This window comes from Collinsella sp. wc0529 (assembly GCF_046116875.1).
Lineage (GTDB): Bacteria > Actinomycetota > Coriobacteriia > Coriobacteriales > Coriobacteriaceae > Collinsella.
The window spans coordinates 1,211,104-1,551,982 of record NZ_JBJXBO010000001.1; the positions used below are offsets into that span (position 1 = coordinate 1,211,104).

A 340,879-nucleotide genomic window follows, 5' to 3' on the forward strand; every position below is an offset into this window, starting at 1 on the left:
TAGGCGGTTTGGCGCTTGCCGCGGTGTGCGGTGGTCTGCTGGCCGGAATTTCGTCGCGCTCGCGGGCGTTTGCGCGCTTGGTGGCGCCGGCGCTTTCGTTTGTAAAGGCGACGCCGGTTGCCTGCGTGGTGGTCCTGCTGCTCATTTGGCTGGGGTCGGCGCGCGTGAGCATCGCCGTGGTCTTTTTGATGGCGCTGCCGGGCGTGTATTTTTCGCTGGTTGAGGGTTTGGCACAGGTTGATCAGCCGCTGGAGCAGATGTTTCGTCTGCATGGCGTGCAGGGTTGGCGTCTGTTTTGCGCCCATACCTGGCGCGAGGTCCTGCCGTTTGTGCTTTCGTGTGCGCGTGCCGTGATCGGCATGAGCTGGAAGGCCGGCGTGGCGGCGGAGCTCATCGGCATGGCGACGGGCACCGTGGGCGAACGCATCTATCAGGCGAAGCTTTTGATCGAGACGGCGGACCTGCTGGCGTGGACCGTGCTGATCGTGGCGGCATCGTGGGCATGCGAGCGCGTGCTGGTGTGGTTGCTGCGGGCTTCGGGGCCCGTGGCGTGGCGTACTGCCGTGCGGGCGCATGGGCGCGGTGGCCGCGGGCGTGCGCGCGGCTCTGCTGGCGGCGGGGCTGCTGCGGAGCTTGCGCTCGCCGTGGGCGACCGGGCGCCCTGGTCGCCGGCGCTCGACGGACTGGTGCTTCATGTGCCCGCCGGTGGACGCACCTGTGTGATGGGCGCTTCGGGCGTGGGCAAGTCGACGTTGCTTGCGCTGGTGGCGGGGGAGTGCGCACCGTGCTCCATGGTGTTTCAGGATGTGCGCCTGGTCGAGGACGCCTCTGCTTTGGATAACGTGCTGGTGTGCGCCGATGCACGCGTGAATGCCTCGAGTGCCGCTGCCTTGTTGCGCCTGCTGGTACCGGGGATCGATGTGCATGCCCGCGTGGCCGAGCTCTCGGGCGGGCAGCGCCGTCGCGTCGAGATTGCCCGAGCCCTGCTGTGTCCGGGCGGCGCAGTGATTCTGGACGAGCCCTTTACCGGTCTAGACATCGCTGCGCGCGACGCATGCACCGAGGTCGTGCTCGACTTGCTCGACGGCCGTATGCTGTTGCTTGCCACGCACGATTCCGCTGACGCTCGGGCCCTCAATATCTCGGACATCATCACGCTCTAAAGACTTACTCAGCAACAAATTGATCCGTTTTTTCTCCGTCCCCATGGGGTCGGGTATGGTATTCTATCTGCGGGGTAATACTTAGGAATACCAAGTAATACCAACGCCGTAGAACAAACTCCAGATGCGGGCCAATCGGGTTGCCTTCACAGCCCGTCGCCCAGCCGCGTGGCCCGCATCCATCCGCACCACCGTCGTTTCAAAAAGGAAGCGCCATGGCAGAACACATGACCCCGGTTGTCGCGAAGGTCTTGCCCGAGGAAAAGGCAGCCTTCGCGGCGGCAACCCAGCTCGTGGGCACCACGCCGTCCAACGCCATCCGCATGTTCATCGCCGCCTTCAATCGCTGCGGCACCTTTCCGTTCGACATTTCGCCCAGCGGGGCTTTTGGCGCTGCGCCCGATTCTCATCAACAATGACTGTCCCAAACTGCCGGCACTTGGGGACGTTCCTTTTCTGCCGGCAGTTAAGGAACGTCCCTAAGTGCCGGGTTTTGAGGAGGTTGGCATGCTCAATGCGATGATTTGGGCGCTTGCCTGTTTTGGTGTTGTTGCTGCCGATATAGCCCTGAGCGTGGTTCTGTTTTCAGCTCTCGATGCTGTGTCGGCGCTGACGGGTTTCCCGATCGACAATCTCGATATCCAATGGTTCCAGGCTGCCGCTCAGATGGCGTCATTTTTGATGGCGCTGCTGTGGTGGCGTTATCTGTGGCCCCGCTCCTTCATGGCGCGCCGGCAAGGCGAGCGCCCGCTCGGTGGGGGAGCAAGCGCGGCATGGAAGCGCATTGCCTGCGTTGTCGTGATCGGCCTATCCATGCAGGTGGTCATTAGCTACCTATGCGACGGCGTGCTGTCGCTGCTGCCCGAGGTCGCGGCAGACTATAGCGAGCTCGTCGAGGAAACGGGCATGGGCGATACCAGCCTTCTTGCCGTCCTGACCACGGTGCTCGGCGCGCCGTTTTGCGAAGAGCTCCTGGTACGCGGCATCATCTTTGAGTTTTCGCTGCGTGCGTTTAATCCGCAGTGCCGTCCGCTCTGGAAACGCCGGCGCCGCGCGAACGCGCAAGACGGCGCTATAGTGCCCTGGGCGGCCCCGAGTACCTGGGGCGTCGCCGCGGCAATCGTGCTGCAGGCGGCGATCTTCGGCTTTATGCACATGAACTGGGTGCAGGGCTGCTACGCGGGCGCTGCCGGCCTCATTTTTGGTTGGGTGCTCGTGACCACCGGAAAGCTCCGCTATACGATCCTGTTGCACTTTGCCTTTAATGCCGGGTCGTATCTCATGGGGCTGCTGTGGTTTGTGGGCACACCGCTCGACGTTGTGGTCACGGTTGGCATCGCCGGCTTTGTGCTGGTAGAGGCGATGCGCTCGCTGCTTCGATTGCGCATTCCCGTGTCGCGCGAAGCTGATCGGTCTGAGTAATAACGCCTTTAATTAGACCGATGCGTCCTGAACGCACCTGGCGTTTCGCCGAATGCTTCTTTAAATTTTGAGTAAAAGAATGACATGTTGGAGATGCCGACTTTTCGGGCTACATACTGCACGCTGCGCTCGGTGTTATTGAGAAGATATGCCGCCTCTGTGAGCTGCTGGTTGAGCTTGATTTGCGAAAACGTTTTGCCGGTTTTTTGCTTGATCAAGCTGCTGAGATAGCTGGTGCTATAACCCGTATCGCTCGCAATGCTTTCGAGTGTGCAGTCGCCGTAGCTTCGCTCAATATGATTCAGAATCGACACGATGCGTTCGTCCGACATGATCGCCTGGTTATCAGTTGCGGAGCGTCGGTACAGTCCTCGAATGAGAACAAGGAATAGGCTGACGGCGAGGTGCCTCATGAGTTCATTGGAATAGGCATCTTTAAAGTGATATTCGATAAAGAGCATCTCGATGAGGCGTCGCGCATGTCGGGCGTATTCCTCTGGAAGAATGAGATATTTTCGGGCCTCGCGGTTTTTGGACACAAAATCAAATAGAAGATTCGTTAATGGTGACGCGCCGGGTAGCTGGCTCAGGAACAACGAATCGAACATTTCTTTTTTGAAGACGATCGAAATGACGATATCATGCTCGCCCTTAACGTATGGAACGCTTCTGACTACGCCGGTGTTGCAAATGAGCACGTCGCCCTTTTTAAGGAGTAGTCGCCGTCCGTTGACGATAAACGTGCAGACGCCGTCGTACACGTAGTTAAGCTCCATATCCCGATTGATATGAGGAGGAATATCGGTAAAGCGCGACTCCTTGATAAGGCCCACAGGGTTTTCGTCGAGAGTTTCTTTCCAATCAAACAGATAGACCTCTTCGCCGTTAATGGTTGTGGTTTCCACCCTGTTATATCGCGGGCTGAGCTCTCCCGGATGTGTGCGATGCCACTCTTCGGTCTCGGTATGCGTATAGAGCAGCTGTTTGAGATTCGAATCCATGGGGTGCTCCAGGGGTGAACGGTAGAATCGATGCCTTAAACGGTATTATATCTAAAAAAATGTTATAAACAAACGCTTTCTATGCGATATCTTATGCATCTTGTTCTTCCTAGTATTGGGTTATCCGCTGGAGCATCCGATCAAGGAGGGCAAATGAGTAAGTTAAAACATGGGTTTGACTCCGACTTTTTATGGGGCGGAGCCATATCGTGCTCGCAGGCCGATGGCGCCTGGAATGAGGGCGGAAAGGGAAAGTCGACGCAGGATTGTCGATGGCTGGATGGTACCTGGACTCATGACCAGATTGAGGACAAGCATCAAAACAACCCCTTCTGCCATGACGAACTAATGAACGCTCTCGCAGATGATGGTGTTGAGTTCTACCCGTTTAGGCGCGGTAACGACTTCTATCATCACTACCGTGAGGACATCGCGCTTTTTGCGGAGATGGGCCTCAAGCTGTTCCGCACTTCTATTTGCTGGAGCCGAATCTATCCTAACGGAGATGATCTTGAGCCTAACCGCGAAGGCATCGAGTGGTATCGAAGCATGCTGGGTGAGTGCAAAAAGCACGGCATTAAAACCTTCGTCACCATGCTCCACTATGACATCCCGGTAAATCTTGTCACCACATATGGGGGATGGAAGAATCGCAAGACGATTGATTTCTTCGCCCGCTATGTCGAGACAATCGTTACGGAATTGGGCGATCTGGTCGATTTCTGGCTGCCTTTTAACGAGTTCAATGCAGCGCGTTTTTCGCCTTGGGACGGGGTCTGTCTGGTCAAAGACGAAGAGGGGGAGAACTTCGATCGAGCCATCTTCCAGTGCCTGCACCACGAGTTCGTTGCCAATGCGCGTGCCGTCGAGATTGTCCATCGTCTTTCGCCCGATACTCCCGTTGGCGGCATGATCGCTCGATTCTGTACGTATCCCGCCACCTGCCGTCCCGAAGATAACATGCAGGCTATTCACGACGACCAGTATTCCAACTGGTTCTATACGGACGTGATGGCTCGTGGAAAATACCCCGCTTATATGAATCGCTATTTCGATGCGTGTGATATCGAGATTCAAATGGAACCGGGCGATGAAGAGCTCATCGCTCGCAACACGGTCGACTTCCTGGCCTTTTCGTACTACTTTTCCCAGGTATCCACCTGCGATCAGGGATGGGAGAAGACTGCGGGTAATCTGGTCATGGCAAACAAGAACCCTTATCTCGAGACGAGTGAGTGGGGCTGGCAGCTCGATCCCATTGGCCTGAGGGTTACCCTTAACCAGATGTATGACCGCTATGGGCTGCCTCTGTATATCGCCGAGAACGGCCTCGGTACATCTGATGTAGTCGAGGAGGATGGCAGCATCCACGACGAGTATCGAATCGATTATTTGCGCCAGCACATAAAGTGCCTTAAAGAAGCGGTGATCGATGGCGTTGACGTGCGCGGATACATGATCTGGGGATTCATTGACCTTGTTGCCTGCGGTCCTCTTACGATGGACAAGCGCTACGGGCTTATCTATGTCGATCTGGATAATTGCGGCAACGGCACTGCGGAGCGCTCGCGTAAAGACTCTTTCTATTGGTATCAGAAATGTATCGCCACTAATGGCGAGGATCTTGGGTAGGAGTGATTGTCGTGGCAGACAAGAAGGAACTGGCCGCTCGTGTCCTCGAGCTCGTGGGCGGCACCGATAACGTTGTTATGGCAACGCACTGCATTACAAGGCTCAGATTCAACCTGAAGGACGATAGCAAGGCAGACCTGGAGGCCCTTAAGACGCTTGACGGCGCCTTGGGCGCGCAGGTTAAAGACGGACAGTGGCAAGTTATCATCGGCGCCAGCGTGGGGTCGGTATATGACGAATTGGAGCCCATGCTAGGTGACAGGATGGGTGGCGAGGTCTCCGCCGACGCCGAGCAGCCTGAGCTCCAAAAAGGTTCGGCTCGCGTATTCGATATCATCACCGGCATCTTTTCCGCTATCATTCCCGCACTGGTGGCGGGAGGCATCGTAAAGGGCATCCTGGCTGCTATCGCGGCTTTTGGAATCGACACGGGTGCCGGCGACTTTGCGATATTCAATATGATTTCGGATATCCCGTTCTACTTCTTGCCGTTTTTGCTGGCAATGTCTACAGCTGATAAGTTCCGGGTCAACCGTTCGCTTGCGCTTTGTGTTGCCGGATCGCTGATGTACCCGACCATTGTCAACGCTGTCGGTACGGGCGAGACGCCCCTTGCGCTGTTCGGTTTTGCGGTGCCGATTTTTAGCTACGCCGATTCCGTGTTCCCGGTTATCTTTGGCGTCATTGGCTTGTCTTTTGTATATCGTGCAATCGACAAAGTCGTGCCGGATCTTTTTAAGCTCGTTGTCGTTCCGGCGCTCTCCCTTGCTATCGTGATTCCCGTCAACCTGTTTGTGCTCGCTCCGATTGGTGCCTGGTGCGGTCTTGGTCTTGCCAACGGTATCGTTTGGCTATTCTCGACGTTAGGCCCCGTTGCCGGTTTTCTGCTGGGCTTCTTTATGCCGCTTATCGTGCTCTTCGGCATGCATCAGTCAACGAGCCCTATCCAGATTTCCAATATCGCAACGCTTGGGTATGACTATCTGCTCCCGATCTCTTTCTGCCATAACCTCGCCGAAAGCGGTGCGTCTTTTGGTGCAGCCCTGCGCATGACCGACGAAAAGCTCAAGTCCGCTGCAATGACGTGCGCCTTCTCAGCATTTATGGGAATTTCCGAGCCCGCCTTGTTTACCGTTCAGGTTCCTAACAGGACTCCGCTTATCGCTGCGATGATTGCGGATGGCATTGGCGGTGCGCTTACCGTTGTTCTGGGCGCTAAGTGCTTCGGCTTTGTTATGCCCGGCATTACCTCGTTGCCCGTTTATGCCGATCCAAGCGGCAATCCCATGAACCTGATCATGATTGTCGTCTGCATCGCTTTGACTTGGGTTATCTCTGCGGCGCTCTCGTTTGCGCTCTATGGTCGTTTCGACAAAAAGTAACGACGTTTTGAGATAGACAATATTAATCGGCCGCTCGCCGGGGAATCGTTCTGCGACGCCCCAGCGAGCGGCAATTTATTGGTGGGGCGTGTCGTGTCGCCAACGGCGGCATGCCGCCTCGCCGCGCTAGTTGCGTCTGCCGCCTCCGTTGGCGCCCTGACGCCCCTGTGCCGCGCGATTGCGACCGGCAGTGTTCTGCGCGCGGGACATACCGCCGTGACCCTTGCTGCCCTTGGGCCCCTTGCCGGCGGCGCCACCGTGGGCCTTGCCGCCCTTCTTGCCGGTGCCATGCCCACCGCCGGCAGACGTCTCGCCCGGGCGTGGCGGCACGGGGCGAATCAGGCAATGCTTGGTATAGCCGATCAGATCACGACGCCCGGCCTTCTCTAGCGCCTCGCGCACCAGCTTGTAGTTCTCGGGCTTGCGATACTGGATGAGCGCGCGCTGCATGGCCTTCTCATGCGGGTCGCGCGCCACGTAGATCGGCTGCATGGTGCGCGGATCTACACCGGTGTAGTACATGCAGGTCGACATGGTGGACGGGGTGGGGTAGAAGTCCTGTACCTGCTCGGGCATGTAGCCCATGTCGCGCACGGCTTCGGCAAGGTCCACGGCTTCCTTCATGGTTGAACCAGGGTGGCTCGAGATCAGATACGGCACCACGTACTGCTTGAGTCCGTATTCGCGATTCAAGCGTTCAAATTTACGGCAGAATGCGTCGTAGACAGCTCGGCTCGGCTTGCCCATCACGGACAGCACCGCGTCGCTCACGTGCTCGGGCGCTACGCGCAGCTGGCCCGAGACATGGTGTTCCAGCAGCTCGCGTAAAAACTCGTCCGAGGCATCGGCCATGGTGTAGTCAAAACGGATGCCGCTGCGCACGAAGACCTTTTTGACGCCCGGCAGCTGGCGCAGGTCGCGCAACAGCTGCGTGTAGCCGCTTTCGTCGACCACCATGTTCTTGCACACGCTCGGCCACAGACAGCGCTTGTTCTTGCACACGCCGTGCTTGAGCTGCTTGTCGCAGGCGGGACGGCTAAAGTTGGCCGTCGGTCCGCCTACGTCGTTGATGTAGCCCTTAAACTCGGGATCGCGCGTGAGCAGCTCTGCCTCGCGCATGATCGAGTCGTGGCTGCGCATCTGCAACACGCGACCTTGGTGGAAGGTGAGGGCGCAAAACGAGCATTCACCAAAGCACCCGCGGTTGGAGCTGATTGAAAACTTGATCTCGGCAAAGGCCGGCACGCCGCCCGCGGCATCGTAGTCGGGATGCCAATCGCGTGCGTAGGGGAGCTCGGCCACCTCGTCCATCTCATCGGTCGTCAACGTCGCCGACGGCGGGTTCTGCACCACATAGACGCTGTTGGGATAGGGCTCTACCAGGCGATGTCCGGTGATGGGGTCCATATTCTGCTGTTGCACGTTAAAGCTGCGTGCGTAGTTGAGCTTGTCGGCGGTAAGGTCGTCCCAGCTGGGTAGCAGGTCGTAGTCGTAGACCTCGTCGAGCGAGCCTGTGCGGTAGACGGTGCCGTTGATATAGGTGATCTGATCGACGGGCAGTCCCGCGTCGAGCGCGTCGGCGATCTCGACAATCGCGTGCTCGCCCATGCCGTAGATGAGGATGTCGGCGCCCGAGTCGAGTAGTACCGAGCGCTTGAGCTTGTCCTGCCAGTAGTCGTAGTGAGCCAGGCGGCGCAGGCTTGCCTCGATGCCGCCGATGATGATGGGAGCGTCCTTGAACGTCTGACGGATGAGGTTGCCGTAGACCGTGACGGCACGATTGGGGCGGTGCCCCTCCTCGCCACCGGGGGTATAGGCGTCGGTATGGCGACGGTGCTTGGTCACCGAATAGTGGTTGACCATGGAGTCCATGTTGCCGGCGCTGACCAAAAAGCCCAGGCGCGGCTCACCGAGCACCGTGATGCTGGCGGGGTCGGTCCAGTCGGGCTGGCAGATGATGCCCACTTTGTAGCCGTGCGCGTCGAGGACGCGGCTGATGATGGCCATACCAAAGCTGGGGTGGTCCACGTAGGCGTCGCCGCAGATGTAGACAAAGTCGCACTGGTCCCAGCCGCGCGCATCCATGTCGGCGCGGCTGACGGGGAGGAACTTATCGCGGCCCGGGCGCCAGGGGCGTGTGAGCGCTGCTGGGGTATGCGTGGTGTGCCCACCCTGCGCCTTACCGCCGCGCTTTTGCTGCTGGCCCTGTTTGCCCTGCTGACTGCGCTGGTTGTTCTGAGCGTGCTGAGGCTTTTTTGCCACGATCCCTCCCGGTGTTTGTATGCTGCACGTAATTGTAACCAGTCTTTTTGGGACGGGGCTAAAAAGACTGGTGGAGTACATGAGCTAGCGGATCGGCGTGTCGATGCGGGTGTCGTTTGTTTCCAGACTGTGTATCCCTGTGTCGAAGGGGTCGTCTCGCGCGCACGCCATGTTGTCAATGGGTTACAGTATGAACGGCGGCTATGTTTCCGCCAACGCACGAGAGAGTCGTCAACAAGGAGGATGCACGACGATGCAGCGTGCCAAACAGATATCGGAGTCTATTGAGCTGGGCATCATCTTGGCGCTCGCCGGTGGCTTTATGGACGTGTATTCGTACATTGGGCGCGACCATGTTTTCGCCAACGCGCAGACAGGCAACATCCTGCTCGTGGGCGTGAGCATCTCGGAGGGCAACTGGGCACTTGCGGGGCGCTACTTCTTCCCTGTGGTGTCGTTTGCCGTGGGTATTATGCTTGCCGATCTGGTACACGAGCGGTTTGGCAGCGTGATCCACTGGCGTCAGGTGACGGTGTTCTTTGAAGCCGTCATCTTACTGGGCGTGAGCTTTATCCCGGGCGGCAATTTCAACCTGCTCGCCAACTGCCTCACCTCGTTTGCCTGCGGCATGCAGGTCGAGAGCTTCCGCAAGATCCACGGTCACGGCATCGCTACGACCATGTGCATCGGCAACTTGCGCAACGCGCTGCAAAACGTGGACGATTACATCATCACCCACAGGCGCGGCTTTTTGGAAAACGGCCTGCTGTACTTTGGCGTGATCCTTACCTTTGTGTTTGGCGCCGTGTTGGGCAACTGGTGTATTGAGCGCATGGGCCTGCACGCCATCGTCGTGGCGAGCTTGCTGCTGTTTGTCGCGTTTGCCATCATGTTCATCGACCGCGAGCGCGACTTGCGCTTACGCTGGAAGGTTGCGGCCGAGGCTTGGAAAGAGGGCTGCCGAAAGTAACTGAATGCGGCAAAGGGGCTGTCCCTTTGCCGCAGTATTTTTCATCTTCTGTTGAAACGCTTTAACACTTTTGACGTTCTCACGCGTTTTTTGTTTCAAAAGCGTTAGGATGGGACTTATAGCGCGGGGCGTAATGGATGCCCCGCACACGATGGGAGGCTATCAATGGCTAATCGTTTCGTTCTCAATACCATCTCTTATCATGGTTCCGGCGCCATCAAGGAGATCCCCGGCGAGCTCCAGCGTCGCGGCTACAAGAAGATCTTCGTCTGCTCCGACCCCGATCTGGTCAAGTTTGGCGTTACCGCTAAGGTGACCGACGAGCTCGACGCCGCCGGCATCGCTTGGAGCCTCTACTCCGAGATTAAGCCCAACCCCACGATCCAGAACGTCAAGGACGGCGTCGAGGCCTTTAAGGCCGCCGAGGCTGACGCTATCGTGACCATCGGTGGCGGCTCCTCCATGGACACCGCTAAGGCCATCGGCATCATCATCAACAACCCCGAGTTCGCCGATGTCCGTAGCCTCGAGGGCGTTGCTCCGACTAAGAACCACGCCGTGTTCACCATCGCCGTGCCGACGACTGCCGGTACCGCTGCTGAGGTGACCATCAACTACGTCATCACCGACCCCGAGAAGGTCCGCAAGTTCGTGTGCGTCGACACCAACGACGCCCCCGAGGTCGCCGTCGTCGATCCTGACATGATGGCTTCCATGCCCGCCGGCCTGACCGCTTCCACTGGCATGGACGCTCTGACTCACGCCATCGAGGGCTATACCACCAAGGGTGCTTGGGAGCTCTCTGACATGTTCCACTTTGAGGCTATTAAGCTGATCAGCGAGAACCTGCGTGACTCCGTCGCCGAGGCCAAGTCCGGCCAGCCCGGCTCCGGCCGCGAGGGCATGGCCCTTGGCCAGTATGTCGCCGGCATGGGCTTCTCCAATGTTGGCCTGGGCATCGACCACGCCATGGCTCACACGCTGTCCGCTCACTACGACACCCCGCACGGCGTCGCTTGCGCCATGCTGCTGCCGATCGCCATGGAGTTCAACAAGCCGGTTTGCGCCGAGCGTCTGGCCAAGGTTGCCGTCGCCATGGGCGTTGACACCACGGGCATGAGCACCGACGAGGCTGCCGACGCCGCTATCGCCGCCGTCAAGCAGCTTTCCGCCGACGTGAATATCCCGCACGTCTGCGAGGCCATGAAGGCTGACGAGATCGAGGTCCTGGCCAAGGACGCCATGGCCGACGCCTGCTTCCCGGGTAACCCGCGCGAGGCGGCGCTCGACGACGTCATCGAGCTCTTCAAGAAGATCTGCCCGGTTGCATAACCCAGTTTGGTGGTCCTTCGCCCGTAGGCGTATGGTCTTTTGACTTGCCGCTGGCCCCGCCGTGCTACGCATGGCGGGGCTTTTTGTGCTGCGTCGATGCCCTGAGACGGGCAAAACCAAGGTGTACTGCCCGCTACGGATAGGTGGTGCACTTCCCAGCGTGCATTTTTGGGAGTATTCAGCAAGCTCTTAAAAATGCATAACGTTTTGAATGGCCCGTAGTGGCCCGCAGGCGCCCATCGACAGCCATTGCGGGTGGGCTATCGATGAGTGGAGGGGGTTGTTACTGAGTTTCTGCTTTGCGACGACCCGCAACACTGCTGTAACCGCGTCGTTTTGTCGTTCGCGATGGGGTCGTTGGGGCCCACGATGCTGAATACTCCGTTTTTTGCACGGCCCAAGGTGGGGTACCCTGAGACGAAGCAAAAAGATTCCTCATTTCTATGCAGATACCGATAGGATTTATGCAAGATTGGGATCGTAAGCCGTGCTCGTGCGCAAAATCGGCGCGAGGACGTCTGGAGGTGGCTCGGCTCCCAGAGCCTTGCGCGTGCAGAACGGTTAAAATCGGGACTCGGTCTTAGTTTTGCTTGGAAGGATGCACATGGCTTCTGTAATCGATGCTTCTCTAGAGGAGACGCTCTCCTATATCGCGGGACAGCTTAAGACGCTGACTTCTATTGCTTCGCCGACGGGCTATACCCGTGCGGCGACTGATTATCTGATGGAGACCCTGCGCGATATGGGGTTTGGGCCTGAGCGTTCTAATAAGGGTAACGTGCTCGTTGAACTTGGTGGCGAGGGTGAGCCGCTCGTACTGGCGAGCCATGTCGATACCCTGGGCGCCATGGTGCGCTCCATTAAGGACAATGGCCGCCTGCGTCCCACGACGCTTGGTGGGCATCAGTGGTCTACGGCCGATGGCGAGAACTGCACCGTCTACACGCGCGACGGCAATGTGTACACGGGTGTGGTCCTCAATACCGAGCCTTCGGCGCACGTGGCCGACGAGCCGGTCAAGACCATCGAGAAGAACATGGAGATCTTGCTCGACGAGAACGTCGACAGCAAGGACGATGTGCTCGAGCTGGGTATTCAGACCGGCGACATCATCGCTATGGATCCTCGCACGACGGTGACGGAGAGCGGCTACATTAAGAGCCGCTTCCTGGATGACAAGCTATCGGCCGCCATTTTGTTGGGCTTGGCGCGTGCCGTCGCCGCTGGCGAGGTGACGCTTTCGCGTAAGGTTTCGCTGCTCTTTACCGTGTACGAGGAGGTGGGCCACGGCGGCGCCTTCGTGCCGGCCGACACGCGCGAGATGATCAGCGTTGACATGGGCTGCGTGGGCGACGACCTAGGCTGCACCGAGCACATGGTGTCGATCTGCGCCAAGGATTCGGGCGGTCCGTACAACTACGACCTGGTGACGGCGCTGTCCAATATCGCGCGCGAGCTTGAGCTCGATTACGCTATCGACGTGTATCCGCATTACGGTTCGGACGTCGAAGCCACGCTCTCTGCCGGCTACGACATTCGCCATGGTCTGATCGGCCCCGGCGTGTATGCGAGCCACAACTACGAGCGTAGCCACATGGACGGCGTGCGCAACACCTTCGAGCTCGTCCGCGCCTACGTACAGCGCTAGCGATGCAGCGGCCTCGGCTGATACGGCAGTACCGACCGAGGCCGTCCTCTCTAAGTTGCGGTGAAATAGGGACTGTTTGGCGGTTTTAAACGCTTAAACAGTCCCTATTTCACCGCGATTTATGAAGGGGATGGGGCTACTTAAGTGCGCCGGTCACCGTGCCGCCGCCGAGGACGATGTCGCCGTGGTAGACTACAACGGCCTGGCCGGGGGCGATGGCTCGCTGCGGCTCGTCAAAAGTCAGCAGCATTTGCCCGTCTTCGCCGCGCGTAAGGGTCGCTGCTTGGTCTTTCTGACGGTAACGGTACTTGGCGCCCACGCGAATGCCGCCGGCATCGAGTTCTGCCTCCATGCGGTCGGCAGGGGCGCTCCAGATCCAGTCGTCGGCCGTGAGTGCTGTGGCCGTTAGGTCCTCGGCCTCGCCCAGATGCACGGTGTTGTTGGCGGCATCGACGCCCGTCACATACACGGGATGCGCCATCGCGACGCCCAAGCCCTTGCGCTGGCCGATGGTATAGCGCAACGCGCCGTTATGGCGTCCGACCACGCTGCCGTCGCGCCACACAATGTCGCCCGGTGCAGCGGGATGTCCGCAGCGGCGCTCGATATAGCCCGCGTAGTCGCCGTCTGGAATAAAGCAGATGTCCTCGCTTTCGGCCTTCTGGGCGTTGGTAAAGCCTTGCTCGGCGGCTATGCGGCGCACGTCGCGCTCTTTGTCTAGGCCTGCCAGCGGAAAGATCGTGTGCGCCAGGCGCTCCTGCGTAAGCGAATATAAAAAGTAGCTCTGGTCCTTTTTGGGATCTTCGCCGCGATGCAGCTGCCAGGTGCCGTCTACTGTCTGGCTTGTTTTGGCGTAATGACCCGTTGCGATGTAGTCGCAGCCCATGTCCAGCGCCGCACCGAGCAACGCGCCAAACTTTATGTGGCGGTTGCAGATGATGCACGGGTTGGGCGTCAGTCCTTCCTGGTAGGCGTTCACAAAGCGCTCGATAACGTTGCGGTCGAACGTCTGCTGCAGGTCGAGCACATGGTGGGGTATCCCCAGGCGCTCGGCGACGGCCTTTGCATCGGCGATGTCGCGGTCGACTTTGCTCATGCCCATGGCGGGGTCGGATGCGGGACAGGTGAGGCGCATGGTGGCGCCGACGCATTCGTAGCCCTGGCTTTTGAGCAGGTACGCGGTCACGCTGGAATCGACGCCGCCGCTCATGGCGACGAGCACGCGCTTGTTGTGCATGGGGAGGTTCTCCTTGGTGGCATGTGGCCAAAAAAGAAAAGCGGCGCGGGAGGCTGGTTCCGCGCCGCAGACATTGTAGCAAGTTCGGGCGTCCTGTGGGACACCCTGTTGGGATGGGCTCAGACTGCCGGGAGAGAGAGGAGACCGGCTCGTCCGTGGGCTCAACCTATGGGCGATAGGCCCTAGTCCTGGAAGAGCGCCGTGGACAGGTAACGCTCGCCGGTATCGGCGAGCAGCGCCACGATGGTCTTACCCTCGTTCTCGGGGCGCTTGGCCAGCTGCAGCGCGGCCCACACGGCGGCGCCGGACGAAATGCCCACGAGCACGCCCTCCTTGTGGCCCACGGCGCGGCCGGTCGCAAAGGCGTCGTCGTTCTCGACGGGGATGATCTCGTCATAGACCTGGGTGTCGAGGACGTCGGGCACAAAACCGGCGCCGATACCCTGGATCTTGTGCGGGCCGGCTTGGCCCTTGGAGAGCACCGGGGAAGTGGCGGGCTCGACGGCGACGACCTTGATTTCGGGGTTCTGCTCCTTAAGGAACTCACCCACGCCGGTCACGGTGCCGCCGGTTCCAACGCCGGCGACGAAGATGTCGACCTCGCCGTCGGTGTCATCCCAGATCTCGGGGCCGGTCGTGGCCTTGTGGATGGCGGGGTTGGCGGGGTTCACAAACTGGCCGGCGATGATGCTGTTTGGCGTCTCCTTCTGCAGTTCCTCGGCCTTGGCGATGGCGCCCTTCATGCCCTTGGAACCGTCGGTGAGCACGAGCTGTGCGCCATATGCCTGCATAAGCTTGCGGCGTTCGACGGACATAGTCTCGGGCATGGTGATGATCACCTTGTAGCCGCGGGCGGCCGCCACGGAGGCGATACCGACGCCGGTGTTGCCGCTCGTGGGCTCGATGATGGTGTAGTCGCCGCCGCGCACGAGCTTGCCTGCCTTCTCGGCCTTGTCAATCATGTTCTTGGCGACGCGGTCTTTAACGGAGCCGGCGGGGTTGAAGTATTCCAGTTTGACGAGCACGCGGGCCTTGAGGTCCTCATCGGCCTCAAAGTGAGTGAGCTCCAGGAGCGGGGTGTGGCCGATAAGCTGATCGATGGACGTATAAACATTGCTCATGGTGAACCTCCAAAGTGTTCAAATGACTGGATACCGTGTGGTTTTACGGTGTGTGTAGCAGCGAAACCCATAAACCTTATGGGTTGTTCGTTTTGCTGTTGGCAAGCATAGTAGACAGTAAAGCCTAGTAACGCAATAGGAAATAGAAGATTATTACGAGTCGATTAACCATCTTGACCGGAACGGGTATTTTCAAAACCAATTTTTCGGCTAGAATTTCTACGGACTAAATGACCGAAAGGCAGCACTATACATGTTGGTTTCTACTAAGGGCAGATATGCCCTGCGCGTTATGGTCGATCTGGCCGAGCACCAGGCGGCCGGTCGCATCCCGCTCAAAGAGATCGCGGCGCGACAGGGGATTTCCGAGAAATATCTCGAGAACATCTTGGCTACGCTCGTACGTGCCAACATGCTCTCGGGCATGCGCGGCAAGGGCGGTGGCTACGTGCTCACGCGCCCGCCCGAGCAGTACACGGTGGGCGAGATCCTGCGCCTGACCGAGGGTAGTCTGGCGCCGGTCGCCTGCCTGGATGGCGACTGCAAAGGCTGCTCGCGTTCGGATGAGTGCCCCACGCTTGACGTGTGGAAGAACCTGGACAAGCTCATCAACGACTACCTCGACGGTGTGACGCTCGATCAACTTGTCGCTCCCAACCATGGCTACGACTACGTCATCTAACCCACACCTGCATTTGGGGACGGGGTGGAAATGGTAGATTTTCTCGCCCTTTGAGACTTGGCAAATAAGAAGGCCGCCCATTTTTGCGATGGGCGGCCTTCGTTTTGGGCTGTTGAGACGGACACGGCCGGAATGGCCGTTTTAGTCCTCGGCGATGCTGTCGAGGATGCTGCGCGTGATGGACACCAGGATGCTGCCCATAAAGGCCGATCCAAAGCTGGCGATGGAGATGCCGACGCCCAGCAGGTTGACCGACAGGTAACTCGCGAGCTCAAGCATAAAGCTGTTGACGACAAGCTGGAAAATGCCCAGCGTAATGATCGTGAGCGGCAGCGAGATGACCGTGAGGAACGGTTTGACGAACGAATCGACAATGTTCAGGAACAGTCCCACAAAGGCAAAGCAGACCCAGGTCTCGGCAAAGCCGAAGGGTTGGATACCGGGGACGAGGAACGTGGCGATCGCGATGGCGATCGAGGTGAAGAGCCAGTTAAGCATAAAGCGCATGGCGTGAATCCTTTCTTGCGCCGGGATTGCTGGCGTCGCGTGAAGCGGCTTGCGGCGGCGACCTGGATGGTTGCGCGGGCGCGCCGCGGTGTTTGGGCGCCCATTGTCTCAAATATTCGTGGAGCTTACGTGCGCATACGGTTTCTAAACGGCGTTCGTCCTGAAAAACGCGCCGCTGGCAGAGAGTCTTGTCGCTTTAGTTTGGTGGTGTGCTACACTGCTACGGGCAAAAGCCACAGGCGTTGCCCTATTGCATAGAACGGGCGAACGATGCCCGATGTCAGTATCAACTTCGATGCCTTTTGGCGGGTTTGGCGGTGATCGATGAATATCGAGAACATGTTTGACAAGCCTGATGTCAAGCAGCTGGTCCACGCATTTAGCCTTTTGGATGACGAGAAGGATATCCAAGCGTTTTTGACCGATATCTGTACGCCGCGCGAGATTTGCGACCTTTCTCAGCGTTTGCAGGTTGCGCGCTATTTGGACGAGGGCGAGCCTTATGTTGAGGTTCAGGCCCGTACCGGCGCTTCGTCCACCACGGTGAGCCGCGTTTCAAAGGCGCTGAACGGCGAGTACGGTGGCTACCGCAAGATCCTCATTAAGTTGGAGGATGGCGAGTAGGCCAGCGACAACATTGAATTACGAAGAACCGTCCCTCCGGGGGCGGTTTTTATATGCCTGCAATCGGCTGGTGCGTTGGGTTCAGGTTGCTTTGTACCAAAAGATGGAACTGCGGTGGCAATGTGTCCGCTTGGGCGGGTAGGATGGATGCATTGATTATTGCGAACGGTTTGAGCGGAGGACCATGCCTGTTCGAATCTATACCACCAATGCCGGCACGGATTTGAGCGATGCCGAGTCGGCGCTGCTTGCCGACCTTATTGCCCGTCACGGGCGTGCCGTGTTGCTGGCACCAACGTTTGCCGAGCTCGATCTGTGCCGTCATGATGCGGCGGAAGCCGGCATTTCGCTGGGTATCGACTACAAGACACCCGCATCGTGGCTTCGCTCGCTTTGGGAGCTTTTGGGCGACGGGCGCGGTTTCGTCGACAACCTGCAACGTCAGATGCTGTTTTCGGATATGATTGCCCGCCGCGACGATGCCGACCTGCAGCCGCTTTCGCGTGGCCAGGGCACGGTGCGCATGCTCGCGCGCATGGCCCGCGATGTGCTGCCGGGTGTGGCGGGGACGACGGCCGAGCGATGCGGTGGCAACAATTGCCAGCCTGAGCCAAAAAGCGATGCCGAGGCTCGTGTGTTTGAGCTTTTGCGTGCCTACGCGGGCGGTTTGGACCGTCGAGATATGGTCGAGCCCTGCGAGGCAGCCGACATTATGGCCGGTGCCCTGGCCGATAGCCTGCCGGCGTGCGCCCGCGCCGTATGCGTGCGCGGTACCACGTCGTTTACGCACGGTCTACTCGAGCTGCTGTCTGCCGTGGCGAACAATGGGGGAGAGGTCGTCGTGCTGCTTGTCCGCGAGCAGGCGGCGATGCGCGAGGAGCTTGCCACGGCATTTGATGCCCGCGGTGTGCTGTTTGAGATCGCGCCGCTGGGGGAGGACGCCGTCGCGTCTGATGTCGCTTGCGGGGCCGCCGCTCAGCCTGCCTTTATTGAGGTCGCCGGCCCCCATGCCCGTGCTCATGTCTATGCGGACGCCATCGATAAGTTGGTGAAAGCGCACAAGGAGTCCAAGGCCGATAAAGCTACTGCAACGCCCGCCGACCCCGTGCGCGTGCTCGTCGTTTCTGCCCGGGCACCCCAGCTGTTCGGCGAGCTCGCCGCCCGTTTGGCGGCGCGTCACATTGCGGCCGAGACGACTGAGTTCACGGCGTTTTCCCAGTCCATCGCGGGCAGGCAGTTTACGGCGCTCGCCAACCTGATCGAGCGTATGAAAGCCGCCGACGAGGGCACCGCTTCCAAGACTGAGTGGTGGCCCGCGCCGGAGCTTACCGACTGGATCTACAGTCCGCTTTCGGGCGCTGATGCCGTCAATGCCCGTACCTTCGATAAGAATATGCGTCTCTCGCGCAGCAAGACTACCGCGGGCGTCAAGAGCCTGCTGCAGAGCGTTCAGGGCCAGGTGAGGGGCGCGCGCAAGGCGACGAGCGACGATAACTGGTTTAAGAACGTACCGTGTGTGGTCTCGGACGTGTTCCAGGCGCTGTGGCGTGACAAGCCCGTGACGGCGCTTAAGGCCATGCTTGCCGTTGCCGAGGCGTTGCCCGATCGCGCTCTAGGCGGCCTTGACGGCCAGGCCCGTCGCCAGGCAGAGACGGCTTTGCTGCGCCATGCCATCGACATCCTTATGAACGATGCTCGCGCGCTCGACGTGTCGCAGGCCGCGACCGTGCCGGTTCTCGACGGCGTTCGAACCAAGGTGGACAAGCGCAGTACCGCCTACGATTACGAGACCTATGAGGTCGATCGCACACCACGAGCACAAGTGCGCTTCGCGTCGCTTGCCGATGCGTCGGTTCTTCGCCCTGGCAGCTACGATGCCGTGCTGTTTGCCGATGTCGACCTGGACAGCTATCCGCTTTCGCACGAAGAGGGCCCGCTTGCCACGTTGACAGCCGAGCTGCGCCGCGACGGCGTGTCTTTGGAGCCCGCTGCCCTGCTGCGCGTGCGCTTTGGCCGTGCGATGCAGGCGGCGAGCGGTCCGGTCGCGCTCGCCCGTGTGACGCACGATCGCCAGGCACGCGAGTGCTACCCGGCAGCCGTATGGACCGAGCTGTGGGCACATGCCGAGGCCGCTGGCGCTGCCAAGCCCATGCGCGTGGGCGAGGGCGATATCATCGCCGACTTTGATCCCGCGGCAGGTGAAGGCCTCAAGCGCGAGCGCGTGACCTGTGAAGCCCCTCAGCATCTGAGTGCCGAGGCCGTGCCGTATTTGGTCCTGCGCCGTCGCGATGGCGAGGGTGAGGACGCGCCGCTCGTGCCGCGTCTGACGTCCGCCTCGCAGATCGAGGCCTATTCGACCTGCCCGCTATGCTGGTTCGTCTCGTACCGCGTGAAGCTCCAGTCGATCGACGCGGGCTTTGGCAACATGGAAAAGGGCAACTTTGTCCACGACGTGCTGGAGCATCTGCATGCCCGTCTGCCCCAAGAGGGCATGGAGCGCGTGACGCCCGAGAATCTGCCGCGCGCACAGGAGCTGCTGCACGAGGTCTTTGACGAGACGTTGGCCGAGCACGCCGGCAAGCGCGGCACGGAGGGCCCGCTGGTGCCGCTCTCTGCGGTGGAGGAACGCCAGGTGGCCGAGATCTTGCCGCAGCTGGAGGGTGTGCTTGCCTACGAGTCCGAGGCACTTGCCCCCTTTGCCCCGCGCTACCTGGAGTTCGCCTTCAACGAGCTCAAGGTCGAGTATGCCGGTTGGCCGCTTGGCGGGCGCATCGACCGCGTGGACGTGGACGCCGAGAATCGTGCCGTGGTGATCGACTACAAGCATCGCACGGGCGTTGAGGAGTTTAAGCTCGCCGACCCCACGGTGCGCGACGAGGAATCGGGCACGGCGCCCATCGACGATCCGCGCTGGTTGCCACCACATACCCAAACGCTCATCTACGCCCAGGCCATGCGCCGGGCGCTGGATTTGGACACCCGCGCGGCGCTCTACTTTTCGACCAAGGGCGGCAAGCCGGCGTTGCGCGGTGCCGCGAGCGCCGAGCTGCTCGAGGAAGAGCGCGGCGACGGTCGCATCCCGGGCCTTAAGAAAGGTTTCCCCGGCGAGGGTGGCAGCATGGACTTCGACGCCCTGCTCGATCGCGTTGAGGCCGGCATCGCCGAGCGCCTGCGCGAGCTCGAGGCAGGCAACGTTGCCGCCGTCGACCCGACGTCGGCTCAGGCCGCGCATGCGCGCTGCTCGTATAACCACGAAGGAACGTTTGTAAGGAGGGACGTGTAGACCATGGATCTTTCGACTTTGATGCCGCAACAGCTGCAGATTGTCAAAACGCTCGACCGTCCGCTGTTTGTCTCGGCGGGCGCCGGTTCGGGCAAGACCTTTACCCTCACGCGTCGCATCGTCTACGCGCTCTCGCCTGAATCCGGTCCGTTCGTTGAACATCTTGACCAGGTGCTCGCCATTACCTTTACCAAAGATGCCGCGGCCGAGATCCGTGACCGCGTGCGCCGTGCGCTTATCGACGAGGGCATGGACGAGGAAGCACTGACCGTCGACGACGCGTGGATCTCGACCATTCACGGCATGTGCTCGCGTATCCTGCGCGCGCATGCGCTGGAGCTGGGCATCGACCCCGAGTTCACGGTGCTCACCGATACCGACGAGCTTATGGACCAGGCTGTTGAGCATGTGTTGGCCCGCGCGACGGCGCCCGATGCCGCCCCCGAGCTCGCGGCATCGCTCAAGGCCCTCTATGCCTGGTATCCCATGGCGGGCGAGGGCGGTTCCTTTGGCGCTGGCGCGACCATCAAGGGCCTGGTGCGCGACCTGCTGGAGCTGTCGAGCCAGTTGCCGGGCGGTATGGACGACGTGTGCGTGGCGCGCGGGCAGGCCGATACCTCGGCACTCGCCGATGCCTATCGCGCGGCGCTGGGCGCAAGCAAGGCCGCGACCGAGAAGGCGCAGATGGCACTCGACGCCATTGACGCGTTCGAGGCGAGCGGCAAGACCATGGCCGATGCAGCGCGACTCATGATGTCGTGCACCATGCCGCGCGCGAGCAAGGCATTCCCTAAGGAGCAGGTCGAGCTGCTCAAGGCCGAGGCCGCCGATGCGTTTATCAATATCGTGCTTGCCTGCGGTGGCCCGGCGCTCGATGCGCTGGTGGGCCTGGCCCGTTCCGTGGAGGCTGAGTATCGCGCGCTGAAGGCTGCCCAGTCCGCCCTCGATAATAACGACCTGCTGCGTATGGCCTACGAGGCCCTGCGCGATTACCCTGCCATCCGTGCTGCGTACGAGGGCCGCTTTAAGATGGTCATGATCGATGAGTTTCAGGATACCGACCAGATGCAGGTCGATCTGATACGCTACCTGACGGGTGCGGGGGAGCGCGCGCTGTGCACCGTGGGCGATGCGCAGCAGTCCATCTATCGCTTCCGTGGCGCCGAGGTCGAGGTGTTCCGTCGTCAGGAGCGCAAGGTGGGCTCGTCTGCCGCGCCCGAGGCGACTGCCGTGGCCGATGCCCCTGCCGGCGAACTCGTCAAACTCGTGCGCAACTTCCGCAGCCATGACGAGGTGCTGCGTTACGTGGCACGCGTCTTCGACGGCGATGACGGCGGCCTGATGCAGGGCTTTTTGGATCTTGAGGCGAGCGACGGCCGCAAGGACACGCTGGTGGCGGACGCCTCGCGCCGCCAGGCCCTCTTTGTTGCCGGCGGCAGTATGCAGGAGCGCACACAGGCCAAGGCCCGCGCGATCGCCGAGCGCTTCCGCGCGCTTGCCGATGCCGGCCAGCCCCAGGGCGGCATGGTACTGCTGCTGGGCCGCATGACCAACGCCGATGTCTACGCCCAGGCCTTCCGCGATCAGGGGCTCGACTGCGTCATCGCAGGCGGCTCGGTCTTTGCCCAGGCAGCCGAGGTGCAGACGGTGCGTGCCCTGGTCTGCGCGCTCGCCAATCCGGCCGATACGGCGCAGGGCCTTATGCCGCTGCTCGCCTCGCCGATGTTTGCGCTCGGCGCCCAGGAGTTCCTGGCGCTGGCGACCAAGCTCGATGGCGAGACGGGGGAGACCTCGCGCCGGAATATCGACATGGGCATCATGAGCGATTCCGATGTGCCGGGCTTGCAGGGCTTGCCGCTTGTGACGCGTGCCCGCGAGGTGCTGCGCTACGCACTGCGTCGCGTGGGGCGTGATTCGTTCGCCGCCATCGCGCGCGACGCGGTCAATGCCTCCGGCTGGTTTGTGCGTCTGGGACAGCGTGGTCCCGAGGGCAAGGCCATTGCCGCCAACGTGCTCAAGGCGCTCGACGCCGTGGCTGAGGCTGAGGCCGAGTTCGGCAACTCGCCGCGTTCCATCGCGCTGGCCTTCGACCGCTTCTTGGCGGGCAAGGAGGCCCCGGGCGCGCTCAACGAGGAGGGTGACGGCGCGGTACGCATCATGACGGTGCATGCCTCCAAGGGTCTGGAATATCCGGTCGTGGCGGTCGCCGAGTGCTTTGGCGTGCGTAAGTCCTCGGGTGCGGCACAGATGGGTCGCGTTGAGGGCGGAGCACAGGTCGTGGCACTGCCGGCACGCTTCGACGGCGTTAAGCTTGCCGACGGTACCTTTGTGAAGGGCGACGACGTCAAAAAGCAGTTTGAGCACGCGTTTAAGGGCAAGGGCACGTCGCTGTGGCTGCCGCCGGAGCTCATGGAGGACGTCTGCGCGACGGGTTCTCCCGCCGAGGCATTTGCTCGCCTGCGCAACGACGACCTGCAGCTTTCGCTCGAGGAACGGGCCCGCTTGCTCTATGTTGCCATGACGCGTGCGCGCGAGCTGGTGATCTTGGCGATGGATGCCGGCGTGAGCCGCGGCAAGGTGACGGCGCCGACCTTCGATGTCGAGACGGATCTGACCTACGACGTGCTGCGCCGCATTCTGCCGACCGACGCTCTGGACATGCCGCAGCTCGATAGCGACCGTTTGGTGTTCGACAACTCCAAGTCGGGCGACTACGAGCTCATTTCGCTCGCGGGCTTTACCTTTGGCGAGCAGACGTTTGAGGCCAACGCTTCGCTGGATGCCGAGGGCAGGCTTGTTCGTGGCGATGCCGATACGGATGCTGCCGACGATTCGGCCAGTACAATCGTCCCCGGTCCTGTCGACCCCAAGCCCGATTCGTTCGAGCTTGTGTATCCCCAGGCAGTGGGCGTGCGCATGGGCATCTGTCCGTATCCGATGCGTGACTCGTATAGCTACTCGTCAATCGCCGCGGCACTCCATGCCGAGACGGAAGACCGTGCCGCCGAGGCTCGTGTTCCCATGGACGAGGCCGGCGATGATGCGGAGTCGGATGGTTCCGAGATGACGGACGCAGACGTGGCCGCTGTCGAGCCCGCCGGCAATCCCATGGCGCTGGGCTCGGCCTTCCACGCCGCCTGCCAGTGGCTCATCGAGATGGGTGCCGATGCGCTGCCCGCTGAGCGTGCCGACGCCCTGGCTCGCCTGTGGCACCTGACGCCAGAACAGCGCGAGCGCTTCGATGTCGCTCTGGAGCGCTGGCTCAAGTCGTCGGTTCGTGCCGAGCTGTTCGCGTGGCCGTGCGTTCGCGCCGAGGTGCCGTTCTTCTCGCTGGGCTGCGAGGACGAGGACATCGCCCGCTACGGTGCATATGCCGAAGGCGCCATCGACGCTTTGGCGACCGACCCGGCCGATCCGTCACGCGCACTGGTCATCGATTACAAGACGGGTGGCACGCCGGATGAGACGCCGGATCAGCTGCTCGAGAAGCACGCCCTGCAGGCGCGCGTCTACGCCGACGTGTTGCACAAGGCGGGCTTTGAGACGGTGACGGTCAAGTTCGTTCGCGTGGAGCAGGCGAATCCAGCCATCTTCGTCGAACCCGCCGAACCTCAAGTAGTCATCTACAATCTCTAGCCCTCAGATAACTTGCGGTGGAATACGGGCTGTTTTGGCCAAAAAAGCCGCCAAACAGTCCGCATTTCACCGCAACTGCAAGAGGAGCCGTGTTGGTTTGGCTAGGTTCGGGTGCTGTCCGTGCCGTGCGGTAAAATCGTTCAGTCAGAACACGAACCCGCATCGGAGCTCATCACATGGCATTCGTCCATCTGCACAATCACACTGTTTTCTCCATGCTCGACGGCGCAACCCGTATCCAGGATATGGTCAATCGTGCCGTTGAACTTGGCATGCCCGCCGTGGCCATTACCGACCACGGCTACATGTATGGCGTGCCCGACCTAGCGCTGGCCTGCGACGCCGTCAATCACAACACGCCCGAGTACAAAACCTGGAGCCACGACAAGGCCTTCTTGGAAAAGGACCGCCGCGACGAGCTGGTGGAGCCCGACCCCGAGGCAAACCCGCGCGAGCATGCCCAGTACGTCAAAGACATGGCCATGTGGGACGAGAAGGGCAACATCGACGAGCTCAAACCGCCCCTGGTCATCAAGCCCATCTTTGGCTGCGAGGTCTACTTTACGCCGGACGAGACCCTTGCCCGCGACCACAAGCCCGAGCTCTACCACATGATCCTTCTGGCCAAGGATCAGGAGGGCTACGTCAACCTAATGCAGACGGTCTCCGAGGCCGCCGTGCAGGGCTTTTACTACAAGCCGCGCGTGACGCTCGACAACCTGCGCCGCCATGCCAAGGGCATGATCTGCACGAGCGCCTGTATCGCGGGCATCATCCCCAAATACATCGACCGCGGCGACATGGAAGGCGCCATCAAGTGGGCCGAGACCTTCCGTGATACCTTCGAGCCCGGCGACTTCTACATCGAGATCCAGGAACACGGCATCACCACCGACAACGGCCTGACTGACGAGCAGATGGACCGCACGCTCATCGACATCGCCAAGCAGGTGGGCGTCAAGGTCATCGCCACCAACGACTTCCACTACCTGCGCCGCGAGGATGCGCCCGTGCAGGACGTCATCATGTGTATTGGCATGAACGCCAAGGTCGATGACCCCAACCGCATGCGCATGACCGGCTCGGAGTTTTACATGAAGACCGAGGAGGAGATGCGGGCGATGTTCCCGTATTGCCCCGAGGCCTGCGACAACACGCTCGAGATCGCCGACAAGTGCTACGTTGAGCTGGACTGGGACTCTATCATCCTGCCGCGCTTTCCGTTGCTCGATCCCGGCGAGACGCACGAGAGCCAGTTCCGCCGCGAGTGCGAGAAGGGCCTGCGCCAGCACTATGGCGACGACTGGGCCACGCGCGAGATCGGTGGCGTCAACATCAAAGAGCGCTTTGAGTACGAATACAAGGTCATCTGCGACAAGGGCTTTGCCGCCTACTTTTTGATCGTTGCCGAGTACGTGCAATGGGCTAAGGACAACGGCATCGGCGTCGGCCCCGGCCGTGGCTCGGCCGCCGGCGCTATCGTCGCCTACGCCATGAACATCACCGCGTTCGACCCGCTCGAGAACGGCCTGATGTTCGAGAGGTTCCTGTCCCCGCAACGTACCGAGATGCCCGATATCGATATGGACTTCGACGATGAGCGGCGCCTCGAGGTCGTGGAGCACGTTCGCCAGCTCTACGGCCCCGAGAAGGTCACCCACGTCATCACCTACTCGACCATTAAGGCCAAGCAGGCCATCAACGACGCCGCGCGCGTGCTGGACTATCCGGTCTACATGGGCCAGCGCCTGTCCAAGATGGTCTCGAGCGACCCCAAGGTCAAGCTCAAGCAGGTGCTCGAAAAGCAACCCGGCAAAGAGGATCTGTTTAACCCCGATTTTGCCGAGGCCTATAAAAAGGACGACGACGCTCGCCGCATCATCGACACGGCGCTCTCGATCGAGGGCCTCACCCGTGGCGAGGGCGTGCACGCGTGCGCCGTTCTGATCTGCCGCGATCCCGTCAACGAGCACGTACCCACCAAGCTCGATACCAAGGGCGGCGTCGAGATTACCCAGTACGAGGGTCATACCGTCGCCGACATGGGCCTGCTCAAGATGGACTTCTTGGGCCTGCGCACGCTGACGGTTATCTCCAAGGCCAAGGCCAACATCAAAAAGAACTTCGGCATCGACATCAAAGAGGAAGAGATCCCCTTTGACGATCCCGAGATCTTTAAGCTCATGGGTTCCGGCCATACCGCCGGCGTCTTCCAGGTCGAGTCCGCTGGCATGACGGCCACGATCAAGAACATGAAGCCCACCGAGTACAAACACGTCGTGGCATTGATCGCCCTGTACCGCCCGGGCCCGCTGGGCGCCGGCATGGTCTCGTCCTACATCAACCGTATGAACGGCAAGGAGCCGGCCGTCTCCTACGACGACCGCCTGGACGACATCCTGGGCGAAACCTACGGCACCATGGTCTACCAGGAACAGGTTATGCTCATCTCCGTCGAGATGTGCGGCTTCTCCAAGGGCGAATCGGACTCGCGTATCCGTAAGCCCGTGGCTAAGAAAAAGATTAAGCTGCTCACGTCGACGGTGCTCCACTGGGAGGATGGTTCGGACGAGACCACCTACGACCACTGGATGAACGGCGCTATCAAGAACAACTACACGCGCGAGGTCGCCCAGAAGATTTGGGACGATGTCCTTGAGTTCGCGTCCTACGCCTTCAATAAGTCGCACTCCGCCGGTTACGCCATTCTGGTTATGCAGACGGCATGGCTCAAGGCGCACTATCCGCATGAGTACATGGCGGCCGTTCTGACGTCCTATACGGGTAAGACCGACAAGATCGTGCACTACGTCTCGGCATGCCGTCACGACGGCATCCCCGTGCTTTCGCCAGATGTCAACGAGTCCGGTACCGAGTTCACGGCTACCAAGGAGGGCGTGCGCTTTGGTCTGGCCGGCATCCGCGGCGTGGGCACCGGCGTGGCGCAGGCGATTATCGCCGAGCGCGAGGCGGGCGGTCCGTTTAAGACGCTGCACGACTTTGTCGAGCGCGTGGACTCGAGCCAGGCCAACCGTCGCGTGATCGAATCGCTGATCAAGGCAGGCGCCTTCGACTCCACGGGGTATCCGCGTCGCCAGATGATGCACTTTGTGGACAAGAACAACCCCGAGAACATCATCGATGCCGCGGTAAAGCGCCAGAAGGACCGCGCGAGCGGCCAGACGTCGTTCTTCGATATGTTTGGCGACGTTGAGGGCTCGGGCTTTGAGGTGAGCGTGCCCGATCCGGATGGCCAGGAATGGGACCGCCACCTTAAGCTGAGTCAGGAGAAGGAGGTTCTGGGCATCTACGTCTCGGACCACCCGCTGCGTCCGTTTGAGTATGCACTAGCCAAGGCGCGCGACTTTTCGTTCTCGCAAATCGACACCGGCTATGAGGTTCAGAATCCTACGGGCGGCACCATCAACCAGGAGATTCCCGAGGGTAAGGCGCTGTGGTGGGCCGGCATGGTCTCGAGCGTGTCCAAGCGCGTGACCAAAAACGGCGACCCCATGGGCATCGTGCAGCTCGAAGACATGGAAGGCGAGGCCACGGTCGTGGTGTTCCCCAAGACCTACAAGGAGGCCGAGGGGTATCTGTACGGCGAGGTCGATCCCGAGACCGGCGCGCAGCTGTCCGACGCGTTTGTGCGCATTAAGGGCAAGCTCGAGCGCTCGGACCGCGGCGACCAGATCATCGCGCAGGAGATTGTGCCGCTGGAGCTTAGCGAGGAGAAAAACAAGCCCAAGGTCTTTGAGGTCATGGTGCCCAACAGCCGCTTTAGCCAGGGCAATATGGCGCGCCTGGCCACGGTGCTCACCGCCAACCCGGGCGGCGACCGCGTGGAGATCTTTATCGAGCAGGTGGACGGGCGCGTGCTCCGTGCCGAGGTGCCGGCCAAGGTCAACGCACGCTCGATTCCGCTGCTGGCAGAGGCAAAGGCCATCGTCGGCAACCAAGGCCGCGTGACGGTTATCTAGGATGCCTTTGCCGGGGTAGCTAATTTGGGACGGGGCTATTTTAGCTACCCTTTGGCTGATGGCGAATGAGTCGGGGTCGGAATACATCTCAACCGACATATGGGGGTAGCTAAAATAGCCCCGTCCCAAATTAGCTACCCCGGGTGAGATTGGAGGAAGTGATGGCGCAGGGGACGTTTGTGCAGGCGCTTCGCAAAGAGGCGGCGTTGAGCGGAACCTTTATGAAGGGGCGTTCGCTCATGCTCAACGGCGCCGTTCTGTCGATCGAGGACAGCGGCTCGCGCTTCTCCAAAAACGTGACGGTTGAGGGCTCGGTGCGCGGCTCGCGCGGCGACCTGTACAAGACGCGCGTGGCGCTCGACATGGACGAGCACGAGGTGATCGACTACGACTGCGATTGCCCCGCTGCCTATCGTTACCCCGGTATGTGCAAGCATGCCATCGCTACAGCGCTGGCGTATCTGGACGCCAGCGGCGTTGAGCCTGTTGAGGGGCTGCGCACACCGGTCCGCACGTTTACGGCGCAGCCGAAACAGCCCGCGCGCACCGCGCCCAAAGCGCCGGCCGTCAATCCCAACTTTCCCTTTCCGGCGCCCGTCCCCACGAGCCCGAGCCTTATGGCGGCGCTCTCCGATCTTTCGGACGCGCGCATGGATGAGCTGGCGAGCATGCGCCGCAAGCTTGCCGGTGCCGTTGATCCCGACGCCCCCAAAGCGGCGTTGGAGCCCTCGCTGGTGCCGTACTACAATCCACTGTTTGCCGACCGCTTTAGCTGGGCGCTCGAGCTTCGCATTCGCTGTGAATCGGTCTCCTACGTGGTCAAGGACATCGACGGCATGGCCGATGCCTATGTGCGCGGCGGCACCTTCTCGTACGGCAAGAAGCTCACGTTTGTCCATACGCCCGAAGCCTTCGAAGACGTGTCGACAAAGCTGCTCAACCTTGTTGTGACGACAGTTGCCTATCTCGATGACATCACAAGCTCGCGTTCGGCGTCGTACGACTTTGCCCGCAGCGGTTTTGTCGCCGAACGTCAGTTGCCGCTGTCCGAGCATAGCATCGTATATGTGCTGGACCTGCTGCGCGGCCAGACCATCTCCTTTGAGCCCGCTTGGTCGCGGGGGACGACGACGCATCGCACCTATGACGTGGCGGTTGAGATGCCTCCGGAAGGGGAGGACGAGGTTCTGTCTAAGCGCCCACCGCTCCTTGCCGCCAAAATCGCGCCGGCGGCTGGCGGCAGCTACGATCTGCGCCTGCCGGCCGATGCATACTGCTTTGCTTCGGGCGACGTTGCCTATCTGGTCGACACCCGCCGTGCGCGCCGCGCCGATGTGGCGTTTGCCCAGCATGCGGCGCCGTTTCTATCGCGTTTGCTGCCCTGTCGCACGCCGGTCCATATCGCTGCCGACCAGGTGGGGGAGTTCTGTCGTATGGCGCTGCCCATTTTGCGCGACTACACCGACCTCACCGCGCCCGCCGCGCTCGATACCGTGGCACCCGATCCGAGCTTTGCTATGGCAATCGGCGTCGATGATGGGCTCGTGACCTGCAAAATTACGGTTACCTACGGCGATTGGTCGGCGGATCTCTTTAGCCTGGGCGCTCCGGGTAGTCCCTTCGAAGAGCGGCGCCCGGGCGTGCCGCCCCGCGACGAGGTGGCGGAGTTTCGCGTTATGGACACGGCGGCCCTGTATTTCGACTTTTACGAGGGCGGTCTGGCGTTTGAGGAGCGCGATGACGAGAGCTTGTTCCGCCTGCTGACCGAGGGCCTGTCCGCCCTGTCCGAGCTGGGTGAGGTCATGCTCAGCGACCGTCTGCGCCAGATTTCGGTCCGCCCTGCGCCCAAGCTCTCGGTTCGTGCGACCGTCAAGAGTAACCTGCTCGATGTCGAGCTGGGCGCGAGCGGGCTTTCGGCCGCGGACCTTGCCGTCTACCTCGATTCGTACAAGCGTCATCAAACGTTTGCGCGCCTTACGTCCGGCGACATCATTCGCCTGGATGAGGGCGCCCGAGCCGCGTTTGGCCTCGCCGAGGACCTGGGTATCGATGCCGTCGACCTGCTCGACGGCGTGTCGCTTCCCGCGTCGAGCACCCTGTTCGTCGACAGCATGCTCGCGCGCGCGCCCGCGCTCGAGGCCGATCGCGACGCTGCGTTCCGCCGTACCGTCGAGCGCTTGGATACGCTCGGCAAGATGGACTTTACGGTGCCGGTCTCGCTCAAGGCCACACTGCGCGGCTACCAGGTCGACGGCTACCAGTGGCTCGGCTCGCTCGAACACCTGGGCCTTGGCGGTATCTTGGCCGACGACATGGGCCTGGGCAAAACGCTTCAGATGATCGCGCATATCCTGGCGCGCGTGGAGGCGGGGGACACCAAGCCCACGCTCGTGGTATGCCCGGCCTCGCTCGTGTACAACTGGACTGCCGAGCTGGAGCGCTTTGCCCCGTCGCTCGATGTGTGCGCCATTTTGGGCGCCAAGGCGCAGCGTCGCGTGCAGATTGCCGGCGTGGCCGAGCATAACGTGGTCGTGACGTCGTATGACCTTATGCGGCGCGATATCGACGAGTACGTCGAGCAGGACTTTGCCCGTGTGGTGCTCGATGAGGCCCAGTACATTAAAAACCCGCTCACCCAGGTGGCGCGCGCCGCAAAGCGCCTGCCTGCCGGCGTGCGCTTTGCCCTGACGGGCACGCCCATCGAAAACCGCCTATCCGAGCTCTGGAGCATCTTCGACTTTTTAATGCCGGGCCTGCTCGGCACGCGCGAGTCGTTTGCCAAGCGCTTCGAAAGCCCGGTCGAGCATGCCGAGGGCGACAGCGCCGCCCGCCTGCAAGCGCTCGTGTCGCCGTTTGTGCTGCGCCGTGTCAAGGAAGACGTGGTGGCCGATCTGCCCGAGAAGATCGAGGATACGGTGATGACGCAGCTCACCGGCGAACAGCGCAAGCTCTACCTGGCCAACCAAGACCGCATTGCCCAGCAAGTGCAGCACCGCGAGGCATCCGAGTTTAAGAAAGACAAGCTCAAGGTGCTCGCCGAGCTCACCAAGCTGCGCCAGATCTGTTGCGACCCGCATCTGCACTATGCGGACTACAAGGCGGGAAGCGCCAAGCTCGATACGTGCATGGAGCTCGTCCACGGCGCGCTCGACGGCGGTCATCGCATCTTGCTGTTCAGCCAGTTTACGGGCATGCTCGATATCATTGGCAAACGCCTGGCCAAGGAGGATATCGCCTTCCTTAAGCTCACGGGCGCTTCGTCTAAGGAGAGCCGCGCCAAGATGGTCGCGCAGTTCCAAGCGGGCGAGGTTCCGGTCTTTTTGATTTCGCTCAAGGCGGGCGGCGTGGGCCTGAACCTGACGGCGGCCGACGTGGTCATCCACTACGACCCGTGGTGGAACGTGGCCGCACAGGATCAGGCGACCGACCGCGCGCATCGTATTGGCCAGCAACACACCGTGACCGTGTACAAGCTCATCGCCAAGGACACGATTGAGGAACGCATTATGCAGATGCAGGAGTCCAAACGCGACCTGGTCAACAGCGTGCTCGGCGGCGACGGCATCTCGTCGGCGCTGTTTACCCGCGAAGATGTTCTGGCGCTGCTGGGCGGCGACGGTCGCTAGCCGCGCGCGGGGTGGGACTGCTGGAGCGGGCAGGGCGGTCGACGCATTTTGGCCCGACCGCTTGCCTGGTCCGTTATGTGTTCATTTGCGACGCCGTGGATGGTTCGCCTGCCTTTGGGCATAAGAACCATCAAGAACATTGGCACATCAGCAAAGGAGAACATCATGGCGAAATTCTTTAAGGACCCCGACGGTAAGCTCATCGCTGCCCTTGGCGACGACGTTGCGACTCCTGCCGGCTGCACGGAGCTGACCGCAAACACCGAGGACGCGGCGCACGAGAAGCACGTGCCTGTTGTCGAGATCGAGCGCGACGGCCACGTGATCCGCGCACGCGTGGGCTCGACGGAGCACCCCATGCTGCCCGAGCACTACATCGAGTGGATTGCGCTTGAGGCCGAGGGCCGCCTGGAGGTCCATTACCTCGAGCCCGGCATGAAGCCCACGACGTTTTTTGCCGGCGGCTCCAAGACCGGTACCGTCTATGCCTATTGCAACCTGCACGGGCTGTGGTCCGCGACGTTCTAGGAACGCGCCCCCGCTCGGGGTATCATAGCTAGCATATGCACATGCGAGCGCCGACTGCATCATGCGGCCGGCGCTTTTACTACGACAACGACGATTTACGACGGAAAGGGCTGGGCCATGAAGCTCGCACTTGCACAGATCGATATGCGCCTGGGTGACATTGAGGGCATTTGCGGCCGCATCGAGGACCAGGCTCGCCTGGCCCATGAGCGCGGCGCGCGCGTGCTGTGCGTTCCGGCCCCGCTCTTTATGGGCGCCATGCCGGGCAGCCTGGTGGGCGCTGCCGATTTTGAGCACGATATGTTGACGGGCCTGACGGGCGTTGCCGAGCGCATCCAAGAGCTCGATATGATCTGCATCGTGCCCGCTGCGGTTTCGTTTGAGAGCCAGCCCCTGCTTGACTATATGATGCTCAAAGACGGTCGCGTGGTGCCCGCGCGCACAAGTATTGCCTTGCAGCGTGGCGAGAGCAACGACGCGCGTTGGGCGCCTCCGGTGTTTGACGTGGACGGCGTGCGCATCGCTGTGGTGTTTGACCTGGACCGCGAGCTCGAGATGCTGCCGACCGGCGTCGACCTCATCGCCTATTTCCAGTTCAACGCGTTTGACATGACCGATCGCGAGACCGCCGCCGTCGCCGCCGTTCGCAGCGGTGCCTACCGCAAGATCGCCTCCAAGCGTAGCGTATGGTTTGCCTGCATGGCGCCGGTCGGTGCCTATGACGAGTCGGTGTATACCGGCGGATCGTTTGTGCTTGACGATTGCGGGCGCGTGGTGGCCCAGTCGCCGTGCTTTGAGGAGAGCCTGCTGGTTCAGGAGATTCAACGCGGCGTGATGCTCGATGCCCTGGAGGACCATGAGCTGCCCCAGTTTCGCTCCGAGGAGTGGCTGTGGCAGGCGCTGGTGCTTGCCGTGCGCGACAACGCCCGAGCCCACGGTGCGTCGCGTGCTGTGGTGGCACTCGAGGGTGACTTGCCGTCGTCCCTGCTGGCGGCGCTGGCCGTCGACGCTCTGGGCCCGCGCAATGTGATTGGCCTGGTGCTGGGGCGCAACCGTATCTTTACGCCGGCGCAGGAAGAGGCCGAGGCTGCCCGCTGTGCCGCCGTCCGCGCCATCGCCGAGCGTCTGCACATTCGCACCGTCGAGCGCGATGCACCGGATGCGGCGCGTGTGCTCGATCGCGACGTGTCGGCGGGCGATGCCGAGCGTCTGCGCTCGCGCACGTTGGGCCTCATGCTGGAGGACACGGCGCTCGAGCTGGGTGCGATGGCGCTGAGCCCGCTGTCCAAAACCGAGTACGCGCTGGCGGCGCCGGCGCTTTGCGGCGGCTACCAGGGCGATTACGCGCCCTTTGGCGATGTGTACCTGTCGACGCTTGAGTTTGTGGCGCGTGTGCGCAACCGCACGTCTGCCGTGGTGCCCCAAGAGCTCGTGACGCTCAACGCGGTGGAAGATTGTATGGAGCGCGTGCTGGCGCAAGCGCTCTCGACGCTCGACGGTCCGGTCGATATGCTCGACCGCGCGGCACAGCTGCTCGGCGGGCTTGAGCCGGGTGAGGTCGATGGCGCGCTCGAGGCGCACGTGGACCGCAATCGATCTTTCGACGACATCCCGATGGCCGCTGGCAAGCCTGAGGCTTGCTCGCTGCTGCTGATGCTCGTTCGACAGGGTGAGGCTGCCCGCCGCATGTTGCCGATGGCGCCGATCGTCTCGGCCCGTTCGTTTGCCGAGCGTGCCTGGCCGTATATGCTCGCGTGGTCCGACCTGGGGCTTAACGGCAAGGAGCGTATGACGGTCGATTCGCTGGCGCGCGCCGAGGTGCGCCGTTTTGCTGACGAGGATACGAGCGAGCGCGTGCGAAACGAGATGATGGGCGTGCTGGGCGAGCTGCTGGGTATTTCGCCCGAGCAAATGGAGGAGCTGCGCTCCGAGGACGGTCAGCGTCGTTTGCACGAGGGAATGAAAAAGTTCGAGGGCGAGGTTCAGGACGCCATCGATAAGATGATGGGCGGTCAGAGCGGCTCGCAAGGTAGTCCCCAGGGTGGCCCGATGCCGCATCCGCCGGTTGATCCCCGACAATTCCCGTTCTTCTCTCAGAACTAGGTCGCTGCGCGCCCGCCAGAGCGGCAATCTGCCTTTCAATCGTCGGACATGACCGCCAGGTCAATGCCCTCCTCTTTCAAGGCACCTTGCTCGCTCTGGCGGGCGCTCGCTTGCGTATACTCAACCTACAATTCGATCTCGGCTGACTTATAGGGCTAGCGTTGTGTTATTCTAGAACAGACGTTCGTGAATGATGCGCGGGGCCTTGCCTTGCGCTGTGCTTGTGGCGAGGGGAGGTCGGCTTGGTTATCTTGGGCATTGACCCCGGTTTGGCTCATACGGGTTGGGGGATTATCGAGGAGCGGCGTGGCGAGGTTCGCTGCCGTGCCTATGGCTGCATCGAGACCAGTGCCGGAAGTCCGCTCGCGGTGCGCCTGTCGCATATCGCCCATGACCTTAAGGATGTCGTTGAGCGTTATCGACCCGACACGGCTGCTGTCGAGAGCATCTACTTTGGTGCCAACGTTCGTTCGGCCATTCCCACGGCGCATGCCCGAGGTGCTGCGCTTGTGGCGCTTTCGGAGTGCGCGCTCGAGATTGGCGAGTACACGCCCATGCAGATCAAACAGGCTGTGGTGGGCACTGGCGCCGCGGACAAGCGGCAGGTCGCCTACATGGTACGCACACTCACACAGCTCGATCACGACCCGCATCCCGACCATGCCGCCGATGCCCTGGCCTGCGCCATCTGCCACGTAAACCTCAGCCGCACCCGCGCCCTCACCGGTGGCGAGTTCTATCAACAGAGAGGAACCGGATACTGATGATTTCCCAGCTCCACGGAACGCTTGTCGAGGCCACGATGAGCTCTGCTGTCGTCGATGTGTCGGGCGTTGGCTTTGAGCTCGGCATCTCGGGCAGCACTGCGGCCACGTTGCCGACGCCCGGTGGCGAGGTCTGCCTCTACACGCGTATGCAGGTGCGCGAGGACGCCATGACACTTTTCGGTTTTTCCTCAAAGGATGAGCGCATGATGTTCGACCGGCTCGTGTCCGTTTCGGGCGTTGGCCCGCGCCTGGCGCTTGCCGTGCTTTCCACCTATACCGTGGGGCAGCTGTATTCGCTGGTGATGGCCGAGGACGACAAGGGCATGGCCAAGGTACCCGGTGTGGGCAAAAAGACAGCTCAGCGCCTGATCCTGGAACTCAAGAGCACCTTTGCCAAGGATAAGGGCTTTGTGCCGGTCGACGTGATTCCCGGACAGGTTGCGATGCCCGTGCCCGCTGCCGCTCCCTCGGTGATCGATGATGCCCGTGCGGCGCTCCTTTCCATGGGCTTTAGTCCGCAGGAGACCGATGTTGCCCTGAGCGGGTATGATGGGCAGAATATGCGTGTCGAGGATCTGCTCGGCGCGGCGCTTAAGCGACTCGGAATGGATGCGTGATGTGGGAAGCCGATGACTCTCAGGACTTGTGGGCGACGCCCGGTAACTCGCCGGCGGCATCCATGGCGCACGGCGAGCGCATGGTGGGCTCGGAGCTGACGGCCGAGGATCTCGATGTCGACCGCACTTTGCGCCCTCAGCGCCTGGACGATTACTGCGGCCAGGAGCACATCAAGCAGAGCCTGCGCGTGTTGATCGAAGCGGCGCAGAGCCGTGGCGAGACGCTCGACCACGTGATCTTCTCGGGTCCTCCGGGCCTGGGCAAGACCACGCTGGCCACCGTTATCGCCAACGAGCTGGGCGCTCAGATCAAGACCACGAGTGGCCCTGCCATCGCGCGCACGGGCGACCTGGCGGCCATCCTTACTAACTTGCAGCCGGGCGATGTGCTGTTTATCGACGAGATCCACCGCCTCAACCGTTCGGTCGAGGAGGTCCTGTACCCCGCGATGGAGGACTTTGCCCTCGATATCGTGATTGGCAAGGGTCCGGCGGCGCGCTCGATTCGCCTGGATATCCCCAAGTTTACGCTGGTGGCGGCAACGACCCGCTCAGGCATGTTGACCGGCCCGTTGCGCGACCGCTTTGGCATTTCATATCGCCTGGATTACTACACGGTCGAGGAGCTCGCGCAGATTGTGACGCGCTCGGCGACTATCCTGGGCGTGACGATCGACCATCCCAGTGCACTCGAGATCGGCTCGCGTTCGCGCGGCACGCCACGTCTTGCCAACCGTCTGCTCAAGCGCGTGCGCGATTACGCACAGGTGCGCGGCAACGGCCGCATCGAGCTCGATATCTGTCGCCAGGCGCTCGAGTTCTTCGAGATCGACGAGCTCGGTCTGGACTGGATGGATATTCGCATTTTGGAGACGCTCGCCAAGACGTTCTCCGGTCGCGCCGTGGGACTTACGACCCTTGCCAGCGCGGTGGGCGAGGACCCGGGCACGCTCGAGGATGTCTATGAGCCCTATTTGCTGCAGTGCGGATTGATGATTCGTACGCCGCAGGGCCGTCAGGCAACCCTCCGCACCTTTGAGCACCTGGGGATTGAACCTACCGTTTAGGGCGTTTTGTTTTGGCGGGCTGTTGGACTATCGCTGGGCATCGGGTAAACATATCGCCGTTCATCGGTTATGGGCGTTTTACTATTGCGCGCCCGTGCTATGCTGAATTGGTCTTTTTCTCATTCGGTAACGAAAGGACCGCCCATGCCTACTGACATCGAAATCGCACGTTCTGTCACGCCGCTGCCTATTACCGAGGTGGCCAAGAACGCCGGCGTCGACGTTAAGCACCTTATTCCGTACGGCTTCGACAAGGCTAAGGTCGACTATTCACTGCTCAACGAGCCGACTGATCACCAGGCCAAGCTCGTCCTCGTGACCGCTATCAACCCAACGCCCGCGGGCGAGGGCAAGACCACCACGACCATCGGTCTGGCCGACGGCCTGCGTCGTCGCGGCGTCAAGAGTGCCGTTGCCCTGCGCGAGCCTTCGCTCGGCCCCGTCTTTGGCGTCAAGGGCGGTGCCGCTGGCGGCGGTTGGGCCCAGGTCATTCCCATGGAGGACATCAACCTGCACTTTACCGGCGACTTCCATGCCATCGGTGCTGCCAACAACCTGCTGGCCGCCATGCTCGATAACCACATCCAGCAGGGCAATCAGCTCGGTATTGACGTTAAACGCATCACTTGGAAGCGCGTCGTCGATATGAACGACCGTCAGCTGCGCCACGTCATCGACGGCATTGGCGGTAAGGCCCAGGGCGTGCCGCGCGAGGACGGCTTCGATATCACCGTCGCCTCCGAGGTCATGGCAATCCTGTGCCTGTCCACGAGCATCAACGATCTTAAGGAGCGCTTGGGCGAGATCGTTGTCGGCTACAGCTATGCCGGCGAGCCCGTCCGTGCCCGCGACCTCAAGGCCCAGGGTGCCATGGCCGCGTTGCTTAAAGACGCGCTCAAGCCCAACCTGGTGCAAACGCTCGAGGGCACGCCCGCGTTTGTCCACGGCGGTCCCTTCGCCAACATTGCCCACGGCTGCAACTCTATCATGGCCACGCGTATGGCGATGCGCTTTGGCGATGTTGCCATTACCGAGGCCGGCTTTGGCGCCGACCTGGGTGCCGAGAAGTTCCTCGATATCAAGTGCCGCATGACGGGCGTTCGCCCCAGCGCCGTCGTGATCGTCGCTACCGCTCGTGCGCTTAAGTACAACGGTGGCGTCGCCAAGGCCGATCTCAACGAGGAGAACCTCGAGGCACTCAAGGCTGGCATGCCCAACTTGCTGCGTCATGTCGACAACATCCAGAACGTATATGGTCTGCCCTGCGTGGTCGCCATCAATCGCTTCCCGACGGACACCGAGGCCGAGCTTGCTCTCATCGAGTCCGAGTGCCAGAAGCTCGGCGTCAACGTTAAGCTTTCCGAGGTCTGGGCCAAGGGCGGCGAGGGCGCGCTCGAGCTTGCCGATGAGGTCATGCGTCTGATTGAGCAGCCGAGCGAGCTCAAGTTTGCCTATGAGGACGGCGCTGATGTCGCTGATGCCCTCGAGGCCGTTGCCACCAAGGTCTACCGCGCCGACGGCGTTGACTTTACGCCGGCCGCCAAGCGCCAGCTCGCCGAGCTGCGCGAGAACGGCTTTGGCAACCTGCCGGTGTGCGTCGCCAAGACGCAGTACAGCTTTAGCGACAACGCCAAGGCCCTGGGCGCTCCCGAGAACTTCCGCATCACCGTGCGTGAGCTCAAGGTTTCTGCCGGCGCCCACTTTGTGGTCGCGCTGACCGGCAGTGTTCTGACCATGCCTGGTCTGCCCAAGGTGCCCGCGGCCGAAAACATCGACGTCGACAACGACGGCGACATCACCGGCCTGTTCTAAGCCTGCTGTCCATAGCTGCTAGCCCGCCCCGTCGCGCCCACAAGGCCCGGCGGGGCTTTTTGATCCTTAGGCACGCGCATGTCTTGTAGATACCGGCGGGCTTTGCCCATCATAGGCTTTTGCGCGGGTAGAATGCATGGATAACTTGATGCTTGCAGGCGACGGAAAGGAAACGTTGCATGGACCAGGACAAGACGACCGTGATGGGCGGCTACGGTTCCGCGCAGGCTGGCGATAGCGCCGATGCGACTCGCGTTGTTTCCAACCCCGGTTATACCGACCCCGCCGCGACGCAGACGTCTGCCGAACCCACACGAGTTATGGGCTATGGCGACGCGGCGCAGGACCCTTACGCTGCATCTTCGCAAGGCCCCTATGGCAATGCAGCTCCGGATCCGTTTGATTACGCGCCGCAGGATTCTTATGCTGCCTCGACGCCGAATCCCTATGATGACCTGCCGCAAAATCCCATTCCGCAGCCTCAGCAGACGACGTATATGCCTCGCACGGCGCAGCCTCGCTACGAGTCGCGCGAGCCGTATCGCGAGTACCCCAAGTCGATTCCGCAATATGGCGAGGACGAGGAAGAGACGCCGTCGCGTTCGTCGAGCGTGATTAAGAAGATCCTCATCGTGCTGGCGATCTTCTTTGCGCTGTCGGTTGTGTTTGCCATCGTGTCGGGCATGCTCAACAAGCGAGGGAGTTCAACGGCCGATACCGCTGCCGAGCAAACCGAGTCCGCCTCGTCTAGCACCGTCGATCTGAGTGATATCCCGGGGCAGTACTGGTCCAACGCCAAGAAGATCCTCAAGTCGCGCGGCGCCGATCTTTCGAATGCCGTGGTCCTGACTGATGATGGCTCAACGCCCGTCGTCGATGCCAACTGGGTCGTTACTTCTGCCTACTATAACGACAACGGCAACCTCGAAATTCAACTCACGCACAAGAACAGTTCGGGCAACTCGTCCGACGGCCAAAGCGGTACCGACAGCTCGAGCTCCAATACGCTGGAGGACTTGAGCAACAAGGCGCAGGAGTTGGGAGACAAGGCGCAAGAGCTGGGCGATACGGCACAAAATCTGGGCGATACCGCGCAGAACTTGGGCGACATGGCGACGGATGCCTGGAACGCCCTACAAAACGGCATCTCGGGCGCGCAGGGAAACTAGCTGTTAAGTGGGCTACAGCTGCTCGGCCGGACGGTCGGGCGAGCTAAAGCCCGAGTCAAACGTAACGACGCATGAGGCATCGGGTCGGCGCTCGTGCACGATGCGCGTGACGAGCTCCAGCAGCTCCTCGTCGGATATGTCAAAGCCGTCGGGACGCACCAGGTCAAACGAAACGAACCCGTCGTGCTCGTGCAGATCGTGGATGGAGAGCGCGGGATCGATCTGCATGACGCCGCGCTTGACCCAGCCGCGCAAGTCATCGCCGGTTGTCGCGATGGGGTCGCAGTGCAGCGTGATACCAATGCCCATCTGGCGCTTGATGTCGTGCTCGATGGTGTCCAGAATCTCGTGGTGCTCAAACGCGTCGCCCTCGCCGGGCATCTCCACGTGGGCGCTGGCAAACTGACGACCGGGGCCGTAGTCGTGCACCATGAGGTCGTGTGTGCCCAAGACCTGCGGATAGGACATGATCTTGTCGCGGATTGCCTGGACGAGCTTGGGGTCGGGCGCTTGCCCCAACAGCGGGCTGATGGCGTCGCGCACCAGGCCCAGACCGCTGATGCAGATGAAGACGCCCACACCCAGGCCTGCCCAGCCATCGAGATCAAAGCCGGTCGTCTGCGAAATAAGCGCCGCCACCAAGACCGAGCCCGAGGTGATGACGTCGTTTTTGGAGTCCTGCGCCGTAGCGATGAGCGTCTCCGACTCGATGCGGTCGCCCAGCGTGCGGTTGAACGCGGCCATCCAGAGCTTAACGAGCATGGACAAGACGAGGGCGGCTAGGGAGACCAGCGTGTAGGCGGTGGGGGAGGGCTTGATGATCTTGGCGATGGACTCGAGCGCCAGGTTGATGCCGACGGCGCAAACGAGGACGGCGACAAACAAACCGGCGAGGTACTCGTAGCGGCCATGGCCATAGGGGTGACCTTCGTCGGCCGGGCGGCTGGCAAGGCGGAACCCGAGCAGGCTCACAATGTTGCTCGAGGCGTCGGAGAGGTTGTTGAAGGCGTCGGCGATAAGCGAGACCGAGCCGGCGAGCAGACCCGCGATGCCCTTGGCTAGGCACAGGGTGATGTTGAGGCCAATGCAGATGAGGCTTGCGGCAAAGCCCGCGTTGGTACGGCAAGATGTATCGACCGGCTCGCCCTCGCTGCCGGGAACAAGTGTATGTACCAGCCGATTAACAAATAGCATAGCGGTCGTCCTCACAATCATGTTTAAGGGGATAGTGTAGCTCGCGCGGGGGCGTCGTGCGCCGATGCTCAGAAAATGCAGCAATAGTCTGCCGGTGCTAACGAACGAGCCTTCTCGTCTGCCTGGGTGGTCCATTTTGGGCCACATGGGTATGGGCATGTGCCTGCTTGCTCGACATACTTAATGTCGACAGCCCCTGTGCAAAGGAGGACGTTTCCATGGACGAGATGTTTGCCATTAAATGTCAAAACTGCGGCGGCCCTATGTACTCGCACCAGGCTAAGCGCAGCTTTGAGTGCGCCTATTGCGGCACGGTGGTTCCGTGGCAGGCGGACGCCGGAGAGCCCAAGAGCGCTTTGGGTATTCGCCATACGCCGTTGACGGTGGTGGATGGACTGCTCAAACTCACGCATGTGTCGCAACTCGAGCGCCCGCAGGACCCGGACTGGTATTTCTTCAATGCGCACTGGCGCAATCAGTCGGTCCTGGAACATCTGCTGTGGGAGGATCGCGGCACGGCGCAGGAGTTCCAAGAGGCCACGCATGTGAGCATTCCTTGCCCCTTCTGCGGAGCGTCCTTTGAGGGCGAGTCAACGCAGCGTGTGTTTGAGTGCCCGTCCTGCGGCAACAAGATCGGCATTGCCGACCTGCTCAAGCCCGGTACCTTCAGCAAGCGCCTGACCATGGGCGTTGGTGCGGAGTATGTGCCCGAGCAGGGTATTCCCTGCGAAATCTCGCCGCAGCAGGCACGTGCCAACGCGCTGCAGCTGGTGCGCCAGTATCCGGATGCCTTTGCCGGGCACGACGTGGAAGACGCGATCCAAAACGACATGATGCTCTTCTATTTCCCCATGGCGCTGGCGGACTTGCGCATGATGGCGAGCTTCCCGGGCAAGGGCCTGAGCAAGGAGGCCTTGGTGTACTACGAGGTGCTCGACTGGGCATACCCCAGGGCAAACTACCTGGACGTTCGCCTCATGGGCATTTTGGAGCCGTGGGACTTTGCCAAGGTCGGTCCGTTCGATCCCGCCATGCAGGAAGGTGACTTTCGCGTTGTCTCAGTCGGTGCGTCTACCAAGGACCAGGTGGTCATTGATAAGTTGGCGCTCGACGTTGCGGGCAACGACGCCGAGGCTGTACTGGGGCTCAATAAAAAGAGCATTCGCATGTGGGCGCGCAAGGCCCGCAAACATAAGGACGGCCTGGTGATGGTGCCGGTCTACTTTGTCGATCGTCCGGCGACAGACGGCCGCGATGGCGAGCAGGTGCGCATTGCCGTAAACGGCCAGACGGGCCGCGCGGCCGCGGTGGTGTTTAGCGACAAGCGCGAAACGCATATCGTGGCGTCGCTCAGCCCGAGCCTGCATCTGTCCGGCGAGAGCACCGTGCACGCCACGCCCGTCGAGGTCAAATACGTTAAATCGCCCTTCCTGTACCAGATCGTGCGCCGTGGAGGCGGCGAGCAACCGCGCCAGGTTGCAGCCGCCGTCGAGGGTTCCTACCGAGAGGAGAAGCCCAAACGCCGCGGTCTGCTGGGTGCGCTATTTGGGAAGTAGGGGAGTAGCACCGGTTGTTGCCGTAAGGTGATGGCCGGGGGTGCGGGGCAGCTCTCAGGAGTGCGGGCTGCCGTCTGATTGTTTGAGGGTGCCAGATGTAAATAAACAGTGGAGCGGCTGCAAAAGAGCCTCCTCACTGGGTAAAATCAGATTGTGCCGCGGAACCCGCTCTTCAGCTAGTCACACTTCGGAAGCGCGGGCAACGCAGGTATTATCGTCTAGGGCCGGCTGCAACCGGCCCTTTTCTGTGGCAGCCAATGGGCCCACATCAGACGAAGGCCGCGTCTTTGCCTGTCAGGTCACGCTCGCCAGCCACGGCTAGAATGTCGTTGCCGGCGTCCATGACCGGTATTGTTTCGTAGCGTGCGTCGCAACCGCGAGTGCGCCTGCGACGGCTGCGGTGGCTTCGGTCGCAACGTGCTGCTACCCTTGCGCTTCGCCATTAGACGCTTCATTGATGGCGCGGTACTCGGCACTCAGCTCGCGCGCCAGCTCTTCCTTGCTTGGAAGATACGGCAGGTATTTGGCGGCAAACACTTGGTCGTTGTCTTCGGGCAGCGTGTACTCGACGATCGAATCGCTTTTGTCCGCGCAGAGCACGATGCCTATGGGCGGATTGTCGCCTTCGTTCATAAGCTCGCGCGTGTAGTAGTTCACATACATTTGCATCTGGCCCAGGTCCTGATGCGTAAGGTCATCGGTCTTAAGGTCGATGAGCACGAAGCAGCGCATCAGATAGTTGTAAAAAACAAGGTCAATATAGAAATGGCGCCCATCAAAGGTGATACGCTTTTGGCGCGCCTCGAAAGCGAAGCCACGGCCAAGCTCCAGCAGGAACTTCTGAAGATGTGTGATGAGCGCCTGCTCTAGATCGCTCTCGCGAAACGCAGTATCGTCCGAGAAACCTAAAAACTCCAGTACATATGGATCGCGGATGATATCCTCGGCGCGACGAGCCGGGGCGCTCTCTTGGATTTCCTGGGTGACGGCCTCCTTGTCCTTGCTGGCAAGCAGGCGCTCGCGGAACATGGTGTTGATCTGACGCTCGAGCTGACGCGTGCTCCAACGAGAATCGGCGCATTCGTTCATGTACCAGGCGCGAGCATTAGGGTCGGGAATGCGCATCAACCTGCGGTAATGAGTCCAGCTCAATTCGCTACGCAGTGCGTCGCGAATTGGAAACGCAAGAAAGAACTGACGCATATTGCGAAGGTTTGCGATGCCAAAGCCTCTTCCGAAATCCGCGGTAAGCCTTCTGGAGAGGCCTGCAATCAATGCCTCTCCATATGCTGCGCGCTCCTCTCCGCCCTGCTCATCAACAATACTCTTGCCGATCTCCCAATATGCCTCAACCATCGCAAAGTTAACGGCGGTATAGGCCTTGTCGCGAGCGGCGTTGAGAATCGAGGAAACCTGCTTGTAAAAAACTTCTGGCACGATTACCGATTCTCCACGGTTTACCAGTTCGCCCATCACTGTCGCCCCACTTTCCTCTTGTGGAATGCATCTTTATCGCATTTAGTTTAAAGCCTCGCGCGGACACGAATTGCTGTGCTGTCTGGCACCTTCGCATGGGAGCCTTGCGGTGACTAAAATGTGGCCATAGAGGCAGTTTTAGCGAACCCCGCGGGAGTGACACGCATGGATAACAACACTTTGCTGTTCCAGGACAAAGGTTCGGGCGGGTTTAAAGACGTCAGGATTTACCCCAACCGCATCGAGGTGCTCAAGAAGGGCACTTTCGGCGGCAAGCATATCGAGATTGTCAACCTTAAGGACATCACGGGCGTTAACAGGATCAAGGGCCGCAATGTTTTTCTGCGCAACAGGTTGTTGACTGCCTGTGTCTTTAGCCTGAGCAACCGCTCCCAGGCCCAGGAATTTGTGAACGCGCTGAACATGGTGATGTAGCCGACGTCGGCGTTCGGGCCAGACTTACGCCCGCGCATCTGGCGGCACGGTGGCTGGTCGTTCAACCTGCGAGGCGTCCTTTATGCGCTACCCCTTCATGTCAAAAATAGGGGCACAGAACGGTATTCCGCGCCCCTGATTGAGCCGATGCGTCTGAAAACCGGCTTGCCTATTCGCTAGCGCCTTCGTTGTTTTCGCGGTCACTGGCAAGCATTGCTGCGCCGGCGACCGTCGTCGCCACGGCGGCAGCGGCGAGCCCGGCGGCGATGCCAGAGCCGTCGCCCGTGCCGGCGAGCTTCTCGCCCGAGCCCTTGCTCTTGTTGCCCTTGCCGTTCTTGTCGGCGCTGTCCGTGGCGGCATCGTTGCCGTTGCCGCCGCCGGTACCGTTGCCGGTGCCGCCCGCACTGCCCGAGGCCGCTACGGTAAAGCTTGCGGATCCGTCGCTGGCGAGCGTGTAGTTCTGCGCCGCGTCGCCCAAGAGACCGTTCACGCGCACCCAGTACGTTCCTGCGGCAAATGTTTCGCCCTCGGCCATTGCCGTGCCCGGAGCGCCGTCCGCATCGTGCACAAACTCGAGCTGGGCCGTGCAGGCATCGGTTTCGAGCTTGCCCTCGAGTGATGCCGCAATCTTGGCGCGCACGTCTTCGCCGGCCTTAAGGCCTTCGAGTCCCTCAAAATGGGGCGTCAGCGCGCGTGGATCGATATCGATGGGCACGGAGCCCCGCAGCTCCGTAACGGTCTCGTTGCCCAAGGCGTCGACATCCACATATTCGATGGCAAACGCATGGCCCGAAGCCGCCACGTTGAGTACGTTGCTGCTGTCGACGAGGCGGAAATGACCCTCGCCAACGGTCTTGCCGTCCTGGAGCGAGGCGTCGCTCAGCGAGTCGCCGTACGTCATGCGCATGCGGGTCGGGAGGTAGTACGAAGCTGTCTGCTTGTGCTGTGCATCGTAATCGTAATTGCGCTGGTAGATGCTCCGGGCCAGCGCCGCATCAACAAAGTCGGATGCGATGATGCCAATGTGCTTGAGGTAATCTGACTTCGTATCCTTGTTGTCGCTGGGGTTGATGTACGGGCTCTTATACAGATGCTCGTTGACCACTCGTGCCGAGGTAAAAGGATTGCCTCCGTGCGACAAGCCCGTGTAGCTGGTGTAGTTGATAGACCAGCAACGCTCCTGGACTGGCACATTGGCCCCGTCATCGTCCACGACGTCCACCTTGTTGCGCGTGCGCCCGGTCGTTTCCTTCAGCGCATTATCGACCCAGCTGAGCTTGTCGGTTCCCGTGAGTTTGTACTTGTCCTGGGCGTATACCTTGGTGCAATAGGGCTCTTTGTCGCCTGTTTCCCCCGCGGCTTCAAAGCCCCGCGCGTCTTGGACGAGACACATAGTGGCGCTGTCGGAGTGAGCCTTGATCTTGTCATCCCATTCGGTAAGGTCGAGGCCCCACGTGTGGCCGCTTACACTGTTGCCGGCGAGCCTAAATCGACGCAGCAGAACGATCTTTCCACGCACCTCGTGTAGCGTGGGGATTCGGCTCGACGTATAGAACAGTTTGGGGTTGTCGTCCAAAACCTTGGCGAAAGCCGTCGTAACACTTTCGTCGGTAGCCTCGTCGTTGCCTCGTGATACAAGCATGATGAGCGCTTCTGTCGGGTTTTCGTTCAAAAACGTTTTGAAGTAGCCTATGACATCGGAAAGATGCATAAAGTACGCGTCTTTTTTGAGCAGGTAGTAATCCCCGTGGTCGATACCGGGGTCGTCGCCCTTTCCGAGCCGGATATCAAAATAGCGAATGCCTTCGAGCAACTGCGTGGGAATGTAATCCTGCTGGCATTTTACTTGCGAGGATTGGGGCTCAGTGTCGTTGTCCACGCTGCAGGTGCCCGAATCGTGCGTACCCGGGATGCTCAGTTCGTCGAGGTACTTGTCGTCGTCGACGTATTTCATCCAACATGGTCCGTCGACGTAGCTGCTGTACGTAATCCAGTCGAGGCTGCTAACCGTGGCATCGTTCTTTTTCATGTCGTAACCGATAAGTTCGAGCTCCCACGGAATGCTCTTACTCTTACTCTTATGGCAGATCTTATTGTTGTCCTGGTCTTCGCCGTTCGATTCTATTGCCAGGTACTTAATGTCTTTTTTCTCGGTTTCTTTCTCGACCGTGCGGTCTCGGATGATATAGGTTCCGTTTGATTGCCGCTCGAACGCAAAAGAGCGGCTGGGCTTGTTGTCATACTCGCCGCTCCATACGTGGATGACCTTTCCGTCTTTGTCCGAGTCGCCATCGACCGACCAAATGCTGTAGCCCGTCTTCTTGTGCTCTTCGAAATTGAGCAGGGTGCGGATAGCATACCAGTTTGTATCGTCATTCTTGGTCGTTACGTTCTCAAGGATGAGCTTGCTGGACGTGCCGTCATTAAACAGATGGCAGACGTTGCCGATGACGTTGCCGTCTTCGTTAACGCTTGCGGTACGAAAATAGCCCGCGGGGCGAAGGCGAATGACGAAATTGTCGAGGCTGACTGCTGGCCCGGCCGTGCCGTCCGCAAAGGCTGCCCGCGGGCTAATGCCCAGCATGGCGGTTTCGGGCAGGCTTGCAAGTGGCGACAACGCCGCGAGTCCAAGGCCCAACGTAAATGCTCGGCGGCTGATGGCGTGATGTTCGGTCATAACTTCTCCATTCGCAGAGTGCGGTTATGCGATAGTTTTGGTCACTATACTGCTCAGATGTTTAAAGATGCTGGTTTAATTGTCTGCGCGGCACAATAAATCGGCGGGCGGACGTGTTGGGGCGTTTGTCGTTTTCGTACTGTTGCCACATTTGGGGCGGTTCCGACGTCCGGCATCCTCGCGTTCGTCGGCTACAGGCATAAGAAAGGGAGGGTCGGTTTACCGGCCCTCCCTGGGTACGAAGCGCTGGGGTACCGTCGCTTGTTTGCACTGCGACCGTGTTTTCCGTTGCGCTCGCCAGTCGCTTAGCGCTTGATCTCGATATCGTCGAGCTTGACGTCCATGGCCTCGGTCTTGGCCTCGGCGATGTCATCGGCAAATTCCAGGGACTTCATCATGGTCTCGACGGCGTCCTTGTGCTCCTCGACGTTGTCGATGCGCACATACACGCTGCCACCGTCAACGTCGGTGAAGTACTCGGTCGTCACGCCGCCCGAGTGTGTGTAGGAAGCGTTGCGCCAGGTCTTGCCGTTGTACTTGACGGGGTCATTCTCGGTCCACTCAAAGCTGGCATTCCACTTTGCCTCGTAGTCGAACAGCTCGTCGGCGTTCTTGTCAGAGTCGAAGACGGGGATGAAGCGATCACTGGCGTGCTCGCTCTCGGTGAACTTAAACTGGGCCCTGTCGGCGGTGTCGCCGGCAACGTCGGTAATCTCGACGCCCTCGGGAACCTCGACCTTAAACCAAATGAAGTCGGTCCTCATATCCACGGCTGGCTTTTCTGCCCCGCCGCCACCGCCACTTCCGGTAGCGTCGCCGCTGCCACCGCAGCCCACCAGGGCAACTGCGGCAAAGAGACTGATGCAGAGGGTGAGAATCGCAAAGGCCTTCTTTTTCATGGTCGTGTCCTCCTCGATCTGTAACCGCCCATGGATTACCTGTCTTTACTGTACGCGTGGACGGCTCGCTAGGGTGGGCCATGTGTCCCATTCTGAGGGCCGGATTTGCGCCGTTAAGTGGCAATATGTTCGGGCGCAAAAGAGGGGAGGGCTGGTGCTGTCGGCCCTCCCCGGGGTGAGGTGCCCGTTGATTTAATGGGGCGCGCGTGCGTGGGCGTTGCCCCAACAGGTTCCTTGTTTATAGATATGCCTCAGTTTTTGACGTCCGGAAGTCTCGAAAGGTGGGCCATGTGTCCCATGTTTGCGGTGCCGACGCCTATCGTTCGTCATAGAAATCCGCGATGGCCAGGTGCGCTGACGCTCATGTACTTATGGGCTAGACTTAGCACCATTATGTGATTGATGCGGTCGGTCGGCGGTTGCCACCCGACCGATGTATATGACTTGAAGGTGCGTGCGTATGAGCCAAGAGATGATGGATAAAACATGTCGAGAGTTTGCCGAGGCGCTTGCCGCACGCGAGCCGGTTCCCGGCGGCGGTAGCGCGAGCGCCTTTGTAGGTGCACTGGGCGCCTCGCTGTGCGGAATGGTTGCCCGCTACGGTGCGACCAATCCCGCGCTTGCTGATCGTGCGGATGACCTGACGCGTGCGTTTGCCCAGGCAGACGAGTTGGCGCAGGAGCTTGTGGGTCTGGTCGCCGAGGACGTTCGTGCGTACGGCCAGGTGTCCGCTGCGTACGGTATTCCGCGTGAGGACCCGGCCCGACCGGCTGCGATTCAGGATGCGCTGCATGTGGCCGCTATGCCGCCGTATCGCATTATGGATGCCTGCGGGCGCGCACTGGCGCTGCTCGAGGACATGGCCGACAAGGGTTCGCGTCAGCTGCTGTCCGATGTGGCGTGCGGCGCCGTATTCTGCCGCGCCGCCATGCAGGGCGCGAGCTTGACGCTCTTTGCGAACACCACGTCTATGAAGGATCGCGTTCGTGCTAAGGAGCTCGAGACCGCGTGTGATGAGTTGCTCGACACATGGTTGCCGCGCGCCGATGCGCTGGCGCGCCGCGCCTCCGACGCTGCAAGAAAGAGGGGATAGCCATGGCTGAGCTACTGAAGGGTGCTCCCGTCGCCCGCGCTTTGACTGAGGAGCTCGCTGCCCGCTGCGCTGCGCTGCGCGAACGCGGTGTTGTTCCGACGCTTGCTATCGTGCGTGTGGGTGAACGCGAGGACGACCTATCCTACGAGCGCGGTGCCCTCAAGCGCTGCGAGAAGGTTGGCATTGAGGCTCGCCGCGTTTTGCTTCCTGCCGATGTTTCGCAGGACGAGCTGTTGACGGCCGTCGAGGACATCAATACCGATTCGGCTGTTCATGGCTGTCTGATGTTCCGCCCGCTGCCCGCCGGCCTTGACGAGAACGCCGTCGCCGCAGCGCTCGATCCCGCCAAGGACGTTGACTCCATGACGCCGGCTTCACTGCTCACCACGCTTTCGGGGCGCGGCGAGGGTTTTGCCCCCTGCACAGCCGAAGCCGTGCTTGCTTTGCTGGATCATTACGGCGTTGAGCTGGATGGGGCCAAGGTTGCTGTGGTCGGACGCTCACTGGTAATTGGCCGCCCCGTTGCCGCCATGCTTACGGCGCGCAACGCAACCGTGACGACGTGCCATACGCATACGCGCGATCTTGCCGCCGAGTGCTGTGCTGCCGACATTGTGGTTGCCGCCGTTGGACGCGCGCGCACGATTGGCGCAGATGCGGTCCGCGAGGACCAGGCGATTATCGATGTTGGCATTAATTGGGACGAAGCCGCTGGCAAGCTGGTCGGCGACGTCGATTTTGATGCCGCGGAGCCGGTTGTTGGCGCAATCACCCCCGTGCCGGGTGGCGTGGGCGCCGTGACGACAGCAATTCTCGCCAAGCACGTGATCGAGGCGGCTGAGCGCGCGGTAAAATAGGCGTTTGGAGGCTGTTTAGGGGGTTGGTTAGATACCCCGTGGTCAAAAAATGCCAAATATGAGTACTGTTGCCAAGTTAGTCACATATGTTTGAGATCATTTTGGCTCTTTAGCGATAAGTAATATCGTTAAAGAGCCAATTTTATTGGACGTATGGGGAATTACTAGACTCAGTTTTTGGACAGGTGAGGATTCCCGGCGCCCGGAACAGTGCAATTTGCTGCCACTAAATTTGTGACAGTACTCATATTTGGCATTTTTTGACCACGGGGGTTGCCGGGGCGGCTGTTTCGCCCTTTTTGCGCCGAAGCGATACACTGTTGCCGTTTGATTTCTTCGCTCAAGGAGGATGCACATGCCGTGCACAACGATTTTGGTTGGTAAGAACGCGAGCTATGACGGGTCGACGCTGGTCGCCCGCAACGAGGACTCGTCCAACGGGGTGTTTGAGCCCAAGCGCATGCGTGTTGTGCACCCCGACGAGCAGCCGCGTGTCTACACGAGCGTTTTGAGCCACCTGACCGTTGAGCTGCCCGACAATCCCATGCGTTACACAAGCGTCCCCGACGTTGTCCCCGGTCATGGCATTTGGGCCGAGGCCGGCTTCAACGAGGTCAATGTTGGCATGTCCGCAACCGAGACGCTCACCACCAACGAACGCGTCCGCGGCGCCGATCCGCTCGTGGACTACGTGCCAGCCAAGGGCAAAGAGGGCGAGGACGGCTATGTGCCGGCGCAGCCCGGCGGTCTGGGCGAGGAGGATATGGTGACCCTGGTGCTGCCGTACGCCAAGTCCGCCCGCGACGGCGTGCGCATTCTGGGCGACCTGCTCGAGCGCTACGGTACCTACGAGAACAACGGCATCGCCTTGAGTGACGTTGACGAGATCTGGTGGCTCGAGACCATTGGCGGCCACCACTGGATCGCCAAGCGCGTGCCCGACGACGCCTATGTGACCATGCCCAACCAGCTGGGTATCGACAGCTTTGATCTGGACGACGCCGAGGGCGCTCAGGTCGACCACATGTGCTCCGCCGACCTGCGCTCCTGGATGGCCGAGTGGCATTTGGACCTGACGCTGGGCGTTGAGGGCGACGGTCCGGCGACGGTCTTCAACCCGCGCGAGCCCTTTGGCTCGCACAGCGACAGCGACCACGTCTACAACACGCCGCGCGCCTGGTACATGCAGCGCTGCCTCAACCCCAGCGATGTGTGGGACGGTCCCGACGCCGATTACACGCCCGAGAGCGATGACATCCCCTGGAGCCGCGTGCCCGAGCGCAAGGTGACCATCGAGGACATCAAGTACGTGCTTTCGAGCCACTACCAGGGCACGGAGTACGACTGCTACGGCAGCAAGGGCACGCCCGCCACGCGCGGCGCCTATCGTCCCATCGGCATCAACCGCAACAGCCAGCTCGCCGTGCTGCAGCTGCGCCCCTATTCGCAGCCGGCGTATCGCGCCGTGCAATGGATGGCGTTTGGCTCCAACTCGTTTAACGCGCTCGTGCCGCTGTACGCCAATGTCGAGACCATGCCCGAGTACTATGCCGACACGCAGGCTCGCGTGACGTCCGAGAATTTCTATTGGGCAAATCGCCTGATCGGCGCCTTGGCCGATGTTCGCTTCCATGAGTGCGGTCGCGCAGTCGAGGATTATCAGGAGAAGGTCGGCGGCATGGGCCATAAGCAGATTCACGACGTTGACGCTGTCGTAGCCGCCCTGCCCGAGGCCGAGGTACCTGCCGAGCTCGCCCGCGCCAACGAAGAGTTTGCCGAGCGCGTGCGGGTGGAGACCGATGCTCTGTTGGGCAAGGTACTCTACACCACGAGCTGCGCCATGAAGAACTCCTTCGCGATGAACGACAACGTAAGGTAAAAGCCGCATTGCAGCGAACGAGCGGGACAAACGCCGTCAAAGGCTTTGCCCCGCTCGATTTCTATTCCGGCGACAAACGATTTTGTGTCGTTCGCCCAATCTTGGGTACAAGAACGCCAATGCAGTTGTTTGTGATTGGAGATAACCATGGTTATGAAACTCGATCAGCTTGTTAACGGCGCCATTAACGTGGGCTTTGGCGCTGCCGCCGTTGCTGTCGAAGGCGGCAAGAAGGTCCTCGACGACCTTAACACCAAGGGCGAGCAGGTCCGCAAGGACACCGCCACCCCCGATATCGCCCGTAGTGTGTCCGACATGTTCGAGCAGGCCGGCGGTACCATCTCCGATCTGACCGAGCGCTTGGGCATGCAGGGCGAGACCGCGGCCCAGCGCGTGCTTGACGAGCTCATCCTTGCCCGTGTCCGCGTTATGACCGCCCCCGAGCGCACGGCCTTCCTGGCCCATGTGCGCGACATCGTCGATTCGGTCGAGGACAACGTGACCTCGGTGCCCGTCGAGTCCGTTGAGCCCGACGATGCGAAGGATACCGAAGAGGCCGAGTAGCAGCGCAGATGGCAGATTCCACCACCGATTACAACAATCTAGATCCCTTGGGTGACGAGGCGGCGGTTGTCGATGAGGTCGACGCCGCCGTCTCGGGCGCTCGCAAGAAGCCGCGCGCTGTCGATATGGTGCCCGAGGAGCCCGACGCGATGGCGCCGGACGAGGAATACCAGCTCACGCCGGCGGGTCGCCGTGAGCGCATCGGGCAGATTGTTCGCCTGGTCAAAAAGTACCGCGTGTGGGATAACCTCACGCCGGTTCGTTTGCGCCGCCTGCTCGAGGAACTCGGCCCCATGTTCGTCAAGATGGGGCAGATTCTGGCCAACCGGTCCGAGATCCTGCCGCAACGCTTTTGCGACGAGCTGCGTCGTCTGCGCTCCGACGTGGAGCCCGTGCCGTACGAGGTCGTACTCAGTTGTCTGGAAGAAGAATACGGCCTGCGCCTGGGGGAGATGTTCGATGCGATCGACCCCAATCCGCTCGGTAGCGCGTCGCTCGCGCAGGTGCACCGCGCTCGTCTGGTGACGGGCGAGGACGTGGCCGTCAAGGTGCAGCGCCCCGGTGCGCAGCAGGTTATGGCACAGGACATCGATATCATCCGCTCGGTGGTGCGTATCGTTTCCAAGTTCGTCAACACCGATCAATTCGTTGACCTGCACGGCGTAGTCGAGGAGTTGTGGACCTCGTTTCGCGAGGAGACCAACTTTTTGGCCGAGGCCAAAAACCTTAACGACTTCTACGAGTTCCATAAGAGCGTTCATGGCGTGACGTGCCCTAAATCCTATCTGGACCTGTGCACCGAGCACGTGGTGGTTATGGATTACGTCGACGGCATTTCGATCGCCGATCCTGAACGCTTGGTGGCCGAGGGCTATGACTTGGAAAAGATCGGTGCCGCGATTGTCGAGGACTACTCGACGCAGGTGCTCGATGACGGCTTTTTCCATGCCGACCCGCATGCGGGAAACATCATCCTCAAGGACGGCATCGTTTACTTTATCGACTTGGGCATGGTCGGACGCATGTCGAGCCACGATCGCGGTATCGTAAAGGACATGATTTTCGCCGTGGCCGAGGGCGACGTGCCAAAGCTCAAGGATTCGCTCATGCGCTTTGCCGTGACGCGTGGCGATTCGGCCGAGCTCGATCATTCAGCGTTTTTGTCCGATCTTGACTTTATCGTGGCTGACTTTGCGGGCCTTGACCTGAAGGATTTGGATATCGGCGAGTTTTTGACCTCGCTGTTAAACCTCGCGCGTAAGAATGACGTTGAGCTGCCGAGCGTGGTGACGATGTTCGCGCGCGGCATGGTGACGCTCGAGGGTTTGCTGACCGAGTACATGCCCAACGTCAACATGATCCAGATCATCCAAACCCACATTAAAAACGAGAAAAGCACCTATGCGCGCGTGCGCGACATGGGGCGCGATCTTGCCGCGAGCAGCTATCGCGCGGCGAAGGGCTCACTCGAGGCGGCTGAGTACCTGGGGCTGGCTTCGCGCATGCTTACGCGCGGCCAGCTTAAGGTGAACACGCAGATCATGAGCAGCGATAAGGCACTGCGACAGCTGGGCGGAATTATCGACCGCATGTCGATGGCTATCGTTATCGCCGGCCTGTTTATCGGTTCGTCGGTGGTGTACTACGCACGCATCGAGCCGGTTGTGTTTGGTATCCCGGTCATTGGCTTTATGGGCTACGTGAGCGCGCTGGTGCTGGCGCTTATGCTGGGCCGCAATATCTGGCTCAACAGCCACGGAGGCAAGCACTAGAGGCTGCGACCGTCACCGCATTTTTCTATCGCAAACAATAGCTTTTACCTTGGGCTTCGCCTGCGTGTGAGGCCCTTTTGCGTGATACCATGCTGACGGTAATAATCGATGGCCTAGATGGTGGTGCGGAGACGCACGAATGCGCGGTTTTCCTGCGCGTTTGGGAGAATCGGGGTGCAAGTCCCCGGCTGTACCAGTAACCGTAATTCCTCTTGGCTCGGGATGTTCGCGTCGCAGATCGGACGACGTGCCCGAGTCGTTAAGGTTAAGTCGGATCGCCTCCCATCTTGTATGCGGCTGCGGCGTATGCCGCCGGTGTGCATAGGGCTCTGGAGGGAAGGGGGCCCCGATGGGGGAACTCGAGCGCAACATGCGCGATGACGTGGGGCGGCCTCAAGGCAACGCTCCAAGTACAGACAATGGGGGACAAATGGATATGTTTGAGGACGAGCGCGAGCGCGCCTCGCTGCATCGCCGTGGCGCGATTGCACGCGGCGTAGCCAAGCGCGGCCTGGTGGCATTCCTGGCCTTCGCGATGGCCTTTGGCACCACGCCGGCTCAGCTGTGGGCCGAGGGCGCCGAGGGCATTGCCGAGGCTGTGGCTCAGGCTGCGATGCCGGGCGAGGACGCAGCGCTTGCGGGCGGTGCCGCTGAGCAGAGCGGCGCCGAGGTTTCAGATTCCGGGAGCGCGCCTGCAGCTAGTGCCGCCACAACAGAGGCAGCAACTGGCGACGCAGGTTCGGTGACGGGGGAGAGCCCTGCCACGAGCGAGCAGTCTTCGACGGCATCCGCTGGCCAAGCAGGATCTGCCGCCGCGGCTGCCGTCCAGACAGAGAACCCGACAGAAACTGGCGATGTCGTCAAGAAGCAAATCGAGGTCTCGTTCTCGATTATCGGCACCGATGCCGACGGCAAGGCTCAGACCTGGGTGGCGCCTACGCAGCTCAAGCTCGACGAGGGCGCGACGGCTGCGGATGCCTTCATTAAGCTGCAGGAGAAGACGGGCTTCAAGGCGAAGTACGATCCGAACACGGCATACGGTTTCTACCTCGAAAGCATCACCTCCCCGAGCGATGGCCGCACGCTTGCCTACGATCCGGCGACTCATGCCTTCTGGCAGCTGTTCGTCGACGGCGCGTCTTCCTCGGTTGGCGCGAGCAGCGTCAAACTCACCCAGGGGCAGAAGATTGAGTTTGCCTTTACGGGTGGTAGCGCGTCCCCTGTCGTTAAGGACCAGTTTGCTGCGAATGTGACCGTCATTGGTCGCGATGCCCAGGGCAAGACTCAGACCTGGGTCGACAACGCGCAGTATGTGGTGACGTCCGGTTCGAGCGCGCTTGATCTTACGAAGGTCGCGCTTGAGGCGAATGATATTGACGCCGTTGCTGCGGGCTCCTTCATTCTGAGCCTTAAGTACAACGGTGTTGAGCTGGGTACGCCCCAAGATTATTCGACCTATTGGCAGCTGTTTATCAACGGCAAGTCGAGTGACTATACGGCGGACAATGTCACCATCCATGCTGGCGATACCGTCACGTGGTTCTACGGTGGCTGGGGCGACCAGTTGCCGTCCGATTCTGTCCATGCTTCCGTTCAGGTGCTTGGCAAGGACAAGGACGGCAAGCAGCAGGTTTGGGCTTCGACGGGCCAGACGAGTCTCAAGGCGGGCTCTACTGCTAAGGACCTGTTGGAGCAGACTGGTCTTAAACTCAAAGCTACAGAAGAGTCTTGGGGTTGGTACCTTAGGGGCATTACCTCGCCGCTTGACGGTAAGACCTATGAGTCTGATTTTGCGACCGGTAATTATTGGCAGTTCTATGTAAATGGCAAGCCCGCCACGGTCGGTGCCGCCAACTACGAACTCCAAGACGGTGACGCCGTCACCTTTATGTATGGTGCTGACGCCGATGCCCTTCCTGGCCAGGTTCTTGGGTCTGTCGATGTTATCGGTCCCGATGTCAACGGGAACAATACGCGTTGGGGCACGGCAAGCAATGTTTCTCTGCCCGAAGGCTCCACGGCTCAGGATTTCATTGAGACGGTTCTGAAGGCGAAGGGCGTTGATTACAACGCCTCCCAGAATGGTGCTTACTGGTTCCTCAATTCCATTACTTCGCCGTTCGATCACAAGCCGTATGGCTGGGATGGTGCGACCAAGAAATATTGGCGTCTGTTTATCAACGGAGAGTTCTCATCTCTCTGCGCCAACCAGGTCAAGCTCAAGAGCGGCGATAAGGTCACGCTTGCCTATACCACCGATAATTCGCCCATGCCCGATCCCGACAAGATTGTCGTGGATCCGAGCGCGACGACTCCTGATTGGGATGCCGAGTGGGCCGGCTACGGCAACAGTGGCAACGGTTCGACCGTAACGGATTCCAAGACGCCTGCGCAGGCCGCCGGTCTTAAGTGGGCCTTCGATTGGAAGGCCGAGTCTGGTCAGCAGTATGCCAACTGCAGCGAGCCTGCCATTGCTAACGGCTTTGTGTACATCGCGACCGAGAACGAGCTCATTAAGATCGATTCGTCCACGGGCAAAAAGGTTGCCTCTGCGCCGCTTGCCTCCAAGGTGAGCTATACCTCTCGTCCGATCTATACCAATGGCCTTATCATCGTTCCGCTCAACGGCGGTGCGGTCCAGGCGATTACTGCAGACAAGCTGATCTGCAAGTGGCTGACGCCTGGTTTGACGGACTTGACGCAGAGCTCCTGCACCGTCGTTTCGGACGGCGAGTACGTCTATGTAGGCTCGGTCGATATTTCGTATGACGAGAATTACAACGCGACCTACGGCAACGGCTCCTTTGCGCGCATTAAGATTACCACGGGCGAAGTTTCTTGGCAGAACATCGACCCTGCCGAGGGCTATTACTGGACTGGTGCGGCTTTGACGGATAAGTATGCCATCGTTCCTACGAGCGCGGGTACGCTTAAGTGCATTGATAAGACGACGGGCGATGTCGTTTCGACCATGAAGCTCGGCGCTGTCGCAAATGCCGATTGCATTGCCGATCCGTCCAATGGTTCGACCTTCTATCAGATGACGCACGACGGAAAGCTCCATGTGATTTCGCTTTCGGCGAAGGGCGTGCTGAGTGAACAGAAGACGGTTGATCTGGGCCTTACGAATAATCTGAGCGCCCCTGCGGTGTCTGGTGACAATCTGATTGTCGGCGGACAGACGGCTACTGGCTCTGCTCTGGTTCTCTATAACCTGAAGACGGGTAAGACCACGATGGTCGCTGCTGCCGACGGCAAGGCGCTGCCGGCTGGCCTCAACGGTATTGCTGCTACTCCGCTGGTGAGTGTTCAGGGCGGCAAGACCTATGTGTACTTCACCGTTAACAGCGCGGATAGCAAGGATTACGTCAACTACTCTGCTGGTGGTGGCGTGTATCGCTATACGCTCGGCGATGCAGAGGCGACGCAGATTTATGATGCGGCTGGCCATTACCAGTACTGTGACTCTCCGGTCATTGCCGATGCTTCTGGCAATCTCTACTACATTAATGATTCGGGCACGCTGTTTAAACTTGGAGCTGTCGAGTCTTGGACGGTTGCCTTTAACTCCAACGGCGGGTCTGCTTGCGACACTAAGTTTGTTGCTACGGCCGATGGCAAGCTGGTCAAGCCGGCCGATCCGACGCGCGATGGCTACACTTTCGGCGGTTGGTTCACCGATGAGGCTTGCACTCAGGCGTATGACTTTAGCACGCCGGTGACGGCCAACCTTACGTTGTATGCCAAGTGGACCAAGAATGCTGTTAACCCTGGCGGTAATGGCGGTGCTGGTTCCAATGGCGGCAATGGTGGCGCTGGCAACGGTTCCGGTGCTGGCACTGGCGCTGGCACGGGTTCCGGCTCCGGCTCGAAGGGCGGCGCTATTGCCCCGGGCCAGAAGCCGGTGACCAAGACGACGGTGTCGACCAAGACCGAGACCAAGGACAACAAGTCCGACAAGAAGTCCGACAAGAAGTCTGACAACAAGTCTGACAAGAAGGACAGCAAGTCCGACAAGAAGTCCGACAAGAAGTCCGATTCCAAGTCCGATACGGGTGCTGCTTCTACGATCACTGCTAAGAAGTCCTCTAGTGCTTCCGAGCAGGAGACTGGCACCAACCCGCTCGCTATTGTTGGCGTTGCCGCCGGCGTCATCGGTCTCGCCATCGTTGACGTGTTCGTGTTCACCAAACGTCGGTAGGTGAGGGTTGTGTCCAATAAATCCAAGGACGCTGACCCCAAGCAACCAGATTCCTCGTTCATTCAGTTCGACGATGCAAAGCAACAGGGCGCCGCTTCGGCGGCGTCCGTATCTCGTCGCAAGGCGCTCCTTGGCGTTCTTGCTGCCGCGTGCACCATTCTGATCGTCGTCTCGCTGGGCTTCGTCCATCCTTCCGAGAGCGGCGCCTGGTCCATTGACTGGATCGTTCAGACCGTGACGGGGGAGAGCGTCGTCGCCAAGGACACCAAGGGGTCTGGCTCGTCTACCGCTTCGGGCGAGGCCAGTTCCAAGGATTCCAAATCTTCGGATGCTGCAAAAGATGAGTCCAAGGGCTCGAACGACGCCAAGGATGATTCCGAGTCTTCGCACAAGGAATCGGACAAAAGCTCGGATAGCAAGAAGTCCGATGGTCAGGACAGCAAGAGGTCTGGCGATAAATCCGCTGCCCAAAATACGGGAGCCGGTGATACTTCCAATGTGTCTGGCGGTGCTTCTTCGGGCGGCGGTCAGTCGTCTGATGGAGCCTCATCCTCTAATGGCGGAAGCGCTTCCTCGGGCGGTCAGGGCGGCTCGCAGGAGTCCAACTACGTAACGGTGACGGTTTCGGTCACATCGAGTGCTGTGGGCAATCCTGTGTCCTCTGGTGGCACCTTTACCTTTAACGAAGGCGCTACCGTTTACGATGCCCTGTGCGCGCTGGGCCTTTCTGTCAACGCACACGGCTCGTCGTACGGCACGTATGTTTCCGCGATTGGTGGTTTGGCCGAGAAACAGTACGGCGGCACGAGCGGGTGGATGTACTCCGTCAACGGCACAACGCCCATGACGGCCTGTAGTAACTACGTTCTCTCAAACGGCGACAACGTAGTCTGGTATTACGTTACAGGCTAGAGGCCTCGACATAGCGCGCCAGACGGGCGGTTCGGACCAACATCCGAGCCGCCCGTTTTTCATGCGAATGGGACTGGATCGCCGGGTCTCTCGGCAAACAAAAAACCGGTTGGAACGGGAATTCCAACCGGTTATACATTCAAGCAAATAGTGAATCGACTACGACCGTGCGCCCTCGAGGAAGAAGCGGCGGCTGAAGTAGTTGTACCAGGTGACGAGGAACGTGGCGATGGCCTTCATGGCCTGGTAGCCGATGCTCAAAAACGTGACGCCCACAAACATGTACAGGTCGTTGAGGCCCAGGCCGATCACCGACAGGATGGTGAAGATCGTGAACTCACGCTTGCGGCTCATGCCTTCGCGGTGGTCGAACACGTACTTCATGCTGAGCCAGTAGTTGACCACGACGGACGTGATAAACGAAACCGTGGTGCTCATCAAAAAGTCGAGGTGGAACAGCTCGACGAGCGCAATGAGCATGCCCCAGTCGATGCCAAAGGAGATAAGACCCACGACAGCAAACTTGAGGAACTGCTTGGTATGAGGTTGTGCCAGCGCCTTGCGCACGTAATCACATCCAATGCGTTGATGAATCGAGCAGAGGATACTTTAGAGCTTTTACAAGGGAAACGTAAGGTCTTTGCCAATAACTATATGAACTCGCCAAATTTTCAAGAGCTAATCCGCAAACGTTGAAAATTTGCCCGTAAACGAGCGACACCCACGGACGATACTGCGCTGAGTGCGCGTCGTCCGTGGGCGCCGTAATGCTGCAGGGGTTTCGAGCTATTTTGTCTCGTCGCCCTCCAGGAAGATCTTTCGGGTCACAAAGTTGTAGACCATGACAAGCGCGGTGGCACAGATCTTGGCGATATTGGCCTCGAGTCCCAGGCCGGCGTTGAGCGCCAGCACGATGCCGTCGTTGAGCACCAAACCGATCACGGACAGCACGACAAAGATGATGAACTCGCGGCGGCGGCTCATGCCTTCCTTGTGCGCAAACACGTATTTCATGCTTGCGAGGTAGTTAAAGATGAGCGAGATGATAAAGCCGCTGGTGTTGGCGATTAGGATGTTGAGGCCCAGACCGTAGTGGAGCAGATTCATAATGCCAAAGTCGATAACCGTGGCAATGACACCGACGACGCCAAATTTCATAATCTGCGCAAGGAGCTTTTGCATGGTACCTGCCTTAAGCTGGCGCCGAAGCGCCGCGGGGATGACAAACTTAGCAAGTTTAGCCAATCCCCGCGGGTGGTGCTAGGCGCGCTCCTCGATAGCACCGTTTCTATATGCATCGAGCAGCTGGCGCAGGTCCTGGATCTGGCTGCGAATCTTGGCGCCAGTATCGGTGTCGCTCACCATGCGGCGACGGTCTGCTTGGTCAAAACGGTTGGTCTCGCTTTCGATGTCCACGTTGCGTGTGAGTGCCTCGGCAACCGTCGTAAAGGCCCGGTGCGACTTGAGGCGGCAGCCGCGCGAGCTCGAGATGAGCGTATAGCCGGCGATGCCCGTCTTGGGATGGTAAGCGCGGCAGAAGCCGCCATCGATGACCAGCAGCTTGCCCTCGGCGCGGATGGGCTGCTCGCCCTTGGTGGTTTTAACGGGCGTGTGGCCGTTGATGATGTGACCGGTCGGTGAACATGCCATGGGCGCGACGCCAAACTCGCGCATGATGTCATCGCAGACCGAGGGCGACTTGGTAAGCGTAAAGTACGGGTCCATCGGCTCGACCCAGGTGCTCTTATCGGCGATATAGGCGCGCTCAAAGGTACGCACCAGGCGTCCGCTGGCGGGTGAGTTAAAGCCAATCCACAGGTACCACATCCAGTCGAGAGCGTCGCGGTCGCCCACGCGCCAGGCGCGGCGGGCGATGTGGTCGCAAAAATCGAGATAATCGCGGCCGGCGTGCCAGGTGCCCAGGCAGTTCATGCTGCTAAAGGTGCCGTCTTCGTTGAGCGGCACGCAGCCATGGAAGAGCAGGTTGCCGTTGGCGACCTTGTACATCGAGCCGTGGGTGTAGAGGAAATCGATATGGCGATGCAGGTGATCGGCGGTGACAAACTCGGACACGAGCTTGTCGATGATGTGCTGCTCCTGAGACGTGAGCGTGTAGGGGTCCGCCGGGTCGACGGTGGGGAAGTCGTTGGTCGTGAGCGGCCACACGCTGCCGTCGGCGAGCGTGACCGTGCCGGTGTCGTGTTCGATCTTGTCGAGCAGCAGGCGGTCGGTCATGTCGAACTCGGGGTGGCGCTGGATAATCTGGCCCTCGAGCTTAAAGAGCAGCACGTTGATGGCCTTGATCAGCGGGGTGATGGACTCGCCGGCGGTGTAGGTGGCATCGGCAAAGGCAACAAGCTCACGCAGCGAGATGCCGTAGTCGTTCTCCAAGATCTCGTAGTTGTCGTAGCGTAGGTTGTTGCGCAGCACCGTGGCGATGCAGGCGGGCTCACCGGCCGCAGCACCCATCCACAGCAGGTCGTGGTTGCCCCACTGGATGTCGAGCGAATGGTAGGTGAGCAGACGGTCCATAATCTTGGCCGCGCCGCCGCCGCGGTCGAAGATATCGCCCACCAGGTGCAGGTGGTCGACGGCCAGGCGCTTGATGAGTGAGGCGAGCGACTCGATAAAGTCGTCGGCGCTGGCGGTCTCCAGGATGGACTCCACGATGCGCTCGTGATAGCGCACGCGATAGTTGTTCTCGTCCGGGTGCGTGTGCAACAACTCGTCGATGATATAGGCGTAGTCGCGCGGGATGGCCTTGCGCACCTTGGAGCGCGTGTAGCGGCTCGAAAGCGAGCGTGCGACCATGATGAGCTGGTCAAGCATCGTCTTGTACCAGGTTGGCGAGTCCTCGCGCTGGCTGCGGACCAGCTCGATTTTCTCGCGCGGGTAGTAGATGAGCGTGCACAGCTCGCCCTTTTCGTCAAAGGAGAGCGTGTCGCCAAAGATCTCGTCGACATGTTCGCGCACGACGCCCGAGCAGTTGTTGAGGATGTGCATAAAGGCTTCGTACTCGCCATGCACGTCGCTCATAAAATGCTCGGTGCCTTTGGGCAGGTTGAGGATGGCCGAGAGATTGATGATCTCGGTAAACGCGGATTGTTCGGTGGGGAACTGTCTCGAAAGCAGGCGCAGATACTTAAAGTCTTGCGGGTTGCGATCGAATGCGACCATGAAACACCTTCCGATGGGGTTGGTAAAACTGATAAACAGCGTCAAACGTTTATCAGTATGCGCCGCTTTTGTTTCCATTTTGCGCCAGCGGCTGAATTGTCGGCTAAACGGTTTGGTAAATCGATTTAGTGAAGGTAGATGTGTCGGTTGGGTGGAGACGACAGAGGGTGTTTTCTCAGATATTTATGCGTGGGGCCGGTGGAGACGATGGTAGTAAAGATGTTCGCTATTTTTGGTTCAATTTGGTAAATAGTGGACATTTGTACTGTATTCACGCTTACTGTGGGATAATTTGCGCAGCAATGAGTAAGGAGCCTCATATGAGTGATTTTGTCCTGACCTGTGAATCCGCCGCCGACCGAACCCGTGAGTTCTTTGAATCGCGCAATATCCCTGTCGTGTGTTTTCATTACGAGATCGACGATGTTGTCTATACGGACGATCTGTATCAGTCGATTGCGCCGGACAAGTTTTTTGCCCAGATAGCCGCGGGCGCTATGCCCAAGACGTCTCAGGTGAGCGTGGGTGAGTACGAGGAGTTTTGGGAGCCGTTTGTTGCCGAGGGTAAAGACGTGCTGCACCTGACGTTGTCGTCGGGTATTTCGGGCACGTATGGATCGGCCTGTGTTGCGGCGCAGATGCTCGCGGATCGCTATCCCCAGGGCGGCAAGGTGCGCGTCGTCGATTCGCTGGCGGCGTCATCGGGCTTTGGCCTGTTGCTGGAATATGCCGCCGACGTGCGCGATAGCGGCGCTTCGCTCGACGAGACGGCCGCCTGGATCGAGGAGCATAAACTCAACCTGCACCACTGGTTTTTCTCGACCGATCTGTCGAGCTACCTGCGCGGCGGTCGCATCTCGGCCGCGAGCGCGATCATCGGCACGGCGCTTAAGATTTGCCCGCTTATGACGGTCGATTGCGACGGTAAGCTGGCACCGCGTGAGAAGATTCGCACCAAGAAGCGCGCGATCTCCGAGATGGCCAAGACCGTGATGGCGCATCTGCAGGACGGCACGAACTATTCGGGCAAGTGCATCATGTCGCACTCGGCGTGCCGCGAGGACGCCGAGGCTGTTGCCGCGCTGATAGAGGAACAGGTTCCGCAGCTCAAAGGCAAGATTGAGATCAATAGCATCGGTGCTCTGATTGGCTCGCATACCGGCCCCGGCACGGTGGCCGTCTTCTTTATGGGCGATAAGCGCGTGGACTAACGTTCGTGGGCTGGCTGACGGTTTTAACCGCTGCGCCTGTTCCTCCTGACATTTGATAACAGAAAAAGGCCCGTCCCGTTGTTTTGAACTGCCTCCCATTTCTTGGACATGAGAAATGGGAGGCTTTCTTTATGCGCGTTGATTTGAGGGTGAAGCATGATGTCGAGGCCAGGAAGGCGGCCATAGGGCTCTTCGAGCTCGGGCACGGGTATAAATCTGCCGCGATTGCCCTTTCGCTTCCCGCGGAAGCCGTGAGAAGATGGCAGGAGATATACCGCGCGTTCGGGAGCGAGGTGCTGCTGCGCATGGACGGAAAGCAGGGCAGGTACACATACGAGCAGAAGGTCGCCGCCGCCTCCGCCGTCGTCGACGGCGGCATGACGAAGACCGAGGCGATGGCGGCGTTCGGCATAATGTCGATGTCGCCGCTCAAGAAGTGGTGCGCGCTATACCGCCGGGGCGGCGCGGAGGCCCTGCGCCCGAGGCCCAAGGGCCGGCCGAGCGGTTCCAGGGCGAGGCCGCGGACCCGCGAGGAGGAGCTCGAGGAGCGGTGCCGTAGGCTCGAGGCCGAGGTGGCCTACCTAAAAAAATTACGCGCCCTGGTCGAGAGGGACGGGCTCTGACCAGGGCGAAGGCCGAAGCGGTCGCGGCCCTGCGCGCCGAGGGGCACGCGCTCGGGCACCTGCTCGCATGCGCCGAGCTCAAGCGGTCGACCTACTACTACGCCCTCGCGCACCCGCCGAGGCCCACGCGCCCCGAGCTCCGGGAGGCGGCCGCCGAGATCTTCTCGCGCACCGCCAACGGCTGCGGGCACCGGCAGATAGCGATGTGCCTCAGGGCGGAAGAGGGGGCCGTGATAGCCGACAAGACCGTGCTCAAGATGATGCGCGAGATGGGGATTCGCTGCGGCATCAGACGCGAGACGGCCTACCACAGGCACAACTCGTACAAGGGCGTCGTCGGCAGGACGTTCGAGAACGTGATCGCGAGGGATTTCGACGCCGGGGCCCCGTGGCGGAAGCTGGGGACGGACGTCACCGAGTTCAAGGTGGCCGGCGGCAAGGCCTACTGGGCCCCGACGCTGGACTTCTGCACCAAGGAGATCGTGGCGAGCGACATATCGACCACGCCCGACATGGCCCAGCAGGCGAGGATGCTCGACGAGCTGCTGTCCAAGATCCCCGAGGGCGCCGCCCCGACCATGCACTCGGACCGGGGCTGGCAGTACCAGCACGCCTCGTACACATCCAGGCTCGAGGCCGCCGGCATCGTCCAGAGCATGTCCAGGAAGGCGAACTGCATCGACAATGCCGCCACCGAGCAGCTCTTCGGCCACGTCAAGGACGAGTTCTACAGGGGCCGCGAGTGGAAGACGTTCGAGGATTTCAAACGCGACCTGGAGGAATACATAGTCCACTGGAACACGAGCCGGAGGCAGGTAAGATTGAAGGGCCTGACCCCGGAGGAGTACCGGAATCAGGCCCTCGCGGCCTAGTCGCTATTTAGGGCGTCCAAGATTTGGGGCGCAGTTCATTTGCGGGGCGGGCCTTGCTGTTGCAGCTAGCGTTTCTTTCCGCGGAAGAAGAAACCGTGCAGCGAGGGTTTGAGTCCGCGGTTGGCGCGACGCTCCTCGATATGATCATGGATCGAAGCGACGCGTTCGATGACTTCGTCGGGGATCGGCACGTCGGGATTCATGTTCTCGACCTGGCTAACCTCGGCGGCGGCGACCTGGTCGATAATGGGCACATCGTCGCGCGAGATGACAGGTGTGGCGTCTTCCTTCATCTTGCGATAGCGCTGCATCATGTCGGTCTGAAGCTGCTGGGCCGAAGGCGGCGTCCAGATGATGGCGTTGGCGCCGGCGGCGATGGTTTCGCGGATGCTCTCGGGCGTCTTGCCACCCGGTGCGATGAGCGGCAGGTTGGGATAGTGCTCGCGTAGCTCGCGCAGAACCTGCGGCGTGTTCTTGCCGGCCGCGATGTTGAGAATCTTGGCTCCAGCGCGCACTTTGGCATGCGCATCATCGTCGCAACGTACGACCGTGGCGATGACGGGGATGTCGGCGATGTTGGTGATGTGCTCGACCATCTCGGCAGTAGCGGGGGAGTTGACCACGCAGCCCGCCGCGCCCTGCATCTCGGAGACGGCCGCCATCTGCACGGAACGCTTACCGGTGGTGGTGCCGCCGCCAACGCCCACAAAGACCGGGCACTCGGCAACAGTCAGCAGCGCCTGCGTAATGGCGGGCTGCGGCGTGAAGGGGTAGACGGCAAACACGGCGTCGGCATTGGAGTTGCGGATGACCGCCACGTCGGTGGTGTAGATGAGTGATTTAATGCGACGACCGAAGAGCGTAAAGCCGCTGGCCTCCTCGATCTCGTCGGGCATGCGGAGGGCCGCCTTGCGCAGGCGCCCGTCGATGGGCAGGGGCTCCATGGGGAGCAGTCCGTTGGGGGTCACGGCTACCTGGGGCTCGGTGAACTCGTCTGCGAGCTCGACCTCGGAGAAATCGACCGAGGCGACGATGTCCTCGTGAACCTCGGCGGGTACATCGATGGGAGCTTGGTCGTTGGTCGCGGCAGGCGTGTCGAAGGAGCTGGTGCCGACAAAGGCGTCGACGCGCTCGTTTAGGTCGTTGAGGGTATCCATGGATCCTCGATTCTATGCGATGGTGGTCGGCAGGGTGCCGGCAGCGTTGTGCTTGCTAAATCGTTTGACGAGTTGATTTTTCCCCGCCGCGCCATCCGTTAGACCGAAGGGCCGGCGAACGTGAAGGAGCTGTGGTGGCGGGTATCGAGGTGCTATCTTGAAAGTCCCGTTTAAAAGAGAGGTGACGCGGTATGGAATTTTCGGCAATGTTGGGCTCGATTGGCCTATGCGTGGGCGCAATCGTAGCCGCCGCGGTCATCTACTTTGTGGTCACGGCCATTAAGGGCAAAAGGGCCGAACGCAAAGAGCGCGCGACGCTTAAACAACATCGTGACCAGCAGGGCAAACGCGCACAGAGATAGCTTGTTGAGTTTTGGATCCGTGCGCTAGCTGCGTTTTCGGATCAGGGCAATGTAGAAGCCCTCAAAGTCGCGGCTAGGCGGAATGGTCAGCGTGCCGGGCATACCGTTGGCGACGGCCGAGACATGGCCGGCAGCGATGGCCTCGGTGAGGGCGTTGCTCTCGACGCGTGGCTCTTCGCCAGCTTCCTGAGCACGGCGCGTTTCGCTTTCGCTCGGCGTGCCGTCGAGGGGAATGAGCTCGCAGTCCATGTGCTTGTCGAGGGCCTCTTGCAGGGCGTCCTCGTTTTCCTGCGGCAAGATCGAACAAGTCGAATAGACGAGCGTGCCGCCCGGTTTGAGGGCTCTCATGGCGCGGTCCAGAAGTGCTCGCTGCGAGCGGGCGCACTTGCTCAGCAACTGCTCGGTGAGGCCGCGCAGGCTTTTCTCGTTGCCGCTGATGACGGTGCCCGTGCCGGTGCAGGGGGCGTCGAGCAGAATACGGTCAAAGCGGAAGAACTCGTCAAGCTCGCGTGCGTCAATGCGCATGACGGGCACGTTTTTGGCACCTTGGCGGTGGAGGTTGGACTCAAGCTTTTCGGCGCGGGGAATGCTCATCTCGCAGGCGGTGAGATGAGCATTCCCCTGCGTGAGGGCGGCGATCTGCGTCGTCTTGCCGCCAGGGGCTGCGCACATGTCCAGGATGTCCTCGCCGGCCTGAGCGCCCAGGAGCAACGGCGGCATCATGGACGACAGGCTCTGCAGGTAGATCTTGCCGTCGCGGTAGATGTCGAGATCCCACAGATCGGAAACCTGGGCCTTGGGTAGGATAAAGGCGTCTGGGTACCAGGCGACGGGGTTGTGGGCGATGCCGGCGGCATCGAGCGCCGCAGCGATGTCCTCGGCGGTCGCCTTGAGCGTGTTGACGCGCAGCGTGACCGGGCGTGCGGCTGCGGCACCGAAGCCCTCGATCATGAGTTGAGCATCGGCGGGCGCGTAGGCGCCGGCGACCGTGTCGACCATAAAGCGCGGCAGGTCGGCGGCGCAGGGAAGGGCGGCAAGCTGGTCGGAAAGTTCGGTAGCAGCAAACTGCCTGAGCTTGAGCTCGGCCTTGACCTGCTTTTTCTGCTTACGACGACGCGGCTTGGACATCCGTCTTTCCTTCCCATTCCATTACATGTCGAGTGTTGTTTTAGTACTGGCTCTCGTGCTTGCTGAAGAAGTCGAAGCGCGGGGGCAGCGGCTTCACGCGGTGCTCGCCGGGCTTCTCGCCCAGGCTTTCCACGAACTCGTCCGTGGAGGCAAATATGTTGTCCCAGCTAAAGAAGGCGACGGGGTCGACGTCGAAGTACTCGCAGATGAGCTCGCAGCCGGCCGGCACGATGCCGTGCATGAGCACGGTCGCCACGCGCAGCTCGGTGAAGGCGTCGACGAGGGCCTGCGTCATCGCGGTATTGGCTTGCTCGCCCTCAAGCTTGTTGGCAGCCTTGGAGGCGTCGCTCCAGCGCTTGTTGGCGGCGCGCAGGTAGTCGTCGCACACAGCGAGCGCGCGGTGCGTCTCGAACTTGTACATGGCCTGCTCAAACGCGAGGGCGGCCTGCTCGGCGGCCTCCACCACGGTGGCCGAGGCGGCGCCGGCGGGGATGCAACCGTTGCGATAGGGGCTCTCGTCGCCCTCCTTGACGGCGACGCCGTAGAAGCAGCTGCGGGCCAGGCGGTTGAAGACGCCGGTCAAAAGGGCGCTTTCCTTAAGGGCCGGGTCGATAACGCGCTTGTCGTCGCAGGCACGCACCTCGTTGCCGTCCTTGTCCTTGCCGGTCACGCGCGTGTCGTATGCCTTGGGGCTAAAGCTCACCGGCTTCTCGGACAGGCCGAGCGACAGCCAGTGCGCGCGCATCTGCTCGCAGGTGTAGTGGTTGAGCAGGTCGTCTGCCGGTGGGGGAGGCGTCTGCGAGGACGAGCTGGCCTTTTTGCCCATGTAGAGCAGGTGGTAGCAGGCGCTGACGGTGCTCTGCGTGAGGTCCCAGCCCAGGGCCTCCCACATGGCGGTCTGCGCGATGCAATAGAAGTAGATGTTGTCCTGGCCAATGAACTGGTAGATCTGTGCGTCATCCGAGCACCACCAGTCGCGCCAGTCGAGCGAGCTGTGCTGGTAGGTGGGCGCGGGGACCTGCGTGGAATCGGCGGCGGGCTCGCCCATGAGGGCGGCATCCTGGGCGGCGACGCCCTCGGTCACGCCGGCGGCCTTGGCATCGCGTGCGAGCACGGTGCGCGTATAGCTGATGGGAGCCCACAGGCTCTCGGGCCAGCACCAGCAGGTGACGTCGGAGACGCCATCGACCTCGGGCACCGGAACGCCCCAGTCGATGTTGCCGGTGATGCGGAAGGGTACGAGCGCCTTGCCGCTGCGGAAGCGCACGCCGCCGTTGGCGAGCACCGCGTGGGCATCGTCGCGCTCCTTCCAGCTGGGGAAGATGACGGTAAAGCTGCTCTTGTTGCCCTCGGGCTCCAGCACGGTGTGCTCGGGAAGCTGATCCTCGACGGCATCGAAGGCCTCGCGGAACTTGTTCTGGATGTAGAGCTGGGCCGGCAGCAGCCACTCTTCCATGGTCTTGGAGACCACGGAGCGAACCTGCGGGTTCTGGGCGAGCTTGGCGGTATAGGTTTTCATAAAGTCGAGGTAGGCCGGCAGGTCGAAGTAGAGGTTGTCGACCGGGCGCAGCTCGGGCACCTCGCCGGTGAGCTGGCTCTTGGGCGCGATGAGCTCCTCGGGCTCAAACTGGTGACCCAGGTCGCACTCGTCGGCATAAGCCTTCTCGGACTTGCAGCCCTGGATGGGGCAGCGGCCGATCACCTGGCGGCCGTTGAGGAACGTGCCGGCCTTGGCGTCGTAGAACTGCAGCGTGGAGCGCTTGGAGATGGTGCCCTGTTCGTGCAGACGCTCGATAATCTCGGCGGTCACCTCGTTGTGAATCTGCGCAGCCGGCTCAAGGCCCGAGCCGCCGTAGATATCGCAGCTGATGTTGTAGTTGTTGAGGGTCGCGGCCTGGCGGGAGTGATTGGACTCGACATACTCGGCGATGGACTTGTCGTAGCCCTTGTTCTCCTTGAGCTTGCGGTAGCTCTCCATGATGGGCGAGCCATAGCAGTCGGTGCCCGAGGTGAAGATGACGTTCTCGCGGCCCAGACGGTCGCGCAGGAAGCGGGCGAAGAAGTCGGCCGGGACAAAGACGCCACCGACGTGGCCAAAGTGAAGGCCCTTGTTGCCGTAGGGCTCGCCGGCGGTAACGATGGCGCGGCGAGGCCAGCTGGGACGGTCGTTCATGGAGTATTTGGATGCCATGGGACTCCTTCGCATATGGTGAGAGCGCGACCGGGCGCAAGGCCTGGCGACGCGGTGGTCAATTCGTGCATATCGTTCGACATTATCGCACATGCGGACGGGTACGTGGCAGGGGCGCTATCCTAAGATGCTATGAATGAGATTTCCAACATACATGCGTTTGAGGACGAGGATTTTCTGCACGCCTGCTTTGTGTGGGGGATGGCCGTGCTCGGCGCATTTGCCGTGTGCCTGGTGCCGGTGTTTATGCTTATGGGCGGGCCTGCGGACTTGGATGCGGCTGACGCGGGCGGCTGGATGGCTGTCGTGGGCTGGATAGTCGGCTTGGCTGCGATCTCAATGGCGTCGTTCGCCGTGCACGAGCTGGTGCACGGTGTGTTTTTTAAGCTGCTGGCGCCTGCGGGCGCGAAGGTGACCTTTGGGGCGAATCGCGAGACGGCGATGATCTATGCCTGCGCCGAGGGCGTTGTGTATTCGCGCCGGCGGTACATGGCGGTTTGCCTGGCGCCGACGGTTGTTGTGACGGCGGCGCTTGCCCTGGGGTTTGCGTTTTCGGGCTATCCGCTGCTGTGCTACCTGGCGGCCGGCTTGCATTTGTCGGGCTGTGTGGGCGACTGGTATTACGTGCGGACCATTTTGCGCGACCGCCGCATTGTCGCCTGCGAGGATACGTCCTTTGGCGTGCGCTTTTTCGGGTGAGGAGATGTCGATGAAGCCGTTGTTGCTGCATGCGTGCTGTGCGCCGTGCTCTCTTGAGCCGGTCCGCCTGCTGCGCGAGGAAGGGTTTGAGCCCACAATCTGCTGGACAAACCCCAATATTCAGCCGCACGATGAATGGCAGCGGCGTTTGGACGAGCTGCGCCGGTGGTGTGCCGATGGCGACATCGAGCTTATCGAGGCGGGGGAGGACCGGGAGCGCTGGGAGGCCGGCGTGGCCCCGCTGGGCGCCGATCGAGCCCGTCGCTGTCGCGCATGCTATGCCCTGCGTCTGGCCGAGGCGTGCCGTGTGGCCCAGGAGCGCGGGTTTGAGTTTGTGGGCACGACGCTCGCCGTCTCGCCGTACCAGTTGTTCGAAACCTGCAATGATGTGTTGGAGCGTCTGGCTGCTGCCCGCGGTCTCACTCCGGTGATTCGCGATTTTCGCACGTATTACCCCGAGGCAACACGTCGTTCGCGCGAGCTGGGCATGTATCGGCAGAACTACTGCGGCTGCCGTTTCTCGGCCGTCGAGGCGGCCATGGACCGCGCTCGCATCCGCGACGAGCGCAAAGCGTCCAAAAAGTAGTTCTTTTGGGCTGGGGCTTTGAGCTGTCTGTGCGGTACGGTCGTTTTTGGGAAAGTCGATTTAATTAAGCGTGTGATCGTGGCTCGCTTGATACCAAACGACGACTCCTATGATTCTAATCCTCCGTTTGTTAAACATCAGATCCGGACTTGCTGTTGCATATGAATGGGACGACAGCACAATCATGTCGTTTCCTTCTGCAAATCGCCTAATTACCGGTGTTTTACCGTCTGCGAGCGCCAATACAGCACAGCCGTTCCAAGGCTTTGCGGTGGTATCGACAAGTAGTAAGCTGCCGGGAGGGTAAATGCGGGACATTTCGTCACCTTTGATTTTAACGAAAACGCTATGTGGGTGACGCTTGGCTACGTCTACAGGCGCGCAAGCATTTTGTTGGCTGTGCGTGATGCGGCGCTTTTGCGATTCGATATCGATGACGGGAAATGCGCCCTCCATTTCGTGGATAGCAGGGTCTTCGTCGGTGACGATTCTTTTATTTGCGAGCTTTACGGCCAAACCGTTTTCCTCGCCAACAAGTTCATCGCGGGTGCAACCGAAGAGCGCTTGTAACTTTTCAATATGGCGCTCACGGGGGGCATACCGACTTTTTTCCCAACGACAAACGGTCTCTTTAGATACCCCCAACATCTCTGCAAGTTGCGCCTGACCAAGATGCTCCATGGTGCGGAGTTTACGAATATTTGCCCCGAAGCCCATGGCTATAGATCCTCTCGCCACAGAGGGAGGCATAGACAGTTTGTGCCACCATAGCCTTTGGTGAGCTCGTCAATGGATAACGGGAATAATTCCATTCCTGCTTTCTCAAGCGCTTCGTTGGTCCAAACGTTTTCTTCATATACGCATAGTTTTCCTGGCGAGAGCGCAAGGATAGACGTTGCGTTGTTCCGGCGCTCTCTTTCGTAGGCGGTTTGATTCCCGCCTCCGCAGTCAATTACTTTTATTGGTTCGCAACAGGCTGCAGAGAGTATTTCCGGAATCGTGCGATCGATAGGAGTGATCGTAAGGCCCTTTCCGGATCGTTTTAGTTGAATGCTGTATGCATCAACGGCATTGCATATCTCACGATCGATGAGGAACGCGTCGTGATCAATTCTACTTATGAACGTATCGAGGTGGATACGCAGCCCGTCAGAGGGGACTCGAATCGCAATTAGCTCGGTGGTCTGGAATTTATTTGAGGTCAGGAGCTCTTTGGCAAGTGACTCGACGGCGGCGGGTTCAGTTCGGTCAGAGATTCCAACTAATAATGTCTTAGCACTGATAACAAGAATGTCTCCGCCTTCGATATGGTAACTACTCCTGTTCAAATCACATACCGGGGTTTCTCCCATGATCTTGTGGTGGGTGAATATCTGCCGGTATAAGGCGACCTCACGATCACGCTCAGGCCAATACATATGATTTAGGATGATGCCGTCTCCGACTACCACAGCAGGATCACGAGTGAAAAAAAGCGTGTTGAGGGGATTGACCAAGAGCGAGGCGGGGTCAAATTGCTCGTGCACAAGCGCCCGTAGTGTTTCCGACTGGTTTGAACATAGCTCAGTGTCTCCAAAGCGAATGCCGTTAAGTACTATATTCACCAATTCCTGGGTGTTCTTAGCGTTCTCAAACAGCTGGGTTATTGTCTCGAGGAACTCTCTGCCTGTTGCCCCACTGCAACGGAGGTAGTCATCAATAAAACACTTAAGTGATTGGGGCTCAGTTTCAAGTGAGTCTTCGAGAAGGTCCCTAATTTCAATGGTTTCTACGCCATGCTTCTCAAGCAATTGAACCATGGAATCGTGCTCATATATTGCTTTGTCGAGGTCAAAACGACCGCTCCATTTTCGCAGGGAGAAAACTTGGCTGAAGTCGGCATCAGGGTAGTTTTGTGTTTCAGTTCCTGGTCGATGGACAAGTACGGCTTTTAAATGACCGATTTCATTTGTTATGTGTACGCCTTGCATGTCTGTCTCCTGTCCTGCTGGTTTTTATATAAGGCTAAGGCAGGTTCCTTGTTGTGTTGCGGAAAAGTTAAAAGACGTATGTAATTGATAAATAACATCAATTTTAAATATCAGATTGATTAATAACGTCACTTTAGCTGCCGTTCATAGGTGAAAAGCGACACGATGGCGATGGTTGGCCGACCACCGCTGAGCAACCTCATACATTTATGGTGCCAGCTGGATAGATGGGAAAAGGAATGAAGGAGGAGATATGGCAGCGGAAAGTTCGAAAGGCATCAAGCAGTTCAAGGTCCCGCACGTATATGCGATCATCTTTGCACTTATGGTCATCTTCGCTGTTCTCACGTGGATTGTTCCCTCTGGGTCCTATCAGCGTCAGGAGGTGAACGGTCGTGAAGTCACTGTCGCAGGTACGTATGAGCAGAGTGAAAAGACATATATTGACGAGGAAACCGGGGATGAAGTAGATCTCAGACAAGGCGTCTTCGATGTTCTTCAGGCTCCAACGCGCGGTATACAAGAGGCAATTGAGGTCGTTGCATTCATCTTGATTGTGGGCGGTTCGTTTCAGGTTATTACTAAAACGGGCGCTATCACGAGCGGAATGGGTCGTGTCGTTCGCCGCTTTAAGAACAAAGACATTCTAATTATTCCTATTGCGATGGTTCTCTTTGCATTGGGCGGAACGAGCTTTGGCATGGCGGAAGAAACTCTCCCGTTCTTTGCGATCTTCATGCCAATTATGATGGCTATGGGCTTCGACTCGATGACGGCGTTTATGGTCGTGTTCGTTGGAGCGCGCACGGGTTACATCGCCTCAACGATTAATCCGTTTAATGTTCTCATTGCGCAAGGTATTCTTGGTATTCAGGGCAACCCCCAGCTGTGGCTGCGTATGATTGCCTGGGTTGTTTTGACTGCCGTTGCAATTACTTGGGTTGTCCTCTATGCACGAAGGGTAAAGAAGAACCCTGAGTCATCGATCACATTTGAGGATGATATCGCCAAGAAAGTCGAGTTCGCTGCCGATGAATCTGCCCTTGACGCGGAATTTACGGGTCGTCAAAAAGGCGTGCTTGCGGTATTTATCGCTGGTATGTGCCTTATCATCTGGGGACTTGTGACCCAGGGCTGGTATATGAACGAGATTTCTGCGGTCTTTTTGGCCATGGGCCTGTTGGCTGGTGTTATTGCGGGCTTTAGTCAGGACGTCATCGCTCAGGAATTTGTTGCGGGTATCGCTGACTTTGCTTTCTCGGCAATTGTCGTTGGACTTGCGCGTGGCATCCTTGTCATTGCCTCTGACGGCATGATCATCGATACCATCCTCAATGCGCTCGCCACTGGTCTGGGCGGCATCCCGGCGGTTCTCTTTACTACGCTTCTTTATGCGGTTGAGAACCTCCTGGCGATTCTGGTTCCCAGCTCATCTGGCCTTGCAGCACTGACCGCTCCCATTTTTGGACCTTTGACCGAACTCATGGGCCTTAATCCCGAGGCCGCCGTGTGGGCTCTCTCCATGGGTAGCGCGACGATGTCTTTGATCTGTCCTACTAGCGCCATTCTTGTAGCGGGTTTGGGCGTGTGCAAGATCAAGCTTGGCCAGTGGTGGAAGACCGTTTGGAAATTCTTCTTGGTCGTGTCGCTCATCAATATCGTATTCGTAGCAATCTCGGGACTTATTGCCCTGTAGGTTTCATGGCTGAAATGGAGTAACAGGAATGTCTAAAGGACTGAATGTACACAGCGAGATTGGTAAGCTCAAGAAAGTTGTGCTTCACCGCCCCGGTCGTGACCTTGTGAACGTAAAGGCAGAAGAGTTCGAGGATGTCTGGATTCACGACTGCTTCTATCTTGATGTGGCTCAAAAGGAGCATGATGCCTTTGCGGATCTTCTGAGGAGCGAAGGTGTTGAGGTTCTCTATATGGAGAAACTCGTTGCTGAAGCGCTGGATGCATGCCCCTCGGCTCGCGCTGAGTTTACCGATACATTTATGGCTGAGAGCGGGATTGTCAATCCTATGCTTGAGCAGGCTGTTCGTGAAAAGCTCGACGCTATTTCAGATTCGTATCAGTTTGTACTTGAGGCTATGGGGGGGTATCGTTATCGTGACCTTGAGCTGCCTCGCGTTTCGACTACGCTTAGTATGATGGATAATGAGGATGCGAAGCCCGATGATTTGGTGCTGAAGCCTCTTCCGAGTTCATATTTCTCTCGCGATCCTCTTGCTTCCGTGGGCAAAGGCGTTCTGCTTCACCATATGTATTGGAAACAGCGAGATCGTGAAGTGCCCTTCTACGAAGCGATTTTCAAATACCATCCCGATTATGCAGGGACTCCGATTTGGTACGACCATAAGAATCCCTGGCATATCGAGGGCGGTGATGTGCTTAACATTAACGCTCATACCTTGGCTATTGGAATTAGCCAGCGAACTGAGGCGGCTGCGATTGAGGAGCTTGCAAAGAATTTGTTCTGGGGATCTGGGAATTCTGAGATCGATACCGTTTACGCTATTAAAATCCCCAACGGCTATGCTTACATGCATCTTGACACCGTTTGCACCATGGTGGATTTCGATAAGTTCACAGTTTATCCCGGTATTTTTGAGACCCTTCGTGTTTATCGTCTGACTCGTGGTGACTCTGAGGGAATGGTCGCTGTTCAAGAGATTGATGACACGCTTGAACATATTCTTGAAATGGCTACTGGCGTGGAGAAGGTGCAGCTTATTGAGTGCGGTGCCGGCGATATGGTTGAGGCATCTCGCGAGCAGTGGAACGACGGGTCGAACACTCTTGCCGTTGCTCCTGGTAAAGTCTGTGTTTACGAGCGCAATGTTGTCACAAATGATGAGCTCTACAAGAACGGTTTGGAACTTTTGGTCGTTCCCTCCGAGGAACTGTCCCGCGGTCGTGGTGGCCCGCGCTGCATGAGCATGCCCTTCTGGCGCGAAGATATTTAGTTGCAAATCCACTGTGATGGGAGATGGCGAATATGGGTGTTAATATCGCTGGGCGCAGTTTTCTGAAGCTGCTTGATTACACGACGGAAGAGATTGAGTATCTGCTTGAGCTTTCTGCTAACTTCAAAAGCATGAAGCGTGTCGGTGTTCCGCATAAATACCTTGAAGGCAAGAATATTGTTTTGCTATTTGAGAAGACTTCCACGCGTACTCGCTGCGCCTTCGAAGTTGGTGCACTTGACCTTGGCATGGGTGTAACTTATTTGGATCCGGGCTCGTCTCAGATGGGCAAAAAGGAGTCGATTGAGGACACGGCTCGCGTCCTTGGCCGCATGTATGACGGAATTGAATACCGCGGCTTTGAACAGGCGAAGGTTGAGGAGCTTGCTGCAAAAGCTGGGGTTCCCGTTTGGAATGGGCTGACTACTGAATTTCACCCGACTCAAGTGCTTGCCGATATTCTGACCATGCGTGAAGAGTTTGGAGAGATTAAGGGCAGGAAACTTACATTTTTTGGTAAGGCGGCCGGAAACGTCGCTGATTCGCTCATGGTCATTTGCGCTAAGCTCGGCATTAACTACTGTTCTTGCGGCCCAATCGGGGGAAATTCGGAGGGGGCTACATCCTATGATCCTGAACTCCTTGCAGAATGTAGTCGTATTGCGGCCGAGCATGGATCGACGATTACCATTACAGAGGATATTGAGGAAGGCGCTCGTGATGCCGATGTAATTTACACGGATGTTTGGGTTGGCATGGGTCAGCCCGCAGAGCTGTGGGAAAGCCGCATTAAGCTCATGTCGCCGTATCGTGTGACCGCTGAGGTGATGTCTATGGCAAAGCCCGAGGCGATTTTCCTCCACTGCCTTCCGAGCTTCCACGATACTAATACTACTGTTGGTGCCGAAATTGCTGAGAAGTTTGGAGTTACCGAAATGGAAGTCACGGACGAGGTTTTTGAGTCCGATAAGTCTCGTGTTTTCCAAGAAGCGGAGAATCGCATGCATACGATTAAGGCGGTGATGTACGCAACGCTTAAGTAGCGGGGCGTTGAGAAAACAGTCGCAAATCTGTTTCCATACTATATTTCTCTCAACAAGCTGATAGGATACAGGGGAGAATGATGCGCGCGTCAGTCGATTTTTTCGACTGGCGCGCTTTGTGAAAGAGGCAAAGATGCGTACCGATGATTTTGACTACAACCTTCCTGAGGAACTGATCGCCCAGGCTCCTGCCGATCCGCGCGACTCCTGCCGCCTGCTGGTGGTGGATCGCAAGGGCTCCGAGGCGGGAACGCCGCTGGAGCACGGCGGTACCGTTGAGCACCGCATCTTCCGCGACATCATCGACTATATCGAGCCGGGCGATGTGCTCGTCATCAACAAGACGCGCGTGATGCCGGCCCGCCTGATTGGTCGCAAAGCCGGCTCGGGTGGCGTGGTCGAGACGCTGCTGCTCAAGCGCCGCGAGGATGTTGACCCGCTGGGCCATGTTTGGGAGTGTCTGGTCAAGCCGGGCAAGCGTCTGAAGCCCGGTGCTCAGATTGAGTATCGCACCGGTGGCGCCCATGCGCCCGAGGGCGCGCCCGTGGTGCTGACGGCCGAGGTCATCGACTTTGTCACCGATAGCCGTGGCGGCCGTCTGGTGCGCTTTGAGCCGGCCGGTTGCAATGCTGCCGGCGAGCCGCGCACGCTCGACGAGGCCATCCACGCCGCCGGTCACGTGCCGCTGCCGCCCTACATTACCGATTACGAGGGCGACCCCGAGAAGTACCAGACCGTTTACGCCATGAAGGAGGAGCACTCGGCTGCCGCTCCTACGGCGGGCCTGCACTTTACTCCCGAGCTCATGGCCGCTATCGAGGCCAAGGGTGCGAAGTTTGCCGCTGTCGAGCTCGAGGTCGGCATCGATACCTTCCGTCTGGTGGAGGAGGACGACCCTACGCAGCACGTCATGCACACCGAGCGCTACCACGTATCGCAGGAGGTGGTCGACGCCGTGCATAAGGCTAAGGCCGAGGGGCATCGCGTGATCGCCGTCGGTACCACGGCGGTGCGCTCGCTCGAGAGCGCGTTTGACGCGGACGCGCCGGTGTCCGATCCGGCTGTGACGGCGCGCTATTTTGAGGGCCGTGAGGACGGCGCCGACACGCTCGGCCGCGGTGACATCGTGGTGCGCGAGAACGCGACGACGCAGCTCTACCTCATGCCTGGCTCGACCTATCACGTGGTTGACGCGCTGATCACGAACTTCCACGTGCCGCGCTCCACGCTCATGATGCTCGTAAGCGCGCTTGCCTCCCGCGACCAGATCATGGATGCCTACGCCGCCGCCATCGAGGAGCGCTACCGCTTCTTCAGCTTTGGTGACGCAATGCTCATTCAGTAGGTTACGGCGTTTTCCAAACGCCGTAACCGGCCGACGCTGCGCGGGCCGCATTTGGACAATCTGACGTTCAACTTCAAGGGCGCGACCAGAAGGTCAGCGCCCTTTCGTTTCACGTCACCTTGTCTCAAATGCGACCCGCTCGCTGTCGTTGCCAAAACACCCGCATTTCTTTGGTCGTCAACTAGTCATTGGGTACGTTCTTGAATGACTAGTCGTTTAAGAACGTCCCCAATGACTACCTTGCACCAATCAAAAAGTTGCGGTGAGATAGTTCTTGAATTGGCCTTTTTGAGGGCTCAACAGGAACTATCTCACCGCAACTGCGTTGAGCGTTTTTGGCAGCGGGTTTACTTGCTCGCGAACAGCCAGATCAGGATGATCACCAGGATTGCTGCGATGATGCAGGCGATGGCTCCGGTGAATTTGACGCGTGAGTCGCGGGTTCGCTTGCGAACGTCGTCTTCGGCGGCCTCGAGTTGGGCAACTTCGCGCTCGGTCTCGGTATGCTCGGCCTTGTCGCGCGCCAAGGACCCGGCGAGCGATTCGGTGATCTCGGGATGGTCGTGCACCTCGGTCGCCTGCTCGATAATCGACTGCGCATGCGCGGCATCTGCCCGGGCGTTTGCGATGGCCTGCTCTTGCTCGCGGCGTGCCTTGTCCTGCGTGGCGATCTTTTCGCGCAGCTCGCGCTGGCGCGTCGCGGCGGTAGTTTTTGCGGACTGCAGCTCGTCGCGCGCGGCATCTGCCTCAGCCGTTACGGCCTGGTGCGCGCGTTTAGCGTCGGCGATGGGGGCCTGTGCCTGCTCGACGGCCTGCTCGGCGGCGGCAAGTGAATGCTCAAGATCGGCAGTCACGCGCGGAATATCTTCCTCGGCCTTGCGGAGGGCGTCGGCAGCGTCGGAGATTTGCATAGACAACTCGTTGGTGCGTACGGTGTAATTGGCGGGATTTGCCGAAGGGTTGCGCTGCAGCTCGGCATACTCGCGACGCAAGGTCTCGAGCTGTGCGCGCGTAGCATCGGCAGTTTGTCGTGCGGTGGCGACACCGGCATCGCGCTCAGCCTTCACTTTGTCGCGGATACGCTTGGAATCCTCAAGGCGACGAACGAGGCGGTTGCCGGTCTCGCGCGAGCTCGCCTCGCGGGCTTCCACGGCGTCGAGTGCAGCCTTCAGGCGGAGCTCGGTCGCATCGTCCTCTGCCTTCATTTGCTCGAGCTGACCCTTGAGCTCCGTCGCTTTGGCGGCATGGGCATCACGGTTACTTTCAGCTGCCGCAGCGGTCTTTTGTGCCGCGGCAATCGCCTGGCGTTGATCGGCGATGATCTGATCGTAGCGGCCTGCGATGTCCTGGCGCGTCTCGAGCTCCTCTGCCTGGTCGGCGATGCGCTGCTCAAGCTCGGCTAAATGGGCGCGGGCATCGGCGAGTGCCTTCTTGGCGGCGTTCATCTCGCGCATGGCCGACGCGCCCTGGGCGATAAAAGTGCCCACGGCGTTAGCGGTATTTGAGACGGCGCTCCCCAGGTCGCGGCTCGTGGCGGGGGCGTGCGAGGTGGTCGGGTGTACGGCCTCGGCGGCATTCGTATCGGCAGTCTGCGGCGCGGCGATATTGCCGGTGCCGCCTTCAATCACGGAAAAGCCCGCTGCATGCGGGTCGACCGCATCGGCGCCGATCGTGGGGTGCTCGAGTTGCAGGAACGAGGGCATGGTGCTGCCCTGGTCGGCAACCGGGGTCTCGCCGGGCACAAACGTCGAGGCAGCCTCGGCGGCTTCCTCTTCCTCGGCGTCGACATCGGCATCGGCGACAGCGTCCTTCATCGCTTTGACGGCATCCATCATGGAGTCCATGACGGCGTCGAGCTCTTCTTCCGAAGACACCTCGATGGGGCCCGCTGGTTGCGGGGTGGCGTCCTTTTCGGGGGCGTCGTCCTGAGCGGCCGAATCGCCGTTTTGCTCGTCGGCATCTTCGGTCGCAGGGGTTTCCGCCGCAGCGCCGTTATCCAGAGTGGCGTCGTCGACGTCGGTATCATTGCAGGTCGCAGCGTCAGTATCTGCGGCGACGTCTGCGGAATCATCAATATGCTGCTGAGTCTGGGGGTCCAGCTCGTCTGTCATAGGCATGTGCTCCTCATCGTTGTTTGTCACCCTATGATAAAGTCTCGCGCCGACATCCCGCGCGCCGCAGCAAAGTTTCAAAACGTGTTCGATGGCTCGCGTCGATAGCAAAAACTCGGCCACTTTATCCAGTTTGTACTTGACAATCCCTTCGCCGAAAGACGTTATGCCGTTCGCCTGCCGAGGCCTTTTCTTTTCACTTGAAGAAGCTAAAGTTGCATTTCAGCTTTTGGCGCGTTTATTTTGGATGCGCGCAGTCGGCGGGCGTGCCCGTCGCGATTTTGAAAGGACTTCGTATGGGACTTTTCACTGGTAAGACCGTGATCGTCACCGGCGGCGGCAAGGCCACGCTTAAGGACGGCTCTGCTGGCTCCATCGGCTACGGCATCGATATCGCTTTTGCCAAGGAGGGCGCGAACCTCGTCATCACCGGCCGCAACGTCGCCAAGCTCGAGGCCGCCAAGGAGTCTCTTGAGGCCGAGTACGGCGTCAAGGTTCTGCCTGTTCAGGCCGATGTCTCGGCTGGTCAGGACAACGAGGCCGTCGTGCAGAACGTTATCGACAAGGCGATTGAGGAGTTCGGTCGCATCGACGCCGTCGTCAACAACGCTCAGGCCAGCGCCTCGGGTGTGACCATCGCCGACCACACTATGGACCAGTTTAACCTGGCCATTTACTCTGGCCTGTATGCCACCTACCTGTACATGCAGAAGGCCTATCCGCACCTGAAGGAGACCAAGGGCTCCGTGGTCAACTTTGCCTCGGGCGCCGGCCTGTTTGGCAACTACGGCCAGTGCAGCTATGCTGCCGCCAAGGAGGGCATCCGCGGCCTGACCCGCGTCGCCGCCAACGAGTGGGGCAAGGACGGCATCAACGTCAACATTGTGTGCCCGCTTGCCTGGACTGCTGCGCTCGAGAACTTCCAGGATGCCTATCCTGAGGCGTTCAAGGCCAACGTCCACATGCCGCCGGCGGGCCACTACGGCGACGTCGAGAAGGAGATTGGCCGCGTGGTCGTTCAGCTCTGCGGCCCCGACTTTAAGTACATGAACGGCGAGACCGTCACCCTCGAGGGCGGTATGGGCCAGCGGCCTTAGGGGTTACGGCGTTTTACCAAACGCCGTAACGGGCCGACGCTGCGCGGTCACCAGGGCGACAACTTGTCATTCAAAGAGGGCGGCATGACCAGAAGGTCTATGCCGCCCTCTTTTCATGCCAATTTGTTCGCCCTGGCGACCGCTCGCTGGCGTTGCCAGAGCATCGGCGTTGCCTTGGCTGTTGGAAATGATCCCAATGACTATGACCCCTTTGCGCCAGTTTCTGTCGAGTCGGTGCTTCTTGCGGGTTGCCCGTATAATGGTCTGCGTATGAACCGCAACCAAGGAGTTCCAGGTTATGGACCAGAACCTTTTTAAATTCGACCTGATCGCCGAGGATCCGACGACGCACGCGCGCGCCGGCGTGCTGCACACCCCGCACGGCGACATCGAGACGCCGATCTTTATGCCCGTGGGCACCAAGGCAAACGTCAAGGGCATCCCCACCGAGACCGTTAAGCAGCTCGGTGCGCAGATCGTGCTCGCCAACACCTACCACCTGTCCATGCGTCCCGGCGAGGACACCATCGCTGAGCTGGGCGGACTGCACAAATTTATGAACTGGCATGGCCCCATTCTTACCGACTCGGGCGGCTTCCAGGTGTTCAGCCACAACGACGCTGTCAAGCTCACCGACGAGGGCGTGCGTTTTATCGTCAACGATTACGACGGCCGCCACGTGTTCTGGACGCCCGAGGACAACATGGAAATCGCCATGAAGCTCGGCTCCGACATCTGCATGCAGCTCGACCAGTGCCCGGGCTATCCCGCCACGCGCGCCTACGTTGAGCGCGCCGTGGAGCTGTCGAGCATGTGGGCCGAGCGCTGCTACAAGGCTCACACCCGTGATGACCAGGCGCTCTTTGGCATCGTCCAGGGTGGCATGCATCTGGACCTGCGCCTGCGCTCGCTGCGCCACCTGGAGGAGTGCGGCGACTTCCCCGGCTATGGCATCGGCGGCTACTCGGTGGGCGAGGACCACGAGACCATGTTCGAGACGCTGGCGCCGCTCGCGAGCGAGTACATGCCAAAGCACAAGCCGCGCTACCTCATGGGCGTTGGCAACCCTACCACGCTCGTGCGCGGCGTTGGTGTGGGCATCGACATGTTCGACTGCGTGCTGCCGACGCGCACCGGCCGCATGGGTACGGCGTTCTCCAGTGAAGGCCGCCTTAACTTCCGCAACGCGCGCTTTGCGCACGACGACGGCCCCATCGACCCCACCTGCACCTGCCCGGTGTGCACGGGCGGCTACAGCCGCGCGCTCATCCGTCACATGGTCACGCAGAAGGAGATGCTCGGCGGTATTCTGCTGTCGATGCACAACATCTACTACCTGCTCAACCTTATGCAGCGTGCCCGCCAGGCCATTATCGAGGGCCGTTACGGTGCGTTTGTGAGCGACTGGATGAACAGTCCTGCGGCGGTGGATTACTAAGAGCTGCGCGGGCGCTTGCAGAGCGCGGGCAACGGCAAGGGGCGAGCGCCGGCCGGTCATCACGTTCGCTAACACCGTCTGCGCGACCGCTGACCGATAGCTTGCAAGCACTTGATGCATCGTGGGTACCATACCGAATAGTTGATGTTCGGGCGGGTGTTTGGCGCATGGCGTCGACCCCGCCCGTTTTTCTTTTTCTCGATAGGAGTACCCATGATTAAGAACGAGAATGTCGAGGGCGAGCCTGCCTACGACGAGACGTACCGCCGCGGCCCCGTGGTTATGCGCGGCCCCATGATTCCTAAGGACAACACCTACGCCAACCTGCTGGCGCCCGAGGAGTCGACCGACTGGCTGCATGCTGATCCGTGGCGCGTGCTGCGCATTCAGGCCGAGTTTGTCGATGGCTTTGGCGCGCTTGCCGAGCTCGGGCCCGCTGTGACCATCTTCGGTAGCGCTCGCACGCCCAAGACCGATCCGCTCTACAAGGCGGCGCGCACCGTCGGGCGCAAGATCGCACAACATGGCGTGGCGGTCATCACCGGTGGCGGCCCCGGCATCATGGAAGCGGCCAACAGGGGAGCGGCGAGTGTCAACGGCAAGTCAGTTGGCCTGGGCATTGAATTACCGCACGAGCATGGGCTCAACAAATACGTGAACCTCGGCATGGACTTCCGCTACTTCTTTGTGCGCAAGACCATGTTTGTCAAATACAGCTCGGGCGCCATCGTGTTTCCCGGTGGTTTTGGCACGCTCGACGAGATGTTCGAGGTACTCACGCTGGTGCAGACGCACAAGGTTAAGCGCATGCCGCTCGTTTTGGTAGGCACCGAGTACTGGCAGGGCCTGTTCGACTGGCTCAACGGCCCGGTGATGGACGCCGGTATGATCAGCCCGCTCGATCCGGAGCTGGTGCACATTACCGACGACCTCAACGAAGCCGTCGACATTGCGCTCGGCGGGCTGATGTAGAGCAATCGTGCCCACCGCGACATGGATCTGCATGGCAATCTGATGCTATCTAACGGCAGTTTGCCATCTAAACTGGGTATACTGATGTAAAAGATGAGGCGAGGAGGTCGCGTATGTCTACTGCAACGGTTAAGCCCACGACGGTTCGCATCGAAGAGGGGCTCAAGGAACAGGCGACTGAGTTCTTGGACTCAGTTGGCTTGAGTCTCAATTCGTATCTCAACCTTGCTGTTCGGCAGCTGGTAAATCAGCGAAAGATTCCTTTTGAGATTGTAGGAAGGGCGGAGGTGCCCAGCGAGGCGACGAGGCGTGCCATGGTAATCGCCGAGGCTCATGAGTTGGGGATTTTGCCGGACGATAGCCCGTCATTCAACGACGCTGATGAGCTTATGTCATTTCTTGATGAGGAATAGCGATGTTCGAGATCAAAGTCGAGGCTCAATTTAAGGCGGACTACAAACGAACGATGCGCATGCATCCGCAGCTAAAGAGTGAGTTTAAAGCGGCGGTTGCAGAGCTTGTGGCTCATGGGTCGCTTCCGGCGGAGTACGGCGCCCACGAGCTCTCAAACCCGGGCGGCAATTACAACGGCCACATCGAGTTCCACCTATCCGATGGCTTGGTCGATGTGGTCGTTCTATATCTGCCCCATAAGACTAACCCAGTGATCAGGCTGGTGCGAATGGGCACTCATCAGGAGCTTTTTCAGGGTCCGCTGGGCTGATCGCCGATTTCTAAGTTGCGGTGGAATAGGGACTGATTTGCGGCTGATAAGCCAAAAACAGTCCCTATTCCACCGCAAGTGGTAAAGGTGCCCCTAGTGAATGGGCTGGTAGCGGGGGCAGTAGCTGATGGCGATGGCGTCGACGCCTACGTGGGTGGCGATGGTGCAGCCGATGGGGCCGGTGCCGGCGTCTACGTAGTTCTGGCCTGCGAGCGCCTGGTTGACGAGCTCGTGCTCCTCGGCGGCGCCGGTCGTGAGTACGCGCACGCTCGAACCCGGGTGTTCAGCCAAAAACGCGAGGCAGTCGGCCATGGTGTTGGCGACGATGCGCTTGGCGCCGCGGCCCTTCTTGATGGCCTTGATCTCGCCCGATTTCCACTCCGGCGAAACGGCTAGGCGAATGTTGAGCATTTGCGTGAGCTGGCCGGCGAGTTTAGGTGCGCGGCCGTTCTTAACGAGGTTTTCGAGCGTGCGGGGAATCAGCAGCAGGTGGGCGTCGGGCAGCGTCGCGCGGATCTGCGCCTCGGTCTCGTCCAGGCTGCGGCCGTCCTCGCGCATGGCGAGCGCATACTCCACCAGCAGGCCCTCGGCACCCGAGCCGGTGCGCGAATCGATGCAGCGCACGTCGAGCTCGTGGGTATCGGCCGTCAGGCTGGCGTTGGCATAGCAGGCAGACCACTCGCTGCATAGCGAGATAAAGATGGCGCTGTCGTGGCCGTCGGCGCGCACGCGGTCAAAGAGTGCCTTGAACTCGCCGGCGCTCGGCTGCGAGGTGTGTGGCAGCTGCTCGGAGCCGGCCATGCGGGCGACGTATTCCTCGGCGGTAATCTGCACCTGGTCGAGCAGGTCCTCGCCCTCGATAATTACATGCAGCGGAATCACGTAAATGCCGAGCTCTTGGGCGCGGGCGGGGGAGATGTCCGACGTGGAGTCGGTTATGATGGCAAAAGACATAATTGCACCTTTCGTTGGGGCGCGACGGCGCCGCCTTCTGAGAGCAAAGTGCGACAAGTATAGTGGAGTTGCTCTACATTGCTAGGTTAAATTGTTGAATAGTCAACAGTTTGAAGTGTCGGTGTGGAAATCGTCAACTGGGGAAGAGGGATGCCGATGGAGGCGCTGGAGATATGCAAGCGGCCGGTCGTGCTGTTTGATTTTGATGGCACGGTGGCCGATACGGGTCGGGCGGTGATGACCTCGACGCGCAAGACGCTGGCTGCACTCGGGTTTTCGGAGGCGCAGATGGGTGACCTGCGTCGCATGATCGGGCCGCCCCTGTGGAAGAGTTTTCACGACTTTTATGGCTTCTCCCGCGAGGAGTCGCTTGTGGTGGCTGACGAGTACCGTGCCTTTTTTGATGAGCTGGGACCGGAAGAGTATCCCGTGTTCGATGGGATCCCCGCGCTGCTGGATGGGTTGGCCGCTCAGGGCAAGCGTATGGCCGTGGCGACGTCGCGCATGGAGGCGAAGTGCGTCGATATGGTGCGTGAGCTCGGGCTTTCTCAGTTTGAGGCGGTGGTTGGCATGAATCCGCCGCAGGGACGCGAGACCAAGGCCGATTCGGTCCGCGATGCCCTGGCGGCGCTCGGCGCGACGGCCGACGATGCCGTGATGATCGGCGATCGCTTTAACGATGTGGAGGGCGCGCACGCGATGGACGTGCCGTGCATCGGCATCTATTCGGGCGCGGCAGCGCCGGGGGAGCACGAGGCCGCGGGCGCCGATGCGGTGGTGCACTCGGTGGCCGAGCTTGCTAAACTTTTCGCTATCTAATAGACATAATGTGAGGGGCGGGCGTACCCGTCGCTCATTGGTAAGGAGGTCGTCCATGAATCAGGTGGAGCAGAGCGTCGCTGAGTATGTCGACGAGGTCTGGGAGGATGTCGTCGCTGATATCGAGCAGCTGGTGAGCTATCCGTCCGTGGCCGTTGCTGCCGATGCGGAGCCCGGCGCGCCGTTTGGCCGCCCGGTCCGTGACGTGCTCGATTGCGCGCTCGGCATCGCGCAGAAGCTCGGCTATCAAACGAGCGACGACGATGGGTTTGTGGGCATTGCCGATATCCCGGGCCGCGGCGATAAGCAGCTTGCGACTATCTGCCATGTTGACGTGGTACCCGCTGGCCCCGGCTGGAACACCGACCCGTTTGCGATGGAGCGTCGCGAGGGCTGGCTGCTCGGCCGCGGCGTGATTGACGACAAGGGTCCGGCCGTGCTGTCGCTCTACGCCGGCGCCTACCTGCTCAAGCACGGCATCGTTCCGCGCTACACCTTCCGCGCGCTGCTGGGCTGCGATGAGGAAGTGGGCATGTCCGACGTTCACCATTATCTGGAGAACTACGCGAATCCCGACTTTCTGTTTACGCCCGATGCCGAGTTCCCGGTCTGCAATGCCGAGAAGGGCCAGTTTGGGGCGACGTTCGTGAGCCCCAAGATCGACGGCGGGCGCATCGTGTCGTGGAGCGGCTCCGAGGCGAGCAATGCCATTCCGTCGCAGTCCATCTGCGAGCTTGCGATTGCCGCCGATGAGCTGCCGGCGCCCGTTGAGAACGTCGACCGCCTGGAGATCACGACACTCGATAACGGGCATGCGCAGATTTTTGCCCACGGCATTGGCGGTCATGCCTCGATGCCCGAGGGAACGATTAACGCCGTCGGCCTCATCGTGGCGTATCTGCGCGAGGCCGAGGACGCGTTTGGTGCACGCGACGAGCGCCTGCTGACGCCTGCCGAGCACGAGTTTGTCAAGTTCCTGGCCTTTGTGCATGCGGACGCCTATGGCCGCGGCCTGGGTATCGACGCGACGAGCCCGGCGTTTGGCCCGCTCACCTGCAACCCCGGCGTCATCCGTGTGGTGGATGGCCACATCGAGCAGGTCATCGACGTGCGCTTCCCCGATAGCACCAGTGCTGATACCATCCGCGAGCAGCTCGAGCCGCTTGTCGGCCGCTTTGGTGTGACGTGCCAGCTGGGTCGCGCGAAGGTGCCGTTCTCGGTCTCTGCCGACGATCCGGCCGTGAAGGCGCTTATCGATACCTATAACGAGTTCACCGGCAAGCATGCCGAACCCTTTGCCATGGGCGGCGGCACGTACGCGCGCAACTTTGCCCGCGCCGTCTCGTTTGGCCCCGAAGAGACCGGCCTGGAGCTGCCCGCGTGGGGCGGCCAGATGCACGGTCCCAACGAGTGCGCCAACGAGGAACAGCTCAAGCAGGCGCTCAAGATCTATATTGTTGCGATCCTTCGTTTGAATGAATTAGAGCTTTAAGGTTTCGCGGTTTCCCAATCTAAGTTGCGGTGGAATAGTTCCTAGAATGGGCCATTTGATGGCCAAGCAGGAACTATTTCACCGCAACTTTGTTTTTATTGGTGTAAAAGGCTGGCCATGTTTGGCGCTGGATTGTTATTCGTTTGTAAAGGCCGTGCTGCGCTTGCGGTAAGGGTCTATCAAATGCCCGTAAGAAACCGCAGTTGGCGCGGGCGCTACCCGATCGGGGTCGTATCTTTCCAAACAGCAAAGCGGGCAGGGTGCCCGCGAGTCGCATGTATGAAAGGAAGATCATGCTCGATCAGGCTTATTCTCGTCGTCAGTTCCTCGGCCTCGCTGGTGGTCTTGCCAGCATCGTCGGTCTCGGTCTCGTTGGTTGCGGCGGCTCCGGCGCATCCGATGCCGCCGACAAGGGTAGCGCCGCTGCTGCCGAGTCCGTCTCCGGCGAGGTGACCTACGACGGTGCCTCTTCGTTCCAGGCTCTCGTCGAGGCCGCTGCCGAGAAGTTCATGGACGCCAACCCCGATGTCTCCGTCTCCGGCTCGGGCAACGGTTCGGGCAAGGGCCTGACCGCTGTCGCCGCCGGCACCGTTACCATCGGTAACTCCGACGTCTTCGCCGAGACCAAGCTCGAGGCCGACCAGGTCAAGAACCTCGTCGACCACGAGGTTGCCGTCGTGGGCATGGGTCCTGTTGTCTCCAAGAACGTCAAGGTCGACGATCTGTCCCTCGAGCAGCTCAAGGGCATCTTCTCCGGCCAGATCACCAACTGGAAGGAGGTCGGCGGCGGCGACGCCACCATCGTCGTCCTCAACCGCAAGGCCGGCTCCGGCACTCGCGCTACCTTTGAGGCTGCCGTCTTTGGCGACGAGGCCGTCGACTTTAAGGGCGACGCCGAGCTCGACAAGTCCGGCGATGTCCAGACTCAGATGGCCAGCACCGATAACGCCATCTCCTACCTCGACTTCTCGCACTTCGACGACTCCAAGTTCAACGCCATCAAGGTCGAGGGCATCGAGCCCAAGAGTAAGAACGTCACCGATGACTCCTTCAAGATCTGGGCTACCGAGCACATGTACTGCTCCAAGGACGCCGACGAGGCCACCAAGGCATTCCTGGAGTTCATGCTTTCCGACGACGTCCAGGGCAAGCTCGTCGAGGAGCAGGGCTTTATCCCCGTTTCTGCCATGAAGGTCGTAAAGGACGCCAGCGGCAAGGTCTCTGCTAAATAAGTAATCGCCCCCGGAAAGGTTTGCAATGGCAAAACAGCTGCCAAAGCGCGACCTTGAGAACGTGGGCCTGGGCGTCACGGGTGCGTGCGTAGCGCTCGTGACGCTTGTCGTTGCCGCACTCATCTTTATGGTCGCCCAAAAGGGTCTCTCGGCTTTTGCCAAGGACGGCGTTTCGGTCGTTGAGTTCTTCACCGGCGCCAAGTGGGACCTGGCCAACACGGCCGAAAGCGGGCTGCCCTACACCGGCGCCCTGCCCCTGATCGTCACCTCGTTTGCGGTCATGGTGCTCTCCACGCTCATCGCGCTGCCCATCGCCATCGGCTCTTCCATCTTCGCGGTCGAGATCCAGCCTAAGTTTGGCTCTAAGATCTTTCAGCCGCTTATTGAGCTTTTGACCGGTATTCCCTCGGTCGTCTTTGGCCTCATCGGTTTTCACGTGGTCGTCGGCCTTATGAAGAGCGTTTTCCACGTGAGCACGGGCCTGGGTATCCTGCCCGGCGCCATCGTGCTGGCCGTCATGATCCTGCCGACCATGACCACGCTTTCGGTCGATGGCCTGCGCGCCGTGCCCGACAGCTACCGCCAGGGCTCGCTCGCGCTGGGCTATACCCGGTGGCAGACCATCTGGCACGTGGTGCTCAAGAGCGCCATGCCCTCGCTCATGACCGCGGTCATCCTTGGCATGACCCGCGCCTTTGGCGAGACGCTCGCCGTGCGCATGGTTATCGGCGGCATCGAGGCCATGCCGACGTCGCTGCTGTCGCCGGCGTCCACCATCACCACCACGCTCACCACGTCTATGGCGGTCTATGCCGAGGGCTCAGCCCAGGACGACGTTCTGTGGGCGCTCGGTCTGCTGCTGATGGGCATGAGCCTCATCTTCATCCTGATTATCCATCTCATTGGCCGCAAGGGGGCGAAGGCTCGTGGCTAGCACGCGCATCCATATCGACGAGGCGAGACTCGGGCGTGTCCAAAAACAGGACCGCATCGCCACGGGCGTGTTGACGGCGATCGTCGCCATCGTCATGCTCGTCGTCATTTCCATGGTGGCCTATATCCTGTTCGAGGGCATCTCGACGCTGTTCCAGCCGGGCTTCCTCACGCAGCCCGCGCGTGCTAACGGAACCCAGGGCGGCGTGCTCTATCAGCTGTTCGACTCGTTCTATCTGCTGCTGATCACCCTGATCATCTCGGTGCCCATCAGCCTGGGCGGCGCGGTCTTCCTGGTCGAGTACGCGCCGGACGGGCCCATCCGCGACATCGCCTCCACCGCCATCGAGACGCTGTCCTCGCTGCCTTCCATCGTCGTTGGCATGTTCGGATTTCTGGTGTTCTCGGTTCAGCTGGGCTGGAAGTACTCCATCATCTCCGGCGCCGTCGCGCTCACCATGTTCAACATCCCCATCCTGGTGCGCGTGATCCAGCAGGCGCTCGAGGACGTGCCGCAGACCCAGCGCGATGCGTGCCTGGCCATGGGCCTTACTCGTTGGGAAGCCACGCTGCACATCCTGATCCCCGAGGCCATGCCCGCCATCGTGACCGGCATCGTGCTTTCGGCCGGCCGCGTGTTTGGCGAGGCCGCGGCACTGCTCTTTACCTCGGGCATGAGCTCGCCGGTGCGTCTGAACTTCTTGAGCTTTAACCTGTCGAGCCCCACTTGCGCTTGGAACGTGTTCCGTCCCGGCGAGTCGCTCGCCGTGCACATCTACAAGATCTATGGCGAGGGCAGCCCCGAGGCCCAGCAGATCGTCTGGGGCACCGCCGCACTGCTGATGATCTGCGTGCTGCTGTTTAACGTAATCGCCCGCATCGTGGGCAAGCAACTGGCAAGGAAGATGACGGCCGAATGAGCGAGATGAATGCAACGCCCGCAACCGAGGCGGCCACGTCCGAGACCCAGGACTTTCTGTCGAGTGTGGGGGAGAGCGAGAAACGCGTTCGCGTGAGCGGCAGGGCCGTGAGCGACAAGGTCGTGCTCTCCACCAAGGACGTCAACGTGTACTATGGCGACCACCATGCCCTGCACAATACGTCGCTCGACTTTCACAAGGGCGAGATCACGGCGCTCATCGGGCCTTCGGGCTGCGGTAAGTCGACCTTCTTGCGTAGCCTCAACCTTATGAATCGCGAGATTCGCGGCTGCCGCGTGGAGGGCGAGATCAACTACCGCGGGCGCAACGTGAATACCAAGACCGAGAACACCTACGAGCTGCGCCGCTCCATTGGCATGGTGTTCCAGCAGCCCAACCCGTTCCGCAAGTCCATTCGCGACAACATTACATTTGCGCCCAGGCGTCACGGCATCACCGACCGCGACGAGCTTGATCGTATGGTCGAGGAGAGTCTGCGCGGCGCGGCACTGTGGGACGAGGTCAAGGACAAGCTCGACAAGAGCGCCTACGCGCTTTCGGGCGGCCAGCAGCAACGCCTGTGCATTGCGCGCACGCTGGCGCTCAACCCCGACGTGATCCTGTTTGACGAGCCCTGTTCGGCGCTCGACCCCATCTCGACGCTGGCGATCGAGGACCTGATGTCATCGATCGTTGCCGACCGCGCCATCGTCATCGTGACGCACAACATGGAGCAGGCGTCGCGTGTGTCCAACCGCACGGCGTTCTTCTACATGGGCGATATGGTCGAGTACGACGAGACTGACGAGATTTTCCAACGGCCCAAGGATAAGCGGCTGAATGATTACCTCACCGGCATGTTCTCCTAGTCCGGGACATGCTTGAGGCCCGCGGCGGCCACGGTTGCCGCGGGACTGATTGGAGGGGCGGGTCATCTCTTTCGGGAGATGGCCCGCCTTTTTGTGTCGTGTGCGGCCCGCCTTTTCGCTGCTATCATGGACAACGTTGAATTTCTACGAAGGAGCAGGGCATATGGCGATTCTTTTGGGATGCGATTCCGTCAGCCTAGAGTTTCCCACCAAGCATATTTTCGATAACGTGACGCTCGGCGTGGGCGAGGGCGACCGCATTGGTATTGTCGGTAAAAACGGCGACGGCAAGTCGACGCTGCTGAGCGTTCTCGCCGGCACGCTGGAGCCCGACGACGGCCGCGTGACGCACCGCCGCGGCACCACGATCGGATTGCTCGGCCAAAAGGACAACCTGGTCGATACCGACACCGTGCATCATGCCGTCGTCGGCGACACGCCCGAGTATGAGTGGGCCTCGAGCCCGCGTACGCGCCAGATCCTGGCCGGCCTTATTAGCGATGTGCCCTGGGAAGGCACGGTGGGCGAGCTTTCGGGCGGCCAGCGCCGCCGCGTGGACCTCGCGCGCCTGCTGATTGGCGACTACGACGTGCTTATGCTCGACGAGCCTACCAACCACCTGGACATGCGTACCATCAACTGGCTCGCGCGTCACTTAAAGGCCCGCTGGCAGCGCGGCCAGGGCGCGATGCTCGTGGTCACGCACGACCGCTGGTTCTTGGACGAGGTCTGCACCAGCATGTGGGAGGTCCACGACGGCCAGGTTGACCCCTTCGAGGGTGGCTACTCGGCTTACATCCTGCAGCGCGTGGAGCGCGACCGCATGGCCGCCGTTACCGAGGAACGCCGTCGCAACATGGCGCGCAAGGAGCTCGCGTGGCTGAGCCGCGGCGCCCAGGCGCGCTCCACCAAGCCCAAGTTTCGCGTGGATGCCGCTCGCGAGCTCATCGCCGACGTGCCGCCCGTGCGCGACGAGCTGGAGCTCAAGCGCCTCGCCGTGAGCCGCCTAGGCAAGCAGGTCATCGATGTCATCGACGTTGACGCCGGCTATGCGGATGCCGGCGGCGCGCCCAAGCAGGTGCTCTCCGACGTGACCTGGCTCATTGGCGCGGGCGACCGCTATGGTCTGCTGGGTGAGAACGGCGCCGGCAAGTCCACGCTGCTCGACGTGATCCAGGGTAAGATCGCGCCTTTGCGCGGCCGTGTAAAGATCGGCCAGACGGTGCGTTTTGGCGTGCTGTCGCAGCAGCTCGAGGAGCTCGAACCCTTTATGGGCGACACGATCCGCGAGGTGCTCAGCAACTATAAGAAGTATTACGTCATCGACGGCAAGGAGACTTCGCCCGAGAAGCTCTGCGAGCGCCTGGGCTTTACGACGCAGCAGCTCTGGAGCCGCATCGGCGATCTTTCGGGCGGTCAGCGCCGTCGCCTGTCGCTGCTGCTGACGATTCTGGACGAGCCCAACGTGCTTATCCTGGACGAGCCCGGCAACGACCTGGATACCGACATGCTCGCGATTGTCGAGGACCTGCTCGACGGTTGGCCCGGCACGCTGATCCTGGTGACGCACGACCGCTTCTTGATGGAGCGCGTGACCGACCAGCAGTGGGCGCTGCTCGACGGCCACCTGACGCATATGCCCGGCGGCGTCGACCAGTACCTGCGCCTGTGCAACGCCACCGCCGAGGGTGAGCCCGTGGGTGCGCCGAGCGCCAAGACTGGCACGTTTGACACCGGTGTCGCGGCAACTGCGACCGAAAAGCCCAAGTCGAGCGGCCAGCCCAATGGTCTTTCCAACGCCGAGCGTCAGAAGCTTCGCCGCGAGGTGAGCTCGCTCGAGCGCAAAATGGAGACGCAGCGCGCACGCGTGGAGGAGGCCGAGGCCGCGATGGCCCAGGTCGACCCCACCAACTACACGGCGCTGGGCGAGCAGCAGGCAAAAATCGACGAGGCCCACGCCGCCATGGACGAGCTGGAGATGGCGTGGCTCGAGGCGAGCGAGAAGCTCGAGGGCGAGGAGTAGGCAAGGATGATCAAGGCCGCATTTTTCGATATCGACGGTACGTTGCTGAGCTTTAAGACCCATCGGATTCCGGCGTCGGCGCGACAGGTGCTCGACAGCTTTCGCGAGCAGGGGATTGCGTGCGTGATCGCCACGGGTCGCCCGACCTACCAGATGCCGGATTGGCTGTTCGACTTGGGATGGGATGCGTACATTACGCTTTCGGGTCAGCACTGTTTTGATACCAAGGGCGTCTACCGCAGCTGTCCGATCGATCCGGACGACGTTGCGGTGATTGTGGACCAGGTGGCGCAGGGACGCTACGACTCGCTGTGCATGCAGGGCGAGAACTCGTTTGTGAACCGCCTGTCCGAGCGCGTGGTGACGGCCGGCAACAACGCGGGGATCGTCTACCACGAGGAGCCGTTCGAGCATGCCTTCGATGCGCCGGTTTACCAGTTCTGCGCCTTTGTGGACCCGGCCGACGAGCATATCGTGACCGATGCGGTGTCGCATTCGCTCACTACGCGCTGGTGCGATTTGTTCTGCGACGTTATTCCGGCCAACGGCGGCAAGGACCTGGGCGTGGCTGCGACGCTGGAGCGCCTGGGCATCGACGCGAGCGAAGCGATTGCTTTTGGCGACGGCGAGAACGACCTGTCGATGTTTTCCGCCGTGGGCACAAGCGTGGCCATGGGTAATGCGCAGGATACCGTGAAGGCCGCGGCGACCTACGTGACGTCCGCCGTGGACGACGACGGGATCTACAACGCCGCGAAGCACTTTGGGCTGCTATAGCTGCGGCTCGGCACTTGGGGACGTTCCTTTTGTGCCGGCAGCTGGGGACACTCCTTGTACGTTGCGTACGGTGTCGCCCTGCTTGCCCCGCGCATTTTGTGAAACACGGTTAACTTTTTAAACAACGTAGTAAGACATGGGCAACTTTTGCGGTAAAGTAAGCCAAGGAAAGTATCCAAAGGCTAACTAACGATCATCGCGAAAGGCGGCCCATGACCCTACGTGAATCTGGAGAAGACTATCTCGAATCTATTTATGTGCTCTCGGAGCGCCAAGGCACGGTGCGCTCAATCGACGTCGCCGAATACCTGGGTGTGACCAAGGCGAGCGTCTCTAAAGCCATGGCGACGCTGGAAAACAGCGGCTATGTCGAAATGGGCAAGCGCGACGTTCATCTGACGGAACGTGGTCTGGAGGTCGCTCGCCAAATGTGGGAGCGCCACTGCTTTTTCGTGCGGTTGCTCGAGGAAGCCGGTGTTTCGGCGGATGTCGCGTCGCAAGAGGGTTGCCACATGGAGCACTGCCTGAGTGAGGAGAGCTTCGAGAAGCTGAGGGCGATGTTGGGACGGGAAGATGCGGCCGGCGCAACAACGGAAGCCTAATTGACCCCCAGGAGCGCGGAGTTCGCGCAAAGCGCGAACCAGCGAAAGGGGGATAGGGGATTCGAACAACAACGAGTCCGACGCAGTCCAAAGTGGAGCATTCGGTGCGCGACGCCATCACAGCTGAGCTATCTCTTCGTTCCCAAAGAGGCGCGCCTCCCGCGCCAAAGGCGCGGGACAGCGACCGGGACCAGTGGCCCCACCAACTAAGTCCAACTCAGACAAGGAACCCCGCCAGCAAGCGATGCCCAAGAACCGCCAGCAACGTTACCGCAGGCCGGGACCGGGCTTGGTTTTGAAAACATTCCGCAGACCAGAAGTGCCCCCGTTCGTAGCTCCGAAGGAGCAGAACGGGGGCACTTCATTGGTCGAGGACGTTTTCAAAACCAAGCCCGGTCCCGGCCGGACAGCCCACGAACGCTACAGGTTCTTGACACCCATCGCGCGCATGGCGTTCAGGATGGCGATGATTGCCACGCCTACGTCGCCAAAGACCGCAAGCCACATGTTGGCGATGCCGAGCGCCGCAAGCACCAAAATCAGCAGCTTAATACCCAGCGCGAAGATGATATTCTGCCAGACAATCGACATGGTCTTGCGCGCCACGCGGATCGCGCGGGAAATGTTGGACGGCTTGTCATCCATCAGCACGACATCCGCCGCCTCAATCGCAGCGTCGGAGCCCATGGCGCCCATGGCAATGCCCACATCGGCGCGCGTAAGCACAGGCGCATCGTTGATGCCGTCGCCGACAAAGGCGAGCTTGCCCTTACCGCTTTCGGCCGCGAGCAGCGCTTCAACACGCTCGACCTTGTCGCCCGGCAGCAGCTGCGCATGGAACTCGTCGAGGCCGAGCTGCTTGGCCACCGCAGCAGCCACTTCCTCGCGGTCGCCCGTGAGCATAACGGTGCGCTTGACGCCGGCGGCGTGCAGGTCGCGGATCGTCTGCTCGGCATCGGCCTTAACGGTGTCTGCAATCACGATGTGGCCGGCGTACACGCCGTCAACGAGCACATGCAGAATCGTTCCAACGACCTCGCAATCGGGCGCTTCGACTCCGGCCGCGGCGAGCATCTTTGCGTTGCCGACGACGACGTGCTTGCCGTCGATGGTTGCCGTCACGCCGTGGCCCGCGTCGTTGGCGGAGTCGCTCACGCGTTTGGGGTCGACCTCGCCCTGGTAGGCGGTGCTTACCGACTGCGCGATGGGGTGATCGGAGAACGACTCCGCAAGGGCTGCGACCTCAAGCAACGACTGCTCGGTATAGCCAGCCTCGGGGTGCACCGCGACCACCGAGAAAGTGCCGTTGGTGAGGGTGCCTGTCTTGTCAAAGACGACGGTGTCCACGTCGGCGAGCGTCTCGAGGTAGTTAGAACCCTTGATGAGAACGCCCAGTTTGGAGGCGCCGCCGATGCCGCCAAAGAAGCTCAGCGGCACGCTGATCACGAGCGCGCACGGGCAGCTGACGACCAGGAAGGTCAGGCCGCGCAGAATCCAGTCGGACCAGGCACCGGTGACCAGGCCGCCGCCAAGGGCGAGCACCGCGGCCGCGCCGGTGACGGCGGGGGTGTAGACGCGGGCGAAGCGTGTGATGAAGTTCTCGGTGCGTGCCTTCTTTTCGCTGGCATTCTCCACGAGCTCCAGGACGCGCGCGACGGTGGACTCGCCAAAGGGCTTGGTGGTGCGCACGTGGATGAGGCCCGTCATGTTGATGCAGCCGCTGATGATATCGTCGCCGGACTTGGCGGGGCGGGGGACTGACTCGCCCGTGAGCGCGGCGGTGTCGAGCTGGGTTTCGCCCTCGACGATGACGCCGTCGATAGGCACGCGCTCGCCGGGCTTGACCACGATCACGGTGCCGACGGCGATGTCATCGGGAAAGACCTGTTCGAGTGTGCCGTCGGCTTGCTCGACGTTAGCGTAGTCGGGCGCGATGTCCATCATGGCGCTGATTGACTTGCGGCTTTTGCCCACGGCATACGCCTGGAACAGCTCGCCGACCTGGTAGAACAGCATGACGGCGGCGCCTTCGGCCATGTGCGGGTCGGTATCGGGGAAGAGCACCATGGCAAACGCGCCGATGGTTGCGACTGCCATAAGGAAGCTCTCGTCGAAGGCCTTGCCGCGGCGGATGTTACTGAATGCCTTTTGCAGTACGTCGTAGCCGGCAATCAAAAACGGCACGAGGAACAGCACAAAGCTGGCGTAGATGTCGCCCGGGGTGCCGAATGCGGCGGCGAGGGTGCCAAGCTCATCGAGGGCGTACACCACGGCAAAAATGCCCAGCGCTACCAGGATGCGGTTGCGCTTATGCTCGAGTGACTCTTTTTTCTTGCGCTTCTTCTTTTTCTTTCTGGGGTCGTCGGTGGCCATGACTCGTTTCCTCCCATTTGAATGTATGAACACTCGCTCATATAATTTCGCGAGCAAAGGCCGCGGCAATCGCGGCCTTGCAGGTTGGCGTAAGCCTGGGCTAGAGAATGATCTCGCAGTCCGGCTCGGCGTCGGCGGTGAATTCCACGACGCGGTTGAGCACCTCGTCGAACTCGGTGTCATCGGCCTCGAGCGTCAGCTTCTGGGTCATAAAGTTGACGGACACGGATTTGACGCCCTCGAGCTTGGCCAGCTCGTCCTGAAGCTCGCGCGCGCAGTTGGCGCAGTCGATCTCGTCGAGTTTAAACTGCTTTTTCATGGTGGGTTCCTTTCCCTCTTTTGCGGCTTGGGTGCAGGCCGCGCTGGTACCGTGGTTGGTTGCTATTCGCAGATATGGCTCATGCCCTGGTTGAGCATGGTGTAGACGTGATCGTCGGCAAGCGAGTAGAGGATGTTGCGGCCGTCGCGGCGGAACTTGACCAGGTGCGACTGCTTAAGCGTGCGCAGCTGGTGCGAGACTGCCGACTGCGAGGTCTCGGTCGCTTCGGCGATGTCTGCCACGCAGAGCTCGCGGCCCATGAGGGCATAGAGAATCTTGATGCGCGTGGTGTCGCTGAAGACCTTGAACAGGTCGGCGAGGTCGTAGAGAAGTTCCTCGTCGGGAAGGTCCTCGGGCGAGCAGGTGGTGGGGATCACGGGTTCGGTGGCCTCGATGTCAGTCTTTGTTTCATCAGCGTGGTCGCTCATTGCAACATCCTTTCATATGAACATGCGCTCATATAACTTGCTTCCGATTATATGAGCGCATGTTCATATGTCAATAACGTTCAGGTAATTCGTCGTACAAAATGATGAGGAAAAGCGGACGAGATCCCGGACTAAGCGGTTTTGATTAGCGATGCCGGGGTGGGTGCCCCTGCGCCGTGCAAAAATTGGAGTATTCTGCAACGATAGGGGGTCTGTTAATCTATCGCGGGCCAAATAATGTAGTTCAAGAGCTATCTTAGGGTGTTAAACCGATGAGTTCTTCCTCAAATGTTGCCTAACGTTCTCACGCAAGAGTGATTTCGCTTCACATTTGGATCCACTCGAGGGTGATGGACACCCGACCCTGCTGAATACTCGCAATTTTGCACGTCGCTAGGGTACCCACCTTGTTAGTCGGCCTAGTTTCCGGCCCCGAAGACCCTGCCCTCGGGCGTGAAGCTGCTTGTTTGGTTGAGTGATGGGCTGCCTGGTTCGACGATTTGCATGTCATCGATTGCCGGAGCCTCGTTAATCGTCGGATCGTCCAATGTGATGCTTTCGAGCATTGCTTTTTCGAGATCGATTCGTTGACGCTCTTCGGAATCCTGGCGAAGCTCCTCCTGGATTCGTTTCTTCTCCTCAATAAACCTTCTGAGCACAAACAGTCTCAGGTCCTCTTGCATGATTTGAAAGTCTTTTGGCAAACGCGAGGGGCGTATACCTTCTTTTCTTTGGATTGCCTCCATGACCCTAACGAAAGAGCTGGCATGCATAAAGGAATAACGGCTGACGGTGATGATTCCGTACCCCATGGACGCAAGTGCGTTCTTGCGTTCTTCGTCGATGGCGCGGTCTTCTTCCGCGTCGTGATAAAAACCGTTGTATTCAATATCTGTTCGAGATTTCTTCAGATATGCATCCATAAAGAACTTTTTGCGTCTCGTGAGATTTTTTGCGGCAGCGGTGACCTGTACCTCGTAATCGGTCTCAATTCCCTTAATACCAAGTCCACCTTCGCTTTTGGGCAGCGTAAGCATCATGACAAAGGCCGTTTCCATGGGAGAGCGGCATCCATCGCGTACACATTGAATAGCCTTTCGGGCAAGGGCCAAACCATCGCATCTGGTAATGGAATTAAAGAACTGTTTTAACCTCTCGGTCGAGGTAAGTGGGAAACGCTCGGTATAAGAGGTAGAAGAACCGGTTCCAAGGGAATAGGCGCCGCACAGTTCAAAGTAGTACTCCACTAGTTCGCGAAAAGGGAGATAGGTGGCGGCCTGAAGTGCGCAAAGCTCAACGCCAACAATGTAGATGTCATCTTCTAGCTCTATAAAACGCGAGCATGAGAATCTCTTTGACGAAACGTGGCATCGGCAGTCCATCGCGTAGCGCGCGTTCCTGCGATCAAACACCATTACCTCGGGGGAATGGTTTGCGTCGCGGGCAACATCATGTTTGGCAAGCCATTCTGTGGCCGCGTCGAGGAGCGTTCCGGTGGGGCACGATCCGTAAATTGCGACAGGGCTGCAGGACTCGATGTCTTTCGCAGAAACCGAATGCGCGGCCTGGTAGACCGCTTTTGCCGTGGTATGTGACAATACGATACTCATGGTATATATCGTGTCAGCTAATGCTGCGTTGATGGCGCTGAGTGGAAAAGTCGTTTTAGAGGTCTAACCAAATGCTGTCCAAAAGCTTGACGCAATTATGGGTTGGTACGCCCTAAATAAATGTTTTCGCAGCTCGGCTATAGCATAGAAATACTCAATTGCTGCACATTTGGTATCGATGCATCGCCATCCGAACACGAATCACGTGTCGGGAAAGTGCCGAAGTAGTTAAAAAATAGGGTTCAGAATTTGTGAAGAGCGGGCCTGCTTGTGGAACGTAGGGCGGCCTCGCTGCGGGGGTTCCCGCTGTGAGGCCGCTCGTGAGCAAGCAGTGTTTGTTGCAGACGTTTCTACTTGGCAAACAGGTTCTTGAGGTTGAACTCGGCCTGGACGGTACGGAGCATGAGGTCGGTGTCGTCGAGGCCCAGGTGCTGCTCGTTGGCGTCGGCGGCGAGGGTGCCACGTCGGCGCGCCCAGTTCTCGAGCGCAGCGGGCGCGGACTCGCGGGGGAGCGAGCGCACGTCGGCGTCCAGGCTGCGGCAGATCTGGCGCGAGTCGATGACGATGATCTTGCCTGCGCGGCGTGCCTCGGCGTAACCGTCCAGATGAATCTTGAACCAGCTGTCCTCGAAGGCAGCGTTGTGCGCCATATAGGGATACTTCTTCATGAGCTTGAGCAGCTGCTTTTGCAGCTCCTTGTTCTCACGGAAGGGCGTTTTGCCGTCGATGTCGTCCCAAGTGATGTGGTGGATATTCGACAGCGGCACGTCCTCGCCGCGATAGATGTCGGGCAGGCCGCAGTAGTGCGCCTCGGCGTCATGCGGCACGGCGTCGCTGGTGAGCTCCATGATCTCCCAGCCCACGTTGAGGATGTAGCCGCGCTCGGGCGCGCGACCGGTGGTCTCGATGTCGATGCCCAGCACCGTGCCTTGGATGGGCTTGCGGGCATAGGCTACGCCGAGTGCGTCGCGGTCACCGCGGATCTCGCGCATGACCGATGCCGCGGTGCGCTTTTGCATCTTGCCGATGGCCGCGCAGGTGTCGGCATCGGACAGGCCGCGCGAGAGCGTCGCGGGCGTCACGTTGCGTAGGCGTGCCTCGCCAATCTGGTCGCACAGGTCGCGGTTGCGGTCGGCCAGGTCGCGCACGGTGGCAAAGTCGAAGCCGGGGTCACCCTCGGCGGTAAAGTACTCGGTCTCGAGCACCTTGAGGGCCTCCTCGCCCTTCTGACGCTCAGATTCCATGGCGCCGTGGTCGCCGTAGATAAACATGGGGATAAACGGCTGGCGCTCGTATTCGAGTGCTTGCGAAACATTCATATGCTGCTCCTTGGACGGGCCGCGTTGCGCGGCTCGGGGTTACTGAGTTGTGGCGAGATGATAGTTTACCATGGGCAACTATTGGCACCGCGCCCGGGACAACTACAATACCCTAGTTGACCGCTAGGACTTTTACAATGCTGCCGAAAGACACGAAAGGTTCCATCCGTCATGGATTTACTGATTGATATTCTGCTCGACGCCGGCAAAGACACGCTCTCGCTGGTGCCGTTCTTGTTGGTGACGTACCTTGCGCTCGAGACGCTCGAGCATGTTGCGGGCGACCGCGTCAACGGCGCCATCAAGCGCGCGGGCGCCGCCGGCCCCGTGGTTGGCTCGTTGCTGGGCATGGTGCCACAGTGCGGCTTTTCGGCCATGGCGGCAACGCTGTACGCCGGTCGCGTCGTGACCTTGGGCACGTTGGTGGCGGTGTTCCTTTCGACCTCCGACGAGATGCTGCCGCTGCTACTTGCCGAGCAGGTTCCCGTGCAGACCATGGCGATGCTTTTGGCTTCGAAGGCACTGATCGCGCTGGTCACGGGCTTTATCGTGGACGCGGCTATCCGCGGCCTTCGTCGTAACGCTCGCGCGCATGCGGCGATTCGCCGTACCGTGCTGGGGACCGCTTCCAATCCGGCTCATGTGAACTGCGCGCACGACGACCATACCGGGGGCGACATCATTGATGAAGTGGCCGAGGCGGGCGTGAGCGCCGATCACATCCATGAGCTGTGCGAGCGCGACCATTGCGGTTGCGATGAAGACGAGGACGAGTACGAACACGGACATGGACACGATCACGGTCATGGGGGCGAGCATGAACACCATGATGGCCACGGTCACTCCCACTCTCACGAGAGCGCGCCCCTCCTGTCGATTATTCGCAGCGCCATCTCGCACACCGTGCAGGTATCGGTATTCATTTTTCTGGTGACGCTGATTCTGGTCGCCGTGCTCGAGACCTTCGGCGAGTCCGCGATCGAGCAGTTCCTGCGTGGCAACGAGACGCTCGCCGTCCTGGGTTCGGCGCTTGTCGGCCTGATCCCCAACTGCTCGGCCAGCGTCGTCATCACGCAACTGTACCTGGAAGGCGCGCTGCAGCTGGCCCCGATGCTCGCCGGCACGCTCATCTCTGCCGGTGTGGGCTACCTGGTGCTGTTCCGCACCAACCGCAGCGCCCGCGAAAACGTCCTGTTCCTGATCATGATGTACGTCATCGGTGCCGGCTGGGGCCTCATCCTCTCCGCCGTTGGCCTTTAAGTAGATTATTGGGACATGTCTTACGATCTACCCCTGTGACCAGGGCATTTCCGCTGCCAAAACAAAAAGGTAGATTTCCGGGCATGTCCCGAAAATCTACCTTGGTTAGCGCAGCAGCTCGGTGAGGTTGCGCTTAAAGCGGGCCCGGTCTTCGCTGGTAAATGCCGCCGGACCGCGAGTGCGACCGCCGGCGCGGCGCACCTTCTTTTCCTCGTGGCGAATAAACAGTTGCATGTCGATGATCGCCTTATCGTAGACGCGCCCGCGCACGCCAATGGCGGCGGCATCGCGGCCGAGCACCATGCTCGCCAGGCCAATGTCCTGCGTTACGACCACATCGCCTGCCTGCAGACGCTCGACAATGGCAAAGTCGGCGCTATCGGCTCCCACACTCACGTCGAGCGTCGTGACCCAAAAGCCTCGACGAGCGTGCTCGGCGTCGCGCGGATCGTCGCGGCGAATGTGGCGTTCCAGGTTCTGCGTGCTGTTGCCGGCGATAACGACGGCGACGCCCGCCCTCCGTGCGCAGTCGATCGACTCGCGCGTGACCGGGCAGGCGTCGGCATCAATAAAAAGCGTCTTTGGCATCTAGCGCACCAGTTTGCCAAATTGAATGGCGCGAACAATCAGCGTCACGCCAAACACCAGCAACGCGGCACCGCTAAAGATGACGAGCATCTTTGCCGACCACAGCGGATAGATAAACACGAACATACCGGCGATGATGGAGAGCGCGCCGCTCAGGATGGCGAGGGCGCGGTTGGCGGAAAGCTCGGACTCCAGAATGGACATGACGCCCTCGACGATCCAGCCAAAGCCGGCGACGACCACTACAAGCGTGGTGAGCGTCGCGGTCGAGAAGGCCTGGTTGCGCAGGATTATGACGCCGCCCAGAATGATGAGCAGGTTGGAGATGATGCTCGTAACGCGCCAGCCGGTGGGCAGCAGCGGCTCGAAAACAGCGGGTAACAGCCTGATCGCGGCCGTGATCACAAAGTATAAGCCCAAGACGGTCGTTAGGAAGACGAGGGACTTGGCGGGCGCAAACAGCAGTGCGATGCCGGCGACGAGCGCTAAGACGCCCGTGATGGCGTAAATCCAGCGCACGGCCTTGACGGCCTTGCCTGCCATGCTTTTCTCGTCAAATCCAAACGCGCTCGATTGCTTGTCATCGTTCTTAAAGATGCTCATGATGTCTCCTTTCCGTGCGGCGTAAGCCGTAGCTCTTGCAACCAGTATCGCCCAAGGGCGCCGTCGCGTGGGGCGGAAAGGGCGAATGGGAGCCTCACCTTCCCGAATTGTTATCTTTGTTCCCGTTTGGATGTGGGATATTCAACAGATGTAGAACATTGCGGCTCTGTTCGTTATTGCCTACGTTTTAGGTTAGATTTTCTTAAGGACAATTGGCTTTTATTGAGGGGTCCCTATGAACGAAACAGTTCCCGCAGCGCCGGTAAGCGCCGAGTCGATGGCAAAGCAGGGTTGCGAAAAGCTTGGCCTGGACACGTTTGACACGCTGGTCCGCCGCGCCCGCACGTGCCGCCGATTTGACGAGTCCATGCGCGTACCGCGCGAGTTTTTGCTCGAGCTGGCGGAGCTGGCACACCTGGCCCCTTGCGGCGCCAACGCTCAGCGCCTGCGCTTTCATGTGGTGAGCGGTGCAGAGGACTGCGCGCGCGTATTTGATGAGCTCGCGTGGGCCGGCGCGCTTAAGGACTGGCCGGGTCCCGATGAGGGCGAGCGCCCGACCGGCTACATCGCGATTCTTGCCGAGCGCGCTGTTCCGGGTAAGCCCGCCGCGCCCATCACCGAGGTCGACACCGGCATTGCCGCCCAGACGATGATGCTCGCCGCTCGCAGCGCCACGCCCGAGGTGGCGGCATGCATGTTCAAGGCCTTTACGCCCCGTGCAATCGACGCCATGGGGCTCGATAACGACAAATACGAGCTCAAGCTGATCATGGCTTTTGGCGTGCCAGCCGAGACGCAGGTGATCGATGCGATCGACTCCAACCCGGATGGCTCTATCAATTACTGGCGCGATGAGGCGCAGGTGCATCACGTGCCCAAGCGTCCGCTTGCCGACGTGCTGCTGTAGTTGCGCGTCGTTGCGGCGCGATCCGGCGGCAAAACCACCACAAAGGTGCCTGTCCCCTTTGTGGTGGTGCGAGGGGAGGGCGTGTGGCCGATCTGTATTTGGTGCGGCATGGGCAGACCGAGCTCAATGTGAAGAACATTTTGCAGGGCTGGCGCGATTCACCGCTTACGGCGCGCGGGCGCGAGCAAGCGCTGGCGACGCGTGCGGCGTTCGAGGACCGCGGCGTGACCTTTGACCATGTGTATTCGTCTCCGTTGGGGCGGGCGCGGTGTACGGCCGAGCTGATCGTTGGCGAGGGCCGTTCCATAGAACTGGTCGATGAACTGCGCGAGTGGCATTTGGGTTCGTTGGAGGGCACATCAAACCGTGAGATGCCGGCGCAGCCCTGGGGCGATTATCCGGTTGCCTTTGGTGGCGAGTCGGAAAGTGAGCTTCGCGCACGTATGGTCGCGGCACTGTCCCGCATCATGTCCCGACCCCGGCACGACTGCGTGCTGGCCGTCTCCCACGGCTCAGCCTGCCAGGAGTTTTTTAGATGCGTGACTGGCGGGGGAGAGCAACCCGACAACGGTGCCGTGCTTCATTTTGGCTATTTCGACGGGGCGTTTTCGCTCTTGGGTTGGTAACAAACGAAAGGACCCCCTATGAATAAAGACCTGTATCTGGTCCGTCATGGACAGACGATATTTAACCTCAAACGCATTATTCAGGGCTGGAGTGACTCGCCGCTTACGCAGCTGGGATGCGACCAGACGGCGCGCGCCGGCATGTTCTTGCGTGCGCGCGGCATTGAGCCCGACCATGCCTACACCTCCACACTTCATCGCACCGAGCAGACTATCGCCAACTTGTGGCCGGGCTTGGCGTACGAGCGCCTGGACGGCCTGCGCGAGTGGTTCTTTGGCGACTTTGAGGCCGAGCGCGTGATGCTCATGCCCGAGCGCCCGTGGCGCGACTTCTATTGCCAGTTTGGCGGCGAGGGCCAGATGCAGGTGCGCGAGCGCATGGTGGCGACGTTGACCGAGCTTATGCAGCGTCCGGACCATACGTGTGTGCTCGCGGTAAGCCACGGCTCGGCTATCAAGGAGTTCATGGACCACGTGAAGGGCGCGGCGGCCGACGAGCGCGACCGTGTGCCGGGCAACTGCTCGGTGCTGCACTTTGCGTTTGATGATGCGACGGATACGTTTGAACTGGTTGAGATCTTTACGCAGGAAGACTACGCGCGCGAGCTGGGGCTAGAGCCGTTGGCAGCGGCAGCGGGTCCGCAGCGCGGGTAGCGCGGGCGTGGCGATGCGGATCGCCGACATCATTGCTCGATGTGAAAGGGGCGGGGATGCATGCGCGTGTATCCCCGCCCCTTGTTTGTTGAGCTATCGAGTCTTTGTAATGTGCGTTAGGGTTCTGTTAGAACCGTGCGATCTGGTGGGTGAGCAAACCCGTCGGAACCTGCGGTACGCCGCCGGCGACCTGCGCGGCGGGGAATAACGCGGCAACGGTAAAGTTGAACGGTTCTTTGCCCGTATAGGTGCCGGCCGTGCGGGCCTCATTGGCCAGCAGCTGCGACGCCCCGGTCAGAGCGGCGGCGTAGGCGGGGTCGTCGGCCAGTGTCGGCTCCGGTGCCTGGTCGAGCATGGCCCGGATGGCGGCAACGGCGTCCTCGCGCTTGACCTCCCACACACGGTGCGTAATGCTGGCGGGGTCGGTGACAGCATAGAGCGAAGCGCCCTCTTTGGCGGCGCCGAGGATGATATCCATGACGGGCGAGGCTTCGTAGGCGAGCGACACGGGGCGCGGCTGCACCTTGAGCTCGGCGATTGCACGGGCGGCTGTTGCCGCATCTGCGGAGGCCACGTTGTCGCCAGCCAGCACGCCGACCGGGCAAATGGCCACAACGCCCGTCACGCGACCCGGCTCGCCCGAGCATTCGTACACGTAATACGCCGCGCCTGGATCCTTGAGCATCGGGCCGTCGGCGATGGCGCCGCGCAGGGCGTCGTTGCCGCTCAGGATACCGCCCATCGCAGGCAGCGCTTCGAGCACGCGATCCTGAGCTGGGCGGATGCAGGGAAACGGAAGAGCTTTCATGGACGGTCCTAACGCGCGAGTCGGTTTGTTCGCGGCTTATTATGCCCTAACTTGGCCGCTTGCGTCCCAGAGCGTGTTGTCGGCGAGCGCGATCAGCACTTGCTGGCAGCGAACGATATCGGCGCGGGGCACATATTCGTTGGGCTTGTGAGCGAGCGCGAGCGAGCCTGGACCATAGCTCATGCAGTTGCGGTTACCCGTCTTGCCGGCAATGACGGCAGTGTCGGTGTAGCCGGTAAAGAAGCCGACGGTCGTGTCCGCGTCTGTCACGTCATCGGCGGCACGCTTGAGCGCAGCTAGAAGAGGAGAGCTTGGATCGCGCTCGATGGCGGGGCGGTCGCCTGTCACGATATAGCTGCCATGGCAGCCGGGGACCGCGGCCTCGGCGCCGGCGATGGCCTGCTTTACCATGCGCGTCGCGGCGGCCGTATCAGTCGGCGGGGTCAGGCGCATATCGACCCAGACCTTGGCGTGGTCGGGCACGACATAGGGGCGATAGCCGCCCTCGATCTGCCCAAACGTGATGGTCGAAGGCCCCAGCTCATCGTGTACGGGCAGCGCCGCGAACGCATGGCGAAGCGAGCAGACGGCCTCGGCCATGGCAGCGACGGCGTCGGCGCCCTTCCAAGGCTGGCTCGCATGTGCCGTCACGCCGGTCATCTCAATCTCGAACCATGTGCGTCCCTTGTGCGCCACCTGGATCTGTCCATCGGTGGGCTCGGTGTCCAGTACCCATTCGCGCGAGCCGACCCAGCCGGCGTCGATGGCCGCCTCGGAGCCGCGCATAAAGTCTTCCTCGTCGACCGAGCAGATGAGCGAAAAGCCGCGGCGGGGCAGCGCGCCATCCGCCGCCACGCGCTCGAGCGTATGGACCAGTGCAGCAATGGCGCAGGCCAGGCCACCCTTCATATCGCAGGCACCGCGGCCATAGAGTTTATCGTCACGCACGATTGCTCCGAGCGGCGGAATGCCTGCGTCCCAGCCGTCTCCCAAGGTGACGGTATCCATGTGGCAGATGTAGACGAGCCGTGGCTCGTCGCTCAAACCGGGCACGGTGACCATAAGGTTGCGGCGCCCGGGGAGTACTTCGAGCTCTGCAATTTGCACGGCATCGAGTACCGGATGGCTCAGCTGCGCTAACCGTTCCTCAACCAACGCTTTGATATAGCGTTCAATCTCGCCCTCATACGCACCTGGGTCGGAACTGTCGATCCGCACGAGCCCTTGCGTAAGCCGCCAAGCAAAATCTGTATCAACCATAGGCACCTCACAAATAGTTAGGTCAACATACAGATTGTATGCCAAGAAGCGGCTCAGTGCATTTAATGGAGTGCTCACAAAAACGGGGGCGCCTCTCGTGCGAAAGGCGCCCCCGTTGCCATTCAATGTCAGTGACGGGCAGGCCACATGGGGAACTGCCCGTCAGGTCAGCCGGCGCTATTTGATCACGCGCACGCGATACATCGACGGAATCTGCTTGAGCGCCTCGATGGTGCTGCTGTCCAGGTGCTCATCGGTGTCGAACATGGTGTAGGCGTTCTCGCCGGCGGACTCGTTGGTCATACGCTGCACGTTGGCGTTGTCCTTGGCCAGGATGGCCGTGATCTGGCCGATCATGTTGGGCACGTTGGCGTGCAGGCAGGCAATGCGGCTTGCGGCGCGCGCCTTGCCCATGCTGCAGGCGGGGTAGTTGACGCTGTGCGCGATGTTGCCGTTCTCCAGGTAATCCTTGAGCTCGCTGATGGCCATGTCTGCGCAGTTGGCCTCGGCCTCGCCGGTGCCGGCGCCCGAGTGCGTGGTGATAAACGTATTGGGCATCTTGACGGTCTTGGGAGTGGCAAAGTCGCAGCTAAACCAGCTGAGCTTGCCTGCACGCAGGGCGGCGTCGACGGCGTCCTCGTCAATGATGGTCTCGCGTGCGTAGTTGATGAGCACGGCGTCCGGGGCCAGCAGGTTGATCTGCTCGGTGCTGATCATGCCGATGGTGTCGGCCTTGCTGGGCACGTGTACGGTGAGGTAGTCGCAGCCGCGGCAGAGGTCCTCGAGCGTGCCCACGCGCTGCACCTCGCGGCTCAGCACCCATGCGTGTTCGACGGAAATGAACGGATCGTAGCCGTAGACGTCCATGCTCAGATCGACGCAGGCGTTGGCGACCTTGGAGCCCACGTTGCCCAGGCCGATGACGCCGATGCGCTTGCCCTTGAGCTCGCGGCCCACAAAGGCCTTCTTGGCTTTCTCGGCATCGACCTGGATCTCGGGGTCGTCGGCGTTGTCGCGCACCCAGTTCATCGACTGCACTACGCCGCGGCTCGAAAGCACCAGCATGCCCAGGACGAGCTCCTTGACGGCGTTGCTGTTAGCGCCGGGGGAGTTAAAGACGACGACGCCCTTCTTGGCGTACTCCTCGACGGGGATGTTGTTGACGCCGGCACCGCAGCGGGCGATGGCGCGGATGCCCTCGGGCAGCTCGTAGCCGTGCAGGTCGGTGGAACGCATCAGGATCGCATCGGCCTCCTCGGCGGTGCTCACAAACTCGTAGCCCTCGCCAAACTCGACTTTGCCGTCTTTAGTGATGTCGTCGATGGTCTTAATCTTGCGCATGGAAAAACTCCTTAGCAGGTTTTGATCTAAACAGAGTGGTCTGATGTGGCTGGTCGGCCCGCGTGTTGCGGGCTAGTTAGATCGCGGGCTCAAACTATGCTGCTCTTCGAAGTCCTTCATGTACGTGGCCAGCGCCTGCACGTCCTCCATGGTGACGGCGTTGTACACACTGGCGCGCATGCCGCCGACGAGGCGATGGCCCTTGACGTTTTGGATCTGGTGCTCTGCCGCGCCCGCAACAAAGGCGGCGTCGAGGTCGGCATCGCCGGTGCGAAAGGTGACGTTGGCGATGGAGCGACTGTCTGTCTGCGCGGTGCCGCGGAATAGTTTGCTGTGCTCGAGCAGGTCGTAGAGCAGGTTGCCCTTGGCCCAGTTGCGCTCGGCCATGGCGGCAAGTCCGCCGGTCTGCTCAACCCAACGGAACACCTTGCCGCACGCGTATATGCCAAAAGTGTTGGGCGTGTTGAGCATGGAGCCCTTGGCGGCCTGGGTCTTAAGGTCCATGTACTGCGGAGTCTGCGCAAAGGCGGGGCCTTCGGCGATCAGGTCGTCGCGCACGATAACCACGGTGACGCCCGCGGCGCCGGCGTTTTTCTGCGCGCCGGCGTAGATGAGTCCGTAGCGCTCGACGTCGAGCGGCTGCGACAGAAAGCAGCTCGAGACGTCGGCGACCAGCGGCACGTCGCCGCAATCGGGCAGCTCGTGGAACATGGTGCCAAAGATGGTGTTGTTCTGGCAGATGTAGACGTAGTCGAGCCCGTCGCCCGCGGCCTCGGCGGCAATGCGCGCGTTGATGTCGGCCATGTCGGGAATGCGGTCGAAGTTGGTGTCCTCGGAGCTCGCGAGTAGCACGGCCTCGCCGTACTTGGCGGCCTCCTTGTACGCCTTGTTGGCAAAGTTGCCGGTCACGACGTAGCCAGCGCGGCCGCGGCGCATGAGGTTCATCGGGATGCCCGCAAACTGCAGCGTGGCGCCGCCCTGTAAAAACAGGACACGGTAGTTGTTGGGGATGCTCAGCAGACGGCGCAGGGTTGCCTCGGCGTCGTCGATGATCTGCTGGTACATGCTAGATCGATGGCTCATCTCGAGCACGGACATGCCGCAACCGCGGTAGTCCATCATCTCGTCGGCGATCTCGGCGAGCACGCTTGTCGGCAGTGCGGCCGGGCCAGCTGAGAAGTTGTGCACACGTGCCATCTTCTAGTTCCCCCTCATAGTCGTTTGAACGTTCGGGATACTTTAGCACAGTGGAGCGCCAGGCGCGACCGCATCACGGTAAAACCCGAGTGTGCCGCTATGATTTACAGGATGGTTACATGGGGGAGGGGGCTTACCTGATGGCTCGCATCCGATCTGCCTCGGCTTTTGCTTGTTTCCAGGGGCGCACGCGGTCTTTTACGAGGTCATCGTAGCCGCGGGCGATGGATTGCTGAATGCGATCCTCGCGTTCCTGAATGGCGGTTAGTGCGCGCGTCTGCTCGTTATAGACCTCAGCATCCATGACGACAAGCGACGCCGATCCGTTTTTGGTTAGGCAAACGGGCTCTTTGGTCTTGTGACAGCTATCCGCAATGGAGTCAAAGTTCCGTTGCAAATCGGAAATAGGCTTTACGGCGGGCATATGAAACTCCTTACATAGAATCATATGTATAACTCTTTGTTGAGCGTGGCGGAGGATGAGGGCCCCAACGCGAAGGGGACACAATACCGATACATGCCTGCACTCACAAGTGTGTTTCTGCTCGAAGGATTATGTGTGACTATCCAGTGAGGCGTATCGCTTTGTGGCGCCCAATCCATCCATTAAGCCTATCGTTTTTACGGCTCCAGCAATCGTAATAAACCAGATCCTCTTTTTGCCGTTCACAGAATATTTTTACCGTTCAGGGAGTTTTCGCAGCTAAAATGTTGTGCAACAAAATGTTGCTCAATGGATGTGAAGCGTTTTGGCGTATGAATCAAATGTACCTATTTGATTCGTCGAGAGGCTGAACGACATGAGCATGCCCACCACCTATCGTGGTTCTATGACACGCGAGCAGTGGCTTGTTAATGAGACGCGTGTCGTTGCGCGTCTCATGGTGGACGAGAACCTTTCTGATACGAAAGAGATTATTGAAAAGGTCACCGCCCAGAATCTCTTTCAATATCCTACCGAGCGTGAGCAAAAGTCTATCACCCGTGCTTGCTGTCGCCGGTTGTTGGCTCTTAGCGAAGACGAAGACGTGCGCGCAAGTCTGATAAATCTTGCTGCGCATGGTTCGCTCGAGCAGCTTGCGCAGGTCAACCTGTATGCAATGATGTGCGACAACCGAGTTGTCTGGGACTTTATGACGTGCGTGATTGCCCCTAAGTTCAGCCTTTTTGATCTCTCGCTTCGAAAATCGGAAATCGTTACGTTTATCGAAGGACTTCGCGCGCAGGACGATCGCGTTGCAACGTGGTCGGATGCTACGTGCAATAAAGTGCGCCAAGTCCTCGTCAACTGTATAGAGGGCGCCGGATTGTATAGCCGCAAAACCGAAGTCCTTCGTCCGCCATTGCTCGATTTTGAGCTCGAGCGTTGCGTTCGGGCCAACGACGATGCTGCGGTTCTGCCCGCCTTTGGCATAACGGAATAGGGGTGCGAGATGACAGCAACCGAGTTGCCTTCAATCGACATGAGCTTTGAGCTCATTCGTTCCAAATTCCACGACCCTGAGTTTTTGAATTGTCGTGGCTTGGGTGGCGAGGTTCCGCTCTATATCTATCCATATGCAGCTAGGCAAGAGGACCAGGTACGTGCTCTGACTCAGCAGCTAGTGGATGATAGCGCACACGAGCGCCGGATAAAAAACGATGCCCCAAACATTGTTTCGTTTGACCTGTGGAACGTGTTTATCGGCATTTGCGAAAAACGCGGCATCTTAGAAAAGATGAGCGCCCTCGAGGAAAAACGAGGCAGCGATCACTTCTTGCAACGCATGCAGAGCCGAGTGGGGCCCGAGAAGTACCTCGAGTTCATTCACGGCAGCTTTATCGAGAGATACGGCGAGCCAAAACGCGGGCGCGACGTCCTGGTTGTCTCGGGCGTTGGCAAGATTTACCCGTTCATGCGTGCCCACATCATTCTCGAGTCTATTCAGCCGGTATTTTCCGATATCCCCGTCGTTTTGTTTTACCCCGGCACCTATGACGGGCAGCAATTAAAGCTGTTTGGCACGATTGCCGACGGCAACTACTATCGCGCGTTTAACCAACTCTAAAAACGTTTCCGGTCATTGAAAGGCATTCCCATGAAGATCAAAGATATGTTTGAGCACGACATCGACCGAAACATTAACGGTGTTATCAAGGTCGATCAGGAGGATGACGGCAGTGTCAGGCAAGAGCTGAACGAATACGTTGTGACCGACGAGCTTCGCCGCCATTTCAAGACGCTTTTCGATGCGTATGACCGGGCTCTCGATGATACGACGGATAAAATCGGCGTGTGGATTAGCGGTTCGTTTGGCTCGGGTAAATCTCACTTTCTCAAGATGCTCAGCTACCTGTTCACGAACCGTGAGGCGGCAGGTAAAACTGCGATTGAGTATATTGCTCCGCGTTTTGAAGATGACGAACTTGCCGACAAAGCAAAGCGCGCGGCGGGCGTGACGACCGACGCTATCCTCTTTAATATGGGCATCAAAAGCCCGCTCAATAAGGATGGCAGCGCGGTTGCGCGCATTTTTGCCAAGATGTATTACGAGAGCCGTGGGTTCTACGGTGCAGATTTTAAGCTCGCTCGCCTGGAGCGTCGTATTGACGACGCCGGTAAAACTCAGGAATTCCGTGCCGCATTCGAAGAGATTAATCATAGCCCCTGGGTCGATGGCCGCGAGGACTACGACTTTAACTCCGACGACGTTATCGAGGCACTCAGTCGCACGGGCGTCATGAGCAAGGACGAGGCAGAGCGCTGGTATGAAAAATCGGAAAGCAATGATTTTTCAATCGACCAGCTTACCGACGATATTGCTAAATACACAAAGCGTCGAGAGCAAGAATGCGGCGGCTCATATCGCATGATCTTTATGGCCGACGAGATGAGCCAGTTTATCGCGAGCGATACCGAGCTAATGCTGAATTTGCAGAGCATTGTCGAGGCGCTAGGCACCAAATGCGGCGGCCGTGTATGGGTTATGGTTACCGGACAGCAGGCGATTGATCAAATTACCAAGGTTAAGGGCAGCGACTTCTCCAAGATTCAAGACCGCTTTAATACGCGTTTATCTTTGAGCAGCTCGTGCGCCGATGAAGTTATTCGTCGCCGCATTTTGGCGAAAAATCAGTATGCGAACGACTTGCTGAAGGCTGAGTATCAGGAGCGCTCGGCGGTCCTCAACAACTTGTATAGCTTTAAGGATGCGGCGGCCGATCTAATTGGCTACGAGGGCGCCGAAGACTTCGCCAGCACGTATCCGTTTGCTGATTACCAGTTTAAGCTCATTCAAAAAATCATGGATGAGATGCGCAATCACGGTGCATCCGGAAAAAACAGCTCAAGTGCCGAACGTTCCATGCTGAGTGGCTTTCAAGACTCCGCTCGATGCATAGAGGATAAGGACCAGAATGCCCTGGTTCCGCTCTGGCGTTTCTACAATACGATCTCGACGTCGCTCGAGGACTATCATCGTCGCGTAGTTCTTCGAGCGGCGGATGCCGCCCAAAAGGGACAGGGTCTTGAGGAATGCGACATTCCGGTACTCAAACTGCTTTTCTTGATCCTGTATGTCGATAAGGACATGCCGGCAAACGTTGATAACTTGGTCACCCTTATGACCGATGACGTGCGCACCGATCGCATTGTCGTTCGCGAGCAGATTTCGCAGTCCTTGGAGCGTTTGGTACGTCAAAACTATGTGGCTCGCAACGGCGAAACGTATAAGTACCTGACCGACGAAGAGCAGGAGATCGCCCAGCAGATTTCGCGCGTGCAGCCGGACGCTACGAAGATTACGTCCAAGGCTGCGCAGATTATGTTTAGGCAGGTCTTCGAAAACGCTAAGGTGTCGGTCGGTAAAAACGTTTTCGACGTTGAGGAATATCTGGACGACACCCGTTATAACAGCGCATCGGGGCTGGCGCTGCGCGTTATTTCTGGCGTGGATGGCGCCCCGATCCCTTCGCGCGAGGACCTGCTCCTTAGCTCTAGCAGGGGAGAGGCCATCGTGGTGCTCGATTCCCAGCAAGACTACTACGACTGTCTGTATCAGTCGGCATGTATTGAGCAATACCTCAATAGCCGTCAGGCAGACAATCGCAGCGAAGTGGTGGCTTCGATCTTGCGTGGCAAGCAGGAAGAGCGTGTTGCTCTGGATAAGCGCGCAGAGGACCTTATGCGCCAGGCTGTGCTGCATGGAACGTTCTATGTCTACGGCAGTGAGTATTCGCCAGTCAAATCGGCGTCTGCCAAGAATATGATCGAGGACTGCGTACGCCAGCTTGTTTCCGTTACGTACAACAAGTTGTCGCTTATCGATAAAAACTACGACAGTGATATGCAGATCAAGCAGATTTTAACTGCGTACACTCCGGCAATGAATGGGCAAGAGCCCAATGCCGGGGCCATCGAAGCGGTTATGCGTTTGCTGGAAGCTCGCGCCGCCCAACATATGCAGGTAACAATGAGCGAGCTGCTCGAGACGTACCATGCGAAGCCTTATGGTTGGGCGGAGATTGACATTGCCGCCGTGGTCGCAACGCTGCTAGCGCAAAAGCGCGCTCGCCTGCTCTGCGCGGGGCAAGCGATTGATCTTAGGGATTCCAAGATCCTTGATTATCTGCGTAAGGCTGCTAAGGCACGACAGGCTGTTGTTGAGGCGCGCCAACAGCTTTCCCGGGCAGCTATATCCAAGGCGCGACAGGCTGTAGAAGAATTGAACGATAATCACACTCTGCCGCTCGAAGAGGACAGCCTTGCCGAGGCATGTCGCGGGGAGCTTGAAAAGCGCCGCGATAGCTTGGCGAGCCTCCTTTCGGTCAAGTACCAGCGTAACCCCGATTACCCGGGCTATAAGGAGGTCGTGAATGCAAAGAACCTTATCGAGGGCTTACTGCAGAGCGGCCGCGATGCCGTCGACCTAATTATGGCGATCGCTGCAAAAGAGAACGAGCTGCGAGATGCGGCTGAAGATCTCGAAGATATTGACGAGTTTTTCGACAGCAAGGTGACTGTATTCGACGGTGCCTGCGAGATATTCAAGCAAATGGAGAGTGAGCGCGATTATTTTGAGGGCGCTTCGGAAACGCTGGATGCGCTTTCTGTCATTGGGGAAGCAGTTAAGCAGCCGAGTCTGAGTCTGCAGTTCCAAAAGCTATCCGAGGCAAACCTAAAGGTGAGAGCTGCCTACAAGGAGCTTTTGGACCAAAAGCGCATCTCCATGCTCAATTCTGTTGAAGAGCGCTATGGGGATATCGAAGCGTATGCCCAAAACAAAGGCGTTGCACCGACGCGCATCGGGGAGTCGCACAGCGCTCGTAAAGACGAGGTGCATAATGCGGCAACGCTGACCGCCCTGGATGCTGTGCCCGTCAAGCTTGATCGTGCTCAGACGACTCTGTACAAAATGATTGATGATGCCTACGAAGAGGCGAATCGTCCCAAACCGGCAACTACGAGTGTGACGGTAACGACCGATCATTCGGGGGCCGCTGCGCAGGGTTCATCGCGTGAGCCTCGACCGGCACCCGCTCCTAAACGACGCGTCAAATCGGTGAGCCGCAGTATGGTTTTTAGGCCGCTTGAGCTGAGCTCGCAACAGCAGATCGATGACTATTTGGAGGCCGCGCGCAAAGAGCTGCTGCGAAGCCTTGAGGGTAATGACGCCATCCGTTTGGGCTAAGGGAGAAACATGGATACGAAAGAACTCGAAAAGTTTTGCCCTTGGGCACGCATCCGCTTAATTGATGAGGTACGTCAGCGTTGCTATGCCTACGGGCTCGACGATGCGGGGCGTGAAGAATTCGATCGCGATGCAACCATTGTTAAAGGCACGGTGCTCTCTGCGCTCGAGCGTTCGCAACGTTCGGAGCTATATCGCCGTATAGAGCATGACGGCTATGCGCGCTTTTGCGAGGAAATGGCCTATACCTGGTTCAATCGCTTCGCTGCAATACGCTATATGGAAGTGCGAGGCTATCTGCCTTGTGGCGTGCGCATGTTAAGTTCATATTGCGAAACCTCGGAGTACGATAGTTTTTCGCCAGACTGCTTGCGTATGCCGACGGAGCTTGACCTGCCAGGCTTGGAGCGCGATCGCGTGTTTGATCTTGTCGCTGCGGCAGATGACGAGGCGTTGTTCCGTCTCATTCTGCTGGCCCAGATGAACGAACTCGCCGAGTGCCTGCCTGCCATCTTTGGTCGCGTGGGCACGGCGGATGCGTTGCTGCTTCCGGCAAGGCTTTTGGACCGCGGTGAAGAAGGCGTACTGTGCGCTCTAGTCGAACGGGTTAAGCGAAGCACGTGGGAAAACGTCGAGTCCTTGGGCTGGATGTATCAGTTCTACAACTCCGAGGTCAAAGACGCATTTTTTAAATCTAAGGCCAAGGAGACGCCGGACACCATCGGTCCGGCCACACAACTGTTTACGCCCAACTGGATCGTGCGCTACATGGTGCAGAACTCCTTGGGGCGTTTGTGGATGCTGAACAACCCGGGAAGTCCCCTGCGTGACAAAATGGAGTACTACATCGAGCCCGATGCGGAGCACGAGGACTTCATTAAAATCGAGAGTCCCGAGGATATTTCGCTGTGTGATCCGGCTTGTGGCTCGGGCCATATTCTCGTTTACGCTTTTGAACTCTTGGCAAAGATGTATTTAGAGCGCGAATACCGCACGCGCGATATCCCCGGACTTATTCTGTCCAAGAACCTTCATGGTATGGAAATTGACTCCCGCGCCGCCCAGATCGCAGGGTTGGCGCTGGCTATGTGTGCCCGAGAGATGGATAGACGTTTCTTTAACCGTGGGGTTCAGGCGGATGTCACCGTGCTTGAGCCGGTTATGCTGGAGGAGGATGACCTTCCGCACGGCGCCGCGCTTTCCAAGAAGAGGGATCTCATCGATGCCCTATCGCATCTGGACGAGGTCGGCTCGCTGCTCATTCCAAGCGAGGGCGACCTTGCCGCACTGCGTGAGGCGATCGAACTCATCGGCACCGATGGTCTGTTTGACGGTAATTCTAAAAATAAACTGGAATGTGCCCTTAAGACCTGCGAGATTCTCGCTCGCCGCCACGACTGCGTAGTGGCCAATCCGCCGTACATGGGGTTGAGGAGTTTGGGTTCTTGGTATGCGGATTGGGTTCGTCGCTTTTACCCTGGTTATTCTTCTGACCTCTATGCTTGTTTCATAAGTAGGTCGTTTCAATTTGCTCACAAAGGTTCATATTCGGCACTCGTTACGATAGCTACGTGGACTGTTGACAAAGGTTTGCTTTCCGCAAGGCGGGATGTTTTGTCTGAACACCCTGTCATTTGCATGATGGATATGTCTCCCACTGTTATGCCTATTGCTTTTGAGACGACTGCGACAGTATTTTCAAATGCTGCTGGTGACTATTCCGGCACCTTTTTGCGTGTGCTTGCTTCTGATTTGGCCGACTCAAGAGATTTGAGGTCGAGTGTCTTTCAGAAGCTGGACAAGTTTCGTTGTAAGCCTTCGTTTTTTCACCGGCTGCCTGATAGCGTGATTGCTTATGGCGTAACCGAGTCGATGGCGGACGCTTTTGCCTCCAAAGCGACGCTTGCGTCGTTTCTGCCACCGCGAGTTGGAATTCAAACTGGAGATACGGATCGCTTTATTAGACTGTGGTGGGAAGTCCCTAGCGACGACATGTCAACTTCCGTTTCAGCCAATGATTACTCTCACTGTGGAACGTGGGTGCCATATAAAAATGGCGGAGATTTCAGAAAATGGTACGGCAATTCGATTTCCGTAATTCACTGGGGACGTTCTGGAGAGTTTGTTTTTGGTACGGCCCAAAGCGAGGGTCGAAAAGTAATGGATTTACCAGTGAATTATAGATTTAAACCGCTTGTGAGCTGGGGTGATTACGGATTGGGCAAGGCATCCTTTCGCTACTGTGGATCTGGACACCTCTTTGACGTTATCGAGCCTGCTTTTGTTGATACGGAGCGAGCAGCAGCGGTGAAATTATCCTATATTCAAGGTTTTGCCAATTCTTCAACAGCAGATGCGTTTATTCAACTACTAATGCCCGGTCGTCACAAGAATGTTCGCAAAATGGGCTATTTGCCGTTATTGGGTGGTCCAGAGGATAGTCCTTGCGCTGTTCATCTTGTTGAAATCTTAAGGGATGCAGCAAAAGCCGACTGGGACTCGTTTGAAACCTCCTGGGATTTCAAGCGGCATCCATTGCTGTAGGTGGTTGCGGTGAAGCCTGTAACAATTGACGGTGCAAGCTATTACTCATCTCAAGATGTCGCGGATCTATGGGGCATTAAAGAGAGTTCGGTCAGGAGATATGCGGAGCCGAAGTCCGGCAAAATTCCTGATTGTATTAAACGTGACAAGAACTGGTATATACCTGTAACCGCAATTCGGCCGATTACAAAACCAGTGGCGCAGGGCTTGCTGTGGGGCATCATAGGCGTAAAGAATGACCCTTCTTCCTTTTTAGATTTAAGCGGGGAAGGAATTGACAATTCTTTGCTGGATGCCGTTCTTAATGAGATGCATCGGCAGAATTATCTACTCGTGGACTTTGGCATCGATGATCTTCACGAAAGACTTGTCCAAGCTCGAATTACAGTCAAAGGATTTGGACTAGTTCGTTATAGGAAGCGTTTTAAAGAGAACTCTCTCGAAGGCTTCGATTCTGCTGACGCTATATCCATTGCTCTGTCTGCCGTTCAAACGGTTATGCAGTTAGCTCAATTCTTCCAAGGATGACGAAACTGATTACATGATGAGCGATGCGTGGGCGTGATTGGTGATATCTGGTCGTTCGCCTTGCAGCTAGCTCGCTTTAATAATGACTCCATTTATTGTTACTTCGGCTACTTTGCCGTATCTAAATGTCGCGACTTGAGCTGAATTGCGGCTCTATTAGATTGGGTGTAAACATGTCAACGTTGCTCGCCGATAAATACGAGGCTCGCAAGGCCGAGGTCAATGCTCGCTTTGAGCAGCTTCGCGCTAACGAGGAGGAGCTCAACCGAATCTTTGCCAAGATCTACAACATGGAGGGCGAGGTGCCCGTCGAGGTCGAGGATAAGTACGTGTCGGTGGCGCGCATCTTCGACACCGCCGACGAGATCCCCGAGAGCTATAAGGGCAACAAGTATGTGCGCACCAAGCGCGACGAGATCACCTCGCTCATGAGCTATGCCGTGGGCTGCATGTTCGGCCGCTATTCGCTGGACGTGGACGGTCTGGTTCTGGCCGACCAGGGTGCCACGGTCTCTGACTATCTGGCCAAGATGCCCGATCCCGAGAATGTGACCTTTATGCCAGATAGCGACAACGTGCTGCCTATCACCGATGACGAATACTTTGACGACGACATCGTGCGTTACTTTATCGACTTTGTGCGCACCGTGTATGGCGAGGAGACACTCGAGCAGAACCTGGCCTTTATTGCCGAGGCGCTCGGCGGCAAGGGCACCTCGCGCGAGGTCATCCGCACCTACTTTTTGAAGGACTTCTTTAAGGACCACTGCCAGACCTATAAGAAGCGCCCTATCTACTGGCTGTTCGATTCGGGCAAGAAGGGCGGCTTTAGGGCGTTGGTCTACATGCATCGCTATCGCCCTGATTTGTTGGCGCTGATTCGTACGGGTTATATCCATCCTCAGCAAGAACGTTACCGCAATCGGCTGATGTGGATTGCCGACCAGATAGAGGTAAGCGACAGTCGTGATCGTGCTCGTCTTGCTAAGGAGCAAAAGCGCATAAGCGACCAAGCTGCCGAGCTCGTGAGCTACGAGGAGAAGGTCCATCACCTTGCAGACCAAATGATTGAGATTGATTTGGATGACGGCGTTAAGGTCAATTACGCCAAGTTCCAGGACGTTCTCGCCAAAATCAAATAGTCGTCTGCGCGCTAGAAGTCGAAAGAGCCGCTATGGGAGCATTGGTAAACAACAATCAGATCATTCGAATCGATAGCAATCTTCTGCTCGATCCAACCATGTGCGATGCGTACATGGACGGTTCCTACTTATGCTTGACCCCCAATGAGTTCAACATCTTGTTTTGCATGGCTCAAAAACCGGGTCATGCATTTTCTCGCCAAGAGCTGTTTGTTGCGGCATTTGGCCACGATGACCCTAAGTCACATCGAGTGCTCGATAGCCATATCAAGAACATTCGCAAGAAATTGAAAGAAGATGCCCGCAACGCTCGTTGGCTTAAGGGCGTTCACGGTTATGGCTATCGTCTCGATTTTGCTCCGGGATTTGAGCCTGAGGCGAGCATTGGTGAAGGCGGGCGTGTATTTCGTTCTGCGCATGGCGACCGTGTGCTTGTCGTTGACTCTGAGAACCGTATTGTTCAGCTCGATGGCGAGGAGCTTGCGCTTACGCCAATTGAATATAGTGTCTTGAATGTACTTACGGCTAGGTCAAGCGTTGAGATTTCAAATGAGGAACTGTCGCAGATCTCGATGGGCGTTGGCTTCGCTGAATCGAATAGAGCTCTTGCTTCGCATGTTAAAAACCTCCGTAAGAAGCTAGGAGATGAAGTAAAGAATCCCCTTTGGATTAAAACGGTGCATGGTTTTGGCTATCGGTTCCTGGGCGTCGATGAGACCCCCACGCCATGCGAAGAACAAATGCTGGATGACTCCCTAGTCGAGCTCTCCGAGCAGCTGCAAATGGCATTTGATACAACGTCCGGTTCCATTCTTTTATGGCATGACGTTGGCGGTGCATACGCGGATGTTGTTGAGCGGGTATTGTTGCCCGACGATGTTGTGTTGATTCGCGAGGATGTGGCCGGCAAATTCGATACGATTCGAGCTATTAACGAACTCGGCTTCGATGAACGAGCGCTGTTCTATCGGTCATCACCGTGCGTTGTCGATGCGAACGATTGGTTTGCGGACGTTGAAGCGAGTGCTGAGAGCTTTGTTCCCGAGACGCAAAGTGATCCGGTCGAAGCCCGAGAAAACGTTATTGAAGATAATGAATGCGGGCCGGCCACGGCGGCTCCGCGCGTTGCAGTGGCTGAAGACGTACATCCCCAGCCGTTCCATGGCGAGCGTGTTGATACCGGATCTGAAGGCGTCATGGCCAGTGAGCCAACTCTTCCCAAGCTTGATGAGGATTGGTACCTGCTTTCCCAGTTTGCGGAGCTGGCGGGATGCTCGCCCGACGAAACGCTCAAGCTGGAATTGTTTGCCTATCAAACGGGGTTCACGCTTTATGCTGACTGCGCCTGTAGAGGCCGGGGTGTAAGCCAGACAGATTTCTATCTGTCTTTGATGCACGGAGCCATCGTCGAGCACGATAGCCTGCCTCAATCCATGTTGAACTGTATGTCCTTTAAAAACATGGTCTATCGAGCCATTAGGTCGGGCGACTTGCTTGACTACGATGAGTCGAGCTGGATTACGCGCGATGGTCTTGATGAGCTTGATATTAGGGATGCCGATTTGCGCAGCTTTGCTTTGGATGCCATCGAGCGTGGCGCTGATGACGATACGCCGTACTTTACCGTGCCGTGGCTCAGGCGCTGCGCATCCGATTTGCCCTTACTTGAGTACGGTCTATCCGATGCATTTTACGAAAGCGTGCTCCTGTCGCAGGAGGACCTGCTGGGGCACGGAAACCTTGTGGGCATTAAGCTCTTTGCGCCACGCGGCCTTGCCATGAAGGGCCGTGATTTTATCCAGGCGGTGGTGGCGCGCGAGATATCGATCGATATCGACGATCTTGTCGACTTGCTTTCGGAAGAGTACGGCGTAGTGGTTCCGCGCGCGCAGCTCATCCAGATAATTCGTAAGTCGGACTTGTTTTATTCAAGCGCTAGCGAGCGCGTATTTGTTAGCCATGACCAGTTTGTACTAGAAGTGGAGTAAAACAATGGAAATGGAAAAGTTCATCAACACGGGTATTGCTGAGGGCTGGGTTCGCAAAACCGGCAATAGCGAGCGCAAGTTTATTAACGGTCAGAACCAGGATTGTCCAATTTACGAGGTGCGCGTCGATAAGTTGCATTTCAATGTGCAGAATGGACGAATTGCTACCTTCATTTCGCGCTATCAGGCAGAGCATCCCGAGGGCCTGCCTCAAGATCAAGCGGAGCTCGATAACCTCATTGCGGGTATGGTCGAGGCGGATAACCCCAAGCATCTTAAGACGACTATGTTGGATATTAAAAACAAGGGCCAACAACAATCTGCGATCATTTTGACCAACGGCGTTGTCATTGACGGTAACCGTCGTTTTACCTGCTTGCGTAAGTTGTCTGCTGCCGAGAACACCCTTCGCATGCTGCGCTGCTGCGTGTTCCCCGATACCTATGACGAAAATGCCATTAAGGGTCTTGAGCTCGAGATTCAGCTGGGCGAGGACACCAAACAGGAATATGATGCCATCTCTCGTCTGGTCGATATCGATAGGTGGGTCAATGAAGGGCGTATGACGGCAGAAGAATATGCCAAGCATGCCAATATGAAGCAGAGCGAAATGAAGAACAGTCTCGCTCAAATCGATATGTTGAAAGATTTTCTTGAGTTCTGTGAGGCTCCCGGCGCATTTCATATTGCCCAGGACCTTAAGTTGCAAGGCCCTATCGAGTCGCTTACGACCAGGCTTGGTAAGGTCAAGAACAAGGACGATCGAGAAGAGATTAAAAATGCCGTGTTTGCAAATTTGTTGTGTCAGACGCTCGGTGACCGCACGCGTGAGGTGCGCGAGTTTATCGATAATTTGATTGATGACGACAAGCTGCGCGAAGAGCAGCTGGATTATACCGTTGAGGTTTTGGAAAGGCTTGAGGAAAAGCCCGAAGACGTGGTTGTCACTACGGAATATCTTCGCGATACGTTTGGCTCTGACACGCGTTTGAAAGAGGGGATGAAGGCGTCTAGAACCGTTGCCCGCACGAAGGCCGGCAATCGTAACATCAAAAACGGACAAGTGCGCGCCGTCCGCAACGCACTCTCAAATGTTGGCGAAGTTGACGTGGAAATACTGCACAAGTTAGAGCCTGAGCAGCTTGTTGATATGCAGGATGGGCTGCAGTCCCTTCTTGAGAAAGCCCAGGAAGTTCTCGATGTCGTCCAAAAAACTCTAGAAGGCTAAGCAATGCGTCTATATCAGCGAGGCGGACAAATCTATCTTGATCCCGAGCCTCTCGATGCCGACTCTCTGCGTCGCAATGCTCGCTTTAAGATGACCTGCAGGGCATACGTCAGGTGTGTCGTCAAGGGCCACATTTTGCTCGAAGAGATCGGCAACTATACGGAGTTCGAAAAGATTGTTGGCAAGCTATCGAAGGTTGCCAGCCGTCTTGGTGTCGCGCTATCGGTGGATGAAGACCTTCAGGACGGCTTTACGCAGATTCGCGAACTTGCCGAGCAACGTTCGCGTTTGGGAAACGAGATCAAGCGCGGCGACCACAAACACGATGCCCATCTCGCAGAGTTCTCGGAGGTCGTCGATGCCGCCATGGCGCGTCCACTTAAGGATCGCCAGATGCGCGATGCGTTTTTCTTGGCAACGATGGGACGTGCAGGCAACTTCTCGGTGCCGGGGTCGGGTAAAACGGCGACCGTTCTTGGTGCGTTTGCCTTTTTGGCGCAGCGCGGCATGGTCGATCGCATTATGGTCGTGTGCCCAAAAAACGCATTTGATTCCTGGGCGACGGAGTGGAGGCTCTGCTTTGGCGATAAGTGGCCACTCAACTTGTTTACAACGCAAGACGATGCTTACCGAAAGCTTGGTAAGTCTGACCGTCGGAGCTATATTCGCGCTCGTGTGGGCGGTTGCAATTTGCTGCTTGTGAATTACGAGGCGGCTATTGGCGTTGCCGAGGAACTCAGCAAGGTCGCTGGAGAGCGTACGCTTTTGGTGTTCGACGAAATCCATCGCGTTAAGCGCGTTGGCGGAAAGCAAGCTAACGCGGCTCTCGTGGTTTCCAAGAGTGCTCCCTATACGTTTGCCCTGACGGGCACGCCAATTCCTAACGGATATATCGATATTTACAATATGTTGCACATTCTGTATCCGCGGGAGTATGACAACTTTTTTGGCTTTGAGAAAAGCGAGCTCAAAAACGCTGAGGACTCGGACATTGAGCGCGTGAACAACAAGTTGCAGCCATTTTATTGCCGTACGACCAAGGATGACCTAGGCGTCCCGAGGGCTGAGCCCGACGAGCTTATCAAGGTTTCGTCTGGCGAGCGTACGAATCTACTGCTCGGCGTTATTAAAAACCGTTACCGTCGCAACAAGCTGACCTTGATGCTGCGTGTGCTGCAGATGGAAAACGATCCGATCGACCTGCTCGAAACGCTTAATCCCGAAGACTATCGTTGGATTATCGAAGAAGACGAGGAGACCGGCGAGGTCGATGCCGTCGACTACTCCGATAAGATTGTGGGCATGATTCGCTCTGCCGGGGCATCGAGCAAACGCGCTCGTTGCTGCTCTCTGATTGGCGACTTGGTGGCACAGGGGCGCTCGGTTATCGTCTGGTGCATTTTCATCAAGAGCATGTCCGATCTTCAGCGCGGTCTGGCTGATATGGGGATTGAGGCACGTACGATTAACGGTCAGGATGACCTTGTCTGTCGTTCGGCAGACCTGGATGACTTTAGGGCTGGCAAGTTTCCCGTACTCATTACCAATCCTCATACGCTTGCCGAGTCCGTCTCGCTGCATTCGATTTGTCACGATGCCGTGTACTACGAGTACAGCTTTAATCTGGTCCATTTGCTGCAGTCCCGCGATCGAATCCACCGTTTGGGCCTGCCGCAAGATCAGCGGACAAGGTATTACTACCTTTCGGAAGATTATGACCTTGGAAGGCCCGATCCGTGGTCGCTTGACGAGGAAATATATACTCGCCTGCGCGAAAAAGAGAACACCATGCTCAGGTGTATTGATTCCGAAATACTCGAGACGCAGCCTACCTCTCAAGAGGATTTGGATGCTATTTTCGCCGGTTTGTTTGATGACTAGTTTTGAGAGTTTGCCATGAAGCTTGCAGATATTACATCCGAGCTGCTGCATTTGTTTGCAGGTCAGGACGCCGATTGCGGAGGTGCCATTGTTGTGTGGCATGATCCGTCCGGTGAATTTGAGGATGTGCTTGCAGATTTGGAGCTGCCGGGTGTCAGCGTTCTCGTTGATCGCGAGGGTGGTCGGTTTGCTATCAAGCGTAAGCTCAATGGTGACTTGGGCGGTCGTAAGGTGCTTATATATCGTCGCTCCGCGGGGGAGCCGTCTGGCGATTGGCTGGCGGATGTTGAAGCGCGTTGCGTCCCGTTTGCCGCCGACTATGTTTCTGTGCAGCTACGCGAGATCGGCGCGGTTGATTCGTATGAGATGCGCGCGGCTCTTGAGTCCCATAAAGCCTTTTTTGCCAAGCGCCGCAACGTTATAAAGCTCAATAAGTTGCTACATTCATCGAGGGAAGTCGCTGTTGCGACCGTCGATGAGCTTGAGCTTGGCATTTTGGCTGCCTGCTTGGGTGCCAGCGAACTCGATCCCGCGGCAATCGTATCAGGCTATTTGGCACTCCTGCACGAGGGCAATGCTGATCAGGTGGTTGTCCTACTTGCTGAATATGAGATGAATGGCTATTTCTGCGAGCTCATTCGTCATTGGTGTGGTTTTGACGGGAACGCGCTCGAGCTATCTCGTGTTCCCGAGTTGTTGGTCCACGTGTTGCTCACCGCCTGCTCGCGGTCAATGACGGGTGGATGTCTGGACGCGCTGTCGGGACGTTTCTCTTCCCAGGCTGTTCATGCCGCGTTCTGCCGCGCATGCGTTGATTATTGGGTTCGTGGCGGTAATCGTCTATTGCTGTTGAGTATGACAACGGCGGTTGAGCGCGAGCTTGAGCTTGGAAAGATACTTGCTGACGTTGGTCTTGACTGTATTGCAGGAGCCGACGTCTTTCCCTGCATCGATGCCACCATTCTGCGCATGCTGTTTGAGCGGGTGCGTCTGTCTGTGGATGCTGCTGATGAGGTTTTGTCGGTCGTCGCCTCTCGTCGCGGATCGCTCTGGTATGAGGAACTTGCCTGCTATTATCGTGGCGTTTCGGCTGCAGCTCATATGCAGTGTTTTTATCGCGACCATGTAGAAGGTTTTGCGGGCATGGGGGCTTTGGCCCTTTGGGGTTCTTATGCCAGCGATTTCTATCGCATGGACGCTTGGTACCGTGAGCTGGTGACAGAGTTCGCCGGTGCCTTTAGAGCGGGGGAGTACGAGCTCGATGAAGACTTCCGAGCCTGCTTTGAGTCGATGGAAGCTTTGTATAAAGGCTGGTTTCTTAAGGAGCTCTCTCGCCGTTGGGCAAGCGCGTCGGGCGATGCATTGGGCTTGCAGGGATATGTGAAAGGTATTCCGCGTCAGGTTGATTTTGATCTGAGCTACGTTGAGCCCGCGAATCGCCGCGGAAAGCGTATTTGGGTCATCGTTTCTGATGCTTTGCGCTATGAGGTTGCTGCAGAACTTGCCGAGCGTCTTGAGCGCGAGACAAAGGGTCGGTGCGAGCTTGGCGCCGTGCAAGGCGTGTTTCCTTCGATAACCAGATGCGGTATGGCTGCCTTGTTGCCTCATGGAACGATGCGTTACGAGGCATGCGGAGAGGGGGGATCGGGCTTTGGCGTGCTTGTTGATGGGGGGCGCGTCGATACTATCGAATCTCGCCAAAAGGTGATTGGCGAGCATTATGAGGGTGCTGTTGCGGTTCGCTATGACCGTTTTGTCGGCGAGATGGACCGTGCCGAACGCAAGAAGGTCGTAGGAGACGCGAGCGTTGTCTATATCTATCACGATCTCATTGATGCCATTGGTGACAAGGCCGCAACCGAGCGCAGGGCGTTTCATGCCTGCGATGAAACAATTGACGAGTTATCGGTGCTGGTCAAGCTCATCGTGCGTGAGTTTATGTCGTCTCGAATCGTCATTACGGCAGATCATGGGTTTCTGTACACCGCAGAGCCGCTTACCGAATATGATCATACGAGTGTCGCGGACGTGGCGGGCGACGTCATTGAGGCTGGACGCCGCTGGGCTGTTGCCTCGAGCGATTCTGAGTCCGATACGCTGCTTAAGGTTGCTCTACCCGCTTCTGCTGGTAGCCTCGTGGGCTTTTCGCCGCGTGAATGCGTGCGTTTGCGACGTCCCGGCGGAGGCGAGAACTTTGTCCATGGCGGTATCTCATTGCAGGAGATGTGTGTGCCGGTTTTGACCTTTAGCAATAAGCGCGCCGGAACGCGTGGCTTTGTCGCATCGAGTCCTGTTGGCTTGTCCCTCGTTACGCAACTTGAATCCATCTCGAATACGTCTTTCTTCCTGGAGTTTCTGCAAGATGAGGTAGTGGTCGGCAAGATCCTTCCTGCGAACTATGAAGTGTTTGTTGCCGATCGCAGCGGAAACCCCGTAACCGACATTGCAAGAATCGTAGCCGATTTGACCGAAGTCGATGCGAGGGCGCGCCGCTTTAAGGTAATGCTGACGGTGCGTCCAACCGTTGAACTTGATGAACGCGCGGAGTATGCACTTTGCCTGAAAAACGCGGATAGCGGCGAAGATCGTGTTCTTCAGACGCTGCACTTCCATGTTTATCTGGGTCGTGAATGGTAAGTGGGGGGCTGAATAGGGAGGTTTCACCATGGAAATCGAAGTTGATGTAGACCAACTGCGCGAGAGTCTGCTCGACCGCGCGGGGAGTGCAGCCGGCGTGGGCTTTCCGGCCGCCATGCTCGAAGTAGTAGATATCGAGGACGATTCACCTCAAGAGCTCCTAGCCCGAGCCGAACGAGAAGGCCTCGACCTCCGCGATTTTGCCGTCGACGATGACTAGGGTAGCTAATTTGGGACGGGCATCTGTACCCGCAGCTGCGCGAAAATGCACGATGGGCAGCCGCAATGGAGTCTAATGAGCTCGTGACCGTTCTATTTTGGCTGCACGCTGACTAAGTGAGTAGGCTTTATTGAAAATCCTGAGCACCCGACAATTTTGCTTCAACAAACCCGCAGGTCACAGACTTGTGCTTTGGTGACGTGGTCGGCGATTCTACAAAAGTCTACTCACTTAGTTTTGAGAGGCACTAATTGTCCGCAACGAGACCCCAGCCGGGGCGATTGATGCTCAAATGTAGCCAATTCGGGACGGCTATCCCTGGCCGCTACGACGCCAGCGTGGCGATGACGGCTTCGTCGCCGGCGTATATGAGTGTGTTGCCGTCGGGGATGATCGTTTGGCCGTCGCGCTTGAGCATCACGACGATAAAGGGGTGCTTGCCTTGCGGCACGTCGCGCAGGCGCTGGCCGGCCAGGCGACCGTGGGGCGTTACGGTGACCTCGCGCAGCGTAACCTCGGCACGCTCTTCAAACGTCGGTGCGGCCATAACCAGAAGGTCGCCTTCCTCGATCACGGTATCCCCGTTGGGCAGCACCGGGTGCGCGCCATCGCGCAGCACCAAGACCACCAGCATGTCCGTGACGCTGCCGATGTCCGCGAGTGAGCGCCCAGCAAACGGATGCCCCGCGCCTACCCTGAGCTTGACGAACGACATGCCGTCCTCGTCGCGGTAGTCGTTAAACGTGCGGCGCACGTCGCCATCTGCATCGATCATATCGAGTTTTTTCGCCACCGCCGGTAGCAGCGAGCCCTGCACCACAATGCTCGACACGGCAATCACAAAGACCAGGTCAAACAGATCGTGACCGCCGGGAACACCGGCCACTACGGCAAAGAGACTAAAGACGACCGAAGCCGCGCCACGCAGGCCCGCCCAGCTTACGAGCGCGACCTGGCGAGGGTTCGTCTTAAAGGGCGCCAACAGCAAACCGACGGCGATGGGGCGGCTCACGAAGAGCATAAACGCCATGAGTGCCAGGCCCGGCAGCAGCATTTGCGGCAGGCGGGCGGGCGTCACGAGCAAGCCGAGCAAAAAGAAGATGGTCATCTCGGCCATCTCGGTGAGGGTATCGAAGAAGTGCGCCAACTCGACCTTGCCGGTGATGTCGCTCGCGCCTAGCACGATGCCGGCAAGATACACGGCCAAAAAACCGTTGCCGCCCAGGTAACTCGGCAGGGCGTAGGCGACGATCGCCACGGCGAATAAGAAGATAGTCTGCGCGCCCTCGGCCGTTGCATGCGCGCGCTCGATTAGGTGCCCCGATGCCCAGCCGATAGCGAGTCCCAGGCCAACGCCCAGGATAATCTGCTTTGCCAGCAGCACGGGGATGTTGATGTCGCCGCCAGCCGCGAGGGTGGCGAGTACCGCGGTGAGCATGTAGGCGACGGGGTCGTTGGAGCCCGATTCGACCTCGAGCAGCGAGTCGGTGCCGCCCCTCAGTGAAAGGTTGTGCTCTCGCAGTACGCTAAAGACGCTCGCCGCATCGGTCGACGCCACGACCGATCCCAGCAGTAGGCCACCGATCCAGTCGAAGCCTAGTACAAAGTGCGCAAAGGCGCCGGTGATGCCAGCGGTGATGACGACGCCGAGCGTACTCAGCAGCACCGCGGGCACGGCGACAGGTTTGGCGCGGTCGATGTTGGTGTTAAAGCCGCCGTAGAACATGATGAACAGCAGCGCCGTGCTGCAGACGGTTTCGGTGAGCGCATAGTCGCTAAAGTCGATGTGCGCCGGACCGTTGACGCCCAGCAGCATGCCCAGCGCGATAAAGATGAGCAGGGTGGGGAAGGGGAGCTTTTTGCCGACGGGTTTAATGGTCAGGCACAGAATAATGACGAGGCCGATAAAGAGAAGTATCTGGTTCATGGATAGTGTCCGCTCCTGGGTGGTTGGCGTGGCACGGTCAGTTGTCTGCGGTTATTTGTACCCAAAGGTGGTGGGTTCATGGGGGCGGATTGCGGACGTGCGCATTTTCGACACGAGGCTGCGACGCGAGCGTCGCTGGTTGGGGCGCTGGGCTAGACGGCGTGGCGTGAGCGGTCCGGGTTGGCAGGCGTGCGCCGGCGACCGTTGACGGTATGCAACCCTTTCCAGCTTTATTGCAACGGAGTACAATGGATAACGTTTAAGTTCAACTTGAAGTTTTAGTTGCGACGCCGGGCTTCGGCCGCAATGCAAAGAGAGGCGTTCCATGGCGATCTATGTGACATCCGACGCTCACGGGCACGTGCGTGCGCTTGACGAGGCCCTGTCCAAGATTTCGCTGGCGTCCGACGATACGCTGTACGTGTTGGGTGACATGATCGATCGCGGGCCCGATCCGGTTGGCGTTATTAAGCTCGTGCGCTCGCTCCCCAACGCTCGCGTGCTCAAGGGCAATCACGAGCAGATTATGCTCGACGCCATCATTGGCCAGGATCCGCTCGATGCCGAGACCTGGGATATCAACGGCGGTTGGACTACCCGTCAGCAGCTCAACGATATGGAATTTGAGGCGTACGAGGAGCTCGTGCGTTGGATGGCGACGCTGCCGCTCTACGCGGTGGCCGAGACTGACGAGCGTCCGTACCTGCTGGTGCATGCTGGCATCCAGACCGAGGCGGCGCGGGCGTTTTTGCTTGAACATGGGGTTGATTGTGCCGATGGTGCGGGGGCGGTGGATGCCGATCGCGAGCTCCTGCAGCAGATGCTTGCGGTGCAGTCGTCCGATGACCTGCTTTGGATTCGCCATGGCTATTGGGATGCGCCGACGGGGCTGCTTTCTTCCGAGGGCAAGGGCCCGGTCGTGGTGAGCGGCCACACGCCCACGGTGTCGCTTGGGCGTTATTGCGAGGTCGGCGGCCTGGCGGGACTCGATGAGGAGTCGGGCCGCGGACAGATTGTGCGCCTGGGCGGCGAGGATACCGCCGGCGTGCCCGACCGCATTGACATCGACTGCGCCGCCGCCACTGGGTCAGAGTTTGGCCGTGTAGGCATTCTGCGTCTAGATGACGGGGCCGAGTTCTATGCGAATATCAACCCGGGCGAATAATCGGTGCAAAGGGTAGTTAATTTGGGACGGGCTTTTTGACTACTTTTGCCCTTCTGCCCACCAAATGATTTTTCTGGGACGAGGATTTAATAATCATTTGGCTGCCCGCTGGCTAAGTGAGTAGACTTTTTTGGAAATGCCGAGCACCCAACATATTTGCCTCAATAAAACCGCAGGTCACAGACTTGTGGTTTGTCGGTGTGGTCGGGGATTCGGTAAAAGTCTACTCACTTAGTTTTGCGTGATGCATATTGTCCGCAACGAGACCCCAGCCGGGGAGATTCCATCGCAAATTCCGGTACCGGGGGGCAGCTAATTAGGCGCCGTACGGGTTGCGGTCGCGTTCGATGCGTTGGCGGATGTGGGCGTACTCGATAATCAGTAGCACCAGGAGTAGGGCCATGATGGCTAGGTAGCTCACCACGGCGCCCATCAGACCCAGCAGCTTAATCAGGATCACCGGCAGCACCACGCTTACGGCGAAGCAGATTAGGTAGATCCTGGTGACGTCGCCGGCGTGGCGCAACACCGTGATGATGGCGTAGATAAAGTCGATTGCCGCGGTGACGCCGCCGGCGACAACCATTAGCAGCGCCGGCGTGCGGTAGCGCTCAAAGTTAACGCCGTACATAAAGCTCATGATGGGGATGCCGGGGCCTGCCATAAATGCGGCGCACGCTCCGGTGATGACCACGATCAGTGCCATAACGGCAACAATAATTAGGTCAAAGCGGCGACGCTTGCGCGGATTCGCCCAAATGCTCGACAGACGCAGGAGCTGCGGTTTATAGATAAATCCGATGCTCAGCAAAATAGCCTGCGCCGGGAAGAACAGGGCATTAAAGTACAGCTGATACTTATAGGCCAGCGTGCCCTCCATCACGAACTTGGGCATGCTCTCGATAAGGTTGAACAGGAACAGCGCACCAAAGAGCGGGGCGCACTGGACAAACAGGTGGCCGACCTCGCGCAGGCTCACGCGGCGCGATTTTTCGGTTTCGAGCAGGGCGAGCGGGGCGGTAACCAGCACGAGCGAGGCGATGGCGGCGACGCCCATGGCCATGGCCGCGATGGGCATGCTGCGCGTGAGGAACAGTGCCACGCTAAAGACCGCGATGACGCCGGCGGAGCGCAGCGTTTGGCTCATGCCGGCCAGGTAGAGCTTGTCGGCCTGCTGCAGGCGGCCCTCGTACACGTCGGCGATGGCGTCGATTACCTTATAGAGATAGACGCCCAGGCCGATCGTGGCCATCTGCGCATCGTAGCCGCGGGCGCTGCTGTACATGAGGCCGCATGCCAGCGCGAGCGCTCCGCAGAGCCAGCGGTTGAGCTGGTAGGAGGCGAAGGAGGTTTTCTCGTCGATGTCCGAGACCTGAAAGTTGCGCACGCCGTAGTTGCACGCGATCATGATGAGCGTGCCGGTGACAAATGCGATGGAGAACTTGCCGGCTTCCTCGGCGCCCACGAGCTGCGTCGACACAATGGTGAGCAGCGGAAACGCCATGCCCCACACGGCGGTGCCCAGGGTATTCCAAAGGTAGTCGCGACGGGTGGCGTGATCTTCGTACTCGGCTTCTTGCGTGGAGAAGCCGCCGCCGTAGACGGCTCCGAGCAGGCGGTTCCACCAGGCATTGACCATGCGGTGGATGGGGCCGGGCTGGCGATCGCGCTCGCGGCGACGGCGTGTGGCCTGGCTGCTGTCGGGACCGCCGGCGTTACGCTGGCTCAGCTCTTGGATTCGTGCGAGCTCCTCGGCGGTGTGTGATGCGGGGAACAGGCCGTTCTCGATGCGTCCGCCCTGGGCCTTTGCGGTGACGCTGCTCGCTACGGCGGGGTCGGCGACCCCATTGCGGCGGGCGATGGCGCGGCGGATGTTATCGAGGGGCGTGATGCTCAAGGCGGTTCCTTTCTCTTACTGCGCTCTAGTATAGTCGCGGCGGTGTCCATTCGTGTTTTTGAACAGGTTGTTCAATAATTTCGGCGGGCGGCTGTAATTTGTCGGTAAACGTGCGGTATCCTGTTGAAGTTTTGTGACCCCCCGATGCCGCTTGCGCGGTACCAAGGAGTTTTTACCCATGGATGTCGCTGCGTTTTTGCTGGCTCTTGTGCCGATCATCTGGCTCGTCGTGATGCTGCTGTGCTTTAAATGGCCGGCTTGGAAGGCCGCCATTGGCTCGTTCGCCCTTTCGTGCGTGCTCGCCTTTGCGTGGTGGCAATTGCCGGCGGCGCAGATAGCCACGGCCTCGCTCGAGGGCTTTTTGATGGCCCTGTGGCCCATCGTGCTCGTAATTATCGCCGCGGTGTTCACGTATAACCTGTGCGTGCGCACGGGTGCCATGGACGTGATCGGCGGTATGATCACCTCCATCAGCAGCGATCGTCGTCTGCTGGCGCTGCTCGTGGCCTGGTGCTTCGGCGGTTTTATGGAGGGCATGGCCGGCTTTGGTACCGCCGTTGCCATTCCCGCCGGCATGCTCGCGGGCCTTGGTTTTGAGGCCGTGCCTGCCGTGCTCATTTGCCTGCTGGCCAACGGCGTGCCCACGCCCTACGGCTCCATTGGCATCCCCACGGTGTCCGTTGCCGACCTGGTGGGTCTGGATTCCCTGCATCTGGCGACCGTTCAGCTGGCGCAGCTTGCGCCCTTCTTTGTGGCGATGCCGCTGCTTATCGTGCTGGTTGCGGGTCGTGTTGTCGATGACCAGGGCAATGTTGCAAGCGTTGCCGAGCGTCTGCACGGCGTTGCCGGCGTGGCACTGCTTTCCGGTGTGTCCTTTGTAGGTGCGGCCCTGGTCGTTGCCATGTTTGTGGGTCCCGAACTGGCCGTAGTCGTGGGTTCCATCGTGTCGCTCGCGCTGACCGCCGCGCTTGCCATGCGCGCCGAGAAGTCCGGTCACCTGGACGCGCGCTTCCATATGAATATCGAGGCCGGCGAACAGCTCACCGTTAAGTCGGCGCTTTCGGCCTGGTCGTGCTTCATCCTGATCTTTGTGTTGCTGCTGGGCACGTCTAACCTGGTACCCGCCGTGCATGCTGCGCTCGCACCGTTTGCGAGCCATGTGCAGGTGTATTGCGGTAAGAATCCCGGTATGCTTACGTTTTCGTGGATCAACACGCCAGGCGTCTGGATTTTCCTGGCGGCGTTTGTCGGCGGTGCCATTCAGGGCGCTTCGCCGCGCATGATGGGCGAGGTGCTGTCCGCGACGGTGAAGCAGATGATGCCGACGGTGATCACGATGCTTTCGGTACTGGGCTGCGCCAAGGTGATGGGCTATGCCGGCATGATTTCGTCGATCAGTGCGTTTTGCATTGCGGTCGCCGGCGGTCTGTACCCGATTCTGGCTCCGTGGATCGGAGCGGTCGGTGCGTTCGTGACCGGCTCGGGCACGTCCTCGGGCATGCTGTTTGGTCCCATTCAGAGCCAGGCCGCTTCGGCGCTGGGTGTGAGTGACTACTGGATGGTCGCGCTGAACGCCCTGGGTGTCGCCGCCGGTAAGATGATTTCGCCGCAGACCCTCGCCATTGGCCTTGCCGCCGTTCACGTGCGCGGTAAGGACGCCGAGTTCCTGGGCGCTGTGCTGCCCTACGCCGCCGGCATGCTGGTCCTCATGAGCGCCATCGCCATGCTCGGCCAAACCCTGCCGCTGTAGCCGCGACTAGGCCGCTTGCGTGCGATTTTTGACCGTTGAGCGGGCGCTTCACCGTTGCCGCAAAAACGTTTTTGCATATCGGGTACAACGGGCTTTACGTGAGTAAAGTGCGCGCCGCGTCTGTGTGTCGCGTTTTTAAAGGAGGCCCCATGCCTGGTGTTACCCCTGCAGAAGTTCTGTCCAACTTTGGTATTACGCTGGTCGAAGATCCCGCCGAGAACCAGCCCCGCCTGCTGGTCGACCTGCCGGCAGCCGAGCTCGTCGAGCATGCGATTCGCCGCGAAGAGGGGCGTATGGCCTCCAACGGCGCTCTCGTGATCGAGACGGGGGAGCGTACCGGACGTTCGCCCAACGACCGCTTTATCGTCGATACGCCCGACGTGCACGACAAGATTGCCTGGGGTGCCGTTAACCGCCCACTTTCTGCCGAGAGCTACGAGGCTATCAAGGCCGGCATCGTCGACTATCTCAACGAGCGCGACGTGTTCGTCACCCGCGGCATGGCCGGTGCCGATCGTAACCACACACGCCGCCTGCTCGTCGCCTGCGAGCGTGCAAGCCAGGCGCTCTTTATTAAGCAGATGCTCGCCCGCCCGCTTGCCCGCGAAATCGCACGCACCGGCGAGCCGGACTTCTGCGTCCTTGCCGCACCCGGCTATCAGTGCGACCCTGCCATCAGGGGCCTCAACTCCAGCGCCGCGGTGGTTATCAATTTCCAGGAGCGCGTGATTCTGGTCGCTGGCACTGGCTACTCCGGCGAGATCAAAAAGTCCATCTTCAGTGTCATGAATTACTTGCTGCCCGTCGAGGACGACGTTCTGCCTATGCATTGCTCGGCCAGTATGGACCCCGTCACGCATGAGACCGCCGTGTTCTTTGGCCTGTCCGGCACCGGCAAGACCACGCTTTCGGCCAACCCCACGCGTCTGCTGATTGGCGACGACGAGCACGGCTGGTCCGACATGGGCATCTTTAACGTCGAGGGCGGCTGCTACGCCAAGTGCGAAGGCCTGGACGCGTTCCATGAGCCCGAGATCTTCAACGCCGTTCGTTTTGGCGCCATCTGTGAAAACGTGGTACTCGATGAGAATCGCAAGCCTAACTACGACGACGTCTCGATCACGCACAACACACGCGTGGCATATCCCGTCGAGCACATTCCCAACGCGTGGACAAAGGGCATGGGCACCACTCCGAGCGTCGTGCTGTTTTTGACCTGTGACGCCTTTGGCGTGTTGCCGCCCATCTCACGCCTGACGGCCGATGCCGCCATGTACCACTTTGTGACGGGCTTCACCGCCAAGATCCCCGGCACCGAGGTCGGCGTCACCGAGCCCACGCCCACGTTCTCCTCGCTGTTTGGCGAGCCGTTTATGCCGCTCGACCCCATGGTCTACGCTAAGATGCTCGGCGAGCGCATCGCCGACGGCCGCACCCGCGTCTACCTGGTCAACACCGGCTGGATTGGCGGCGGCTACGGCGTGGGCCATCGCATCGAGCTGGCCTACACGCGCTCACTGGTCGCTCTCGCCCTCGACGGTACCATCGAGGACAGCGAGTTTGTGCACGACGATATCTTTAATGTCGACATTCCCACTACGTGCCACGGTGTGCCCGACGGCATCCTGGTGCCGCGCCAGTACTGGCAGAGCACCGCGCGCTACGACGAGGCAGCGCACAACCTGGCGGTGATGTTCGAGGAGAACTTCGAGAAGAAGTACTCGCACCTGCCCGAGTCCGTCAAGGCCGCCGGCCCGCACGCCCAGGTGCCCGCCGAGGCCCGTCATCGCGGCCGCGGCCTGCTGGGACTCCGCCACTAGCGTCGCCTTGGACCCAAAACCACCACAAAGGGGACAGGCACCGTTGTGGTGGTTTTGCTTGGGCGGATGACTCAGGTTACAATACGCCTGACATATCGCCCCCTTCTCCGGATGGGGGCAGCGCAAGCGCTCTTGTGGCGGCACCGTAGGACTTTGAAGGTGGCCGCTGTGAGGGCGCTTTTTGTTTAGGCGCCCTCGCTCAGGCGCACGCTATGAAGGGAGAGCATATGAAGAGTTTCGTTGCCGAGGATTCGTTTTGGGAGCTGTTTCCGCAGGCGGCTATCGGCGTTGTGGTCGTAAAGGGCATGAAGCCCGCGGCGCAGATTTCCCAGGAGGACGTGGATGCGATTGCCGCGTTGCTCGACCGCGCCAATATCGATGCGGAGCGTCACCTGACGAGTGATACCATCAGCGAGAATGCGCCGGTTAAGGCCTGGCGTGACGCGTACCGGCTGTTCAAGACTAAAAAGGGCGCGCGTTGCTCAGTTGAGAACCTGCTCAAGCGCGTGCTCAAAGGCAAGCCGGTCGGCCACATCACGCCGGCGGTGGATATCTACAACACGATTTCGTTGACTTATGCGCTGCCCGTTGGCGGTGAGGATTTGCATGCTATTGAGGGCAATCTGCGCCTGGCGGTGACCGACGGCGGCGACGCGTTCTTGCCACTTGGCGAGGAGGCGGACGATCCGACGCTGCCTGGCGAGCTCGCCTACATCGATGATGCGGGCGCCGTGTGCCGTTGCTGGAACTGGCGCGACGGCGTTCGAACGGCTCTGTCCGACGATTCGGCCGATGCGTTCCTGGCGATTGAGTGCGTGGAGCCCGAGCGGATGGGGGATTGCCAGGCCGCCATCGATCGCTTGGCCGAGCTGCTTGAGCGCTATCTGGGAGCGACGGTTGTCGTTAAGACGCTTGTAACCCGCGACAATCCCTGCGTGGAGCTGTAGCGGCGCCTAGAACCTATTGATGCCCCAAACCACCACAAAGGTGCCTGTCCCTTTGTGGTGGTTTTTATGTTGATGGGTTAACAAATGGGATGTTTGGGTACGGGGGGCTCGGACGTGCGTCTAAGATGTTTACCCGTTAGCATCATGTAAGCGAAAGGCGGTCGTCACCATGCAGTGGAACGACGAGACACGTTTTGAGGACTTTGTCGGACTGATCAGCGGCCTCTACAAGGAGATTCAGCGCATCAAGACGTCCGAAGGTGCAAGGCTGGGCCTCAAGGGCTCCGACGTCATGTGCCTGTACTATCTTGAGCGCAGCAAGGACGGCCTGACTGGTGCCGACCTCGCCCGCATGGCCGGCGTTACCCGAGCCGCCGTTTCGCGCACACTGGCACATCTGGAGGAGGGCGGCTACGTCGAGGTCGACGACTCAGGTGATGCGGCCGTCAAGTACCGCGCTCCGGTTCGCCTGACCACGCTGGGTGGCGAGAGCATGAACGAGGCCGATCGCATCATTCGTGAAGTGCTCGACACCACCGGTAAGGCCATGGGCGTGGAGCAGCGCGAGCAGATGTATGCGTCGCTGCGTACGATTCTCAACACCTTGCGCGATATCTAAGGCCGCCAAGGCATTTGCTTCCAATTAACAACTGCATAGTCCCGTTTGAGCGCGTATACCGTGCCGGGGCATTGCTGTCAAAATTCCCCGCGCGAGGTCCGCGCAAGAAAGGATTCGCTATGTCCATTCGAATTATTACCGATTCCGCGAGCGATATGACGCCGGCTGAGCATCCCGCTCTGCGTGTTCTGCCGCTGTCCGTTACCTTTGGCACCGATGTGTATATGGATGGCGTCGACATCGATCACCAGCGCTTTTACGAGATGCTCGTGGAGCGCGATGAGCTGCCCAAGACTGGTCAGGTCAACCCGTATGCCTTTTCACAGGCGATTGCCGAAGCGCGTGAAGCCGGCGATGAGGCTGTGATTATTACCGTGGGCGCCAAGCTTTCGGGCACCAACCAGAGTGCTCGTACGGCACTTGCCGAGGCGCCGGGCGGCGACGTGTTCGTCGTGGACAGCAATAACGTGACCTTGGGCGAGCGCGTGCTGGTCGAGTATGCGCTGCGCTTGGTGGACGAGGGCCGTAGTGCGGCCCAGATCGCGGCAGCGGTCGAGGCCGTGCGCGACCGCGTGGTGGTTATCGGCCTGCTCGAGACGTTGGAGTATCTGGTGCGTGGCGGTCGTCTGTCTGCTGCGGCCGGCGCCGTGGGTACGCTGCTCAACGTGAAGCCGGTCGTGGCCGCCGAGGACGGCCTCATCGTGCAGTTGGGCAAGGCGCGCGGTTCCAAAAACGGTCGAAACTTGTTGAACCAGAAGGTCGAGCAGGCGGGCGGCGTCGACTTTTCCATGCCGCTGGCGCTCGGCTATACGGGCCTTTCGGACGCGGTGCTCAAGAAGTATATCGATGACAGTGCGGCGCTGTGGGCTGGCCACACCGAGGGCGAGCTGCCCGTCCACACTATCGGCGCCACCATCGGCACCCACGTAGGTCCCGGCGCCGTAGCCGTAGCCTTCTTCCAGCCCGCCAATTAACCGACTTGCCATAAACCACCATAAAGGGGACAGGCACCTTTGTGGTAGTTTATGCTTTTCCGGGTGGAAGGGAGTGAGCAATGGCGTCTGAGGGCTTTTTTGAGCGGGTGTACGAGGTGGTCGAGCAGATTCCCGAGGGGATGGTCGCCACGTACGGACAGGTGGCGCTGCTCGCCGGTCGTCCGCGAAGCGCGCGCTATGTGGGCTATGCGCTGCACAGCAATCCGCGTCCCGGCGAGATTCCCTGTCATCGCGTGGTATTTGCCGACGGTCGCATTTGCGAGGGCTTTGCCTTTGGCGGCCCCGATGCTCAGCGTGAGCTTTTGCTAGGGGAGGGTGTGGCGTTTAAGGACGACATGCACGTCGACTTGGTCGCCTGTCGCTGGCCAGCAGGGCTCTAGCGGCTCTGCCGTGGCCAAAACCACCACAAAGGTGCCTGTCCCCTTTGTAGTGGTTTTAGTTTACCCGAGCTAACATATGAAGAAGATATGACGGAGCATGTTTTCGCTACAAAGTAAACCTAGGTGAACTATATTGGTTTCAGCAACGGAGCAGGCAATAGGCGATGAAAAAGCCTGCCCTGTTGAGTTTGATTCGCATTCCTCCCCTCTGTGCGATTCAACGGTGTACTTCGGGAACAGGCCCGCTGGCAGTTAGTTGCCAGCGGGCCTGTTCCTGTTTCGGTGAGGGGTCAGCCTCACCGTCTATGTTGTGTGAAAGCGCTTTGCCTAGTACACCATGCCCATGGCGTCCTGAACCTCGGCCAGGGTCTGCTCGGCGATCTCGTTAGCGCGGCGATTGCCCTCGTGCAGCACGTCCTTGACGTAATCCAGATCGTTCTCGTAGCGCTGGCGACGCTCGCGGATCGGCGCGAAGTACTCGTTGACGGCCTCGGTCACGTACTTCTTGAGCTGGCCGGAGCCGCCCATGCCGATCTCCTCGGCAATCTCGACCTCGGAACGACCGGTACAGATGGCAGCCGTCGAAAGCAGGCCGGACACACCGGGGCGGTTCTCGGGATCAAACGTGATCATGCGCTCGGAGTCGGTCTGGCTCTTCTTGATGCGCTTGGCCGTCTCCTCGGCGGTCATCGAAATGTTGATGGCGTTGCCGTAGCTCTTGCTCATCTTGCGACCGTCAAGGCCGGGCAGCAGCGGGGTCTCGGACAGCAGCGCTTCGACCTCGGGAAATACCTTGCCATAGCGGTTGTTAAAGCGGCGAGCGATGGTGCGGGTGAGCTCGATGTGCGGCAGCTGGTCGCGACCGACGGGCACGACGTTGCCCTTGCAGAACAGGATGTCGCAGGCCTGGTGCACCGGGTAGGTGAGCAGAAGGCCGGTAAGCTCGTGGCCCGAGGCCTCCATCTCGGCCTTGACCGTGGGGTTGCGCGCTAGCTCGGCCTCGGACACCAGCGACAGGAACGGCAGCATGAGCTGGTTTGCGGCGGGCACGGCGGAGTGCGCGTAGATCATGGTCTTGTCGGGGTCGATGCCGCAGGCAAGGTAGTCCATGACCATGTTGTACACGTTGTCCTGGATATGCTCGGTGGTGTCGCGGTCGGTGATGACCTGGTAGTCGGCGATGAGCACGTTGGTCTTGGCGCCCATGTTCTGCAGCTCAACGCGGCCCTTGAGGGTGCCGAAGTAGTGACCCAGGTGCAAGCGTCCGGTCGGGCGGTCGCCGGTGAGCATGGTGAACTTCTCGGGCGTCTTTGCCAAGCCCTCGCGAATGGCGTTGCTCTTTTGCAGCGCGACTTCGTAGCTGTTCTCGTTTGGCATGATTGCTCCTAACGTATGCGTATTGGTCAAGATGATAACGCGTTTATTGAAAGAGGTAGGGCGTAAGTGGGTGAGGTGCCGGTGGGGCGAGGGCTATGCGGCGGTCGCGGCACGGTCGCGAGCGGTCAGCGGCAATGAGTTGCTTTCTCGGCAATAAAACCTAGCGCCTGTGGTGGCGCTCTTCTTTACGTTCCTCGGCTGCTTGCTCCTCCTGCTTAAAAGCAGGGTCGTCGGGGGTTACCAGCTCGTCCTCGTGTGTGCGCTTGTTGTAATGGTGGCGCAGGACGGGCTCAAACAGGTGCAGATGCTTGGCGAAGGCAGCCGACCCAATGGCGAGCACGACAAAGATGAGCACGCGCGTGGGCACCTCGACCTGATTGATCGCGGCGGCGCCGGCCGAAAGCATGATGCACCAGGCGTAGATGAGCAGCACGGCCTGCTTTTGGTTGTAACCCTCCTGAATGAGGCGGTGGTGGATGTGGCCCTTGTCGGCCTGTCCGATGCTAATGTGGGCGCGCTTGCGACGCACGATGGCGCTGAACGTGTCGATGATGGGCACGCCTGCCACGATGAGCGGGATGATGAGTGAGGTGAGCGCGGCGGTGCGGCTCACGTTGAGCAGCGAGATGGAGCCCAAGGCGAAGCCCAACAGCAGCGACCCCGAGTCGCCCAAGAAGATGCTCGCAGGGTTGAAGTTGTAATGCAGAAAAGCCATGCACGAGCCAAAGAGCGCGATGGAGAGCGCGGCGGCGTCGATACGGCCCGAAAGCATGGCCATCGTGAACATGGTGAACGATGCGATGCCGCAAATGCCCGTGGCCAGGCCGTCGAGGCCGTCGATGAGGTTGATGATGTTGGTGAACGCCACCAGGTAGATCACGGTGATGGGGTAGGCGAGCCAGCCAAGCATGATATCGCCAGGGGCAAACGGGTTGACGATGACGCCGATGCGCAGGCCGCCCACGCAGGCGATGAGCGCGGCGAGGACCTGACCTGTCAGCTTTTGCTTGGGCTTGAGCTGGTAGACGTCGTCGATTGCGCCGGTCGCAAAGATGACGGTAAAAGAAAGCGCCAGTATGGGGTAGCTGATGTGCAAGAGGGGATGAGGCACCAAAACGGGCGGCCAGCCCAGGTACCAGGTGCCTAGGATCTGCACAATGCAGGCGACGATGAGGCCCAAAAAGACCGCCGTGCCGCCCATGCGCGGGATGGGTTTAGTGTTGATGCGGCGCTTTGAGGGATAGTCGACGGCGTCGAGCTTGATTGCCAGGCGCTTGACCAGGGGCACCGCAAGGAAGGTCGTGATAAAAGCCGCGACCGCCACGCAAAGGTACGGTATGAAGCTCGTGGAGGAAGCCATGAATCGATAAACCGCCAAGCGTCGAAGGAAAAGGTCAAAGGACGCTACGCGCAAAAGGGCATAGCTGACCCATGATACTCGACCGAGGGGGTGCGGGGGTTTGCGCCGTGCGATTATCACGCGCTTACCAGATATTGGGATGTTGGCGGGGGTTCTGCCGAGTGCCGTTGGGTGTCATACGGGATCTGCGATGGCAATTTTTGGCAAAATCGCAAAAGAAAACCACCCCCCACGTTACGAAAATGAACCCACCTAAAACAGGTGGGTGCCCTCATCGACTGTTCCAGCGTCCTTAACAACGAAGGATACCTGTACTAAGTACGACTGTGTGGGCTCCCTAAATAAACGCGACGGTTCACCCAGTTGCTCCGCGGGGGGCGGAATACCTACATCATAAAGCGGCACTTTGTTGATTCCAGTCTTGACATTACAAAAATCGTGTCGGACGATTACGGCGCCTTGGGCTTGGAACCGTCTGTGCGGTCCGGGCCTTTACGTTTGAGCTGCTGAATCGTTGTTTTGGAGCATGTTTTTATGCCGACGTCGTTGACCGAACTTTTTTCGCCCGCCTGCCATTTGTGTCCACGCCGTTGCGGCGCGGCACGCGACGAGGGCGCGCGTGGCGTGTGCGGCGCCGACGACACGCTTAAGGTCGCCCGCGCGGCGCTCCATATGTGGGAGGAGCCGCCCATTTCGGGCGAGGCTGGCTCGGGCACGATTTTCTTTAGCGGCTGCTCGCTCAAATGCGTCTACTGCCAAAACCACGAGATCTCGACGGGCAATTTCGGTCTTGAGATTACGTCCCAGCGTTTGGTCGAGATTATGCTGGAGCTGCAGGACCAGGGTGCCAACAACATCAACCTGGTGACTGCGACACACTACGCGCACCTGCTGCCGACCGCTATTGCCGCGGCACGGGCGCGCGGGCTGGACATCCCGATCGTCTACAACACGAGCGGCTATGAGCGGGCGAGTGCCGTGGCTGCGCTCGGCGATCTAGTCGATGTGTGGCTTACCGATTTTAAATATGCCGATGCGAGGCTTGCGCAGTCGCTCTCTCATATTCAGGATTACCCGCGTGTAGCCGTGTCTGGCCTGGCTCAGATGGCGCGCGAGATTAAGCGCCGCGGGGGAGAGCTGGTGGACGAGGACGGGCTCATGAAGCGCGGCATCATCGTGCGTCACCTGGTGCTGCCGGGTCATGCGGACGATTCGTGCCGCGTGCTGGACCTGGTGTGGCAGACGGTGGGTGACGTGCCGATTTCGGTCATGAACCAGTACACGCCCAATGCGCTCATGCGCGAGCAGGGCGGCGAGTTGGCACGCGCCGTGACGCGCGAGGAGTACGAGCAGGTGCTCGATCATGCCGACGACCTGGGCTTTACGACGATGTTCTGGCAAGAAGGCGGAGCGGTAGACGAGAGCTTTACCCCGGCGTTCGACACCACCGGTGTCCTCACCAGCGCAAAGTAGCGCGTTCGCCGATGATTTTTCTGGGACGGGGATTAAAAAATCATCGGGTGGCTCGGACGTTCGAAAAGTAGCCAAAACAGCCCCGTCCCAAAAAGACTGGGTATTGGGCGTTGACAGTTGGCGAGCCGTAGGTAAAATATCAACTTGTCCTGGGGACGTAGCTCAGTTGGGAGAGCGCTGCCGTCGCATGGCAGAGGCCGAGGGTTCGACTCCCTTCGTCTCCACCCTTGGATTTGATAAGCCGCTGACATTGTGTCGGCGGCTTTTTTTAAAAAGAAAGGGCAATACCATGGCCGAGCTTGAGTCCCAACCACTGTCTGCCGAGGAGCGCGCCGAGTTGGAAGAGCTCCGCGCCGAGAAGGCTCGTCGCGAGGCCCAGGAAGAGGCGCGCCGCGAGCGTGAGGAGCTGGCCGCCCTGCGTGCCGAGCGCGAGAAGGCCGAGGAGGCCGCTGCGAAGGTTGCGCCCGCGCCCGCGCCCAAGCCCGCGCCTGCACCCAAGCCTGCCGCTGCGAAGCCCGCACCCACCGCACCCAAACCTCAGCCTAAAAAGGCCGCTCGTCCCAAGCCCGTCGAGCCCAAACCGAGCCGTGACGAGATGACCTTTGCCCAGCGCATGGTCACCTCCAAGGAGCCTACGGGCGAGAACGAGATCCCCGGCATGGCTCCGGCTCAAAAAATCATCATCGTGCTCGCCCTCATCGCGTTTATCGTCTTTATGGTCTACACGATCACGGGCAGCATGGGCCTGCACTAACGTGTTCGCGCCGGGCTCCATGCCCGCACGTTCGCCTCGCCCAACCCTCAACCTCTGCACAACACATCCGAAAGGTCGCCCCATGGCTTTGACCGACATCTCGCATCCCACCGACATCGCAATGCTCACCGATCTGTACGAACTCACTATGGCCCAGGGCCTGTGGGAGAGCGGCAAGGCCAATGAGCAGGGTTGTTTTACGGCGTTTTACCGTGACCATCCCTTTGGCAGCGCGTATGCCGTCATGTGCGGCACCGCCGAGCTGCCCGAGCTTGTCGAGAACCTGCGCTTTACGCCCGAGGACATCGACTACCTCGCCTCGCTCCAGGCTCCGGCCGGCGGCGCGATGTTTAAGCCTGCATTCCTCGATTACCTGCGCAACTTCCGTGCACACGTGAATATCGACGCCGTGCTCGAGGGCGAGCTCGTCTTTCCGCGCGAGCCCATGGTGCGCGTCACCGGCCCGGCGCTGGAGTGCCAGCTGCTCGAGACCGCGCTGCTCAACATCGTCGGTTTCCAGACGCTTGTTGCCACCAAGACGGCGCGCGTGGTACTGGCGGCCGATGGTCGCCCCGTCGCCGAGTTCGGCCTGCGTCGTGCCCAGGGTCCCGATGGCGGCCTGGCTGTTGCGCGCGCGAGCTACGTGGCCGGCTGCTCGTCCACGTCTAACGTGCTTGCCGGGCGCCGCTACGGCATCCCCGTCTTTGGCACACACGCGCACAGCTGGGTGATGAGCTTCGATTCCGAGCTCGAGGCCTTCCGCGCCTTTGCCAAGTCGAGTCCCAAGAACTGTACGCTGCTCATCGACACCTACGACGTGCGCGAGGGCTGCGAACATGCCATTACGGTCGCCAAGGAGATGGAGGCGGTGGGCGAGCGCCTGTCGGCTATTCGCATCGATTCGGGCGACCTCGCCAAGCTGTCCAAGTATGTCCGCGGCCGTTTCGATGCTGAGGGCCTGCCCTATGTGGGGATTTCGGTCTCCAACGACCTGGACGAGTACACGATCCAGTCGCTGCTCGACCAGGGCGCGCCCATCGATAGCTTTGGCGTGGGCACCAAGCTCGCGACCTGCTACGATCAGCCGGCGTTGGGCGGCGTGTACAAGCTTTCGGCCCGCCGCGCGAGCGAGACGGACCCGTGGACGCCGGTGGTGAAGCTCTCCGAGCAGCCTTATAAGCGCACGATTCCGGGCATGCAGCGTGTGCGCCGCTATTACGACGGCTTTGGCGGCCCGGTCTGCGACATGATCTATGACGAGGATCATCTGGCGGGGGAGGGCGCCGCGCGCGGCAATACCCTCGTGGCCGTGAACGATGCCGCCCTGGTGACCGATGTATCCGAGCTTGAGTATCGCGAGCTGCTGGTGCCGATCGTACGCGATGGCAGTGCGGTAGCCCCGCGCGAGAGCATCGAGGACGCACGCGAGCGCTGTGCTTGGGCAATCGATCATCTGGACGCGGCTTTCAAGCGCTTCCTGTATCCGCAGACCTACGTGGTGGGCATGGAACAGGGCTTGGCCCAGGTGCGCGACGAGCTCGTGCGCAAGAACATGGCCGCGGCTTCGGCCTTCCCCTGGGCAAAATGATCCGAAGGGGACGGAGGAAAACGGATCATTTTCGTCCGTCCCGCACCGGGTGCCCCGGCTGCTCCAGCTCGCCCGCCTGCTCAACACTCGATTGGTTTGACGTATGACGACTTCTTATAAAACGATGGTGGTAAAGATCGGCTCGTCCACGGTGGTGGGTGCCGACGGTAAGGTCAACCGCGCGTTTATCGGTGGCCTGGCCGATCAGGCCGCGGCCCTGCGCAAGCTCGGCTGGCGCTTGGTCGTGGTGAGCTCCGGCGCCATTGCCTGTGGCTATCCCGTTCTGGGTTTCGACCGCAAACCGGTTGGCGATCTGCCGAGCCTGCAGGCCTGCGCCTCGGCCGGCCAGTGCATCATCTCGTCGGCCTACGACGAGGAGTTCCATGCGCGCGACCTACTCACCTCGCTCGTGCTGCTCACGCGCCATGACACGGCGCGCCGTACGTCCTACCTGCACGCGCGCGACGCCCTGCTGTGTCTGGTGGAGCTGGGCGTGGTGCCGGTCGTCAACGAAAACGACACCGTCACCGTCGACGAGATCAAGTTCGGCGACAACGATACACTCGCGGCCCTCGTGAGCTGCCTGGTTTCCGCCGACCTGTGCGTGACGCTCTCGGACATCGACGGCCTCTACACCGCCAATCCGCACGAGGATCCGACGGCCGAGTTTGTCCCGGTCGTGCATAAGATCGATGCCAAGATCATTGCCTCGGCGGGTGATTCTTCGACCTCGGTGGGTACGGGCGGCATGATCACCAAGATTCGCGCGAGCCGCATTTTGATGACGGCCGGCATTCAGAGCGTGATTTGCTCGGGCGAGGAGCCCGATGCGCTCGTGCGCCTGGCCCGCGGCGAGAGCGTGGGCACGCTGTTCGACCCGCCGGCGGAGCGCCTGGATATTGCGCCGCGCAAGCTGTGGATCGCGCTGGGTGACAAGGCACATGGCTCGGTAACGGTTGACGACGGTGCCGCGAAGGCGCTGGTCAGCCGTGGCTCGTCCTTGCTCGCGGTGGGTATTCGCCAGGTCAATGGAGAGTTTGCCGAGGGCGATGTGCTCGATGTGTGCGATCCGAGCGGTATGGTCGTCGCCCGCGGTATCGCCGAGGCCGATTCGGACGTGCTGGAGCTTGCTGCCGGCCGCCGCCAGGACCAGATTGCCAGCAACCGCCTGCTGGCAGACCTGGCCGAAAAGCCCGCGATTCATCGAGACAACTTAATTGTCTTCGCCTAACGGGTCGACGCTGCGCGCCGCCCAGAGCGACAATTTGTCATTCAAAAGGCGAGGCATGACCATCAGGTCTATGCCTCGCCATTTTCATGCCAACTTGTTCGCTCTGGGCGGCGCTCGCGTCTTTTGTTCGACCTACGATTTAAAGCCACTCGCTTAGGGGCGTTTTCGCTTTCCGCCTTCTACCTGCGGTGGCCGTAACGCCGGCATATCGTAAGTTGCGGTGAAATAGTTCCTGTTTGGCGGCTTTAAAGCCTTTAGCAGTCCCTATTTCACCGCAATTCGTTGAGGCGGCGGGGTCCCTCTGCCGGCACTTGGGGACGTTCTTTTTGTGCCGGCAGGTGGGGACACTCCTTTGCTAGAAGATCTGGCGCAGGTCTCCTCGGTTGAGGGCTTCGTTGAAGAGGTGCTTGAACACCACGCTGCCGTGCAGACCGTCGTGCTCGAACTCGTTGGTCACCCAGGCATGTGAGTTGCCCACGCGGCTGAGCGTGTCGAGCTGCAGGTCCGAATCCACGTACATGTCGTCGAAATACACCGCGGCCTGGAGCGGCACTTCGTTGCAGGCCAGGCGCTGCGGGTCGTAGATCTTGTCCCAGCTTGTGTCTTCCATCAGCAGGTCCATGGCGGGCTTGAAGGGCTTGAGCTCGGGCATCTGCTCAAACATCCACGGGAACATGGCCTCGCCGGTAAACATGAGCGGGCGCGCGAGCGTGTCGAACTCGGCACGGTGTGCCTTCTCTTCTGCCGCGGCCCAGCGAATGGGCATGGTATCGCCGTCGGCGTAGATGAACTCCTGAAGCGTCCAGTACAGCGGATTCGTGCGCGTGTTGGTGCGCTCGAAGGCGCGCATCAAAAAGCTGTCAGATACCGAGGCACCGCAGGTCAGCGTGCCGTCGCCAGTAACAAACGCGTGATCGATAATCCAATGCATGCGCTCAAAGCTCGGCTTCATGCCAAAGTCGCTGCCCATGAGCTGTAGGCGCTCGACCGTCATCGGCGAGCCGTCGGGCAGCACGGGCTTCTGGGCTTCGAGCGCATCGGCTAGGGCTGCCACGCGCTCGACGTCAGCGGGGTAGCGGTCATAATACTGCTGCGTCTTGGCGGCCATGCGCGGGAAGGTGTGCGCGTAGACCTCGCTTGCGCTCGCCGGCACGTGGGGGATGCCGCCGCAGGTAAAGCTCGCCGCCACGCCCTCGGGGAAGAGCGACAGATAACTCAGCGTCAAAAAGCCGCCGTAGCTCTGGCCGAGCGTGACCCAGGGCTTACCGCCAAAGCCCACCAGGCGCAGGTACTCAAAATCGCGCACGATGGAGCTGGCGAGGTGGCGCTTGAGGAAGTCCGCCTGCGAGCGTGCGGCATCGGAGCCGGCCGCCGTCGCGCGCTCGCCCAGAGCCGCGATCGTACGCCCGTCTACACAGCTGCTGCGCCCCGTGCCGCGCTGGTCGGGAAGGACCACGCGGAAGTGTTTGACGCCTTCCTCAATCCAGCCGTCGCTCGTGGGTGAGAGCGGACGCGGGCTCTCGCCGCCGGGGCCGCCCTGCAAAAACAGGAGCAGCGGCAGATCGTCGTTGATGCGGTCGGGCGCGCAAACCACGCGGTAGAAGAGCTTGATGCTCTCGGGCGCGCCGGCGATGGGTGCCGGCATAGCGCCGCGGCGCATGGTACTGCCGACGGCCAGGAGCATCGGCTCCAGGCCGCGCCAGTCAAGGGGGACGTCGATGCTGTGGTCCTCGACGTAAAGGCCGGGGACGTGGTACGAAGTGATGAGGGCCATGTGAGTCTTCCGTTCGTTGCGGTGTTTCGGGTTGACCAATTCTACCGCCGCGGGCGAGGCCATGCGCAAATCGGCTACCATGGTTGCAAACTTCTAGGAGAAAGGGCCGCCCATGTCGGTCGATATAGCCACGTATGTCCACGATCTTGCCGTTGCCGCCAAGGCAGCGTCGGCCTCGCTTGCCACGGCGAGCGATGAGCAGCGTCAGGAGGCCGTGCGCGCCATGGCCGCAGCACTGCGCAACGGTGTCGACTCCATCGTCGCCGCTAACGAGCTCGATATGTCCGCCGCGCGCGATGCGGGCACTTCGGCCGGTCTGCTCGACCGTCTGCTGCTGACGCCTGAGCGCGTCGAGGGCATGGCCGCCGGTTTGGAGAAGCTCGCCGAGCTGCCCGATCCCGTCGGCCGCGTGCTCGACCACCGCGTGCTTGCAAGCGGCGTGGACCTGACCCGCGTGAGCGTGCCGCTGGGCCTGGTCGCCATGGTCTACGAGGCGCGCCCCAACGTGACGGCCGACGCCGCAGGCATCTGCATCCGTACCGGCAACGCCTGCATTCTACGCGGCGGCTCGCTGGCCTATCACTCGTGTGCCATGATCGCCGAGCTGCTGGCCGATGCGCTCGAGGCCAAGGGCTTCCCGCGCGAGGCCGTGTCGATGATCGAGTCCACCGACCGCGAGGCCACCGGCGAGCTCATGAAGCTCCGCGGTATTGTCGACGTACTCATTCCGCGCGGAGGTGCAGGCCTGATCCAGCGCTGCGTGCGCGAGTCGCTTGTGCCGGTGATCGAGACGGGCACGGGCAACTGCCACATCTACGTGCATGAATCCGCCGACTTTGATAAGGCGCTCAACATTATCGTTAATGCCAAGACCCAGCGCGTAGGCGTGTGCAATGCCGCCGAGTCGCTGCTGGTCGACCGTGCTGCGGCCGATGCGTTTTTGCCCGCGGTCGTGACCGTGCTGCATGACCACGGCGTGCTCATTCACGGCGACGAGGCAACCTGCGCCGCATGCGCCGATGCCGGGCTTGCCGAGGGTGATGACTACGTTGCCGCGACTGAGGAGGACTGGGGTCGCGAGTATCTGGCGCTCGAGATGAGCGTGAAGGTCGTGGCGAGCGAGGACGAGGCCATCGCACACATCAACCGCTACGGCACGATGCACTCCGAGGCCATCGTTGCCGAGGACACGGATGCTTGCGAGCGCTTCCTGGATGCGGTCGATGCCTCGGCCGTGTACGCCAACGCCAGCACGCGCTTCACAGACGGCGGCGAGTTTGGCCTGGGCGCCGAGATCGGCATCTCGACCCAAAAACTCCACGCCCGTGGTCCCTTTGCCGCCGAGGCCCTCACCACCTACAAATACAAGCTCCGAGGCACCGGCCAGGTCCGCCCCTAGCGTCCGCGCAAACAAAAACCACCACAAAGGTGCCTTTCCCCTTTGTGGTGGTTTTAAGTGGCGCGGGCGGTTAGGCCTGGAAGGTATCGTGGTCGGGGGCGAAGGACTGCATGGCTGCGATGGTGCGGTCGAAGAGCTCAGGAAGCTCCCAGCCCAGCATCTCGGCGCCCTGCGAAATCACGTCGCGCGAGCAGCCGGCGGCAAAGCGCTTGTCCTTGAACTTCTTCTTGAGCGACTTGGTCGTAAAGTCCATAACGCTCTTGCTCGGGCGCATGATGACTGCAGCGCCGATCAGGCCGGTGAGCTCATCGCAGGCAAACAGGATCTTTTCCATCTGCAGCTCGGGCTTGGGCAGCGAGGTATTGAAGTCCGACGTGTGCGTCTGGATGGCGCGAATGAGCTCGGGAGACGCACCTTCATCCTTAAGAATCTTGGCAGCATAGATGGTGTGGTTCATGGGGTCGTCCTCATGCTCCTCCCAATCCAGGTCGTGCAGCAGACCGACGATGCCCCAAAACTCCTCGTTCTCGGGGTCGAACTCGCGCGCAAAGTAGCGCATAGTGCCCTCGACCGTCTCGCCATGGGTGATATGGAACGGGTCCTTGTTGTGCTCATTGAGCAGTTCGAACGCGCGGTCGCGGGCGATTCCGGCGGTAAGCGGCTCTGCCATAAGAGACTCCTTGTGCTCGTGGGTATCGATAAGAATGAATACTACTAGAACAAGAAAACCACCACAAAGGTGCCTGTTCCCTTTGTGGTGGTTTTTGGCGCGGATGGGTTAGTTGAGGGCGGCTTGGGCTAGGCGGGCTTCGGCGGCCTCCTCGGTGACGCCAAGGGCCACGGCGAACTCCTCGATGGAGCGGCGTTTGGCCTCCTTGAGTACGCGCATGTAGTAGGAGCTGGGTTTTTTATCAGCTTCCTCGGCCTGGCGAATGCGGTGCATCATGGTCTTTGCCACGCGGACCGTCTCGGGCGCGCCCAGCTTGAGCTGCTGCTTAAAGTGTGTCTCCTCAAGCGAGCTGTTGCGCTCGGTAAAGGTGTCGCACTCCAGCTCGTCATAGTGGCTCAGCAGGTGCTCGGCATCTTGCTGAGAGATGGCGGCGTGCAGACGGTCGGCCTGCGCCACGGGGTACATGAGGATCGTCTGCGCATGTCCCTGCTTGGTCTCGAGCAGCAGCATGGGCTGCGGTGTGTCGTCCCTAAAACCGACGACGGTGCAGACTCCCTGGCCCGGATGAATGACGTGTTGACCGATTGAGAACATGCTACCTCCAACTTATACGAATTTACGTATGTCTAGAATAACACGCTGACGTGCGCAAACCCGTACTTTATGCAGGAAAAGCACACAACTCTGATAGGTAAGAGTATTCGATAACAGACGCAGCTCATTCACACCTTTATGCATTTTCAACGCCTGCATAATTTGCAGGCAGACCGGCATCTTTGAGTGACTCCATACAAGCTGTAGTCATTTTTGTGCATATGCAATATCTATTAGCTTTACCCTGCGACAGTGCCCGTCGCTTGTGATAGAGTGCTACAAACTCTGGCTTTTGCCCTACGAGTGACCAAGAGCTCGGGGGCTTTAACACAAGGAGGATCTATGCCCGAGAAGATTGAAGAGCTGGTACGCGCTGCGCTTGCTGCGGCCCAGGAGGCCGGCGACCTTTCCGCATTTGAACTTGACGATTGCGCTATCGAGCGACCGGCTGACACTTCTCATGGCGAGTGGACCTCTACCATGGCCCTGAAGTCCGCCAAGCTGGCCCACTGCGCCCCGCGCAAGATCGCCGAGGCCATCGTTGCCCATATGCCCGAGGACCCCGCGATCGAGAAGGTCGAGATCGCAGGCCCCGGCTTCATCAACTTCTACCTCTCCGTTGCCGTCAAGAATGCCATCTTTGGCGAGGCTCGCGAGAAGGGTATGGACTTCGCTAAGCCCAACGTCGGTGGTGGCCTGAAGACCCAGGTCGAGTTCGTTTCCGCCAACCCCGTCGGCCCCATGCACATCGGCCACGGCCGCTGGGCCGCGCTGGGCGACTCGCTCTGCCGCGTTATGGATCACGCCGGTTACGACATCCAGCGTGAGTTCTACATCAACGACCACGGCTCTCAGATGAACACCTTCGGCAACTCCATCAGCACGCGCTATATGCAGCTTGCCGACATCATCGCCAAGCAGGGCGTGGATATCGACGAGGCTCACAAGCTGCTGATCGCCGACCGCGACGCCTTTGTTGCCGACGAGAACGACGAGCATCCCGAGACCCATCCGTATCAGGACAACTTTGCCGAGACCCTGGGCAAGGACTCCTACGGCGGCGACTACATCATCGACGAGGCCGCCGAGTTCTGGCGCACCGACGGCGATAAGTGGGTCAACGCCGATCCGCAGGAGCGCATGGAGAGCTTCCGCGAGCGCGGCTATGTAAAGATGGTCGACAACATGCGCGACCTCTGCCACGCCGTCAATTGCGACTTCGATCGTTGGTTCTCCGAGCGCTCGCTGTATGTGAAGGACACCGAGGGTGAGACCGCCGGCACCTCCGCCGTCGACCGCGCTTTTGAGAAGCTCGACAAGATGGGCTATCTCTACACCAAGGACGGCGCCCTGTGGTTCCGCTCCACCGACCTGGGCGATGACAAGGACCGCGTTCTGATCAAGTCCGATGGCGAGTACACCTACTTCGCCTCCGACGTTGCCTATCACTGGGATAAGTTCCAGCGCGTCGACCACGTCATCGACATCTGGGGCGCCGACCACCACGGCTACATCGAGCGCGTCCGCTGCGTCTGCGATGCCTTGGGTTACCCCGGCAAGTTTGAGGTTCTGCTGGGCCAGCTCGTCAACCTGCTGCGCAACGGCAAGCCCGTCCGTATGTCCAAGCGTAAGGGCACCATGGTGACCCTGCAGGAGCTCGTCGACGAGGTCGGCTCCGACGCTGCCCGTTACACCCTCATCTCCAAGAGCTCCAACCAGATGGTCGACTTCGATATTGAGGCCGTCAAGAAGCGCGACAACTCCAACCCGGTGTACTACGTGCAGTACGCTCACGCCCGCGTGTGCTCCATCCTGCGCCGTGCCGCTGACGTTACGCCCGAGCAGGCTGACGAGATGGGCATGAAGGCCGTCGCCGCCAAGGCCATCGGTGAGAACGTCGATTACTCGCTGCTGACCGACCCGACCGAGCTCGCCCTTTCGCGCAAGCTCAACGAGCTCACCGACCTCATCGCCAGCTGCGCTCGCGACCGCGCCCCGTTCCGTCTGACGCACTTTGCTGAGGAACTCGCCGGCGACTTCCACAGCTTCTACGCTGCCTGCCAGGTTCTGCCGAGCGAGGGCCGTCCCGTCGACCCCGAGCTTTCGCGTGCCCGTCTGGCCGCTTGCGACGCCGTCCGCGTGACGCTCGCCCTGGTGCTCACCCTTGTTGGCGTTTCCGCTCCCGAGCAGATGTAAGCTGCGGGTCATTTAACCGTGTAGGTTCGGCTTTGCTGAGCCCTATAAGCCCGATCTCCATGCGGAGGTCGGGCTTTTTACAAACGCCGACGTATTGACGAATTTGGAACTGCTGGAAATACGAAACTATGCCGGTTTACTACGATGAATATGAGAAATTCCAACCACGCCAGCTTTTCGCAAAAAAGTGCAGGGCATCTACCTGCGGTTTTAGTTCAACAAGTTTCGGAGTGGTCGCGGTTGAGCGATTCATCGTAGTAAACCGCCATAGTTTTGGCGGAGGCAGTCAGATTTGTGGGTGTTAAACCAAAGAGTGCCCCTTTTGACTAGTCGTTTAAGAACGTCCTCAATGACTAAGTTGCAGGTGGTTGCGGTTGTGTTACACTAACGCTGCGTATATGACGCAAATATCTCGATACAGATCAATGATGTCCGTCGGTATTTGACGGAGCTAGACTGTTTAGCCGCCCTGAAGGTTTATGCAGGGAGCATGTGATCACAGGGCTTGAAAAGAAAGTTGAGCAAACACTGTGTCTGATCAACAGCAAGAAAACGAAATAACGACGACGCAAGCCGCTCCCGCTGCACCGGTTGTGTCGGACCAGGTCGCGGCGCCCGCGCAAACCTCGGCTCCTGAGACGCCTAAGGCTGCTTCGACGCCTACGCCTGCAACGGCTGAGAAGGCCGTGCCTGCAACTGGTGAGGAGGCTGCTCCGGCAAAGCCCAAGCGCACGCGCCGCACGGCCAAGCCTGCCGCAGACGGCGAGGAAGCCACCAAGCCCAAGCGCCGTACCACGCGCACGACGCGCGCCAAGCGCACCGTTGCAGCTGACTCCTCGGAGCCGATTTCCGATGAGGTCGCGCAGGCGCGTGCGTTGGCGCAGATTAGCGAGGCTCAGGTGGTGCGCGCCCGCCGTCGTGCTGCCGAGCGCGAGGCCGCGGCTCTGACCGAGCTTGCAGCTCCGTCTGTGCCCGAGACACCTGCCGCCACCGAGACCCCTGTCGCCGACCAGCCGACCGAGAAGGCGGTACCGCGCACACGCCGTCGCACGGCTGCTAAGGCCGAGCAGGTTGCCGATCAGGTAACCCCCGAGCTCACTGAGGCTTCGGTCCGTTCCGTGGCAGGGGAGGGCACATCGCCTGTTGAGCCCGCTGCGTCTGTCGAGGCCAGCGAAGTTCCCGTTGTCGATCCGGCTTTGCGCCCGCACCGTCGCGGTCGCAAGCCCAAGGCCTTCGTCGAGGCAGAGAAGGCCGCAGCCGCAGCTGCAGCCGCTCGGGATGCTGCGGCGACCGCCGAGTCTGCAACCGCTGCCGATGCACCCGTCCAGGATGCTACGACTTCCGAGACCGCTCCCGCCGATGTCGAGCTCGCCGATGTCCGTCCTGGTCGCAGCCATCGTACTGCTGCTAAGCGCACGTCCAAGGCCAAGGCTGCCAAGAAGGGTGCGTCCGAGGATTCCGCCGAGACGACCGTCGATGCATCGACTGATGCCGCCGAGCCCCAGGACGTTGAACAGTCTGCGTCCGAGAAGCCCAAGCGCGGTCGCAAGAAGTCCGCTAAGGCCAAGGCGTCCGAGCAGCAGCCCGAGGCCGAGCTGCAGGGCGATTCCAAGGCCGAGGCCAGCGATGATACTGTGGCTAACGCCGACGCCGCCGCAACCGATGGCGCCGCGCCCGCCGAGGCCGAAGACAACGCTCGCCCCAACCGTCGCCAGCACAAGCGTAACGACGAGCGCAACGAGCGCAAGGACGAGCGCAACAACGACCGCCGCAACCGCCAGCGCGATCGCAAACAGCGCAACAAGGAGCGCAACGCCGCCCCCACCGAGCCCACGCTTTCGCGTGAGGAACTCGCGGCCATGAAGGTCGCCGAGCTGCGCGAGAAGGCCAAGGAGTTCGAGATCGAGACGACCGGCAAGAAGAAAGCCGAGCTCGTCGAGGAGATCTACGTCACCGCCGCGAAGGCCGAGGGCTTCCGCGACATCAAGGGCATCCTGCAGATTCGTCCGGACAGCTCCGGTATCATCCACGCCCACGGTTACATGAAGTCCAACGACGACGCCTTCGTCCCCGCCTACCTCATCCGCTCCGCGCGTCTGCGCACGGGCGACGTCATCGAGGGCTCGCTTCGTCCTTCGCGCGGCGGCGACAAGCGCGCCGGCCTCGCCAAAATCACGACCGTCAACGGTCTAGACCCCGAGCAGATTCGCAACCGCCCCAAGTTCGGTGACCTCACCCCGGTCTATCCCAACGAGCCGCTGCGCATGGAGCATGGCAAGGACTCCATTACCGGTCGCGCCATCGACATCGTGTCGCCGATCGGCAAGGGTCAGCGTGGCTTGATCGTGTCCCCGCCCAAGGCCGGCAAGACCACGATCCTCAAGAAGATCTGCCAGTCTATCTCGATTAACAACCCCGAGGTGCACCTCATCTGCCTGCTCGTCGACGAGCGCCCCGAAGAGGTCACCGATATGCAGCGTTCCATCAAGGGCGAGGTTGTGGCGTCGACCTTCGATATGCCCGCCGACAACCACACTCGCGTGGCAGAGCTCGTCATCGAGCGCGCCAAGCGCATCGTGGAGCTGGGCGGCGATGTCGTGGTGGTGCTCGACTCCATCACGCGTCTTGCCCGCGCCTACAACTTGGCGGCGCCCGCCTCAGGCCGCATCCTTTCGGGCGGCGTCGATTCGGCGGCACTGTATCCGCCCAAGCGCTTCCTGGGCGCAGCCCGCAATATCGAGAACGGTGGCTCGCTCACCATCCTGGCCTCTGCCCTCATCGACACCGGTTCCAAGATGGACGAGGTCATCTTTGAGGAGTTCAAGGGCACCGGCAACATGGAGCTCAAGCTCGACCGCGACCTGGCCGACCGCCGCATCTTCCCGGCTATCGACCCCGTTGCCTCCGGTACGCGTAACGAGGACCTGTTGGTTGACGAGCAGATGCGTCCGTTTGTCTTTGGCCTGCGTCGCATTCTTGCCGGCATGAACAACACCGAGCGCGCGGCCGCATCGTTTATCAAGGGTCTTAAGGGCACCAACACCAACCAAGAGTTCCTGGTGCGTTCGGCCAAAAAGCACAGCGACTACGAGCAGACGTTCTAGGTTGTCATCCACGCGCGGCGATAGTCATCAATGCAATAAAGGGTCGGGGCTTTGAGCCTCGGCCCTTTTCCATATCGCCGCTCCGCGCTTATTTTTGACCATAAGACTGGCAAGCAGCAGGTTTCCCGTTTCAATCCGACATCGTCGCTTGCAATCGACAGGGCGGTTTCGCATAATAGCTTTTAAGCTTCGCGACGGAAAACGCAGATGAAACGAACCATATACCGTTGCTTTGGGGCATAGCCCCGCTTCATCTTCTCTCGCGCAGCCAACTGAATGATGCGATTTGGGTGCTGGAAGATGGGGAGAGCTCATGGCTTCTTCTGATGCAACACAACGAGCAGTCCTTGCCGGACTTTCGTGCGGGATCGGCCTTGCCGCTCCCGTGGTTATGTATGCCGCGACGCTGCCGTTTTCGTCGGTGAACGAGACGGTCGTGGCGGGTGCGGTTCCCTTCGCCGTGGGCGCGGTGGCGGGCGTGGGTATCTATGCCGCCTCGCTGGGTATCTCCGAGTACCGTGCGCAGCGTGAAGAGCGTCTGTTCCAGCCCGATGCCATGGGCGGTGCCGCCAATCTCAATCAGCATCAAAGCGAGTTCAAGACCGCCTCGATTCCAGCTCAGCAGCAGGATGCGACTCCTTACGCTGCGGCTTCTGATTCTCAGGCTCAGGCGGAGCAGTCTACCTCGGCATTCCTTTCCGGCCTGACTGGTGCGTTCCAGCGCCGTCATACCGATGATGGTGTCCCTACCATCGCTCGAGCCGCAGATGCCATGGACGAGGACGAGGCTTGGTCCATGATCGACAGTATGCTCGACGACGATTCGCCGGTGAGCTGCGACCCTGCACACTCGCGCGACGTCTATCAAGTCGCCATCGACGAGCTCACCAACGGCGGGCAGACCGGCTCCTTCAATCGCGACGACATCGCCGCCGCGGCACGCGCCGTGTCTGGTTCCCAGGCCGCCCCTGCGGGCAGCACGGCGGCTTTCGTGGCACTCGTTGCCAACGCGGCAGCCAATAACGCCTACAACGCTACCTCGGCGGACGCGAACGCTTCTGCCGACAATTCGTACGTTGATGAAGCCATGACTGCGGACGAGGAGGCCGTTGCCGCCCGCCGTGCCGCCGAAAGCTCGCTTTGGGGCGCTCCTGCCCAGCAGCAGGCGGCTGAGGCTGCGCCGTACAATGCAAACCTCGCCAGCATGCCTATCATCTCCGGTGCCGTGGACATCGATCTCGATGACCTCGATGAGCCTGCAGCCATCACCGCATCGATTGATGCCCAAGATCGCATCGACACCGGCGACCTTCCGGACGCCTCGCTCGAGGTTGATGTCCCCATGGCCGATTACTCGGGCCACGAGGACATGTGGGCCGCCGCCACCGCGATTCTGGATGAGATTGACGAGCCCGCTCCTGTTGCAGCCCCCGCTCCCGTCGCTGCCTCTCAGCCTGCTGCCCCCGCCTATGTCGGCCGTCACAGCGCTGTGTTCCCCGAGGATACTGCCCGTATCTCGCGCGAGAGCATCGAGCGGGCCGAGGCTATTGCCGCCGGCATTATGGAAAACCGTCGTCACGAGCGCGTCAATCAGATCCTCGAGGAAGAGATCGAGCGCCTGCAGTCCTCTACCGCCAAGCGTACGGGCCGTGCCTACCTGAGCGTTATCGAGGGCGGTACCGCCAGCTTCGCGCCGCTCCGCGCGGAGGCATAACTTCTGCATGGTTAAGATCAATCGAAAATGGGCGGTTGTAACCTGCCTGATGGCGCTCTTGATCTGGGGCAATTCGCTGGTTCCCGGCTCGGGGTCGGGCTCGCTGAGCCTAACGGTCATGGAAGCTATCCGCGGTTTCCTGCACGGCGTGGGACTTCCATATGAATGGGTGACCAACTTTGTTGTTCGCAAGTGCGCGCATTTTACCGAGTATATGGTGCTCGGCATCCTGGCAACGCACGCCTTTGATTTTGAGGGACGGCACACCTTTGACGTGCTGCTGCCCACGGCGGTGTTCCTGCTGCTGATTCCCTCGATCGACGAGACGATTCAGCTCTTTGTGCCGGGACGCGCCGGCATGATCACCGATGTGATGATCGACTGCTGTGGAGCGGCAACGGGCGTTGTGCTCCGATATCTCTTACGGTCGCTGATGTGCGCCAAAAAGGCCGCCTAGGACGTATTGTTTGGTCCTAGGCGGCCTTTTTTATTTGAGGGCTTATATGAGGCGTGGTGGCGTCGTTCCATTGGTCGGATTTGCTGGGCGCGCCACGCCCCGTGGGTGCGTCTGTTACTGAAGCGCCTGTGCGCCCAGGGCCAGGCAGCCCATAATGCCCTGCTTGCCCTCGAGGCTGTTGTTGACGATGTAGTTATCGATGTCGTTGACCTCGGGCGTGACGATATAGCCGTTGAGCATTTCGGCACACTTTTTGCGTGCGAGCGGCACGATGGGGGTGTGGTCGGCCACGCCGCCACCGATGATGATCTTTTGCGGCGCGTAGCACAGCGTGTAGGTCATGAGTGCCTGTGCCAGATAGCCGGCGAGCAGGTCCATGGCCTCCGGGTCATCGGCCATGTCTCCGGCGCTCTTGCCATCCCAGCGCTTTTTGACGCCGGGGCCGGCGATGAGGCCCTCGAGGCAGTTGTCGTGGAAGGGGCAGGCGCTATGCTCGCCGATGGTGTCGCGCGGGTCGCGCGTGACCAGGATGTGGCCAGCCTCGGGATGCATCATGCCGTGCACGAGCTGGCCGCCCGAGAGCACACCGGCGCCCACGCCGGTGCCGATGGTCAGGTAGACCACATCAGTGAGGCCCTGGGCGCAACCAAAGGTGACCTCGCCCAGGCAGGCGACGTTGACGTCGGTGTCGTAGCCGCAGGGGACCTTGAGCTCGTTTTGGATGGTGCCCAGCAGGTCAAAGTAACGCCATGCGGTCTTGGGCGTCTCCAAGATCTTGCCGTACTGGGGCGAGGCAGGGTTGACCGCGGTGGGGCCAAAGGCGCCGATGCCCAGGGCGGCGATGCCCTTGTCTGCAAACCATGCGTTGACGGCCTCGACGGTCTCCTGCGGGGTCGTGGTCGCGATCTGCTCGCGCTCCAGGACCGTACCGTCCGCATAGCCCGTGGCGCACACCATCTTGGTGCCGCCGGCCTCGAGCGCTCCGATAAGCTGTTGTTCTGCCATGGTATTCCTCCCTTTTGGACGAGTTGCTCCGTGACTAAAGTATAGCGCTCTAAACAAGTTAAGAAAGCGCTATAAAAAGAAGCCCTTCAACGCGGCGGGCGATGAGGGGCTTCTTTGGTTGCTTTAGTTGCCGGGCCGTCCTTACCCGCGCGGCTTGATTTTATCACGTAGCGACTTGAGGTTCTCCAGCGCGGCGTTGAGCGTTTCGTCTCGCTTGGCAAAGTGGAAGCGGATCAGATGGTTGACGGGCTCGCGGAAGAAGCTCGAGCCGGGCACGGCGCCCACACCCACTTTAGACGCGAGGTCCTCGCAGAATTCGAGGTCGCTGTCATAGCCAAACTCCGAGATATCCATCATCACGTAATAGGCGCCCTGCGGCACGTTATGCTCAAGACCGATGCTGTCGAGTCCCTGGCAGAACAGGTCGCGTTTGGCGGTATAGAGGTCAAGGACCTCATCGTAATAGCTGTCGTTGAAGTTGAGGGCGGTGACGACGGCTTCCTGCAGGGGAGCGGCGGCACCCACGGTGAGGAAGTCGTGGACCTTCTTGATGCGCTCGGTGATCTCGGCAGGGGCGATGGTGTAGCCCAGGCGCCAGCCGGTGATGGAGTACGTCTTGGACAGCGAGCTGCAACTGATGGTTCGTTCGAACATGCCGGGCAGCGTGGCCATATAGACGTGCTCGTGGGGCGCGTAGACGATGTGCTCGTATACCTCGTCGGTGATGCAGTAGGCGTCGTACTTTTTGCAGAGGTCGGCGATAAAGGTGAGCTCCTCGCGCGTAAAGACCTTGCCGCAGGGGTTGGAAGGGTTGCACAGGACGATGGCCTTGGGGTCGTTGTCGCGGAAGGCCGCCTCGAGCACCTCACGGTCAAAGTCGAATGTGGGCGGGTTGAGCGGCACGTAGATGGGCTCGGCGCCCGAAAGGATCGTGTCGGCGCCGTAGTTCTCGTAGAATGGCGAGAAGATGACGACCTTGTCGCCGGGGTTCGTGACCGTCATCATGGCGGCCATCATGGCCTCGGTGGAGCCGCAGGTGACTACGATATTCTCGTTGGGGTTCACCGGCATGCCCATAAAGTGCTCCTGCTTGGCGGCAAGCGCCTCACGCATGGCCTGGGAGCCCCAGGTGATGGAGTACTGGTGATAGAGCGGCTTGGGGTCGCTGGCGATGGCGCTGAGGCTGTTGAGCAGCTGCGCCGGGGGATCGAAGTCGGGGAAGCCCTGCGAGAGATTGACGGCGCCATACTTATTGGAGATGCGTGTCATGCGGCGGATGACCGAATCGGTAAACGTTGCCGTGCGGTTGGATAGTTCTTTCATGCCGGTCCTTTCGAGCATTTGCAGTGGGGCAAGTTTACTCCTATGAAACCGGTGGGATTTGCTCGAAATGGTCTCGAAAAACTCTTTTCAAAATTCTTGAAAATTGGGGCTTGCATCGCGTGGCGTTCCTTGCAATAATAGTCGAGCGCGAAGCGCACAGGACACGGTGGGTGTAGCTCAGTTGGCTAGAGCGACGGGTTGTGGTCCCGTAGGTCGAGGGTTCGAGTCCCTTTACCCACCCCAGTTCTTGCTTCGTGTTGATATCGGGTCGTTAGCTCAGTTGGTAGAGCAGGGGACTCTTAATCCCAAGGTCCAGGGTTCGACCCCCTGACGGCCCACCACACGATATCTCCTCTAAAGTCCGCCATAATGGACTTTAGCTTTGGGTCGTTAGCTCAGTTGGTAGAGCAGGGGACTCTTAATCCCAAGGTCCAGGGTTCGACCCCCTGACGGCCCACCCAAAGATTGTTAAAGCGACTGGCTCAGGCTGGTCGCTTTTTTGTTGACCTCGCATGGGGTCGAACCCGAAAGGGCGCGGAGCTGAGTAATCTGCACCGTGATTCCCTTAGGGAAACACGGCTAAAGCCCCGTAGACGCGTTCTCCTTAGGGGAATCTTGCTTACGGGACTCGACGCATGTTGAGAAGTTGTGATCAAACTCAAAGTGAGAATCGATTCAGTCTGCTCGATAGTGCGAACCTAAGCTTTCGGTTCGCTTGCGCATGGCTTTGACCATCTCCATCGCCAGCTGAATCTGCGACTGCAGGCGGGCGAGGGCTGCGATCTCGCTGTCGTTGGCATGTGGCTTATTTAGAGCCGTGGCTTCGTCTTGCAGACTTTCAAGCTGTTGCAGGGCCTCGGATAGGCCTGTTTCGGTCCTGTTGATCATGCAAAAGGTGCTCATCGTGTGCCTAAGGCTGTGTGTCAGGCGTTCGGCATCTGTTGTGGCAATGCCGTACTGGGGGAGGGTGATATCCGCCTTCAGGGCCGCCTCAGGCTCTTTCTGCGCTGTGAGGGCTGCCGATGCGCCCGCGATACGTCCGAACACGATGCCGTTGGCGCTTGACAAGCCACCAATGCGGTCGGCGCCGTGCATGCCGCCTGTCGCCTCGCCGCAAGCGTAGAGGCCCTCAACGCCCGTGTGCGCGGTCTTATCGATCTTGATGCCGCCGTTAGCGGCGTGGGCATACATCGCAACGCGCATCTCGTCGGTCGGCGCGATGCCGTGCTCGTCTTGCAGCCAGGTGGCAAAGGTCTGCACAAACTCTGGGACATCCTCGCGGGGGAAGTCGTAGCGGAGCGCCAGGCCTTCGGCACCTGCCTGATCGATGACGAGATCGATGGCGCGGGAGGCCAAGCGTGACGTGAAGGGACCATATCCAGAGCGCTGCTCGAGCAGGTCGTCCAGCTTGTCGTCGGCAATATCTACCGGCTGGTCTACATGTACGTAGCGCCAGGTTTTCTCGTTGAAGACCAGGTTGCGCTTGGGCTCGATGAAGCCGGGCATCATCTGCATGAACTCTATATTAGTAAGCGATGCGCCGTGCGCCAGTGCGATGGCCTGCGAGGAGCTGAGCACATCAGCCGACGTAAGGCTGCGCTCGAACAGGCCGCCTGTGCCACCGGCTGCGATGATCGTAGCCTTGGCAGCAAAGGGCATGATTCGATTTTCGGTAAGGTCGTAGAGCATGGTTCCGGTGATCCTGCCGTTCGTGTCCTCAACAAGGTCGATAAGCTCATGGCGGGGGAGCAGGCGAATGCCGAGCGACTCGATCCAGGTCGTCAGAGCGTCCTCAAGGGGCTTGCGGGTGAGGCCGCGCCACATGCGCGTCTTGTGGTCAAAGCAGGGGATAAATTGCTTTTGTTGAGCACTCTTGGCGCTTTGCGGACGCTGGAGCTCAACGCCCAGGTCTTGCTCGAGCCAGTCAATCGCTTGGGGAATGCCGTGGACGAACGTTTGGACGAGTTCGGGGTCGGCAACGCCGCCGCCGACGGCCAGGATGGTGTCGATGAGGTCTTGTTCGTCGTCTTCGTTAACGGGTCCGATAAGCCCCAGGCCCCAGGTTCCGGGGAAGAAGCTCGATCCACTCATAGTCTTGCCGGCGCTTGCCACGGTGACGGTTGCGCCCGTGCGTGCCGCTTCGATGGCGGCGCAAAGGCCCGCAATGCCAGATCCAATTACCAGTACATCAGTCGATTCCATCGGATTCCTTTCTCGTCCGGCGCATTGTCGCACGGGTGATCGGCAATGGGGCCGCAAAGACCCGGCAAATCGGTAAAGGGCAAATATGGCAGGTGGGCGTCATGGGCGCTCTGACGCTCCATCTCATCACATCTTGTATTTCGCCCCAACTGATATATCGGCATTAGCTACCCTGCGACAGCGCAAACAAAAAGAGCCGCTACCCGGGTGGATAGCGGCTCCAAAGCTCAACTATATGAGCATCGCGCAAGCGCGATTAGGCCTTGAGGGCCTCCTCGACGGCGACAGCGCAGGCGACGGTGGCACCGACCATGGGGTTGTTACCCATGCCGATGAGACCCATCATGTCGACGTGCGCAGGCACGGAGGAAGAACCGGCGAACTGGGCGTCGGAGTGCATACGGCCCATGGTGTCGGTCATGCCGTAAGAGGCAGGGCCGGCGCCCATGTTGTCCGGGTGCAGGGTACGGCCAGTGCCGCCACCAGAAGCGACGGAGAAGTACTTCTTGCCAGCCTCGAGGCGCTCCTTCTTGTAGGTGCCAGCGACGGGGTGCTGGAAGCGCGTCGGGTTGGTGGAGTTGCCGGTGATCGAGATGTCGACGTTCTCGTGCCACATGATGGCAACGCCCTCGCGGACGTCGTCGGCGCCGTAGCAGTTGACGGCGGCGCGGGGACCATCGGAGTAGGGGATGGTCTCGACGACCTTGAGCTCGCCCGTGAAGTAGTCGAACTGGGTCTTCACGTAGGTGAAGCCGTTGATGCGGGCGATGATCTGAGCAGCGTCCTTGCCCAGACCGTTGAGGATGACGCGCAGCGGCTTCTTGCGAGCCTTGTTGGCGTTCAGAGCCAGGCCGATAGCACCCTCAGCGGCAGCGAAGGACTCGTGACCGGCCAGGAAGGCGAAGCACTCGGTGTCGTCGGAGAGCAGCATAGCGCCCAGGTTGCCGTGGCCCAGACCGACCTTGCGGTCCTCGGCGACGGAGCCGGGAACGGTGAAGGCCTGGATGCCCTCGCCGATGATGGCGGCAGCCTCAGAAGCGGACTTGGCGCCACGCTTGACAGCGAGAGCGCAACCGAGGGTGTAGGCCCACTCGGCGTTCTGGAAGGCGATGGACTGGGTGTTGTTGACGATCTCACGCGGGTTGAAGCCCTTGTCGGTGCAGATCTGCAGAGCTTCCTCGAGGGAGGCGATGCCGTTGTCGGCGAGGCACTTGTTGATCTTGTCAGCGCGGCGCTCGTAACCTTCGAACGTAACAGTCATAGTTATTTCCCTCCCTTTCTACTCGTGAACCGGGAACACGCTGGCGACGGAGTGAGTCTCCTCGTCGGTGCGCGGGTCGATGTACTTGGCAGCGTTCTCCCACTGACCATAGTGGCCCATAGCGCCAGCGATGGCCTCCTCGGGGGTCTTGCCGGCCTTGACAGCGTCGGTGAACTTGCCGAGGTTCAGGAACTCGAACGCGATGATCTCGTTCTTGTCGTTGAGAGCCATGCGGGTGACGTAGCCCTGAGCGAGCTCGAGGTAACGAGCGCCCTTGGCCTTGGTGCCGAACATGGTGCCGACCTGAGAGCGAAGGCCCTTGCCGAGGTCGTCGAGGGAGGCGCCCACGGGCAGGCCGCCCTCGGAGAACGCGGTCTGGCTGCGGCCGTAAACGATCTGCAGGAAGATCTCGCGCATAGCAACGTTGATGGCGTCGCAGACAAGGTCGGTGTTGAGGGCCTCGAGGATGGTCTTACCGGGAAGGATCTCGGAAGCCATGGCGGCAGAGTGGGTCATGCCCGAGCAGCCGATGGTCTCAACGAGGGCCTCCTCGATGATGCCGTCCTTGACGTTCAGCGTGAGCTTGCAGGCGCCTTGCTGAGGTGCGCACCAACCCACACCGTGCGTAAGACCGGAGATGTCGGAAATCTCCTTAGCCTGGACCCACTTGCCCTCCTCGGGGATGGGTGCGGGGCCGTGGTATGCACCCTTGGCAACGGGGCACATGTTCTCCACTTCCTGTGAGTACTGCATGCCTCTCCTCTCTATCGTGTTGGCGTCCCGTCTGGGGGCCGTGGCTGGCGATTGCCGGGCGACCCTTCGAAAGGGACATGACATGCAGCCCTTATAATACCGCGAAATGCACGGAATATTCGGCGAACGGCTCAGTTTTCGTAGCGAGAAGTCCGGAAGTTTTAATTGAAACGGTTTAACTCTATGTTCTGTGGTCGCGAACTTCCGTAGAGGGGGTCCGTCTTGGGCAAGCTATTGGTCAGCTCTTGTAAGCATTGCGGGGGTTGACCTGTTGCAACGGTGCCGTTCGCCGCCTGATTACTGCCTTTGGCCGCGCGAGTGTATTGTTTTGCGTGAATGTTTTGATGGCACGCTTCAATCGTGCTGTATTGGATGGCAAGCAGATCCCGGCGAAGGGAGCGCCATGCAGCGCGTTTGGAGAACGGTTACCGGCTTTTACCATGTCTGTGCCCGCGGTACGGGCAAGCAGCTCATCTTTGAGGGCGATGAAGACCGGTGGGAGTTCTTGGAGCTGATGCGTGAGTGCTGCCGCAAGGCGGGCGTGACGGTTATCGCCTGGTGCCTTATGGGCAATCACGTGCGTCTGGTGCTTGCAGATTACGAGGACGCGATGAGCGCGGCGATGCACCGGCTGCTTTTGACGTACGCGCGGCGGTTCAATAAACGCACGGGGCGCACAGGGCATCTGTTCCAGAACCGTTTTGACCGGCGCTCGCTCGATACCGACTGGCAGGTGATGGAGGCTATTCGCTCCGTTCACGCCGATCCGCAGGAGGCGGGCATCAGTCTCATTGAGCGTTATCCCTGGAGCAGCTTTCCGGAGCATTTGTGCGCTTACGACGGTGACGCGGCCGATGTCGCGAGGGGATTTTCTGATCCTTCTTGCGTGCTTGAGCTTTTTGGTTCTGCCGAGGGCTTTATTGCCTATTCGCTTTCGACGCCCGACGGCGGCGAACCGGCGCTGCGCGATATGAAAGAGACAGAGTGGGAACGCCACGCCTTTGCCGACAAGTTGGCGAAAAGCCTCGGGGCTCCGCTCCATGGGGTTAAAGACGCACCGCCTGCGCAGCGCGATACCGTTATTTTTGGATTGCACGATGCCGGTTTTACGGTGCGCCAGATTGAGCGGTATACCGGGATTGGCAAAAGTACCGTCTCTCGTATCGTGCGCGCTTATGCGCGGGTGAAGGCACAGACTGAGCTCTCGGAATAGAAAATGGCCGAACCACTCTTGTCAAGCGATTCGGCCAACAAAAATCTTAAGATTTGGGACAAGTACTACTGATTATTTCGCCCCTCGAGCATGCCGTCGAGGGTGCGCCAGGCGAGCTCGGCGCATTTGACGCGGGCGGGCATGTGCGAGATGTCCTGGAGCTGGGCGGCTTCGTCCAGGTCTTCCAGGTCTTCCTCGGAGAGCTGCTCGCCGCGGATCATGGCGAGGAAGAGCTCTGCCAGGCGGTGAGCTTCCTCGACGGTCTCGCCGGTGATGAGGTCGGCCATGATGTCGGCGCTGGCCTGGCTGATGGCGCAGCCGTGGCCGGTAAAGGAGGCCTCCTCGATCACGCCGTTCTCGACGCGCAGCTGCAAGGTGAGCTCGTCGCCGCAGCTGGGGTTGATGCCGTCGTGCTCGTGCGTGGGAGCATCCATCTCGTATTTATAGTCGGGGTGCGAGTTGTGCTCCATAAATGTGGTGGAGGTGTACAGATTACCCATTGAACGTGCTCCAAACGTGATGCAGGCCGGCGATGAACTTATCGATGTCGGCCTTGTCGTTGTAGAAGGCCACGCTGGCGCGGCAGCAGGCGAGGTTCTCGACGCCCAGCCAGGTAAGCAGCGGCTGCGCGCAGTGGTGACCGGCGCGGATGCACACGCCGTCCATGTCCATGATGCTCGCGACGTCGTGCGGGTGGATACCCTTGACGTTAAAGCTGACGACGCCGTGATGGTTGTCCCAGTAGATGGAGCCGATGATCTGGACAAAGTCGAGCTGCATGAGTTCGCCCATCAGGTAGTGGACGAGTGCCTGCTCGCGGGCCTGGATGTTCTCGTAACCCACGGTGTTGACCAGGTAGTCGAGTGCCGCACCCGTGGCGAAGATGCCGGCGGCGTCCTGCGTGCCGGCCTCGAACTTCTCGGGGACGGGCGCCCAGACGGCGTCCTGCTCGGTGACCGAATCGATCATTTCGCCGCCGGTGAGCATGGGCGGCATGGCGTTGAGCAGGTCCATCTTTCCCCACAGCACGCCGATGCCCATGGGGCCCATGGCCTTGTGCGCGCTAAAGGCAAAGAAGTCGGCGCCCAGGTCGGCCACATCGACCGGCATGTGCGGCAGCGACTGCGCACCGTCGACGACCAGGTAGCCGCCGTACTTGTGCACGAGCTTGCCGAGGTTCTTGACCGGGTTCTCGACGCCCAGCACGTTAGAGACCTGACCCACGGCCAGAATCTTGGTTTTGGGACCAACCTTGGCAAGAACCTCCTCGGTCGTGAGCTGGCCGGTCTTGGTGGGGTAGAGGTAGACGAGCTTGGCGCCGGTCTCGCGGCAGACCTGCTGCCACGGGATTAGGTTGGAGTGGTGCTCCATGATGGTAATGACGACCTCGTCACCGGGCTCGAGCACCGTAGGCGCAAAGCTCTTGGCGACCAGGTTGAGCGACTCGCTTGTGTTGCGGGTGAAGACGACCTCGTTGGCCTGGGGAGCGCCGATGAGGTCGGCGATCTGCTGGCGCACCTTCGCGATGGCCTCGGTTGCCTCGACGGACAGCGAGTACAGGCCGCGCAGCGGGTTGGCGTTCATGCGCTGGTAGAAGTCGCGTTCGGCGTCGAGCACACAGGCAGGGCGCTGCGCGGTGGCGGCGCTATCGAGGAAGGCGATCTCGGGGTGCTGCTGGAACAGCGGGAACTGTGCCTTGTAGGGATTGGTCTCGATGTCGACGGTAGGCCAGCCGCGCGAAGCCTCGTCGCTGGCGTCGAGCTCCATGGGCTCGGGGGCAGTACAGGTGTCGCATTTAACGTGCTCGGTGTCGATCATGCGAGCTCCTCTTCAAAGTTGTCGATCAGGTTGTTGCCCAGGCGGACGACGGCGGCGCGGGTGCGCTCGTCGGTGGCGGAAAGCGCGGCGTCCTCCAGCTTGGCGCGGATGAACAGGTCCTCGGCGGCGTTTTGGTCAAGGCCTCGGCAGGCGAGGTAGAACAGTTGCTCGTCGCGGACGTGACCGATGGTGGCGCCGTGGTTGCCGGCAACGTCGTCCTCGTCGCAGAGAATGACGGGGACGGTCTTGTTGTCGACGCCCTTGTTGGCCAACAGCACGGTTTCGCGCTCGGTGCCGACGGCACCCTTGCAGCCGTGCACGAGGTCGATGGTGCCGCGGTAGACCTTCTTGGACGTGCCGGTCAGTACGCCGTTGGCGTCGATCTCGCACTCGGTCTTGCGACCGCGGTGGCGCAGCTCGTAGTTAAAGTCGCGCACCTGCTCGCGGGCGCCCAGGTAGTCAGTATCGATGGTGACCTTGGCGGTATCGCCCAGTAGGTCGCCGGCAAGGCCGGTGGCGCTGGCGCCGGCACCCAGGACGGTGTGTTGCACGTTGACGCGCGCGCCCTCGTCCAGGAACAGGCCGGTGTCGTCGAGCGCGATCCAGCTATCGTCGAGCGTCTGCGTGCAGGTCACGTTGACGGTGGCGTACTCGTGGGCGCACACGCGTAGCACGGAGCCCACGACACCCTCGCCGGTAACGGGGGAGTCTAGGGCAATATGCAGATTGAGCGTCGACTGGGGACGGGCGATGACGTCGATGGCGGCGATGGCCGCGGCGGCATCGACACCGCTCACACGCACGGTAACCGTGGCGTGCTGGTATGTGGGCACATCGATGACGACGCGCTTAGTGGCGTGGTCGGCCAGGTAGGTGTAGGCAGCCTCGCCCATGCCAGTCTCGAAGGCCTCAGCGGGGGAGAGCTCCTCCTCCAGCTTAATGGCACCGGCCTGGTAGATGGAGGTGGCGGGCACGTCGAGCTCGGTTTCGGGCGTGACGCGGGCGCGGTCGGCGGCATCACCCGGGGCGGAGGCGCGGCGCTCGGGGAAGCGCTCGGCCATGGCGTCCATGGCGGCGTCGAATGCGTCTACCACGCCAGTAAACTGCTCGTCCAAGCCCTCGACCTCAACGGTCTCGGCGGGAGCGGCGGCAAGCTCGTCAGAGAGCTCGAGCTTGGTCTGATTCATCTTCAGCCAGCCCCATGTGGCGGCCGGCATCGCATTGACGCCCCCGATCTCCTGCAGCACGCCGTCTCGGGGCTCCGACCCTCCTCGCGTACCTTTAGTACGCGTCGTCGGGCTCGTCGCTCCCGATACGTCGCACTGCAGAAGCTCGGATGACGTAAATGCGTTCGGCGTGTTCATGGTCTCTTTCATTATCCGATCGCTCCTTCCATCTCGAGCTTGATCAGGTTGTTCATCTCGACGGCGTACTCCAGCGGCAGCTCCTTGGAGACCGGGTTGGCAAAGCCGTTGACGATCATGGTACGGGCTTCTTCCTCCGAGATACCGCGGCTCATCAGGTAGAACACCTTATCGTCGCCGATGCGGCCGATGGTGGCCTCGTGGCCGATGTCGACGTTCTTGGCGCGGATGTCCATGGCCGGAATAGTGTCGGAGCGGCTTTGGTCGTCGAGCATCAGCGACTGGCAGCTCACGGTTGCCTTGGAGCCCTCGGCCTTGGGTGTCGCCACGATAGAGCTGCGGAAGGTCTGGATGCCGCCGCTCTTGGAGATGCCCTTGGTTTCGACGGTTGCCGAGGTCTCGGGCGCGTTGAGCACGACCTTGCAGCCGGTGTCGAGGTTCTGCCCGGCGCCGGCAAAGGTGATGCCGGTAAAGCTCGAGCGGGCGTGACGGCCGTTGAGCACGCTCATGGGGTAGAGGTAGCCCACGTGGCTGCCGAAGGAGCCGCTGATCCACTCGATGTCGCCGTCCTCGTCCACGCGCGCACGCTTGGTGTTGAGGTTGTACATGTTCTTGGACCAGTTCTCGATGGTCGAGTAGCGCAGGTGCGCACGCTTGCCCACAAAGAGCTCGACGGCGCCGGCGTGGAGGTTGGCCACGTTGTACTTGGGCGCGGAGCAACCCTCAATGAAGTGCAGGTCGGCATCGTCCTCGACGATGATGAGCGTGTGCTCAAACTGGCCGGCGCCCTTGGCGTTAAGGCGGAAGTAGCTCTGCAGCGGGAAATCGAGCTTGGTGCCCTTGGGCACGTAGACAAACGAGCCGCCCGACCATACGGCGCCGTGCAGGGCCGCAAATTTGTGGTCGGTGGGCGGGATGAGCGTCATAAACTTCTCGTGGATGAGCGGTTCCCACTGCGGATCGTGCAGGGCTTCCTCAATACCGGAGTAGACGATGCCCATCTTGGACGCCGTGTCCTGCATGTTGTGGTAGACGAGCTCGGAGTCGTACTGCGCGCCGACGCCTGCCAGGTAGCTACGCTCGGCCTCGGGGATGCCCAGGCGCTCAAAGGTGTTCTTGATGTCGTCGGGCACCGACTCCCAGTCGTGCTTTTGATCGGTGTTGGGCTTGACGTAGGTGACGATGTTGTCCATGTCCAGGCCCTCGATGGAGGGGCCCCACGTCGGATCCGGGAAGCGGTTGAAGATCTCGAGGGACTTGAGGCGCAGGTCGAGCATCCACTGCGGCTCGTCCTTCTTGGCGCTGATCTCGCGCACGATATCGGGCGTGATGCCGGCGTCGAGGCGCTCAAATCCCTCCTCGCCATAGGTGAAGTCGTAGAGGCTGCGGTCGATGTCCGCGACCTCGGTGCGGTTCTTGGTCATCTGCGTCGCCCCTTTACGCCTGCTGCTCGGCAGCGGCGGCCTCGGCCTGGGCGCGCTGCTCGGCGGCCTCGCGCTCGAAGGTCTCAAAACCGTTCTTATCGATCCAGGGGATCAGCGAAGCGTCGTCCTCGCGCACGATGTGGCCCTTGACCATAACGTGGACGCGGTCGACATTCAGGTGCTCCAAGATGCGTGTGTTGTGCGTGATGATGAGCATGGAGCCGTCGCAGCTCTTGCGGTACGCGTCCATGCCGTGGCTGACGGTGGACAGGGCGTCGACGTCCAGGCCGGAGTCGGTTTCGTCCAGGATGGCGAGTTTGGGCTGCAGCAGCAGAAGTTGGAGCATTTCGACCTTCTTTTTCTCGCCGCCCGAGAAACCTACGCCCAGCTCGCGGTTGAGGTAGGCGGTATCCATGTTGAGCTCGGCCGCGAGCTCCTTCACGCGACGGCGGAATTCCTTGCCCTTCATCTCCAGGCCAGGGCGGCCGGCGATGCTGGCGCGCAAAAAGCTTGACAGCGGCACGCCGGGGATCTCGACCGGGGCCTGGAAGCTCAGGAACAGGCCGGCGCGCGAGCGCTTGTCGGTGGTGAGCTCGGTGATGTCCTGGCCGTCAAAGACGATGCGGCCGTCGTTGACCGTGTAAACGGGGTCGCCCATGACCAGGTGGCCGAGGGTGGACTTGCCGGCGCCGTTGGGTCCCATCAGCACGTGGGTCTCGCCGGCGGCGACGTTAAGGTTGACGTTGTGGAGGATGGTCTTCTCGTCCACGGAGGCGGTCAGACCTTCGATGGAAAGCAGCGGATTTGCGCTCATGCTGTCCCTCTCTGTATATGGTGTACTCATAGGTGTACTAAACCCTAGGAATCTTCTCGGAATAAAGTTACTATGGGTTCGGCGTTAGTCAAGGGAAAACCCGACTAATCCACTCGACTTTTCAAATTCTGGGACAAAATAACCTGTTGTGTTTGTCCCACTTACTTAAGATTTGGGACAAACAAACCTGGTTATGTTGTCCCAGATGCGATGGGAGGGTAGGTATGCTCATTTCTTCCAAGGGCCGCTATGCCCTCCGGCTGATGATCTATATCGCGGCGCTCGGTGACGCCGAGGGCAAGATTGCTCTGCGCGAGGTTGCCGACCGCGAGCATATCTCGCAAAAGTATTTGGAGCAGCTGGTGCGTCCGCTTATGAAGGCTGGCTTGCTTAAGAGCGTGCGCGGCAAGGGCGGCGGCTACATGATGGCCAAGGACCCGGCCGAGGTGCGTGCTGGCGACATCCTGCGCGCTGTCGAGGGCAGCACGGCGCCCGTGGCGTGCGACGGCATCGACAACAGCTGCACCCGCAGCGATTTGTGCTCGACCGTCAAGTTCTGGCGCGGCCTGGACGACGTGATCGAAAAGTACGTCGACGGCGTGACGTTGGCCGACCTGGCCGCCGTCCCCGAGATCAACTTTGACATTAAGCTGTAGGGGCTGGCTTTCGTGAAGTCGTACGAAGCCTTTGATTTGCGGTTGGCACTTCTAGAGACAGCTCGATTCCAAGATTTCGATAACGACTATGTTGTCTCCGGATGTGCATATATCTATGAGCAGGTTTTCGGTCTCTCAATTACGCTCCTTAAGCGTCTGCTCGAGTATGAGGGCGCCACGCTTGCCGCGTCGGGGTCTCCTCGTGCCATCTTGAAGGAGTCGTACCGATTCTACGACTTTATTGATGAGGCGGCCTGGCTAGACATGCTCAGAGACCGCAATACGAACGTCCATATCTACGACAACAAGCTCGCTCAAGATTTGATTCAGCGCATCTTGAACGTCTATATCCCCGCTTTCTGTCAGTTGAGGGACGGGCTGATGGAGCGATACGGCGAGCTTCTGATGGCGCCCGACGACCAGTTTGTTTAATTCCTTAAGATTTCGCGGAGGGTTGTTGCCGTTTACCGAGGGGTTGTTGTGTAACAACGGGCGAGCTGCAATACTGATTTTTATCTTTGCAAACTGAACTTTAACTACACCAATGCAGGGAGGATCTTATGCAGCCCAAGCATTCTGCTATTGTTGCGGGCCTGACGTTGGCGCTTTCGTTTGGCGCCGTTTCCGCGCCGGCACCCGCCGCTGCCGAGGAGCCCACGCCGGGCGTTGCCTCGGATGCCACCGATATCGATAAGGGTCTCTACACCCAGCAGTCCTTCTCGGGCGTGCTGAGGTCGGTCCAGGGTGTTTCGTTTGTCAACGTGACTCCCGAGATGAAGTACTTTACCAAGTACGAGAGCCATGGCAACTACAACCAGGGATTTTCGTATGGTGACGGCTATAACGCACTGGGCTACTATCAGTTTGATCGCCGCTGGTCGCTCATTCCGTTTATGAAGCAGGTTTACAACTACGATTCTGCCAAGTACGGCATGCTCAAAGATGCGATTGATCGCGGCAGCGAGATTTCCAACGCGAGCAATGCCATGTACGAGAACGGCCAATTTACCGAGCTGGGCCGTATCGCGCAAGAGGCTTTCCAGGGTGCTTACAACATCGATCCTGTCGAGTTCTCGGCACTTCAGGACGCCTATGCGTACAACTCTTACTACGCAGTGACCGAGGCGTGGCTCAAGAGCGGCCTGGGCATTGATATTTCGGGCCGCGCCGATTGCGTCAAGGGCATGGTGTGGAGCATTACCAACATGTGCGGCACCGGTGGCTGCAGGGATTTTTTCCGCTGGGCGAATCTTTCCAACGATATGTCCGACCGCGAGTTTGTGACGGCGCTCTCCAATAGCGTGGTCAACAATGTTGCCACCAAGTTTTCAAGTCAGCCCCAGTATCATGAGGGCTGGAAGAATCGTTATAAGAATGAGCTGAAGGACTGCTTGGTTTATATTGCCGAGGACGAGGCCGCTGCCGCTGCGACGCCCGTGCAGCCCGAGCCTACACCGGCACCCTCGCCGACACCTGATTCGAATGACGACTCGAGTGACGATGCCAACGATGACAGGATGGATGCGCCCTCGACCGATGCTGACGGTAATGGCTCTGCTGGTGGCACTACCAACGACGGCTCTACCTCGAACGGCTCCGATTCGAACGGCTCTGCTGCGGGCGATTCGTCTTCAAGCTCTGCCGGCAATACGGATAGCGACGCTTCTGGTTCGATCGACGCTGACACCTCTAACTCATCTACCGGCTCGAGCGATTCGTCCGTTGACACCGGCTCTAACAGCGGCTCCGGCTCTGACGCAACCCCTGATTCCGATGCTTCCAAGGACGACTCGAATAAGGCGCCGGACGCTCCCGTTGCTTCGCCGGACAAGAAGCCTTCTTTCTCCGAGCAGCTTGGTTCTACGCTGGGTTCTTCGCTGATGGCTGGCGTCAATAACGGCTCGGCCCAGAACAAGGACAACTCTGATCAGGTTTCCACGGAAAAGACCGAGGCCGCAAAGGGCGACTCTAAGGACAAGGCTTCCGAGAAGACCGAATCCGATAAGGGTTCTAGCTCTGAGGAGAAGGACGACAAGTCCGCTCAGAAGAAGGACGATGGTAAGAAGTCTGAATCTGAGGATAAGGACGAGAATACGGGCAAGACCGAGGACGGAAAGCAGCAGGGCGAGGACGGCGGCAAGGGCAACACCGACAACCAGAACCAGGAGCAAAATGACTCCAAAACGGTGACCACCACGACGACTACAACGACCAAGTCCTCGGGCGGCAATATGCCCAAGACGGGCGATCTGATTGTGATGGCGAGCCTTGCCAGCGCGAGCTTGGCCACACTGGGCGCTACGTCTATCGTGAGTGGTAAGCATAAGCTCGATCAGCAGAAGAAAGCTTCTGGGGAGGACGGCTCGGAGGAGTAGCCTCTCGGTTGCCAGATAACTAAAGAGTTGGGACAGGGTCCGGTGCGAATGCATCGGGCCCGTTTTGTTGTGCAACGATTAGTTATGCCCCCTCACACCTCTTGTTGCTACCGTTGCCCGATATGTTTGCGCGGTGACATCGGTACATGCGATGCGGTCATTACAATTGGCGTCGTGCTGCGATTTAGGGGGGAACGTTTTGGTGCCTGAACAGGCGAATAATGGTTGTGATGCCGGCTTTGGCGTGCGTTTGATCGGCTGTGCCGACGATGCGGCTTTGCCCATTGGCATGCACGACTATGCGGAGGCCCTTGGTTGCTGCATGCTGGTTGACAAGACCATGTTTATTGCCGATATGTTGGACTGCGACGCGTCCGTTGTGGTGTGCTGTCGACCCGAGGGTTTTGGCAAGAGCATGAACTTGTCGATGCTCAGGGCTTTTCTGGAGCGTCCTGCGGTCGGTCGCGCCGGTCGGAGCTCGTTTGCCGATGCTCAGATTTGGGATGCGGACGGCGGACGTTATCGGGATGAGTACGCTTGCTATCCGGTGATATCGCTGGACTTTTCTGGCGCTGCGAGGCGTGGCGCCGCTGTTGCCGGCGTCGTGCGCGATGCCCTTTCGGGCGAGTGCGCTCGCTTGTTGGCGCTCTTGGAGGCCCCGGATTTAGCTCGAGATAAGGTGCGTCACATCGAACGTGTTGCGCGTGGCGCGGCGAGCGAGGACGAGGTCGCCTCGGTGCTTGGCGTGCTCATTGAGTTGCTGGAGATTGCCTGCGATGAGCAAGTTGTATTGCTCGTTGATGGGTACGACGCGGCGTGGTTGGGCCGTGCGAGCGCAAGGGGCGCTTCCGGCGCCGATCCGGCAGGGCTATTCGATCGCGTGCTGTTCGACGCCATTGCCACTGCGCGCGATTCGTTGCGGCTGACGTGTCTGATGGGGGAGTGTCCCGGTCCTGCCGAAGCGGCGCTTTCTTCGCGCGGCTGCTCGTATTGTCTGTCGACGCCGCTTTCGACGTGGTGTGACCGTTGGTTCGGCTTTTCGGATGCCGAGGTCCAGGCTCTGTTGAATCATGCTGGGCGCGAGGAATACCTGGATGATGCGCGTGAATGGCTCGAGGGGTATCGGTTTGGCAGGGCCTATTGCTCGAATCCAGCGCGTGTGATCGGTTTTCTGGACCGAGGCTGCACGGCGCCCGTGCGTGCCGATCTGTATGGATATGCCGATTGCCTGAGTAAGGTAGTTGCCGGGTGGAATCTCGACCGCCTTTCGGTCTTGTTCGATTTGCTCGAGGCCCATGGGTGCGCTGAGGTCCCGCTTTGTTTGGGCACTGCAGAGCCAGATGTCTCGCCTGACGATGGCATGTGGACAGCGCTATATCTGTCCGGTTTCCTGACGACGGATATGACTGAGGAGCCAGAGCATGGCGATCGCCTCCGTGCTTTGCGATTGCCCAATAAAGAGCTTCGCCAGACCTTGCGTCTAGTGATTGTTGAGTGGTTTGAGTGCGCTGCCGAAGACATTCGAGACGTCGATGCGTTTCGCGACGGGCTGTGCCGTGGGAACGAGGATACCGTGAAGCGGGCGCTAAGCCGCATCCTGGGGGATGCGGGAATCGGTGAGACCGACCCAGATAAGCCGCTGCCATATCATCTGCTCTTGCAGGGGCTCTGCTTTGGCTTGCCGGGCTATGCCAATCCTGCTTCGAGGCGAAAGTGTGGCGCGGGTCGCTGGGACATCCAGGTTTTTCCTACGGGCGCTGTGTTCGACATAGCCGATACGATTGGCATGCTGGACGAGCGCCCGCTTATAACGATCAATATGATGTATGACCCCGATGTGGATGCGCTGGGGTTGGAATTGCTGGCCGTGCAGTCGCTACTCGACATAGAGCGCGATGGCATCGACGAAATCCGTGTACCGCGCCCCGGCGTGGGTCGCATGCGCTGGGGGTTCGGTTTTGATGGGCAGCATGTGGCTACGGTGTGCCAGCGGCTTTAAGCGCCGAGATGTTTCCGGCTTCCGTTACTCGGTATCCTTCATGGGCGGCATGGGCTTCCAGTCGGGATCCTTGATGATCTTGCGGGCATCCTTCATGCCGCGGCGCAGCGCCGGAATGCCGGTCTTAAAGCATTTGTCGACCGCGGCCAGGCGAATGAATTCCTTGCAGAAGGTTGCGGCATTGCCCAAGCGGAACAGCATGGGGTGGTAGTCACCGTAGATCTGCATATAGCGAGCGAGGAAGCCTCGGTTGCGCATGATGTAGTAGCGGTTGGTGTCGCTCGTGGAGTTGAGCTGTCGTTTGCCGGCGATGTCCCAGTTAGAGACGGCGCGGGCGCGCTTGAGCACCACGTCGGCAACAACGGCGGCGGGGAAGTGCTGGCTGGCCACGTAGCCATAGCAGGCATCGTCGCCGTAGATAAAGAAACGCGCGTCGGGCAGGCCAATCTTGTCGACCACGCGGCGCGAGAACATGCCGCCCTCAAAGCACAGCTGGTTCATGGCGCGGTAGCCCTCGGGACCCAGATCCCACTTGGCGATGGGGTTAGGGATGCCGAGCGAAAGGATGAGCTGGTACTGCCAAAAGAAAGCGCCGCCGTCAAAGTCCAGGCGCGAACCCTGGATGACATCGTAGCGGTCGGTCCACTTGGCAAGACGCTCGATGCCTTCGGGGATGACGAGCACGTCGTCGTCCATCACCCAGAACCACTGGGCGCCCAGGTCGTAGGCGCATTTGGTGCCGGCGGAGAAGCCGCCCGCACCGCCGCCGTTTTCGAGCTGCGGGGCGTAGATGACACGGTCGGTGCCGCCCTGCGCGTCGGGCTGCTCGGTGTCGATGCCCCACAGGTTGGCCAGGCGCTCGTTGAATGCGGTGCACATGGCCTCGGTCTCGCGCGAATTCTCGTTATCGACAATCACGATGCGCCAGGGCGTTGCCGTGAGCTCGGTCATAGAGTCGAACAAGTTGGCCAGGAGTTCCTGGCGCTTGTACGTAACGACGACGATGGCGAGCTTATCGATGGGAGCGGGAAGGGTTGAAGGCATGGGGCAATATATCCTTTCACGCGCGGCGGGCGAGCGCTGCACGGAAGCTATCGAATACGTCCTTGGGACTGTCCTATTGTAAAGGCTCGGCGCACCTTAGCGGCAAGCTTTGAATAAAACGCAGGAACCTGCCATGGGCCCGCCGCATGACGTGGGGCTGCTTTGCCCGCAAGAGGCTCCATAGATTATATAAACGCCCGCTGGCACGCTGACCCTTTGATACCATGAAACGACAGGTATTTCCTAAGGAGCACATTTGTCTACTAACGCCTCTGGCAGCCCTGTTCTGTCGCTGCTTATTCCCATTTACAATGTTCAGCGCTACCTGCGCGAGTGTCTCGATTCCGCCCTGGCGCAGACGCTCAAGGATATTGAGATCATTTGCATTAACGACGGGTCGACCGACAACTCGCCGGCGATTATCCGCGAGTATATGGAGCGCGATGGGCGCGTCAAGATGATTGACAAAGCCAACAGCGGCTACGGCGACTCGATGAACCACGGTCTGGAGATGGCGCGTGGCAAGTACGTTGGTATCTTGGAGTCCGATGACTTTATGGCGTCCGACGCACTCGAAAAGCTTGTCTCGGCCGCCGATACCAATAATGCCGACTTTGCGAAGGCGAACTTTGATTTCTACTGGTCTAAGCCCGAGGAGCGCCGTTCGCTACACGAGATGTTTAGACCTCGGGATTGCGGCAAGCCGGTGCACCCGAGCGATACGACACAGTTCTTTAAGCAAAAGCCGTCGATTTGGTCGGCCGTGTACCGTCGCGATTTTCTTGAGCGCAACGGCATTAAGTTCCTGCCGACTCCGGGGGCATCCTTTCAGGACACGTCATTCGCCTTTAAGGTGATCGCGTGCGCAGATAAGGCTGTTTATCTGCATGATGCCGTGTTGTCGTATCGCCAGGACAACGAGAATTCCTCGGTCAATTCTTCGGCTAAGGTCTTTTGCGTCAATACCGAGTATGCCGAGATTGAGCGTTGGATTCGAGAGGATTATGCCCGCGACCACGCAAGTGATGACGTCGCGCGCATGCTCATGTTCAATCAGCTCATTAAGTACGATTCGTACATGTGGAACTACGTGCGCCTGGCGCCTAAGTTCTATAAGGAGTTCCTGGTTCAGATGGCTAAGGAATTTCAGGCGGCCTTGGACGCGGGGGAGTTTTCGCTTGACGACCTCAAGCCGTGGAAGCGCGCGAATCTCGCTGCCATTCTCAAAGATCCTGAGGGCTGGGTTGACGAGCATCCGAGTTTTGCGACGGATGGTGCCTTGGGGCGTGCTAAGTATTACGCTTCGGTTGGAGGCCCAGGCGTGGTTGCTGCCTTCCTCATCGAATCGCTGAGGGGGTAGGTCGGCATGGGAGAGGCCTCGTGTCCTAAAGCTACCATTGTCGTCCCCGTTTACAACTCTGCGCGCTCCGTTCAGCGATGCCTCGATTCGCTGTTGGCCCAGTCCGAGCGCTCGATTCAGGTTGTCTGCGTCAACGACGGTTCAACTGATGATTCGTTGAGTATCTTGCGCCAAATCGCGCAGTCTGACGATCGCGTGCTGGTGATTGACCAGGAAAACGCGGGTGTCTCGTGCGCTCGAAATGCCGGTATCGATGCCGCCGGAGGCGAGACCGTCTTTTTTGTGGACGCCGACGATTACATCGATGCCCGGACGGTCGAGCACGTGCTGCATTCCATGGAGTCTGCAGATGCCGAGGCCGCCGTTTTTGGCGGTGTCTGTGAACCTGCCGATGCTGCCCCCAAACGCGTCCAACAACTCATGAGCCCCAAAGCTGGTACCTTCGGCGCCCGTGATCCCCAACTGCTGTTCCATTCGAATGCGCAGCCCTATGCCTGCCGTGCGGCTTTTTCGCGCGAGCTGCTTAATCGCGAAGGCATTCGTTTCGCCCCCGGTTTGGCTTTGGGCGAGGACGTCGTCTTCCAATTTGCGGCTTATGCGCTTGCCCGCAAGACCGTCGTCATGCCGGACAAGTTCTACCACTACGTGATGGAGAGCGAATCGGCGACGCACGAGTTCAACAGTGCCGAGGCTCGCGCCAAAAAGCTTGACGCCCACATGAGGATGCTCGAGGAGATCTTGGAGGACTGGGCAGCCTACGGTCTTTTGGACCTGTGCCCCGGCGAGCTGATAACTTGGTTTTTGGACCTTATTGTGTTCGACCTGGCGCGCTTGGATGCCGATGGTTTTCATCGCGTGGCGGCTCGCGTCAATATGGATCTCACGACGTTTTTGGGAACGACGTGGGCGGATATGCCTGCTAAGGGTGCCGTTCGCTGTGTTGCCCACAAGCTCGTTGCGGCGACCTCGGGCGTTTCGATGGCAGACGCCACGCTGTTCTATCTTTCGACTCGTGGTCTCAAAGCCTGCCTGGAGCGCTTTATGTAATTCCAAGCGCTGCCGCCCGCCGCAACTCGGCTGCTAAAATAACCCTGTTACACGCTATTCAACAGGAGGTTCTCTTGCAGAACTCTGATACCCCTAAAGTTTCGCTGCTTGTTCCCATCTGCAATGTTGAGCGCTACCTGCGCGAGTGCCTCGATTCCGCCGTGGCGCAGACGCTCAAAGACATTGAGATCATTTGCATTAACGACGGTTCTACCGATAGTTCGCCGGATATCATCCGCGAGTATGTGGAGCGCGACCCCCGTGTAAAGATGATTGGCAAAGCCAACAGCGGCTACGGTGACTCGATGAACCGCGGCCTGGAGATGGCGCGCGGTGAGTACGTGGGCATCCTTGAGTCCGACGACTTTATGTTTGAGGATTCGCTCCAAAAGCTGGTCGCCAAGGCCGATGCTGAGCATGCCGATGTGGTGAAGGGCGACTTTTACCTGTATTGGTCCACGCCCAGCGAGCGCCGTGAGCTGTTTGGGATCATCGACGAGCATATGACGGGCGCCGCGTATCGCCCTGTCGATCGCCCGGGCATCTTCTACCGCAAACCTTCCATTTGGTCGGCTATCTATCGGCGCGAGTTCCTCAACGGCAATCAGATTCGGTTCCTTCCCACGCCGGGTGCCTCGTATCAGGACGCAGGCTTTAACTTTAAGGTTTGGGCTTGCGCCGAGCGCGCCGCGTTTATTGCGGACCCCATTTTGTGCTATCGCCAAGATAACGAGAAGAGCTCCGTTAATTCGCCCAACAAGGTGTTTTGCGTTTGCGACGAATATGCCGAGATGCAGCGCTTTTTGGACGAGCGTCCCGAGCTCAAGGCTCAGCTCCAGGGCATTTTAATGCGCATGAAGGTCGATACGTACCGTTGGAATGATGAGCGCCTGGTCGATGAGCTGCGTGGGCAGTTTTGGGAGAAGGCTTCACCCGAGCTCAAGGCCGACTGGGATGCCGGTCGCTTTGACCTGTCGCTGTTTGATCCACGCGGCGAGACCGATTTGCGCCTGATGGTCAAGTCGCCCCGCGCCTATATCGATTCGCGCTTTGACTTTAAGAAGCCGGGCAAGCTCAATACGTTTAAGCATTACTTTAAGATTGGCGGCCTGCCGCTGGCCTGGCGCGTGCTGACGTATCAGCGCACCTACGGCGACAACCCGCACCCCGATGACGTTCCGGCCGCACAGTAGGAGCGAGTGACTATGGCTACCCCCAAGATTTCCGTTGTCGTTCCCATCTATAAAGTGGAGGAGTGCCTGGCCTGGTGCTTGGACTCCCTGCTTGCGCAGGACATGCCCGATTGGGAGGGCGTGCTGGTCAACGATGGCTCGCCGGATGGCTCGCGCGACATCGCGGCTGCCTATTGCGAAAAGGACGCGCGCTTTACGCTGGTCGATAAGCCAAACGGCGGCCTGTCGAGTGCGCGTAATGCAGGCATCGCCGCGTCCACGGCACCTATCGTCGCGTTCTTGGATTCCGATGACCGCTTTACACCCGATGCGTGCCGCGTGATCGTCGATGTCTTTGAGCGCGAGGACTGCGACGTTTTGACCTTTGGCGCGAACCCGTATCCGCTGGAGGCGGGGTATCCGTGGCTTAACTATGTTCTGAGCCCGCGCGATGTGTCGTTTGAAGGCTATAGCTCTGACTTGCTGTTTAAGGAAGCATCTCGCCCCTTTGCATGGCGCATCGCCTGCAAGCGTGAGTTTTTGCTGGGTTACGGGATTGTGTTCGACGAAACCGTTAAGTATGGCGAGGACCAGGTCTTCGATTTTGCCGTGTACGGCCGTTCGCACAAGACCGCGCTTATCTCGAACAAGCTGTATGACTACCGCGTGGCGCGCAAGGGTTCGCTTATGGACACCATGCGCTACGACGACGAAACACGCCTGCTGGAGCACGTGAAGATTTACTCCGCGGTGCTGGCTGACTGGCAGCGCGATGGTCTCGATGTCCAGCATGCCGATGACCTGGCGTACTTCCTGTGCGATCTGGTGCTGTACGATGCGCTTAGGTTACTGGGTTCGGACTGCGGCAAGGTGTTTGCTGCCGTTGCCACGGCACTTGCCGGTTCTGCCGTGGGCAGCGATGCTGCGCTCGCACAATGCGCTCCTTCTGTTGCTGCTATGGTGCGTGCGGCGCTTACCAGCAAGGTCCCCAATGCCCGTGCATGTAAAAAGCTCATGTTCGATTACGACGTCTTGAGGTTTGGGCGCCTGGGTGCCTACAAACGCATGGCAGCGAACGCCCTGGGAAAGCGAGAAGTGTAGATGAGTATCAAGCGTTTGGCACTTTGCCGCAGTCAGGGCCGTCTATTTGTGCTGCTTCGTTTTGCCGGTCAGGATGTCGCCGCGCTTATTGAGCAAGAAGGTTCTCAGGCCTTTGTCCGCGCGACGACGAGCGGTTCTTGTGTGCCGTCGCTGGTACTCCCGGTTGACCATGGCCGTGTGCTGGCGCTTTGCCCTTCCGTTGCCGATTACGAGCGCGAGCTTGCCGTCTTGGTGCTTCCGTTTTTGGATGGCTCTACGATCGACGCTGCATTTGTGTCCGGTGACCAAAAGCTTGGCTCCATTCGTCTCGATAGCCGCGTGGCCAAGCTGGAATCCAAGATTAACTACAAAGCAAAGCCTGCGCTGTGCGCGCTTATCCGCGATGCGCGGCGTGGCGAATGCTGCGGTCGCTACGAGATCGATGCCATTCGCTATTTGCCAGCAGACGCCGGCGCGGTGTGGCGCTTTGAGGTCAAGTGGGCGGGAGACCCCCAGTGCGCGCCTGAGCTCCAGATCTTCGATACGCATATGAATGCCATCGATGCTACCGTGCATGTGTTTGAATCGCAGGTCGATGTGCCGCAGCGCAACGGTTGCCACGTCAATAAAACGTATCTGAGCGTTGAGATGCCTCAGGTTATACGAGATTTTGTCGCGATTGCGAGCGATCCCACGGAGCAGATTCAGAGTGGTTTTTGCGCTATGGATGGTCGCCTGTACAACGGCATGGTCGACGACAGCTGGAACCGCATGAAGGACGCGCGTGCGGACGACGCAGCCTATCGACGTTGGTTTGAGCAGCATCGCGCAAAGCCGGGCGATTTGGCGTGCCAGCGTGTCGCTTCGGCGGCCTTTGCCTATAGACCTCTCGTGAGCATTGTGGTGCCGTGCTATAAAACTGATCGGGTCTACCTGCGCGAGCTGCTGGACTCGGTGCTAGCCCAGAGCTATGACAACTGGGAATTGCTGCTTATGGACGCCTCGCCCGAATGGGATGCGGTGGCCAATCTTGCGGCTGCCGCCAATGACGAGCGGGTTCGTCGTATTGAGCTGCCTGGCAACGGCGGCATTGTGCTCAACACCAACGCAGGTATTGAGCAAGCGACGGGCGACTACATCGCGTTCTTGGACCACGATGACATCTTGGAACCGGACGCGCTATTCCACTATGTTGCCGCGCTGAATAAGGCGGCCGAGGGCGAGCGTCCCCAGGTCCTGTTCTGCGACGAGGACATGTTCCAGAAAGTAGGAGAGTGGGGCCAGCCGGTCTTTAAGACGCAGCTCAACGTCGACCTGCTCTATAGCCATAACTGCGTGACGCATTTCCTGATGGTGGAGAAGGCGCTTATCGATCGTATTGGCATGTCGCCGGAAGACGTCGCGGGCGCCCAGGATTATGACCTGACGCTTCGCTGCCTTGCATCGGGCGCACGGTTTGAGCATATTGCGCACGTGTTGTATCACTGGCGCGTGCATCCCGGTTCCACCGCCGATGGCTCTGCCGATAGCAAGCCGTATGCCATTGAAGCGGGTCGTCTTGCGCTGCAGCGCCACTTTAACGCGCTGGGCGTTCACGGAACGGTCGAGGAGATCGAGACGCCGTTTGTCTACCGCATGCGCTATGCGCTGCCGGAGCCTGCGCCGCTGGTGAGCATAGTGATCCCCACCAAGGATCACGTTGAGACGCTCGATGCCTGTGTGACGTCGATCGCCCAGAAAGCCACGTATGCCAACTACGAGATCGTCTTGGTGGAGAACAACAGTGAAGCCCCGGAGACGTTTGCGTATTACGAAACCCTGTCAGAGCGCGTGGCTGCGGCATCCGAAGGCAAGGGCATCGCGCGCGTTGTGTACTGGCCGGGCGAGTTCAATTACTCCCAGATCATCAATTTTGGTGTGGAGCACGCCAAGGGCGACTACCTGCTGCTGCTCAACAACGATACCGAGGTTATAAGCCCCGATTTTATCGAAGAGATGATGGGGTATCTGCAGCGTCCCGATGCAGGCGTGGTGGGCGCCAAACTCTACTTTGCCGACCATCTGGTGCAACACGCCGGCATTTTGGTTGGCGTGCGCGGCGCACTTGCCCATGCAAACCAGGATTTCTCGGCAAAGCGCGAGGGCTATCTTGCCCGCGCCGTACGTCCGGGTAACTTTAGCGCCGTAACAGGTGCCTGCCAGATGGTGCGACGCGACGTATTTGAGCAGGTCGGAGGCTATAACGAGGAATTCGCCGTCGGCTTTAACGACGCAGACTTTTGCCTGCGTGTGTGGGAGGCGGGTTACCTCACCATCTTTACGCCCTATGCAGAGCTGTACCACTACGAGTTCACCTCGCGCGGCAGGGAAGAAGCCAACGAGGATAAACTGCGCCGCTGGAAGCGCGAGCAAGCGCTGTTCATGCAGCACTGGCCTGAGTTCTTCTTGACGGGCGATTCATGGTTGGGACCGAATCTTAGCAGCGAGAGCGAGTACCTCTCGATCTAGCGCGAAGTGATTCCGAGTTTGGGTAGCGATTCAGCGATCGTGTTGAGCTCATGTTGCTGTAGGTAGGCGGGATTGAGAGCTTCTTTTCTATAGGCTAGGTAGCTGTCTCTGGTCAGCTCCCTAAGCTGTTTAGTAAAGAACTGTTCCCAACTGAAGAACTTCTCGCAGTCGATGAAATCGGCAGGATGAAGGAGCATGTTTTGCGTTTCGACATCGTTGAAGAGTCCCGATCTCAGCACAAGCCATTCAAACGATTCCGGCAAAAAGAGCTCGATCTCCTTAAATCTTCTGAGCGAATAGACATAGGGCATCTCGGGCCCAAAAGCGGCCCCATCTGCAATTACGAGCAATTTTTGGGCTGGGGAGTTCAGGGCGGTTTCGTATATGTTTGATTTGCCACCGGCACTTACGCAGCGAATTTTACTTTTGGCGCACAGGACTTTAAAGAACTCATAGCCGGCATTGCTGTCTTCGACAATGACTTCTTCTGGCCGATCTCCATCGTAGAGCTCGTCTCCGTAAATGCGGTAGGTAGAAGTGTACGTGCGTGTGTAGACAGGATATTTTGTTGTGGCCCTGTTGGTGTTTTTGAGACCATAGATCTCATCCACGCTATAGGGGAGCTGGGGCAATTCGTCCCTCGCAACGATGACGTAATAGTTGGAACTGTGTCGAGCTGCATGCTGGAATGCATGGCTCCTTACGAATTTTTGCGTATCGTCCACAAACACTATGCTGTTATCGATGCGGCCGAGTTGCGCTTCCCAATCTTTGCCGCCGATGACGCGGCAGGGGGCTGCGCAATTAACGATTATCCCGCTTTGGGCTCCTAGGTTTTCGTATGCACGGAGGCTGTCCAACAGGGTGGTTTTGCCTGTTGCGCTTTTGCCTTGGATGATGGTGAGGTTTCGGCGAATAGTGAGTTTGACCTGAACTTTATTGGTCCTTACGGTCAGCTGGTATTCCCCTCTCATGCTCGAGCCTCCCTCAGACATTTTGCCGAGATAAGGACAAGCTCATCCATGGTATGAACAATCTGTCCGGAATTGATGACACGGGCTGTAAAACGCGCTTTGCCAAAATCCATCATATGGTAGAGGTTGATGGTGATGTCATGTTTGGAGGCGATGCGCAAGATCCAATAGGCGCAATTATCTCCGCAGGTTGAGGCGTTGTAGAGGTTTTGAGGCATAAAGAGCATCAGTAGAAGTGTTTTGGTGCCCGTTGATAGTTTCTCTGGCGGAATAACGCCAAGCACCTTGGTATCAATTGCGTTTGCGCCAAGAACAGTGCCATTATCAATAGATTTGATAATGCGCTGTGACAGGGGATCTTGCAGCCAAGAGGGAGAATAGCTGTAATCAAAGAATGTCGACGTGTCATAAATCACATCGTCTCTGTCGCCGTAGTGAATGCTGAGCATTGTTCCTCCATGGTTGCCTGTTGCGTCTACTTTACCATTTTGGGGTCGATTTCCCTCAAGCAGTGGGTAACGGGTCAATCAACATGTCTGTTAGAACGAACCGATGACTTTTACAGGTGTAACAACTTTCTATCCTGCGGTAATTGCCTGTTTCGATATGTTGGATTTAGCGGGTCGAAACAAACGATATTCCGCGATAAGCTTATACAAGTTTATATAAACCTATAAATCTCGATATAACTTACGATAGGAATATAAAGATGCGATTTGACATGAAACGACAGATTGAAATGCTTGAGACTCTTAAGAAGCCTCTCGTACGGGAGTATTTTTGCTAATGAAAATTACAACTCATAGGCTTCTATTTATCTAAATTACTGTAGTGACATTTCTATTTTGTGCTCCGTTGTTGGTGAATGTTCTATTTGTGTATGAGGCGCCCTGCGCTGTTTTTGAAGCGCGTTTTGATTCAGGGGATTTGCTTGGATATATCGGCTCTGCTGCTGTTGGCGCTGGTTCCATTTCTCTTGCGCTGTATTCGGTCTACCAGACCGAGAGATTGAATAAGCTTGATCGTAATCTGCAGAGGCAACAAGATGAGTTTAAACGGGAAAATACTAAGCGTCCGTTTTTTATAATCGATAAGGTGTTGGTTGACGATAAACCTGTCGACATCGATGGAGATAAGGGTATCTGGACAAGCACGGTAAATGAGGCCGTGCGTCTTTCTATCGAAATTCGCAATGTTGGGGATGGGTCGGCCTGTCGACTTCGCCTGAGGGATGATTCGGCTTTTGGCAAGGCTTCGTTTATGGATCAGCATCGTCTATGCGTTCCTCGGGACGGGGTTTATACATTTACAGCTTCGTTGGCAAGCTTAAGAAAAAAGGGAGTCGTACTGCTTTTATTCAGATATGAGAACATCGTTGGGTGTCCTTTTGCGCAGCAGGCTGATATTCAAATATCCTATATTCCGAAATACGGGAAAGAATCGATAGAAACAGACGATGACGTGCTTGGGTATGAGATATATGACGAGAACGTCGAATTGTCCGTTAGTTCTTTAACTGCTCAGATTGTGGAAAAACAGAATAGATGTTTCCGATCTATGGTTGTCAATTTACGAAAGAAGCTATGCGTTACCTCGTCGGTACCGTCAAGACTCTTTCGCAAATGGACTTAGCCGTCCTCGATCCCGTCCTCTTCTAGCCCTCCGCCTTTCCCTTCAGTTCGTCCATCTCCTCCAGCTTCGACATATCCAGCTACCTCCTCTTGCCCCACTCGTACTTCACTATGTGCGCCCGCGCGACTTGGGGCCGGACCCCCTCGGCCTGCCCCTGGGCTTGGGCCTGAGCGCCTCGGCGCCGCCCTCGCGGTAGAGCGCGCACCATCTCTGGAGCGGCGCCAGGGACATGACCCCGAACGCCTCCGTGGCATCCCGCTTGCTCATGCCGCCGTCGACCACGGCCGAGGCGGCGGCGACCTTCTGCTCGAATGTGTACCTGGTCTGCTTGCCGTCCATGGATAGCAGCACCTCGCTTCCGAACGACCGGTATACGTAGAGCCATTGTCTCACGGTGTTGCGCGGGACCGACAGCGCCTTCGCCGCCGACTTGAAGCCGTGCCCTCGCTCGAAGAGCCCGATCGCCGCCCTCCTGGCCTCGATGTCGTGTTTCACTCTCAAGTCGACACGCATAAAAAGCCTCCCATTTTTCGTGCCCAAGATTTGGGACTCAGTTCAAGGCGGCCCCGGGCCGTCGTTTCCTCAGTTGAAGGAACGGTGGGGATGTGTTTCGATGGGTTCGGTGGCCATGCTCCGCCAGCCCCTCGGCTCCGCTTCCCAGACTCAGCCGAACGGCCCCCGCGCGCCCTATCCGGTTTTCCGAAGCGCTAGGCCAGCGGGGCATCGCCCCTCTCGGCCCTCTGTCGTAGGACATCGGCATCGCGCCGGCCTCGCGGCACCCGTCCGCGTACTCCGTGTGCAGGAGCCGTGCGCGAGCTGCCGCGCGACCGTGCGCTCGGCGGCGCCGGAATCGGTCGCCATGAAGGTCCGGCACCACCTGAAGCAGGCGAGGTAGGCATCGAGGTGCTTCGTCGACACGCCCTTGAACGGCCCCATGAAGGCGCCGAGGAGCGAATGGACGGCGTTGACCCGGTTGATGGTCCCCCCGGAGCGGTCCTTGGAATCGTGGGCCGCGTGCGCGGCGACCTCGAGCTCGGCGAGGACGCCGACGTAGGCGGCCGCCCTGTCGGTCGCGACGACCGAGCCGGCCGCGATGCGGCCCCTCAGCGCGTCCATGGCGCGCCCCCTCGAAAGGGCGCCCCGCCCCGTGACCTCGAGGAACGTCTCGTTCGGGTCGTTCACGCCGGTCATGACGCAGATCAGCTCGCGCGACAGCCCGCGCCTGTGCACCTGCTTGCCGCGGTGCCGGGAGGGGCGCGGCATCGTGAACGACCCCTTCGCGTGGTTGCCCTTGAACGACTCGGGGAAGTAGGTCTCGTCGAGCTCGCAGCCGCAGCCCCGCTCGATCCTGAACGAGGGGGAGTAGGCCGAGAGGCACTCGATCAGCCTGTGGCGCATGGTGTAGGCGGTCTTGAGGCAGACGCGGCAGCGCCTCGCGCACTCGCGCAGGGGCAGCATGAGCTCGAAGCACTCGGCGTAGGCCATCCAGGTCTCCTTCGGGAGCCTGCTCGCCCCCAGGATGCGCTCGCTGCCCATGCCGAAGGTCCTGCCGCAGCCCCGGCAGAGGTAGCGCTGCTCGCCGTTCCCGGCCTTCCCCTTCTTCACGACCGCGGCGGACCCGCAGCGCGGGCAGTATTCGACTTCGTAGGCGGAGCCGGCGGCGTTCGGTCCTGCTGAGGCTCGCGATGTCCCTCTTGAAGGTGATTACCAGGTCCTCGGCGTTCATGATGTCCCCATCGTCGCGGTCTACGGGGCTAACGATATGGCACCGTGATGACATATGTATGCCAATCTTGGTCTAACAGAGCCTAGCGAAAGCGCGTGTCAGGAGTTTTCCTTTAGGCATTTTGCGGCTATTGGGACGAGGTCGAACATCGTGTGAACGACATCGCCCGTGTTTGCAACGGTCGCTGTGAATTTGCCGTTCCCAAAATCCATCAAATGGTAGAGGCTGATGGTTAAGTCCTTTTGCGTGGCAATTCTTAGAATCCAGTAAGCGCAATTGTCGCTACAGGTTGTGGCGTTGTATATGTTCTGAGGCATGAAGTACATGAGCAGCAGCGTCTTAGTTCCGCCCGATAGCCTTTCCGGTGGGATAATGCCAAGGATCTTGGTGTTTATTGCGCCGGGTCCAACCACGCCGCCCTTATCAATGGATTAAATAATTCTCTGCGCAAAAGCATCTTGAAACCATTCGGGCGAATAGATGTTATCGAAGTAAACCGACGTATTATAGATAACGTTTTCCATATCACCATAGTGAATTGTTAGCACGTTGGTCCCTTCGACTTACTGGTTAAGCATTTGGTGAGATTGATTGTATCGCAGCGTATGAGACGGACGATATTTGCTGGTAACGCATTTGATTGATAACTATTGATAAACAAGTCGTGTATTCAGTGCCTGTTTTGTTTGTCCGTGCTTGAACCCAAGTTGCTTTGAAGGTCTATATTTTAGAAAATAGTCCACTAGCTAAGCTCCGTGTGGCGGCACGTAAAAGCTGTACTGTGCTTGGGCGGGTTAAAGTCCAAGACGATTAGATATCCGAGAGGATATCGAGCCCGCACCGGGGAGATAAGGTGAGTCCGCGCCGGGGACTATAATTCCGGCGACAACTAGGTTTCCGTGAGGATGCCGCGGCTGACAGCCAGCAGAAAACCGCCTTATACGCTCCTTCCGCGCGCCGCCTGCTCAAACGATTTGCGCCGAGTTGCCTGTTGCTATGCCCTGTCCGTGCGTTTTGCAGGGCGGGCCTTCTTATACCGCGGACATGGAGAGCATGTTTATAGGCAACGTTGCGTGCTGCGAGCCAGGTGTTTCGGGCGTTGGCTGGGTGTGGATCGATGTCGGTCATCTGGAACTCAATGGTTATACGGATGAGGCCATTGGCGCCGAAGGTGAACTTGTGGCTAACCGTTCGGCCCATCATGCTTTGGCTCCCGTCCCCCCAATCTAGTAGACTCTAAACCGTTGCTAGATTAGGGGGATTTTCCATGAGACGCTCCATGAAACGTATTTCCGGTGCCGCCGCCGCGCTGGCGGTCGCGGCCGCCCTGGCCCTGTGCGGGCCCGCGGCCTACGGCGCCCCCGCCGACCCGGGCGACGCGCAGGCCCCGGCCGCCGAGGCCCAGCCCGCCGACGGGGGCCCCGGCGCCCAGCCCGCGCAGGCCGACGCCTCCCAGCCCGAGGCCCCGCAGGCCGACGGGGCCCAGGCGGAGCCCGCCCAGTCCGAGGCGGCCGCGCCCGTCTCGCTCTCGTACTCGGCCCATGTCTCCAATATCGGCTGGATGGGCGCCGTCGCCGGCGGCGAGGTCGCCGGCACGACCGGCAGGGGGCTCCCCCTCGAGGCGCTTCGCCTCGTCCTGTCCGACGCCTCGACCGGCGAGCCCCTCGGCGCCGACGCCATATCCGTCGAGGCCCACGTCTCGAACGTCGGCTGGCAGGCCGCCGTCGGCAACGGCGGCACCGCCGGCACCACCGGCCAGGCCCGGGCCGTCGAGGCCCTGAGGGTCAGGCTGTCCGGGGAGCTGTCCGCCCGCTACACCGTCTGGTACCGCGTCCACTCCGCCGAGTTCGGCTGGCTGGGCTGGGCGTGCGACGGCGCCGACGCCGGCTCGGCGGGCTACGGCCGCGCCGTCCAGGCCGTCCAGGTCGCGGTCCTGCCCAAGGGCGACCCCGCCCCGGGCGACACCTCCACCCCCTTCGTCGACAGGTCCTCCGAGCCCCCCTCGGTCTCCTACCGCGCCCACGTCGCCGGCATCGGCTGGCAGGGCGCCGTCTCGGACGGCGCCGTGGCCGGCACCACCGGGCAGGGCCGCGCCCTCGAGGCCCTCTCGGGCTCCGTCTCCTGGTACGGGCACGGATCCTCCTCCCTCGAGGTGAGGGCCCACGTCTCGAACGTCGGCTGGCAGGGCTGGACCTCGGGGACCGCCGGCACCACCGGGCGCTCCCTGGCGGTCGAGGCGCTCCAGTTCAGGCTCTCCGGCGAGGCCGCCTCGTCCTACGACGTCTGGTACCGCGTGCACTGCTCCGACTACGGCTGGCTCGGCTGGGCCAAGGACGGCGCGTCCGCGGGCACGGTTGGCCTGTCGAAGGCCGTCCAGGCCGTCCAGGTCGTGCTCGTCCCCAAGGGCGGCGCCGCGCCGGGGCCGGCCGGCGGGGCCTTCCGCGGCGCCGGCGAGCGCCTGTCCGGGTCGTCCCTCTCCGTCTCCGGCTCGCCGGCGGGCTCGTCGTTCTCGGGCGGGGTCCTGACGCTCGGCTCCGAGAGGGGGCCCGTGCTGGGCTCCGTCGCCGCGACCGTCGACAACCTCGAGTCCGACGGGTCGGTCTGCTACCGCGGCCTGCTGCTGGGCTCCGGCTGGCAGGGGGAGACCAGCTCCGACGGGGCGCAGCTCGGCGCCTCGGGCGGCGGGCTCCAGCTCAAGGCCGTCCGCTTCGAGCTGTCCGGCGGCCTCGCGGAGCGCTACGACGTCTGGTACCGCTCCTGCGACTCCGCGCGCGGCTGGCTCGGCTGGGCGAGCGCCGGCGAGCCCTCCGGCGTCGAGTCCGGTGCCTCGGGCCTCACCGCCGTCCAGGTCGCCCTCGTCGCGAAGGGCTCCGCCGCCCCCGGTCCGGCCGAGGGGGCCTACGTCTCCGGCGCCGCCTCCGGCCCGTCGCTCGTCCTGCAGGGCCATGTCGCGGAGCGCGGCTGGCTGCCCGCGGTGGGCGGCGGCGAGGACGTCGGCACGACCGGCAGGGGCCTCGCGCTCCAGGCCGTGCGCGCCTCCCTCGAGGGGGCGGGCGAGGGGAGCTCCGTCTCCGTCGCGGCCCACGTGGCCGGCATCGGCTGGCAGGACGCCGCCTCCGCCCCCTCCTACGCCGGCACGGTGGGGCAGGGCCGCGCCGTGCAGGCCGTGAGGGTGTCCCTCTCCGGCCCCGTCTCCGAGCGCTACGACGTGTGGTACCGCGTCCACGCGGCCGGCTACGGCTGGCTCGGCTGGGCCAAGGACGGCGAGGCCGCTGGTACCGAGGGGCTCGGCGTCCAGGCCGAGGCCCTCCAGGCCGTCCTCGTCGAGAAGGGCGGCGACGCCCCCTCGACGGGCGCCCCCGCCGAGCTCTCCGTCCCCTCGCTCAGCCTCAGGGCCCACGTCTCCGGCGTCGGCTGGCAGCCCGCCGTCGGCAACGGCGGCACCGCCGGCACGACCGGCCAGTCCCGCGCCGTCGAGGCGATCGCCGCCGAGGTCTCCTCGCCGGTCGCCGGCGGCCTGTCCTACAGCGCCCACGTCTCGGGCGTCGGCTGGCAGGACGAGGTCTCGGGCGGCGCCGTGGCCGGCACGACCGGCCAGGGCAGGGCGGTCGAGTGCGTGAAGATGCGCCTGACCGGCGACCTCTCCGAGTACTACGACGTGTGGTACCGCGCCTACGTGCAGGACTACGGCTGGCTCGGCTGGGCCAGCGACGGGGCCCGCGCCGGCACGACCGGCATCGGCTACCGCGTCGAGGCGCTCCAGGTCCGCATCCTCGCGAAGGGCTCGGCGGCCCCGGGCCCAACGGAGGGCGCGTACAGGGATGTAGCCGACGAGAAGGTGATTGGCGTTTCGCGGATTAGGCTTGTTACCTGGCTTACCCAGCATCAATATGACGGTTACTACCTCGGGACTCCATATTCCACTGGATTTTCTGTTCCTACCTGCACCTATCCCAATGGGGAGAGGCGCTGGGATGGATACTCTGGTATGAACTGCACCGGTTTTGTCGCCCACGCTTGGTCGAAATGTGGCGGTAACCTTGCGGCGGTTGCGGCAAACAACAGCCATTCTCCCTGGGCCGGAGGCCCCGGTGGCGGCAGCTATATTAATGCCTGGCGTTTTTACGGCTATGCGATCGATTCCGGTTCAAAGGTTTATGAGTTCAACAAGGTGCAGGATCTGCTGAATAGCGGGTTGGCAAGGAAGGGTGACGTCATATTCTTTAAGACTGCTCCTAACGTCGATTGTCATATCGGGTTTTTCTGGGGCGACCATCCCCGTGATAATAAGATGTGGCACTCCTCATCGCCCGCCAATCAGATTTCGTCTATCTATAACTATTCAAATCCGGCCGAGATCAATCAGCATGTTTGTCTGATTAAATAGCTGCTGGTTAATTACCTTTATCGGCTTGGTTCCCGTCCCCCCAATCTAGTAGACTCTAAACCGTTGCTAGATTAGGGGGATTTTCCATGAGACGCTCCATGAAACGTATTTCCGGTGCCGCCGCCGCGCTGGCGGTCGCGGCCGCCCTGGCCCTGTGCGGGCCCGCGGCCTACGCCGCCCCCGCCGACCCGGGCGACGCGCAGGCCCCGGCCGCCGAGGCCCAGCCCGCCGACGGGGGCCCCGGCGCGCAGCCCGCGCAGGCCGACGCCTCCCAGCCCGAGGCCCCGCAGGCCGACGGGGCCCAGGCGGAGCCCGCCCAGTCCGAGGCGGCCGCGCCCGTCTCGCTCTCGTACTCGGCCCATGTCTCCAATATCGGCTGGATGGGCGCCGTCGCCGGCGGCGAGGTCGCCGGCACGACCGGCAGGGGGCTCCCCCTCGAGGCGCTTCGCCTCGTCCTGTCCGACGCCTCGACCGGCGAGCCCCTCGGCGCCGACGCCATATCCGTCGAGGCCCACGTCTCGAACGTCGGCTGGCAGGCCGCCGTCGGCAACGGCGGCACCGCCGGCACCACCGGCCAGGCCCGGGCCGTCGAGGCCCTGAGGGTCAGGCTGTCCGGGGAGCTGTCCGCCCGCTACACCGTCTGGTACCGCGTCCACTCCGCCGAGTTCGGCTGGCTGGGCTGGGCGTGCGACGGCGCCGACGCCGGCTCGGCGGGCTACGGCCGCGCCGTCCAGGCCGTCCAGGTCGCGGTCCTGCCCAAGGGCGACCCCGCCCCGGGCGACACCGCCTGTCCTTTTAAGAGCCGTAGCGATGAACCTGTCTCAATCATTGTTCGCTCACATACGTCGAATATTGGTTGGATGTCGCCCGTAGGCGGCGGATCTGTTGCCGGGACAACTGGTAGGGGCCTCCCCATGGAGGCTCTTGAGGCTCAGCTTGGCTGGTATGGTCACTCGGGCTCCATTGAGCTTCGTGGCCATGTTTCTAATGTCGGATGGCAGCAGTGGTCTGAGGGGCACTGTGGAACGACTGGTAAGTCTCAGCGTCTCGAAGCCGTTCAGATTCGTCTAACCGGTGAGGCAGCTGAAAAATATGACGTCTGGTATTGTGCTCATGTGTCAGGTATAGGCTGGCTTGATTTGGCTTGCAATGGAGCTGCCGCTGGTTCTGCCGGTAAAGGCAAGGCTATCGAAGCGGTAAAGGTAATCCTTGTGGAGAAAGGCGGAGCAGCGCCTGGCTCTTCGAGCAATGTCTTTATCGGCGATCTAGATGCTGTTGCGGTTTCCGGATCCGCCGTTTCTGGAGAGAGTCTTGGCTTATCTTCTGGTCAAAAGGCTACGATCGGGGGCAAGGGCGCCAAACTGCTGAACTCCATTGCCTTAAGCGTTGCAGGCCAAACTGATGACGGGTCAATTTCCTATGCCGTTATGGATTCATATTCAGGCTGGGGCGCTTTTTCATCGGATGGCGGTGCTGCCAAGGCGGTATCCGGCGCACCCATAAAAGCGATAAAAATGTCGCTGAGTGGCCAGTTTGCTGCCAATTATGACATTTGGTATCGAGTATGCGATTCCGGTAATGGTTGGACGGGCTGGACGTCTAATGGTCAGGCATGTGGTGTTTCTGGTGGCTCTTCCGGTTTGTGCGGCATTGAAATTGCGCTCGTAAGTAAGGGTCAGTCTTCGCCTGGCTCCACCGCCAATGCGTTTATCGAAACGCCTGGAATCGGTCTTGTATCTCAGGCGCACGTTGCTTCTGCGGGCTGGTTGACTCCCGTTGGCAATGGCGAGATTGCGGGTCAGACGGGCATGTCTCGTTCCCTGCAGGCGCTGTATGTTACGACGCAAGGCATCGATGCCTCAGTTGAAGTGTCGGCACATGTTGCGAATATCGGTTGGCAACCATACGTCTCGGGCGCTTCCTATGCTGGCACCGTTGGCAAGAGCCTCGCAATTCAGGCGGTTAAATTAAGACTGACCGGCAACGACGCTTCAAAATACGATATTTACTACCGTATCCATGCGGCGGATTATGGCTGGCTTGGCTGGGCTAAAAATGACGCTGCAGCCGGCACCGTTGGACTGTCTAAGCAGGCCGAGGCAATTCAAATTAAGTTGGTTGCCAAGGGTTCGTCCGACGCTCCCGTTCAAGATCATGCTGCGTTGATCCAGCTTCCCGGACTATCTGCTAAGGCAAATTGCTCCGGTCTCGGCTGGCAAGCGTCTGTTGGCAATGGCGGAGTTGCCGGAACGGTTGGGCAGAACCGTGCCATGGAGGCCATGGGGCTATCGCTTTCCGATGGCTCCATGAGCGGTGGCATTTCGTATTCCGCTCACGTATCCAATATCGGCTGGCAATCTGCTGTCTCAGATGGGGCCACATCGGGAACTACTGGTCAAGGTCAGCAAATCCAAGCTGTGAAGATTAACTTGGTTGGCGAGATATCTAATTACTTTGATGTTTGGTATCGCGTCCATGTATCAAATTACGGATGGCTTGGCTGGACCAAAAATGGATCACCGGCGGGCACCACGAAGCTTGGCATTCCTGTTCAGGCTTTACAGGTAAAGATTGTCCCCAAGGGCGCTTCTGCACCAGGCTCTACGTCTGATTCGTATTTTGAGACCTATCGTTATATGGGATATCAGACCCCGGGATCTTATCCAAAGGTTAGTTGCAATAGCGTTCAGCTTCCTTCGTACTGCACCGGTTACTTTACGTACGTTACGCCTTCTCGAATTCCCTATAACGCTTCGCGTCAGGATTGCATTAACGCTTTTGTTCAGCGCGCTCGCGAGTATATTGGAACGCGTTATATTGAGCCGTGGTCCTCTTGGCCAGGGGATGCGGTTGATTGCTCGGGCTTGGTACTGCAATGTCTGTATGCGACTGGCATGGATATGGGTTGGTATAACCCCTATAACCATCGTTGGCTTCCTGAGCAGACGTATAACTCTATGAACTGGTATCGCAACAACACGTTTATGCCGGTTAGCACCTCTGCCATGCAGAGGGGAGATGTGGTCTACTACCAGGGTCATATTGGAATCTATATCGGAAACGGTCGAATTATTGATTCGTGGCCGGGAATTGGGGTCACCGAACGTTCGGTCAACGCTCCCGGCCGTGTGATCGGTGCCGCAAGACCTTTCGCATAGATTCTATTGAGGCGCTCCGTTATAGGAGCGCCTCATTTTGTGTCGGTGGCATTGCTTTCCCAAGCCCAAAATGTGTTCTATGAAGTGTGTTAATATAACCATTGATTGTGTTGCTGTATTCAGCTGTTATCTTGGGGGATATACATGAAACGTCTAAAAGCGTATGCGGTTTTGGCTTGCGCGCTAGTAATGATTTGGTCGCAAGTCTCTCAGCCTTACTGTGCATATGCGCTGTCGGCTGAATCTGGCGCTATCTCGCAATCGACATCTCAAGCGTCTGTAGAGTGCGGATCCCAAGATGAAAGTTCCCAGGGGACACAGGACGATGTTTCGGATTCCCAAGGTCCAACCGAATGGTACGGCGACGATGCAAATGCTGCTCGTCCTGACGAGGATTCAGACTTTATTTCCGACGATCAGGCCGGAGTTGGTGCCGATGAGCCGGGCACTGATGATTCTGATGGTGAGGCTTCGGGCGATGTTTCCATCGAGACAGATTCCTCTGAAGCCGACTCCCTAGAGCCTAACTCTTGGCGTTATGAAAACGGCGTGCTTATCGATTCTGACAATGGCGACATCGATGCGCAGTCTTTAACTGACGATCCTTTGCCCAATGGTGCTATTGCGCGCGGTATTGACGTCAGTAATTACCAGGGGATCGTTGATTGGGATATGGTTAAGGCCGCAGGGATTGATTTTGCCATCCTCAGGGTTGGGCCTGTTTATGGAAAGCCTGACGATTCCTTTGAAAGGAACGCTGCTGAATGTGAGCGCCTCAGTATTCCTTATGGCGTCTACTACTACTCCTATGCTCGATCTGTTGCGGATGCAAATAAAGAAGCCGATCGAACGCTTGCTTGGCTCGGTGGCCATCATCCGTCGCTTCCCGTTTATTACGATCTTGAGGATAACTATATCTTGCAGGATCCGAATTTCAGCAAAGATAAGCTCGCTCAGATTGCGCAGACTTTTTGCAACCGTATGGAGGCCGTTGGCTTTAAGTCGGGTATCTATGCGAACCTTAACTGGCTCAACAACTACTTGGATAGTCCGTCTCTGAGCGGTTATGACCATTGGGTTGCTCAATATAATTGGCGTTGCGATTATGCTGGCAGCTACAGTTTCTGGCAGTATTCAAGCAGCGGCAATGTCCCGGGCGTTAACGGGCGCTGTGACATGAACTACTGCTTCAACGGTTCTCTTCTGAACGTAGATGACAGCAAGATGCATATTCAGTATGAGGCGCATGTCTCGAATATTGGCTGGATGAGCAATAAGCGCGACGGGTCTACGGCTGGCACTACGGGGCAGTCTAAATCAGTGGAGGATCTTAAAGTCAGCATCTTGAATCCCGTTGAAGATGGCTCTGTACAAATTAACGCTAATGTAAGTGGCATCGGCTGGCAGGGCTGGGACACCCCCTCGGCCTCCGAGGGCGGAACCACCGGCCAGGGGCGCGCCGTCGAGGCCGTGCGCCTGAGGCTCACGGGCTCCCTCGCGAAGGACTACGACGTCTACTACCGCGTCCACGCCTCCAACATCGGCTGGATGGCCTGGGCCAAGGACGGCGGGGAGGCCGGCACCACGGGCTTCGGCAGGAGCGTCGAGGCCGTCCAGGTCAGGCTCGTCAAGAAGGGCGACGCCGCCCCCTCGTCCGACGGCGCCAACGTCGACTACGCCTTCAAGAAGAAGCCCATGTCCCTGACCTACCGCGCCCACGTCTCCAACGTGGGCTGGCAGGGGGCCGTGTCCGACGGCGCGACCGCCGGCACCACCGGCCGCGGCCTCGCCCTCGAGGACCTCAAGCTCTCGCTCGACAGCTCCGACTACTCGGACGGCTCTTCCGTCCAGATCGACGCCCACGTCTCGGGCATCGGCTGGCAGGGCTGGGACACCCCCTCGGCCTCCGAGGGCGGCACCACCGGCCAGGGGCGCGCCGTCGAGGCCGTGCGCCTGAGGCTCACGGGCTCCCTCGCGAAGGACTACGACGTCTACTACCGCGTCCACGCCTCCAACATCGGCTGGATGGCCTGGGCCAAGGACGGCGGGGAGGCCGGCACCACGGGCTTCGGCAGGAGCGTCGAGGCCGTCCAGGTCAGGCTCGTCAAGAAGGGCGACGCCGCCCCCTCGTCCGACGGCGCCAACGTCGACTACGCCTTCAAGAAGAAGCCCATGTCCCTGACCTACCGCGCCCACGTCTCCAACGTGGGCTGGCAGGGGGCCGTGTCCGACGGCGCGACCGCCGGCACCACCGGCCGCGGCCTCGCCCTCGAGGACCTCAAGCTCTCGCTCGACAGCTCCGACTACTCGGACGGCTCTTCCGTCCAGATCGACGCCCACGTCTCGGGCATCGGCTGGCAGGGCTGGGACACCCCCTCGGCCTCCGAGGGCGGCACCACCGGCCAGGGGCGCGCCGTCGAGGCCGTGCGCCTGAGGCTCACGGGCTCCCTCGCGAAGGACTACGACGTCTACTACCGCGTCCACGCCTCCAACATCGGCTGGATGGCCTGGGCCAAGGACGGCGGGGAGGCCGGCACCACCGGTATGTCATGCTCTCTCGAGGCTGTTCAGATTAAGCTCATTAAGAAGGGCGCCTCCCATCCTGATACATCAGGGTATTCCCATCTTGAAATACCTACGGTGACGTATTCCTCTCAGGTGAAAGGTGCTTGGCAGAATTCTGTCCCCGCTGGAGAGGTGTCCGGTACAACCGGTCAGGGAATTCCCATCACCGGGTTTTCAGCTAAAACTACTTCATCTGTTGCCGGCGGGATTAATTATCAACTTCATCTTTCGAATGTGGGCTGGACGTCTGGTAAGTCAAATGGAGTGCAGCTTTCGTCTACCGCTGAATCCAATTCGGTTGAGGCTATTAAAATTTCTCTTTCTGGTGACTTGGCAACCTATTTTGATGTTTGGTACAGGGTTCATGTCGATAACGTCGGCTGGCTTGGTTGGACTAAAAATGGCTCCGTTGCCGGTAGTACTGGCTATGGGGCGCATGTCCAAGCTATCCAAGTTCGACTTACGAGGAAGGGCGCCAATGCCCCCGGGAGCACCGTTTCGCCGTGTTTGCTTGGGCAACCAACCGCGTTTGCAAATCCCATGCAGAAGAAAATTGTAGATCTTGCCCGACAGGTGCCGTCTCCTGGCCCGGGATTGTGCTCCGAGTGGATTGCAGATATCTATGAGCGTGCCGGATTTAGGAATGTCCATACAGATGCCTGCGATTACTACTGGGATTACTGTAAATACACCGATTATTCTCATTTGAAAGTCGGAATGGTCATTGCCGTTCCTTCGCATACGCATACACGCATGGGCAGCATTTACGGTCACGTATGTCTCTACATCGGTAATAACCAGGTTATGGATAATGTCGGTCGGATCAGGACGCTCGATATGGCGTACTGGTTGGATTATTATTCCACCTCATACAAGCCAAAATGGGGCTGGTATGACAACGTGCCGCTTGCATAGCAGGTCGAAATTCGTGTTTTCACACAGGTTCTAGCAAATATTCTGATTAAAACGAACGGGTCGTTTTGCAACGGTCCGTTCGTTTCTATTTAAGTGCCATTCACGTTTTCGGTATTTATGCAATTGCCGTAACGATAAATAATGATGCTAAATATGGTCGATTAATGGGGGGGTCGAATGAAAAAGACGCAACGACTGCTAGCAACGGCAATGACGCCATTACTGATCATTCAGTGTCTTCTGACGCCCCTTTCTGTCTGGGCTGATTCTTTACCGGTGCAGCCGGAATCTACTGATTATTCCGTCAGCGCCGCCGACAGCTCGGAAGACGAGGACATCGTCTTAAATGACGAACAACAGGGGGTTGAAGTCGAGCAGCCGACTGTGTCAGACAATGATTCTCCCTCATCCGTTTCCAGCGAGTCTGCTTCCAATGCGACTGATTCGCCGAAACCCGAAAATGATGTATCCGCTTTCTTTGGTTCTGTTTTATACCAGACTCATGTACAGGATATTGGCTGGCAAGCTCCCGTTTCAAATGGAATGACGGCTGGCACAACAGGTCGTGCTAAGCGCGTCGAAGCCCTCAAGATCAATCTGCTTTCACAGGATGGCAGCCCTTTGGGGAATGACAGCATTTCGGTCCAATCTCACATTTCCGGGATCGGCTGGGAGTCTCAGCCGGTGGGCAATGGACAGACATCTGGAACAGTTGGACAGTCGCGAGCCATCGAGGCCATCAAGCTATCTTTGTCGGGTGGTCTTTCTGATTCGTATGACATTTGGTATCGCGTGCATTCTGCAAATGTTGGTTGGCTTGGCTGGGCCTCAAATGGTGAGCCTGCTGGAACGCAGGGCTATGCTTACCAGATCGAGGCAGTTCAGATTAGGGTGCTTCCAAAAAATGCCCAAGATGCACCGGTTCGAGGTGATGCCTTTAGGGACCATTCTCAGGATCCGCCTACCGTTTCCTATCGATCTCATGTCTCGAATGTTGGATGGATGAGCGCCGTCGCGGACGGAAAGACATCGGGAGTCATCGACTCAAGTAATGCAATCGAGGCGTTATCGGTTAGTGTTAATTGGTATGGTCACGGAGGCTCTATTATCTCTCGCGCGCACGTCTCTGGCATCGGTTGGCAAAACTGGTCTTCAGGCGCTGTTGGCACGACCGGGCAGTCTCGGACCATTGAAGCCGTTCAGCTTAAGCTGAATGACGATATATCTGCAACCTACGACATTTGGTACCGCGTGTATGCTTCCAAATTGGGCGGATGGCTGGGCTGGACGTCTAACGGGTCTCCTGCGGGCTCGGTGGGGAAGGGTGCCGCCATTCAGGGTGTTCAGATTTTATTGGTCGAAAAAAGCGGCTCTGCTCCCGGCGATACGTTGAACCATTTCATTGGAGCTACGGATGTTCTAAGCGGGAGCTCGCTTGGTCTTAACGGTAAAAGCCTGGGCTCCGTACAAGGCAAATCAATCCAATTGGGCTCCGAGAACGGCTCTGAACCTTTAACCTCGCTCTCCATTTCGTTTGATAATCAAGAGATTTTAGGCTCAATTGACTATTCCGGCTTTTTTGAATTTGGCGGATGGAGCGGTGCTGTTTCTGACGGTGCTGCGCTTAACTCTAAAAACGATGGGCGTGTTCTAAAGGCAGTGAGATTGGCTCTTGCTGGTGATTTGTCTAATGCCTATGACGTTTGGTATCGGTGTTTTGACTCCAAAAAAGGATGGCTTGGCTGGGCGTGTAATGGCGCGGATGCGGGGGCAACGATACCGGGTTCATTCCTTAAGGCTGTCGAAGTAAGGATTTTCAGTAAAGGCAGTGACGCTCCCGGAGTAACGGACGGAGCATTTGTTTCCGATACTTCCGCCGATTGCACTCATGTTGTATATCAGGCTCATTCCGCTAACCGTGGGTGGTCTCCATCTGTTTTAGATGGGCAGGATGCCGGCACAACGGGAAAATCGCTTTCTCTTCAAGCTCTGAATGTGTCGTTGTCCGGTGTGGACGATGATTCTCTAGTTGAGGCACGAGCCCATGTTGCTAATATCGGTTGGCAGGAATGGCAGTCTGTCGGTTATGTTGGGACCGTTGGACAAGGATTGGCCATTCAGGCTCTTGAGCTGCGCATTAATGGTCCCCTCGCGAATCAGTATGACATCTACTATCGAGTTCATTCGGCTGTTTATGGTTGGTTGGGTTGGGCCAAAAACGGCGATTCCGCTGGAACGACCGGGTTAAATATCCAGATAGAAGCTGTCCAAATTAAGCTTGTCGCGAAGGGCGGGGATCCTGGCGCGTCGTCAGCGCCCGCATTTATCTCTGCTCCAGCTCTAACGCTCCAGGCGCATGTCGCCACGCTTGGTTGGATGAATCCTGTTGGCAACGGTGGTGTTGCAGGCACAACTGGCAGATCGCTTGCTATTGAGGCACTGAAGCTGAATGTTTCCAGTAGCGTATCGGGCGGTATTGAGTACTCCGCCCATGTACAGGATGTGGGCTGGCAAGGCTGGGCTTCCAATGGGGATGTCACTGGCACAGTAGGCTGCGCAAAGCGTATCGAGGCTCTTAAGATTAGGCTGACCGGTGATTTATCGAGCTACTTTGATGTTTGGTATCGAGCATATTGCCAAGACTTTGGGTGGCTTGACTGGACTTCAAATGGGCAGCCTGCGGGTACATCTAGGATAGCCTGCAGAGTCGAGTCTGTTCAAGTGAAGATTGTTCCCAAGGGTGCTGGTGCTCCCGGTTCTACTGCGCGTCCGTTTACTGACCAGCCCTTGTTGCCGGCAGATATGATGACTATGCTTAATCGGGCTAATAGGTATTCGAGCAATACAAACTGGCTCATTATGGTTGACAGGCTAGCATGCCGCCTTGGAGTTTTTCGTGGGCAGCGCGGGTCGTGGAGTTATGCTCAATACTGGACATGTTCACATGTTTCGAATGACGGCTGGCAGTCGGCTTCCAAGGGCGGAAATGTTTCTGGTACCGTTGGTCAGTCCAAGGCTGTCGAGGCTATTACTCTCAACCTTCAGAATGTTCCCTACGACGGCAGCTTGGAGTACAGAACACATGTTTCCGATTACGGTTGGCAAGACTATGTGAAAGAGGGAGAAGTCTCCGGTACTACGGGCCAGAGCAAGTCTGTCCAGGCAATTCAAATTCGACTTACTGGTGAGATGGCCAATCGTTATGACGTTTACTATCGTGCTCATGTTCAGGATAAGGGCTGGCTTGGCTGGGCCTGCAATGATCAGGTTGCCGGAACGACTGGGTTTGGCTTGAGGCTCGAGGCATACCAGGTCGTTTTGGTTGAAAAGGGTTCGCCTGCACCAGGGGATACGAGTCGGCCCTCTATTCAGAGAGCTTTTTCAATAAGGGCTCATGTTTCAAACCTTGGTTGGCAGGAACCTGTTTATGAGGGCATGACGTCGGGCACAACTGGTCGAAATCTTGCTGTTGAGGCGTTGACGATTAATAAGCCCGACCTTGGGTATTCCGGTAACATCGAGTATCGAGCTCACGTTCAGAATATCGGCTGGCAAGAGTGGGTCAAGAACGGCAAAGCTGCTGGCACTACGGGAAAGTCTCTATCCATAGAGACTGTTGAAGTTAAGCTGACGGGTGATCTTGCCAAGCATTATGACGTCGTCTATAGAGCTCATGTGCAAAGCAAGGGCTGGCTCAATTGGGTTAAATCGGGCGAGTGCGCCGGCACGACTGGAGAAGCCCTGCATATGGAAGCGTTTGAGGTTAAGCTGGTTGACAAAAGCTAGCGTATAAATAGAAGCTGAAACCAATGGGGCGATATCAGTATTTCGATATCGCCCCATTGGTTAATTTGATATTGCGCATTTTAAATAGATAGCGTCGTCGGTAAAGGGCTACCTACGGATAATGCAGAACAGCGAGCTTAGAATTGCTATTGAACAACCAAGGATAATTGAGTAGTTGATGCCATTCATATCGGATATAGCAATAAGGGGTATGGCGCTAACAATGGCGCATGTGAAAGCGACGCCATTGCAGATCAGTGTTTGCTTCATTCGTCTTTGGATAATCAAAACGTCATTGCAATAAAGAAGAAGGCCTACAGCTGCTGTCGCGATTAAAACGTATGGGAACAAATATGTGTAGGGCTGAATGCTGTCTCCGAATGCAATGATTAACAGTTTGCTGCCAACGAGACTTAAAGCTAAAACGCAAATACCCATTACGAGAATGAGCATTCCCATGGTTTTAATAAATGATTTGAGAAATAGAACTCTATCTTTCTTGAGATCTGCAGCGAGTTTTCCGATTAGCGGGCTATACAAGTAGGTGGCAGCAACTTGAATTAAAACTGCAGGTGTCGCAACACTTGCATAATGTCCGAGTTCTTCGCTTCCGTTCACAATACCGAAATACTGGCGAACCGAAGATACAATGGAGTTGGCTAACAGACTAGCTAACATTGCAAAGAAGCATATTTTGGCCAACGATAATAGTGTTGAATTATCAAAAATGGGCTTGATGGAACCGAATCGTCTTGCGTGCGGCAAGTCGTAAACAATAGTGACAAGCATGCAGCTTACTGTCATTGAAACAATGGCAGTTGAAAGGCTATCCGTTAAGGCTAATCCAGCTGAAAAAGTACAAAGTGATAAAAAGCCTCGAATGAATTGCGAAATGCCGATATAGTCCATTCTTCCGTTCTTTTGATAAATGCCATACAGCACATCGCTAAAGCTCTCATCTGTTTTAAAGACAAGGTAAAGGAACGAGACGGTGATTAGACTCATTTGGCGATTTGTGGCTATGGGGATATAGACGGCGCAAACGATCCAGCCGATAAGAATTGTTATTAAGCGAAATGCGATATAGCTTGAGTTGCTGAATTGATTTGAAATATCAGATACTTGGAATGTGCGCACTTTATATAAAGCTATTGAGGCAAATATAATTCCCGTTGCCATTGCGAAGGCATAGAGACCGGAGTTTCCATAGGAAGACGAAAGCCTTACAACCATTACGGTCGTAACCCATTGACAGCCAAGATAGCAAAGACATCCTATTGCATTAAAAAAGGTATTCTGTGCTACTGATAATGGCTCAATAGCTCTCTGCTTTGAATTTCTTTCATTTTGAATGTTCACGGTACTTAACCACACTTTTCGGTCTCATATAAATAGATGATGCATAATGATAGTGAAACTTTTGGTTGATGATAATTGTTTCACACTGTGTTCTATACTTTTAGGGTTACTGATGTTCTTCTAAGGATAATGATGGTTTCTAAATCGCGCGTGCTGGTGATAATTCCCGCATATAACGAGGAAGATAATATTGTTGCAACCGTTCAATCTGTCGTAGATTGTGGTTACGATTATGTTGTCGTTAATGACGGGTCGACAGATGATACCCTTCAGATTTGTAAGGACAATGGCATAAATGTGCTCGACTTACCTCAGAATTTGGGCATTGGTGGTGCTGTACAGGCGGGGCATAAGTATGCTCAACGGTTTGGTTATGACATTGACGTTCAAGTTGACGGCGACGGTCAACATGATCCATCGTATATCCCGCATCTAATTAAGGAGATTGCAAATGGAAGCGACCTCGTAATTGGGTCTCGCTTTCTTGAGAAGACCGATGGTTTTCAATCGACATTCATGAGGCGTCTTGGAATAAAGTGGCTTTCTTACGTTATTTCAATCACGACTCACTCTAGAATTTCAGATCCGACTTCTGGTTTTAGGGCATGTGGAGCAAAGGCGATAGGGCTTTTTTGTAAAAAGTATCCAGCGGATTATCCAGAACCGGACTCGGCTGTTGCTGCAATGGTTAAGGGTCTTACCGTTACCGAGGTACCGGTTGTAATGAAGGAACGCCAGGGAGGAAAGTCTTCCATTTCTGGATTTAGCAGCGTTTATTACATGATAAAGGTAACACTTGCAATTATTATTTCCGCTTATTCGAATTGAGGATCTTTACTATGCAAATGTCGTTGCGTGTCGGAATAATTGCTGCATGCTTGCTTTTGGCGGTATTTGTCCTTCGCCTTGTTCTTAAAGATAAGCTGCAATTGAAGTATTCGCTTTTGTGGCTTGGGCTTGTCCTCGCGTTGCTGGTGTGTGCGCTTTTTCCCCAACCCTTATATGTGATATCGTCCTTTTTCGGGTTCGCGACTTTATCTAACTTCATTTTCGTTGTTGGGTTTTTATTTCTGTTATGTATTGTTCTTTCTCTGGGCTGCTTGTCGAGCAAGCAGGCAACAGCTATCGCTAATTTAAGTCAACGGATAGCTCTATTGGAGAAAGAGATCGAATCAGTCCGCGAGGAGTAATTTACGGTGTTTACTTCCGATGACCACACCTTCGTGGTTTGTGCATATGGTGAGTCTCCTTATTTGGGAGAGTGCGTCTCGTCTTTGATGAGCCAAACGGTCAGATCGAATATCATTATTTCGACTTCGACACCAAACAATCATATTCAGTCCATTGCTAAAAAAAACGGTTTACCGCTATTTATCAATAGCGGTAAACCCGGAATTGCTCATGACTGGAATTGTGCCGTTGAGCATGCTGAGACGTCACTAGTCACAATTGCTCATCAGGACGATGTGTACCTTCCTGAATATACGAAGAAGATGCTCGAATGTGCAAATTTGGTCAGTGATATGTCGATCTTTTTTTCAGATTATGGAGAGCTCAGAAACGATGAACCCGTCGATGACACTCCTCTTTTGAATTTTAAAAGATTCCTGCTTCGAGGTATAAAGAAGAAAGGGTATTTTGCGAGCAGAAGGGAAAAGCATCGTCTTCTCTCATTCGGCTCTCCCATTTGTTGCCCATCGGTAACTTACAACTCATCAATTCTCCCAACCCCTCTTTTTTTAGATGATATGAAATGCAGTCTTGATTGGGAAACTTGGGAGCGTTTTTCGCGCCTGGATGGCTCCTTTGTTTATTCGGCTAGCATTTTGATGCGGCATCGTATTCATGAAGGCTCTGAAACTACTGCTTCTATAAAAGATGAAACTAGAAGCAGGGAGGATCTAGAAATGTTTCTGAAGTTCTGGCCCAAACCTTTGGCCCGGGTTTTGAACTATTTCTATTCATTCAGCATGCGCAGCAATGACGTATAGGATATATTCGTTTTTGCCCCTTAACTCTTGGAGCTTTTAATGCTTAATTGTAAATCGCTGGTCCGGTTTGCCGGATGCTTCTGCTTCATTTTATTTTGCTTATATTGGTTTATGTTAAATCCTAGACTGATTGTGCTCGTTACCGAAGCTGCGTTGTGCTTGGTCTTTCTTTTAATTGTTGCTAACGATTCTATTCGGATTTCCGATAATGCGAAGTACTTGCTATTACTTTTGTTTTTCTGTCTTTTAATGTGCTTTGTATTCACCCCTTTTTCTGTACCAGATGAAGCACATCATTTTTTTTCGTCTTATTGGCTTCTTGATATGTTGCCCGGCGGGCATGGGGTAGCATCTGACGGATTTTATATTCGTTCATCAGATTACGATTTATACAGAAACACAGATCCTTATATATCTGGAGTGAACTATAACGATTTAATTAAGGGCCTTTTTTCGACTACATCTAATCTAAAAATCGAGAAATTTTCTGAAATAAGTTATACCTTTGGTAGCGAAAATATTCCTGCAAAGATTGGGTCTCTTGTAGGTCTTTTTCTAGGGCTCAGCTTAAATTTGAACTCATATTTAACGTTTTATCTTGGTCGTATTGGATCTATTGTCGTTTTTGTGGCCTGCTCTTTTTTTGCTTTTAAGACTGCTCCGAAGGGTAAATGCATCATTGCTTTTGTGTCTTTCCTGCCCATGACGCTCCATCTTGCGGCTTCTTATTCATATGATTCTGGAATTATCGGCTATTCTTTAATTGTATTTTCGCTTTTGATGAAGGGTTTTTTTTCTTCAGATGGTCACTTGGACAGCCGATTTATTGCGCTGGTGTTTCTGTTCAGCGCTTTACTTGCTCCGTGTAAAGTTATCTATTCAGGAATAATATGTCTATTTTTGCTTATCCCCTTATCTAAATTTAAGTCAAAACGCGATGGCAAGTTCTTTAAAATTGGCCTTGTGTTTGTAATGCTTACATCGGTAATTTTGTTTAGAACGGCGTCGATTGCTAGCCTAACTGCCCAAAGCGGTCAATCGGTTCGCGGGCTAGAGACTGGCACTTTCTACACTCTTTCTGACATCATCTTTCATCCCCGTCACAGCTTTAAGATGCTTATGGCTACTTTTGATTCGTTAGGTGATTTTTATTGGTTGACTACTCTTGGTTATTCGCTTGGCTGGTTTCAAAAGAGTTTAATTATGCCGACCTTTTTAATGCTCCCATATTTGGTTTTTGGGTTCATGTGCCTTGTGGGGTCAGCGTCAGATGACCGCTATCTAGCTCCGAAAGTCGCCGTAGCATTTGTTGTGGCGTTTCTGGTTGCTTTTGCTGGAGCCTTTGTTTCGATGTGGATCGGATGGACGTTTAATACGGAGGAACTCATTATGGGTGTTCAGGGGAGGTATTTTTTACCCGCCCTTCCTGTGCTGATGTTTGGATTGAGGACAGCTAAAGTTAGATGCGAGGCGAATGTCTGCAATCTTGTGCTCTATGGCACCTGTCTCGCTAATTGCATCTATATAGTTAGATTGATCAGTATAGCGGCGCTTTAGCATCCTATATTCTGTCGGCATCCTATCCTTGCCGTTTGTGAGTGAATTGTTATCGTTAAAACTTTGCTAGAGAGTATTTCATCTGATTATTCTTATTAGTTTCTACTTTAAAAAGGTTGGTCACTTTTATGGGCATTAGTTATCGAGGGATATGTCGGGGATTCGGTGCCGCGTATATTCCGTTCTTCTTGCAGCAGAGCGAAATAGATAATATTTCTGTTAGCGTTGTTACAGATGCGGGGGCTAGCGTTCCGTTTTCGCTTCATTATCAACTTGAAGAAGAAGTTGCCACTATTGCGGTCCCTCTTCTTTCCTGTAAGGGCTTGTTGATTTCCGTAACCGGAAAGTGCGGGTTTAAAACAAGATTATCTTTTAATGCTATAAAATGGCTATCTCGATTCAATTATAAAATTAACTCTTCATTAACATCTCGGTTTAGGGATATTGAATCTGATTCATATTTTGGAAAAATACACGTTCGTTGTAATGTCGCAATTGAGGCATATAACAAAGAAGAGATTATCATTAAGGGGGTTATTTGTTCCCCACAGCGAGATTCCGTTAAGAATGTATATGTGACTAACGGAGATTCAAGCATACTCGATGAGTATCATGTCGGAATGGGACATCCTTCTCAGATTGGCTTTCAGGGTTTTCATCGCTACGAGACAAGTTTTTCATTGAGGATTCCTAAGGGCGATAAGACATTTTGCTTGGTTGCTTCTGGAGACTCCCCCTATGGCTCAGGTTTTCTGTCTCTCGACCCGGCTGCTGTTAAATTTATGCTGGATTCGAAGTCTCCAGTCTTTTATAAATCTGCTTATATTGAGTCCTATGCACACGCTTCAAAAATGCGAAATCGTTCGCTATCTTTCGTTCGCTCTAACGATGTTCCCTCAATTCAACAGGGTGTGAAATTTAGCATTATTGTTCCTCTCTTCAATACCCCTGTCTCTTTTTTCTGGGATATGGTTAATTCGGTTGAGGAGCAGGTTTATGAAAATTGGGAGTTAATTCTTGTAAATGCTAGCCCGAATAATGCTGCGCTTTCTGATGAGCTTGCTAGACTGTCGGATTCAAGAGTTAAGGTTGTTCCCTTAACTGAAAACAAGGGAATTGCTGAGAATACAAACGCCGGTATTGAGGCTGCTTCCGGTGACTACATTGTGTTCTTCGATCATGACGATACGCTCGATCGATTTGCCCTATACAGGTATGCGGAACGGATATCGATTCATCCTGAAACAGATGCCCTGTATTGTGACGAAGACTTTTTAAATGAAGATGGTGAGTATGTCGACCCTCACTATAAATCTGACTTGAATCTCGATCTTTTACGTGTTCACAATTACATTACTCATTTGCTCTGTGTTCGTGTTTCATTCGTTAAAGATCTCATGCTTCGCAAATCATTCGATGGTGCACAAGACTATGATTTCTTGCTGCGTCTTTGCGAAAGAACTAAGAATATTTTCCATGTTCGCGAGGTTCTCTATCACTGGCGTATCAGCGATTCGTCTACCGCTAAGAGTGCTGGTAATAAGAATTATGCCGACGAGGCAGGCAAACGCGCTTTGCAGGAGCATTTGGATAGGTGCGGCCTAAATGCCGTAGCGGAGCTGACCGATACCCCCTGTTTCTATCATGTTTCATACGCCATTAAGGATGAGCCCCTTGTAAGTATTGTTATTCCAAACAAGGACAGCGTTGAAGTTCTCCGTAGATGTATTGATTCAATTGAAAGCAAAACATCTTATTCGAGCTACGAGATTCTTATTATCGAAAATAACAGTGTCGAGAAAGAGACATTCGAGTATTACGACAGCGTTTGCGCCACTTTTGATAATGTTCGAGTTGCAACCTGGGAAGGCCCCTTTAATTATTCTGCTATTAATAACTACGGTGTCGGTATGACCAATGGCGAGTACCTTTTGTTCTTGAATAATGATACTGAAGTTATTGAGCCGAACTGGCTTTCTTCAATGCTTGGTTTCTGCCAACGCGATGATGTGGGTGCCGTTGGCGCAAAACTTCTCTACCCTGATAACACCGTTCAGCATGCTGGCGTTTTAATGATTTACTGCAACAGCGAGAACGAAATGGGCGGCCCCATTCACGTCTTCAATAATATTGACCGTGACGATCCTGGCTATATGCGCCGAGCTGTAATCTCTCAGGACCTTTCCGCTGTTACTGCAGCCTGCATGATGACGAAACGCTCTATATTCGAACAGCTGGGCGGTTTTAATGAAAGTTTTGAAGTGGCCTTTAATGATGTTGATTATTGCCTAAGGGTTCGTTCTCTTGATCAGTTGGTCGTGTTTGATGCTGATGCGCTTCTTTACCACTATGAGTCGTTTAGCCGTGGTTATGAAACTGGTGCAAAGAGGGCTCGTTTTATGCGTGAACAGGGTAAATTGCGGACTGCATGGGCCGATTATTATGTAAATGGTGACCCTTACCATTGTCCGATGAGCACGCGTTAGCTTGCTTTGTCTGATGGGCCAGTCCGTACGTATGCAACCTAGTGCGGATTGGCCACTGTTTACTGACGAAGCCAAGCAATGCTTGGTCTCCTGGGCACTCTGTAAATTTAATTGTGTATGTGTTCATTTGGTTCATGGTTCTTGTGCATAGTTCACGCTTTTCAATTCCATTCATCTTAGAATGGAATTGAATTAAAACTATGTTTTGGAAGGCTTATCAGCTATGAAAGGCATCATCCTCGCCGGCGGGTCCGGCACCCGCCTGTACCCGCTCACGCTCGTGACCTCCAAGCAGCTGCTGCCGGTCTACGACAAGCCCATGATCTACTACCCGCTCAGCACCCTCATGCTGGCGGGAATCCGGGACATCCTGGTCATCTCCACGCCGACCGACCTGCCCAACTTCGAGCGCCTGCTCGGGGACGGCTCGCGCTACGGCGTGAACCTCTCCTACGCCGAGCAGCCCTCGCCGGACGGCCTGGCCCAGGCCTTCACCATCGGCGAGGAGTTCATTAACGGTGAGCCGTGCGCCCTCGTGCTGGGCGACAACATCTTCTACGGCAACGGCCTGTCGCGCCACCTGACGCGCGCCGTCCAGAACGCCAATTCGGGGAGGGCCACGGTCTTCGGCTACCACGTCGACGACCCCGAGCGCTTCGGCGTCGTGGAGTTCGACGGGGAGGGCAGGGCCGTCTCCATCGAGGAGAAGCCAGCCGAGCCCAAGAGCTCCTACGCCGTCACCGGCCTGTACTTCTACCCGGGCGACGTGGCCGCCAAGGCCCATAGGGTCGAGCCCTCGGCCCGCGGCGAGCTGGAGATCACCACGCTCAACCAGATGTACCTGGAGGAGGGGACGCTGTCCGTGGTGACCCTCGGCCGCGGCTACGCGTGGCTGGACACCGGCACCATGGAGAGCCTGCACGAGGCCGCGGAGTTCGTCCGCGCCGTGGAACACTCCCAGGACCTGCCGGTCTCGGTCCCCGAGGAGATCGCCTGGGAGAACGGCTGGATCACCACCGCCGAGCTCGAGGAGGCCGCCAAGGCCTACGGCAAGTCGGTCTACGGGCAGCACCTGAAGAAGGTCGCCGCCGGCGAGATCGTCAACAGCCCGCGCGAGTACTAGCGCCAGCTTGTTTTCTTTTAGGGGCCACCGTTTATCTGGTGGCCCCTTTCGTTATGATTACGTTGACCATAAAGACAATATGATTGGGAGCGGATGTGTTAAGCGTCTACTTTGGCGATATGCCAGAAGCGATTTACAACACAGCGACATATTTCAAAAACTCTTACCGGTCTTCTTGGATTACGAATCCCTATGCAGTCTCGATAATTAAAGATGTCGATCGATCGGATGTTGTCTCCGAAAACGTCATCGAAAGCCCTGTGCTTGGATCCATCTCCCCACTCCAGCTTTCTGGTGGCGTGAAAACGCTGCTGCTTATGAGATTTGATCGTAAGCAAATTTTTAACGCTTCTACCTGTGGTGACAACTGTGCCAAGTGGATTCTCGACATGGCGAAAGATCGCAAGCTCGTTGTGAATCTCTATCATGTGATGGACTTTGGTCGCGAGGATTTTAAAATTAAAGTCGTGAATAGCGGCCGAATCGTTCACAACATGGCCGAATTGATTCACGAGTCGATTCCGTATCTGTAGGTACTGCTTATGAACGGTTCGCATCTCGTTAAGATTTCCCGCCGCAGGGGAACTAAGTACACATTTACCATCAAGCGGAACATCACTATTGTGCGTGGCGATAGCGGCACGGGTAAGACGACACTGTTTGACATGGTCGCAGACTACATGCGAACGGGCGAGCAGTCGGGTGTTTCCTTGCAATGTGATTGTCCCTGTGTCGCCCTGACCGATTATGATTGGCGAAACCAGCTTTCGTCCGTTCATGACTCGATTGTATTTGTCGATGAGGGCTTAAAAGAGATTCATTCTGATGAGTTTGCCCATCATGTGCTGTATTCCTCGAATTATTTCGTGCTGATCTCAAGGGCTGATTTCCCCAATCTTCCGTATAGCGTGGATGAGATTTACAAGATTAAGACGAGCGGAAAATACCATTCTTTCATCCCTGTTTATCAAGATCGCGGGAATCATCGTTATGCTATTTCCCGGTCGGCGCCAAAACAGGACTTTTCTATCCTTCTATGCGAGGACAGTAAGTCTGGTTTCCAGTTCTTTGAACGGCATTTCGCTGACAGTGAGCTTACCTGTACTTCGGCCATGACGAACAGCGCGATTTTGCGCTGGTTGGATCAGCATCTCGACGATCGCGTGTTTGTTGTTGCGGACGGAGCGGCATTTGGGTGCTATGCGGACCGCGTCCTTAAGCTGCAAGACATTCACCGCGATACTGTTACGGTTTGTCTTCCCGAGTCGTTCGAATGGCTTCTGCTGAGCTCCGGCGTAATTTCAGGGCTAGATGTTAAGACGGTTTTGGAAACCCCAGAAGCCTTTGTAAACAGTGAGAAGTTTAAAAGCTGGGAGGATTTCTTCTATAAGTACTTACGTGAAATAACTGAGGATTCGGTTTTTCACTACGACAAAGACTGCATTCCGGAGGCGTTTTGTACGGGAGGTAATTCTCCGAAGGTTATGGCTCTTATCGCATGCCGAAATGTCCGATAGTTTTGTTGAATAGTGTCGCGTCGTCACTTCCTGCGGCATACTAAAGAAGCTGTACATGCTTCAGATTGGATTTTCATGTCTGAGATCTTTGAACCCAAGAACATCATCGTCACGGGCGGCTGCGGCTTCATCGGCAGCAACTTCGTGCACTACGTCGTGAACAACCACCCGGGCGTCCACGTGACCGTCCTGGACAAGCTGACCTACGCCGGCAACCCCGAGAACATCGCCGGGCTGCCCTCGGACCGCGTGGAGCTCGTCGTGGGCGACATCTGCGACGCGGAGCTGCTGGACAGGATCGTCCCGGGCCACGACGCCATCGTGCACTACGCCGCCGAGAGCCACAACGACAACTCCATCGCCGACCCGGAGCCCTTCCTGCGCACCAACGTCGAGGGCACCTTCCGCCTGCTGGAGGCCGTGAGGAAATACGGCGTCCGCTACCACCACGTCTCCACCGACGAGGTCTACGGCGACCTGGCGCTCGACGACCCGGCGAAGTTCACCGAGGAGACGCCGTATCACCCGAGCAGCCCGTACTCGAGCACCAAGGCGTCCTCTGACATGCTGGTCCGCGCCTGGACCCGCACCTACGGCCTGCGCACCACGATCTCCAACTGCTCCAACAACTACGGCCCCTACCAGCACGTGGAGAAGTTCATCCCCAGGCAGATAACGAACATCATCGACGGCGTCCGCCCCAAGCTCTACGGCCGCGGCGAGAACGTCCGCGACTGGATCCACACCGAGGACCACTCCTCGGCCGTCTGGGACATCCTCACGAAGGGCCGCATGGGGGAGACCTACCTCATCGGCGCCGACGGGGAGAAGAACAACATCACCGTGCTGCGCATGATCCTTGCGGCCATGGGACGCGACCCCGAGGACTTCGACTGGGTCGCCGACCGCCCCGGCCACGACCGCCGCTACGCCATCGACAGCACGAAGCTCCAGCGCGAGCTGGGCTGGAGGCCGGCGCACACCGACTTCGCCGGGGGCCTCAGGGCCACCATCGACTGGTACGTCGCCAACGAGTCCTGGTGGCGCCCGGCCAAGGAGGCCACCGAGGCCCGCTACCGCGCGCAGGGGCAGTAGGGAGAGGAGAGACATGGCAGACATCGCATTCGAGAAGGACCTCTCCGTCGCCGAGACCGGCATCGGGGGCCTCAAGGTCGTCGACCTGGCCGTCCACGGCGACTCGCGCGGCTGGTTCAAGGAGAACTGGCAGCGCGCCAAGATGACCGCCCTGGGCATCCCCGACCTCAGGGTCGTCCAGAACAACATCTCCTACAACGACAGCCGCGGCGTCACCCGCGGCATCCACGCCGAGCCCTGGGGCAAGTTCATCTCCGTGGCCCGCGGCTCGGTCTTCGGCGCCTGGGTGGACCTGCGCGAGGGCAGCGAGACCTTCGGCAAGGTCTACACCTGCACCCTGGACCCGTCCAGGGCCATCTACGTCCCGCGCGGCGTGGGCAACTCCTTCCAGGCCCTGGAGGACGGCACCGCCTACACCTACCTGGTGGACGCCCACTGGTCGCTGGAGCTGAAGAGGACCTACACCTTCGTGAACCTCGCCGACCCCGAGCTCGCCATCGAGTGGCCCATCCCGCTAGCGGAGGCCACCGTCTCCGAGGCCGACCTCAACCACCCGATGCTGAAGGACGTCGTCCCCATGGCTCCGAAGCGCACCCTCGTCACCGGCTGCAACGGCCAGCTGGGCCACGCGGTGCGCGCGCTCGCGGAGGAGCGCGGCGTGGCGAAGGACTTCGACTTCTGCGACATCGACACCTTCGACATGTCCGACCCGGACGCCTACGCACAGTACGACTGGTCGCTCTACGGCACCGTGATCAACTGCGGCGCCTACACCGCGGTCGACCGGGCCGAGACCCCCGAGGGCCGCGTGGCCGCATGGAAGGCCAACGCCACCGGCCCGGCCCTGCTCGCCCGCACCTGCGCCGAGCACGGGATCACGCTGGTCCACGTGAGCTCCGACTACGTCTTCGACGGCACCGCCGAGGTCCACGACGAGGGCGAGCCCTTCAGTCCGCTGTCCGTCTACGGCCAGACCAAGGCGGCGGGGGACATCGCCGTGGCCGGGTGCCCGCGCCACTACATCATGCGCTCCAGCTGGGTCATCGGCGAGGGACACAACTTCGTCAAGACCATGAAGGCGCTCTCAGACCGCGTCGCCGACCCCGAGGACGGGCTCGAGCAGGTCACGGTCGTTGACGACCAGCTGGGCCGCCTGACCTTCACGCGCGACATGGCCGCCGCCATCTTCCACGTGCTGGACGCTAAGGCCCCCTACGGCACCTACGGCTGCACCGGCTCGGGCGCCGTGAGGAGCTGGGCCGACATCGCCCGCGCCGTCTTCGAGGCTGCCAACGGCAACGGGGACAAAGTGGTCCCGGTCAGCACCGCCGACTACTACGGCGGCGCCGAGGGACCCGTCGCCCCGCGCCCGGTCCACTCCGCGCTCGACCTGTCCAAGCTCGAGGCTGCCGGCTTCCACATGCCCGACTGGGAGGAAGAGCTGGGGGAGTACATCAAGACGCTCTAGCCGCTATTAACTTTTCGAGAGTAAAAGCCGCCGTTCTTTAACGGCGGCTTTTCTTGTTGGTGGCTATCTGCGCAGTGGTGCCAATAGTATTTTGCGGAAGATCTACCTCTCGCTTGGCATGGAAGTAGGGTGGCCGGGCTGGTCGTCGTAGGCGTATTTGCTGTACACGTTGACCTCCCACTGCTTTTTTTCGACCTTTGCTACAGAATCTAGGATGAAGCCGGTCGCAAGGCTCAGGCCGCACAGGAACATAAACGAGGCGGCGAGCATAGCGGTGGGGAAGCGCGGGACGAGGCCGGTCTGGAAATATTCGACAACGATGGGCATGCCCAGGGCGAGGCCGAATACCGCGAACAGAAGCGCAACGAGGCTGAAGAACTTCAGCGGGCGGTAGTCCTTGAACAGCGTGCCGATCATCGCAACGACTTTAATGCCGTCGCTCACGGTGTTGAGTTTGGACTCGGAACCCTCGGGACGGTCGCGGTACTCGATGGGCACATCTTTGATGCGCCAGCGGTGGTCGACGGCGTGGATCGAGAGCTCGGTTTCGATCTGAAAGCCCTCGGAAAGCACTGGGAAGGTTTTAACGAACGGGCGGCTCATGGCGCGGTAGCCGGTCATGACGTCATCGAAGCTGTAGCCATAGATCCACTTGATCATGGCGCGGACCAGGTTGTTGCCAAAGCCGTGGAAGGCGCGCTTGTTTTCCTCGGCGTAGGTGCCGTTTGAAAGGCGATCGCCTACGGTCATGTCGGCCGTACCGTTAAGGATGGGCTCGCAGAGGGCCTTGGCCGCCTCGGCGGGGTAGGTGTCGTCGCCGTCGACCATCAGGTAGCAATCGGCGTCGATGTCGCGAAACATCTGGCGGCATACGTTGCCCTTTCCCTGACGGGGCTCAAAGCGGACCGTGGCGCCGTGCCCGGTGGCGATGCGTGAGGTATCGTCTGACGAGTTGTTGTCATAGACATAGACCGTCGCTTGCGGAAGCTCGCGGTGAAAGTCGTCGATGACTTTGCCGATCGTGGGCGCTTCGTTGTAGCAGGGGATGATGACGGCGATGGATTCAGAATTCACTCAATGCTCCTTATACGTTCAATCCTTGAAAGTATAGCCGTTTGGGCTTGGCATCCTAAGATGTGGGTTAGTTCTCCAGTTTTGTTGCGCGAATCGTTTGCATGGCCGTCGGGTCTATACTATTCGTTTGTCAACGATTACGAGTAAAGGAGTTGCATCCGTGTCGGATCAGACAAAGCAACAAGAAACTCGCAGTCTGCCTGCGACGTTTGCTAAGAACGAATTTGAGAAGGACGCGTTTATCCTTCGTCAGCTGGTTACCAAGGATTTTAAGATCAAGTATCGCCGTAGCGTTCTGGGCGTCGCATGGTCGGTGCTCAACCCGCTGCTGATGATGATCGTCATGGCCATCGTGTTCTCGACGATTTTCGCCCAGGGCCGCAATGGCTCAATTACGCCCGAGATGTACCCGCTGTACTTGATCGTGGGTAACGTCACCTTTGCCGTCATGTCCGAGTCTACGAACCAGGCCCTGACGTCGATCGTGGGTGCTGCCCCGCTGCTCAAGAAGGTTAAGGTGCACCGCTGGGTCTTCCCAGTACAGAAGGTGCTCTTCTCGCTGGTTAACTTTGCCTTCTCGCTGGTCGCCGTTGCCATCGTTATGCTGTGGTTCCACGTTATGCCTTCTTGGCACCTGATTCTGCTGCCGGTCTGCCTACTGCTGCTTATGTGCTTCTGCATGGGCCTGGGCATGATGCTCTCCGCCCTCACGGTCTTCTTCCGCGATGTCATGCATCTGTGGAGCGTCGTCATTACGGCGTGGACTTACATTACGCCTATTTTCTGGACGACCGACTTCGTTGCGCAAATGCCGCATCTCGTGCGCATTCTGGTCTATGCGAACCCCATGTATAACTACCTGCAGTTTATGCGCGATATCTTCCTGTTCCAGACTACGCCCTCGCTTATGACGTTTGGTATGTGCGTTGCTTGGGCGGTTCTTGCGCTTGTTATTGGCTATACCGTGTTCCATAAGTCCGAGCGCAAGTTCATCCTCTACATCTAAGGAGTGCTGTGATGACTGAATCTGTTGTTGATTACAGCGAGCAGCCTCTGGCTGTCGAGGTCGACGACGTCACCATGATCTTTAACATGGCGTCCGAGTCGCTGACCAACCTCAAGGAGTACTTCATCAAGCTTGCCAAGCACGAGTTGTTCTTTGAGGAGTTTAGGGCGCTCAAGCATATCTCGTTTGATATTCATCGTGGCGAGGTCGTGGGTCTGGTTGGCACCAATGGTTCCGGTAAGTCTACGATGCTCAAGATTATCGCCGGTGTGCTTGAGCCTAGCGAGGGCAGCGTTAAGGTGCACGGTAACATTGCGCCGCTGATTGAGCTTGGTGCCGGCTTTGACCCCGAGCTGACCGCCCGCGAGAACATCTATCTGAACGGCGCCCTGCTCGGCTATACCAAGGAGTTCATCGACGCCAACTTTGACGGCATTATTGAGTTCGCTGAGCTTCAGAACTTTGTCGATATGCCGCTTAAGAACTTCTCCTCGGGCATGGTGGCGCGTATCGCCTTTGCAATCGCGACGATTACCGAGCCCGATATTCTGATCGTTGACGAGACGCTGTCCGTCGGTGATGTGTTCTTCCAGCAGAAGTGCGAGGCCCGCATCCAGCACTTTATCCAGAGCGGCGACGTGACGGTTCTGTTCGTTTCGCACTCCATGGAGCAGGTTGAGCGCATCTGCCAGCGTGCCGTTTGGATTGAGAAGGGTGACCTTCGCATGGACGGCCCGGTCAGTGAGGTCTGCAAGGCGTATCGCGAGCAGTTCAACTAGGTTATAATTACTTGCGCTTGGCCGAATTGTTTGGCTGGGCGTGCGGTTATTTGCTCCATTAGCTCAGTTGGATAGAGCAGGGGACTTCTAATCCCAAGGTCGACGGTTCGAATCCGCCATGGAGCACCATCGTTTATTAAGCCCGGACCGCTAGATGGTCCGGGCTTTTTTCGTCTTGCTGATGTGGATTGGCCTTTCAGCGACTCCAACGCATGAGCGTAGCCTTGGTTTTAAACGTTTTGCGTGGCTTACTGCTCTGCCCTCGAACACTCCGATAAGTCTTTCGCAACCGCATTCAGCGATTACGGCAATAGAACTTAGTGCGGCATTCTAGTCGCATCTTCAACATCCAGAAAATCATTCGTGGCGCCAACAAACTCCTGCATGTTCCTGACGATGCGGCCATCGTTATTGATGCGAATCTCAAAACGCTTCCAGGGGAACTTCATGATGTGGTAAAGGGTTACCAGCACATCCTGCTCTTTGCCAATTTTGAGCAGCCAGCGGGCGCAGTTATCTCCGCAAGTGGATGCATTGAACACCATGTTTGGGAGATTGCGCACCAGCAGCAGCGTCTTAACGCCGCCGGAAAGCTCGAGGGGTGTAATCGAACCGAGCTGTTTGCTGATGATGTTGTGGGGGCCGATGAGCTCCGAACCGTCAACACCTTTAATCATCTGCGCTGCCAGAGGGTCCTCGAACCAGGAATCCAGGTACGAGTTCCTAAAATAGGTCTCGGTATCGTAGATGGAACCGGGGTAATCCCCCAGGTGAATGCTCAGCATGTGGGTCTCCAGACGTTGTGTGACTGCAACGATTATATGCTAGTAATAAAGCGCCGCCAGTAGCGAGGTTGCTGCTGGCGGCACTGGCATTATTATCGTATGAATCGCGCTGATGGATTTGCTCGTGAGGCTACTTTTCGAGACGCTCCCTCAGCAGCTCCAGCGCGTGGGCGTAGCCCTGGAGGCCTTCGCCGGTGATGGTGGCGAAGCAGGCCAGACGGGCGTAGCTCACCTGGCGGAAGTCTTCGCGGGTCTCGACGGCGCTAATGTGGACCTCCACAGCCGGGATGGCGATGGCTTTGAGGGCATCCAAGATGGCCACGCTTGTGTGCGTGTAGGCGGCCGGGTTGATGACGATGCCGTCGACTTTGCCGTAGGCCTCCTGGATCTTGTCGACGATGCTGCCCTCGTGGTTAGACTGGAAGACCTCGACCTCGTCGAAGCCCTGTGCAGCGCCCGCTTCCTGGCAGATCTGCACTAAGCGGTCGTAGTTGTCGCTGCCATAGATGCCCGGCTCGCGAATGCCGAGCATGTTGAGGTTGGGGCCGTTGATGACGAGTGCTTTCATGGTTGCTTCCTTTGCGATTGGAAAACCACCACAAAGGTGCCTGTCCCCTTTGTAGTGGTTTTGGTTAGAGAGCGGGTGGGAGGGTGTCGAGGATGGCACGGGCGGTGTTGGCGGCGCAGTCGCGTGAGTCGATGATGTAGTCAGCCCAGGCGCGGTAGCTCGGCATGCGCTGCTCGGCCAGCTTGTCGATGCCGACGCGCGCGGTGATGGGGCGGTCCTTGTGGGCGAGCTCGTCGAGCTTGCGGTTGAGCATCACGATCTGGCTGTTTTGGTGCAGCAGCGGGTAGTTCTCGTCGCGTGTGACCACGCCGCCGCCGGTGGAGAGCACCAAGCCGCTGCGCTTGGAGATGTCGGACAGCGCCGTCGTCTCCTGCTCGCGGAAGGCCGCCTCGCCGCGCTCGACGATATAGTCGGCACAGGGCATGCCCAGGCGCTCCTCGAGGGCGCGATCGAGATCGATGTGTTCGCGTCCCGTGAGCTGGGCGATCTGCTCGCCCACTCGGGTTTTGCCCGAGCCCGGCATGCCAATCAGGGCGATGTTCTGTTCGCGGCGCGACAGGCGCTCCGTTACGTCCAGGATGCGCTCGCGCGGGGTGACCTGGCCGGTATAGCGCTCGACGGCCTGTGCCGCCTGTGCCACGAGCATGAGCAGGCCACCGATACAGGGGATGCCGCGGCGTTCGGCTTCGAGCATCAGGCCCGTGCGAGCGGGGTTGTAGACAATGTCGATTACGCCCTCGATCGCATCGAGTCCTTCGAGCGTGCAGGGGGCATCGGGGCAGTGGGGGAACATGCCGGCGGGCGTGCAGTTGACGAGCAGGGCGGCGTCGGACTGCTGCGCGATGTTGCCGTAGTTGACCTCGCTCGTGCGGCCCACGGGCACAACGATGGCGCCTAGATCTCCCAGCACCATACTTGCCGTGGTGCCGGCGCCGCCGGTGGCTCCGAGCACGAGGGCCTTCTTGCCGGCAACCTCAACCCCCAACTCCTCGACCAGGCGCTGAAAACCGAAGTAGTCGGTGTTGTCGCCGCGCAGGCGGCCGTCGGCTAGGCGCGTGATGGTGTTGACGTTGCCCATGCGCTCGGCGAGCGGGCTCAGCTCGTCCAGGTAGTTCATGACGGCGCGTTTGTAGGGGATGGTCACGTTGGTGCCTTCCCACTCGTTGCCGGTCATAAAGGCCGCGAGGTCCTCGGGCTCGCGCTCAAATCGCACGTACTCGAGCCCAGCGAGCTCTTTGTAGATGGTCGGGGTGTAGCTGTGGCCCAGCACGCGGCCCAGCACGCCGTAGGGGCGGGTTGCGGCGGTATCGGTCATCTAGAGCACCTCCGTGTAGCTGCCAAAGTAGGTAAAGCTCTCGCACACGTCGTCGATGGAATCGAGCAGGTCGTCGAGGGCCTTGCTGCCAAAGGGGCAGTCCAGATCAAAGTAGAACATAAACTCAAAGTCGCGGCCGGGGATGGGGCGGCTCTCGAGCTTGATGAGGTTGATGTTGAGTGCGTAGAAGCGCTCGAGCACGCGATAGAGGGCGCCTGGCTCGTTGGCTGTGGTGATCATGAGCGAGGTGCGATTAGCGCCGGGGTAGACGCGCGGCTCGCGGCTGATGACGACAAAGCGCGTGTAGTTGTTGTCCGAGTCTTGGATATTGGACTCCAGCACCTCGAGGCCATACAGCGTGGCACAGCTGCGCGAGGCGATGGCGGCGACGTCGGTGCGCTCGGAGCTGGCGACCATCTCGGCCGACATGGCCGTGTTTGGGTACTTGGTGGCGTGCAGGTCGTGGGACTCGATAAAGCCGGCACACTGGGCAATGGCTTGGCCGTGGCTGTAGACCTCGCGCACGTCGGCGAGCTTAGTGCCGGGCTTGACGAGCAGGTTGTGATCGATCTTAAGGCGCAGTGAACGCACGATGTGGAAATCGAACTGGGCGAGCAGGTCGTAGACGGCGTTGACCGATCCGGCAGTTGAGTTTTCGATGGGCAGCACGCCAAATTCGCAAAAGCCGTCGCGTACGGCGCGCATAACGCCCTCGAAGGTCTCAAAGAAGGCGATATCGGGCACGTCAAAGAGCTTGCACGCGGCAATCTGGCTGTAGGCGCCCTCGACGCCCTGGCAGGCGACGGTGGCCGTCTGGGGGAAGGGCGTGTCAAAGGCTGCGGCCGTGGCATGGGCTTTTTGCGACACCGTGATGCCCTTGAGCTCGTTGATGTAGCGCTGCTGCTCGGCCTTGCTCATGCTCATGAGGAGACGGAACAGGGTGATGGTCTGCGCCTCGTAGCGCTCGGGCGCGCGGCTGGCGAGGTTATTGAGCTTGGAGCGCTCGCGGGCGGGGTCGAAGACGGCCTTGCCCATCTCGATTTTTGACTTGGCGACCTCGGTGGCAATGTCCATACGCTCGACAAAGCTGTTGAGGAGCGTGGTATCGATGCCGTCGATGGCCTGGCGGATGTCAGCAAGGTCCATGGGGACCCCTTTCACGTGTCGGTGATTTTTCTGGGACGGGGATTAAAAAATCATTGTGTACCTAATGATTTTTTAATCCCCGTCCCAGAAAAATCACTGGGTGGGCGTGGGGGCCGGAGTTGGCCCCCAGAGATTTTTAGAGCTGGCCTGCGTCCTCGAGGAGAGCGTCCCAAATCGCGAGGGCGGCGGCTGCTTCGGCTACGGGGACGGCTCGGGGGACGATGCAGGGATCGTGACGGCCGTGGACCGAGAGCTCGGCATTTTCCATGGCGTCCATGTCTACGGTCTGCTGTTCGCGGCCAATGGAGGGCGTCGGCTTTACGGCCATGCGCCACATGACGGGCGCGCCGGTCGAAATACCGCCCAGGATGCCGCCGGCGTTGTTGGACTCGACCTCGATATTGCCGGTCTCGGCATCGATGCGATACGGATCGTTGTTCTCGCTGCCGCGCATGGCAGCCACGGCAAAGCCCATGCCAAACTCCACGCCCTTTACGGCGGGAATGCCAAAGGCGATTTGCGCGATGCGGTTCTCGATGCCGTCGAACATGGGGTCGCCGATGCCCGCGGGCAGGCCGTAGATGCCGCACTCCACGATGCCGCCGATGCTGTCAAGCTCGTCGCGCGCGGCTAGGATTTCCTCGCGCATGCGGCCGGCTGCGGCGGCGTCAATGCACGGCAGATCGTTCGTAAGGATCGCCTTGCGGTCGGCCTCGCGATAGACCATATCGTCCATCGGCAGGTCGGAGATGCCGCCGATTTGCGCGACGTGCGCCATGACCTGAATGCCGCGGGTCTCGAGTGCCTGCAGCGCAATGCCGCCGGCGATGCACAAGGGTGCCGTTAGGCGGCCGGAAAAATGCCCGCCACCAGCGACATCGTGCATGTTGTGATACTTCACGCGCGCAGGGAAGTCCGCATGTCCGGGACGGGGCTTGCGGCGCAGCTCGGAGTAATCCTTGGAGCGCGTGTTGGTGTTCTCAATAATCGCTGCGATGGGTGCGCCGGTGGTGTGTCCATCGACCACACCGGCGATGATATGCGCGGCGTCGGCCTCGCGACGTTTGGTCGCGGTCTCGTCGCGACCGGGGGCGCGACGGTCAAGGAAGGCCTGCAGCTGCTCCTGGTCCACGGCGATACCTGCCGGAATGCCATCGAGCGAGCAGCCGATAGCGGGGGAGTGCGACTGGCCGAAGATGCTTAAGTGCAAGACGTTGCCAAAGGTCGAGGACATGCTATTCCTCCTCGAGCGTGACCTTGCCGCCCAGTAGGCGGTAGTGGTCGAAGAAATCGGGATAGGACTTGTTGACGGCCTCGGCGCCGTGGATCACGACCTCGCCGGTGGCGCGGCTCGCGGCGATGGCGGCCATCATGGCGATGCGGTGGTCGTTGTGCGAATCGACCTCGCCGCCAGTAAAGGCGTCGACACCCTTGATGATGAGGTCGTCACCGGCAATGCGTACCTGTGCGCCCAGTGCGGTGAGCTCGCGGGTGGTAGTGGCCAGACGGTCGGATTCCTTGATGCGCAGGCGGGCGCAATCGCGGATGAACGTGCGGCCTTGCGCCAGCGATGCCACGGCCGAGATAACGGGCACCAGGTCGGGGATGTCGTGGGCACTCATCTCAAAGCCGGCGAGCTTGTCGGACTGCACGGTGGCGGCGTTGGTGGAGCGCACGATGCGGGCGCCAAAGCGCGAAAGCGCGGCAAGCACGTTGCGGTCGCCCTGGGCCGAGCTCAGGGACACACCCTCGACGGTGATGGGATCGGAGCCGATGGCGCCGGCGCACAGCCAAAAGGCAGCGTTGGACCAGTCACCCTCGACGGCCACGTTACCGGGCGTGCGGTACGAGCCGCTGCTTACGCGGAAGTTCGTGACCTCGGGCTGGCCGTCTTTGGACGGAATACGTTCGACGTTGACCTCGACGCCAAAGGCCTTCATGGCCTGGATCGTCAGGTTGATGTAGGGGCGGCTCTCGATGAGGCCCGTTACCTGCACGCAGGAGGGCTGGGCGAGCAACGGGGCTGCCAGCAGCAGGCCGGAGATATACTGCGAGCTTACGTTGCCCGGCAGCACAAAGGTGCCCGGGCGCATGCGTCCGCTCGTCTTGAGCGGAAAACCGCCCAGACCCTGTAGGTCGCAGCCGGCGGCGATGATCTCGTCCGAGAGCGGCGAGAGCGGGCGGCCGCCCAGGCGGCCCTGGCCCACGAAGGTGGCATCCGCACCCAGCGCGCAGGCGACGGGCAGCATAAAGCGCAGCGTGGAGCCGCTTTCGCCGCAGTCAAGCGTGCCGCCGGCAAGGGCCTTGAGCAGGCCAAACTCAACACTCTTCATGGTAGGGTGGACCTGGAAGCCGTCCTCGACGGTCTCGATGCGGGCGCCGAGTGCCGTAAGGCAACGCACCGTGGCCTCGATGTCGGCGCAGGTGGTGTTGCAGGTGACGTGCGTCTCGCCGTTGGCAAGGGCAGCGCAGATGATGAGACGGTGCGCCATCGACTTGGACGCGATGGCGGGAACGGTGCCCTTAAGCGGGGACGGGGTGATGCGGGCTAGCATGCGGATGCGTCTCCCTTCTGGCCGAGGCCCTCGGCAATGAGTTCGTGGAAAGTGGAAAGCGGCGTGCGGTCGATGCTGCAGCGGCCAATGCCGTGCGGAATCACCAGGTCGATGGTGTCGCCCGCGCGCTTCTTGTCGTGGAGCGCCTCGGCAAAGACGGCATCGGCGGAAAGCTCGCAGCGGGTCTTGAGGCCGTGGCGGGCGCAGAGTTCCTCAATACGACCGGGCAGTGCAGCATCGCAGACGCCGTGCAGGGCCGCGGCGCGCGTGATGATGCCCATGCCGATCGACACGCAGTTGCCGTGTCCGAGCTCAAAGTGCTCGCAGGCCTCGACGGCGTGTCCGGCGCTGTGTCCAAAGTTAAGGAGCTTTCGCTGGTTGGTCTCGCGCTCGTCGGCGACGACCACGGCGCGCTTGATGTCGATATTGCGGGCGATGATGAGCGCTACGCGGGCCACATCGCGGTTGAGCAGCTCCAGCGTGAGCGGGGTCTTCTCCAGCTCGGCGAAAAGCTCCGGGTCGGCGATCACGGCGTGTTTCACAACCTCGCCGCAGCCGTCGGCGAACTGCTCGGGCGTGAGGGTGGCCAGGCACCCCACGTCAGCGATAACCACGCTCGGCTGCCAAAAAGCGCCGGCCAAGTTCTTGCCGGCAGCCAGGTCGATGGCGGTCTTGCCGCCCACCGACGAATCCACCATGGCGAGCAGGCTCGTCGGGATTTGCACAAACTTGCAGCCGCGCATGTAGGTGGCGGCCACAAAGCCCGCCACGTCGCCCACGACACCGCCGCCGAGTGCCACAATCACGTCGGAGCGCGAAAGCTCGTGCTCGGCCACAAACTCCAAAATGGCAACATAGGTTTCGGCGCGCTTATGGGCTTCGCCGGCCTTGAAGGTGCAGATGCTCACCTCGTAGCCTGATGCCTCCAGGCTCTGCTTAACGGGCATCTGGTAGAGCGGGCCCACGTTGGTGTCCGTCACGATGACGGCCTTGGTGCCGCCGGCAGTGGCGCGCACGAGCGGTCCCGCCTGCTCCAGCAAAAACGTGCCAACATGCACCTGGTAGGGGCGTGCAGTGTCGATATCGATGGTAATCGCCATAAGCTATGGTCCTTTCGACCTGGCGTGATAGGTGGTCTAGTGGGAGGCCTCGTCGTCGAGTGCGCGCTTAATGCGGTCGCCCTCGGCAAGGAGATTCTCCAGATAGCGCTGGTCGCGGTCCTTAAGGGCGCGGCTGTAGGCGCCGAGCGATTCGATCAGATGGTCGATCTCGAAGGCAAGCGCATCGGCGTCGTCGATCATGAGCTCGGACCACATCTGAGGATTGAGGTGCGCCACACGGGTGAGATCGCGGTAGCTACCGGCCGAAAAGCCGTGGTGGACCTGGGCAGTGGGGCTCTTGACGTAGGCGTTGGATACCACGTGCGCAAGCTGGCTCGTGAAGGCGATGACGCGGTCGTGCTCGGCGGCGCTGGTCACGCTGAACTTGCCAAAGCCCAAGGGGCGCACCATCTCGCGCACCTGGCCCAAAAGCTCCAGCTTAAGTGCGTCGTCCACCGCGGGCGGCACGAGCACGAGCGGGGCGCCCTGGAACAGGTCGGCGCGGGAGTGTGCGTAGCCCGAGTACTGCGTGCCCGCCATGGGGTGCGCGCCCACAAAGTAAAAGCCGTGCTCGCGGGCAAGCTCAAAGGCACGTTCGCACACGATGCCCTTGACGCCCACGGTGTCGATCACCACGGGACCCATGATGGCCTCGGTGTCGGTGGCGTCGGCGAGCGCTTGGGCGTGCGCCTCGAGCCACTCGATGCAGGCCTCGGGGTAGCAAGCCAGGACGATGATGTCGCATTCGCCGAGTGTCTTGTCGTTGAGCTCTCCGGCGACAGTGCCCATGCTGGCGGCTGTCATGACATCGTCATCGGGGTCCCAGGCCAGCACGCGGACGCCCGCCTGCGCATAGCCGCGGGCAAAACTGCCGCCGATGAGGCCAAGGCCCACGATGCCGGCGCACTTGGGGCCGCCCTGGTTAACGCGCGCGTTTCTCACCGTACCCATGGGCTACTCCATGGTCTCTTGGCAGACAACCTCGCGGATGGCGCGGATGCGGCGCATGGTGTCGTCGAACTGATCGGGGGTGAGGGCCTGGGCGCCGTCGGACCAGGCGCGGCTCGGCTCGTCGTGGACCTCGATTTCCAGGCCGTTGGCACCGCAGGCGGTCGCGGCGAGCGCCATGGGCTCAACATAGCGGGTGTAGCCGGTGGCGTGGCTGGGGTCGGCGACGACGGGCAGGTGCGAAAGGTGGTGCAGCACCGGCACGGCGTTGAGGTCGAAGGTATTGCGGGTGCGGGTCTCGAAGGTGCGGATGCCGCGCTCGCACAGGATGACGTTGTCGTTGCCCTCGCTCATGATGTACTCGGCTGCCATAAGCAGCTCGTCGATCGTGCCGGACATGCCGCGCTTAAGCAAGATCGGAGTCTGGGTCTTGCCGACCTCCTTGAGCAGGGGGAAGTTCTGGGCGTTGCGGGCGCCGATCTGCATGACGTCGATCTTCTTGTCCAGGAAGACCTGCACGTCGCGTGGGTCCATGATCTCGGTGACGATCGGCATGTCGAGCTCGGCAGACGCCTCGCACAGCAGGTCGAGGCCGGCGGGGCCCATGCCCTGGTAGGCGTAGGGGGAGGTGCGGGGCTTGTAGGCACCGCCGCGCAGCATCGTGGCACCGGCGGCCTTCACGCGGCGTGCGATGCGGATGAGGTTCTCGCCCTCGACGGAGCAGGGACCGGCGATGACCTGGAACTGGCCGCCGCCGATCTTGACGCCGTGGCCGCAGTCGATGACGGAGTCCTCGGGGTGGAACTTGCGATTTGCGCGCTTGAACGGCTCGGAGACGCGCTGCACGCGCTCGACGACATCCATGGACTCGAGCAGGAACGGGTCGATCTTGGTCGTATCGCCCACCAGGCCGATAATCGTCTCGTTCTCGCCGCGCGAGACGTCGGTCTTCAGGCCTTTTTTCTCAATCCAGCTGACGATATGGCTGACGGCCTCGTCGCTGGCGCTCTGCTTTAGAATTGCAATCATGGTGTGCCTCTCACCTCGATGGATAACTTTTGCAAAAACGGCCCGCATTGCGAGCCGTGTATATATGGTGCATGAAAGTTTATACTATCTGACTCGCTTTTGCCTTCTAAAGTGGGCCGTTGCACCGCGTCTCCCACGTAATTGCAAAGCTTTTTCTTTTATTTTGATAGCCCGTGGTGCACTTGGGTATAATCCCAAACGTTGGCCCTATTAGCTCAGGGGATTAGAGCGTCTGCCTCCGGAGCAGAAGGCCGTTGGTTCGAATCCAACATGGGGCACCATCGAACGTAAGACCGTCCGAGCCTCGCATGGTCCGGGCGGTTTTTCTTATACCGACGCGACGTGATGGGACGTGGTATGGCAGCAACGGATATCGAGCGCGGACTCTCGACCGCCGAGGTCGAGGAGCGCATCGCCGCCGGTAAGATCAACCGCAGCATGGAGCTCAAGACCAAGTCGGTCAAAGAGCTCATCATCGAGAACCTCTGCACGCTGTTCAATTTGATCAACGTGATCTTGGCGTTCCTGGTTATTTTGACCGGTTCGTTTAAGAATCTGACGTTCCTGTTCGTGGTGTTCCTCAATACCGCCATTGGCGTCATTCAGTCCATGCGTTCCAAGAAGATGGTCGATAAGCTCACGCTGCTGACCTCCAAGAAGGCTATCGCGGTGCGCGACGGCGCCGAGGTGGAGCTCGACCTGGACCAGATCGTGCTCGACGACATCATCCGCCTGGGGCGCGGCGACCAGATTCCCGCTGACGCCGTGGTGGTTTCGGGCGAGGCGCTCGTGAACGAGAGCCTGCTGACGGGCGAGAGCGACCTTATTAAGAAACAGCCCGGTTCCGAGCTCATGAGCGGCAGCTTTATCGACTCGGGCCTGCTGCGCGCCCGCGTGATCCATGTCGGCGCCGACAACTACGTGGCCAAAATTAATAACGAGGCCAAATACGTCAAAAAGGTCAATTCCGAGATCATGAACGCGCTTAACGCCATCGTGCGCTTTGCGAGCATCATCATGATCCCGCTCGGTTTGGCGTTGTTTGCCTCGAGTGTGAGCGAGCTGTGGGATGCCGCGGGAACCCCGGGCGATAGCGCACTTTCGTGGTGCTTCTCCGAGCTGTTGGCTGGTCATGTGCCTTCGTCGGCGCTGCTGTCCACGGTGGGCGCCCTGCTGGGCATGATCCCGCAAGGCCTGGTGCTTCTGACCTCGTCGGTGCTCGCCATCGCCACGGTGCGCCTGGCTCGCCGCAAGGTGCTGGCACAGCAGCTCTACTGCATCGAGACGCTCGCTCGCGTCGACGTGCTGTGCCTGGACAAGACGGGCACCATCACGTCGGGCCGCATGGAGGTCGAGGGCACCTACCCGCTGCCTGTTGAGGGCGTGAGCCTAGGCGCCGGCTCGGACGCGGCGGCTGTTCCCGTCGATACCACGGTGCTCGATTTTGCGCTGGCTAACGTGGCGCGTGCGACTTCGGCCGATGCCAACGAGACCTGCCAGGCGCTGCTCAACTATTACGCCGACCGTCCGGTCGAGGTGTCTGAGCCGCTGTCGGTCATTCCGTTCTCGTCCTCCAAAAAGTGGAGTGGCGCGTCGTTTGCGCAGGGCTCCTATGTGATGGGTGCGGCGCAGTTTGTGCTCTCTGATCGTGTGTTTTCGCAGGTCGAGAACCGTGTCGCCGAGCTTGCCGATACCTGCCGCGTGCTCGTGGTGGCGCGCGTGGACGGCTTTACGCCCGATGGCGATATGGTGGGCGAGGCCGAGCCCGTGGGCTTTGTAACCATCCGCGACGAGATTCGTACCTCGGCGGCCGAGACTATTGGCTACTTTAACGAGCAGGGCGTGACCCTCAACGTGATCAGTGGCGACGACCCGCGTACGGTGTCGTCGATCGCGCGCGTGGTGGGCGTGCCGGGGGCGGACGCCTATGTAGACGCCACGACGCTCGATACGCCGGCCAAGCTCGATGCCGCAGTGGACCGCTACCATGTCTTTGGTCGTGTGACCCCGCAGCAGAAGCGCGAGCTCGTGCAGGCGCTCAAGCGCCGCGAGCACACCGTGGCCATGACGGGCGACGGCGTCAACGACGTGCTGGCGCTTAAGGAGGCCGACTGCTCCGTGGCCATGGCAGCCGGCTCCGATGCCGCGCGTAACGTGGCCGAGATCGTACTTGTCGACAACGACTTTGCCTCGATGCCCGCCGTGGTGGCCGAGGGCCGTCGCTCCATCAACAACCTGCAGCGTTCGGCCTCGCTGTTCCTGACCAAGACGCTGTTTTCGATGGCCCTGGCGGCGCTGTGCATCGCGCTGCCGCCGTACCCCTTCGAGCCCATCCAGATGACGCTCATTAACTTCTTCTGCATCGGCGCGCCGGGCTTTGTGTTGGGCCTGGAGCCCAACAATGCTCGCGTGAAGGGTGCGTTTTTGACCAACGTACTCAAGCGTGCACTGCCGGCGTCGATTGCGGTCATTTTGGCTGCGGCGCTCGATATCTTTGTGGCGCGCGTGTTTGGCTTTAGCCAGCTCACGCTGTCTACGATGTGCCTGCTTACGTCGTGCGCGGCGAGCGTCAGTCTGATCTGGCGCATCTCGCAGCCTCTCACGCCCTTGCGTGTGGTGCTCTTTGTGTTTGTAGTCGCCGGCATCTTGGTGGGCGTTATCGGATTCCCGGAGCTGCTGTCCATTGCCAACCTGTCGATGGGCCAGATGGTTATCTTGGCTGTCATCGTGGTCTTTACCTGCTCGGTGTACTTTAAGCTCGCCACGATGATGGATTCGCTCAAGCCGCGTCGTCGTCATGCCGCAACTGGTTTTGGCCGCGGCGTGCGCGTCCGCCTGGGTCGCGGTGGTGGCAAGGTGAGCTCGACGGGTTCGACGGCCGAGCGTTTTGCCAAGCGCTTCGCCGCCGACATGGCGCAGCGCCGCGAAGATCGCACCGTTCGCGAGGCCGAGGCCCGCGCGCTCGAGGGCGTGACCCAGGCCCAGCCTAAGAAAAAGAGGAGTGCCGGAGCCAAGCGCTCTCGCGTGACCAAGTCCGCCCAAGGCATCAAAGTCTCGATGCCAAGCAAAAAGAAGAAGTAACTACGCGCTCTGCCGATGTTGAATTGGTGCCTTGCTCCTGTGGGGCCGTGGCGATGTTATGCTCTAACCTCGATTGTTTGAATTGCTTCGAAAAGAGGATGCCGTGATCTGCCCGCATTGCCTTAAGACTATCGAGGACGGCGCCTCGTTCTGCCCCTACTGCAACGCCTATGTGGGTCCGGGCGATGGCCCCGAGCACACTGAGTTCGTGTTCTGTGAGGGCTGCGGTGCCCGTCTTTCTCCGCATGATCGTACGTGCCCCAAATGCGGACGCCCCGCTCCGGGTATCCTCTCCGAGGACGCGGCCGCATCCGACCTGGCAGCGGGCCGCACGGCGGGCTTTCCGCGCCTAACGCAAGAGCAGATCGATACCGAGGTGCCGCATGCGCCGACCTCTGCCGCTGCGGTGCTTTCGGACGCCGCTGACCCCAATGAGACCTGCGTGCTGCCGGCTTTCGATAAGGATTTCGGTATCCCCAAGGTCGATATTCCCACGCCCGTTTCCCTGCATGACGATGCTCAAAAAGCCAAGCGCAAGGTGCATTCCGACGAGGACGCTTATCACAAGCACAAGCGTCATATCCCCAAGCCGCTCATCGTCATCGCGGTCCTTGCCGTCGTTTGCGGCGGTGCCTATTGGTTCGTGACGACCGATCCCATGGGTGTCATGCCTGGCTTCTACGACCAGTTTGGCCAAGCTGCACAAACCACCTTCCCCACGCGCCAAAAAGGCGAGGCGACTGAGGACGATACCAAGCAAGACGATTCTGCCGAGGTGGTCCAGGAAGAAACCGTGCTCACCGATGATCAGCTCTATACCAGGCTCGACGGTCTGTATCAGACCATCGTGTCCTACGGTGACGAGGACCAGATCGGCGAGGTCATCGATTCCTTTAACAACGGCTATCTCCGAACGCCGCTGTCCACCCGTCAGGAGCTGTCGCAGAGTGCCTACGCCCTGCGTGACCAGATTAAAAAGACGCAAGATGAGCTCAGCAACCTTAAGTACCAGGACGATACGGTCTATGCGGACGACATTGCCCACTTAAAGCAGCTTGCCGAGTGGATGTATGAGCGCGTCGACGTGATCTGCCAGAGTTGGGACATCTCGCTGGCCATTCCCGATGGCGAGTCGATGAGTTCTCACCAAAGCGAGATCCTGGCGCCCATCGCTCAGAGTGGCAACAGCGCGCTTAATCAGTACGACGCCAACGTGGGCTCCTGGAAGCCGCAGCAGCGTTCCTAAAATTAGTTCGCCATAGTCGGCATAACCTACGTGCGCAATTGATGTAAGCGCATGCTTATTGCTACAATTCGTACAAATATGCTTTAAACGCACGAGGAAGGAACCACATGTTTGGTTTTAAGAAAGAGCTCTACACGCCCGAGTATCAGCTTGCCGGCGACGAGTGCGCCGTTATCGAGACGTCGAAGGGTACCATCAAGGTCAAGTTTGACGGCGAGGGCGCTCCCATTCATGTCGCGAACTTCTGCGAGCTTTCTACGATGGGCTTCTATGATGGCCTTAAGTTCCATCGCTATGTGCCCGGTTTTGTCATCCAGGGCGGCGACCCCAATACCCGCGATATGTCCGGCGCCGACGTCGCCGCTGGTCTTGAGGGCCCCGACGGCATGCCCGGTACCGGTGGCCCCGGCTACTGCATCAAGGGCGAGTTTGCCACCAATCCGCGCAACAGCCATGTCGATGGTGCCCTTGCCATGGCACGCTCCATGGACCCCGATTCCGCGGGTTCGCAGTTCTACTTCTGCCTGGGCGCCCAGCATAACCTCGATTCCGGTTACACCGTCTTTGGTACCACGGTCGAGGGTCTCGATGTGATTTCGCAGCTGCGTGCCGGCGACGAGATCGTCCATGTCGAGATCGTTCACGAGTAAAGGGGACTTCCTTGAATAGCCAGCTGATCCAACAGGGCCGCGCCGCTTACCGCGCGGGTGATTTTTCCGCTGCAGCCCAGATGCTTGGGGCGGCAAAGACTCCCGATGAGATTATGGGCGAGGCCGATCACCTTCGTGGCAACGCCTTGATGCACCTGGGCATGTATGCCGAGGCCGCCGAGGCCTACGCCGCTGCCCTCAATGACGGCACCTATGGCAAGCGCGGCGCGCTGCTCACCAACCGCGGCAAGGCACTCGCCGCCGTGGGCGACTACACGACGGCCGCTCAGGCGTTCTCTGCTGCTACGCAGGATGCTTCCTATGCCACGCCGTTCAAGGCCTATCTGGGCCTGGGTAACGCGCTGTTCCAGTCGGGCGACTATGCCAACGCGGGTACTGCCTTCCGTCAGGCTGCCATCGACGGCGCCAATCCGGCTCCTGCCGCCGCACTCGGCGAGCTTGGTCGTTGCTTCATTAAACTCGGCCGTCCGGCGGATGCCGTGGAGACCTACCGCACGGCTATCGACTTTGCCGGCCCCCGCGACGACACGCGTGCGCTCAACGCCGGCATGGGTCAGGCACTTTCTGCCGCCGGCCGCCCCTCCGACGCACTCGACGCCTTTAACGCCGCTACTGCCGATGGCATCTACCAGCTCACCTCCGAGCAGGCCGATGAGCTTGCCCGCGTTCACGATTCGCTTGCCGCGCTATCCGCCCAGACGGCTATGGCCACGGCTCCGGCGCCCGCGATGGACGCTCCTGCCGTCGATCCGCTCGATCCTACGGGCGCGACCGGTCAGTTTATGCCCGATCCCTCGGACACCGGTTTCTTTACGCTGTCCGAGTCCGAGATGGTCCAGCAGGACCGTCAGGATCGTAAGCAGGCCAAGGTCCGTCGTCGCCATCGCCACACGGGTCTCAAAGTCTTCATTGTGCTGCTTCTGCTCATTTTGATCGCCGCGGGCGGTCTGGGCTTTGCCTACACACGCGGCTTTGGCTTCCCGTCTCAGGAATCTGTGGTTACCGATCTGTTCCAGGCTGCCGGCGACGGTGACACCGCAAAGGCCGAGTCTTGCCTGGCCTCGAGCCTGTCCGAGGACGCTAAGTCGATGATCATCTCCTCGATTCCGCAGGGTGCCACCGTGTCCGTCGAGGGCATGGATCAGTCCATGACCGAGACGACCGCCAAGGTTAAGGCGTCGCTGTCCAAGGGCGGCGAGCAGGAGTACACCGTCCAATTCGTGCGCTCCGACAACCATATCGGCTGGGCCGTTTCCTCGCTCGATATGGATTTCTCGGCTGCTGACAACCAGTAGTGACCTTATGGGATTTAGTTTTGCCCGGTGCTTCACCGCAAGTGAGGTGCCGGGCTTGCGCTAGTATCATGAACTAGTAGTTTTCCAGCAATCATCCAACACATCAGGAGTTGCGTTGTTTTCTTTGATGGATATGTTCTTCGGTAGCTATGCGGGCGATCTTGCCATCGACCTCGGCACCGCAAATACGCTTGTCTCCGTGCGCGGCAAGGGTATCGTCATTCGCGAGCCCTCCGTCGTCGCCATCGACAAGAACGACGAGCGCATCCTGGCGGTCGGTATCGAGGCAAAGCGCATGCTCGGCCGTACGCCCGGCAACATCGTGGCTGTTCGTCCCCTGAAGGACGGCGTCATCGCCGACTTCGATGTTACCGAGGCCATGCTTCGCTACTTTATCGACAAGGCGTCCGAGAAGCGCTATCCGTGGACCCCGCGTCCGCGCGTTGTCGTCTGCGTTCCCTCCGGCGTCACGTCGGTCGAGAAGCGTGCCGTCTTTGAGGCCACGATCCAGGCTGGCGCTCGCCAGGCCTACCTGATCGAGGAGCCCATGGCTGCCGCTATCGGCGCCGACCTGCCCGTCGAGGAGCCCACCGGCTCCATGGTCATCGACATCGGTGGCGGTACCACCGAGGTCGCTGTTATCGCCATGGGCGGCATCGTCGTCTCGCAGTCCATTCGTATTGCCGGCGACGAGTTCGATCAGGCTATCCTCACGCACGTTCGTGATGCCTACAACCTGGCCATCGGCGAGCGTACGGCAGAGGACATCAAGATCAAGGTCGGCTCCGCCGTGCCGCTCAAGGACGAGCTTGACGTCGAGGTCAACGGCCGCGACGTGATTACCGGTCTGCCCAAGACCGTGCGCATCGAGAGCGAGGAGATTCGTCGCGCGCTCAACAAGCCGCTCGACGAGATGGCCAAGGCCGTCAAGGACGCCCTCGATGCCACGCCTCCCGATCTCGCCTCGGACCTTATGTACTACGGCATTTTGCTGACCGGTGGCGGCGCGCTGCTGCGCGGTCTCGACGTGCGCCTGCGCGATGAGACCGGCGTTTCGGTCAACGTCAGCCCCACGGCGCTCGATAACGTTGTTAACGGCTGTGCCCGCGTGCTCGAGGCCAATGCGTTTGATGGCGGCTTCGTCCAGACCAATGCTTAATTTCCAAAAGGTGGATTCCATTTGGCACGATCTTCGGGTTTCTCCACAAATCTGAATACCAAGCGACAATCAACGGGTATGCGCCCGTTGATTGTTTTCAGCCTGATTTCGGTGTTGCTGCTCACGTTTTACATCCGCGAGGGCGAGGCAGGGCCGATTCATGCCGTGCGTTCGGGCGTAACGACGATTACCTCGCCGGTGCGCTTTGTGGGTTCGGCTGTGGCGGCTCCCTTCAATGCGATCGGCAACGTGTTCTCTAACCTTACGGCGTCGCAGGACACGCTCGACGAGCTCAAAAAACAAAACGAGGAACTGACCTCTAAGGTTGCTGAGCTCTCCGAGGCTCAAAAGACCGCTGAGCGTCTGGAGGGGCTGGTCGGCCTGCAGTCGACCTACAACCTCAAATCGACCGCAGCTCGTATCGTTGGTGCCTCGGGCGATGCCTGGACCTCGACCGTCACGATTGATAAGGGTTCTGCCGACGGGCTTACCATCAACATGCCTGTGACGAGTTCGGCCGGTGTTATCGGCCAGATCATCGAAGTCTCGGCCAAAACGTCCACCGTGCGCCTGATTGGCGACGAGAACTCCGGCGTATCCGCCATGGTGCAGGACACGCGCGCCCAGGGCATGCTGCAGGGTCAGGCTGACGGCACGCTGCGTCTTGAGTACGTGAGCGTCGACTCCGATGTTAAGGTTGGCGACATCATCGTGACCTCGGGCATCGGTGGCGTGTTCCCCAAGGGTCTACCGCTCGGCACCGTCTCGTCGGTTGAGAAATCGGCAAACGACGTGTACTACACCATTGTGGTGCGCGCTCAGACCACGGCCGAGAACAACGAGGAAGTGCTGGTCATCACCTCGCTGACCGACGAACAATCGGCCTCGGATGAGGACGTGAGTACGGCCAACAGCACGCCGCAGGGAACGTCGCGCGACGCTGCGACCAAGACGAAGGACGAGAGCTCGGATGACAGTTCCGACACGTCCGAGACGACCGATTCTGGCTCGAGCGAATAGGGGGCATGTCCATGGATCTACACGAGCAGGGGATGAGCTCCCGTACGTTTGTGATTGCCGCCATCGTGTGCGTGCTGCTGCAGGCAGGCCTGGCGCCGCAGATCTCCATTGCGGGCGGTCGCGTCAACTTCATGATTATCCTGGTGTGCCTAAGCGTGTTCTCGGGCGACCCGACCCGTGCCGTCGTGTGCGGTTTTTGCAGCGGCTTGTTTTATGACCTGTCCGCTGCCGTGCCGGTGGGCGTTATGTCGCTCCTGCTGACCGTGGGTTCTTTTGCCCTGGTGCACAGCGCCGTCGGTCAGACGGGCGGTACCCCGAGTGCGCGCGGCGTCACCGTGGGCGCCTTCGCGCTCGTCATTAATGTGATCTACAGCATCATCTTGCTGTTTATGGGTTTGGAGACGAGCTTTGTCGTGGCGATCTTCGGCCATGCGCTGCCGTCCTCGATCCTGACGGGTCTGGTTGCCATTCCGTTTTTGATGTCCGGCGTCGTGCCGCAGTCCGGCTATGGATTCTCCGCACGTGGCGGACGCCAGACGGGTATGCGCTTTAAGCCCAAGACCCGCAAGCTCAAATAGGGGAGGCCCGTAGATGTCTTCCCAGATGACGGTTATTATCGCCGGTATCGTGCTGGTTGTGGCCATCGTGGTCGCGCTGGTCATCATGCGTCGTGGCGATTCCCGTTTTACCTACGATACACAGCATGGAACGGCCCCGCGCGCCACCGAGGGCGAAGGCAATACCGCGGCGACCGCCTTTAAGGGCCGCTTTTCCATCCTCACCACGGGTGTGGGCGCGATGTTTGCGGCACTTGCCGTCAAGCTGTGGGGCATGCAGATGGTCTCGTCGGACTATTACGAGAAGCAGGCCAATAGTAATCAGACTCGCACCGTTACCACACCCGCTGTGCGCGGTCGCATCCTCGACCGCAATGGCGTGGCGCTTGTCCAGAACCGTCCCTCACTTGCTGTCGTGGCCTACCGCGACCTTGCCGAGGATGAGGTTCTGGTTCGCCATCTTGCCAACGTGCTTGGAATGCCTTATGTGGCGGTCCTTCGCAATATTCAGGACAATACAGAGGGCGCTCAGAGCCTGCATACCATCGCGACGGACGTCCGTCGCTCCACGGTTGCCTATATTCAGGAGCATGCCGGCGAGTTCCCGGGCGTCAAGATTGCCGAGCGTACCGAGCGCCAGTATCCATACGGCGAGACGGCATGCCATATCTTGGGCTATACCGGCACCATTACCTCCGAGCAGCTCGAGGCCCAGAATAAGAAAACTTCTGGCGACGATGATGCTTCTGCTGGCAAGATTACGTACCAGTCGGGCGATATCGTGGGGCAGGCGGGCGTTGAGAGCTACTACGAAAACCTGCTGCAGGGTATTCGTGGCGAGCAGACCGTCAAGGTCGATGCCTCGGGCAACGTGACCGGTCAGGCCGGCGCCGTGCCCGCGAAGGCCGGCTCTGACATTAAGCTCACGCTCGACCTTAAGATCCAGCAGGCCTGCGAGACGGCGCTGGCGAGCGCTATCGAGCTTGCCAAGACCACTGGCTACAGCAATGCCGGCAACGGCGCTGTAGTGTGTCTCGATCCCAACAATGGCGAGATCCTGGGCATGGCGAGCCAGCCCAAGTTCGATCCGTCCGTCTTTATCGGCGGCGTCTCAAATGACGTGTGGACCGAGCTCAATGATGACAAGGGTTCGCACCCGCTGCTCAACCGCGCCATTAGCGGACAGTACATGTCGGCCTCGACCATCAAGCCGCTCTCGGCACTGGCTGGTCTTGAGTTTGGAACCTACACGTCGGGGCAGACGACCAACTGCACGGGCTATTGGACGGGTCTGGGCAAGTCGTGGGGCAAGTACTGCTGGCTGCATTCCGGCCACGGCACCATGACGCTGCAGTCGGGTATCGCCAACTCGTGCGACCCCGTCTTCTACGACATGGGCAAGGCGTTCTTTTATGACGAGCAACATCCCGAGGGCCTGCAGGAGGTCTTTCGTCGCTGGGGTCTAGGCAAGACCTGCGGTATCGATCTGCCGAGTGAGGGCGCGGGCCGTATTCCCGATGCCGAGTGGAAAGAGTCGTACTTCACCGACGCCTCTGCCGAGGACCGCAAGTGGAATGCCGGCGATATGACCAACATTGCCATCGGTCAGGGTGACATTCTGGTGACGCCCCTGCAGATGGCGTGTGCCTATATGGGTCTTGCCAACGGCGGCAAACAGTACGTGCCTCACGTGTTTTTGTCTGCCGTGTCGCGCGATGGCGACGGCGATGCCTATAAGTACAACGGCAAGGGCAAGAAGAAGCGCTTGGTGGCCAAGATCAACAGCGATTCGGATTTGGCTCTTGTTCGCAACGGCATGCACGACGTGATTTACACGGCATCGACGTCCCTGGCGGCTCACTTTGGCACCCTGACGCCGCAGGTATACGGCAAGTCGGGCACGGGCGAGAAAAGTGGCGAGGACGAATACGCGTGGTTCTGCGCCTATGCACCGGCCGATGATCCCAAGTATGTCATCGCCACTGTCCTGGAGCAGGGCGGCGGCGGCTCAGATACCGCGATGCATGTCGTGCGCGACGTGCTCGGCGTGATTTATGACGAGCCCGATACCTCTTCGGCCTCGGGCGATTCTTCGGTTCGATAGGAGGTTGCGATGGATTTTTCTCCGACGGATCTGTTCCGTTCAACCAAGACCGGCTCTCGCAGCAGCCTGGACCGTGTCAACAAGCAACTTTCGGCCTCGCGCGGCACGTTTCGCCAAAAGGTGCATATCGGTGTGCTCGTGGCTACTGTGGCGCTCGTCGCCTACGGTGCCATCATTATCTGGTCGGCTTCGCAGTTTAAGGCCGATGCTTCGTTCTCACGCCATCTGCTGGGAATTGGCATCGGAGCGGTGCTGGCGGTGCTGGTCTGGCGCTCCGACCTGCGCGGTATTTCCAATTTCTCGACGGCGTTGCTCGTCATCGACCTGATCGTGATCCTCTCGCCCAAGATTCCGGGTCTGTCCTATACGGGCGGTCTGGGCATGACGGGCTGGATCAAGATTCCCGGTATCGGCTTGACATTCCAGCCGGTTGAGCTTGCCAAGCTCATCACCATCTTCTTTATTGCTACGCTTGGCTCGCAGTATAACGGTCGCATCGATACCGTTCGCGACTACGTCAAGCTCTGCGGCATGCTGTCCATTCCGTTTTTGGCTGTCGTTGCCATGGGCGACCTGGGCTCGGGCCTGGTCGTGCTGGTTTCGGGCGCCATCGTCATTTGTATGAGCGGTGCACGCCGCGAATGGGTGCTGTCGACCCTGGCCCTGCTCGTGGGCTTGGTGGCCCTCGTCCTGGCGCTCGATTCGGTCTTTGATTCGTTGCTCGGCCATGATGTGCTCATCAAGCAGTATCAGATGAACCGTCTGACGGTCTTTATCGACCCCGATAATGCCGATTCGGACGATGCCTACAACCTGCAGCAGTCGCTTATCGCCGTTGGCTCGGGCGGCTTCTTTGGTAAGGGCCTGGGGCATGCGACGCAGTCGGCCGGCGGCTTTCTGCCTGAGTTCCACACCGACTTCGTCTTTGCCTTCCTGTCCGAGACCTTTGGCTTCTGTGGCTCCTTTTTGCTCCTGTGCCTTTACGTGCTGCTGATCTTTTCGACGATTCGCGTCGCCTTTAAGTGTGAGTCGCTGTTCCTGCGTCTGTCGTGCGTAGGTATCGTCGGCATGTGGGCATTCCAGACCTTCGAGAACATCGGCATGTGCATCGGCATGATGCCGATTACCGGTATTCCGCTACCGTTTATTAGCTTCGGTTCGTCTTCGATGATGATCCAGCTGCTGACGGTGGGTATCGTACAATCCATATGGCGGCATCGTTCGGGCGCCGCGTAACCGCTGGAGGGGTTTGCTATGAAAATTCCCGTAGATAAGCTGACCCGCGCTTTTAAGATGGGCGCGTCCGTTAAGAAGGATTCCGATACGCCGGTGCGCGTCTCGGTCTATCTGGATTCGTCCGCCTCGCGCTTTCTGGCCGAGACGGTGCGTGACGCCTTTGTGCCGCAAACGACCTCGGGTATTGTGCGCGTCGAGCGTCTGGGGGAGGAGCGAATTGCTCCAAAGACCGATACCGATGTGGTGCTGGTGCTCTCGTGTGGTTCCGACCGCTTGGAGAGTGCCGTACAGGAGCTCGTGATCGCCGGCGCGCCCGTGTGCGTGCTTGCCGAGTCTGCTGTGGAGGTGCCGTTTATCGAGGAGTCCACGCCCATGCTCGGCGTGGTAGCGGCAACCGATAAGACGTATCTGCTCGAGACGCTTGCCCGCTGGATTCTCGATCGCACCGACAAGGAAACGGCCTTTGCGGCGAACTTTGCCTTCATGCGCATCGCGGCGGCCAATCGTATCATCACCTCGTGCGCGCTCACCAATATGGCGACCGGTGCGCTGGTGTTTTTGCCGGGCGCCGATTATCCCGTTATGGCGCTGGCGCAGGTGGGCATGCTCTTTGAGCTCGCTGCCGTCTTTGGACGCGGCATTAAGCCTGAGCGCGGCTACGAGGTCGCGGGCGTGCTTGCCGGCGGTCTTGTGATCCGCGCGGTCACCCGCGCGCTCGTCAAGCAGACGCCGCATATTGGGTTTGCCGTCAAGGCGCTCACTGCTGCCGCGGGCACCTATGGCATGGGCCGTGCGCTCGTTTCGCTCTACGAGCGCGATGTCGACTACAGCCGTGCCAACGAGGTGGTCACTGCCACGTTCTCCCGCGTTCGCGATCTGGTGACCACGGTCGCGGGCGCTACCCGTCCTATGGCGTCCTATCAGGACGCATCAGATCTCGCTGCTTAGGGGTTTTCCGTTGCGCGTTGCATACCAAGACTGTTTTCATTTAATTGAGCCGTTGCTCGCCAAGGTCGAGAAGCCGAGTCGCTATATCGATCACGAGTGGGGCACGCTTTCCAAGGCCGATGCCGACTACCGTTGCTGCCTGATCTACCCGGATGTGTACGAGGTCGGTCTGCCCAACCAGGGCATCGCCATCCTCTACAACATCCTTAACCAGGCCGAGGGCATCTCCTGCGAGCGTGGCTATGTGCCGTGGCCCGATATGGGTGATGCCATGCGCGAGGCGGGTATTCCGCTGCTGTCGCTCGAGGGTGCAGCGCCGGTCGCTTCGTTTGATATCGTCGGTCTGCATGTTCCGCACGAGATGGCGGTGACGAACTTCCTCGAGGCTCTCGACCTCGCTGGCATTCCGCTGTTAGCGGCCGACCGAGGTGAAGACGACCCCATTATCATCGCCGGCGGCCCCTCGGTGTACAACCCCGAGCCGTACGCGGCCTTCTTCGATGCCATCCTCATCGGCGAGGGCGAGGAATCGCTGCTCGAGACCTGCCAGCTGCATCGCCGCCTGCGTGATGAAGGGGTCCCGCGCGCGCAGATTGTCGAGCAGCTTGCATCCATTGTCGGCAACTACGTGCCGTCGCTCTATGAGGTTCGTCACGACGATCCCTGCTCGCCGCATGGCTACACCGTGCCGCGTGAGGGCAAGGATGCGCCGACCGTGGTCTACAAGCGCGTCGTCGAGGATTTCGGCGCCACGAATCCGCTGTCGCAGTCGTGCGTGCCCTATGCGCAGCTGGTCCACGATCGCCTGTCTATCGAGATCCTGCGCGGCTGCGCCCGCGGCTGTCGTTTTTGCCAGGCCGGCATGACGTATCGCCCGGTGCGTGAGCGCTCGGCCGACCAGATCGTCTCGTCGGTGATTCAGGGTCTGGAAAAGACCGGCTATGACGAGGTGTCGCTGACCTCGCTCTCCACGACCGACCACTCCTGCATTCGCGACGTGCTCGGCAGGCTCAACCGTCGCCTGGAGGATACGGGTATTCGCGTGTCTATTCCGTCGCAGCGCCTGGATTCGTTTGGCGTGGATATGGCTGAGTCGGTCGCCGGCGAAAAGAAGGGCGGCCTGACGTTCGCGCCCGAGGCCGGCAGCCAGCGCATGCGCGACATCATTAACAAGAACGTGACCGAGGAGGACCTGGACCGTGCGGCCAAGGCGGCCTTCGAGGCCGGCTGGAACCGCATGAAGCTCTACTTTATGATGGGCCTTCCCGGCGAGCGCGACGAGGACATCGTGGCCATCGCCAATCTGGCCGATCACGTGCTGGAGCTCGGTCGTTCCGTGGTGCCCAAGGCTCGTCGCGGCTCGATCTCGGTGTCCATCTCGGTTTCGGTCTTTATCCCCAAGGCTGCCACGCCGTTCCAGTGGTGCCCGCAGCTCGACTACGACGACGTCAAGCGTCGCCAGAAGCTGCTCATCACGAGCGTTCGCAACCGTGCCGTCCGCGTTCATTACCACGATGCCGAGACCTCGCTCATCGAGGCTGCGCTGTCCCGCGCCGGTCGTGACATGACGCCCGTCATCATCGACGCTTGGCGCTCGGGCTCTCGCTTTGACGCCTGGGTAGAGCATTTCTCGCTCGATAACTGGAAGGAAGCTGCTGCCAAAAACGGCATCGACCTCAATGAGCTCGTGCACCTGCCCTACGAGTTGGACTGGCGCCTGCCGTGGGAGCACGTGAGCCCCGGCTGCACGCGCGGCTTCCTCGAGCGCGAGTACCGTCGCTCACTCGAGGGCGTCACGACTCCCGACTGCACCCGCACGTCGTGCACCGGCTGCGGGATCTGCCCCACGCTCCACGCCAAGAATGTATTGATGGGTGATCGCGCATGAGTGAGCGCCTGACCGACAACCCCACGCTCTTTAGACTTCGTGTTCGCTATGGAAAGCGCGATCGCCTTAAGTACCTGGGGCATCTCGAAGTAATCCATACCATTGAGCGCATCGTGCGCCGTGCGGGGCTTCCCTATGCCGTCACGCAGGGCTTCTCTCCGCACATGCGCGTGGGCTTCTCTTCGGCGCTGCCTGTTGGTACGTCGTCGACCTGCGAGTGGTATGACCTGTTTATGACCGAGTTCGTGGCGCTCGACGAGGCGTTTGGGCGCCTGGCTGCGGCGTCTCCGGCCGATCTGGCGCCCATCGAGGCGGCGTACATCGACGTGCGCACGCCGGCGTTGACGGCGCAGCTCACGCGCCTGTCGTATCGCATCGACCTGCACTTGGATCCCGAGCCGCCCGTAAGCGCCGACGAGGTGCGTCGTGCGATCGACACGCTGCGCGCGGGCAATGGCATCGACTACGCGCGCGGAAAAAAGAGCAAGCGCTTGGATTTGGATCACACGCTCGTGGGCTATGAGCTCACGGCGGGGGAGCGCCCGGACCATTTGGTGCTCATGCTCGACACCCATGCCGACAACGAGGGCTCCATGCGTCCGGAAATTTTGCTTTCCGCTGCTGATGTTTTGTTGCAGGGCTTGACCCCGGGCGTGGATGCACCTATTGTTTCCACCGGTATGCAAGACCTCGTGACCATCTGCTCCTACGATGTCGAGCGTCAGAATCAAGCATGCGAGGACGACGAGGGCCGACTCGTCAGCCCCATACCTGTGCGAACTTGTGGATTTGCTCCACATACTCGTTGACGGGGGTATTTTCGCCTGCTACTATATTCGGCTGTTGCACTAACTGATGCATGAAGGGCAAGTAAACATGTACGCAATCGTTAACACGGGCGGCAAGCAGTACAAGGTCGCCACCGACGATGTCATCACCGTCGAGAAGATCGAGGGCAATGAGGGCGACAAGGTCACCCTGCCGGTTATCTTCCTCAACGATGGTAAGAAGATCGTCACCGATCCCGACAAGCTGGCCAAGGCCAAGGTTACCGCTCAGATCGTTGAGCAGTTCAAGGGCGAGAAGCAGCTGGTCTTCAAGTTCCACAAGCGCAAGCGCTATCGTCGTCTGAAGGGTCACCGTCAGCAGCTCACCAAGCTGAAGATCGTGAAGGTCCAGGCTACGTCCCGCGCCAAGAAGGCTGTCAAGGCAGAGGCCGAGGCTGTTGCCGAGGCTCCCGTCGCCGAGTAGATTACACTCGTAACGAAAGAGTAGGTATACACAATGGCACACAAAAAAGGACTCGGTTCCTCCCGTAATGGCCGTGACTCCCGCGGTCAGCGCCTTGGCACGAAGCGCTATGCCGGCCAGACGGTAACCACGGGCACGATTCTCGTCCGTCAGCACGGCACGCACATCCACCCGGGTGAGAACGTTGGCCGTGGTAAGGACGACACGCTGTTCGCGCTGGTCGACGGTACCGTTGAGTTCCACAAGGGTATCAAGCACAGGGTCAGCGTACGCCCGCTCGCGAACGCGTAATTCACCCTTCATAGAGCACATATGTGGGAGGCACTTGAGTTTTAGGATTCAAGGGTCTCCCTCTTTTTTGTAGGAGGCGATTCTGTTGTCACAGTTCACCGATATCAGCCGCATTAACGTGTGCGGCGGCGACGGCGGAGCCGGATGCATGTCGTTTAGGCGCGAGGCATTTGTCCCCAAGGGCGGCCCCGATGGCGGCGACGGCGGTCGTGGCGGCAATGTCGTCATCCAGGCCGATGCTCAGCTGTCTTCGCTGATCGATTACCGCTTTAAGCATCACTTCCGCGCCGAGCGCGGCACGCACGGGCAGGGTGCCCGTCGTAACGGTAAGAGCGGCGAGGACCTGATTCTCAAGGTCCCTATGGGTACCGTGGTGCGCGAGCTCGACCCCGAGACGCAGACCCCGATGTTCGAGATTGCCGATCTGGTGCATGATGGCGAGCGCGTTGTCGTGGCCCCTGGTGGCGCCGGTGGTCTCGGCAATACGCACTTTGTGACGTCGGTGCGCCGCGCGCCCGCGTTCGCCCAGCTGGGCGAGCCGGCCGAGGAGCACTGGATTGAGCTCGAGATGAAGCTCATGGCCGATGCCGCGCTCGTGGGCTTCCCCTCGGTGGGTAAGTCATCTCTCATCGCGCGCATGAGTGCCGCCCGCCCCAAGATCGCCGACTACCCGTTTACCACGCTCGTGCCGAACCTCGGCATGGTGCGTGCCGGCGAATATTCTTACGTCGTTGCTGACGTCCCCGGTCTTATCGAAGGCGCGAGCGAGGGTAAGGGCCTGGGTCACCAGTTCTTGCGCCACATTGAGCGTACGGCCCTGATCATGCACGTCGTCGACATGACGGGTGGTTTTGAGGATCGCGATCCGGTCGAGGATTACCACATCATCAACCGCGAGCTCGAGCAGTATGGCGCCGAGCTTTCGGAGCGTCCGCAGATCGTCGTTGCCAACAAGTGCGATGCGCCGGGCACGGCCGACAAGATTGCCGACCTCAAGCGCGCAGCGCTCGACGATGGACATATGTTCTTTGCCGTGTCTGCCGTGACGGGCGCCGGCCTCAATACGCTGATGCTTGCCGTGGGCGAGCAGGTGGCTAAGCTGCGCGCCGAGTTGGCTGTCTCGGATGAGCCGGTCGTTCTGCGCGACGATGAGTGGGAGCGCCGTCGCCTGCAGCGTGAGAAGCGTTTCCGCATTGTTCAGGAAGAGCCCGGTGCCTTCCGCGTGGTCGGTCGTGCCATTGAGCGTATGGTCATCCAGACCGACTGGGAAAACGAGGAAGCCGTCATTTACCTGCAGCATAAGTTTGCGCGTATGGGTGTTGACGACGCGCTCGAGAAGGCCGGTTGCCGTGCGGGCGACGAGGTCCGCATTTGTCAGCGCGCCTTTGACTTTGAGGGCGCTGAGGACTTCTCGGAGTACGAAGAGCTCGAGGATGCTGGCGAGGACGTTGCCGTTGAAGCCATTGACGTGGCTGATGCTGCGGATGAGGGCGTCGAGGTTGTCGATGCGGCGGATGCCGCGGGCGATGCCGAGACCTCGGAGGGCGAGTAGGCCATGTCGCTGCGCGGTGGAATCGGTCTGCCCGAGCTTCCTCTAGAGGACGGGCAGGAGTTTAGGCTCGGCATTATGGGTGGCACCTTTGATCCCATCCATTACGGGCACCTGGTGACTGCCGAGCAGGCGCGCGAGTCGCTCGACTTGGACGCTGTGCTCTTTATGCCGGCGGGCTCTCCTGCTTTTAAGCTTGACAAGCCGGTGACGCCTGCTGAGGACCGTTATGCCATGACGGTCCTCGCCACCGCCGCGAACCCGGCCTTTTTGGCGAGTCGGTTCGAGATCGACCGTCCGGGCGTAACCTACACGGCCGATACGCTTCATGCCCTTCGCGACTTTTACCCGCCGCAGGTAAAGCTCTACTTTATTACGGGCGCCGACGCGATTATCGATATTGTGACCTGGCATGATGCCGAACGAATCGCTGAGCTTGCTACCTTTATTGCGGCGACGCGACCGGGTTTTGATATCGATACGGCGCGTGCCCGAATCAAAGAGTCGGGGCTGCCGTTCGACGTGCGCTATATTCAGATTCCGGCGCTGGCGATCAGCTCGACGAACATTCGTAAGCGAGTTGCCCGCGGCATGAGCGTGCGCTATCTTACGAGCGAGTCCGTGCTCGGCTACATTCGCAAACGCAGGCTATATGCCGATTTGGGCCAAGAAGATTTTGAGTGATGGGGGTCTACGTTGTCGGTAGAGGATCAGTTTGAGGGCGATGAGCGCGCGCTGCTCAAGCGCATTCAAGAGCTGCTCGATGTTCGCATGAAGGATAAGCGCAAGCGCTATGTGCATTCGCTGGGTGTTGCCGAGACCGCACTTCATCTGGCCGAGGTCTACGGCGTTGACCGCTTTGATGCCGCTGCCGCCGGCCTGATCCATGACTGGGACAAAGTGCTCTCCGACGACGAGCTGGTCACGCGCGCTCTGCATTACGGCATTAAGATTGCCGGCTCTCCTTCCGCCGCGACGCCGCTTTTGCATGGCCCTGTTGCCGCCTATGAGCTTCCGCAGCTTTTTCCCGAGCTGTCGCCGGCGGTCTTTCAGGCTGTCGACCGTCACACCGTGGGCGCTTGCGACATGACGCCGCTCGATATGGTGGTCTTTGTGGCTGATGCCATCGAACCCAACCGCCACGGCGATTATGCCCATGCGCTGCGCAAGATGGTGGGGGAGTCGACGCTCGATGAGTTGTTCTTCTCCTGTTTTGCGCAGGGTCTGGTCTATGTGATCCAGTCCGGGCGCTATCTTTATCCCACGGCTATTACGATTTACAACCATTACGCCCAGCTGCGCTAGCTCGGGCTGTCTAGAAAGAGGTATTCCATGGCCGACGAGACCATGACCGACGAGCAGATTCTTGAACATGTGGAGCACAAGAGCTTCGCCGCCACGTCCGACCGCACTGCCGCCTCGCTGTCCGCGAGCGGTGTCGCCGCCGAGGATGTCGCCCGCGCCGCCGCGCAGGCCGCCTACGACAAGAAGGGCGAGGACGTTCAGGTGCTCGACCTGACCGAGCTTTCCGACGTATGCGACTACTTTGTGCTTGCCACCGGTACCAATAACCGCCAGGTCGATTCTATCGTCGACGAGATCGAGGAGAAGGTCGCCGAGGCTTGCGGCGAGCACCCGTTCTCCATCGAGGGTCGCGAGCAGAAGACCTGGATGCTCATGGACTACGGTTCGGTTGTCGTCCACGTCTTCACTCCCGAAGCCCGCGACTTCTACCGCCTCGAGAAACTCTGGGGAGACGCCCCCCAGCTCCCCCTCAACCTCCTCTAGTAGCTCATTTGAGACGGGGTTTTAGCTATCCTCACGCATATCGCCGGGCAGGTGCGGTTTTCCGCACCTGCCCGGCTTTCTTTTTACCCAAAGGCGGTTAATCGTTGAAGCGGGATTGGCGGCCGAAGGATAGGGCGGTGTCGCCGAACTTGTCTCGGACGGCGTCGATGGCGACGGAGAGGTCGCGGCGGTCGCTGGATTGGGCTCCGCGGTCATCGATCTCGCAGAACAGGTCGGTCTGGATGCCGCCTTGGTGGTCGAAGTCGCTCATGCCGATGCCCGCTAAGCGAACATGCATGCCTTCCTGCCAGATGTTGTCGAGCAGTTCGAGTGCAACCGCCACGAAGATGTTCTCATCGTCGGTCGGATGAGGCAGCCGGCGCTGTGCCGTACGCCCGCTGCCATACGAATACTTAAGCTTGAGCGTTACCGTGGCACCCGTCAGCCCCTGACGGCGCAGGCGGCGTCCCACTGACTCTCCCAACAGCGCAATTGCCGCCTCAATATCCCCACGCTCAGTCAGATCTTTAGCAAAGGTGCGTTCATTGCTGACCGACTTGACCTCTCGCTCTTCATCGAGGCTCGTGACTTCGGAGATTTCGAGTCCCAGCGCACGCTGGCGCATGCGTTCGCCGTTGACGCCAAAAATAGAGGCCAGTGTGGACTCAGGCGCGCGCGAAAGCTCGCCGAGGGTGTAGATGCGCATGCGGAGCAGTCGCTCCTCGGCCGAGCGCCCTATGCCGCTCATGGCAGATACCGGCAGCGCGGCCAAAAAGCGCTGCTCGGTTCCGGGGCGCACGATGGTCAGCCCAAACGGCTTGTCCCGCTCGCTTGCGATCTTTGCGACCGTCTTGTTGCAGCCCACGCCAATGGAGCAGGTCACACCCAGCGCTGCCACGCGGTCGCTTATACGCTGCGCAACCAGTAGCGGGTCTTCGGGCGCAAAGCGACCCGGTGTGATATCGATAAAGGCCTCATCGATGGATACGCGCTCAACGCGCGGGGTCTCGTCGGCGAGAATCGCCATGACCTGCGCGCTCACCTCGCGGTAGCGATCAAAGTGCCCGTGCGTCCAAATGGCTTGCGGGCACAAGCGCCGCGCCTCGGCCGAGGCCATGGCAGAGTGCACGCCAAAGCGACGTGCCTCATACGAACACGTGGACACGACGCCACGCGAATCGGCGTCTCCGCCCACGATGAGCGGTTTTCCGCGCCATTCGGGATGGTCGAGCATCTCCACGCTCGCAAAAAACGCATCGAGGTCCATGAGGCCCACCGCCGGACCCGTCCAGGGAGGCGGCGTGACGCCCGTGGCATCCTCATAACCGTATGTATGTTCGCGTCTTTCCATGTCATGAGTATACCGCGCAGCTCATGTGGGGTGCGTGTATGTGCTTGCAAATCCCGAATTCTTGTCTAAGATATGGATTTGCCCTCGACTACACCGAAGAAGTTGGTCTCACGGACTTCACCTGCCCGCGTCGATGGCGTATTATGTTCAACTGTTTGTTTGTAGTTGCAGCCTAAAGCTGCTTGGTTGGAGGAGTTTCCTTTGGCAGTCAAGATTCGCCTTGCTCGTCACGGCGCTAAGAAGCGTCCGTACTACCGTGTCGTCGTCGCCGATTCCCGCGCCCCGCGTGACGGTCGTATCATCGAGGAGGTTGGCCGCTACAACCCGATGACCGCCCCCAAGACCATCAACCTCGACCTCGAGAAGATCGCCGACTGGCAGTCCAAGGGCGCTCAGCTCACCGACGCCGTCGCCGCTCTGGTCAAGGCCGCCAACGAGGGCGAGAAGACTGAGACCGTCGTCAAGAAGTCCAAGAAGCAGCTCGCCAAAGAGGCCGAGGCCGCTAAGGCTGCCGCTGAGGCCGCTGAGGGTGCCGAGGAGTAAATCGTGCCTGAGGTTGACGCTGCACAGCTCGAGGGTGAGGCAATGCTCTCAGATCGCATCGCCGATCTCGTCGAATATCTCGTTGTTCAGATCGTCGACGACCCGGATTCCGTGAGCCTTGAGGTCATCGATGGTGACGACGCCTCTACGATTGAGGTTTCGGTCGCCGAGGATGATGTCGCTAAGGTCATCGGCCGTCGTGGCCGTACCATCAAGGCCATTCGCACGCTCGCCCGTGCACTGGCCGCTCGCCTCGACACTGCTGTCGAGGTAGAGGTTCTGGGCTAGGACCTTGAGGTCCCAGTACAAAAACATCGCCCGTGTGGTCAAGCCGCACGGAAGGAAGGGGGAGGTCCTCGCGCAGCCGCTGCGGGGGCTTCCTTCTGTATTAGAGCCGGGTATGCGCGTCGCCCTGACGCCGCCGGCGCTCAAGCGCGACCGCTTTTGCACGGTCGTGTCCGTCACCGATACGGGCGATGGCGATCTGGTCTCGTTTGAGGGCATTGACGACTTGACGGCCGCCGAGGGCATCACGGGATGCTACGTGCTGGCAAATCGTGACGACTTTGAGCTCGATTCGCTCGACGCTGCCTATACCGACCTGATGGGTCGCGAGGTGGTCGACGAGCGCTTCGGTTCGCTCGGTACGATCGTCGAGATCATGTCGACGCCCGCCAACGATGTTTGGGTTGTCGAGGGTGATCGGTACGGCGAGGTGCTGATTCCCGTGATCGAGCAGGTCGTGCTCGATCTTCCCGACACAGGAACAATTTCCGTCCACGTTATGGACGGCCTGATCGATATGGACAAGTAGGGAGGACAACATGCTGATCGAGACCCTTTCGGTCTTTCCCGAGATGTTTGAGCCCGTCATGTCCACATCGATCTTGGGCCGCGCCCGCAAGGCCGGCCTTTTTGATTTTAAGGCGTATAACCTGCGCGACTGGACGCACGACCGCCATCGTACCGTCGATGACGAGCCGTACGGCGGCGGGCAGGGCATGCTCATGAAGGTCGAGCCTATCGCCGAGGCCATCGAGGCCATTAGCGCAGAGGGTCCCAAGCCCACTGTGGTGTTCTTTACCCCCTGTGGCGAGCCCTTTACGCAGCATGTGGCCGAGCGCCTGCTCAAAAGTGAGCGCCTGCTGTTTGTGTGCAGTCGCTACGAGGGCGTCGACGAGCGCGCGTATGCGTATGCCGATGAGCGTCTGTCGATCGGCGACTACGTGCTTACGGGCGGCGAGCTTCCCGCTATGGTCGTTGCCGATGCCGTCGTACGCCTGATTCCCGGCGCCCTGGGCGACGAGATGAGCAACGTCGACGAGTCGTTCTCGACCGCCGAGGACGGAGGACTGCTCGAGTACGCGCAGTACACCCGTCCTGCCGAGTTCAACGGCGAGGGCGTGCCGCCGGTGCTCGTGAGTGGCGATCATGCCAAGGTCGATGCCTGGCGTCGCAAGAACGCCATCGAGCGCACCTGCCGCTGGCGTCCCGATCTGATCGAGACGGCGCGCCTTACGCCCCAGGAGCGCGCTTACGCGCAGGAGATTTTGGACGCTGCGTATTCGCAGAGCGAGGAGTGAGAATGGTTCCATCGCAGCATTCCGCGTTGAGGGGCGCTTTTGAGTGGATCGCGGTCATCGCGATCGCGCTCGTGGCCACCTTCTTGATTCGCTCGTTTGTGGTCGAGCCCTTTGTGGTGCCCACCGGCTCCATGGAGTCCACGATCGAGATTGGCGACCAGATCCTGGCACAAAAGGTGAGCCTCGAGCTCGGTCAGCCCGTCAAGCAGGGTGATATCGTGGTGTTTCACAACCCCGATGGCACCTCCGAGCATGATGTTCTTGTCAAGCGTGTTATTGCCACGGCCGGCCAGACGGTCGACCTGCAGGATGGCAAGGTGGTCGTTGACGGCCAAGCGCTCGACGAGGACTATACGACGGGCATGAGCTGGCCGCTTTCGGTCCAAGCGCCCGGCGCTCAGGTAAGCTATCCCTACACGGTTCCCGACGGGTGCGTGTGGGTGATGGGCGACAATCGCGAAAACTCTGCCGACTCACGTTATTTTGGTCCCGTCGATCGCTCTGATTTGATCGCAGTGGCGCTTGTGCGCTACTGGCCGTTCAACCGCATCGGCGCTATCGACTAAAAACCGCTATAGTACAGTACCTAACCGTGTAATCGTTTCGACGAGGGGATATTAGAGGCATGAACGCTTCATCGCTTTCCTTCCAAGACATCATCCTGCGCCTCCAGCAGTACTGGGGCGAGCAGGGCTGCGTCATCATGCAGCCCTATGACTCCGAGGTCGGTGCCGGTACCTTCCATACCGCGACCACGCTGCGCTCGCTCGGTCCCGCCGAGTGGCGCACCTGCTATGCACAGCCCTGCCGCCGTCCCGCCGACGGCCGCTACGGCGAGAACCCCAACCGCATGCAGCACTACTATCAGTTCCAGGTGCTCATCAAGCCCTCGCCGGTCAACGCCCAGGAGCTCTACCTGGGTTCGCTGGCCGCCATTGGCCTGGACCCCAACGACCATGACGTCCGCTTTGTCGAGGACGACTGGGAGAGCCCGACGCTCGGCGCCTGGGGCCTTGGCTGGGAGGTCTGGCTCAATGGCATGGAGGTCACGCAGTTTACGTACTTCCAGCAGGTGGGCGGCATCGAGGTCGACCCCGTGCCCGTCGAGATCACCTACGGCCTGGAGCGTATCGCCATGTACGCCCAGGGCGTTAACTCGGTCTACGACCTGGTGTGGAGCTACCTGCCCGACGGCACGCCCATGACCTATGGCGACGTGTTCCTCGAGAACGAGCGCGAGTTCAGTGCCTATAACTTTGAGGTCGCCAACGTCGAGATGATGCGTCAGAAGTTTGACGACTACGAGGCCGAGTGCCATTCCTGCCTGGAGCGCAAGCTGCCGCTGCCGGCATATGACTGCGTCATGAAGTGCAGCCACGCTTTCAACCTGCTCGATGCTCGCGGCGCCCTGTCCGCGGTCGAGCGTGCCAACTACATCCTGCGCGTCCGCGCCGTCGCCAAGGCGTGCTGCGAGGCCTACATGGCCGAGGTCGCCGGAGTCAACGAGAATGCCGATCAGGAAGGCGAGGTGGCGTAAGCCATGGCAGACGCTAAGGATTTCCTGTTTGAGATCGGTACGGAAGAAATGCCCTCCGCACCGCTGAACAATGCCGTCAAGCAGCTTGGCACCATGATCGCCAAGGGTCTCGACGAGGCCGGTCTGGCCCACGGCGAGGTCCGTGTGATCTCGAGCCCGCGCCGCCTGGCTGCGCTCGTTGCTGACGTCGCCACCGCGACCGACGAGGTTCACGAGGTCAAGCGCGGCCCCGCGGCCAACATCGCCTTCGATGCCGACGGTAACGCCACCAAGGCCGCCCAGGGCTTCGCCCGCAAGTGCGGTGTGGCTGCCGAGGATCTGGTCCGTCGCGAGGACACCGACGGCCGTGAGTACGTCTTTGCCGAGAAGAACATCCCTTCCGCCCCGGCCACCCCGATCCTGACGGCCCTGTGCGAGAAGACTATCGCTGGCCTGCAGTGGCCCAACTACCGCTCTCAGCGCTGGGGTCACGAGCATGCGACCTTTGTTCGTCCGGTCCGCTGGATCTGCTGCCTTCTGGGCGAGGACGTTGTGCCCGTGTCGTTTGCCGACGTGACGAGTGGCAACACCACGCGTGGTCATCGCGTGCTTGGCCCCGGTGACCATGTGGTCGCCAGCCCCGCCGTCTACGAGCAGGTGCTCGAGGACGCCGGTGTGCTTTCTGCCGAGCGTCGTCGTGAGGCCATCCTCGCCGGTATCGCCGAGGTCGAGGCTGCCCGTCCCGGCTGCCATGTCGATACGCCCAAGAAGGTCTTTGAGGAGGTCATTAACCTCTGCGAGTGGCCGACGGTGCTCGTCGGTACCTTCGATGAGGAGTTTCTCAAGGTCCCGCACGAGATTATCTGCGAGTCCATGCTCACCAACCAGCGCTACTTCCCGATCTATGACGGCGAGGGCAAGCTCACGCGTGAGTTCGTGGTCGTTTCCAACAGCAAGCCCGAGAATGCCGAGCGCGTGATTGACGGCAACGAGCGCGTCGTGCGCGCCCGTCTGGACGACGCCAAGTTCTTCTACGAGGAGGACCTGAAGATCTCCCTCGACGAGTTCCGCGAGCGTCTGGCCAAGGTCGCCTTCCAGGAGAAGCTCGGTAGCGTGCTCGCCAAGTCCGAGCGCATTGAGCAACTCGCGCTTGCCATCGCTCGCGAGGCCCATCTGGGCGCCCACCTGGCCGCCGACGCTGCTCGCGCCGCGCACCTGTGCAAGGCCGACCTGGTGTCTAACGCCGTCGTCGAGTTCACGAGCCAGCAGGGCGTGATGGGCGGTTATTACGCGACCGCGATGGGGGAGAATGACGAGGTCGCCCATGCCATCCGCGATCACTATCGTCCCCGCTTTGCCGGTGACGAGTTGCCCGAGGGCACCGCTGGCTGCATCGTGGCCTGCGCCGACAAGCTCGATACCATCGCCGGTATTTTTGCCATCGGCGAGCCCCCGACCGGCTCCTCCGACCCCTACGCGCTGCGTCGCGCCGCCATCGGCATCATCAACATCCTGCGCGACCGTCTGCCGATCGATCCCACGTCGCTTATCGACTTTGCCCTTGAGCTCTATAGCGAGCAGGGTATCGAGTTCGACGCCGCCGAGGTCGCTCAGCAGGTTCGCGACTTCTTCCACGGCCGTCTGGTGAGCATGGCCCGCGACGAAAAGATCCCGGCCGATACCGTTGCCGCCGTCTCCGCGGTGCACATCATCGCCCCGTCCGTCTTCTTCGCCCGCTGCGCCGCCCTCGACGAGGCCCGCAAGAACGACGCTGAGACGTTCGATAACCTGGCGACCGCCTATGCCCGCGCCGCGCACATCTCCAAGCCCGAGCTGGGCGCGGAGTACGACCGCGCCCTGATGGGCGAGGTCGAGCTCGCGCTTGCCGATGCCTCCGAGGCTGCTCAGACCGCTGTCGACGCCGCCCTTGCTGCCGAGGATTACCCGGCCGCATTTGCCGCCCTTGCCGCCCTGCGCGCCCCCATCGACCGCTTCTTCGACGAGGTCATGGTCATGGACAAGGACGAGCAGCTTCGCGATAATCGCCTTAAGCTGCTCAACCGCTTCGAGGCCGTTTTCTCCGGCATCGCAAACATCGGTGAGCTTGCTCGCAAAAAGTAAGCCAGCCTGCGCATAAGCGCAAAAGGAGCCCCGCATGGATTGCCCGGTCACCGCTCGTCCCACCGTTATCGTTATCTCCGACTCGCTCGGTGATACCGCTTGTGAGGTGGTGCTTGCGGCGTCCGGGCAATTTGATGAAGGGGCTTTTCGTCTCTTGCGCCTGCCCAAGGTGAACTCGGTGGAGCAGGTCAAGTCGTTTGTGGGTCCGCGCGTCGATGCCGATCATCGCGATATTGCCGTGTTCCACACCATTGTCGATCCGGCGCTTCGCGCCCGTGTGCTCGATTACCTGGGCATGCTGCATATCCGTTCGGTCGACCTGATCGGCCCGACGCTCGCCGTGCTGTCGTCGCTCATCGGTGTGCCGCCCAAGGGCGTTGCGGGCGTGATTCACAAGACCGATGACCGCTATTTCCATCGTATCGAGGCCATGGAGTATTTCGTTGAGCACGATGACGGGCGCGGCTGCGACGATCTGTCGGGTGCCGATATCGTGCTGCTGGGCGTATCGCGCACGTCCAAGACGCCGCTGTCGATGTATTTGGCCTATCAGGGCTACAAGGTCGCCAATGTCCCACTGGCGCATGGCATGGAGCCGCCCAAGTCGATTTACGAGGTCGACCCGATGCGCCTGTTCGGCCTGATTTCGACCGTCGATGTGATTTCCGAAATTCGCGATAGCCGCTTGGGCGATGACTACGCTCGTGCCGTTGCCGGCTCCTATGCCGAGCCTGAGAGCGTGCACAGCGAGCTCGAGGAAGCCCGTGCGCTCATGAAGCGCCTAGGCTGCTTTGTGGTGCGTACCGACGGCAAGGCCATCGAGGAAAGCGCTGCCGAGATCATTAACCACTTGGAGGAAATCCAAGAAGCCCGTGCCCGCCGCGCCGCCCGTCGAGCCCAACAAAGCTAGCTTATTGGGGTAGCTAAAAAGCCCCGTCTAAAAAGACTAACTAAAAATAATGCACGATAATGGTAAAGCGATTTAGCAAATTACTTGCATTTGACCTGCAAGTTTATTGAAGTGGTATCTTCATAAGGTAACCACCTTTACCTACCATTTACCGCCAGTTTTAGCACGTTTACCAAACCGCGCATCCTCTGCTTAAGCCCGCTCAAAACCCGCCGTATAGTTCCCTCATGGCCCGCATCTGGCGGGTCGATTCGTTACCACGGTCGTGTGCGTAAGCGCATGGAAGGGGAAGTATCGTGAGCGATTGCAAGAGAGTTTACCGTTTTGGAACCGACGCCCAGGGCACCTGTGTCACCGAGGGCGACAAGTCCATGAACTTCGTGCTTGGCGGCAAGGGCGCAAACCTTGCCGAGATGAGCCGCATCGGCCTGCCGGTTCCCGGTGGTTTTACCATTACCTGCCAGACCTGTGTTGAGTACTCCGGTGCCGGCAACGTCTGGCCCGAAGGCGCGCTCGATGAGATCGTTGCCGCCGAGGAAGACCTCGAGTCCCGCTGCGGCAAAAAGCTCGGTGACGCCTCCGATCCGCTGCTCGTGTCGGTTCGCTCGGGCGCTCCGTTTTCCATGCCCGGCATGATGGACACGGTCCTCAACTTAGGCCTCAACGACGACTCCGTTCAGGGGCTCATCGCTCAGACGCAAAATCCGCGTTTTGCCTGGGATAGCTACCGCCGCTTTATTCAGATGTTCTCCAACGTCGTTATGGGCGTCGACGCTGACCTGTTCGAGAACGCGCTGACCCGGGCACGCCTGGTCGCTGGTGTTCGCGTCGATTCCGAGCTTTCGGCCGAGGATCTGCAGGAGCTCGTCGAGACCTTCAAGGGGATTTTCTCTGAGAACGTCGATGCTTCCCTGTATCCCGAGCTCGAGGTTGCTGACGGCAAGCCTGTCTTCCCGCACGACCCGGAGCTTCAGCTACGCCTTGCCATCCAGGCCGTCTTTGGCAGCTGGATGAACGAGCGTGCCTGCATCTACCGCAAGCAGCATGGCATTTCCGACGACCTCGGCACCGCCGTCAACGTGCAGGCCATGGCCTTTGGCAACAAGGGCGAGACCTCTGCGACTGGCGTCGCCTTTACGCGCAACCCGGCCGATGGCACTAAGGAGTTCTACGGCGATTTTCTGGTTAACGCCCAGGGCGAGGACGTCGTCGCCGGCATCCGCAACACCGAGCCCATTGCCGACCTCAAGACCACCCCGGGCCTCGAGTCCGCAGGTGAGGAGCTCGAGCGCGTGTTCCTGACGCTCGAGGATCATTATCGCGATATGTGCGATATCGAGTTCACCATCGAGCAGGGCAAGCTCTGGATGCTCCAGACCCGCGTGGGCAAGCGCACCGCCACCGCCGCCCTGCGCATCGCTATCGAAATGGTCGAGGAGGGCCTGATCACCCGCGAGGAGGCCGTGAGCCGCATCGATCCCGCGCAGCTCGACCAACTCCTGCACCCGCAGTTTGACGCCTCCAAGAGGTACGAGACGCTGGCCAGCGGTCTGAACGCCAGCCCCGGTGCCGCCGTGGGCGAGGTCGTGTTCTCGAGCGACGACGCCGTCGCGCGCGCCAACGAGGGCCACAAGGTCATTCTGGTTCGCTGGGAGACCAACCCCGATGACCTGAAGGGCATGGTAGCCGCCGAGGGCATCCTGACCAGCCACGGTGGCAAGACGAGCCATGCCGCCGTTATCGCCCGCGGCATGGGTACGCCCTGCGTCTGTGGCGTTGAGCGCTTCCATATCGACGCCGCCGAGAAGGTCGTGCGCATCGAGGGCAGCGACCGCGTGCTGCACGAGGGCGACGTTATCTCCATCGACGGCACCCAGGGTATCGTCGTCGACGGCGCCGTTGACCTGGTCTCCGCCGAGCTCACCGGCGATCTGGACACCATCCTATCCTGGGCCGACGAGATTCGCCTGGACGAGACCGGTGGCCATGCCAACCATGTGCGCGTTAATGCCGACAACCCCGAGGATGCCGCGCTCGCGCTCGAGTTTGGCGCCGAGGCCATCGGCCTGTGCCGCACCGAGCACATGTTCCTGGGCGACCGCAAGAACATCATCCAGAGCTTTATCCTGTCTGACGATGAGGCCGTGAAGCAGCAGGCCCTGGCCGACCTGCTCAAGGTTCAGACCGAGGACTTCCTGGCGATGTTCAAGACCATGTCCGGTCGCGATGTGGTCGTCCGCCTGCTCGATCCGCCGCTTCATGAGTTCCTGGATAATCCTCGCGAGCTCGAGGTCGCCATCACCAAGAAGGAAGCCGCTGGCGCCAGCGAGGAAGAGCTTGCCGTCCTGCGCGCCCGCCTGCGTCGTATCGACGGCATGGTCGAGTCCAACCCGATGCTCGGCCTACGCGGCGTGCGCCTGTCCATCGTCTTTAGCGATCTGCCGCTCATGCAGGTCCGCTCCGTCGCCACGGCTGCCGCTCGCCTCATCAAGGAGGGCGTCGATCCGCGTCCCGAGATTATGGTCCCGCTCGTTTCCATTACGGCCGAGCATGTTCAGACCCGCGAGGTTATCGAGCGCGTGATCGCCGAGGTTTCCGACGAAGAGGGCGTCGAGCTCAATATTCCCGTGGGCACGATGCTCGAGCTGCCGCGCGCCTGCATGGTCGCTGATGAGATCGCCCATCACGCAGACTTCTTCTGCTTTGGCACCAACGACCTCACCCAGACGACCTTCGGTTTCTCGCGTGATGACGCCGAGGCTAAGTTCATCCCGCTGTACATGCATAAGAAGATCTTGAAGGACAATCCCTTCGAGACCATCGACACAGCGGTGCTCGAGCTGGTGCGTATGGCCGTCGAGAAGGGTCGCGCCACCAACCCCGACATGCACTTTGGCGTGTGCGGCGAGCACGGCGGCGACCCCAAGTCCATCAAAGGCCTGTTTAACGTGGCCGACGTGGACTACGTGTCCTGCTCGCCCTACCGCGTGCCCCTCGCACGCCTGGCTGCCGCTCAGGCCAAGCTCGAGGCCAAGCGTTCCGCCTAACGTTTTGGGTTTAGACGCCTAGCGTAGCCCCCTTCATGCCGCCCGTCTCATTCGTGAGGCGGGCGGTTATCATGTGCGGGTTTTGTCTTTTTGTCTGCGTAAAAAATTGTTCTTGCAGCAGAAACCCGCGCGTGTATACTCGAATACGTTTGTTCAACTACGTGCCGGCCAAGGTGGTACGGCACCTCTAGAAGAGTAAGGAATTGCACATGGATTACATCCGCGCAATCGAGCGTCAGCAGATCCGCGAGGACATTCCTCAGGTTCGCGTCGCCGACAACGTCAAGGTTCACTACCGCATTAAGGAAGGCGACCGCGAGCGCATCCAGGTCTTCCAGGGCGACGTCATCCGCATGGCCGGCGCCGGTGCCCGCGAGACCTTCACCGTCCGCAAGATGTCCTTCGGTGTCGGTGTTGAGCGTACCTTCCCGCTTCACAGCCCCAAGATCGCCAAGCTCGAGGTCGTTCGTCATGGTCGCGTCCGTCGCGCCAAGCTGTACTACCTCCGCGACAAGGTGGGCAAGGCTGCTCGCATCCCCGAGAAGCGCTAAGAAGATCGCAGCGTCTGTCCACTCGTTTGGACGTAAGGGTCACCTTCGGGTGGCCCTTCTTTTTATCCGATTTGCATGCAAGGAGGGCCTGGTATGGCCAATATGACGAGCTCGGTTTCGGCATCGCAAGTTGCTGGCGAGCTGGCGAGCGCTACGTTTGAGGAGATTCCCGCCCTCGTGGAGCATTATCGCGAGGACCCGCGCCAGCAGGTGATCAAGGCTTGCGAACGCGCCCTCAAACGCCATGCCAAAGAGCTTGCCGAGCGCGAGCGCGTCAATGACATGTACGAGCTTATGCATGAGCTTGGCGGCGATGGAGTGGTCGTTGGTGTCGACGAGGTGGGTCGCGGATCGGTGGCCGGTCCTTTGACGGTATGCGCTGTCTGCCTTCCTATGGAGCCGCGCGTCTGGGGCATCAACGATTCCAAAAAGCTCACGCCGGCGCGCCGCGAGTTGCTCTCAGTGAAGATTGCCGAGGTGGCGACGGCGATCGGTTTTTGCCATATCGCGCCTAAGGATATCGATGAGATGGGCATGGCCCGTGCTATCCGTACCGCCGTTGCGGGCGCCGTGGCCGATACGGGGCTCGAGCCCGATTGCGTGCTTATGGATGGCAACCCCTTGGGCGCCGTTCCTAACGAGCGCGATGTGGTGAAGGGCGATGCCAAGATCGCCTGCATCGCCGCGGCGTCCATCATGGCCAAGGTCACGCGTGACGAGATGATGGTCGAGTACGACGCCGAGTATCCCGAGTACCATCTGGCCGAGTCGAAGGGCTATGCGAGCCCCGAGCACATCGAGGCCATTCGCAAACATGGACTTTGTCCGCTGCACCGCGTGAGCTTTTGCGGAAACTTTCTGCAGACTGAGCGCCTTTTCTAGGCCAATTGTGGAGACATGGACCTCTGGGGTTTTATAAACCTGCTGGTAGCGGGCCGTATGCAACACCATTGTTGCGTACGGCCCGTTTTTTGACGGCATTTGGTCAGCTTTTGGTTTGCTTCCGGTACTTACCCGCATGAAAGGTGCCCTCATCATCGGGGCAATGCAGTGTGCGGGAAAGGAGACCCCATGAGTGCCGCAAGCAAAAAGAGCAAGACGCAGCAGCTCAAGGAGCGTTGGGAAAACGGCGAGCTCGACTCCGGGGCGATGACGCCCGAGTTTATCAAGGGACTCAGTCCCCGCGAGCTAGGCATGCTGGGCGAGCTGCTCACCATCGACTACTTTAACGAGCGCGGCTACACCTTGCTGGAGCAGGGCTATCGTTGCACCGAGGGCGAGGCCGATCTGGTGCTGCTCGATGAGCTCGACGATGTCGTGGTGATGGCCGAGGTCAAGACCAGGCGCGTCGCCCTGGATTGCACCACGCGGGTCTTTCCCGAGGAGGCCGTGGATGCCCAAAAGCAGCGTCGGTATCGCCGTATCGCAAGTTGCTATCTCATGGAGCACTATCCGCTCAAGGCGATTCGCTTCGATGCTGTGGGTGTCACCATCCGCGGCGGGCATATCGCCGAGATCGAGCATCAGTACAACGCGTTCGATTGGCAGGTGTCGTGATGGCGTTCGAGACGTTTGCCGTTCACGCGGCCTGCATCCGCGGCGTCGAGGCGATTCACGTCACGGTCGAGGTCTCGCTTGCCGGTGGCGTTCCGGGCATCCAGATGCTCGGCATTCCGAGTATGGAGGTGATGGAGTCACGCGGTCGTATTCGCTGCGCGATGCGCTCCGCCGGGTTCGAGATCCCGCGCTCGGGCATTACCGTTAACCTGGCACCCGGCGATATCCGCAAGACCGGTAGCGGCTTTGACCTGCCCATCGCCATCGCGGTTCTAGCGGCCGATGAGCAGATTCCCCGTGACAACCTCGATCGCTGCCTTATCGCAGGTGAGCTTGGTCTGGACGGTACGGTGCTTCCCGTCAAGGGCGAGGTGGCGTTTCAGCTATTGGCTCGCGACATGGGGCTGTCTTTTATCGCCGGCAGGTCCGACCAGCATGTGCCACTCGCGGGCGTAGATTGCGGCTTTATCGACCATCTGTCTCAGCTTGCTCATGGCATGGGCGATGCCGCACGGCACTACTTGGATTCCGAGGGTGTCGAGGCGACCTTTGAGCCCGAGCTCGACTATGCAGACGTGCTGGGGCAGGAAGTCGCTAAACGCGGCATGGCGCTTGCGGCGGCAGGAGAACTCGGCTTGCTCATGATCGGGTCTCCGGGATCGGGCAAGACGATGCTCGCACGCCGTATGACCGGCATCCTGCCCGAGCTTTCCGTTGAGGATCAGCAGGAGGCACTGTGCATCCATTCGGTTTTGGGTGAGAACATTGATGGCTTGTTGGCGGGGCACCGCCCCTTCCGCAGTCCCCACCACAGTATTTCGACCGCAGGCCTTATCGGCGGCGGGCGCCCGGTGCACCCGGGTGAGATCAGCCTTGCTCATGGCGGCGTGCTCTTTTTGGACGAGCTTGCCGAGTTTCCCACTGGCGTGCTGCAGACGCTGCGTCAGCCCATCGAGCGCGGCTACGTGAGGATCGTACGCGTCGACGGGGCTTTTACCTTCCCGTCGCGCTTTCAGCTGCTGGCTGCGAGCAATCCCTGCCCCTGCGGCTTTTTGGGCGATCGCGAGGTGCCGTGTCGCTGCTCGGCGGCGATGGTCGAGCGCTATCGGTCTAAACTGCGCGGTCCTTTGGCCGACCGTATCGACATGATGATCGATGTGACCCGTCCCGACCCTCAAGTGATTATCGAGGGTGCGGAGGGCATGTCGTCGGCCGAGTTACGTGACTACGTTGTGCGCGGTCGCGCCTTTCGCGCTTGGCGCGAATCCCGCATGGACGATGCGGATGCCGAGGCCGAGGATGACGAGACTCGGTCCATTGACGGCGTCGTTTCGACCTTTGAGCTCGATGATGCGGCGGAGAAGTGTGTGCTCGGCCTGTCGAAGCGCACGCATCTCACAGGGCGTGGCATCGTGCGCCTTGTTCGCATTGCGCGCACGATCGCAGATGTCGCCGAGAGCGAGCAGGTGACGCAGGACCACGTGCTCGAGGCGGCGATGTACCAGGGAAGGAGGGACCAATGATGGCTGAGGGGACCTTCGAGCTGCATCCAGGTGACGCGTTGTATCCCGAGACCGTTTTGGAGCTTTCTGATGTACCTCAGACGCTCTATGTGCGCGGCAACCCCGAGGCGCTTTCGACGCCCGCGCTCTCCATCATCGGTGCGCGAAAGGCCTCGCCGTATGGTCTTGCCGTGGCAGAGCTTGCGGCGAAGGTGGCGGTTGAGGCGGGAGTGACGGTAGTTTCGGGCGGTGCAGTCGGTTGTGACCAGGCCTCGGGTTGGGCTGCGGTCAACGCCGGCGGCAAACACGTCGTGGTGCTGGGGACGGGCGCCGACGTGGTCTACCCGCGTTCGAGCGCGGGGCTTATTACGCGCACGCTCGATACGGGCGGCGCGGTCGTGTCGATCTCTCCGTGGGGCATGGGTCCGCGCAAGTTTGCCTTTCCGCGTCGCAATCGCGTGATCGCGGCCCTGTCGCAAGCCCTCTTTGTATCCGAGGCGGGTATGCCTTCCGGGACGTTTTCTACAGCCGAGGCTGCTATGGATTTGGGGCGCGAACTTCTTGCCGTGCCGGGGTCGATCCTATCGCCCGAGTCGCGTGGCACGAATTACCTCATTGCGAACGGTGCCTGCTGCATTGTCGACGAGGAGTCCATCGAGATGGCTATCTCTCGCATATACGGCACCCTGCGCTACTCGCGCCCCGATGCTCCCGGCATTGCCGACCTGAATCCAACACAGCAGACCGTGATGCATGCGCTCATCGCCTCTCCGCTCAAGGTCGACGACATCGCGGCGCTCGTCTCACTCGATGCTGTCGGCGTACTCAAACTCTTGGGTTCGCTTGAACTCGAGGGCCTTATCGAGCGCATGATGGATGGAAGGTATGCGCCCTCCAAGTTTGCCCTTCACGCCCAGACGCCCTTCGGTCACAATGGAAAACGTGTCAATTAGAAAGGTGTTTGCAGATGCAGTTCGATCAGGTGACGGTTATCGGTGGCGGTCTGGCGGGTTCGGAATGCGCGATCCAGCTGGCAGACCGCGGGTTTGCCGTAAAGCTGTGCGAGATGCGCCCCCAGGTGAGCTCCCCGGCTCACCATACCGATCACCTGGCAGAGCTCGTCTGCTCCAATTCGTTTAAGTCGACCCGTCCGGATTCCGCGGCTGGTTTGCTGAAGGCCGAGCTTGAGCGCATGGGTTCAGTCCTGCTCGACTGCGCCCATCGCGCTGCTGTTCCCGCTGGTGGCGCCCTGGCGGTCGACCGTGTTACATTCTCCGAGCTCGTCGAGGCTGAGGTTGCCGCCCGCCCCAATATCGAGGTCGTTCACGGCGAGGTCACCCAGATCCCCGAGGGCCACGTGGTCATTGCCGCGGGCCCGCTGTGTTCACCGGCGCTGAGCGAAGAGGTCATGAAGCTCGTCGGTGGCGACGCCCTTGCGTTCTTCGATGCCGCGGCGCCGATCGTCGATGCCTCCACGCTCGATATGGACGTGCTGTTTTCGCAGTCGCGCTACGAGGAGCAGGGGAGCGGCGACTATCTCAACGCTCCGCTCAACAAGGAGGAGTACGAGGCCTTTATCGAGGCGCTCACCACGGCCGACCGCGTGGTGCTCAAGGACTTTGAGGGCGGCGATCTGTTCCAGGCCTGCCAGCCTGCCGAGGAGGTTGCGCGCACCGGCAAGGACGCCATTCGCTTTGGCGCCATGAAGCCCGTCGGCCTCACCGACCCGCGTACCGGACGTCGCCCTTGGGCGGCGATTCAGCTGCGTGCCGAGAACAAGGAGAAGACCGCCTATAACCTGGTGGGCTTCCAGACCAACCTGACCTTTGGCGAGCAGAAGCGCGTCTTCCATATGGTGCCGGGCCTGGAGAACGCTGAGTTCTTCCGCTACGGTGTCATGCACCGCAATACCTTTGTCGACGCCCCGCACGTGCTCGATGGCACCTTTGCCGTGCCCGGTACCGGCGTGCGCCTGGCCGGTCAGATCACCGGCACCGAGGGGTACATGGAAGCCGTGGCGACCGGTCTGCTCGCGGCGCTCAACACCTATGCAGAGGCTATCGGCGCCGATTCCGTCGAGTTGCCCCGCGTGGGCGCCCTGGGTGCGCTCGTGGGCTATGCGACCGATCCTGCCACCGTGGGCTATCAGCCCATGCATGTCAACTTTGGCCTGGTGCCGCCGCTCGAGGACGGTAAGCGCCGCAGCAAGCGCGACCGCTATCAGGCCTATGCGGACCGTGCGCTCGAGGCCCTCGATGCCTACTTGGCCACGCGTTCCGACTTGTTTGGAGGCGACCGGTCATAGCCTTTGACCTGTACGACACCGTCGACTCTTTTATCGCCTATATCGCACGCGTTGAGGGGCTTTCTCCCAACACGGTGACGGCCTATGGCTCGAGACTGGAGCGCTTTGCTGCCTGGTGCGAGCGCGAGGATATTGATGCTTTCGCTGCCGACGTGCGCACCATTCGTCGCTATCTTGCTGAGCTTTCGCGTGAGCAGGTGGCTCCCCGAACGCTTGCGGCGCACCTGTCGGCTATCCGATCTCTCTATCGCTGGATGGCTGCCGAGGGGATTGTCGAGGGCGATGCGGTCTCGGCGATCGCGTCGCCCAAGCTGCCGCGTGACCTGCCGGGCGTCCTTACGACCCAGCAGGTCGAGGCGCTGCTCAAGACGCCTGATACCTCAACACCCGCGGGACTGCGCGATGCGGCGATGCTCGAGTTGCTCTATGCCTCGGGTGCCCGCATCTCAGAGCTTGCGGCGCTCAATGTGGAATCCATCTCATGGTCCGAGCGCACGCTGCGCCTGTGGGGCAAGGGGAGCAAGGAGCGTATCGTCCCTCTGTATCGTCGTGCGCTCGATGTGACGCGTCTCTATATTGAAGAGGGGAGGCCGGAGTTGCTCGCTCGGGCAAAGCGCCGCGACCTCGCTACCGGGCCGCATCCGCTGCTTATATCGGCGCGCGGCAATCGCATGAGCGCCGCGATGCTTCGGCGGCGGTTCCATACGCTGGCGACGCTCGCCGGCATTCCGGCTGACATCGCCCCGCATGCGATGCGCCATACCTTTGCGACCGACTTGCTCGAGGGCGGTGCGGACTTGTGCTCGGTTCAAGAGCTGCTAGGTCATGCGAGCCTGTCCACGACGCAGATCTACACGCATCTCACACCCGATCGGCTTAAACGTGCCGTGGCTCAAGCCCATCCCCGCGGCGAATAGTGGCTGGGACGTCCCGCGCCGCACTCAGGTGTGTGGTTTTGATTGCGGGTTGGCAGGAAGAGGCATTCCTGCTATCATTCATCGGGTTGCTTCACGGCAACATGTTTTTATCACGCACGCGCGGCTACTTCATACCGTGGTGCCCGGGCTTTGGTAGCACATGTCCGGGTTGGTTTTGGAGGATGACCCCGCGCGGAGGCAAACCACAGGAGGTTTAACATGGCTACCAAGATTAATATCCGCACCCTGCTCGAGGCCGGCTGCCACTTCGGTCACCAGACCCGTCGCTGGAACCCCAAGATGAAGCCGTTCATCTTCGGTGAGCGCAACGGCATCTACATCCTCGACCTCAAGCAGACCATCCTCGACGCCGACCAGGCCTACACCTTCGTCAAGAACGTCGCCAAGGGTGGCAACGTGCTATTCGTCGGCACCAAGAAGCAGGCTCAGGAGGCCGTCAAGAACGCTGCTGAGCGCGCCAACATGCCTTACATCAACCAGCGTTGGCTCGGCGGTATGCTGACCAACTTCGTCACCATCCGCTCCCGCATCAACCGCATGGAGGAGCTCGAGGCCATGGTCGAGGACGGCCGCATGGCTGTTCTGCCCAAGAAGGAGCAGGCTGTTCTCGGCAAGGAGCTCACCAAGCTCCAGACCAACCTCGGTGGCGCCCGCGACATGAAGGGTCTGCCCCAGGCTCTCTTCGTCATCGACACCAAGCGCGAGGAGAACGCCATCAAGGAGGCTCAGCGCCTGAACATCCCCGTCGTCGCCCTGATCGACACCAACTCCGATCCCGACGAGGTCGAGTACGGCATCCCCTGCAACGATGACGCTATCTCCGCTGTCACCCTTATGTGTGAGCTCATGGCTGACGCCTGCCTCGCTGGCTCTGGTAAGGAGCAGGTCTCCGAGGCCGAGATGGCCGCTGAGCCCAAGGCCGAGTAAATCAGTCTTAGTTAATTCTTTTTCATCTCTTTGAAAGGAACCACAATGGCCCAGATTACCGCCGCTATGGTCAAGCAGCTCCGCGAGATGACCGACTCCCCGATGATGGAGTGCAAGAAGGCTCTCGTCGAGGCTGACGGCGACATGGACGCCGCTGTCGACGTTCTGCGTAAGAACGGCCTTGCCAAGGCTGCCAAGAAGGCTGGCCGTGAGACCAACGAGGGCGCTGTCGCCGCGTTCGTCTCCGAGGATGGCAAGACCGGCGCTCTGCTCGAGCTCTCCTGCGAGACCGACTTCGTTGGCTCTAACGCCAAGTTCACCGGCTTTGCTTCCAAGGTCGCTGAGGTTGTCGCTACCACCGAGCCTGCTGACGTCGACGCTCTGCTCGAGAAGCCGATGGGCGAGGAGACCGTTTCCTCCGAGCTCACCGAGATGATTCACATCATGGGCGAGAACATGAAGATCTCCCGCTTCGCTGCCCGCAAGGCTGAGAACGGCGCGCTCGCTTCTTACATCCACATGGGTGGTAAGATCGGCGTCCTCGTCGAGTTCGCCTTCGAGAAGGCTGAGACCGCTCAGGCTGAATCCTTCAAGACCTTCGCTCACGACGTTGCCCTTCAGGTTGCCGCTGTCGCCCCGATCTGCGCTACTCGCGATCAGGTTCCGGCCGAGACCGTCGAGCACGAGAAGCAGATCTACATGGCTCAGGCTGCCGAGTCCGGCAAGCCCGAGGCCATTCAGGAGAAGATGGCTGTCGGCCGTCTGGAGAAGTTCTACAAGCAGTCCGTGCTCACCGAGCAGGAGTTCATCAAGGACAGCTCCCTCACCATCAAGAAGTACGCAGAGCAGGTCTCCAAGGAGCTCGGCGACACCATTACCGTCGTTGCCTTTGACCGTCTGGTCCGTGGCGAGTAAATAAGCTCTTGTAGCTGGTAATGAGCAGGCTGTGGGTTTTACTCACAGCCTGCTTTTTCATGGCTCTTCTTAGAGCCTTTGATAGAATGTTGAGAGTTCAATCTAAAGGAGGATCGCTTTGTCCGACATCCGATATAAACGCGTGCTTCTTAAGCTTTCCGGCGAAGCACTGATGGGCGACGGCCAATATGGCATCGACCCCAAGCTTACCGACCATCTTGCCAAGCAGGTCAAGGAGCTGCTCGCCGTTGGCCATGAGGTCGGCGTCGTTGTCGGCGGCGGCAATATTTTCCGCGGCATGGCCGGCGCTGCCGGTGGCATGGAGCGTGCTCAGGCCGACTACATGGGCATGTTGGCAACCGTTATGAACGCGCTCGCCCTGCAGGATGCCTTCGAGCATAACGATGTTCCCTGCCGCGTGATGAGCGCTATCCAGATGAACGAGATCTGCGAGCCCTATATTCGCCGTCGCGCCATCAACCACCTTTCCAAGGGCAACGTCGTTATTTTTGCCGCCGGTTCGGGCAATCCGTACTTTACGACCGACACCGCCGCGGCTCTTCGTGCGTGCGAGATTGGCGCCGAGATTTTGATTAAAGCCACCAAGGTTGACGGCATCTACGACAAGGATCCCGTCAAGTGCGCCGATGCCGTCCGTTTTGACAAGATCACTTACCATGAGGTGCTCGTCCGCGGTCTGCAGGTTATGGATTCCACGGCTACGGCACTGTGCCAGGATAACCGTATGCCGATTTTGGTCCTCAACATCGATGGCGAGGACACTGTCAAGCGCGCGCTCGCGGGTGAGCCCGTCGGCACGCTCGTCTATCAGGAGGATTAAGCATGGCAGAGAACATCACCGCCCATATGGACAAGTCGCTCGAGTCCCTCAAGCATAACTTCTCCAAGGTCCGTACCGGCCGCGCTAATGCCAACATTCTTTTCGACATCACCGTCGATTATTACGGTGTTCCCACGCCGGTCACGCAGGTTGCCGCCGTCAAGACCCCCGAGGCCCATATGCTGCTCATCGAGCCGTGGGACAAGGCACTCATCAATGCTATCGTCAAGGCCATCGGCGCTTCCGATCTGGGTATTACCCCCAACTCCGATGGTACCGTCGTTCGTCTGCCGTTCCCGGCTCCCACCGAGGAACGCCGTCGCGAGCTCGTCAAGGAGTGCCGCGAGTACGCCGAGCAGGCCAAGGTGTCTATCCGTAACATCCGTCGCGACTTCAACAACAAGCTCGAGCGCGATGAGGAGCTCACCGAGGACGATGTCCGTCGCGAGCAGGCCAAGGTCCAGAAGCACACCGATGAGTATGTCGCCAAGGTCGAGGAGCTTCTGAAGGAAAAAGAAGCCGAGGTCATGGAGATCTAAGGTGCAATACGACGAGCATAAACTGGTCGAGTACTTTGCCGACGCCCCTGCGGGCGTCGGTTTTTCCGACCTTGACCTCAATAACATTCCGCACCATATCTCGTGCATTATGGACGGCAACGGTCGTTGGGCCACATCGCGCGGTCTTGCACGCACCGAGGGCCACAAGGCGGGTATCGTCTCCCTTCGCGAGATTATTACCGCTTGCGTGCGTCTGGGCGTCGACGTGCTTTCTGCCTATGCGTTTTCGACCGAAAACTGGAATCGCCCTCAGCACGAAGTCAACGTTCTGATGCACCTGTTTGCCAAGACGTTTATCGACGAGCTGCCGCTTCTGAAGCGCGAAAACGTGCGCGTTGTCTTTTTGGGTGACATTTCCGCGCTGCCCAAGAAGACCCGCGACGTTTTTGAACGCGGTCTTGCCGAGTGCGCCAATCACACCGGCATGACGCTGGCGCTTGCCGTCAACTACGGCGCGCGTGCCGAGATTACCCGCGCTGTCCGTCAGATCGCACTCGACGCTGCCGCCGGTAAGATCGATCCTGCCGCAATTGATGACGACATGGTGGCTTCCCACCTCTATACCGCCGGCCTTCCCGATCCTGAGCTTGTGATTCGCACTTCTGGTGAGCTGCGCCTTTCGAACTATCTGCTGTGGCAGGTGGCTTATTCCGAATTCTACGTCACCGATACCTATTGGCCCGACTTTGATCGTTGGGGCCTTGTCGACGCCATTTTGGCCTATCAGGGCCGTGACCGTAGGTTTGGTGGTCTGAGCAAGACCGAGGAGGCTTAATCGTGTCCGATCGTCCCAAGGCAACTGCTCCCAAGACATCTGAGCGCAAGGCTGTCGCTGCGGGAGCGCCCGCAGCGAAGAATGGCACCGGTTCGTGGCTTGCGGGCTTTATTACCCGTGCCGCCGCCGGTATCGTTTATGCCGTTGTCTTTATCCTGTGCCTGGTTTTGGGTATCGTGCCCACGGCCATCTTTGTTTCTGTCATGAGCGGTCTGTGCTGCTATGAGTTTTTCCGTATGACAAGGCTCGATGGCAAGATGGCTAACGAGCGCATGGGTATCGCTGCCGCCGTACTCTTTCCGCTGTCGGCGTTGGGCGATTCGATGTTGCTGAATGCCCTGCTTTTTGCCCTGATGCTCGCTGTGGGCATTTGGTATGTCTGTTCGCCGCGTACCCGCATCTCGGATGTGGCCGTGACGCTTATGGGTCCCATCTACACTGGCTTTATGCTGTCGGCTATCGTACTGCTGCGCGATGCCGTGCCCGGTTTTGCCGGCGCCCTGCTTTCGGTGGGCGTTTGCGCGTCCCTTTGGGTCTCCGATTCGTTTGCCTACATCGTGGGCAGCCGTATCGGCAAGCACAAGATGGTTCCCAAGATCTCTCCCAAAAAGAGTTGGGAGGGGTTTGTCGGCGGCATCCTGGGCTCGGTTTTGATTTGGCTCATCCTGTGGGCGACGCATTTCTACAAGCTCAGCCTGCCCTATGCGCTGCTGTGCGGCGTGGTCGTGTCGATTCTGGGCGTTATCGGCGACCTTATCGAGTCGCGCATCAAGCGCGGTGTGGGCGTCAAGGATTCCGGCAACCTTATCCCGGGCCACGGCGGCATGCTCGACCGTAGCGACTCGCTTATCTTTGGCTGTATTACCGCGCAGCTGCTTTTGATGATCGGAGGCGTGCTGTAATGTCCTTCCAAACGACGTATGGCCCCGATGGACGCCTTCGCGTTGCTATCCTGGGTTGTACGGGCTCCATCGGCACCCAGGCACTCGATGTGTGCCGTCAGCATGCCGATCGCCTGCAGGTGACGGCGCTGTCCGTTAACTCCAGCACCTCCGAGCTCGTTGCCGCTGCCCGCGAGTTCTCGGTTTCGGCGGTTGCCGTGGCCGATGTCGCTCATGGCGATGACGCCGTGCTGCAGGAGTTGCCCGAGGGAACGAAGCTCGGCGTTGGCGCGCAGGCGGTTTGCGAGCTCGCGCGTCGCGACGATGTCGACTGCGTGCTCGTCGCTATTGTGGGCGCCGCCGGTCTCGAGGCGAGCCATGCGGCTTTGACCTCGAATAAGCGCCTTGCCCTTGCCAACAAGGAGTCCCTCGTCGTCGGTGGCGACTTGCTTATGCCGTTGGCGCAACCGGGCCAGCTTATTCCAGTCGACTCTGAGCACTCCGCCATTTACCAGTGCTATCTGGGGGAGAACCCGCGCGAGGCTCATTGTATTTGGCTTACCTGCTCGGGCGGTCCGTTCTTTGGCCGCACGCGCGACGAGCTCGATTGTGTGACGCGTGCCGACGCCCTCGCGCATCCCACGTGGGCCATGGGTGCCAAGATCACCATCGACTCCGCCACCCTCATGAACAAGGGCCTGGAGCGTATTGAGGCCATGCATCTGTTTAACTGCAACCTCGATTTCATTAACGTGGTCGTGCAGCGTCAATCCAAGATTCACTCTATGGTCGAGTTTGCCGACGGCTCCGTGATGGCGCATCTCGGTGCTTCCGATATGCGTATTCCCATCCAGTTCGCGTTCTCGTATCCCGAGCGTTGGGATACCCCGGCGCCTCGTATCGATTTCCGCGAGCTGGGGCAGCTCACGTTTGACGCGGCCGACATGGATACTTTCCGCTGTCTGGCACTGGCCGAGCGTGCTGGCAAGACGGGTGGCACCATGCCGTGCGTGCTCAATGCCGCCAACGAGGTCGCCGTCGATGCCTTCCTGCACGATGGCTGCAGCTTTACCGATATCGATCGCATTGTGGAATCCTGCATGGATGCCCACGATATGCAGGCGGTCGATTCGTTTGAGCAGCTTCGCGACATCGATGCGTGGGCGCGTGAAAAGGCTGCGCAGGTGCTCGACGCAACCCGTTCCTAACCCATAAGGATTGCTTTTTCGTTTTATGGATACTGTTCTGAGCGTTCTCTCATCTGTCTTTTGGGGCCTGCTGATGCTTTCCGTCCTCGTGTTTTTGCACGAGGGCGGCCACTTTTTGGCGGCGCGTGCCTGCGGCGTCCGTGTGACCGAGTTCTTTTTGGGCCTGCCGTGCCGCTTTGACATCCATTACACGTCGCGTCGCATTGGAACCAAGTTTGGCGTGACCCCGCTGCTGCTGGGTGGGTACGCTGCCATCTGCGGTATGGATCCGACCGACCTCTCGTGCGCTGATCGCGTGCTCGCGGCTATCTATCGTCATGGTCGCGTGACCGTGGCCGACCTTGCCGCCGAGCTCGAGCTATCCGAGGAGGATGTGCTCGAGGCATGCGCCTTGCTCTTGGGTTGGGGCTCTATCGCGCCTTGGTATGAGGAAGGGGAGAAGCCCTCGCCGAGCTACTATCCCACCAAGTATCAGACGCTGCCGCGAGACGCGGCGGGTTACACCACCTTTGACGGCCGCCGTTTCGATCGAGAGCATGCGACTACCGAGGGCGATGTGTGGGAGCTGCCGTGCGGCGAAGCCGAGTTCCTTGCGCAAGAGCGTTCGCATACCTATCTGGGCCAGGGTTTTCTCAAGCGCGCCTTTATGCTGCTCGCGGGCATTCTCGTCAATATCCTGACGGGCTTTTTGCTGCTTATGAGCATCTACTCTATTGCGGGTGTCACCGTGCCGATGGATACCAACGTGATCGGTCAGGTTGACGAGGGGTCTATTGCCGCCAAGGCGGGTATCGAGGGCGGCGACGCGATCCTTTCGGTTGACGGAGTATCGTGCTCTACCTGGATGGACGTTTACGATGCCATCGGCAAGGCTGCCGGAAAGGACGATATCGCCATCGAGTACGAGCGTGACGGCAAGCAGCATTCGACCGCGGTTGCGCTCAAAGAGGACGAGCGCCTAGGTGTGTATGCCTCTACGCAGGTGGTCCGTTTAGACCCCATCACGTCGGCTCGCCTTTCGTTCTCCTATGTCGTGCAGACAGCGGAGGGCGTGATGCGCCTGCTCCAGCCGCAGCATACGATGGAGATTCTCGATCAGTCTTCTTCGATCGTGGGTATTAGCGTTATGTCCTCACAGGCTGCTGCTGCCGGCCCTGCCACGTTCCTTTCGTTTGCCGCCCTCATTTCGTTCTCGCTTGGCTTTATGAACCTGCTGCCCATCCCACCACTCGATGGCGGCAAGCTGGTCATCGAGATCATTCAAAAGATTGCTGGCCGCGAGCTTCCGCTCAAGGTCCAGACGATTGTGAGCTATGTGGGCATCGCGCTCTTTGCGCTGCTGTTTGTCTATATGCTTCGTTCCGACATCCTTCGATTTATCCTGTAGGGGAGTGTTTGGATTGTCTTTATCCCATCCTTTGCCTCGCGAGTTGACGCGCCCCGTGCATGTGGGCGGTGTGCAGATCGGTGGCGGCGCGCCGGTGGTGGTCCAATCCATGACCTGCACCGATACCGCTGACGCCCAGGCAACGCTTGCGCAAGTGTGCGCGTTGGCGCAGGCTGGCTGCGATATCGTGCGTGTGAGCGTGCCCACCGAGGCCGCGCTTGAGGGTTTCCGCACCATCTGTGCCGAGTCTCCGGTGCCGATCGTCGCCGATATTCACTTTAACCATAAGCTCGCCATCGGCGCCGTCGAGGCTGGTGCCGCCAAGCTTCGCATCAATCCCGGCAATATCGGCGATTGGGCCAAGGTCGATGCCGTGATCGATGCCGCGGGTGCCGCGGGCTGTGCGATTCGTATCGGCGTCAATGCCGGTTCGCTTGAGCAGGATATCGCTGAGCGCGACGACCTCACGCAGCCCGAAAAGCTCGTGATGTCGAGCGAGCGTTTCGTCAAGCACTTTGAGGACCGCGGCTTTACGAACATTGTGCTTTCGGCCAAGGCCCATAGCGTGCAAACGACGCTCGATACCTATCGAGCCCTGTCGCGTGAGATTCCACACGTTCCGCTTCACCTGGGCGTGACGGAGGCGGGGACCAAGCTCCAGGGCACCATCAAGAGCTCTGTAGGCTTGGGTATCTTGCTTTCCGAAGGCATTGGCGACACCATGCGTGTGTCGCTCACAGCCGATCCGGTTGAGGAGCCGCCGGTCGCCTGGGGAATTTTGCAGTCGCTGGGCCTGCGTCGCCGTGGTCCCGAGATTGTCTCGTGCCCCACGTGCGCCCGCTGCCAGGTTAACCTGATTCCCATCGCCGAGGAGGTCATCGAGCGGCTTAAGAACTATGCCGCGCCGCTTTCGATTGCCGTCATGGGATGCGCGGTCAATGGCCCCGGCGAGGCTTCTGATGCCGACCTGGGCGTTGCTTGCGGACGTGGTCAGGCCTTGCTCTTTTCGCATGGCCAGATCATTGGTAAAGTAGCTGAGGACCAAATTGTCGACGCGCTGATGGCCGAGGTCGACAAACTTATTGAGGAGAAATAAATGACCCGAGCAATGTACATGTCTAAGCTCTATGCGCCGACGCTTAAAGAGGATCCGGCGGACGCTGAGCTCGCCAGTCACCGCCTGCTGCTCCGTGCCGGCATGATCCGCAAGGAGGCCGCCGGCCTGTATTCCTACCTGCCGCTTGCTTGGCGCTCGATCCGTAAGATCGAGAATATCGTGCGCGACGAGATGGACGCTGCCGGCGCCCAGGAGCTTATGATGCCTATCATGGTCGACGCCGAGTTGTGGCGCGAGTCCGGGCGCATCGACGCCTATGGCAAGGAGCTTGTGCGCTTTGACGACCGTCATGGTCGCGAGTTCGTCCTGGGCCCCACGCACGAGGAGACCGTCACGGCCCTGGTGCGCAACGAGCTGCGCTCCTACAAGCAGCTGCCCGTCAACCTGTACCACATTCAGGACAAGTTCCGCGACGAGTTCCGCCCCCGCTTTGGCCTGATGCGCGGTCGCGAGTTCATCATGAAGGACGCCTACAGCTTCTCCGCCACGCAGGAGAGCCTGCAGGAGGAGTATGACAAGATGAAGCAGGCCTACGCTAACATCTGCGAGCGCTGCTATATCAAGGCCCTGCCCGTTGTTGCCGACTCCGGTGAGATCGGTGGCGATACCTCCGTCGAGTACATGGCTTTGGCCGACGCCGGCGAGGCTTCGCTCGTCTACTGCGACGATTGCGGCTTTGCTGCCGATGACGAGGCGGCAAGCACCAAGGTCGTCGTGACCGAGGGTCCTGGTGACGGTACGCTCACCAAGGTTGAGACTCCGGGCATGGGCACCATTGAGGCCGTTGCAAAGTCCTTTGGCTTCCCCGAGAACGGCACGCGCAAGTCCTTGGCTCTCATCGATGCCGAGGGCAAGCCAGTCGTGGCCATTGTCCCGGGCGATCATGAGCTCAATGACTGCAAGGCCGAGCATGTCTTTGGCAAGGGTTATCGCATGATGACCGATGAGGAGCTCCAGACCTACGGTCTGCATAAGGGCTTTATCGGACCGGTTAACCTGCCCGAGGGCATTCGTCTGGTGTGCGACGAGAGCCTGCGCGATTCCAAGCAGTGGGCCTGCGGTGCCAACGAGGTCGATTATCACTTTACCGGTGCCTGCCCCGAGCGCGACTTTACCGTCGATGAGTGGGCCGATCTGGTCACCGTTGTCGCCGGCGACCCCTGCCCGCACTGCGGCAAGCCGCTCTCCGCTGCCCGCGGCATCGAGGTCTCTCAGGTCTTCCAGCTGGGCACCAAGTATTCCGAGGCCATGGGTGCCACCTTTATGGACGAGGACGGCAAGGAGAAGCCGCTCATCATGGGCTGCTACGGCGTTGGTGTGTCCCGCTCGCTCGCTGCCGTCGTGGAGCAGCACAACGACGAGCACGGTATCGTCTGGCCGGTCTCCGTTGCCCCGTACGAGGTCGCGGTGATTCCGCTCGATCCCAAGAAGGAGGAGTGCGCTACCGTCTGCGAGCAGATCGTTGATGGCCTGTGCGCCGAGGGTATCGAGGTTGTCGTCGACGACCGCGACGAGCGTCCCGGCTTTAAGTTTGCCGACAACGACCTTATGGGCTTCCCGTATCAGGTCGTTCTGGGTAAGCGTGGCCTTAAGAATGGCACCGTTGAGCTCAAGGACCGTGCCACGAGTGAGCGCGAGGATGTGGCGATCGACGAGGTCGTCGCCAAGGTCGCCGAGCTTGTGAAGGCAGCACGCCGTTAATCGACGATTTCGCTTGTAGTTCGATATACGGGACGGCCCCGCATTTCTCCAGATCGGGGAGATGCGGGGCCGTCCTTTTATCTTGTGGCATCCTCGATATCTAAAAGGAAAACCCCACAGCCCATGCGAGCTACGGGGTTTTCCTTGTGCCTCCGATGCGAAATTAATCGCTCAGATATTACTGATAATCGACGACGTCGATCCAGTTCTTCAGGAACTCATCGTTCACGTTGCGCTTACGAGCGAGCTCGGAAGCGGCGACGATGCTCGTCCACTGACGCACGACCTGCATGGGCATGTCGGCGCGGTCGCAGTAGAGCTCCAGGTAGGCCTCAGCCTGATCCTTGCTGTTGAGGGCAAAGAGCAGGTAGGTGGTGGCAACGTCGGCAGCAGGGGAGCCCTGGGTGGCGTGTGCCCAGTCGCACACATAGAGCTGGCCGTCGTCGCCGACGATGACGTTGGAGGGGTTGAAGTCGCCGTGGCAGACCTTGAACTCCTTGGTCATGCCGTCCAGACGCTCCTGAAGGTTGTAGCGCGTGGTGGCATTGAGCTGATCAAGGCTGTCGATCATGCGGGCGTACTTGTCGCGCTGACGGTTGAGCAGCGGGGAGGTGTAGCCGTGGATCTCGATCTGGAGGTCGACGAACATCTCGAGGTACTCACCAAAGCGCTGGGGCTCGGCAGTCATCTTCTCGGCAAGGGTAGTGCCCGGAACCTTCTCGGTCACGAGCGCCCAGCCGTTGGCGTTCTCGAGCTGGGAAACCTCGAGCGCCTTGGGGCTGCGGATGCCGCACTCATTGATGCGGGCAAGATTCAAAGCCTCGTTGAACACGTCGGAGACAGGCTTGGTCTCGTTAAAGACCTTGACAATCTTGTCGCCCAGGTCGTAAACGACCTTGTTGCCACGGCGGACGAGCTCGGTCTTGGAATCGGGTAGCAGCATGGTTGCATCCTTTCAACGATGCGATAGAAGCGACGGCGGGGGTGTGTGAAACACCCGTGCACCCCCGCCGTTAAAAACCGTGCTAAAACTAGCAGACGGCGTAATCCTGGGGCTCGCGGCCGTAGTAGGCGTCCAGGTAGAGCTCCTTGATCTCGCTCATGAGCGGGTAGCGCGGGTTGGCGCCGGTGCACTGGTCGTTGAATGCCTGCTCGGTCATTTCGTCGAGGGTGTCGAGGAAGTACTGCTCGTCAACACCGTAGTCGGCGATGGTCTTCTTGACGCCGATGAAGTCCTTGAGCTCTTCGAGCTTCGTGATGAAGTTCTCGAAGACCTCCTTGTCGTCCTTGCCCTCGATGCCGCAGTACTTGGCCATCTCGGCGTAGTTGTGCAGCGCGTTGGGGTAAGGATACTGGGAGAAGGTACCCATCTTGACGGGAGCCTCGGCGGCGTTGTAGCGCATGACGCGGGTCAGGATGACAGCGTTTGCGAGGCCGTGGGGCAGGTGATGGAAAGCGCCGAGCTTGTGGGCCATGGAGTGGTTGAGGCCCAGGAAGGCGTTGGCGAAGGCCATACCGGCCATGCAGGAGGCGTTGTGCATCTCCTCGCGGGCGTGCGGGTCCTTGGCGCCGTTCGTGAAGCTGGAGGGCAGGTTCTCGAAGACGAGCTTGGCAGCGCGCTCGGAGAGGCCCTTGGTGTAGTCGGAAGCCATGATGGAGACGTAGGACTCGATGGCGTGGGTCATGACGTCGATGCCGGAGGCAGCGGTCAGGCCGCGCGGGGCGGTCATGCAGTTGTCGGCGTCGACGATAGCCATGTTGGGGAGCAGCGCGTAGTCGGCGAGCGGCCACTTGATGCCGGTCTCCTTGTCGGTGATGATGGCGAACGGCGTGCACTCGGAGCCGGTACCCGAAGAGGTCGGGACGGCGACGAAGTAGGCCTTCTTGCCCATCTCGGGGAAGGTGAAGATACGCTTGCGGATGTCCATGAAGTCCATGGCCATGTCCTCAAACTTGCACTCGGGGTGCTCGTACATCATCCACATGATCTTGCCGGCGTCCATAGCGGAGCCACCGCCGACGGCGATGATGACGTCCGGCTCAAAGAGAGCCATCTGCTTGGCGCCGCGACGTGCGCACTGCAGCGACGGATCGGGCTCGACGTCGTAGAAGCAGTCGTGGGCGATGCCCATCTCGTCGAGCTTGGCCTCGATGGCGCGGGTGTTGCCATTCTTGAAGAGGAACTGGTCGGTGACGATGAAGGCGCGCTTCTTGCCCATGACGTTGCCCAGCTCGTCGAGGGCGACGGGCGTGGAACCCTTCTTGAAGTAGACCTTCTCGGGAGCGCGGAACCACAGCATGTTCTCACGGCGCTCGGCCACAGTCTTAACGTTGATCAAGTGCTTCACCCCAACGTTCTCGGAGACGGAGTTGCCGCCCCAGGAGCCGCAGCCCAGGGTCAGAGACGGCTTCATGCCAAAGTTGTACAGGTCACCGATGCCGCCGTGCGAGGACGGGGTGTTGATGACGATACGGCAGGCCTTCATGACGTGCTCGAACAGGCTGATCTTCTCGGCCTGGGCGGGGTGCACGTACAGAGAGGCGGTGTGGCCCGGGCCACCGGCGAGCACGAGGTGCTCGGCCTTGTCGACGGCCTCCTGGAAGTCCTTGGCGTGGTACATGGCCAGGACCGGGGAGAGCTTCTCGTGGGAGAACTCCTCCTTGGCGGGGTCGGTGGAGGTGACCTCGGCGATCAGGATCTTGGTCTTGGCGGGAACCTCGATGCCGGCGAGCTCGGCGATCTTGGCAGCAGCCATGCCGGGGATGCGGTGATCGAGAGCGCCGTTCTTGAACATGGCGGCACGCAGGGCCTCCATCTCGGCACCCTGCTTGACGAAGTAGCAGCCGCGCTTCTGGAACTCGGCCTTAACCTGGTCATAGATGCTGTCGATGACGGTCACGGACTGCTCGGAAGCGCAGATCATGCCGTTGTCGAAGGTCTTGGAGTGGATGATGGAGTTGACGGCGAGCAGCACGTCGGCGGTGTCGTCGATGACGACCGGGGTGTTACCGGCGCCAACGCCCAGGGCGGGCTTGCCCGAGGAGTAAGCGGCCTTGACCATGCCCGGGCCACCGGTGGCGAGGATGATGTCGACGTCGCGCATGACCATGTTAGTCAGCTCGATGGAGGGGACATCGACCCAGCCGATGATGCCCTCGGGGGCGCCGGCCTTGACGGCGGCGTCAAGCACGAGCTTGGCGGCGGCGATGGTGCACTTGGCGGCAGCCGGGTGCGGGGAGATGATGATGGCGTTGCGGGTCTTCAGGCAGATCAGCGTCTTGAAGATCGCGGTGGAGGTGGGGTTGGTCGTCGGGATGACGGCGCCCACGATGCCGATGGGCTCGGCGATCTTGGTGATGCCGTAAGCCTCGTCGCGCTCCAGGACACCACAGGTCTTGGTGTTCTTGTAAGCGTTGTAGATGTACTCTGCGGCGTAGTGGTTCTTGATGACCTTGTCCTCAAGAACGCCGCGGCCGGTCTCCTCGATGGCCATCTTCGCCAACGGGATACGAGCCTTGTTGGCGGCCATGGCGGCCTCATAGAAGATCTTGTCGACCTGCTCCTGCGTGTACGTAGCAAAAAGCGCCTGGGCCTCTCGCATCTGAGCGAGCTTGGCCTCAAGCGCCTCTACGTTGTCCACAATTGCGGGAGTAGTGTTTTCCGGTGACTTTTTCACCATTTGTGTCTCCTTGCGATCGGAGATTTACCCTACGCCTTGCATGATAGCAAGAAATTATTCGGTGAACGGTAAGATTCCCGTAAAAGGCACACTAAAACGCTTCAATAAACTGAAACGCTTTAACTAAAACTATCTGCCTGCTGCATCGCCCCGCTCATTGGGGACAGACTCTCATGAGTATTTCAATGGGAAAACGGGACATCTGTTTGATAATCGCTATTCGCGGGTCGCGGTTGAGTCGGACATACAGGCGGTGCAGCTACTCGATTACATCCATCTCAATCCCGTGTAAGGTGCGTTCGACTCGCTCGAGGCGTACCGTTAGTTACAAGGCATATCAGCTGGGCTATGATCCCTTTGACATCTGCAAACCCTCATGTAAGTCTGTCCCCAATGAGTGCAAAAAGGCGCCCTCCGTAGGGGAGGACGCCTTTGGTAAGTTCTATATGAACGCGAGGTCTTTGACCCGGAGAGTCCGAGGTACTTGTTGGTAAGACCTTATTTAGGAGCGCGCAACCTTGCCGGACTTGAGGCAGGTGGAGCAAACGTTCATCTTGCGACGGTGACCATCGACGACGACGTAGACGCGCTGGATGTTGGGGCGGAACTTACGGTTGGTGACGCGGTGAGAGTGGCTGATGGAGCGACCGGCAACGGGGTGCTTACCGCAAACTTCGCAAACTTTGGACATAACTGACCCTCCTTGGGCGACAAACGAACATGTCGCGTTAACAAACAAGCCTGAACTATAGCACAGAAGTCGCTCCCTGTGCGCAATCTACACAGAGATATTCCTCTTTTGGCGATAGTGCCCACGCCACGGCCCTGGACGTAGATCCGATTTGCGTGCAGCAGAGGGGATTATGCCAGCTCGTGCGTGCGTTTTCAAGCTCGTCCCACAAATATATATAGGTTTATTGGGCTTTGGGCTCCGTTTGCGGATTGCTCTGTATTTATGCTCGCAATTAAGCTCGAGGTTGGCTACACTATCCCTTGACCATTAAAGGGGTACGAGATACCCACATGGAATTACATAGCTGCCAAAGAGCAGCCCTTCCTGTGGGTGTCTGGTCCGCTTTAAGCGGTCGGGCATCTATTTTTTTGACTGTGTCAGCAGTCAAGACATGTGAGGAAGGAGATCGATGGGCACGACTTCCCCCAAGGCGGTCATCATGGACGAGACCGCCGTCAATCGAGCGATGACCCGCATCGCGCACGAGATTCTCGAGCGCAACGAGGGCTGTGAAGACCTCGCTCTGGTCGGCATCGTCACGCGCGGCGACCTTCTGGCAAAGAAGCTCGCCGAGGAGATCAAGGAGATCGAGGGCGTCGAAGTTCCGCTCGGCAGCCTGGACATCAGCTTCTACCGCGATGACTATGCGACCAATTTCGCTCCCGCGATCCACGCCACCAACATTCCCTTTAGCGTCGACGGCAAGCGCGTCGTGCTGGTGGACGACATCCTGTATACGGGCCGTACCATCCGCGCCGCTCTCGACGCCGTCATGGACCTGGGCCGTCCGAGCCGTATTGAGCTGGCAGTTCTCGTTGACCGCGGCCACCGCGAGCTCCCCATCTCGCCGGACTTTGTCGGCAAGAACGTTCCCTCGTCGCATGAGGAGAACGTGCATCTATATATGAAGGAAGTCGACGGCCACACCGCCGTCGAGATCAACGACGTCGCGCCGGGCTCCCACGTGGGTTCTGCGCCGCTGGGAGGTGAGTAGTACCGTGGCGTTCAACCATAAGCACCTGATCGACATTACCGAGTACTCCGAAGAGGACATCAAGCTCATCCTCGAGACCGCCAAGGCGTTCTCCGAGGTCAACGAGCGTGCGATCAAGAAGGTCCCCACGCTCAAGGGTAAGACCATCGTCAACATGTTCAACGAGCCCTCGACGCGCACCCGTAGCTCCTTCGAGCTCGCCGAGAAGCGTCTTTCGGCCGACAGCCTCAACTTTGGCGGCTCTTCGACCTCTACGGTCAAGGGCGAGAGCCTCGTCGACACCGTCGAGACCCTCAATGCCTATAAGATCGACTGCATCGTCGTGCGTGATAAGCACGCCGGCGCGCCCTACATCGTCACGCAGAACTCGCCCGCGAGCGTCATCTGCGCCGGTGACGGCAAGCACAACCACCCCACGCAGGCTCTGCTCGACCTGTATACCATCTGGGAGCACAAGGGTGACTTCCACGGTCTGAAGGTCGCCGTCGTCGGCGACATCTCCCACTCCCGCGTTTGCGGCTCGCTGATCCCCGCGTTGAAGATCATGGGCTGCGAGACCTACGCCGTCGCCCCCGGCACGCTGCTGCCGCCGGCGCCCGAGGTTCTGGGCTGCGACCACGTGACGAGCGACCTCGATTCCGTCCTGCCCGAGCTGGACGTCGTCTACATGCTGCGCGTGCAGCAGGAGCGCCTCGAGGGTGCCCCGTTCCCGACCATTCGTGAGTACCACAAGCTCTTCGGTCTGACCAAGGACCGCGAGAAGCTCATGAAGCCCGATGCGATTATCTGCCACCCGGGCCCCATCAACCGCGGCGTCGAGTTCGACTCCTATATGGCCGACCACCCGCAACGCTCCGTCATCCTGGAGCAGGTCTACGCCGGTATCTGCGTGCGTATGGCTATCCTGTATCTGCTGCTTGGAGGTGCCGATAATGGCCTTGCTTCTTAAGAATGCCCACGTCGTCGACCCGTCCGTCGAGCTTGACGGTGTCGTTGACGTCCTGATTGACGGCGACAAGATCGCCGAGGTCGGCGAGAATCTCGCCGTCGAGGGAGCCGAGGTTCGCGACCTTTCCGGCAAGTACCTCGTCCCCGGCCTGGTGGATATGCACGTTCACCTTCGCGAGCCCGGCTACGAGGTCAAAGAGGACATCGAGAGCGGCACCCGCGCAGCTGCAAAGGGCGGCTTTACTGGCGTGTGCTCCATGCCCAACACCGATCCCGTTACCGATAACGGTACCGTCGTGGAGTTCGTTAAGTCCCGTGCTGCCGAGGTCGGTCACTGCCGCGTCTATCCGTCGGGCGCTATGACCCGCGGTCTTAAGGGCGAGGCCATGTCCGAGATGGGCGATATGGTCGCCCACGGCGCCGTCGCCTTCACCGACGACGGTCGCGGCGTGCAGGGCGCGGGTATGCTCCGTCGTTGCATGGACTACGGCAAGATGTTCGGCAAGGTCTTTATGAGCCACTGCCAGGACGAGGACCTGGTCGGCCATGGCCAGATCAACGAGGGCAAGGTCTCGACCCGTCTGGCTCTCGAGGGCTGGCCGGCTGCCGGCGAGGAGCTCCAGATCGCTCGCGACATCGAGATCGCCAAGCTGACCGGTGCCAAGCTGCACATCCAGCACATCTCCACCGCCCATGGCCTGGAGATCGTGCGTGCCGGTAAGGCCGCTGGCGTTCAGGTTACCTGCGAGGCCACCCCGCACCACATGTTCCTGACCGAGAACGACCTGGACGAGACCTACAACACTTCGCTCAAGGTCAACCCGCCGCTGCGTACCGAGGAGGATGCCGAGGCCATCCGTCAGGGCGTCATCGACGGCACCGTCGACGTTATCGTCACCGATCACGCTCCCCACACCCCGTGGGAGAAGGCCCGCGAGTTCGAGCTTGCGCCCTTTGGCATGATCGGCCTCGAGACCTCGCTGTCGCTCGTACTCACCGAGCTGGTCAACACGGGCAAGATGAGCATGGGCCGTATGGTCGAGCTCATGGCCATCAAGCCGCGTGAGATCCTGGGCCTCGACCAGGTTCAGGTCAAGGCGGGCTCCGTTGCCGACCTGACCGTGTTCGACGCGTCCGCCACCTGGACGGTTGGCGAGGACGGTTACGAGTCGCGCGCCGAGAACTCCGGTTTCGCCGGCCGAACGCTTACCGGTCGTGCCACCGATGTGTTTGTCGGCGGTAAGCAGACGCTCGCCGACGGCTGCATCTGCTAGCATAGCCTTATCGCTTTTGTGCGCGGTGCCCTTGCGGTGCCGCGCTTTCTGTTCGTTTTGACCATGCAACCGCATGGGGGATTGGAGCGTCTATGCCCACACCTTCCACTGCACGCATGCACGACTTCGAGGTCGTCTCGAACCAGGAGATCGCCGATGGCATCTTCTCGCTCGTCATCTCGGCCCCCAAGCTTGCAAGTGCGCTCAAGCCCGGTCAGTTTGTGAACATCGCCGTACCCGGCGATGCGTCCTCGCTGCTTCGCGTGCCCCTGAGCTACTACCGCGCCGACGCCGAGGCCGGCACCGTCGAGCTGTGGTACGCCGTCGTGGGCGACGATACCCGTCGTTTGTCCCAGATGGGCCCTGGCTCCACCTCTAACCTGCTGGGCCCCGGTGGCCGTGGCTGGATGGTACCCGAGGGCACCAGGAAGGCCCTGCTCGTCGCCGGTGGCATCGGTGTTCCGCCCGTGCTGTGCCTTGCCGACAAGCTTGCCGAGCAGGGTGTGGCCGTCGACGTGTGCCTGGGCTTTGGCACCGCGTCCAAGGCCGTGGGTGTCGATGAGTTCCGCGCGCTGGGCGCCACGGTCAACGTTTGCACCGACGACGGCTCGCTCGGCACGCACGGTTTTTGCACCGACCCGGCAGCCGAGCTGCTCGGCGAGGGCGGCTACGACTACGTAGCCAGCTGCGGTCCCGCCGTCATGATGAAGAAAGTCGCCGCCGCTGCCGCTGAGGCCAGTGTGTACTGTGAGGTGTCGCTCGAGCGCATGATGAGCTGTGGCTTTGGCGCCTGCAACACCTGCAATGTCGAGACGGTTGACGGTATGAAGGGCGCCTGCATGTGCGGCCCCGTGTTCGATGCTTCCAAGGTGGTGGTCTTCTAGTGGGTACCGTGAACATGGCCGTCGATTTCGGCGGCGTCAAGATGCAGAACCCCATCAACACCGCAGCCGGTACCTTTGGCTACGGTTGGCAGTTCCAGAACTTCTTTGATGTTTCCCAGCTGGGCGCCATCACCACCAAGGGTTGCGCAGCCGAGCCCTGGCCCGGCAATCCCGCGCCCCGCATGGCCGAGATCCCCGGCGGTATGATCAACTCCGTGGGCCTTCAGAACCCCGGCGTGGCCGCCTTTGCCCGCGAGTCCGGCCCGTGGCTCGAGCAACTGTCCAAGGACGGTTGCCAGGTCATCTGTCAGGTTGCCGGCCACTCCGTTGACGAGTTTGTGCGCGCGCTCGAGATGTATGTCGAGCTATGCCCCTGGGCTGCCGGCTACGAGATCAACGTGAGCTGCCCCAACATCGCCGCCGGCGGTGCCGCCATGGGCTCTACGCCCGAGGGCGCCTCTTCCGTTATGGCTGCCTGCCGCAAGGTGACCGATAAGCCGCTGTTCGTGAAGATGGCGCCGGTCAACGTCGCCGAGATCGCCAAGGCCCTCGAAGCCGCCGGCGCCGACGGCCTTTCGGTCATTAACTCCATCCAGGGCATGGCCATCGACGTCCATACCCGCAAGTCCCGCGTGGCAAAGCCCAAGGGCGGCCTTTCGGGCCCGCTGTGCCACCACATCGCCGTGCGCATGGTCTGGGAGGTCGCCCAGGCCGTCGATATCCCCATCAACGGTGTCGGCGGTGTCATGACCGGCGAGGATGCGGCCGAGTTTATCCTGGCCGGTGCCACCTGCGTGTCGGTTGGCATGGCCAACTTCGTCGATCCGTGCGCTTCGCTCAAGATCGCGCATGAGCTCGAGGCCTGGGCCGAGTCCCAGGGCGTAAAGGACATCAACGAGCTGGTAGGTGCTTTCGAATGCTAGAGACCGATGCCCGCGACCGCGTAATCGTCGCCCTCGACTGCGATCGTGAGCGTGCGCTCGAGCTTGCCCACGAGCTTTCAGGTCATGCCGCCTGGCTTAAGGTTGGTATGACGCTCTATTACGCTGAGGGCCCCGAGATCGTCAAGACCTTTAAGGACCTGGGCTTTAAGGTCTTCCTTGACCTTAAGTTCCATGATATTCCGCATCAGGTTCGCGGTGCCGCCCGTTCGGCCTCGCTTGCCGGTGCCGACCTGCTCTCGGTTCACGGCTTGGGTTCGGGCGCCATGCTCGCTGCCTGCCGCGAGGGTGCCGAGGAGGCGCGCGAGGACCGCGCCAAGCTCGTCGCCATCACCGTGCTCACGAGCATGAATCAGGATGCCTTGAGCGAGATCGGCGTCGAGTCGCCCGTGGCCGAGGAGGCCGCCCGCCTGGCAAAGCTCGCTCAGGCCAACGGCATCGATGGCATCGTGTGCTCGCCGATGGAGGCTCACGACATGCGTGAGCTGCTGGGTCCCGATGCCCTGATCGTGACTCCGGGTGTGCGTCCGGTGGGCGCCGCCTTAGGTGACCAGTCCCGCGTGGCGACGCCTTCCCAGGCTATCGAGCGTGGCGCAAGCCATATTGTGGTGGGCCGTCCCATCACCGGTGCCGACGATCCGGTTGCCGCCTTTGACGCCATCGTCGCCGAGCTGGTCGAAAACGTCGCGTAAAAGATTCCCCTAAGTCACCACTTTTGGGTCTCATTAGCACAAAATAGCCCCTGTGCCTGCGTAAACTTTCCCATCCTTTGTGTGGAATCGCAGGTCAGGGGCTTAACTTTGGGCGCAGTATATTGCACTTTTTGCGGGTATCGTCTAACCTATGGAGCCGCGATTGGGCATTTTGTACGTTCTACGTGCTAAAATGCCAATTATTGAATCAGATATAACCCAACTTTTTGGAGGTACGAATGGCACTCCCTCAGCTTACCGATGAGCAGCGTAAGCAGGCTCTTGAGAAGGCTGCTGCCGCACGTCACGCCCGCGCTGAGCTTCGCGAGCAGATCAAGAAGGGCGAGAAGTCCCTCGAGTCCGTGCTCAACTCCGATGACCCCATCGCTTCCCGCATGAAGGTTTCCACCCTCATTGAGTCTCTCCCTGGTTATGGTAAGGCCAAGGCCGCCAAGATCATGGAGGAGCTCGGCATCTCCGCTACCCGTCGCGTTCAGGGCCTTGGCGTCCGTCAGCGCGAGCAGCTCCTCGAGCAGCTGACCAAATAAGTGAGCGCTCAGGATTCCAAGCTCTTTGTGATTTCTGGACCGTCAGGCGCGGGCAAGGGCACGCTCGTCACTCGTGTGCGCGAGCGTCGCTCTAACCTGGGCCTGACGGTTTCGGCTACCACGCGAGCCCCACGCAAAGGCGAGGTCGATGGCGTCAATTACTTTTTCCTGACGCGTGAGGAGTTCGACCGCCGCGTGGCAAACGGTGAGTTTGTTGAGTGGGCCGAGGTCCACGGTAACTGCTACGGCACGTTGGTGAGCGAGGTTCAGTCCAAGCTCGCCTCTGGTTCGTCTCTCATCTTGGAGATCGATGTCCAGGGTGCCCTGCAGGTGAAGGAGCGTTTCCCCGAGGCCGTGCTGATCTTTATCAAGCCGCCTTCGCTTGAGGTACTCCGCGAGCGTCTAGTCGGTCGCGGTACCGAGACGCCCGAGACGATTGAGCTGCGTATGGCAAACGCCGCCGATGAGCTTGCCCTTGCCGACCGCTACGACGACGTCGTGGTAAATGACGATCTCGACCGCGCGACCGATGAGCTCGTTCGCGTTCTCGATATGCATGAAAGGATCTGAGGTCCGTGTCCGTTGTAAAGCCTTGCATTGACGATCTTCTGGAGAAGACCGATCACAACCGCTTCCTGCTCGCTTCGCTTGCCTCCAAGCGCGCCTGCGACATCAATAGCATGCTGCGTGGCCAGCACAACCGCGTGCTTGCCGTCCAGGATGTCGATGACATCACCATCGGGCTTTCCGGTGCCGATACCATTTCGATGGCTATGGATGAGATTGTCGACGGCGACATCTCTTACGACGAGGCCCGTTATGAGAAGGCGCTCGGTCACAAGGTTGCTGAAGCCTAAATGGCGGCTCGCGTCTGCCTGGTCCACTATCACGAGGTTGGACTTAAGGGTAAGAACCGCGCACATTTTGAGCATATCCTCATGGATAACATCAAGGCGGCCTTGGCCGCCTTTTCCGTGAATGCCGTGTCTCGAATTTCCGGTTATATCCTCGTGACCTTTAACGAGCATCAGGCCGACGAGGCGGCTCGTGTCATTCGCACCGTTCCCGGCGTTGCTCGCGTGTCTTTGGCGTATCACACCAATCGCGACCCTCAGGAGTACTGTGCCGCCGCCGTGAAGGCGCTGCGTGAGTTTGGCCCCTTCGATTCGTTTAAGGTGCACGCCAAGCGCTCCAATACCGACTACGGGCTCACCTCGATTGATATCAATCGACAGGTTGGCGAGGTGCTGTGCGAGGCGTTCCCCGATAAAAAGGTTCAAATGCACGATCCCGACGCGATGGTTCACGTGCTGGTTGTTCAGGGTAGCGTTTATGTGTACGCGCGCTCCGAGCGCGGTGTGGGCGGTCTGCCGGTGGGCTCTGCCGGTAAGGTCGTGACCCTGCTGTCATCGGGTATCGACTCGCCGGTGGCGACCTGGATGCTCGCGCGACGCGGAGCCGTGTGCGTGCCGGTGCATTTTTCCGGTCGTCCGCAGACGCCCGATACGAGTGAGTATCTGGTGCAGGACATCATTCGCGCCCTTGAGCCGGGTGTCCAGATCGGCCGTCTGTATGTTGTGCCGTTTGGCGACTGCCAGCGCGAGATTTCGGTGACCTGTCCCAGCAACCTGCGCGTGATCATGTATCGCCGCATTATGTATTCGGTTGCCGAGCGCATTGCACACATCGAGGGCGCCAAGGCTATCGTGACGGGCGAATCGCTTGGGCAGGTTGCCTCCCAAACGCTTGAGAACATCATGGCCGTCAACGAGGCCGTGAAGATCCCCGTGTTCCGCCCTCTCATCGGTTCGGACAAGCAGGAGATCATCGCGCGCGCCGAGGAGATCGGTACGTTTGATATCTCGACTGAGGCCGCTCCCGACTGCTGCACGCTGTTTATGCCGCGCCGTCCCGAGACGCACGCTAAACTCGATGCCGTGCATGAGGCCTGGGAGTTGTTCGATCACGAGGAGATGATTGAGCGCCTGCTCAAGCAGACCGAGTACATCGACTTCGAGAGCAACACGTATAAGGCCCCTAAGACCTTAAAACGCAAACATTCGGAGCTTGCTCCGCGTGAGATTTACCAAGATCACGAGTAATGTTGTGCATAGACCGACGATGCGCCTGCATCGTCGGTCTTTTGCTATCTGGGCATTTTGCGGCTAAGTGTTCATTTGCTGACGTGTGCCTGAATAAATGGACAGATTTGTGCAAGGTTTTGGTCGGTTTTTGGTTTGACCGATAAAACCGGTTTTGGAGCGTGGCTGTTGCAGGGCTCCTTTCCTGACACGATGGTGTTGGGAGGTTTTGCTATGGCGCAGCGCGAACAACACGAACGGGTCAAAAAGATGGACCGCTTGGCGGACAAGCTGCTCGGTCATAAGGCAGTGGTGATGGCGATACTGGTCGTCATTGCGATGTCGAGCGGCTTGGCGATGGCGAACCTTGGCGGCGGTGCCGGCGCCGTGTCGTTTGAGCGCACTGACGGTTCGGGCTCGTTGGTGGAGCCGGGATCCGGTGATGCCTCGAGCGGAAAGACATCCGAAGGTTCTTCGACTAAGGCTTCTGCCGCGGCAGAGGTCTATGTCGATGTCGATGGCGCCGTTGTGTCGCCCGGTGTATATCGCCTCAAGGATGGCGCGCGGGTGGCTCAGGCGATTGATGCCGCCGGCGGGCTGGCGCCCGAGGCAGACGTTACGGGGCTCAATCGGGCATCTAAGGTCGTCGATGGACAGAAGATTCACGTTCCAACGGTAGGGGAACAGCAGGCGTCCCTTGCGGAAGCCGGTGTTGATGGTGGGGCTTCCGCATCATCGGGCGTGAGTGGCGCAACAGGCCTAGTAAACATCAATACGGCAAGCGCGGCAGAGCTACAGACGCTTTCGGGCATCGGTCCCTCCATGGCCCAGTCGATTATCGATGAGCGGACAAAGAACGGTGCTTTTGCCTCGGTTGACGATCTGATGCGTGTGTCGGGAATCGGCGAGAAGAGGCTTGCCAAAATCAAAGATTGCATCTGCGTATGAGTGCGACCGAGCGCGAACATGTGATGCCTCCGCGGCCCCTGATGCCGTGGACGATGGCCCTGTGTGCCGGCATGTGCATGAGCTGCGCCTTGGTGCTCAACGTGACCGCTGATGCGCTGCTGAGGGAGCAGGCGCCGGCGGTCGGGCCGCTATGGGCCATTCCCGTCGCGGCGGCGGTATTCGTTGTGCTGGCTCAATTTTGTGCACCGCTTGCTCCTTGGAAGCGGTGGCTGTATGCCGCGTCCGTCGGTCTCGTGGCGGGAGCGGTCGTCTCGGCGTGGTGGGCTGTGGGCGCGCTAAGCGCCTCGAAGGCGCTCGACGCTCGAGCGGCAAGCAGCCTCGAGTTTGTCGTGCAGGGTGATCCATCCATAAACGACGACGTGTATTCCTATACCTGCGAGGCACGCGCGGACGGCAAGAACTTGGCAACGGTTCGCCTATCGTGTGACCGCGAGCTCAGGGTCGGGGCGTACATGCGTGTTATCGGTCGCGTTTCACGTTTTGAGAACGATGCGTATGGACGATCGCGTGTGCTCCGAGGCGAGGTATGCAAGGTAAAAGCCGTTCGGATTTTATCGGTCGATGAGGGCTCTCCGGGGCCGCTGCTTCGACTGCGAAATGGGCTGCTTGCGTCCATCGCGCCTGCGACCGACCCGGCGCGTGCGTTCATAGCCGGTGTCGTCTGCGGTCGTTCGGCCGAGCTGCACGCCCAACCGGCGGGCGACTGGTTTTCGGTGACGGGAACGGCGCATCTAATCGCCGTCTCGGGCAGCCATTTGGCTATCGTGGGGTTTGTAATCGAGGGTGTATTGCAAAAGACTCGGTGCTCACGTGGTCTTCAGCGGGCGATATTGGCGATAACGCTTGTGGGCTACGCTGCTTTTACGGGCGCGTCTCCCTCGGCCGTGCGCGCGTGCTGCATGGTGTTCACGACGCTTGTCGTAAACGGCGCGGGGCGTCGCCGGCACGGCGCATCGGCACTCTTCGCAACCATGTCCATCTTTGTGCTACTGCGGCCGACGGTGCTGTTCGAGATAGGCTTTCAGCTTTCATGTGCCAGCGTCTTTGCCATCCTGTGCTTTTGCCCGTACGCCTCCTACGCTTTGGGTGAGCTGGGTGTGCCATCGGGCATTGCCAGTATGCTTTCCGTCACACTGTGCTCGCAGTTGGCGACGCTCCCCATTACCATTCCTGCCTTCGGTACGTTCTCGCTCATTGCTCCGTTGGCAAATGCGGTCATTGGTCCGGTGGTGAGCGTACTGCTTGCTGTGTCGATCGTGCTGGTTCCCTTTTCGCTCGTGGGACCGTTGCGGGCTTGGGCGCTCGTTGTGCCCATGATTGCCGCCCGTTGCGCGCTGTTCTTCGAGCAGCTGTTTGCCGCCGTGCCGGGTGCATCCGTGAGCGTGCCGCCCGATAGCGTGTGGATTTACCTAGTGCCGTGTTTGCTGGCGGCCCTGCTGGTCTGGTGGCCGCGTCCCCGTGCACTCCCTATGGCGGTGGGGCTTGCATGTCTGGTGCTCTTGGCTACGATTCCGTACGTCTTTTGGGATCGATTCGCTCCGCCTTCGGTGACGGTGCTCGATGTGGGCCAGGCGGATGCGATTCTTATCCGCCAGGGCGACGCATTAGCGCTCGTCGACTGCGGGCTCGATGGGCGCGTGGTAGCGGCGTTGGTTCGCAATAACGTGCACCATATCGATGCCGTCTTTGTGACGCATTGGGATGAGGATCACTGGGGTGGTCTACCTGCCGTGCTCGAACAGTTTTCGGTCGGAACGATTGCCGTGGCGGCGGATGCGTTGGAGGATGCTCCTGCCGAGGTATTGAATCGACCTGGCGTTGAGTATCGGCAGGTGCGCCGTGGGGATACGGTCGACATCGGCTCATTTTGTGCCCGCGTGATGTGGCCGTTCGAGTCCGTAGATGGCGAGGGAAATGAGGACTCGCTTGTCCTGCTACTCTCTTATGTTCAGGAAGGCAAGAGCCTGCGTATGCTCCTCACTGGTGATGCCGAGCTCGACCAAGAACGGAAATTCGTGCAGGAGGTGGGGGATATCGATGTCCTTAAACTTGGGCATCACGGCTCCAAGGTTTCAGTCGATGGTGAGTTGCTGGACGTCCTGAGACCCGAGCTTTCCCTCGCGAGCGCCGGCAAGGGGAATCGATACGGTCATCCGTCGGATGCCTGCATCGATACCGTTCAGGAAGCGGGCGGTGCGTTCGCATGCACCATCGAACACGGTGATATCACCATCAGCCCGACCGCAAAGGGCTTTGCGATGCGATGCCAGCGACCGTGACGACGTCGTTGGCGTGTGGTGGGCCCCTGGGCTAGAATGGCACGGAACGAATACGAAGGCCTGCGGGAGGGGAGCGTAATGTCCGAAACCGGTCTGCTGCCGGCATATCTGATCGTCGGTACCGACGGCGTCAAGCGCGATCACGCCGTCTCGCGTATGAAGGCGCGTCTGGAAAAGTCGGGAATGGTCGAGTTCAACCTCGACGAGCGCGACATGACCAAGGACCCCGATATCGAGTCCATTATCGGATCGCTTAACACCTTTCCGATGGGCAGCGAGTTTCGCTTGGTAATCCTTGATGGCTGCTCAAAGCTCGCTAAGGCGGTCTCGGAGCCGCTTGTCGACTATCTGGCGAGTCCCAGCCCCACGACGGTTTGCCTCATCATCGCCGACTCGCTTGCCAAGAACACGCGCCTGTATAAGGCGATCGCCAAAATCGACAAGAAGGCCGTGATCGATTGCTCCGGCACCAAGCGCTGGGAGCTACCGCGCCGCGTGCAACAGATGGCGACGCAGCACGGCAAGTCGATCTCGACGGCGGCCGCCGAGGAGCTCGTCTCGCGTTCGGGTGAAAACACGCGCATGCTCGATAACGACTTGGCTAAGCTTGTCCAGATGGTCGAGGCGCCCCAGATTGAGCTTGCCGATGTGGAGCGCTGGATTGTACGTACGGCCGAGGTTCAACCCTGGGACTTTCTCAATGCAGTCTCGGCCCGTGACATGCGCCGCTCGCTCGAGCTCTTCAATCTACTGCCCGCCAAGAGCTACGTGTGGACGTACACATTGTTGTGCGGCCGCATTCGCGAGCTTATCGTTGCCAAGGCGCTCGATGCGCGCGGACAGGGTCGTGAGCTGGCCGCAACGCTCAAGCTCCAGTCCTGGCAGGTCAAGAATCACCTGACCTGGGCACGTCGCTTTTCGATGGCAGAGCTCGTCGCAGCGCTCGAGGGCGCGGTCGATGTGGAGCTCGCGCTCAAGGGTTCGGCCGATTCTCAGACCGCGCTTTTGCTCTGGATTACGAACATCTTGAGAAAATCGTGATGATACCTGCCTATTTGACAAATTCGTTCTATCCCTTTGAGAGGGAGCGTGCTATAGTAGGCGCTTGCATGACCTCACCGTGTCTCAGAGGTGTCATACATTTTTTGCAAGGAACTCGAAAGGAACTCCAGAAGTGGCAAACATCAAGTCTCAGAAGAAGCGTATCCGCACCAATGAGGCAGCTCGCATGCGTAACAAGGCTGTCAAGTCCGAGCTCAAGACGCTGACCAAGCACGTCCAGTCCGCCGTCGCCGAGGGCGACGCCGAGAAGGCCCAGGCTGCCCTCAAGACCGTCACCAAGCGTCTCGACATGGCTGCCGCCAAGCATGTTATCCACAAGAACCAGGCTTCCAACCGCAAGTCCGGTCTTGCCAAGCTCGTGAACAGCATCAACGCCTAAGTTGTAAATTTCACACCACACAGATTACGCGCATAAATGGAGCCTGTTTTATGGAACAGGCTCCATTTTTTGTACCGCTCGGGTAAGATAGTCCGCATGAATACTTCAATTGACATTTCCCACATCCGCAACTTCTCAATCGTTGCGCACATCGACCATGGCAAGTCCACGATCAGTGACCGCATTCTCGAGCTCACCCATACCGTCGACGAGCGCGACATGGAGTCGCAGCTGCTCGACACCATGGATATCGAGCGCGAGCGCGGCATTACGATCAAGTCCAATGCCGTCCGCGTTTCCTATGACGCCGACGATGGCGAGACGTATCAGTTCAACCTGATCGATACGCCGGGCCACGTTGACTTTACCTACGAGGTCTCGCGCTCGCTGGCAGCCTGTGAGGGCGCGGTGCTCGTTGTCGACGCCACGCAGGGCGTCGAGGCGCAGACCGTCTCCAACGCGACGCTCGCTATGAACGCCAATCTGGACATTGTGCCGGCCATCAACAAGATCGACCTGCCCTCGGCCCATCCCGACGAGGTCAAGACCGAGATCGAGGATGACCTGGCGATTCCCGCCGATGATGCCGTGTGCGTGTCGGGCAAGACCGGCGAGGGTATTCACGATCTGCTAGAGTCCATCGTCTTTTTGATCTCTCCGCCTAAGGGCGATGCAAATGCTCCGCTCAAAGCGCTCATTCTGGATTCGTACTTTGACGAGTATCGCGGCGTGGTGGCCACGGTGCGCGTCTTTGACGGCTCCATCAAAAAGGGCGATACCCTGCGCATGATGCAGGCAGAGGGCGACTTTTTGGTCGACGGCGTGGGTGTCAAGCGTCCTGCCGAGACCCCGGTTGACGCGCTGACGGTTGGCGAGGTCGGCTACGTGGTCACGGGCCTGAAGGACCCCGAGGCCGTTCGCGTGGGCGACACCCTTACCTGGGCGTCGAACCCCTGCCCCGAGCCGCTTCCTGGTTACCGCGAGGCCAAGCCCATGGTCTATACGGGCCTGTTCCCGATCGATAACAAGGACTACGAGAACCTGCGTGACGCACTCGATAAGCTGCACGTCAACGACCCGTCGTTGGTGTGGGAGCCCGAGACCTCGGTGGCGCTCGGCTTTGGCTTCCGCGTGGGCTTCCTGGGCCTGCTGCACATGGAGGTCGTCAAGGAACGCCTGGAGCGCGAGTTCAACTTGGACCTCATTGCCACGAGCCCCTCGGTGGACTATCACGTCTACAAGACTGACGGCGAGATGATTGATGTCCGTAGCCCGCAGGATCTTCCCGAGGCCACGCGCATCGAGCGTATCGAGGAACCCTACCTCAAGGCTAAGATCATCTGCCCGCCCGAGTATACGGGTGCCGTCATGCAGCTCGCTATCGAGCACCGTGGCATTACAACCGACATGATCCATCTCACGAGCAAATCGGTCGAGATGCGCTTTGACATGCCGCTCGCCGAGCTCATCCTGGACTTCTTTGACCAGCTCAAGAGTCGTACCAAGGGCTATGCCTCGCTCGACTACGAGTTCAACGAGTACCGTCCCTCCGAGCTCGTTAAGCTCGATATCTTGCTTTCGGGCGACGAGGTGGACGCGCTGTCGTTTATCGTCCACAAGGACAAGGCCTATGGTCTGGCCCGTGGCCTGTGCGACAAGCTTAAGGAGATCATCCCGCGTCAGCTGTTCGAGGTTCCCATCCAAGGTGCTATCGGCAATAAGATCATTGCCCGCTCCACCGTCAAGGCGCGTCGCAAGGACGTGCTTGCTAAGTGCTACGGCGGCGATATCTCGCGTAAGCGCAAGCTGCTCGAGAAGCAGAAAGAGGGCAAGAAGCGCATGAAGGCCATCGGATCGGTCGAGGTCCCGCAGGAGGCCTTTATGGCGATCCTCAAGGTGGACGAGTAGGTCTATGGCGCTTTCTGAATACAGCAAGCGGCTGCTGGGCGCCTATGCCGAGCAGCCGTTCCTTATGGCTCCCATGGCGGGCGTGACCGACCCTGCCTACCGCATCATGTGCCGCCGTCGCGGTGCCAACCTTGCCTACAGCGAGATGGTGAGCGTGGCGGGCCTTGCCTATGCCAGCAACAAGACCTGGCGCCTGGTGCTACCGGCCGACGAGGAGCAGCAGATTTGCGTGCAACTCTTTGGCTCCAAGCCCGATCAGTTTGCGAGCGCCGTCGCTGCCGTCGAGGAGCGCGTTGGCGATCGCCTGTCGCTCATCGATATCAATATGGCATGCCCCGCCCGCAAGGTTGTTACCAAGGGCGAGGGCTCGGCGCTCATGCGCACGCCCGATTTGGCCGAGAAGATCGTCGAGGCGGCGGTGGGCGCGGCGCATGTACCCGTGACCGTAAAGATCCGCAAGGGCTTTTATGCCGAGGACCGTAATGCCGCGACATTTGCCCAGATGCTCGAAGGCGCCGGTGCCGCCGCGGTGGCGGTGCATGGCCGCTGCGCCACGCAGCTCTATACGGGCCAGGCCGATTGGTCGGTCGTCGATGAGGTTGCCGACGCCGTTGAGATTCCCGTGATTGGTTCGGGCGATGTGTTCTCGGCCGAGGATGCCGCGGAGCATCTGCGCAACTCGGGTGCCAGCGCGGTGTTTATTGCGCGCGGTATCTATGGGAACCCGTGGGTGTTTGGCGATGCTCGCGCCCTTGCGCTCGATGGCATACCGGTGCCGGCTCGCAGCTCCGTTGAGCGCCTGGACGCCCTGCGTGAGCACCTAACGCTGACGCATGAGCTCCTGCCGCTCATGTCGCGTGCCCGCACGTACGCAAGCTGGTACTTAAAAGGCATGCCCCATGCTGCAGCCTGGCGCGCGCAGGTGGTGCGCTGCTCCACGTATGAGGAGTTTATGGCGCTGGTCGATGAGATCGAGCATGATGTGGTGGCCTGTGAGGCTGCCCTTGCCGCCGGCGAATCGGTGCCCCCTCATCCGCTGGAGGCTTAAGGGTGGCCGTTACAGCGCTGTACGTGCACGTGCCGTTCTGTGCCCAAAAGTGCCGCTACTGCGACTTCGACTCGCGCAGCTTTGCTTCGTGTGATTTGGATGCCGCGCTCGATTCCTATTTTGAGCAGTTGTACGCGCGCCTCGATGCTTTTGGCAAGGCTGGGGCCCTCGATCAGATCCGCACCGTCTATGTTGGCGGCGGCACGCCGTCGCTGGCGGGGGAGCGCCTGGTGGAGCTGGCGCGGCGTATTCGTGCGTGGTGCGCCCCCGTTGAGTTTACCTGCGAGGCCAATCCCGAGTCGCTGACCGCCGAGCTTGCCGCCGCGCTTGCCAAGGTTGGTGTCACGCGCGTCTCTCTGGGCGTGCAAACGCTCGATAACACCGAGCTTACCGCCATCGGCCGTATTCACGATGCCGATCGGGCGCTCGCTGCCATCGCGTCGGTCAAGGATGCTGGGCTTGACGTGTCGTGCGACCTTATGTGCGGACTTCCCGGGCAGACCGCAGCGAGTTGGAAGCGCACGCTCGATGGCGTGCTGGCGGCGGCGCCGCATCATGTGTCGGTCTACCCACTCACGCTTGAGGAGGGGACGCCCCTTTATCGCTTGGCGTGTCGCGACGAGTCGCTCGAGCCCGACGAGGATTTTCAGGCCGCATGCATGGACACGGCGCGTGAGCGCCTGGGTGCGGCTGGCTATCACCCGTATGAGGTGGCAAGCTACGCGCTCGACGGCCATGAGTGCGCCCACAACATTGCCTATTGGTCTGGACAGGGCTATCTGGGCTTGGGTCGCTCTGCCGCCGGTATGCTCGATGCCGAGGATTTCGACCGTCTTGCAGGTTTGTTCCTCGGCGCGTCTTCTCGAGGCGATGCGTACCGCGTGCGTCTGGTGCAACGTGACGATGACGCGACGGCGTTTGAGGCCGAATATCTGTCGCAGCGTGAGGCCGCGGCTGAAGACCTGATGCTTGCTTGCCGCATGACGCGCGGTGTCGCGTCCGACCTGTTGGTTCGCGTGGCTCGTGTCATCCCGGCCGATGGGCTGACAGCTGCTTGCGATCGCGCGCTCGAGTTGGGCCTTGCCACTTGGGTGCCCGAGACGCTCGGGGTCCATGAGGGACCCTTCACTTCGGCAGATGTCGTCGCGGGCCATGTTCGAGCTCGTCTGGCACCCACCCACTTGGGCTGGCTCGATGGAAATGTTCTGTTCGAGCTGTTTTGGGATCTAGCTTAGGCCGCTCGGGTAGAATTACCGGAATATATACGCTGCTGTGAGCAGGAGGTTGCCGCGCATGGCGACGATGAACGAAAAAGATTATTACGAGATTCTGGGCGTCTCCAAGGACGCCACCTCGCGTGATATTCAAAAGGCCTTTCAGCAAAAGGCCCGCAAGCTCCATCCGGACGTCAACAAAGAGCCGGATGCCGAGGAAAAGTTTAAAGAGGTTTCCGAGGCCTACGCCGTGCTTTCGGACGAGCAGAAGCGTTCGCGCTACGACGCCATGCGTTCGGGCAACCCCTTCGCCGGCGCTCCTACGGCTTCGCCCTATGGCGGCGGCTACGCCGGCAGCGCGGGCTATGGCAATCCCTTTGAGGACGGTTTTCCCTTTGGTGGCGCCTGGGGCCAGCCGCGTCGCGGGCAGGCTGCCTACAATCCCGAGAACGGCGCCAACGTGGTCGTCGATATCAAACTCGACGCCAAGGAGGCAAAGGGCGGTGCCCGCAAGACCGTCCGCTACACGCGCTTCGATACCTGTAACAACTGCGGCGGTTCGGGCTCTGTCTCCTCCGAGCATGCCCATACCTGCCCAAGCTGTGGCGGCCGCGGCCATATCGACGTCGACCTGTCCTTCCTGTTTGGTGCGGGCACGTTCCAGTCGGTCTGCCCCGAGTGCGGCGGTTCCGGTAAGGTCGTGGCCGACCCCTGCCCTGATTGCGGCGGCAGCGGTCGTACTCGCGTAACCTCCGAGCAGACGATTGAGTTTCCTGCCGGCACGCACGATGGCGACGAGGTCCGCATTGGCGGCATGGGTCATGCTGGCACCAACGGTGCCGCGGGCGGCGATCTGGTCGGCCGCGCCCATGTTGAGGCCGAGCGCTTGGAAGGCAAAGCTCGTACCGGTTTTTACCTGATGGGCATCGTGGCGCCGTTTTTGGTACTCTCGGCCATCTCGGGCGTGTTCTCGGCCTTTGCCGTGATGTGCTTTATTCCGTTTGCCATGGGCCTGTTCATGGTGCTTTCGGACGGCGTGCTTCATCGCAGCCTGCTGTGGTGGAAGCGCGGCGCGATGCAGTTTGCCAACGGTTTTGCCAACGGCTTCATGTTCGCGCTCGTGTCGGTTTGGTTCGCGAGCTGCTCGCAACGGGCCATGCTTTCGCCGTACCAAATGCAATAACATCAAACCCTCTGTTTGCGGTCGGCCCTGCTTGGGTATAGGACGCACTGTGACAATAATGAAAGTCGGAAGGATTCGGTCGTGTCGGAAAATAGGGATTACTACGAGGTGCTTGGCGTCGACAGGGATGCCGACGCGCGGACGATTAAGCGTGCGTTTCTAAAGAAGGCCCGTACCGTACATCCGGATGTTTCGGACGACCCCGAGGCCGAGGCCAAGTTCAAGGAGCTCAACGAGGCCTATTCCGTTCTTTCCGATGAGCAGAAGCGTGCTAACTACGACCGTTACGGCACTGCCGACGGCCCTGGTGGTTCGGGCTACGTCGATATCAACGATATCTTTGGTGGCATGGGCATGGACGACTTGTTCTCGTCGTTCTTTGGCGGCGGTGCCGGCGGTGGCGCCCGCAGCCGTCGTGAGCGTCGTCGCGGACGAGACATGGCCATCTCGCTTTCGGTGACGCTCGAGGAGGCGGCGCTCGGCTGCAAAAAGACAATCAGCTATGACCGCCTTGCTCCTTGCGAGGACTGCAATGGCACCGGTAGGGCAGAGGGCGCACAGGAAAAGCAGTGCGGCCGCTGCCACGGTACGGGCTACGTCACGACGGTTCAGCGTTCGTTCCTGGGCCAGGTTCAGTCTTCCTCGCCTTGCCCCGACTGCTATGGCGAGGGCACGGTTATCGATCATCCCTGCGAGACCTGCGACGGTCAAGGCCGCACGCCTTCGCACGAAAAGATCGACATCGATATTCCCGCCGGCGTTTCGACCGGTCGCCAGCTGCGCGTGAGCGGCTTTGGCGAGGCCGGCCTTCGCGGCGAGCCTTCGGGCGACCTGATTGTCAACGTGCGCGTTGCCGACCATGAGCGCTTTAAGCGCAACGGGGACGACCTGTACCTGGTGAGCGATATCTCGATTGCGCAGGCTGCGCTCGGCTGCGAGATCGAGGTCGAGGGCATTATGCCCGACGAGGTCGTTAAGGTGACGGTTCCCGCCGGCGCCCAGTACGGCGACACCGTGAGCGTCAATAATTACGGCATGCCGCGCATTGGCGGTGGCGGTTCGCGTGGCCGCCTGATCGTGCAACTGCGCGTGGTCGTTCCCACCAATCTTTCCAATAAGCAGCGCGAGCTGCTCCGTGCTTTTGCCGATGAGATGGGCGATGACGTCGCTTCCGGTAAGAAGTCGGTGACCGACCGTATCAAGAGTGCCCTCGACGATATCCTCGATTAAGGAGCCCGCGTGCTCGCACCCCATATTTCCGTCGTCAACCTCGGCTGCCGTGTCAACCGGGTTGAGTCTGACCGTATCACTGCCGATCTTATGCGCTTGGGCTTTGCTATGGTGGAGCCCCAGGATGCCGATCTGATCGTCATTAACACTTGTGCCGTTACGGGCGAGGCCGAGGCCAAGACCCGTAAGGCCGTCCGCCATGCGCTGGCCCATCCAAACGAGCCCTATGTGGTCGTGACCGGATGCGTGGTCAATTTGCATCCCGAGGAGCTGTCGGAGTTTTCGGATCGCGTGATTGCCGAGCCGTCCAAGATAGATGTCGCCGAACGTGTATGCGAGGTGCTGGGTGTTGAGTCCGATAGCGTTCCCGCCTGCAGCGATGGCGAGGTGGTCGATGCGCTCGGTCGCTCTCGCCTGGGCGTGAAGATTCAGGATGGCTGCAACCATCGCTGCACCTATTGCATTGTGTGGAAGGCGCGCGGCCCCGAGCGCTCCGTGCCCGTCGAGTCCGTGCTCGAGCAAGTTCGCGAGGCCCAGGAGGCCGGCGTGCCCGAGGTGGTGCTGACCGGTGTGAACCTGGGTGCCTACGATGGCAAGAGCGCGACCGACGAGCACGTCGAAATCGATGAGCTGCTCGAGGCCATCATGGAGCGCACGTCTATTCCGCATGTGCGCATTTCCTCGGTCGAGCCCATGGATATCTCCGAGCGCCTGCTTAAGGTTATGGCGCGCTACCCGCAGCGTATCGCCCCGTTTTTGCACCTGCCCGTGCAGTCCGGCTGTACGGCGACCCTGCATCGCATGGGCCGTCCCTATAGCGCCGAAGCCTTTGAGGACACGGTGCGTATGATTCGCGCCAACTTGCCCCAGGCGTCCCTTTCGTGCGATGTCATCGTCGGTTTTCCTGGTGAGACGGACGAGGAGTTCGAGGAGTCGCTGGCGCTGTGCCGCCGTGTGGGTTTCTCGCGTATGCACGTGTTCCGCTACAGCAAGCGTCCCGGTACCCTTGCTGCCGACATGCCCGACCAGGTGCCGCCCGAGGTCATGGCCGAGCGTAGCCGTCGTATGCGAGCCGCGGCGCAGGAGCTTGCCATTGCCGACGCTCGCCGTCGCGTGGGCACCGTTGAGCGTGCCGTGCTCGAGTATGGCGACAACCTGACGCTTGGTTCGTTCCATCATGCCCGTCTAGACGATACCAGTGGACTCACAGCCCCGTGCCTGCTCGATGTTGCTATCATCGGAGTCGATGATTCCGGCTTGGTCCATGCACGCAGGGAGGTTCATGGAAGCCTCGAAGATTAGACTTACCGTTCCTGGGGGAATTGACCCCTCGCGCGTTTTGGGTGCCGGCGACGGCGTCCTTCGTGCGCTGGAGAGCTTGGTTCGCGCCCACGTGGTCGCCCGTGGCGACAGCATCGCCGTGAGCGGTGACCCGGACGAGGTCGAGCTCGTGGCGCGCTTTTTCGAGCACGCTTTCCGCGAGGCGGCCGCCGGACGCACACTGTCTGTCGACGATGTCTCTCGCTGCCTTGCCGTCTTGCGCGACGGTGAGCACGAGGCTACGTCGCTTCGCGATGATGTGCTGCTTTCGTATCGCGGTCGCGCCATTCGCCCCAAGACGCTCGGCCAAAAGCGCTACGTGGATGCCATCCGCTCGCATACCATCACGTTTGGCCTGGGTCCTGCCGGTACCGGTAAGACCTATCTGGCCATGGCGCTCGCCGTTGCCGCGCTCAAGCGTCACGAGGTGGGCCGTCTGATCTTGACGCGTCCGGTTGTCGAGGCGGGGGAGAATTTGGGCTTTTTGCCCGGCACCCTCGAGGAAAAGATCGACCCTTACATGCGTCCGCTCTACGATGCCTTGTTTGACATGATGGACCGTGAACGCACCGATGAGCTCATGGAGCGTGGCGTGATTGAGATTGCCCCGCTTGCCTACATGCGCGGCCGAACGCTGAGCGACGCCTTCGTGGTACTCGACGAGGCACAAAACACCACGCCTGAGCAGATGAAGATGTTCCTGACGCGCTTGGGTTTTAACTCCAAGTTTGTGATTACCGGCGATTTGAGCCAGCGCGACCTGGTGGGTCGTCGCGGAGGTCTTGCCGACGTCGAGAAGATTCTGGGCCGTGTCGACGATGTGGCATTTTCGCACCTGGAGCGCGCCGATGTGGTGCGCCATGCCCTGGTGGGCAGGATCGTCGAGGCCTATGATGCGTATGATGACGTGCGTGAGCAGCGCTCGCGCGACCGAAAGGAGTCCCGTTGAGTGTATTGATCAGCAACGATGCCGAGCTCGATACGCTGCTCGACGCCCAGGAGGTTGAGCACATTTGCGCGTTTGTGCTTGCGGCGGAGGGCGTTGAGCGTGAAGTCGAGATTTCCCTTTCGTATGTCGACGAGGACGAGATGCACGAGCTCAACCACGAGTGGCGCGGTATCGACCGCACCACCGATGTGCTCTCGTTTGAGTGCGACTCTGCCTTTGACGAGGATATTCCCGCCGACGAGACGATCGAGCTCGGCGATATTATCTTGGCCCCGCAGGTCATCGCCCGTCAGGCTCCCGGTTTTGGCAACAGTCCCGCCGACGAGTGCCGGTTGATGCTCGTGCACGGCATGCTGCACCTGCTGGGCTATGACCACATCGAGGACGACGAGGCTGAGGTCATGGAGGCCCGCGAGGATGCCATCCTGCGCGATCTGGCGCTCGAGCGCGGCGAGGACCCCAAGTTGGTCCACGTCGGTCCCATCACCAACCATGCCCACGACTAGGAGCCGTCTATGATTCCCGGATCGAACAAGGACCATCCGTCCTTTTTAAAGTCGTTCTCCTACGCCATGGAGGGCTTTGTCACCGCCGTCAAAACCGAGCGCAACATCAAAGTCATGCTCGTGGCGGGCGTGTGTACCGTCATTGCCGGCTGCATTGTCGGCCTCGACATTGCCGAGTGGGCCACGGTTATCATCTGCTGTGGCCTGGTGATTCACGGCGAGCTGTGCAATACCGCTATGGAGGCGATCGTCGACCTGGCGACCCAGGAACTTCATCCGCTGGCAAAGCGCGCCAAGGATATCGCCGCCGCTTCCGTGTACGTTCTTTCCATTACCGCCGCAATCGTGGGCCTGCTAGTCTTTGCCCACGCGCTTGGCTTTATTTAGAAAGGGATTCCCATGTCCGACAATATGCAGCCTACTGACGAGGTTTTGGACGACGAGGTTCTCGATGAGGTCGAGGATACCGATTCGCTTGACGAGGTCGAGGAATTCGACCCGTTTGAGGGTATGAGCGACGAGGAGCTCGATGCCCTATGTGACGAGGACGAGACGTCTCTGGGCTTTGGCGATGTGGAGCCCGGTTTTCGCAGCGGCTTTTTGGCCCTGGTCGGTCGTCCCAACGCCGGTAAGTCCACGCTGCTCAACGCCTGCTATGGCAAAAAGGTCGCCATTACCTCTCCGGTGGCCCAGACGACTCGCCGCCGCATGCGCGCTGTGGTTAACCGCCCTGGCTATCAGCTGGTCTTTGTCGATACCCCGGGTATTCATAAGCCCAAGGACGGTCTGGGCTCCGAGCTCAACAAAAGCGCCCTGTTCGAGCTCAACGACGTTGACGTCGTCGCGTTTTTGATTGATGCCACCAAGCCCATCGGCAGGGGAGACGCCTGGGTTGCCGAGCGCGTCAGATGCGCCCGTTGCAAGAAAGTCCTGGTGCTCACCAAGGCCGATGAGGCCGACCCCGCGCAGGTCATGGAGCAGCTTAAGGCAGCGCATGAGCTTATGGAATACGACGACGAGATCGTGACCTCGTCGGTGAAGAACTTCAACGTCGACGCCTTCATCGAGACCGTTGCCCACTTTTTGCCCGAGGGCCCGCGTTGGTTCCCCGAAGACATGGGTACCGATGCTTCCGACGAGACGCTTGTTGCCGAGTTTGTGCGCGAGAAGGTCTTGCGCCGCACCCGCGACGAGATCCCGCACTCCGTTGGCGTGATCTGCGATGCGCTCGAGCAGACCAAGAAGGTGCTGCGCGTGCACGCCACCATTTACGTCGAGCGCGAGGGTCAAAAGGGCATCATCATCGGCAAGGGCGGCGAGATGATCAAGCATATCGGTATCGACGCCCGTCGCGATCTTGAGCGCATCTTTGGCACGCAGGTCTTTTTGGAGCTGGACGTGAAGGTCAAGGCCGGCTGGCGCGACGACGAGGCCCAGATTCGCCGCTTTGGCTACAACGCCGAGGATTAGTTTTCGTCAATGGCAGGCTCTCGCACATATCGCACGAAGGTGCTCGTCCTCGACAAGACGAAGCTCAAGGAGACCGACCTGATTTTGACGATGCTTGACGAGCGAGGCCGCCAGGTGCGTGCCGTGGCAAAGGGCGCGCGCAAGCCTGGCGGTCGCTTGGCGGCGCGCTGCGAGCTGTTCTGCACGGTTGATATGCTGCTCGCGCACGGACGCTCGCTCGACATCGTGTCGCAGGCCGAGTTGTTGGAGGCTCCCCTCGGCGCCGCCCCCGATTACGAGACGACCTGTGCGGCCAGTGCGATTGCCGAGGTCGCGCGCGTATGTTCGTTTGAGGATGCCGAGGATCCGTTTACCTTTGCCATTTCCTCGCGCGCCTTGGAACTTGTGGGCGGCGGCCTCGATACGGCGCGCATGGACCTCCTGGTAGCCGCCTTTGTTTTTAAGCTGCTGTCGCATATCGGGTATCGTCCTGATTTTTCTGCCTGCGTGTCGTGCGGCGACCCTATGCTGTCGTATTTTTCGCCCCAGGCCGGCGGGCTCATGTGCGGGTCGTGCGCGTCGAGCGTTCCGGGTGCCGAACTGGTGTCGACCAGCGAGGTCGCATGGCTGCGCGCCCTCATGTCCATGACCTTCGACGAGCTTATGGATCAAAGGATCGACCCGCATACTGCGGCGTTTTTGCTCGGGCTTTCGCATGTCTGGGCGGTAACACATACCGACCAGCGGCTCCGTGCGATGGAATTCATGTTGGGTCGGTGATGATGCGCAGGCGCACGCCGCTTGTGGTAACATACCGACCTGTTGGTACCTCGACCTTGGATGCTCGCTCCACCGGCGGCTTCCCAGTCCGAGGCGAATAGAGTCGCCCGCGGGCGACGTAAAATGAAAGGTGAAACAATGACTGTTTCCAAAGAGCGCAAGGCGGAGCTGACTGCCCAGTTCGGTAACACCCCGGTCGACACCGGTAACCCCAAGGTTCAGGTTGCCATCCTGTCTGAGCGTATCAAGGAGCTGACCGAGCACATGAAGTCCCACCAGAAGGACTTCCACACCCGTCGTGGTCTGCTTATGCTCGTCGGCCGTCGTCGTCGTCTTCTCTCCTACATCAAGAAGAACGACATCGTCGAGTACCGTGAGCTCATCAAGGCTCTGGGCATCCGCGACAACATCCAGTAGGATTTGTACATGCTAAGAGCGTCCTGCGCAGCGGGGCGCTCTTTTTGTGTAAGGGCGTGAACAATCACACTCTGAAGCGTGGCGGGGGCAGGGGGCCCGCGTCACATGAGAAGCCCGCAGGCAAGGGGCCTGTGGGGTAAAGGAGAACAATGACACTCGTATCCAAGACCTTTGAGCTGTACGGCAAGACCTACACCTTTGAGTCCGGCGAACTTGCCAAGCAGGCCACCGGCGCCTGTCTGGTCAAGCAGGGCGACACCACGATGCTCGACACCGTGGTTGTCTCCAAGGAGCGTAAGAACTACGACTTCTTTCCGCTGACCGTCGACTTCAACGAGAAGATGTACGCCGCCGGCCGCATCCCGGGTGGCTACCTCAAGCGTGAGGGCCGTCCCAGCGAGAAGGCCACGCTCACGGCTCGTATGATCGACCGCCCGATCCGCCCGAGCTTCCCGGACGGCTTCCGCAACGAGGTGCATATCGTCGCCACCTCGCTCGTCGCTGACCAGGTCAACCCCTTCGACGTCATCAACGTCATGGGTGCTTCTCTGGCCATGACGCTCGGCGGCGTGCCCTTTGAGGGTCCGCTTGCCTGCGTGCGCATCGGTCGCAACGTGGAGACCGGCGAGTTTATCGTCAACCCCACCTATGAGGAGCGCGAGAACTCCGATCTGGACCTGGAGCTGGGCGGCTCTGCCGACTTCATCTCGATGGTCGAGGCCGGCGCCGAGGAGATCTCCGAGGACGACATGCTCGCCGCCATGAAGTTTGGTCAGGAGGCCCTTGCTGCTTTCTGCCAGGCTCAGGATGAGTTCGTCGCCGAGTGGGAGCAGGTCAACGGCCCCATCGTCAAGAAGGAGTACCCGCTCGACCAGCCCGTCGAGGAGGTCCAGGAGCGCATCTTCGCCCACTACGACGAGATGGCAGCCGCCCTTCGCGACGCCGACAAGCTCTCCCGTATCGGTAAGGTCGAGGCTCTGAAGGAGTCCATCCGCGCCGAGTTCACCGAGGAGGAGCAGGCCGCTTGGGAGCGCGAGATCCCCGTGGCGCTCAAGAAGCTCGAGAAGAAGGCCATGCGCACCATGGTCGTCGAGACCGGTGAGCGCGTCGATGGTCGTGCCGCCGATGAGATCCGTCCCATCATGGTGAAGGACAACTACCTGCCGCTCGTTCACGGCTCCGGCCTGTTCCAGCGCGGTCAGACCCAGGTGCTCTCCGTCCTGTCGCTCGGCATGCTCAACGAGGGCCAGCGTCTGGACACCATCGAGCCCACCGAGGGCAAGCGCTACATGCACCACTACAACTTCCCGCCGTTCTGCACCGGTGAGACCGGCCGCATGGGCAGCCCCAAGCGCCGCGAGATCGGTCACGGCAACCTGGCAGAGCGCGCTCTGCTTCCGGTGCTTCCCGACGAGAACGAGTTCCCCTACGCCATCCGCGTCGTCTCCGAGGTCATGGAGTCCAACGGTTCCTCTTCGATGGCTTCGACCTGCGGTTCCACGCTCGCCCTTATGGACGGCGGCGTGCCCATTAAGCGCCCGGTCTCCGGTATCGCCATGGGCCTGATTCAGGAGGAGGGCAAGACCGTGGTCCTGTCCGACATCCAGGGTCTCGAGGACTTCCTGGGCGACATGGACTTTAAGGTCACCGGCACCACCGAGGGTATCACCGCCCTGCAGATGGACAACAAGGCCACCGGCCTCACCTTCGACATCTTGGCCCGCGCCCTGCAGCAGGCCAAGGAGGGTCGCGCCTTCATCCTGCAGAAGATGCTCGATGTGATCCCCGAGCCGCGCCACACTACGCGCAGCACCGCTCCGCGCATCGTCTCCATCCAGGTTCCGACCGACAAGATCCGCGACGTCATCGGTTCCGGCGGCAAGGTCATCCGCGGCATCCAGGACGAGACTGGCGCTTCGGTTGACATCCAGGAGGACGGCACCGTCTTTGTCGGTGGCACCGGCGAGTCCGTGGACCAGGCTGTCGAGCGCATCAAGCTCATCATCAAGGTTCCCGAGCCGGGCGAGGAGTACACCGGTCGCGTAGTCTCCATCCAGCCCTTCGGCGCCTTCGTGAACCTGCTGCCCGGTAAGGACGGCCTGCTGCACATCTCCCGCGTCGCCAAGGGCCGCGTGGAGAAGGTCGAGGATGTTCTCAACGTGGGCGACGAGGTCAAGGTCGTCGTCATTGAGGTTGACGACCGCGGCAAGATCTCGCTCGATCGTCTGGATAAGCCCGAGGCCCCTGCTCGCGCCGAGGGTGCCTCCGAGGGCGACGGCGAGCACTTCCAGCGCCGCGAGCGTCCGCGTCGCGAGCGCTCCGAGCGCAACGACCGTCCGCGCCGTCCCGGCGACAACGGAGGCCGCAAGCCCCGCCGTCACCACGACGCCGAGTAACAGCTAGACATAAGCAGCTCAACAAGGGCGACTCCGTACAGGGGTCGCCCTTTTGCTTGCGACCGGGAGGGATGCATATGAAGTTTCCTGCTCTACAGTTCTGTGCAAGACGGAAAGCACATTAAGTGCTTTCCTTTGCGTGCGGAACACGCGATAAACTTCATATGCGTCCCTCCCGGTCGCAAGCAAAAGGGCTGGTTAGTGCCGCTCGCTATTCAGTTAGACAGTCTATTCAGTGGCCAGATTTCAGATCAGTAGATAGATGCAGCAGCATTTCTTCAGCTAAAACCTACCAAAATAAACCTGTCCCTTATTGGTAGGTTTCCCGTGGGGCGGGCACTGATGAAGTTTATCGCGAGTTCCGCACGAACAGGAGGCCACTTAATGTGGCCTCCGTCGTGAGCAGGACTGTAGAGCAGGAAACTTAGCCCGTGCCAGGGCCGCTGAGACCAGACCGGCGGGATACACAGGTTCAGATGGGGCTTTGATGCATGGGTGGTCTGTTGTTGTGCAAATGGGTATCATACTGTGGTTATTGCATCGACTCTGCGATGCATGTTTGTACGTTCCCGGCGGTCGGTTTGCCAGAAGCGCCCCGTCGGTTGTTCCAGACCCGTTTCGAAGAAAGGAAACCACACGAACCTATGGCAGCTAAAAAATCATCTCCCTTGAAGATCATCCCGCTCGGCGGCCTTGACGGCATCGGTAAGAACATGACGGTCTTCGAGTGCGGCGACGACATGGTGCTCGTCGACGCCGGTCTCATGTTCCCTGACGACTCCCAGCCCGGTATCGACCTGGTGCTTCCCGACTACACCTATGTTCTGGAGAACGAGGAGAAGCTCCGCGGTATCGTCGTCACCCACGGCCACGAGGACCACACCGGTTCGCTTCCGTACCTGCTGCAGGACCTCAACAACAAGGTGCCCATCTTTTCGAGCAAGCTGACGCTTGGCTTTATCGAGGGCAAGCTTTCTGAGTTCCGCATCCGCGCACCCAAATTCCGCGAGGTCAAGGGTGGCAGCCATGTCAACCTTGGCGGCATCTCGCTCGACTTCTTCTCGATGACGCACTCCATCCCCGGCGCTCTGGGCGTGTTCATCCGCACCAATCAGGGCACCGTTATGCACACCGGCGACTTTAAGCTCGACCAGACGCCCATCGACGGCGTCACGCCCGACTATGCCGCTATCAGCCGCTTTGCCAAGCAGGGCATCGACCTGCTGCTTTCTGACTCCACCAACGCCACGGTTCCCGGCTTTACCAAGTCTGAGGCCGAGGTTGGTCCCAACCTGCTGCACGCCATCAAGAACGCCCCTGGTCGCGTGTTCGTCGCATCGTTCTCGAGCCACATCCATCGTTTGCAGCAGATCTGCGATGCCGCCCGCAAGTGCGGCCGTAAGGTCGTTGTGACCGGTCGCTCCATGCTCACTAACACCCGCGTGGCGCGCGAGCTTGGCTACCTCAACATCGACGACGCCGATATCATCGATGCCTTTGACATTGATAACCTGCCTGACGACAAGATCGTCGTCATGTGCACCGGTTCGCAGGGCGAGCCGCTGTCGGCCCTGTCCCGCATGGCCAATGGCGAGCACAAGACGCTCTCTATCCACGAGGGCGATACCGTCATCCTCTCGGCAACTCCTGTTCCCGGCAATGAGAAAGCCGTCCAGCAGGTCGTCAACAGCCTTGCTAAGCTCGGCTGCGACGTGTGGGATAAGAACCGCGCTCTCGTCCACGTCTCGGGCCACGGTAGCCAGGAGGAGCTCAAGCTCCTGATGGCCATGGCCAAGCCCACGTACTTTATGCCGGTTCACGGTGAGGCCGTGCATCTGCGCGCCCATGCCCAGCTTGCTCGCAAGATGGGTCTCAAGGACGATCATATCTTTATCCTCGACAACGGCGACACGCTCGAGATGCGCGGCGGTATCGTTAAGCGCGGTACGCCCGTCGAGTCCGGCGTCGTTTACGTCGACGGCCTGCGTATCGGCGATACTGACCCCATCGTCTTGCGCGATCGCCAGAAGCTCGCCAACGACGGTATGGTTACCGCTGTTGCCATCGTCTCGCTCAAGCACAAGAAGATCGAGGCCATCGAGTTCTCGGGCCGCGGTGTCTCGTTTGCCATCGACGACCAGTTCTCCGAGGATGCCTCCGCGTCCATCATGAAGACGATCGAGAAGGGCAAGTTTAGCTTTACGAGCAGCGGTTCCGATGCCATTCGCAAGGCCGTGCGTGATTCGCTCTCCAACTTTATTTGGAGCCGTACGCGCACCCGTCCGATGATCATCCCGGTCGTCATGGAGGTTTAGTTTGGCGCGCGGATCTGCACAAAACGCCAAAGGCAATAAGGCCAATAACCAACCGGCATCTGCTAGGGGTGCCGGTTCCCATCTGCGTGCCAATAAGGGTCACGAGTCCGAGTTCGATGATTTCGAGCCCTTGGTCGAGCCTTCGGCCAACCGCGATATCGCCGGCGTGGTCATTGCCGTCTTGGCGATTGCGTCCTTTATTGCCGTGATTTCGCCGGCGACTGCGCCCGTTACGGCTGCGGTTGCCGGTTTCTACCACTTGGGCTTTGGTCTGGGCGCCTACGTGCTGCCGATCGTCATTTTGCTGTTTGCCGCCACGCTCTTTTTAGGCGAGGACTCGCCGCTCAACGCGCGCTCTGTTGCGGGCGGCGCCGTGGTCTTTATCGCCGTCGTCTCCATTCTTTCGTTGATGGTGCCAGGTACGAGCGACTCGTACGACCTTATGTTCACGCCGCAAAATCTGTCCGCCTCGGGTGGCTACATTGGTGCGTTTATTGCGAGTGCGCTGCAGAATGCCCTGGGTAAGCCTATCGCGATGGTGGTCCTGTTGGGCCTTGTCGTCGTGGGCCTGGTCATCATCGGCTTTTCGGTGGGCGGCGTTTTGCGCTCTGCTCGCGACCGTGCGGCTGATTTTGCCGAGCGCCGTCGTGCCGATGTTAACGCGAGTCCGTGGGGTGACGATGAGGCCCTGTCGGTGCCCGGCGTTGCCCGTCCTCACCTGAGCATTCTTCGTCAAAAGGGCTCCGATGCTGCCGTGACCACGGTCATGGGCAACGATGTGGACCCGGTTTTGGACGATGACGACGAGGACGAGGATCCGTTTGTCGACGTGTCCGATGCCGTGGAAGCTGAGCGCGCTAAGACGACGCTGTTGCCGCGCCGCCATGCCAAGAAGGGCAAGGCTGCGCCCAAACTCAATACGAGTGAGCCCGACCCGTCTTGGTCCGAGAGCGAGATTGAGCTCACCGAGGGCGATGACGAGGACGACGAGGCTCCGATTGAGACCGCAAAGACAACTTTGCTGCCGCGTCGCCATGCAAAGCGCGACCAGGTAACCGGTCAGCTTTCGATGGAAGACGACCCCGATAAGATCGACGAGTCCGAGCCGCCGTTTGCCGTGAATCCTGTCTCGGCAGCACCTCAGATCCCCGACTTCTTGAAGCATCCCAAGGTTGCCGATGCGCCTGCCTTGAGTGCTGTCGAATCGGCTGCGGCTAGCGATGGGGGAGCGGACGGCGGCGCCGCAGATAACGAGGGCGAAGAAGAGGACGGCCTCAAACTTCCGCCACTTGAGATTCTGCATGCCAACCCGCAGTCGGCTTCCTCCGCGTCTTCTGACAAGGAGCTGGAACAGACTGCCGAGTCGCTTCAGTCTACCTTGCTGGAGTTTGGTCGTAGTGCCCGCGTGGTCGGCTGGATCGCCGGCCCCACGGTCACGACCTTTAAGCTGCAACCTGGCGAGGGCGAGCGCGTGAGCAAGATCTCGAGCCTCGAGGACGATATCGCGCTTTCGCTCGCTGCCCAGTCGGTGCGTATCTTTGCCCCGATCCCCGGCACCTCGCTCGTTGGTATCGAGATCCCCAATCGCAAGCGCCAGAACGTCAACCTGGGCGACGTGCTGCCCTATGTGAAGGGCGGTCCGCTCGAGCTGGCCATCGGTCGAGATGCCGAGGGTACGCCGGTCGTCGCCGACCTTGCCAAGATGCCCCACCTGCTTATTGCCGGTACGACCGGTTCCGGTAAGTCGGTCATGATCAACTCCATCATTACGACTCTGCTCATGCGCGCCCTTCCCGAGGACGTTCGCCTGATCATGGTCGACCCCAAGCGCGTCGAGCTCGCGGGCTATAACGGTCTGCCGCATCTTTACGTGCCTGTAGTGACCGAGCCCAAGCAGGCCGCGAGCGCTCTGCAATGGGCCGTGTCCGAGATGGAGCGTCGTCTGAAGGTCTTCGAGCGCCTTAACGTGCGTAAGATCTCGACCTACAACGAAAAGCAGGCCGCCGGCGAGTTTGAGCATTACGACAATCCGCCGCAAAAGATGCCCTACCTGGTCATCATCATCGACGAGCTCTCGGACCTGATGATGGTTGCCGGCAAGGATGTCGAGGCCTCGATCGTGCGTATCGCCCAGCTGGGCCGTGCCGCCGGTATTCACCTCATCGTGGCTACGCAGCGTCCGAGCTCCAACGTGGTGACGGGCCTTATCAAGGCCAACATTACCAACCGTATCGCCTTTAACGTCGCCACGGGCATCGACTCGCGCGTCATCATTGACCAGATGGGTGCCGAAAAGCTCACCGGTTTGGGCGACATGCTGTTCTCCAAGGTCGACTGGGGCAAGCCTCGCCGTATCCAGGGCTGCTTTGTCTCGGATGACGAAATCAACGAGATTGTCGAGTTCGTCAAGTCGCAGAGCGAGCCCGACTACCACGAGGAGATCCTGTCTGCCGTGGCGCCCGCTTCCATGTCCATGGCGGGTGGTGGCGGCATTGTCCGTACCGGAGTCGCCGAGCCGCAAGACGATGATCCGCTCATTTGGGAAGCCGCCCATATTGTGGTGGAATCTCAGCTTGGCTCCACATCTGGCCTGCAACGTCGTCTGAAGGTTGGCTATGCGCGTGCCGGGCGTATTATGGACATGCTGGAAGAAAAGGGTGTCGTCGGTCCGCCCGACGGTTCCAAGCCGCGTGAGGTCCTGTTGGACGAGGAGGGGCTTGCCGCGCTGGAATCTGTCGATGCCGAGATGGCACGTGAAGATCGTGAGTTTGGAGGATTCTGATGGCTGCACGCTTTGGTGACATGCTGCTTGAGCAGCGTCGCCGAATGGGCCTTTCCATTCAGCAGGTCGCCAACACCATCAAAATCAGGCCGCAGATCATCGAGTTTTTCGAGACCGGTAACTTTGCTTCGATGCCGCCGCGCGGCTATGCGCAGGGCATGATTTCGAGCTATGCTCGCTTTTTGGGCCTCAATCCGCGCGAGGTCGTCAATGCCTACTTTGACGACCTGATGGCTTACGAACGCGAGACGTCGCAGCAGGGCGGTCGTTTTCAGGACGCCGCCGGCTACGTTAATTCGCGTTCCTCGGTCGATAACGGGCGCTTCCTGATGGTTCAGGGCGGTCGTTCGACCCGCTATGGACAGCGTCCTCAGCAGGCCGGTTATATTACCGAGACGGGTTCGGGCGAGGAGATTCGCTCACAGCGTGACCGGTTCCGCAGCACGCCGATGCCCGAGGACCGTGCACTTCCCGCTGCCCGCGGCGTGGCGCGTGACCCTCGTGCCGGCTACGGCGACGGCGGCTATTCCGATCGCGGTTACCGTGGTGCCTCTACGGGACGTTCTCGCGGAGGCTATGCGGACGCCGATACCACGCAGGTGACGCCGCGTCTTCGCTCTCAATCACAGCCGTATGGCCAGCGCTCTTCGGCTCCGCGTTCGGCCCAGCGTGGCTATCAAGGCCGCGGTGAACTTGCGCCCCGCTCGGGTCAGCGCAGCCTTCAGGGCCAGGGTGGCTATCGCGGCCGTTCCGATAGCAATCGTGGTCGTATGCCTCAGGGAGGCGGCCGCAGCAGTTCCAATCGTGGACGCGGCGGATCACGTACTCCTCAAAACAACGGGCTCGATCCGCGTATCGTCTACGCCGGCATCGGTGCCGTTGCGCTGCTGTTGGTTGTGCTCATCGTGGTGCTTCTGCGCGGCTGCGCATCTTCGGCGCCCGAGACCACGCCCGAGACGCCCACTGCCACCAAGACAACGACTAAGAAGTCTTCCAAGAAGACCGAAACGGTCGACGAGGACGAAGACACCGATGAGGCGACGGATGAGTCGACTGACTCGGACACTACCAAGACGACGGCCAAGAAGGAAGAGAACGAGGTCACGAAGGTCAAAGTCTCCGTTGCCAAGGGAAAGACCGCGTGGATTGAGGTCAAGGTCGACGGCAAGTCGGTCTATGGCGCCCAGGCGACTGGCCCCTTTGAGCAGGAGTACACGCCCGAGTCCTCGATCGAGATCACCACATCCAAGCCTTCCGACGTCACCGTTACCAAGAACGGCGAAAAGGTCCGCTACGACACCAAGACCTCGGGCGTGGCGCGTGTGACGATCACCGTTCCCAAGAAGGAGACCACCGACTCCGAGAATGGTGAACGTACTGATGGTACCGACACCACCGATGGTACCGACACCACCGACGGTACCGATGCCCAGTCCACGGATGGCGCCGATACCGCAACTGACGGTCAGACGCCCACCGATTCTACCGACTATTCGTACGATAGCTACTAAGCCGCTCGTACGCGAAAGGAAACATCATGGCTAAAGATTCCAGCTTCGACGTCGTGTCCGAGGTCAACATGCAAGAGGTCGACAACGCCTTTCAGCAGACCACGCGCGAGATTTCCCAGCGCTATGACCTTAAGGATTCCGGCGCTACGATCGAGCTTTCGAAGGGCGACAAGCTCTTTACGATTAACGCCCCGGCCGACTTTGTCTCCAAGCAGATTATCGACGTGCTGAGTTCCAAGCTCATCAAGCGTGGCATTGACCTCAAGGCTGTCTCGTGGGATGCTCCTCAGGCGGCATCGGGCGGCACCGTGCGCGTGCTCGGCCATATCGTCGAGGGTATCGACCAGGCGACCGCCAAGAAGATCAACAAGGACATCAAGGACCAAAAACTCAAGGTCAAGGTGACCATCGAGGCCGACAAGCTGCGTGTTTCCTCTGCTTCGAAGGATGCGTTGCAGACCGTGATCCAGTTCCTGCGCGACCAGGACTACGGCCAGCCGCTACAGTTCACCAACTACCGCTAATATCATTCGAAAGGACCGCTCTCCAACATGGATACACCGTTGGGCTCCGTGCTCTACATCACCCTCGGGTGCGCTAAGAACGAGGTCGACACCGACCGCATGCGTTCTCTTTTGACCGCTGCGGGCTACGAGGAGGCATTCGACCCGCAGGATGCCGATATCGCCATCGTCAATACATGCTCGTTCCTCGCCTCCGCAACGTCCGAGAGCATCGAGACCACGCTCGAGCTCGCCAACGAGGTTCAGGACGGCGTTCGTTCTTGCCCCATCGTTATGTGCGGCTGTGTGCCGTCGCGCTATGGCGACGACCTGCCTGACGAGCTGCCCGAGGTCGCTGCCTTTGTGAAGGCCGACGAGGAGGACGGCATCGTGGCGGTCATCGATGGCGTGCTGGGTGTCGAGCGTGAAATCGCGGCCTATATCCCTCAGGTCAAGCGTACCGTCGAGGGCGCCGTTGCTTACGTCAAGATTTCCGATGGCTGCAACCGCTTCTGCAGCTTCTGCATGATTCCCTATATTCGCGGTCGCTATCATTCGCGCAATGCCGAGAGCATTATCTCCGAGGTACGCGACCTGGTTGCCGGCGGTGTGCGCGAGATCGTGCTGATCGGCCAGGACACGGGTATTTGGGGCACCGACTTTACTGACGAGGATGTCGCCGAGGGCTCGCCGCGCAATCTGGCGCAGCTGCTGCGTGCCGTCGCCGAGGCCGTGCGCCCGCACAACGTCTGGGTCCGCGTGCTCTATCTGCAGCCCGAGGGCATGACCGATGAGCTTATCGATACGATTCGCGATACGCCCGAGGTGCTGCCCTATATCGATATCCCCGTGCAGCACTGCGACGCGCGCATCCTCAAGGCTATGCGCCGTTCCGGTTCGCGCCAGGAGCTCGAGGACCTGTTCCGCGATCTGCGTGAGCGTATCCCCGGCATCGTGATCCGTTCCACGGCTATGGTCGGCTTCCCGACCGAGACCGACGACGAGTTCCGCGACCTTATCGACTTTATGGACACCGTCGGCTTTGACTACACGAGCGTCTTTGCCTACTCGCAGGAGGAGGGCAGCCTGGCCGCTAAGATGGAGGGTCAGGTCGACGAAGAGGTCAAGCTCGAGCGCGCCCAGGAGGCCATGGACCTGGCCGAGTCGCTCGGTTTTGCCGCCACCGCCGCACATGTGGGCGAGCGCGCCCAGGTGATCGTCGACGGTATCGAAGAAACCGAGGACGGCGCCGAGCTGATCGGCCATGCCTGGTTCCAGGCGCCCGATTCCGATGGCGCGGTCCACTTGGACGCCAGTGAGGCGTCCGTGGGCGATATTCTGACTGTCGAGTTTACCGATAGCTTCTGCTATGAGCTTATCGGCCATGTTGTGGAGTAGGAGAGCATCGTGGCAAACGAGAGCAATAAGGAACTGACGAGTGTTTGGACGCCCGCCAACATCGTGACGTGCGTTCGCATCGTCTTTATCCCGGTGTTCATGATCGTGTCGGCGCTTTCTCACACGAGTGTTGCCGGTACGGATTGGAGCATCTTCGACGGCCCGCTCGCCGCCGCTGCCTTCATTCTGTATGTGATCCTGTCGTGCACCGATAAGGTCGACGGTTATCTGGCGCGTTCGCGCAACGAGATCACCGACTTCGGTAAATTCTTGGACCCCATCGCCGATAAGCTGCTCGTGTTCTCGGCCCTGCTGCTGTTCTTGGATTTTGGCGCGGTGACCGTGTGGTCCGTGTTCATTATCCTGTTCCGTGAGCTTCTGGTGAGCGCCCTTCGCATGGTCGCGAGTGCGGCCGGTGTGGTCGTTGCGGCCGATAAGCTCGGCAAGTACAAGACGGCGACCACGATGGTCTCCATCTGCGGTTACCTGTGCGTTTTTGCTATGGCCGGCTTGCACCTTGGCCCGGTGGCGCTGACGCTCGGCATCTACTCGGTGTCGCGCTTCCTGTATGCCGTTGCCGTTGTCTTGACCGTTATCTCGGGCGCCCAGTACTTCTGGAACTGCCGCAAGATCGTCTTTTCGGTCTAGGTCCTGGTGGGTATGACGGACTCTTTTGAGCAGATTTCCGCACATAACGAGGAGCTGGCGCGCGATATCGTCGAGCGCGCGAGCGCTCGGGGTGTGACGGTTTCGACGGCTGAGTCGCTGACGGCGGGTATGATCGCCTCGACGATTGCGGATATCCCGGGCGCCTCGGCGGTGCTGCGTGGCGGTGCGGTGACCTACTGCGATGAGATTAAGCATCGCGTGCTGGGTGTTGAGCAGGAGACGCTCGACCGCTACACCGCGGTGTCGCATCAAACTGCGCGCGAGATGGCGTCGGGTTCGCTGGAACTGTACCAGAGCGATATTGCAGTGAGCGCAACGGGTTATGCCGGCCCCGGCGGTGGCACTGAGGACGATCCGGCGGGCACTTTCTATATTGGCTGGGCGCATCGTTCCGCCGATGGGGGCGTGCCGGTCGTGGACTCTGTGCGCTGCCACTATGAGGGCGACCGTTCGTGTGTTCGTGCCCATGCGGTCGCGGAGGCATTGGGGCGCATTGCCCTTGTGCTCAACTCTATGGAATAGACATGTTTTAAGGGGCCTTAGGGCCCCTTAATTGTGGAGATAGGGACCTCTGACAAATTTAGCGTTTGTGCTGGTTGTAGATGTATTTTTGCCTGCCTTGTTCATATTTGGTCCTTTGTGGTCAAGTATTTGGTCAGTGTTTGGTCGGCGTTTGGTTGGGTTTTGGAAAGACCGCCTGCATATGATTGGGCTGAACGGTTGACCACGAACAGCCGTTCGTTTATTATCGATGCAGGTTGTTAAGAGGAGGGCTATTCATGGCCAAGAATTCAGGTCCCGTACGTACCGTTCATGCTCGCACGACGGGTAAAGAGCGCGATGAGATGATCGCCACCACCAAGGCCGAGATCGAGAAGAAATTCGGCCAGGGTTCCATCATGAGGTACGGCGACGGTGGCCCCGAGCTCGAGGTCGAGGCCATTCCCACGGGCGCCCTGGCCCTCGATGCCGCGCTGGGTATCGGCGGCGTGCCGCGCGGCCGTATCGTCGAGATTTACGGTCCTGAGTCCTCCGGTAAGACGACGCTTTCGCTCGAGATCCTGGCCGAGGCCCAGGCAATGGGTGGCGTTGTGGCATTTATCGATGCCGAGCACGCGCTCGATCCCACGTATGCCGCGCGCATTGGCGTGGATATCGACGAGGTACTGATTTCCCAGCCCGATACGGGTGAGCAGGCGCTCGAGATTGTTGACATGCTCGTGCGTTCCGGCGCCATCGATGCCATCGTTGTCGACTCCGTCGCCGCGCTGACCCCGCGTGCCGAGATCGAGGGAGAGATCGGCGACACTACGGTCGGTCTTCAGGCTCGCCTGATGAGCCAGGCGCTCCGCAAGCTCGCCGGCTCGCTGTCCAAGTCCAACACGACGTGCATCTTCATTAACCAGCTGCGTGAGAAGATCGGCGTCATGTTCGGCAACCCCGAGACTACGACGGGCGGCCGCGCCCTTAAGTTCTTCTCTTCGGTGCGTATCGACATTCGCCGTATCGACAGCATTAAGCTTAAGGACGAGGTTATCGGTAACCGCGTGCGCGCCAAGGTCGTTAAGAACAAGGTGGCGGCTCCGTTCCGTTCTGCTGAGTTCGACATCATGTACGGTACGGGCATCTCTAAGGAGGGCTCAATTCTGGACATGGCTGTCGAGTGCGGCATCTGCAAGAAGATGGGCTCCTGGTTTGCCTATGGCGAGGACAAGCTCGGCAACGGCCGCGAGGCCGCCAAGGCTTTCCTGCGCGAACACCCCGATTGCGCCGACGAGATTGAGCATAAGGTCCGCCTTGCCTGCGGGCTTGAGTTTGATGACGATGCTCCGTCCGAGGTCGAGCTGACCGATCAGCCTGCGCCTGAGGAGTTTGACGAGCTTTACGCCATCGATGGTTCCGCCATGCTCGATGATGACGACGAGTAGCGGTTACGCTCATGTCGTATACGGTGACCGAGGCCATGGTCGTCTTTCCCGATAAGAAGGCGGCCTCCTCGTTCTCGAGCGGATATGCGTCCAAAAAGCCCTGCGCACATATCGATTGTGAGCTTGAGGGCGGTTTTGAGCGGTCCATTTGGATTCCCGTGCGGGTCGCGCGGCTGTATGTCAAAAACCGCCCCGATCTTCCCTGCGATTGGGACAACTTTCGTGAGGCGGTGCAGCTCATCGAGCGTAAATGTGCACTTACCATGGTGACCGAGATGTTATCGCGCCGCGACCATGCGACGGGTGAGGTCCGTGACAAGCTGGCTCGCTACGGCTTTCACCAGCCTGCGATCGATTTCGCCGTCGAGCGCGCCACCGAGTATCGCTTTTTAGACGAGAGCCGCTTTTGCTCGTACTTTATCGAGGAGCGCAAGCGGCGCGGTTGGGGACAGCGCAAAATCGAGACCGAGCTCAAGCGCCGTCATGTCGTGCTCGATGACATTCCCGGTTATCCCGAGGATTATTTTGCCGTCGAAGACGATTTGGAGCGTGCGTCAGCTCTGCTCGCTAAGCGGCGTGTTCCAGAGACGCGCGGATTCGAAAAACTGGTTCGGTTTTTGATGGGCAAGGGCTTCTCGTATCACATCGCCGCCGATGCCGTTAAGGCGCGTCTCGATGCCGAACGCGAGGAATGTGCGGTTTAGGCGTATGCGTTTTGTGGTCCTGCCGTTCACCGCGTTTTAGCCGCCGTGCTGGGGCCATTTATTTGACAGTTGTTGTGGTTCAACGTACGATAAACACTGTCATTTGCTTTGTGATATGTGCTCATCTGTGATGAGTTTGTTTATATGTTTATCTGTATCCGACCCGCATAAGCTGCGCCCATATTACTCAAATGTCGCGAGCCGTTCGTAAGGACGGTTCGCTTTGTTGTGTAACGAATCCATAAAAAGGAGTGAGCATGCCTATCATCGCAGCGCTCGTTGGCATCGTTTTGGGTGCCATCGCCGCAATTGCCTACATGCGCACCGCCAAGCAGGGTAGTCTTCACGAGGCCGACGAAAAGATTCAGTCGGCACACGCACAGGCTGAGTCCCTGATCGGTGATGCTAAGCGTCAGGCCGAGACCCTCAAAAAAGAGGCTCTGCTCGAGGCTAAAGAGGAGATCATCAAGAACAAGCAGGCCGCCGAGGCTGAGGACAAGCAGCGTAAGAACGAGATTCGTACGCTCGAGAACCGAGTGATGCAGCGCGAGGAATCCCTTGATCGCCGCAACGACGCTCTCGACAAGCGCGAGCATCAGCTGTCCAGCCAGGCCGGTCAGGTCGAGAAGCGCTCCCGCGAGCTCGAGGAGCTCTGCGCAAAGCAGACCTCCGAGCTCGAGCGCATCGCCGACCTGACCCGCGAGGACGCCCACAAGGAACTCCTCGATAAGGTTCGCGGCGAGGTCACCCACGAGGCCGCCACGATTATTCGCGAGTCCGAGCAGCAGGTTCGCGCCGAGTGCCACAAGACCGCCCAGGAGATTCTGTCCCTGGCGATTCAGCGCTGCGCTGCCGACCACACAGCCGAGGTCACCGTTACCTCCGTGCACATTCCCTCTGATGACCTCAAGGGCCGTATCATCGGTCGCGAGGGTCGCAACATCCGCACCTTCGAGCAGGTTTCCGGCGTCAACCTCGTGATCGACGACACGCCCGAGACCGTCGTTCTTTCGAGCTTCGACCCGGTCCGTCGTGAGACCGCCCGTGTCGCCCTCGAGAACCTCATCGCCGACGGCCGCATTCACCCTGCCCGCATCGAGGAGATGTATCACAAGGCTGCCGACCTGGTTCAGCAGCGCGTGCGCGAGGCTGGCGAGCAGGCTGCCTTCGATACCGGCATCCACGACCTGCACCCCGAGATCGTCAAGACCCTTGGTGCCTTGCGCTACCGTACCTCGTTTGGTCAGAACGTGCTTCAGCACTCCCTCGAGGTCTCTGATCTCTGCGGCGTGATGGCTTCCGAGCTTGGCCTGGACGTTGTGACCGCCAAGCGGGCCGGCCTGCTGCACGACCTGGGCAAGGCAATCGACCACGACGTCGAGGGCCCGCATGCCGTCATCGGCGCCGAGCTTGCCCGCCGTTATGGCGAGAAGCCCGTTATCGTCCACGCTATCGAGGCTCACCACGCCGATGTTGACCCCAACACGGTGCTCGATGTCCTGGTACAGGCCGCTGATGCCGTCTCTGCTTCTCGCCCCGGTGCCCGTCGCGAGTCTGCCGAGAACTACATCAAGCGTCTCGAGAAGCTCGAGGAGATCGCCAACTCCCATGACGGCGTCGAGCGTACCTATGCCATGCAGGCTGGTCGCGAGGTCCACGTCATGGTTCAGCCTGACAAGATCTCCGATGCCCAGTCCACGGTTCTGGCTCACGATATCGCCCATCAGATCGAGGAAGAGATGGAGTATCCCGGTCAGGTGCGCGTCGTCGTGATTCGCGAGAGCCGTGCTGTCGATATCGCTAAATAACATGAGCGACGCGAACGAGCTCATCTCATTTATCGCGTCGATGTCGGGGGAGGGCAACCTTCGCGTCGAGGAGAACCTTGGCGAGGGGTATGTCCGTCTCCGCGTTTCGGAGGCCGAGCGGCGCCAGGCGAAGCACGACATTCAGCATGTCGAGGATATCGTCATCGAAATGCTCCGTAATGCTCGCGATGCCGGCGCCGACAAGGTCTATCTCGCCACGACCAAGGAAGATGGCGTCCGCACGCTTGTCTTTCTGGATAACGGCTCGGGCGTTCCGCAGGATATGCAAGAGCGAATCTTCGATGCTCGCGTTACCTCAAAGCTCGAGAGCATGAAGATGGACCGTTGGGGCGTTCACGGTCGTGGCATGGCATTGTTTTCGATCAAGCAGAACACCGACGAGGCCCGTGTGGTCACGTCCGGCGTCGATCTTGGTTCAGCCTTTAAGGTGAGCGTTGCAGCCGACCGCCTCAGCGAGCGTGCCGATCAGTCCAGCTGGCCCCAGGCCGTCAAGGATGAGGACGGACGTTATGTCTGTGCTCGCGGCCCGCATAATATTATTCGCGCTGCCTGTGAGTTTGCGCTCGAGGAGCTGCGTGGTTGCGATGTCTATCTTGGTTCTCCGTCTGAGATTGCCGCGACCCTTTATGCTCAGGCGTCAAGTCGGCTCGATACGTCTCGTCTCCTGTTTATTGATGACGAGAGCGAGCTTCCGGTTGTCGATCGTTTAGGCCTTGCCTCCGATGCCGAGGACTTTATCCGTATCTGCTCGGGTTTGGGTCTTGAGATGTCCGAGCGCACGGCTCATCGCATTTTGGCAGGGCAGATTAAGCCCGTTCGCGGTGTGACCTCGCGTCTGCTGCGCGAGCGTGATTCGTCCTCGCATGCGCCGGCTCCTGTCGATCTCGCGAAGGATCGTCGCGGGCTACGTATTGCCAAGGATGACATGGCACAGTTTTCGCGTGCTGTGGAGCGCGACTTTAATGACCTTGCCGCCCGGTACTATCTCAACCTTCGCGGCGACCCAAAGATTCGCGTTTCGCGTGATCGAATCACCGTGATCTTCGATCTTGCCAAAGAGGAATAGTGCCTTTACCGAGTCCACTCGGTACGATAAAGTTATTGCAGTTAAAACGTACTTTTAAACGCAGGAGTTTCTTCATGGATTGCCTGAAGGTATCAAGCAAATCATCGCCCGCGTCCGTTGCCGGCGCCATCGCCGGCATGGTCAAGGATGGTGTACCCGTCAACATCCAGTGCGTCGGTGCCGGTGCTGTCAACCAGGCCATTAAGGCCGTGGCTATCGCGCGCGGTTTTTTGATTCCAACCGGTTTTGATATTTCCTGCGCGCCTGTGTTCTCCGACATCCTCATTAACGGGGAGTCGCGCACGGCCATCCGCCTTTCTATCTATGTTCACCAGATCAATCGAGCTGCTATGGATAACGTCGTCATGGATGATGTTAAGCCTGTGGCATAGCTTCTGCTTGCCTCGATTCGCCCCCCCCCTCCATCGTTAGGACTTATGCACATGGACCAGCGTTCCGTACGCGATATTCTTGCCGGTAAAACCTACTTTATCCGCACCTTTGGCTGCCAGATGAATCAGCACGACTCTGAGCGCGTGAGCGGTCTGCTCGATTCGTATGGTTGCCTTATGGCGCTCGATCCCGAGCATGCCGATATTGTTGTCTTCATGACATGCTGCGTGCGCGAGGCCGCCGATACTCGCCTGTACGGTCAGTGCAATTCCTGCAAAAGCCTGCCGCCTTCGCCTTCGGGCAAGCGTGTGGTTGCCGTGGGCGGCTGCATCGCGCAGCGTGATGGCGAGGGACTGCTCACCAACGTCGATAACGTCAATGTCATCTTTGGCACGCATTCTATCGCACATGTGGCCGAGCTCATTGCCGAGGCGTTCCTTGACGGCAAGCGTCATATCCGCACCAATGAGCATGAGGATACGGATGCCATGAGCATGCCGTGGCATCGAGAGACCCAGTATCACGCTTGGGTGCCCATCATGACGGGCTGCAATAATTTCTGCACCTATTGCATCGTGCCGTACGTGCGCGGTCGCGAAAAGAGCCGCCCCTTCGAGGAGATTGTCGACGAGGTGACTGGTTTGGTGCGCCAGGGCGTGCGTGAGATTACGCTGCTAGGCCAAAACGTTAACTCATATGGTCGCGATCTGTTTGGCAAGCCGCGTTTTGCCGATCTGCTGCGTGCCGTGGGCGATACGGGTGTGGAGCGCATCTTCTTTACGTCTTCGCATCCCAAGGATCTGCTGCCCGAGACCATCGACGCCATGGCCGAGACGCCTGCTGTTATGCCGCAGCTGCACCTGGCCGTCCAGTCAGGTTCGACGCGGATCCTCAAAGAGATGAATCGCCGTTATACACGCGAGGACTATCTGGGCCTGGTCGATCGCATTCGCAACCGTATGCCCGATATCGCGCTCTCGACCGACATTATCGTTGGCTTCCCGGGCGAGACTGAAGAAGACTTTGAGCAGACGCTTTCACTTGCCGAGACGGTCCGCTATGCCCAGGCCTATACCTTCATCTATTCCAAGCGCGCCGGTACCCCGGCCGCAGAGATTGACGATCCTACGCCGCATGAGGTTATTCTCGGGCGTTTCAACCGCCTGGTTAAGGTTATCGAGACCACGGCACATGAGTATAACCAGGGTGAGCTTCATACTGTGGTGCCGGCGCTCATTGAGGGCACGAGCAAGAAGAACGATGCGGTCCTGCTGGGCAAGAGTCCCAAGAATCAGACCGTGCATGCGCCTATCCCCGAGGGTTACAGCATCGATCAGCTTGTTGGCAAGATCGTTGATGTGGACGTTGACGTTGCCAAGACCTGGTATTTGTCTGGCTCCGTTGTGGGCGAGCCGCGCTAATGGTTTCTCCCAGGGCAGGTCTTTCCGCCGTTGCGATCGTCGGTCCGACGGCGGTTGGTAAGAGTGATGTTGCCGACCGTTTGGCAGCTCGTCTTTCGTCCGAAGTGCTGTCGTGCGATGCGATGCAAATCTATCGCGGCATGGACATCGGTACCGCAAAGATGGCGCCCGATGAGTGTACGGCGCCGCTGCGTCTCGTCGACATTGTAGAGCCGGGTGTGGCATATTCTGCTGCGCTTTATCAGGCTGACGCTCGCGCGCATATTGAACGTCTCCTTGGTTCGGGTTGCCTGCCGGTTTTTTGCGGAGGTACGGGGCTGTATCTCAAGGCCGCCCTGGATGAGATGGATTTTCCCTCGGGCGAGCTTGAGGACGATCGTCGCGCGGGGTATCAGGAACTTGCCGAGCGCATAGGCGAGGAAGCGCTGCACGCGCTGCTTGCCGAGCGTGACCCCGAGTCCGCTGCGGTCATCCACCCCCATAATGTTCGTCGCGTGATTCGGGCGCTCGAAATGCACGATGATGGTGTGTCCTACGCGCAGCAAAAGTCGCAGTTTAGTGTTCCGCGCGAGCATTATCATGCTCTATGGTTTGGTCTGACGCGTAATCGCGAGGTTCTCTACGAGCGCATTAACCTGCGTGTCGATCTGATGTTTGAGCAGGGTCTTGTCGATGAGGTCCGCGGTCTTATGGACCAGGGGCTGGGAGATGCCCTGACGTCGATGCAGGCAATTGGTTATAAAGAGATCATTGATGCTTTCAATGGCGTGATTTCTATGGATGAGGCTCGCGAACTCATTAAGATGCGTTCGCGTCGCTATGCCAAACGTCAGCTTTCGTGGTTTAAACGCGATGACCGCGTCGTGTGGTTCGATATGGACGAGTTTACGATCGATGAGGTCGTTGAGGACATCCTGCATCGTATTGAGGCTGCCTAATGGCCCGTTTTCCCCTTGTTCCCACGGCACCCGAGCCCGAGCGTGCCATATTAGTTGGTGTTGAGTGGCGCGACAATGCGTGGCCGCTTGATCGTTCGCTTGACGAGCTTGAGCGCCTAGCCCATACGGCTGGCGCCCAGTGTGTGGCGCGTTTGTCACAGCGTCTGGTTAAGCCGTATCCAAAATCGTTTATCGGTTCCGGTAAGGTTGAAGAGCTGTGCGGCCTGGTGCATCGTATGGATGCCGATGTCGTTATTTTTGACGACGACCTGACGCCCTCGCAGCAATCCTATTTGGAGAAAGCCGTGGGCGAGCCGGTAAAGATTATCGATCGTACGGCACTGATCTTGGATATCTTTGGCCTTCATGCTCAGACGCGTGAGGGACGCCTACAGGTACAGCTGGCACAGCTTCAATATCTGTTGCCTCGTCTGCGTGGCATGTGGAGCCACCTCGCCAAGGAGCAGACGCGTGGCGGCATCGGTTCGCGCTTTGGCCAGGGTGAAAGCCAGCTCGAGGTTGACCGTCGCTTGATTCGCAATAAGATTGCCGCGCTTCGTCGTGAGCTCAAGCAGGTTGAACAGCGTCGCGATGTCCAGTCCAAGAGCCGCATTGAGTCACCGGCGTTTCGCGTCGCGTTAGCCGGTTATACCAATGCCGGTAAATCGACGTTGCTCAATCGCCTGACGGGCTCTACGGTACTTTCGCAGGACAAGCTGTTTGCTACGCTCGACCCGACGACGCGTTCGTATCGCCTGCCCGGCGGTCGCGGCATGACGATTACTGATACCGTCGGCTTTATTCAAAAGCTGCCGCATGGTCTGGTCGATGCCTTTAAATCGACGCTGTCCGAGGTGTTGGGTGCCGATCTAATTCTCAAAGTCGTAGATGCGTCTGACGAGGACTATGAGCGGCAGCTTGAGGCTGTCGACCGCGTTCTTGATGAGATCGGCGCTGGAGAGCGTTTAACGCTGACCGTATTCAATAAAATCGATCTTCTCGATAGCGTTGATCGCCTGAGCTTCCGTCGTCGCTATCCCGAGGCCGTGCTGTTCTCGGCCCAGACGGGCGAGGGACTCGTCGATCTCGTCGACCGTATTGCTCGTGAGGCGGCTGCCACCGATGTGTTGCTCTCCGCTGATATCCCGTATCGCGAGGGCGCCCTTATCACGCTGGTGCATGAACAGGGAACCCTTTTGCACGAGGAATATCTTGAGGGCGGCGTTCGTATTGTGGCGAAACTGCCTGCTCGTATTGCACCTCGGCTCGAGCGTTATCGCACCGAGTAGGCGAGCTCCAAAATGCCCAGTATGATGGGCTGATGCAGCAGATAAAAGGGGAGTGCATGACGTCCAAGGCTGGCGAGCGCCGGGATGGGATTGGCGTAGGCCCAGCTTGGGACGGTCTTATCGATTCCCTGCGCTATGTGTGCGGCGAAGTATCCTGCAAGATACATAAAGAAAAACGGGATGATGGGGTAGTAATCACCTGAGACAAACCCAGGGCTCGGAAATCCCAGCCACGCCAGGTAGGGGATAGGGTAGATCGTTTTGGGGATGCTCCAGGTGAGGGCAAACAACACAAGGCATAGGGACATGCCCCATCTCGCCGATATCTTCTTAAGGACGGGATCGGTCAACGCCACGATGCCGGTACATGCGGCCATGCAGTAGATGATGCCAAAGTTCACTGAATCGTCGACAGATATGAGCGTTGTTGCGATCCAGACGACCAAAGCTGCGGCAGCGTACTTGGCCGCTCGTTTGGCATTGTTGCGTGAGAGCGTGCACATCCAACCCGCGATAAACAAAAATACCCAGCTGATGCTGGCGCGCCAGATGTCTTGAAAGACGGTCTGGGTAAACCAGGGCATATCCCAGTCGTACAGGTAGGCGAGATCGTAGCAAGCGTGAAAACCTGCCATTTAAATCATCGTAAACCCGCGGACGGTATCAAAGATGGTGATGCGTTTTTGCATTACGAGAACCGGCGCATCAAGCCGACGACTTTGCCCAAGATAACGGGATTCGTTGCATAGATAGGCTCCATGGTGTCATTCTCTGGCTGCAGGCGTACGCGTCCCTGCTCCTTGTAGAATGTCTTGACGGTCGCTGAACCATCAATCATGGCCACGACAATTTCGCCGTTCATGGCACTCTTTTGTTCACGGACGATGATGTAATCGCCATTGAAGATACCGACATTGATCATTGAGCTCCCATGCACCTCAAGGATAAAGGAACCCTGATCAGTGGCGATTTCAGTCGGGATAGTAAAGGTGTCCTCGATATTCTGTTCGGCAAGAATGGGGATCCCAGCCGCGACGCGACCAACGAGCGGTAGTGAGACCGTTCCGCGAGGTGCGGTGGGCTCGTCAGATTTAGAAATTGAGACAGAGGAACCGTCCTCGTTAAAGAGTTCCAGAGCGCGCGGTTTGGTGGCATCGCGCTTGAGTAGCCCGCGCGCCTCCAGGGCAGATAGATGGGCGTGCACGGTGCTGGGGGAGGAAAGGCCCACGGCAGAAGCCATCTCGCGCACGCTGGGCGGATAACCCTTCTCCTGCTGATATTCCTTGATGAAGTCGTAAATTTGCTGCTGACGCTTGGTAATTTTGCGAGCCATCAGGGCATCCTCTCTACCCATGTCAAACAAATGTTCGAATTTTGCTTGACAGGAACAACTGTTCGAAGATAATAATAACCGAACATTCGTTCTCGCGCTAGACATTTTTGTCCGCGCGGCTTGATAAAACTGTTCTCAGCAAAACACGCGAGAGGAGAACATGATGAACGCAACGAATATGGTCCAGGGAAACCTCGCCCTTAAGATTGAGACGCCTGCAGAACCCACTTTTACGGTTGTTCAGGGTGGCCGCTCCGGCTTTCAGCCTTTGACCGTAAAGCCTGCTCGCAATCAGCAGGCTGTAGTCGCGCCGGCTCGCGTTGCCCTGAAGGTTCCGACGATTGTCGCCGTTGCCGTTGCGCTTACGCTCTTCTTTGTCCTCGCTATGTCGGTCTTTAGCGCTCGTCACGCCGCGTATGCCGAGTCCGTTTCCAACGTTACCTACGAGACCATTCGCGTTCGGCCTGGCGATTCTCTTTGGTCGCTTGCCGAGGAATATCCAATCGAAGGCCTTTCCACGCAAGAGACTTCCGACATGATCCGTAACGTCAATCATCTGGAGCATGGTTCGCTCGCCGCCGGTGCGCATCTTAAGGTTCCTGCTCGTTCGTAATCATTATCGCGCTGCGCATGGTACCCTTGTTATCGTTTAAGAGGAGGTACCATGCGCTGTCCCAAATGCGGCAAGGCACATACCCGCGTCGTTGATTCCCGTATGCAGGAGTCAAATAACACCATTAAGCGCCGTCGCGAATGTTGTTCGTGTAACTATCGCTTTACAACGTTTGAGCGATGCGAAGACCCAATCGAGGTCATTAAGTCAGACGGAACCAAGCAGCGGTTCGATCGCAATAAGCTGCTCGTCGGCTTGATGCGCGCCACCATCAAGCGTGATATCGACACTAAGAAGCTTAATGAGATTATCGATGACATCGAGGTCGAGCTGCGCTCTCGCACACTGACGGCCGTCACGTCCCATGAGTTAGGTGACATGGTGCTCAAGCGCTTGGCCAAGATCGACAAGGTGGCGTACATCCGCTTTGCCTCGGTCTACCGCGATTTCAAAGACGTCGATGAGTTTCTGCAAGAGCTCGACAAGCTAAGGTGATTCCATGTCCAACATTACCGTCAACATAAAGCGTCTCGACCCCACCGTCGAGCTTCCCAAATACGCCCATCCCACCGATGCCGGCTTGGATCTGCGCTCCAACGAGGACTGCGTTCTGAAACCCTTCGAACGCCGTCTGGTCTCTACTGGGTTGGCCATCGCCCTGCCCGACGGCTACGCCGGCTTTGTCCAGCCCCGCAGCGGCTTGGCCATTAAGCAGGGCCTGTCTATAGTCAACACGCCGGGCCTCATCGACGCCCACTACCGAGGAGAACTCAAGGTTATCCTCATCAACCTGGATCCCTCCAACAACATCCAAATCAACAAAGGCGACCGCATAGCCCAACTCGTCATCCAAGAAGTCCCCACGGTCAACCTCGTAGAAGTAGAAGAACTAGACGAAACCGACCGAGGAGCCGGCGGTTTCGGTTCTAGCGGCGTTGCCTAGCTCTTTACTTTTCTGAACGGAGCATCGCAATGTTCGCTCGCCCCTTGGAGGCCCCTATATATCATCCCGTGCTCAAACATTCTCGCTTCGCTGCGAAACTGCGCGCGGGACGATATATAGGGGCCCCAAGGGGCGAGCTATGCCTACGTGCTCGCAACCATTCATGGCTCCCAATCAAAAACGTTTGCTGTATCTAAAAGCTGTATTCAACTAGTCACCCGATGCGACAAAGAGTCAATCCCTTTGTCGCATCGGGTTACTTGTATTACTTGTATTTGAGTTCACCTTCGCTGCTTTACTTGGGTAACCGGTATATCTGCTGGTATGTACATGTAGCTGTGGTGCAGGCCGCCCACACATATCGTTCCACGCGCAGTTTCGCAGCGAGCGAAGCGAAGCGAGAATGTTTGAGCATGGAATGATATGTGTGGGCGGCCTGCACCACAGCGGACTTTAAGACGCTAGCGGATATGCGCGGGTTTTCCGCCCCAGTAGAAGCGGCAGAAGGCTCGTTTGCGCTTTTGGGGTTTGCCTACGAGTTCCATGGTCGCGATGGCGATGTCTTCGGCTGCGTGGGGGCGGCGTAGTACTTCGCCGTTGATGAGTAGGGCTTTGAGTGATTCGGGATGGTCGTGCAAGTGACGTAGGGTTACGATGAGTTCTCGTGCGGTGGTGACATGCATGCTGGCGCCCATGCCGGTGAGCATCGTGGTGTTGGCCTTTTCCTGACCGTATGATTTGCCCAGCAGGATCATCGGCAGATGCGCGCACAGGCACTCGGTGACGGTGAGCCCGCCCGACTTGAGGATTGCCAGGTCGCAGCCGTGCATGAGGGCTGCCATGTCGTCCACGTAGTCCAGAACCGTGACGTTATCGAGCTTCATGGCGTCGAAGAGCGTCTTGAGTCGGGTGGCGTATTCCTCATCCTTGCCCGGTAAAAAGACAAAGTGCATGTCCTCAAAGCTGCGTAAGAAGGGGAGCGTGTGGTCCATCGCGGCGCGGAAACGCACGTATGGTTGGGGCAAACTGGCGCCGGCCATCACCAATACGACGGTTTTGTCTATGGGGAGATTGAACTTGCTGAGCTCATCTTCGCGTTTGTAATCTGAATCGAAACCGGCTCGGATGGGGATGCCCGTTATGCGGATCTTTGACTCGGGAACCTTGCGCGGGCGCAGCGTTTCGGCCATAAACTCGTTGGCTACACAGAATAGGTCGGTGTCCTTGTGGGGCCAAAAGCCTTCGACTTCGTAATCGGTCGGCACGCAGATGACCGGGTAATCGATACCCGTGATGACGCGGGCGCCCACAGCGACGTTGGCCGCCGTGATGTGTGTTGCAACCACGGCTATGGGTCTGCGGGTGCGGACGTATTCGTTGAAGGCGGGGAACATAATTCGCGACCATGCCGTGCCGCCACCCCAGAGAAGATGTCCCGTAAGCGTATATCGCCAGGTCAGGTCGTAAATTGGACGCGTGGCGCCGGTAAACGACGCTGCTGTTTTATTACCATCGAACTTAATGCGTCCAAAATCGAGGATATCTAGGACTTCGATCTCAATATCCTCAGGGATTCCCTTGGTGCCGTGGATAAGGTCAAATGCTTGTGCAATCGCGTTGGCGGCGGCTTTGTGGCCCGATCCAACCGATGCGTGCACAATGGTTACTAGGGGTTTTTGTGCAGGTGAAACGGTCATTTGCTCCGGTTGGGGAGTGGCTTGCATGGGCAGGGGAGCGCTATTGCTCATCTGCGTTTGATCCATCGATAACTCCCCTTCAGCTTTGTTACGCGATTTATCATTGTAGTGCATGAGTGTCATGTTCACGTAAATTTGGGTATGAGCGCAAAGAACGTCAATGTATCGACGAGAGGATATTCCATGACTACCGATCAGCCGATTGATGTTGCGATTATCGGTGGAGGCCCCGCGGGCTATTCTGCCGCCATTTATGCGGCGCGTGCCAACCTCACGACGACTGTGATTGAACAGGGCATGTCGGGAGGACAGATCGCCACAACCAATGAGGTCGAGAACTATCCGGGCATTCCGCTCTTGAGTGGCGCCGAACTCGGCGAGCGTTTTCAACAACATGCAGAGGGCCTGGGAGCACAGGTTACATGGAGCATGGTTACGGGTATCGATTACGATGCCGATACAGCGCTGTTTACGGTGCATCACGATATGGGCGATACGCTGGCCTCGAGTGTTATCGCTTGCATGGGTTCCACGCCGCGTCCGGCAGGTTTCGCTGGCGAGGATACCTATCGCGGTCGTGGCGTTTCATATTGCGCAACATGTGACGGCATGTTCTTCCGCGGCAAACAGGTCTTTGTAATCGGTGGTGGCAATTCGGCATGCGAAGAGGCTCTGTTCCTGTCAGACATTGCCGACAGCGTGACCATCGTGCTGCGCCGCGACCAGTTTCGTGCGCCTGATGGTGTTGTTCAGAAAGTACTCGCAAAAGACAATATTACAGTTAGGTACCAAACTAGTATTGTGGAGCTCTCGGGTGAAGCGATGCCAACGACGATCGCCTTTAAGGACAATGCATCCGGGGAAATTCATACCGAGTCATTTGAGCCTGGCTCGTTTGGCATTTTTGTCTTTGCCGGTACGCAACCCCATACCGAGCTTGTTGAGCATCTCGTCGATTTGGCGCTTGATGGCGGCATTCTAACTGATGAATCTATGGCGACCCGCACGCCAGGTCTATTTGCCGCTGGCGATATCCGTTCCAAGCGTTTACGCCAGGTTGTGACCGCCGTTTCTGATGGAGCCATAGCGGCAACCAGCGCATACGCATTTCTTCGTGGATAAGTACGATAATATATCTTATGTAAGGTTGTTATCTTTTAACAAAGTGGTTGGACGGTGCATCAATGTGCTGTCCAACCACTTTTACTTGCCGGGTATATAGTATGCAAAACTAGATAACGTAGAATACAATATAGAAAATGAACGGAGGACCTTTATGAACCACGTTAAACACGTTATTCCGATGTCTGATTCGTCGGTCAGCATTAAGCCTGAGGATATTCAGCCTACTGTGTTGCCCGATGCATTTATTCAATCCGATATCGTACGCAAACTCAATACGTTGAGTCTGCCGCGCTATGACCAGTTGCCCAATGTGACGCTCTACCGTGACCAGGTCATTGAGTATGTTGCGCTGTGGATGGAGCCGCTGTCCCTTTGCGTTGAGCAGCCTGTCATTACGCCATCGATGATCAATAACTACGTGAAGGTCGGCCTGGTGCCTGCTCCGGTCAAAAAGCAATATGGCCGCGAGCAGATTGCCCGCCTGATTGCTATCTGCATCTTTAAGCAGGTGCTACCTATTGCCGCGGTGCAGGCACTCTTTAACATTCAGCGTTTGAGCTACGATGCCCCGACGGCCTTCGATTATGTGGTCGATCAGCTCGAGGCATCGATTCGTTCGGCGTTTTCTGTCGAGCGGACGCCGGTTCCCGATACGGCGCATCAGGTAACGCGTGAGTCGCTGCTTGTGCGCAGCGCGGTTTCATCCTTTGTTTCGAAGGCGTACCTGATGAGCTATCTTAAGTTCAACGGGTTTAATAGCTAGCTGACGTATAAAACGGGCGGGACAAAGAGCCATCTGTCGCTTTGTCCCGCCCGTTTTTTTGCTTGGTTGGACTCTATTTGCCCGAAGCTACGCCCATGCCGTAGCCGATGATGAGGCCGTGCATCTCGGCGTAATAGGAATCCAGGCCGTTGCAGGGCATGATGATGGTCTTGGAGCCGGGCCAATGCTCAATAATGCGATCGGCCAACGCCTGGGCGCTCGATGCGTTCTCCACATGGTCGATGACGACCTCACCGCCCGTAAAGCCCTCGGCTTCCATAGTGTCGATGATCTTGTTGAGCATCTTCTTTTCGCCACGCGTGTGCCCGACGAGTTCGATTTTACCGGCCTCACTCGCCGTGCCCAAAATGCGGATATTGAGCTTGTTGGCAATGACGCCAGCTGCCTTAGGGATACGTCCGGCTTTGGCGAGGTTTTCGTAATTGCACAAACTGAAGAGGATTTTGCTTTTCTGTTCAAGGCTATCGAAGTATGCGCAAGCATCCTCGAATGAGACATTCGGATTGCTTGCAAGATAGCGGTCGAACAGCAAGAAAATGAGGTCCATTTTGCCGCCAGCTGCGCGTGAATTGACTAGATGAATCTGTCGGTCGCGCTCCTCGGCAAGAACCATATCGCGAGCCGTGGCTGCCGCGTTGTAGCTGCCCGACACACCCTCAGAGATCGGCATGCAGATGGTCTTGTCTGCCAATTTGAAGAGCTCGGCCCACTCCCCTACGCTGGGACAAGCGCTCGAAGAAGCGTTCGTCTCCGCCTGAACAGCGCAGTTGAGTTCATGAACATCGAGCGAAAGATCATCGACGAATTCACGCTCCCCCACTCGAATTTTGAGGGGCGCAAATGCAAAGGTGGTATGGGGCGCGGTCGGTTGCCAATCGCGGAGGTTGCAGCTTGAATCGGAGATAAGTGCCCAGCTCATAGAGGGTCCTTTCTAATTGTTCCCTAACAATTATAGCCATCTTGCAGACCGATTGGGCCGCTATCTAGTATTCAAAACTAGATAGCGGCCTGCACGAAAGGCAAAAGAATGGACCCCATGACTCAAAAGCCACGAGGTCCATATCCGTTTGCTTTATTTGAATACTTAGTAGCGAACGAAGATATAGTTGTTGTTCATGCCGGCGGCAACGGAGCTGATGATAACACCCGTGTTGTAGTCAGAAGCATGAATCATCTGACCGCCACCGATGTAAATGCCGGTGTGGTACGAGTTGACCACAACGTCACCGGGCTGCGGATCGGACACGCGCGTCCAGCCCATAAAGGTACCCGTGGTGCCGAGGCGGCAATAGCGACCAGTGAGGCAATAGCTAACAAAACCAGAGCAGTCGAAGCTGTTAGGGCCAATTCCGCCCCAGGAATAAGCGCAACCAAGCTTGCTGTATGCACGCGAGACAACAGAACCGCCATCGACGGACTGGCTCGGAGCGGAAGGCGTCGGAGCCGGAGCGGGCGTCACGGGCTGCGGCGTCGGAGCAGGTGCCGGCGTAGGAGCCGGAGTGTTGCCGCCCTGGTTGTTGTTATTGCTGGTCTGGCCACCGTTGTTGGTGTTCTCGGTCGTACCGGCGGTCTCGTTGCTCACCGTGGCCTTCTCGGCGGTGCTGGCGTTGATGCCGGCCTGCAGCGCGGCGTTGGCCTCGGCCTCTGCGGCAAGCTCGGCCTGCAGCTGCGAATCCAGGGAGTTTACGACGTTCTGGGCTTCAGCCTGCTGGGCGTTAAGCTCGTCGACCTTCTTTTGCGTGTTGGCGACGTTCTTCTCCTGCTCGGCCTGCTTATCGGTGAGCTGCTGCTTAAGCTCTTTGACCTCTTGAATGGTCTGAGCCTGCTTATCGGAAACTTTGCCGTAGTAGAACAGACGGTTGAGCATATCGCTCAGGTCGTCGACGCCCGTCAGAACCTGAAGTAGGCTCAGGCCACCGGTCTTGTACTCGCCGGCGACATAGGTCGAGAGCTTAGCCTGACCATCCGCGATCTCCTGCTGCTTTTGCGTGATCTCGCCGGCAGTCTGATCGAGCGCCTGCGTCTGCGTGGCGAGCTCATCGTAAATCTGCTGGGTTTGGGTACCGATCTGCTCGAGCTTCGTACGAGCAGCGGCAAGGTCGGATGCAGTATCGGCGTAGGCCGGAGCCACGAGGCCCAGGCCCAAAACACAAGCGAGGGTTGCCGTAGCAGCGCAGCGTGCCATGTTTCTGTGCGTGTTTGCTGTGCGCATGTAGCTTCCTTTCCGGTATCTAAGGGTAGCGGCTAGTCCACCGTCACCAGGCTAAAGAGCTCCACATCGTCATCAGACGGCGTGAGCTTCTCGCGCGGGTTGAGAAACGCAAGCTCAAGGATACAACCGTAGCCCACAAGCTTTGCGCCCATATCTCGCACCAGTTTACCTGTTGCCTCGACGGTTCCGCCCGTCGCTACCAAGTCGTCCAGAATCAACACGGTATCTTTAGAGCTGATAGCATCGGCATGGATCTCGATAGAATCCGTTCCATACTCGAGCTCGTAGCTCTGGCTTACGGTCTCGCGCGGCAGCTTGCCCGGTTTACGTGCGGGAACAAAGCCGGCGCCAAGGGCTACAGCCACCGGTACGCCAACCATAAAGCCGCGAGCCTCGGGACCCACGACCTTGGTGATTCCCATGCCGGCAAAGTGCTCGGCGAGGGCATCGGTCATGGCTTTGAGCGCCTCGGGATTGCCAAAGAGCGGCGTGATGTCTTTAAAGATGACTCCGGGCTCGGGATAGTCGGGGATGTCGACGATTTGAGATTCGAAGTCGTACATTGCATGACCTTTCAATGGGTTCCCGAAATTTCAGCAGCGGTTATTTGCCCGCGGTGGCGGTGCCGGATTGCAAAGGGGCGACGACCTTGAGCGGCTTTACGAGAGAATCCTCGTGCGAAGCCGGCGCGGCTGTCTCTTCATTTTTGGCCTTGGTGGACTCGGAGCGAGTGATTTCCTCATCGAGTGCATCGATGTCGGCGTCCTCGACCACGGCGTTGAGCGACTCAAAAACGCGGTTCTTGAGCAGCGCGGTGTGCACACCTTCCGTCAGGTCGTGTAGCTTCTTAAACGCACGCTCGAGCTTGGCGTCGCGCTCGTCATCGGAGGTATCCATTCCGAGCATGCTCACGAGCACCTGCTCAAACATCGAGGACTCGCGGTTGGCGGAAGACACGTACTGACGCAGGTTGCGCGGCTCGATATGGAAGCGTGACAGCTCGGAGCAGTAGCGGATGATCGGAAAATCGCGACCATCGACAAGCTCACGATTCTGCGGACTCTTGATGATGCGAATGAGGTCGTTCTCGGCGAGCGAGCGGATAAATGAAATCTCGACGCCCAACATATCGGGAATGGTCTCGATGGGATGCAGCTTTTGCTTAGTCTCCTTGGGCTCCGTCTTGAGCGGAACATCGGATAGCAAGCCCACCTCGTAGGCGAGCGTTGACAGGTCCGTGGCGTTTTCCAAGCGCTGCTTAATCACGTTGAGCGGCATGTAGCGGGTCTTCTGCAAGTGCAGGATGACCTCCAGGCGATCAACGTCCTCCTTAGAGTACTGACGGTATCCCTTGGGCGTACGATGAGGGGTAATGAGCCCCTCATCCTCTAGAAATCTAATTTTTGAGTTCGAAAGATCGGGGTATGCGCCTCGAAGTAGGTTGACGACTTGGCCGATACTCAGATAGTTGCGTTCGGCCATGCCCTACTCACCGGTTTCGATGCGCTCCGGCGTGCTCTCGTGGTAGATGAGCGTAAACGTACCGATCTGTACGGATGAACCATCGTGCAACGGGGCTGCATTGACGATGGCACCGTCGACCCAGGTGCCATTGAGCGAGCCCAAGTCTTCGATGCGAGCGCCGAGGCCCTCGCGAATAATGCGCGCGTGGCTGCGCGAAACAGTCATGTCATTGAGGAAGATGCCGTTTGCAGGATCGCGGCCGATGGTGGTCACATCGTCCTCGAGCTCAAAGGCGGCACCGGTCTGCGGACCCTTGACGATGGACAGAACGGGGGCGGTGATGCGCACGTTGGCCATGAGGTCGGGAACGGTGACGTCGCTTGAAGGCACGCGGAATACGCAGGTAGCTTCAGCAGTCTTATCATTCTGAGGCATATTGTTAACCATGTTGTCCATGACAACCCCTAACTTATCGCGGACGTGCCGCAAATAATGAACCGTACGTAATCATACCCCAACGAATCAGTCTTCGATTTCGGGGTTCAGAAAGTCGATGTCCTCGTCCTCGGGATGCGTGAGAGCCTGTTTAATGGCCGCTCCGCCCTTAATGGAGTAGATGACAGCGGTGAGCATGGAGAAGATCACGCCGCCGTACACAAAGAAGATGCCGAGGGGCACCGAGCTTCCGTTGAGGCCCGGGAAGGCCGTGAGGATTGAAGGTAAAAGATGTAGGCCGTCAATAACGGGGAAACCGAGCAGCATGAGCGAGAAACCAGTCATGAGCAGCGCTGTGGCAATCTTTCCGGGGAAGACGACATCGATGGGGCGACGGTGATAATGGCGCACGATAAGCGTGCCGATGCCCAGATAGATGTCGCGGCCAATGATGAGTACGCAGACCCAGATGGGCAGCTCTCCGCGAACCACCAGTCCCAAGACGCCGGTGAACAGCAGCGCGCGGTCGCAAATGGGATCCATGACCTTGCCGAGCCATGAGACCGTCTTAGTCATGCGGGCGATCTGGCCGTCCATCCAGTCGGTGGAGGCGGCAACGGCGTAGATAACGATGGCGATGACGCGGTTGTTATCCGTCACAAACAGGTACAGAAATACCAGGGTGAGGATCAGGCGCGTAAAGGTGATGAAATTGGAGATCGTAAAGATCTTATTCGACGGGTAATCGGAAGTGCCGATAAGCTCCTTTTTGATCTTCTTTTTGATGCCCACAGGACTCCCCCGCTGGTTAACGACAAAACTTTCGATACTATACCCGTTCCGGCGATGTCTATCCAGCGCAGCCATAGAGAGTCCAGACATGTGGAGGGCGCCTCTGGGCTGCGCTGGATTCTGCATTTGTGTACATCAGCCTCCAAAAGCGACATTTTTCGGCATCTTTGGTGGCTGGTGTACACGTTTTGATTCGGTGATTACATCGATCGGGAAAGTTGTTGCTTTAAGCAAATGCGTACGGGTCGAGAAGGGCTGGCGCCAAAAGAGCCCAACGGCCGTTACGGCTTCGTTAGAAACGCGCCCCATCATGGATGGTGAACCCGAAAGGTAAGGCGCGCGGGCACGGCGACTCGGCCCGCGCGCCCGGAAGAGAAAGGATAAGC

Annotated in this window: 282 protein-coding genes, 6 tRNA genes and 1 pseudogene (1 of these 289 cut by a window edge); 210 read left to right on the forward strand and 79 right to left on the reverse strand. The window is 59.4% G+C overall.

Annotated elements, in window-relative coordinates; translation table 11 throughout:
• The 3 genes from ACKUTP_RS05150 to ACKUTP_RS05160 form a co-directional block, all read left to right on the forward strand.
• Nucleotides 1-1,163 carry the 3' portion of an ATP-binding cassette domain-containing protein gene (locus ACKUTP_RS05150; protein WP_409063692.1) on the forward strand. 217 nt of this gene lie to the left of the window's left edge, so only the last 1,163 of its 1,380 coding nucleotides appear in the window; its start codon lies off the left edge, out of view; the stop codon is at nucleotides 1,161-1,163.
• 215 nt (nucleotides 1,164-1,378) lie between these two features.
• A complete protein-coding gene (locus tag ACKUTP_RS05155) occupies nucleotides 1,379-1,582 on the forward strand; it encodes a type II toxin-antitoxin system RelB/DinJ family antitoxin (protein ID WP_006235351.1) in 204 nt (67 codons plus the stop codon).
• An 88-nt stretch (nucleotides 1,583-1,670) separates the two neighbouring features.
• Complete coding sequence (locus tag ACKUTP_RS05160; RefSeq protein ID WP_409063693.1) at nucleotides 1,671-2,585, forward strand: lysostaphin resistance A-like protein; 915 nt, start codon at nucleotides 1,671-1,673, stop codon at nucleotides 2,583-2,585.
• 8 nt (nucleotides 2,586-2,593) lie between these two features.
• On the opposite strand, the gene ACKUTP_RS05165 is transcribed toward ACKUTP_RS05160, so the two are convergent.
• Nucleotides 2,594-3,586 (reverse strand): AraC family transcriptional regulator, encoded by a 993-nt coding sequence (locus tag ACKUTP_RS05165; RefSeq protein WP_055250957.1) that lies wholly within the window; start codon nucleotides 3,584-3,586, stop codon nucleotides 2,594-2,596.
• 153 nt (nucleotides 3,587-3,739) lie between these two features.
• On the opposite strand from ACKUTP_RS05165, the gene ACKUTP_RS05170 reads away from it, so the two are divergent.
• Entirely contained in the window at nucleotides 3,740-5,218 is a 1,479-nt protein-coding gene (locus tag ACKUTP_RS05170) for a family 1 glycosylhydrolase (RefSeq protein WP_035137362.1), read from the forward strand.
• 11 nt (nucleotides 5,219-5,229) lie between these two features.
• Nucleotides 5,230-6,600, forward strand: a complete 1,371-nt coding sequence (locus tag ACKUTP_RS05175; protein ID WP_409063694.1) for a PTS transporter subunit EIIC — start codon at nucleotides 5,230-5,232, stop codon at nucleotides 6,598-6,600.
• Between the two features lie 126 nt (nucleotides 6,601-6,726).
• Here the strand turns inward: ACKUTP_RS05175 and ACKUTP_RS05180 are convergent, their stop codons facing one another.
• Nucleotides 6,727-8,862, reverse strand: coding sequence for a YgiQ family radical SAM protein (locus ACKUTP_RS05180; RefSeq protein ID WP_409063695.1), 2,136 nt, complete (start codon nucleotides 8,860-8,862; stop codon nucleotides 6,727-6,729).
• Between the two features lie 253 nt (nucleotides 8,863-9,115).
• Between ACKUTP_RS05180 and ACKUTP_RS05185 the strand changes: the two genes are divergently transcribed.
• The 3 genes from ACKUTP_RS05185 (at nucleotide 9,116) to ACKUTP_RS05195 (ending at nucleotide 12,812) form a co-directional block, all read left to right on the forward strand.
• Entirely contained in the window at nucleotides 9,116-9,832 is a 717-nt protein-coding gene (locus tag ACKUTP_RS05185) for a YoaK family protein (RefSeq protein ID WP_368141665.1), read from the forward strand.
• A 165-nt stretch (nucleotides 9,833-9,997) separates the two neighbouring features.
• On the forward strand, nucleotides 9,998-11,164 hold the full coding sequence (gene fucO, locus ACKUTP_RS05190) for a lactaldehyde reductase (RefSeq protein ID WP_409063696.1): 1,167 nt from the start codon (nucleotides 9,998-10,000) through the stop codon (nucleotides 11,162-11,164).
• A 604-nt stretch (nucleotides 11,165-11,768) separates the two neighbouring features.
• Nucleotides 11,769-12,812: a M42 family metallopeptidase gene (locus ACKUTP_RS05195; RefSeq protein ID WP_409063697.1), complete on the forward strand. Its 1,044-nt coding sequence runs from the start codon at nucleotides 11,769-11,771 to the stop codon at nucleotides 12,810-12,812.
• A gap of 136 nt (nucleotides 12,813-12,948) precedes the next feature.
• On the opposite strand, the gene mnmA is transcribed toward ACKUTP_RS05195, so the two are convergent.
• Nucleotides 12,949-14,214: a tRNA 2-thiouridine(34) synthase MnmA gene (gene mnmA / locus ACKUTP_RS05200; RefSeq protein ID WP_409063698.1), complete on the reverse strand. Its 1,266-nt coding sequence runs from the start codon at nucleotides 14,212-14,214 to the stop codon at nucleotides 12,949-12,951.
• Nucleotides 14,215-14,231: 17 nt separating this feature from the next.
• Nucleotides 14,232-15,170, reverse strand: coding sequence for a cysteine synthase A (cysK, locus tag ACKUTP_RS05205; protein ID WP_409063699.1), 939 nt, complete (start codon nucleotides 15,168-15,170; stop codon nucleotides 14,232-14,234).
• Between the two features lie 253 nt (nucleotides 15,171-15,423).
• Here cysK and ACKUTP_RS05210 point away from each other — a divergent pair, with 253 nt between their 5' ends.
• Nucleotides 15,424-15,852, forward strand: coding sequence for an Rrf2 family transcriptional regulator (locus ACKUTP_RS05210; RefSeq protein ID WP_022094857.1), 429 nt, complete (start codon nucleotides 15,424-15,426; stop codon nucleotides 15,850-15,852).
• A 141-nt stretch (nucleotides 15,853-15,993) separates the two neighbouring features.
• On the opposite strand, the gene ACKUTP_RS05215 is transcribed toward ACKUTP_RS05210, so the two are convergent.
• Nucleotides 15,994-16,359, reverse strand: a complete 366-nt coding sequence (locus ACKUTP_RS05215; protein ID WP_035137358.1) for a phage holin family protein — start codon at nucleotides 16,357-16,359, stop codon at nucleotides 15,994-15,996.
• Between the two features lie 324 nt (nucleotides 16,360-16,683).
• Between ACKUTP_RS05215 and ACKUTP_RS05220 the strand changes: the two genes are divergently transcribed.
• From ACKUTP_RS05220 to ACKUTP_RS05275, 12 genes are all read left to right on the forward strand, one after another.
• Entirely contained in the window at nucleotides 16,684-16,983 is a 300-nt protein-coding gene (locus ACKUTP_RS05220; RefSeq protein WP_022094855.1) for a YerC/YecD family TrpR-related protein, read from the forward strand.
• 184 nt (nucleotides 16,984-17,167) lie between these two features.
• Nucleotides 17,168-20,266, forward strand: coding sequence for a PD-(D/E)XK nuclease family protein (locus ACKUTP_RS05225; RefSeq protein ID WP_409063700.1), 3,099 nt, complete (start codon nucleotides 17,168-17,170; stop codon nucleotides 20,264-20,266).
• 3 nt (nucleotides 20,267-20,269) lie between these two features.
• Nucleotides 20,270-23,902 (forward strand): UvrD-helicase domain-containing protein, encoded by a 3,633-nt coding sequence (locus tag ACKUTP_RS05230; protein ID WP_409063701.1) that lies wholly within the window; start codon nucleotides 20,270-20,272, stop codon nucleotides 23,900-23,902.
• 176 nt (nucleotides 23,903-24,078) lie between these two features.
• Nucleotides 24,079-27,882 carry a DNA polymerase III subunit alpha gene (dnaE, locus tag ACKUTP_RS05235; RefSeq protein WP_409063702.1) on the forward strand — a complete coding sequence of 1,268 codons (3,804 nt, stop codon included), beginning with the start codon at nucleotides 24,079-24,081 and terminating at the stop codon, nucleotides 27,880-27,882.
• 161 nt (nucleotides 27,883-28,043) lie between these two features.
• A complete protein-coding gene (locus ACKUTP_RS05240; protein ID WP_409063703.1) occupies nucleotides 28,044-31,508 on the forward strand; it encodes an SNF2-related protein in 3,465 nt (1,154 codons plus the stop codon).
• A gap of 165 nt (nucleotides 31,509-31,673) precedes the next feature.
• Entirely contained in the window at nucleotides 31,674-32,036 is a 363-nt protein-coding gene (locus tag ACKUTP_RS05245; RefSeq protein WP_271728964.1) for a desulfoferrodoxin family protein, read from the forward strand.
• Nucleotides 32,037-32,153: 117 nt separating this feature from the next.
• Nucleotides 32,154-34,139 (forward strand): hypothetical protein, encoded by a 1,986-nt coding sequence (locus tag ACKUTP_RS05250; RefSeq protein ID WP_409063704.1) that lies wholly within the window; start codon nucleotides 32,154-32,156, stop codon nucleotides 34,137-34,139.
• Between the two features lie 242 nt (nucleotides 34,140-34,381).
• A complete protein-coding gene (gene ruvC, locus ACKUTP_RS05255) occupies nucleotides 34,382-34,903 on the forward strand; it encodes a crossover junction endodeoxyribonuclease RuvC (RefSeq protein ID WP_022095142.1) in 522 nt (173 codons plus the stop codon).
• Nucleotides 34,903-35,523 (forward strand): Holliday junction branch migration protein RuvA, encoded by a 621-nt coding sequence (gene ruvA, locus ACKUTP_RS05260; RefSeq protein ID WP_271736621.1) that lies wholly within the window; start codon nucleotides 34,903-34,905, stop codon nucleotides 35,521-35,523. Before ruvC ends, ruvA begins: the two co-directional genes overlap by 1 nt.
• Nucleotides 35,523-36,590 carry a Holliday junction branch migration DNA helicase RuvB gene (gene ruvB / locus ACKUTP_RS05265; protein ID WP_409063705.1) on the forward strand — a complete coding sequence of 356 codons (1,068 nt, stop codon included), beginning with the start codon at nucleotides 35,523-35,525 and terminating at the stop codon, nucleotides 36,588-36,590. The genes ruvA and ruvB overlap by 1 nt, the downstream gene beginning before the upstream one ends.
• Before the next feature lie 144 nt (nucleotides 36,591-36,734).
• Nucleotides 36,735-38,402, forward strand: coding sequence for a formate--tetrahydrofolate ligase (locus tag ACKUTP_RS05270; protein WP_117769535.1), 1,668 nt, complete (start codon nucleotides 36,735-36,737; stop codon nucleotides 38,400-38,402).
• A gap of 179 nt (nucleotides 38,403-38,581) precedes the next feature.
• Entirely contained in the window at nucleotides 38,582-39,571 is a 990-nt protein-coding gene (locus ACKUTP_RS05275) for a hypothetical protein (protein WP_409063706.1), read from the forward strand.
• 12 nt (nucleotides 39,572-39,583) lie between these two features.
• Here ACKUTP_RS05275 and ACKUTP_RS05280 read toward each other — a convergent pair whose 3' ends face one another.
• Nucleotides 39,584-40,765, reverse strand: a complete 1,182-nt coding sequence (locus ACKUTP_RS05280) for a cation diffusion facilitator family transporter (RefSeq protein ID WP_409063707.1) — start codon at nucleotides 40,763-40,765, stop codon at nucleotides 39,584-39,586.
• A gap of 218 nt (nucleotides 40,766-40,983) precedes the next feature.
• Here ACKUTP_RS05280 and ACKUTP_RS05285 point away from each other — a divergent pair, with 218 nt between their 5' ends.
• Nucleotides 40,984-42,321: a hypothetical protein gene (locus tag ACKUTP_RS05285; RefSeq protein ID WP_409063708.1), complete on the forward strand. Its 1,338-nt coding sequence runs from the start codon at nucleotides 40,984-40,986 to the stop codon at nucleotides 42,319-42,321.
• A gap of 423 nt (nucleotides 42,322-42,744) precedes the next feature.
• On the opposite strand, the gene ACKUTP_RS05290 is transcribed toward ACKUTP_RS05285, so the two are convergent.
• Nucleotides 42,745-43,758 (reverse strand): YhcG family protein, encoded by a 1,014-nt coding sequence (locus ACKUTP_RS05290; protein ID WP_409063709.1) that lies wholly within the window; start codon nucleotides 43,756-43,758, stop codon nucleotides 42,745-42,747.
• A 204-nt stretch (nucleotides 43,759-43,962) separates the two neighbouring features.
• Here ACKUTP_RS05290 and ACKUTP_RS05295 point away from each other — a divergent pair, with 204 nt between their 5' ends.
• Nucleotides 43,963-44,232: a hypothetical protein gene (locus ACKUTP_RS05295; protein WP_409063710.1), complete on the forward strand. Its 270-nt coding sequence runs from the start codon at nucleotides 43,963-43,965 to the stop codon at nucleotides 44,230-44,232.
• Between the two features lie 169 nt (nucleotides 44,233-44,401).
• On the opposite strand, the gene ACKUTP_RS05300 is transcribed toward ACKUTP_RS05295, so the two are convergent.
• Together ACKUTP_RS05300 and ACKUTP_RS05305 are read right to left on the reverse strand one after the other, a co-directional pair.
• Nucleotides 44,402-46,909 (reverse strand): phosphatidylinositol-specific phospholipase C, encoded by a 2,508-nt coding sequence (locus ACKUTP_RS05300; protein ID WP_409063711.1) that lies wholly within the window; start codon nucleotides 46,907-46,909, stop codon nucleotides 44,402-44,404.
• 305 nt (nucleotides 46,910-47,214) lie between these two features.
• Nucleotides 47,215-47,808 carry a hypothetical protein gene (locus ACKUTP_RS05305; RefSeq protein ID WP_055310220.1) on the reverse strand — a complete coding sequence of 198 codons (594 nt, stop codon included), beginning with the start codon at nucleotides 47,806-47,808 and terminating at the stop codon, nucleotides 47,215-47,217.
• A gap of 460 nt (nucleotides 47,809-48,268) precedes the next feature.
• Here ACKUTP_RS05305 and ACKUTP_RS05310 point away from each other — a divergent pair, with 460 nt between their 5' ends.
• From ACKUTP_RS05310 to ACKUTP_RS05340, 7 genes are all read left to right on the forward strand, one after another.
• Entirely contained in the window at nucleotides 48,269-48,901 is a 633-nt protein-coding gene (locus tag ACKUTP_RS05310; protein ID WP_409063712.1) for a cyclodeaminase/cyclohydrolase family protein, read from the forward strand.
• Nucleotides 48,902-48,903: 2 nt separating this feature from the next.
• A complete protein-coding gene (locus ACKUTP_RS05315) occupies nucleotides 48,904-49,758 on the forward strand; it encodes a bifunctional 5,10-methylenetetrahydrofolate dehydrogenase/5,10-methenyltetrahydrofolate cyclohydrolase (protein ID WP_217750906.1) in 855 nt (284 codons plus the stop codon).
• Between the two features lie 355 nt (nucleotides 49,759-50,113).
• Nucleotides 50,114-51,637: a C69 family dipeptidase gene (locus ACKUTP_RS05320; protein ID WP_409063713.1), complete on the forward strand. Its 1,524-nt coding sequence runs from the start codon at nucleotides 50,114-50,116 to the stop codon at nucleotides 51,635-51,637.
• Nucleotides 51,638-51,784: 147 nt separating this feature from the next.
• Nucleotides 51,785-52,201 carry a hypothetical protein gene (locus tag ACKUTP_RS05325; protein WP_117583986.1) on the forward strand — a complete coding sequence of 139 codons (417 nt, stop codon included), beginning with the start codon at nucleotides 51,785-51,787 and terminating at the stop codon, nucleotides 52,199-52,201.
• Nucleotides 52,202-52,209: 8 nt separating this feature from the next.
• Entirely contained in the window at nucleotides 52,210-53,973 is a 1,764-nt protein-coding gene (locus ACKUTP_RS05330) for an AarF/ABC1/UbiB kinase family protein (RefSeq protein ID WP_117639742.1), read from the forward strand.
• A gap of 430 nt (nucleotides 53,974-54,403) precedes the next feature.
• Nucleotides 54,404-58,174 (forward strand): DUF4430 domain-containing protein, encoded by a 3,771-nt coding sequence (locus ACKUTP_RS05335; protein WP_409063714.1) that lies wholly within the window; start codon nucleotides 54,404-54,406, stop codon nucleotides 58,172-58,174.
• A 9-nt stretch (nucleotides 58,175-58,183) separates the two neighbouring features.
• Nucleotides 58,184-59,086, forward strand: coding sequence for a DUF4430 domain-containing protein (locus ACKUTP_RS05340; protein WP_409063715.1), 903 nt, complete (start codon nucleotides 58,184-58,186; stop codon nucleotides 59,084-59,086).
• A gap of 159 nt (nucleotides 59,087-59,245) precedes the next feature.
• Here the strand turns inward: ACKUTP_RS05340 and ACKUTP_RS05345 are convergent, their stop codons facing one another.
• From ACKUTP_RS05345 to ACKUTP_RS05355, 3 genes are all read right to left on the reverse strand, one after another.
• Nucleotides 59,246-59,653, reverse strand: coding sequence for a GtrA family protein (locus ACKUTP_RS05345; protein ID WP_022095123.1), 408 nt, complete (start codon nucleotides 59,651-59,653; stop codon nucleotides 59,246-59,248).
• A 219-nt stretch (nucleotides 59,654-59,872) separates the two neighbouring features.
• On the reverse strand, nucleotides 59,873-60,268 hold the full coding sequence (locus ACKUTP_RS05350) for a GtrA family protein (protein ID WP_022095122.1): 396 nt from the start codon (nucleotides 60,266-60,268) through the stop codon (nucleotides 59,873-59,875).
• 78 nt (nucleotides 60,269-60,346) lie between these two features.
• On the reverse strand, nucleotides 60,347-62,263 hold the full coding sequence (locus ACKUTP_RS05355) for a fructose-1,6-bisphosphatase (protein ID WP_409063716.1): 1,917 nt from the start codon (nucleotides 62,261-62,263) through the stop codon (nucleotides 60,347-60,349).
• A 320-nt stretch (nucleotides 62,264-62,583) separates the two neighbouring features.
• Here ACKUTP_RS05355 and ACKUTP_RS05360 point away from each other — a divergent pair, with 320 nt between their 5' ends.
• The 3 genes from ACKUTP_RS05360 to ACKUTP_RS05370 all read left to right on the forward strand — a co-directional run bounded on the left by ACKUTP_RS05360 (nucleotide 62,584) and on the right by ACKUTP_RS05370 (nucleotide 64,969).
• Nucleotides 62,584-63,474 (forward strand): DegV family protein, encoded by an 891-nt coding sequence (locus tag ACKUTP_RS05360; RefSeq protein WP_409063717.1) that lies wholly within the window; start codon nucleotides 62,584-62,586, stop codon nucleotides 63,472-63,474.
• 131 nt (nucleotides 63,475-63,605) lie between these two features.
• Nucleotides 63,606-64,097 (forward strand): helix-turn-helix domain-containing protein, encoded by a 492-nt coding sequence (locus ACKUTP_RS05365; protein ID WP_195503260.1) that lies wholly within the window; start codon nucleotides 63,606-63,608, stop codon nucleotides 64,095-64,097.
• A gap of 29 nt (nucleotides 64,098-64,126) precedes the next feature.
• The gene (locus ACKUTP_RS05370; RefSeq protein WP_409063880.1) at nucleotides 64,127-64,969 is read left to right on the forward strand and encodes an IS3 family transposase; all 843 of its coding nucleotides are present in this window, start codon (nucleotides 64,127-64,129) and stop codon (nucleotides 64,967-64,969) included.
• Between the two features lie 65 nt (nucleotides 64,970-65,034).
• Here ACKUTP_RS05370 and ACKUTP_RS05375 read toward each other — a convergent pair whose 3' ends face one another.
• Entirely contained in the window at nucleotides 65,035-66,126 is a 1,092-nt protein-coding gene (locus ACKUTP_RS05375) for a hypothetical protein (protein WP_349114978.1), read from the reverse strand.
• 191 nt (nucleotides 66,127-66,317) lie between these two features.
• On the opposite strand from ACKUTP_RS05375, the gene ACKUTP_RS05380 reads away from it, so the two are divergent.
• Nucleotides 66,318-66,488: a hypothetical protein gene (locus ACKUTP_RS05380; RefSeq protein WP_271757350.1), complete on the forward strand. Its 171-nt coding sequence runs from the start codon at nucleotides 66,318-66,320 to the stop codon at nucleotides 66,486-66,488.
• Between the two features lie 24 nt (nucleotides 66,489-66,512).
• Here ACKUTP_RS05380 and ACKUTP_RS05385 read toward each other — a convergent pair whose 3' ends face one another.
• A complete protein-coding gene (locus ACKUTP_RS05385; protein WP_409063718.1) occupies nucleotides 66,513-67,616 on the reverse strand; it encodes an RsmB/NOP family class I SAM-dependent RNA methyltransferase in 1,104 nt (367 codons plus the stop codon).
• Nucleotides 67,617-67,656: 40 nt separating this feature from the next.
• Nucleotides 67,657-69,807, reverse strand: coding sequence for a methionine--tRNA ligase (locus tag ACKUTP_RS05390; protein WP_409063719.1), 2,151 nt, complete (start codon nucleotides 69,805-69,807; stop codon nucleotides 67,657-67,659).
• A gap of 132 nt (nucleotides 69,808-69,939) precedes the next feature.
• Between ACKUTP_RS05390 and ACKUTP_RS05395 the strand changes: the two genes are divergently transcribed.
• Nucleotides 69,940-70,506, forward strand: a complete 567-nt coding sequence (locus ACKUTP_RS05395; RefSeq protein ID WP_161145510.1) for a DUF3267 domain-containing protein — start codon at nucleotides 69,940-69,942, stop codon at nucleotides 70,504-70,506.
• Between the two features lie 10 nt (nucleotides 70,507-70,516).
• Nucleotides 70,517-71,092, forward strand: a complete 576-nt coding sequence (locus tag ACKUTP_RS05400) for an epoxyqueuosine reductase QueH (RefSeq protein ID WP_195645146.1) — start codon at nucleotides 70,517-70,519, stop codon at nucleotides 71,090-71,092.
• 60 nt (nucleotides 71,093-71,152) lie between these two features.
• Here the strand turns inward: ACKUTP_RS05400 and ACKUTP_RS05405 are convergent, their stop codons facing one another.
• On the reverse strand, nucleotides 71,153-71,809 hold the full coding sequence (locus ACKUTP_RS05405) for an XRE family transcriptional regulator (protein WP_052044062.1): 657 nt from the start codon (nucleotides 71,807-71,809) through the stop codon (nucleotides 71,153-71,155).
• Nucleotides 71,810-71,811: 2 nt separating this feature from the next.
• Nucleotides 71,812-73,062 (reverse strand): arginine deiminase family protein, encoded by a 1,251-nt coding sequence (locus ACKUTP_RS05410; protein WP_035137321.1) that lies wholly within the window; start codon nucleotides 73,060-73,062, stop codon nucleotides 71,812-71,814.
• A gap of 253 nt (nucleotides 73,063-73,315) precedes the next feature.
• On the opposite strand from ACKUTP_RS05410, the gene ACKUTP_RS05415 reads away from it, so the two are divergent.
• From ACKUTP_RS05415 to queA, 4 genes are all read left to right on the forward strand, one after another.
• A complete protein-coding gene (locus ACKUTP_RS05415; RefSeq protein ID WP_035137320.1) occupies nucleotides 73,316-74,758 on the forward strand; it encodes a YfcC family protein in 1,443 nt (480 codons plus the stop codon).
• 28 nt (nucleotides 74,759-74,786) lie between these two features.
• Entirely contained in the window at nucleotides 74,787-76,031 is a 1,245-nt protein-coding gene (locus tag ACKUTP_RS05420) for an arginine deiminase (protein WP_035137319.1), read from the forward strand.
• A gap of 32 nt (nucleotides 76,032-76,063) precedes the next feature.
• Nucleotides 76,064-77,074, forward strand: coding sequence for an ornithine carbamoyltransferase (argF, locus tag ACKUTP_RS05425; protein ID WP_409063720.1), 1,011 nt, complete (start codon nucleotides 76,064-76,066; stop codon nucleotides 77,072-77,074).
• A gap of 133 nt (nucleotides 77,075-77,207) precedes the next feature.
• Entirely contained in the window at nucleotides 77,208-78,419 is a 1,212-nt protein-coding gene (gene queA, locus ACKUTP_RS05430) for a tRNA preQ1(34) S-adenosylmethionine ribosyltransferase-isomerase QueA (RefSeq protein ID WP_409063721.1), read from the forward strand.
• 347 nt (nucleotides 78,420-78,766) lie between these two features.
• On the opposite strand, the gene ACKUTP_RS05435 is transcribed toward queA, so the two are convergent.
• Complete coding sequence (locus ACKUTP_RS05435) at nucleotides 78,767-80,530, reverse strand: hypothetical protein (protein ID WP_409063722.1); 1,764 nt, start codon at nucleotides 80,528-80,530, stop codon at nucleotides 78,767-78,769.
• 296 nt (nucleotides 80,531-80,826) lie between these two features.
• Between ACKUTP_RS05435 and ACKUTP_RS05440 the strand changes: the two genes are divergently transcribed.
• The 6 genes from ACKUTP_RS05440 to ACKUTP_RS05465 all read left to right on the forward strand — a co-directional run bounded on the left by ACKUTP_RS05440 (nucleotide 80,827) and on the right by ACKUTP_RS05465 (nucleotide 84,761).
• Entirely contained in the window at nucleotides 80,827-81,627 is an 801-nt protein-coding gene (locus ACKUTP_RS05440; RefSeq protein ID WP_006235414.1) for an SDR family NAD(P)-dependent oxidoreductase, read from the forward strand.
• 63 nt (nucleotides 81,628-81,690) lie between these two features.
• Nucleotides 81,691-81,945, forward strand: a complete 255-nt coding sequence (locus ACKUTP_RS05445) for a hypothetical protein (protein ID WP_409063723.1) — start codon at nucleotides 81,691-81,693, stop codon at nucleotides 81,943-81,945.
• Nucleotides 81,926-83,065, forward strand: coding sequence for a tRNA guanosine(34) transglycosylase Tgt (gene tgt, locus ACKUTP_RS05450; RefSeq protein WP_138374899.1), 1,140 nt, complete (start codon nucleotides 81,926-81,928; stop codon nucleotides 83,063-83,065). Before ACKUTP_RS05445 ends, tgt begins: the two co-directional genes overlap by 20 nt.
• Nucleotides 83,066-83,278: 213 nt before the next feature.
• Entirely contained in the window at nucleotides 83,279-84,037 is a 759-nt protein-coding gene (locus tag ACKUTP_RS05455; protein ID WP_409063724.1) for a TIGR00730 family Rossman fold protein, read from the forward strand.
• A 113-nt stretch (nucleotides 84,038-84,150) separates the two neighbouring features.
• Nucleotides 84,151-84,450, forward strand: a complete 300-nt coding sequence (locus tag ACKUTP_RS05460) for a type II toxin-antitoxin system RelB/DinJ family antitoxin (RefSeq protein ID WP_409063725.1) — start codon at nucleotides 84,151-84,153, stop codon at nucleotides 84,448-84,450.
• 2 nt (nucleotides 84,451-84,452) lie between these two features.
• On the forward strand, nucleotides 84,453-84,761 hold the full coding sequence (locus ACKUTP_RS05465; RefSeq protein ID WP_409063726.1) for a type II toxin-antitoxin system YafQ family toxin: 309 nt from the start codon (nucleotides 84,453-84,455) through the stop codon (nucleotides 84,759-84,761).
• A gap of 93 nt (nucleotides 84,762-84,854) precedes the next feature.
• On the opposite strand, the gene ACKUTP_RS05470 is transcribed toward ACKUTP_RS05465, so the two are convergent.
• Nucleotides 84,855-85,715, reverse strand: a complete 861-nt coding sequence (locus ACKUTP_RS05470; RefSeq protein ID WP_409063727.1) for a DegV family protein — start codon at nucleotides 85,713-85,715, stop codon at nucleotides 84,855-84,857.
• Between the two features lie 150 nt (nucleotides 85,716-85,865).
• On the opposite strand from ACKUTP_RS05470, the gene ACKUTP_RS05475 reads away from it, so the two are divergent.
• The 9 genes from ACKUTP_RS05475 (at nucleotide 85,866) to ACKUTP_RS05515 (ending at nucleotide 95,382) form a co-directional block, all read left to right on the forward strand.
• Nucleotides 85,866-86,534, forward strand: coding sequence for an HAD hydrolase-like protein (locus ACKUTP_RS05475; protein WP_409063728.1), 669 nt, complete (start codon nucleotides 85,866-85,868; stop codon nucleotides 86,532-86,534).
• A 55-nt stretch (nucleotides 86,535-86,589) separates the two neighbouring features.
• Nucleotides 86,590-88,026, forward strand: a complete 1,437-nt coding sequence (locus ACKUTP_RS05480; protein WP_409063729.1) for a M20 family metallopeptidase — start codon at nucleotides 86,590-86,592, stop codon at nucleotides 88,024-88,026.
• A gap of 293 nt (nucleotides 88,027-88,319) precedes the next feature.
• Nucleotides 88,320-89,258 (forward strand): phosphate ABC transporter substrate-binding protein, encoded by a 939-nt coding sequence (locus ACKUTP_RS05485; RefSeq protein WP_409063730.1) that lies wholly within the window; start codon nucleotides 88,320-88,322, stop codon nucleotides 89,256-89,258.
• A gap of 25 nt (nucleotides 89,259-89,283) precedes the next feature.
• Nucleotides 89,284-90,192 carry a phosphate ABC transporter permease subunit PstC gene (gene pstC / locus ACKUTP_RS05490; protein WP_409063731.1) on the forward strand — a complete coding sequence of 303 codons (909 nt, stop codon included), beginning with the start codon at nucleotides 89,284-89,286 and terminating at the stop codon, nucleotides 90,190-90,192.
• On the forward strand, nucleotides 90,185-91,111 hold the full coding sequence (pstA, locus tag ACKUTP_RS05495) for a phosphate ABC transporter permease PstA (protein ID WP_409063732.1): 927 nt from the start codon (nucleotides 90,185-90,187) through the stop codon (nucleotides 91,109-91,111). Before pstC ends, pstA begins: the two co-directional genes overlap by 8 nt.
• The gene (gene pstB, locus ACKUTP_RS05500) at nucleotides 91,108-91,980 is read left to right on the forward strand and encodes a phosphate ABC transporter ATP-binding protein PstB (protein WP_409063733.1); all 873 of its coding nucleotides are present in this window, start codon (nucleotides 91,108-91,110) and stop codon (nucleotides 91,978-91,980) included. Before pstA ends, pstB begins: the two co-directional genes overlap by 4 nt.
• A gap of 163 nt (nucleotides 91,981-92,143) precedes the next feature.
• Nucleotides 92,144-94,003: an ABC-F family ATP-binding cassette domain-containing protein gene (locus ACKUTP_RS05505; RefSeq protein ID WP_409063734.1), complete on the forward strand. Its 1,860-nt coding sequence runs from the start codon at nucleotides 92,144-92,146 to the stop codon at nucleotides 94,001-94,003.
• 6 nt (nucleotides 94,004-94,009) lie between these two features.
• Nucleotides 94,010-94,780 carry a Cof-type HAD-IIB family hydrolase gene (locus ACKUTP_RS05510; protein ID WP_409063735.1) on the forward strand — a complete coding sequence of 257 codons (771 nt, stop codon included), beginning with the start codon at nucleotides 94,010-94,012 and terminating at the stop codon, nucleotides 94,778-94,780.
• Nucleotides 94,781-94,992: 212 nt separating this feature from the next.
• On the forward strand, nucleotides 94,993-95,382 hold the full coding sequence (locus ACKUTP_RS05515; protein WP_409063736.1) for a metal-dependent transcriptional regulator: 390 nt from the start codon (nucleotides 94,993-94,995) through the stop codon (nucleotides 95,380-95,382).
• A 420-nt stretch (nucleotides 95,383-95,802) separates the two neighbouring features.
• Here ACKUTP_RS05515 and ACKUTP_RS05520 read toward each other — a convergent pair whose 3' ends face one another.
• From ACKUTP_RS05520 to ACKUTP_RS05540, 5 genes are all read right to left on the reverse strand, one after another.
• Complete coding sequence (locus ACKUTP_RS05520) at nucleotides 95,803-97,755, reverse strand: heavy metal translocating P-type ATPase (protein WP_409063737.1); 1,953 nt, start codon at nucleotides 97,753-97,755, stop codon at nucleotides 95,803-95,805.
• A 100-nt stretch (nucleotides 97,756-97,855) separates the two neighbouring features.
• Nucleotides 97,856-98,074, reverse strand: a complete 219-nt coding sequence (locus tag ACKUTP_RS05525) for a cation transporter (protein WP_117742982.1) — start codon at nucleotides 98,072-98,074, stop codon at nucleotides 97,856-97,858.
• A gap of 62 nt (nucleotides 98,075-98,136) precedes the next feature.
• Nucleotides 98,137-98,502, reverse strand: coding sequence for an ArsR/SmtB family transcription factor (locus ACKUTP_RS05530; protein ID WP_409063738.1), 366 nt, complete (start codon nucleotides 98,500-98,502; stop codon nucleotides 98,137-98,139).
• Between the two features lie 419 nt (nucleotides 98,503-98,921).
• Nucleotides 98,922-100,112 carry a hypothetical protein gene (locus ACKUTP_RS05535; protein WP_409063739.1) on the reverse strand — a complete coding sequence of 397 codons (1,191 nt, stop codon included), beginning with the start codon at nucleotides 100,110-100,112 and terminating at the stop codon, nucleotides 98,922-98,924.
• Nucleotides 100,113-100,462: 350 nt separating this feature from the next.
• The gene (locus ACKUTP_RS05540) at nucleotides 100,463-101,431 is read right to left on the reverse strand and encodes a 3'-5' exonuclease (RefSeq protein WP_409063740.1); all 969 of its coding nucleotides are present in this window, start codon (nucleotides 101,429-101,431) and stop codon (nucleotides 100,463-100,465) included.
• Nucleotides 101,432-101,602: 171 nt separating this feature from the next.
• On the opposite strand from ACKUTP_RS05540, the gene ACKUTP_RS05545 reads away from it, so the two are divergent.
• On the forward strand, nucleotides 101,603-102,691 hold the full coding sequence (locus ACKUTP_RS05545; RefSeq protein ID WP_238022452.1) for a putative manganese transporter: 1,089 nt from the start codon (nucleotides 101,603-101,605) through the stop codon (nucleotides 102,689-102,691).
• A gap of 105 nt (nucleotides 102,692-102,796) precedes the next feature.
• Here the strand turns inward: ACKUTP_RS05545 and ACKUTP_RS05550 are convergent, their stop codons facing one another.
• Nucleotides 102,797-103,279, reverse strand: coding sequence for a DUF188 domain-containing protein (locus ACKUTP_RS05550; RefSeq protein ID WP_409063741.1), 483 nt, complete (start codon nucleotides 103,277-103,279; stop codon nucleotides 102,797-102,799).
• The gene (locus ACKUTP_RS05555; protein WP_409063742.1) at nucleotides 103,280-103,882 is read right to left on the reverse strand and encodes an HdeD family acid-resistance protein; all 603 of its coding nucleotides are present in this window, start codon (nucleotides 103,880-103,882) and stop codon (nucleotides 103,280-103,282) included.
• 235 nt (nucleotides 103,883-104,117) lie between these two features.
• Between ACKUTP_RS05555 and ACKUTP_RS05560 the strand changes: the two genes are divergently transcribed.
• The 3 genes from ACKUTP_RS05560 to ACKUTP_RS05570 all read left to right on the forward strand — a co-directional run bounded on the left by ACKUTP_RS05560 (nucleotide 104,118) and on the right by ACKUTP_RS05570 (nucleotide 106,069).
• Complete coding sequence (locus ACKUTP_RS05560; protein WP_409063743.1) at nucleotides 104,118-104,789, forward strand: nitroreductase family protein; 672 nt, start codon at nucleotides 104,118-104,120, stop codon at nucleotides 104,787-104,789.
• A gap of 83 nt (nucleotides 104,790-104,872) precedes the next feature.
• Nucleotides 104,873-105,415 carry a histidine phosphatase family protein gene (locus ACKUTP_RS05565; protein ID WP_409063744.1) on the forward strand — a complete coding sequence of 181 codons (543 nt, stop codon included), beginning with the start codon at nucleotides 104,873-104,875 and terminating at the stop codon, nucleotides 105,413-105,415.
• Between the two features lie 18 nt (nucleotides 105,416-105,433).
• Nucleotides 105,434-106,069 (forward strand): histidine phosphatase family protein, encoded by a 636-nt coding sequence (locus ACKUTP_RS05570; RefSeq protein ID WP_409063745.1) that lies wholly within the window; start codon nucleotides 105,434-105,436, stop codon nucleotides 106,067-106,069.
• Nucleotides 106,070-106,196: 127 nt separating this feature from the next.
• Here ACKUTP_RS05570 and ACKUTP_RS05575 read toward each other — a convergent pair whose 3' ends face one another.
• The 5 genes from ACKUTP_RS05575 to ACKUTP_RS05595 form a co-directional block, all read right to left on the reverse strand.
• Complete coding sequence (locus ACKUTP_RS05575) at nucleotides 106,197-106,877, reverse strand: DUF1015 family protein (RefSeq protein ID WP_409063746.1); 681 nt, start codon at nucleotides 106,875-106,877, stop codon at nucleotides 106,197-106,199.
• A gap of 39 nt (nucleotides 106,878-106,916) precedes the next feature.
• A complete protein-coding gene (locus ACKUTP_RS05580) occupies nucleotides 106,917-108,137 on the reverse strand; it encodes a M20 family metallopeptidase (RefSeq protein ID WP_409063747.1) in 1,221 nt (406 codons plus the stop codon).
• Between the two features lie 177 nt (nucleotides 108,138-108,314).
• The gene (locus ACKUTP_RS05585) at nucleotides 108,315-109,478 is read right to left on the reverse strand and encodes a phosphoglycerate dehydrogenase (RefSeq protein WP_409063748.1); all 1,164 of its coding nucleotides are present in this window, start codon (nucleotides 109,476-109,478) and stop codon (nucleotides 108,315-108,317) included.
• Between the two features lie 72 nt (nucleotides 109,479-109,550).
• The gene (gene serC, locus ACKUTP_RS05590) at nucleotides 109,551-110,675 is read right to left on the reverse strand and encodes a 3-phosphoserine/phosphohydroxythreonine transaminase (protein WP_409063749.1); all 1,125 of its coding nucleotides are present in this window, start codon (nucleotides 110,673-110,675) and stop codon (nucleotides 109,551-109,553) included.
• Between the two features lie 133 nt (nucleotides 110,676-110,808).
• Entirely contained in the window at nucleotides 110,809-111,099 is a 291-nt protein-coding gene (locus tag ACKUTP_RS05595; protein WP_409063750.1) for a type II toxin-antitoxin system Phd/YefM family antitoxin, read from the reverse strand.
• Nucleotides 111,100-111,475: 376 nt separating this feature from the next.
• Between ACKUTP_RS05595 and ACKUTP_RS05600 the strand changes: the two genes are divergently transcribed.
• The 11 genes from ACKUTP_RS05600 to ACKUTP_RS05650 all read left to right on the forward strand — a co-directional run bounded on the left by ACKUTP_RS05600 (nucleotide 111,476) and on the right by ACKUTP_RS05650 (nucleotide 128,512).
• Nucleotides 111,476-112,099: a DUF1819 family protein gene (locus ACKUTP_RS05600; protein WP_409063751.1), complete on the forward strand. Its 624-nt coding sequence runs from the start codon at nucleotides 111,476-111,478 to the stop codon at nucleotides 112,097-112,099.
• A gap of 9 nt (nucleotides 112,100-112,108) precedes the next feature.
• Nucleotides 112,109-112,723 (forward strand): DUF1788 domain-containing protein, encoded by a 615-nt coding sequence (locus ACKUTP_RS05605; RefSeq protein ID WP_409063752.1) that lies wholly within the window; start codon nucleotides 112,109-112,111, stop codon nucleotides 112,721-112,723.
• 30 nt (nucleotides 112,724-112,753) lie between these two features.
• Nucleotides 112,754-116,344 (forward strand): BREX system P-loop protein BrxC, encoded by a 3,591-nt coding sequence (gene brxC / locus ACKUTP_RS05610; RefSeq protein ID WP_409063753.1) that lies wholly within the window; start codon nucleotides 112,754-112,756, stop codon nucleotides 116,342-116,344.
• A 9-nt stretch (nucleotides 116,345-116,353) separates the two neighbouring features.
• On the forward strand, nucleotides 116,354-118,888 hold the full coding sequence (gene pglX / locus ACKUTP_RS05615; protein ID WP_409063754.1) for a BREX-1 system adenine-specific DNA-methyltransferase PglX: 2,535 nt from the start codon (nucleotides 116,354-116,356) through the stop codon (nucleotides 118,886-118,888).
• 9 nt (nucleotides 118,889-118,897) lie between these two features.
• On the forward strand, nucleotides 118,898-119,416 hold the full coding sequence (locus ACKUTP_RS05620; protein ID WP_409063755.1) for a helix-turn-helix domain-containing protein: 519 nt from the start codon (nucleotides 118,898-118,900) through the stop codon (nucleotides 119,414-119,416).
• A gap of 173 nt (nucleotides 119,417-119,589) precedes the next feature.
• Nucleotides 119,590-120,558: a hypothetical protein gene (locus ACKUTP_RS05625; RefSeq protein WP_409063756.1), complete on the forward strand. Its 969-nt coding sequence runs from the start codon at nucleotides 119,590-119,592 to the stop codon at nucleotides 120,556-120,558.
• Between the two features lie 32 nt (nucleotides 120,559-120,590).
• Nucleotides 120,591-122,546 carry a winged helix-turn-helix domain-containing protein gene (locus ACKUTP_RS05630; RefSeq protein ID WP_409063757.1) on the forward strand — a complete coding sequence of 652 codons (1,956 nt, stop codon included), beginning with the start codon at nucleotides 120,591-120,593 and terminating at the stop codon, nucleotides 122,544-122,546.
• Nucleotides 122,547-122,550: 4 nt separating this feature from the next.
• On the forward strand, nucleotides 122,551-123,774 hold the full coding sequence (locus ACKUTP_RS05635; protein WP_409063758.1) for a hypothetical protein: 1,224 nt from the start codon (nucleotides 122,551-122,553) through the stop codon (nucleotides 123,772-123,774).
• A 3-nt stretch (nucleotides 123,775-123,777) separates the two neighbouring features.
• Nucleotides 123,778-125,655, forward strand: a complete 1,878-nt coding sequence (locus tag ACKUTP_RS05640) for an SNF2-related protein (RefSeq protein WP_409063759.1) — start codon at nucleotides 123,778-123,780, stop codon at nucleotides 125,653-125,655.
• A gap of 15 nt (nucleotides 125,656-125,670) precedes the next feature.
• Nucleotides 125,671-128,292 (forward strand): BREX-1 system phosphatase PglZ type A, encoded by a 2,622-nt coding sequence (gene pglZ / locus ACKUTP_RS05645; protein WP_409063760.1) that lies wholly within the window; start codon nucleotides 125,671-125,673, stop codon nucleotides 128,290-128,292.
• 28 nt (nucleotides 128,293-128,320) lie between these two features.
• A complete protein-coding gene (locus ACKUTP_RS05650; RefSeq protein WP_409063761.1) occupies nucleotides 128,321-128,512 on the forward strand; it encodes a hypothetical protein in 192 nt (63 codons plus the stop codon).
• A 325-nt stretch (nucleotides 128,513-128,837) separates the two neighbouring features.
• Here the strand turns inward: ACKUTP_RS05650 and ACKUTP_RS05655 are convergent, their stop codons facing one another.
• Complete coding sequence (locus ACKUTP_RS05655; RefSeq protein ID WP_409063762.1) at nucleotides 128,838-130,439, reverse strand: potassium/proton antiporter; 1,602 nt, start codon at nucleotides 130,437-130,439, stop codon at nucleotides 128,838-128,840.
• A gap of 325 nt (nucleotides 130,440-130,764) precedes the next feature.
• Here ACKUTP_RS05655 and ACKUTP_RS05660 point away from each other — a divergent pair, with 325 nt between their 5' ends.
• The gene (locus ACKUTP_RS05660) at nucleotides 130,765-131,604 is read left to right on the forward strand and encodes a metallophosphoesterase family protein (protein ID WP_409063763.1); all 840 of its coding nucleotides are present in this window, start codon (nucleotides 130,765-130,767) and stop codon (nucleotides 131,602-131,604) included.
• Between the two features lie 316 nt (nucleotides 131,605-131,920).
• On the opposite strand, the gene ACKUTP_RS05665 is transcribed toward ACKUTP_RS05660, so the two are convergent.
• Complete coding sequence (locus ACKUTP_RS05665; protein ID WP_409063764.1) at nucleotides 131,921-133,501, reverse strand: lipopolysaccharide biosynthesis protein; 1,581 nt, start codon at nucleotides 133,499-133,501, stop codon at nucleotides 131,921-131,923.
• A gap of 178 nt (nucleotides 133,502-133,679) precedes the next feature.
• Here ACKUTP_RS05665 and ACKUTP_RS05670 point away from each other — a divergent pair, with 178 nt between their 5' ends.
• The 6 genes from ACKUTP_RS05670 (at nucleotide 133,680) to ACKUTP_RS05695 (ending at nucleotide 140,012) form a co-directional block, all read left to right on the forward strand.
• The gene (locus ACKUTP_RS05670) at nucleotides 133,680-135,251 is read left to right on the forward strand and encodes an L-lactate permease (protein WP_409063765.1); all 1,572 of its coding nucleotides are present in this window, start codon (nucleotides 133,680-133,682) and stop codon (nucleotides 135,249-135,251) included.
• A 149-nt stretch (nucleotides 135,252-135,400) separates the two neighbouring features.
• Nucleotides 135,401-137,071: a phosphoenolpyruvate carboxykinase (ATP) gene (gene pckA, locus ACKUTP_RS05675; RefSeq protein WP_409063766.1), complete on the forward strand. Its 1,671-nt coding sequence runs from the start codon at nucleotides 135,401-135,403 to the stop codon at nucleotides 137,069-137,071.
• Between the two features lie 227 nt (nucleotides 137,072-137,298).
• Nucleotides 137,299-138,018, forward strand: coding sequence for a B3/4 domain-containing protein (locus ACKUTP_RS05680; RefSeq protein WP_409063767.1), 720 nt, complete (start codon nucleotides 137,299-137,301; stop codon nucleotides 138,016-138,018).
• Nucleotides 138,019-138,187: 169 nt separating this feature from the next.
• Nucleotides 138,188-138,637 (forward strand): MarR family winged helix-turn-helix transcriptional regulator, encoded by a 450-nt coding sequence (locus ACKUTP_RS05685; RefSeq protein ID WP_409063768.1) that lies wholly within the window; start codon nucleotides 138,188-138,190, stop codon nucleotides 138,635-138,637.
• 119 nt (nucleotides 138,638-138,756) lie between these two features.
• Nucleotides 138,757-139,611 (forward strand): DegV family protein, encoded by an 855-nt coding sequence (locus ACKUTP_RS05690; RefSeq protein WP_409063769.1) that lies wholly within the window; start codon nucleotides 138,757-138,759, stop codon nucleotides 139,609-139,611.
• A gap of 80 nt (nucleotides 139,612-139,691) precedes the next feature.
• Nucleotides 139,692-140,012, forward strand: coding sequence for an MGMT family protein (locus tag ACKUTP_RS05695; RefSeq protein WP_409063770.1), 321 nt, complete (start codon nucleotides 139,692-139,694; stop codon nucleotides 140,010-140,012).
• A 327-nt stretch (nucleotides 140,013-140,339) separates the two neighbouring features.
• On the opposite strand, the gene trpS is transcribed toward ACKUTP_RS05695, so the two are convergent.
• Both trpS and ACKUTP_RS05705 read right to left on the reverse strand, forming a co-directional pair.
• Nucleotides 140,340-141,389 (reverse strand): tryptophan--tRNA ligase, encoded by a 1,050-nt coding sequence (gene trpS / locus ACKUTP_RS05700; protein ID WP_117757745.1) that lies wholly within the window; start codon nucleotides 141,387-141,389, stop codon nucleotides 140,340-140,342.
• Nucleotides 141,390-141,549: 160 nt separating this feature from the next.
• The gene (locus tag ACKUTP_RS05705; RefSeq protein WP_409063771.1) at nucleotides 141,550-142,749 is read right to left on the reverse strand and encodes a glycosyltransferase family 4 protein; all 1,200 of its coding nucleotides are present in this window, start codon (nucleotides 142,747-142,749) and stop codon (nucleotides 141,550-141,552) included.
• Between the two features lie 534 nt (nucleotides 142,750-143,283).
• On the opposite strand from ACKUTP_RS05705, the gene ACKUTP_RS05710 reads away from it, so the two are divergent.
• The 5 genes from ACKUTP_RS05710 (at nucleotide 143,284) to proB (ending at nucleotide 147,795) form a co-directional block, all read left to right on the forward strand.
• Nucleotides 143,284-144,222, forward strand: a complete 939-nt coding sequence (locus tag ACKUTP_RS05710) for a radical SAM protein (RefSeq protein ID WP_409063772.1) — start codon at nucleotides 143,284-143,286, stop codon at nucleotides 144,220-144,222.
• Nucleotides 144,223-144,373: 151 nt separating this feature from the next.
• Nucleotides 144,374-144,446 (forward strand) — tRNA-Ala (locus tag ACKUTP_RS05715).
• A 65-nt stretch (nucleotides 144,447-144,511) separates the two neighbouring features.
• Nucleotides 144,512-144,976 carry a hypothetical protein gene (locus ACKUTP_RS05720; protein WP_409063773.1) on the forward strand — a complete coding sequence of 155 codons (465 nt, stop codon included), beginning with the start codon at nucleotides 144,512-144,514 and terminating at the stop codon, nucleotides 144,974-144,976.
• 82 nt (nucleotides 144,977-145,058) lie between these two features.
• Nucleotides 145,059-146,564: a nicotinate phosphoribosyltransferase gene (locus ACKUTP_RS05725; protein ID WP_409063774.1), complete on the forward strand. Its 1,506-nt coding sequence runs from the start codon at nucleotides 145,059-145,061 to the stop codon at nucleotides 146,562-146,564.
• Nucleotides 146,565-146,667: 103 nt separating this feature from the next.
• Nucleotides 146,668-147,795, forward strand: a complete 1,128-nt coding sequence (gene proB / locus ACKUTP_RS05730) for a glutamate 5-kinase (protein WP_409063775.1) — start codon at nucleotides 146,668-146,670, stop codon at nucleotides 147,793-147,795.
• Nucleotides 147,796-148,150: 355 nt separating this feature from the next.
• On the opposite strand, the gene ACKUTP_RS05735 is transcribed toward proB, so the two are convergent.
• Nucleotides 148,151-149,569: an alpha/beta fold hydrolase gene (locus tag ACKUTP_RS05735; RefSeq protein WP_409063776.1), complete on the reverse strand. Its 1,419-nt coding sequence runs from the start codon at nucleotides 149,567-149,569 to the stop codon at nucleotides 148,151-148,153.
• A gap of 112 nt (nucleotides 149,570-149,681) precedes the next feature.
• On the opposite strand from ACKUTP_RS05735, the gene ACKUTP_RS05740 reads away from it, so the two are divergent.
• Nucleotides 149,682-150,968, forward strand: a complete 1,287-nt coding sequence (locus ACKUTP_RS05740) for a glutamate-5-semialdehyde dehydrogenase (RefSeq protein WP_409063777.1) — start codon at nucleotides 149,682-149,684, stop codon at nucleotides 150,966-150,968.
• Between the two features lie 70 nt (nucleotides 150,969-151,038).
• Here the strand turns inward: ACKUTP_RS05740 and ACKUTP_RS05745 are convergent, their stop codons facing one another.
• Entirely contained in the window at nucleotides 151,039-151,638 is a 600-nt protein-coding gene (locus ACKUTP_RS05745; protein ID WP_409063778.1) for an HD domain-containing protein, read from the reverse strand.
• Between the two features lie 108 nt (nucleotides 151,639-151,746).
• Nucleotides 151,747-152,232: a CarD family transcriptional regulator gene (locus ACKUTP_RS05750; RefSeq protein WP_006235480.1), complete on the reverse strand. Its 486-nt coding sequence runs from the start codon at nucleotides 152,230-152,232 to the stop codon at nucleotides 151,747-151,749.
• A 342-nt stretch (nucleotides 152,233-152,574) separates the two neighbouring features.
• On the opposite strand from ACKUTP_RS05750, the gene argS reads away from it, so the two are divergent.
• The 4 genes from argS (at nucleotide 152,575) to ACKUTP_RS05770 (ending at nucleotide 159,703) form a co-directional block, all read left to right on the forward strand.
• On the forward strand, nucleotides 152,575-154,428 hold the full coding sequence (argS, locus tag ACKUTP_RS05755; RefSeq protein ID WP_409063779.1) for an arginine--tRNA ligase: 1,854 nt from the start codon (nucleotides 152,575-152,577) through the stop codon (nucleotides 154,426-154,428).
• 530 nt (nucleotides 154,429-154,958) lie between these two features.
• The gene (rho, locus tag ACKUTP_RS05760; RefSeq protein ID WP_409063780.1) at nucleotides 154,959-157,532 is read left to right on the forward strand and encodes a transcription termination factor Rho; all 2,574 of its coding nucleotides are present in this window, start codon (nucleotides 154,959-154,961) and stop codon (nucleotides 157,530-157,532) included.
• A 313-nt stretch (nucleotides 157,533-157,845) separates the two neighbouring features.
• Nucleotides 157,846-159,246 (forward strand): hypothetical protein, encoded by a 1,401-nt coding sequence (locus ACKUTP_RS05765; RefSeq protein WP_409063781.1) that lies wholly within the window; start codon nucleotides 157,846-157,848, stop codon nucleotides 159,244-159,246.
• Nucleotides 159,247-159,253: 7 nt separating this feature from the next.
• Nucleotides 159,254-159,703, forward strand: coding sequence for a VanZ family protein (locus ACKUTP_RS05770; protein ID WP_409063782.1), 450 nt, complete (start codon nucleotides 159,254-159,256; stop codon nucleotides 159,701-159,703).
• Between the two features lie 114 nt (nucleotides 159,704-159,817).
• Here ACKUTP_RS05770 and ACKUTP_RS05775 read toward each other — a convergent pair whose 3' ends face one another.
• Together ACKUTP_RS05775 and ACKUTP_RS05780 are read right to left on the reverse strand one after the other, a co-directional pair.
• The gene (locus ACKUTP_RS05775; protein ID WP_349117225.1) at nucleotides 159,818-160,708 is read right to left on the reverse strand and encodes an ROK family protein; all 891 of its coding nucleotides are present in this window, start codon (nucleotides 160,706-160,708) and stop codon (nucleotides 159,818-159,820) included.
• Between the two features lie 141 nt (nucleotides 160,709-160,849).
• Nucleotides 160,850-162,031, reverse strand: a complete 1,182-nt coding sequence (locus ACKUTP_RS05780) for a pyridoxal phosphate-dependent aminotransferase (protein WP_409063783.1) — start codon at nucleotides 162,029-162,031, stop codon at nucleotides 160,850-160,852.
• Between the two features lie 166 nt (nucleotides 162,032-162,197).
• On the opposite strand from ACKUTP_RS05780, the gene ACKUTP_RS05785 reads away from it, so the two are divergent.
• From ACKUTP_RS05785 to ACKUTP_RS05795, 3 genes are all read left to right on the forward strand, one after another.
• Nucleotides 162,198-162,274 (forward strand) — tRNA-His (locus ACKUTP_RS05785).
• A 22-nt stretch (nucleotides 162,275-162,296) separates the two neighbouring features.
• Nucleotides 162,297-162,372 (forward strand) — tRNA-Lys (locus ACKUTP_RS05790).
• A 43-nt stretch (nucleotides 162,373-162,415) separates the two neighbouring features.
• A tRNA-Lys gene (locus ACKUTP_RS05795) sits at nucleotides 162,416-162,488 on the forward strand.
• Between the two features lie 218 nt (nucleotides 162,489-162,706).
• On the opposite strand, the gene ACKUTP_RS05800 is transcribed toward ACKUTP_RS05795, so the two are convergent.
• The 3 genes from ACKUTP_RS05800 to ACKUTP_RS05810 form a co-directional block, all read right to left on the reverse strand.
• Complete coding sequence (locus ACKUTP_RS05800) at nucleotides 162,707-164,233, reverse strand: FAD-dependent oxidoreductase (protein WP_409063784.1); 1,527 nt, start codon at nucleotides 164,231-164,233, stop codon at nucleotides 162,707-162,709.
• A 256-nt stretch (nucleotides 164,234-164,489) separates the two neighbouring features.
• Complete coding sequence (locus ACKUTP_RS05805; protein ID WP_006235553.1) at nucleotides 164,490-165,494, reverse strand: GGGtGRT protein; 1,005 nt, start codon at nucleotides 165,492-165,494, stop codon at nucleotides 164,490-164,492.
• A gap of 18 nt (nucleotides 165,495-165,512) precedes the next feature.
• On the reverse strand, nucleotides 165,513-166,247 hold the full coding sequence (locus ACKUTP_RS05810) for an iron-sulfur cluster assembly scaffold protein (RefSeq protein ID WP_006235554.1): 735 nt from the start codon (nucleotides 166,245-166,247) through the stop codon (nucleotides 165,513-165,515).
• A 403-nt stretch (nucleotides 166,248-166,650) separates the two neighbouring features.
• Between ACKUTP_RS05810 and ACKUTP_RS05815 the strand changes: the two genes are divergently transcribed.
• The gene (locus ACKUTP_RS05815; protein WP_349100094.1) at nucleotides 166,651-167,460 is read left to right on the forward strand and encodes a transposase; all 810 of its coding nucleotides are present in this window, start codon (nucleotides 166,651-166,653) and stop codon (nucleotides 167,458-167,460) included.
• Between the two features lie 65 nt (nucleotides 167,461-167,525).
• Here ACKUTP_RS05815 and sufU read toward each other — a convergent pair whose 3' ends face one another.
• The 5 genes from sufU to sufC are packed head-to-tail and all read right to left on the reverse strand — an operon-like array spanning nucleotide 167,526 to nucleotide 172,880.
• On the reverse strand, nucleotides 167,526-167,960 hold the full coding sequence (gene sufU, locus ACKUTP_RS05820; protein ID WP_368135725.1) for a Fe-S cluster assembly sulfur transfer protein SufU: 435 nt from the start codon (nucleotides 167,958-167,960) through the stop codon (nucleotides 167,526-167,528).
• The gene (locus ACKUTP_RS05825; RefSeq protein WP_409063785.1) at nucleotides 167,953-169,278 is read right to left on the reverse strand and encodes an aminotransferase class V-fold PLP-dependent enzyme; all 1,326 of its coding nucleotides are present in this window, start codon (nucleotides 169,276-169,278) and stop codon (nucleotides 167,953-167,955) included. The genes sufU and ACKUTP_RS05825 overlap by 8 nt, the downstream gene beginning before the upstream one ends.
• A complete protein-coding gene (locus ACKUTP_RS05830; protein ID WP_409063786.1) occupies nucleotides 169,275-170,654 on the reverse strand; it encodes a SufB/SufD family protein in 1,380 nt (459 codons plus the stop codon). The genes ACKUTP_RS05825 and ACKUTP_RS05830 overlap by 4 nt, the downstream gene beginning before the upstream one ends.
• On the reverse strand, nucleotides 170,654-172,066 hold the full coding sequence (gene sufB, locus ACKUTP_RS05835; RefSeq protein ID WP_409063787.1) for a Fe-S cluster assembly protein SufB: 1,413 nt from the start codon (nucleotides 172,064-172,066) through the stop codon (nucleotides 170,654-170,656). Before sufB ends, ACKUTP_RS05830 begins: the two co-directional genes overlap by 1 nt.
• 13 nt (nucleotides 172,067-172,079) lie before the next feature.
• Complete coding sequence (sufC, locus tag ACKUTP_RS05840; RefSeq protein ID WP_409063788.1) at nucleotides 172,080-172,880, reverse strand: Fe-S cluster assembly ATPase SufC; 801 nt, start codon at nucleotides 172,878-172,880, stop codon at nucleotides 172,080-172,082.
• Between the two features lie 224 nt (nucleotides 172,881-173,104).
• Here sufC and ACKUTP_RS05845 point away from each other — a divergent pair, with 224 nt between their 5' ends.
• The 4 genes from ACKUTP_RS05845 to ACKUTP_RS05860 all read left to right on the forward strand — a co-directional run bounded on the left by ACKUTP_RS05845 (nucleotide 173,105) and on the right by ACKUTP_RS05860 (nucleotide 177,910).
• A complete protein-coding gene (locus ACKUTP_RS05845) occupies nucleotides 173,105-173,536 on the forward strand; it encodes an Rrf2 family transcriptional regulator (protein ID WP_055310594.1) in 432 nt (143 codons plus the stop codon).
• A gap of 12 nt (nucleotides 173,537-173,548) precedes the next feature.
• Nucleotides 173,549-173,968, forward strand: a complete 420-nt coding sequence (locus ACKUTP_RS05850; protein WP_409063789.1) for an HI0074 family nucleotidyltransferase substrate-binding subunit — start codon at nucleotides 173,549-173,551, stop codon at nucleotides 173,966-173,968.
• 128 nt (nucleotides 173,969-174,096) lie between these two features.
• The gene (locus ACKUTP_RS05855; RefSeq protein WP_409063790.1) at nucleotides 174,097-175,911 is read left to right on the forward strand and encodes a hypothetical protein; all 1,815 of its coding nucleotides are present in this window, start codon (nucleotides 174,097-174,099) and stop codon (nucleotides 175,909-175,911) included.
• A gap of 202 nt (nucleotides 175,912-176,113) precedes the next feature.
• Nucleotides 176,114-177,910 (forward strand): AAA family ATPase, encoded by a 1,797-nt coding sequence (locus ACKUTP_RS05860; RefSeq protein WP_161115977.1) that lies wholly within the window; start codon nucleotides 176,114-176,116, stop codon nucleotides 177,908-177,910.
• A gap of 24 nt (nucleotides 177,911-177,934) precedes the next feature.
• Here the strand turns inward: ACKUTP_RS05860 and ACKUTP_RS05865 are convergent, their stop codons facing one another.
• Nucleotides 177,935-178,954, reverse strand: coding sequence for a glycosyltransferase (locus tag ACKUTP_RS05865; protein ID WP_148332354.1), 1,020 nt, complete (start codon nucleotides 178,952-178,954; stop codon nucleotides 177,935-177,937).
• A 256-nt stretch (nucleotides 178,955-179,210) separates the two neighbouring features.
• Between ACKUTP_RS05865 and ACKUTP_RS05870 the strand changes: the two genes are divergently transcribed.
• The 5 genes from ACKUTP_RS05870 to ACKUTP_RS05890 all read left to right on the forward strand — a co-directional run bounded on the left by ACKUTP_RS05870 (nucleotide 179,211) and on the right by ACKUTP_RS05890 (nucleotide 186,121).
• Nucleotides 179,211-180,314, forward strand: coding sequence for a glycosyltransferase (locus ACKUTP_RS05870; RefSeq protein WP_196032591.1), 1,104 nt, complete (start codon nucleotides 179,211-179,213; stop codon nucleotides 180,312-180,314).
• Nucleotides 180,315-180,320: 6 nt separating this feature from the next.
• A complete protein-coding gene (locus ACKUTP_RS05875) occupies nucleotides 180,321-181,361 on the forward strand; it encodes a glycosyltransferase family 2 protein (RefSeq protein ID WP_409063791.1) in 1,041 nt (346 codons plus the stop codon).
• A 74-nt stretch (nucleotides 181,362-181,435) separates the two neighbouring features.
• Entirely contained in the window at nucleotides 181,436-182,554 is a 1,119-nt protein-coding gene (locus tag ACKUTP_RS05880) for a glycosyltransferase family 2 protein (RefSeq protein WP_409063792.1), read from the forward strand.
• Between the two features lie 12 nt (nucleotides 182,555-182,566).
• Complete coding sequence (locus tag ACKUTP_RS05885; protein WP_409063793.1) at nucleotides 182,567-183,634, forward strand: glycosyltransferase family 2 protein; 1,068 nt, start codon at nucleotides 182,567-182,569, stop codon at nucleotides 183,632-183,634.
• Complete coding sequence (locus ACKUTP_RS05890) at nucleotides 183,635-186,121, forward strand: glycosyltransferase family 2 protein (protein WP_409063794.1); 2,487 nt, start codon at nucleotides 183,635-183,637, stop codon at nucleotides 186,119-186,121.
• On the opposite strand, the gene ACKUTP_RS05895 is transcribed toward ACKUTP_RS05890, so the two are convergent.
• Nucleotides 186,118-187,095, reverse strand: coding sequence for a translation initiation factor 2 (locus ACKUTP_RS05895; RefSeq protein ID WP_409063795.1), 978 nt, complete (start codon nucleotides 187,093-187,095; stop codon nucleotides 186,118-186,120). The genes ACKUTP_RS05890 and ACKUTP_RS05895 overlap by 4 nt on opposite strands.
• Complete coding sequence (locus tag ACKUTP_RS05900; protein ID WP_117821341.1) at nucleotides 187,092-187,544, reverse strand: DUF4869 domain-containing protein; 453 nt, start codon at nucleotides 187,542-187,544, stop codon at nucleotides 187,092-187,094. Before ACKUTP_RS05900 ends, ACKUTP_RS05895 begins: the two co-directional genes overlap by 4 nt.
• A 427-nt stretch (nucleotides 187,545-187,971) precedes the next feature.
• Here ACKUTP_RS05900 and ACKUTP_RS05905 point away from each other — a divergent pair, with 427 nt between their 5' ends.
• The gene (locus tag ACKUTP_RS05905) at nucleotides 187,972-188,727 is read left to right on the forward strand and encodes a hypothetical protein (protein ID WP_409063796.1); all 756 of its coding nucleotides are present in this window, start codon (nucleotides 187,972-187,974) and stop codon (nucleotides 188,725-188,727) included.
• 108 nt (nucleotides 188,728-188,835) lie between these two features.
• Here ACKUTP_RS05905 and ACKUTP_RS05910 read toward each other — a convergent pair whose 3' ends face one another.
• The 4 genes and pseudogenes from ACKUTP_RS05910 to ACKUTP_RS05925 form a co-directional block, all read right to left on the reverse strand.
• Nucleotides 188,836-189,240 (reverse strand): helix-turn-helix domain-containing protein, encoded by a 405-nt coding sequence (locus ACKUTP_RS05910; RefSeq protein ID WP_409063797.1) that lies wholly within the window; start codon nucleotides 189,238-189,240, stop codon nucleotides 188,836-188,838.
• A gap of 174 nt (nucleotides 189,241-189,414) precedes the next feature.
• Nucleotides 189,415-190,263 carry an IS1595 family transposase gene (locus tag ACKUTP_RS05915; protein WP_409063881.1) on the reverse strand — a complete coding sequence of 283 codons (849 nt, stop codon included), beginning with the start codon at nucleotides 190,261-190,263 and terminating at the stop codon, nucleotides 189,415-189,417.
• A gap of 27 nt (nucleotides 190,264-190,290) precedes the next feature.
• Nucleotides 190,291-190,347, reverse strand: a pseudogene (locus ACKUTP_RS05920) (hypothetical protein); the annotation flags it as partial.
• 204 nt (nucleotides 190,348-190,551) lie between these two features.
• Nucleotides 190,552-190,866, reverse strand: coding sequence for a DUF4869 domain-containing protein (locus tag ACKUTP_RS05925; RefSeq protein WP_409063798.1), 315 nt, complete (start codon nucleotides 190,864-190,866; stop codon nucleotides 190,552-190,554).
• A gap of 866 nt (nucleotides 190,867-191,732) precedes the next feature.
• Here ACKUTP_RS05925 and ACKUTP_RS05930 point away from each other — a divergent pair.
• From ACKUTP_RS05930 to ACKUTP_RS05945, 4 genes are all read left to right on the forward strand, one after another.
• Nucleotides 191,733-194,840: a hypothetical protein gene (locus ACKUTP_RS05930; protein ID WP_409063799.1), complete on the forward strand. Its 3,108-nt coding sequence runs from the start codon at nucleotides 191,733-191,735 to the stop codon at nucleotides 194,838-194,840.
• A gap of 86 nt (nucleotides 194,841-194,926) precedes the next feature.
• Nucleotides 194,927-197,998, forward strand: coding sequence for an NlpC/P60 family protein (locus ACKUTP_RS05935; RefSeq protein WP_409063800.1), 3,072 nt, complete (start codon nucleotides 194,927-194,929; stop codon nucleotides 197,996-197,998).
• 549 nt (nucleotides 197,999-198,547) lie between these two features.
• Entirely contained in the window at nucleotides 198,548-201,478 is a 2,931-nt protein-coding gene (locus tag ACKUTP_RS05940; protein ID WP_409063801.1) for a GH25 family lysozyme, read from the forward strand.
• Between the two features lie 177 nt (nucleotides 201,479-201,655).
• On the forward strand, nucleotides 201,656-205,264 hold the full coding sequence (locus ACKUTP_RS05945; protein ID WP_409063802.1) for a hypothetical protein: 3,609 nt from the start codon (nucleotides 201,656-201,658) through the stop codon (nucleotides 205,262-205,264).
• 108 nt (nucleotides 205,265-205,372) lie between these two features.
• Here the strand turns inward: ACKUTP_RS05945 and ACKUTP_RS05950 are convergent, their stop codons facing one another.
• Nucleotides 205,373-206,623 (reverse strand): hypothetical protein, encoded by a 1,251-nt coding sequence (locus ACKUTP_RS05950; RefSeq protein ID WP_409063803.1) that lies wholly within the window; start codon nucleotides 206,621-206,623, stop codon nucleotides 205,373-205,375.
• A 132-nt stretch (nucleotides 206,624-206,755) separates the two neighbouring features.
• On the opposite strand from ACKUTP_RS05950, the gene ACKUTP_RS05955 reads away from it, so the two are divergent.
• The 10 genes from ACKUTP_RS05955 to ACKUTP_RS06000 all read left to right on the forward strand — a co-directional run bounded on the left by ACKUTP_RS05955 (nucleotide 206,756) and on the right by ACKUTP_RS06000 (nucleotide 217,860).
• Entirely contained in the window at nucleotides 206,756-207,451 is a 696-nt protein-coding gene (locus ACKUTP_RS05955) for a glycosyltransferase family 2 protein (RefSeq protein WP_409063804.1), read from the forward strand.
• Nucleotides 207,452-207,468: 17 nt separating this feature from the next.
• Nucleotides 207,469-207,813: a DUF2304 domain-containing protein gene (locus ACKUTP_RS05960; protein ID WP_409063882.1), complete on the forward strand. Its 345-nt coding sequence runs from the start codon at nucleotides 207,469-207,471 to the stop codon at nucleotides 207,811-207,813.
• Nucleotides 207,814-207,819: 6 nt separating this feature from the next.
• Nucleotides 207,820-208,614, forward strand: coding sequence for a glycosyltransferase (locus tag ACKUTP_RS05965; RefSeq protein WP_409063805.1), 795 nt, complete (start codon nucleotides 207,820-207,822; stop codon nucleotides 208,612-208,614).
• Nucleotides 208,615-208,653: 39 nt separating this feature from the next.
• On the forward strand, nucleotides 208,654-210,171 hold the full coding sequence (locus ACKUTP_RS05970) for a DUF2142 domain-containing protein (protein ID WP_409063806.1): 1,518 nt from the start codon (nucleotides 208,654-208,656) through the stop codon (nucleotides 210,169-210,171).
• Between the two features lie 128 nt (nucleotides 210,172-210,299).
• Nucleotides 210,300-212,657 carry a glycosyltransferase family 2 protein gene (locus ACKUTP_RS05975; protein ID WP_409063807.1) on the forward strand — a complete coding sequence of 786 codons (2,358 nt, stop codon included), beginning with the start codon at nucleotides 210,300-210,302 and terminating at the stop codon, nucleotides 212,655-212,657.
• 223 nt (nucleotides 212,658-212,880) lie between these two features.
• Nucleotides 212,881-213,780 carry a glucose-1-phosphate thymidylyltransferase RfbA gene (gene rfbA / locus ACKUTP_RS05980; RefSeq protein WP_409063883.1) on the forward strand — a complete coding sequence of 300 codons (900 nt, stop codon included), beginning with the start codon at nucleotides 212,881-212,883 and terminating at the stop codon, nucleotides 213,778-213,780.
• Nucleotides 213,781-213,875: 95 nt separating this feature from the next.
• The gene (locus ACKUTP_RS05985; protein ID WP_117790449.1) at nucleotides 213,876-214,313 is read left to right on the forward strand and encodes a DUF4869 domain-containing protein; all 438 of its coding nucleotides are present in this window, start codon (nucleotides 213,876-213,878) and stop codon (nucleotides 214,311-214,313) included.
• A gap of 9 nt (nucleotides 214,314-214,322) precedes the next feature.
• Nucleotides 214,323-215,297 carry a hypothetical protein gene (locus ACKUTP_RS05990; RefSeq protein WP_409063808.1) on the forward strand — a complete coding sequence of 325 codons (975 nt, stop codon included), beginning with the start codon at nucleotides 214,323-214,325 and terminating at the stop codon, nucleotides 215,295-215,297.
• Between the two features lie 75 nt (nucleotides 215,298-215,372).
• Complete coding sequence (gene rfbB, locus ACKUTP_RS05995) at nucleotides 215,373-216,392, forward strand: dTDP-glucose 4,6-dehydratase (RefSeq protein WP_409063809.1); 1,020 nt, start codon at nucleotides 215,373-215,375, stop codon at nucleotides 216,390-216,392.
• A gap of 13 nt (nucleotides 216,393-216,405) precedes the next feature.
• A complete protein-coding gene (locus ACKUTP_RS06000; protein ID WP_409063810.1) occupies nucleotides 216,406-217,860 on the forward strand; it encodes a sugar nucleotide-binding protein in 1,455 nt (484 codons plus the stop codon).
• Nucleotides 217,861-217,962: 102 nt separating this feature from the next.
• On the opposite strand, the gene ACKUTP_RS06005 is transcribed toward ACKUTP_RS06000, so the two are convergent.
• Entirely contained in the window at nucleotides 217,963-218,934 is a 972-nt protein-coding gene (locus tag ACKUTP_RS06005; protein ID WP_409063811.1) for a glycosyltransferase family 2 protein, read from the reverse strand.
• A gap of 160 nt (nucleotides 218,935-219,094) precedes the next feature.
• Between ACKUTP_RS06005 and ACKUTP_RS06010 the strand changes: the two genes are divergently transcribed.
• The 3 genes from ACKUTP_RS06010 (at nucleotide 219,095) to ACKUTP_RS06020 (ending at nucleotide 220,848) form a co-directional block, all read left to right on the forward strand.
• On the forward strand, nucleotides 219,095-219,940 hold the full coding sequence (locus tag ACKUTP_RS06010) for an ABC transporter permease (RefSeq protein ID WP_232219792.1): 846 nt from the start codon (nucleotides 219,095-219,097) through the stop codon (nucleotides 219,938-219,940).
• A gap of 11 nt (nucleotides 219,941-219,951) precedes the next feature.
• Nucleotides 219,952-220,719, forward strand: coding sequence for an ABC transporter ATP-binding protein (locus ACKUTP_RS06015; protein WP_117763046.1), 768 nt, complete (start codon nucleotides 219,952-219,954; stop codon nucleotides 220,717-220,719).
• Nucleotides 220,720-220,771: 52 nt separating this feature from the next.
• Nucleotides 220,772-220,848 (forward strand) — tRNA-Arg (locus tag ACKUTP_RS06020).
• A gap of 188 nt (nucleotides 220,849-221,036) precedes the next feature.
• On the opposite strand, the gene ACKUTP_RS06025 is transcribed toward ACKUTP_RS06020, so the two are convergent.
• The 9 genes from ACKUTP_RS06025 to aroF form a co-directional block, all read right to left on the reverse strand.
• Nucleotides 221,037-221,504, reverse strand: a complete 468-nt coding sequence (locus tag ACKUTP_RS06025) for a DUF4869 domain-containing protein (protein WP_409063812.1) — start codon at nucleotides 221,502-221,504, stop codon at nucleotides 221,037-221,039.
• A 130-nt stretch (nucleotides 221,505-221,634) separates the two neighbouring features.
• Nucleotides 221,635-222,072 (reverse strand): type II 3-dehydroquinate dehydratase, encoded by a 438-nt coding sequence (gene aroQ, locus ACKUTP_RS06030; protein WP_409063813.1) that lies wholly within the window; start codon nucleotides 222,070-222,072, stop codon nucleotides 221,635-221,637.
• Between the two features lie 64 nt (nucleotides 222,073-222,136).
• Nucleotides 222,137-223,387 carry a shikimate kinase gene (locus ACKUTP_RS06035; RefSeq protein WP_409063814.1) on the reverse strand — a complete coding sequence of 417 codons (1,251 nt, stop codon included), beginning with the start codon at nucleotides 223,385-223,387 and terminating at the stop codon, nucleotides 222,137-222,139.
• Nucleotides 223,388-224,533: a prephenate dehydratase gene (pheA, locus tag ACKUTP_RS06040; RefSeq protein WP_409063815.1), complete on the reverse strand. Its 1,146-nt coding sequence runs from the start codon at nucleotides 224,531-224,533 to the stop codon at nucleotides 223,388-223,390.
• A gap of 136 nt (nucleotides 224,534-224,669) precedes the next feature.
• Nucleotides 224,670-225,767, reverse strand: coding sequence for a chorismate synthase (gene aroC / locus ACKUTP_RS06045; RefSeq protein ID WP_409063816.1), 1,098 nt, complete (start codon nucleotides 225,765-225,767; stop codon nucleotides 224,670-224,672).
• A 1-nt stretch (nucleotide 225,768) separates the two neighbouring features.
• Nucleotides 225,769-227,088 (reverse strand): 3-phosphoshikimate 1-carboxyvinyltransferase, encoded by a 1,320-nt coding sequence (gene aroA, locus ACKUTP_RS06050; protein WP_409063817.1) that lies wholly within the window; start codon nucleotides 227,086-227,088, stop codon nucleotides 225,769-225,771.
• Nucleotides 227,082-228,188 (reverse strand): 3-dehydroquinate synthase, encoded by a 1,107-nt coding sequence (gene aroB, locus ACKUTP_RS06055; protein ID WP_409063818.1) that lies wholly within the window; start codon nucleotides 228,186-228,188, stop codon nucleotides 227,082-227,084. The genes aroA and aroB overlap by 7 nt, the downstream gene beginning before the upstream one ends.
• 36 nt (nucleotides 228,189-228,224) lie before the next feature.
• Nucleotides 228,225-229,139 carry a prephenate dehydrogenase/arogenate dehydrogenase family protein gene (locus tag ACKUTP_RS06060; protein ID WP_117564237.1) on the reverse strand — a complete coding sequence of 305 codons (915 nt, stop codon included), beginning with the start codon at nucleotides 229,137-229,139 and terminating at the stop codon, nucleotides 228,225-228,227.
• A 3-nt stretch (nucleotides 229,140-229,142) separates the two neighbouring features.
• Nucleotides 229,143-230,165, reverse strand: coding sequence for a 3-deoxy-7-phosphoheptulonate synthase (gene aroF / locus ACKUTP_RS06065; protein WP_349088244.1), 1,023 nt, complete (start codon nucleotides 230,163-230,165; stop codon nucleotides 229,143-229,145).
• 204 nt (nucleotides 230,166-230,369) lie between these two features.
• Between aroF and ACKUTP_RS06070 the strand changes: the two genes are divergently transcribed.
• The 19 genes from ACKUTP_RS06070 (at nucleotide 230,370) to rsfS (ending at nucleotide 250,249) form a co-directional block, all read left to right on the forward strand.
• Nucleotides 230,370-230,446: transfer RNA gene (locus ACKUTP_RS06070), tRNA-Arg, on the forward strand.
• Between the two features lie 76 nt (nucleotides 230,447-230,522).
• Nucleotides 230,523-233,246 carry an HAD-IC family P-type ATPase gene (locus ACKUTP_RS06075; protein WP_409063819.1) on the forward strand — a complete coding sequence of 908 codons (2,724 nt, stop codon included), beginning with the start codon at nucleotides 230,523-230,525 and terminating at the stop codon, nucleotides 233,244-233,246.
• Nucleotides 233,247-233,349: 103 nt separating this feature from the next.
• A complete protein-coding gene (locus tag ACKUTP_RS06080) occupies nucleotides 233,350-234,492 on the forward strand; it encodes a zinc ribbon domain-containing protein (RefSeq protein WP_349088246.1) in 1,143 nt (380 codons plus the stop codon).
• 107 nt (nucleotides 234,493-234,599) lie between these two features.
• A complete protein-coding gene (locus tag ACKUTP_RS06085; RefSeq protein ID WP_006236059.1) occupies nucleotides 234,600-235,142 on the forward strand; it encodes a peptidylprolyl isomerase in 543 nt (180 codons plus the stop codon).
• 11 nt (nucleotides 235,143-235,153) lie between these two features.
• Nucleotides 235,154-236,458 carry a tetratricopeptide repeat protein gene (locus ACKUTP_RS06090; protein WP_035138590.1) on the forward strand — a complete coding sequence of 435 codons (1,305 nt, stop codon included), beginning with the start codon at nucleotides 235,154-235,156 and terminating at the stop codon, nucleotides 236,456-236,458.
• Nucleotides 236,459-236,585: 127 nt separating this feature from the next.
• A complete protein-coding gene (locus ACKUTP_RS06095) occupies nucleotides 236,586-237,617 on the forward strand; it encodes a rod shape-determining protein (protein ID WP_006236061.1) in 1,032 nt (343 codons plus the stop codon).
• Nucleotides 237,618-237,695: 78 nt separating this feature from the next.
• Nucleotides 237,696-238,637, forward strand: a complete 942-nt coding sequence (gene mreC, locus ACKUTP_RS06100) for a rod shape-determining protein MreC (RefSeq protein ID WP_082421788.1) — start codon at nucleotides 237,696-237,698, stop codon at nucleotides 238,635-238,637.
• An 11-nt stretch (nucleotides 238,638-238,648) separates the two neighbouring features.
• Nucleotides 238,649-239,215 (forward strand): rod shape-determining protein MreD, encoded by a 567-nt coding sequence (locus ACKUTP_RS06105; protein WP_022094761.1) that lies wholly within the window; start codon nucleotides 238,649-238,651, stop codon nucleotides 239,213-239,215.
• Between the two features lie 13 nt (nucleotides 239,216-239,228).
• Nucleotides 239,229-241,298 carry a penicillin-binding protein 2 gene (gene mrdA, locus ACKUTP_RS06110; RefSeq protein ID WP_409063820.1) on the forward strand — a complete coding sequence of 690 codons (2,070 nt, stop codon included), beginning with the start codon at nucleotides 239,229-239,231 and terminating at the stop codon, nucleotides 241,296-241,298.
• 9 nt (nucleotides 241,299-241,307) lie between these two features.
• On the forward strand, nucleotides 241,308-242,534 hold the full coding sequence (locus ACKUTP_RS06115; protein ID WP_409063821.1) for an FtsW/RodA/SpoVE family cell cycle protein: 1,227 nt from the start codon (nucleotides 241,308-241,310) through the stop codon (nucleotides 242,532-242,534).
• A gap of 18 nt (nucleotides 242,535-242,552) precedes the next feature.
• Nucleotides 242,553-243,482 (forward strand): YcjF family protein, encoded by a 930-nt coding sequence (locus tag ACKUTP_RS06120; protein ID WP_006236071.1) that lies wholly within the window; start codon nucleotides 242,553-242,555, stop codon nucleotides 243,480-243,482.
• Between the two features lie 10 nt (nucleotides 243,483-243,492).
• The gene (locus tag ACKUTP_RS06125; protein WP_409063822.1) at nucleotides 243,493-245,370 is read left to right on the forward strand and encodes a TIGR03960 family B12-binding radical SAM protein; all 1,878 of its coding nucleotides are present in this window, start codon (nucleotides 243,493-243,495) and stop codon (nucleotides 245,368-245,370) included.
• A complete protein-coding gene (locus ACKUTP_RS06130) occupies nucleotides 245,367-246,179 on the forward strand; it encodes a TIGR03936 family radical SAM-associated protein (RefSeq protein ID WP_409063823.1) in 813 nt (270 codons plus the stop codon). The genes ACKUTP_RS06125 and ACKUTP_RS06130 overlap by 4 nt, the downstream gene beginning before the upstream one ends.
• A gap of 67 nt (nucleotides 246,180-246,246) precedes the next feature.
• Nucleotides 246,247-246,621, forward strand: a complete 375-nt coding sequence (gene rplU / locus ACKUTP_RS06135) for a 50S ribosomal protein L21 (RefSeq protein WP_035138585.1) — start codon at nucleotides 246,247-246,249, stop codon at nucleotides 246,619-246,621.
• Nucleotides 246,622-246,654: 33 nt separating this feature from the next.
• A complete protein-coding gene (rpmA, locus tag ACKUTP_RS06140; protein ID WP_006236075.1) occupies nucleotides 246,655-246,912 on the forward strand; it encodes a 50S ribosomal protein L27 in 258 nt (85 codons plus the stop codon).
• Between the two features lie 85 nt (nucleotides 246,913-246,997).
• A complete protein-coding gene (gene obgE, locus ACKUTP_RS06145) occupies nucleotides 246,998-248,464 on the forward strand; it encodes a GTPase ObgE (protein ID WP_022094754.1) in 1,467 nt (488 codons plus the stop codon).
• Nucleotides 248,465-248,467: 3 nt separating this feature from the next.
• The gene (nadD, locus tag ACKUTP_RS06150; RefSeq protein WP_055285119.1) at nucleotides 248,468-249,145 is read left to right on the forward strand and encodes a nicotinate-nucleotide adenylyltransferase; all 678 of its coding nucleotides are present in this window, start codon (nucleotides 248,468-248,470) and stop codon (nucleotides 249,143-249,145) included.
• Between the two features lie 87 nt (nucleotides 249,146-249,232).
• Nucleotides 249,233-249,766 (forward strand): bis(5'-nucleosyl)-tetraphosphatase (symmetrical) YqeK, encoded by a 534-nt coding sequence (yqeK, locus tag ACKUTP_RS06155; RefSeq protein ID WP_193221482.1) that lies wholly within the window; start codon nucleotides 249,233-249,235, stop codon nucleotides 249,764-249,766.
• Between the two features lie 27 nt (nucleotides 249,767-249,793).
• Nucleotides 249,794-250,249 carry a ribosome silencing factor gene (gene rsfS, locus ACKUTP_RS06160; protein ID WP_117745948.1) on the forward strand — a complete coding sequence of 152 codons (456 nt, stop codon included), beginning with the start codon at nucleotides 249,794-249,796 and terminating at the stop codon, nucleotides 250,247-250,249.
• A gap of 97 nt (nucleotides 250,250-250,346) precedes the next feature.
• Here the strand turns inward: rsfS and dinB are convergent, their stop codons facing one another.
• On the reverse strand, nucleotides 250,347-251,600 hold the full coding sequence (gene dinB, locus ACKUTP_RS06165; RefSeq protein WP_409063824.1) for a DNA polymerase IV: 1,254 nt from the start codon (nucleotides 251,598-251,600) through the stop codon (nucleotides 250,347-250,349).
• 201 nt (nucleotides 251,601-251,801) lie between these two features.
• On the opposite strand from dinB, the gene rpsP reads away from it, so the two are divergent.
• The 26 genes from rpsP (at nucleotide 251,802) to ACKUTP_RS06295 (ending at nucleotide 278,485) form a co-directional block, all read left to right on the forward strand.
• A complete protein-coding gene (gene rpsP, locus ACKUTP_RS06170; protein ID WP_022094749.1) occupies nucleotides 251,802-252,143 on the forward strand; it encodes a 30S ribosomal protein S16 in 342 nt (113 codons plus the stop codon).
• A gap of 42 nt (nucleotides 252,144-252,185) precedes the next feature.
• Nucleotides 252,186-252,431 carry a KH domain-containing protein gene (locus ACKUTP_RS06175; RefSeq protein WP_171021534.1) on the forward strand — a complete coding sequence of 82 codons (246 nt, stop codon included), beginning with the start codon at nucleotides 252,186-252,188 and terminating at the stop codon, nucleotides 252,429-252,431.
• A 34-nt stretch (nucleotides 252,432-252,465) separates the two neighbouring features.
• A complete protein-coding gene (gene rimM / locus ACKUTP_RS06180; protein WP_226812527.1) occupies nucleotides 252,466-252,957 on the forward strand; it encodes a ribosome maturation factor RimM in 492 nt (163 codons plus the stop codon).
• A gap of 10 nt (nucleotides 252,958-252,967) precedes the next feature.
• Nucleotides 252,968-253,726 carry a tRNA (guanosine(37)-N1)-methyltransferase TrmD gene (trmD, locus tag ACKUTP_RS06185; RefSeq protein WP_117745952.1) on the forward strand — a complete coding sequence of 253 codons (759 nt, stop codon included), beginning with the start codon at nucleotides 252,968-252,970 and terminating at the stop codon, nucleotides 253,724-253,726.
• Between the two features lie 2 nt (nucleotides 253,727-253,728).
• Nucleotides 253,729-254,292, forward strand: coding sequence for a signal peptidase I (gene lepB / locus ACKUTP_RS06190; protein WP_368145420.1), 564 nt, complete (start codon nucleotides 253,729-253,731; stop codon nucleotides 254,290-254,292).
• A 59-nt stretch (nucleotides 254,293-254,351) separates the two neighbouring features.
• Nucleotides 254,352-255,263, forward strand: a complete 912-nt coding sequence (locus ACKUTP_RS06195) for a glycine--tRNA ligase subunit alpha (protein WP_006236091.1) — start codon at nucleotides 254,352-254,354, stop codon at nucleotides 255,261-255,263.
• Between the two features lie 3 nt (nucleotides 255,264-255,266).
• Entirely contained in the window at nucleotides 255,267-257,363 is a 2,097-nt protein-coding gene (glyS, locus tag ACKUTP_RS06200) for a glycine--tRNA ligase subunit beta (protein WP_055309868.1), read from the forward strand.
• 34 nt (nucleotides 257,364-257,397) lie between these two features.
• Nucleotides 257,398-258,273, forward strand: coding sequence for a pyruvate, water dikinase regulatory protein (locus ACKUTP_RS06205; protein WP_409063825.1), 876 nt, complete (start codon nucleotides 257,398-257,400; stop codon nucleotides 258,271-258,273).
• 296 nt (nucleotides 258,274-258,569) lie between these two features.
• Entirely contained in the window at nucleotides 258,570-261,320 is a 2,751-nt protein-coding gene (gene ppdK / locus ACKUTP_RS06210) for a pyruvate, phosphate dikinase (RefSeq protein WP_409063826.1), read from the forward strand.
• A 209-nt stretch (nucleotides 261,321-261,529) separates the two neighbouring features.
• Nucleotides 261,530-261,871, forward strand: a complete 342-nt coding sequence (gene rplS / locus ACKUTP_RS06215) for a 50S ribosomal protein L19 (RefSeq protein ID WP_006236098.1) — start codon at nucleotides 261,530-261,532, stop codon at nucleotides 261,869-261,871.
• 93 nt (nucleotides 261,872-261,964) lie between these two features.
• Nucleotides 261,965-262,753, forward strand: a complete 789-nt coding sequence (locus ACKUTP_RS06220) for a ribonuclease HII (protein WP_055250018.1) — start codon at nucleotides 261,965-261,967, stop codon at nucleotides 262,751-262,753.
• A gap of 189 nt (nucleotides 262,754-262,942) precedes the next feature.
• Complete coding sequence (locus ACKUTP_RS06225) at nucleotides 262,943-263,428, forward strand: YraN family protein (protein ID WP_409063827.1); 486 nt, start codon at nucleotides 262,943-262,945, stop codon at nucleotides 263,426-263,428.
• A complete protein-coding gene (locus ACKUTP_RS06230) occupies nucleotides 263,428-264,951 on the forward strand; it encodes a YifB family Mg chelatase-like AAA ATPase (protein WP_055250022.1) in 1,524 nt (507 codons plus the stop codon). Before ACKUTP_RS06225 ends, ACKUTP_RS06230 begins: the two co-directional genes overlap by 1 nt.
• On the forward strand, nucleotides 264,951-265,883 hold the full coding sequence (locus ACKUTP_RS06235) for a DNA-processing protein DprA (protein WP_117745984.1): 933 nt from the start codon (nucleotides 264,951-264,953) through the stop codon (nucleotides 265,881-265,883). The genes ACKUTP_RS06230 and ACKUTP_RS06235 overlap by 1 nt, the downstream gene beginning before the upstream one ends.
• Before the next feature lie 14 nt (nucleotides 265,884-265,897).
• Nucleotides 265,898-267,235, forward strand: coding sequence for a methylenetetrahydrofolate--tRNA-(uracil(54)-C(5))-methyltransferase (FADH(2)-oxidizing) TrmFO (gene trmFO / locus ACKUTP_RS06240; RefSeq protein ID WP_195239256.1), 1,338 nt, complete (start codon nucleotides 265,898-265,900; stop codon nucleotides 267,233-267,235).
• Nucleotides 267,236-267,243: 8 nt separating this feature from the next.
• Nucleotides 267,244-268,152, forward strand: a complete 909-nt coding sequence (locus ACKUTP_RS06245) for a tyrosine recombinase (RefSeq protein WP_409063884.1) — start codon at nucleotides 267,244-267,246, stop codon at nucleotides 268,150-268,152.
• A 219-nt stretch (nucleotides 268,153-268,371) separates the two neighbouring features.
• Nucleotides 268,372-269,100, forward strand: coding sequence for a 30S ribosomal protein S2 (gene rpsB / locus ACKUTP_RS06250; RefSeq protein WP_006236109.1), 729 nt, complete (start codon nucleotides 268,372-268,374; stop codon nucleotides 269,098-269,100).
• A 45-nt stretch (nucleotides 269,101-269,145) separates the two neighbouring features.
• On the forward strand, nucleotides 269,146-270,015 hold the full coding sequence (gene tsf / locus ACKUTP_RS06255; protein WP_022094736.1) for a translation elongation factor Ts: 870 nt from the start codon (nucleotides 269,146-269,148) through the stop codon (nucleotides 270,013-270,015).
• A gap of 118 nt (nucleotides 270,016-270,133) precedes the next feature.
• Complete coding sequence (pyrH, locus tag ACKUTP_RS06260; protein WP_409063828.1) at nucleotides 270,134-270,856, forward strand: UMP kinase; 723 nt, start codon at nucleotides 270,134-270,136, stop codon at nucleotides 270,854-270,856.
• A 2-nt stretch (nucleotides 270,857-270,858) separates the two neighbouring features.
• Nucleotides 270,859-271,395 carry a ribosome recycling factor gene (gene frr, locus ACKUTP_RS06265; protein WP_409063829.1) on the forward strand — a complete coding sequence of 179 codons (537 nt, stop codon included), beginning with the start codon at nucleotides 270,859-270,861 and terminating at the stop codon, nucleotides 271,393-271,395.
• Between the two features lies 1 nt (nucleotide 271,396).
• Nucleotides 271,397-272,191: an isoprenyl transferase gene (locus ACKUTP_RS06270; protein ID WP_195520377.1), complete on the forward strand. Its 795-nt coding sequence runs from the start codon at nucleotides 271,397-271,399 to the stop codon at nucleotides 272,189-272,191.
• A 2-nt stretch (nucleotides 272,192-272,193) separates the two neighbouring features.
• Complete coding sequence (locus ACKUTP_RS06275) at nucleotides 272,194-273,093, forward strand: phosphatidate cytidylyltransferase (RefSeq protein ID WP_409063830.1); 900 nt, start codon at nucleotides 272,194-272,196, stop codon at nucleotides 273,091-273,093.
• A complete protein-coding gene (dxr, locus tag ACKUTP_RS06280) occupies nucleotides 273,093-274,280 on the forward strand; it encodes a 1-deoxy-D-xylulose-5-phosphate reductoisomerase (protein ID WP_409063831.1) in 1,188 nt (395 codons plus the stop codon). Before ACKUTP_RS06275 ends, dxr begins: the two co-directional genes overlap by 1 nt.
• A gap of 25 nt (nucleotides 274,281-274,305) precedes the next feature.
• A complete protein-coding gene (locus ACKUTP_RS06285; RefSeq protein WP_409063832.1) occupies nucleotides 274,306-275,667 on the forward strand; it encodes a M50 family metallopeptidase in 1,362 nt (453 codons plus the stop codon).
• 13 nt (nucleotides 275,668-275,680) lie between these two features.
• Nucleotides 275,681-276,763: a flavodoxin-dependent (E)-4-hydroxy-3-methylbut-2-enyl-diphosphate synthase gene (gene ispG / locus ACKUTP_RS06290; protein ID WP_409063833.1), complete on the forward strand. Its 1,083-nt coding sequence runs from the start codon at nucleotides 275,681-275,683 to the stop codon at nucleotides 276,761-276,763.
• Nucleotides 276,764-278,485: a proline--tRNA ligase gene (locus tag ACKUTP_RS06295; RefSeq protein ID WP_409063834.1), complete on the forward strand. Its 1,722-nt coding sequence runs from the start codon at nucleotides 276,764-276,766 to the stop codon at nucleotides 278,483-278,485.
• Between the two features lie 178 nt (nucleotides 278,486-278,663).
• Here the strand turns inward: ACKUTP_RS06295 and ACKUTP_RS06300 are convergent, their stop codons facing one another.
• The 3 genes from ACKUTP_RS06300 to rpmB all read right to left on the reverse strand — a co-directional run bounded on the left by ACKUTP_RS06300 (nucleotide 278,664) and on the right by rpmB (nucleotide 282,856).
• On the reverse strand, nucleotides 278,664-279,428 hold the full coding sequence (locus ACKUTP_RS06300; RefSeq protein WP_035138543.1) for an aminoglycoside phosphotransferase family protein: 765 nt from the start codon (nucleotides 279,426-279,428) through the stop codon (nucleotides 278,664-278,666).
• Between the two features lie 88 nt (nucleotides 279,429-279,516).
• The gene (adhE, locus tag ACKUTP_RS06305) at nucleotides 279,517-282,165 is read right to left on the reverse strand and encodes a bifunctional acetaldehyde-CoA/alcohol dehydrogenase (RefSeq protein ID WP_316365489.1); all 2,649 of its coding nucleotides are present in this window, start codon (nucleotides 282,163-282,165) and stop codon (nucleotides 279,517-279,519) included.
• A 502-nt stretch (nucleotides 282,166-282,667) separates the two neighbouring features.
• A complete protein-coding gene (gene rpmB, locus ACKUTP_RS06310) occupies nucleotides 282,668-282,856 on the reverse strand; it encodes a 50S ribosomal protein L28 (RefSeq protein WP_022094725.1) in 189 nt (62 codons plus the stop codon).
• A 451-nt stretch (nucleotides 282,857-283,307) separates the two neighbouring features.
• Between rpmB and pyrR the strand changes: the two genes are divergently transcribed.
• The 42 genes from pyrR (at nucleotide 283,308) to hflX (ending at nucleotide 329,095) form a co-directional block, all read left to right on the forward strand.
• A complete protein-coding gene (gene pyrR, locus ACKUTP_RS06315; RefSeq protein WP_117770320.1) occupies nucleotides 283,308-283,892 on the forward strand; it encodes a bifunctional pyr operon transcriptional regulator/uracil phosphoribosyltransferase PyrR in 585 nt (194 codons plus the stop codon).
• 4 nt (nucleotides 283,893-283,896) lie between these two features.
• A complete protein-coding gene (locus ACKUTP_RS06320) occupies nucleotides 283,897-284,841 on the forward strand; it encodes an aspartate carbamoyltransferase catalytic subunit (protein ID WP_055285144.1) in 945 nt (314 codons plus the stop codon).
• Entirely contained in the window at nucleotides 284,825-286,114 is a 1,290-nt protein-coding gene (locus ACKUTP_RS06325) for a dihydroorotase (protein ID WP_349114065.1), read from the forward strand. The genes ACKUTP_RS06320 and ACKUTP_RS06325 overlap by 17 nt, the downstream gene beginning before the upstream one ends.
• Before the next feature lie 116 nt (nucleotides 286,115-286,230).
• A complete protein-coding gene (locus ACKUTP_RS06330; RefSeq protein ID WP_035138534.1) occupies nucleotides 286,231-286,998 on the forward strand; it encodes a dihydroorotate dehydrogenase electron transfer subunit in 768 nt (255 codons plus the stop codon).
• A gap of 14 nt (nucleotides 286,999-287,012) precedes the next feature.
• Entirely contained in the window at nucleotides 287,013-287,921 is a 909-nt protein-coding gene (locus ACKUTP_RS06335) for a dihydroorotate dehydrogenase (protein WP_006236128.1), read from the forward strand.
• Entirely contained in the window at nucleotides 287,915-288,631 is a 717-nt protein-coding gene (pyrF, locus tag ACKUTP_RS06340) for an orotidine-5'-phosphate decarboxylase (protein ID WP_035138533.1), read from the forward strand. Before ACKUTP_RS06335 ends, pyrF begins: the two co-directional genes overlap by 7 nt.
• A gap of 239 nt (nucleotides 288,632-288,870) precedes the next feature.
• Nucleotides 288,871-289,179, forward strand: a complete 309-nt coding sequence (mihF, locus tag ACKUTP_RS06345; protein ID WP_006236130.1) for an integration host factor, actinobacterial type — start codon at nucleotides 288,871-288,873, stop codon at nucleotides 289,177-289,179.
• Nucleotides 289,180-289,749, forward strand: coding sequence for a guanylate kinase (gmk, locus tag ACKUTP_RS06350; protein WP_138374178.1), 570 nt, complete (start codon nucleotides 289,180-289,182; stop codon nucleotides 289,747-289,749).
• Between the two features lie 5 nt (nucleotides 289,750-289,754).
• Nucleotides 289,755-290,036, forward strand: coding sequence for a DNA-directed RNA polymerase subunit omega (locus tag ACKUTP_RS06355; RefSeq protein WP_035138532.1), 282 nt, complete (start codon nucleotides 289,755-289,757; stop codon nucleotides 290,034-290,036).
• Complete coding sequence (gene thiI, locus ACKUTP_RS06360) at nucleotides 290,037-291,281, forward strand: tRNA uracil 4-sulfurtransferase ThiI (protein WP_409063835.1); 1,245 nt, start codon at nucleotides 290,037-290,039, stop codon at nucleotides 291,279-291,281.
• A 213-nt stretch (nucleotides 291,282-291,494) separates the two neighbouring features.
• On the forward strand, nucleotides 291,495-292,208 hold the full coding sequence (locus ACKUTP_RS06365; RefSeq protein ID WP_409063836.1) for a helix-hairpin-helix domain-containing protein: 714 nt from the start codon (nucleotides 291,495-291,497) through the stop codon (nucleotides 292,206-292,208).
• The gene (locus ACKUTP_RS06370) at nucleotides 292,205-294,508 is read left to right on the forward strand and encodes a DNA internalization-related competence protein ComEC/Rec2 (protein ID WP_409063837.1); all 2,304 of its coding nucleotides are present in this window, start codon (nucleotides 292,205-292,207) and stop codon (nucleotides 294,506-294,508) included. Before ACKUTP_RS06365 ends, ACKUTP_RS06370 begins: the two co-directional genes overlap by 4 nt.
• A 78-nt stretch (nucleotides 294,509-294,586) precedes the next feature.
• Nucleotides 294,587-295,549, forward strand: a complete 963-nt coding sequence (gene holA, locus ACKUTP_RS06375) for a DNA polymerase III subunit delta (protein ID WP_409063838.1) — start codon at nucleotides 294,587-294,589, stop codon at nucleotides 295,547-295,549.
• 133 nt (nucleotides 295,550-295,682) lie between these two features.
• Nucleotides 295,683-295,949, forward strand: a complete 267-nt coding sequence (gene rpsT, locus ACKUTP_RS06380) for a 30S ribosomal protein S20 (RefSeq protein WP_022094714.1) — start codon at nucleotides 295,683-295,685, stop codon at nucleotides 295,947-295,949.
• A 96-nt stretch (nucleotides 295,950-296,045) separates the two neighbouring features.
• Nucleotides 296,046-297,857, forward strand: coding sequence for a translation elongation factor 4 (gene lepA, locus ACKUTP_RS06385; RefSeq protein ID WP_118238118.1), 1,812 nt, complete (start codon nucleotides 296,046-296,048; stop codon nucleotides 297,855-297,857).
• 4 nt (nucleotides 297,858-297,861) lie between these two features.
• A complete protein-coding gene (dusB, locus tag ACKUTP_RS06390) occupies nucleotides 297,862-298,905 on the forward strand; it encodes a tRNA dihydrouridine synthase DusB (protein WP_117797777.1) in 1,044 nt (347 codons plus the stop codon).
• A 2-nt stretch (nucleotides 298,906-298,907) separates the two neighbouring features.
• A complete protein-coding gene (gene hemW / locus ACKUTP_RS06395) occupies nucleotides 298,908-300,140 on the forward strand; it encodes a radical SAM family heme chaperone HemW (protein WP_409063839.1) in 1,233 nt (410 codons plus the stop codon).
• A 58-nt stretch (nucleotides 300,141-300,198) separates the two neighbouring features.
• Nucleotides 300,199-301,302, forward strand: coding sequence for a DnaJ domain-containing protein (locus ACKUTP_RS06400; RefSeq protein ID WP_409063840.1), 1,104 nt, complete (start codon nucleotides 300,199-300,201; stop codon nucleotides 301,300-301,302).
• Between the two features lie 81 nt (nucleotides 301,303-301,383).
• A complete protein-coding gene (gene dnaJ / locus ACKUTP_RS06405) occupies nucleotides 301,384-302,532 on the forward strand; it encodes a molecular chaperone DnaJ (RefSeq protein WP_409063841.1) in 1,149 nt (382 codons plus the stop codon).
• A 9-nt stretch (nucleotides 302,533-302,541) separates the two neighbouring features.
• Nucleotides 302,542-303,834, forward strand: a complete 1,293-nt coding sequence (locus ACKUTP_RS06410; protein ID WP_409063842.1) for a MiaB/RimO family radical SAM methylthiotransferase — start codon at nucleotides 302,542-302,544, stop codon at nucleotides 303,832-303,834.
• Nucleotides 303,815-304,801: a PhoH family protein gene (locus ACKUTP_RS06415; protein WP_409063843.1), complete on the forward strand. Its 987-nt coding sequence runs from the start codon at nucleotides 303,815-303,817 to the stop codon at nucleotides 304,799-304,801. The genes ACKUTP_RS06410 and ACKUTP_RS06415 overlap by 20 nt, the downstream gene beginning before the upstream one ends.
• The gene (ybeY, locus tag ACKUTP_RS06420) at nucleotides 304,798-305,307 is read left to right on the forward strand and encodes an rRNA maturation RNase YbeY (RefSeq protein ID WP_409063844.1); all 510 of its coding nucleotides are present in this window, start codon (nucleotides 304,798-304,800) and stop codon (nucleotides 305,305-305,307) included. Before ACKUTP_RS06415 ends, ybeY begins: the two co-directional genes overlap by 4 nt.
• 9 nt (nucleotides 305,308-305,316) lie before the next feature.
• Entirely contained in the window at nucleotides 305,317-305,694 is a 378-nt protein-coding gene (locus tag ACKUTP_RS06425) for a diacylglycerol kinase family protein (RefSeq protein ID WP_195544426.1), read from the forward strand.
• Between the two features lie 12 nt (nucleotides 305,695-305,706).
• Nucleotides 305,707-306,777 (forward strand): GTPase Era, encoded by a 1,071-nt coding sequence (gene era / locus ACKUTP_RS06430; RefSeq protein WP_409063845.1) that lies wholly within the window; start codon nucleotides 305,707-305,709, stop codon nucleotides 306,775-306,777.
• Between the two features lie 9 nt (nucleotides 306,778-306,786).
• Nucleotides 306,787-307,536 carry a DNA repair protein RecO gene (gene recO / locus ACKUTP_RS06435; RefSeq protein ID WP_409063846.1) on the forward strand — a complete coding sequence of 250 codons (750 nt, stop codon included), beginning with the start codon at nucleotides 306,787-306,789 and terminating at the stop codon, nucleotides 307,534-307,536.
• 138 nt (nucleotides 307,537-307,674) lie between these two features.
• Nucleotides 307,675-307,953 carry a 30S ribosomal protein S15 gene (gene rpsO / locus ACKUTP_RS06440; protein WP_035138510.1) on the forward strand — a complete coding sequence of 93 codons (279 nt, stop codon included), beginning with the start codon at nucleotides 307,675-307,677 and terminating at the stop codon, nucleotides 307,951-307,953.
• A gap of 149 nt (nucleotides 307,954-308,102) precedes the next feature.
• On the forward strand, nucleotides 308,103-310,349 hold the full coding sequence (locus ACKUTP_RS06445) for a polyribonucleotide nucleotidyltransferase (RefSeq protein WP_409063847.1): 2,247 nt from the start codon (nucleotides 308,103-308,105) through the stop codon (nucleotides 310,347-310,349).
• A gap of 644 nt (nucleotides 310,350-310,993) precedes the next feature.
• The gene (locus tag ACKUTP_RS06450) at nucleotides 310,994-312,664 is read left to right on the forward strand and encodes a ribonuclease J (RefSeq protein ID WP_022094702.1); all 1,671 of its coding nucleotides are present in this window, start codon (nucleotides 310,994-310,996) and stop codon (nucleotides 312,662-312,664) included.
• Between the two features lies 1 nt (nucleotide 312,665).
• On the forward strand, nucleotides 312,666-315,446 hold the full coding sequence (locus tag ACKUTP_RS06455; RefSeq protein ID WP_409063848.1) for a DNA translocase FtsK 4TM domain-containing protein: 2,781 nt from the start codon (nucleotides 312,666-312,668) through the stop codon (nucleotides 315,444-315,446).
• Nucleotides 315,446-316,957, forward strand: a complete 1,512-nt coding sequence (locus tag ACKUTP_RS06460; protein ID WP_409063849.1) for a RodZ domain-containing protein — start codon at nucleotides 315,446-315,448, stop codon at nucleotides 316,955-316,957. The genes ACKUTP_RS06455 and ACKUTP_RS06460 overlap by 1 nt, the downstream gene beginning before the upstream one ends.
• A 26-nt stretch (nucleotides 316,958-316,983) precedes the next feature.
• Nucleotides 316,984-317,481, forward strand: coding sequence for a YajQ family cyclic di-GMP-binding protein (locus ACKUTP_RS06465; protein WP_022094699.1), 498 nt, complete (start codon nucleotides 316,984-316,986; stop codon nucleotides 317,479-317,481).
• Nucleotides 317,482-317,508: 27 nt separating this feature from the next.
• Nucleotides 317,509-318,858: a 30S ribosomal protein S12 methylthiotransferase RimO gene (gene rimO / locus ACKUTP_RS06470; protein WP_271747706.1), complete on the forward strand. Its 1,350-nt coding sequence runs from the start codon at nucleotides 317,509-317,511 to the stop codon at nucleotides 318,856-318,858.
• Between the two features lie 99 nt (nucleotides 318,859-318,957).
• Entirely contained in the window at nucleotides 318,958-319,506 is a 549-nt protein-coding gene (pgsA, locus tag ACKUTP_RS06475) for a CDP-diacylglycerol--glycerol-3-phosphate 3-phosphatidyltransferase (RefSeq protein ID WP_229025873.1), read from the forward strand.
• 12 nt (nucleotides 319,507-319,518) lie between these two features.
• Nucleotides 319,519-320,049, forward strand: a complete 531-nt coding sequence (locus ACKUTP_RS06480) for a CinA family protein (protein ID WP_409063850.1) — start codon at nucleotides 319,519-319,521, stop codon at nucleotides 320,047-320,049.
• A gap of 257 nt (nucleotides 320,050-320,306) precedes the next feature.
• Nucleotides 320,307-321,455 (forward strand): recombinase RecA, encoded by a 1,149-nt coding sequence (gene recA / locus ACKUTP_RS06485; RefSeq protein WP_022094695.1) that lies wholly within the window; start codon nucleotides 320,307-320,309, stop codon nucleotides 321,453-321,455.
• An 11-nt stretch (nucleotides 321,456-321,466) separates the two neighbouring features.
• Complete coding sequence (locus ACKUTP_RS06490) at nucleotides 321,467-322,159, forward strand: regulatory protein RecX (RefSeq protein WP_409063851.1); 693 nt, start codon at nucleotides 321,467-321,469, stop codon at nucleotides 322,157-322,159.
• 257 nt (nucleotides 322,160-322,416) lie between these two features.
• Nucleotides 322,417-323,967, forward strand: a complete 1,551-nt coding sequence (rny, locus tag ACKUTP_RS06495; RefSeq protein WP_089573375.1) for a ribonuclease Y — start codon at nucleotides 322,417-322,419, stop codon at nucleotides 323,965-323,967.
• A 1-nt stretch (nucleotide 323,968) separates the two neighbouring features.
• Complete coding sequence (locus ACKUTP_RS06500) at nucleotides 323,969-325,054, forward strand: ATP-binding protein (RefSeq protein WP_409063852.1); 1,086 nt, start codon at nucleotides 323,969-323,971, stop codon at nucleotides 325,052-325,054.
• A gap of 74 nt (nucleotides 325,055-325,128) precedes the next feature.
• Nucleotides 325,129-325,446 (forward strand): stage V sporulation protein S, encoded by a 318-nt coding sequence (locus ACKUTP_RS06505; protein ID WP_006235982.1) that lies wholly within the window; start codon nucleotides 325,129-325,131, stop codon nucleotides 325,444-325,446.
• Between the two features lie 51 nt (nucleotides 325,447-325,497).
• Nucleotides 325,498-326,868: a tRNA (N6-isopentenyl adenosine(37)-C2)-methylthiotransferase MiaB gene (gene miaB, locus ACKUTP_RS06510; protein WP_195363356.1), complete on the forward strand. Its 1,371-nt coding sequence runs from the start codon at nucleotides 325,498-325,500 to the stop codon at nucleotides 326,866-326,868.
• Nucleotides 326,868-327,806, forward strand: coding sequence for a tRNA (adenosine(37)-N6)-dimethylallyltransferase MiaA (gene miaA, locus ACKUTP_RS06515; RefSeq protein ID WP_409063853.1), 939 nt, complete (start codon nucleotides 326,868-326,870; stop codon nucleotides 327,804-327,806). The genes miaB and miaA overlap by 1 nt, the downstream gene beginning before the upstream one ends.
• Nucleotides 327,806-329,095, forward strand: coding sequence for a GTPase HflX (hflX, locus tag ACKUTP_RS06520; protein ID WP_409063854.1), 1,290 nt, complete (start codon nucleotides 327,806-327,808; stop codon nucleotides 329,093-329,095). Before miaA ends, hflX begins: the two co-directional genes overlap by 1 nt.
• On the opposite strand, the gene ACKUTP_RS06525 is transcribed toward hflX, so the two are convergent.
• Nucleotides 329,080-329,730 (reverse strand): heparan-alpha-glucosaminide N-acetyltransferase, encoded by a 651-nt coding sequence (locus ACKUTP_RS06525; RefSeq protein ID WP_409063855.1) that lies wholly within the window; start codon nucleotides 329,728-329,730, stop codon nucleotides 329,080-329,082. The genes hflX and ACKUTP_RS06525 overlap by 16 nt on opposite strands.
• A gap of 53 nt (nucleotides 329,731-329,783) precedes the next feature.
• Nucleotides 329,784-330,428, reverse strand: a complete 645-nt coding sequence (gene lexA, locus ACKUTP_RS06530; protein ID WP_040359862.1) for a transcriptional repressor LexA — start codon at nucleotides 330,426-330,428, stop codon at nucleotides 329,784-329,786.
• A 163-nt stretch (nucleotides 330,429-330,591) separates the two neighbouring features.
• Here lexA and ACKUTP_RS06535 point away from each other — a divergent pair, with 163 nt between their 5' ends.
• The 3 genes from ACKUTP_RS06535 to dut are packed head-to-tail and all read left to right on the forward strand — an operon-like array spanning nucleotide 330,592 to nucleotide 331,984.
• On the forward strand, nucleotides 330,592-331,041 hold the full coding sequence (locus tag ACKUTP_RS06535; protein ID WP_409063856.1) for a LysM peptidoglycan-binding domain-containing protein: 450 nt from the start codon (nucleotides 330,592-330,594) through the stop codon (nucleotides 331,039-331,041).
• A 51-nt stretch (nucleotides 331,042-331,092) separates the two neighbouring features.
• Nucleotides 331,093-331,536 carry a transcriptional regulator NrdR gene (nrdR, locus tag ACKUTP_RS06540; RefSeq protein ID WP_022093781.1) on the forward strand — a complete coding sequence of 148 codons (444 nt, stop codon included), beginning with the start codon at nucleotides 331,093-331,095 and terminating at the stop codon, nucleotides 331,534-331,536.
• 4 nt (nucleotides 331,537-331,540) lie between these two features.
• Nucleotides 331,541-331,984: a dUTP diphosphatase gene (gene dut / locus ACKUTP_RS06545; RefSeq protein WP_409063857.1), complete on the forward strand. Its 444-nt coding sequence runs from the start codon at nucleotides 331,541-331,543 to the stop codon at nucleotides 331,982-331,984.
• 461 nt (nucleotides 331,985-332,445) lie between these two features.
• Here dut and ACKUTP_RS06550 read toward each other — a convergent pair whose 3' ends face one another.
• Nucleotides 332,446-333,747, reverse strand: coding sequence for an MGDG synthase family glycosyltransferase (locus tag ACKUTP_RS06550; RefSeq protein ID WP_409063858.1), 1,302 nt, complete (start codon nucleotides 333,745-333,747; stop codon nucleotides 332,446-332,448).
• 117 nt (nucleotides 333,748-333,864) lie between these two features.
• Between ACKUTP_RS06550 and ACKUTP_RS06555 the strand changes: the two genes are divergently transcribed.
• Nucleotides 333,865-334,803 carry an NAD(P)/FAD-dependent oxidoreductase gene (locus ACKUTP_RS06555; RefSeq protein WP_409063859.1) on the forward strand — a complete coding sequence of 313 codons (939 nt, stop codon included), beginning with the start codon at nucleotides 333,865-333,867 and terminating at the stop codon, nucleotides 334,801-334,803.
• Nucleotides 334,804-334,957: 154 nt separating this feature from the next.
• On the forward strand, nucleotides 334,958-335,569 hold the full coding sequence (locus ACKUTP_RS06560; protein ID WP_409063860.1) for a DUF1836 domain-containing protein: 612 nt from the start codon (nucleotides 334,958-334,960) through the stop codon (nucleotides 335,567-335,569).
• Nucleotides 335,570-335,642: 73 nt separating this feature from the next.
• Here the strand turns inward: ACKUTP_RS06560 and ACKUTP_RS06565 are convergent, their stop codons facing one another.
• The 6 genes from ACKUTP_RS06565 to ACKUTP_RS06590 all read right to left on the reverse strand — a co-directional run bounded on the left by ACKUTP_RS06565 (nucleotide 335,643) and on the right by ACKUTP_RS06590 (nucleotide 340,493).
• Complete coding sequence (locus ACKUTP_RS06565; RefSeq protein WP_409063861.1) at nucleotides 335,643-336,509, reverse strand: DegV family protein; 867 nt, start codon at nucleotides 336,507-336,509, stop codon at nucleotides 335,643-335,645.
• 165 nt (nucleotides 336,510-336,674) lie between these two features.
• A complete protein-coding gene (locus ACKUTP_RS06570) occupies nucleotides 336,675-337,802 on the reverse strand; it encodes a coiled-coil domain-containing protein (RefSeq protein WP_409063862.1) in 1,128 nt (375 codons plus the stop codon).
• Nucleotides 337,803-337,834: 32 nt separating this feature from the next.
• Nucleotides 337,835-338,365, reverse strand: coding sequence for an adenine phosphoribosyltransferase (locus tag ACKUTP_RS06575; protein ID WP_006235999.1), 531 nt, complete (start codon nucleotides 338,363-338,365; stop codon nucleotides 337,835-337,837).
• Nucleotides 338,366-338,405: 40 nt separating this feature from the next.
• Nucleotides 338,406-339,284 carry a MerR family transcriptional regulator gene (locus tag ACKUTP_RS06580; RefSeq protein WP_409063863.1) on the reverse strand — a complete coding sequence of 293 codons (879 nt, stop codon included), beginning with the start codon at nucleotides 339,282-339,284 and terminating at the stop codon, nucleotides 338,406-338,408.
• Between the two features lie 3 nt (nucleotides 339,285-339,287).
• The gene (locus ACKUTP_RS06585; RefSeq protein ID WP_409063864.1) at nucleotides 339,288-339,722 is read right to left on the reverse strand and encodes an FHA domain-containing protein; all 435 of its coding nucleotides are present in this window, start codon (nucleotides 339,720-339,722) and stop codon (nucleotides 339,288-339,290) included.
• 66 nt (nucleotides 339,723-339,788) lie between these two features.
• Nucleotides 339,789-340,493, reverse strand: coding sequence for a CDP-alcohol phosphatidyltransferase family protein (locus ACKUTP_RS06590; protein WP_409063865.1), 705 nt, complete (start codon nucleotides 340,491-340,493; stop codon nucleotides 339,789-339,791).
• Nucleotides 340,494-340,879 lie beyond the last annotated feature (386 nt).

Excerpts from the sequence above, each read along its gene's own strand:
- ACKUTP_RS05155 (WP_006235351.1), top strand. The coding sequence starts at position 1,379 with ATGGCAGAACACATGACCCCGGTTGTCGCGAAGGTCTTGCCCGAGGAA.
- ACKUTP_RS05160 (WP_409063693.1), top strand. The coding sequence starts at position 1,671 with ATGCTCAATGCGATGATTTGGGCGCTTGCCTGTTTTGGTGTTGTTGCT.
- ACKUTP_RS05165 (WP_055250957.1), bottom strand. The coding sequence starts at position 3,586 with ATGGATTCGAATCTCAAACAGCTGCTCTATACGCATACCGAGACCGAA.
- ACKUTP_RS05170 (WP_035137362.1), top strand. The coding sequence starts at position 3,740 with ATGAGTAAGTTAAAACATGGGTTTGACTCCGACTTTTTATGGGGCGGA.
- ACKUTP_RS05185 (WP_368141665.1), top strand. The coding sequence starts at position 9,116 with ATGCAGCGTGCCAAACAGATATCGGAGTCTATTGAGCTGGGCATCATC.
- fucO (WP_409063696.1), top strand. The coding sequence starts at position 9,998 with ATGGCTAATCGTTTCGTTCTCAATACCATCTCTTATCATGGTTCCGGC.
- ACKUTP_RS05195 (WP_409063697.1), top strand. The coding sequence starts at position 11,769 with ATGGCTTCTGTAATCGATGCTTCTCTAGAGGAGACGCTCTCCTATATC.
- cysK (WP_409063699.1), bottom strand. The coding sequence starts at position 15,170 with ATGAGCAATGTTTATACGTCCATCGATCAGCTTATCGGCCACACCCCG.
- ACKUTP_RS05210 (WP_022094857.1), top strand. The coding sequence starts at position 15,424 with ATGTTGGTTTCTACTAAGGGCAGATATGCCCTGCGCGTTATGGTCGAT.
- ACKUTP_RS05215 (WP_035137358.1), bottom strand. The coding sequence starts at position 16,359 with ATGCGCTTTATGCTTAACTGGCTCTTCACCTCGATCGCCATCGCGATC.
- ACKUTP_RS05220 (WP_022094855.1), top strand. The coding sequence starts at position 16,684 with ATGAATATCGAGAACATGTTTGACAAGCCTGATGTCAAGCAGCTGGTC.
- ACKUTP_RS05225 (WP_409063700.1), top strand. The coding sequence starts at position 17,168 with ATGCCTGTTCGAATCTATACCACCAATGCCGGCACGGATTTGAGCGAT.
- ACKUTP_RS05230 (WP_409063701.1), top strand. The coding sequence starts at position 20,270 with ATGGATCTTTCGACTTTGATGCCGCAACAGCTGCAGATTGTCAAAACG.
- dnaE (WP_409063702.1), top strand. The coding sequence starts at position 24,079 with ATGGCATTCGTCCATCTGCACAATCACACTGTTTTCTCCATGCTCGAC.
- ACKUTP_RS05240 (WP_409063703.1), top strand. The coding sequence starts at position 28,044 with ATGGCGCAGGGGACGTTTGTGCAGGCGCTTCGCAAAGAGGCGGCGTTG.
- ACKUTP_RS05245 (WP_271728964.1), top strand. The coding sequence starts at position 31,674 with ATGGCGAAATTCTTTAAGGACCCCGACGGTAAGCTCATCGCTGCCCTT.
- ACKUTP_RS05250 (WP_409063704.1), top strand. The coding sequence starts at position 32,154 with ATGAAGCTCGCACTTGCACAGATCGATATGCGCCTGGGTGACATTGAG.
- ruvA (WP_271736621.1), top strand. The coding sequence starts at position 34,903 with ATGATTTCCCAGCTCCACGGAACGCTTGTCGAGGCCACGATGAGCTCT.
- ruvB (WP_409063705.1), top strand. The coding sequence starts at position 35,523 with ATGTGGGAAGCCGATGACTCTCAGGACTTGTGGGCGACGCCCGGTAAC.
- ACKUTP_RS05270 (WP_117769535.1), top strand. The coding sequence starts at position 36,735 with ATGCCTACTGACATCGAAATCGCACGTTCTGTCACGCCGCTGCCTATT.
- ACKUTP_RS05275 (WP_409063706.1), top strand. The coding sequence starts at position 38,582 with ATGGACCAGGACAAGACGACCGTGATGGGCGGCTACGGTTCCGCGCAG.
- ACKUTP_RS05280 (WP_409063707.1), bottom strand. The coding sequence starts at position 40,765 with ATGCTATTTGTTAATCGGCTGGTACATACACTTGTTCCCGGCAGCGAG.
- ACKUTP_RS05285 (WP_409063708.1), top strand. The coding sequence starts at position 40,984 with ATGGACGAGATGTTTGCCATTAAATGTCAAAACTGCGGCGGCCCTATG.
- ACKUTP_RS05295 (WP_409063710.1), top strand. The coding sequence starts at position 43,963 with ATGGATAACAACACTTTGCTGTTCCAGGACAAAGGTTCGGGCGGGTTT.
- ACKUTP_RS05300 (WP_409063711.1), bottom strand. The coding sequence starts at position 46,909 with ATGACCGAACATCACGCCATCAGCCGCCGAGCATTTACGTTGGGCCTT.
- ACKUTP_RS05305 (WP_055310220.1), bottom strand. The coding sequence starts at position 47,808 with ATGAAAAAGAAGGCCTTTGCGATTCTCACCCTCTGCATCAGTCTCTTT.
- ACKUTP_RS05310 (WP_409063712.1), top strand. The coding sequence starts at position 48,269 with ATGAGCCAAGAGATGATGGATAAAACATGTCGAGAGTTTGCCGAGGCG.
- ACKUTP_RS05315 (WP_217750906.1), top strand. The coding sequence starts at position 48,904 with ATGGCTGAGCTACTGAAGGGTGCTCCCGTCGCCCGCGCTTTGACTGAG.
- ACKUTP_RS05320 (WP_409063713.1), top strand. The coding sequence starts at position 50,114 with ATGCCGTGCACAACGATTTTGGTTGGTAAGAACGCGAGCTATGACGGG.
- ACKUTP_RS05325 (WP_117583986.1), top strand. The coding sequence starts at position 51,785 with ATGGTTATGAAACTCGATCAGCTTGTTAACGGCGCCATTAACGTGGGC.
- ACKUTP_RS05330 (WP_117639742.1), top strand. The coding sequence starts at position 52,210 with ATGGCAGATTCCACCACCGATTACAACAATCTAGATCCCTTGGGTGAC.
- ACKUTP_RS05335 (WP_409063714.1), top strand. The coding sequence starts at position 54,404 with ATGGATATGTTTGAGGACGAGCGCGAGCGCGCCTCGCTGCATCGCCGT.
- ACKUTP_RS05350 (WP_022095122.1), bottom strand. The coding sequence starts at position 60,268 with ATGCAAAAGCTCCTTGCGCAGATTATGAAATTTGGCGTCGTCGGTGTC.
- ACKUTP_RS05355 (WP_409063716.1), bottom strand. The coding sequence starts at position 62,263 with ATGGTCGCATTCGATCGCAACCCGCAAGACTTTAAGTATCTGCGCCTG.
- ACKUTP_RS05360 (WP_409063717.1), top strand. The coding sequence starts at position 62,584 with ATGAGTGATTTTGTCCTGACCTGTGAATCCGCCGCCGACCGAACCCGT.
- ACKUTP_RS05365 (WP_195503260.1), top strand. The coding sequence starts at position 63,606 with ATGCGCGTTGATTTGAGGGTGAAGCATGATGTCGAGGCCAGGAAGGCG.
- ACKUTP_RS05375 (WP_349114978.1), bottom strand. The coding sequence starts at position 66,126 with ATGGATACCCTCAACGACCTAAACGAGCGCGTCGACGCCTTTGTCGGC.
- ACKUTP_RS05380 (WP_271757350.1), top strand. The coding sequence starts at position 66,318 with ATGGAATTTTCGGCAATGTTGGGCTCGATTGGCCTATGCGTGGGCGCA.
- ACKUTP_RS05385 (WP_409063718.1), bottom strand. The coding sequence starts at position 67,616 with ATGTCCAAGCCGCGTCGTCGTAAGCAGAAAAAGCAGGTCAAGGCCGAG.
- ACKUTP_RS05390 (WP_409063719.1), bottom strand. The coding sequence starts at position 69,807 with ATGGCATCCAAATACTCCATGAACGACCGTCCCAGCTGGCCTCGCCGC.
- ACKUTP_RS05395 (WP_161145510.1), top strand. The coding sequence starts at position 69,940 with ATGAATGAGATTTCCAACATACATGCGTTTGAGGACGAGGATTTTCTG.
- ACKUTP_RS05400 (WP_195645146.1), top strand. The coding sequence starts at position 70,517 with ATGAAGCCGTTGTTGCTGCATGCGTGCTGTGCGCCGTGCTCTCTTGAG.
- ACKUTP_RS05405 (WP_052044062.1), bottom strand. The coding sequence starts at position 71,809 with ATGGGCTTCGGGGCAAATATTCGTAAACTCCGCACCATGGAGCATCTT.
- ACKUTP_RS05410 (WP_035137321.1), bottom strand. The coding sequence starts at position 73,062 with ATGCAAGGCGTACACATAACAAATGAAATCGGTCATTTAAAAGCCGTA.
- ACKUTP_RS05415 (WP_035137320.1), top strand. The coding sequence starts at position 73,316 with ATGGCAGCGGAAAGTTCGAAAGGCATCAAGCAGTTCAAGGTCCCGCAC.
- ACKUTP_RS05420 (WP_035137319.1), top strand. The coding sequence starts at position 74,787 with ATGTCTAAAGGACTGAATGTACACAGCGAGATTGGTAAGCTCAAGAAA.
- argF (WP_409063720.1), top strand. The coding sequence starts at position 76,064 with ATGGGTGTTAATATCGCTGGGCGCAGTTTTCTGAAGCTGCTTGATTAC.
- queA (WP_409063721.1), top strand. The coding sequence starts at position 77,208 with ATGCGTACCGATGATTTTGACTACAACCTTCCTGAGGAACTGATCGCC.
- ACKUTP_RS05435 (WP_409063722.1), bottom strand. The coding sequence starts at position 80,530 with ATGACAGACGAGCTGGACCCCCAGACTCAGCAGCATATTGATGATTCC.
- ACKUTP_RS05440 (WP_006235414.1), top strand. The coding sequence starts at position 80,827 with ATGGGACTTTTCACTGGTAAGACCGTGATCGTCACCGGCGGCGGCAAG.
- tgt (WP_138374899.1), top strand. The coding sequence starts at position 81,926 with ATGGACCAGAACCTTTTTAAATTCGACCTGATCGCCGAGGATCCGACG.
- ACKUTP_RS05455 (WP_409063724.1), top strand. The coding sequence starts at position 83,279 with ATGATTAAGAACGAGAATGTCGAGGGCGAGCCTGCCTACGACGAGACG.
- ACKUTP_RS05460 (WP_409063725.1), top strand. The coding sequence starts at position 84,151 with ATGTCTACTGCAACGGTTAAGCCCACGACGGTTCGCATCGAAGAGGGG.
- ACKUTP_RS05465 (WP_409063726.1), top strand. The coding sequence starts at position 84,453 with ATGTTCGAGATCAAAGTCGAGGCTCAATTTAAGGCGGACTACAAACGA.
- ACKUTP_RS05470 (WP_409063727.1), bottom strand. The coding sequence starts at position 85,715 with ATGTCTTTTGCCATCATAACCGACTCCACGTCGGACATCTCCCCCGCC.
- ACKUTP_RS05475 (WP_409063728.1), top strand. The coding sequence starts at position 85,866 with ATGCCGATGGAGGCGCTGGAGATATGCAAGCGGCCGGTCGTGCTGTTT.
- ACKUTP_RS05480 (WP_409063729.1), top strand. The coding sequence starts at position 86,590 with ATGAATCAGGTGGAGCAGAGCGTCGCTGAGTATGTCGACGAGGTCTGG.
- ACKUTP_RS05485 (WP_409063730.1), top strand. The coding sequence starts at position 88,320 with ATGCTCGATCAGGCTTATTCTCGTCGTCAGTTCCTCGGCCTCGCTGGT.
- pstC (WP_409063731.1), top strand. The coding sequence starts at position 89,284 with ATGGCAAAACAGCTGCCAAAGCGCGACCTTGAGAACGTGGGCCTGGGC.
- pstB (WP_409063733.1), top strand. The coding sequence starts at position 91,108 with ATGAGCGAGATGAATGCAACGCCCGCAACCGAGGCGGCCACGTCCGAG.
- ACKUTP_RS05505 (WP_409063734.1), top strand. The coding sequence starts at position 92,144 with ATGGCGATTCTTTTGGGATGCGATTCCGTCAGCCTAGAGTTTCCCACC.
- ACKUTP_RS05510 (WP_409063735.1), top strand. The coding sequence starts at position 94,010 with ATGATCAAGGCCGCATTTTTCGATATCGACGGTACGTTGCTGAGCTTT.
- ACKUTP_RS05515 (WP_409063736.1), top strand. The coding sequence starts at position 94,993 with ATGACCCTACGTGAATCTGGAGAAGACTATCTCGAATCTATTTATGTG.
- ACKUTP_RS05520 (WP_409063737.1), bottom strand. The coding sequence starts at position 97,755 with ATGGCCACCGACGACCCCAGAAAGAAAAAGAAGAAGCGCAAGAAAAAA.
- ACKUTP_RS05525 (WP_117742982.1), bottom strand. The coding sequence starts at position 98,074 with ATGAAAAAGCAGTTTAAACTCGACGAGATCGACTGCGCCAACTGCGCG.
- ACKUTP_RS05530 (WP_409063738.1), bottom strand. The coding sequence starts at position 98,502 with ATGAGCGACCACGCTGATGAAACAAAGACTGACATCGAGGCCACCGAA.
- ACKUTP_RS05535 (WP_409063739.1), bottom strand. The coding sequence starts at position 100,112 with ATGAGTATCGTATTGTCACATACCACGGCAAAAGCGGTCTACCAGGCC.
- ACKUTP_RS05540 (WP_409063740.1), bottom strand. The coding sequence starts at position 101,431 with ATGAATGTTTCGCAAGCACTCGAATACGAGCGCCAGCCGTTTATCCCC.
- ACKUTP_RS05545 (WP_238022452.1), top strand. The coding sequence starts at position 101,603 with ATGGATTTACTGATTGATATTCTGCTCGACGCCGGCAAAGACACGCTC.
- ACKUTP_RS05550 (WP_409063741.1), bottom strand. The coding sequence starts at position 103,279 with ATGCCAAAGACGCTTTTTATTGATGCCGACGCCTGCCCGGTCACGCGC.
- ACKUTP_RS05555 (WP_409063742.1), bottom strand. The coding sequence starts at position 103,882 with ATGAGCATCTTTAAGAACGATGACAAGCAATCGAGCGCGTTTGGATTT.
- ACKUTP_RS05560 (WP_409063743.1), top strand. The coding sequence starts at position 104,118 with ATGAACGAAACAGTTCCCGCAGCGCCGGTAAGCGCCGAGTCGATGGCA.
- ACKUTP_RS05570 (WP_409063745.1), top strand. The coding sequence starts at position 105,434 with ATGAATAAAGACCTGTATCTGGTCCGTCATGGACAGACGATATTTAAC.
- ACKUTP_RS05575 (WP_409063746.1), bottom strand. The coding sequence starts at position 106,877 with ATGAAAGCTCTTCCGTTTCCCTGCATCCGCCCAGCTCAGGATCGCGTG.
- ACKUTP_RS05580 (WP_409063747.1), bottom strand. The coding sequence starts at position 108,137 with ATGGTTGATACAGATTTTGCTTGGCGGCTTACGCAAGGGCTCGTGCGG.
- ACKUTP_RS05585 (WP_409063748.1), bottom strand. The coding sequence starts at position 109,478 with ATGCGCAAGATTAAGACCATCGACGACATCACTAAAGACGGCAAAGTC.
- serC (WP_409063749.1), bottom strand. The coding sequence starts at position 110,675 with ATGGCACGTGTGCACAACTTCTCAGCTGGCCCGGCCGCACTGCCGACA.
- ACKUTP_RS05595 (WP_409063750.1), bottom strand. The coding sequence starts at position 111,099 with ATGCCCGCCGTAAAGCCTATTTCCGATTTGCAACGGAACTTTGACTCC.
- ACKUTP_RS05600 (WP_409063751.1), top strand. The coding sequence starts at position 111,476 with ATGAGCATGCCCACCACCTATCGTGGTTCTATGACACGCGAGCAGTGG.
- ACKUTP_RS05605 (WP_409063752.1), top strand. The coding sequence starts at position 112,109 with ATGACAGCAACCGAGTTGCCTTCAATCGACATGAGCTTTGAGCTCATT.
- brxC (WP_409063753.1), top strand. The coding sequence starts at position 112,754 with ATGAAGATCAAAGATATGTTTGAGCACGACATCGACCGAAACATTAAC.
- pglX (WP_409063754.1), top strand. The coding sequence starts at position 116,354 with ATGGATACGAAAGAACTCGAAAAGTTTTGCCCTTGGGCACGCATCCGC.
- ACKUTP_RS05625 (WP_409063756.1), top strand. The coding sequence starts at position 119,590 with ATGTCAACGTTGCTCGCCGATAAATACGAGGCTCGCAAGGCCGAGGTC.
- ACKUTP_RS05630 (WP_409063757.1), top strand. The coding sequence starts at position 120,591 with ATGGGAGCATTGGTAAACAACAATCAGATCATTCGAATCGATAGCAAT.
- ACKUTP_RS05635 (WP_409063758.1), top strand. The coding sequence starts at position 122,551 with ATGGAAATGGAAAAGTTCATCAACACGGGTATTGCTGAGGGCTGGGTT.
- ACKUTP_RS05640 (WP_409063759.1), top strand. The coding sequence starts at position 123,778 with ATGCGTCTATATCAGCGAGGCGGACAAATCTATCTTGATCCCGAGCCT.
- pglZ (WP_409063760.1), top strand. The coding sequence starts at position 125,671 with ATGAAGCTTGCAGATATTACATCCGAGCTGCTGCATTTGTTTGCAGGT.
- ACKUTP_RS05650 (WP_409063761.1), top strand. The coding sequence starts at position 128,321 with ATGGAAATCGAAGTTGATGTAGACCAACTGCGCGAGAGTCTGCTCGAC.
- ACKUTP_RS05655 (WP_409063762.1), bottom strand. The coding sequence starts at position 130,439 with ATGAACCAGATACTTCTCTTTATCGGCCTCGTCATTATTCTGTGCCTG.
- ACKUTP_RS05660 (WP_409063763.1), top strand. The coding sequence starts at position 130,765 with ATGGCGATCTATGTGACATCCGACGCTCACGGGCACGTGCGTGCGCTT.
- ACKUTP_RS05670 (WP_409063765.1), top strand. The coding sequence starts at position 133,680 with ATGGATGTCGCTGCGTTTTTGCTGGCTCTTGTGCCGATCATCTGGCTC.
- pckA (WP_409063766.1), top strand. The coding sequence starts at position 135,401 with ATGCCTGGTGTTACCCCTGCAGAAGTTCTGTCCAACTTTGGTATTACG.
- ACKUTP_RS05680 (WP_409063767.1), top strand. The coding sequence starts at position 137,299 with ATGAAGAGTTTCGTTGCCGAGGATTCGTTTTGGGAGCTGTTTCCGCAG.
- ACKUTP_RS05685 (WP_409063768.1), top strand. The coding sequence starts at position 138,188 with ATGCAGTGGAACGACGAGACACGTTTTGAGGACTTTGTCGGACTGATC.
- ACKUTP_RS05690 (WP_409063769.1), top strand. The coding sequence starts at position 138,757 with ATGTCCATTCGAATTATTACCGATTCCGCGAGCGATATGACGCCGGCT.
- ACKUTP_RS05695 (WP_409063770.1), top strand. The coding sequence starts at position 139,692 with ATGGCGTCTGAGGGCTTTTTTGAGCGGGTGTACGAGGTGGTCGAGCAG.
- trpS (WP_117757745.1), bottom strand. The coding sequence starts at position 141,389 with ATGCCAAACGAGAACAGCTACGAAGTCGCGCTGCAAAAGAGCAACGCC.
- ACKUTP_RS05705 (WP_409063771.1), bottom strand. The coding sequence starts at position 142,749 with ATGGCTTCCTCCACGAGCTTCATACCGTACCTTTGCGTGGCGGTCGCG.
- ACKUTP_RS05710 (WP_409063772.1), top strand. The coding sequence starts at position 143,284 with ATGCCGACGTCGTTGACCGAACTTTTTTCGCCCGCCTGCCATTTGTGT.
- ACKUTP_RS05720 (WP_409063773.1), top strand. The coding sequence starts at position 144,512 with ATGGCCGAGCTTGAGTCCCAACCACTGTCTGCCGAGGAGCGCGCCGAG.
- ACKUTP_RS05725 (WP_409063774.1), top strand. The coding sequence starts at position 145,059 with ATGGCTTTGACCGACATCTCGCATCCCACCGACATCGCAATGCTCACC.
- proB (WP_409063775.1), top strand. The coding sequence starts at position 146,668 with ATGACGACTTCTTATAAAACGATGGTGGTAAAGATCGGCTCGTCCACG.
- ACKUTP_RS05735 (WP_409063776.1), bottom strand. The coding sequence starts at position 149,569 with ATGGCCCTCATCACTTCGTACCACGTCCCCGGCCTTTACGTCGAGGAC.
- ACKUTP_RS05740 (WP_409063777.1), top strand. The coding sequence starts at position 149,682 with ATGTCGGTCGATATAGCCACGTATGTCCACGATCTTGCCGTTGCCGCC.
- ACKUTP_RS05745 (WP_409063778.1), bottom strand. The coding sequence starts at position 151,638 with ATGGCAGAGCCGCTTACCGCCGGAATCGCCCGCGACCGCGCGTTCGAA.
- ACKUTP_RS05750 (WP_006235480.1), bottom strand. The coding sequence starts at position 152,232 with ATGTTCTCAATCGGTCAACACGTCATTCATCCGGGCCAGGGAGTCTGC.
- argS (WP_409063779.1), top strand. The coding sequence starts at position 152,575 with ATGCCCGAGAAGATTGAAGAGCTGGTACGCGCTGCGCTTGCTGCGGCC.
- ACKUTP_RS05765 (WP_409063781.1), top strand. The coding sequence starts at position 157,846 with ATGGCTTCTTCTGATGCAACACAACGAGCAGTCCTTGCCGGACTTTCG.
- ACKUTP_RS05770 (WP_409063782.1), top strand. The coding sequence starts at position 159,254 with ATGGTTAAGATCAATCGAAAATGGGCGGTTGTAACCTGCCTGATGGCG.
- ACKUTP_RS05775 (WP_349117225.1), bottom strand. The coding sequence starts at position 160,708 with ATGGCAGAACAACAGCTTATCGGAGCGCTCGAGGCCGGCGGCACCAAG.
- ACKUTP_RS05780 (WP_409063783.1), bottom strand. The coding sequence starts at position 162,031 with ATGAAAGAACTATCCAACCGCACGGCAACGTTTACCGATTCGGTCATC.
- ACKUTP_RS05800 (WP_409063784.1), bottom strand. The coding sequence starts at position 164,233 with ATGGAATCGACTGATGTACTGGTAATTGGATCTGGCATTGCGGGCCTT.
- ACKUTP_RS05805 (WP_006235553.1), bottom strand. The coding sequence starts at position 165,494 with ATGACTGTTACGTTCGAAGGTTACGAGCGCCGCGCTGACAAGATCAAC.
- ACKUTP_RS05810 (WP_006235554.1), bottom strand. The coding sequence starts at position 166,247 with ATGCAGTACTCACAGGAAGTGGAGAACATGTGCCCCGTTGCCAAGGGT.
- ACKUTP_RS05815 (WP_349100094.1), top strand. The coding sequence starts at position 166,651 with ATGCAGCGCGTTTGGAGAACGGTTACCGGCTTTTACCATGTCTGTGCC.
- sufU (WP_368135725.1), bottom strand. The coding sequence starts at position 167,960 with ATGGGTAATCTGTACACCTCCACCACATTTATGGAGCACAACTCGCAC.
- ACKUTP_RS05825 (WP_409063785.1), bottom strand. The coding sequence starts at position 169,278 with ATGATCGACACCGAGCACGTTAAATGCGACACCTGTACTGCCCCCGAG.
- ACKUTP_RS05830 (WP_409063786.1), bottom strand. The coding sequence starts at position 170,654 with ATGAAAGAGACCATGAACACGCCGAACGCATTTACGTCATCCGAGCTT.
- sufB (WP_409063787.1), bottom strand. The coding sequence starts at position 172,066 with ATGACCAAGAACCGCACCGAGGTCGCGGACATCGACCGCAGCCTCTAC.
- sufC (WP_409063788.1), bottom strand. The coding sequence starts at position 172,880 with ATGAGCGCAAATCCGCTGCTTTCCATCGAAGGTCTGACCGCCTCCGTG.
- ACKUTP_RS05845 (WP_055310594.1), top strand. The coding sequence starts at position 173,105 with ATGCTCATTTCTTCCAAGGGCCGCTATGCCCTCCGGCTGATGATCTAT.
- ACKUTP_RS05855 (WP_409063790.1), top strand. The coding sequence starts at position 174,097 with ATGCAGCCCAAGCATTCTGCTATTGTTGCGGGCCTGACGTTGGCGCTT.
- ACKUTP_RS05865 (WP_148332354.1), bottom strand. The coding sequence starts at position 178,954 with ATGCCTTCAACCCTTCCCGCTCCCATCGATAAGCTCGCCATCGTCGTC.
- ACKUTP_RS05875 (WP_409063791.1), top strand. The coding sequence starts at position 180,321 with ATGGGAGAGGCCTCGTGTCCTAAAGCTACCATTGTCGTCCCCGTTTAC.
- ACKUTP_RS05885 (WP_409063793.1), top strand. The coding sequence starts at position 182,567 with ATGGCTACCCCCAAGATTTCCGTTGTCGTTCCCATCTATAAAGTGGAG.
- ACKUTP_RS05890 (WP_409063794.1), top strand. The coding sequence starts at position 183,635 with ATGAGTATCAAGCGTTTGGCACTTTGCCGCAGTCAGGGCCGTCTATTT.
- ACKUTP_RS05895 (WP_409063795.1), bottom strand. The coding sequence starts at position 187,095 with ATGAGAGGGGAATACCAGCTGACCGTAAGGACCAATAAAGTTCAGGTC.
- ACKUTP_RS05900 (WP_117821341.1), bottom strand. The coding sequence starts at position 187,544 with ATGCTCAGCATTCACTACGGCGACAGAGACGATGTGATTTATGACACG.
- ACKUTP_RS05910 (WP_409063797.1), bottom strand. The coding sequence starts at position 189,240 with ATGCGTGTCGACTTGAGAGTGAAACACGACATCGAGGCCAGGAGGGCG.
- ACKUTP_RS05915 (WP_409063881.1), bottom strand. The coding sequence starts at position 190,263 with ATGGGCAGCGAGCGCATCCTGGGGGCGAGCAGGCTCCCGAAGGAGACC.
- ACKUTP_RS05930 (WP_409063799.1), top strand. The coding sequence starts at position 191,733 with ATGAAACGTATTTCCGGTGCCGCCGCCGCGCTGGCGGTCGCGGCCGCC.
- ACKUTP_RS05935 (WP_409063800.1), top strand. The coding sequence starts at position 194,927 with ATGAGACGCTCCATGAAACGTATTTCCGGTGCCGCCGCCGCGCTGGCG.
- ACKUTP_RS05945 (WP_409063802.1), top strand. The coding sequence starts at position 201,656 with ATGAAAAAGACGCAACGACTGCTAGCAACGGCAATGACGCCATTACTG.
- ACKUTP_RS05955 (WP_409063804.1), top strand. The coding sequence starts at position 206,756 with ATGGTTTCTAAATCGCGCGTGCTGGTGATAATTCCCGCATATAACGAG.
- ACKUTP_RS05960 (WP_409063882.1), top strand. The coding sequence starts at position 207,469 with ATGTCGTTGCGTGTCGGAATAATTGCTGCATGCTTGCTTTTGGCGGTA.
- ACKUTP_RS05970 (WP_409063806.1), top strand. The coding sequence starts at position 208,654 with ATGCTTAATTGTAAATCGCTGGTCCGGTTTGCCGGATGCTTCTGCTTC.
- ACKUTP_RS05975 (WP_409063807.1), top strand. The coding sequence starts at position 210,300 with ATGGGCATTAGTTATCGAGGGATATGTCGGGGATTCGGTGCCGCGTAT.
- rfbA (WP_409063883.1), top strand. The coding sequence starts at position 212,881 with ATGAAAGGCATCATCCTCGCCGGCGGGTCCGGCACCCGCCTGTACCCG.
- ACKUTP_RS05990 (WP_409063808.1), top strand. The coding sequence starts at position 214,323 with ATGAACGGTTCGCATCTCGTTAAGATTTCCCGCCGCAGGGGAACTAAG.
- rfbB (WP_409063809.1), top strand. The coding sequence starts at position 215,373 with ATGTCTGAGATCTTTGAACCCAAGAACATCATCGTCACGGGCGGCTGC.
- ACKUTP_RS06000 (WP_409063810.1), top strand. The coding sequence starts at position 216,406 with ATGGCAGACATCGCATTCGAGAAGGACCTCTCCGTCGCCGAGACCGGC.
- ACKUTP_RS06015 (WP_117763046.1), top strand. The coding sequence starts at position 219,952 with ATGACTGAATCTGTTGTTGATTACAGCGAGCAGCCTCTGGCTGTCGAG.
- ACKUTP_RS06025 (WP_409063812.1), bottom strand. The coding sequence starts at position 221,504 with ATGCTGAGCATTCACCTGGGGGATTACCCCGGTTCCATCTACGATACC.
- aroQ (WP_409063813.1), bottom strand. The coding sequence starts at position 222,072 with ATGAAAGCACTCGTCATCAACGGCCCCAACCTCAACATGCTCGGCATT.
- ACKUTP_RS06035 (WP_409063814.1), bottom strand. The coding sequence starts at position 223,387 with ATGACCGATACCGCCGCAACCCGCCCCTACGGCGTGCTGGGCCGCGTG.
- pheA (WP_409063815.1), bottom strand. The coding sequence starts at position 224,533 with ATGGACCTTGCTGACATCCGCCAGGCCATCGACGGCATCGATACCACG.
- aroC (WP_409063816.1), bottom strand. The coding sequence starts at position 225,767 with ATGTCCTCGACCTTTGGCAACGTCTTGCACTTAAGCATCTTCGGCCAG.
- aroA (WP_409063817.1), bottom strand. The coding sequence starts at position 227,088 with ATGCTAGCCCGCATCACCCCGTCCCCGCTTAAGGGCACCGTTCCCGCC.
- aroB (WP_409063818.1), bottom strand. The coding sequence starts at position 228,188 with ATGGCGATTACCATCGATATCGACACTGCACGCCCCTACCAGGTGCAT.
- ACKUTP_RS06060 (WP_117564237.1), bottom strand. The coding sequence starts at position 229,139 with ATGGGTACGGTGAGAAACGCGCGCGTTAACCAGGGCGGCCCCAAGTGC.
- aroF (WP_349088244.1), bottom strand. The coding sequence starts at position 230,165 with ATGATTGCAATTCTAAAGCAGAGCGCCAGCGACGAGGCCGTCAGCCAT.
- ACKUTP_RS06075 (WP_409063819.1), top strand. The coding sequence starts at position 230,523 with ATGGCAGCAACGGATATCGAGCGCGGACTCTCGACCGCCGAGGTCGAG.
- ACKUTP_RS06085 (WP_006236059.1), top strand. The coding sequence starts at position 234,600 with ATGTTTGGTTTTAAGAAAGAGCTCTACACGCCCGAGTATCAGCTTGCC.
- ACKUTP_RS06095 (WP_006236061.1), top strand. The coding sequence starts at position 236,586 with ATGGATATGTTCTTCGGTAGCTATGCGGGCGATCTTGCCATCGACCTC.
- mreC (WP_082421788.1), top strand. The coding sequence starts at position 237,696 with ATGCGCCCGTTGATTGTTTTCAGCCTGATTTCGGTGTTGCTGCTCACG.
- ACKUTP_RS06105 (WP_022094761.1), top strand. The coding sequence starts at position 238,649 with ATGGATCTACACGAGCAGGGGATGAGCTCCCGTACGTTTGTGATTGCC.
- mrdA (WP_409063820.1), top strand. The coding sequence starts at position 239,229 with ATGTCTTCCCAGATGACGGTTATTATCGCCGGTATCGTGCTGGTTGTG.
- ACKUTP_RS06115 (WP_409063821.1), top strand. The coding sequence starts at position 241,308 with ATGGATTTTTCTCCGACGGATCTGTTCCGTTCAACCAAGACCGGCTCT.
- ACKUTP_RS06120 (WP_006236071.1), top strand. The coding sequence starts at position 242,553 with ATGAAAATTCCCGTAGATAAGCTGACCCGCGCTTTTAAGATGGGCGCG.
- ACKUTP_RS06130 (WP_409063823.1), top strand. The coding sequence starts at position 245,367 with ATGAGTGAGCGCCTGACCGACAACCCCACGCTCTTTAGACTTCGTGTT.
- rplU (WP_035138585.1), top strand. The coding sequence starts at position 246,247 with ATGTACGCAATCGTTAACACGGGCGGCAAGCAGTACAAGGTCGCCACC.
- rpmA (WP_006236075.1), top strand. The coding sequence starts at position 246,655 with ATGGCACACAAAAAAGGACTCGGTTCCTCCCGTAATGGCCGTGACTCC.
- nadD (WP_055285119.1), top strand. The coding sequence starts at position 248,468 with ATGTCGCTGCGCGGTGGAATCGGTCTGCCCGAGCTTCCTCTAGAGGAC.
- yqeK (WP_193221482.1), top strand. The coding sequence starts at position 249,233 with ATGAAGGATAAGCGCAAGCGCTATGTGCATTCGCTGGGTGTTGCCGAG.
- rsfS (WP_117745948.1), top strand. The coding sequence starts at position 249,794 with ATGGCCGACGAGACCATGACCGACGAGCAGATTCTTGAACATGTGGAG.
- dinB (WP_409063824.1), bottom strand. The coding sequence starts at position 251,600 with ATGGAAAGACGCGAACATACATACGGTTATGAGGATGCCACGGGCGTC.
- ACKUTP_RS06175 (WP_171021534.1), top strand. The coding sequence starts at position 252,186 with ATGCTCTCAGATCGCATCGCCGATCTCGTCGAATATCTCGTTGTTCAG.
- trmD (WP_117745952.1), top strand. The coding sequence starts at position 252,968 with ATGCTGATCGAGACCCTTTCGGTCTTTCCCGAGATGTTTGAGCCCGTC.
- lepB (WP_368145420.1), top strand. The coding sequence starts at position 253,729 with ATGGTTCCATCGCAGCATTCCGCGTTGAGGGGCGCTTTTGAGTGGATC.
- ACKUTP_RS06195 (WP_006236091.1), top strand. The coding sequence starts at position 254,352 with ATGAACGCTTCATCGCTTTCCTTCCAAGACATCATCCTGCGCCTCCAG.
- glyS (WP_055309868.1), top strand. The coding sequence starts at position 255,267 with ATGGCAGACGCTAAGGATTTCCTGTTTGAGATCGGTACGGAAGAAATG.
- ACKUTP_RS06205 (WP_409063825.1), top strand. The coding sequence starts at position 257,398 with ATGGATTGCCCGGTCACCGCTCGTCCCACCGTTATCGTTATCTCCGAC.
- rplS (WP_006236098.1), top strand. The coding sequence starts at position 261,530 with ATGGATTACATCCGCGCAATCGAGCGTCAGCAGATCCGCGAGGACATT.
- ACKUTP_RS06220 (WP_055250018.1), top strand. The coding sequence starts at position 261,965 with ATGGCCAATATGACGAGCTCGGTTTCGGCATCGCAAGTTGCTGGCGAG.
- ACKUTP_RS06225 (WP_409063827.1), top strand. The coding sequence starts at position 262,943 with ATGAGTGCCGCAAGCAAAAAGAGCAAGACGCAGCAGCTCAAGGAGCGT.
- ACKUTP_RS06230 (WP_055250022.1), top strand. The coding sequence starts at position 263,428 with ATGGCGTTCGAGACGTTTGCCGTTCACGCGGCCTGCATCCGCGGCGTC.
- ACKUTP_RS06235 (WP_117745984.1), top strand. The coding sequence starts at position 264,951 with ATGGCTGAGGGGACCTTCGAGCTGCATCCAGGTGACGCGTTGTATCCC.
- trmFO (WP_195239256.1), top strand. The coding sequence starts at position 265,898 with ATGCAGTTCGATCAGGTGACGGTTATCGGTGGCGGTCTGGCGGGTTCG.
- rpsB (WP_006236109.1), top strand. The coding sequence starts at position 268,372 with ATGGCTACCAAGATTAATATCCGCACCCTGCTCGAGGCCGGCTGCCAC.
- tsf (WP_022094736.1), top strand. The coding sequence starts at position 269,146 with ATGGCCCAGATTACCGCCGCTATGGTCAAGCAGCTCCGCGAGATGACC.
- frr (WP_409063829.1), top strand. The coding sequence starts at position 270,859 with ATGGCAGAGAACATCACCGCCCATATGGACAAGTCGCTCGAGTCCCTC.
- dxr (WP_409063831.1), top strand. The coding sequence starts at position 273,093 with ATGTCCTTCCAAACGACGTATGGCCCCGATGGACGCCTTCGCGTTGCT.
- ACKUTP_RS06285 (WP_409063832.1), top strand. The coding sequence starts at position 274,306 with ATGGATACTGTTCTGAGCGTTCTCTCATCTGTCTTTTGGGGCCTGCTG.
- ACKUTP_RS06295 (WP_409063834.1), top strand. The coding sequence starts at position 276,764 with ATGACCCGAGCAATGTACATGTCTAAGCTCTATGCGCCGACGCTTAAA.
- ACKUTP_RS06300 (WP_035138543.1), bottom strand. The coding sequence starts at position 279,428 with ATGCTGCTACCCGATTCCAAGACCGAGCTCGTCCGCCGTGGCAACAAG.
- adhE (WP_316365489.1), bottom strand. The coding sequence starts at position 282,165 with ATGGTGAAAAAGTCACCGGAAAACACTACTCCCGCAATTGTGGACAAC.
- rpmB (WP_022094725.1), bottom strand. The coding sequence starts at position 282,856 with ATGTCCAAAGTTTGCGAAGTTTGCGGTAAGCACCCCGTTGCCGGTCGC.
- pyrR (WP_117770320.1), top strand. The coding sequence starts at position 283,308 with ATGGGCACGACTTCCCCCAAGGCGGTCATCATGGACGAGACCGCCGTC.
- ACKUTP_RS06325 (WP_349114065.1), top strand. The coding sequence starts at position 284,825 with ATGGCCTTGCTTCTTAAGAATGCCCACGTCGTCGACCCGTCCGTCGAG.
- ACKUTP_RS06330 (WP_035138534.1), top strand. The coding sequence starts at position 286,231 with ATGCACGACTTCGAGGTCGTCTCGAACCAGGAGATCGCCGATGGCATC.
- ACKUTP_RS06335 (WP_006236128.1), top strand. The coding sequence starts at position 287,013 with ATGGCCGTCGATTTCGGCGGCGTCAAGATGCAGAACCCCATCAACACC.
- pyrF (WP_035138533.1), top strand. The coding sequence starts at position 287,915 with ATGCTAGAGACCGATGCCCGCGACCGCGTAATCGTCGCCCTCGACTGC.
- mihF (WP_006236130.1), top strand. The coding sequence starts at position 288,871 with ATGGCACTCCCTCAGCTTACCGATGAGCAGCGTAAGCAGGCTCTTGAG.
- thiI (WP_409063835.1), top strand. The coding sequence starts at position 290,037 with ATGGCGGCTCGCGTCTGCCTGGTCCACTATCACGAGGTTGGACTTAAG.
- ACKUTP_RS06365 (WP_409063836.1), top strand. The coding sequence starts at position 291,495 with ATGGCGCAGCGCGAACAACACGAACGGGTCAAAAAGATGGACCGCTTG.
- ACKUTP_RS06370 (WP_409063837.1), top strand. The coding sequence starts at position 292,205 with ATGAGTGCGACCGAGCGCGAACATGTGATGCCTCCGCGGCCCCTGATG.
- holA (WP_409063838.1), top strand. The coding sequence starts at position 294,587 with ATGTCCGAAACCGGTCTGCTGCCGGCATATCTGATCGTCGGTACCGAC.
- lepA (WP_118238118.1), top strand. The coding sequence starts at position 296,046 with ATGAATACTTCAATTGACATTTCCCACATCCGCAACTTCTCAATCGTT.
- dusB (WP_117797777.1), top strand. The coding sequence starts at position 297,862 with ATGGCGCTTTCTGAATACAGCAAGCGGCTGCTGGGCGCCTATGCCGAG.
- ACKUTP_RS06400 (WP_409063840.1), top strand. The coding sequence starts at position 300,199 with ATGGCGACGATGAACGAAAAAGATTATTACGAGATTCTGGGCGTCTCC.
- ACKUTP_RS06415 (WP_409063843.1), top strand. The coding sequence starts at position 303,815 with ATGGAAGCCTCGAAGATTAGACTTACCGTTCCTGGGGGAATTGACCCC.
- ACKUTP_RS06425 (WP_195544426.1), top strand. The coding sequence starts at position 305,317 with ATGATTCCCGGATCGAACAAGGACCATCCGTCCTTTTTAAAGTCGTTC.
- era (WP_409063845.1), top strand. The coding sequence starts at position 305,707 with ATGTCCGACAATATGCAGCCTACTGACGAGGTTTTGGACGACGAGGTT.
- recO (WP_409063846.1), top strand. The coding sequence starts at position 306,787 with ATGGCAGGCTCTCGCACATATCGCACGAAGGTGCTCGTCCTCGACAAG.
- rpsO (WP_035138510.1), top strand. The coding sequence starts at position 307,675 with ATGACTGTTTCCAAAGAGCGCAAGGCGGAGCTGACTGCCCAGTTCGGT.
- ACKUTP_RS06445 (WP_409063847.1), top strand. The coding sequence starts at position 308,103 with ATGACACTCGTATCCAAGACCTTTGAGCTGTACGGCAAGACCTACACC.
- ACKUTP_RS06450 (WP_022094702.1), top strand. The coding sequence starts at position 310,994 with ATGGCAGCTAAAAAATCATCTCCCTTGAAGATCATCCCGCTCGGCGGC.
- ACKUTP_RS06460 (WP_409063849.1), top strand. The coding sequence starts at position 315,446 with ATGGCTGCACGCTTTGGTGACATGCTGCTTGAGCAGCGTCGCCGAATG.
- ACKUTP_RS06465 (WP_022094699.1), top strand. The coding sequence starts at position 316,984 with ATGGCTAAAGATTCCAGCTTCGACGTCGTGTCCGAGGTCAACATGCAA.
- rimO (WP_271747706.1), top strand. The coding sequence starts at position 317,509 with ATGGATACACCGTTGGGCTCCGTGCTCTACATCACCCTCGGGTGCGCT.
- pgsA (WP_229025873.1), top strand. The coding sequence starts at position 318,958 with ATGATCGTGTCGGCGCTTTCTCACACGAGTGTTGCCGGTACGGATTGG.
- ACKUTP_RS06480 (WP_409063850.1), top strand. The coding sequence starts at position 319,519 with ATGACGGACTCTTTTGAGCAGATTTCCGCACATAACGAGGAGCTGGCG.
- recA (WP_022094695.1), top strand. The coding sequence starts at position 320,307 with ATGGCCAAGAATTCAGGTCCCGTACGTACCGTTCATGCTCGCACGACG.
- ACKUTP_RS06490 (WP_409063851.1), top strand. The coding sequence starts at position 321,467 with ATGTCGTATACGGTGACCGAGGCCATGGTCGTCTTTCCCGATAAGAAG.
- rny (WP_089573375.1), top strand. The coding sequence starts at position 322,417 with ATGCCTATCATCGCAGCGCTCGTTGGCATCGTTTTGGGTGCCATCGCC.
- ACKUTP_RS06500 (WP_409063852.1), top strand. The coding sequence starts at position 323,969 with ATGAGCGACGCGAACGAGCTCATCTCATTTATCGCGTCGATGTCGGGG.
- ACKUTP_RS06505 (WP_006235982.1), top strand. The coding sequence starts at position 325,129 with ATGGATTGCCTGAAGGTATCAAGCAAATCATCGCCCGCGTCCGTTGCC.
- miaB (WP_195363356.1), top strand. The coding sequence starts at position 325,498 with ATGGACCAGCGTTCCGTACGCGATATTCTTGCCGGTAAAACCTACTTT.
- miaA (WP_409063853.1), top strand. The coding sequence starts at position 326,868 with ATGGTTTCTCCCAGGGCAGGTCTTTCCGCCGTTGCGATCGTCGGTCCG.
- hflX (WP_409063854.1), top strand. The coding sequence starts at position 327,806 with ATGGCCCGTTTTCCCCTTGTTCCCACGGCACCCGAGCCCGAGCGTGCC.
- ACKUTP_RS06525 (WP_409063855.1), bottom strand. The coding sequence starts at position 329,730 with ATGGCAGGTTTTCACGCTTGCTACGATCTCGCCTACCTGTACGACTGG.
- lexA (WP_040359862.1), bottom strand. The coding sequence starts at position 330,428 with ATGGCTCGCAAAATTACCAAGCGTCAGCAGCAAATTTACGACTTCATC.
- ACKUTP_RS06535 (WP_409063856.1), top strand. The coding sequence starts at position 330,592 with ATGAACGCAACGAATATGGTCCAGGGAAACCTCGCCCTTAAGATTGAG.
- nrdR (WP_022093781.1), top strand. The coding sequence starts at position 331,093 with ATGCGCTGTCCCAAATGCGGCAAGGCACATACCCGCGTCGTTGATTCC.
- dut (WP_409063857.1), top strand. The coding sequence starts at position 331,541 with ATGTCCAACATTACCGTCAACATAAAGCGTCTCGACCCCACCGTCGAG.
- ACKUTP_RS06550 (WP_409063858.1), bottom strand. The coding sequence starts at position 333,747 with ATGGATCAAACGCAGATGAGCAATAGCGCTCCCCTGCCCATGCAAGCC.
- ACKUTP_RS06555 (WP_409063859.1), top strand. The coding sequence starts at position 333,865 with ATGACTACCGATCAGCCGATTGATGTTGCGATTATCGGTGGAGGCCCC.
- ACKUTP_RS06560 (WP_409063860.1), top strand. The coding sequence starts at position 334,958 with ATGAACCACGTTAAACACGTTATTCCGATGTCTGATTCGTCGGTCAGC.
- ACKUTP_RS06565 (WP_409063861.1), bottom strand. The coding sequence starts at position 336,509 with ATGAGCTGGGCACTTATCTCCGATTCAAGCTGCAACCTCCGCGATTGG.
- ACKUTP_RS06570 (WP_409063862.1), bottom strand. The coding sequence starts at position 337,802 with ATGCGCACAGCAAACACGCACAGAAACATGGCACGCTGCGCTGCTACG.
- ACKUTP_RS06575 (WP_006235999.1), bottom strand. The coding sequence starts at position 338,365 with ATGTACGACTTCGAATCTCAAATCGTCGACATCCCCGACTATCCCGAG.
- ACKUTP_RS06580 (WP_409063863.1), bottom strand. The coding sequence starts at position 339,284 with ATGGCCGAACGCAACTATCTGAGTATCGGCCAAGTCGTCAACCTACTT.
- ACKUTP_RS06585 (WP_409063864.1), bottom strand. The coding sequence starts at position 339,722 with ATGGACAACATGGTTAACAATATGCCTCAGAATGATAAGACTGCTGAA.